The organism is Cobetia sp. D5, assembly GCF_035666195.1.
In the GTDB taxonomy this organism is placed as follows: domain Bacteria; phylum Pseudomonadota; class Gammaproteobacteria; order Pseudomonadales; family Halomonadaceae; genus Cobetia; species Cobetia amphilecti.
The window spans coordinates 861,678-1,323,050 of sequence record NZ_CP142020.1 but is presented as its reverse complement, the minus strand read 5'-3'; the positions used below and the strand labels follow the sequence as shown (position 1 = coordinate 1,323,050).

Below are 461,373 nucleotides of genomic sequence, written 5' to 3'. Positions count from 1 at the left end.
GTGGTGCATCGCCATCGCCGGTCTGCTGCTGCCGGTGATCGTCGGCCCCATCCTGCGTCGCCGCATGAGCGCCGCCAAGGCCGCCACCGACGCCTGATCCAGGCCAGGGTCCGCGCCTCTCATGAGGTGCCACGCCCTGAATGACAGCGCTCTGAAATGACATCGCCCCCGCCGGTCTTGCCGGCGGGGGCGATGTCATTTCAGCACTTCAAGACTCCTGTCACTGGTGAGCGCGCATCAGTCGTCCTGCTGCCACTGGGCGAGCAGGCGGTGGGCCTGGGCAGGCGTCAGGCGCGCCGTCGGGCCACTGAGCACGATGACTTCCGCCGGTGCCAGCCCCTCGTCGTGATGCTGGGCGACGCTGACCGCCAACGCCGCCACCGACAGGCCGGCGGCTTCACCGGTCTCGATCTCGCCACTGTCGACACACTGCTGCAGCAGGGCGGACAGCGCCTCATCGACCAGCTCGCCCTCCTCCAGCTGATGACGCAGCGGCCACTTGCTGACATGCGCGTACTGGCACATCGCCTGACGCGGGCGTGTCACGCCCTCCACCGGGCGCGCCTCGGCCAGCGGGCCATGCTCGACCAGCATCAGGCTGGCCGTCTCGCCACTGGCGGCATTCAGCGCCGCCAGCCAGCCGCGCAGCTGAGCCTCGCGGGCCGGCAGCGCCGGCGCCAGCTGGGCAAAACGCCCCAGCGCCGCGCCGATGGAGTAGATGCCGTGGCTGTCACGCGCCACATAGCCGAAGTGCTCAAGCGAGCCCATCAGCCGCAGAATCGTGCTCTTGTAGAAACCACTGGCCTGCGCCAGCTCGTTGAGCGTCAGGCGAGGGGTCGCGGGGGTAAAGGCTTCCAACAGCGTCAAGGCACGCTCGACCGCTTCCACACGTTGATTGGCCATGCGGCGGGACTCCCACGGCAGGTGAAGAAAGAGGCTGACAGGCAACGTGCGCCATGCCGTCTCAATGGACTTGAATCATGCCATAACGTTCTGACAGACAGAACATGGCGCGCCTGCCGCACTGACGATACTGGCCGTGCAGCGTGATAGAATGGTGAGCTACCACACTATTTCCGGTTACGTCCGCACAAGGTTCGCTCATGTCCATCTTCATCATCACCTTCGTGGTCTGCCTGATCGTCACCGTCGGCACCGTGGCCATGCTGATGATGTCGCGTACGCCGCGCTTTCGTACCGACTACAGCGATATCGCTCGCGTGCTGGACCAGGCGATCAGCGGCGAGATCAACGAGAACGAGTGGCACAGCGTGATCGGCTACCCGATTCGCCATGATGAGTATCTGGAGAGTCTGCGGCGCCGCTGCCAGGGCATCTTCGACAACCATGCCCGGCCGTGGCAGCTGGCCCAGGGCGGTGCGCTGTTCTCGCGCGCCGGTCGTGAAGAGCTCAACGTGCTGCTGGGCCATCTGCGTGCCCGCACCGGTGTCGCGGAGACTCGCGCCTGATGGCCGCCAGCGAGATGCGCCTGATCCCGCTCTCCAACCTGCGCGAGCACCACGATCACAGCTACCACCAGCTGGTGATCGGCCTTGATGGCCTGGCCGAGTTCGAGATAGAGGGCCAGGGCGGCGAGATTCGTCCGCTGACCGGCTGCATCGTGCCGGCCGATCATGTTCACTACTACGCGGGCATCGGCGAGAATCGCCAGCTGATTCTCGACCTGCCCGATGATGCGCCCTACTTGACCGGCCATCATCGCGACCTCAAGCGTCTGTTCGAGCGTCCACGCTTCTTCACGCTGGACACCCGCCTGCGCGGCTATCTCGAATTCATGCTCGCGGAAGTCAACGACTACCAGCAGGCGCCGGGTGACCTGCTCGCCGCCACCTTCCTCGCCTGCCTGAACACGCGCATCGAAGAGCCGATGAGCGCGCTGAGCACCAGCGGTCGTCAACTGGATCTGGTCGCGCTCAACCGCTTCATCGACGCCAATCTCGGCCAGCGCCTGAGCGTGGCGGATCTTGCCCGCCAGTCGCATCTCTCCGAGCAGCATTTCAGCGAGCGCTTCCGCGTCCTGACCGGCCTCTCGCCCTATCAGTATCTGCTGCGCCGTCGGCTGGAAGAGGCACGCCAGCTGCTGGGCACCAGCGAGCTTTCCCTGTCCCAGATCGCGGATCGCTGCGGCTTTGCCAACCAGAGCGCCCTGTCCCACGCCTTCCGCAAGCATCTCGGCTTCCCGCCTTCGGCACTGCGCAAGTCGTGATCGAGTCGGCAGGAGCCGATGAGGCGTGCGTGTCAGATCCGCCCGTGTGTCTGGCACGCCGCTCTTCAATTCGCCCCTTCCTCTAGAACGCCCCTCTCTAATTCGCTCCTCGCTGGAAGTACGTCGCTTGGGAGACGCACGCCGTTCAACGACGCTCCCACCCTCAGCTGCAAGCCGGTTCACCCTCAAATCCCTGCGACCTTGGTATAACAAGATCGCGTCATTTCGCGGCACAGCCTTCGACAAAGGTCGGAGAAGCGTGTCACTTTTCTGACATGCCCGTGAATTTGACATGCGCAGCCGAGAAATTGGAAAGACCCGCCCCCCTGCGCCACCCTACATTCTCAGTCATACATCCAGACGTGCCGCTGTCGCGCTTTCTGATGCGTTCTGCATCACTCCCGGCGCTGTGACTCGGCAATCCCATTCGGCGCTTCGACGCCCAGCAGCAAGGGGTTCGCACCATGACCACCTCCACTTCCTCCGATCAGTCCAGTGCAGTGAATGCCGCGATCGCCTCAGCCACGTCCACAGCCGCCCAGTCATCGACAAACGACAAGCAAGGGGTGCTCAAGGGCAATGTGCTCAAGGACAACATCCTGCGCAGTGACCAGATGCTGGCCGCCAGCACCTGGCAGCAGTCTCCGGAGGCGCTGTTCGCGCGCGTCAGCGACCACTACCTGGTCGATGAAAGCGCCTACGTCAGCGAGCTGGTCGGGCTGCTGAACGCCGAAGAGAAGGATGCCAAGCGCATCGGTGACAAGACGGCCGAGCTGGTACGCGAGATCCGCACCATGGACACCGCCGTCGATTCCATCGACGAGCTGCTGCAGCAGTACAGCCTCGACACCCAGGAAGGCGTGCTGCTGATGTGCCTGGCCGAGGCGCTGCTGCGCATTCCGGACAAGGAAACCGCCGATGCGCTGATCGAGGACAAGCTCGGCGTGGCCGACTGGAAGTCCCACCTGGGCCAGAGCGAGTCCTGGTTCGTCAACGCCTCCACCTGGGGCCTTCTGATGACCGGCAACGTCATCAAGATGGATCTGCCCAAGGGCGACGGCAAGCCGGCCACCTTCATCAACCGCATGGTCAATCGTCTCGGCGAGCCGGTCATCCGCCGCGCCATGTACCAGGCGATGAAGGTGATGGGCAAGCAGTTCGTGCTGGGCCGCGACATCAAGGAAGCGCTCAAGCGCTCCCAGCCGCTGTTCGACAAGGGCTACACCTATTCCTACGACATGCTGGGTGAAGCGGCCTGTACCCGCGACGACGCCAAGGGCTACTTCGACGACTACGCGCGTGCCATCCGCACCGTCGGCGAAACCTCGCGCAAGCTGAAGGAAGGCACCCCGTCACCGTCCGTCTCCATCAAGCTGTCCGCTCTGCATCCGCGCTATGAATTCGGCCGTCGTGAGCAGGTGCTGGAAGAGCTGGTGGCAAGCGTGCGTGAACTGGCCGGCATCGCCCGCGAGCTGAACGTCGCCATCACCATCGATGCCGAGGAAGTCGATCGCCTCGAGATCTCGCTGGAAGTGTTCCGTGCCGTCTACGAGAGCGACACCTGCCGCGGCTGGGGCAAGTTCGGCCTCGTCGTGCAGGCCTACTCGACACGTGCCCTGCCGACCCTGCAGTACCTGAACCGCATCGCCGACCTGCAAGGCGACGAGATCCCGCTGCGTCTGGTCAAGGGCGCCTACTGGGACAGCGAGATCAAGGAATCCCAGGAGCTGGGTGTCGAAGGCTATCCGGTGTTCACCCGCAAGGCCTCCACCGACGTCAGCTACCTGGTCTGCGTGCGCTTCCTGCTGTCCGAGAACACTCGCGGACGCATCTACCCGCAGTTCGCCACCCACAATGCCCACACCATCAGCACCATTCTGGATGTGGCCAACGCCGGCGAGACGCGTCAGTTCGAATTCCAGCGTCTGCACGGCATGGGCGAAGCCCTGTATGAAGCCGCGCTCAAGCGCGCCCCCAAGGGGACCTGGTGCCGTATCTATGCGCCGGTCGGCGCGCACAAGGACCTGCTTCCGTACCTGGTGCGTCGTCTGCTGGAGAACGGGGCCAACTCCTCGTTCGTTCACCAGCTGGTCGACCCGCGCGTGCCGGTCGAGAGCCTGTGCACTCACCCGGTGGTCACGCTCAACCAGTACAAGACCTACCACAACCCACGCATCGCGCTGCCGCCGAACATCTATGGCGCAGACCGCCTGAATTCACGGGGCATCAACCTGAACATCAATAGCCAGTACCAGCCGCTGATCGACGAGATGGCCACGCACATGGACACCACCTACGACGTGCGTCCGCAGCTGGCCTTCGATGTCGAGGTCAATGCCGAGCGTCGTCAGGCCGTCACCTGCCCGTTCGACCGTCGTGACACCCTGGGCCATGTGCAGTGGACCAGCGCCGAGGAAGCTTCCAAGGCCATCGACGCCGCCTGGGCTGCCTTCCCGCGCTGGGAGCAGACACCGGTCAAGGAACGCGCCGCGATTCTCGAGCGCTTCGGTGACCTGATGGAAACCCACACCGCCGAGCTGATGACCCTGTGCTCCCGCGAGGGTGGCAAGCTGCTCACCGACGGCATCGCCGAGATCCGTGAAGCGGTCGACTTCTGCCGTTACTACGCCAACCGTGCGCGTGCCGACTTCGCCGAGCCGACCGAGCTGCAGGGCCCGACCGGCGAGCACAACCAGATCATGCTCGGTGGCAAGGGCGTCTTCGCCTGCATCAGCCCGTGGAACTTCCCGGTCGCGATCTTCTGCGGCCAGATGGTCGCCGCCGCCGTCACCGGCAATACCGTGGTCGCCAAGCCCGCCGAGCAGACCTCGCTGGTCGCTCACCGCGTGGTCGAACTGCTGCGCGAAGCCGGCATGCCGCACGATGTCGTCCAGCTGCTGCCGGGCGATGGCCCGACCGTGGGTAGCGTGCTGTCCAGCGACCCGCGCATCACTGGCGTGTGCTTCACCGGCTCCACCCAGACCGCACAGATCATCAACCGCTCGCTGGCCGCGCGTGAGAACGCTCCGCTGCCGACGCTGATCGCCGAGACCGGTGGCCTCAACGCCATGATCGTCGACTCCACCGCCCTGCCGGAGCAGGTCGTCAATGACGTGGTGCAGTCCGCCTTCCAGAGTGCCGGTCAGCGCTGTTCCGCCCTGCGTGTGCTCTACGTGCAGGAAGACGTCGCCGAGCGGGTCATCGGCCTGCTCAAGGGCGCGATGGACGAGCTGAAGATCGGCGACCCGCGTGACCTGGGCACCGACGTCGGCCCGGTCATCGACGAGGAAGCGCGTGCCGGTCTGCTCAAGCACATCGAGGAATATCGCAGCCAGGGCCGCGTGATCGCCGAAGCCGCCGTCGACAAGACCATCACCGAGCACGGCACCTTCGTCGCACCGGTCGCCCTGCGCATCGATGGCATCGATAGCCTGGAAAGCGAGCAGTTCGGCCCGGTACTGCACATCGCGACCTGGAAAGGCGGCGAAGTGGACAAGGTCATCGATACCATCAATGGCCTCGGCTACGGCCTGACCTTCGGTGTGCATTCGCGAAACGAAAGTTTTGCTAATGCCGTTGCACAGAAAATTCGTGTTGGTAATGTCTACGTCAACAGGAATATCATCGGTGCTGTGGTAGGTGTACAGCCGTTTGGTGGCCAGGGCTTCTCTGGCACTGGCCCGAAAGCCGGCGGCCCGCACTACCTGCACCGCTTCGCTACCGAGAAGACCCGTACCGTCAACACCACGGCTCTCGGCGGCAACGCGTCTCTTCTCGCCATGGGCGACGAGTGACCGACGCTGCCTGCTCTCGCGGCAGCAGCAGAGGTCATGCTTGGCGGAAGACTGCATGCTGGACGTGCATGAGGTAGCCAGGTGACAGGGCATCAGGACGATGCCCAGTGGATGACGGCGAGCACGCCAGGCCGTCATCTGCCCCGGACACCGACAGGGACGCCCACGGACATGAATCGCCAGCGACTGGCCCCTCATGCTCGTGCCCTGCGGTGTCCGTTGCCGTTTCCCCTTTTGACTCGACGGCAATATGCGGGGACGGACGAACGTCAGAAGATTCGTTTATGCGCTAGTCTGAACGTACAAGATTGGCAGGAACTTGCGAGAGCCACCGCGACAAGGCCCTCGAAGGACGTTCGATGCATGACGCAGGACTCCCGGCGACGGTCTGACAGGAACCGTCACTGGCAGTGAATCATCACGACGCTCGCCGTCCGACAACAATAAATGCAAAGGATTTACTCCACGATGGTCGATAACAGCCCCACCATACTCATCACGTTCGCTATCTATCTGGCGGTGATGCTCGGCATTGGCCTGCTGGCCTACAAGCGCACCTCCAACATGTCGGATTACATCCTGGGTGGCCGCTCATTGGGCCCCTGGACATCCGCCATTTCCGCCGGTGCGTCTGACATGTCCGGCTGGCTGCTGCTGGGCCTGCCCGGCGCTGCCTACCTCAGCGGCCTGTCCGCTGCCTGGATCGGCATCGGTCTGCTGGCCGGTACCTGGCTCAACTGGCTGATCGTCGCCAAGCGCCTGCGTATCTACAGCTTCGTCGCCAGCGACTCGTTGACCCTGCCGGATTACTTCGAGAAGCGCTTCCGCGACAACTCCAAGATGTTGCGCGTCATCTCGGCCGTCTTCATCCTGCTGTTCTTCCTCTTCTACACCAGCTCCGGTCTGGTGGCAGGTGGCAAGCTGTTCGAGACCGTCTTCGGCCTCGACTACACCATCGCCGTGACCGTCGGTACCATCGCCATCGTGTCCTACACCTTCTTCGGCGGCTTCCTCGCCGTGTCGTGGACTGACCTCATCCAGGGTCTGATGATGGCTGTTGCCCTGATCGTGGTGCCCATCGTGGCACTCACCGACATGGGTGGCGTGGCAGAAGCGACCTCGCGCATCACTGCCGAGAACCCGCTGCTGCTGGAATGGTTCCGTGACGCCTCCACCGGCGAAGCGCTGACCCTGGTCGGCATCGTCTCCTCACTGGCGTGGGGCCTGGGCTACTTCGGTCAGCCGCATATCCTGGCGCGTTTCGCGGCCATCCGCAGCGAGAAGGACATCGGCGCGGCCCGTACCATCGCCGTCGTCTGGTCTGCGCTGGGTCTGTTCGCGGCCATCTGCATCGGCCTGCTGGGTCTCGTCTACGTGCCGAAGGACCTGGCCGACAGCGAGAAGATCTTCATGGTCATGGTGAACTTCATCTTCCACCCGGCGGTTGCCGGCGTGCTGCTGGCCGCCATCCTGGCTGCCGTGATGTCCACCGCTGACTCCCAGCTGCTGGTGTCGTCCTCTGCCCTGGCCGATGACTTCTACAAGGCGCTGTTCAAGAAGGATGCGACCCAGTCCGAGCTGGTGTGGGTCGGTCGCTTCGCGGTGGTCGGTATCGCCATCATCGCCTGGATCCTGGCGCTGGACCCGAACTCCAGCGTGCTGGGTCTGGTGTCCTACGCCTGGGCCGGCTTCGGTGCCGCCTTCGGTCCGGCGCTGATCATGTCGCTGTACTGGCGTCGCATGAACCGCTTCGGCGCGCTGGCCGGCATCATCGTCGGTGGCGTGACCGTGGTGGTCTGGAAACAGCTTTCCGGTGGCATCTTCGATCTCTACGAGATCGTGCCGGGCGTCATCTTCGCCTACATCGCCATCTACGTGGTCAGCATCATGAGCGCAGCACCGGCTGATGAAATCACCACGGAATTCGACAAGGTCGAGAACCACGCCTGATCGAGGTGTGACAAGACACTGTTGAAGCCTGTACCTATTGCCGTTCATATCGGCAATACGACAACGCCGCCCCTCGGGGCGGCGTTGTCGTTCATGGCAACTTGTCCTCACTGACTCACGCTGTCATGGCCCCCCCCTCATATGAGCCCCCGCATGGCCTGGGCACATGAGTGACTCGCATGGCCTAATCACATTGGCGAGGCTTGCGAAAATCGATCACCCAGACTCCCTCTTGCAGTGACAGCACTGGCGATGGCACTTGCGGCAGAACTTGAGACTGCACTTGCGACAGAACTGATGAAGGGGCTGAGGGCTGACTGGTGGGCTGATCGGAGGCCTGACTGGCAGCATCGCCCGGCGCACAAGGCGATCGCGCTTGCAGGCGTGCCTTGAGCGCCTCATCGCGCAGCAAGGTCACCGCGCTGGCGCCCGCCAGGCGCAGCCGCACCACGGCCCAGTAGTTGTCAGGCGTGAAGGCGGCAACCAGATTCTGGCCCACGGCCGCCACCTGCTGGCGAGCGACCCGCGCCATTGGCGCCACTGGCGCCTCGCCCAGCACCAGTACCGGCAAGGCATCGCGCGGCTGGTAGCGCTCGGCGTCACGGAGCGAGTCCAGCGGCAGGCCCTGTTCCCGCGCCTGAGCTACCAGAGTGCGCGCCAGCTGTGTCTCATGGGTCTGCTGGGCGGCCAGCGCATTGCTCCAGGCGGCGAAGATCACCCCATGGCGCACCAGCAACAGGCAGGCGACGATCAACAGGCACTGCGTCAGCCGCCGCCAGACAGGTGACTTGCACTGCCCGTTGGCCGCTTCCGTCATGCTCGGCGTTACGCCTGCGCTGGCCCTCGCTCTCGCACTCGCACTCAGAACCAGCATCAGGCCACCTCCCAACAGCGGCCCCCAGGCGATCAGGGTGCGCGAATGAAATACCGGCTCGGCCAGCAACAGCATCGGCCCCCACAGGGCGGGAACCAGCAGCAGCGCCCACAGGGCCCAGCTCATGCGCTGCAGCGATAGCTGGCGCGCCGAGCGAGACCTGCCCTCGGGCGCGCCAGTGGCCTCGGCGTGACGTAAAGGCGCGCCGTGAGGCAGGAGTCGCAACAGCGCCGCACAGGCCAGCAGCGCCAGACTGAGCAGCAACGTGACCTGCCCCAGCCCCTCACGCAGCGCGCCCAGCGCCACGCTCAGGTTGTGCTCGAGACCTGCCAGCAAGGCCTGAGGGTCGGCGAAGGGCAGCATCTGGCCATGCTGCTGACTGTACTCGCCCGCCACCAGCAGCCGCGTGATGGGCAGATAGAGCAGCAAGGCGACGGCGGCCAGCGCCCCACGCTGCAACAGCATCCGCCAGCGCGACAACAGTGAGGTGCCGACGGCACCCGCGAACAGGGCTTCGAGCAGACTCAGCACCAGAAAGGCATTCAGGGCTGGTTGATAGCTGCACAGCGCCAGCAACAACAGCAGCAAGGCGCTCAGCGGTGGCTGCCAAGCCTGCCATGGGCCTCGCCCTTCGCTTATCCCTCCGGCTGGCTCTCCCTCTCCCCCGCTTTTCCCGCCAGCACGCAGCACCAGACTGGCCAGTATGGCACTGGCCAGCGCCACGCTCATCGGCAGGCTGTCGAAGGCGTAACTGAAATTCTGCAGGGTGAAGGGCGTCAACCAGATCAGCGCATTGCCCACTACGCAGCCCGTCAGCGAGAGCCCCGGCAGCCATCGCCACCAGGCCAGCGCCATGCTCGCCGCCAGCCCCCAAGCTGCCAGTTGCGGCAAGGGCGCGACATTGACCAGTACATCGCCGAAGCCCAGCAGACGCATGATGCCCTCGGCGGCCGGGCGTGCATTGAGCATCCAGCCGAAATAGCCATCCAGCGCACGACTCATGTCATCCAGATACAGCGCGCGCGTGGCGATCAGCGGCACAAGCCCGAGGCCGATCACCACGAGACTGGCAAGCAGAATGCGCCATGCCTGACGCCGTCTGGCATCAGCGGCATCACACGCTTGGGACAACGGCTGCGACCTTGTCATGCACTGGACTCCCGATCAGAACGACACCCAGGACGGATGACGTCGAGAGTACCTGACTCGGGGCGCGATGGAATGCCCCGACGAAAGCCCATGAAAAACGCCACCCGAGGGTGGCGTTGTCGACATGCCTACGTGATGCGGAAGTTACTCGGCCGGCGTGCTGGCCTGGTGGAAGTGCACATCGCGCTGCGGATAGGGAATGCTGATGCCGCGCTCATCGAAGGTCAGCTTGATGCGTTCGGTCATGTCCCACTTCAGCGCCCAGTAATCGGAGGCCTGGCACCACATGCGGAAGTTGAAGTTGACCGAGCTGTCGGCCAGTTCCGCCACGGCGATCAGGTAGGACGGCTCCTTCATGATGCGCTCATCACCGGCGACCAGCTCCTCGAGCACCGCCTTGACCTGACGGATGTCGTCGTCATAGCTTACACCGACGACCAGGTCCAGACGCCGCGTCGGCAGCGCCGAGTAGTTGGTGATGGTGTTGGACATGACGCTGGAGTTCGGCACGGTGACCTTGCGGTTGTCCGGCGTCACCAGGCGGGTCTGCAGCATGGTGATCTGATCGACGCTACCGGAGGTGCCGGCGGCTTCGACGTAATCGCCCTTCTTGAACGGACGCAGCGTGACCAGCAGGAAGCCGGAGGCGAGATTGGACAGCGAGCTCTGCAGCGCCAGACCGATCGCCAGACCCGCTGCACCCAGCGCGGCGATCATGGAGGTGGTATCGACACCGAGCTGATCCAGGGCGGTCAGCAGCACCATGACCACCAGGATGGCGTAGGCGATCTGGCCGACGAAACCGGCCGCCGCCTCGTCCATGCTCTTGCGGTGCAGCAGCGAGGTCGCCCACTGGGTCAGGCGCTTGGCGACCCACATGCCGAAGACCAGCACGGCCAGCGCCGACAGCAGGGTTCCGCCCCATTGCAGCCCTATCTCGAACAGCTGACTGGTATCCATGGGGATGGCATTCAAAAATTCCACGACAACTCCTTGAGCATCCCTTGCGTGGCAGTCAGCAGACCACCGGGTGCTTTATCGTTATAGGGCACGAGGCGCGCGCCGGGGACGCACTGACACTCGGCCGAACGGATCATTGGGTATTCACGCGCACACAATTTACCTGACTATCGGCGTCACGTCAGTGCTCTTGCGCTCGGGGGCCGCGTGCCCGGCTCTGCGCTCATCACGTCATTCATCACGGTATCCATCACGCCAGTCCTCAATTCAGGGCGCACTTCAATTCAAGGCACCCTTCAATACAGGGCGTAGGTCAGGGCTGCGCCCGAGCGGGCGTCAGTCCCAGCGGTGAGCGCAGCGTCAGCGCGTCCAGGCGCAGGCCCACGGGAAACTTGTTGGCATCCAGGCCCGCATCACGCGGCGCGATGGGCGGCGGCCCCTTGAGGGTCAGGCTGAAGCTGCCGTCGCTCGCGATCAGCGCGGCGGGCACCTCGACCTCGAAGCGCTCATAACGCCCGCCTACCGGCCAGCGCGTGACGGTCTGCTCTCCGATCATGACTTCCACCGGCAGCGCGGCGGCCGAATCCGGGAAACGTGACAGCTCAAGCGCCACGACCACGGCCTGCGAGCCTGCCGGCGAGACCTCGGGTGCGACCCGCAGGCGCAAGGTGACCTCCGCCAGCCGCGCACTGACCGGCACATTTGGCTGGGGCGAGTAGAAACCGGCCCACAGCACGCCGCAATTGCCCAGCGGCTCGCCCTTGCGGACGGGGTAGCGCTCACCGGGCGTCAGTACCGGCACCTCGCCCATCGGCCGGTAGCAGGTGGTGGCATGCTCGATGAAGTAGCGCCGGTAGTGATCATCGACCCTGGGCGTGCGCGCCAGCCACAGTAGGGTGAGTTCGAAGGCCAGCACCACCACGGTGGCCAGCAGCCACCAGACCCGCTGGCTGCGCCGAGGCCGTGGCGCGCCATACAGGGCATCAGACGAGCCAGAAGACGGTGTCATACCAGTTCTCCACCAGCCAGAGATTAGCGAGCGCGCCCAGCATGACCAGGCCCCAGGCCAGCGTGCGTGGCAGACGAGTGAGCAGGTCATGCAGGGCCAGCACGAACACCGGCATGCCGATCATGTAGCGCGGAATGGCGTCCAGCCCGGTCGCCAGCGGTACGAACAGCGTGAAGCCCGCCAGCCCCATCTCCAGCCAGCGCCGCTGCACGCCCAGCCAGCCGATCAGACCGACACCGACCAGCGCCATGCTCGCCTGCCACGCCGGGCGCAGCGTCTCCGGCGCGCTCTGCCAGTAGCTCAGCCCTTCAATGAGGTTGGTGAGGGGATTGCCCATCTCACGGCCCCAGGAAATCTGCACATGGCTGAAGGCCAGCGCATCGCCCGTCCGGTGATAGAGCAGCGCCATGAACAGAAACAGCCCCAAGGGCCCCACCACGCCGATCAGCAGCCAATCGGGCCGCCGCCACAGCTCGGCGAAGGCGCGCAGGCGCAGGCGCGCTACAAGTTCGATTCCCATCGCGATGACCCAGAACACCCCGGTGGCGCGGGTCATCGACAACAGCAGCGTCCAGAGCATCACGCGGCCGGTACGCTGACAGCGCCAGTCGATCAATGACGCCAGACACAGCAGCCAGAACAGTGACTCGGAATAGAGCGCGCTGAAATAGAAGCTGTACGGCATGCTGGCCGCCAGCCACACGAACAGCAGCAACGGCGCGCCGGGACGCGTGATGGCCAGATAGCGACAGCCCAGCCCCAGTGCCACGGCCAGCAAGGCATTGCTCAGGAGCACGCCCATCAGTTCGGGGTCCAGCTGACCGCCCAGCGTCACCAGCCACAGTAGCGCCGGATAGAGCGGGAAGAAGGCCCAGTTGGCGGCGTCGCCATCGCTCATGCCGCGCGCCTCGACATCGTAGCCGCGCGTCATGATGCCCTTGAACCAGCTGCCGTCGAACTGCGCCATGGCGTGCAGATAGCTGTGATCGCCCCACAGCGCGATGGCGAGCCAGACGGCGCGCGTCACCAGCAGCGCCAGCAGTATGTGCCCCCAGGGAATGCTTACGGCCTGCGCCCGCGCGAGTGCCTCGGCAGGGGGCGGCGTCTCGGCCGCCAGGGTCTTGAGGCGCTCCCCCAGCATCGAGCGCGGCCCTGCAGTGACGCTGTCATTCATGCATGGTCTTCCTTGAAGGCCCACAGCCGTGAGGCCAGATAGGTCACGATCGGCACCGAGAGCGTGGCGATCGCGATGGCGACGAAGCCCGAAAGGTCCAGCCCCTGCATCAGCAGTGCCAACAGGCCATTGTTGAGCGCAAAGCCGCCCGCCGCGACCAGTCCGAAGCGCCAGGCACTGCCCTGGCGCTTGAAGGTCAGCCGGCGATGGCCGACCAGCGAGACCTGGAAGGCGACGCAGAAGGCAATGATATTGGCGATGAACTCATTAAGCTGCGGCCACAGGAACAGCAGCAAGGCGGCGACGCCCAGATGCACGCCCGTCGCGGCCAGCCCGACCAGTCCGAAGCGGGTCGCGGTGCCCGCCTCCTCCCTGGCGCGGGCAGTGACTGGCCTGTCGGACTCGCTGACGCCCTCACGATCAGCGCTCAAGTGATTCACCTCGCGCCGCATCGCGTGACGCGCCGCGCACGACTCGCGCAGTGCTCAGGCCGCTGTCGAGACCCCTGTCCGGTGACACGCTGCCCGGCGGGCTGTCGTGCAGGCTGTCATGGTCGATCAGGTAAAGCGGACGCTGCTTGGTTTCCATGAACAGACGACCGAGGTATTCGCCCAGCACGCCGATCGAGATCAGCTGCATGCCGCCGAAGAACAGGATCGCGACCATCAGTGAGGCATAGCCCGGCGCATCGGCGCCGAACAGCACCGTCTTGCTGATGATCACCAGGATATAGAGGAAGGACAGGGCGGCGACGACACTGCCGATATAGGTCCAGACCCGCAGCGGCCAGGTCGAGAAGCTCACCACGCCATCGAGGGCGAAGTTCCACAGCTTCCAGTAGTTGAACTTGGTGGTGCCGGCCGTGCGCGACGGGCGCTGGTAGGTGACGCCCACCGAGCGATAGCCGGGCCACGAGAACAGGCCCTTCATGAAGCGGTTGCGCTCGGGCAGGCGCCGCAGCGCCTCGACGACGCGGCGGTCCAGCAGGCGGAAGTCGCCCGCATCGCGCGGTATCTCGGTGAAGGTCAGGCGGTTGAAGACGCGGTAGAACCAGCCTGCCGTCTTGCGCTTGGTGGCGGTGTCTTCATGACGCGCGGCGCGTACGCCATAGACCATGTCGTAGCCGGCCTGCCATTGGCTGATGAACTCGAGAATCACCTCCGGCGGGTCCTGCAGATCGACATCCATCGGCACGATGGCATCGCCACGCGCCTGCTCGATGCCGGCGGACATGGCCGCTTCCTTGCCGAAGTTGCGTGTCAGGCTCAGGTAGCGCACGCGGGCATCGCCGGCCGCCGCGGCCTCCAGACACGCCAGGGTGCCGTCGGTTGAGCCATCATCGACGAACAGCACTTCAAGATGCGGCACCTGCGAGCCCAGGGTCTTCTCGATGGCCTCCAGAAAGAGACCGATGGTCTCCTCCTCGTTCATCACCGGTACCACCAATGACAAGACCCAGTCACCGGAAAGGCGGCGCGACATGTCGCGGGGAATATGCCCCGACGAGGTCGAGGACTGCCTGCCAGACGTCTGGCCGCAGGATGCATCAGCTGAGGACCGCATGGTATTTCCTCCATCGAGAGCCCCGTCATTCATGCACGCCAGGGCATCATCATCTGACAAGGTGAGAGTGAAGAGGACACAGGTGCTGCACCAGCGGCTTACCAGACACTCTCCCGCTCTCGATCGGCGCCTCTCCTCCCTCCGCTCCATTACCTCTTGGGGCCGAGGGCGACGAATACAACGCAGCGTCAATGCGGATGGCGGCCAGCGCGAACAGGTCTGTCAGCTGCAAGAATCCGTGAAAAGCTCCGCACAGCGCCAGACATCGGCAAGGGGCCTGCGAGAGTTTACGAGGGCTTGCGAGAGCGGTCTGCGCGGGGCAATGAGCGCGACACCACCTCGCTGCGTTATAGAGCCTGCGGCCTCAACAAGTAAAGCCTGAATCACTCAAGGGCTCGCAAGCCATGCCCTTGAGCCATGCCTTTAGCCCTAAACAAACACGGCCGCTCCAGGGAGCGGCCGTGTTTGTTGATGTAATGAATAGAGCCTGCGCAATCGCGTTACTGGCTGGACGCGAGGGTCACCAGCGTGATGAGCAGAAGACACCAGCTCAGCGGCGCCCCCAGCAACCAGGCGCGGGTCGCATGGCGCGGCACCAGGCCGACGCCATGCGTGAAGCCGGCGCCCAGCCCCCACAGCGCGACCAGCAGCATCAGATAGCGCGGCCCTGTCTGCATCGAGGCAATCGCATCCGGCCCCAGCAGCATCCAGATGGCCACCATGGCAGACAGCAGCAGCGAGGCCAGATGGGCAGGTCGAGTTCGGCACCAGGCCGGTGGTCGTGAGGCGTACCAGGGTCGTGACATCGAGCTCTCCTTGATCGGAACGGTCAGCGGCGCAGAAGTAACGTTGGGGGGCCGCCTCACTCAATCATCGTCAAAGGTGTGGGTCTGCTCAAGCCACAATGCATTGATGATGCCCGCGAAGCAGGCCAGCAACACACCGAGAATCCAGGCGAAATACCACATGGTGTCGTCTCCTGGCGAGGGCACTGCCCTCGCCTGTTGATAGCAAATGGGAGCAATTGGCTCAGCTAGCTCAACTCAACTCAATACAGACTGTGACCGTCCTGCTCGATATGCGCGACGGTGACACGTCGCCACATCTTCACGTAGCACCAGGTGGTGTAGAGGATGATGGTCGGCACCATCACCAGACCCGCCACGGTGACGATGGAGAGCGTCAGCTCGCTGGAAACGGAATCCCACAGCGTCAGGCTGGCCTCGCTCATGCGCGAGGACGGCACGATGAACGGGAACATGCTGATGCCCGCGGTGGCGACCACACCCCCTACCCCGACGGAGCTTGCCGTGAAGGCCGCGCCGCCCTTGCGGCGAGCCGACAGCACCATCGCGGCCAGCACACCGACCACCGCGCTGAGCGGTGCCAGCAGCGTCAACGGCTCACGCGCATAGACATCCAGCCAGCTGCCCGGCCCGACCTGCTTGTCGAGCAGCTTCAGGGCCGAGGCGGTATCGCCCATCTGATCGATGCTGTAGCCCATGCCGGACAGCCACACCCACAGGCCGCCCAGCGCGAACAGCCCCAGCGTCAAAAGGCCCAGCGGCTGCACCAGACGCGCGCTGCGTGCGGCGACGGCCTCATCGGCACGCGCCACCAGCCAGGTACCGCCATGCAGCATCACCATCACTACCGACAGCGCAGCGCACAGCAAGGCGAAGGGGTTGAACAGGCCCAGGTAGCTGCCGGCGTAGCTGGCACGCATGAACTGATCGACTTCCAGCGGCACGCCCTGCAGCAGGTTGCCGAAGATCAGCCCGAAGAAGGCGGTGGGAATCAGGCTGCCGGCGACGATGCCGCGGTCCCACCAGCCACGCCACTGGGTGTTCTCGAGCTTGGAGCGATAGTCAAAGCCCAGCGGGCGGAAGAACAGCGAGAACAGGATGGTCAGCATCGCGAAATAGAAGCTGGAGAACACGGCGCCGTAGACCACCGGCCACACCGCGAACACCGCACCGATGGCCGTGACCAGCCATACCTGATTGCCATCCCAGTGCGGCGCCAGGGTATTGATCACCACGCGGCGCTCGCTGTCATTGCGGCTGACCAGCGGCATCAGCATCGCCGCACCCATGTCCATGCCATCGGTGATGACGAAGCCGATCAGCAGCAGCCCTACCGCCACCCACCAGAACAGCTTGAGGATCTCGTAATCCCACATGATCCGTTACTCCTTGAATGACAGCGAAGGATTGAGTGACATGCCGTCATCTTCGGACATGGCGCCATGGTGGATGCCGCCGCGCTCGAAGTGATAGCGACCGGTGTGCAGGGAAGACGGCCCCTTGCGCGCGAAGTGGAACATCAGCCACATCTCGATGACGAAGAACAGGCTGTAGAAGGCCAGGAAGCCACCGATGGACCACCACAGGTCGGACTCATCCAGACTCGAGGCCGCCATGAAGGTCGGCAGTATCTCCCCCACCGCCCAAGGCTGACGCCCGAATTCGGCCACGAACCAGCCGGTTTCCACGGCGATGAACGGCAGCGGGATCGACAGCAGGCAGATCCACAGGAAGGGACGCACGTCGAAGCGCTGCTTGGCGGTCATCCACACCGCCGCGATGAAGATCACCAGCATCGCCATGCCGCAGGCGACCATGATGCGGAACGAGAAGAACATCGGCGCGACCGGCGGAATCGAGTCGGCGGCGGCCTTGTCGATCATCTCCGGCGTGGCATCGGAGGGCGTCTCGACGTAGCGCTTGAGCAGCATGCCGTAACCGAGATCATCCTTGACCGCATCGAAGGCCTTGCGGGTCGCGATGTCGTCCTGGCCATCACGCAGCTGCTGGAGCAGGTCATAGGCCTGCATGCCATTGAGGATGCGTCCGCGGTGCTCCTCGGTCAGTTCCTTGATGCCGGGAATCTCGGTATCCAGCGAGCGCGTGCCGATCAGGCCCATCACATAGGGAATATGGATGCCGTAATCGGTGTGCTGGGTCTCCTCGTTGGGCAGACCGATCAGCGTGAAGGACGCCGGCGCCGGCTCGGTTTCCCACATCGCCTCGATGGCGGCCATCTTGGCCTTCTGGACATCCCCGACCTCGTAGCCGGACTCATCGCCCAGCACGATCACCGAGGCCACCGAGAACAGACCGAAGGCGGCGGCGATGGCGAAGCTGCGCTTGGCAAAGCCCAGATCACGCCCCTTGAGCAGGTAGAAGGCGCTGATGCCGAGCACGAACATGGCGCCGGTCACATAGCCTGCCGACACGGTATGCACAAACTTGGCCTGGGCGACCGGGTTGAAGATGACATCCGCGAAGCTGGTCAGCTCCATGCGCATGGTCTCGAAATTGAAGGCCGCACCGACCGGATTCTGCATCCAGCCGTTGGCGATCAGGATCCACAGCGCCGAGAAGTTGGAGCCGAAGGCCACAAGCCAGGTCACCATCAGGTGCTGACGCTTGGTCAGGCGGTCCCAGCCGAAGAAGAACAGGCCGACGAAGGTGGATTCCAGGAAGAAGGCCACCAGGCCCTCGATGGCCAGCGGCGCACCGAAGATGTCGCCGACGTAATGCGAGTAGTAGGCCCAGTTGGTGCCGAACTGGAATTCCATCGTCAGGCCAGTGGCCACGCCGAGGGCGAAGTTGATGCCGAACAGCTTGCCCCAGAACCTGGTCATGTCCTGGTAGACCTGCTTGCCGGTCATGACATACAGGGATTCCATGATGGCCAGCAGGAAGGCCATGCCGATGGTCAATGGTACGAACAGGAAGTGGTAGAGCGCGGTCATGCCGAACTGGAACCGCGACAGCTCCACGACGGTATCGGAGATCATGTCTTAACCCCTTTGCGATAAGGCGGACGGTCAGGCTGCCGTCCCTGCATGCGCTTGCCACCGACGTCGGACGGACACATCAGGCCGACTCTCGCCGGCAAGCACACAGGCAATGGCACCGTGGCACCAAGACCTTGGTCGGCATTGTCTACCCTCCCGCGCCAGTCTCCAGATGTCAGGTTGTCGCACTCACCGGGCGAATGTCGCACCCGCCACCTCCGCCAAGTGCCTGCTGTCACTGGACAACTCCGCTGCAAGCCGCATGGATTCTGAAGCGACGGGCATCGCTGGCCTGGCGCCATCTCAACGCTGACTCTGCGCACCCCTGCGCGCGCTGCGACCATCGACCACACTGCGACGTTGCACCACGCTGCGACCGACTGGCGCACCCAAGCGCCGCCAGGCGCCGCGCAGAAAGCCATCACGGCCCCGCGCCATTGACGCGCTGGGAACGAGAGTTTTGTGCCGCAGGCCTGTCACTTCCCCAGCAGGCTAACTATCATGGCCAGTCATCGCAGCGCTCACCGACAAGGATTGCCAGTGAACGCTTACCGCCTATCACCCGAGACCGTGATTCCTACCTGACATGACGCATCGCTCCCCCATTCATCCCTCTGCTGGTCACACCGCCACCACCAGCCCCAGCGCCACGGCGCCGCGCGGCCACGGCGATTACTGCGAAGCCGGCCTCGCCCGCCTGCTGGAGCAGCACGACCTCAATAGCTTCGATGCCCTGTGGCAAGTGGCAGCCCACGACGTCGACGCGCCGAATCGTGAACGCGGCGGCGTCTCGACGGTTTCGCTGCTGACGCTCGAGGATGAGGACGGCAACAGCCATCGCCTCTATCTCAAGCGCCAGACCAACCACCTGGGCCGCAGCCTGGCGCGCCCGCTGGGCGAACCGACCTTCTCTCGCGAATGGCGTGCCATCCGTCACTATCACGCGCTGGGAATACCGGCAGTGGACGCCGGCTGGTACGGCGAGCGGCGCGCAGGCCGGGAATGGCGCGCCATCCTGATCACCTTCGATCTCGCCGGGCGCGATGATCTGGATCACTGGCATGAACGCTGGGCGGAACTCGATGCCGGCATGCGCTCTCAGGTCATCACCGCCAGCGCCCGCCTTGTTCGCGAGATTCATCAGGCTGGCCTGATGCATGGCTGCCTGTTCCCCAAGCACCTCTTCCTCAGTCGCCCGCCGAGTGAGTCGCCGGACAGCACCTGGCAGATGGACGCCGTCATCATCGACCTCGAGAAGACGCGCCGCTTCGTGCTGCGCCGTCACGAGTGCCTGCGCGATCTCTACGTGCTGTGGCGCCGCCTGAAGGGCTGGCAGCACGATGAATGGCGACAATTTCTGGCCGTCTATCGCGATGCGGATGCGCAGAGCGCCGAGGTCAGTCAGTGGCTGAAAGAGCTGGAAGCACGCGCCGCACGCAAGCGGCGCTGAGTCTGCAGAGCCCGGCGACGATCTTTGGCGTAGTGAGTACTAACCTCGCGCACGGCATGCGACCAAGGTCTTGGTCACCTTGCGCGAGGATGAATGGGGATGTCGCTCGAATGCGTCATCACAAGTCTCACTCGTGAGACATTAAACTTCCCTGAAATAATCGGTAACATCCGCTAACAGGACGCCTAATAAGTTTTCAAACAACGTTCTAAAAAAATGCTTGCCAAACAGAACGCTGTTTCTTATAGTTCGCAGCGTCCCCTGATCGACGCAGCCACGCAGAGCACACGGCCCAAGCCGTAGGGTAGCGAGGCACTGCTGACAGGCAGCTCACGAAGCCAAGCTTCAAGGAGAACTACACATGAAAGCTATCAAGATCCTGACCGCTACTGTTATCGCCGGCACCATGGCAATGGGCGCACAATCCGCCATGGCATATGGCAAGGGTGACATCTTCCTGCGCGGTGGCGTTGCCAAGGTCGACGGCAAGAGCAACAACGGCAACGGTCTGATCGCCAAGGACGAGTCTGGCTTCGCCGGTTCCGTGGGCTACATGTTCCACGACAACCTGGCCATCGCCCTGCAGTCCACTGAAGAATTCAGCACTGACTGGGAAAACAGCGCCGGTGGTTTCGATCAGATGCCGATCAACCTGATGCTGCAGTACTACCCGCTGGGCGGTACTGAAGCCCGTGTCCAGCCGTACGCTGGTGTCGGCCTGAACTACACCCACTTCTCCGGTGAGTCTGCCGGTGGCCAGAGCATGGACATCGACGACAGCTACGGCGCCGCTGCCGAGCTGGGTGTGGACCTCAAGATCACCGAAGCCTGGGCCGTCAACGGCTTCGCTCGTTACGCCGACGTCAAGGCCGATACCAAGATCGCCGGTCAGGACGTGAACGACACCGAGCTGGACCCGGTCACTGTCGGTGCCGGTGTCACCTACCGCTTCTAAGTTCTTGTGGGAGGCGTGAACATGCCTCCAGCGAGTACCTGGCAAGCCGTGTGATGCCGCGTCATGAAAACGTCAGCGATGGAGCTCGGCAACGCCGAGCCGTCCAGGCGCAGATGGGCATCACACACAAACGCCGCAGACCTTCGGGTCTGCGGCGTTTTCGTAGTGGGCAGCCAACGGCTACATGGCCGATCTTCAGCGACGTGGCGCAGAAATTGACCTGGATCAACCACGTCCCTGACCGAGCAAGAACGCCCGTAAACTCTTGCCCCAGATCAAATTTCTCGAAATTCGGCTACCTAGAATGAGGGCATCCTTTCCCGCCATCCTTCAGGAGCCATCATGTCCGACGTCGTCACTCGCTCAGCCTCCCTCCCCGCGCACCTGACTTCGCGTAGCCCGCGCTCTGCAGCACGCCCGTGGCAGCTTCTGGCACTGGCAGGCCTCACCGGCCTCGCGACTCTCGGCGCCGCACCGGCCATGGCCGCCGACTCGCTGAATGCCAGCTCTCACAGCTCGCTCAGCTCTCTCAACTACGGCGCCGGGCAGTTCTGGACGCGTGCGGGTGTTGCCAAGGTCTCGCCGAAGAGTGACAACGGTCGCATCGATGCCATCGGCGCCGACGTGGATGTCGATGATGACAGCGCCTTTGCCTTCACTCTCGGTTATCGCTTCACCGACACCTTCGGTATCGAGCTGCTGGCGGCGCAGGACTTCGACCACGACATCTCGCTCAATGGCCAGAAGGCCGGTTCCGTCGATCACCTGCCGCCGACCCTGACACTGCAGTACTACCCGCTTGGCGGACGTGAATCGCGCATCCAGCCGTACATCGGCGCAGGCGTCAATTACACCCACTTCTCCGACGAAACCCTCGACGATGGCACCAAGCTCGAGATGGATGACAGCTGGGGCGCGGCCGCACAGATCGGCGTCGATCTGGTGATCAACGAGCACTGGGCGGCCAACGTCGCCGCCTGGTATCTGGATATCGATTCCGATGTCACCGTAGCGGGCAGCGTCAACGACAAGGTCGAGATCGACCCCATCGTGACCATGGCCGGGATCAGCTATCGCTTCTGATCAGCCACTTCCTGGCTAGCGCTTCTGACTGGCCAGAAACGACAACGCCCCGCCAGCCCATCTCGGGCCGGCGGGGCGTTGTGCTTTGTATCTGGTGCGCTGTGCATTGTGAGTTGTGCGCTCGGCACGCCTCAGCGCGGGGCGGCTTGCCCACTGTTCGTCGTTGCCGAAGCATTGGAAGTTGTTGCAGTCGATGAGGTTGAGGGAGTTGAAGGCGAAGGCGGCGTGGCGTCGTCGGCCGGCGCCTTGCTCACCTTGCCCGGACGCGGGCGGTCCAGCACCAGACCCAGCACCACCAGTGCCGCGCCCGCCACCATCAGCGCGGTCCACTGTTCATCGAATAGCCACCATGCCATCAGCGCGGCACACGGCGGCACCAGGAAGAAGGTGCGCGCGACCTGATGGGCCTCGCCCCGCTCCAGCATCAGCATCAGCAGCCAGATGGCACCGACCGAGATGGCGATTACCAGCCAGGCCATGGTCAGCAGCAGACGCGGCGTGGGGTCAAAGGCAAAGCTGCCGACACTGGTCGCCGCGACGACGAACACCGCGCCCGCACCGAGATACTGGAACATCAGCCCCTCGACCAGCCCCATGCGCCCGGAGACCCGCTTCTGCCACAGCGTCGAGCTGGACACGCCGATCAGCGCCACCAGACACCAGACGAGCCCGATCAGCGGCCACTGCAGAGTGCCCGCGCCGTCCTTGGCAAGCCCTGCCCCCAGCACCAGGCTGACGCCGATGGCGCCACAGCCAAGCCCCGCCCACTGCTTGGGCCCCAGCCGCACGCCGAACAACGGCAGTGACAAGGCCGCCGTCACCAGTGGATGCAGGCTGACCAGCAGCGCCGTCAGGCCCGCCGGCAGCCCCGCCTTGACCGCCGCGAACACGCCGCCCAGATAGGCGCCATGCAACAGCATGCCAATGCCCATCTGCGCCAGACGGTCGTTGCGCCGACCCCACTGACGCGGCTTGCGGCGCAGCCACAGAATCACTCCCAGCACCGGCAGCACCAGCAGGCTGCGCACCAGCAGCAAGGTGAAGGGTTCAGCGTCCAGGGTACCGAAGCGCGCGGCGATGAAGCCGCTGGCGAACAGAAACACGAAGCAAAGTGGCATCCACATCACGCAGACTCCAGCGAGAGAAATGACAACCGGTCGGCCCGGGGGCAGGTGCAGGACGTGCACCGACGGGACCACGACATGAGCCTTCAGCTTGCCGCGAACCCTCAAGGGGGCACAAGATACAGATAATCACCATTTCAAGGGGTACAGACAGGCATGTCATCCGCCGAGCACGCTTCGTCCGCCAGCCGCCCTTCGCTTGCAGGCCCCGCCAGCAACTCAACCACCAGCTCAATCGCCAGCTCAGGCGCCACAGCCGCGACGCTGCCGCGCTATCAGCAGCTGGTCGAGCGGCTCAAGGCCCAGATGGCGACGGGCAAACTGAGCGCGGGGCAGCGCCTGCCTTCGCTCAGGCGGCAGGCGGCGCAGGCGGGGCTCGGCCTCAACAGCGTGATCCGTGCCTATGGCGAGCTGGAGGCGGCGGGCCTGATCATCGCCGAACCGCGTGCCGGCTATCGGGTCGCGCCAGCGACGCAGGCTGCTCACGATACGAATGACCTGAATACCGGCTCACAGACCAGCCCGACTTCATCTCGTCATCCCGGCGTAGCGCAGCACGGGCAGCACGGGCAGCCGGAGTCACATCACAGGCCACGTGCCATCACCACCCTCACCATCAGTGACCCGGCCTGGCAGGCGATGGCAAATGCCAGTGATCCGCGCCTGGCGCCGTTGGGTGCCGCTCATCCGGAGCTGGACGCCCCCGCCGTGCGACGACTGTATCGTCTGGCGCGCACTCAGCTCGGGGCGCATGCCCAGCATCCCAGCGCCTATGCCCTGCCGCCGGGCTCGAGCGCGCTGCGCACTGCCATCGCCCAGCACCTCAGCCACCACGGTCATCCCTGTGACAGCGACGCCCTATTGATCAGTCAGGGGGCGCAGCATGGCATGTCATTGCTGCTCGGCCAGCTGCGTGCCGCCAAGGGCCGCTGTCGGGTCGGCGTCGAAGCGCCGGGCTATTTCGGTATCGTGGCCGCCATCGAAGCCCAAGGCCATCAGGCGATCGCCATTCCTGCCCGCGCACACCAGGGACTGGATGTCGCGGCGCTCGAGCGTCTGCTCGAACGTCATGATGACAAGACGCCCGCCCTGACGCTGGATGCGCTGATCGTGACCGCGGATGGCCACAATCCCCTGGGCGGACAGCTGAGCACGCCAGATCGCCACCGCCTGCTGGCACTGGCGGCACGCCACGCCATCCTGCTGGTCGAGAACACCACCTTTGCCGAGCTGAGCTTCGATACCCGCCAGCCGTGGCTGGCCGACCTCGCCCATCGCCATGCCGACAGGCCGATGCCTGCGCTGATCAGTCTCGGATCATTTTCCAAGACGCTGGACCCCCGCACCCGCTGCGGCTGGCTGTGGCTGTCACGGCCCGAGCAGGAGTCACCACTGGGGCTGCAGGCAATGATTCGGGCGCGCTGGGCCAATGGCATGGGCGACATGCCGTGGATGCATGCTGCCCTGAGCGAACTGATCACCAGCGGGGATTACGGCCGCCATGTGCAGCGCATGCGACGCTGCTATGCGAGGCGCCTGGAACGTCTCCGCGCGCACCTGAGCACGGCGCTGGGTGACCGAGTCTGGCTGCCGCCACCGAGCGGCGGCTATCTGCAATGGTGTGGCCTGCCCAGCCTTGAGGCGCGCCAGCTTGAGCAGTTGCATCAGGAGCTGCTGAATGCAGGCATCGCCACCCTGCCCGGCAGCCTGTTCAATGCCGAACAATCCGGCCTGCGTCTGAATGCGGCCCAGCTCGGCGAGGAAGTGACGCAGAACGCTGCGCGGCCCTCTGACAAGATTCCCCGCCAGCAGGAGATACTGGCGCGCCTCACCGCTCACCTGCAAAAAGCCCTCGCACAGGGCGAGGGCTGATTGAGGTGCGATGTCTGGATTTGCTTATGGCACAGACTTTCAGGCCATGCGCAGCGCCTGCTCGCGGCGACGTGCCCACACCTGATTGATCACCAGTGCCGCCACGATGACCGCCCCACCCAGCGCCAGACGCGCCAGGTCGGCGTCGCGGTTCCAGATCAGCAGATTGACCAGCAGACCCGCCGGTACCAGCGCGTTGTTCATGATCGCCAGCGTGCCGGCATCGACCCGCGTCGCGCCCTTGTTCCACAGGAAGTAGCCCAGCCCCGAGGCCACGATGCCCAGCCAGCCCAGCACCACGAAGTGCACCGGCTGCGACGGTAGCTTGTCGGTACTGCCGAACAGCAGGAACATCACGATCACCAGCGCCAGCGCGCCGAGATAGAACCAGCCGAACACATGGCGATGGGCGACATCCGCCGGCAGCTGCGGAGCGACCTGACGATAGGCAACCTGCCCGATGGCAAAGCACAGATTGGCGCCCTGCACGACCGCAAAGCCGAGCCAGAAGCCGTCACTGACCCCGTCGTAGCGAATGATCGCCGCTCCCAGCACCGCAATCGCGGCGGTCAGCAGGTAGAATGGCGACAGGCGCTTGTTCATCAGGTCATCGAGCAAGGTGATGTAGATAGGCGTGAAGATGGTGAACAGCAGCACTTCCGGCACGGGCAGCAGCAGGAAGGAGCGATAGAAGAAGATGTACATCAGGCCGAGCTGGATCGCGCCGATGGCCATCAACTGAAAGCGCAGACGACCGCTGATCGCCCGCGGGCGCATGAATGGCGCAAAGATCAGGCACGCCAGCACGATACGCGTCAGTACGGCCAGATAGCTATCGACCTGACCGGACAGATAGACGCCGATCAGGGAAAACGAGAAGGCCCAGAGGGCCGTGACACCAATCAGGTAGGACATGACGAGTAAACCCGGCAGCCAGAAGAAGTTGACACCAATTGTAACCCTCTATGCGCTGCTCGCGCAGATTCGCCGGCTGGATTTTTCGTCACGCTCCGGCCCGGCCTCGCGCAATGCCTGGTCTGGGCAGGGAAGCGGCGAGGTGACGGTCACCCGCGAAGCCCCAGCTTCCCCCCACGACGGGGCACGACAGGCGGCTCAGCAAAAAGCGGAGAGCGTGGTATTTCTCGAGCAGGGCCAGTTCCAGCTCGAGGGCCAGTCCTCCAGCGTCAACTTCCACAACCGCTACCGCTGGCAGCTGGCCGCGGATGGCGCGGCGCTGTCGCTCAGTCATGAGCGTCGTGGCCGCGATGCCGCCGTCTTCCTGTTCGACCTGGTGGCCGACGGCGCTCGAGGCGAAGATCACTTCGTCAGTCGTGAAGCGCATCTGTGCATCGATGATCTCTACGCCGCCACGCTGGTCATCGTGCGCGATGAGGCGGGCAATGCCCTGGGCTTTGATCTCGACTGGCGCATCACCGGCCCGCGCAAGGATGAACACCTCGCCTACCGCTATCGCTGCTGAGCGCGACCAGCATCTGACATGAGCGCTGATGGCGCATGACGGAACCGCTGGCAGCACATGAAAACGCCGCTGACGAATCACTCCGTCAGCGGCGTTTTTGCTCTGGCAGTCGATACTGACAGTCGATCTTGGCAGCCGATCAGGCCAGCAGACGCGCCTTGAACCACTCACCGATCGCCTCGATTTCCTCGAGACACACGGCGTGCGCCATCGGCCAGGTCTGCCATTCCAGCGGATGCCCCAGCGCACGCGCACTCTCGGCGCCCGCCTCACCCAGTGCCAGCGGCACGATATCGTCGTGGGTACCGTGATGGACACTGATGGCCAGGCCCTGATTGGCGGCGCTCGGCGCAATGGTCGCGCTGGTCGCGAAATAGGTCGAGAGCGCCAGCAGGCCACCCAGCGGACGCTCGCAGCTCAACGCCGCCTCGTAGACCACCGCGCCGCCCTGGGAGAAGCCGGCCAGAATGATGCGCTCACTGGCGATGCCCTGGGCGATCTGCTCCTGGATCAAGGCATGCACATAGGCCGCGGATTCACGCAGCTGCACCTCATCGACGCGCCGGCCGAGATTCATTTCGAGAATGTCGTACCAGGCTGGCATGCGCATGCCGCCATTGACGGTCACGGCCAGCTCCTGTGCATGCGGGAAGACGAAACGCACGCCGTGATTCTCAGGCAGACCCAATGCAGGCATCACGGGCACGAAATCACTGCCGTCAGCACCCAGGCCGTGCAGCCAGATCACGCAGGCATCCGCCTGGGCGCTCGGCTCGATGATCTGAGGGGCACGGTGGCCATGCTGCTGTGATGCGTCACTCATGTTCAGCTCCGGTCGGTAAGAAGGGGAATGCCGCCCAGCCTACCATTGACGCTGGCATCTGCCATGCGATGAGGCTGGCAATCTCACGATGAACAGGCAAATTGCCCTGTCACTCGACGCCCGCCAGCCTCACCGATGCCATAAACGCCATGATGACAGAATATCTTCAGCACCCGTCAATCAAGGGTTCTGCCAATCAAGGGTTCTGGTGCTATTGCAGAATGTCGGCCAGTTCGTTCACATCCTTCACGACATGATCGGGCTTCTTTGACAGCGGGAACAGGGCCTTGCCCGGGCGGGCGATGAACGTGGTCTGCAAGCCCGCCTCCTTGGCGCCTGCGACATCCCAGCCATGTGCCGCAACCATCATGGCTTCCTCGGGTTCGACATCAAGCTTGTCCAGCACCCACTCATAGGAACGCAGGTCCGGCTTGTAGATCTGGATATCCTCAATGCTGTAGCGCGCATCGAAATACGGCAGCAATCCCGCGTTTTCGAACTGCGCCTGGACGCCCTTGTTGGACGAGTTGGTCAGGCTGACGATCTTGTAGCCTTCAGCCTTCAGCCTGGCCAGACCTTCCTTGACATCAGGGTGAGGCGGGAGTGTCAGCAACGGGGTGATGATGGCCTTCTTCGCCTGCTCATCCGTCAGTTCGACACCGTTGTTCTGCGCGACCACCCGCAACGAGGCGACACCGATCTGCCCGAAATCGTGGTAATCCCGGGTCACGGTAGACACCAGAGAATAATGCAGCATGGTCGAGAACCACAGGGGCAGCAGGTCTTCTCTTCCCCCCAGCGCCTCGCCGACGGAACTGCGCATCGAGGCAAGATCCAGCAGCGTTTCATTGACATCGAAGATCAGCACCTTGGGCTTTTCGACGACATCACCCGCCATCACACTCCCTGACATCAAACCAACGCCCAACACCAATGAACCTGCCACTTTCTTGAGTTTTGCGCGCACCATCATAGGCCTCCACTTGATTGATATCATGGCATCCTGCCTCGGGATATCCGACATGCAGGCCGGCAATCAACAACGTTTAATCACCGTGATGCATCATGACATCCATACAGTGAACTGCCGATGAATCCTTACGAATTACCTAGAAAACCCTCAGCATATTGCGGGCATCAAGCAAGGCGCCATGCACAGAGTCGACCAGCCACTTGCTGCGCTATTCTGGAATCCGGGAATAAAAAAACCCGCCATGGTGGCGGGCAATGAATGTCGGGACAGCGACACCCAGGACAGGAAAGCGTTTGAGAAAGGGTTTTGCCACCAGGTCGTTCTAGAGGGGATGGTGGAGGGCCCCAAAGCCCTTGCTCAAGCGTTCTGCTCACTATCCAAGTGTCTCTACGTCTGGGATATTTCCTTTCGCTCTTCCTGAATTTCGGTAGTCACTGGCTTGCGCATCAGTGCCTACGCCTTCAATCGTCGCTGCGCGGTGATTCAAGCAGCAATCAGTTCACAGCGCTTCAATGGTTTCACAATGACAACTTGCGGCATGAAGTCATGTGAAGCGTGTCGTGTGAACCGTCAGCATCGCAAGCTCAGCGATGGTCAGCGTCGATATCGACTGCACCATGCACATCACTATCGGCAAACACATTGCCACGGCTGGTGATCAGAATGTCAGGATTTGCGGCGTAGCGCTTTTCGCTCTTCTGGTAATCACGCACTTCGCTGTGAATGCCGTGAGATTGAGCGCTATTGAATCGCGCGTTACTGCTGTCATCAGTGCTGATATCGGCACTGGCCAGACCGCTGGTGGCGAGGGAAAACGCTGCCAGGCCGTGAGTCATGAATGACTTGATCATCTTTCTATCCTCCGTTCATTTTCACTATCGAGTTGCCATGAAGTGACACATCATTGATCACTTCATGTACTGCGTATATCCAGGCGGGATATCTATCAGAGTTGATACTTTATATTACCCACGTGAACAATTATCAAAGACTATCAACAAGCACTACCCACAAGGATGCGGCTTACGATGGCGCGATATTCAGGCTTGCCCATGGCAGGACCCTTCTACGTCATCGTATTAAGCACGGGGCGTCGCTGCGCGGGATGACTCCCGACAGATACTGGCCATTTCAGGAAGGGTCAGACTGTCGTTGCACTTCGCGACGAGGTATCACCTGGCGATAAGTGTCAGTGACACTGCTTTACGACTGGCTTGTTCACGCTTTTAGGACTTCGAGCTATTGCTACTTCTGTTCAGGCCTGACTGCTGCTCATGACGACACTTGCTGCGGGGACACTTGAGTCAGTTGCTGCTATGCGTGGTCACGAATCAGAGCGGGGCTAAAACAATCTGAATCAGACAATCTGGCTTAGACAATCTGAATCAGACGCTTTCGCTCAGAGCATGCTGGACGCGAGTCGCGGAAACGCTCTTGCCAGCATCGTTGACGAATTGCTGTGAGTCAGACGCCAGGGTCTCGCGCTGACCTTCGATCGCAGCATCGTTCAAGGAGCTTTCGACACGGCCCGCGGCAACGCTCATGCCGGTATCGGCAAAGGTGGCTTGCTCGGCGGCGGCGGTCTGGGCCTGGCCGTGGATGCCGGATTCGCTGAGCGCAGAACGCACCTGAAGGTCAGCGACGCTGTCTGCAAAGGCAGCACCGGTGGCAGCAACGGAAAGCGCGGTGGCGGCGATGAGGGTATTGAGCATTTTCATGAAATATCTCCAGTGAAATCTTTGTTCGGGTCAACCGGGCCAACTGGGTCAAAAAGGTCAGCCAGGTCGCAAGCAGAGTCCTTGTTCGCTGCCGTCAGCGTGACGGCGCGACGCATCAGGCGTTGTCGTTCAGGGCATGCTCGACACGTGACGCGGCAACGCTCTTGCCGGAATCATTGACGAACTGCTGGGTGTCGCGAGTGACCTGCGCCTGCTGGCCCTTGAGGGTCTGGCTGTTCAGCGCCTGCTCGACACGGCTGGCCGCAACGCTCTTGCCTGCATCGGTGATGGCCTGCTGCTGCGTGGCTGCCTGCTGAGCCTGACCGTGGATCACGGACTCGCTGATGTTGGCGCGAACCTGCTGGTCGGCAACGCTATCGGCATTGGCGACGCCAGTGGCGGTCACGGACAGGGCAACGGCGGCGATAAGGGCATTGAGGGTTTTCATGAGGTGACTCCAGAAAAAGTGAATAGCGAATAGATAAAAGGGAGATCAATGCTGCTGTGGCCCTGGGGCCATGAATCAGGACCTTCAGACTCAGGCGTTGTCGTTCAGCGCATCTTCAAAGCGTGATGCCGCGACACTCTTGCCGTTGTCGTTGCTCAGGCTCTGGCCGCGGGAGACGGCGTGCGTCTGTTCACCCTTGATGGTGTCGGCGTTCAGGGACTGCTCGACACGGTTGGCAGCGGCACTCATGCCGGACTCGGCAGCATTGAGCTGCGTCGCGGCGGGCTGCGCCTGGCCGTGGATGACCTGTTCGCTCAGTGCGGCACGCACCTGGGCATCGGCAACACTTTCATCAGCGGTGGCAACGCCGGTGGCAGCAATGGAAATGGCAGCGGCGGCGATCAGGGAAGTCAGGGTTTTCATGATGATTCTCCAGAAATGGGCAAGGTCGAATGTCAGGTGAGGCGATGTTCGGGGGTCACCGAGTTATCAGCGGGACCTACCCGGCTTCAGGCGTTGTCGCTGATGTGCTGCTGAACGCGGCTAGCGGCGACGCTCTTGCCCTGATCATTGACGGTGGCGTTGGCCTGAAACACGGCAGCGGTATCGACGCCGCGGATGTGGTCAGCATTGAGCGCCTGCTCAACGCGACCGGCAGCAACGCTCATGCCCGTTTCGGAGAAGCTCTGCTGGCTGGTGGCAGCCGGCTGAGTCTGGCCCATGATCTGCTGGCTGCTGATGGCGTTCTGGACGCGCACGGCGGCAGGGCTATCGTCGGCTGCGAATACGGAGGTGCTGGCAGTGGCGATGGCGACGGTAGCGATCAGAGTCTTGAGGGAAATGTTTTTCATGGTGTATCTCCTGGTCCTGGTGCGGATGCTTCCGCTTTGAGTCGTTGTCAGTCAGTGAAGGAGTGGTTTGCTGACCCCTGTCCGGGTCCTGGTCTTCACTGACTGTGGTGCGTACTGCGTTTCGATGATTAACAGACTAATGGTTATTCTGCGTTCAAACTAGCCGCGCAACTGGAAGCTCACTGTTTCTCTTTGAGCAACGTCACTGGAAACGAACGGCCTTCCCCAGTGCTTGACCCTCCTGCCCCTCTCATCACCTATAAAGCTATTGCAGCGGTTCTGAAAAAGACTTGTACAGCCTGGAGAGTGCAAAAATTCCTTGTTTGCGTGCTGACCCATCCCCTTGAGCGGCGCTTCGGCCTGGCAGATCACTATCGACTTTGGTTGAGGAAGACAGTGTCTCGCCCACCACCTTGGTCGAACATGCTGCACGCTGCAGGGTGTGTCTTGCTGTGCTGATGAGTTATACGTCGCCACAGCAGAACTGGATGCCACAAAAACAAGAAAATGCGTATTTTTCTTTTTGCTTTGGCTGAGACGCCTGAAAACAGCGTCCAGCAGCAAGAAATTGTGCACATCAATCTTTACGAATATTCATTGACCGATTGTTCAGGGTGTGGATTCTGCCCCTCACACTGTCAATCGGTGACGCCTTGCCCACTGATGTCGAGAAGATTCATGTCGCTCGACAACCAAGAGCTCGAGGTCAATACCGCCTCATCAGCCCTGCATATTTGCTGCAACGTTGATGGAGTGCATTGTGAACCTCGCGAGCCGCGGGATATATCCCCGCACCGGAACAGGATTGATTCCCCCAGCGAATCAATTCAGCGCTCTTCCAACCCGGACTGAAGCACCCTCACTCACCCACGCGAAGTAATCCCAACGTTTTCAATCGCTTAGGCGACCCACGCAACGATGTCAAAATGATGACAGCCTGGGGACGGCCGTCGCATTACCGGCGGCGGACAGCAGAACGTGTTGGAAGAGCGTCAAGAAAGCGGCGAGAAAGTGTCGCGTGAGCAGCGCAAGACTGGCGCAAAGGGTCGGGTAAGAGTGGCGAGTGAGGAAAAGGAGCGAAAAGACAGAGGGGGCAGACAGAGGGAGCAGAGAGTGGGAGTGGAGGAAGGGAAAGGAGAAGGGAGTAGATAGAGGGAGGAAAGGAGCAGCAGGACACCACGGCCGGCAAGCAGCACTCAGCTCGGTTCACACAGAGCCAGCCCCGAACGACGTCGCGCATTATCGACCGTCATCCGACGTGGGATACACTGGCGTCATGCCTATCGAGCCCGAAGCCCCGTCCCATGCATCGCCCGGTGCAGCCGAGTCAACGCCCCCTTTTGCCCAATGGGCCGACTCCCCCTGTGCGACCGGCTGCGACCTGCGCCGCGACTGCGCGCCCTACAGTCACCCGCGCGTCAGGGATATCGCCTGGCTTCTGAGTGCCCCGGATCTCTTGCAGCTTGCGCGTTACCCACGCCCGTCCCTGGCGGCACTCGGGCTAAAGGATGACCGCGTCCGCCACCACTGGCTGATGACGCTGGAGCAGGCGCCCCACGCGCTCGAGGCCGCCGTGAATGAGCGCCGCCACTATCGCCTGGGCCACTACCATGAGCTGCTCTGGCAATTCGTGCTGGCACACGCGCCTGGCAGTCGCCTGCTGGTCAACAACCTCAGGATTTCCCAGGGCAAGATCACGCTGGGCGAGCTGGACATGCTCTATCTGGCGGCGCAGGACACGGCGCCCACGCACCTGGAGGTCGCGATCAAGTTCTATCTCGGCCTGCCCGAAGGCCCCGAAGCGGCTGACAGCCCGGCACGCTGGATAGGCCCCGGTGGCGCCGATAGCCTCGCCATCAAGTATCAGCGCAGCCTTGAGCATCAATTGCCCCTCGCCTATACCGAGCGCGGGCAGCAGACGATTCGCCAGGCACTGACCAGACAAGCACTGGCCAGACAGGCAGACGCGAGCGAGACGAACCCACCGTCGGTAGAAGATCCGTCTGCCCCGCTGCTTGCAGGCCAGCAACTGGCATTGCCCGGTTGCCTGTTTCGCCCCTGGCAGCCAGACCAGGCGCCCGCCGACTGGCTGCCCCCGCCCCGCCATTGCCATCCCGAGAGTGCGCGCCAAGCCGGCTGGTGGATGAGCGTCAGCCAGTTTGCCGCCTTCTGTCAGATCCTCGAGGCCTCCCCGATGCATGGCGGCCCGCTGCTGGGCTGCGTCAGGGAAAAGCCTGCCTGGCTGGCCGCCCCGCCCGTGGCGTCGCTACAACCATGGCATGAACTGGACCGCTGGCTGCGCGATCACTTCGCGCCCCCCGGCGCCGCTGACGACCTCAGGCCGGACGAACCAGTTCTGCAAGTCACGGCGGCTCAGCAGCACAGCCGCCAGCGCACGCATCAACACCCCCGCCAGCTGTGGCTGGAGCGCAGCGTGGCGGCGCCTGACGGCGAGCCGACCACCGCCAGCTCGCCTCGCCAGCAATGGCGGATCTTCGTGGTGCCAGATGACTGGCCGAGCTTCATTCCACTACCGCCCTCGGCGCCTGCCGCGCAGTGAGCCTGGCGCGTGGCTTGCTGGTGGCTTTGTCTTGCTACGTGAAATCAACGATAATGCGCCGCGTCAGATCAGGGTGGCGACAATCCGTCAGCCTGATCTCGCCATTCGGCCCGCGCGCAACACTACCCCGCTGCTCCCGGGTCTGCTGGTGACCCACCCCTGTCGCTAGCCAACGGCTTCTCGGCACGTCTTCTTGCCTGACCGACCACCTCATCGGTCACCTGATGACGCCTGCTGCAACGCATCTGCTGAATCCGTAGGACGTCATAGTGAAAACACGACTTTCCAGCCTCGATATCGTGGCGCTGGGCTTCATGACCTTTGCCCTCTTTCTGGGCGCAGGCAATATCATCTTCCCGCCTCAGGTGGGTCAGGGCGCGGGTGCCGAATTCTGGCCGGCGGCACTGGGCTTTCTGGCCACCGGTGTCGGCATGCCGCTGGCCGGTATCGTCGCGGTGGCCGTGATCGGCGGTGGCCTCGACAAGATCACCTCGCCGCTGCCCAAGTGGGCGGCCGCGGCCTTCGGCGTCGCCATCTACCTGTCCATCGGGCCGATGTTCGCGATTCCGCGCACCGGCACCGTGGCCTTCGAGATGGGCATGCGCCCCTTCATCGACATGTCCGCACAGAGCGGCCTGGCTCTGCATTCGGTGCTGTTCTTCGGCATCGCCACGCTGATCGCGCTGAGCCCGGGCAAGTTGATGGATGTGGTCGGCAAGTGGCTGACGCCGCTGCTGATCGCGCTGCTGGCGCTGATCGCGCTGTTCACCATCATCGACCCGCAGGGACCGCTGGGGCCGGTGAGCCCCGAGTGGGCCGAGGCGCCGTTCATGACCGGCTTCCAGCAGGGCTACCTGACCATGGATGCGCTGGCCTCGATGGTGTTCGGCATCCTGATTGTCTCGGCGATCAAGGCACGCGGCATCACCGCGACCGCTGACGTGACCCGCTACACCCTGTGGGCCGGCGCCATCGCCGCCATCTGTCTGGCCGCCGTCTACCTGCCGCTGACCTACATGGGCGCCACCAGCCATGCACTGGTCAGCGAAGCCGCCAAGGGCGAGCTGATCCCGGTCTACGTCGAGGCACTGTTCGGCGATGCCGGCAAGCTGATCCTGGCGCTGGTCATCACCCTGGCGTGCCTGACCACCGCGGTGGGCCTGTTGACCTCCTGCGGCGAGTTCTTCCATCGCCTGCTGCCGAGCGTGCCCTACCGCCTGCTGGTGATCGTGATGGCCGTGGCCTCGGCATTGATCGCCAACCTGGGCCTCTCGACCCTGATCAGCGTCTCGATTCCGGTACTGGTGACGCTCTATCCGCTGGTGCTGGTGCTGACGCTGCTGTCCTACCTGCGTCCGCGCCTGCACGATGCGCCGCGCGTGTTCGCCTGGACCCTGGGCCTGACGCTGCTGGTCAGCCTGCTGGATGGCTTCGAAGCCAGTGGCATCGACTCGCTGATAGCCATCTCGCACCGCATCGAGCCGCTGCTGCCGCTGGCCTCGATGAATCTGGGCTGGCTGGCGCCGGCGCTGGCGGGGCTGATCATCGGCATGCTGGCCAGCCGTCGTGACCAGACGAACCTGGACCCGGCATTGGCCGCGCAGGACTGAGGCTCACGCCAATCAGTCACGCAGCGTGACCAGAAACACGAAAGCCCGCCTCTCCAACGAGAGGCGGGCTTTTTGTTGCCACACGACAGCTGACCGAAAACAGATGACAGGCACCCGTCCGCTGTCAGGCGACCGTCAGCGCGGCGTAGTGCGCGACAGGCCCAGCTGAGCCAGGGTGGCGTCATCCAGCGCATGCACGGCCTCGACGCCGCTCAGCGCCGTGAAGTAGTCCGGTGTCAGGAAGTCGCGCCCGCCAAGCAGGTGCTCCAGGTATTCGCGCGCCGGCTTGAGGCCCTCGGCGGTGCGCTCGGGCAGCGCCACATACACCCAGGCGTCGATCACGCCTTCGCGGGTGACGATGGGATGTAGGAAACGCTCATATTCATGCGGGCGGCCTTCGAAGGGGTCCATCAGCGTGATCTGCTCGGCCTCGAGCAGCTCGTACAGCACGCCTTCGACGCGCTCGCCCGGCGCGGGCTGCACGTTGGCATGCGCAATACCATCGACCCGAGAAGCCTTGTCGAAACTCAGGCGATGCTCTTGCAGCCAACCATGCACGGCCCGCCGCGTCTCGCCGATGCGTGCCACGACACGCGCCGGATTCATGTTGCTGCCGTAGGCGAAGTAATAGGCCATGCAAGCTCCTGACAGTTGTCTCGAGGCGCAATGCGAGGGCATCACGCGTGAAGGGCTCAGTGGGAGGTGCCGGGTAGAAGAGACTCGGTGCGAGGTGAGATGCCTGCCCGGCAATCAGTGCGTCGTGATCAGCGTGTCGATCTCGCGAATCACTTCCGTCATCGCCACGCGGCGCTCGGGCCGGGCATCCTTCAACCAGGCCTCGATGGCCGGGGCCACTTCACACTTGGCGGGGAACGGCGCACGGGCATCGCATAGCGCTTGCAGACGGGCGATGAACACGAAGCGCAGCCACTGGCCCATGTCCATGCGATCGACACAGAATGGCTCCACACTCATGAAGGCCTGCGGGGATGGCGTGTCCATGCGCCACAGGTCTGCTGCCTTCATGGTCGCTTCCAGACGTGCCAGCAGCGCGCGCAGCTCGTCGTAGGGATTGCCGGCGATCTCGCCGTCCTGGGGTTGTTCAGTCGGATTCATGCGACCTCCGTCAAATCATGCATGGTTCGTTCACGCTATTATCCCGATGATGCTCACGGAAGGCCAGGAGGCCGCATGGCAGACACGCTGTTCAATGATGTGATGATACTGCTGGGAGCCTCGGTAGTGGCCGCGGCGCTGTTCCGCCGCCTGCATCTGCCGCCGGTGCTGGCCTATCTGGCGGTCGGCTTTCTGGTCGGCCCTCATCTGGCGGGCTGGATCGGTCGCCCGGAAGAACTCGCCTTCCTGTCGGAATTCGGACTGGTATTTCTGCTCTTCTCGCTCGGCCTCGAATTCTCGGTGCCGCGCATGCGCGCCCTCAAGACCACGGTGTTCGGGCTGGGCGCCTGTCAGGTGGCGGTATGCAGCGGCCTGTTCTGGGCGCTGGGCTCGGCGCTTGGCCTGTCGCCAGCAGCGGCGCTGGTCGCGGCCGGCGCGCTGGGGCTTTCCTCCACCGCCATCGTCACGCGGGAACTGGCGCGCTGGAATGAGCTGGACAGCCCCCACGGCCACGCCGCCGTGGGCGTGCTGCTGTTCCAGGATCTCGCCGCCCTGCTGTTCCTGATCCTGATTCCGGCCATGGCCGGTGATGGCAGCCAGCTGCTCAGTGACCTGGGCCTGATGCTCATCAAGGGGCTCGGGCTGGTGGCGGTGATGCTGATGATCGGCAAGTGGGTGCTGCCGTTCGTGTTCCAGGAAATCTCGCGCGCGCGCTCGGAAGAGCTGTTCGTGCTCACCGTGCTGCTGGTGGCGCTGTTCTCCGCCTGGCTGACCCACAGCCTGCATCTGTCGATGGCGCTGGGCGCCTTCCTGGCCGGGATGATGCTCGGCGAGAGTCATTTCCGCCATCAGATCGAGGCCGACATCCGACCCTTCCGCGACATCCTGCTGGGGCTGTTCTTCGTCTCGGTGGGCATGTTGCTGGACCCGCAGGTGTTGCTGGCCCAGTGGTATTGGGTCGTCATCGGCGTGGCCTGCCTGCTGGCGACCAAGGCACTGCTGATCACCGGACTGGCGCGCCTCTCCGGCCGCCCGCTGGACAGCGCGCTGCGCACTGGCCTGGTGCTGTCCCAGGGTGGCGAATTCGGCTTCGCGCTGCTGGCCCTGGCCAGTCAGCAACGCCTGATGGACAACGAGACCGTGGGCCTGGTGGTGGCGATCATCATCGGCTCGCTGGTGGTCACGCCAAGCCTGATTCGCCACAACCAGCAGCTGACGCGCCGCCTGTGTCGCTCCACCACGCCCACCCAGGAGAACCCGCACACCACCGCGGAGCTGAGCGCCGCCACCGCCCCGCTCAGTGGCCATGTCATCGTGTGCGGCTTCGGGCGTGTCGGCCAGACGGTGGGGCGATTTCTCACTCAGGAAAAGCTTGAGTGGATCGCCATCGATGCCGACCCCATCCGCGTCCACGAGGCCGCCAGCGCCGGCGAGCCGGTGGTGTTCGGCGATGCGCAGCGTCTGGAAATCCTGCGCGCTCTGGGCATAGAACGTGCCCGTCAGGTGGTGATCACCGTCAATCAGCTCTCGCATGCGCTGGCCATTCTGCGCGCCATCCAGCCGCTGGAACTCGAGAACCTCAAGGTGCTGGTGCGCACCCAGGATGACGCGGACCTCGAGACCTACAAGGCCGCCGGGGCCACCGAGGTGATTCCCGAGGTACTCGAGGGCTCGCTGATGCTGGTCTCGCATGTACTGGTCAATCTCGAGGTGCCCTTCCGCCGCGTGGCGCGCTCGATCCAGAATGCACGCGAAGCGCGCTACAGCATGCTGCATGGCTATTTCCATGGTCAGCAGTCCCAGCTGACCGACAAACGCGGCAACCCGCTGCTGCGGCGTCATCCGCTGACGCTGACCGCCGATGCCTGGGCCTGTGGCCGGCGACTGGACGACATCGCCCTGCCGGAGGTGTGCGGCATTCTCGTCTCACGCGTGGTGCGCGCCAGTGGCGAGAACCTGGAAGAGCCCACCGGCGACCTGACGCTGGCGTGTGGCGATACACTGGTATTATCGGGATTGGCTGATCATATTGAAGAGGCGGAAACCCGCCTGCTGACCGGCTGACAGGCCTTGAGCGGCAGGCGATACCCAAGACTCCGCCGCCTGCTGTCCTGCCGCCAGCAACCGCGCTGGCGTGCGGGAGGGAGAGCGCCACAGAGAGTCAGCTCGGATGAACATACTGATGAGCACACTGAAGGGATCGACATGTCAGGGGGCACGGCCCTGCATGGGAGATAACACCCATCACCAGGAGGCAATACACATGGAAAGCGCAGGCGTACACAACTACATGGAGCAGCTGGTGCTCGACCAGCTGCGCTTGCATCCCGATAGCCACGCCATGGATGTCGACAGCCGCGAAGACGTGGCCTGCATCGCACTCAATCAGCTGGCGCCCCGCTATATCCGCCACGACGTCGACATGGCGTTCTACATGGCGCCCGCCGAGCAGGAGCTGCTGGAAGAGCGCGTCTCGATGGCGCTTCAGGAAGCCTTCGACAAGGTGCGTTCGATGCCCCGCCACGGCTAGCCACGCGCTGCGACCCATGAAGCGTCGCCCTGAACGCGCCCTGCAACACCAGAAGCGGATCAATGATCACCGCCAGCGAAACGACAACGGCCACCGCGATGGATATCGCGGTGGCCGTTGTGTCTGTCGCAGATGCTGCCCGAGGCGTTATCTCAGGTAGCCTGAGGGGCATTAACCTCAACCGGGCAACATCAGATTCCCTCGGCGCACTGCGGCGGCACTTCATCCAGCACCTTGCGCAGGAAGGCGCGCGTGCGGTCATCCTTCGGCGCACTGAACAGCTGACTCGGCGGCCCCTGTTCGACGATACGCCCGCCTTCCATGAAGATGACGCGGTCGGCGACTTCCCGCGCGAACTGCATCTCGTGGGTGACCACGATCATGGTCTGGCGCTCGACCGCCAGCTGCTTCATCAGCTCCAGCACCTCATCGACCCATTCCGGGTCCAGTGCCGAGGTCGGCTCATCGAACAGGATCACCTCGGCCTGGGCGGCCATGGCGCGCCCGATGCCGATACGCTGCTGCTGACCGCCTGACAGAGCCGCCGGGAAGGCATCCGCCTTCTCGCTCATGCCGATACGCTCGAGAATCTCGCGCGCTCGCTGGTGCGCCTTGGCCTTGGGCCAGCCGTTGACGACGATCAGGCCCTCGGCAATGTTCTCCAGCGCCGTCTTGTTGGCGAACAGCGCATAGTTCTGGAACACGAAGGCACTGCTGCGACGCAGACCCAGAATGTCGTGACGGCTGGCGCGTGTGGCCTCGACCTTGCGTTCGCCGATCTGGATCTCGCCACCATCGGGCTGCTCGAGGAAGTTGATGCAGCGCAGCAGCGTGGACTTGCCGGTGCCTGACGGGCCGATGACGACGATGATCTCACCCTGCTTCACTTCCAGAGTGATGCCATCGAGTACGGCCTGCCCGCCGAATTTCTTGACCAGGTTTCTGACTGCAATCATCGCTGATAGGCCTTGTTGAGACGTTTCTCCATCCAGCGCTGCACGAAGGACAGCCCTTCCACCATCACCCAGTAGACGATGGCCACCATGATGAAGGATTCAAAGTACAGGAAGCTGCTGGCCGCTTCCTTCTGGGTCGCGCCCATCAACTCGGTCACCCCCAGCGTGAAGGCCAGCGACGTGGACTTGATCATGTCCACGAAGTAGTTCATCAGCGTGGGGGCCGCCACGCGGGCCGCCTGGGGCAGCACGATGCGTCGCATCAGCTGGACATTGGTCATGCCGATCGAGAGCGCCGCTTCGGTCTGGCTGCGATCGACCCCGACGATGGCGGCGCGGATGGATTCGGCCATGTAGGCCGAGAAGTGCAGCGTCAGGCCGAGAATCGTCGCGGTGACGCCATCGATCTGGGTCAGGAACGCCATCACCTGCGGCAGGCCGTAGTAGAACAGGAACAACTGCACCAGCAGCGGCGTGCCGCGGAAGAAGGAGATGAACACGATGGTCAGCGCATTCAGCACCGGCACCTTGAGCACCCGCACTACCGCCAACAGCGAAGCCATTACCAGCGCGGCCACCATGCCGATACAGGCCATCTTGAGTGTCAGTGGCAGGTATTTGAGCATGACCGGCAACAGGCCAAGCATGTAATCGATATTGAGAGTATCCATTCGTTATCCGGACAGGCTGGGGGCTTGGCTGAGGGTCTGGAAAGACACCCGTCGACATGACGACAACGGGGCGACGGTCAGCCGTCACCCCGTTTGCACATGACATCCTGGCATGCGCCCTTGTATCAGGGCGCAGCGGGCAATGTTCAAGGCGTGGTGATGTCGTTGCCGAACCACTTGTTGGAAATCTCGGCCAGGCGGCCATTTTCCTTGAGCTCGGTCAGCGCGGCATCCACCTCGTCACGCTTGGCCTCGCCTTCGGCGTCCTTGCGGAACGGCAGTGCGTTCTCCAGGCGCGAGAACGGCTTGCCAGCCAGTTCCAGCGGCAGCGGCGTCTTCTGGATCACCTGGCTTGCGCTGACGCGGTCCATCACGAAGGCATCGACACGGCCCAGGGCGGTGTCCTGCTCGATGTTGGACTCATAGGTCTTGATGTCGATCTGGTCGGCGTAGGGCAGCTCTTTCATCAGCGCTTCGTAGTTGGAGCCCAGGTTGACCGCCACGCTGTGGCCCTTGAGGGACTCGACGCCGGTGATCTCGTCATTGCCGCGACGCTTGACCACCTGGGCCCCGTCATAGACGTAGGGCTGGGTGAAGGCGAACTTGGCCTGGCGTGCATCGGTGATGGTGATCTGGTTGGCCACGGTGTCGATGCGGCCGGCTTCCAGCGAGCCGATCAGGCCGGAGAAGCTCATGGTCACGAATTCGATGTCGTCACCGGTGATCTCGCCGACGGCGTTGAGGACATCCACTTCAAAGCCCTGCAGCTTGTCCTGCTTGACGAAGGTGAACGGGAAGTAGCCGCCCGACATGCCGACCTTGAGGGTGTCAGCCTGTGCCGCCAGGCTGCCCAGGGTGGTCGCGCCCAGCGCGGCAGCCATCACGGCGCCCTTGAGAGCGGTAGAAGAGAAGACAGCTGCGAGCGAACGTGATTGGCGCATCGGGATTCCTCGTGGATCGCAAGACTGGGCCATTGGCGCTGGACGGTCGCTGACATTCGGCTGAACGCGGATGTCGAGCCAACAGAACAGGTATAAGCACAGCCTTTTATATGTGATTTGGTTGTATAGGATAACGGGACTGCCCCGCATTCCCAATCATTTCATCCCTTAAGGACATAACCAGAGGGAATAAGACAGCATTCCTGTCAATGAGCGCGATTCTAGCATGCCTGTCATGGCGGGCCAGTGACGCCGTCTAGGCTACCTGCAGCGCTAGATGTCAGCCTGACGACAAGTGGATGACAGTTATTCACGCCATCCGTGGACGATGCTGTGGATAACCCGTCTCGGTCACGCTGAAAGCCGCGCCAGCCGTGGGATGACGAAAATTGATCAAAAAATCATCAACCTGCAAAACGCTCAGCGAGACTTGAGGTGCCGCGTCATCTGTCAAGCCGTCACGGGCCGAAAGAGCGGCCATAATAGTCACAGATCGCCCTCTTCCCTCTGGCCGCCATCACACGCCAGCGGGTGGCATGACAGCCGGTGAATCGCTAAAGTCGCTGCCATTCCAGACATGCTCAGGCACATGTCACGCGCCGGCAGCTGTCATTCAACGACACATGCCATGCGTGGCAATGATGCTCGACAAGACTCTTTTCTTCCGTTCTTCCGCACGCCCAGCCAGGGCGTGGCGGAGACACAGCCGTGGTGAGCCTCATGACTCCTCTCTCTTCCTTGAGCAACTTCTTCACACGTACCGGCGCCGAGCTGCACCTTTATCACCTGGGTCGCACCCTGGCCCCGCTCAGTCTTGAGCAACTGGAAGCCTTCGAGACCGAACAGCAGCCGTGGGAGCAGCCCTTCAAGGGTCAGGCCCGACTGGCATGCGTGTTCCGTCCGGCCGGGCTCGACGATCCGCTGGTGTGGTTTCTGGCCCTGCCGCTGGATGAAGAAGGTCGTCTGTCTCCCGCGCAACGCGATGCCTTCCTCGAACGTCTGATCACGACGCTGGGTCAGACGGCGCTGACCGTCGGCCGGCCTGATCTCCAGCAGGCCGAGGCAGGCAAGATCGACAACCTGATGCAGGACAACCCGCTGGCCTTCACGCCGGACGACAGCCTGCGCGCCATGCTGCACGCCCGTGCCAGTCTCGATTGCGACCGCCCCGCCAGCCAGTACTACGAGCTCGCCGAGCAGTATCTCACCGCCCAGCTACCGCTGGATGACTGGCCGTCACTCGGTCTGCAGGGCATCGCCGACGTGCTGACACGGCGCGGCGAGCTGTCCGGCGAGCTTGCCGCCGCCTTCGTGCAGCGTCTGGCTGACCTGCCGGACACGCCGCTGCGCGCCATCGCGCTGTGTCTGGAGCAGGCACCGCCCGCCCATGCCCAGCTGGCTGGCTCGCTGCCGGAGGAATACGAGACCGAGCTGCTCACCGCCCTGATCGCGCGTGGTCAGGCTGCACGTGACCTGGGGGATCTGGAGACGCTGTGCGCCTGCCTGCGGGCTGCCGGTGCCAGCCCACGCCCTGCGGCGGCGGAGTGGATCGATGCCCTGCTGGCCGACGACGAGGCCGTCAATGTCGACGTGCTGGTCGCGATCGCCGCGCGCGGCTACGCCCACCTGGAAGATGCCGAACGTCTGCCGGCCTTCCTGACCCGCCTGGCCAGCTGCCCGCAGGCCAACTTCGCTGCCCTGGCCCGCGACCTCGCCCTGATTCCGCGTCTGCGTCTGCCGGTGCTGATGACGCTGCGCAATGCAAGCGCGGACAGCCCGCTGGGTCAGGCGCTCGCCGCCCTGACTCGCCAGGCCGATACCGGCAATCCTGCCCCGCGTCATTGACGCCGGGCATGCCCACAGGTGACAGTGCTTGAGATCATGCGCATAACCCACGACACTTGATCGGACACTTGAACAGACACTCGATCGGACACTTGCTCAAGGCATGGAATCGGGGCTGATCGGCACCGGTGAACAGGGCGCGCGGCAACGCGCCACCGGCACGACGTCACCCGCGCCTGTGGCCGTGGGTGACTTGCCCAGCGCCCGCAAGCGAGGCGTCCGGCGGCGATGAAAGCGTGCCATCACCGCGTGCCCGGGGCGGTTTTGCCGGGCGCTGTCCGCGCCACCGTCACCCCCCGATTCGTGACGCGAAAAAAGAGGCTTCAGCAAGGATTGCTGTCAGTACGTTAAGTGACTATGCTGCGCGCCCGCCTGGCCCTTACCCCGCCATGCCGGCAACGCACATTATGCTGTGCCGCGCCTGCCCGGTGTCTTCATGCCGTGAGCCGCTGCCCGCTTCGCTCACGCCCTCTGATTCAGGATGAAACATGTCGCATCACAAGAACACTTCGCGTCATCACATCGACAAGGCACCGCCCCTCGATCTCAAGACACTGAATCATGACCTGCTGGGCTTTCGCCCGCGGGGCGTGGTGGGTCGGCGTGAGCTGATCGAGCTGCCGGAACTCAAGCTGCACCTCAATGCCAAGATCGACACCGGTGCGCATTCCAGTGCGCTGCATGCCGAGAGCATCGAGGTCTTCGAACACAACGATGATCTGTGGGTTCGCTTCATCACCCGGACCGGCGGTAGCGACTCCCCGCCGCATACGGTCGAGACGCCGGTGCATGATCGCCGCCGCGTGCGCTCATCCAATGGTCAGGCCGAATGGCGCTACGCGATCCGCTCGCGCATGAAGCTGGCCGGGCTCGACTACGATATCGACATGACGCTGGTGGACCGCTCCCAGATGCGTCACCCCATTCTGCTGGGGCGCCGTGCCCTGCGTCGCCTGCTGGTCGCACCAGGCGCCGCCTATCTGCATGGCGAACCCTGACGGCACCAGCCAGGCGCGCGGCGGCATGCTTCGGCATCTCGCCTCAAGGCGCTGGCCCCGCTGCCATCTGCATCGCGTGACGCCTCGAGACGACAAAGGCTTCACCGGCGAATACCACGCCTCCTGACGGGCATCACGTCAGTCTTCTTCTGATTCATTCCTATCTCTGTCTGGCCCATTCGGCTCCGGAGGATTTCATGCATATCGGTATCCTGTCGCGTAACTCACGCCTCTACTCCACCCGTCGCCTGATCGAGGCCGCCGAGGCACGTGGCCACACCGCACGCGTGGTGGACACGCTGCGTTGCTACATGAACATCGCCTCGCACCGCCCCTCCATCCATTACAAGGGCGCCGAGATCGAGCACTTCGACGCCGTCGTGCCGCGCATCGGTGCCTCCGTCACCTTCTATGGCTGCGCCGTGCTGCGTCAGTTCGAAATGATGGGCACCTACGTGGTCAATGATTCCGTGGCCATCTCTCGCTCACGCGACAAGCTGCGCTCCCTGCAGCTGCTGTCGCGCAAGGGGCTGGGCCTGCCGGTCACCGGCTTCGCGCATTCGCCGGATGACATCCCCGACCTGATCACCATGGTCAAGGGCGCGCCGCTAGTCATCAAGCTGCTGGAAGGCACCCAGGGCATCGGCGTGGTACTCGCCGAGACCAACCAGGCCGCCGAGAGCGTGATCCAGGCCTTCATGGGCATGAAAGCCAACATCATGGTGCAGGAATACATCAAGGAAGCGCGTGGCGCCGACATCCGCTGCCTGGTGGTGGGTGACAAGGTGGTGGCGTCCATGAAGCGTCAGGCGGCCGATGGCGAGTTCCGCTCCAACCTGCACCGTGGCGGCACCGCGAGCGAGATCCGCATCACGCCGGAAGAGCGCTCCACCGCCATCCGCGCCGCCAAGGCCATGGGCCTGTCCGTCGCCGGTGTCGACCTGCTGCGCGCCAATCATGGCCCGGTGATCATGGAAGTGAACTCCTCGCCGGGCCTGCAGGGCATCGAGACGGCCACCGGCAAGGACATCGCCGGCTTGATCATCGATCACATCGCCAAGTCCGCCGCGCCGGCCAAGAAGATTCCGCCCAAGCCCAAGGGCTGAGGGCTGAGGGCTGAGGGCTTGAGTCTTAGTGCTGAAGCCTGAGGGCATTGCGCGCAACGTTTCCCAAGGGTGCAGGTCGTCATGACTGCACCCTTGGCGTTTCTGGGTCAGATGGCCGCGCGTGTACGAGCGTGAGCGACGAAAACAGGGCAAGGCCAGCGCCTGAAAGGCAACGATGATCGTCACCAGAACGTCATTGTATTGTCGTAAACTGCAGGGATTGACAGTGCGGGAATAAATATCCTGACTTTCTGCCCTTCAGGGGTAGAAAAACACTGTTTTCACCCGCACAATCTCTTCTGACGGAGGAGGTGACCGCCCATGTTTCTCGACAATCGCCAGGTGGCGATGGATAGCGTCCAGGAAGCCCTGGCAGACAGTCTTGATTATTTCGAGGATAACGCCGAACGGCTGCGTCCCGCGCTCCTGAAGGCCTTCGAGCCCTTCTATGCGAGCCGTGTCGAGCTCAAACAGGCCCTGGAAGTCGAGACACGCAAGCATCTGAGCCTGATGCCGCGCGACGCCGATGTCGAGCGCGATGACTACATGTGGCTGTGGAGTCGCCTGAAGAGCATCGTCGGCAATGACAATCAGGTGTTGATCAACGAGCTGCTCGAACAGGAACGCGTCCTGATGCAGGCCTGCTCGACCGCCTTTACGCATCCGCTGCCTGACAGCATGGAAAAGGTACTGGAAGGCATCTTCCACAACTGCCGCCATCTGATTCGCGAGCTGTACCGGCACCAGACAGGTCAGGCCGCCCGCCGCCGCGCCGGCTAGCCACCTGCCCGCCGCCAGGCCGTGAACGCAAGACGCCTCGCCTTCCAAAGGAAGTGCGGGGCGTTTTCGTGTTGACCCTGTGCGTCTGACGAGGCCAATGCGCGGCTAGTTCGTATCAGGCCTGACAGGCAGCCACTGGAGCAGTGCCTGCTTCACCCTGGGGAGACTTGCCAGCAGGCTTGCCTGCGCCTGACGCGCGAGGGCACGCGGATCCGGCGTGTCGGCAGCGTTCTCTTCATCCGTCACATCCACTTCATCCGCCACTTCTACTCCATCCGCCATATCACGACTGGCAGCGGCCTGCTGCCCTGCCCCGTCTGTCACGGAGCCCTCCGACGGCGACATCACGTGCTTGTCTGAGGAGTGAGATGATGAGGGATGCGATGGTGAGGGCTGCGAAGATGATTGCGATGACAACACCGGCGTCGGCAGCGACTCCTGCGGCCCGAGGAAGCGCGGCTTGCGCCCCCACAGGTAGAGATCACCCACTGTCGCCGCACGGGCCAGCCACTCGCGCAGCATCAGCTTGAGCCCCGGCGGCTGGCGCTCGGAGATGGCCGGACAGCCCACCGCCTCCAGGCCCAGCGCATCGGCGATGAACAGCGCACGTGGCAAATGCCACGGCTGGGTGACCAGCACCGCCTCGTCGACACCGAAGACCTTGTGCGCTCGTACGAGGGTATCGAAGGTGGAGAAGCCCGCGTAATCGAGCGTCATGAACTCCTGCGGCACGTTGCGCGCTCGCAGATCACGCCACATGGTCATCGGCTCATTGTAGTAACGCGTGCGGTTGTCTCCCGAGAGCAGCAGGTTGGAGACGCGGCGCAGGCGGTAGAGCTGGGCGGCGGTATCGAGGCGCGCCTGATAGTGCGGATTGCTGCCCCCGCCCACCAGGCCGTGGGAGGTGCCGAACACGATCCCCACCTCACGGCTCTGACAGGTCAGCGGTGACGTGGCAATGCGATCGTGCGTTGCCATCACGACCCAGAGGTTGAGCCCGACCACCGTCATTGCACCGGCGGCCAGCAGACCGACGATGGTCCAGCCAGCCCGCATGATCACTCGCTGCATCTCTTCCTCACGCCCATCCCTGCCTGTCTTTCCTGCCGTTACCGTCACATCGTGCAGGCATGAGCGCCCAGCCTACCCAAGCGGCCGAGGCTCTGCCAGCACTGACTGATCCCCGGCCACGCATGCGGGTGACTCCGCTCAGTCTTCCTGCACCATCACGGCCTTGACGTTGACTGGCACCTGGGTCGCGATGTTGCCAAGCCCGGCCAGGTCACGCAGGGTGCGAATGCCATCGACCAGTGCGAACTGCTCAGCATCGACCATCACAGGCGTGAGGGTCTGCACCAGCCAGCGATCGCCGCGCAGGCGCGTCACCTGCAGGCTCATCGGCAGGTTCTGAGTGTTGTCGTGCAGCGTCAGCTGGCCTTCGACATCCACCTTCTGAGTGTCGCCCGGCTCCATCACCTTGAGGGTCGGCATGTCGAGACTGGCGGTCATCACGGCCAACGGATAGGTGCCGGACTCGAACAGCTTCTCGCTGACGCGCTGGTCACGAATGTCGATGCCGGTACTGGCAGAGTCGAGATCGATCTCCACCGACAGCTGACCGGCGTCATTGACGCGCGCCCGCCAGGAGGTGAAGGCATCCGTCTCGACGGTGCTGGCGCCCGACTTGGCCATCTTGGTGGTCTGGAAGCTCAGCTGTGAGACGTCGCCATCCAGCTTCCAGGCGGCCTGCGCGCTGGCAGCGGTGCTCAGGATCAGGGTGGCGGTCAGGGTGCGCAGCGCAGTCTGGAATCGCATTGAGGAGTCTTCCTTGAGGCAGGTGATACGGGAAACCGTCAAACGGACGTGCCGACGCGGCCCGAGGCAGCAACTTGCCCGGACGCTCAGCAACGTGAATTGGATAGCCGGATGGACGAGAGGTTCCCGCCCATCCGGTTGCGTTTGCTGCATCTCACCCGAGTGATACTGCGACTGACGGCCATGAAAGGCCTCCAGGGAGCCGCAGTCAGTAAAGGGCGACAGCAGCAGACGACAAAGGCGCGCTGATGATGCTCAGAACATGCCCAGTTCCAGGCGGGCATCCTCACTCATCATCTCGCGCGACCAGGCAGGCGAGAACACGATCTCGACGTGGACCTTGGAGACATCCTCGGCGCCGAGAATCTTGCGCTTGGCGTCCTCAGCGATGACGTTGCCCATGCCGCAGCCCGGCGCGGTCAACGTCATCTTGAGATTGACCATCTTCTCGCCGCTGATCAGGGTGTCGATACGACAGCCATAGACCAGCCCCAGCTCGACGATGTCGACCGGGATCTCGGGGTCGAAGCAGGTGCGCAGCTGGGCCCAGACGAAGGCCTCGATGTCGGCATCGCTCTGGCCGGCCGGCAGGTGCGGACGCGGCACGGCGTCCAGCCCCAGCGCATCGAGGCTGAAGCTCTCGATCAGGTACATGCGACCCTCGAAGGCAACGCTGACGGTGCCGCCCTTGGCCTGCATGACTTCGACCACCGAGTCCTCGTGCAGGGTCACCGACTTGCCGAACGGTACCGAGATGCCCTCCACGTCCCGCTGCAACGGCATCTTCTGGCCCTTGCCGAGGCTGGCCAGCTGGTCTTCAGTGTGGCTCATGCCCTCTCCTTGCCGAGCCGCATGACAGGCATGCGGCTCGTGAATTCTGTTGGTTCACTCAAGACGTGCGGGTGACAACATCACCTGGCAAGTGCCGATACCAATGAGGCCCGCCATGCGCGAGCCTCATTGATCAGCGCCCGTCAGGGCCACCGCAGGGGGTGCTCAGCGCACCATGGTCAGCACACGCTGCAGGGCATCGACGAACATGTCGATCTCTTCCGGCGTGTTGTAGGCCGCGAAGGAGGCCCGACAGGTGGCATCGACACCGAAGCGACGCAGCACCGGCTGCGCACAGTGGTGGCCGGTACGGATGGCGACCCCCAGCTGGTCGATCAGCAGACCGATATCCTGGGCGTGGGCACCATCGACCACGAAGGAGATCGCGCCCGCCTTGTCGGGCGAGTTGCCGATGATGCGCAGGCCGTCCACTTCGCGCATGCGCTCGCTGGCATGGCGCATCAGCTGCTGTTCCCAGCGCGTGATCAGCGCCATGTGGGTGCAGTCCAGCCAGTCGATGGCCTTGCCCAGCCCGATGACCTCGGCGATGGGCGGCGTGCCGGCCTCGAACTTGTGCGGCAGGTCCGCGAACAGGGTGCCATTCTCGAACGAGACCGTACGGATCATCTCACCACCACCCTGCCACGGCGGCATCGCCTCCAGCAGCGCTTCCTTGCCGTAGAGCACACCGATGCCGGTCGGGCCGTACATCTTGTGGCCCGAGAAGACATAGAAGTCAGCATCGATCTCGCGCACATCGACCTGCTGATGCGGCACCGCCTGGGCACCATCGACCAGAATCAGCGCGTCGTGAGCGTGTGCCAGCTCCGCCATCTCGGCCACCGGGTTGATGCTGCCCAGGGCGTTGGAGACCTGATTGACGCAGACCAGGCGTGTCTTCTCGCCCAGCAGGTCGCGGTAGGCCGCCATGTCGAGCACGCCATCGTCGTCACACGGGATGACCTTGATGACGATATCGAGACGCTCGGCCAGAAGCTGCCACGGCACGATGTTGGCGTGATGCTCCATCACCGAGATCAGCACTTCATCGCCGGCATTCAGCCAGTTGGCCCCCCAGCTGTTGGCGACCAGATTGATCGCCTCGGTGGTGCCACGCGTGAAGATAACTTCCCGCGTCAGACGCGCATTGATGAAGCTGCGCACCTTCTCACGCGTACCTTCGAAGGCCGCCGTCGCCTCATCCGCCAGGGTATGCAGGCCGCGGTGGATGTTGGCATTGGTCTTGCGATAATAGTCGCTCATCGCGTCGATGACGGCGGTCGGCGTCTGGCTGGTGGCGGCGCTGTCCAGATAGATCAGCGGCACATCACCATGCACGCGACGCTCGAGGATCGGAAAATCCTCGCGTACCCGCACGACGTCGAGCATCAGGTTGTCGAGTGCGCTCATGCAAAGTCCTCATCACGTGCCACCGCCACGGCGCCACCGCCCAGCTCGACGCTGAGATCGACCAGCTCATCGAGGTGGAAGCGTGACGGCAGGCGTCCCGCGACACTGCGCTCGATGCGCTCGGCGATGGCGTCGATGCCCAGACCGGTCATGACTTCGTTGGCGAAGGCCAGGGTCAAAAGGCCACGGGCGGTCTGCTCATCGATGCCACGGGCGCGCAGCGCGAACACGGCGGTCTCGTCGAGCTGACCGGTCGTGGTGCCGTGGGAGCACTTGACGTCGTCGGCGTAGATCTCGAGTTCCGGCTTGGTGTTGATCTCGGCGCGGTCCGACAGCAGCAGGTTGGCGTTGTTCTGATGCGCCTCGATCTGCTGGCTGTCGCGCTTGACCAGCACGCGGCCATTGAAGACGCCGCGGGCGCGGTCGGCCAGGATGCCCTTGTAGTTCTCGTCGGAGAACGTCAGTGCCTCGTTGTGATTGACCAGCGAGTGGGTGTCCACGTGCTGGCGATCACGACCGAAGAACAGGCCATCGAGACGTGCATGGGCGTTGTTGCCGTTCAGGTCGCAGACGATATCGTTGCGCACCAGACCACCACCGGTGTTCAGGTTGATGGAGCGATACTGGCTGTCACGCGGCTGCTCGACCTGCAGCGAGGCGATATGCGTCTCGCCGGTGGCGGCTTCGCCCAGCTTGTAATGATTGAGTACGGCGCCGCGCTCCAGCATCACTTCGCTGACCATGTTGGTGAAGTTGGTCGCGCCACTCTCACCGATGTGATGCTCGATCACGCTGGCTTCGGCGCGGCTGCCCAGCTGCACCAGCAGACGCGGGTGGCTCATGGTCACGGGCTGGCCTTCGACGGCGGCACGCGACAGGAACAGCACGTAGACCGGCTTGTCGAGCACCGTGCGCGGGCCGACCTGAATCACCGCACCCTCTTCGGTGAAGGCGGAGTTCAGCGCCACGAAGGGCGTGAAGTCGATGCCGGTCAGGCGGTTCAGCGAGCCGCCGATGACTTCCGGCTGATTGACGATGGCGTCAGACAGCGGCACGACACGCACGGTGTCGGGCAGGCCTGCCACATCGGACAGCTCGGCATTGTAGAGGCCATCGACGAACACCAGACGGTAGGCGTCGACGTCGAGAGCCAGCGCATCCTTCACGGCCGGCGCGAGGCTTGCATCGTCGGCGAGACGATATTGCTGACGACCCAGTGCCTGGGTGTCGGTGTACTTCCAGGCCTCGACCTTGCGGGTCGGCAGGCCGAGGGCTTCAAAGCGGGCGATGCCGGCCTGACGGCGGGCGGCCATCCAGCTCGGATCGGCCGCAAAGCGAGCCTTGCGGGCAGCGAATTCGCTGGCGAAGGCTTCGCTGCCGGGGACGGACGCGGTAGCAAGTGCTGTCATTACGCGGTTTCCTCCTGCAGCCAGTCATAGCCCTGGGCTTCGAGTTCGAGTGCCAGCGACTTGTCACCGGACTTGACGATGCGGCCATCCATCAGCACGTGGATCTGGTCCGGCACGATGTGCTCGAGCAGACGCTGGTAGTGGGTGACCATCAGCACGGCGCGGTCTTCGTTGCGCAGCGAGTTGACGCCCTTGGCGACGACCTTGAGGGCATCGATGTCGAGGCCGGAGTCGATCTCGTCGAGCATGGCCAGCTTCGGTTCCAGCACCAGCATCTGCAGGATCTCGTTGCGCTTCTTCTCACCGCCGGAGAAGCCTTCGTTGACGGCGCGCTGCAGGAAGCTGGCGTCCATCTGCATGAAGGCCAGTTTCTCGCGGATCAGCTTCATGAATTCCGGGGCCGGAATCTCACCCAGGCCTTCGGCTTCCCGCTTGGCATTCAGCGCCGCCTTGAGCAGGTAGACGTTCTTGACCCCCGGGATTTCCACCGGGTACTGGAAGCCCAGCAGCATGCCGGCACGCGCACGCTCTTCGACTTCCATCTCCAGCACATCCTCACCTTCATAGGTAATGGTGCCCGAGGTCACTTCATAGCCGTCCTTGCCGGCGATCACGGAAGACAGCGTGGACTTGCCTGCGCCGTTCGGGCCCATGATGGCGTGGACTTCACCCTTGTTGATGGTCAGATCGAGACCCTTGAGGATTTCCTTGCCTTCCACCGAAACGTGCAGATCTTTGACTACGAGCATGTTGATACCTTTTGCTGACAGGCCGCCCGCGAGCGGCCCTCAAGAATGGGGTGAATGCGAAAGGGACGGCGGGATCAGCCGACGGCGCCTTCAAGGGTGACGTTGAGCAGCGCCTCGGCTTCGACGGCGAACTCCATCGGCAGCTCCTGGAAGACGTCCTTGCAGAAGCCATTGACGATCATGTTGACCGCATCTTCCTCGCTGATGCCGCGTTGACGGCAGTAGAACAGCTGATCTTCGCCGATCTTGGAGGTCGTGGCCTCGTGCTCGACGGTGGCCGTCGCGTTGCCGATTTCCTGATACGGGAAGGTGTGCGCGCCACAGCGGTCGCCGATCAACAGCGAGTCACACTGGGTGAAGTTGCGCGCGCCCTTGGCCCGCGGGCCGATCTTGACCAGACCACGATAGGACTGCTCGGAGTTACCGGCCGAGATGCCCTTGGAGACGATGGTGGACTTGGTGCCCTCACCGATGTGGATCATCTTGGTACCGGTGTCCGCCTGCTGACGGCCATTGGTGACGGCGACGGAGTAGAACTCCCCGACACTGTCCTTGCCGCGCAGGATGCACGACGGGTACTTCCAGGTGATCGCGGAGCCGGTCTCGACCTGGGTCCAGGAGACCTTGGAGCGGTCACCACGGCAGTCGGCACGCTTGGTGACGAAGTTGTAGATGCCGCCCTTGCCGTCTTCATCGCCCGGATACCAGTTCTGGACGGTGGAGTACTTGATGTAGGCGTCTTCCAGTGCCACCAGCTCGACCACGGCGGCGTGCAGCTGGTTGTCATCACGCTGCGGCGCGGTACAGCCTTCCAGATACGAGACCTGAGCCTGCTTCTCGCAGATGATCAGGGTGCGCTCGAACTGGCCGGTGTTGGCGGCGTTGATGCGGAAGTAGGTGGAAAGCTCCATCGGGCAGGTGACGCCTTCCGGCACGAACACGAAGGAGCCATCGGTGAAGACGGCCGCGTTCAGCGCGGTGAAGTAGTTGTCTGCCTTGGGCACCACGGTACCGAGGTACTGCTTGATCAGCTCCGGGTAGTCCTGGATGGCTTCCGAGATGGAGCAGAAGATGACGCCCGCCTCGGACAGCTCCTTCTTGAAGGTGGTGGTCACGGACACAGAATCGAAGACCGCGTCGACCGCGACACCCGCCAGTGCGGCACGCTCGTGCAGCGGGATACCCAGCTTCTCGTAGGTCTCGAGCAGCTTGGGGTCGACCTCATCCAGACTCTGCGGGCGGTCTTCCGGCTTCTTCGGGGCGCTGAAGTAGGAAATCGCCTGGTAGTCGATCTCCGGATAATCCAGGTGGGCCCAGGACGGCGCCTTCATCTTCAGCCACTGCTGATACGCATCCAGACGCCACTCCAGCATCCACTCCGGCTCACCCTTCTTGGCCGAGATGAAGCGAATCACGCTTTCATCCAGTCCCGGCGGAATGGTGTCGCTCTCGATATCGGTCACGAAGCCCTGCTTGTACTCGCGCTGTACAAGCTGCTCCATCTCCTGGCTCGCCATGCTGGTCTCCTCTCCCGGAGAGCTCCGGGTCTGTTCAGATGCCTGATCACCCCGCCCGAATCGCAGCGAAGTTCGAATGTTCGTGTTGCCACGGCGACGTGTGTCGCGCGACAACGGATTCAGCGTTTGCCGGTTCTAGCGTTTGCCAGTGCCGTTGGCTGCCGTGGCCATGGGGGACGGCTCGTCATCCCCGTACAGACTGATGGCCTGAATCGGCAGTTGCACCGGCATGCGCAGTGGCGCGGATGACGCCAGATGCGCCAGCGTCACGCTGCCCAGCAGCTCACTGATGGCGTACGAGACGCGCTGCCAGTTGTCGGCCACCCCGCAGGTGTTGACCAGCTCGCAATCGCCGTCGGCGTGGCTGCACTCGGTCACGGCCACCGGGCCTTCGATGGCGCTGATGATGTCGCTGGCCGTGATCTGGCTGGCCGGGCGTGCCAGGCGATAACCGCCCAGCGCACCGCGCCGCGACTCAAGCAGCCCTGCCCGCACCAGCGCCTTGAGCGTCTTGCTCACGGTGGGATGCGGTAGCTGCACGCTTTCGGCCAGATCGATCGCCGCATGGGCCGAGTCCGGCTCGCGGGCGATGCGCGCCATCACGACAGCGGCATAATCGGTCATCTTGGAAAGCTTCAGCATGCTGGCCTCCACCACGGGAAGATTAATTGGGGACCATTTTAGTCCTGTATCAGAACGATGTGAAGCGGGGACCCCACCGAAAACGTCGAATTGCGACCTGGGCAACCAGTTTGCCGACAAGATAGCCGCCGATCACAACAAAAATAACAATCATTCCCATTTAAAATATCTACCAGTCACGCCCGAAGCCCCAGGCGCTCTGTACAACAATCCCGCACGCAGCGGGAGATCGATGACGGCTGCCCCACCCTCTCTACAACGCAAGCCCTCTCTACAATGCGCGCCCCCTCCACAACGCAAGACACCCCGCCGGGAGAATCCCGACGGGGTGTCTTGGTCACGCCATCATGCCGTCATGCAAGGCTCATCTAAGCCATGCGTGATGATCAGCCGTGGAACGGGTTGCGCAGCACGATGGTCTCGTTGCGGTCCGGGCCAGTGGAGATGATGTCGATCGGCACGCCGACCTGCTCTTCCAGGAAGCTGATGTAAGCGCGGGCGTTGGCCGGCAGCTTGTCGACTTCGCGCACGCCGATGGTGGAATCGCTCCAACCCGGCAGGTCCTGGTACAGCGGTTCGATGGCTTCGTAGCCTTCGGAATCCACCGGGTTGTCCAGCACGTCGCCATCCTTGCTGCGATAGCCGATGCAGACACGGATGTTCTCGAGACCATCCAGCACGTCCAGCTTGGTTAGGCAGATGCCGCTGACCGAGTTGATCTGCACGGCGTGACGCAGAGCGACGGCATCGAACCAACCACAACGACGCGCACGACCGGTGGTGGCACCGAATTCGTGGCCACGCTCGGCCAGGTGACGGCCGAACTCATCGAACAGCTCGGTCGGGAACGGGCCGGAGCCGACACGCGTGGTGTAGGCCTTGGTGATGCCCAGCACGTAGTCGAGATACAGCGGGCCGACGCCGGAACCGGTGGCGGTGCCGCCGGCAGTGGTGTTGGAGCTGGTGACGTACGGGTAGGTACCGTGGTCGATGTCGAGCAGTGAGCCCTGAGCACCTTCGAAGAGGATGTTCTCGTTGGCCTTGCGCACGGAGTGGACCAGATCCACGGTGTCGCAGACCATCGGACGCAGCTCTTCGGCCATTTCCATGGCTTCGTCCAGCACCTGCTGGAAGTCGACCGGCGCTTCACCGTGATAGTGCTGCAGCACGAAGTTGTGGTAATCCAGCACTTCGCCCAGCTTGGAGGCGAAACGCTCACGGTGGAGCATGTCACCCAGACGCAGGCCACGACGCGCGACCTTGTCTTCGTAGGCCGGGCCGATGCCGCGACCGGTAGTACCGATCTTGGCGACGCCACGGGCCTTCTCGCGCGCCTGGTCCAGACGCACGTGGTAGGACAGGATCAGCGGGCAGGCCGGCGACAGACGCAGGCGATCACGCACCGGCACGTCGTTGGCTTCAAGCTCACGGATTTCCTTGATCAGCGCTTCCGGAGACAGCACGACACCGTTGCCGATGACGCAGGTCTTGCCCGGGTGGAGGATGCCGGACGGGATCAGGTGGAGGACGGTCTTCTTGCCGTCCAGCACCAGGGTGTGACCCGCGTTGTGGCCACCCTGGAAACGCACGACGGCGCTGGCGGATTCGGTCAGCAGGTCGACGACCTTGCCCTTGCCTTCATCACCCCATTGGGTGCCGAGCACGACTACATTCTTGCCCATGGTTCCTATCTCTTTCGGTGAATAACCGTCGGTGAAAACCCACTCACAAGTGCAGCTGCCCTGTCGGCAGCTGCACCTCGGGACCCAGTGGCCCCAGCTGTTCTGCTATCTGTCACTCGCTGCCATCGCTCTCGGATCACCGAAGCTCAGTCATCCAAGCTCAGGCATCCAGGCTCAGCCATACAAGCTCAGGCATCGAGTGTGACGACCTGCCAGCCGCCGTCGCCATTGACCAGCTCACGATTGCAACGGTGTGCATCCGCGCCGGTGGTCTGGCCCGGCAGCGCTTCGATGACACGCTCGCCAGCGGCACGCAGCTGATCGACACACTCACGCAGCGCGCTGTCGTTGAGTGCCGGCGCCCAGATGCCGTCGCAGGCCGGAGCCTGCACGGCCAGCGAGGCCAGTTGCTTGAGGTCCATCGAGAAGCCGGTGGCAGGACGCGCACGACCGAAGGCACGTCCAGTATCGTCGTAGCGACCACCCTTGGCCAGCGCCTGACCGTAACCCGGGACGTAGGCGGCGAACACCATGCCGGTGTGATACTCGTAACCGCGCAGCTCGGCGAGATCGAAATAGAGCGTGACCTGCGGATGACGCTCGCGGACCGCGCAGCTCAGCGCCGTCAGCTGATCCAGAGCGCTGGCGACTGCCGCCGGTGCGCCGGCGAAGGCAGTACGCGCCTGGGCAAGAATCTCGTCATCACCGTGCAGGTGCGGCAGCGCCTTGAGCATGCCCGCCACTACCTTGTCACCCACCACGCGATCGATCAATGCATCGAGAGCGGAATACTGTTTACGCTCGATGGCGGCGAACAGCTCACGCTCGTGCTCGTCATTCATGCCGGCTTCGGCGATCAAGGCACGATAGATGCCGATATGGCCCAGTGCCAGGTGCAATTCACCGGCACCGGCCTGCTCGAGACTGGTCAGTGCCAGGTGCAGGATCTCGTGGTCGGCCTCGAGGCCGGCGTGACCGAACAGCTCAGCACCAACCTGCACCGGGCTGCGACCGCCCTGGTGCTTGTCCGCCTTGGTGCGCAGCACGTTGGCGCAGTAGCAAAGACGTACCGGGCCTTCGCGGTGCAGGGAGTGAGCGTCCATGCGCGCCACCTGCGGGGTGACGTCGGCGCTGGCGCCCATCATGCGACCGGTCATCTGGTCGGTCAGCTTGAAGGTCTGCAGATCAAGCTCAGTACCGGTGCCGGTCAGCAGCGAATCGAGAAATTCGACGGGCGGCGGCAGCACCAGGTCATAGCCGAAGCGATGATAGAGGTCGAGCAGCGCGCGGCGCAGCGCCTCCATACGGGTTGCCTGAGGGGGCAATACCTCATCCATGCCATCCGGGAGGAGCCAGCGATCTGCGATGGTCATTGCGCTATCCTGCGAGAGATTTATGACAAGGGGTGACTCGTGACGCGAGGAAATTCACCCGGCTGGCGTGCGTGACAAACGCGACGCCTGCGGGGGATTTCACAGCAGCCGACCGAGACCCGTGAAGCAAGGTCCTGCTCGACGCTTTCCTGTCGGCCTTGCGCCTGTGCATGAAAAGCGGCCACAAAAAAACCGGGCGGTGCCCGGTTGCAGGAGTCTAGCATGAATCCTTGTGGGATGAACCCCGCGAACCTCTCGTACGACGTTCATCCACTGCGCGGCCTCTGATGCTGCCAGAGGCCGCGCGCAACATCCCCGAAGACTAGCCTTCGGGCTTGATGATGCTGCTTACTTGCTACCACCCTGCGGGTCCTTGAAGAAGCGGAAGAACTCGCTGTCCGGCTGCATGACCATCATGTTGCCATCGCCCTTGAAGCTGTCGCGATAGGCCTGCAGTGAGCGGTAGAAGCGGAAGAACTCGGTATCCGCCCCGTACGCACCGGCATAGATGGCGGCGGCGGAGGCATCGCCCTCACCGCGCAGGGTCTGCGCCTGCTCTTCGGCCTGCGCGAGCAGGACGGAACGGCGACGATCGGCATTGGCCTGGATCTTCTCGGCCTGCTCCTGACCCTGGGCACGATACTCACGTGCCTCACGCTGACGCTCGGTCTTCATGCGCTCGTAGACCGCCTGGGAGACTTCGTCCGGCAGGTCGATACGCTTGACGCGGATATCGAGAATCGACACCCCCAGTTCCTTGCGCATCACCTCGTCGAGCTCTTCGGTGGGCTTCTTCATCAGCGCGTCACGCTGCTCGGAGATGATCTGCACCAGTTCGAGCTTGCCGAACTCGTTACGCAGACTCTCGTCGACACGCGGCGCGATCAGGCGCTCGGCCATCTGCTCGTCGCCGGAGGTCGCTTCGTAGTAGCGCTTCGGATCGACGATCTTCCACTTGACGAAGGAGTCGACGATGACGGCCTTCTTCTCGCGGGTCAGATAACGGCTTGCCTGGGCATCCAGCGTCAACACGCGCGTATCGAAGGTACGGATCGTGTTGTAGACCGGCAGCTTGAAGTGCAGGCCGGGCTGGATGTTGTCTTCCACCACTTCACCAAACTTGAGCTTGATGGCGCGCTGGGTCTCATCAACCGTGTAGAGGCTGTTGCTACCAAGCCAGGCCACTACGGCCAGACCGGCGACGGCCATCAGTGAGCGATTGTTGATCATTAACGACCCTCCCGACGGATGCTGTTGCTGCTGTCAGTGCTCTGGCTGCGGCTCAGGGCATCACTCGCCTGTCGGGACACACGGTCCAGCTCACTACGACTCATGCCACTGCTGTCTTCGGCGGCAGCACTGGACTTGTTGGCCAGCTTGTCCAACGGCAGGTACATGAGGGAATTGCCGTTCTCGACATCCACCAGCACCTTGTTGGTCTTGCCGAGCACTTCGCCCATGGTTTCCAGATACATGCGCTCGCGGATGATTTCCGGCGCCTTCTGGTACTCGGTCAGCAGGGACGTGAAGCGGTTGGCTTCACCCTGGGACTTCGCGACCACGGATTCCTTGTAACCCTCGGCTTCCTCGATGATGCGCTGCGCCTGACCCTGGGCTTCCGGGAGAATCGAGTTCTCGTAGGCCAGTGCCTGGTTGATCGTGCGCTGACGATCCTCACGCGCCTTGATGACGTCATCGAAGGAATCCTGGACCGCTGCCGGCGCAGAGGTGGATTCGACGTTGATGGTCTGCAGCGTCAGACCGACGCCGTAGTTGTCCAGATAGGACTGCAGGCGCGACTTGACGTTGCTGGCCAGCAGCTCACGACCGGAGGTCAGGATGTCGTTCATGTCGGCACTGCCGACTTCGTGACGCAGCGCAGAGTCCATGGCGTTCTCGAGACTGATCTCGGGCGCACGGACGTTGAGCAGGAAGTCACGCGGGTTGGACACCTGATACTGCACGGACATCTGGACTTCGACGATGTTCTCGTCCTGGGTCAGCATCGACTTGGTCTGGGAGAGCGAACGCACCTTGGTGACGTTGACCTCACGCACATCGTCGATGATCGGCGGATTCCAGTGCAGGCCCGGACCGACGATGTCGTTGTACTTGCCGAAACGCAGCACGACGCCACGCTCTGACTGATCGACCAGATAGAAACCGGAAGCCGCCCAGATGGCAACCAGGATGACACCGATGATACCCGGCAGTGCGAAGGCATTGGTGCTGCCACCGTTGCCGCCATTGCCACCGGTACCGCCACGACGCTTGCGGCCATTGCCGAGCATGCCGTTGAGCTTGTCCTGGAATTTCTTCAGCGCTTCGTCGAGGTCGGGCGGTCCACCATTGCCACCGCCGTTACCCCCGCCCCCCTTCTTGTCCCCGTTGCGACCACCGCCGCTCCACGGGTCATGCTGGTTGCCGCCACCCGGCTCATTCCAAGCCATACGTCGTCTCCACTCAGTCGATGTTCCGCTCGTCATTATGATGACGCCGCCCTGCCAGCTGCGACCGGTTCCGTGCCTTGAGCCTGATGGCCTCCGGCGACCGATTCTCTCGTACGGCATGGCGACGCTTCCCTTGCGGGAGAAGGCCATGGCCCTGCCCGACGGCCATCGTCCGTCGGACGGCATCCAGCCAATCCTGCTGAATGCCCGCTGCTCTGACGCGCAGGGCATACCCTGCGCGAGGGCATCCATCGTCAGTCGTACGCGGCGATGGATGCCGGATAGTGCTTGCCACTGCAATGTGACAACAGTGCGCTACTGCCTCGTGCGCCACTTCTCATCGAGCTGCTGCGCAGCGCACCGGCGCAAGTCTCGTTACCAGACGGTATCAGGACTTGTGCGTGACCGACACGCGATGCTTTTCCGCGCGTTCGGCGGACAGCTCACGCTGCCAGGCTTCACGGTCGTCATGTTCACCGCCGAGATAATCTTCAGGCGATTCACCAAGATGCGACAACAACTGCAGAAAGTCGCGTTTCTCGAGACGAATGTCCAGCAGCGCATTGCCCTGCTCGTCATATTGCTCGTCCTTGACCGCGTCCAGCTCATGCAGGCCTGCCCGCAGACGGGACTTGGCAGGCCCCAGCGTCAGCTGCATGGAGATGACGTTGTCGGACAGCAGCTCGGCGAAGGCCTGCATCAGCAGATCCAGCCCCTTGCCGTCGCGTGCCGACAGCCACACCGCCAGCGGACGACCGAAGCCATCACGCTCGATGCGCGGCGCCATGTCGAGTCGGTCGATCTTGTTCATGACCAACAGACGCGGCACATCACCGGCATCGATCTCGCTCAGGACGTGATTGACCTGCTCGGTATTGCGGTCATTCTCCGGATCTGCGGCGTCGATGACATGTACCAGCAGATCCGCTTCCGCCGCTTCCTGCAGGGTCGCCTGGAAGGCTTCCACCAGCTTGTGCGGCAGATGACGAATGAAGCCGACGGTATCGGCCAGGACTGCCGGACCGACATCCTCGAGCTCCAGACGACGCAGCGTCGGGTCCAGCGTCGCGAACAGCTGATCGGCGGCGTACACCTCGGAGGTGGTCAGCGCGTTGAACAGCGTCGACTTGCCGGCGTTGGTATAGCCGACCAGCGACAGACTCGGGATCTCGGCACGCGCACGGGCACGGCGGTTCTGATCGCGCTGCTTGTGCACCTTCTCGAGTCGCTTGTGGATCGACTTGATACGGGCGCGCAACAGGCGACGGTCAGTCTCGAGCTGGGTTTCCCCCGGGCCTCGCAGACCGATACCGCCTTTCTGACGCTCAAGGTGGGTCCAACCCCGCACCAGGCGGGTGGACATGTACTCGAGCTGTGCGAGTTCCACCTGCAGCTTGCCCTCATGGGTCCGCGCACGCTGGGCAAAGATGTCGAGAATCAGACCGGTACGGTCGATGACGCGACACTTGAGCGTGGCTTCGAGGTTACGCTGCTGGGAAGGACTCAATGAATGGTTGAAAATGACCAGCTCGGCTTCGTGCACGGCCAGGGCCTCTTGCACTTCCTCAAGCTTGCCTTCTCCGATGAACGTACGGGAGTCGGGACGGGGCCGGCTACCCTCGATGAGGGTCGCCGGCACGGCGCCTGCCGAACGTACGAGTTCGAGGAGCTCACCGGCATCCTCGCGTTCTTTTTCGTCCCGGAAATTGACATGCACCAGGACGGCCGTTTCACCGGCTTCGGGTCGTTCGAAGAACAATCAGCGCCTCTAACTTCAGCTTTCTGTGGACGGCACGCTCGGATCCTGGGCCGGCAGGCGCACATTGCGCGACGGCACCACGGTCGAGATAGCGTGCTTGTAAACCATCTGGGAGACAGTATTGCGCAGCAGGATCACGAACTGATCGAAGGATTCGATCTGGCCCTGCAGCTTGATGCCGTTGACCAGGAAGATCGAGACCGGGATACGTTCCTTGCGCAGGATGTTCAGGTACGGGTCCTGGAGTGATTGACCTTTGGACATGTGACTCTCCGTAAAAATGTCTCGTTCGAGGTAAGTATGGTTATGTTCGCCAGCGCTCCGGGTTGCCCTCTTGAGGGGGCTTCACGGGCGCGGGTCGTGACCGCTCATGTTACGCTAAGTGCAGGTCTGGCGCACGATTTTCAAGGTTTCACTGTAAGGATCTACACCCATGGAATCCACCGGGTGAATCCCCTGCCAGCTCCGCAACCAGGTCAACTGTCGCTTGGCGAGTTGACGCGTCGCGATGATGCCGCGTTCGCGCATCTCATCCCGGCTCAGATGGCCATCGAGAAAATCCCACACCTGACGGTAGCCGACACAACGTATCGAGGGCAGGCCCGCATGCAGCTCCGGACGTGCCTTCAGCGCTTCGACCTCGGCAATGAAGCCCTGTTCCAACATCTGATCAAAACGCGTCTCGATACGTTCATGTAACACGGCTCTATCGTGGGGCGCCAGTGCGATCGCTATCGGCCGGAACGGAAGTTCAGCCTCTGGCTGCTCCGCGAGCAGCTCGCTCATCGGGCGCCCGCTGATCAGACAGACCTCCAGCGCGCGTGTCAGCCGCTGGGGGTCAGTGGCCCGAATGCGCTGTGCCGTGGCCGGATCAAGCCGCGCCAGCTGCGCATGCAGCGCCGGCAGCCCCTCGGACTGGATACGCGCCTCGAGCTCCGCGCGCAGCTCGGCATCCGCTGCCGGCAGCTCCGCCACGCCTTCCAATAGACGCTTGAAATACATCATGGTGCCGCCGACCAGCAGCGGCATCTTGCCGCGGGACTGGATCTCGGCGATATGCGCCAGCGCATCGCGACGAAACTCGGCGGCGGAATAGCTCTCCAGCGGGTCGAGAAAGTCGATCAGGCGGTGTGGCGCTCGGGCCAGCTCTGCCGCGCTCGGCTTGGCCGTGCCGATATCCATGCCGCGATAGATCAGCGCCGAATCGACACTGACCAGCTCCGCGCCCTGCTCCTCGTGCCAGCGAATGGCGAGGTCGGTCTTGCCGGAGGCCGTCGGCCCCATCAACAACACGACAGGCGGCTTGTCAGCCACCTCAGGCGCGTGGTGTCGGGAATCTTCAGGGGGTTGAATCTGGGTCATGGCCTATTGTCTGGGCTGGGAGGTGAATCAGGGGTGAACCGCGACGACACGGGGCGTCATCTACTGGCCGCGCAGGAACAGCTTGTCGAGCTCATGCATCGAAAGCTCGGTCCAGGTCGGCCGGCCATGATTGCATTGCCCGGAGCGCTCGGTGCGCTCCATGTCACGCAGCAGGGCATTCATTTCCGGAATCGTCAGACGGCGGTTGGCGCGCACGCTGCCGCGACACGCCATGTCGGCGAGCAGTTCATTCATGTGCGCCTCCATGCGGTCACTGCGCCCATAGCGCTCAAGGTCTTCCAGCATGCCGCGCACCAGAGGCTCCACATCGGCATTGCCGAGCACGACCGGCACCTGACGCACCAGCAGCGTTTCCGGCCCGGCAGCGTCCAGCTCGACGCCCAGACGCGTGAACGCCTCGGACTCGCGCTCGAAAGTGCCCATCTCGCGCGCACTGACCGCCAGCGACACCGGCACCAGCAGCGGCTGGGCCTCCAGATGGCCGCCGCCGTGAACATGCTGCTTCATGCGCTCATAGGTGATGCGCTCGTGAGCGGCATGCATGTCGACCATCACCAGCCCGCGCGAGGTCTGCGACAGGATGTAGACGCCATGAAGCTGCGCCACGGCGTAGCCCAGCGGCGGGGTGTCATCGTCGTCACTCTGCGCCGGCAAACCACGCATCACCACTGCCGAGCTGCCTGAGACCGAACTGCCCGGAACCGAACTGCCTGGGCCCGAGCCACTAGAGACAGACGGCGCCGACATGCCAGGCCCTGCGTCACTGGAAGGCGCGCCACCGGACGGCCCACCCACCTGAGGCGTGTCGACCCGCCAGCCGGGCGCAGCTTCCCCGACACCGGCCTGTGCACTCCCCCGTCCTGCGCCCTGCCCTGGCCCGTCACCCTCGCGGCCACCTTCGCCCAGCGTGACACGTGGTGCACGCCGCGCCTCACGTTCGGCACTGGCGATCGCCGCCGGGTCGTTGACCACGCCCGCGCCGCCTGCGCCGCCACCCGGCGTCAGCAGATGATCTTCGCTGGGGTGCAGTGCCCGATAGCCGGCCATGAACTGACGCACACGCTCGGCACTCAGGCGTTCGCTGGAGCGGCCATCACCGGCAGGCGGCAACTGCGAGGAAGGCTGCCAGGGGGCCGCAGGGCGGCCTGCAGGCGCGCTCGACGAGTCCGACGAGTCGCCCCCAGCCTGCGGACCGGCCGATGTCGATTGCTGTTCGGAGGCGGCACTTTGCTGGGCGTCCTGCTCCTGACGGCCAAGGCGCATGCCCTGCTGCTGCCAACCGGGGTCCTCCTCCTTCTCCTGCCCCTCGATGCCGGTAGGCGCGGCGCTGCTGTCACCGGGGCGCACCTCGGCCAGCGCCTTGTGCAGGCTCGAGAACAGGAAGTCATGCACCAGTCGCCCGTCCCGGAACCGCACTTCGTGCTTGGTCGGGTGAACGTTGACATCCACCACCGTCGGGTCGAGCTCCAGATAGAGCACGAACACCGGATGCCGCCCATGGAACAGCACATCGCGATAGGCCTGACGCACGGCATGCGCGACCAGGCGGTCGCGCACCACGCGGCCATTGACGAAGAAGTACTGCTGATCGGCCTGGGCACGCGAATGCGTCGGCAAGCCCACCCAGCCGGATAGACGCAGGCCGGAGGCCTCGATATCCAGATGCAGCGCATGCTCGAGGAAGTTGCGTCCGAGTAGCGCACCGATGCGCCGCTCCACCGTCAGGGTGTCTTCACCGGCACGCAGCTGATGCACCACCTTCTGGTTGTGACGCAGCGTCCAGCCGATATCGTGGCGTGACAATGCCAGCCGCCGGAAGCTTTCCTCGACATGGCCGAACTCGGTCTTCTCGGTGCGCATGAACTTGCGGCGCGCCGGCGTATTGAAGAACAGATCACGCACCGCGACGCTGGTGCCACGCGGATGCGGCGCCGGGGAGACGCGCGGCGCCATCTCGCGCCCTTCCGCCACCACCCGCCAGCCATTGGCCGGTTCATCCGAGACATTCGAGAACAGCTCCAGCCGCGAGACCGAACTGATCGAGGCCAGTGCCTCGCCCCGGAAACCGAGGCTCGCCACGCCCTCGAGATCATCCAGGCTCTCGATCTTGCTGGTCGCATGCCGTGACAGCGCCAGCGGCAGGTCTTCCTCGGTGATGCCGCAGCCGTTGTCGCGCACGCGAATCAGCCGCGCACCGCCACCTTCCAGCTCCAGCTCGATGCGGGTGCTGCCGGCATCGATGGCGTTCTCGACCAGCTCCTTGACCACGGAAGCCGGCCGCTCCACGACCTCACCCGCCGCGATCTGGTTGGCGAGGCGCGGATTGAGGATACGGATCCGTCGCTCGCCAGGGCGAGCGGGCTGCATGTCGGTCAGCTCGTCAGACATCGATAAACTCCTGGATACACGAGCGAAAAAACGCCGCTTCTCTGAAAACGATACTGTCCGCCGACCCAGCCACGGCAAGCAACGCATGCCGGAACTGCATCAGCGGACAGTGTCTGCGCCCCGCCAACGCAAGGCGCGGTCAGGGCGACTTCATGACGTCAGGTTCAGCTGCGCGGAATCTTTAGCAGCTGGCCCACGCGCACCGTATCGCCAATCATGTTGTTGGCCTGCTTGAGGGCCGCCATGCTCACGTTGTGGCGCTGGGCCACTTCCGACAGCGTATCGCCACTCTTGACGCGATATTCGCCGCCATTGCCACCGCGTGCCTGGCTGCGCTGCCATGCCAGCAGACTCGCGGGCGGCGGATTGCGCTCGAAGTGGCTCTGGATTCCCGAGAAGATCGAGCGCGCCAGCTTCTCCTGATAGGGGCCGCTGTTGAGATTGCGCTCTTCCTGAGGATTGGAGATGAAGCCCGTCTCCACCAGCAGCGAGGGGATATCCGGCGACTTGAGCACCACGAAGCCCGCCTGCTCCACCTGACGCTTGTGCAGGGAATTCATGCGCCCGAGGTTGGCCAGCACGCCGCTACCCGCCGCCAGCGAATCGTTGAGCGTCGCGGTCATGGTCAGGTCGAGCAACACGCCACGCAGCATCTCATCCTTGTCATTCAGGCTGAGATTGCCATCCACGCCCCCGATCAGGTCAGCACGGTTTTCGGTTGCGGCCAGCCAGCGTGCGGTCTCGGACGTCGCCCCGCGGCTTGAGAGCGCAAAGACCGAGCTGCCGTGCGGGCGCGGGCTGTTGAAGGCATCGGCGTGAATCGAGACGAAGAAGTCCGCCTTCTGCTCACGCGCGATCTCGGTCCGCTTGCGCAGCGGGATGTAGTAATCGCTGTTGCGGGTCAGGATGGCCTTGAAGCCGGGCTGGGCATCGAACATGCGCTTGAGGCGCTTGCCGATCTTGAGCACCACATCCTTCTCTCGAGTCCCACTGGGGCCGCTGGCCCCCGGGTCTTCCCCGCCGTGGCCAGGGTCGATCGCGATGATGATGTCACGCTTGGGATGTGCCGCCGCCTGGGTATTGACCACAGGTTCCGCCGGCTCGCCCTTCAGCTTGCGCTTGGCCGCAGCCTGTTCCTGCTCGCGGATACGGGCCTCGATGGGGTCGATGGGATTCTCGACCGCCGATTCGCCGGGGAACTCGAGATCCACCACCAGGCGATTGCCGTACTTGGCATTCGGCGCCAGCGTGAAGTCCTTGGGATTGACCGGGCGCGTCAGGTCGAGCACCACACGCAGGGCATCCCCCTGACGTCCGCTGCGGATCGACTTGATGGCGCTGCCTTCGAGATTCAGCGCGGCGAACTTGCGCTCGACCGCGGCACTGGCCACTTCGCTGCCGGCAAGGTCGATCACCAGACGGCGCGGATTGTCGAGGCCGAAGACCTTGGCCTTGGCGGCACTATCGAGATCGAACACCAGCCGCGTGTGGTCCGGTGCGGTCCACAGGCGCAGGTTCTCGACCTTGGCGGCCAGCGCCTGCGGCGCCAGCACCAGACTGGCAAGCGAGCAGACGACGCCACCCGCCAGCCAGCGACGGAAGCTGCGCGCCAGACGCATACGGGGGATTTTGGACGCTATTTCAGGCATCAGACAGGATGACCCAGACAGAAAGAACATGAATGAAGATAACGAATGATCGGACACTGCGCCGCCAGACATCGCAAGCGGAACGGCGTCATCATGCCTGAGAGGTTCGGCGCTCGGCCAGTGTTGCCAACCAACCCTCACCTCGCGGTGTCAGGGCAGTCAATTCGGCCTCGCGTCCTTCGTCGACGACGAACAGCGTGATGCGCAGATCCGGCGTGGGCAGAAAGCCCTGACCACAGCTCGGCCACTCGATCAGCGCCAGGCTGTCGGCGGCGAGCAGATCGCGCCCCCCGATGAACTCGAGCTCTTCAGGGTCGGCGAGACGGTAGAGGTCGAAGTGATTGATGTGCCACTCGCCACCCTCGGCCCGTGGCAGCACGTAGGGCTCCACCAGGGTGTAGGTCGGGCTCTTGACCGCGCCCTGGTGACCATAGGCGCGCAGCACGCCGCGGGTCAGGGTCGTCTTGCCCGCCCCCAACTCGCCCTCCAGGAACACCAGCCCGCGGCCGGCAAGGATATTTCCCAATTGAGTGCCGAAGGCAACCTGGGCGTTTTCATCAGACAGAAGTATGCGCATCTCGGGCCCGTGGATTGAGCAATAAATGCATATAGGATGCCAGATCACCCGCGAGCAGGCCACGTTCACCACGCTCCTGTACCGCCCGGTCGGCCGCCAGGGCATGCACCAGCACCCCAAGCCTTGCCGCCTGCGCCATGGCGCGCGTGACTCGCCGGGCCTGCGCCGCCTCATCCTGGGAGGAACGCGGCTGGCGTGCATCGAAGCCGCCGTTGAGCGCCTGCGCCGCCAGACCCGCGATGATGCCACCCAGCACATCGCCCATGCCGCCACTGGCCATGCCCGGATTGCCATAGGGACAGAGCGCCACCGCCGGCCCCTCAAGTACCCCCGCAGGACTCGCCACCAGACTGCCCGCGCCCTTGAGCACCACGCTGCCGCCGAAACGCTGCTGGAGTGCCCTTGCGGCTGCGATCCGGTCGTGTTCGACGTCCGCCACACTGCAATCGAGCAAACGCGCGGCCTCGCCGGGATGCGGCGTCAGCACCCAGTCATCGCGACGGATGATGTCGCCTTCGCTCGCGCGCCAGGCCAGCAGGCTCAGGCCATCGGCATCCACGACCAGCGGCTGACCAGCCGCCAGCACCCGCGACATGCCGCCCCAGCCCCACAGCATGCTCTCGAGACTCTCGGTACCCATGCCCGGGCCGACCAGCGTCACGCTGGCCTGAGCCAGCTGTGATTCCAGCACGGCGAAGCCATCATGACTGCTGCCCTCCGGGCCACTCTTGAGGCCGCGCGCCATGACCTCGGGGCAGCGCGTCAGGCTGGCGCTGATATGCGCGGGCGCCGTCAGCAGCGCGACCTTGCCGGCACCGGCCCGCGCCGCTGCCTCACTGGCCAGCAACACCGAGCCCCCCAGCCCCGGCCCGCCGCCGAAGACCAGCGCGCTACCGGTATCGCCCTTGTGGGCCAGCGGCGAGCGCGGCACCAGCTCGGACTCCAGCCAGCGCGGTGTCAGCCGCTGCACGGCGTCCTCTGCTAACAAGGCCGCGGTTCGCGACTGCGCGACCACCTCCGGCAACACGCGCGCCGCACCCAGACGCGCCAGACTGACGTGCCCGGCGTGCAGCTCGGCGCGTCCGGTGTGCAGGCCCGGCTTGTCGACCAGAAACGTCAGCGTCACATCCGCTTCCACGGCGACACCCGCGACCGCGCCTGTCGCGGCGTTCAAGCCTGAGGGCACATCCAGCGCCATGACATGCACGCCCTGCTGATGAGCGTGATTGATGCGCTCGATGGCTTCGACCACGCTGCCGCGCGGCGCATCGCGCAGGCCGATGCCGGTCAGCGCATCCACCAGCAAGGGCCAGCCCTTGAGCAGCGCATCCGCCGCCTCCTCATCGACCTTCGGCCATGCCAGCGTCTCGACGCCAGCCTCGCGCGCCGCGATCGCGGCCAGCTGCGCATCACCGGTCAAGGCATCCTCCGGCGTCAAGGCGATGACCCGCACCTCGAAGCCCGCCAGCAATGCCAGACGCGCCAGCAGATAGCCATCGCCGCCATTGTTACCGCCGCCACACAGCACGCACAGCCTGCGCGTCTCCGGCCAACGCTGACGCAGCAGATCGAACGCCGATTGCGCGGCGCGCCCCATCAGGCGCTTCTCCACCGGCGCCTCGCTCCGGCCACTGTCAGCGGCGACGGTCTCCTCCGCGAGCATCCAATGCTCCAGATCACGCAGCGCCGCCAACGGCCACAGACAGTTGACCGAACGCCACAGCGTCATGGTTGCCGAAGATGCCGGGGGGCAGGTCTGGTCAGAGGTCGATTCGTGCGCTGTCATGCCTACACTCCTTGTCTGGATATCCATTGCCTGACTGGATGTTCGTTGCCTGTCTAGACGCTCGTTGCCTGCCTGGATGCGCGTTGCCTATCGTGAGGCATGGCGTGGTGTGCCGCTTTCCTTTCTACTGCGCCTTACCTGCCGTGCTCACGCCGTCAGGCAGCACGCTTGGGCTGACCGGCAAGTTGCGCTAAGGTGGCGCGCCTCTGTCCTCGATCTCGCTGGAACCCCCATGTCTGCTCCGCACTCATCCACCGCCGCCGCTTCACCTGCCGACACCGGGAGCCCCGCCGCCGATGAACAGGCCATGGCGGAACTGGCGACGCGCATCAAGACATGGGGGCGCGAGCTGGGTTTTCAGCAGGTCGGCATCACCGATGTCGACCTCTCGGCCCACGAGGCCTATCTGGAGCGCTGGCTGGCCAACGGCCATCACGGCGAGATGAACTTCATGGCCAAGCACGGCACCAAGCGCACTCGTCCTGAGGAGCTGGTGCCCGGGACACTGCGCGTCATCAGCGTGCGCCTCGATTACCTGCCGCCTGAGGTCGAGACCACCCAGGTGCTCAGCCAACCCGAACGCGCCTATGTGTCACGCTACGCGCTGGGGCGTGATTACCACAAGCTGATGCGCAAGCGACTGGCCAATCTGGCCAAGCAGATCGAGAAGGAAGTCGGCAAGTTCGGCTATCGCGCCTTCGTCGACTCCGCCCCGGTGATGGAGCGCGCCCTGGCACAGAAGGCCGGCATCGGCTGGTTCGGCAAGAACGCCATGCTGATGAATCAGCAGGCCGGCTGCCTGTTCTTCCTGGGCGAACTCTACACCGACCTGCCCCTGCCGGTGGACGCCCCCTTTGAAAAGGAACACTGCGGCAGCTGCAACGCCTGCAAGGTCGCCTGCCCGACGGATGCCATCGTCGAAGACAAGGTCGTCGATGCGCGGCGCTGCATCTCCTACCTGACCATCGAGCTCGATGGCGCCATCCCCGAGGAATTCCGTCGCCCGATGGGCAACCGCATCTACGGCTGCGATGACTGTCAGCTGTTCTGCCCCTTCACACGCTTCGCCAAGGCGACCCAGGAGACTGACTTCTCGCCGCGTCATGATCTGGATCGCATCGAGCTGATCCGCCTGTTCTGCTGGGGGGAGCAGGAATTCCTCAGCAAGACGGAAGGCAGCCCGATTCGACGCATCGGCTACGAGAAGTGGCTCTCCAACATCGCCATCGGGCTGGGCAACGCGCCCTGGTCGGAGCAGGTCGAGCATGTGCTGCGCGCCCGTCTGGCCTACCCCAGCGAGCCACTGCGCGAGCATGTGCGCTGGGCGCTGAAGGAGCAGGCCATCAAGCGCGGCGCCCGCCTGGCCACCGCGCTTTGAGAGCCGTTGCCTCCAGGGCTATCGCTTTGGGTTGAGGAACGATGCTTAGACGATGCCCTGCTGGGTCAGCTTGAGGAAGGTCTTGCGGTAATGCGCAAGCTCCGCCAGTGACTCACGGATATCGTCCATCGCCTGGTGGGTCGCACGCTTCTTGAAGCCGTCGAGCGCGGCCGGGTTCCAGCGTTTGGCCAGTTCCTTGAGGGTCGAGACATCGATGTTGCGGTAGTGGAAGAATTCTTCCAGCAACGGCATCTCGTGCTGCAGGAAGCGACGGTCCTGATGCACGCTGTTGCCACACATCGGCGAGGCGCCTGCCGCCACGTGCCGGGCCAGGAACTCGAGGGTCTGGCGTTCGGCTTCAGCGGTATCTATCTGACTTTCCTTGACGCGCTTCACCAGCCCGGATTCACCATGGGTGCGCGTGTTCCACTCATCCATCGCCTCCAGCAGGCTGTCCGGCTGATGCACGGCCAGCACCGGGCCTTCGGCGATCAGGTTGAGGTCGCCGTCGGTGACCAGTGTGGCCACCTCGATGATGCGCTCACGCGCCGGGTCGAGACCGGTCATTTCCAGGTCGATCCAGATGAGGCGGTCGGCCTGCGCGGTGGGATTTGCCATGGGTCACTCCTTGCTGAGCAGATGATGGAATGGCGCGGGACGCCAGTCGATGACAGCAGTATCACACGCCATCCCGGGGCGTCGCACGACACCCGAGGGCGCAAAGGGTACAATCGCGCCGCAAAGGGGGGAAGACTCTCCCATCCCTGGCGAACGAACGGCGACCGGAGTCACCAGCCAAGCATGAGTAAACGCAAGCTAAGCCGCCAGCAGCAATGGCGAATCGAGAAGGTGCAGGCCGAGCGTACCAAGCGCGCCGAAAAGCGCGAGACGCAGGACCGTGACAAGCTCGACGCCGGCGAATATGGCCCGGAGCAGCATGGCCGTGTCATCGCCCACTACGGGCGCAGCCTGGAAGTCGAAAGCGAATCCGGCAGCCTGCACCGCTGCCACCTGCGCGCCAACCTCGAGACGCTGGTCACCGGTGACCGGGTCATCTGGCGCGAAGCCAGCGATGCCAGCGGCGTCGTCGTCGCGCGTGGCGCACGCACCACCGAGCTTGAACGCCCCGACATGCGCGGCGTGCTCAAGCCGGTGGCGGCCAACATCGACCAGATCCTGATCGTGTTCGCCGCCGAACCCGCCCCGCAGCCCAACCTGATCGACCGCTATCTGATCGCCGCGGAAGCCACCGGCATCACGCCGGTGCTGGTGCTCAACAAGGTCGACCTGCTGCCGGAAAGCGGCGGTGAGCTGCGCGACCTGCTGGCGCGCTATGAAGCGCTCGGCTACGAAGTCGTCGCCTGTACCACGCGTGGCGAGTCGGGGCTCGATGCCCTCAAGGCCCAGCTCAGCGACCGCACCTCGGTCTTCGTCGGCCAGAGTGGCGTCGGCAAGTCGTCCCTGATCGGCATGCTGCTGCCCAGGGAAGAGGTTCGTGTCGGCCCGCTGTCGGCCGAATCACGCCAGGGCATGCACACCACCACCACCGCCTGGCTCTATCACATGCCGGATGGCGGTGACCTGATCGACTCGCCCGGCATCCGCGAATTCGGCCTGGTGCACCTGACTCCCGAGCAGGTCACCGACGGCTTCCGCGAGTTCCACGACTATCTCGGCTATTGCCGCTTCCGCGACTGCAAGCACGAGAAGGAGCCGGGCTGCGCCCTGCTTCAGGCCGTGGACAACGGCGAGATCGGCCGCGTGCGCTTCGAGAGCTACAAGAAGATTCTGCTCTCGCTGACCGAAAGCTGATCAAGCGCTATCAAAAAAGCCGTCAACAAAAAGCCCCGCCAGGCAGTCACTGCCTGGCGGGGCTTTTTCATGCTCGAGGCACTCGAGACACATCACAGCCTCGAGACACACCACTGCCGCTTTCGAAGCCTAGCCTTCCAGCAACAGCAGCAGTGACAGCGCGAACAGCACCCACATGGTCGGGCGAATCTCGCGCGCCTTGCCGACGCCGAGCTTGATGACCACGAAGCTCAGGAAGCCGAACACGATACCGTGGGTGATGGAGTAGGTCAGCGGAATCATCACCATGGCGATGAAGGCCGGAATCGCATCATCGAACTGGTGCCAGTGGATCTTGCCGATCGGCTCCATCATGAACACGCCGACCAGAATCAGCGCCGGGGCAGTCGCGATGGACGGCACCAACGACAGCAACGGCGCCAGGAACAGGAACGGCAGGAAGCAGAGCGCCACCACCACCGCGACCAGCCCGGTGCGCCCGCCCTGACTGATACCGGCCGCCGATTCGATGTAGGCATTCGCCGGGCTGGTACCCAGTGGCGCGGACACCAGCGCCGAGAAGGCATCGACCATCATCGAGCGACGGATATTGCGCGGGTCACCATTCTCGTCCTTCAGATTGCCCGCCTCGGCCACCGCCATGAAGGTCGAGAGCGCATCGAAGAACACCGTGAACAGGATGACGAAGATGAACGGCGCATAGGCCACCTTGAGCGAACCGAGCAGGTCCAGCGCCAGCAGGCCGCTGAAATCAGGCGCAGCGAAGATACCGGTGAAGTTGACCAGCGTCGGCTGGGCGATCTCCGGCGGGAAGTAGGCGCTGCCATCCCCCCACAGACGCCCGATGGTGGTCGCCATCAGGGTCGTGACGATGATGCCGATGATCAGAGCGCCGTGAATGCGCTTCGCGACCAGGATGGCGGTCAGCGCCAGCCCCAGCAGGAAGACCACCAGCGAGGGCGTCATCGGCGCGACACTGACCACGGTGACCGGGTTGGAGACGATCAGCTTGGCGTTCACCAGACCGATCAAGGTGATGAACAGGCCGATACCACAGGCGATGGCGTAGCGGAGCTGGGCGGGAATCGCATCGATCACCAGGCGGCGCACGTTGAACATGGCCAGTACCGCGAAGATGACGCCGGCCCAGAACACGCAGCCCAGCGCGACCTCCCAGCTCATGCCGCCGCCCAGCACCATGGTGTAGGCGAACAGGGCATTGATGCCCATGCCCGGCGCGACCAGGATCGGGTTGCGCGCGTACAGGCCCATCATCAGGCTGCCGAAGAAGCTGACCAGCACGGTCGCCGTGAGGGCGGCACTGAATGGCACGCCGGCGGCTGACAGGATGCCGGGATTGACCACGATGATGTACATCGACGCCATGAAGGTGGCGATGCCCGCCAGCACTTCCGTGCGCGTCGTGGTGCCTTCGGCACGCAGTGAGAATAGGCGCTCGAGCAAGATGATGACTCCCGTTCAGGATGAAGCGATTGAGTAGCAGCTCAGCGTCGACGGGTCGCCGACACGCTGCACCGAAATGACACACGTTGAGCGCCCGCACCGCACTCGAAGAGTGCAGCAGCGCCACTGGCGACAGACAGTGTATTGCCTGGGGCCGCGAAGAGGGTGTTCCCGAGGGCCAGAATGTGGCATTCGCCCCAGGCCCGCTGCACTGAAACAAGCGCTTCTTTCTACAAGACCTACTGGCTACAAGACCTACTGGATCTACTGGCTGCTGGCTGCTGGCTGCTGGCTGGCCTCGCCAGCTGATCAGAAGCCTGTCCAGAAGCCTGTCCAGAAGGCTGTCCAGAAGGCTGTCCAGAAGGTCAGGTCATGGCGCGCACTATGCCCTGCTGGCACACGCGTCGTTCACGTCTGTACCGTTATGCGTGCGCACTGGGCATTCACACGTTCACCCCGGAATGTGACGCGCGGCATTATACTGAAAACCTGTCGTTTCAGGGGACAAGATGGCAAGGAATCTGGCGCGGTGACACTTCGCCTCGCCGCAGTCACTTGATTGCATGTCTTGATCGTAGTGACTTGACCACAGTGCCAGCCGACGTGCCATGATGCCGGAAGGATCACTCTCTTCGTAGAAGCAAGGATTACGCCATGTCTCACGATTCTTCACACCCTTCCCCCTCGGAAGCCGACCTGCTGCCCTTGATCGTCGAACCGCAGCAGCTCGCGGAGATGCTCGACCATCCTGATATCGTGATCGTCGACGTGCCACTGAAAGCCGAGAGCCATGCGCGTCATGTGCCCGGCGCTCGCCTGCTCGACTTCAAGCAGCTGGTCGGCAGCAATGACGACGACATTCCCGGCGTGCCGAGCCCCGAGGCACTGTCTGACGTGATGTCAGCCCTTGGCATCACCCGCGACAGCCATGTGGTGGCCTATGACGATGAAGGCGGCGGCTGGGCCGGACGCCTGCTGTGGACCCTGGCACTGCTCGGACATACCCGCTACAGCTACCTCAATGGTGGACTGCACGCATGGCAAGGCGATGGCCTGCCGCTGAGCGACACCGCCAGCGACTGGAGCCCCAGCGAGTATCACGCCGCCTACATGGACACCAGCGTGATGGCGACGCGGGAAGACATTCTCGATCGGCTGGCGGCCGAGGACCCGCAGGAAAGCGTCGTGGTCTGGGATGCACGCTCCGCGGAAGAGTATCGCGGCGAGAAGGGCCAGAACGCCCGCCTCGGCCATATCCCCGGCGCCGTGCATTTCGAGTGGACCGAGGCCATGGACCGTGAGCGCAACCTGCGCATCCGCGACTATGCGGAGCTGGTGACGGAACTGGGCGCTCGCGGCCTCAGCCCCGAACAGCACATCGTGACGCACTGCCAGAGCCATCACCGCTCCGGCCTGACCTGGCTGGTGGGTCAGGCGCTGGGCTTCAGCGATGTGCGCGCCTATCCCGGCTCCTGGAAGGAATGGGGCAACCGTGATGACACGCCCATCGAACGCTGATGACTGATAATGGGCTGAAGGCTCCTGATAACAGGCTGAAGGCTCCAGACGGCAGCCTGAGACGGGCGTATCGAGCGCCAGCACGCCAAGGCAGGCCATGCCGGGATGACACGCATGGCCTGTCTGGCAACTGTCACCAGGCCCACGGCTGCGGCAATTCGCAGGCTTGAGCCGTTATTGACGATGGGCTAAGGTGCAGCCCAACTGCTGGCCGCCGCTGTTGCCGGCCAACGCCCGCCCTCTCGAGGAGCGGGCTTTTCATTCCTGAAAGTGCCTGCAAGGATCGCCATCGTGGATCGCGCCAAGCTGTTTTCCCTGAGCCAGTACCCACTGCCCCAGCACCTGATCTCACGCCTCATCGGCCGTGTCGCCGCCTGCACCAATCCGTGGGTCAAGAACACCTTCATCGAGCGCTTCATCAAGGCCTACGGCGTCAACATGAACGAGGCGCTCGAGGAGAACCCGCGTGCCTACGCCTGCTTCAATGACTTCTTCACCCGCGCCCTGAAGGCGGATGCCCGCCCCATCGGTGAAGGCCTGGTGTCACCGGCCGATGGCGTACTGTCCCAGTTCGGCAACATCGAACACGGCACTCTCGTACAGGCCAAGGGTCAGGCGTTCTCGCTGACCCAGCTGCTGGGTGGCAGTGAAGAGCGCGCCGCGCCCTTCCGCAACGGCCGATTCGCCACCGTCTATCTGTCACCGAAGGACTACCATCGCGTCCATATGCCGGTGGCCGGTCGTCTGGTCGAGATGGCCTACGTTCCGGGGCGCCTGTTCTCGGTCAACGAAGCCACCGCCAAGCACGTGCCGGGCCTCTTCGCCCGCAACGAGCGCCTGGTGTGCATCTTCGAGACCGAACACGGCCCGATGGCCATGGTGCTGGTGGGCGCGATGATCGTCGCGGCGATCAAGACCGTCTGGAGCGGTCAGGTCACGCCGCTTTCCGGTGATGTCGAGACGACCCGTTTCGATCAACTCATCGAGCTGGCGCATGGCGCCGAGATGGGCCGCTTCCAGCTCGGCTCCACCGTGGTGATGTGCTTCCCGGACAGCGTCGAGTTCGATGATGCCCTGACACCGGGCCAGAAGGTCAGCATGGGTCAGTCACTCGGCATGCGTCCGTCTGCGACAGCGCCGGCCCCGACCGAGTCAGAAGAGCATGCGGCAGTGACGGCGCAGGACACGCCGGCCACAGACGAGAAATAAGGCCAGGCCTGGCGCAGCGCGAGCACGACACTCGCGCATAAAGCCCGCACATGACACCCGGGCATAAAAAAAGGGAAGCCCCTGGCTTCCCTTTTTAACGACAGGAGCCTGACCGCGCTCCCCGCCTTCTTGCCTTGCCCCGCGATGAACGCTGCCATCGGGGTGATCACTACCTTCAGTGCCCAAACAGATCAGAGTCCTCCATGACGGGCGTCACGCTCTCACGACGCAACTGCCGGATGATGCCCCGAAGGCTCCGAGGGTTCGAGCCATCATCTGTCGCCTTCTTTCACCATGCCCGATAAAAGAAGACCCGCTGCGACCATTGCCCTGGTCCTGCCATCACCTTGCCTGCGGGCTTCGCCGGCAAGCGCCAACCCTCCACGCTGACCTCTCCAGTCTAGTCGACGAACGCTCGGCAAGCGTGTTGGCAATAAACGCTGGGATTCACGCAAATCACATCGAAAGCTGCCTCTCATGTCGGCTCTCAAGCACGTGATGCCGGGAAAGCGATCACCGCCGAGATATCGCGCTCTCCCAGCGCCAGCATGATCAGACGATCCAGCCCCAGCGCCACCCCGCTCCCCGCGGGCATTCCCGCCTGCAAGGCCGCCACCAGGCGCTGGTCCGCCGCTACCTCAGGCAGGCCCTGGGCGACTCGCGCGGCATTGTCTTCGGCAAAGCGCGCCGCCTGCTCACTGGCATCGGTCAGCTCGTCATACCCGTTGGCCAGTTCGATGCCCGCCACGTAGGCCTCGAAGCGCGACGCCACCCAATCGCCCTCACTGTCCTGATGCTTGCGCGCCAAGGCAGCCTGCGCGGCCGGATACTCGGTGACCAGCTCCACGGTGGCTCGTCCCTGTGCTTCTGCTCCCTGTGACCCTGAGCCAAGGGTCGGCTCGATCACCAGGCTCATCAGCGCATCCAGGCATGTCTCATGCGACCAGTCGTCAGCCGCGACCTCACATTCTCGCGCACAGGCGGCTCGCAGCTCCTCGAGCGAGGCCGTGAAGGGGTCCAGCGCCAGCACACGGCGAAACAGCGCACGGTAAGGCGTGATGGCAGGCCTTACCTGGGCGTCTTGAGACTCACTGAGCAGCGACGGCTGTCCGGTCAACTGTGCCCCGAGCGCCATCACGCGCCGGATCAGCTCGCAGGTCTCCGTCATCAGCGCCTCAAGGCTCATGCCGGGGCGATACCACTCCAGCATGCAGAACTCGGGATTGTGGCGGCGGCTGACCTCGCCATCGCGGAAGGCACGCGCGATCTGAAAGATCGGCCCGCTGCCGGCCGCCAGCAATCGCTTCATGTGAAATTCCGGCGACGTCTGCAGCCACATCGGCACGCGCTCACGCTCGCCCGGCAACTGCGCGGTCAGTGACAATGACGCGAGACCGACATCCGTCGACCCGGCCTGCCCCAGCACCGGCGTTTCCACCTCCAGCACCTCACGCTCGGCGAAGAAGGTGCGCACCTCACTGATCAGACGCGCGCGCTGAACGAGCCGCTCGCGCGTGACAGTGGGCGCCCAGTCCTCTGCCAGGGCAGCGCCTGGCGCGGCAGCGGCTGAAAGAGGTGAAGCGGCGGAAGAATCGGCATCAGACATGGACAGGCTCGAGGAAGGGATCAGCGGGAGGCATTGGCCAACCGGAAGGGCTGATCGACACGATCACCCTGCACGACTGACCAGCACAAACGATGATGCCCCGCACGAGGCGAGGCATCAGGGTGTTCACGACGTGAGCGAAAGGGCTCAGGCGCGAGACACGTACTCGGCGCTGCGGGTATCAACCTTGAGGACTTCGCCCTGGTTGATGAACAGCGGCACACGCACCACGGCACCGGAAGACAGGGTCGCCGGCTTGGAGCCACCGTTGGCGGTGTCGCCCTTGAGGCCCGGGTCCGTCTCGACGACTTCCAGCTCGATGAAGTTCGGCGCGGTGACGGCGATCGCGTTGTCGTTCCACAGCGTGATGGTGTAGACGACCTGCTCTTTCAGCCACTTGACCGTGTCGCCCAGCGCCTTGCCATCGACAGCGTACTGCTCGAAGGAGCCATCGGTACGCATGAAGTGCCACATCTCACCGTCGGTGTAGAGGTATTCCATGTCGACTTCCATGACATCGGCGGCTTCGATGCTCTCGCCGGACTTGAAAGTACGCTCCCATACACGACCGGTCTTCAGGTTGCGCAGCTTGACGCGGTTGAAGGCCTGGCCCTTGCCCGGCTTGACCAGTTCGTTATCGACGATGGCACAGGGATCATTGTCCAGCATCACTTTCAGACCGGACTTGAATTCGTTGGTAGAATAGTTGGCCATCTTGCTCGCTCTCGACTCGTTAACGGGTCTTGCCCGCCATGAATTCCAGATTGCAGTCAATTGGCTGCAATCATGACTAGAAGTGATGCGCATGATAACCCGAACCCCTGCATCCTTGCATACCATCCCGCACACCAGCCACGAAAGTCGTGCCTCAGAGGCCTTCTCATCTGCCGCTGAAGCCCCGTCGGCCCCGAATGACTGGCGTGCACAGCTACGCGACGTGATCCGCTCTCCACAGGCTCTGCTGGAGCGCCTGGGGCTGGAGCACGAGTGGCTGCCGGGCGCCCGTGACGGCCATGAACTGTTCGCGATCCGCGTGCCCGAGGCCTATGCCAGCCGCATCCGCGCCAATGATCCCGACGACCCGCTATTGCGCCAGGTGCTGCCGCTGGACGCCGAGACCGATGTGCTCGACGGCTACGTCACCGATCCGCTGGAAGAGGCCGAACATACGCCGCTGCCGGGGCTGATCCACAAGTACACCAACCGGGTGCTGCTGATGGCCAGCGGCGGCTGCGCGATCAACTGCCGCTACTGTTTCCGCCGTCACTTCCCCTATGACGACCATCAGCCCAGCCGCGCGCAGTGGCAGGATATCCTCGACTACCTGCGCGCCGACGAGCGCATCCATGAGGTGATCCTGTCCGGCGGCGACCCGCTGGTCTCGCCCGACAAGCGCCTGGCGTGGCTGGTGGAGTCGCTGGGTGAGATTCCGCACCTCAAGCGCCTGCGCATCCACACGCGCCTGCCGGTGGTGATTCCGGACCGCGTCAATGACGAGCTGCTCGGCTGGCTGGGTGCCACGCGCCTGCAGAAGGTGCTGGTCATTCACACCAACCATGCCAACGAGCTGGACGACGCCGTCGCTGCCGCGATGACTCGCCTCAAGAGCGCCGGTGTCACCCTGCTCAATCAGGGCGTCATCCTGCGCGGCGTCAATGACAGCGTGGAAGTGCAGACGGCCCTCGCCGAGCGACTCTTCGAGTGCGGCGTACTGCCCTATTATCTGCATGCCTTCGACCCCGTGCAGGGCGCCGCCCACTTCGCGGTCAGCGATGAAGAGGCCTGCAACCTGATGGAAGCGCTGCTTGAGCATCTGCCCGGCTTCCTGATGCCGCGCCTGGTACGTGAAGTGCCCGGCCGACGCTCCAAGACACCTCTGTCCAATCCCCCTCTGCCCAAGACACATCCGGGAGTCGACGCCGCCACTGGCCCTTCGTCGCCTCCCCCTGCGGGTGACGAGGGAGAGCCATCTTCGCTCAACCTGACGGGCATCATCGCCAGTGCGTGAATGGCGCCCTGGCAGCGTGAGGCAACAACAGGCGGCGTGCTGCACAAAATTTGCTACTATCGCTGGCCAATTTCATCATCGGCACACGCCCCGAGAGGCGTGGCCATGCTCAAGGAGCCCATCACATGCCTCATCTCGTCATTGATTATGCCGACAGTCTGGCCCCCAGCCTCGACATGGACGCGATCATGGATGACCTGCATGCCGCTGCCATGCAAAGTGGCCTGTTCAAGGAAACCGACATCAAGGTGCGCGCGGAAAGCTGGCGCCACTGGCGTCTGGCAGGCAATCAGGCACCGCTGGCGCACAAGCACGGCTTCGTCAATCTGCACTGCCACCAGCTGGAAGGCCGCAGCGATGACGACAAGTCGCGCCTGGCGGATATCCTGATGGAGGCCCTCAAGCCTCACTGCGAGGCGGCCCGCGAAGTCAGCGTGGAGATCGTCGAGATCACCCGCGCGACCTATCGCAAGCACAAGGCCTGAGCGCACAGGTGTCTCTCCGCCCCTGAGACCGCAGACGAAAACGCCCCGTGACCGAAAGCCACGGGGCGTTTTTCCTTCTCGCGATCAGTGATTCAAACCAGTGGGCTAACTCAGGTGCCCGTCATGGCCATCGGGACGTGGAGCAGGTCATTGAGACGATGGGCGTGCTCGGCGGCCTCACGGCCCACCGACGTCAGATAGCCGCCATCCGGCAGCGTGGTCAATCCCTTGGCATGCAGACGCTCGGCGGCGGCCACCATATCGGGACTGGCATCGTGGCGAATCTTCAAACCCTTGAGGGCGGCATCATGCGGAAACAGGCACAGCAGGTGCAGTTCATCGTCATAGGGTGACGGCATGGGCAAACTCCTGACGGCGTGGCGAGTGGCGTTTCAGTATGGCGTCAACTGACGAGCGACGAGTCGTCGGCGCTTCCCCTCCAGTCTAGCCCCCACACCCGAAAGCGCATTGCTGCTTTGGGACTATTCTGCGACCTGATGACCAGACGACAACGCCCCCATCGCGGCGGCGATGGGGGCGTTGTCACTCACACACTGGCTTGTCACTCAGCGCAGGCGTTCAGCGGCTGAATCACGGATCAGTGCTCGAGATCCTGCTGGCGATAGCCCATCAGGTAGAGCACGGCATCCAGGCCCAGGGTCGAGATCGACTGACGCGCCTGTTCACGCACCAGCGGCTTGGCGCGGAAGGCGATGCCCAGCCCCGCCTCGGCCAGCATCTTGAGGTCATTGGCACCGTCACCGACGGCGATGGTCTGCTCCATGCGCAGGCCATGACGCTCGGCGATCTCGCGCAGCAGCAGCGCCTTGCGCTCGGCATCGACGATCGGCTCGCGCACTTCACCGGTGACCTTGCCATTGACGATCACCAGCTCATTGGCGTGGATCTCATCGAAGCCCAGCAGCTGCTGAAGATGACGCGCGAAGTAGGTGAAGCCACCGGACAGGATCGCGGTGCGATAGCCCAGCGCCTTGAGGTTGGCCATCAGGCGCTCGACCCCATCCATCAGCGGCAGATTGGCGGCGATATCGGCCAGCACCGATTCATCCAGGCCTTCCAGCTTGCTCATGCGTTCACGGAAGCTTTCCTTGAAGTCCAGCTCGCCCCGCATGGCCCGCTCGGTGACTTCCGAGACTTCCTCGCCGACACCGTGACGGCGCGCCAGCTCGTCGATCACCTCGGTCTGGATCAGCGTCGAATCCATGTCGAAGCAGATCAGGCGACGATGACGACGCCAGATATCATCTTCCTGGATTGCGATATCGACACCGTGCAGCGCGCCCAACGCCAGCGCCTTCTCGCGCAGGGCATTGATGTCGGTGCCACTCTCCGGCAGGCGCAGCCAGCACTCGACACAGGCGCCTTCGGCCGGTGACTCGCCATCCAGCGGCTCACGCCCCGACAGACGATGCATCAGCTCGACGGTGATGCCGAATTCGGCCGTCAGGCCGCCGACCTCGGCCAGAATGCCGGCCGGCAGACACGGCGCCAGCAGCGTCAGAATCCAGCGCGGGCGCTCCGCCTGATGGCTCCAGCGCGCGTATTCCTCAGCACCGACCTGCACGGCCTGCACATCCAGCCCCAGCTGTTCACCGGCGGCGGCCAGCGCGGCCTCCAGGTCGGACTCCGCGCCGAGAGCCACCAGCGCTTCCAGCGACACCAGCCCGAAGGTCACGCTCTGATTGATGTCCAGCAGTCGTGCGCCGCTGCGCGCCAGCGCCTGACCAAGCCCTGCCAGCTGTCCTGGACGAGCCGTACCGGTGGCACGGATCAAGATACGTTGTGTCATTGGAAAATCATTCCTGAGCAATGAATCATCAAGGTGTCGCCCACGGGGCATGTCGGCGTCAACGCCGACGCACCTCAGCTAACAAGCCAGGCCATCCGGCCCGGATCAACTATCGACGGCCAGACGGTCGACCTTCTGGAAGCCCTTGGGCAGCTTGCTGCCGCGGCGGCCACGCTCACCACGATAATAATCGAGATCCGCCCCCTTGAGCAGGGTCTTGCGCTTGCCGGCATGCACCACCAGGGTCGCGCCGGCGGGCAAGACCACCAGCGAGCGCACGAACTCCTCGCGGTTGGCGGCGCGTTCGCCCGGAATCGACAGCATCTTGTTGCCCTTGCCCTTGGACATCTCGGGCAGCTCGGAGAGCGGGAAGACCAGCAGGCGCCCTTCGTTGGAGACCACCGCCACTTCCAAGGCCGCGGGCGTGCCATCGGCAGCCTCCGGCGCTGTCGGCACCTCGACCGGTGGCAGCACCGCACAGCCGCGCGGCAAGGTCAGTGCCGCCTTGCCGGACTTGTTCTTGCCGGTGAGCTGTTCGAGCGTGGTCACGAAGCCATAGCCGCCATCGGAGGCCAGCAGATAGCGCGCAGAAGGCGCATCGAGCAGCAGCCCGACCATCGCCGCCCCCGCCGCCGGATTCATGCGCCCGGTGATCGGCTCGCCCTGCCCGCGTGCACTGGGCAGATTGTGCGCGGCCAGGGTGTAGGCACGCCCGGTATCATCCAGCAGCACCAGCGGCTGATTGGTCTTGCCGCGCGCCGCCAGATGGAAGCGGTCGCCGGCCTTGTAGGACAGGCCCTCGGGGTCGATATCATGCCCCTTGGCGGCACGGATCCAGCCCTTCTCGGACAGCGCGACGGTGATCGGGTCGGCGCCCATCAGCTCGACTTCCGACAGCGCCTTGGCTTCGCCGCGCTCGACCAGCGGCGAGCGACGTGGATCGCCGAAGTCAATGGCGGCCTGCTCAAGCTCACTGTCGATCAGGTCCGTCAGTGCCTCGTCATTGCCCAGCAGATGCTTGAGGTGCTTGCGCTCGCGCTTGAGCTCGTCCTGCTCGCCACGCAGCTTCATCTCTTCAAGACGCGCCAGGTGACGCAGACGCAGCTCGAGGATCGCCTCGGCCTGCCGCTCGGAGAGCTGGAAAGTCTCGATCAGGCTGGCCTTGGGGTCTTCCTCCTCGCGGATGATGCGAATCACCTCGTCGAGATTCAGGTAAGCCGTCAGCAGACCCTCGAGGATATGCAGACGGTCCTCGACCTTGGCCAGACGATGCTCGAGGCGACGACGCACGGTGGCGCGACGATAGCGCAGCCACTCGGCGAGCATCTCGTGCAGCGCCATCACCCGCGGGCGCCCCTTGAGGTCGATGACGTTCATGTTGACGCGCGCGTTCTTCTCGAGGTCCGTGGTGGCGAACAGGTGCGCCATCAGGCCTTCGATATCGACACGATTGGAGCGCGGCTGAATCAGCAGGCGCGTCGGGTTCTCGTGGTCGGACTCATCACGCAGGTCCGCGACCATCGGCAGCTTCTTGGCCTGCATCTGGGCGGCGATCTGCTCGATCACCTTGGCGCCGGAGACCTGATACGGCAGTGCCGTGATCACGATATCGCCCTCTTCCAGCACATAGCGGGCGCGCATCTTCACGCTGCCACGACCGGTGCGGTAGAGCTTGGCGAGGTCGGTGCGCGGCGTGATGATCTCCGCCTCGGTGGGGAAGTCCGGTGCCGGCAGGTACTCCATCAACTGATCGCTGTCGGAGTCCGGATGACGCAGCAGATGGCGCGTGGCGGCCACGACTTCATGCACGTTGTGCGGCGGGATGTCGGTCGCCATGCCCACCGCGATACCGGTGGTGCCGTTGAGCAGCACATTGGGCAGACGCGCCGGCAGCACCTTGGGCTCGTTCATGGTGCCATCGAAGTTGGGCACCCAGTCGACGGTGCCCTGGGAAAGCTCGGACAGCAGCACCTCGGAGTACTTCGACAGCCGCGATTCGGTGTAACGCATCGCCGCGAAGGACTTGGGGTCATCCTGGCTACCCCAGTTGCCCTGGCCATCCACCAGCGGATAGCGATAGCTGAACGGCTGCGCCATCAGCACCATCGCCTCGTAACAGGCGCTGTCACCGTGGGGGTGGAACTTGCCCAGCACGTCGCCGACGGTACGCGCCGACTTCTTGTACTTGGCGTTGGCCGTCAGGGACAGTTCGCGCATGGCGTAGACGATGCGGCGCTGCACCGGCTTCATGCCATCGCCGACATGCGGCAGGGCGCGGTCGAGAATCACGTACATCGAGTAGTCGAGGTACGCCTTTTCGGTGTAGTCGCGCAGGGCCAGACGTTCGACGTCACCCTCCGCAACCTGGATATCCATGCTCATGGGCGCTTGACCTTGATTACGAGCGTAAAACCGGGGAGCGCCTGACTGTGGCGCTCCCGAAAGAATGCTGTCGCGCAGCTTGTCTGGCTTTCGAAGCTCAGCTGCTTTCGAAGTTCAGCTGCGCTCGAAGCTCAACCGATGATCAGACCTCGATATCGGCCATGTTGCCGTAGTCCTCGAGCCAGCTCTTGCGATCACTGGCGCGCTTCTTGGCCAGCAGCATGTCGAGCATCTCGTGGGTGCCGTCATCCGCACTGCGCGTCAGCTGCACCAGGCGGCGGGTGTCCGGCGCCATGGTCGTTTCCCGCAGCTGCAGCGGGTTCATCTCACCCAGACCCTTGAAGCGCTGCACGTTGGGCGTGCCACGCTTGCTCTCGAGCTGCTTGAGGATGTGCGCCTTCTCGCTCTCGTCCAGGGCGTAATGCACTTCCTTGCCCAGATCGATGCGATACAGCGGCGGCATGGCGACGAAGACGCGCCCGGCATCCACCAGCGCCGGGAAGTGACGCACGAACAGCGCGCACAGCAGCGTGGCGATGTGCAGACCATCGGAGTCGGCATCCGCCAGGATGCAGACCTTGTGATAGCGCAGCTTGGTGAGGTCATCCGAGCCCGGGTCCAGGCCGATGGCGACCGCGATGTCGTGGACTTCCTGGGAGGAGTAGATGTCATGCGACTCGACTTCCCAGGTATTGAGGATCTTGCCGCGCAGCGGCAGGATCGCCTGGGTCTCGCGGTTGCGGCCCTGCTTGGCGCTGCCACCGGCGGAGTCGCCCTCGACCAGAAACAGCTCGCTGTCGGCAGGGTCGGAGCTTGAGCAGTCCGAGAGCTTGCCCGGCAGCGCAGGCCCGGAGGTGACCTTCTTGCGCGCGACCTTCTTGGCGCTCTTCAGACGGCGCTGGGCCGCCGAGATCACCAGTTCCGCCAGCGCTTCGGCCTGATCGACATGGTGGTTGAGCCACAGCGAGAAGGCGTCCTTGACCACGCCGGAGACGAAGGCGGCGACGCTGCGCGAGGACAGGCGCTCCTTGGTCTGGCCGGCGAACTGCGGATCGAGCATCTTCACCGACAGCACGAAGGCGGCGCGCTCCCACAGGTCATCCGCGCTCAGCTTGACGCCACGCGGCAGCAGGCTACGGTAGTCGCAGAATTCCTTGAGCGCCTCGAGCAGACCGGAGCGCAGGCCATTGACGTGGGTGCCGCCCAGCGGCGTGGGGATCAGGTTGACGTAGGGTTCCTGCACCAGCTCACCGCCTTCCGGCAGCCACTGGATCGCCCAGTCGACCCCGTGCTCCTCGTCCTCGAAATGGCCGACAAAGGGCGATTCCGGCAGGCGTTCGAAGCCATCGGTGGCGCCGAGCAGGTAATCGCGCAGACCATCCTCGTAGTGCCAGGTCGTCTCGCTGCCATCGGTCTCGATGAGCACGACCTTGAGGCCCGGACACAGCACGGCCTTGGCACGCAGCAGGTGGCGCAGACGCGGCATCGCCAGGCGCGGGCTGTCGAAGTAGCTCTCGTCCGGCCAGAAGCGCACCAGGGTGCCGGTATTGCGCTTGCCGACGGTGCCGATCTGGGTCAGCTCCTCGGCCTTCTCGCCATTCTCGAAGGCGATGCGCTGACGCAGGCCATCGCGGCACACTTCCACTTCCAGACGCGTCGACAGCGCATTGACCACCGAGACGCCCACGCCGTGCAGGCCGCCGGAGAAGCGATAGCTGTCCTGGGAGAACTTGCCGCCCGCGTGCAGCTTGGTGAGGATCAGCTCGATGCCGGTCACGCCATGCTCGGGGTGGATGTCGGTGGGCATGCCACGACCGTCATCGCCGACCTCGATACCGCCATTCTCGAGCAGGCGCACGCGGATTTCCTTCGCATGCCCCGCCAGCGCCTCATCGACGGAGTTGTCGATGACTTCCTGCGCCAGATGGTTGGGCCGAGAAGTGTCGGTATACATGCCGGGCCGCTTGCGGACCGGTTCGAGGCCGGAGAGGACCTCAATGGAACTGGCGCTGTACTGACTCATCGCAGCCTTGTGTCCTTGGTGTTGACGTCCGCCATCCGACTCGCCATTTCACGTGCGCGAGACGGACAACGGATTCCTGAAAAATGAGAGACCGGCGCCTGGCGTTCAGCATCGAACGCCCTGCCAAGTCGTGCCAATCCATGTCGTGCCAAGAGGTGCCGTGCCCAGCCAGGTCGTGGTGTGTCGTAGCAGAAAGCACCACGCGCATGACCTGCTAGTCCGGCGCGACATGCATCGCCGCTGCGGTGGCGGGGGCCAGCCGGTGCCCGCCATGCGCCATGATCGCCGGCAGATATTCCGCCAGCTGCGCAAAGCCGTGATCGCCACCCGGCGTGATGATCAAGCGACTTCCCTGATAGAGCCCTGCGGCATCATTGACATCCAATGTCTCATCGGCCGTCGCCAACAGCACCAGGGTGCGCTGCGCCGTGACCGGTTCCGCTTCCAATGCGAGCAGCCCGGGCCCGAACTCCTCGGTGACGGTGAACGTCACGCCGGTATAGGGGTTGGCATGCACCGAACCGAGCCATTCGCTGACCAGTCGCGCGGGACGCACGGCCGGATTGATCAGCACACTGCGCGGCCCTTGACGCCAGACGCTCTGAGAAGGACCAGCCGGCCCCTCGAGGCGTGCGGCCTCACGCGCGACCAGCCAGGTGGCCAGAAAACCGCCCATGGAGCTGCCGATCACCATGATGGCGTCGTCACAGGCAGGGTCTGCGGGGTCCAGCGCCAGGCGCTCACACAACGTGAGATAGGCCGCGTTGACCGCCGCCTGACCCGCGCCGGGCTCCGGGGGGATGTCCGGCATCACGCACGGCAGGCCGAACTGCTCTGCCGCGCGCTGCATCAAGCGTGCCTTGGGCGAACAACTGGCCGAATTGAAGCCGTGCAGGTACAGCAGACCCTTGACGGGCGCGGTGGCGTGCATCGCTGCCGTATCTGACGGAAAGGGGGAATTGGCCATCAGCACTCCCGACAACACGCCAGACCGCGAAGCCTCCCCTTCCACGCCTCAAGATGGCTGGGCATCTCTCGAGCATTCATACGCTGGGAGCAGGGTTTTCGACGGTCCGCGTCGTGCTGTCTAGTGTAAACGATTGATTCGCTTATAGGATAGCGAGAATACTGTATAAATCAACAGAGAGCGACGACTGCCGCCGCCGCTCGTCTTGCATGGCATATCAGCATGCCCTCACTCACATCCGCCATGGGCTCAGCGCGGGTCCTGGTCCTGGGCTGCCCACACCGCTTCGATCAGCGCACGGCTGGAGGCGTCCAGCGTCTCGAAGCCTTCGCCGGTGGTCATGGTCGCTTCGGTGGCGGTGGCGATCTGCTTGCCCAGCTCCACACCCCACTGATCGAACGGGTTGATATCCCAGATGGTGGCCTGAACGAAGACCTTCTGCTCGTAGAGCGCAATCAACGCACCCAGCGTTTCCGGTGTCAGCGTCTCCAGCAGCAGCGTGGTCGACGGCTGATTGCCACGGTAGCGCTTGTGGTTCGGCTGCGCCTCATCACCGGGGATGGCGTCATCACCCAGCATCAGCACACGTGACTGGGCGAAGCAGTTGGCCAGCGTCAGACGGTGCTGTGCCTTGAGGTGGGCGCGTGTCTCGGCGTCCTCGACGTGATCATAACGGCACATCGGCGCGATGAAGTCACACTCGACCGCCTGGGTGCCCTGGTGCAGCAGCTGATAGAAGGCGTGCTGGGCGTTCGGCCCCAGCTGGCCCCACAGCACCGGACAGGTCGAGTAGTCGATCATCTCGCCATCGTTGGTCACCGACTTGCCGTTGGATTCCATCTCCAGCTGCTCGAGGTAGCTTGCGAAGTACTCCAGGCGACCGTCGTAGGGCAGGATGGAGTGGGCGCGGATATCGAGGAAGTTGTTGTTCCAGATCCCGGCCAGCGCCAGCAGCACCGGCAGGTTGTCTTCCAGCGGCGCGGTGCGGAAGTGCTCATCCAGCTCATGCGCCCCGGCCAGCAGACGACGGAAGTTGTCCATGCCGACATTGAGCGCGATGGGCAGACCGATGGTGCCCCACAGCGAATAGCGGCCGCCGACCCAATCCCAGAACAGCAGCTGATGTTCCGGCGCGATGCCCCACTCGGTCATCTTCTCCGGCTTGGCGGAAGCGCCGATAAAGTGCTGACGGTTGATCAGCGCTTCCAGGCGCCCTTCCGGATCGAGGCGTGATTTCAGCCAGTCGCGCGCGGTGCGGGCATTGGACAGCGTATCGATGGTCGAGAATGACTTGGAGGACAGGATGAACAGCGTGGTTTCCGGGCTGAAGGATTCCAGATAATCCGCCAGCTGGGAGCCATCCATGGTCGAGGCGAAGTGCACGCCGATCTCGTGGATGTCCTTGGGACGGCAATCGCTCAGGGCGCTGGAGACCATCAGCGGGCCCAGGTCCGAGCCACCGACACCGAGGTTGACCACGTCGGTGATCGGCTTGCCGGTGGCGCCGCGCCACTGGCCGCTGTGGAAGGTGTCGACCATCTCGGCCAGGTGCTCGAGGCTCTCGTGGATGGCCGGCACGATATCCTCGCCGTCCACCTCGAGGCTGGCGGAGCGCGGCAGACGCAGCGCGGCGTGCAGCGCCGGACGGTCTTCGGAGCGATTGACATGCTCACCGGCCAGCAGGCGCTTGATGCCCTGCTCGACGCCGGTTTCGCGCGCCAGATCCAGCAGCAGCTCCAGGGTCTCGCCCTTGAGGCGCTGCTTGGAGAGATCCAGACGCAGCCCCGCGGCAGAGCGCGTGAAGGTCGCCACTCGGTCACGCCCTTGCGCCGCATCCTCGGCGAACAGGTCCTTCAGATGCACATCGGCCATCTGCTCTTGATGATGGCGCGCGAGAGCCTGCCAGGCCTGGGTATTACGACGCGCAGAACGTGCCGCTGATTGAGTGGACATGGCCACCTCTCTCCTTGAAGTGTAATGACCGGCCCTGCATGGCCCGGCCTGAAATCAATTGATGGAGGCATCACCCGCCAGCCGTGACGGGTGCGTCACGGGCGCCGAATGCGTAGAATGGCGGGCCCGACGGGGCGCTCTGCCCGGCCGGTCCTCGGCCACAGGCATGTCGCCCTGGCCCACTGCCCGATGAAGCCTTGATCCATGAGTGATGCATCTTACCGTGACGCGATATTTACGACACCCCTTGACCGTGTCGCCAGCTTCTCCTTCGACGAGCAGGTCGTCAGCTGCTTTCCGGACATGCTGCGCCGCTCGGTGCCGGGTTACGGTCAGATCATCGCCATGCTGGGCCTGATGGCCCGCGCTCACCTGCGCCCCGGCGCGCGGGTCTATGATCTGGGCTGCTCACTGGGCGCTGCCAGCATGGCGCTGGCCCGCGAGATGGCCGCCGAGGATATCGAGATCGAAGCCGTCGATCTGTCCAGACCGATGGTCGAGCGCGCCAGCCGCGAACTCGCCGAGGCCTTCCCCGACCACCGCATCAACGTCACCGAAGCCGACATTCGCACCCTCGACTATCAGCCGGCCGGCATGATCGTGGTCAATCTGACGTTGCAGTTCCTGCCGCCGGAAGACCGCGACGCCGTGATCGACAAGCTGTTCGCGGCGCTGGAACCCGGCGGCGTGCTGATCCTGTCCGAGAAGATCATCAGCGATGATCCGATCGAGAATGCCTGGCTGATCGAACGGTATCATGACTTCAAACGTGCCAACGGCTACTCCGATCTGGAAATCTCCCAGAAACGTGAGGCCCTCGAGGACGTGATGAAGCCCGACAGCCTGAACACGCATCATGAGCGCCTGGCGCGCGCCGGCTTCCAGCGCAGCCACACCTGGCTGCAATACCTGAATTTCGCATCGATGGTCGCCTTCAAAGCCGCCGAATGACCGCTACGCCTGCACGGACCCGACCCAGCGCATGAGCATTTCCCCATATGACCGCGACCTTTACCGCGCCTTCACCGAGCTTGCCTGTGAGCCAGGCGCCGTCGGCGACGGCTTCGCCCGCTGGCTGGGCGCCCTGCCCGAGCAACTGGCCAATGGCCTGGACCGCAAGCGTCACGCCGACCTCAAGGCCTGGCATGGCGCGCTGGAAAAGCTGCCCGCCCTGCCCGACGCGCGCGATGTGCAGCTGGATGCCGACCGGGTCGGTGCACGCTTTCCGACTGGCCTGACTAGCGGCCAGCTGCGCCAGAGCGAGAATCTGCTGCGTGCGATGATGCCGTGGCGCAAGGGCCCCTATCAGCTCGACGAGATCCATATCGACACCGAATGGCGCTCCGACTGGAAGTGGCAGCGTCTCGCGCCGCATCTGTCGGATCTCACCCATCGCCGTGTGCTGGATGTCGGCGGCGGCAATGGTTACCACGGCTGGCGCATGGTCGGTGCAGGCGCGGCCTTCACGCTGGTGATCGACCCTTCGCCGCGCTTCTACTGCCAGTTCCATGCCGTGCGCCACTTCATCGGCGCGGACCACCCCCGGGGCCGCAATCTGCACTTCCTGCCAGTGGGCATCGAGGATGTGCCAGCGAAGATGGGCGCCTTCGATACCGTATTCTCGATGGGCGTGCTCTATCATCGCCCCTCGCCGATGGACCACCTCTTCCAGCTGCGTGACACCCTGCGTCCCGGCGGCGAGCTGGTGCTGGAAACCCTGGTGGTGGAAGGTGACGTGACGACGGTACTGATGCCTGGCGAGCGCTACGCCGCGATGCCCAATGTCTACTTCCTGCCCTCCTCGCAGGCGCTGGCCCACTGGTGCGAGCGCGCCGGTTTCAAGGACGTGCGCATCGTCGATGAAGCCGTGACCACCCTGGACGAGCAGCGTGCCACCGACTGGATGACCTACCACTCGCTGAGCGACTTCCTCGATCCCGCTGACCCGAGCCTGACCCGCGAAGGCCACCCGGCACCGCGGCGTGCGGTACTGATCGCCACTCGCGCCTGAACTGGCGTCTGAGCGGGCGCCTGAACGCGCGTTCGAGACACGAACTTCTCGTCGCGCCAGGGCCGCCGGCGGCAGAGATACAAGAACAGCGATGCTCCATGAGCATCGCCGTCTTCTTTTCTCATATCAGACACTTCATCTCGCCCCAGACACTGCCTCGCACCTCAGACAATTCCCAGACGCTGCGCCTGCCGGTACAGGTTGCCGCGATCGACCTTGAGTCTGCGCGCTGCCTCCGCCCAGTTGCGATCACTCGCCTGCCAGACCCGCGAGATGTGCTCACGCTGAAATGCCTCGGTGGCATCGCGCAGTCCCAGCGTCTTGTCGCCGTCCTGCCAGGCGGCGCGCTGTGCAGAGCTTGCTCCTCCTGTCTGACTCGCTCCTGCCATCTGACTCGCTCTTCCTGTCTGATCCACCCTCCCCACCTGCGCGCCCTGAACCTCCTGCGCCACGCTGGCGGCCCGTTCAAGCGACACCTCGGCGTTGACCTCCAACCCCAGCAGTTCCGGCGTGATCACCACCAGCTGGCGCCCATCGGCGCGCAGGCGAGTCGAGTGGGCACCATGCGCGAGCCGGGCATGCAGGGCGGCGCGGCTCAGGCAGTGCTCCAGCTCACGCACGTTGCCGGGCCAGGGGTAGTCGCACAGCAGACGCTCCGCCGCTGGCGTCAGGCGCAGATTGCCCAGCCCGAGGCGCGTACGGTTGTGCTCAAGAAAGGTGCCGGCCAACGCCAGCAGATCTGCACGCCCGCGCTCACGCAGCGGCGGCACCCTGAGCGGATAGACGCTCAGGCGGTGATAGAGGTCTTCACGGAAATGCCCAGCGGCGACCTCCGCCTCGAGATCGCGATTGGTGGCCGCGATGACACGCACATCGACCCTGACCACGCGATCGCTGCCCAGCGGCTGCAGCTCGCCTTCCTGCAGTACCCGCAGCAGCTTGGGCTGCAGCGCCAGCGGCAGCTCGCCGATCTCATCCAGCAGCAGGGTGCCGCCATCCGCCATCACGAAGTGGCCACGGTGATCATGGGTCGCGCCCGAGAAGGCGCCACGCCGATGACCGAACAGCGCGCTTTCGACCAGGTCCGGCGACAAGGCGGCGCAGTTGATGCGTACCAGCGGCCGCGCAGCCCGCCGGGAAGCGTCGTGCAGGCGCTGGACCACGCCCTCCTTGCCCACGCCGGTCTCGCCCTGCACCAGCACCGTCATCTCGGTATCGGCGACCGCCTCCAGCTGCGCCTCGAGCCTGGCCATCGCCGGGCCACGCTGCGGGCAGGCCATGGCGCTCTGTGACGACATGCCTGTCGGTGATACCACCATCGGTGCCGAAAGCCCTGACCTGCCGTCCGTGGCTCCCGCGGCCCACTCCTGTCGCAGTGACAGCGACAGACAGTGTGCGGGGAGTGACAACCAGGCCTGCAACCCCTGAAGCGGAAGTGCCAGCTCGTCCGTGTTCGCAGAGGCGCACAACGATTCCAGCGGGGCCAGCACCCCTGGCGTCAGCGCATCAAAGGTCATCACTCCCAGCAGGGTATCGCCCTCGCGCAGCGCGATACCGGCGCAGTCATGCACCAGCAGATCCGGCCCATGCACGTCCCCCAGCAGACCATCGAAGGGGTCCGGCAGGTCGCTGTCCAACGCGAAACGATGCACTCCCGTGTGCTCGGCGATCGCCTTGAGCCGCGGATGCTCCGCCAGCGCGAAGCGTCGCCCGCGCACCTCGGCAGGCAGGCCGTAGGTGGCCAGTGGCAACAGCTCGTCACGCTCAGGCAGGTAGCGCATCAGGGTCGCCGCCTCACCGGGCAGCTGCTGCATGATCGCGGCCAGCAGACGCGTCCATGGCAGCGCGCGCCGCTCGCCGCCCTCCTCGCGGGACAACCAGGCGGCGAGCCAGGCATTCACGGCCGCGACCGGCGTATCGTTCAGGGGCAGGTGAGCATCGGGCATGCGGTCATCCTTGCGGATATCGGGAGAGAGAGGGCTGAAGATTGATGTCATAATGACACGCCTGATGTCATTAGAACACGCCACATGACCATGTCATTTTGACATCACAGGCCTGCAGAGTGCATGACGACTGGCCTCGAGAGTTGGCACGCCCCTTGCCATGGATAGGAGGACATCAATCAGAGGTATCGTCATGCTGACCAACGCCCAGGAAGACCTGATCGCCGCCACCGCTCCCGTCGTCGCCGAGCATCTCAATGCCATCACGGCGCGCTTCTATCCGCTGATGTTCGAGCGCTATCCCGAGGTGAAGCCGCTGTTCAACCAGACCCACCAGGCCAGCGGCGGCCAGGCCCGTGCGCTGGCCGGCGCCGTACTCGCCTATGTCGGCGCGCGCCACTCGCGTGAGGCGGTGGACCGCCTGCTGGCGCCCGTGGTCAGCAAGCATGTCTCGCTCAATATCCTGCCGGAACACTACCCCATCGTCGGCGAGTGCCTGATGGCCGCCATCGGTGAGGTGCTGGGGGACGCCGTCACGCCGGAGATCGCCGATGCCTGGGGCGCCCTCTACGGGGAGCTGGCCGCCGTGCTGATCGCTGCCGAGCAGGGCCGCTACGACAGCTTCGCCGCCACCCGCGGCGGCTGGCAGGGACTGCGCCGCTTCCGCATCGTGCGCACGCAGGACGAGAGCCGCGAGATTCGCTCGCTGTACCTGGCACCGGTGGAAGGCCCGATGTTCTCCTTCCTGCCGGGCCAGTACATCGGCATGCGCCTGACGACACCGCAGGGCGTGATCCACCGCCATTACAGCCTGTCCCACGCGCCGGACGAGCGCTTCTGCCGCATCTCGGTCAAGCGTGAGGCCCACGGCCAGTCCAGCCAGTACCTGCATGCGCTGAAGGCAGGTGACGAGATCGAACTGCTGCCGCCGGCCGGCGAGCTGACCTTCGAGCATGCTGCCCCGCAGAGCGCCGATGCCCCGGTGCTGTTGCTGTCGGCCGGTGTCGGCCAGACGCCGATGCTTTCGCTGCTGACGGCGGCACTGGCAGCAGGCCGCCAGGTGATCTACCTGCATGCGGCGCGCAATCCCGAGGTGCACGCCTTCGACGCCACCCTCAAGGCGCTGGTCGCGCAGTATCCAAGGCAGCTGCATTATCAGGTCTGCTACGAACAGGCCGAGACGCTGCCGCCCCATGCGCAATTGGGCATCATCGAGCGCGACTGGCTGGCGCAGCAGATCGCCGCGACCGGTGCCAGCGCCGAGTCGCTGCAGGCCTTCGTGATCGGCCCGCATGGCTTCATGCAGAGCATGATCCAGCACCTCAGCCGTATCGGCGTACCGCTCAGCCAGTGTCACCACGAGCATTTCGGCCCCTCCGCCCCACTCGCCATCGACACTGCTGTCGCCTGATGCGCCAGAGGTGAGCCGCGCCATGCAAAAAGCCCCCATCGCCTTGCGGCCATGGGGGCTTTTGCGTTCTCCGGCTTCATTCCAGCAGGCCGTGTTATTATTGCGTGTCCAGCGTTGTTGTTGGTATTTCGCTGACTTCCATTCTGCTGTCGCTACAGGACGGAATCAGTTGGTGCGGCCGAGCAGCTCGCGCACATCGCGGGCTTCCCAGTGCGGGAAGTGCTTGCGCACCAGCGCGTTGAGGTCGGCTTCAAACGCGGCCCAGTCGGTCTGCTGGGTGGTGGCCTGGGTGCCGGAGCGACCCACGCCGCGGATCATGCCCGCGCCGACGGTCACGTTGCTCAGACGATCGATGACGATGAAGCTGCCGGTGCCCGGGCTTGAGCGATAGTCGTCCACCGGCACCGCCTGGGTCAGCTCGAGCTGGACGCGGCCGATGGCGTTCAGCGCCAGACTGTCGCCCTCGTGATGCTCCAGCGTGTTGACGTCGTAGAGGTAGTCGATGGCGCTGACCTGGCCGGTCAGGTCACGGGTCGCCAGCTTGATATCGTACTGACGGCCCGGCTGCAGCGGCTTCTCGTGCATCCAGACGACATCCGCTTCCAGCGCATTGGAAAGCGGCAGTTCGGCATCCGCCGCCACCAGCCAGTCGCCACGCGAGATGTCGATCTCGTCGTCGAGCGTCAGGGTGATGGCCTGACCCGGGTAGGCGATCTCGAGATCACCATCGAAGGTGACGATGCGCTCGATGGTCGAGGTCTTGCCGGACGGCAGCACCTTGACGCTATCACCCGGGCGCACCACACCGGCCGCCAAAGTGCCGCAGTAACCGCGGAAATCGAGGTTGGGGCGATTGACGTACTGCACCGGGAAGCGCAGATCGCTGAGGTTCTGGTCGTGGGTCAGTTCGACGGTTTCCAGCACCTCCAGCAGTGACGGGCCCGCTTCGCCATCGACGGTGTACCAGTCCAGTGCCGGGCTGCGATTGACGACGTTGTCGCCCTTGAGCGCGGACATCGGCACGAAGCGGATGTCCGGCGCATTCAGCTTGTTGGCGAATTCCTGATACTCGGCGACGATCTCGTTGAAGCGAGTCTCGGAGTAATCGACCAGGTCCATCTTGTTGACCGCGATCACCAGGTGCTGGATGCCCAGCAGGTCGGCGATGAAGCTGTGGCGACGGGTCTGGGTCTGCACGCCGTAGCGCGCGTCGATCAGGATGATCGCCAGGCTCGCGGACGAGGCGCCAGTGGCCATGTTGCGGGTGTACTGCTCGTGCCCCGGCGTGTCGGCGATGATGAACTTGCGCTTGTCGGTCGAGAAGAAGCGATAGGCGACATCGATGGTGATGCCCTGCTCACGCTCGGACTGCAGGCCATCGACCAGCAGGGCCAGATCGACCTCGTCACCGGTGGTGCCGCTGGTCTTGGAGGCCTGGGTGATGGAGGCCAGTTGATCTTCATAGATCAGCTTGGAATCGAACAGCAGACGACCGATCAGGGTCGACTTGCCATCATCGACGCTACCGCAGGTGATGAAGCGCAGCAGGTCCTTGCGCTCGTGTTCTTGCAGGTAGGCTTCGATATCCGCGGAAATCTTGTCTGACGCGTGGGACACACTCTTCTCCTTGCCGCTGTCATGGGCCTGATGAGGTGGCGAGCCAGTGTCGCGAGCCAGTGTCTCGTGAGGCTGCGAGCCGACTCATCAGGCGAATTGTTCGTTCGAGTCATCAAGCGCCGCGTGGCGGCGCCTGCAGGCAATGTGCTGGGGCGACCTTAGAAGTAACCTTCGCGCTTCTTCTTCTCCATCGAGCCTGCCTGGTCGTGATCGATGGCACGCCCGGAGCGCTCGCTGGTACGCGTCAGCAGCATTTCCTGGATGATTTCCGGCAGGGTCGCGGCGGTGGATTCCACAGCGCCGGTCAGCGGGTAGCAACCCAGGGTACGGAAGCGCACGGACTTCATTTCCGGCACTTCGCCTTCCTTGAGCGGCAGACGGTCGTCGTCGACCATGATGTCGAGGCCGTCACGCTTCACCACCGGACGCACGGCGGAGTAGTAAAGCGGCACGATCTTGATGGACTCGAGATAGATGTACTGCCAGATGTCCAGCTCGGTCCAGTTGGAGAGCGGGAAGACGCGGATGGACTCACCCTTGTTGATCTTGGAGTTGTAGATGTTCCACAGCTCCGGACGCTGATTCTTGGGGTCCCAACGGTGGTACTGATCACGGAAGGAGTAGACACGCTCCTTGGCCCGCGAGGCTTCCTCATCACGACGTGCGCCACCGAAGGCGGCATCGAAGCCGTGCTTGTCGAGTGCCTGCTTGAGACCGGCGGTCTTCATGATGTCGGTGTACTTGGCACTGCCGTGATCGAACGGGTTGATGCCCGCCTCGACGCCTTCCTGGTTGATGTGCTCGATCAACTCCATGCCGACTTCCGCGGCCATCTCGTCGCGGAACTTGATCATTTCCTGGAATTTCCAGGTGGTGTTGACGTGCATCAGCGGGAACGGCGGCACGCCCGGCGCAAAGGCCTTGCGCGCCAGGTGCAGCATGACGGCGGAATCCTTGCCGATGGAGTACAGCATGACCGGATTGGCAAATTCCGCTGCCACTTCACGGATGATGTGAATGGATTCGGCCTCAAGCTGCTTGAGGTGGGTCTGACGTTCGGGGGTAAGCATCGCGTGCGGCAACCTCGTGAGCGTTGGGACACGCCCCGAGAGGCGGCCCGTGAAGTCAGTGGCGCGCTCTGTCAGCGACAGATGGATGCCCCGAGGGAGCACGCCGAATGGTTACACGGTACTCGCCCCGCCTTGATAACGTCAAAGAATCAGAAACTATCTTTTAAGACCAAAAAGGCATACCTGATACCTGTGGGTCTTGCGCCACATTCAGGAAGACCAAGGACATTCACGCTGACACCCAGAACTTTCATGCTGACGCCCAGAACATTCATGCTGACGCCGAGGCAGCGCCAGCGCATGGGGCGAGCTTGCCCGCCCTTCCTTGCGAGACTGGCTAGAGCGTGACCCGCTCCACCCAGGTCTCGAGATGCTCGCCATCGAGATCCACCACGCGCAGGCCGGGGCGCGCCGCCTCATCCACGGCGAAATCATGGCTCAGCGGAGCGAACTGATCGGAGGTGGAGGGAACGCCATAGACGGCCACACTGCCCTGCCCACACGGCATGAGTTGCGTGAAGGCCTGATGGATATGCCCGCACAGCACGGCCCGCACCTGCGGGTACGGACGCAACGTTTCCCACAGCGCATCGCGGTCGGCAAGGCCCAGCGCATCCATCCAGTCCGAGCCGATCGGCAGCGGATGATGATGCATGGCCAGCAGGATCGGGCGCGGGTCCAGCTCGACGGACAGCGCCAGTGACTGCGCAAGCTCGCTCAACTGCTCCTCGCCAAGCTCCCCCCCGGCCTGCCCGGTGACGCGCGAATCCAGACACAGCAGTCGCCAGTCGTCCAGATCCAGCTCGTGATGGAAGGGACGCAGCTCCTGCATGAATTCAGGATGATCGTGGTTGCCCGCGAACCAGAACCAGGGGCAGCCCAGGCCATCGAACAGCTCTGCCGCCATGCGATAGGAGGCAGGGCTCTCATCCTGGCTGACATCACCGGTCACCAGCAGGATATCAGGCCGCAGGCGCGAGGCATGCGCCATCACCGCCTCCAGCTGACGCCAGGGGAAGCCCAGCCGTGAACGCGCATCAGGGTCGGCGCGCAGATGGCAATCACTTATCTGAATCAGTCGCATCGGTCTCTCGAGCAGCAGGGAAATGAACAGAACCGCGACGGCCGGGCCATCGCGGTTCTGTCAATCAAGACGGGAAATCCATCGGGTGTCAGCGCCTGTGCGCCATGCCAGCCTTGAGCGTCACGGCAACTCCGGCACATCCGCCTGCCCGAAGGCGCGGGCATGGGTCAGCCATTCGCCGAGAAAGCGATTGAGCTGAAGCTTCTCGTCCGGCTGGTGCATGCGCGGATTCGGGTAACGATTGCGCCCTGAGAAGTGACGCTGGCGCTGAAAGTCGGTGACCTCCGCCATGCGCACGTCGTGGTACAGATGCACGCTCATGCGCGGCGAATCGATGATGTGGTCCAGCACGCCGGTCTGGGCGACCGTGACCATGGTGGTATAGGGCGCGCATTCGACCACCTCGAGCAGCAGCGTGCCGAAGTGGCCCTGATTGCCCGCCAGCGGGAAGGCGAAGCTGTCACCGGCCTCGGCCTTGCCGAGGATGCGCGTGAGGCGCAGATAATTGGACCCGCACTCGGCATGGAGTGCTTTTAGGTCAGCCACATAGGCTTTCTTGACCTGCATGGGCGATCTCCTTGCGAATCTCAGAACATTGGCATGTTGTCTGTCAAAGCACGCCCGCTATCGTGCGTGGCAAGATGCGGGCGACGTGCGATAAATCAAGCGCTGCGCCAGCGCTCAGGCTGTCGGCGATAAGCTCTCGGCTATCAACTCTCGGCTATCGACTATCGAGTCCAGCTCTCGGGACTGAAGCTGAGACGAAAACCGAGGCCGATACGGACACTGGCGCAGACAGTGATCATTGCTGGCTGCCGGTTTTCAGCAAGCCTCTAGAATAGCAGCTCTGACGCGCAGGTTGAGGAAGCCTGCGTGAGACACGGGGGATTGCCAAGCTTCGCCTTCACTGCCTCAGGCATGCATGACGCGCAACGAGGCACGCTCACGCAGCAGCCATTGCATGGCCATGATGGCCATCGCGTTGCCCAACCGCCCTTGTTCCAGCAGCGTGAGGGCCGCCTGGAAATCGAGCACATGCACACGGATGTCTTCATTCTCCTCGGCCAGACCATGCACGCCGCCCAGCCCACTGCTGTCACACAGACCGATGAACAGCGTGACCTCCTCGGTGCAGGCGCCGGGGCTCGGGTAGTAGCGGTACAGTTCGATCAGGTCGGTCAGCTCACACCCCGCCTCCTCGATCGCCTCACGGCGCGCGACCTCATGGGCCTGTTCATCCTTGTCCACCAGCCCCGCAATCGGCTCCAGGCTCCAGGGCGTGCGTGCGTCTTCCAGCATGCCGGCACGAATCTGCTCGACGAAGACCACGCGGTCGTTGACCGGGTCGTAGGGCAATACGCCTACCGCATCGTGACGGACATGCACCTCGCGATGGATCACATCGCTCCAGCCACCGTTGAAACGCTGGTGGCGGAATTCGCGCTGCTCGAGGCGAAAGAAGCCGTCCTGCAACACCTTGGCCTCGACCAGTTCGACATCATCATGTGCGAAGGCCTGTTGCCCTGCGACGTGCTCTTGTTGCTCGCTCATGCATCCTCCTTGGCTGAGCAGGCATTATCCTGTCCTGCCGCGAGACTGGCCAGCCCGTCACCTGCAAACTTGCATGCCGCGCCTTACCGAGTCAGTCATCAGCGCCATTCAAGGCGCCGCCTGGAGGCACCTGGGCGACTTCTCATCCACAGAGCGATAAACGACACGGCCCGAGCGGGATCTCCGCTCGGGCCATGGGGCTCAAGGACTCAGTCATTCAGGGATTCGGGAATTCATTCGAGGCTGTTAGAACAGCGCCTGACGCCAGCGCTGCCGTTCACTTGCAGGGCTCACTGATGATCGCTCCAGCCAGTCTCCGCTTCTGACAGCCATGCAAGCGATACGGATGCCAGAGACTCACTGCAGGCGCTTGATCAGCGCGGCGATCTCTTTCTGCAATTCCTGATCGGCCAGCTCACGGTTGGGACGCGGCGGCCCGTCCTGAGCGAGACGCGCATGCTTGAGCGCTTCCTCATCACGGCCTTCGGAGGCCAGATAATCGGCGTAATAATAATTGGTATCCATGCCCGTCGGGTTGACCTCAAGCCCCTTGCGCAGCACTTCTCCCGCCTTCTCATCATCCCCGAAGCCCACCGGCCAGCCGGGCGCCTTGTCATAGAGCGCGCCAAGCGTCACATAGGCGGAGGCATTGTCGCCCTTGGGGTCGAGCGTGATCGCCTTCTCGAGCGTGGCCTTGGCTTCCTTGGCCAGATCCAGCGCTCCGAGGCCACCGCGCGCCTTGGCCCATGAGGCCAGGATGATGCCTTCCCAGGTCAGCACATGGGCGTTGTCCGGATACTGATCCGCCAGCGCGCGTACCTCCTTGCCCAGGGCCTCCATGCCCTTTTCCTGAGCATCACCGGAGACCTGATAATTGATCTGCGCCCAGCGCTTGGAGAGCGGGAAGACGTCATCATCGCCCGGGGCAGCATGGACTCCGGTCATGCCGGCCAGCGTGATGCCCAGCGCCATGCCTCCGGAGAGCAATACGCGACAGCAACGGGATATGACACGGCAAGACGGGTGTGAGGATGGCAGCATGGGCATGGACAGCTCCCTGATTTTCGTTATTGTTGGCAGATTCGGCATGGGTGACGCACAAGTGTTCCGGCGAGCACACACTGACTGTAACGAACGTTTGAATCGGCCGCCAATCACCCTTGGTCGCAGGTCTCAACGCTAGCGAACATCGCACACGACGCCTTGAGCCTTACCCACAGAACCAGCGGAGCAGACCATGCAAGGTCGCAACATGACACGCTGGCGCGACCCCAAGACGGACCCGCGCCAGGAAAAGAAGAGCAACGTGATTACCCCGCAGGGCCACGCGAAGATGAAGGGCTTGGCCGACCACCTGAGGCGCGTGAGGCGCCCGGAGCTTTCGCGCAAGACGGGCGAGGCCGCCGCCATGGGGGATCGCAGCGAGAATGCGGATTACACCTACAATAAGAAGGCGCTCAATCAGACCATCGCCAGGATCGCCTATCTGGAGAAACGCCTGGATGAGCTGACAGTCGTCGATCGCTTGCCCGCGGATCTGGAGCGCGTCTATTTCGCGGCCTTCGTGACGCTGGAGGACGAGCAGGGAGAGGAGATGGAGATTCGCATCGTCGGCCCTGATGAGACCGACAATCCGCGCCGCTGGATCAGCGTCGATGCGCCCCTTGCTCAGGCATTGCTGGGCAAGGGGCTGGATGACGAGGTGAGCGTGGCCGCGCCGGGTGGCGAGACGACCTACATCATCACGGCCATCCGCTATCAGTCGCCGGAGGCATAAGCGGCGAGCTGGGCATCAGGCCGCAGAGGCTCAGGTCGCAGGGAATCAGCGCGCCTTGCGTGCACGATAGACCTTGAACTGGCGCGTTTCCGCGAGCACTTCAAACTCGCCGAAGGCCGCCTGCAGCAGACCGGGATACGGCAGGAAGGCATTGGCGACCAGCGTCAGGGTGCCGCCGGGCATCAGGTGATCCGGTGCCTGGCTGATCAGGCGCGCCGCCGGTCCGTAATCGATATCGCGCTCATGATGGAACGGCGGATTGGCCACGATGGCCTCGAACCGCTCCCCCTCGAACGCCGCGAAGACATCACTCAGGCGTACGTCCGCCTCAAGCCCGTTGAGCGCCAGACTGCGACGGGTCGCCTCCACCGCGAAGGCACTGACGTCGCCTGCCATCACGCGCGCACCGTGACGCGCCAGCCAGCAGCTGATGATGCCATCACCCGCCCCGATATCCAGCGCACGCTTGTAGCCACGGGTCGGCAGGTTCTCCAGCAGCAGCGCGGTACCCGGGTCCAGCTTGGCATTGCCATACAGTCCCGGATGGCTGGTCAGTCGCATCTCCAGCGCCTCGAATTCGCCCCAGCCTTCTGTCCATTGTCCAGCCACTGCCAGTGGCGATTCACTGCTGGCGGCCTGTTCGGCCGTCAACTCACGCGTGGCGGATGACCACAGCTGGCAACGGCGCGCGGTATCGTCCTTGCGCGCCGTCATCCCCAGCGCCTTGAGGATGCGCTCAGCGCGCTTGATGCCACCGTTGACCTCGCCCACCACCTTGATCGGCGTACCGGCCGGCAACACCTGACACAGCGCCACCAGCCACCATTCGCCCAGCGCGTGCGCCTTGGGCCAGAACACGATGGCACCCGCGGCTTGCGCGATGGTGTCGTCAGCTCGCGCATCGGCGAAGGACACCGCATGGCTGACCCGGTGCCCGGCCTCCCGCGCGGCATTCACGATACCGGTGTCATGCCCCCAGACACGCCGCTGACGGTCCGATGACAGCCACCAGTCATCACGCGGCGCAGCGACCCACAGCCAATCACGGAAATCACTGTCCTGACGCTCGAGCAGCTGACAGGCGGGGGTTTGAGCAGACATGAAGACTCCAACAGGGTAGGAAGATACGGACAACGGCGAGAGCGCCGGATATCGAAACAATGCGGTTGTGCGGGGCCGCCTCAGGCCGGGCGCACCAGCTCATAGTGCAGATAGCGGCCCAGATAGACGAAGGGGGGCGTGCGCCAGTGCTGACACTCGAGCGCCAGCATTTTCTGCATATCAGCCTCGCTCAGCGGGTCGCGTGAGCGCAGATAGTCGTGGAAGACGCGCAGCCCGGTCAGCTCACGCACCTCAAGCCCCGCCTCCGCGGCCCACTGACGTATCTCGCCATCGCGTAGCGGCGAGATGGGCGTCAAGCGCTTGCCGGTACCCCAGCCTGCCAGGCGCCCTTCCAGTACCTTGTCGAAATTGCCCTTGCTGACATTGGAAAACGCCAGCGCATCGCGATTGAAGACACTCAGCGACATGACGCCACCGGGCGCCAGCAACTTCGCGAGCAATGCAAAACCCTCCCGGGGATCGACCAGCCACTCCAGCACAGCGTGGCACACCACCACCGGCCACCGCTGATCAGTCTCGGCGGCGAAGCCCTGCAGATCACGCCCCTCCCAGACCAGCCGCCCAGCGAACGGCTCATCATTCGACAGCGCGTCGGTTTGACCAGGCACCTGCGGATCTGACGCCGCCTGAGCCGTCTGGGATGGGTCAGCCATCGTACCAGCGGACAACCCCTGGCCTTGCGGCGCGGCAGTGCTCAGGAAGCGTTTCGCGCGCTCACGCATCTCGCCAGAGGGTTCGACCAGCGTGAGATGGTGTCCGCGCGTGAGCCACCAATGAGCGGTCTGCCCGAGACCCGCTCCGATTTCCAGTACCGGGGAAGGCGGCAAATGCGAGAAACGCTCATCCATCAGGCGCTGGGTCAGCGCAAGGCGAACACGACCGCGCTCCGTGGTGTAGAAACCACGTTCGAACTTGTCGGCCAGACCGTCGAAATGACGATCAGCGGTGGCACGGCGAACGCGGGAAGCGCCAGCGCGGGACGAGGTTTTCGGCTCAGGCATGAAGAATATCTTGGCGAAGGAGAAAGAACTGACGAAGCAATGGTGCAGATAATGCCTCACTCACTCGCCAAAGGCACTTCTCGGTGCGGATGAACCGCGCACTGATGCCGCTGATGGCCCGCCGCCACGCATTTCCTCCGCCAAATGGATCGGCGTAGAATGGCGCCTGCATCGAGGGGCCAAGGAACGGCACATGGCGAGGAAAGAGGTCATGGGGAAGAGAAAGACCGACACTTGATCGACTTGAGCAGCCAAGGCTTCAACGTGACTGACTTGTGCACATCGACTCCACTTCCGACATAGACCTCAGCCATGAAACAACGCGTCCTGCTAATCGTCCGCAAGCTCAACATCGGCGGTATCCAACGCAATACCGTCAATCTCGCCAATGTCTTGCACCGCGAAGGCCATGAGGTCCATGTACTGGTACTGAAGGGCGAACTGGAGCTCGTCCCGGATGCCGGCGTGCACCTTCATCAGGTCGACTTCGACAAGGCATTTCGCAAGACGGGCATCGGCCTGTTCTACGACCTGTTCACTCGCCTGCTGCTGGCTCCGTGGATCAAGGGCTCAGGATACGTCTGGCGAGGCTATTACGGCGGTCACTACCTGCGCCGTTTCATCGCGCGCCTGGAGAAGGAACACGGCCCGATCGATCGGGTCATCACGCGCGGCCAGGGCGCCTTCGAGACCTTCTGGTCGTGGCGGGACCCTCGCCTGTGGCAGGTGGCGGTGTCATGGCCCGGCGACCTGAAACAGGGCTGGCGGCAACGCTTCCTGTTGAGCCGCCTGTATAGCGGCAAACAGGTCGTGTGCAACACCGACAATGTGCGCCAGCAACTGGAAAGCCTGCTGGACCATCACGGGATCAAGGCAGCGAGACTCGCGACCATCGGCAATGTCTGTGATCTGGATGCCATCGCCGCCATGGCAGAGGAAGAGGTGGAACTGCCCTCCCGCCCCTACGTGGTACAGGTGTGTCGCCTCTCGGACGTCAAACGTCAGGATGTGCTGATCAAGGCATACCTCGCCTCAGGCATCGAGGAAGACCTCGTCATCGTCGGTGATGGCCCCAAGCGGGAAGCCACCGAAGCGCTGATCCGCGAGCTGGGCGTCGGCGACAGGGTCCACCTGATCGGTAGCCGCCTGAACCCCTACCCGTGGATGAAGCACGCCCGCCTGTTCGTGCTCAGTTCACGCAGTGAGGCCTTCGGCATCGTGCTGGTGGAGAGCATGTGCTGTGGCACGCCGTGCGTGGCACCGGATGTCCCCGGCGGCATTCGCAATGTCTTGATCCATGATCAAGCGCGCCTGATCTCCGAAGACTCCATCGAGGCGCTGGCAGCCAAGATTCGTGAAGGTCTCGCCAACCCGCCGGCACTCGACTCGGATCCGGAGCTGATCGAACGCTTCCGCGATACCCGCATCATGCAGGAGTTTCTGTCCCTGCCTACTGATGCCGTGACATCAGAATCTCGCTGACACCCTAAGCCCTGCATTTATCGAGAGACTTTCCTGCAGGGCTTGTTCTTGCGCCTTCCCGCGACGCTGAACTGGCAGGACGATTGGCTGGCAAGACGATTAGCTGACAATACGATTGAGTGAAAAGACAATTGACAGACACGGCGATACGATGTCCAGACCAAGAGTCAGGGCATTATTGATCGAGTATCGGATAGGGTAATCAAGTGCGGAAACCAAGCTCGGAAGTCGGGTCTGAAGCTAGGACAGTCGCTGCTCACCGCGAGGGCTGAGCACACAACGAACGGTACTGAGAAGAAGATAAGGCGATGACGCAGAAGGCAGGACAGACGACGTCGTCCAGAGGGTGGGGTTGCTGGCGCCCCCTGCAGGAGTCGAACCTGCGACCTGCCCCTTAGGAGGGGGCCGCTCTATCCAGCTGAGCTAAGGGGGCGTAGCGAGCGGAAGTATAAGCCATTGAAGTGGCGAGATAAACCCGACAATTGCTGCGCCGTCAGCATCACGCCCCTGTCATCAGCCACATGCTTGAGGCATTGGATCAATATCCTGAGAGCATGCTCCACGCCTGATTTCGGTGTCATGCTCCCTGGCTGGCTGAGACAGCCTCATGAACATGCCTTCCCTATCCTTTCGACAATCGGGCCTCCGCGTCGCCAATCACCTCTGCCATCGGGCGCGGGCGCCCCAGCAGGTAACCCTGAACTCGCGAGCAACCCATGCGCCGCAAGACTTCGAGTTGCTCCGTCTCTTCCACGCCTTCCGCCACGACATCGAGTGACAGGGCGCTCGCCATCATCAGCATGGCACGCACGATCTCGTTGCCCGTGGTATGCGTGTCTGGCGATTCCTCATGAGACAGGTCATTGATGAAGCTGCGATCTATCTTCAACTCCTTGAGCGGCATACGACGCAAACGCGATAGATTCGAGTAGCCGATGCCGAAATCATCAATCGAGAAACTCAGGCCCAAGGCCGCCAGCTGGTCAATCTTCTCGAGCATTGCCGCTTCATCATCCGTCGCCAGGCTCTCGGTGATTTCCATACGCAAGAGCTCAGGCGCGAAGTCATGTTGCGCCAATAGCCTGGTGACCTGCGGCACGAACTCGCTGCTACGAAACTGCACCTGACTGACATTGACCGCCATCGGTAGCGCATAGCCTCGGGCGGTCATGGCGGCAAGCTCGCGACAGACCTGCTCCAGCACCCAATGCCCCAGCTCGAGAATCAGTCCGGACTCCTCCGCGATGGGGATGAAGGTCGCTGGCGAGACCATCCCCAGCTGCGGGTCATGCCAACGCAGCAATGCCTCGGCGCCACACAATTGCGGCTCACCACTTTCGGGCAGGGAAAATTGCGGCTGGAGGTGGACACTCAGCTGCTGGCGAGACACGGCCTCACGCAGCGCGTGTTCCATCCGGGCGGCATCGATGATGCGCTGGCGCATCTCGGGCGCGAAGAAACACAGCCGTGCACGCCCGGCCCCCTTGCTCTCATAGAGCGCGATATCCGCTTGATGCAGGAGGTGACTCCAGGCATCGCCCTCCTCTCTGTCGATCTCGTCATGCTCGGCCTTGCCAGCTGGCAACACTTGCTGAGAGCAGGCGCCATAGCCTTCCTCGTGACGCGGATAGAGCGTGATGCCCAACGAGCCGGTCAACTGATGCGTTCGCCCTTCAAGCTCCAGCGGCTCCTGCAGTCGCTCCAGCATCTGCTCCGCCACCTGGCGCGCTCGGCTAGCCGCTTCGCGCGGCCCACCGGCTCTCGGTGCCAGCAGCACGATGAACTCGTCTCCCCCGTGGCGCGCGAGGAAGTCCTGCGGGCCCAGCATCTCTGCCAGACGCGAGGCGACCTGCTTGAGCGCCAGGTCACCGGCATCGTGTCCGAGGATATCGTTGAGACGCTTGAAGTGATCGAGATCCAGGAACATCAGCGCGCCCATCTCGCTGGGCTGGGCCTGCTCCGCCAGCTCACAGAGATGACGACGCACGAGGCGCCGGTTGGGCAAGCCGGTCAACGAGTCGTGCAAGGCCTGATGCGTCAGTTGCTGGTCACGTCGATAGCGTTCGATCGCCAGTCTGGCCACCTTGACCGCCACTTCGAGCAAGCCATGGTGAGTCGCATCGAAGACCTCGCCTGTCTCGGCATAGAAGGCAAAGCTGCCCAGGGGGTTATCGTCGCCATCGAGAATCGGCATCGAGAGGCAGGCATCCAGCCCCAACGCATGCGGATGCTCACGGAAGCCCTCCCAGGCAGGTTCCTGCGCGATGGAAGGCGTCATGACCGGCTTGCGCCGCCACATCGCCGTCCCACAGGTGCCCACGCCTTCCCCGATCTTCAAGCCGCGGGTGAACAGCATGAAGCTTGCCGGCAGACTGGGCCCCTGACCTGCCACGATGGTGCGGCCCACATCATCCAGCAGCAACAACGAGGAGCGCACCTGAACCGCGGCGCCTTCGATGGTCAGGCACAGATCACGCAATGTCTTGTCCAGAGACTGGCCTGCCGCCACAGCTTCCAGCAGCTCAAGCTGGGAGTGGCTCAACATCAAGGCCCGGTGCATCTGGGTAATGTCCGTCTGCAGCCCCAGATACCCTTCCACCCGCCCCCTGGAATCCTTGAGCGGAATGCAGCGCAGCCGCAATCGCAGTGGTTGGCCATTGCTGTCGTAATGCACCAGCTCCTCATCGCTGGGTTCGCCGCGGCGGCGCTGTTCACGCAATCGGGTGATGACCAGCAGATCGGATGCCGGCCCCATCAGGAATTCACTGGGTACCTTGCCGATCACCTGCTGCTCTCGATAGCCGAGAAGCTGCTCAAAGGCGGGGTTGACCCAGCGAATGCGCCCTTCGAGGTCGTAGCAACAGACGCCGTTGCTGGTGTGATCCAGCAGCTGATTCAACAAGCCTTCGGCTTCCTGGCCATTGGCGGGCCGGGAAGTGCTCGGCATGGTGCCAAACGATGTGGTGTCACTCACTGGCGTATCCTCAGCAGACTCCTCTGCGATCCTGGCTGGATGACATGCCGAGCCTCAGGACTCGGCGAATTACCAGCACCAGCGTGCCGGATCCTCGGCACCAGTATGCGGCCTATATCTCAGTGATATTAACCCACTGCGATGCGTTGAATATGAGTCCAGCGTCATTCGATCGGCACTGGCGTCGATCATCATTCGACTCTCGAGCTCCGCACAGGCCTTTGAATCGAGCGCGTTCACTCCCACAACACTGACAGCGCTCACATTTCAGATGCCCTGACAGCATGATCCACACGGCAGCGTCGGGCGTAGTACACACATCACGCCATTCGCCACGGAGAGCCACTCCTTGAACGCTCTGCTGCCCCTTGTGTCAGTCACACTCTGCATGCTGCTATCGGGATGCGGGCCGCACTACCTTGCGGACAATGACATCCACCAGGCCCCTTACCTTGATGAATCCTCCGCCTCACGCCATCTCGTGACCCGCGACGCCACGTCGCTGGCATGGGAGTCCTGGCAACCTGCGCAGGCAACCCCTCAACGCGCCATGCTGCTTGGCCTGCACAGCTACGGCGACTTTCGCCTGGCATATGCCGATCTGGGCCCATGGCTGGCCGGACAAGGCATCGTGACCTACGCCTATGACCAACGCGGTTTCGGGGAGTCCAGCCAGCAAGGGCGATGGCCTGAGTCCCCGTTGCTGGTCGAGGATCTGGTGGACGCCATCACGGTACTGCGCCAGCACCACCCGAACCTCCCCTTGATCGTGGCGGGCGAAAGCATGGGCGGCTCGGTGATACTCAATGCCCTCGCCCAGCACCCAGAGCTGTCGATCGATGGCAGCCTGCTCGCCGCCCCGGGCGTCCGCGGCGGCATCCGCTGGCGCTATCTGTACAACGCAGGACTCTCGACGGCGGCGCACCTGATCCCCGCGACCAGCGTGGAGGTGCCACGCAGGTACCCCGACGGAGAACTTCAGCCCGCGGCCGCCAGGCGATTGGCCGAGGATTCCCGCGTCGTGCATTCCGTGCGCCTTGATGCCTATTACGGCCTGATTCGCTTCACGGATCATGCCAGCGATGACATCGCAGCACTTTCTGCTGATACACGACTGCCGCCCACTCTGCTGTTGCACGGTGATCGCGATAACACCGTGCCCCGGGTGGCCATCGAGCAACTGGTCAGCGACTGGCCGAGCGCCTCACGCGATACGCTCGAGATTCATTACCTGCCCGAGGCACCCCACCTGCTGCTGCAATGGCACGACAGTGAGCAGGTACGCGGGCGGATAGCACACTGGTTGGCCGAGATCCTGCCAGCGCGTGCTTCGCAAGATTGAGCTTGAGAGTAAGCGCGAGAACGAGGCGATGGACGTGACACGCCGCGTCGTGCCGATAGCGCGTGCCCTACAAACAGCAACGCCCCGAACAGGGTTCGAGGCGTTGCAGCCTATCTATCTAACTATCTAACTATCGCCCCTGCGAGGGGCATGCTGACCGCTAACCAGCGATCACTGACGCGCGGTCTTCAGGGCATCAGCCAGTTCACGGGTCAGGGCGTGCACGGCTTGAGTACCCTGCTCCGGCGTCTCGGCATTGGCCTGCAGGTCGATCAAGGCAGAACCGACCACCACACCGTCGGAGAAACGCCCGATCCGTGCCGCCTGTTCAGCGGTACGGATACCGAAGCCGACCGCGACCGGAATATCGGTATGCTCACGAATGCGACCGACCTCGGCCTCGACCTTCTCGGCAGTCGGTGCCGCGCCGCCGGTCACGCCATTGCTGGAGACGTAGTAGAGGAAGCCCGAGGTGTTGGCCAGCACACCCGGCAGACGCTCGCTGTCAGTGGTCGGCGTAGCGAGGCGAATGAAGCTGATGCCCGCTTCGCTGGCCGGGATGCACAGCTCGTCATCGTGCTCCGGCGGCAGATCGACGACGATCAGGCCGTCGACGCCGGCCTCGCTTGCCTGCTCGAGAAAACGGCTCACGCCACGACGATAGATCGGGTTGTAGTAGCCCATCAGCACGATGGGAGTGTCCTGATCGCGCTTGCGGAACTCGCTGACCATCGCCAGGGTGCGATCCATGGTCTGGCCGGCCTTCAGGGCACGCTGGGTAGCATGCTGAATGGCCAGACCATCGGCCATCGGGTCCGTGAACGGCATGCCCAGCTCGATGACATCGGCGCCGGCGTCCGCCATGCCGAGGAAGGTCGCGAGGCTGGCATCGTAGCCGGGGTCGCCCGCAGTGATGTAGGTCACCAGCGCGGCGCGATTCTCGGCGCGCACGGCAGCGAAGCGACGGTCAAGACGGCTGCTGGCAGTAGTGTCGATAGCGGAAGTGCTCATCAATAGACTCCGAATTTGCTGGCCTGCAGGCATCGATGACACCTGCAGGCGAAGAAGGCATGGGGCGCTCAAATTCAGTCAGCGACTGACGATTCTGACGCCGGGCAACACGTGACAGACCCGGGCTTACTCGCCGTCAGGGTTCAGGCCCAGTTCGTCGGCCAGGTGATGAGTCACGGTGGCCATGTCCTTGTCACCACGGCCGCTCAGGTTGACCACCATCAGGTGGTCCTTCGGCAGGCCCGGTGCACGCTTGATGACTTCCGCCAGCGCGTGGGAGGACTCCAGCGCCGGAATGATGCCTTCCAGACGGCACAGCACCTTGAAGGCGTCCAGCGCTTCCTGGTCGGTCGCGGCGACATATTCGGCACGCTTGATGTCATGCAACCATGCGTGTTCCGGACCGATACCCGGATAGTCGAGACCGGCGGAGATGGAGTGTGCATCGCCGATCTGACCTTCTTCATCCTGCAGCAGGAAGGTGCGGTTGCCATGCAGTACGCCTGGCAGGCCGCCCTTGAGGCTGGCGGCATGACGCGGAGTTTCCAGGCCTTCACCAGCGGCTTCGACACCGATGATCTCGACGCTTTCCTCATCGAGGAACGGGTGGAACAGGCCCATGGCATTGGAACCGCCGCCGATGCAGGCGACCAGCGAATCCGGCAGACGCCCTTCCTTCTCCTGCAGCTGCACGCGGGTTTCCTGACCGATGATGGACTGGAAGTCACGCACCAGCTGCGGGTACGGGTGCGGCCCGGCCACGGTACCGATGATGTAGAAGGTGTCATCGACGTTGGTGACCCAATCACGCAGCGCCTCGTTCATGGCATCCTTCAGCGTGCCATCACCGGCGGTGACAGGCACGACCTTGGCGCCCAGCAGCTGCATGCGCTGCACATTGGGCTGCTGGCGATGGATATCGGTGGAGCCCATGTAGATCACGCAGTCCAGCCCGAAACGCGCCGCCACGGTGGCAGTCGCCACACCGTGCATGCCGGCACCGGTCTCGGCGATGATGCGCTGCTTGCCCATGCGGCGAGCGAGCAGTACCTGGCCCAGCGCATTGTTGATCTTGTGAGCCCCGGTATGCATCAGGTCTTCACGCTTGAGATAGATCTTGGCGCCGCCCAGCTGCTCGGTCAGACGCTCGGCGAAATACAGCGGGCTCTGGCGGCCGACATAGTCCGCGGACAGACCAGCCAGCTCCTCGGCGAATGCCGGGTCCTGCTTGGCGGCTTCATACTCGCGCTGAAGGTGCAGGATCAACGGCATCAGCGTCTCGGCAACGAAGCGGCCGCCGAAATCACCGAAGAAACCCTTGGCATCAGGCCCTTGGCGCAGGCTGGGGGTAGCAGTCGTCTGGCTCATGCTGAACTCCTCGAATCGTGTCAGTGGCTGGTCTCACATACTGCGCAAGGCATCTGCGGGGCCAGCGATATGGTGATCATCCTAGCGCTGCAGGCACTGGAAGAAAAACGATAAAATCGCCAAGATGTGTGAGAAAAACTCACACATGGTCGAGACAGTCATTGCCGCGCAGCCACTCTTTCCATGCCAATGACACGTCCAGCACTTGCTCAGGAGACACACCATGGAGCGCACCGAGCTACTGCCTCCCCTCAATGCACTGCGCACCTTCGATGTGGCGGCTCGCCATGAGAGCGCCTCGCGCGCCGCAGAGGAGCTGCATGTGACTCACGGGGCCGTCAGCCGTCAGATCCGCCAGCTGGAAGACGCACTCGGCACACGCCTGTTCGATCGCGCCGGGCGGGGCCTGACACTGACACAGGCCGGCCGTGAGCTGGCGACCGCGACCCGTCATCACCTTGGCGGCCTGGCACGCGTGTGCGGAGCACTGGCACGCAGTGATGCGCGGGCGCCCTTCGTGCTGAGCTGCCCGGGGTCGTTTCTGGCACGCTGGTTCATTCCGCGACTGGGGGCACTCAAGGACGCCCTGCCGGAACTCGAGCTGCACCTGACCGCCAGTGATGACAACGAAGGGCTGCGCAATGGCGTGGACGGTGTCCTGCGCTTCCAGACGCCGCCCTTTGATGACGCCGAGCATCAGGAGACGCGCGTGCTGGGCACCGAGCGCATCGGGCCCGTCCTGCGGCCCGACAGCGAGTGGCTGAGCGAGGCATCCAGTCCCCCTTCCCCCGAGGTTCTGCTGGGCCTGCCCCTGCTGCATACCCGATCACGCCCGCAAGCCTGGCCGGATTGGTGCTCACGCCAGGGGCTATCCAGTGAGGGGCTTGATTACGCGCAAGGCTTCGAACACCTCAACTACCTGCTCGAGGCGACACTGGTCGGGCTGGGCGTCGGCATCGCGCCGGACTATCTGGTGGAGGAAGACCTGCGCAGCAAGCGTCTCGTGGCCCCCTGGGGCTTCGTCGAGACCGAGGCATGCCTGACGCTGACCTTGCCGCAGGTCGGCCGCGCTCGTGCTCGCCACCCGCATGCCGAGGCGCTGGGCGAATGGCTCGCCCGGGAGCTGGCGACGGCACCGCCCCACTAGCCACACTTTGTGACAGGCATAAAAAAAGCCAGTCACAAGGACTGGCTTGCCCGGACATGTATCCAGAGGATAGCGCCGGAAAGATCGTGAATCCGCTCAAGGAACCATCGCAACCTGCAACGCAGGCTGGAAGCGAGGATGGGCGAACAACCCTGCGCATTGAACGACGCAGCCACCCTCGGCAGAAATGATCGAGGAGCCATGGCTGGCTCGACTCGAAGACTTCACGTCAGGTGGCCAGTCCTTATCCGAGATGGAGGACTCGAGATGAAGGGTGACGGCCTGACGCGTTTCAACTGTCAGCATCATATCTTTTAGTCCGCGAACAAAAAAGGGCCCAAACAGCAACAGACCTTTGCTGGAGAAGCACCATCAATCGCTCGCATGGCCGACCGGTATCAGTGACAGCCAGGGGCTGCAGCGCCCTTGTCCGAGGCGAGAGCCCCCGAGGCGCGATTTGGCGGATTGTTGCCACCGAGTAACAGTCGCTGAATATCCGTGGCCGCCATCGGCTTGTAGAAGTAATAGCCCTGGATCAGGTCACAACGCATCTCGCGCAGCAACTCCAGCTGCTGTTCGTTCTCCACCCCTTCCGCGACCACCTCCAGCCCGAGGCGATGACCAAGGAAGACCGTAGCCTCCATGATGGCGCGATCCTTGGGTTCCTGGGCGCACTCGATCACGAAGGAGCGATCTATCTTGAGCGCCGTCACGGGCAACAACTTGAGATAGCTCATCGAGGAATAGCCAGTGCCGAAGTCATCGATGGCGATCTTGTAGCCACGGTCGTAGAGCGCCCGCAGGCTGTCGCGTACCTTGATATCGGCATCGATCAACACGTTCTCGGTCAGCTCGATACCGATGTCCCGCGGTGTCAGCCCGTATTCCTCGACATAGGCCTCAAGGCGGGTGAAGACGTCCGAACTGATGGCCTGGCGCCCGGAGATGTTGATGTCGATCCGGTAGCCCTTCAGCCCCATGGCGCGCCATTCGGCCTGCTGACGACACGCCTGGCGGATGACCCAGTCTCCCAGACGCTCGATCAGATTGGTGCGCTCGGCGACCTTCACGAAGTCGGAGGGCGGAATATAACCCTCGGGAGAATGCCAGCGCAGCAGCGCCTCGAAGGATTCGATGCGCTCACTGCGCGCCGCCACCTGCGGCTGGTAATGCAGCGACAATTCCCCTCCGCCGTCCTGATTCAGCAGCGACTGCAGACGTCCGGCCAGATGGTGCTGATGCAGCATCTCGTTGCGGACTTCCTGATTGAAGAACTGATAGCCATCGCGCCCGGCCAGCTTGGCACGATGCTTGGCGACATCGGCATTGCGCACCAGCTCGGCCGCCTCGCTCCCATTCTCGGGATACAGGCTGATGCCGATACTCAGACGCAGCAGCAACTGGCGCCCTTCGATCTCGAAGGGTCGCTGGAAGTCCTGACGAATGCGCTCGACCACCGACAGGGCATCACTCTCGTAATCCAGACGTGGCATCGCCAGCACGAATTCATCGCCACCAAAGCGCGAGAGCAGATCCTGATTGCGCTGGAAGCCCTGCAGACGCTTGGCCACGCTACGGATGACGCGGTCACCCATCTCGTAACCGAGGGTGTCATTGATCTCGGTGAAATGATCGATATCGAGAAACAGCACCATAAGGGTGTCGTCATGACGCTGACATTCACTGAGCGCCTCACCGAGTTCGCTCTCGAAGGTCTGGCGATTGGGCAGCTCCGTCAGGGGGTCGAAACGCGTCATGTAATCCAGATCACGCTGGACCTTGCGCTCACCCGCCAGATCGATGTCGATACAGAACATCAGCGGGTTGTCAGTGCGCTCTCCCAGCATCACATGGTGGGAAAAGACAGGCACGGGGGCGCCTGACTTGTGCTTGAGCTCAAGTTCACTGGAGGGGATCTCGATACCCTGAGAGACCCAGGCATGGTGTGCGTCCACCACGACATCTGCCATCGTCTCCGGGATCACCAGAGTTTCCAGGCATCGTCCACGAGCTTCCTGCTCGCTATAGCCGTATAGCCGCTCGCTGGCCTCGTTCCAGTAGATGACGCGGCGCTGGCTGTCATAGCCCTGAACGGCGACGCGCGGCAGACTTTCCAACAGCTCTCGAAAGCGCTGATCACTGACGGGAAGTCCCTTGCTGGTCGAGAGGCCAACCATACTCGTCTGCATGACCGCCTCCTGCGTATGCTGATGATGTGACACCTGACGCTTGCGAGATAGCATGATGCCCGCAGTTGCGCCAAGAATCACCATCAGTAACGCGGTTGGCCATCGACCCAGCATGCTCTGGCCCCACATCACCACCACCATCAACGTCAGTACCACGGCAATGATGACGGGACGAGAGCACAATATTCCGGCGGCCCTGCTGGCCTGGCGGAACCCTTTAGCCATGTTGAAGGATACCTCCGCTGCCGTCCTTCGCCTGTTCGCCGGACTTCGGCGGGGCAGATCAACTCGTGACGGAATGTCACTTCGAACGAGTTCTCTCACACGCAGAACGAGTTCTTGTCGTCATGAGAAAAGTCTAAGGGTCTGCTGCGCGTAAACCCAGCGTCTTGCAGCGCCTCTCGATAACTATCCTCAACGCTTCATGCAGTGCCAGACGGCCTGAACCTGCGTTGCGCTGCTCGTCTGCAAAGGGCGAAGAATAGCGCTAATGACTTACATAATACCAGTCGATTAGATTACTCATACCTCGATATTGGCCATGTACCCATATTGATGATACTTGCGCGAGATTAGCGTGTTACCGCCATGGTACGGGTTTGACTATCTCGTGCGCACCTTCCCATTCTCCTCGACGTTGCCAACGCAACACCTTCCATTTGCGCCCAAGCGCACAAAACGTCGAGGAATTTCATATGAACATCGCAAATCGTGGCGTACGTCAACTGGCCGACTCTTCCCGCAAGATCACCCTGGAACAGGGCGGCCTGGTGGAGCACTATCCGACCCCCAAGACGGACACCACCCCCTTGCGCCTGCCGCTTGCCTCGCAGTACTGGCCGGAGGCAGTCCACGAGGAGCTGGCACGCCAGCATTGGAGCAAGGCTTCCATCACCTCCCAGATCGACCTCGAGGCCTGGCAGGGCTTCCTGAAGGACCTGCCGCGTGACCCCTACGTCAACACCCGCTGGAAGCGCATGTCCTGGCTGCACCTGAACGACCAGCATGAAGTCGAGACGCTGGGCGAATGTCCGATGGCGCAGGGCGGCAAGTTCAATGACGCCGCCAGCATGGCTGACCGTCTGCGCTATTACGCACCGCTGGAAGAGAGCTTCACCGAACGCGAGGATGTGCGCGCCTTCGTGAAGGCCTGGGCCGACATGTGGGGTATCGGCCCGCGTGAACCTATCCTGATGCAGATCACCGGCGTGCGCGGTGATGGCACCATCGACCCTCTCCAGGGTCAGGGCATCCACGCCGATGGCTGCAAGTACCTGAGCATCCTGGTGCTCAACCGCGAGAATGTCAGCGGTGCCATCAACACCCTCTATCAGGACAAGGCAGGCAAGGAGCTGCTGACCACCACGGAGCTGGCACCGGGTGAGGTCCTGCACATCCACGATGACCAGCTGTTCCACAGTGTCAGCTCCATCACCCAGGAGAACGCCGGCGAGCACTTCGAGCGCTTCATCATCATCATCAACTGCTCGTTCATCGACGAGTTCCAGAACCGCATGCTGCGTCGGCATTTCCCGGACGCCGTCCTCAACGACTGCGAGTGAGCAACGGATTGCTCGCGAGCCATCGCAGCGAGACGCATCGCAACTTGCGGCGTCGTCTCATCTGAAGCCCCGCCGCGCAGAAGCCACGATGCCAATGCCCCCCGATACGTGAAACCCTGTTCTGAGCGCCTGCATCCCTGAGCGCCCAAGCGCCAGAGTACCTGAGTATCTAAGTACCCAAGTGCCTGAATACCTGAGTACCTGAGCGCCCGAGCCTCATGGCGTCAGACACACGAAAGAAGAAGGAGAACCTGCCATCAGGTGACGCACTGTCACAAGATGCGCGCCGACGAAAACGTGCATGTGCAGCACCCAGCGCCAGCCGGACCACCGGCTGGCGCTTTTATATGCCACAGAGCGCCCGCTTCGCGCTTGCCTTGAATCATGCATCTGCCCTGTTACACGATTCTTCCTTCTTCTCTCTCTTCTCTCCTCTTCCTTCTGCTCTCTTCACTCTTTCCTTGTTCTCGATTTCTCCTCCTTGATCCCCTCCTCTTGTTCTGCTCTCCCGCGCCGCCGCGCTTTGCATTACTCTGGTGTCTCGCGCTTGGCGCTCTCGCCTGTCGTCGAGACACGCTTGATTGCATCGTCGCTTTGGCGGCGCTGTCCTTCCCTCTATGCATCAGGGACCTCTCATGACCTTTGAAAGCGGGCTGACCTTCTTCATTGCCATCTTCCTGTTTGGCATCACCCCCGGGCCTGGCATCCTCGCGCTGCTGGCGCGCGGCATGAGCCAGGGTGGCAATGCCTGCGTGCCGATGGCCGTAGGCATGAGTCTCAGTGATGTCTGCTACATGCTGGCGGCGGTGTTCGGCCTGTCGGCACTGGCCACGCATTGGGGCGAAGTCTTCGTGGTCATCCGCATCCTGGGCGCCGCCTACCTGCTCTATCTCGGCTACAAGTTATGGACGAGCTCACCGACACTGGAGGAAGCTGAAGTCCCCAGGTTACGTGGCAACTGGTGGAAAGGGTTTCTACAGGGCTTTCTCATCTCGGCATCCAACCCCAAGGTCATCCTGTTCTATATCGCCTTCCTGCCCACCTTCATGGATATCACCCGGCTGTCTGGCAGCGATATCGTGATCGCCGCCGGACTCAACCTGAGCGCATTGCTGCTGGGCGTGGTGCCGGTGGGCTATCTCGCCGGCCGTGTCCGCCGCTATCTACGCTCGGCGAAGGCAGTCAAACGCCTCAATCGCAGCGCCGGCGGCCTGATGATCGGGGCGGGCGGCTATCTGGCATTGCGCGGCTGACGCCTGAACGACGCCCCATGTGACGCGAGCGCCTTGCACAAACACAAACGCCCCTGCCAAATGGCAGGGGCGTTTGTGTCGAGAGGCATGGGGTCGGATTGCAGAGCGCTTGCGCTCAGCCCACGGCGTCAGTGCACGCTGTCGATACTGAAATCAGCACCAGTGCCCTGCGCTTGCCGTCCTTACTGGCGGATACCTTCGATGACCAGATACAGATCGACGGTGGCCGCATTCGGGCCGAGCTTGGATGTATCGATGCCGTAGTCGGCGAGCTTCAGCGTGGTGGTACCCTCAAAGCCCTGACGGTAGCCGCCCCACGGGTCTTCACCGCCGCCGATATGATCCACATCCAGGGTCACGGGCTGTGTCTGGCCGTGCAGCGTCAGGTCGCCCTTCAGCTTGCCGGAACCATCGCCAGTGGACTCGAAGCCAGTCGAGGTGAAGGTCGCCGTCGGATATTGGGAGACATCCAAGAAGTCGGCCGACTTGATGTGCTTGTCGCGTTCGGCGTGGGCGCTGTCCAGGCTATCGACATCGACCTCTACCGACACTTTCGCATCTTCCGGCTTCCCCTGATCATAGGAGAAATCACCACTGAACTCCTTGAACTGCCCCAGCACGTAGGAATAGCCCAGATGGCTGATCTTGAACTGGATGAAGGCGTGCTGGCCATCGGTATCGATCGTGTAATCGGAGGCCTGTGCCTGACCCGCCATCAGCGGCAGCGACGCCGCCATGAGACCTGCCACCAGTGACTTGCCGAGGAAGGATGTCTTGTTCATGTTGGTGCTCCTTGAGAGGTTTCGTCACATCTGGCGTTCGAGCGTACCCAACGCCTTCCTTTTCGTCAGCGCAGCGGCCGAATCATGCGCCGCAACGTGTCCTGCCCATCCAGCAGGTGATGCTTGAATGCCGCCGCCGCATGCCCCAGCGACAGGATGATCAGCACACAGGCAGCATACCAATGCACCTCACCTGCCAGCGATGCCTGATCCTTCAGCCCCGAGATCACTGCCGGCACCTCGAAGAGATCGAATACCTTGATGCCACGCCCGTCAGCGGTGGAAATGAGGTAACCCGAGATCATCACCACCAGCATCAGCACGTAGAGCAACACATGGCCGATAAGCGCCGCGCGCTGTTCATTACGCGTGCCGTGCGCCTGCGGGGTCGTCTGGCTCCAGCGCCAGGCAAGCCGCACCAGCGTCAGCACCAGCAATATCACCCCGACCGAGCGATGCCACCACGGACCGAGCTGGTACCAGGCATCGTAATAGCCAAGCGACGTCATCCACCAGCCCAGCGCGAAGAGCCCGACGATGGCCAGCGCCGACAGCCAATGCATCACGATGACAGGCCAGCCCCAGCCCCGTCGAGAATTACGCCACATGAGGTGCTCCTGATGACAGTCTCCACCTGACCATCGAGCTGGCAGGTTCTTTGAGCAAGAGCTTAACCAGTGCCCGAACGGACGCCAACCCTTGCGGGCAACACCAGCGAAATTGTCCAGAGACACCAACGCCCGGCAGAACCGGGCGTTGGTGTGCAAAGGCAGGCGTTACGGGACTCAGCTCGCGAGGCGATCAAGTCCGCGCGCCAGATCACGCTTGATGTCGTCGAGATCTTCCAGACCGACGGCAATACGCAGCAGGCCCTCTTCGATGCCGGCGGCTGCTTTCTGGTCATCGCTGAGGCGACCGTGAGTCGTGGTGGCCGGGTGCGTGATGGTGGTCTTCACGTCGCCCAGGTTGCCAGTGATCGACAGGATCTGCGTCGCATCGACCACCGACCAGGCCGCCTCGCGGCCGCCCTTGACCACCACCCCCAGCACCGCACCGAAGGCCTTCTGCTGGGCCTTGGCCAGTTCATGCTGCGGATGGCTCTCAAGTCCGGAGTAATGCACCCGCTCGATGGCCGGATGCGCCTCCAGCCAATGTGCCAGCGTCAGCGCACGTGCACAGTGGGCTTCCATGCGAATGTTCAGCGTCTCCAGGCCCTTGAGGAAGACCCAGGCGTTGAAGGGGCTCAGGCACGGCCCGCAGGTACGCACCACGCCATAGACCTCCTCCATCAGCGAGGAGCTTCCGACCACGGCACCACCCAGCGTCCGGCCCTGACCATCGAGATACTTGGTGGCGGAGTGGATGACGATATCGGCGCCCAGCGTCAGCGGGCGCTGCAGAGCCGGCGTACAGAAGCAGTTGTCGATGGCGAGCCAGGCGTCGTTCTCATGGGCCAGCGCCGCCAATGCCTTGATATCGCCGAGCTCGGACAGCGGATTGGACGGTGTCTCGGCGAACAACAGCTTGGTGGCCGGCGTGATCGCCTCGCGCCAGGCATCCAGATCCTTCAGTTCGACGAAGCGCGTAGTGATGCCCAGCTTGCCGAAGTACTTGGTGAACAGGCTGACACTCGAACCGAAGATGGAACGCGACGCGACGATTTCATCGCCGGATTCCAGCAACGCCAGCACGGTGGACATGATCGCGGCCATGCCGGAACTGGTTGCCACGCAACGCTCACCGCCTTCCATCGCCGCCAGGCGCTCCTCGAAGAAGCGCACCGTCGGATTGGTGAAGCGCGAGTAGATGTTGCCGGCTTCATCGCCCCCGAACTTGGCTGCGGCCTCAGCGGCGCTGCCATAGACGAAACTTGAGGTGGTGTAGATGGGCTCGCCGTGTTCCTGCTCGGCACCGCGCAGGTGACCGGCACGGATGGCGAGCGTCTCGAGGCCCAGCTCATCGCGGGAAAGACCGGCGCGGGAAAGATTGTCGTCGTGCATGGTGTCCAGTACCTCTACTGATGGAATCTACTGCCCTGTGAATCACGATCCAGCGTCACGCGCCGCTGTGACATGTCGCGTCTTCAGCATCTCGGGTCGCGTCGACAGCAAGAAGAAGGAAAAGCGATGCGCCAATGTTACCGGTTTTGAACGCGCAACGGGCCCCGGATTTCTCCGGAGCCCGTTGCGGTTCGCTCATCGCGTGATTGCCTGCCGAGGATGGCAGGCAGCCGGATCAGTCGAGATCTTCCGAATCGTTGTGCAGATCCACCACCGCGTGGGTCTCGCCAGCGCTCTTGGCGCCATCATTGCGCGAGGCACGCAGGTCGTTCAGATAGGCTTCATCGATATCGCCGGTCACGTAGACACCGTCGAACACGGAGCAATCGAACTCATCCAGCGCCGGATTGACTTCACGACAGGCGTCCTTCAGGTCGTCGAGGTCCTGATAGAACAGACGGTCAGCGCCGATCAGGTCCGCGATTTCCTTCTCGGTACGGTCATGGGCGATCAGCTCTTCCGCCGCCGGCATGTCGATGCCGTAAACGTTGGGGTAGCGAACCGCCGGTGCTGCCGACGCGAAGTAGACGTTCTTGGCGCCCGCTTCACGCGCCATCTGGATGATCTCGTTGCAGGTGGTACCGCGCACGATGGAATCGTCCACCAGCAGCACGTTCTTGCCGGCAAACTCGATATCGATGGCGTTGAGTTTCTGACGCACGGACTTCTTGCGCAGTGTCTGCCCCGGCATGATGAAGGTACGGCCGATATAGCGGTTCTTCATGAAGCCTTCGCGGTAAGTCACTCCCAGATGCTGGGCCAGCTCGAGGGCGGAGGTACGCGAGGTATCGGGGATCGGAATCACGACATCGATGTCCTGCTCCGGCCATTCACGCACGATCTTGTCGGCCAGCTTCTCGCCCATGCGCATGCGGGTGCCATAGACGTAGGCACCGTCGAGCAGGGAATCCGGACGCGCCAGGTAGACGTGTTCGAAGATGCACGGCTTGAGAACCGGATCATCCGCGCACTGCAGAGTGTGCAGCTCACGCTCCATGTCGATGAATACCGCTTCACCCGGGGCCAGGTCACGGATCAGCTCGAAGCCGGCGACGTCGAGCGCCACGGATTCGGAGGCGATCATGTACTCGACGCCTTCGGCGGAGTCACGCTTGCCGAAACACGCCGGACGGATGCCGTGCGGATCACGGAAAGCGACCAGGCCAGTGCCGTTGATGATCGAGACGGCCGCGTAGCCGCCCTTGCAGCGACGATGCACACGACGCACGGCATCGAACACATCACCGGCACCCAGACGCATGCCCTGCTTGCCCAGCTCGTGAGCGAAGACGTTGAGCAGCACCTCGGAATCGGAGCTGGTGTTGATGTGACGCAGATCAGAGGAGAACAACTCCTGCTTGAGCTGGTCGGAGTTGGTCAGGTTGCCGTTGTGCGCCAGCGTGATGCCGTAAGGCGAGTTGACATAGAACGGCTGTGATTCCGCCTCGCTGGAGGAACCGGCGGTCGGGTAGCGAACATGGCCGATCCCCATGTTGCCCTTGAGACGCTGCATGTGACGAGTGCGGAAGACATCACGCACCAGACCATTGCTCTTGCGCAGCAGGAAACGACCTTCGTGCCAGGTCATCATGCCCGCGGCGTCCTGCCCGCGGTGCTGCAATACGGTCAGCGCGTCATACAGCGCCTGGTTGACCGAGGCGTTGGCCATCAAACCTACAATCCCGCACATCCCGTCATTACCTCACTAATACACACTTGGATAGGGAAGCGCACGCTGGCGACTGCCGGCGCCCGTCCATATGGCAATATGAGTGCTCACACGGCGCAATTGTCAGGCCTGCCCCCCATGCAGGCAACACCTGACCGATGGGTCAACCCCTTCGACTGCCCCGCATGAGGCTTCAGCAACGCGTGCCGAATGCCGAAAACGACAACGCCGGGCCACGATGCCCGGCGCTGAAGATCCTGCCTGTCACTGCTCACCACCCGCATTGCGGCTTGCGGCCTCGCCAGCGGTGCTGCCCCTGAGCAACGCCTCCAGCGAGGGCTGGTCCTGCGTGGCATCCTGGCGCGTGAACGACTGCAGCGCCTGCTGGCTGAGGCTGTCGCTCAACGCACGCCCTTCTCGCTGGGCGCTGTCGATCAGACCGCTGGCCTGCTGCTTGAGCCGGGTGCCGCTGGTGGAATCCGGAAGCGACACGCTCTGGCCCCAGTCACCGCCCGTATCCCACTCACGATAGCGAGCCAACGACCAGTCGCGCAGCTGCTCAAGCATCGGCCGCAGCTGGGCGGCCTGCCAGTCGGCGCTGTCACGCAGGGGCGTCAGCCCCACCACGGCGGTGATCAGCACCAGTATGACCGCCGCGCGCAAGGCGCCGAATACACCGCCGAGCAGGCGATTGAAGCCGCCCATGCCGACCGCATGAATCAAGCGTTCCAGCAGGCGCAACATCAGCCCCCAGATCAGCACGCTCGCGATCACCACCAGCACGAAGCCGACTGCGGTGCGGATGCCCGGCGAGACAATCATCTCTTCGAGAAGGCCACCCACCTCGGCGCCGAACTGGCGTGCCGCGACCAATGCCACCAGCCAGCCCGCCAGACCCAGGGCCTCGCTGAGCAGACCCCGCATCAGCCCCAGCAGTACCGAGATACCGATCAGGCCCAGACATAGCCAATCGATCCAGACCAGCTCGTTCACTCACCCTCCTTGCGTCGTACCAGCAGGCCCTTGATATTGACCTGCTGCTGCAGGCGCGAGCGTGCGGACTCACCGATCTCGGAAGACTTGTACGGGCCGACGAAGACAACGGTCAACTTGCTGCCACGCGGGATACGGTATGCCGCGAAGCCCTTGCCCTGCAGCTCCTTCTGGAGACGCTCGGCGTTGGCCGGGTCACCGAAGCTGCCGACCTGCACGGCCCAGCCACCGGCGGAAGACGACGGCGCATTCGAGGCAACCGCAGGCTTCGGCTCAGGCTTGGGCGCGGGCTTGGGTTCAGCCTTGGGAGCAGGCTTGGGCTCCGGCTTGGCAGCGGGTTCCGGTTCCGGTTCCGGTTCCGGCTTTGGCTTTGACTGCGGCTCGCTGCTGGCCACAGAGCGGGTCGGCGACAACTGCTCGGCCTCGGCGACACGGCCTTGGGACTCGGAACCGCTGTCACTGCCAGCACCCGGGTCACTGTCACGCACCTTGCCGTTGCTGTCGACGAAGGTGATCGGCACATCCGTGCCGATCTTCAGCTCGCTGGGCGGCTGCGGCTCATCGACGTTGGAGCGATCGATATCCACCGGCTTGCCAAGCGTCATCACCGGACTCGGGCGCTCATCACGGGCCGGCGGCTCATCGAAGAGCATCGGGATGAAGATCACCCCCAACGCCAGCAGGATGACCGCACCGCTGATTCGCTCGCGTTTGCCATATTTCATTGTGACATCTCCCTTGCACCCGAAATCCCGGACCCGCCGCCGGCCTGCATCAGGCCTGGGCGTCGAGCCACATCAATGCTTCACCGACCGTGAAGAAGGAACCACAGACCAATACTTCTCCAGCGCTCGTCTCGCGTGCCAACCATTCGGCTGCAGCGGTGACCGTCTCGCACTCCGCCAGCACCTCACCACCACAGTGGCGGACCACGGCGGCAAGCTCACTGGCCTGACGGCTACGCTCGCCATCCAGGGTGGCGACGACGAAGCCGTCCACCACCGGTGCCAGCGCCTGAATCACGCCAGCGGCATCCTTGTCGCCCAGCATGGCGAGCAACGCCCGCCGCGGACGGGTGGCAGGATCCCGCGCGCAACGCAGGTCATGAGCAGCAAGACGGCTGGCCAGATAACTCGCGGCATGCGGGTTATGGCCGACATCCAGACACCAGTCTCGCCCGTGACGACTCAGCCATTGCATACGCCCCTTGAGCTTGACGCTCGCCATGGCCTGCTGCACGCATTCGGCGTTGAGCTCGATACCGGCCTCGACCAACGCATTCAGCGCACTGGCCGCATTGTCCCGCGGCAAGCCCGGGTCTGGCAGCGCATCGAACGTCAGTGCCGGCGCTGACAGGCGCTGCCATTGCCATTGAGAGGTAGCCGAATGGTCCGTGCTGCCATCCACACTGCCCTTCACACTGCTATTCACATTGCCATTTACAAATTCAGCCGCGGCCTGCCAGCGAAAGTCCTGCCATAGCACCTGCGGCGTGACACCCAGCGTGCGAGCATGCGCCGCACAACTGGACGGCAGCACATCCGAGCCGAACACGGCCGGCTTGCCGGCGCGCAGAATCCCGGCCTTCTCGAAGCCGATGTTCTCGAGGTCGGTGCCAAGAAACGCGGCATGATCCTGTGCGACCGTGATGATCATCGCGACATCACAATCGATGATGTTGACGGCATCCAGACGTCCGCCCAGGCCGACTTCCAGAATCGCGAGCTGCGGTTGCTGCTGAGCGATCAGCCATAGCCCGGCCAGCGTGCCGGCCTCGAAGTAGGTCAGGCTGATCACACCCTCGTCATCCAGCGGCTCACCATTGGCCGACAGCCCGGAATGGCGCGCGGAATCGACCTGCTCAAAGGCCGTGACCAATGCCGCATCACTGACGTCTTGACCATTGAAGCTCAGACGCTCGTTGTAATGCAGCAGGTGCGGAGAGGTATAGGTGGCGGTGCTCAGCCCGTGGGCACGCCCCAGCGCCTCGAGCATGGCAACTGTCGAGCCCTTGCCATTGGTCCCCGCCACGGTAATGATGCGGTCACCGAGCCGACGCGCGCCCGCCCCGACCAGACCGAGACGCCTGGCCACGCACAGCACTCGGGCAAGGCCCATATCGATACTGACGGGGTGCTGATGCTCGAGACGCGTCAGCCACTCATCCAGCGAGTGGCCACGCGGCACGGCATCATGCAGGGGGGAAAGCTGCCACGAAGCGGCATCCAGCGGAGGGAGTGAGGAAGACTGCAGCACCTCATCGGTGCTGCAGCTTGCCGGGGCGGAGCCCTGCTCAGCCATCGCGACGTTCGCCTTGCGGCTTCTCGCTGGTGAAGGTCTCGTCGAGCACGCTGTCCACGGCGGAGCGCGGCTCGGCCGGTGCTTCGACAGTCGCATCCGCCTCGACGGATTCTTCTTCGACGACCGCATCCGCGACCGGCAGGTTGGCGGCGTTGACCGGCATGCCCTGCAACTTGAGCAGGATGCTGGACAGGCGCTCACGCATCTCGCGGCGGTGGATGATCATGTCGACGGCGCCATGCTCGAGCAGGAACTCGGAGCGCTGGAAGCCTTCCGGCAGCTTCTCGCGCACGGTCTGCTCGATGACCCGCGGACCGGCAAAGCCGATCAGGGCGTTCGGCTCAGCGACATTCAGGTCGCCCAGCATCGCCAGCGACGCAGACACGCCACCGAAGACCGGATCGGTCAGCACGCTGATGTACGGCACGCCAGCCTGCTTGAGCTTTTCAAGCGCCGCGGAGGTCTTGGCCATCTGCATCAGGGAGAACAAGGCTTCCTGCATGCGAGCACCACCGGAGGCGGCGAAGCAGACCAGCGGGATGTTCTCGGCCAGCGCAAGCTCTGCTGCACGCACGAACTTCTCGCCGACGATGGCACCCATGGAGCCACCCATGAAGCTGAACTCGAAGGCCACGGCCACGACCGGCTGACCGGAGAGTGCACCGCGCATGGCGACCAGCGCATCCTTCTCGGATGTCTGCTTCTGGGCAGCGCTCAGGCGATCCTTGTACTTCTTGGAGTCGCGGAACTTGAGGCGATCGACCGGCTCGAGATCCGCCGCGATTTCCTCGCGGCCTTCGCTGTCGAGGAACCAGGACAGACGCGCACGCGCAGTGAGACGCAGGTGGTGGTCACACTTCGGGCAGACGTTGTCGTGCTTGGTCAGCTCCGGAAGGTACAGGACTGCTTCGCACTTGGGGCATTTACGCCACAGGCCGTCAGGAATGGAGGTACGCCGATCCTTGCGTTGGATACGGCTCATTGACGGCACAATCTTGTCAAGCCAGCTCATGGTGGGGAGGCTTCCGTTTTGCTGCTGTTCTGGGCACCGCTCGACGACTGTCGGCGGCCATGCGAGTTGGCACATATTCCAGGGCGTTCACGCCCCGGCAATATGGCGGGCAGCTACCATCACAGGGCAGTGCCAATGGAAAAGACCGTGCAACCCATTGGTCGTACGGCCACTTTTCCGAATTCTGGGGGTCATTGTAGCGGCTTCGCCCCCCTTGCGGGTAGTGCGAGATGCCAATTGAGCGTTGCGGCCCTCGCCGCTTGGGACGAAAGCAACGCAAGGGCCACAACCTTGCCGGCAAATCAGCGCTGCTGGCGGACTGCCTGACAGAATGCCTGCATGCGCTCGGCACTCTTCTCGCCGGGCGCGGCTTCCACACCACCGGAGACATCGACCGCATAAGGGGCGACCTGCGCCACCGCCGCAGCGACATTGCCTGACTCGAGACCACCTGCCAGGATGACCGGCAGCGGCAGATCGGCCGGGATGCGCGACCAGTCGAAGGTCTCGCCGGTGCCACCGGGCACGCCGGGACGATAGGCATCCAGCAGCAAGCCACGCGCATCGTGATAGCGCGCCGCCTGCGCGGCGAGATCGATCCCGTCACGCATGCGCAACGCCTTGATATAGGGCCGCCCAGCCGCCCGACACTGCTCTGGCGTCTCATTGCCATGCAACTGGAGCAGATCGAGGTGCGGTGCCGCCGCCGCAATCTCTTCGGCGCTGGCATCCACGAACAGGCCGACCCGCGTCACGAAGGCCGGCACGCACGCGGCAAGCTCGGCCAGCCGCGCCACATCCACCGCACGCTTGCTGCCCGGCCACAGCACGAAGCCCAGCGCATCGGCCCCTGCTGCCACGGCGTCGCGGATATCCTGCTCACGCGTCAAGCCACAGATCTTGATCCGGGTACGCTGGCTCGCTCGAGCGCTCATCTCGGTCATGGGATCACTCCGTTCAACGTGAGGATTCATTCTGGGTGGCAGCCGTCAGCGTGTCATCCTCGGCGCCTGCCGCAGGATCGCCTGCCGCAGGATCGCCTGCCGCAGGAATCGCTTGTTCATGCTCGCGACTGAGGCGCTCGGCTTCACGGGCCACGTTGGCCAGTCGAATGGCCTCCTGCTCACTGAGCTTGCCTGCCGCGCGCGCCTCTTCGGCACCCTCGGCCTCGGCACGCGCCATGCGTGAGCGCACCATCGGGCAGTCCGGCAACGGGCGCTCGCCCGTCCACTCGCCAAGATGTGCGACCAGACCAGGGCCCAGGGGTTCCTTGGGCAGCGCATAGCGCGGCGGATAGATGACATCGACGAAGTGAAGCCCTGTCGCCGCTGCCGTCGCGCTCGAGCGCGTGCGATCTCCTCCGCGCATCAGCTCGACGATCCACTCGACAGGCTTCTCGCCACGCCCGATGGCCATCAAGGTGCCCGCGATATTGCGCACCATGTGATGCAGGAAGGCATTGGCCTGGATATCGATCATGACGATATGGCCATGGCGACTGACTTCAATGAAGTGCACGTGGCGGCGCGGCGAGCGCGACTGACAGCCTGCGGCGCGGAACGCCGAGAAATCCAGCTCGCCCACCAGATGCGCCGCCGCGGCCTGCATGTCGGCGACATTGAGCGGCTCACGACACCAGGTGACATTGTTGCGCTCCATCACCGGCCGAAACGGCTGGTTGATGATCATGTAGCGATAGCGGCGGGCGATGGCGCTGAAACGCGCATGGAAATCATCGGGCACCGGCACGGCCCAATGAATCCCGATATCGGGGGGAAGGTTGACGTTACCGCCCATGCGCCAGGCCTTGCGACTGCGGCCCACGGGGGTATCGAAATGCACGACCTGACGCACGGCATGCACACCGGAATCGGTGCGGCCACTGCAATGCACGGTAATCGGCGTGGAGGCGACCTTGGACAAGGCCTTCTCGAGCGCTTCCTGCACGGAGGGGGCGTGGCTCAGACGCTGCCAGCCACAATAGCGGGTGCCATCATATTCAACGCCCAGAGCAATGCGCCCCGGGCGTTTCTCGTTATCATCCAACGGTGTAAAAAAGGGCATCAGGTCAGACCAAAGCGCTCCATCAACGCCAGCGCCTCTTCACGGACCATGTCATCACTGGCGGTAGCGAGCGGCTCAAGCAGCGCAGCCGCCTGATCATCATCGCCATCCACCAACAACTGACGGGCTTCCTCGAGCTGTTGGAATGCCACGGTATCCTGGGCGCCAGCCCCAAACCCTGCCGACTCGACAGAGGGATAGGCATTATCCTGATCCCCAGACTCGAACGCCACTTCCTCGACCTCGAATTCCGAGATATCACGCCGCGGCACGTCCACCTCTTCCAGCGTCATGCTATCCAGTGACGGCAACTCGTCCATGCCATCGACTGCGGCTGACGGCTTGCTTGACGCCTCATACGGCTTCTGGCTCGCAGCGCTGCCTTCACTTGCGCCACTACTCTCACTTGCAGCACCGTTCTTCTCACTTGCGGCGCCGCTCCCGATCGCGGAGTGGTCATCCAGCTCTTCACGCAGTGAGGTGAACTCGACGGACTCGCCCTTGAGCGCGCTATCCGCCGCCTTGGATGCCGCGGCATCAGTGCCCTTCTCGCCATCAGCGTGACCAGTATCCCCCAGCGTCAATTCCGGCGCCTGGTAATCGATCACGTTGTCGCTGTTGAAGTGGCTCTCACGCACGGGCGCCTTCTCGAGGTCCTCGCCCTTGAGGCCCGGCTCGAACGCGACGCCTTGATCGGGAGCATGCTCGACCAACGGTTCGCTCACGCCGTCACCGGCATGCGGTTCGCTGTCAGACAGCGCGCTAGCCTCTTCCGAGTCATCAAGGGAGGCGTCAGAGCCCGTGGCGGATGCATCTGCCGGGCCGCGAGCCGCATCATCGGCCTTGTCGCGACCTTCAAGCGGCGCGCGAGGCGCTGCCGCCTGCTGGCTTGCCACCCCAGACAGATAGGAGACCTTGCGCCCCACCTGACTCGCGCCGCCGCCTGCGACAGCACGCAGCGCACTGCTTGAGACACTGTAGCGATCCAGCAGCGCCTGAGCCTCGAAACGCTCTTCCTCATTGCCGGCCGCCAGCACCTGCTCACCTTCATGATGCAGGGCTTCAGCATTGCCAAGCTCGCCATGGACACCCATCAACTTGAGGCGCAGGTCCTGGCGTGCGGGATCTTCCACCAGACCGGCCTCCAGCAGGGCCTGGGCCTGATCGAAGCGGCCGTAGGCGATGAAGATGTCCGCCTCGCTGATCGCAGCCGCTTCCGGCTGGGAGAGCGGCTCAAGGCTACCGGAACCCCGGCGCGCCGCCACGTTGGCATCTTCAGACGCGGATGACTTGTGACCCGCGGCAGCAGCGGCAGTCGAGGCCGCAAAGGTATCAGGGAAGACGCGTGGCTTGTCCTGGTCGGGCTCTTCATTGCCGCGGACCGCATCGGCAAAGCTCATGTTCTCATCGCCCCCGGAACCGGAGCGGCGACGCAACAACAGCAGCAACAGAAGCAGCAATGCCCCGGCCACCCCGCCGACGATGGCCAGGTTGTCCTGCACCCACTGCCAGGTCGCCTGGGGCCACGGCTGCTTGGGCAACACCAGGTTGCCCTCGCCGTCGCGCGGCTGTCCGAGGTCCACCCCGGCGGCGATCAGGCTTTCCGGCAACGCCAACGGCGAGATACCGCTGTTGACGAGTAGACGATTCTGTTTGGCGAGCAGCACCTTGGCCGTCTCGAGCTGCTCGGTACGCTCTGCCAGCGACGCTCGCAGCTCACCGACTTCGTTGCGCAGGGAGGCCACTTCGCTGCGCAGGTCATCACGCTCCTGCTCCAGCTGATCGAGGCGTTGCTGATTGGTCAGCAGCTGGTCTTCCAGCGACTCGAGGCGATCGGACAGTTCATCGATCGCCTGCTGACTACCCGCGGAGATCTGACCACTGGCTGCCGCCGCCTTGGGCTTGCTGCCGTCTTCATCCAGCAGCGTCAGACGCGGCTTGCCGTCGGCACCCGCGCTGGCGGGCCCGCTCGGTGCGGCCGTGGCCGCAGGCGCATCACTGGCGGAGGGCTCATTCGACGTGCTGGCCGCAGCGGTTTTCTTGCTGGCCGGAGCCGGCACGGTCTTGCCCTGCGCGCCCGCGACCCACTGCTGATACTGCTGACGCACTTCCTTGTCAGCCTCGGTACGCGAACGTCCCAACATGGTGCTGCGGTCCGGCACGCTCAGCACCACTCCCGCACGCAGCTTGTTGATGTTGCCGCCCGGGAAGGCCCTGGGGTTGGCTTCCTGGATCGCCAGCATCGCCTGACGGATGCTGACACTGGCATCCGGACGCACGCGACGCGCGATCGTCCACAGCGAATCACCGTTGCGCACCTTGATGCTGGACGGCGGCGTGCTGGATGACGCACTGCGCGAGGCAGCCTGGCTGGGCTGAGCATTGTCGCGGAACACCACGGAACGCGTCGGCGAGGAATCGTTGGTGGCCAGCGGGCGCGAGCGCGCGCCGGCAGGTGTCACCAATGACGGCTGACTCGAATAGCCCGCCGGATCGAACAACAGGGTCACCTGACGCTGCAGCTTGCCATTGGGCCATTCGACATCCAGCAGCAGGTCCACATAGGGCTCACGTACCGCGCCATTGGTGGACAGCTGGAGGTAGTAGCGCCCACCCTGCTGCTTGACGGCAACCTTGATGTCATCGCTGACATAGCTGCGATCGACGCCCGCTCGCGTAAAGGCGGCAGAATCGGCAACGCCGGCCTTGATGAGGCTGGCATCGAGGCCCGAGGTATCCGTGAGGCCGATGCGCGCGTCCAGTGGCTGATTCAGATTCGAGCGCAACCGCGGCGATTCCATGCCGACTGCCAAGGCCTGAGCACTGTAGACGGCGAACGACACCGCCAGTGCGAGAGGAAGCTTGCGTCCCATTGAGTGTCCCTTCGTATGCGGCCGAATCATTGCCCGGCCTGCGCATTATGTTACGTATACTTACACAAGATACCAGAGAGTCCGTCCCAAGAGTGCGGGAAGCCATTGGCAAAGTGGAAAAAGTTTCAACGATAGAGTGACGGCCCACGATCGATAACGGCCGCAGAGGCGTCATATCGCGAGTGACCAGCTCGACGATATCCCCTTTACGATACCCGTAAAAAACACCTCCCTGCCATCATGCATCAAAAGCGCCAGTCAAAATCGCAAAAAATGCGCAGGAAAGACTGAGATATCTGGTACTCGCCGTGACATCAGTGACCTATCTCTTACCTGAAATCACCGACCTTCCAAGACGTAACGTGCAAAAGAGAAACGCCCTCGACTCCAGAGAGCCGAGGGCGTTTTCAGGTCAGGCTCGCAACGAACCCGACGACATGCTGCTACACAGTGCGATCAGGCCGCGCGATGTTCACGCAGGATGGTCAGCATGCGCTTGAGAGGCTCCGCGGCCCCCCACAGCAGCTGGTCACCGACACTGAAGGCGGACAGGTATTCGCCCCCCATCGCCAGCTTGCGCAGACGGCCGACCGGTACGGTCAGGGTGCCGGTCGCGGCGGCCGGTGTCAGGTGCTTGAGGCTGTCTTCCTTGGTATTGGCGACGACCTTGACCCAGTCGTTGTGCTTGGCCAGGCGGTCTTCGATCTCGTCCAGCGGCACGTCCTGCTTGAGCTTGACGGTGAAGGCCTGGGAGTGGGAACGCATCGCACCGATACGCACGCACAGCCCGTCGATCATGATCGGGTTGCCCTGGCTGTCGAGAATCTTGTTGGCCTCGACACCGGCCTTCCACTCCTCGCGGGTCTGACCGGATTCCATCGCGGAATCGATCCACGGCAGCAGTGAGCCGGCCAGCGGCGCACCGAACTGCTGAGTCGCGAAGTCATCGCCGCGCATGGTGGCGGTCACCTTGCGGTCGATGTCGAGGATGGCGCTGGCCGGGTCCGCAAGCTCTGAGGCCACGCTGCCATTGAGCTGGCCCATCTGGGTCAGCAGCTCACGCATGTGGCGCGCACCGCTGCCGGAAGCTGCCTGGTAGCTCATGGAGGTCATCCACTCGACCATGCCGGCCTCGAACAGGCCGCCCAGGCCCATCAGCATCAGGCTGACGGTGCAGTTGCCGCCGACGAAGGTGTTGGCACCGGCGCCGATCTTCTGGTCGATCACGTGACGGTTGACCGGGTCCAGCACCAGCACGGCGTCCTTGTCCATGCGCAGGGTGGAGGCCGCATCGATCCAGTCGCCCTTCCAGCCGGCTTCGCGCAGCGGGCCGAACACCTGCTTGGTGTAGTCGCCGCCCTGACAGGTGACGATGACATCCAGCGCCTTCAGCTCATTGATGTCATTGGCATCCTTGAGCGCCGGCACCGGCGTGCCCAGGTCAGGACCGGCCTGACCGACCTGGGAGGTGGAGAAGAATACCGGCTCGATACCGGCGAAATCGTTGTCATCACGCATGCGTTGCATCAGCACGGAACCGACCATGCCACGCCAACCGACAAATCCGACTTTCAACATGCTTGTTCTCCTTGTTCATGCACGGCCGGGAGCATGGAAGACACCACCGCTCCCGACACAGGAATGACCCGCAGCGAGCACAGGCAACTCACACGAGACGAGCCTTGCCCAACGCTCCAGCCGCAGGTCCTGACATGAGAACCCGGCGACGCACGCCGAGCTCCCCCATGATCATCGCGTGAACGCCGCTGGCTGGCGGCGTTCACGCGGGTCTTGCCTTACGCCTGGGCCTTGAAGGCGGCCAGCACGGCATCGCCCATCTCGGAGGTGGAGACCTTGCGCGTGCCGGCGTAGGCGATGTCGGCAGTGCGCAGCCCTTCATCCAGCACCACGCCGACCGCCTTCTCGATGCGCTCGGCCCAGGCGGCTTCGTTGAGCGAGTAGCGCAGCATCATGGCCACCGACAGGATGGTCGCCAGCGGGTTGGCGATGCCCTGGCCCGCGATATCCGGCGCGCTGCCGTGGCACGGCTCGTACATGCCCTGACCACCCGCATTCAGCGAGGCGGACGGCAGCATGCCGATGGAGCCGGTCAACATCGCGGCCTCATCCGACAGGATGTCACCGAACATGTTGCCGGTGACCACCACGTCGAACTGCTTGGGTGCACGTACCAGCTGCATGGCGGCGTTGTCGACGTACATGTGCGACAGCTCGACATCCGGGTAGTCGGCGGAGATGCGCTCCATCACGTCACGCCACAGCATGGTGACTTCCAGCACGTTGGCCTTGTCGACGCTGCACAGCTTCTTGTTGCGCTTCTGCGCCATCTCGAAGGCGGTGCGACCGATGCGCTCGATCTCGGACTCGGAGTAGACGTAGGTGTTGTAACCGACCTGCTGACCATCACGCGTCTCGATGCCACGCGGCTGACCGAAGTAGATGCCACCGGTCAGCTCACGCACGATCATGATGTCCAGACCGGACACCACTTCCGGCTTGAGGCTGGAGGCCTCGGCCAGCTGCGGGTAGAGAATCGCCGGACGCAGATTGGCGAACAGCTCGAGCTCCTTGCGCAGCCCCAGCAGGCCGCGTTCCGGACGCAGCGAGATGTCCTCGAGCTTGTCCCACTGCGGGCCGCCGACTGCGCCGAGCAGAATGGCATCCGCCGCCTTGGCCGCCTCCAGCGTTTCCGCCGGCAGCGGGTGGCCGGCCGCGTCATACCCTGCACCACCGACCTTGCCTTCGCTCAGCGTGATGTCCAGGCCTTCGCTGCGGGCGGCTTCAAGGATCTTCACGGCTTCGGCAGTGATTTCCGGGCCAATGCCATCACCGGGCAGAATCAGGATATTGCGGCTCATCTGGAACTCTCCTTGGGCCGGAAGTCTTCCGGCGAGACCGACGGTTCACCGTCGGTGCTGAGACTGGGCTCGCCGCCATTCTGGACGGCGAGCCATGACGAATATGTTGCGATGTCAGGCGCTGACTGACGCGACGCTGGCCAGATCAGGCCGTCTTGCCGTCGCGGAACAGCCACGGACGCTCGGTGCGATGACGCTTCTCGAAGCTGTCGATGGCGTCCTGGTCCTTGAGGGTCAGACCGATATCGTCCAGGCCTTCCATCAGGCAATGCTTGCGGAAGTTGTCGACCTCGAAGGGAATCGACTCACCGGACGGCGTGATGACTGCCTGTGCCTCGAGGTCGATATCCAGACGATACCCTTCCACCGCCTCGGCTTCCTTGAACAGACGGTCCACCGTGTCCTCGTCGAGGGTAATCAACAACAGGCCGTTCTTGAACGAGTTGTTGTAGAAGATATCGGCGAAGCTCGGCGCGATGACCACGCGGAAGCCGAAGTCGGTCAGTGCCCAGGGCGCGTGTTCACGCGAGGAACCACAACCGAAGTTGCGACGCGCCAGCAATACGCTGGCCCCCGCGTAACGCGGCTGGTTGAGCACGAAATCCGGATTCAGCGGACGCTTGCTGATGTCCTGACCGATATAGCCCTCATCGAGATAACGCAGCTCATCGAAGAGGTTCGGCCCGAAGCCGGTACGCTTGATCGACTTCAGAAACTGCTTCGGGATGATCAGGTCAGTATCGACGTTGGCGCGATCAAGCGGTGCCACGAGGCCCTGCTGGCGAATGAACTTTTCCATGTCGGGCCTCCTCAGGCGACTTGAGTGTTGTTGGTAGGGATGGGGGCAAAGTCACGAACATCAACGAAGTGACCCGCAATCGCGGCAGCGGCGGCCATGGCCGGGCTGACGAGGTGCGTACGCCCACCGAAGCCCTGACGGCCTTCGAAGTTGCGGTTGGAGGTGGAAGCACAGTGCTCACCGGCGCCCAGCTTGTCGGCGTTCATCGCCAGACACATGGAGCAACCCGGCTCACGCCATTCAAAGCCCGCCGCGAGGAAGATCTCGTGCAGCCCTTCCGCTTCCGCCTGCGCCTTCACCAAGCCAGAGCCCGGCACCACCATCGCCTGCTTGAGGCTCTTGGCGACCGTGCGGCCTTCGGCCACGCGCGCCGCTTCACGCAAATCCTCGATGCGCGAGTTGGTGCAGGAACCGATGAACACGCGGTCCAGTTTGATGTCGGTGATCTTCTGCTGAGCGCTGAGGCCCATGTACTCGAGCGCACGGGTGATGCCACGCGCTTCGGTGTCATCGCTGGCTGCAGCCGGGTCCGGCACCACGCCATTGACGCTGGTGACCTGCTCCGGGCTGGTGCCCCAGGTGACCTGCGGCGCGATATCCTCGGCCTTGAGCACCACGACCTTGTCGAATTCGGCGTCCGCATCGGAGACCAGATTGCGCCAGTCGGCGACGGCCGCTTCCCACTGCTGGGCGTTCGGCGCATAGGGGCGCTCGTAGAGATAGTCGATGGTGATGTCATCGACACCGACCAGACCGACCCGCGCACCGGCTTCGATCGCCATGTTGCAGATGGTCATGCGGCCTTCCATGGAGATGTCCTGGATGGCAGAGCCGCCGAATTCGATGGCGTAGCCGGTACCGCCGGCGGTGCCGATCTCGCCGATGATGGCGAGCACGACATCCTTGGCGGTGACGCCAGTGCCGAGACGACCATCGACGCGCACCAGCATGTTCTTCATCTTGCGCTGGATCAGGCACTGGGTGGCGAGCACGTGCTCGACCTCGGAGGTGCCGATCCCGTGGGCCAGTGCCGCGAAGGCACCGTGGGTCGCGGTGTGGGAATCGCCACACACCACGGTCATGCCCGGCAGAGTCGCGCCCTGCTCCGGCCCGACCACGTGCACGATGCCCTGACGCGCATCATTGATGGTGAACTGCTCGATGTTGAAGCTGTTGCAGTTGTCGTCGAGGGTCTGCACCTGAATGCGTGAGGTCTCGTCCTCGATGCCCGCGATACCGGCAGCACGCTCCTTGAGAGACGTCGGCACGTTGTGGTCCGGCGTTGCCAGGTTGGCATCCAGACGCCACGGCTTGCGACCGGCCAGACGCAGCCCCTCGAATGCCTGCGGCGACGTGACTTCGTGCAGCAGGTGACGGTCGATGTAGATGAGTGCAGTACCGTCTTCGCGTTGCTTGACCAGGTGCTGATCCCACAACTTGTCATAAAGGGTCTGGCTAGCCATGTCGTGTCTCCTCGTGGCGCCTTACGGTAAGAGCGCGCTTGCTGCCTCGGGGCTCGTAACGGCCCCTTGATGAGGGTGTGTCGTCCAGTGTTGATGGCGGGGCGGTCGTGCGAGCCCGTGGATAGTGACCACTTGCTTGCTGGCTCCAGCATCGCCGCCGCGTCCTGTGCCATCAAGAGTACTCGGCGAGAATGAATAAAAGCAATTCATGTTTTTCATGCTTTGGATTCCCAAAAGGAATACCATTGCTCATCAGGTCTTGATCAGGAGTGCATCTGCCTGCGCCGGTATCGATCGCCCCGCTTGACGCTCCCCTGAACGCCCCTATGATTGCCCTCATGACAGGATAGCTGCCCCACATGGACACACCCTCTCTGCAGGCCTTCGTCGCCGTCGCCGAAACCGCCTCCTTCTCGCTTGCCGCCGAGCAGCTGCACCTCACCCAGCCGGCCGTTTCCAAACGTATCGCCCAGCTGGAGCAACTGCATGGCGCACGGCTGTTCGATCGCATCGGACGGCGTGTCTCGCTGACGGAGGCCGGCAATATCCTGCTGCCCCGCGCCCGCGCCATCCTGGTGATGCACGATGACACCCGGCGCGCGCTGCGCAATCTGTCCGGCGAGGTAAAAGGCAGCCTGACGATGGCCACCAGCCACCATGTGGGCCTGCACCGGCTGCCGCCGCTGCTCAAGGCCTTCACCATGGCCCACCCCGAGGTGCGCATGGACATGCGGTTTCTGGATTCGGAACAGGCCTATCAGGGCGTACTGGATGGGGAGCTGGAACTGGCCGTCGTCACCCTGGCACCGCATCGCGATCCCAATCTGACGGTAGTGCCGGTGTGGCTGGATGAGATGCGCTTCGTGTGCGGACGTGATCACCCGCTGGCAGGTCACAAAGCGTTGCCGCTGGCCGCCCTCTCACAGCACGACGCCGTGCTGCCGGGCCACCTGACCTTCACGCGCGGCATCGTCATCGACACCTTCGCGCGTGACGGTCTCTCGGTGGAAGTCTCGATGTCCACCAACTACCTCGAAACCCTCAAGATGATGGTCGCCATCGGCCTGGGCTGGAGCGTACTACCGGAAAGCATGATCGATGACGAGATCGAGATCCTGCCCATCGACCACCGCCCCATCGAACGCCAGCTCGGTTACCTCTATCACAACAACCGCACCCTCTCGAACGCCGCCAGCGCGATGATCGAACTGCTGGAAGGCGCAAGGGATGCGGCGTCGAGAAACCTCTAGCGCAGCTTGAGCTTGAAAGCCCGACCTGCAAGCACAGCCTGAACGCGCAACGCCAGCCCCGAAGGGCTGGCGTTGCGGTTCTGACTCACAGCTTGTGGCGCCGCAGATCAACTCTTGTCGCTATCCTTGGCATTGCCAGACGCGCCATCTGCCTTGCTGGCCGCAGGCTTGGCGTCGTCCTTCTTCGCCTCCTCTTCAGCGGCCTTGGCGGCGGCGGCCTTGCTGGCATTGGAGGGGCGGCCACGGCGCGGCTTGGGCGCTTCGCTGCCGGTGTCACTCTTGGCGGTGGTAGTGGAAGCACCAGAGCTTGAAGTGCCTGAGCGGGTAGCCTCCTGACTGGAAGCCCCGGTGTTGCTACCCGTCTTGGCAGTGCTCGCGCTTCCCGTCGAGCTGGCGGTGCTCTTGCTCGCCGTGCTCTTGCTGGCAGTGCTCTTGCGCGTCGTCGCGGGCTTCGTAGCGCTGGAGCCCGAAGCCGTGGAAGAAGTGCTGCTGCTCGAGGTGCCTGATGCAGACGGCTTGCTGTCAGAGGCTGACGTGCTCGCAGTCGCCTTGCTTGCAGTCGTCTTGCTTGCAGTCGTCTTGGCCGCCGTTGACTTGTTGGCAGTGGTCGTCTTGCTGGCTGCCGTCTTGCGTGGCGTGGAGGTCTTTCTCGCCGTGGTGGTCTTGGTCGCTGAGCTACCGGTGCTGCTGGCAGCCGTGCTCGCAGTGCTCTGTTTGGTAGTGCTGTCGCTGGCCGTGCTGCTGGTGGTCGTTGCGCTCTTGGCAGCTGTGCTCTTGGCAGCATTGCTCCTGGAGGCTGTGCTTTTGGGTGCAGCACGCTTGCGCGCGGCGGGCTTGCTTGCCGGCGCTGCCGACTCAGCGGCTGGCGCCCCAGCGGCTGATGCGGCCTTGGAAGCGGCAGGTCTGGTGCTCGCACCTTGCGCCCTGGAGGCACTGGATGAGCTGTTGCCCGCCGTGTCGCCGGCATCATTGGCGGCCTTGCCGGTGACGGCTTCGGTCATCGCGGTCATGACCTCTTCCAGCGGCAGCGTCACCTGCTTGAGCGCTTCATTCACGCTCTTCTCGACCGTCTGCTGCACATCACGCACGGCCTTGAGCTGCGCATCCGCCACGCTGGTGATCTCTTCCGGCACGCTCTGCCCCAGCACTTCCGGAATGGTCTGGCGCGCATAACGCCCCGGCGCCGCTTCGATCACGTCGAGCTTGCCCTCACCCGGTGTGCGCGCAGAGACCTCCGGTTCCGGCTCCACGAAGCCATTGCCTGTCATCCACGCCTGCCAATCATTCCACCAGGAACCTTCGTGCTGCTCGGTGCCCTCGAGCCACTCATCCGGCGTTGCCGGCAGGCTGTCGTTGGTGGCGTAGCCGTACTTGTTCTTGTGCGGCGGATTGACAATACCCGCGATATGACCAGAGCCACCGAGCACGAAGCGCTTGATGGAGGCCTTGGGCAGCTGGGTGCCGTTGTAGGTGGTCTGCCACTTGGCGATGTGGTCCTCGCGCGCGGAGACCCAGTAGCTCGGTGTCTCGATCTGGGAGAGATCGATCGGCACGCCGTCCAGCTCGATGCCACCGGGCTGCACCAGGCGGTTCTCCAGATACATATGACGCAGATACCAGGCATGGGTACCGGCCGGCAGGTTGGTGCCGTCGGTGTTCCAGTACAGCAGGTCGAACGCGGTCGGCGCTTCGCCCTTGAGATAGTTGGAGACGTAGAACGACCAGAACAGGTCATTCTCGCGCAGCAGATTGAAGGAGAACGCCATCACGCGGCCATCCAGATAGCCGTCCTGCGCCATCTGCTTCTCGAGGCCCTGCAGCACCGGCTCGTTGAGGAAGACCCCGATCTCACCGGGATCGGAGAAATCCTGCAGCGTTGCCATGTAGCTGACCGAGCGCACGCGGTCGGACTGCTTCTCGGCCGCCAGATAGGCCATGGTGCTGGCCGTCAGCGTACCGCCGATGCAGTAGGACAGGATGTTGACCTGCTTCTCGCCGGTGGCCTGCTCGATGGCATCCATCGCGGCCAGCGGCCCCATCTGCATGTAATCGGCCCAGGTGAGATCACTCTGCTCGGGCCCCGGATTGCGCCAGGAGATCAGGAACACGGTGTGCCCCTGCTCCACCAGCCAGCGCATCATCGAATTGTCCTGACGCAGATCGAGAATGTAGTACTTGTTGATCCACGGCGGCACGACCAGCAACGGCGTGCTGAAGGCCTTCTCGGTGGCCGGACGATACTGGATCAGCTGGATCAGCTCGTTCTCGAAGACCACGTCACCCGGCGTGACGGCGATGTTGTCGCCGAGACGGAAGGCTTCAGTGTCGGTCATCGCGACATTGATGCCTTCGGCGGAGTTGGCCAGGTCATCGCGCAGACGCTTCAGGCCGTCGAGCAGGTTCTGGCCGCCGGTCTCGCGGGTCACGCGCTGCACTTCCGGGTTGGTGGAGGCGAAGTTGGAGGGCGAGAAGGCGCTGACGTACTGGCGCGCGTAGAACTCGAGATTGCGCTTCTGGCTCTCCGGCAGGCCTTGAATGCCGGCCAGCATGTCGTCCACGGCGCGCGAGAACAGCAGGTATTGCTGCACGAGGAAGTGGTAATAGGGCTCGCGCTGCCAGGCCTCATCGCGGAAGCGGCGATCAGAGCGCGCGGGCGTGATCACCGGCTCGACGCTCTCGCCATTCAGCTCGCGCAACGTGCCCTGCAACAGGGCCATCTGGTCCTGGAAGAGGCGCGTCTGGGTCGACATCAACAGTTGCGGGTCGCGTGCCAGGGCCTCGGCACCCGCCTGGAAGCAACGACCCATCTCGTCATAGATGGTGGAAGCGGCGGCGCTGGGCCATAGGCGCTCCAGCATGTCACTCATCAAGGCTTGATACTGGGCGCTGGCCTGCTGCATCACGCTGGCCCACTCCGTGCCTTCAGCACCGTCGGGGAACAGACTGGTAAAGGCCTGAGAGAATGTCTGCGAGAACGCCTGCTGCTGGGCTGAGTCCATATCGCCCTTCCTCCTTGTCATTGACCATCACGTCATTGGCTATCGAAGCTTGGCTGCCGAACATCTGCCGGCGGCACGATTTCATCGAATCGAATCCTTCCTGACCACTGAGCAGTGCCATGCCGTCTCTCGTGAGACGGGCGCCTTCACTGGCGACGGGCACTGCTTTTCAGACTGTTTTGAAGACCGTTTCACGGCTGATTTCAGGGTGCTGCAGGCGAGCATGCCAAGGCAAGCAAAGTGCGCTGTCAGCTAAAATGCGCTGTCAGTTGGAATGGTCTGCCACCTGCAGGTCTGCTTTCCGTCGGATTCGCGCGCGGCGAATACGAGAGCAAAACAGCCTGTGCGCCAGCGTGCTCATCTCCAGCATGCGCCTTCCAGCACGGCAGGGGCAATGCCTGAAAACGGCAAAAAAAAGGCTGGCGCAAGCGCCAGCCTTTTCGGGGTATACCTTAGTTCTGCTTGGCGCGGCTTGTCGCGGCAGCCGGCTTGTTGCTGGCAGCGGAGGATGCCTTGTCCTCTGCTGCTGAAGCGGATTTCTCTGTGGCAGCGGACGCCTTGTCGGTGGCTTCCTTGCCAGCGTCAGAGTAGGCCTGTTCGAGCTGGGCGCGCATTTCGTTGCCCATCTCGGCCAGCTTCAGGGAATCATCCATCATCTGCTGAGACAGCTCGGTCGCCACTTCCAGCTGGCGGTTGCTGAACTCGCTGAACTCTTCCATACCCTTGATTTCAGTGGCAGCACGCGCACGCTCGAGACCAGCCTCGGTATAGCGCTTGGCAGCGTCCATCTGATAATCGGCAATCTTGCCCATATGGTCGAGCATCAGAGTGTTGAGCTTGCGCATCGGCTGGTAGAAGCTGCGGGCTTGCTCGGCAAAGGCGTTGAACATCTGATCCTGCTGCATGACGGTTCCTCCCATGGATTCCGTACCGGGACAGCGCGCAGAAGTCTCTGCGCCACCTGTGGAGCACAGCAATATGCTGCACTGCACAAAGACTAGTCTGCTCCTCAGGTGGTTGCAATCCCATGACAGAAAACTGTCAAACGACATTTTCTGTCATGGGATTGGCCGGGCATGCCTCACGCCCCCGTCAGCCAGGAGCGTTCTTCGCGCCTGCCGGTCATCAACTGCGCTTGGCGCGTGAGCGCGCACTGGCCGCGGAGGCCGGTTTCGCATCATCCGCCCGGCTGGCGCTTTGCTCTGCCTTCTGATCCGCGCCGTGATCACTACTGGGCCCCGAACTCCTGCGCGTGGCAGACTCCGGCTTGTCAGCCTCCTTGCCTTCCGCGCCGCCCTGACCGAACTGCTGCAGGGTATCCAGCATCATCTTCTGGTACTGATTGAAGGCGGCCATGCCCTGGGCCATGCTCTCGCCCATGTCGCCCGACATGCCGCCCGCTGCGCCCTGCCCGGCATTGCCAGACGCGCCGCCCATCATCCCCTCGGCCATGCCCGGCGGCATGAACTTGGCAAACGGCGTGCCCGCGCCCGGTGCCATCAATGGCTTGAGCAGACTCATGGGGTCGTAGCCTTCAACACCGGCCTCCATCTGGCGACGAAAGCGCTCCATCAATTCCTGCTGGAAGGCTTCCACGTCCGGCAGGCCCATCGCCTGGCGGAATTCCTGCGGCGTGAGGTCGAATTCGACATTGATCTTCATGGCAGATTCCTTGTGTTGTCTGCCCGCGCACGGCGTGGTGCGCGAGTCCGCTGGCATGCATGCCATTCGAGTCTAGCAGCGCGAGTGACACGGGGGCAGCCTGCTACTTACGTCTTTTCTTATTTACTTTCCGCAAGCCAGCCCACAACGCAAGACGCCCCAGCCACGAAGGATGCAGGGCATCTCTCCACGGCTGGGGCGTGTTTTTCTACAAGCTCAGCAACGCCGCAAGCGGCTTACACCTCGCGCAGCACCGGCGTGTCGACCTTGACGTCGGCGTTCTGACCGCGATGGCGCAGCAGGTGGTCCATCAGCGTCAGCGCGACCATCGCCTCGGCGATCGGTGTGGCGCGGATGCCGACACACGGATCATGACGGCCGGTGGTGATCACCTCGACCGCCTCGCCGTTGACGTCGATGCTGCGCCCCGGCAGTCGCAGGCTGGAGGTCGGCTTGAGGGCGATGCTGGCACGGATGGTCTGGCCGCTGGTGATGCCGCCCAGAATGCCGCCGGCATGATTGGAGAGGAAGCCTTCCGGCGTCATCTCGTCACGGTGCTCGGTGCCCTTCTGGCTGACCACGGCGAAACCGTCACCGATCTCGACGCCCTTGACGGCATTGATGCTCATCAGGCCATGCGCGAGTTCGGCATCGATGCGATCGAAGATCGGCTCACCCAGGCCGACCGGCACGCCAGTCGCCTCGACGGTGACCTTGGCGCCCACGGAATCGCCTTCCTTGCGCAGGGCGTCCATGTACTGCTCCAGCTCCTCGAGGCGATCGGCATCGCCACAGAAGAACGGGTTGGTGTCGACCAGCGACCAGTCCTTGACCTCAAGCTCGATGGGGCCGAGCTGGGACAGGTAGCCACGCACCTGCACGCCCAGGCCCGCCAGATACTTCTTGGCGATGGCACCGGCGGCGACGCGCATCGCGGTCTCGCGGGCCGAACTGCGGCCGCCGCCACGATAGTCACGCTCACCGTACTTGTGGTGATAGGTGTAGTCGGCGTGGGCCGGACGGAACTGGTCCTTGATCTTGCCGTAGTCCTTGGAGCGCTGATCGGTGTTCTCGATCATCAGGCCGATGGCCGTGCCGGTGGTGCGACCCTCGAACACGCCCGAGAGAATGCGCACCTGGTCCGGCTCGCGACGCTGGGTAGTGTGGCGCGAGGTGCCGGGACGGCGGCGGTCCAGATCGATCTGCAGATCCGCTTCGCTGATCTCGATGCCCGGCGGGCAACCATCGATGATGGCGCCCAGTGCCGGACCGTGGCTTTCGCCGAAGGTGGTGACGGTGAACAGCTTGCCGAAGGTATTTCCGGACATTCAGGGGGTCCTCAGGCGATGCCGCCGGTCATGGCCGACGGCGTTCTGATAATAGTTGTCGTAAGCGTTGCAGAGCCTGGCGGCTTGCGCCCGTGCTTCTGGCGAATCCCGCCAGCTCAGGCACCCGCCAGCTCAAGCGAAATCCGCCGGGTCAGGCGCCCGCCAGCTCAAGCGAATTCGGGCGCGCAGACTTCCAGCGTCTGGGCATCGATGGCGAAGACGCCGTTGCCGCCGCGCTCGAACTCCAGCCACATGAAGGGCACTTCCGGGAAGGCTTCCATCAGGTGACGCTCGGAGTTGCCGACCTCGACGATCAAGACGCCGTCGTCGGTCAGGTAGTCACGCGCCTCACGCAGGATACGACGCACGATATCCAGGCCGTCATCACCGGCGCCCAGCGCCAGCGCCGGCTCATGGCCGAATTCCTGCGGCATGTTGGAGAGATCGAAGGTATCCACATAGGGCGGATTGGAGACGATCAGGTCATAGCGCTTGCCCGCCACGCCCGCGAACAGGTCCGACTGCACGGCGATGACACGCCCTGCCACGTCGTGGCGTTCGATGTTGCGTCGCGCGACTTCCAGCGCCTCGCTGCTGATATCGACCAGGTCGACCTCGGCGGTCGGCATTACCAGCGCGGTGGCGATACCGATGCAGCCGGAACCGGTACACATGTCCAGCACGCGAGTCGGCGGCAGTTCCGGGAACCAGGCCGAGAAGCCGCTCTCGATCAGCTCGGCGATCGGCGAGCGCGGAATCAGCACGCGCTCATCGACATCGAAGGGCACGCCAGTGAAGAAGGCCTCGCCGAGCAGGTACGGCAGCGGCTTGCGGGTGGTGATGCGCTCACGCACCAGCGCCACGATGCGCGCTCGCTCCATGGTCAGAAGGCGCGCGTCGATCACGGCGGGGTCCGTGTCCCACGGCAGATGCAGCGCACCCAGCACCAGCGCCACCGCTTCATCCCAGGCAGAATCGGTGCCATGGGCGAAGTGCAGGCGATGCGCGTGGAACTCACTGGTCGCCCAGCGGATCAGGTCGCGCAGGGTCACCAGCTCCTCGACGAGACGGGAGTCCGGCTCACTGAGGCTGGAAGGATGGCGCAGGTCGGACGCGGAAGATGTGGACACGGTGATTCCTGTAAGCGGACAGATGGACAACGAGCGCCGCCAGTCGTGAGGGGCCGGTGGCGTCTCGCGCAGGCATTGTAGCGTTCACGAGGCGTGGCGGCGACCCTTGGCATGCCTTGATGGCGCGCCTGCCGCTTTTGTCTTCGCAAGCGACAACCGCCTGTCTTCGAAAGTGACAACAGCCTGTCTTCGACAGCGACAACAGCCGCGCTATACTGCGCGACTTGCCATTTTATTGCCCGCGGAGCCCGGCCATGCCACCCAACCACGACGACAGCTCGGATACCGGCGACGACTTCAACGCCTTCCGTGCCGCCCTCAAGCAGGCCGGCGTTCGCAAGATCACCACCAACCGCGCCGACCCCGGCCGCAAGCCCGTCGACAAGGAAGAGCAGGCGCGTCTGGCGGCGCGGCGCGCTGCCGCCAGCGAAGCCTCGACCGACACGCTCGGCACGCCATCACGTACCACCGATGGTCAGGTCGAGCCGGTCACGCCCAGCCAGCTGCTCGACTTCGCGGTGCCTGATCTCCCCTACCGCCAGCGTCAGCGCCTCAAGCGCGGCGAGATCGCCTGGGAGGCGGGCCTCGACCTGCACGGCTATACGCTGGAGCAGGCCCGCATCGAGCTCGAGTCCTTCATCGACGATGCCATCGCCCGTCGCTCACGCTGCGTGCTGGTGGTGCATGGCAAGGCATGGACCGGCATGGCCGATCACCCCATCATCAAGAGCCACGTCAATGCCTGGCTGCGCCAATGGCCTGACGTGCTGGCCTTCACCTCGTCACTGGAGCTGGATGGCGGCAGCGGCGCAGTCTATGTCCTGCTGCGCAGCAAGGGCCGTGACCCGCTGCTCGACTGAGCGAATCCCGCGCTCGCCACACCGCCGAGACATTGACGATCCGAGCATCTGAATCGCTGAGCACTTGAATAGCGAGCATCTGAATAACTGAGTGCTTGAATAGCCTAGCACTCGAGTAGCAGAGGCAGGCCTCACGCCGAGCCTGCCGCCATAAAGACAAGGGAACACCCTGATGACACCCAACGCTGAACAGCCAATGCGCACTTCTTCACGCCACGCCCTTTCCGCTGCCATTCTCGGCGGCGCGACCGCCGCTGGCCTGTCACTGGCCTTCGCCATGCCGGCCGCCGCCAGCGATGCACTGTCCGACAGCACCCTTTCGCGCGTGCAACAAGGCCAGGTGCTGAAGGTCTGTACCACCGGTGACTACGCGCCCTTCAGCCACCGTGAAGACAATGGCGACTTCGAAGGCATCGACATCGACATGGCCGCCTCACTGGCCAAGAGCCTGGGCGCCACGGTACAGCCCGTGCCGACCAGCTGGCCGACGCTGATGGAAGACTTCACCTCCGGCAAGTGCGACATCGCCATGTCCGGTATCTCGGTCAAGCTGGACCGTCAGGCTCAGGCCTACTTCAGTAAGCCGTACCAGACCGGCGGCAAGACGCCCATCGTGCGCTGCGAGGACGTCGACAAGTACCAGACCGTCGCGCAGATCAATCAGCCCAGCGTGCGCATCACCGTCAATCCGGGCGGCACCAACGAGCGCTTCGCCAATGAATACCTGAGCGATGCCACGCGCGTCGCGCATAACGACAACCGCACCATCTTCAACAACATCATCGAAGACCGTGCCGATGTGATGGTCACCGACGCCATCGAGACCCAGCTGCAGGCCAGCCGTCACCCGGAACTGTGCAGCGTGCACCCGGACACGCCATTCACCTTCTCCCAGAAGGGCTATCTGCTGCCGCTGGGTGACAATATCTGGAAGGCCTACGTCGATCAGTGGCTGACCCAGATGCAGGGCACCGGCGAGCAGGCTGCCATCTTCGACAAGTGGATCAACGGCTGAGACGACGCTTCGCTCAGGCTTCGGTCACACGCTCTTCAATGAAGAGCTCTGTATTGAAGAGCACTGTATTGAAGAGCACCGTAACGAAAAGCCCCCGCCGATTGGCGGGGGCTTTTTCATTAAAGGGCAACTCAAACAAGGCTAGCCGTCGCTGCCCTTCTCGTAGCGATCCAGCGCTTCAGCGGCCAGGTGCCGGCCCAGCTTGATCAGGCCCGCGGCGCGGTGGAATTCATAGGCGCCACACACCGTCTTGGGAATCTCGACCAGGATATCCGGCGGATAGCCGGCGATCTTGTACTTGGCCAGCGTCGCCTGGGTGATATCGAAGGAGCGCATCATCATGTCCAGCTTGCCCCAGGCAAGCTCCGGCGCGTTCTCATCGACCCGCTCAGGCTCGGCTGCAGATGGCGGCTGCCTGCCATGGGTGACGACAGCGCCAGTCTCTGCCTGCGGCTCTGCCAACGCTTCTTCTCCCGGCGCTGGCTCGGCATCGCTGCTTTTCAGTGCCTCGAACTTCAGGCGCGAGGCATCGCCCGGCGGCAGCGGGACGCCGCCGACCGGACTGGCAAATGCCATGCCCTGCTGGTCCTCCAGCGCCTGCTCCTTCTCGGCAGAGAAGATGCGCTCGGCACCGCGACGCACTCCCCGCAGCCAGTCACTGAAACCACCGCCGCGCGCTTCCAGGGCGGCTTCGCGCGCCTCTTCCTCGGCGGCATCGGCCGGCGGCAGCATCTGCTCCAGTGTCTGATTGCGCGGCGAATGCGCCGTGGCGTTGACCGCCAGCACCAGGTCAACGTGGGCGGCGACCAGCGGCGTGATCGGCAAGGGATTCATCAGGCCGCCATCCACCAGCACCTTGCGGTCGCGTTGCACCGGCGTGATCACCCCGGGCACCGCGATGGAGGCCCGAATCGCCTCGAGCAGATTGCCGCTCTGGAACCAGACCTCCTTCTGGGCGATCAGGTCGGTGGCGACGGTGGTGACCGCAATCGGCAGATCCTCGATGCGCGTGTCGCCGATCAGGGCTTCCAGCTCATCCATGATGCGGCGCGCGCGGATGGCGCCCATCGGACTCCAGGTGACATCCACCAGCCGCAGCACGTCGAAGTAATCCAGCTCACAGACCCAGTCGCGATAGGCATCCAGCTTGCCGGCGGCATGGATACCCCCGACCAGTGCGCCCATCGAGCAGCCCGAAATGGCGCGAATGTCGTAACCGCGCGCCAGCACTTCCTCGATGACGCCGATATGGGCATAGCCTCGGGCCCCGCCACTCCCCAGTGCCAGGGCGATGGTCTTGCGCTTGGCCATGGCATGTCTCCCGCTGCAGATGATGAAAGATGAACGGACACGGCACGCGGTGCATCGCTCAGTGCGAGCTGATCCACTCGACGATGGCATCGGCGACCGCCGCCGCATGGGCCGGCTCCAGATGCAGGTGGTGGCCGCCCGGCAAGACGCGACGCTCGAGCCTCTTCACGGCATCGCGCGCCTGCTGTGCCTCGTGCCTTATGGTCAGGATACCCTGCTCGCCCTCGATCAGCAGTACCGGTTGGGTCAACGCCGCCAATAACGCCAGCACCTGCTCCGGGGTGTAGCGCATCAGTGAAGGCCGCAGCAGGCGACGGTCACTTCTCAGCCGCAGGCCACCGTCTTCCAGCACCTCGAGGTTGCGCTCGACGATCGGCCGCGCCGTGTCGGCATCGATCGGCGTGACACCTCCCGCGACCCGCGCCGCCACGGCGTCCTCGACATGACGATAATGGGCACGTCGCGTGGCGGCGCGCCTGACCGGCTGCGTGTGGCGTGCCAGCAATCCGCGGCGCAGCTGATCGACCACCTCCGATGCTGGCGAGGCAAGTGCGCCGATGCCATCGATCAGCACCAGTCGCGCGATATATTCCGGCAGCGCTGCAGCCACCTGCCCCGACACCGCCGCCCCCAGCGAGTGCGCCATCACCGTGACCGGCGCGCGCGGCAGCCCCTCGTCATACAGGCCTTCCAGCGCCTCGATCACATCGTGGCAGTAATCCCACACCGCATAATCACCGTGCTCACCCAGCGGACTCGAGAGACCGTGACCGACCATGTCGATGGCGATGAGACGAATGCCGAGCCGCTCACACAACAGCGGCGCCAGGCGGCTGAAGCTGGCGGCATTGTCGAGCCAGCCATGCAGCGCCAGCCACGTCGGTGCCTGCTCGGCGTGCTCGGCAGGCGCCCACTCCAGGGCCGCCAATTCTCCGCCTGTGCGCCGTGGGAAGCGACGCTCTCGCAGCGTAACGTTGGCGCTGAGGGGAGCCTCTGCGATGTCCTGAATGGATTGATCAGTGCTCATGCTTGCCTCCCGGCCAGCAGGCCTGGCGGCAGTACATCCGGCGGCGCGAGGTCCGCGATGGCCGCCAGCAGCGCGGCGCGCGTCTCCTGTGGGTATTCGAAGGGGTACATATGTCCTCCCCGGACATGCTCCACCGTCAGCCCGGCGCGGCGCAGGCGTGCCTGACGCGCCGGCGTGAGCAGATCAGACTGGGCGCCGGCCAGAATCCTGACCGGCACCGCCAGCTTCGCCGGCGAGCCTGACAGGTGATCGCTGAGGTGACGGAAGATCTCGACCTCATGACGGGTATCGAAACTCAATGACAGGCTGCCATCCGCGTGACGATGGGTGGCGTTGTCGACGTAGTCGTCCAGCGCCTCTGGCGTAAAATTGGCGAACAGCGAACGACGGCGCAGGTAATCCTGCATGGCCTGACGGGAGTCCCAGCGCGCGCGACGCCCGCGAGTGCGGCCTGCCGGCGTGACACGATCAATGAAGCCGAAGCGCTTGGCGACCTTCATGCCCAGCGCATCACGGCCCAGCATCAACGGCGGGTCGAGCAGCACGAGGCAGTGGAAGCGTTCCGGCTGCTTGAGCGCCGCCATGTAATTGACGATGCCTCCCAGCGAATGCCCGACCCCGATCACCTTGCGCCCGGTGCCGCCCGCCGCGGGCAATGGCCCCAGCGCGGCGTCCAGACACGCCAGCCACTCATCACGCAGCGAGATCAGATTGTTGCCGACCGGGTAGGCAGGGTCGTGCGCCAGTCGGTCCACCGGTAGCAGATTGAAGTGCTCGGCCAGCGGCGCCAGCAGGCTCTTGTAGCAGGCACCGGTGAAGCCATTGGCATGCGCGAAGGCCAGCACCGGGCGCTCGGTGTCGGCATTCAGGCCCGCCGGGTTAGCGTCGCCCTGCTTGGACAAGTCCTGCCCGGGCCGGGGTTGCCGTGAGGTGGCATTCATCGCAAGGTCTCCTTACCACGGGCCGCCGTCCCTGACGCGCCCAGACAAACGGTTGTTTAAATATAGTCAACAGCATGCCAGCCCCGCCCCATGGGCGCTACTCCTCCCTTTGGCCCATGGAGCACCTCACTCCCCTTCCATGCCCGCCGGCACCAGCGCAGCGGCTGTTTCCGCTCCCGTCTCAGCTGCTTCCGCCTCAGGCAACGCCAAGGCACGACTGACCGCCAGCGCCGCCTGAACCGCGATAGCCGTGAGCTCAACGGGCTCGTCTTGCAACGCCCTCGCGCCCAGTGCCAGCAGATGATCGCGCAGCGCGCCATTGACCTGTATCTCGACGGCATTCAAGCGCGCGACCAGTTCAGGTGGCCACCCCTTGCCGGAGAGCGTCAGCCGCGCCCAGGGCTTGCTGCCCGCGGCGATGGCCAGCACCAGCTGGGTGCGATCATTGAGCTGCTCATGCTGACGGTAATAGAGCGAGGGGCGCGACCAGTTGAGGGTCAGCGTCACGGCAGGCTGCCAGGCGTCTGGCTGGGCTGCGCCGCTTTCTATCGTGGAGGCACGGGGGCGCAGGTCATTCTGCGTCAGCGGCGACAGCGCAGCGAGAATCTGATGGGCAGCGTCGCTGTCAGGTGCCAGGCCTCGTACCAGCGGCGCTTGCCGTGCTGAGGCGTCTTGAGCAGACGCCACCAGCGAGATGTCCATGCGACTCAGCGGCTTGTACACCGCGGCGTCACTGCGCAGCTCGGTGACATTCAGCACCTCGCTGGGCGCCATGCCGCCGCGCCAGTCCGGCAACCCGATATCGCGCGTCAGCTCCCAGATCGGCGCGCCATTCACGCCAGCCAAAGCGTGGGAGCCTTTCACTTTCGCATCCGAGGGCGATGGCACCCACCGCACGTAGCGTCCCGCCAACTCAGCCCTGCCCGCACCGCTCAGCTGCGTTGCCGCCGCGGGCCTGGCGCCCAGTTGCAGACTCACCTGAGCGCCGTTGCCCTTCACGCTCAGCAGCGGTGACTGCGCGCTGAAGCCCAGCGCTTCAAGTGCCTTGTCCGTGGCCGGCTTGCGCGTGCGCAATTGTGCCTCGCCCAGCTGACTCACCAGCGCCTCCACCTTGCCCTGGCGGGCAGGCCAGCCGGCCAATGAGGTGATCTGCCAGTCGCCTGCGGGCCCACGCGCCAGACTCAACCAGTCCTGGCTGGCCTCTGCGCCACGTCGAATGCCGATACGCTGCGCCGAGGCGGCCACCTGCGAGAGCAGCGGCAAGGGCTGCAAGATGCCTGACTGACCCGCGGCCACTGTCGTCAGCGCCTGGCTCATCAGCGAATCACTTTGCCACTGGGCCGGGTCTGCCCCGTCCGTGGCGGCGCCTGAGCGCAGCGATTCCAGCAGTGACGGCCCTGCGGTAAGCGCCATCACCGCGGCCACGGAGACCAGCGCCGTCAGTGCCCATCCCGTCCGATTGAAGCGCCCCATCAATCACCTCCCGACTGGGTAGTATCGCTCGGCGTCGTCTTGCCTGAAGCTGCCTTGCCTGAAGCTGCCTTGCCTGAAGCTGCATTGCTTGCGGCTGACTTGCCCGAGCCTGTCGAAGCGCTTGTGGCGACGTCACTCGCGGAATGGGCGCTGTGCTGTGCACTGCGCTGTTCATTGCGCTGTTCATTTCGTTCTGCGCTGCGCTTCCCGCTGGGCTGACCGTGGCCCGACAGACGCCCTGTCGACTGATAGCCCGCGCGACGGCTGGCACGATAACGGCGCCAGCAGATCAGCTCGCCGAGCAGGCTCAACGCCACCGGCAAGGCCAGCAGCGTCCACAGGCGCAGCTCGCGACGCAGGGCATCACGCTCGGCATTCGCCTCACGCTGCTGACGTGACAGCGCGTCCTCGAAGTCCTGCTGCATCGCCGCCAGGGCGTCGCTCTGCTGCGCGGCTTCGGCCTTGCCAGACACCGGCGTCGCGCCGAGCGCACTCAGACGCGTCTGCCAGGCATTGCGCAGCCGGGTCTCCTCGGCGGCCTGACGATCGGCCAGTTGATGCAGGCGCGTCAGCTCGCGCACCTGATGGGCGCGCGCGCGCAGGGCGACCAGCTCGGGGCTGCCTGCCAGCAGGTCCACGGCATTTTCCAGCCAGCGCGCATTGGCATTGAGGGCCTGCTCGCTGCCATCCGCTGCCGTGCGCCGCCACAGACGGTCACTGGCCATGTCGACATCGCTGACCACCAGCAACTGGCCACCCTTGGCGCCCGCCGCTGGCCATTGCGCCAGCACGGCCAGCCCACCGGCCGGCGGTGTTTCCCCTGCCAGCCCCGACAGCGGACGCGGGTCCATGCGGCTGGCGTGAACGCGTGCCGCCGGAATCAGGCGCGCCTCATCACTGCCACGAATCAGCCACTGCAACGGCGCGTCTTGCGCCCCTGGGCCTTTCGATGATGCATCTGCTGCATCAGACAGCGGCGCCAACCAGCCCGCGCTGGACATCACCAGTTGCTCGACATTGAGGTTGAGCGCGGCGTCCGACAGCTGCGCGGCACTTAGCCCGAGCAACGTCGGACTCAGCGCACGCGTGCCGTCCAGCAAGCCGATCGGCAAGGCCAGCTGCGCATCCGCCACCACCTCGCCCGCGCGCGATTCAAGCCCGGCGCGCGCCAGCAATGTCGTCAGCGCCTCGGAAGCCGGCGCCGGCTGATCGAGCATTTCGGGCAGCGGGTCCACCAGCATCAACACCCGGCCGCCACGCTCGAGATAGGCCGTGATGGCCTCCAGCGTCTTGACCGGCAACAGCCGCGGCGCGATCACCAGCAACGCATCCTGATCGGCGATCGGACGCGCGGCATCATCGCCGGCCGACAGCCAGTCGATGCGCAGGCGTGCATTGAGATGCTCCATCAGGCCCCAGCTGCCCAGCGCTCTGCCCTGCTCCAGACTGGGTTGGCCCATCACCGGCAAACGCGAGACGACGCCCAGGCGCGGTGGCTCGGTGCGCGAGACTTCCTGGATCTGGCGTGTCACCTGCGCTTCCAGCCCGCCGATATCCGCCGCCTTGAGCAGCGGAATGGCGCGGCGTTCGGCGTAGGGGCCATCTACCACCAGCCCGAACAGCATCTCTTCGCCGCCCGGCAATGACAGCTCGGTCAGGCCCTGCGCTTCGAGATCCGCGAAGTCGGCACTGTCCGGTGCAGGGTCGACACGCTTGAGGCGTATCTGCGGCTCACGCGCGAAGGCGGCCAGACGCGTCTCGATCCGTGTCGCCAGTTCACGCAGCTGCGGCAGATCGGCGGCGAAGCGTTCGCTGTAGGCTAAGGTCAGCGTCACCGGAGCCTCGAGATCATCGAGCACCGCACGACTGGCGGGGCTCAGACTGTGCTGACGCGTGGCGGTCAGATCATGCGCGCGGGTGAGCGGGTTGTGGCCGTCGGCCGTCAGCAGCGGCGGCAGGCGCACGCCGGCCAGCAATAGCGCGGTGACCGCAGCCGCCAGCGCCGCCGTGACCAGCCACTGTGGCGCCTGCTTGCGTGCATGGCGCTCCTGACTGAGGCCGCGCGCCTGCAGCACCAGCCCGGCCAGGGTCAACAGCAGGAAGTAGCTGGCATCGAGCCAGGTCGGCCGGCCTTCACTGAAAGGCGTCAGATGCGCCGGCAAGCTGATCAGATCGAGCAGCTGCACCCAGTGCGGCGCCAGATGCTGAGCCAGCTGGCTCGTCACCGCGGGTGTGCCCGGCAGCATCAGCGCCAGACCCAGTACCAGCGCCCCGAGCCACGCCGACAGCGCAGAAGGCGCGCGCACCGCCAGCGCCTGACCGAGACTGGCCAGCGCCATCACCAGCAGCGCCATGCCCAGATAGCCGCTGAGCATCAAGCCGAGATCCGGCGTGCCGAGCCAATGGATCAGCACTACCAGCGGCGCCGTCATCGCAAGCCCCAGCCAGCCCAGCACGCTGGCACTGATCAGGCGTGCGCTGGCCAGTCGCCACGACCCCAGCCCGAGGCCGGACAGCCATTCGAGCAGGCCGTTGGCACGCTCTTCCGGCCAGCCGCGCAGGGCCAGCAGCGGCGTCCACAGCACCAGCAACCAGGGCAACACCTGCCACAGCGAGCCAAGATCGGCGCGATCACGTGCCAGCAGATCGCCCACCTCGAAGGCTCCCAGCGGAGCCAGCACCGCCATCACCACCAGCAGCGACCAGCTGGCGCCCTGCGTCAGTGCCTGATGCAGGTCACGGCGGACCAGCGCGAGAACGGCCCTCATGACGACACCTCCTGATCTGCGCGCGGTGCCTGCTTGCGCATCGGCAACGGCGAGGGCTGCTCCGCCATGCGCGTCACCAGCTGGCGGAACGCGACCTCGATATCGCCCCGTTCGTGGACGCATTCATCGAGGCGGATTTCCATGTAGCTGCACCAGCGTGCCAGCGCGGGGCGCGGGTCCTGGTGGAGACGCCCGGCCAGGCGCAGCACGGCGCCAGTCGAAACCACCAGCGGCGACTTGTCACGCGCCATGGCATCGCCGGGCTTGACGGGCGTGATGGCCGCCACGCCCGGCAGGCGCGAGACACTGGCCAGCTCGCGCTCGCTCAGGGCCCGACTCAGCGTCACTCGCCATACCGGCAGGCTGGAGCTCGCCCCATACCCCGCGCCGTAGCGCGAACGGCTGCCGCCCAGAATGCCTTCGCTGACCGAGGTCGCGGCCAGCGCCTCCGGCGTATCATCGAAGCCCAGCTGGCCATTGGCCATGACCAGCACACGGTCACAGATGCGAGGCACTTCCTCCAGCAGGTGGGTGGAGACGATGATCAGTCGCTCGCGCCCCAGCTCGCGAATGAAGGCGCGCACGCTGTCCTTCTGCAGCGGGTCCAGCCCATCGGTGGGCTCATCGAGCAGCAGGATGTCCGGGTCATGGGTCAACGCCATCGCCAGCGCCACGCGACGCCGATAGCCTTTGGATAACACGGCGCACAATTGATTGGCGAAAGGCGTGATATCCAGGCGATCCATCAATGCCGCAAGGCGATCATTACGCACCTTGCGCGACAACCCATGCAGACCCGCCACGCACTCGAGGCTCTCGCGCACCGTCAGCTGCGGCCACAGGGGCGCGCCTTCCGGCAGATAGCCGATACAACGCTTGAGGCGATTGAGCTGGCGCTGACTGGCGCGACCATCGAAGGCTTCGCCTTCCAGCTCCAGCTGGCCCTGGGTGGCGGCGAGCGTGCCCGCCAGCATGCGCAGGCTGGTGGTCTTGCCGGCGCCATTGGGACCCAGCAGACCGATGACCTCACCACGTGAGGCCGTGAAGGTCAGCCCGGTGACAGCCTGTTGCTGGCCGAATTGACGCCCGAGCCCACGACTGACCAACAGCGCCGGGGAAGCGGAAGGCTCGGCAGACGCGCCCGCGGGAGCTGCAGCAGAGCGAGCTGCCACAGAACGAGTCGCAGCAGAGCGAGTCGCAGCAGAGGGCGTCGCGCCAGAGGGAGTCGCGGCAGAAGATGACGCAGAGGTCGTGTATGGGTCCTGCAAGATACCCGCTCCTTGTACTTTTCTTGATAGGGGCAATGCGCTGCCGAGGCTGATGGTTCCGGCAGATGATCATGAGGCCGGAAAATAACAGTGGCCCCGGCAGATAACCGTGACAGATGACAATGCAGCGCACAGGGTAAGCGGACAGCCTGCGCTCGCCAAGCAGGAGTGCGCGCACAGTCGCCACTCGCGCGGTTATGGCGTCTATTCCGCCCTTTGCCGGCCCTCAAGGCAGGTCTCGGCGCCGATCTTCTCGATCATCACGCCCGCCCGCGCCCCTGGTTGGCGGCATGCGATCAGCGCGACCTGATACCAGAGCTGATAGCCGAACTAGCACCGGGGCTGATGCCCGAGCTGCACGACTATCCCTAAGTCTAAGGAAAGCCTGATATGCTGGGCGGATGACAGGCACGCGCTGTTGTCAGAGCGCCTGCTGGCCGGCCGTCTAGCTGACAGAGCCTTCACACGTTGAGCCTTCATTCGCTGAGCCAATATTTCACCTTGCTGGACAGGACCCCTCGATGCCCAAGCATGACAAGCAGTCCGCTACTTCCTCGCCGTCTTCCAGGCCGCGTCGCGATACCCGCCTGCGCAACGGCCTGTTCTGGGCCTTGCTGGCAGCGGCCTTGATCACGGGCTTCTGGCTGGCCTGAGCCAGGCCGCCGCGGCAGTTCACGACGGGCTGACACGACAGCTCGCAACGGGCCGCCGCGGTAGCGCAACGCTCGTCAGACGCTGACCAAAAGCCTCATCAGACAGACCGCAACACTCACAGGACAAGGGCGGAAATGAGCGAGACTACTTCATGAACGACATGCTGGCGCTGTTCGTCGCGACCCTGAACGTCACCGTTCCGGTCTTCGCGATGGTATTTCTGGGCCTGGGCCTCAAACGCCTCGGCTGGATCGATGACACCTTCATCGGCACCGCCTCATCGCTGGTGTTCAAGGGCACCATGCCGGCGCTGGTCTTCCTCTCCATCGTACGCGCGGACCTGGATCACGCCCTGCGCCCGGGCATGCTGACCTATTTCGCGCTGGCGACACTGGGCACCTTCCTGCTGCTGTGGGGCTGGGCGATCCTGCGCGTGCCGAGAAAGGAACGCGGCGAGGTGGTCCAGGGCTCGTTTCGCGGCAACTGCGCCATCGTCGGGCTGGCACTGGCCGCCAACCTCTACGGCGATCTCGGCCTCTCGATGGGCGGCATCCTGATGGGCGTCGTCATCCTGTCCTACAACATGCTGTCGGTGGTGGTGCTGTCGAGCTATCTCGGCGATGGCCGCACCAGCTGGAGTGGCATCGCGCGCGGCATCATCACCAACCCGTTGATTCTCGGCGTGCTGGCCGCCCTGCCCTTCGCGGCCTTCAGCTGGCAGCTGCCCGAGTGGCTGGAGACCTCCGGCGACTACTTCGCGCGCATGACGCTGCCGCTGGCATTGATCTGCATCGGCGGCACCCTGTCGATGCGCTCGCTGCGTGAAGGCCGCAAGCTGGCGCTGAGCGCCAGCCTGATGAAGATGATCAGCGTGCCGCTGCTGGCGACCACCGTCGCCGTGCTGCTGGGCTTCCGCGGTACCGAACTCGGGGTGCTGTTCCTGTTCTTCGCCTCACCGACGGCGGCGGCAAGCTTCGTGATGGTGCGGGCAATGGGCGGCAATGACCGCCTGGCCGCCAACATCATCGCCATCAGCACCCTGATGGCAGGCATCACCATCACGGCAGGCATCTTCGTGCTCAAGCTGAGCGGTCTGGTCTAGCAGCAGCGGTCTGATCAAGCAGCAGTCTGGCTGCATGTCAAAACGAAACGCCCCCGCCAGTGCAGACTGGCGGGGGCGTTTCGTTGTGGCTCAATGGTTGCGGCTCAATGGTTGTGGTTCATGACCACCGCGCGTGTCTTACGCCAGTTCCGCCGGGCTCACGAACTGGTGCAGATCCGCCAGACCTGCGGCCCAGACATCGGCGTCCAACCAGGCGAGACTTGCGGTGGCAAAGGCCAACTGGGTGCTGCCGGGGCCATCGACCAGGGCGCTGGCCAGATTCGAGACCAGCGGATTATGGCTGATGATCAGCCAGTCACGCGGCTCGCGCCCTTCAGAGGTGGGCGGCACATGGGTCTGCAGCCAGTCGAGTACCGGCGTCAGCGGGTCGTCCGGGGTGATGATCTCGAGCGTTGTCTGCTGCTCACCACTCAACTCCAGCGCCGAGGAGATCTCCTGGGCGGTCTGCTGGGCGCGGGTAAACGGGCTGACGACCAGCGTCAGCCGCGCACGACGCTCGGCGGGCAGCTGATGGGCCAACCAGCGACCGATGCGGCGCGCCTCTTCGCGGCCATATTCACTCAATTCGCGGCTGGGGTCCGGCGTGCCGGCCTGGGCCTCACCGTGACGCATGATCAGTACACTCATGACATTCTCCTGAAAAGATGACTGCCGCAGCGCAAGCGCTTCATCACTCGCTCTGTCGCTGCGGCCGATGACCAGGGACTCGCCAACCGGAGCGTTGCACGAGTCAGACAAGGGGATGGCGAAACACGCTCCATCACCCGCTACCTGCTATGAGTCCTCAGGAGCCGTCGGGTTCCAACTGCCGTGCCTGCTGCACCGACTCACGCGACAGCACGAATTCCACATCGCTGGATTGCTCACCGCCCATCAGCGCGCGGGCCATGTGATGCGGGTCGACATTCTCGAACAGCACCTTGGCCATGCCACTGACCAGCGGCATGTAGATGCCCAGCCGCTCGGATTCATCCTGCACCAATCGCACGGTGTTGACACCCTCGGCGACCTGCCCCAGCACCTCGACCGCCTGGTCGAGGGTGCGCCCTTCTCCCAGTGCGTAGCCGACCCGATAGTTGCGCGACAACGGCGAGGAGCAGGTCACGATCAGATCGCCAACGCCGGCAAGGCCGAGGAAGGTCATCGGATTGGCGCCCTTGGCCACGGCGAAGCGGCTCATCTCGGCCAGCGCGCGGGTCATCAGCATGGCGCGGGTGTTCTCGCCCATGCCCAGAGCCGCGGCCATGCCGGCCGCGATGGCGTAGATGTTCTTCAGCGCCCCGCCCAGCTCGACGCCGTAGCGGTCATTGCTGGCATAGACCCGGAAATAGTCGCAGCCGAAGGCCGTCTGCACGCGAGCGCGGGTGTAGGCATCGTCGGAGGCGATCACCGTGGCCGTCAGCTGCCGCTGGGCGATCTCGGCCGCCAGATTGGGGCCAGACAGCACGCCGATGTGCGTGAAGCCGGTTTCCTGCTCCAGCACCTCGCTCATCAGGGTGAAGCCTTCGCTCTCGATGCCCTTGGTGGTGGCCACCAGAATCTGCCCTTCACGCAGGTGGGCGCGCGCCTGACGGACCACCGTACGGAAGGCCTTGGAAGGAATCGCCACGCACACCAGCTCGGCCTCGGCCAGTGCATCGGCCATGTCGGTGGTGGCACGCACCGAGGCATTGATCTCGAAGCCCGGCAGATAGCCCGAGTTGCGGTGCCGGGTGTTGACCTCCTCGGCCTGGCTGGCATCACGCATCCACTGGGTGACGCTGGCACCGTTGTCGGCGGCAATCGAGGCGATCGCGGTCCCGAAGCTGCCGCCACCCAGCACGCAGACATTGAGTCCCACCGCCTGAGGGGTCGTTTCGCTTACCTCGCGATCACGAATGGCCCGACGAGGTGAAGGGGTAGTGGCAGACATGCAGACTCCTTGGATGACGATGTGCTCAGTGAATGGCAGGCATTGTACTCATAGTTTGTCAGAGAATGCTGAACAAGAGATGTCTGCGCAGACCTCGTGGCCAACGCAGGGGCTGCGCCTGGGTGACGCGCCTGGGTGACGCGCCTGAGTGACGTGCCTGCCACGCGCGCTTCGCAAGCAATCGACTGGCATGAACCGTCGATACGCATAAATCCTCGATATGCATGAACAATCGACATGCATAAAAAAACCGGCAATTCCTGCCCCTGAGGCGCAGAAATTGCCGGTCTGTTCAGCACTGGCGTGATGGCGGCAGACTTGCCCCCATCACGCCGAGGCGTCAGATCACAGCGTCTTGAGGGCCGTGATCATGTCGCCGACCACCTTCTGACCATCGCCATACACCATGCGCGTGTGGTCAAGATAGAACAGGTGATTCTCGACACCGGAGAAGCCGGACCCCTGACCGCGCTTGATCACCAGCACGTTGCGTGACTGGTCGGCGTTGAGGATCGGCATGCCGTACAGCGGGCTTGAGGCGTCGTTCTTGGCGACCGGATTGACCACGTCATTGGCGCCGATGACCAGCGTGACGTCGGTGGTCTCGAAGTCGTTGTTGATCTCGTCCAGGTCCGCGATCATGTCGTAGGGCACGCCGGCTTCCGCCAGCAGCACGTTCATGTGACCCGGCATGCGGCCGGCGACCGGGTGGATCGCGAAGCGAACTTCCACACCACGCTCACCCAGCAGCTCGACCATCTCCCAGACCTTGTGCTGCGCCTGTGCCACCGCCATGCCGTAGCCCGGCACGATGATGACGCGCTCGGCGAAGGCCAGCTGCACGGCGGCGTCCATCGGATCGGAGGCCTTCATGCTGCCCTCGATCTCGCCCTGCTCGACACCTGATGCGCCACCGAACTGCTTGAACAGCACGTTGCGGATCGGGCGATTCATGGCCTTGGCCATCAGCTGGGTCAGCAGCGTACCGGCCGCCCCGACGACAGTACCGGCGATGATCATCGCGGCATTGCCGAGCACGAAGCCTTCCATCGCCACCGCAAGGCCGGTCAGCGCATTGAACAGCGAGATGATCACCGGCATGTCGGCGCCACCGATGGGCAGTGCCAGCATCGCGCCGAACAGCAACGCAAGCGCGAAGAACACCAGCACCAGCGAGCTTGATGGTTCCACCGCCGCGATCACGACACCCAGATAGACCGTCAGGCCCAGCACGATCATGTTGATCAGCTGCTGACTCGGGAAGTTGAACGCCTTCTTGAGGCGCCCATCCAGTTTGGCCCAGGCCACGATGGAACCGGAGAAGGCCACCGCACCGATCATCGCCCCGAGCACGCCCAGCCACAGCGCCAGCGAGCCGTGCTGCTCGATCAGTGCCGGGTTGTCGCTCATGCGCATCAGCTCGACCGCGGCGATCGCCGCTGCCGCACCGCCGCCCATGCCGTTGTAGATGGCGATCATCTGCGGCATGTCGGTCATCTCGACCTTGTTGCCGGAGTACCAGGCGATACCGCCACCGATGACGATGGCCAGCAGCATCAGGCCATAACGACCATCAATCTGCGGATGCAGGAAGGTGAGCAGCGTGGCCACAACCATCGCGATACCGGCCCAATGGATGCCGCTGCGTGCCGTGGAAGGATGTGACATGCGCTTGAGGCCGAGGATAAAGACCACCGCCGCCGCGAAATACCCTGTTTCGACCAGCCAGTTCATCAGCGAGCCTCCTTGTCGTTGATGCCATTGGCAGCGTCTGTGCCCTTGCTGCGATCACTGGTCTTGAACATTTCCAGCATGCGCTCGGTGACCACATAACCGCCGACCGCGTTGCCGGCGCCCAGCAGCACGGCGATGAAGCCGATGAACTGCTGCATGCCGGTCTCGGCCTGACCGAGGGCGATCATCGCCCCGACCAGCACGATGCCGTGGATGAAGTTGGAACCGGACATCAGGGGCGTGTGCAGAATCACCGGCACGCGCGAGATGACCTCGTAGCCGACGAAGGCCGCCAGCATCAGGATGTATACGGCAGAAAGTCCTTCGATCATGCGGCGTCCTCCGCGCGAGCGCGTACGTCATCGTGGGTGATGCGGCCGCCTTCGGTCAGACGCATCGGGCCGAGCACCGCATCCTCGAAGTCCAGCGTCAGTTCGCCGTCCTTCATGAAGGGGGTCAGCAGGTTGAAGAGGTTCTTGGCGTACATCTCGCTGGCATTGACCGCCAGGCTCGAGGCCATGTCCAGCGGGCCGAGTACCGTGACGCCAGCATGCTCGACACGCTTGCCGGGCTCGGTCAGTTCACAGTTGCCACCGCCTTCGGCGGCGAGATCGACCAGCACGGCGCCGGGCTTCATGCCCTCGACCATCTCGCGGCTGATGATGCGCGGCGACGGACGCCCCGGAATCGCGGCGGTGGAGATCACCACATGCGCATCGCCCATGTGACGTGCCAGCGCATCGGCCTGCTGGGCGCGCTCGTCATCGGTCAGTTCGCGGGCGTAGCCGCCCTCACCGGAAGCATCGACACCGGTATCGATCATCTTGGCGCCCAGCGATTCGACCTGCTCACGCGCGGCGGCGCGGATGTCATAGGCCCACACCTGGGCGCCGAGACGCTTGGCGGTCGCGATAGCCTGCAGACCCGCGACGCCAGCACCGACCACCACGACACGCGCCGGACGCACGGTCCCGGCGGCAGTCGTCAGCATCGGGAAGAATACCGAGGACTCATTGGCCGCCAGCAACGCGGCGTGATAGCCCGCGACACCCGCCTGCGAGGACAGGGCGTCCATGCTCTGGGCGCGCGAGATACGCGGCACGAATTCCATGCACAGGCTGGTCAGCCCCTGGCTGGCAAGCTTGCTGATCAGCTGCGGGTTCTGGTACGGCGTCATCAATGCCACCACCACCGCGCCCTCACGCAACTCGCTGATCTGTGACTCGCTGGGCGTGCGCACGCACAGCACGAGATCCGCCGCGGCACGCGCCGCCGCGATATCGGCCTCGGCGACGACCGTCACCCCGGGCTGGGCGGCGTAGGCCGCATCATCGAAGTGCGCATGACACCCGGCGCCGCTCTCCACGTGCACGATGGCGTCGCTGGTGTCACTGACGCTGCTGTCCAGGTGACGCGCGAGCTTGCCGGCCGTCACCGGGTCCAGCGCGACGCGGCATTCCCCGCGCGCCAGTGTGCTGCTCACGCCCTCGTCGGGTGTCACCAGGTCCGGTGCACGCATCTCGCGCACGACTAGAATATTCAGCATCGCGCACCTCGTTTCACGTCCGTGTTCATGCCTGAGGCTGCCAGCCTTGAAAGGTTCATGGCGTCGTTCCTGTTGAGCGCTGATTCGCGCCATCCTGCCTGCCGGAGGCGCTTTCAGCGACGTTATTGCCTGTCACAGGTGAGACTTGCCTGAATCGCAAGCCGTGACTCACGCATGGCCAGAAGGCCTGACATCACCCGCGACACGATGAGTGTCCAGCATCAGTCTTTTCTTGTCGGTGCATCAGGGTCAAGCGCTGCATTGCAAAAAAAGCAATAAAATCAAGCATAAAGCTATCGTTATGGCAGCCATAACAGCCGCCTTATGCTGACAGGCGCCTTGCGGCACTACCAAGTGACTGATTTGCAATGAGTTTACAAAAAGCACCTCACCAAGAATAGCTCAGCTTTGTGTTATGCATCGCATAATCTCGAGCTTATGGCTGCCACAGCGTCTGCCATCAAAAATGGGATACCGCCGCAGCAGTATCCCATTTTCGTGACGATGGCTTGAGTGTCAGCGCGTGTTTCCTGCATTGCGCCAGGCGGATGTCCGGCCATGGCTTGCGCTGTCAGCGAAGCAGTTCAGGCCCCCTCCATGAGAACCGCTCAGGACGAGCAACTCATGCAGATCGGCGCTGCATTCGCCGCCGGCGGCCGTGTCCAGTCATCGACGAGCTCGGCAGCGACGCCCTGCGCCTGCCCCAGCTCCAGCGCCGCCTCAAGGCTGCCCTCCTCGGGGCGGAAGAAAGGCGCCGCCAGACGCTGACGCAAGGCCTTGAGCGTAGTGTCATCGCCCTGCTCGACCCGTGCGATCACCTCCAGCAGCAGATGCGTGCGCGGCACATAGAGCGGATTGCAGCCGAGCATGGCCAGACGACGCTGGCGTTCATCCTCGGCGGAGAGCCCGATGGCCATGACGCGCGCCTGATAGCGCTCAAGCCACGCCGAAGCTTCATCGCGCGCCTGGGCCGAGTTGCCATGCGGCCCACGCTCACCCGCCAGACGCACGACCAGCGTTTCCGGCGCGGGCTGCGTGACATCCCAATGACTGAGCAGACGGTAGGCATGGGTGTGGTCGACCTTGCCGGCCGCCAGCAGCTCGCGCCACTGCTGCACCAGCGTCATGTCCTCATCACGAGCATCCGGCAACCCGAGACGCGCGCGCAACAGGCGGGCATATTCGCGCTGCAACTCGCCCTCGTAGGTGCCCAGCGCAGCAGAGAGCGCTTCGACATCGATCAGCGGCGACAGCGCGATCCCCAGACGCTCCAGATTCCATAGCCCGATGCCCGGCTGCTGGGCGAAACCATAGCGCCCGGCCTGATCGGTATGATTCGGCACCAGATTCTCTTCATAGCCATCGAGGAAGGCGTAGGGCCCGTAATCGAAGGTCAGCCCCAGCAGCGACATGTTGTCGGTGTTCATCACCGCATGCACGAAGCCGTAGGCCTGCCAGGCCGCGATCAGTCTCGCGGTGCGAGTGATCACTGTCTCGAACATGGCCAGCGCGCTGGTCACGCGCACCTGGTCTGTGAGGGGCTGGTCTGCAAGCGGCTGGTCCGCAAGAGGCTGGTCCGCCGCTGCCTGCGCGCCGGCTTCCGGCAGACGTTCAGTCAACTCTTCGGGCAGGCACTCAGACAGAGGTTCAGTCAGCTCCTCGGGCAGACACTCTGAAAAATGCTCCCGCAGGGCGTGATCGATCAGCGTCTTGAGGTCTTCATGCCGGCCGGAGTGGGCCAGCCACTCGAAGTGCCCGAAGCGCAGGTGGCTCTCGCAGACGCGCAACACGGTAGCGCCGGGCTCGACGGTCTCGCGCTGAACCCGCTCGGCATTCACCGCCAGTGCCAGCGCGCGGCTGGTGGGAATGCCCAGCGCGGCCATGTACTCGCTGGCCAGATACTCGCGCACGCTGGAGCGCACCACCGCCTGACCATCGCCGAAGCGCGAGTAAGGCGTACGCCCGGCGCCCTTGAGATGCAGATCGAAGATCTTGCCGTGTTCAGTCTCAAGCTCGCCGAGGAGAATGCCACGCCCGTCGCCGAGCTGCGGGTTGTAGTGACCGAACTGATGGCCAGTGTATTTCTGGGCCAATGCGTCCATGCCCGGCAGCAACTGCTCACCGGCCATCAAGAGGCGCAGCTGCTCGAGCGCCTCCTCGCTGGAGGCGTCAGAGGTCAAGGGCGCCTCCAGCCCCAGCAGGCGGGCGCAGTCAGGACTCACATCGGCAAGGCGCGTGCCTTGTCGCGGCTGCGGGGCGACACGCGTGAAGAAGTGCTCCGGCAGGCGGGCATAACGATTGTTGAAGCGCAGCGCCGCCAGGTCGTGCACTTGCGCGGCGGGCGTAGGGGCAAACTCACTCATCAAGAGGCTCCGTCGGGCCGCCGGGGGTCGGCGACTCGCTGGGGGAAGAAGTGGACGCGGCGGCGTCGCTCGGGGTCAACAGGCTGCGCAGGCCGCCGGAGGGTCGCCCGGGCGGCAGCTTGCTGGCCATTTCATACAGCTTGCGCGCCGTCGTGTCGGTGCGTGCCTGACGCTTGAGCGCCTGCAGGGCATCGTCGGAGCCCCGGGCATGGCCCAGGTGCTGAGCATGACTGGCAGGGTCGCTCGAGGCTGGTGCCTGATCGCGCGTGCCAACCTCGGGCGACACCGCGGCAGACGTGTCCTCAAGCGAGCTCTCATGACGGCGCAGCAGCAGGCGCTTGCGCGGTGTCAGCGCCAACTCCGACAGGCGTGCCTTGCCCCACCACGGATGTGGCGCCTGTACGCCATGCGTGGACTCGCTCAGCCAGGCCTGCGGCAGTGCCTCGAGCAGAGGGAAGCGCTCACTCTCGCCCTGCGCCTGCCACCAGTGGCTCAGGCGCTCATTGAGCACCAGCAGCTGGCGTGCCCGCGTGGCGGCGGTGTAGCTGAGATTGGTGACCAGCACCTGATTGGGCAATTGCTGGCGCGCGCTTGGCAGTGCCAGATCATCGGCCAGCACCACGCAATCAAATTCGAGTCCCTTGGCGCGGAACACCGTCCCCAGCATGACCGTGGGCAGCTCGACCGACTGTCCCCGCGAGTGAGCACTGACGATGGCGGCCTGCAGGTCGCCATCGTGCTTGCGCAGCTCCCCGATCCATTGATCGAGTGGCGCCTGGGCATACCAGGAGGCCAGCTCATGCAGGCTGCGCGCCTGATGATCATCGAGACGCGTCAGAGCTCCCAGCACCTGCGCCGGGGTCTGACCGAGCCGTGTCAGGGAGGGAGGCAGCAGTCGCCACCACTCACGCTGACTCGCGCTGTCGCCCTGCTCGGCCATCTGATATGCGCGCCAGAGCCGCCAGTGATCCAGCAGCCCCGCCAGCGGATAGCCTTCGATGCCGTCCAGCCAGGCCACCGCGATGCCGCGCTGATGCAGTGCCAGCGCCTCCCCCAGCGCCGCCACCGGACCGGCACTGATCACCGCATGGCGCTTGCCGGAGTGCAGCAATGCCTCACGCACCGCGGGCAGCGCCAGACGGGTCGCCGGGCCGAGGCCGCTCATGGCCTGCTCGCGGGCGGTGGGCGAACAGGCCGCCAGTCGCGTGCCCAGCGCCGCCAACGCAGGCCCGAAGCGCCAGGCGCCGGGCAGCGAGTAGACGGTGGCATCGGCCAGCAGCGGCGAATCCAGCGAGCTCATGCCTTCCACCTGACGCGACAGGCTCTGATGCGGGTCGCCGATCAGCAGCAGGTCACAGCGCTGGCGACGCAACATGGCCAGCAACGCTGGCGTGGCGTCCTGCGCCTCATCCAGCATCACCAGGTCGGCCTCCAGCGACTGGCCATGCTGCGACCACAGCTTGAGCAGGGCATTGAACGACAGGCTCTGCTGATGATCGGCGGGGTCCAGCAGACACTCCCACACCAGCCGCATGCTCTCGACCAGCTGGCGCAGCTCATTGGCGCTCAGCCGTTGTGCCACGCCTTCAGGCAGATGCTCCGGCATCGGCACCGCGTCGCTCTCGGCGAAGAAGGTGTTCAGGCCCTGGGCGATCAGGCTGCGCGACTGGCTGGAAAGACTGCCCAGCCAGCTGAGGCTCTGCGGCGCCAGACGGCGTGTGATGTCGGGTTGCCGCTTGAGCTTGTCGCCGTACTCCTCCATCAAGGCCTGACGCGCCAGCTGATGCAGCGACAGCGACTGGACATTGGCGGGCAGCTGACTGGCGGTCCGCCCGGCCACCGCCGGGTTGAGCGAGGTGTAGATGAGGGTCTCGTCGGCGTAGGTACGCGCCAGCTCGACCATCAGCACGGTCTTGCCGCTGCCGGCACAGGCACGCACCACCACGCAATCGCTGTGCTCGGCGCTGTTGGCCGGCGTGCGATCGCGCAGGCGCGAGGGAAAGGGATGGGCGAGAATTCGCCGTTGATCATTGCTCAGATGCATGGCGGCATGATCCCCCCTGTCAGCGCGGGGGGCAAGACCTTCGCTGCGCGATCATGACTAGGACAGGGCGCCATTGGCCGCGAGGCGCTCACGCACGGTACGCATCAGACCACGATTCCAGCGCAACAGATCATAGAGCGTGGTGAAGTAGGCGTTGCCCCGCGTCGAGTAGGCACTCAGCGTCGGGATGAGGTCTTCGGCGCGCACCGGCTGGCCCGCGTTGCGCAGACGCCCGCGCAGCTCACGTAGCTCGGCATAGCTGCGCTGGGAATTGAGGTTGTCGAAATAGGCGGCGATGCCGGCCTCCAGGCTCTCGAAGCGCCGATATTCACGCCCCGGCGGCCCGATACCGCAGCCACGCGAGAAGCAGCGCATGCCGAACAGATTGTTGCCCTCACGGGCATGGCCCGACGTCCCCCAGCCCGACTCCTCGATGGCCTGCACCAGCACCATGTCCAGCGGCAGGGTATCGATGCGCAGCAGCAGGCGCGTCCAGCTGACGCCGATGTCCTCGCGAGTCACATCGCAGGGCAGATTGGCCTGGTCACACAGGCCATTGAGGCGCTCCTGCTCGCGCTCGCTGTAGTCACGCCCTCCGTCACCGGCGCGCTTGCGCATCGCCAGCAACCAGTCGCGCTGCTCGGCGATGCGCTGGTTCTCGGCCACCACCAGCGGAATCATCAGCTCGAAGAATGCGACCTTGCGCTGGTTGCCCGCGGGATAGGGCCGCAGGTCCGGCATCTGATGGGTCTTGTCACGGGCCAGTAGCTCATCATCCAGCCGCGCCGCCTGCGCCATCGAGCCCAGCCCCATCACCAGCAGCAAGGCGGCACTGACCAGACGGACAGAGCCCGGACGAACAGAGCCCAGACGGACAGCGCCCAGACGAACAGGGCTCAGGCGCCACGGGCGCCGCGGCCAGGTCCACGCAGACAGGCATGGCAGGCCACGCACTCCGCCAGTCAGCCAATCCGCAGAGAAAGGTAGGTAAGTCATGTGCTGCGCTCATCGAGAGGGATGCAGTAGCAAGACGCGAGATACCATCAGCGTATCTCATGAGGCTGCATGAAACCCTAAAAACGCGTGGGCGAGAAGATGGCGCGGCCGGCCAAGCGAGGAAAGACACGGCAAGCCCTGTCGTCCGTCACCGACAGACCGCCAGGCGATGCCCGCCTTTTCGCGCCAATGACGCGGCGAGCTCTCTGTGCTCCCTGCGCTTCCTCCCCTCCTCCCTTCCTCCCTTCCTCCCTTCCTCCCTTCCTCCCTTTCTTGCTTCCTTCCTCCCTTCCTGCCTTGCCGCCTGCCTGACCTGCACACCTTGCACCTCGCATTGGACGCTATCGCTGACGACACACTCAACGCAAAACGCCCCCGCAGCACAGGCTGCGAGGGCGTCGTTGCGGACATGCTTGATCAAGCCAGTGGCTCGATCGTTCCGCCGTCTCAGGCGCTGAGCATGCTGTTCAGGCGGCGCACGTAAGCGGCCGGATCTTCCAGCGCACCGCCTTCGGCGATGATGGCCTGATCAAGCAGCACGTGTGCCAGGTCGGTGAAGTAATCGCCTTCACCGCCTTCCAGACGCGTGACCAGGGCGTGCTCCGGGTTCAGCTCGAGAATCGGCTTCACTTCCGGCAGCGGCTGGCCAGCGGCTTCCATCATCTTGCGCATCTGGTAGCCCATCTCGTGCTCCGGCAGCACCACGCAGGCCGGGGAATCGGTCAGACGGTGCGTGATGCGCACTTCCTGAACGTTCTCGGCCAGCGCTTCCTTGACGCGCTTGACCAGATCTTCCTTGGCCTTGGCGGTCTCTTCCTGGGCCTTCTTCTCTTCTTCGTTCTCGACATCGCCGAGGTCGAGATCGCCCTTGGCGACATCCGCGAAGGACTTGCCGTCGAACTCGGTGAGGTGGCTCATCAGCCACTCGTCGATGCGGTCGGTCAGCAGCAGGACTTCGATGCCCTTCTTGCGGAAGATCTCGAGGTGCGGGCTGGACTTGGCGGCATTGAAGCTGTCGGCGACCAGATAGTAGATCTTGCTCTGGCCTTCCTTCATGCGCTCGACGTACTGGGCCAGTGACTGGTCCTGGGTCGCGCTGTCGGTCTCGGTGGTGGAGAAGCGCAGCAGCTCGGCGATCTTCTCGCGGTTGGCGAAGTCTTCCGCCGGGCCTTCCTTGAGCACGGAGCCGAACTGGTTCCAGAAGGTCTGGTACTGCTCGGGGTCCTTGGCCAGCTTCTTGAGCATGTCCAGGCCACGCTTGGTCAGCGCGGACTTGAGCTTGTCGACCTGCGGGTCCTGCTGCAGCAGTTCACGCGAGACGTTCAGCGACAGGTCATTGGTGTCCAGCACGCCCTTGATGAAGCGCAGGTACAGCGGCAGGAACTGCTCGGCGTCGTCCATGATGAAGACGCGCTGCACGTAGAGCTTCAGGCCACGCGCGGCATCGCGCTGGTAGAGGTCGAACGGCGCACGGCCCGGCACGAACAGCAGGCTGGTGTACTCGAGCTTGCCCTCGACCTTGTTGTGGCTCCAGCTGAGCGGGTCGGAGAAGTCATGCGAGACGTGCTTGTAGAAGTTCTTGTACTCCTCGTCGCTGACCTCGGACTTGGAGCGCACCCACAGCGCGGTGGCGGAGTTGGCAGTTTCCCAGTGGACCTGTTCGTTGCCTTCCTCGTCCTTCTCGACGCGCTTCATGCGCACCGGCAGTTCGATATGGTCGGAGTACTTGGTGACCAGGTTGCGCAGACGATGATCGTCAGCGAACTCGATGGCATCGTCCTTGAGGTGCAGCACGATCTCGGTACCGCGCTCGGCGCGCTCGATGTCGGCGACGCTGAACTCGCCTTCGCCACGTGAGGTCCACTCGACGCCCTGGTCAGCGCCCAGGTCGGCGCGACGGGTGCGCACGGTGATCTCGTCGGCGACGATGAAGCCGGAGTAGAAGCCGACCCCGAACTGACCGATCAGACGCGAATCCTTCTGCTGGTCACCCGACAGGTTCTTCATGAACTCGGCGGTACCGGAGCGCGCGATGGTGCCCAGGTTGGCGACCACATCGTCACGGCTCATGCCGATGCCGTTGTCACGCAGGGTGATGGTCTTCGCCTCGGCATCATGCTCGATCTCGATGCGCAGTTCGCTGTCATTGCCGTAGAGGGCATCGTTGTCCAGCGCCTGGTAGCGCAGCTTGTCGCAGGCATCCGCCGCGTTGGAGACCAGCTCGCGCAGGAAGATCTCGCGGTTGGAATACAGCGAGTGGATCATGAGGTGAAGCAGCTGCTTCACTTCTGTCTGGAAGCCATGCGTTTCGGTGTGAGTGGCGGTCGTCATCGAAAAGGACCTCTATGTCGTGGATGCCTGAAAAGAAGATTCGCGGTGGCCAGAGCGCCCCCGCAACAATTTAGCCGGCTCGCCGACGCCTGCCTTTCTTGGGCGGCAGATCGAAGGAAGCACTCGTGGATCAGATATGGGGCAAGGGTGAGGGATTTCAAGGCACTAGCGACAGATGATTGCGCCCGGCCCACCTGGCGCATGGGACAGAAACACCCAAGCGGCTCCCTGGGGTAGCAACGAAGGAAGCCAACGAGGAAGTAGCCATCAGGGAGGCGCTTTCTAGTGTGACGCCTGCAGGGCAGACATCACCTGCCATCACGGGGAGGCGAGTGATTCCAGCACGAAGTGCATGCGCGCGCTGGCGACCGGTTGCTCGCGGGACTTCTGCCAGGCACTGACACGTACATTGGTCATGCGGCGACCTTCACGCATCACTTCACAGTCGATGCGCGTCACCTGATCGCCGCGCGCCGTGGCCAGATAGTCGATGGAGAAATCGATCAGCTTGGGCAGGCGCGCTTCACGCCCGCCGCGCCCATGCCGCCTGAGCACCTCGAGCGTCGCAGCGGTTTCCATTGCCGCGGCCAGCACGCCGCCATGCACCGCCGGCAGCATCGGGTTGCCGACATTGTCGGGCATCGCCGCCATGGAATAGCTCAGCGCCTGCTCAGGATGCAGCTCGATATCACTGGCCGCGCCCGCCTGCTGCCCGTCAATGGCGCACAGCCCAAGCCCGATCGCCTGCGCGTAGGGCAGACTCGCCAGCAGCGCCGCCAGGTCGGCGTGAGTGCGCTGCCCTTCGACGAAACGTCGCGCACTGAGCAGGCCGCGCGGGTCCTGGACATTGTGCGGCGCCTGCGGCTCGGTTTTCTCGCCTGCTGGCTGTGCAGCCTGTGCTGATTGCCCCAGCGGTTCCGACTCGACCGTGGAAGGATTCGTGGAGGCTTGAGCGTTGGCCGCCGCCAGCAGCGCCTCGGCAAAGCCGCTGGGCGTATTGCGCTCGCCGAGCCTGACGAAGTTGCCGATCGCACGACACAGGATCTTGCCCGGCTGCTGCCAGATCTGCGCCTCGGTAAACACCATCGATTCCGTGACCCGCAGCACGCGCGCCTCGCCCACCAACGCCAGGCCCTCGACGCCGGGTCGGTAGTGATCGAGGCGCAGATCCAGCGTCGGGCAGACTTCCGGTGCCGATAACCCCGTGAGCACGGCACTGCCGCACAGCGTATCGGCGAACATGGTCAGCACACCGCCATGCACCAGCCTGCGGTGCGGATCGCCGATCAAGGCCGGTTGCCACGGCAGCTGCATGCGGATGGCCGGCGCGGCGACCTCCTCGACCCTGACGTTCAAGCGCGCCGTGTGCGGAATGAAGCTCAGGAATCCGGTCAGCGCCCGCGCCCAGCTGGCGTCATCCAATACGCCACCCGCAGCCGGCACGTCAGCGGGATTGACGGCCAGCCCCAGCAGGCTCTGCGGCACTGCATGCATCACATCCACAGCGGCATCGCCATCAACGTGAGGGAGACCAGATAGCCGGCGCCCCACAACAGGGAGCGCAACGGGGCGATGTTGGCCAGATAGCAGCCCCAATAGCCCAGTCGTACCAGCACGAAGATCACCGCCAGCATGGTCGCGATGGGGGCACCCGGCGCGGTGATCACGCTGACCAGTACCCCGGCGGCAAACAGCGGAAAGGCTTCGATGGTGTTCTGGTGCGCGGCGAGCGCGCGGGCCCCGAAGCCCGTCAGTTCACGCTGCTGTGCGCGCGGATCGTGGTTGTCGTAGCGACCGGTTCGCTGTTGCGCCCAGGCGACCGGTACCTTGGTCAGCACCAGCATCAGTGCGGCAAACAACAGGCAGGCATAGATCAGCATGCAGAATTTCCTTGAAAGGCGTTGTTCAGGGCGTTGCCACAGCGGCGCGTCTCGTTTGTGAACAAACGGTGCGCCGCCCTGTGATAAACGACAGATCAGACACTGACGGCACGCCAATTCAAACTGGTGTTTGATAGCGTGTCACGAGCATGGCAGGGTGGCGGCGTCCCTGCCATGCGGCCAATGGCCAGTGCCAGGCGTCAGGGCTGGTAGAGGAATGAAGCTTCCACGCTGCACGCCTTCAGGGAGTCGGCGGCTCGGAGGGATCAGGTTCGGGAATCTCGCCACGCCACAGGCGATAGTCGGCCAGCGCATCATCGAGCTTGCCGAGCAACCAGGTCACGATCACCAGATCATCGAGAATCCCCAGCCCCACCAGCAGATCCGGGATCAGATCCAGCGGTGAGACCAGGTAGATGAAGGCACCGGCCGCCAACCCCAGCGCCTTCCACGGTACCGGGCGATAACGTCCGCTCACTACGTCGCGCAGCAAGGGCCCCATGGTGCGCAAGGCGGCGCCTGCCTTGCCCAGCACATGTCGGCGGCCAAACAATCGCGTCAACCATAATGCCTTGCCCATAGTGGACTCCTCACGGGTAGCACAAATTTCATTCACTGAGCTTTTCATCTTCGCGGCAGCACAGCCGCGATATCACTCTCGGATAATTCACTATCAGTATCAGATGGTGCTGTTATTCAGCGCCGACCACTGCCACGATAGCCACTATCGTTACTGAATCGGCAACCCCTGATAGCCAATATCGGGGCACTTGTTCAACATCGGGGCACTGAACCGCCACCACAAGGTCGCAGCCAGCCCACGCCCCCTTTACCGACAGTCGCAGGAGTCCCAGGTGACACCAGGCAAGCAAACTCTCCGACCCCGTGGCAGCCGTCGCTTCGCGGCGCTGCGGCACCTCACCGGCCTAGGCCTGCTGTTGGGACTGAGCCTGCCCCTGCAGGCCGCCACTCCCAGTGACCAGAGCTTCCGCGCCGCCTTCGATGATGCGCGCGCCAAGCGCTTTGACGAGATTCAGCAGGTCGCCGTCAATGGCCACGTGCTGGAGGGCTACATCGAGTATCACCAGCTCAAGGCCCGCCTGCCGTACGCCACCGCCGCGGAAGTGCTGTCCTTCATCGAGCGTCATGCGGACTCGCCGTTGGCCGAGTGGATGCGAGGCCAGGCGATCTCCGCCTACGGGCGTACCGGCCGTCATGATGCCCTGCTGGAAGTCAGCGATGGCGTGCCGGCGGGCGCGCAGCGCCAGTGCTATTACTACACGGCGCAGCTGAGCAATGATATCGCGAGCGCATCGCAAGGCGGCCTGAAGCTCTGGCATGTGTCCGGCTCGCAGGACTCGGCCTGTGACCCGCTGTTCTCGGCGTTGCGCGAGCGTGGCGTGATCGATGATCAAGCCATCTGGGAACGCGCCATGCTCGCCTGGGCTGCCGGCCAGGGTGGCATGGTCAGCTATCTCGAGCGCCAGCTGCCCAGCAACTGGCAGCGGGCCATCGCGGCACGCGAACAGCTTGAAGGCAACTTTGCCGCCATCACGCGCCTGCCGACCAACCTCGGCCGCGGCGGCCATGCCTTCGCCGCCTTGAGCGTCGCCGCCATGCATGGCTTCGTGCGTGCCGACACCGAGGCCGCGCTGGAAGCCTGGCGCAAGGTGAATCCGCACATGCCGATGAGTGATGAGCAGCGCCACACCGTCGAACGCGACCTGGCCTGGTATTCACTGGTGCGCGACATCCCCAACAACCGCGGCTGGGTCGATCAGCGCCTGACCATCCTCGATGACGAGGAGCTGTTCGATCTGCGCATGCGCAACGCGGTACGCGATGGCGACTGGCCGCAGGTGCGTGAATGGGTGTTGAAGATGCCGGACCGCTTCCGCAATGAAGCCCGCTACCAGTATTGGCTGGGGCGTGCCGATGACAGCCTGGGTCGCCCGCAGGAAGCACGCGCCGCCTGGACGCGCGCCGCGACCGAGCGCAACTTCTACGGCTTCCTGGCCGCCGACCGTATCGGGCAGGCGTATTCGCTCAATCGCGATGACCAGGACTTCTCCGACGCGGAACTGGCCGAGGTCGCCGAGACGCCGGCCGTCAAGCGTGTCAGGGCGCTGATGAACATCGACGAGATCGGTCTGGCTCGCTCCGAGTGGTTCAACGCCGTCACCCAGGCGGATGACGCCGATGCTCGCCGTCTGGCAGCCTATGCACTGCAGCAGAAATGGTATGACCTGACCGTCTTCGCCACCATCCGCGGCCAGCTGTGGGATGGCCTTTCCTGGCGCTTCCCGCCGGCCTGGCAGCATGACTTCCAGCGCTTCGGTGCCGATGCCGGCGTCGACCCGTGGATGCTGATGGCACTCGCGCGTCGCGAGAGCGCCTTCAATCCCACCGCCACCTCGCCGGTGGGCGCACGCGGTCTGATGCAGCTGATGCCGGGCACCGCCGCTCAGGTCAGTCGCGGCCTGGGGCTGCCCACGCCCAGCAACGCGGCACTGGGTGATCCGGTCACCAATATCCGTCTTGGCAGCACCTATATCCGCGAGATGCTGGACCGCTACTCAGGCAACCGCCTGGCCGCCGCCGCGGCCTACAACGCCGGGCCGGGACGCGTCGATCGTTGGCTCGCCGATACCCCGGGCGAATACGACCGCTTCGTCGAGCGTATCCCCTTCAAGGAGACCCGCGAATACGTCAAGGCCGTGCTGGCCTACCGCGTGATCTTCGAAAGCCTGGCCAAGGGCACCAGCGAGGGCGTCAAGGTGGTCAGCGACCGCGAAGTCAGCCAGCGCTACACCACCGCGCTGATGGATCGCCGCTGAGCCGAGCAGCAGCATCCAGCAACGAAAACGCCAGCCCCTTGGGGCTGGCGTTTTCGTTTTCATGGCATCAGGGTCCATGGCGACAGAGCTCATTGCGCCCTTCAGCCATTCGTTCAGTCAGTCATCGCGCCGTGGACGAATGGCGGGCGAGGACCCGGACTGGCTCTCGCCCTTGGCTTCGCCCGGTCGCGAGGCAGCCACGCCATTGCCGAACGGCGGCTTCTGCTGAGGGGTATACCGTCCCAGCGCCTCGGCATAGCTCAGGGGTCGCCCTTCATCGCCTCCCTTGCCCTTGCCACGCCAGCCCTGGCGCTTGCCGGGAGCGCCCTGGGGCTGTGGTGTGTCGTCATGGGACTGAGATTCCGCATAGGGCTGGGATGCCGCATGGACCTGTGCAGCATGGCGCTGAGACGCCCCCTCGCCCCCAGCCTCGCTGCCCGGGTATGCCTGCGACACCACCGGCTCCGATGCCGCTCGGCCGGAATAGGCCAGAGGCTGGGAGCGCGTGACGCGCGGTGTACGCATCATTCGCACCATCAGCCAGACCGCCAGTGCCCAGCAGAGCGTGCCCAGCACGCCATAGACGATCATCGCCCAGACATTGCCGGGGCGGTGGCCGGCATTGATGATGATCACACGCGACAGATCGATATCGGGCCAGCGCTCGGCCAGAAGGGAGCGCTCATCGCCCGGCAGGTCCGTCTCGGCGTGCAAAACGGTGCCGAACAGGCCATCGGGGAACTCGATCAGCGGCGGGACGTTTTCCAGGCTCTGCACGGAGTCGGTTCGCACCAGCACGCCCATGCGCTCGATGCGCGGCCATTCTTCCGAGGGGATGCCATCGATGCCCCCGAAGGCGCGTGACAGACCGGCCAGCTCCAGTAGATAGGGGTTCATGTCAGAGATGACTGGATAATAGAGCGTCTCGATGCGGCGCCCCCCGTCTGCATTGGCATCGAGACGGAAGGTCTCGGTGTGCTCGCGATAGACCGCCCAGTGATTGCGCAACGAGACGAACTGATTGACCGGCAGATTGCCCTGCTCCACCGACTCGAGATTCAGCGTTTCGGGGCGCGTGGTCACGCGACCGACCCAGCGCCCCTCATCGACGGCGTACAGCCAGGCCGCTATCCCGGCGACCACCAGCACCACGGCACTCAACCCGCCCAGACGGCGACGAAGGGTATGTGAAAGACTCATCCGATTGCGTTCCCTGCCAATGCCAGCCTTGATGGGCCGGTCTTCATGTCATGAATGCAGCACTGTACCGCTGCTGTCGTTGGCTCGGGCAGGCGTCAGCACCGGCCCGGGCATCATTGTTGTTCGAGCCGTGCTGCCAATCGATTGCTCTTGTCGCAGTAGCGTTGCCGCAGACGCAGGATCTCCAGAGAATTCGAGGACAGGGCATCCAGCACGTAGCGGTTGCAGGCCTGCTCGGCTTCTCGATGCGCCGCTTCCAGCGCCTTGCGCGCCTTGCGCTCTGCCGGCGTCATGCCCGCATAGGGGTCGCGCCGGGGCTTGAAGGTCGCTGCGGCCTTGCAATACATGGTGCGGGTGTCGATATGTGCCGCCCGCCCCCGGCGCTGCAAGGCATGGCAGGTCTCGACGAACAGTCGGCTGGCCATGCGCGAGCACTCGCGCTGCTCGACGGCGGTACCGGTCTTTTCCAGATGTGCACAGACCGATTCATCATCGATGCGCCACAGCTGGTGGCGGAAGTCGATGGTGTAACCGTAGTAAAGCACCCGTACCTGCTGTACGCGGGAATCGTAGACATCACTGATATCCCGAGCCTCCAGGTGCGTGACGACCTTGAGAAAGGCCGCCAGTGTCAATGTCACAGGATCCATGTGTCATCAAGGATACGAACCGTCATCCCATGCGCTCCGTTGCGATGTTGGCAGTGGCCGCTCATCCCTAGCGGCCTAGCGCCAGCCGTGCCCCCAGCAGCACCATGACGGACCCGGTGATGCCTTCCATCCAGCAGGCGACCCGCGGCCTTGCCAGCCAGCGCCCTGCACCACCGACCATCAGCGCCACGCTGATCTGCCAGAGATTGGCGATCACGAAGTGGACACCCGCCAGCCACAATGACTTGAGCACGGCCGGGTCGGTCGGCGCGATGAACTGCGGCAGAAAGGCCATGTAGAACACCACCGTCTTGGGGTTGAGCACATTGGACAGGAAGCCCTCACGCAGCGGCAGCCAGCACGATACCTGCTGACGTGTCACGGTGACGTCGACATTCAGCCCGCGCGCGCGCCGCGCACTCTTGAGACTCTTGATGCCCAGCCAGATCAGATAGCCCGCTCCGACCAGCTTGAGGGCCGAGAACGCCCATGCCGACTGCAACAGGATCAGCGAGATGCCCGCCGACGACACCAGCGCGTGCACGAAGAGACCGGCACAGATCGCGAGACTGGTGAGCACGCCGTCACGCAGGCCACCGCGCGAGGTATTGCGAATCACCAGCAGGGTGTCGACCCCGGGCGTGACTGTCAGCAAGGTGATGGCCACCACGAAGGACCAGAAGGCAGCATCGAACTGGATGAAATCAAACATGACGAACGTCCTTGCGACAGACCCGCTTCAGTAGCCGAATTCGTGCCCCCATGGCACTGAACAGGCGACCAGTCTAGGCGAGCACGGCCAGCCTGCAAAGCCATCCACACCAAGATGACAGCCTGGTTTGCCTCTGAATGGTGCACTTCAGTCTTTTGTCTTACTGCGTTGCTACACAACGGCGCAGGCGCTCTCATGAGCCCGCAGCTGATGGCATGCAGAAGCCATCTCGCGTCATCAAGGATACGAGCCTCGACTCCTAAAATACGCTGCGTCGCTGTTGAGCGACCAACGCAGCCTTCAACCTACCAACCAGAACCCCGTGGCGATATCCAGCAGCAGCACCAGCAAGGCCAGCAGGATGACCAGGCCATCCTCCCCGATCAGCCCCAGCCCCAGCAGCAGCAAGGTCGCTGCCGGCAAGGCCGCGGCGAAGGGCACCAGCTCCAGCGGCACCATGGCCGTGGCCAGCAGGATGGTCAGCGCCGCGATACCGCGACAGGCAATGCCGCGCGTCATGAAGCTCAGGCGTGGCTTGAGCAGACGATCGAGGCGTCGCGTCCAGGGCCTTGCCCGCTCGACGCCATGGGTCAGGCGTTGATGCTCGAAACTGAAGCGCGCCAGCCGGCGTGGCAACCACGGCATCTTGCGCCCCAGCAACAGTTGACCCGCGATCAGCACGATGAACAGCGCACAGGTCGTCGGTACCCCGGGGATCGCCCCGGTCGGCAGCAGTACCAGCAAGGCAGGCAATACCAGCAAGGGGCCGAAGCCCCGGGAGTTGAAATGCTCCAGAATGTCGCCCAGCGAGATATCCCCTTCGATCTCGCGGTCCAGCTCTTCCAGCAACCCCGTGAGGTTGCCTTCATTGGCGTGCTTGCTCATGCGAGCTCCCTATCGGGAAGATGACGGAGGGTGTGAAGGTCTCGAGCCGTGGCGAGTCAGCTGGTGCCGCCCCGCCACGGTGAATCGTCAGCTGATCGTCAGCCGACCAGGCGATCGCCCAGCATGCCGATCATGAACCCCAGCGAGGCGCCCAACGGCGGTGACCAGTGATGCGCCACCCGCGACTGGGGCGCAATGTCCTGGAAGACGAGGTAGAGAATGCCACCGGCGGCGAAGGCCATCAGTCCGCCCAGCACGCCCGGCGCATCCGCAAGCCACAGATGGCCGGCCAATGCCGCGAGCGGGCCCAGCAGTGACAGCAGCACGAAGGCCCCGAGCCCCTGACGCGCCGTCAGCCCGGCCCCTTCCAGCTCACGATAGGCATTGAAGCCTTCCGGCAGGTTCTGCACCGCGATGAACAGTGCCAGCAGCATCGCCGCGGCGGGAGAGGCAGAGGCCAGTGCGCCCAGTGCGATCGCCTCGGGGATGAAGTCCATCAGCATCGCCAGCAACTGGCCCTTGGCGCCGCCACCGCGCGCCAGCCAGCGGTCCAGTTGCATGAAGATCAGCGCGCCCAGCAGGAACAGCCCCAACAGCGCCGCGATGGACAGCGCCTGCATGGCATGCGGTACCAGCACCAGTGAGACGGCGGCCAACAGAATGCCGCCGCCGAGCGCGGTGATCCCCGCCAGCCAGCTGCGCTTGACGTGACTCTCGTGACTGCGCTCCAGCTGGGCGATCACGCCACCCAGCGGCATGCACAACCCGGCAGCCCAGGCGAGCGCCACCATGGTCCACGGAATCGATGCCATCATGCTGTCGTCGGGGCTGCAGGACTCGGTCGCGCACCCAGCACACGCATCAACAGACTGGTACCGACGCCCCAGGCGCCATTCAGGATCAGGCCACCGACCACCATCAGTGGCGCGACCTCGATTCCCTTGAGCGGGAAGACGACCAGCATGGCCACGGCCGTCGGGCCGACTGCACCGAAGACGAGACTGATCAGCCAATGGCTGACGCCCGTCCTGCGACGCACCAATGCCCACAGCGGCAGCCCCCACAGCCCGCCCCAGAAGGCCAGCGAGAGCACTGACGGAACGCCCAGCGGCCCGGTAGGCGTCATGTTGTAGGGCGCCTTGGGCAGAATGTCGGCCAGATAGAAGAGCCCGAAGAGGCCCTGATGGAAGATCAGAGTCGCCAGAAAGGCGGCGATGAAGGCTTTCAACCAGATCATGTTCACTTCCTTGTCGTCATGTTGATGAAAACATCCGAGCCCCAGCACATTAGAACATGCGAAAACTCGACACTGCCTTTCCTGCTACGTCACTTCCGTCCCGCTGGATGCAACGCAGGCGTGATCTCTAGCGCTGGGTGGCCGGTGCCTGCTCGGCATGGCGCAGCGATATCTGGTCGTTGAGTGTCCAGAAGTCATACAGCACGCCGATGAAGAACAGCCCACCGGTGCACAGGTAGAGCAAGCCGGTCAGCCACTTGCCCATGTACATGCGGTGGATGCCGAACACGCCCAGGAAGGTGAGCAGAATCCAGCTCAGCGAGTAATTGATCGGGCCTTCGCGAAAACGGAAGTCCGCCTCGCGGTCCATCGCCGGAATCAGGAACAGGTCGATCAACCAGCCGATGCCCAGCAACCCGAAGGTGAACAGCCAGATGGTGCCGGTGACCGGCTTGCCATAGTAGAAACGGTGCGCGCCGAGGAAACCGAAGATCCACAGCAGATAGCCCATGGTCTTGGAATGCGTGTCCTGTACAACAGGCGATGTGGTCATCAGTGAAGCCTTAGCCGCGATGCGGCAGATCATGATTGCGAATACTGTCAATGCGGTCTTGGCGCCGATGAATCAAGCCTTCTGCCGCCAGAGGCCACGCCCGGAAACGACAACGCCACCCGCGCACTGGCGCGGATGGCGTCGGATCAGCAGGTGTCTCTTCATCGCTCCCGGGAGCGAAAGCCAGGCCGGAAACGAAAGCCAGGCCGCAGCCGGCGCTAGATGACGCCCAGCTCGCGCAGACGTTCCTTGAGGTAGGAGTCCGCCGTGTGCTTGTCAGACAGTACCACTTCGGGACGCGGATGCAGGAACAGCGGCAACGACAGGCGTGACTGGCTGGAGCCCTCGCCGGTCGGGTTGATCACGCGGTGCGTGGTCGACGGGAAGTAGCCACCGCTGGTCTCCTGAAGCATGTCGCCGACATTGATGACCAGCTGACCCGGATCACAGGGCACGTCCATCCATTCGCCATTGACGTCCATCACCTGCAGGCCCGGCTCGTTGGCTGCCGGCAGCACGGTCAGCAGGTTGATGTCTTCATGCGCCGCGGCACGGACGGCGCCCGGCTCTTCACTACCGGTCATCGGCGGGTAGTGAAGCACGCGCAGCAGCGTCTGACCGCTGTCCTTGATCATGTTGGAGAGCGGTTCACGGTAGAGCTCGGCCACTTCGGCAGGTGAATGGGCCTCGACCCAGCTCAGAAGCTCTGCCGCGAAGGCTTCGGCCTGGCGGTAATACTCCATGGCATTCTCGCGCAGGCTGTCCGGAATCTTGCCCCACGGGTAGATATGGTAATACTCCTTGAGATCACGCGCCGTATGGCCCTTGGCGGTCTCGGAGACATCTGCCGGGAACAGTCCATCCTGGGTCTTGGGGTCGAAACGCCAGTCAAGCTTGTCGGCGCTGGAGAAGAATTCGGCCCATTCGGCGTAGATCTTCTCGACCAATTCATGAGAGATCGGGTGATTGCGGATGACACCGAAGCCCGTCGTGCGCAGGGATTCGACAAATTTTTCGGCTGCATCGGCCGAGCGGTAATCTACGTTCTGGACCTTCATGGCATTTCCATCTATGTTGGCTCTGTGTGAGCATCCTACTTGAGCCGGAAGGAGTCGCCAATACGACAACTTTCTGTTCGAATGGAAGCGAGCACGTGCAGCCTAGGCTGCATGCGTAGGTCAAGCAGGAAAGGATGTCGTCGCTGGACGCAACGCGTCTCTCTGGTGGAATTCCCCCTAGCCGCACCAACGCACTCTGGTCTGATGGGCAGACCACCAACATCATCTCGTAAGCAAGGAAAGAATCATGGCAACTGGCACAGTCAAGTGGTTTAACGACACCAAAGGTTTCGGCTTCATTTCTCCGGACGACGGCGGCGACGACCTGTTCGCGCACTTCTCTGAAATTCAGGCAGAAGGCTTCAAGTCCCTGCAAGACGGTCAGAAGGTTTCCTTCGACGTCACCCAGGGCAAGAAAGGCCTTCAGGCCGCAAACATCAAGCCGGTCTGATCTTCTCGATCAGCCTGGTCAGGCCGCCCTCACCGGCGCCCTGATGATGGCAGCAAGACAGTCATGGAAAAGCCCGTCTTCCGGCGGGCTTTTTTGTGGCCAGACCTTGGCCTGACTCACGCTTCACGAAGAGTCGCCAGCAACAAGAACGCCACGACCCAGGGGGGTCACGGCGTTCTTGTATCGGCGGCCGTGTCACTCGCACTCAGCCAGTGACACGGCTTGCGACAGGCATCACACCAGCATTCGCTGGCCAGTGATTACTGCTGCGCTTCGTCGATGGACTCGTTGGCATCCTGCTGCGCAGCGTTGATCTTCTCGTTCGCTTCGGCAGCAGCGTTGTCGCCAGACTGCTCAGCGGAGTCGGTCAGCTCGGCAGCCTGCTCCTTGGTGGAGTCATAGGCGTTCTTGGCAGCATCGGCAGTGGCGTCAGCAGCGTCGTTGACACCTTCCTTGGCAGACTCATAGGTCTCGGAAGCAGCGTTCTTGGTCGCGTCGAGGGCGCTTTCGCTCTCGGCAGCAGCTTCATCACCCATGGCATCGGCGGATTCGGCAGCGTCGTCAGCCATGTTGTCGGCCTTGTCAGCAGCGTCGTCCATCTCTGCGGCCGCTTCGTCAGCTGCCTGGTCCATCTTCTCGGCAGCGGCGTCAGTCGCTTGATCGGCGCTCTGTTCAGCCTGCTCGGCGCTCTGCTCGGCAGAGGTCTCGGCGTTCTGGGCAGCTTTGTCAGTATCGCCGTTATCGCAACCAGCGATGGCCAGAGACAGGCCAGCGGCCAGTGCGGGAATCATCCATTGCTTGAGTTTCATCGTCTTCTCCATGATAGGTGGGGAGTTGCCAGCCCCTGTTTCCTGCAAGTGGCATTGCAACAAAGGTCGTGTAGTCATGCAAGCGAAAGCGTGGCTTGGCGCCTGATACCCAAGACATGGTGCCAGACCGACAGCTTTTCAAGCATTCCGCCCTTTTCACAGCAGAATAGTGTTAACGAACACCATTTTCCATCAGCTACCACCAACAACCGCGCCGCGATCACTCACCGATATCTTCGTTCCAGACGTCCGGCTGCTCGCGAATGAAGGTCGCCATCAGCTCGCGGCAGCGCGCGTTGTCGACCACATCGACCTTGACGCCCAGGCCACGCAGGTGGTCTTCCGCGCCCATGAAGGTGTGGTTCTCACCGACCACGACATGCGGGATACCGTAGAGCTGGATGGCACCGCTGCACATCGGGCACGGTGACAGCGTGGTGTAGAGCACGGATTCACGATAGACGCTGGCCGGCAGGCGACCGGCGTTTTCCAGTGCATCCATTTCACCATGCAACACCGTGCTGCCCTTCTGCTGGCGCTGATTGTGGCCACGACCGATGATCTTGCCATCATGGACGAGTACCGAGCCGATCGGCACGCCGCCAGCCGCATAGCCCTTTTCCGCCTCTTCAATGGCGGCCTGCAGGAAGCGCTCATGATCGGTAGTCATTGCTGTCATCGTCTTGCTCCAGATGCGGTGAATATTCAGTGGAGCGGCAGCCTACTGCCACTCACTGCTCGGCACAATACACTCAGCCCAGGCCCGCTTCGCCTGTCATCATCTGACGGGCGCGTCTCAGCCCTTCATTGCTGGCATTGGTGGGCTCGCCGACTTCAGTGGCAAGCTCGCGGAAACTGCCCATGGCACCCAGCAAGGCAGAGGCCTCGTAGGGAATGAAGACGCGATCACCTTCGCGCGCCATGTCCGGCAGCACCTGCAGATATTTCTGGCCCAGCATGTAGCCGACCACCAGCTGCGGGTCTTCCGCACCGATGGCATCGCGCAGCTGATAGATGGCCTGACGCTCACCTTCGGCGCGCAGAATCGCGGCCTGCTTGTCACCCTCGGCACGCAGTACCGAAGATTGCTTCTCGCCCTCGGCGGTCGCGATGGCAGCTTCGCGCTGGCCATTGGCCTCGGTCACCGTGGCGCGACGCTTGCGCTCGGCAGCCATCTGCAGCCGCATGGCGTCCTCGACTTCCTCAGGCATGCTGATGTCCTGGATCTCGACGCGCGTCACCTTGACGCCCCACTTGTCACCGACCTCATCCATGGTGATCTGCAAGGCGTCGTTGACCTCCTTGCGGCTCTCGAAGAGCTTGTCGAGCTCCATGCGACCGATCTCGGAGCGCAGGCTGGTCTTGGCCAGAACCTCGACGGCCTGGGTGAAGTTCTCGACTTCATAGACGGCGCGCTTGGGATCGACGATCTGGAAGTAGAGCGCGCCATTGACGGTCACGGTGACGTTGTCCGTCGTCACCACGCTCTGGCCGGGGAAGTCCATCACCGTCTCGCGGCGATCGATGCGCGTCTCCTCCACCACCAAGGGCAGATTGTCGCCCTTGACCTCACGATAGCGACGAATGGTGATCGAGCGCGGCTTGTCGATGAACGGAATCACCAGATTCACGCCGGATTCCAGTGTGCGGCTGTAGCTGCCGAGGCGTTCGATGACGACGGCTTCTGACTGCTGGACGATCATCAATCCCTTGGCCAGCAGGATTACCACCAGCGCCAGTATGAAAAGAATGATGATGAGTCCCGGACTGATAATCATATTGCTCAACTCCCTTGAACTGGGCCGTATCCGCAAGCCCTTGTGAGATATCCGATCACGCTTGACCCGCTGCCACCACGACCGCGCCGTCGAGCCGCGATCTCATGGCGTCTTTGTGTCACTTCCTTTCGAGACAGTCGCTACTCCACAGACTCCTTCGAGACAGGCTCGACACAGACGGTGATGCCTTCGACGCTGACGATCCTGACCGTGTCCCCCGCTGCCGGCGGCGTCTCCCCCTCCCAGCGTAGCGGATACTCATTGCCTGACACGCGTACGGCAGGTTTTCCGCCGTTGCCGATGATCACCTTGGCCAGCTGCCCGGTCTCCGCGCCGCTGCCCAGGGTGCCGTAGGGCGTCTTGGGCAACAGATAGGGATGGATCTTGCGCACGAACAGCGGCACCAGCACCAGGGCCGTGATCGCGACGCTGATCAACTGGATGTTTAGCCCCGCCCCCAGCCCCGCCGCCAGAGCGCCCCCGAGGGCACTGACACCCAGTGCCAGCAACACGAACTGCGCGCCCAGCAGCTCAAGCCCCGCCAGAATCAACGCGAGGATGACCCAGATATGCCACGCCGCCAAACCGACCATGCAATCACTCCCTGAAGTCCTGACTCCCGCCCTGCGCGGCCGAGAGATTGGAAGAATACGCTGCCACCAACGCAACGAGCGCAGCCTGAGTAAACCCCAGACTGCGCTCGTGTACCAGCCAGCCCACATGGCTCAGCCAGCGCTCAATGGCCCATCTGCGGGCTCATGAGTGTGTCAGCAGGGCGGCGTCCTGCGGGGCGACCAGACGCAGAGCGCCGGGAATCAGCTGGAATTCGCTGTTCTCGATCAGGTAGCTCTCGCCATCGAGATTCACCGGCAGCGACTCACCACGATAGTGCAGCGCGTCAGTGCGCACATAACGCACGAAATGGCCGTTGTCGGGGAGCGACTCCAGCTCCTCGATCACCTCACCCACCCGCGCGATGGGGAAGTCGCGGATCACCAGCACATCGAAGCAGCCATCATCGAGCAGCGCCCGAGGCGCCAGCTCCTGACCGCCGCCCGCCTGACGACCATTGCCGATCGCCAGTACGAACAACGCCAGCTCCTCCTCCACCCCATTGAGGGTCACGCTGCCACGATAGGGACGGAAGTCCCACGCCTTGAGCACACCCATCAACGAATAGGCCCCGCCACCGAACAGCTTCTTGAGGCCACCGGGCGTCGAGCGCGTCACCTCGGCGCCGAAACCTGCCGAGGCCATGTTGAGGAAGTAGGCATCATCCAGCCGCACCACATCGACGGCTCGCGCCGCGCCTTCACAGGCCAGCGCCAGCGATTCCGTCACCGGCTCGGGGATGCCGAGCGAGGTCGCCAGGTCATTGGCGGTGCCCAACGGCAGGATCGCGACTTCCGGACGCTTCGCGAGTGGATGCTGCATCAATGCATTGGCTATCAGATTGAGGGTGCCGTCACCGCCGCCAACGACCAGCCGCGTGACGCCTTCATCGACCGCCTCGCGCACCAGCCTCGCGACATCATCTCCCTCGAAGGTCAACCGCACTTCAAGCCCTGCCATACGCTCACGCTGAGCGAAGATGGCCTCACGCAGCTCCGGCTGCTGAGCCTTGTCTCCGTTGAGTATCACGCGCACACGCGCCGCTGATTCCATGGTGCCTCCTTGGCGACATGCGGATCGAGCGACAAGCATACTCTGGTCGGGGGCCTTCAATGAACCATCTCTGCCCTGCGGCCCGCCTCTGGCGCCAGCCAGCGAATCCTCCATGCCCGTCCAGTCCCATCGGGCAGTCTTACCGACTAGACGCCCGGCTGACGTCGCGCACCCAGCAGCAGCAACGGCAGCACCATCACCACGCTGATGAGCAACAGTCCCTGCTGAGGGGCGAGCGGCGTATTGAGCAGCGCCGTTGCCACCACTGCCGAGCCGCCGAGCTGGATGCTGCCGAGTAGCGCCGCAGCGGTGCCGGCACGCTCAGCGAAGGCCTCCAGCGCCAGGCTTGATGCCGCGCCGAGTGCCAGCGAGAAGCCGACCGACAGCACTGCCACCGGCACCATGAAGGCAGCGGCTGACAGTGGCAGCCAGGCGAAGGCCGCGCCCTGCATCAGGCCGGAGAGCAGGATGATCGCCAGCCCCAGACGCACGGTGGGCTGACGGCCGAGGCGCGTGATCACGCGCGGTGCGAAGAAGAAGGTGATGATATTGATCACGGCATTGCCGCCGAACAGGGCACTGAAGACCAGCTCGGAGTGACCGAGGCGCTCGACCAGCAGCTCGGAGGACGACGACACATACAGCAGGATGGCGCTCATCGCGGCCATCGCGACCAGCGCCTGATACAGGAAGCGCCAGCTGGTCAACACGGGGCGGTAGCGCGCCCAGTTGTACAGCGGACGCTCCACGACCGTCGTGGCAGGACGCGTCTCGCCAAAGCTCTTCCACGCCATCAGGCCGACGCACAGCGCGAAGGCGGCCATGAACAGGAAGTTGGAGCGCCAGCCGAACTGCACCGCCAGCAGACCGCCCAGCACCGGCGCCAGCGCCGGAATGATGCACAGCGCACCATTCAGATAGCTGTACATCCTGGCGCCCTGCTCCGGCGTGTAGCAGTCACGCACGGCCGCGAAGGCCACCGTCACCGTGGCGCATGCCCCCAGCCCCTGCAGGATACGCCCGAGATACAGCATGCTGATGTCCTGTGCCAGCACGGCGACCATCGCGCCGACGAGGTAGACCGTCGCGCCGCCCAACAGCGCCGGACGTCGTCCGTAGAGGTCCGTCAACGGGCCGACCAGAATCTGCCCGACACCCACAGCGCCCAGAAACAGCGTCACCGTCATCTGCATCACATCGGTGGGCTGGGCAAATTCGCGCGCCATCGCCGGCAGTGAGGGCAGATAGATATCGATCGCCAGCGGCGAGAACATCACGCAGCCGACCAGCAGCAACAGCAATAGTCGTGCGTTGGGCATGGGCCTTGCGGCAGCAGAGGAAGACACGGACATGGATAATCTCGAGAGTCAGAAGCCAAGGGCGGCCCGACAGAGGGCCATCAAGAATCCGCAGAGCCTAGCGCCTGCGACTTATGAAGCAAAATGATATTATTTCAGGCCTGATATTCCACTGGAGAAACTCATGAGCGCGACTGCTCCGCAGACACCCGCAAGGCCGGTTGGTGCCCAGTCTCCAGCCGCGTCTTCACTGCCTGCGTCTTCGGGCTCAGCGCCAGCGGCCACGCCCTTCAACACGCGCATCGACCTCAATCTGCTGCAGGTGCTGCAGGTGCTGCTGGAAGAGTGCAGCGTGACGCGCGCGGCGGGCCGTCTTCACCTCTCGCAGTCTGCCGTCAGCAAGAGTCTGGCACGCCTGCGCGTGATGTTTGATGACGCCCTTTTCATTCGCGAACGCCATGGTCTGCGCCCCACGGCGCGTGCACTGTCATTGCGTGGTGAACTGGCCGAGCTGCTCTCGCGTCTCGAGAATCTGAGCGCCCCTGCCACCTTCACCCCCGCTACCAGCCAGCGGCGCTTTCAGCTGGCAGTGCTGGAAAGCGCCTGGGCGACCCTGATGCCGTCCTGCACGCGCACACTGACCGATGCGCTGCCGCATGGCAGCCTCGAGATCAGCCGCTGGCAGGCCGATTGTCTGAGCCTGATGGAAAAGGGCCAGCTGGATATCGGGCTTGCCGGACACGATCACAGCGCCGAGACCCCGGGCGAGCCGCCTGCCCTCCCCGCTGGCTTCCAGTCGCGCCTGCTGTGGCGCGACGACCATGTGATTCTGGTGCGGCATGATCATCCGCTCACGCGGCGCCAGACACCGATGACGCTGAGTGAATTCGCGGCCTTGAGTCATGTCCAGGCCACCTGCGAAGGACGCTCACGCTGGTCGCTGGATGAGCGGTTGGAGCAGCACGGCGCACCACGCCGCATCAGCGTGCTGGTGCCGGATTTCCGCGATGCCCTGAGCATCGTCGCGCACAGCGAGCTGGTGTTCTGCGCCCCCAGAAGCTTTGCCCAGGCCAGCAGCGAGCTGCATGGACTGGCGATCCTTGAGCTACCGATGCGCCTGCCCGCGCTCAGCTACCGCTTGATCTGGCATGCCAGCCACGAGCAGGACCCCGGGCACCGCTGGTTGCGACAGTCCCTGCTGACGCATATTCGCAACGCGCATGGGGAAGACGCCGAGGCCGCTGAGCTCTAGAATGGCCCCATTGTAAATTCGCCACCCGCCCTGCGGCACTGGCGCCGATACCCGCACGTCCCATGAGGTTCTGCCATGCGCTCCATCATCCGCCTGTTCTTCCGCACCCTGCGTCTGGTGCTGGCTCCCTTCATGCTGCTCAGCGAGAAGCTGACCCGTGGCAGCGCGCTCGAGCGCAGCCCCGCCCAGCAGGCCGAGGTGGACGCCGAGACGGCCAAACTGGCGCTGTATCAGTTCTCGACCTGCCCGTTCTGCATCAAGGTGCGCAAGCGCATGCATCAGCTGAACCTGAACGTCGAGCAGCGCGACACCCAGCACAACGCCACTCACCGCCAGGCCCTCGAACAGGGTGGCGGTCGCGTCAAGGTGCCGTGCCTGCTGATCACCCATGACGATGGGCGCGAAGAGTGGATGTACGAATCCGACACCATCAATGCCTACCTGCAGGAGCGCTTCGGCAGCGCCGCCTGACAGGATACCGGCTGATACGACGCAGACCGCAAGAGGCCGCTCATGAGAGCGGCCTCTTGCGGTCTGGTGAGCGCGATCACGCGCGCTTGGGTGTCTCTCTTCTGCTTACCGTCTTGCCCACCTTCTGCCTCTCATCAGGCCAGCGCCTGCGAGACGGATGCCCGCTTGAGGCGAGCCGCCTGGCGCATCCGATCCATCGCCCACACCATCGCCAGCGTCAGCGCGACGGCCCCCAGGGTATGCGCCAGCGCCAGATCCAGCGGCAACCACCACAGCACATTGGCGATTCCCAAGCCTGCCTGCACCAGCCAACACCCCAGCGCCCAGCGCCAGGGGTTGTCAGGCGCCGCCTTCCGCGCCGGCAAGTGGCGGCGCTGGCGCCAATACAGCGCCAACAGCACCGCCCCCAGCAGCACGGCCCCGCCACGGTGCGCCATGTGGATGGCCGTGCGCGCCTCACCATGCAGCTGCCCGTGCAGATAACTGGGGCCGACATCCTGGGTCAGGTGGAAGCCCTCTCCCCAGTCCATCGCCGGCCATGCGGCACCATTGCAGGTCGGGAAACCTTCACAGGCAAGCCCGGCATAATTGCTCGAGGTCCAGCCCCCCAGGGCCAGCTGCCCCAGCAGCAGAGCCGCGGCCAGAGTGGCCAGCCAGGGCTGACGCCGGATGTGCGCTGCATCAGCGCCCGCCGTGTGTTGCTCAGCTGTCACCTTGAGGTGCGCCGCCCGCCGTCTGAGTGATAGCCACAGCAACAGCAGCAGGCTCAATACGCTCAGACCGCCCAGCAGATGCAGCGTCACCACCTGCGGCCACAGCTTCAGCGTCACGGTAAAGGCCCCGAACGCGCCCTGGACCAACAGCATGCCCAACAACAGCCAGCAGCCGGCCAGGGGAAAACGCGTGCGCGCCTCCGCGCCCCAGTGATCAGTCACCTTTGCCTCGCCGCTGCCACCCTCAAAGGCCTGCGACTGATGAGCCTCCCGACGGCGTATCCGCCAGCCCAGTGCGAGCAATACGATTGCCGCAAGCCCGAGCAGACTCGCCGCATAGCGATGGATCATCTCCGCCCACGCCTTGTAGCCTTCAAGCGGATGATGCGGGCTATGCAGACTCGCCGTCTGGGCATCCGGCACGACCAGAGCGCCATAACAGCCCGGCCAGTCGGGGCACCCCAGACCGGCGTCCACCAGCCGCGTCCAGGCTCCCAGCCCGATCACCAGAATGACCAATCCCAGCATGCTGGCGACCAGTTGCTGGCTGCTGCGCCACAGGCGTGCCGTCACCCGCCGGCTCGCCTCCTGCCGGGCGGCAGGGCCATGCACCAGATCAGACGTCAGCTCAGGCGTCGCCATCGAGAAGGCCTGCGCGGCGGCAGCTTCATCAGTGGTGGCGTGACGCAGAAATGGCGGCCGAGGCAGCAACGCCGCCCCTCGTTGGCGAGCTCGCGAGACGGCGCAGGCCCGCGGTGGATAGCGCTTCTGTATGGCGAGGCGAGACATGGCATATCTCCCTGGTGAAGCGAAAGAAGATCACGCGCGGCCTGGCGAGGCTTGGTCTGGAGAGGTCCGGCCTGGCGAGGCGCTAACTATCGAGGTCCGACCTGGCTAGGCGCTAACTATCGAGGTCCGACCTGGCTAGGCGCTAACTATCGAGGTCCGACCTGGCTAGGCGCGACCTATCGAGGAGCAACCGGATTACGCTTGAGCAGCCGGCGCACATCCTTCATCACGGCCTGCGGCGTGATCTCGGGCCCGTAGGCGACCACGACCTGCCCATGAGGGTCGATCAGGCGCAACTGGTGCGACGCGGAAGTGGCATCGTTCGGTGCCGGCCAGCGCCCGAGCGCCCGTTGCTCGCCCGGCACCCGGGGATGCACAAAGGTCTTTTCAGCCACCACCAGGCGGCCCAGGCGTGGCGCCTCCTTGCCAAGTGCGCGATGCAGGCGCCACCAGCGCTCGGCCTGCGCCGCGGCCAGCTGCGGCTGGTTCGGCTCCGGCCAGCTGAGCCAGAAACGCTGTTCATCCGCGCCTCGGGCGGCCAGCGGCGGCATGCCGGGAGCCTCCTTCGCGCTAACAGCACCGTCAGTCGCGTTTCCTGTGGCGTTTTCGGTGACGTTGTCAGTGGCGTTCTCTGTCACGAGGTAGTCGAGCGACCAGTCCGTGAGCGGCTTGACCTTTGGCAACAGGGCACCGTTTGCCACCCGCCCCTCGGGAATCCCGACCTGTGCGCTCAGCATGGCCCACGCCAAGGGCAGCGGGGCGGACAACAGCCCCAGCAAGGCCACGAGTTTCAGACGCTGTCGCATCACGTGTGTCATCGCTCTCCTCCTGACGACGGCTTCCCTGCTTGCCCGGGTGTGCGGACAACAGACTCAAGACATAAGCACCAGACGCTAGGCCTGGCGCTGACGCAGCGCGGACTGGCGTTGACGGCGCGCGCCCAGAATCATGACCACCGCCGCCCCCAGGCTGAGTCCCAGCCACTGCAGCGCATAGGCGTAATGACGCTCCGGCGTCATGTTGCTCGGCTGCCACCAGGGCAGGAATCGCCCCTCCCCGCTCGTCTGGTGCAGAACACCCGCAAAGGCCGGTGTGCCCAGCGCCTGCCAGGCGCTCAGATCGACCTGCTGCAGGCGCTGCCCCTCGCGATTGGGGCCGAACAGTGGGCCACCACTGTTGCCCTGGCCGTTCAACCACTGCCAGCGACCACTGATCACCCCGGAGCCTGTCGGGGTCGTGAACTCCGGGTCACTGCGCGGGGCCGGCGATGCCACGAAGCCACGCTCCACCAGCCACCAGCGGCCATCCAGCGTTCGGAAGGGCGTGAGCACCGCCACGCCATGGCGCTTGTCCAGCGTGCGGTTGTCCAGCAGCAGGCTGTGTTCCGCGAGCCACTCGCCGCGCAGCTCGATCAGGCTGGCACTGGCGGGCGGTGCCGTCGGCATCACCAGCTCCGGCGCGCTGGCGGTATCCTCCAGATGCTGGGCACGCGCCTGGCCACGCATCACCTGCCAGCTGCACAGACACAGACCGAGCACGATCAGGCATCCCCAGAACAGCCACCAGCCGCGTCCGACCTGGCGCTCCTGCGTCGGCACCGTTGAAGACCCCTGCGCCGCTGGCACTGACTTGCGCTTGTCAGCCGGATGAGCTCGACTGTCACAAGCGAGTGCCGCGCTGTGCTCACCCGCCACTGTCTGCGCCCCGGGAGGTGACATGCTGCTCAAATCGCTGATCGCACTGGTCTTTATCGGCATGCTGGCAAGCCTGGTCGCCGGCGCCGGTTTTCTGCTGCGCGATGGCAGCCGCAGTCGACGCCTGCTGACCTCTCTCAAATGGCGGGTTGGCCTGGCAGTGTGTCTGGTGATTCTGCTGGTCATTGGCTTCTCCACCGGAATGCTGGACTGACATCACGCCGCGTGCTGTCAGAACACATAGACGAACAGGAACAGACCGATCCACACCGCATCGACGAAGTGCCAGTACCAGGCAGCCGCTTCGAAGGCGAAGTGACGTTCACTCGAGAAGTGGCCGCGTATCACGCGCACCAGCATCACGATCAGAATCAGGGTGCCGATGGTGACGTGCAGACCATGAAAACCGGTCAGCAGGAAGAAGGTGCCGCCATAGACCCCCGCCTGCAGCGTCAGCCCCAGGTGGTGCCAGGCCTCGTAGTATTCGATGCCCTGCAGGGTCAGAAAGCACAGCCCCAGTACCACGGTGCCCGCCAGCCAGTTGCGCGCCGTGCGCCGAAACTCCATCTTCAGCGCTTCATGCGCCACCGTCAGCGTGACGCTGGAACTGACCAGCAACAGCGTGTTGGCCAGCGGCAGCTGCCAGGGCGACAGCAGCTCTCTGGGCCCGGCGATGCTGGCATCCGGCGGCGTCATCAGGGGCCAGCTGGCGGTGAAGTCCGGCCACAGCAACGCCGTCACTCCCTTGGCGCCCTCACCATCGAGCCAGGGCAGCGCGAAGGTTCGCAGATAGAACAGCGCCCCGAAGAAGGCCGCGAAGAACATCAATTCCGAAAAGATGAACCAGGCCATGCCCCAGCGGAACGAGCGGTCCATCTGGTCATCGTAGAGGCCGCCCATCGACTCGCGCACCACATCCCGAAACCAGCCCGCCATCACCAGCACAACGGCCAGCAGGCCGATGCCTGACAACCAGGCGGCGCTGCCGTGCACCATCCAGATTCCGGTGCCGATCATCATGCCGCCCACCGCCAGCACGCCGAAGATGGGCCAGGCACTGTGGGCCGGGACGTAATAGCTGCCACTGCTCATGTTTCACCTCCTGCAGAATTCTCTGCACCATCGTCCCCCGCGGATGACGGCGTCATGACCGGATAGAGCGTGTACGCCAGGGTCAGATCACGAATGCCCTCCGGAAGGTCAGGGTCGACCTGAAAGACCAGCGGCAGCTCGCGCCGCTCGCCTGCTGCCAGCGTCTGCTCCTGGAAGCAGAAGCACATGATCTTGCGCAGATGCAGTGAGCCCTCGGCAGGACTGACACTGGGGACCGCGCGGCCACGCACCGGATAATCGGCATGATTGGTGAACACGAAGCGCGCGCTGTACTGGCCACCGGGGTGGATGCGGAACTGCTCATCCAGCGCCTCGAGTGTCCACGGCAGACCCTGCCCCTGCTGGGTGATGAAGCGCACCGAGACCCAGCGGCTCTCGTCGATCTCCATCGCCACCGCGGCCTTGGCCTGACTGGCGGCCTTGCCATTCAGGCCGGTGAGATTGCAGAAGACGTCATAGAGCGGCACCAGCGCGAAGGCGAAGCCCAACATCGCGACCAGCGCCAGCAGCGTGCGCCGCACGGTGCGTGCCACTGCCTGTTGCTGTGCTGCGTGATCGCGTGAGGGCATGTCACTCTCCTGGCCGCTGTCCATCGCTCAGCGGATGATCTGGCCATCGCGGGTCTGCGGGGGAATCTCGAAGGTGTGCAGCGGCGCCGGGCTCGGCACGCTCCACTCCAGGTCCACCGCGCCCTCCCAGGCACACGCCGGCGCCCTGACACCGCCGCGCGCGCACTTGACGATCACGACCAGGAACAGCAGCTGCGAGATACCGAACAGGAAGGCGCCGATGCTGGACAGCATGTTGAAGTCGGCGAATTGCAGCGCGTAATCCGGAATGCGGCGCGGCATGCCGGCCAGCCCCGAGAAGTGCATCGGGAAGAAGGTCAGGTTGACGCCGATGACCGACAGCCAGAAATGCCACTTCGAGAGCCCCTCGTGGGGATAGAAGCCGGTCCACTTGGGCAGCCAGTAGTAGGCTCCGGCGAGAATCGCGAACAGCGCGCCGGGCACCAGCACATAGTGGAAATGCGCCACCACGAAGTAGGTGTCGTGGTACTGGAAATCCGCCGGGGCGATGGCCAGCATCAGGCCCGAGAAGCCGCCGATGGTGAACTGGACGATGAAGGCGATCGCAAACAGCATCGGGGGCTCGAAGCTGATGGAGCCGCGGAACATGGTGGCGATCCAGTTGAAGACCTTCACGCCGGTCGGCACCGCGATCAGCATCGTCGTGTACATGAAGAACAGTTCCGCCACCAGTGGCAGGCCGACGGCGAACATGTGATGCGCCCAGACCAGGAAGGACATGATCGCGATGGAGCCGGTGGCGTAGACCATCGAGGCGTAACCGAACAATCGCTTGCGCGAGAAGGTCGGCACGATGGCGGACACGATGCCGAAGGCCGGCAGGATCATGATGTAGACCTCGGGATGCCCGAAGAACCAGAACAGATGCTGGAACAGCACCGGGTCGCCGCCACCGGCGGCATTGAAGTAGCTGGTGCCGAAGTTGATGTCGAACAGCATCATGGTGATGGCACCCGCCAGCACCGGCATCACCGCGATCAGCAGGAAGGCGGTGATCAGCCAGGTCCAGACGAACAGCGGCATGTCCATCAGGCGCATGCCCGGGGCACGCAGATTGAGGATGGTGGCGATGATGTTGATGGCGCCGAGAATCGAGCTGATGCCGGCGATGTGCAGCGAGAAGATGAAGAAGCTGGTCGAAGGCGGCGCATAGGTGGTGGACAGCGGCGCGTAGAAGGTCCAGCCGAAGTTGGGGCCACCGCCCTCCATCAGCAGGGTGGAGAGCAGCAACAGGAAGGCGACCGGCAACAGCCAGAAGCTGAAGTTGTTGAGGCGCGGCAGCGCCATGTCGGGCGCGCCGATCTGCAGCGGAATCATCCAGTTGGCCAGCCCGGTGAAGGCCGGCATGATGGCGCCGAACACCATGATCAGCCCGTGCATGGTGGTCATCTGGTTGAAGAACTCCGGCTGCACCATCTGCAGGCCGGGCTGGAACAGCTCGGTGCGGATCACCAGCGCCATGATGCCGCCGATGAACAGCATGCTCAGCGAGAAGATCAGATAGAGGGTGCCGATATCCTTGTGATTGGTGGTCAGCAGCCAGCGCAGCATGCCGCGCGGCGCGCTGCCGTGGCCCTCGCCCACATGAGCGCCGCCTGCGGTGGCCCCCTCGCTCTCGCTGGCCTGAAGTACCGCCTTGCGTGGCTGTTCACTGGCCATGACACGCCTCCTGAATGCGTCGCTTGCACGCTATTGAGACAGCTGTTCCTTGATGACGGCTGGCTGCACCAGCTCGCCGGTATCGTTGCCCCAGGCGTTGCGCTCATAGGTGATGACAGCCGCCAGCTCGACCGGGCTCAGCACATCGGCGAAGGCCGCCATGGGCGTGCCCGCCTTGCCGTTGACCACGATATCGATGTGCGCCTGGATGTCCTGGGTGACGATGGCACTGCCCACCAGCGAGGGGAACGCCGGCGGCATGCCCTGGCCATCCGGCTGGTGGCAGGAGGCGCAGATGGTGGCGTAGGTCTTCTCGCCCTTCTCCATCAGCTCCTCGAGGCTCCAGTCACGACCGGCATCGTTGAGCGCGGCCTCGGCTTCGGCCTTGCGCGCGATCAGCCACTCATCGAACTCGGCCTCCGGCAACGCCTCGACCACCACCGGCATGAAGCCGTGGTCCTTGCCGCACAGCTCGGTGCACTGGCCACGATAGGTGCCGGGGGTCTCGATACGCGTCCAGGCCTCATTGATGAAGCCGGGGATGGCATCCTTCTTGACGCCGAAGTCCGGCACCCACCAGGAGTGGATGACGTCGGCGGAGGTGGTCAGGAAGCGCACCTTGCGATTGATGGGCAACACCAGCGGGTTGTCGACTTCCAGCAGGTAATGCTCGCCCTTGGTGGCGGTGTTGTTGATCTGCTCGCGCGGGGTCGCGAGGCTTGAGGTGAAGGCGACATCCTCGCCCAGATACTCGTACTGCCAGCGCCATTGATGGCCGGTGATCTTCACGTCCAGCGCCGATTCGGAGGCGTCGTACATGTCCTTGAGCGTGGCGGTGGCAGGCACCGCCATCACCACCAGGATCAACAGCGGGATGGCGGTCCACAGAATCTCGATACGGGTATTTTCATGGAAGCTTGCCGATACCGCACCGCGTGACTTGCGGTGCTTGATCATCGCGTAGCCCATCACACCGAACACCACGATGCCGATGACCACACAGATCCAGAAGATGATCATGTGCAGCGAGTGGATCTCGCGGCTGACCGCGGTGACCCCGACCGGCATGTTGTATTCCACTGCCAGCACCGAAGGGGAAAGGGCTGTCAGTGACAAGGCCGTCAGTGACAGGGTCGTCACTGTACGTCGCAAGCGCAGACGCATTGGCCTGGTGACACGGGAAAGGCATTCCGCGATCCATGACATCGGCGCCTCCTTGTCTTTGTTATCGAGAGCCTCACCCAGATGACGGCGCTGAGCGGCTCCCCGTGCTCCGACTTGCTTCGAGTATAGAAGAGCTTGGCGGAACACAAGGTCGCGTGGATCAACCCACTGATACTCCTTGGTCGCAAGGCAGAGCGAGGCAAAAACGGCTACCCCGCGCGTGATGCCGCCTGAGCACAAGGCAGTGGCGCGCTTCTGCGTTCAGTCCACGCAGAGAGGCGGCGATTGAGTCATTGCCAAGAAGTCGGCTGGCGATATGCCGGCGCGCATCGGGGCGACCAATGGCGAAGTTATATGCGCATTTATCGATGTTAGCGTCACGCCGATCTGCACCAGTGTGTTGAAAGTCTTGCTTGAAAACCCTGACGGAAGGTCTTGCTCGGCGGGCGCTCGACAGCGGCATGTCGAGCTGACAACCGGTACACGCCAGCACGCCCTACTCAATCCATCACCACGCCCCTCGGAATCTGCCATGAACGCCATCTGGCTTGCCCTGTTCGGCTGCGTTGCCTTCGCCATCGGCTATCGCTTCTATTCCCGCTTTCTGGCCGAACGCATCTTCCGCCTCGACCCGAATTTCGTGACACCAGCCCATGCGCTGCGCGATGACACCGACTACCTGCCGACCAATCGTTGGGTGCTGTGGGGCCACCATTTCACCTCGGTGGCGGGCGCAGCCCCCATCGTCGGTCCGGCGATCGCCGTCTACTGGGGCTGGCTGCCGGCCGTGCTGTGGGTCGTACTGGGCAGTCTGTTCGCGGCAGGTGTGCATGATTTCGGCACCTTGACGCTGTCAGCGCGCCATCGCGGCCAGTCCGTCGGCACCCTGGCGGACAAGCTGATCGGCAAGCGTGCCAAGCTGCTGTTTCTGTTCATCATCCTGATTCTGGTCTTGATGCTGAACGCGGTGTTCGCTTGGGTGATCGCCAATCTGTTCATCAACTTCCCGGCCAGCGTGCTGTCGGTGTTGATCCAGATCCCGCTGGCGGTATGGATCGGTCATCGCGTCTATCGTCGTGGCGGCAAGATGTTGATCCCCTCGCTGCTCGCGCTGATGGTGATGTATGCCGCCGCCCTGCTGGCGGGCCAGTTCGAGTTCCTGCAGATCGATCTGGCCGGTGCCTTCACCGCCATGGCGGGTGGCGAGGATGCCACCTTGCTGTTCGGCCTTTCGCCCATCTCCAGCGCCTTCCTGGTGTGGATCATCGCGCTGATGAGCTATGTCTACATCGCATCGGTACTGCCGGTCTGGAAGCTGCTGCAGCCACGCGACACCATCAACTCTCACCAGCTGGTGGTCGGGCTGGTACTGCTGTATCTGGGGCTGGCCGTAGGTGGCCCGCATCTGACGGCGCCGGCCTTCAACGCCGATGCCGAGATGTCCTTCTACCCATTGCTGTTCATCACCATCGCCTGCGGCGCCATCTCTGGCTTCCACGGCCTGGTCGCCTCCGGGACCACCTCCAAGCAGCTGTCCCATGAACCGGATGCGCGCATGATCGGTTACTCCGGCGCGCTGGGCGAAGGCATGCTGGCGCTGATTTCCATCATCGCGGTGGCGACCCTGTTCGCAACCCAGGCCGACTTCACCGCAACCTATTCAAGCTTCGCCGCCGCCGGGGCCAATGGCCTCTCGAGCTTCGTTCAGGGATCCGGTCAGCTGATCTCGCACCTCGGCCTGCCCGCCAACGTCGGCAGTACGCTGGTCGCGGTCATCGTGGTCAGCTTCGCGGCGACGACGCTGGACTCCGCCGTGCGCCTGATGCGCTACATCATCGCGGAACTGGGCAGCGAATACGGCATGCCGGCGCTCAGCCACAAGCATGTCGCCACCAGCATCGCCGTCATCGCCAGTGCCGCACTGGTCATCCTGCCGCAGGGACCCAAGGGTTTCGGTTCCGGCGGCTACCTGCTGTGGCCGTTGTTCGGCACCAGCAATCAGCTGCTGGCGGGCATCTCGCTGATGCTGGTGTCGGTGTGGCTCAAGCGTCAGGGCCGCCCTGTCATCTATACCCTGGCCCCGATGGTCTTCTTGATGATCATGACGCTGTGGGCGATGGTGCAGCAGGTGGTGCTGGATTGGTCGGGCATGGGCAGCAACGACCCGCAATGGCTGTTGTTCACCTTCGGCAGCCTGATCATGGTGTTTGCGCTGTGGATCCTGCTCGAGGCCAGCCGCAGCCTGAAGTCTCCCGCCCGGGTGAGCGCTCATGAGAGCTGATGACGATACCCGGTTGGCGTCATCACCCCGCCAGCCGGGTCTGACACGGCGCCTGCTGACAGGCGCCATTCAGCTGCGGGATGGCTGGGAGGCCATGCTGCGCGTCAACCAGCAGCGCGATCTGGCGCAGCTTGCCCGTGAAGAGGAGGACATCTTCATGATGATGAGCTTCGCGGAGCTGATGGGCATTCCCAATCCGGCCCCCGCCGTCTCGCTGGAAATGCTGCCGCTGATGCTGGAACGCATGCATGACTGGCACCTGCGTCAGGGGCTTGAGCATTCACCGCTGGAGGGCATCAAGTGCTGTTGAGCAGGCTCTGGAAACGCGCAGCATCCCGCACGGCGAAAGATACGGCTGTCTGGGCAGGCACTCAGCCGTCAGCGGCTCACGAGACTTACGAGACTCACGAGACTTACGAGACTCACGAGACTCACACTCACCAGTCTGGCCGAGCGCCGGAGCAAGCCGGGATATCCAAGCACCCCGAGATCTGGTTCTTCGGTGGCAAGGGCGGTGTCGGCAAGACCAGCTGCGCGGCCGCGCAGGCGCTGGCACTGGCGGAGAAAGGCGAAGCGACCCTGCTGGTGTCGACAGACCCCGCGCACAACCTCGGCGACCTGTTCGGTGCGATCGGTGGCAAGCCCTGCAACATCGCGCCGCGCCTCGACGTGATGGAACTGGACCCCGAGCGGGAATGCGACCGCTACCTGGAGGCGGTCCGCCACCGGATCGCCCCCCTGGTAAGTGGCGAGCGCAGTGCCACCGTGATGCGCCAGCTCGAGCTGTCACGCCACGCCCCCGGCACCAGTGAAGCGGCACTCTTCGATGCGCTGGTGGAGATCATCCTGACTCCGCCAGCCCCGCTGGAAGATGAAGCCCCACACTATCGCCATATCCTGTTCGATACGGCCCCCAGCGGGCACACCATTCGCCTGCTGAGTCTGCCCGAAGTGCTGGGCGGCTGGCTGGAGGGCATGCTGGGTCAGCGCAGGCGCGCCATCGCCGAACGCAGCCTGTGGCTGGACAGTCAGCAGGCATCAGAGACGCCAGGCGAAGAAGCGCCGGAAGACCCGATCAGCGAGGCGCTGGAGCAACGCCGTACGCGCTACGCAGCATTGCGTCAGCGCTTGAGCGATACCCGCCGGGCGCGCGTGATTCTGGTCAGCACGCCGGAGAAGCTGCCGTGTCTGGAGACGACCCGAACACGAGAGGCACTGGAAGCCCATGGCCTGGCCGTCGGCGGCTTGATCATCAATCAATGCCTGCCGGAGCCCGCCGCGCAAGGGGCTGGCGGTCCCTCCTCAACGCCCCACGAGTCGCAGGCTGACTGGGTCGCGACCTGGCGAGAACAGCAGCAACACTGGGCCGCCAGACTGGAGGAGGCCTTCGCTGATCGCCCATGCGTGCGTCTGCTGCGCCAACCACAGCTGCCGGAGGATCGCGCAAGCCTTGCCCCGCTGGTGGCACAGTTCACTGCGTTCCGCCCCTGGTCACCCACCCCTGCCGCGTCCTCTTGCGGTTGCGCTGCTCCCGCCAGATGACTCGAGAGGTCGCCATGCGCTTCAGCCCATCAGTGCTTCAGACCCTCAGCCCCCTCAGCACTTCCGCTCTCTCACCCTCCCGCTTTCCCGCTCTCCCGACCTCACGCTGATCCCTTATCCGCCCTGTGCTGACGACATGCATTTGCGCACGGGGTCGGGGAGTTCATCATTCAGACACTTCGATCTGATAACTTATTCAGAATTTGCGCATATTGATGCACCATCACTGCCCTGGCCTCACCTGACTTGTGCACGCACCTTGAGTGAGGCGAGGCATGTGCACGCCTACGGGCATGGCAAGCGAATTGCATTGTCTTGCATCCCCCTCCATGACGTTCAGCATGCTGCTCACATGGCAACAATCTGTTGCAACAGGGTGCGCAATAACTGCACAAAACAACCATACAGTCGCCTCGCCATTCCGATAGAATAGCGGGCTAAATATATTCCTCATCATGACATCGTTGCTTTGACCTGCCGCGCCTGCGGTGAGTCACAATGTGGCGATAGTGACGCACTTCAGCCCCTGAATTTCGTAAAGGACGCTCCATGGCCCCGACTTCCCCCAGTCAATCCCGCTTGCAGAGACACCCATTGGCTTTCAATGCCCGCCGCCTCGGCCTGCTTCCGGCAAGCCTGCTGCTGGTCGGTGCCCTGCTGGCCGGCTGTAGCGGCGACAAGGAGGAGGCTGGCCAAGGCTCCGCCGCAGGTGCCAGCCAGGCCGCTCAGGTCGATGTCGTCACCGTCACTGCCCAGGATGTACCGCTCACCACCGAACTTCCGGGCCGCACGCGTGCCTATCAGATCGCGGAAGTACGTCCGCAGGTCGGCGGCATCATCGAATCGCGCGACTTCACCGAAGGCAGTGACGTCGAGGAAGGTCAGGTGCTCTATCACATCGATTCGCGCACCTATCGCGCCGATGTCGAAAGCGCCAAGGCGAGCCTGGCGCGTGCCGAGGCGAGCCTCAACACCTCGAGCCTCAAGGCCAAGCGCTACAAGAACCTCGTCGCGCGCAAGATGGTCAGCCAGCAGGATTACGATGATGCCGTGGCCACCGTCGGCGAAGACCGTGCCGATGTCGCCTCGGCCAAGGCCGCGGTATCCAGCGCGCAGATCAACCTGGATTACACCAGGGTCACCTCACCGATCAGTGGCCGTATCGGCAAGTCCAGCGTCACCAAGGGCGCACTGGTCACGGCCAGCCAGGAAACAAGCCTGGCCACCGTCCAGCAGCTGGACCCCATCTATGTCGACCTGACCCAGTCCGCCACCGAGGTGCTGCGTCTCAAGCGTGAGCTGGGCGAGAATCGCGATGCCGCCACCGCACCGGTCCAGACGGAAGTCGAGCTGGTGATGGAAGACGGCAGCGTCTATGGCGCCAAGGGCAAGCTGCAGTTCGCGGATGTCACTGTCGACCAGGGGACCGGCATGGTCACGCTGCGCGCACTGTTCCCCAACGAAGATGAGCTGCTGCTGCCGGGCATGTTCGTGCGTGCCCGCCTGACCGAAGCCGTCGCCAAGGATGCCATCCTGATTCCGCAGAAGGCCGTGAGCCGTGACAGCACGGGCCAGGCCAGCGTGATGACGGTCAATGCCGAGAACAAGGTCGAGGCCAAGCAGGTCGTGATCGGTCAGGCCATCGACAATCAGTGGCTGGTGACCAGCGGCCTCGACAGCAATGACAAGGTCATCGTCAGCGGTCTGCAGAAGATCAAGCCGGGTGCCACGGTCGAGATCGCCTCGGACGAGACAGGCACTGACCAGAACGCCGCATCTCAGTCGCGGACTGCTGCCAGCAGCGACTCCTCGGAAAGTGAACAGGCCAGGACCGGCGATAGCCAGTAAGCCTGCCCCCGCTTTTCGCGCCACTGTCGCCAGCCAGACGAGAGACGCTTCTCGTGTGACTGGTGACCGTCCCGAACGACGTTCCAGGAGCCTCAAACGTCATGGCCAGATTCTTCATCGATCGCCCTATCTTTGCCTGGGTGCTCGCCATCATCGTGATGCTGGGGGGTATCTTCAGTATCCTCAAGCTACCGATCGAGCAGTACCCCTCGCTGGCCCCTACCAGCATCACCATTCAGGCTACCTACTCCGGTGCCTCCGCCCAGACGGTGGAAGACACGGTGACCCAGGTCATCGAGCAGCAGATGAACGGCATCGACAATCTGCTGTACATGAGCTCGACCTCGGACTCCCAGGGCAACGCCAGCATCGAGCTGAGCTTTGACACCGGCACCGACCCCGACATCGCCCAGGTTCAGGTACAGAACAAGCTGCAGCTGGCCACTCCGCGCCTGCCGCAATCCGTACAGAACCAGGGTGTCTCGGTCACCAAGTCCTCCGGCAGCTTCCTGATGGTCGCGGCCTTCGTCTCTGACGATGGCAGCATGACCAAGCAGCAATTGACCGACTATGTCGCCTCCGACATCCAGGATGAGGTCGCGCGTGTCCAGGGCGTCGGCGAGACCCAGCTGTTCGGCGCGCCGGGGGCCATGCGTGTCTGGCTCGACCCGCAGAAGCTCAACAACTTCAAGCTGACCACCAGCGACGTCACCACGGCTATCAGCACGCAGAACAACCAGATCGCCTCGGGCCAGCTGGGCAATCTGCCGGCGGAAGAAGGCCAGCAGCTCAACGCCACCATCGTGGCGCAGACCCTGTTTGAAACGCCGGAGCAGTTCGGCAACATCCTGCTCAAGACCCAGGAAGATGGCTCTCAGGTCTATCTGCGTGACGTCGGTCGCGCCGAGAAAGGCGCCGAGACCTACAGCACCGTCAGCCGCTACAACGGCAAGCCTGCTGCAGGCCTGGGGATCAAGCTGGCCTCGGGCGCCAACGCGCTGGACACCGTCCAGGCCGTCAAGGACCGCCTCGATGAGCTGTCCGCCTACTTCCCGCCTGGCATGAGCTTCAAGGTTCCGTACGACACCTCACCCTTCGTCAAGATCTCCATCGAAGAAGTGGTGATGACACTGCTGGAAGCCGTGGCACTGGTCTTCCTGGTGATGCTGCTGTTCCTGCAGAACTTCCGCGCCACCCTGATTCCGACCATCGCGGTCCCGGTCGTGCTGCTGGGCACCTTCGGGGTGCTGGAAGTGCTGGGCTTCTCCATCAATACCCTGACGATGTTCGCCATGGTGCTGGCCATCGGGCTATTGGTCGACGATGCGATCGTGGTGGTGGAAAACGTCGAACGCGTCATGCACGAAGAGAAGCTCTCGCCACTGGAAGCGACCCGCAAGTCGATGGGCCAGATCACCGGCGCACTGGTGGGTATCGGCCTGGTGCTGTCATCCGTGTTCATTCCGATGGCCTTCTTCCCCGGCACCACCGGCGCGATCTTCCGTCAGTTCTCGGTGACCATCGTCTCGGCGATGACGCTGTCGGTACTGGTGGCATTGATCCTGACGCCGGCTCTGTGCGCCACCCTGCTCAAGCCGACCAAGGAGAAGACCACCGGCTTCTTCGGCCTCTTCAACCGGGTCTTCGATCGCTCCAACGCGCGCTACCAGAAAGGCGTTGGCGGCATGCTCAAGCGCACCGGTCGCTCGATGCTGGTCTATGCATTGATCGTCGTCGGCTGTGGCGTGGTGTTCACGCGCATCTCGACCGGCTTCCTGCCGGATGAGGATCAGGGCTATCTGTTCAATCAGGTCATCCTGCCGGTGGGCTCCACTCAGGAGCAGACGCTCGAGACGCTGGAAAAGGTCGAGCATCACTTCCTGGTCGATCAGGAAGATGCGGTTCAGGAAATGTTCGACGTCGCCGGCTTCAGCTTCGCCGGTCGCGGTCAGAACATGGGCCTGGCCTTCATCAACCTGAAGCCGTGGGATGAGCGCGAGCGCGATTCCTTCAGCGTGGTCAGTGAAGCACAGAGCTACTTCGGCACCTTGAAGGAAGCCCTGGTCTTCGCCATCAACCCGCCGCCGATCATGGAGCTGGGCAACGCCAGCGGCTTCGACATGATGCTGGTCGACCGTGGCGGCATCGGCCACAAGGCACTGACCGACGCGCGCAACCAGCTGCTGGGCATGGCGGGCCAGAACCCAGCCGTGACCGGCCTGCGCCCCAATGGTCTGGAAGACAGCCCGCAGTTCACGCTCAACATCGACGAACTCAAGGCGACGGCGATGGGGGTCTCGCTGTCAGAGGTCTACTCGACGCTTTCCACGGCGTGGGGCTCGACCTACGTCAATGACTTCCTCGACAACGGTCGTACCAAGAAGGTCTATGTGCAGGCGGAAGCCAGTGCCCGCATGCAGCCGGAAGACCTCAAGAAGTGGTACGTACGCAACACCTCCGGCGAGATGGTGCCGCTGAGTGCCTTCATCAACGGCGAGTGGACCTACGGGTCGCCGCAGCTGGAACGCTACAACGGCGTCTCCTCGATGGAACTGCTGGGACAGGCGGCACCGGGTTACTCCACCGGTGAGGCCATGCAGGCCATGGAAGAGATGGTCAGCCAGCTCAACAATGGCGTCGCGCTGGAATGGACCGGCATCTCGCTGCAGGAATCCCAGAGTGGCGGCATGGCACCGTATCTGTATGCCATCTCGCTGGTCTTCGTCTTCCTGTGTCTGGCCGCGCTGTATGAGAGCTGGAGCATTCCGTTCTCCGTCATGCTGGTGGTACCGCTGGGGGTGCTGGGTGCCCTGCTCGCCACCTGGATGCGCGGACTCGACAATGACGTCTACTTCCAGGTCGGCCTGGTGACGACCATCGGGCTCTCGGCCAAGAACGCGATCCTGATCGTCGAGTTCGCCAAGGACCTTGAAGTGCAAGGTCGCTCGCTGATCGATGCCACCATGGAAGCCGTGCGCATGCGTCTGCGCCCGATCCTGATGACCTCGCTGGCCTTCACCCTGGGTGCCGTGCCACTGGCCATCTCGACGGGTGCGGGTGCCGCCAGCCGTCACGCCATCGGTAACGGCGTGATCGGCGGGATGATCTCGGCCACGGTGCTGGCGATCTTCCTGGTGCCGGTCTGCTATGTGGTCGTGCGCCGCCTCTTCGGTGAGCCGAAGGACCTCAAGCGAGCCCACGAAGCGGCCCGCCAGGAGGATGACCTTGTCTGATCTCTGATCACGACAGAAGCCTCATTGCTGTCACATTGCGTGACGGCCCTGCACGCCGCCCTCTCTGGGCGGCGTGCCTGTTTGCAGGCTGGCAAAAAAAGGCGCGCTCACGCGGCAAGCATTGAGTGCCATCAGCCTTTTGCGGCATCATGCTACTATCGAACACTGTTTGCCTGCGCAGGCCTGGTGCTCCTACAGCTCCTATACCTTCGCAGGTCCGCGTGTGCATGGGGCCAGGCCACTGACGGCGCATCCCCGAGAGCGCTTCCCCAAGAGCGCAACCACAGGCGTGGTCAAGCCGCGACTGACAACGCCTCTGCGCATGCCCCGAACACGCGCGGCACGGCGATACACCACCCGATCCCGCTGGAGCGACATGCCTCGTCCCCTTGCTGCCCTGCGCCGCTACACCCGGCGTACCTTTGAAACCCGTGATCCGCCGCAGGTGTTCGCGCCTGTCACGTCAGGCGTGTCACGGCGGCGGATGCGTGCCTGCGAGTGCTGCGACCTCGTCGTGGCACTGCCGGCGCTCAAGGCCGGCGAGCGCGCCCGCTGCCCGCGTTGCGATCATCTGTTCGCCCAGCGCCACGCCCATGCCGTGCAGCGCACCCTGGCACTGGCGATGGCGTGCCTGGTGATGCTGGTGCTGACGCTGCCCTTCGAGTTCATCGCCTTTGCCACCAGTGGCATCTCGGCAAGCCTCAGCCTGATCGATACGCCCGCCGCCCTGACGGCCGAGTCCTATCCTTCCCTGGCCGTGCTGCTGATCCTGACCATCGTGATGCTGCCGGCGCTCTACCTGCTGGGCGTCATCTATACGCATGCGGCCATCGGGCTGAAACTGCCCTTGCCAGGCATTCGCGGCATTGCGCGCACCCTGAGCCACCTGCGCCCCTGGATGATGGCGGATGTGTTTCTGGTCGGCGTGATGGTGAGCCTGGTCAAGATCGCCGGCATGGCCGATATCAGCTTCGGTCCTTCCTTCTGGGCGTTCTGCGCCTTCGCCCTGCTGATGACCAAGACGCTGGCCAGCATCGATGGGGATCGCATGTGGTTCGCGCTGGCAGGCGAGCCAGCCGCCCCCAGCGGTACCTTGCCAGGCATCGGCGCCGCCTTGCAGGGACTGGCCAGTTGCCATAGCTGCGGCCTGATCAACGCCTGCGGCGAACGGGAGGCTCACACCCACTGCCGCCGCTGTGGCGACCCTGTCCATCAGCGCAAGACGCAGAGCCTGCAGCGCACCTGGGCATGGCTGATCGCGGCGGCGATTCTGTACATCCCCGCCAATCTCTTCCCGATCATGACCACGGTCAGCCTCGGGGAGAATGACCCGCAGACGATTGCCGGCGGCATCGTGGTGCTCTGGTCACATGGTGACTGGCCCATCGCGATGGTCATCTTCATCGCCAGCATCCTGGTGCCGGCCTCGAAGATGATCGCCATCGCCTGGCTGTGCATCAGCGCCCAGCGCCCCGAGGTGCAGCATGCGCGAGCGCGGGTGACCCTGTACCGCATCACCGAATATGTCGGGCGCTGGTCGATGGTCGATGTCTTCGTGGTGGCGCTGCTGGCCGCGTTGATCCAGCTGGGCGCGCTGATGTCGGTCCACCCGGGGCCCGCGGCGCTGTCCTTTGCCTGCGTGGTGGTGCTGACGATGCTGTCGGCCTTGAGCTTCGACCCACGCCTTGTCTGGGACACCGAGACGGAGAAGACGATGATGGCGAACACGCTGTTCGGTGATCTGCCGCTGACGCCGCTGACGGGCGCCGCGTCTCTTGCTTCGTCCTCGCAGGCCACGCCTCCGTTCACGACGCCATTCACGACCCCGAATGCTTCCCGCAATCCCCCTTCCGCTGCCGCCTCACAGGATGACTTATGAGTGATGATTCTCGCGCACGTCGTGAAAGTCGACGCCGCCTTTCGCCGATCTGGATAGTCCCGATCGTGGCCCTGCTGATCGGCGCCTGGATGGTGTGGCACAACTACGCCAGCCGTGGCCCGCTGATCACGATCGAAATGGAGACAGCGGAAGGTATCGAGGCGGGCAAGACCCTGATCAAGACCCGGAATGTCGAGGTCGGCAAGGTCGAATCCGTGCGTCTGTCGGACAATCTCGACAAGACCATCGTCACCGCGCGCATGTCCAAGGACAGCGAGCGCATGCTCAATGCCGACTCGCGGCTCTGGGTCGTGAAGCCGCGCATCGGTCGTGAGGGCATCAGTGGCCTCAATACCGTGCTGTCGGGGGCCTATATCCAGCTTCAGCCCGGCGACAGCCGCGATGAGGAGGACAACTTCGTGGCGCTGGAGCAACCGCCGGTGACGACGCAGGACGCCAAGGGGCTGCGCATCGACCTCACCAGCAACGATGGCAGCGTGCTCTCGGATGGTGACCCCGTCACCTACGAGGGCTTCGTGGTCGGGCGCGTGGAATCCAGCGAGTTCCGCCCCAGCGAGAAGGAAATGCACTACACCCTGTATATCGACTCGCCCTACCATGAGCTGGTGACCTCCACCACGCGCTTCTGGTCCACCAGCGGGGTCAGCCTGCGCCTGGATTCCCAGGGCCTGCAGGTCGATGTCGGGTCACTGGAAAGCGTACTGAGCGGCGGGGTGGCCTTCGGCATTCCCGAAGACCTGCCGCGTGGTCGTCCAGTGGTCGAGAACACCTCCTTCACGCTGTATTCCGACCAGGAAGAGGCCCGTGAGGGCAGCTTCCACCAGGCCATCGACTACGTGATCATGGTCGACGATACCGTGCGTGGCCTGTCGCGCGGCGCGCCGGTGGAATTCCGCGGCGTCCGTCTCGGCACCGTGGTCAGCGTGCCCTATCGCCTGACTCACCAGCGCGTGCGGACGCTGTCGAGCTTCGAGATTCCGGTGCTGATACGCATCGAGCCCGAACGCCTCGAGGGGCAAGTGGATGATGAAGGCGTGGCGCAGTGGAAGAAGCGCCTCGAGCGCCTCTTCAAGCGTGGCATGCGCGCGACGCTGAAATCCGGCAACCTGCTGACCGGCGCCCTGTTCGTCGATCTCGACTTCTATGACAGTCCGCCGCCCTACAAGGCCGATACCTTCGATGATATCGAGGTCATGCCGAGCGTCTCGGGGGGCCTGGCGCAGATGGAAGCCAAGCTCAATGCCCTGCTCGACAAGCTCAATGCACTCGATGTCGAGCCGGTCCTGAGCAACCTGAACAAGACGCTGTCGGCCTCCGAGAGTCTGGTCAAGCGCCTCGACAAGACGGCCGGTCATGTCGATAGCCTGCTGGGTTCCGAGGCGGTACAGAAGCTGCCGGGCGATATCAGCACCAGCATCGACAACCTCAATCGCACCCTGGATGGTCTGACACCGGATTCTTCCGCCTACCGCAAGCTGGAAGGCGATCTCGAACGACTGGACCGCGTGCTCAAGAAGGCAGAACCACTGCTCGATACGCTGGAGAAGAATCCCTCCAGCCTGATCTTCGACAAGCCGACCACTCGTGATCCAATTCCAAGGGCCCAATGATGACGACAGCCATGAGTCTCTCGACCCGCACAGCCGCCATGCCGCAAGCATGCAGTCCATCTGCCTCACCGCGCACTTCAATGTCGCGCCAGGGCCGCTTCGGCGGCCTGATGGCAGGCTTGCTGATGCTCGGCACACTGGCGGGCTGCACGACTGCCGCCACCGGTGGCGCCTACCTGCTGCCGCAAACGACACAGGCCGCCGCCCAGCGCAGCGTTGCCGCCGATGCGCCCTTGCTGGAAGTGATGCCGGTGCAACTGGCCAGCTACCTGGAAGGCGGAAGTCTGGTCTATCAGACGGACGACATCACGCTGGTACAGGCCAGTCAGAACCTGTGGGCCGATGACCTGCAGGACATGCTGACCCGCCAGCTGCTCACGCAGCTCAAGGCCAGCCCCGCCCAACCGCTGAGCCAGTACCGTATCGCGGACACCAGCCTGAGCGGCCTCAAGGGCGCACGCCTGAGCGTAAGCCTGGATCGCTTCATCGGCCGCCACGATGGCCAGTCCGTCATCACCGGTCGCTGGCGCCTGCGCGGCGTGGATGGCAGCGTGCTGGAGGAAGGCGACATCCAGACGCTGACTCCCCTGACGGATGACGGCTATCCGGCGCTGGTCAATAGCCTGGGCGAAGGCTGGCGTGTGACCGGCGAGCAGTTGGCACGCGAGATCGCCAAGGCATTGCCCGCCACGGCGGATGCCAGCTGACGACCTGACGGTCTGATAGAAAAGAGCACGGTTGGATACCCAGAAAGCTGGATGCCCAGAAAGCGGGATGTCCAAAAAAAGAAGACCCCCGACGGAATCCGTCGGGGGTCTTCTTGTCTGGCGGCTAGCTGGCCTCAGCCTTGCTGGGGCAGCACCAGCTCACCGTCACGGATCTCGAAGCGCTTCACGTCCGGCTTGTCCTCGAGACGCACGGTGCGGGTCTCGTCACCCATGTCGACCTTGACGTCGTAGCCGACCACCTTGTCTGACGCGTCCTGCACCGTTTCGCAGCGCTGTTCGGTCGTGGTGTAGGTGTCGCCCTTCTTCATCTGGCCCTGGATCTGGTTGCCGGCATAACCGCCACCCACGGCGCCCGCGGCTGTCAGCACCTTCTTGCCATTGCCACCGCCAAACTGATTGCCCACCACACCGCCGACGATCGCGCCGACGGCCGTGCCGACGACATTGTGGGTGTCCTTGCTGGGCGCCTGATGCGTCACGGTCTCGTTGTGACAGACCTCGCGCGGGGTGGTCACGGTTTCCGTCACGGCATCCACCGCCACGATATCGGCATATTCAGGGCCTGAGTTGCTGGCCGTATAGCTGCCGATCGCCACTCCACCGCCAATGCCCAGTGCAGCCACGATCGCGCCAATCAGGATGGACTTGTTCATGCGTGTTCTCCTCACCGAATAGTGTTGCAGCCTGGCTCGTCGGCCAGTCAGCCATGCCCCTGGATGACACCTGAGAGGCTGGCTGCTGCGTTCGGAGAGTAATCTAACACTGTTCGATAAACTCGGTAATGTGGCAACTTCACCACCCGGTCGTCGCCATTTCGCAACATCGGACATGAAAAAGACGGGTTCTACGCTAGATCATGCCTTATATTAGCAATTTCTTGGCAAGCAGGCTTGCGGCCAGAAAACCCCGCTCATCGTCATGGCGCTGACGCGGGCTGTACGAGTCGGACAGGACGAACAGGGCCGGTGCGAGCGCCTCAGCTCGCACCGGCCCTTGCCTTGATGGCCCTGACCGCAAGTCACTCAATCCAGCTGATTGGCCGTGATGGACACGGCTTCATCGTTGCAGAACTGCACGCGGACATCTTCCCACCAGTTCAGCAGACGGCAGGACGTGTCATCGGCAATCGTCTCGCTGATATCACTGGGCTTGCCCAGCAACGAGATGGCCTGAGCCTCGCTCATGCCCTGCACCAGATAGCCATCATCCAGCGCTGAACGAATGCGGTACTGGCGCTGACTCTCCTCACGTGCGGCCAGGGCACGCTCCTTCTCACGCGCCAGGCGCTGTGCGGTCGGGTCTTCGCCTGAAGTCTCTTCTACCACGTCAGCGGCGGGCACCACCGTCAGCGAATCATCCAGCGTGACGGGGGTATCGCCCTGCTGGCAAGGCTGCTGCTGCCAGGTGGGCACCCCCGCCTGCATACAGCGAAAGATGCTGTTGCTGGCCTTGGCGGCAGGCGGCAGAGAGGGTGTCGCCGGGTCGGCAATCACTTGCGCCCGGGGCGCCTGCCCGTCACTCGAAGACGCTGCAGCATTCGGCGACTCCTCCGCCTGAACCGCCGCAAGCGGCATACCACTGACCAGCGTCGCCACCAGCAGTCCCCGCAAGAGCCGGCGCGACATCTGGCGTGAAACGCTGCCACAGGAATCCATCATCAACTTGTCTCTCCGCTTGGTGAGAGCGTGGATCACGCACGGATATCACGCCCAATGAGGTGAAATGGCAAAGCCATCATCCTTGCGTCAGCGCTTCCACTGATAGACCTCATCGGCGGTCTGCACATCGTCATGGTGACTGACATCAGAGCGACTGGGGGCCGAGGCCGCTTCGCCTGATCCATCGCCCGGAGTATCCAGTGGCGGTATGCCTGGCATGGCCAGGCTGTCGTGGCTGTGACCGTGGTCGGGGCTGTGGCCGTGATCAGACAGCTCGACCTGATCGAGACTGGCTGCACCGTGATCGGGCGTATCCCAGACGGTGACCACCCGATTGCGCCCTTCGCGCTTGGCACGGTACATGGCCTGATCGGCACGCTGCAGAAGGTCCGGCAGCAGTGATTCCGCGCAAGCGGCCGGTCCGCCCTGGGCCACCCCGATACTGATGGTGACCCGCAGCAGCTGGCCGTTGCTCAGCGTGAAGGCACGACTGTTGATCGAGAGCAGCAAGCGTTCGGCTGCGTGCTGGAGCCCTTCTCTGTCCTCCGTCGGGCACAGGGCCACGAACTCTTCTCCCCCCTGGCGGCACAACTGATCACTGCCGCGCAGGTGGTGACGCAGTCGTTGCGTCAGCTCTATCAGCACCTCATCGCCAATCGCATGCCCTTGGGTATCATTGATGGCCTTGAAGTGATCGACATCGATCATCAGCACTCCCAGGCCACCACGACTCAGCAGACGCGGCCCCTCTTCCAGCAAGGCAAAACGAGACAGCGCCCCCGTCAGCTGGTCATGGCGCAAGTCTCGACGGTAGCGCTTCTCGCGCTGCTCTGCCTCCCACCCGATCTGCACCGCCACCACCGCGATGAAGGTGACGGACATCACCAGGTTGACGACACTGGCCAGCGACATGAACTCGTAGGAGACGATATAGACCGGGCTGGTGAGGTATTGGGCGCCGATATAGAACAGCAGCAGGACACCACTGAACAGTAGCCGTTGAATGCGTGACAGGGACGCGATACAGACGAAGAAGATGGCGACGATATGGAAATACTCGAAGCCACCCTCGGCGCCGAACTGATATTCCCACCATGCCGCCTTGGCCGACATCGGCACCACCAGCAACAGCAACGCGGAATTCATGTACCCCTTGCGGTGGAACATGATGGCCAGGACGTTGAGCAGGACGCCGATGACATTGATCACCACCGGCTGCGGATAAGGCTGCAGGCCCAGCAGAGCGAAGTAGCCCAGCTGGCAGCCGAGCGCACTGATATAGATCCACATGAACAACTGATAAAGCACGAGGTGCCGCTCAGCCAGCCCCGCTGGAGCTGGCCACCGCCACTTCATGTTTACCGTGCGCAAGACACCCTGCCGACTTCCCGCTTTGCGACGGCGATCTGCTTTCGCCATGATTCCTTCCTCATTTACGGCACTTCCCGTGTGCCTCCGCTGCGCGCTACCTGATGATTTTACCTGCCTATTCTATCTCACGCTGCTGTATGAAACGTGACAGCTCTTACCAGTGCGCATCCTTCAAGGCATGCAGCGCAGTCAAGCATGTGACTCACGTGTACCAGGCGCCCTCCCCTGCGAGACTGGCAATCCCATCACAGCGGCGTGGCTCACGTAGCAGGAGCCTGAGCGTGAAGCATCAGCAATCTCGAGGATCAGCAGTCGAAGATTCTCACAAAGTGGGCCTTGTGGGTGACTTGCAGAGTAGTTCAGAGAAGATTTAAGCCCTAGATTCAGTCGTGATGATGACCGGGCTGGAAAAAGTCCGTGACCAGTCAATGGTACTCTTGAGCATGGTAATGCTGACATCTCATCGCCAGCCTGCATGACCTAGACCACCTGGCCCTCGGGCCCTCCTCGACGTCTGAGGCAAGAACCGGGCAGACAATCGCCCGCCTTCGTGACACCATCAGCGCCTGGACATGGCAGTAGCCGTCACCCACTTTTCCCCGCCGTTTTTAGAGAAGAGAGACTGTAATGGACGCGACCACTCTGACACGCGACTTCCACCTGTGGCAGCGTTTCTCCAAGCAAGACCGCCTGGAACGTGAACATCGTGCTGCCCGCCGCAAGATCGCCGAAGCTGGCACCATGGCGACGCGCATGATCAAGGCCTATGAAAGCATGGCCGCCAAGGGCGTCTCCGAGAATGCATGCTATCGCACCATCTACAAGCAACGCGATGCGCAGGGTGAGATCATGGTGCGCGAAGGCTGGCTCAAGGTGCGTCGAGTGGTCGCGGAAGGCGGCACCACGCGTCTTCGCGGCACGCTGATGACGACGTTCAGCCTGCTGGCTGGCGAGCAGGAACCCGCCGATGCCAGCGTCGAGAAACTCACGCTCGAGGTGTATGACGAAATCGTCGCCGGCACCAAGATGAAGCTGGCCTGCAAGGTGGACCGTTGCGACGCCGATGACCAGACGGACTTCATCACCTTCCTGGATGCCGTACGCGGCGACCTCAAGCAGTGGGTGTGATGCGCCCAGGCGTGTACGCCAGCCCCTGATGAAGGGATAACTCCCTGAATCGGCTCAATGATGCCCACTCGCCTCGTGCAGTGGGCATCATTGCTGTCAGGGGCAAGAAAACTGCTGGCTCATGCCAGTACCGGCCTGCCGGGGCCTTTGTTTCCTAAATGGAATCTATCCATTTCCCATCTCGCACAGATAGCGACGAATATTGACCCGACAGACCGAAAATCCTGTCACTGTTGCGACAGTAGCAACCTGAGGTTACCCATCGTGCAGGAAACTCCTGGCCCTCGCCTGACTCACAGTACGCAGAACATGCTCGTCATCTGATTACAGGAGTCAGTCCATGAATGCCATTGCACCGTCGGCTTACCATACCCTCGACGTCGAAACGCTCTCTCATGTCACCTCCGCTCGTCTGCCTTTGCAGCCGATCGGCGACATCACCATGGATAGCTCGGCCAGTGAGCTGGTGACGGACTTTGCCGTCACCGCCGGTCGCAGCATTCAGGGCAGCGCCTCCATCGGTCAGGCACTGGCGACCATGAAACAGGCGGGGGTGCGTCTGCTGCTGGTCCACGATCATGATGGCACCTTCACCGGCGTGGTGACCTCGCGTGAGCTGCAGGGCGGCCGAGTCGTGATGCGTGCCATGACCCGCTTCAATGTTCAGCGCGACGAAGTCACTACCGACATGGTGCAGATACCCCGCGCGGAGCTGCAGGGCATTCCTCTCGCCGTGCTCAAGCGCGCCCGCGTCGGGGACCTGGTCGAGACACTGCGTCAGAGCGGCGAATCCCACCTGCTAGTGACCGAGCAGGGCGACGATGGCAAGCTCAGCGTGCGCGGACTGGTCGCCGCCTCCCGCGTCGGCAAGGCCTTGGGGCTCGATCTGGAACACCCGCCGGAAGCACGCAATTTCGCTGATATCTGCCGGGCCGTGCTGGGCAAGTACGAGTGACCCGACAAGGGTAGGCAGTGTTCTCAGTCATCTGGCTGACAGAGGCGTCATGAAGCCGCGTCCTGACAAGATGGTTTATCCCCAGACTGGTGCTTGATTCGGGAAAAATGCTCACAAACGGCGTATGATGTGGCTATCAGCGCGAGATATCACTTGGCAGGCAGCATGGAAGCGCCTGTCGGTCAGAGAGATGACTCGGGCTCTGACGGATATACTCAGCCAACGGATGGTGTAGATGAGGATTTCAGCCATGCCATTACGCTCACTGCGTGATCATCTTTTCAAGCAGCGCCACGTCGAGGTGCTCGTCATCAAACAGATTGATGGCGAGCTCGTGCATGTGTGTGGTGCCGGCATCGTGGAAGGCAGCGGCAGCGTCAGTCACAAGCGGCGTGAGCTGCAGCGTGACAACCATGCCTTTCCGGTGCGCATGCATGATGGCAATCAGGTGCTTCAGCCGGACGACTTCAATCGTCTGGTGCTGCTGGAGGAAGTGACTCTGCATCCCCTTGGCTGCCAGCCGAAGGAGGCCATCTCGCTGGAGGTGGCTGGCCATCGCTATCGTGTCGCGCATACCCCCATGCGCTGCTGGCACTTCCGCGGCCACCTCGTGCTGGAGCGCACGCCCCAGGGCATGCTGCTGAGCACTGAGGACATGACCCTGATTCGCGCCAAGGCGAGTCGCCAGCCAGTCTCCAATACGGCACGCGCCAATGCCGAGCGCCTGCAGAAGACGCCCGCATGGCGCAATGTCGCTCCCCGCGGCCACGATGTGCATGCCGACGGCGCCACGACGCGTCAACGCGCGGCAGCACGCAGGATCGACAGCCCGACACGCGAGCTGGAGCTGGAGCCCAAGTACTGAGGCACAGGAGCGGCGCATCACGACGGGGACATTGAGCCAGGACAGATGTATCGAGAAAGGCGCATTGAGACAGAACGCTCGGCAATTGCCGAGCGTTCTGCCGTCCAGGGCCCGGTTCGAGGAAGAACGGCTCGCGGCAAGACAGCTCGCGGCAAGACAGCTTGAGCATATGCCGGTATTCTCACAGACCTGTCCTCTCGTTCAGGTTTCCTCATGCGCCGAATGCCAGCATCCCTTTTCCTGCTCATCCTGATTCTGGTCGCCCTGAACCTGCGTCCGGCGCTGTCATCCCTGGCGCCCCTGCTGGATCGCATCACCCAGGACCTGGGACTGAGCACGCTGGCAGCAGGCCTTCTCACCACACTGCCCGTCGTCTGCCTGGGGCTCTTCGCCCCACTGGCACCGCGCCTGGCCCGCCGCCTGGGGGTAGAGCGCACCCTCAGCCTTGCCCTGGTCACTCTCGGCATCGCCCTGTGGTTGCGGGCCAGTGACATGGCGCTGCTGCTGTATCTCGGCACCCTGTTATGTGGCGGCAGCATCGGCGTCGCCGGCACCCTGCTGCCCGCCATCGTCAAGCGTGAGCATCCTGAGCGAGCCGACCTGTTCACCGGCGTTTACACCATGGCGCTATGTCTTGGTGCGGCGCTGGCCGCGGGACTCAGCGTGCCACTGGCCAATCTTCTCGACAGCTGGCAAGCCTCATTGGCCTGCTGGGCGCTGCTTGTGGTGATCGCGCTTCCCGCCTGGCGCCTGAGCATGCCCCACCCGTGGCCAGAGAAGATGACCAGCCAACAGCAGGCCACCCCCCGCCTGTGGCACCTGCCGCTGGCCCGCCAGGTCACCTTCTTCATGGGCTGCCAGTCTTCCCTGGCCTATATCGTCTTTGGCTGGCTGCCTTTCCTGCTCCAGCAACGCGGTCTGAGCGATATCGAATCCGGCTGGCTGATGGCCGCCTCGGTGATGGCACAGGTGCTCACCGCCCTGCTGGCCCCCGTGATCGGCCGCATGGGGCGCGACCAGCGCCCCGCCATCCTGCTGCTGTTGTCCTGTACCGCCATCGGCCTGCTGGGACTGATGATTGGGCCGCTGTCACTGCGCTGGCTGTTCGCCGTGCTGCTCGGTTTCGGCCAGGGGGGCAGCTTCTCGATGGCATTGACGCTGCTGGTGCTGCGCACCTCCGATGCACGTCTGGCGGGCGCCCTCTCCGGCATGGCACAAGGCACCGGCTACATGCTGGCCGCCCTCGGGCCACTCGCCGTCGGCATTCTGCTGGAAATCACGGCCGACCTGCGCGTGATCGCGTCGCTGTTCGCGCTGATCCTGCTGAGCGCCGCCATGCTTGGCTTCCAGGTCGGCAGGCGTCGCCGTATCTGCCTGCGCGAGGATGGCAGCGCCGAAGTGGTCGATGGCTGACATCTTCTCCCCTCAAGGGGTGAGGCAAGGCCCCACCAAGGCATCAATATTATCTGTCATTCATGCCTGGATGATAGATTTTACCGATACTATATGTCGTTGAAATTTATATATTCCGAATGTCTCATTTGGATTCCTCTGGTGTCGCTCTACCCTCTGAGTTCTCGTTGTAAAGCAACGAACATTGCGCCCTGCCATGTTCGAACGGCACTGCCATGTTCGAACTGCTCGGCAATGTTTCGAACAGCCAGGCAATGTTCGACCTGCTTCGCAACGAGACCCTCATAACAACAATCTCACACCCAGAGGCACATGCTCATGTCCTTCGAAAGGATTCGATTGTCCTCCCCCGGCTCGGGAGACACCTCATGCTGTCATTGATCGGCGTAGCCATCATCGTCATCGGCCTGGCACTGCGCCTCAATGCGCTGCTGGTGGTGCTGGTGGCTGGTTTCTCCTCCGGCCTGGTGGCCGGCATGTCCCCCACTGAAATTCTCGCCGCGCTCGGTCAGGCCTTTACCGACAACCGCGCCGTCTCGCTGTTCATCATCACCCTGCCGGTGATCGGGCTGCTCGAGCGCAATGGACTGCGCGATCAGGCCGAACATCTGGTCCAGAAACTGCGAGCCGCCAGCGCCGGGCGCATCTCCTTCAGCTACCTGGTGCTGCGCAAGGCGACCAATGCCTTCGGCCTGCAGCTCGGTGGTCACCCGGCGATGATCCGACCGCTGGTCGCCCCGATGTCAGTCGGCGCCGCCGAACGTGATCTCCCCGAAGAGGCGCTGAGCTCGCCACGCTTCAAGGCCCTGAGCCAACGCATCCGCGTTCTGAATGCCGTCAGCGAGAACTTCGGCAACTTCTTCAGCCAGCTGATCTTCGTGGCTTCTGGCGGGTTGTTGCTGATCAAGAGCGTGCTCGACAAGAGTGGCGCCAGCGTCAGCCTGGCCGACATGGCAATGTATGCCATTCCCACCGCGCTGGTGTCACTGGTGGTGGTCTTCGTGCTCTGCCGCCGGCTGGACGCGCGCATTCGCCGTGAACAACAGCTGCTGCGCGAGGAATACCCCCAGCCCTCCGGCCAGGCCAACGCGACACCAGGCAAGGACACCTTCACCACTTCTGCGACGGAGAGCCACTCATGAACGGTATCGACGCTCTCTACCTGATTACCGGCTTCGCCATCATGGCCTTTGCCGTCTTGACGCTCACCGATCGTGATCATCCGCGCAGACTCGGCACCACTGCCTTCTGGATGATCTTCGGCATCAGCCTGGCATTTGGCCAGTGGCTGCCCGATGTCGTGGTCGGACTTGCCATGCTGGCGCTGGCCCTGCTGGCCGCCACCGGCCAGCTCGGGTTCGGCAACTACGGCCAGTTGAGCGATGAGGCGCGTCAGGCGCGCCGCAAGCGTCTCGGGTCGCGCCTGTTCATCCCCGCGCTGGTGATTCCGGTCGGCACCTTCCTTTACACCCTCACGACAGGTCAGAGTGCGCTGGTCGGCCTTGGCGTCGCGACGGTACTGGCCTTTGCCGTGGCACTGCTGCTGCTGCGCGAGAGCTCGGCGACCGGCATGCAGGAAGGTCGCCGCCTGGCCGATGCCATCGGCTGGGCCGCCATCCTGCCGCAATTCCTGGCCGCGCTTGGCCTGCTGTTCGATCAGGCCGGCGTCGGCCAGACCATCGCCGGGCTGGTCTCGAGCGTGGTGCCGGATACCAGCCTGATCGCCTGCGTGATTGCCTACTGCGTCGGCATGGCCGTGTTCACCATGCTGATGGGCAACGGCTTCGCGGCCTTTGCGGTCATCACCTCCGGTATCGGCTATCCGCTGGTCATCGCGCTGCATGGCGGCAACCCGGCCATCGTCGGCGTGCTGGGCATGCTGTCCGGCTACTGCGGCACACTGATGACGCCGATGGCCGCCAACTTCAACATCGTGCCGGCCGCCCTGCTGGAACTGGATGACCGCTACCACATCATTCGCGCACAGATACTGCCTGCGCTGGTCATGCTGGCCGCCAACATCAGCCTGATGCTGCTGCTGGCCTTCTGATCTCCCACTCTTACCCGCGCATCGATCACCGCCAGCCGTGACCAGCGGTGATCGATGCCAGCCAAGGAATTTCATCATGCGTCGTCTGCTACTCTGCGGCTTCGAGCCCTTCGGCACGGATAGCGTCAATCCCGCCCTCAAGATCATCGAACAACTGGACGGTCAGACACTGGCCATGCACGACCAGCCCGATGAGCGCTTCGAGATCATCACCTGCCGGGTGCCGGTGACACGCTACGCCGCGATTGACAGCGTCATCAAGGCCATCGGCGAGCACGCCCCTGACACCGTGATCATGCTCGGCCAGGCCAGCGGTCGCAGCGCCATCACGCCGGAGCGTGTCGCCATCAACCTGGATGACTATCGCATCAAGGACAACGGCGGCCACCAGCCGGTGGATGAGCCCATCGAGGCCGACGGCCCGGATGGCTGTTTCACCACCTTGCCGATCAAGGCGATGGTCAACGACCTCCAGGCGGCGGGCCTTCCCGCCAGCGTCTCCTACACGGCAGGCACCTTCGTCTGCAACCACCTGTTCTATGGGGTGCAGCGTCATCTGGCGGATAGCCCCATCCGCTCCGGCTTCGTGCATATCCCGGCGCTGCCCGAGCAGAGTGTCGATGGCCGCCTGCCGACCATGAGTCTTGAAAGCATGCTCGAAGGCGTACGGGTGATGTGCGTCAGCGCCATGTCCCATCAGAAGGATGCACGCATCGGCGGTGGCAATATCAGCTGAGCGCCACCATCGCGTCGCGGCTGAACGCCCGACTCCGACAGCTCCCCTGCAAGCCGGCATGCGTTACAATGCCGGCTTTCCCATTTCTGGCAGGTGGACACGATGACTCCCGAGACACACATCCTGGTGCTGTATACCGGCGGAACCCTGGGCATGGTGGAAAGTGAACAAGGACTGGTACCTGCCGGTGACTTCGATACACGTCTGCGCGCAGCACTGGAACAACTGCCCCCCAGCCGTCGTGGCCGTCTGCCCGCCTTCACCCTGCGCGAGTTTCCACAGCTGATCGACTCCTCCTCCGCGACACCGGCGGACTGGCACACCATCGCCAGCCAGATCGCGGACGCCTACGACAGCTTCGATGGCTTCGTCGTCCTGCAGGGCACCGACACCCTGGCCTGGACGGCCTCCAGCCTCGCCTTCCAGCTCAAGGGCACCGCGCGCCCGGTGATCGTCAGTGGCGCACAGTTGCCGCTGGAAGCCGAGCACAGTGACGCGCTGGGCAATGTCGAACTGGCACTCACCGCCGCCGCCCAGCCGACCCTCAATGAAGTCGTGGTCGCCTTCGGCGGGCAGCTGCTGCGTGGTGTGTGCACCCGCAAGTGGTACACCCAGGACCACCGCGGCTTCACCACGCCCAATGCGCCGCTGCTGGGCGAATGGGTCGATGACCGCGCCGTGCTCTACCCCGGCCGCCTGATGGATGATCAAGGCCCCGCCTTCGAGCTGCCCGACTATGCCCGCCTCGGCAAGGACAGCATCATTCGCCTGCCGCTCTACCCCGGCATCAGCGCCAAGAGCGTGCGTGTGCAGTTGATGCGCCCCGAGGTCAAGGGCGCCGTGCTGGAGCTGTGGGGCAGCGGCAATCTGCCGGAAGACGGCGAGCTTTTGGGGGTATTGGCCGATGCGCGTGGCGAAGGCAAGCTGCTGGCCGGTATCAGCCAATGTCCGCACGGGCCGGTCACCATCGGCCACTATGCGGCCGGCGCAGGCCTGGCCACTGTCGGCGTGCTGTCAGGCGACGACATGACGCTGGAAGCGGCCTTCACCAAACTGCTGCATCTGGTGGCGCTCGATCAGGATGAGGACTGGCAGCGGGAACGCTTCCTGATGCCCTTGGTAGGCGAGCGCGCCAGCGGCCTGCTGTGAGTCCTGGCGACCCCGCGTGTCGCTGGCCGCTGAACTCTTGTCGCTGAGCGCTGAGCTCTAGCCTCTGAACTCTAGCCGCTGAGCGCTGAATTCTGGTCGCTGATCAGCGCGCAAACCAGCCTTCAGCGTTGACCGATAGATAACAGAAAGCCCCCGTCAGGCGTACCTGACGGGGGCTTTCTAGTTTCGCTGATAGGCCTTGGCTAATCCTTCACGCCAAGGCGCAAATCAACAGGGCCAGCTGGATCAACTGAATCAACCGGTGTTGCGCAGACCGGCCGAGATACCGGCCATGGTCACCATCAGTGCGCGTGACAGCTCGGCGGAGATGGCGCCATCAGCGTCGCGGTTACGCTGCAGCAGCTCGGCCTGCAGACCATGCAGCGGGTCGATGTAGGGGTTGCGCACATCGATGGCCTGACGGATCAGCGGCATATGCTCAAGCAGTGCCTGTTGATCGCGGATCTCCAGCACCACCTTCTCCAGGCGCTCGAGACGATCACGCAGTGATTGCCCCAGCGCCTTCAGGGCCGGCTCATCGACCAGACGCTGCTCGTAGTAGGCCGCCGTCGAAAGATCGGCCTTGGAGAGCAGCATCTCGAGCATGTCGACGTAGGTGGAGAAGAACGGCCAGTCATTCATCATCTCGCGCAGCACTTCCAGGCCGCCCTCTTCCTGCATGCGCGTGGCGAAGGCCTCGCCACTGCCCAGCCAGGCGGGCAGCATCAGACGAATCTGGGTCCAGGCGAAGATCCACGGGATCGCGCGCAGCGTCTCGACGCCACCATCCTGACGACGCTTGGCGGGGCGTGAGCCCAGCGGTAGACGTGCCAGTGCGGTTTCCGGTGTTACCGAGCGGAAGTACGGCACGAAGTTCGGGTCTTCACGCACCACGCCGACATAGGCCTTGTGCGCGATACCAGCCAGGCGATCCATCTCGTCACGCCATTGCTGCTTGGGCGCCGGCGGCGGCAGCATGCTGGCCTCCAGCACCGCGCAGACATAGATCTCCATCGAGCGACTGGCGATGTCGGGCAGACCGAACTTGAAGCGAATCATCTCGCCCTGCTCGGTGACGCGCAGCGAGCCGGTCACCGAGCCCGGTGGCTGGGAGAGGATTGCCGCATGCGCCGGGCCGCCGCCACGACCGACCGTGCCACCACGGCCGTGGAACAGGGTCAGTTCGACGCCGTGGCGCTTGGTGACTTCCACCAGCGTTTCCTGAGCGCGGTACTGTGCCCAGGCAGCCGCCAGCTGGCCGGCGTCCTTGGCGGAGTCGGAGTAACCGATCATCACTTCCTGACGATCACCGGCCTGCTCGCGATAGATCGGCATGCCCAGCAACGTGTCGATGACCGGGCCTGAGCGGTCCAGATCATCCAGCGTCTCGAACAGCGGCGCGATCGGCAGGCGCACATCACCGCCGATCTCCTTCATCAACAGTGCCACCGCCAGCACATCGGAGGCCTGACCGGCCATCGAGATGATGTAGGTGCCCAGCGCCTCGCGATGCTCGCGCGCGATGACCTTGAAGGTATCCAGCACCTCGCGCGTGTCAGTGGAGCATTCCCAATGGCGCGGGATCAGCGGGCGACGGCCAGCCAACTCCTTGGTGAGGAAGTCACAGCGCTGCTGCTCGTCCCACTCGAAATAGCTGCCCAGCCCCAGCGTCTGACTCAGTTCATCGAAGACCTGTGCGTGACGCGTGCTCTCCTGGCGGATATCGAGCTTGGTCAGGGTGACACCGAAACAGGCCACGCGACGCAGGGTGTCGAGCAGTGCGCCGTTGGCGATGGTGTCCAGCCCCACATCGCACAGCGAGCGGTAGCAGGCCAGCAGCGGCGTATACAGCTGCTCACGGGTCTCGATAATATCGACACCTTCATGGCGCTTGCCGTCCAGACCCGCCTTGGCCCAGTCACGCGTGCTTTCCATGCGCAGGATCAGGCGGCGCAGGATCTCGCGATAGGGTTCGGCCACATCGCCGGCCTCGGCACGCAGGGCGGCCGTGCACTTCCACATCGACAGCTCCGACTTGAGCTGTTCGAGATCGCGAAGGTAGAGGTCCGCCGCCATCCAGCGTCCCAGCAGCAGCACGGTCCGCGTCACGCTGGCGGTGACATTGGGGTTGCCGTCGCGGTCACCGCCCATCCAGGAGGCGAAGCAGATCGGTGCGGCGTCCAACGGCAGGCGCTCACCCGCGGCGTCCAGCGTCATCTCGTCAAGCTGACGGTGGAAGTCCGGCACCGCTTGCCACAGCGAGTTCTCGATGGTGGCAAAGCCCCACTTGGCCTCATCCACCGGCGTCGGACGCTCGTGGCGGATCTCGTCGGTGTGCCAGGCCTGGCTGATCAGCTCGGTCAGACGTGCACGCGCGAGGGTCGCCTGTTCCGGGCGATCACAGGCGCCTTCCATCTGGGTCAGACAGCCCTCGATGGCATCGTATTTCTGGATCAGGGTGCGGCGGATGACTTCCGTCGGGTGCGCCGTCAGCACCAGCTCGACACGCATCGCCGAGAGCTCCTCGACGATCTTCTGCGCGCTGAAACCACGCTCGCGAATGCGCGTGATCAGCTCGCCGAGGTCCGGCTGGCTGCCGGGACGATAATCCTCGACGCGCTTGAAGCGGCCACGGTAGTGCTGCTCGGCGATGTTGGAAAGATTCAGAAACTGGTTGAACGCCCGGGTGACCGGCAGCAGATCACCATCCGGCAGATCACGCAGATAGTCGATCAGCTCATGACGGGCGGCCTGATCGCCCTGCTGGCCCTGTTTGGCCAGGGCGCGGATGCGCTCGATGCGTGCGACGAAGTCATCGCCGAGGTCGGCCGCGATGGTCTGGCCGAGGTTGTCACCGAGAATACGCACGTTATCGCGCAACGATTCATGCAAGTCGTGACTCATGAAACCCTCCTTGGGAGTGACGGTGCTGCCGCGGTCATCTTCCCCTGTCACCAGGGGCACACAGTCAGATAGCTGACAACAGATTCCCTCATTGCGCAAAGACACCTGATGACAACCGGCTGAGGGAAGACACCGGTCTGGCGCTGGTGAAGACACTGGCGCGAAACGGAAAGACCCGCGGCGCAGCAGACCGGAAAGCAGGACAAGACTCGCGTCCTGATCGCTTCCCCTCAGCATACGACCGCGGGCCTCGGCTCCACAATCCGACTATCGCGTAAACTTACTACATTTTTCCAAATGCCCTTTTCCCAATACCCTGCGACGACGCCCTATCACCGAACCAGCGGCGTCACCGGACGCGCTACTGACGCCGCACCCTCACCCTGTCGCGCCTGCTCAGCCGCACGCTCCCGGCGCTTGGCCTCATCCCAGTGCGCATCCATCTCGGCAAGCGACGCCTCATCCAGCGTGCGCCCTTGCCCGGCGATCGCGGCTTCCACATGGCGGAAGCGTGATTCGAAGCGCGCATTGGTAGCACGCAGCATCTGCTCCGGGTCCGCCTTGAGGGTACGCGCGAGATTGACCACCGCGAACAGCAGATCCCCGACCTCCTCGCGCGCATGGGCCGTATCACCCTCGGCCAGAGCTTCCTCGACTTCGCCGAGCTCCTCACGAATCTTGGCCAGCACGCCACTCGTGTCCGGCCAGTCAAAGCCCGAACGCGCGGCCTTCTTCGAGAGCTTGGCCGCCCGCGTCAGCGCCGGCAGGCCAAGTGGCACGCCATCCAGTACGCTGTCGCCGGCAGTCTGACTGGCAGGCGCGTCAGCGGACTCCTGCTGCTTGAGCGACTCCCACTGGGCGTTGAGCGAGCCTTCGTCGACCTCATGAGTGGCGATGCCCTCACGGCGCGACGCGAGGGTGCCATCCGGGAAGACGTGCGGATGGCGGTGCAGCATCTTCTCGGTCAGCACATGGATCACGTCGTGGAAATCGAAGCGTTGCTGCTCACTGGCGATCTGGGCGTAGAAGACGCCCTGAAACAGCAAGTCACCCAGTTCCGCCGGCAGCTCCTCTAGCACACTGGCATCGGCTGCGGCGCGCTCGATGACATCGGCGACCTCATAGGCCTCCTCCAGGGTGTGCGGCACCAGACTCGCGTAATCCTGGCGGCTGTCCCAGGGGCAGCCGTACTGCGGGTCACGCAGCACGGCCATCAGGGTCAGCAGGTCATCGAGGGTGTAGCGCGTATCGACTGGCGTGGCCGTCTCTTCGCCAGGTTCCCGACTTTCACCAGACTCCAGCCTCATGCCTTGTCGCCCCCGACCCGCAGGCGCTTGACGTCGATGATGTTGGGCAGCTGCTGGATGCGGGCGAACACGCGCCCCAGCACGTCGAGATTCTCGACTTCCAGCGTGATCTTGAGCGTGGCGATGTTGTCGAGCTGATCGGTGCGCGTGTTCACCGACAGCACATTGACCTTGTCGCCGCTCAGTACGTTGGTGACATCACGCAGCAGACCGGAGCGGTCCCAGGCCTGGATCTCGATATCGACCGGATACTGATTGCGCGAGCGCTGACCCCAGTCGACATCGACGATGCGACGCGGCTCGTCCGAACGCAGCTGGATCAGGTTCGGGCAGTCCTGACGGTGCACGGTCACGCCGCGCCCCTGGGTGATGAAACCGGCGATCTGATCGCCCGGCACCGGGTGACAGCAGTTGGCCATGGTGGTCTTCAGATTGCCGACCCCCAGCACCATGACGGCGTCGGGCTTTTCCTTGCCCTGCGGCTTGCGCTGGCGCAGCAGACGCTCGAGCTGCTCCTGATCATCGGTATCGCCGAACAGCTGCTGGGCCTGGTGCAGCACCTGGCCGACGCGCAGATCGCCCGCGCCGATGGCAGCGTACATGTCATCGCGCGTCGGGTAATTGACGGCGTTGGCCAGCTTGTCGCGGTCGAGATTCTCCAGCGCCAGCCGCGAGAATTCCTTCTCGAGCAGCGCCTTGCCCTCATCGACGTTCTGGTCACGTGCCTGCAGCTTGAACCAGGTCTGGATCTTGGCGCGGGCCCGCGAGGTGCGCACGTAGCCCAGATTCGGGTTGAGCCAGTCGCGGCTCGGGCCACCCTTGGTGGCGGTCAGGATCTCGACCTGCTGGCCGGTCTTGAGCTTGTAGGTCAGCGGCACGATGCGCCCGTCGACCTTGGCACCCCGGCAGCGATGGCCGACCTCGGTGTGCACGCGGTAGGCGAAGTCGATCGGCGTCGCGATCTTGGGCAGGTCAATGACATGCCCTTCCGGCGTGAAGACATAGATGCGGTCCGGCGCGACGTCGGAGCTCAGCCCCTGACGGATCGCTTCCTGGCCGCCGTTCTCGCCGACTTCGTCCTGCCATTCGAGCACCTGACGCAACCAGGCGATCTTGTCCTCGTAGCTGCGGCTCTTGTGGCCGACATCGTGACCCTTGTAACGCCAGTGGGCACACACGCCCAGCTCCGCCTCCTCGTGCATGTCGAAGGTACGGATCTGGATCTCGATGACCTTGTTGCTCGGCCCCACCACCGCAGTGTGCAGTGACTGGTAGCCATTCTTCTTGGGGTTGGCGATGTAGTCATCAAACTCATGCGGCACGTGGTGCCAGCGCGAGTGGACGATCCCCAGCGCCGTGTAGCAATCGCTGACGGTGCCGACCAGAATCCGTACCGCGCGCACGTCATACACCTGGGAGAAGGCGATGCGCTTGATCTTCATCTTCCGCCAGATGGAGTAGATGTGCTTGGCGCGGCCCGCGACATCGAAATGCTTGATGCCCTGCTCGCTCATCAGAGTGCGCATCTCGACCAGCAGATCGGCGATGTAGTGCTCACGCTCCAGACGCTTCTCGGACAGCTGCTTGGCGATGGTCTTGTATTCATCCTCCTCGCGGTAGCGGAAGGACAGGTCCTCCAGCTCCCACTTGAGCTGACCGATGCCCAGGCGGTGCGCCAGCGGCCCGTAGATATCGAAGACTTCGCTGGCCACGCGCATGCGCTTCTCGCGCGGGGCATCCTTGACGTGACGCAGGGCGACGGTACGTTCGGCGATCTTGATCAGCGCGATGCGCACGTCATCGATCATCGACACCAGCATCTTGCGCAGGTTGTCCTGCTGGTCATGCTGCGCCATGCCATGACTCGGCGCCTGCAGCTGACTGATGGCAGCCATGTTGAGCACGCCATCGATCAGGCGTGCCACTTCCTTGCCGAAATGCTTCTCGATGGCCTCAAGCCCCAGATGCCCTTCACGCACCGCGCGATAGAGCACGGCCGCGACCAGCGCCGGTTGGTCAAGCTTGAGTTCCGACAGGATGTCGGCCATCTCGAGACTGAAACGGAAACTGCGCAGCGGCTCGCGCCACGGCTTGTCACCGCGGGCGTCCGCCTCGCGCGCCACCTTGAGCGCCACTTCACAGGCCTGCACCATGACCTCGGCATTCACCGACGGGACTTCCTCGCGCAGTCGCGCGACCCACACCGGGATGTCCACACCACCGCTATCGGTCAGCGGCTGATCTTCGCGCACCTTGACCATGACCCTATGTCCTTGAATATCTTGCCATCTTGATGACAGTGCCCGAGGGCACCGCCTCAGTCTTCCGCCCGCTCCAGCAGCAACATCGATTCCAGATGTGCCGTGTGAACGAACATGTCCGCCATCAGGGCACGCGTGACGCGATAACCGGCGTCCTGCAACAGCCGTGCATCACGCATCAACGTGGTCGGGTCACAGGCGATGTACAGCACACGCTGCGGCACTCGGCTGACCCTCCCAGCATGCAGATCACGTGCCAGCTCCTCGCAGAGAGGCTGAGCGCCATCACGCGGCGGGTCTAGTACCAGAAGGTCGATACCCTCGAGTGACGGCAGGGCCTTGCTCAGGTCCGCTCGACGTGCACTCACCTGAGCCAGTCCGTTGGCTTCGGCATTGACCATCAGCTGATCGACCATGCCCTGACTGCCCTCGATGCCCGTCACCTCACTGGCGCCGGCCGCGGCAGCCGCCAGGGTCAGGTTGCCGACACCGGCGTAGAGGTCCATCACCTTGAGGCCACTGACGTCGCTCAGCCATTCGAAGGCGGTGTCGATCAGGCGCTGATTGAGCGCCGCATTGACCTGCACGAAGTCGCCCGGCGAGAAGGCAAGACGCAGCGTCGTTGCGCCGACACTCAGCGAATACGCGGCGTTCGGCGTGCCCGACAGCCACTCCAGCACCACCGGATCACGTCCGACCCGCCAGCCGACCACCAGGCCGTGCTGCTCGGCGAAGGCCTGCCAGCGCTGCGCATCACGCGGCACCGCCTTGAGCTGGCGCACCACCACGATGACCTGCCCTTCGGCAGCGGTCAGCTCCAGATGGCCCAGACGCTTGGGTGCCTCGAGGCTCTCGATCAGCTCACGCAGCGGCGCGAGCAGGCGGTCCAGCTCCGGCACCAGCACGCTGCAGGTGGTGATATCGACCAGCTGGTTGCTGCCGCGTCCCCGGAAGCCGAACTGCAACTCTCCGGCATCGGTCACGCGTACGCCGATACGCGCGCGACGGCGATAACGGCTTTCATCATCGCCCAGCGGCTGAATCTCGGGCAGCGTCACGCCATTGCGTGTCGCATGTTCGCCCAGCACCTGCACCTTATGGGTGCGTTGGGCATCCAGCGCCATATGCTGCAGATCACAGCCGCCACAGCTGCCGAAATAGGCACAGGGCGGCGTCACGCGACTGTCAGCCGCGTTGTCACGTGCACGCACATGCGCCTCATTGAAGCGCTTGTGGGTGCGGTGGATGGCCAGCGTCACGCGCTCGCCGGGCAGGGCCTGATCGATGAACTGGGTCTTGCCGCTCTCGTCATGGGCGATGCCGCGCCCGTCATGGGCCAGGCGGTCGACCGTCAGCCACTGGCTGTCGGCGTCGCTGGCATTGCGGGTGCCACGACTGGCCACTTCCTTCTCGCGACGGGTCGGCTTGCGCGCCGGTCGCTTCTGTCCGAGCAGCGCCATCAGGAACGCTCCCCTGCGACGGCTTCATTGTGGGGCGTGTCCTGCTGAGTCATGTCGTCGTCCTGGGTATAGAGGCCTGTCGAGAGATAGCGGTCTCCCCGGTCACAGACGATGAACACGATGACCGCATTCTCGACCTGCTCGGCGAGCTTGAGCGCGCCCGCCAGCGCACCGCCGGAGGAGACACCGGCCAGAATGCCTTCTTCGCGCGCCAGGCGGCGCATGCAGACTTCGGCTTCGTGCTGGCCGATATCCAGCGTGCGGTCGATGCGTGAGGCATCGAAGATTCTCGGCAGATATTCGGCGGGCCAGCGGCGGATACCCGCGATGCTGGCACCTTCGGCAGGCTGCAGGCCGACGATCTCGATGGCCGGATTCTGCTCCTTCAGATAGCGCGAGGTGCCCATGATGGTGCCGGTGGTGCCCATCGAGGACACGAAGTGCGTGATGCGTCCGTGGGTCTGCTGCCAGAGTTCCGGCCCGGTGGTGCGGTAATGCGACAGCGGATTGTCCTGGTTGGCGAACTGATCCAGCGCCTTGCCCTCGCCACGCGCGATCATCCCCTCGGCCAGGTCCCGCGCGTGCTCCATGCCATCGGCTTCGATCAGCGTGGCCCCGTAGGCGCCCATCGCCTGCTTGCGCTCACTGGAGGCACTGGCCGGCATCACCAGCACCATGCGGTAGCCCTTGATGGCCGCCGTCATGGCCAGCGCGATGCCGGTATTGCCGGAGGTCGCTTCGATCAGGGTATCGCCGGGAGAGATCTCGCCGCGCGCTTCCGCCTCCTGGAACATGGAAAGCGCCGGACGATCCTTGACCGAACCGGCGGGGTTGTGACCCTCCAGCTTGGCCAGCAGCACATTGTTGCGGCCCGCGCTGATGCGCGTCAGGCGCACCAGCGGCGTATTGCCGACGACATCTGCAAGACTGGGATAATCGGACGCGCCAGGGATGGCGTCACCGGGGGTTTCGCTGAGATGAGACATGAGAGGCAGACTCCAGAGACGCCGCGCCCGGACAGCCGAATGACAGCGGTCAGGCGCTGGCATCGGGACCAAGGACGAACGGGGGGCCGCGTCGGGGTGTAGATGATGCGCGCAGTATATCGCTCCCGCCCAGCCCTGTCAGGGCGCTCGCCATCGCTTCGCTCAAGAGCGCGAGGTATGCTGACCGCTGATGCTCGTTCGCCCTTTGACGATGGATTGCCATGCTGCTTCGTACCCGATTCCAGCTTGCCCTCTTGCTGCTGCCCCTCGCCACCAGCCTGATGTTCAGCCTGTATGCGGTGGACCGCGAGATCAGCGGTGAGCGCCTGGCCATGATGGAGCGCCTGCAGGCCAGCATGCAGGCCATCATGCCGGGCATGGCCAACGCCGCCCTCGCCGCTGACGACCAGCGCCTGCACGAGCAGGCCCAGATGCTGATCGACCAGCGCGACGTGCGCGCCCTGACGCTGCGCACCGCCAACGGCGGCGCCCTGTTGCATCTCGGCCCTAGCCAGCGTCCGGAAACCAGCACGCTGGTCGAGAGTCAGGCCTACCCCTCGGACCCGGACTCGCTGGTGATGGTGATGCCGGTCATCGACCCGTGGCGCGAGACGCAGCGCGGCGAGCAGATGTCGTGGCTGGTACTGGAGGCCTCCGACACCCGCCTGGTGCTGCATCGCTACCAGCTGCTGGTCGGCTACGGGCTGGCCAATCTGGTCTTCGGGCTGGCGCTGCTGCTGCTGGCCTTCCATGGCTCGCGCCGCATGCTGCAGCCGCTGCATGAGCTGGGCGAGGCCCTCACCTGTCTGGCGCGCGGCGAGACACACCGCCAGCTGCCGGTGGCAGGCAATGACGATCTCAGCGAGCTGGCCGAGAACTACAACCGCAGCGTCGAGCAGCTCAAGCGCGCGCGCGAGGACATGCAGGACCAGATCGAACAGACCACCCAGGACCTGCACGAGTCGATGGAAACCGTCGAGATCAAGAACATCGAGCTCGACATGGCGCGGCGCAAGGCGCTGGAAGCCAACCGCATCAAGTCGGAATTCCTGGCCAACATGAGCCATGAGATCCGCACGCCGCTCAACGGCATCATCGGCTTCAGCAACCTGCTGGGGCGCAGCGATCTGGACAACCGCCAGCGCGACTGGCTGGGCCACATGCAGAATGCCTCCTCGAGCCTGATGTCGTTGATCAATGACATTCTCGACTTCTCCAAGATCGAAGCCGGCAAGCTCGAGCTCGAGAAGGTGCAGATGGACATCGAACCGCTGATCGAGGAAGTGCTCGCCATGCATGCCCCGGAGGCCCATCGCAAGCATCTGCATCTGCTCGGGCTTGTCTATGACGACGTGCCGCAGCGCTTCGAGGGCGACCCGCTGCGCATCAAGCAGGTGGTGACGAATCTGGTCGCCAATGCCGTCAAGTTCACCGAGCGCGGCGAAGTCATCGTGCGCGTGATGGTGGATGATCTGTCCGGCAGCAACACCCGCCTCAAGATCGCGGTGGCAGACACCGGCATCGGCATGGATAGCGCCCAGCGCAATCGCCTGTTCCAGGCCTTCTCGCAGGGAGACCCGTCACGGGCACGCCAGTTCGGCGGCACCGGCCTGGGGCTGATGATCTCCAAGCGACTGGTCGAGCAGATGGGCGGCGAGATCCAGGTCGACAGCCTGCCCGGCCACGGCTCCACCTTCCTGTTCAGCGTGCCGGTGGCGGTCAGCAGCATCGAGGAGCGCCCGCGCGAAGTCGTGTTCGATCATCAACGCATCTGCCTGATCGAGCCCCACTCGGCCACCCGTCGCGCCCTGAGTTACCTGCTGACCCGCTGGTCACTGACGCTGGTCGGCATCGAAGAGCAGCCGGATCTGGTGGTGGTCGCGCTGGAGAGCCGTGACCTCAAGCGGCTGGATGAATGGGGCGCGCGCCTCAAGCATCTGCCGTGTCGCGTGCTGGGTCTGCTGAACGCGCCCCTGCCCGCCGACGCCGAGAACCTGCAGCAGTACGGCATCGACGAAGTGGTCAGCAAGCCGGTCACACGCCTGCAGATGCGCCACAAGCTGGCCAATCTGCTGCATTCACCTCACCGCGACCCGACTCAGGCGCCGCGCAGCGCCTCCTTCACCTCGTTCGAGCCGGCCACACGTGAGCAGGACGCAAGCACGGCGCCGGCCGCCAAGCCGATCGCCACGCCTGATACGAGCGCCAAGCCAGCCAGCACGCCTGCCGCGAGCACCACGCCTGCCAAGACACCACCGGCCGGCCCGCGGCCTGAGCTCCCCGCCCAGCCTGCGAGCCAGGAAACGCCTGCGCAGCCTCGCAAGTGCGTGATGGTGGTCGACGACAACCCCTCCAACCGCCTGTTGGCCGAGGAGCTGTTGACCGACATGGGGCTGGACACCCTGGCCGCCCAGAGTGGCGAAGAGGCGCTGGCGCTGGCTCAGGAGCAGGTCGTGGATGCCGTCCTGATGGATATCCAGATGCCGGGCATGAACGGGCTGGAAGCCACCAAGGCGCTGCGTCATCAGCATCGCGAGGGCAACCGCCACCTGCCGGTGATCGCCCTCACCGCCCATGCACTGGCGCATGAACGGCGAGAGCTGTTGGCGGAAGGCATGGATGATTACCTGATCAAGCCCATCGACGAGGGCCTGCTGGCCAACCTGCTCAGCCGTCATCTGGGCATTTCGCTGAACCCGCCACCGCAGGCCGCGCGGTCATCCAGCCAATCGCGCAGCCCTGCCCGCAGCCAATCGCGCAGTCCAGAACGCAACCAACCGCGCAGCCCTGCTCGCAGTCAGGCGATGACTGCCTTGCCGCCGGGAGTGAAAGACGCTGCCAGCCAGGCCGAGTCCTCATCGCCGGTAGCGCCACTGCCCCGCTCTGCCGCGAAGAGTCAGCTCAGTCTGGAGCAGGACGCTGACCTGCCGGTGGTCGACATGGCGCTGGGCGTGGAAATGGCCGGAGGCCGCGAGGCCCTGGCTCTGGAGATGCTGGGGCTCTTGATCGAGAGCCTGCCGGAGAGCGAGGCCAGGATCCGCCGCGCTTGGCAGGCGCGTGACAACGAGGCGATGCTCGATGGCGTGCATTATCTCAACGGCGCCTGCCGCTACTGTGGCGTGCCGCGTCTGGCGCTGCTGGTGGAGGCACTGGAGACCCGCATCCGCGTCAGCGGCCTGTCGCAGCTGGAAGAGGATGTCGATGCCCTGTTCGCGGCCATCGACAGCCTGATCCAGTGGTCGCACAGCGATGAGGCCAAGGCCTTGCTCGCCGCGCCGCTTGAACCGGCTAGCCCCGACGGTGAGACGGGTGAGACGCCTGAGACGCCGACAGCGTCCTCTGTCGAGACCTCTTCATCGTCCGCCACCGCCCCCTCGGACGCACCCGCTGAGCCCTCCGACACAGGCTCGTCATCGGTAAGCAATCCACAGACGAGCGAGCCACAGTCCAAAAACCAGCCCTGAAAGACCAGTCCTGAAAGACCAGTCCTGCACAAACGACAACGCCACCCGCTGCCGCAAGGCAGGGGTGGCGTTGTCGTTTCGAGCGCCGTGTTCACAGGCGCGATACAGCGTCAGACCGAATAGGGCTAACGCTCCAGCACCACGAAGGCGATGGCCTGATCACGCTCATCACTGATCGACAGGTGCAGATGGCGGATACCCGCCCGCGCGGTCAGGGCTTCCGCCTCGTCAGACAGCTTGAGCGAGGGCTTGCCCAGGGCGTCGTTGACCACCTGAATCTGGGTGAAGCGCATGCCCTGACGCAGGCCGGTGCCCAGCGCCTTGACGAAGGCTTCCTTGGCCGCGAAACGCTTGGCCAGAAAGGCCGCCGGCTGAGGGTGATCGGCAAAGCGCGCCAACTCCTCTTCCCCCAGCAGTCGGCGCGCAAAGCGCTCGCCGTGGCGCGCCATGCCTGCCTCGAAGCGCTCGATACGCGCGATGTCCGTGCCTATGCCGACGATCATCCGCAGCAGCCTGAGCCCTGCACATGCTCATGGGCATCACCGTGTTCGTGGTCATGGTCATGATCGTGCGCATCCAGCGCGGCCATCAGGCCCGCTTCCTGGCCTGCGATACACAGACGCTTCATCTCGATGACGGCCTCCTTCAGGCCGACGAACATGGCGCGCGCGATGATCGCGTGACCGATGTTCAGCTCGTTGAGCCCGGAGATACCCGCGATCGCCTCGACGTTGTGATAGTTGAGACCGTGACCGGCATTGACCACCAGCCCCAGCTCGTTGGCCAGCTCCGCGGCGGCCGCGATACGCTCGAACTCGACACGCGCCGTCTCGCCCGTGGCATCGGCATAGGCGCCGGTATGCAGTTCGATGACCGGCGCACCGGCTTCGAAGGCGGCACGGATCTGCTCCGGCTCCGGGTCGATGAACAGCGAGACTTCACAGCCCGCCGCTGCCAGACGCTCACAGGCGGCGGTGATGCGCGCCAGATCACCGACGACATCCAGTCCGCCTTCGGTGGTCAGCTCTTCGCGCTTTTCCGGCACCAGACACACGTTGGCCGGCTGGACTTCCTCGGCCAGCGCCAGCATCTCTTCGCTGACGGCCATCTCGAGGTTCATGCGCGTGTTGAGCACCTCGGCCAGAATGCGCACGTCGCGCTCCTGGATGTGGCGACGGTCTTCACGCAGGTGCACGGTGATACCGTCGGCACCCGCCTCTTCCGCGACCAGCGCGGCCTGGACCGGGTCCGGATAGCGGGTACCACGCGCCTGACGCAGTGTGGCGATGTGGTCGATGTTGACCCCGAGCAGGATGCGCAGCGGATGCATGATCAGCTCCTAACGATGAACAAGAGAACAGGCATGGCGACGAGGGCCATGCCGAAGACAGGTCGCGCAATACTATCATGCGTCACGCCGCAGCCGGACAGTGTCGCCACGCCTGATGACGTCAGTCGGACTGACGACTCTGACGCCGCCTGGCCGTCAGCTGCATCATCAACTCGCGCGAACGCAGCGGACGATCCCCCAGCAGCGGCGCCAGCGCACGCCGCGCCAGCCACAGGCTCTCACGGGCAAGCCCTGGATGGCCCCAGTCTTCGCTGGCCAGCAACTTCAGGGCCCGCCCTTCGATGCCCGCCGCGCCTGGCGGCTGCGCCTGAAAGCGTCGCTCACTGACCACATAGTCATAGCGCACATCCGGCATCAAGGGGCTGTCATCCAGAGCGCGAAACTGCGGCAGTTGTTCCAGCGCTTCCAGCAGGCTGTATTCGAGCCGCCTGAGCGCGGGGGCGCGTCTGGCGGGCAGTGCCACCTCATCCAATGTCAGCGAGTAGAGCGCGAACAGCTCCGGCACCGGCATTTCCACCGGCAGCGTGCGGGTCAAAAGCTCATTGGCGTAGAACCCGCACAGCAGCCCCTCGCCCGCCAGCAGACTGGCACTGCCGCCGATCTCCATCAGGTTGAGAGTCTTGAGATCGCTCTCGCCACGCCAGGTGACATGCAAGGGCGTGAACGGCTGCAGTCGTGCACGCGCCTTGCTGCCCGGGCGCTGAACGCCACGCGCCACCGCGCGCACCCTTCCGTGTTCGAGGGTCAGCAATTCGATGATGGCACTGGTTTCACGGTAAGGCTTGCGATGCAGCAGGAAGGCCGGTTGCGGCGTCATCAGGCAGGCTCACGTCAGACGGTGGCTTGGCAAAAAAAGCTGGCAGAAGGACTGGCAGAGGGGCTGGCAAGAAACGAGACCGCCTGGACAGGGCCAGGCGGTGCGCGGCAGAGGCCGCGAGAACATCGGATCAACGACGGGCGACACATGGCAGGTGCGACCCTCTCGGATCGCCACCGCCCTGCACCGCTCGCGCGACGTCGTCAGTCCTTGTCGTGGGTGTAACCCAGACTCTTCAGGGCACGCTCGTCATCCGACCAGCCACGCTTGACCTTGACCCACAGGTTCAGCATGACCTTGGCGTCGAAGGCACGTTCCATCTCGAGACGCGCTTCACGGCCGATGTTCTTGATGCGCTCACCGTTCTCGCCGATCAGGATCTTCTTCTGACCCTGACGCTCGACCATCATCAGCGCGCTGATGTGCAGGGTGCCGCGCTGATCGGTCTTGAATTCCTCGATCTCGACGGTCATCTGGTAGGGCAGTTCGTCGCCCAGCTGACGCATCACCTTCTCGCGCACCAGCTCGGAGGCCAGGAAGCGAGAGCTCTTGTTGGTGATCTGGTCGTCCGCGAACATGTGCTCGCCCTGCGGCAGACGCTTCATCACGTTCTCGAGCAGCAGATCGATGTTGGTGCCGTTCTTGGCCGACATCGGAATGATGGCCGCGAAGTCACGACGTTCCTGCAGGCTCTGCAGCCACGGCGCGAGGGTGGTCTTGTCCTTGAGCCAATCGATCTTGTTGACCACCAGAATCACCGGCGCCTTCACGTGGGCCAGCTTCTCGAGCACGATCTGGTCTTCTTCCATCCAGCGGGTGCGGTCGACGATGAAGACGACGGCATCGACATCACGCAGCGCCTGGGTGGCGGCCTGGTTCATGAAGCGGTTGATCGCCTTGTTGCGATCGCGCTGCATGATGTGGATCCCCGGGGTATCGACGAAGACGCACTGGGTGCCCTCTTCGGTGTGGATACCCATCACCTGGTGACGCGTGGTCTGCGGACGACGCGAGGTGATCGAGACCTTCTGGCCCAGGATGTGGTTCATCAGCGTCGACTTGCCGACATTCGGGCGACCGACGATGGCGACGAAGCCACAGCGGGTGTCCGGCAGCGGCTGATCGCTGACACCGGCGGCGGCCAGCATGCCCTCGAGGGCATCCGGCGTGCCGACGCCGTTATCAGTGGAGTGATCAGGGGCGTCGCCGCTCGGGGTGACGTTGTCTTCTGGGGTATGGCTCATGAGCGGCCTCCGCGGGCAGGTTCGAGCAGTTGCAGCGCGAACTCGGCCGCCTGCTGTTCAGCATGACGACGGCTGGAGCCGACGCCTGTGGTCTTGGTGTCGATCATCTCGACGTGGCAATCGACGCTGAAGGTCTGCGAATGCGCTTCGCCTTCGACGCTGGTCACCTCATAACGCGGCAGTGCCGCCTGACGCGATTGCAGGAATTCCTGCAGACGCGTCTTGGGGTCTTTCTGGGTGTCCTGAAGATTCAGCGCTTCAAGACGGGTGGCGTACCAGCGCAGCACGTGTTCACGCGCCACCTGCATGCCGGCGTCCAGATAGATGGCGCCGATCACGGCTTCCACGGCATCGGCCAGAATGGACTCGCGACGGTGACCGCCGCTTTTCATCTCGCCGGAGCCCAGACGCAGGTTCTCGCCGAGATTGAATTCACGCGCCAGCTCCGCGAGGGTCTGGCCCTTGACCAGGCGCGCACGCAGGCGCGACAGCTGGCCTTCACGGGCCTGGGGGAAGCGCAAAAACAGCGCTTCGGCGATCACGAAGTTGACGATGGAATCGCCAAGGAATTCGAGACGCTCATTGTTCTGGCCACCATAGCTTCGATGAGTCAGAGCCAGTTCCAGCAGGCTCGCATCCTCGAAGGTGTGGCCGATACGCTTTACAAAGGCATTCAGCGGGCTACTCACAGGTCTCCCTACTCTCTTTTTGTCGCTGACGCCCGCGGGCGTCCTGTCGAATGGTGCATCAGTCATGCTGGCTGATGCCTGTCGTCTTCGACATGTCTCGCGATGCCCGAAGCCTACGCGGCTTGAGGAGTTGCCGATTGCCACCATCCCAATCCGATATTCGTCAGCCGCGCTGCCCGCAAGCTTGTGGCCACGGGTCCGACATGATGAACAGCAGGTTGACATGGCAGGCACGACGCATCGTCCCATGTCGAAAATCCGCACTGATAAGGCCGGCGGGCCAATGTGGCCCTGCCAGACACGACCGGGCCGCCTCTCGGCGGCCCGGTCAATGCACTGATCAATGAATCAGGCGTACCGAGGAAAAGTCCGGGAACCCTTCTTTCCAGTGCATCCACACCGCCACCGCCTTGCCGACGATGTTCTCTTCCGGCACGAAGCCCCAGTAGCGGCTGTCGTTGGAGTGATCACGGTTGTCACCCATCACGAAGTACATGCCTTCCGGCACCCGGATCTCGCGCATCTGCGGGCCGGGGTCCTGAGGGTTATTGTAGATTTGATGGGCGTGTTTCCCCAGTGTCTCATCCAGCAGGTCTTCACCGGACTGTTCACTGGAGTTGCGCGCATTCAATGTCTTGTCGATGGCCTCACCATTCACGTAGAGCTGCTTGCCTTCGTAGCGAATGGTATCGCCCGGCAGACCGACGACGCGCTTGATGAAGTTGGTGGACGGATCTTCCGGGAAACGGAACACCATCACATCACCGCGCTCCGGCTCGCCGACTTCCAGCACCTTGGTGTCGACCACCGGCAGGCGCAGGCCATAGTCATACTTGTTGACCAGGATGAAGTCGCCGATCTTGAGCGTCGGCAACATCGAGCCGGACGGAATCTGGAACGGCTCGAACGCGAAGGAGCGCACCACCAGCACCAGCAGCAGTACCGGGAAGAAGGACTTGGCATAGTCCACCGGCCACGGGTCACGCGCCAGCTTCTCACGCGTGCCGGCGTCCAGTTCTCCTTCGACGGAGGCCTCGGCCTTGGCCACACGCGCCTTGCGCGCACTGCGCAGGGCAACCAGGTCTATCAACCACACCACGCCGGCTACCGCTACGGCAATCACCAATACTAGCGAGAAATCCATCGTTGTCCCTGTCTGCCCTGGGTCTTGGTGGCAAGCCGCCAGACGGCGGCCTGCCTCAGTCGTTCATCTTGAGCACGGCAAGGAAGGCGTCCTGGGGAATTTCCACCCGGCCGACCTGCTTCATGCGCTTCTTGCCCGCTTTCTGCTTCTCGAGCAGCTTCTTCTTGCGGCTGACGTCGCCGCCGTAACATTTGGCGGTGACGTTCTTGCGCAGCGCCTTGACGGTGGAGCGTGCCACGACCTGGCCACCGACGGCAGCCTGGATCGCCACATCGAACATCTGACGCGGAATCAGCTCTTTCATCTTCTCGACCAGCAGACGGCCGCGGCCATGTGCGTGATCACGGTGGATGATCGCCGCCAGTGCATCGACGCGGTCGCCGTTGATCAGCACATCCAGACGCACCAGCTTGGCCGCCTCGAAGCGCTCGAAGCTGTAATCCAGCGACGCATAGCCCTTGGAGATGGACTTGAGGCGATCGAAGAAGTCCATCACCACTTCCGCCATCGGCAGCTCATAGATCAGCTGGATCTGGCTACCCAGGAACTGCATGTCGAGCTGAACGCCACGACGATTGACGCACTCGGTGATGACGTTGCCGACATATTCCTGCGGCACGAGGATGGTAGCGCGGCAGATCGGCTCGCGCAGCTCATCGACGTTGGCCATGTCCGGAAGCTTGGACGGGTTGGACACCGGCAGCACATCGCCGTTGTCCATCAGCACCTCATAGATCACCGTCGGTGCGGTGGTCAGCAGATCGAGATTGTACTCACGCTCCAGACGCTCCTGGATGATCTCCATGTGCAGGGTGCCGAGGAAGCCGACACGGAAACCGAAGCCCAGCGCGTCGGAGTTCTCCGGCTCGTAGTCCAGCGAGGCATCGTTGAGCGCCAGCTTCTGCAGCGCATCACGGAAGTCCTCGTAGTCATCGGAGCTGATCGGGAACATGCCGGCATAGACCTGCGGCTTGACCTTCTGGAAGCCCGGCAGACGCTCGACCTTGTCGGCGGTCTTGGTGTGCACGATGGTGTCACCCACCGGCGCGCCCATGATGTCCTTGATACCGGCGACGATGAAGCCGACCTCACCGGCGCGCAGCACGCCGGTTTCCTTGCGCTTGGGCGTGAAGATACCGATCGCGCCGGTTTCCCAGTCACGGCCGGTGGACTTCAGGCGGATCTTCTCGCCCTTCTTCAGGGTACCGTCGAAGATACGCACCAGCGAGACGACGCCGAGATAGTTGTCGAACCAGGAATCGATGATCAGCGCCTGCAGCGGTGCCTCCGGATCGCCCTTGGGCGGCGGAATGTCACGCACCAGACGCTCGAGCAGCGCTTCCATGCCCATGCCGGACTTGGCCGACACCTGACAGGCATCCGTCGCGTCCAGACCGATGATCTCCTCGATCTCCTGGGAGACCTTTTCCGGGTCCGCCTGCGGCAGATCCATCTTGTTGAGGACCGGCAGCACCTCGAGGCCCTGCTCGATGGCGGTGTAGCAGTTGGCCACCGACTGGGCTTCGACGCCCTGGCCGGCATCGACCACCAGCAGCGCCCCTTCACAGGCGTACAGCGAGCGCGAGACTTCATAGGAGAAGTCAACGTGGCCCGGCGTATCGATGAAGTTCAGCTGATAGGTATTGCCATCGTCAGCGTGGTAGTCGAGGGTCACCGACTGCGCCTTGATGGTGATGCCGCGCTCACGCTCGATGTCCATCGAGTCAAGCACCTGCTCCTTGAGCTCACGGTCGCTCAAGCCTTCGCACAGCTGGATGATGCGGTCAGCCAGCGTGGACTTGCCGTGGTCAATGTGGGCGATGATTGAGAAGTTGCGGATATGCTTCAAGGACGGCGGCGTTACGCGTTCGGTCATGGATCACTGCTCTGTATTTGTGCCCGTCTCCGTGAAATCACACGGCCAACACGGGAGACGACGGAAATCGAATTGCACGCATTGTACAGTCCGACCACAAGCGATGATAGAAGGCGTTGCCTTTTGCGCCCCTCCGGCCCTGTCACAACCCGCCTGAACTCGGGTGAACCGCAGGGCCGCCCGGCAGCAGACGGGGCGCACAGTCGCCCGTGCGCCCCGTCTGCTACCGGAGTGACCGCCTTCGTGCCGGTGGCGGTCACCTTCTGTTGCCTGCGCGCTCGTCGCTCAAGTTCTTGACGCTTGCGTCAGGCGCTGGCGGGATCACTTGTCGCTGTCGGCACGCATGCGCAGTGCGATGTACAGCGGGCGACCATTGCGCACCAGGCGCAGCGAGACCGGACGGTTGGTCGGCAGCTTGGCGACCACATCGCGCAGCGCCTGCACGCTGGTCAACGGCTGCTGATTGAGTTCGACCAGCACATCGCCAGCGCTGATGCCTGCCTCGGCAGCCACGCCCTGCGGGTCGACTTCCATCACGCGCACCCCGTGATCGAGGTTGAGCTCGTTCAAGCTGGCCTTGTCGAGCTCTGCCACCGCAACGCCCAGCCCCTGCTTGTCGTCACTGGCCTTGGCGGCATGCGCCTGCTCACTGCCCGGCCAATGGCCGACCTTGGCGGTCAGCGTCTGGCTCTTGCCATCGCGCAGGATGGAGAGCTTGAGCGAATCGCCCGGCGAGCTGGCGCCGACCATGCGCGGCAGGTAAGCCGAGCTCTCGACCGCCTTGCCATCGACGGCGGTGATGATGTCGCCACTCTTGAGGCCAGCGGCGGCAGCAGGGCCATCCGGATCAAGATCGGCGATCAGCGCACCGCGCGCACGGTCCAGCCCGAAGGATTCGGCCAGGTCCTTGGAGACCGGCTGAATGACGACGCCCAGCCAGCCGCGATCCACGCGTCCATCGGTCTTGAGCTTGTCGGCGACATCCATCGCCACATTGATCGGAATCGCGAAGCTCACGCCCATGAAGCCGCCGGAGCGGGTATAGATCTGGGAGTTGATGCCCACCACATCGCCATCGAGATCGAACAGCGGCCCACCGGAGTTGCCCGGATTGATCGCTACATCCGTCTGGATGAACGGCACATAGGCGTCCGACGGCAGGGTGCGATCGATGGCGCTGACGATACCGGCGGTGACGGAATGATCGAAGCCGAACGGTGAGCCGATCGCGGCCACCCATTCGCCGACTTCCAGCGCATCACTGTCGCCCATCGGCAAGGTCGGCAGGTCTTCCGCCTTGACCTTGAGTAGCGCGATATCGGTCTTCTTGTCCTCACCGACCACCTGCGCCTTGAGTTCGCGGCGGTCGTTGAGGCGCACCATCACCTCATCGGCACCGTCGATGACGTGGGCATTGGTCATAATGTAGCCATCATCGGAGATGATGAAGCCAGACCCGAGACTGGAGCGCTTCTCGACGCCCCCGCGGCCCGGACCAGGCAGCTGATCACCGAAGAAGCGCTTGAAGAATTCGGGCATCTCTTCGCCATTGGGCCCACGGAACACCGGCCCCGAGCTGCGCTGGATCTCGGTGGTGGTCGCGATATTGACCACCGCGGGCGCCGAGTCCTTGACCAGCTGGGTGAAGTCGGGCAATTCACGAGCCTGAACCAGCTGGGAGCCCATCAGGGCAGCCATGGCCAAGGCAGGTACCATCAGGCGGGAAAGGGATTTCATCAGTGCGGCTCCTGGTACGTCCTGTCATCACTTGTTATCAGGCGTGCAATCACGCAACTACTGACGATGGCAGCGTCACATCGCTGGCGGCGTCCTTCTCATTGACGTCGAAGCGTCGTTGAAGTTCAGCGATTGGTGCCGCGCTGGACGCAACCATGCGTCGCCAACATCCGACAGGTGCCGATGCCAGCCCGATGCAGACTGACGACGCCACCTGCCGACTACGCAAGTCACTCCCCCTATCTGCCGAGAGAGTCGACTACCGCTATCACTTGAGCACGACGACTACAGCGCCTTGATCGCCATCGCGTCCATGCCGAGACGACGCATCAAGCGCGGCCGGTAGAGTGCCTGGCGCTCAGGACGCGCGGCATGCCAGCGCACGACCATCAGGCCCGCCGCCAACGAGAGCGCGAAGCCCAACGGCACCGCCAGGGTGCCAGCGCCCGCCAGCTGCTCGGCCACGATTCCCCCCAGCATGCCGCTGACCAGCGGCAGGCCATACAGCAGGCCCGCACTGCGCAGAAACGCCGACTCATCGATGCCGATCACCACCCGCTCACCCACCATCGGCAAGTCTTCGCCTGCCGGCACATGGATCAGCACGCGATGCGGCTTGCGACGCGAAAACTGGCTCAACAGGCCGCTGCCACAGCTACTGCGCGCATTGCAGGCACCACAGGTGGAGCGACGCTGGGTCTCGACCCAGACGCCTTCCTTGCCATGCCCCGTGACCTGCCCCTCTTCCTGCATCATCTTGCTGACTCCTGCAAAAACTCGCCGCGCACTGGCGACACATACGCGTAGAATAGCGTCATTCACGGCGGCACTTCACGCGCCTCAGGCCCGATAAGCGCCCACGATACCATCAACAGGAGCCCGCATGAGCGACGCACCCCCATCCACTTCCCGCCTGGACCCGCTGCACGGCGTCACCCTCAAGGCACTGCTGACCTGGCTGGTGGACCACTACGGCTTCGAGACCCTGGGCGAGCTGATTCCCATCAACTGCTTCCTCAGCGACCCGAGCATCAACTCGAGCCTCAAGTTCCTGCGCCGCACGCCCTGGGCACGCGCCAAGGTCGAGGCACTCTACATCCAGACGGCAGATCGCTATCTGCATGACTGAGGCCGAGCGTGGTCACACCGGCAAGTGACGACGCTGGCCGGATGCGACCAGGTTGTGTGGGCGCAACCAGGATATACAGACAAGAAAAGAGGGGCAGCCATTGGCTGCCCCTCTTTTCTTGTCTATCCATGCTGCTTTCATCTGCCTTGGCAGCGACGCCAGCGCAAGCCAGTCATCCAGCGAATGTTACTGGGCAACATCCTGCAGGCTGATCCACTCACTGCGCTCCGGCACCGGGCCACGCGAGGAATGCTGGCTCAGGTAGGCCTCGAGCAGACGACGCTGGGCGAGATCCGCCGCGGCGACATTGCTGGACGACATGCCGGAATCGTAGCTGCCACTTTGCGGCGCCATGAACATCGGACGCGAGCTGGAGGGCGTCACGCCGACCTGCATCAAGCCGCTGTTGGCACCGGGCTGTACCCACTGAGACGCCTCGGCATTCACTGACGGCTGGCTGACCTGACGCACGGTGCCGCCCTGGATGGCTGAACCGCCCTGGTTGACGGAAGAACCGCTGGCAAGCTCTGCACCGCTGTTCACGCCGCCGGGCACCCCATTGTCACCGCCATTGAAGACCTGCACGCCGGTGATCACCATCACCGCGACGCCTGCCGCGATGGCCGCGGAGCCGGCAAAGGAGAACAGGCTGCGGCGCTCGGCCACGGGCGGTGCGCTCGCGGGAGCCTCGCGGGAGATCAGCTCGACCTCGGCGCTGACTGCCGACGCGATATCCAGAGTGAAGGTGCTTTCACGCTCGCGATGCATGGCACTGCGCGCCAGGTGATAGCGGCGCCAGGTGTCTGCAGCCTCAGGAGACTCATCGAGCCCCTTGAGGACACGACGCAGATCCAGCTCGTCACCCTCCGCATCCATCAGCGCGGACAGCGACTCCTTCACGGATTCGGTGGTCTTCAGATTCATGCGTAAATACCCTCACACTCGTCAGATTGAACGACGACTTCAATCTGCACTCCTGGCAACAAATGGCGTCATTCACCATGGCGGCTGATGGCCCGAGCGGGCCAACGGCAAACAGCGTTACTGCGCCGTGGAAGAGGGGCTTTCGTGCCCTGCCCCTCACCACTCAACTTTCCAGCGCTCATGCACGCAGTCGCTGAGCTACATGACTACTGAACAGTAAGAACACGCGCCGCACGGATTGTTCCGCCATTCGTTCAGAAAACATTCACTTTAGCTGCAAGATTTCGCCAAGCCACTGAGTTGATTGAATTTAACCAACAAAATTTTTGTGGCTCTTCTCTCACAGGGGCGACGCAGAACAGCGACGTCACTCGACGGCAGACACCGCCGCGGCGGGACTGACCAGCCCCTGGATCGCCTTGTCGACCGCTTCACGTGCCCGGAAGATACGCGAACGCACCGTGCCCACCGGGCACTGCATCACCTCGGCGATATCCTCATAGGACAGGCCATCGAACTCGCGCAGCGTGATGGCGGTGCGCAGATCTTCAGGCAGCTTCTCGATGGCCTCGAAGACGACCTTCTCCAGCTCATCGCGCGCCATGGCGGCTTCCGGCGTCTCGATGTCAGACAGGCGGCCGGACTGATCGACCACCTCGGCATCGCCGATATCCATGTCGGTGCCCGGCGGACGACGGCCCCGCGAGACCAGATGATTCTTGGCCGTATTGATGGCGATCCGGTACATCCAGGTATAGAAGGCGCTCTCGGCCCGGAAGTTGGGCAACGCACGATAGGCCTTGATGAAGGCTTCCTGGGCGACATCCTGCACTTCTGAATGATCGTGTACGTAACGGCTGATCAGGCCGAGAATCTTGTGCTGATATTTCCTGACCAGCAGATCGAAGGCGCGGTTATCCCCTTTCTGGGCGCGCTCGACCAACTGCTGGTCCGTTTCATTGACACTCATTCACTCGCTCCCTCCGCGGGAGTGGAGGCACCGCTTGCGGACTCCACATCAGGAATCCCCGGGGCATCAGCACCTGACAGGAATTGCGACTCGCGCATGCGTTATCCGGCCCCATTGATATTCGTTGTGATGGATGCGATGCCTGGCGCGGGGCGAAAAAGCGCCCGGCGGCCCGCTGACGCGACCAAAATCAACGCACAGTGTTCCTGTTTATCATTTGTACGGCAAGACGCCATGCCGTCAAAGCCTCAGGTTTTGCGTGTTCACTCCCGTCATGACAGCGTTTGGCGACGCTGACACGTCAAAGCGTAACGATTTCTTTACGATTTACGCTTATCTTGAGTCACACGAGCCTCAAGTCAGCGCCAGTCAGCTTGACAGTTGATTAAATTTGACCCAAGGACGCTGACAAGCCGGCATGCAGCAGATACCATGGACGTCATTCAGTACGCACAACACGGATGGCGGGCGCGAAGACGCCCGTCTGACTCTGCTAGCAGCCATGCAGACCGCACACCGCTCAGGACACTGTCATGTCAGAACAACACGTCAACAACCTCAACGTCCTGTCACAGGACGTGCTGATCACCCCCGAAGCGCTCAAGCAGGACATCCCGCTGACCGCCAAGGCCGAAGAGACCGTCATCGAAGGCCGTCGCACCATCCAGCGCATTCTGGACGGTGAAGACCCGCGCCTGCTGGTCGTGGTCGGCCCCTGCTCCATCCATGACCTGGACGCCGCCCGTGACTACGCGCGCCGCCTGAAGGTGCTGGCCGAGGAAGTGAAGGACAGCCTCTACATCGTGATGCGCGTCTACTTCGAGAAGCCGCGTACCACCGTCGGCTGGAAAGGCCTGATCAACGACCCGCACCTCAATGACACCTTCGAGATCGAGGAAGGCCTGCACATCGCGCGCGGCCTGCTGGTCGAACTGGCCGAGATGGGCCTGCCGCTGGCCACCGAAGCCCTCGACCCGATCTCCCCGCAGTACCTGCAGGACTGCATCAGCTGGTCTGCCATCGGCGCCCGCACCACCGAATCCCAGACCCACCGCGAGATGGCCTCTGGCCTGTCCTGCCCGGTCGGCTTCAAGAACGGCACCGACGGCTCGCTGGATGTCGCCGTCAATGCCCTGCAGTCCGTATCCCACGGCCACAACTTCCTGGGCATCAACCAGGCCGGGCAGGTCGCGATCATCCGCACGCGTGGCAACGCCTACGGCCATGTCGTGCTGCGTGGCGGCAACGGCAAGCCGAACTACGACAGCGTCAGCGTCGCGCTGGCCGAGCAGGAACTGGCCAAGGCCGGCGTCACCGCCAACCTGATGGTCGACTGCTCCCATGCCAACTCCAACAAGGACCCGGGCCTGCAGCCGCTGGTGCTGGAGAACGTCACCCAGCAGATTCTCGAGGGCAATCGCTCCATCATGGGTCTGATGGTCGAGTCGCACATCAACTGGGGCGCGCAGAAGATCAATGCCGACCGCAGCAAGATGGAATACGGCGTCTCCATCACCGATGCCTGCATCGACTGGGCCACCACCGAAGACACCTTCAAGACCATGGACGCCAAGCTCAAGGACGCGCTGCGCGCCCGCCTCGAGCAGCCTGCCGAAGCCTGAGCCAGAAGCCTGAGCCAGAAGCCTTAGGCCACTGATTTCAGACCAGCCGCATTGGATGAATGAAAAAGCCCCGCCGATTGGCGGGGCTTTTTTGTGGCCGCTGGGTCGGCAGCTGACGGGCCAGCTCTGACCGTTCAGCCCTGCCCCATCAGTTCTGACCCATCACTTCTGCCCCATCAGTTCTGGCGCACGCCATCGATCTCGCGCACGAAGGGCGGCAGTGCCTCGATCAACTGCTGACCATAACGCTTGGTCAGGATGCGTCGATCCAGAATCGTGATACGCCCTTCATCGGCTTCCTTGCGGATCAGGCGCCCACAGGCCTGCACCAGCTTGATCGAGACATCCGGCACCGCGATACGCATGAACGGGTTGCCGCCCCGCGACTCGATCCACTCCGCCAGCGTCGCACCGACGGGGTCATCCGGCACCGCGAACGGCAGCCGCGTGATCACCACGTGGGTCAGATACTTGCCGGGCAAGTCGATGCCCTCGGCGAAGCTCGCCAGCCCGAAGATGATGCTGCCGCGCCCGCCATCCACCGCCTTGCGATGCTGACTGAGCAGCTCATGCTTGGGCAGACGACTCTGCGCCAGCACCCGCTTGCGGGTCTCGCTGTCCAGCGCCTTGTTGACCGCCGCCAGCTGCTTGCGCGAACTGAACAGCACCAGCACCGCCTCGCGCACATCCAGCGCATTGACGAAGTCGACGATCGCCTGCTCATGCGGGCCGGGCGGCGACGGCTCCACCGCCTCGCGCGGGATGGCCAGCACCGCCTTGCCATAATCGAACGGGCTGGGCAGACGCTGATAGCGATAGCGATTGGCCAGGCCTGCGCGCTCCTGCAGGCGTTCGAAGCGATTGAGCGCCGTCAGGGTCGCCGACGTCAGCACCGCACCGAAACAGGTGCCCCACAGATGGCGTGCCAGCGTTTCCGCGGCCGACACCGGGCTTGCCGAGACGGTCATCTCCGGCTCGCCATTGAAGCGCTCGAAGGTCAGCCAGCGCGCATGCGGCGGCCCATCGGCAGGGTCGCTCAGGCCGATGGCCTCCCACAACGCATGGGCTTCCAGCGCACGCCCGTGCAGCAGGGCCACCAGCGGCAGCCAGTCCTCGGCATTCTCCTTGGGCAGACCTGTCGCCTTCTCCGGGTCCAGGCTCTCACGCAGGATGTCGGCGATCTGCTCCAGCGCCCGCGACAGCTCCGCGAAGCCCTTGAGCAGGTTGTGGCCCAGCTCCTTGAGCGCCTCCGGTGCCTGACCGCGCTCGAAGCGATGATTGGTGACGTCCTCGCCGGCCCCATTGGGCAGATCCGCCAGCTGATGCCCCAGCCCGAACACCTCGCCCAGACGCGGCTCGATATCCGCCAGCAACTCGGGCATGCGCGCCAGCAGACGCCCGATGGTCGGCTGACTGCCCAGCGCCGCATTCAGCTCGGTGAGCGACTTCTTGAGGTTGCCCAGCCAGCGCAGCGTCTGATTGATCGGCGTGCGGTGATGGAAGTGATCCAGCGCCTTGTCGGGCAGATGGTGCGCCTCATCGAAGACGTAGATGCAGTCACTGGGCGATGGCAATACCAGCCCGCCGCCCAGCGAGAGATCCGCGAGCACCAGGTCATGGTTGGCGACGATGATGTCGGCCTGCTCCAGCTGACGACGGGCACGGAAGAAGGCACACGCCGAGAAGTGGCTGCAGCGGCGATTGGTGCACTGACGGTGATCCGTGGTCAGACGCGCCCAGTCGCGGTCCTCGACCTGCAGCGGCCAGCTGTCGCGGTCTCCTGCCCACTCGCCGCTGGCATAGTCCTCGGCCATCTTGCCGGCCAGCTCCACGAAGCTGCCGCCGTCGCTGGCGATCATGTCGCGCTCGAACAGCGCCATGGTCGGGTTGTCCTCGACACCTTCCAGCGCCTGATCCAGCTTCTGCACGCACAGGTAACGGCGACGGCCCTTGGCCAGCGCATAGTCGAAGGTCAGCCCCGAATGCTTCTTGAGCGCCGGCAGGTCCTGATGCATGACCTGCTCCTGCAGCGCGATGGTCGCGGTCGAGACCACCAGCCGCTTGCCGCGCGCCTTGGCCACCGGCAGTGCGGAGAGCAGATAGGCCAGCGTCTTGCCGGTACCGGTACCGGCCTCCAGCACGCAGACATGCTCGTTGCCGAGGCGATAGCCTTCCGGATTCTGCTCGATGTTGCCCAGCGTGCGCGCGATCTCGGCGATCATCAGCCGCTGCCCGTAGCGCGGCGTCAGCTCAAGACCCTCGAGCAACTTGCGGTAGGCGCCCTGAATCTCGCCCTTGAGGCTATCTTCCAGCATTGCGTGTCTCTCTCCTCAACTGGCCATCCACCCCTGACCCACGACATCCGGCCGACAACAACTGGCGACTGGCCACTCGTCATCAAACCTGCGGGTCATGGAGCGCAAGACGGCGAACAGCCTGAGCTGTCCGCCGTCTTTGCGTGCTACTGCCATCTACCTCGACTGCCCTGCGCGGCCGGTCACCCTATCGCGACCGGTCGGATGCAAGCAGGCGTTACAGCAGGCCCTGGGGCGGCTGCTGACGCGGCAGCGTTTCCTGCAGGTAGTCTTCGATTTCCGGCAGTGAGAAGACATCTTCCTCACCGACGAAGCTGATCAAGGTCACATCGCTGAAGCTTGCACGGTGGACATAGTCTTCCGGCACTTCCGGCAGCGTGAAGTTGATCGCATGGGTCGCGTCTTCGAGTGCGAAGCCACGCCCGGCGACATCGCTGACCACCAGCACCTTGAGTTTGCCGTTGCGGAAGGCCTCATGGGCTTCCAGGCGCTCGGTCTGGGTCTCGGCGCCGGACATCACCGCCGACTCGATACCGGCTTCCTTGAGCGCGGCGTTGATCTTGCGCACCAGCCCACGGCTGTTACCGAAGACCACGGAGCGCTCCATCTCGCCCTGCTTCACCAGATTGATCAACAGACGCAGCTTGTCATCATCGCTCACGGTGTAGGTCTGCACGGCGTCGTTGTCCGCCGCGATGGCAGCCGTCGCTTCGTGCTCGACCGCGACCTGAGTCGCCTCATGCGTCCACTGCTCGGCCAGCCCCAGCACGTCGGAAGACAGCTCGGCGGAGAACAGCAGCGTCTGGCGCTCTTCGGGACGCGGTGTGGCGCGGATGATGCGCTTGACGTCGGGAATGAAGCCCATCGACAGCATGCGGTCCGCTTCGTCGACCACCAGCACCTCGGTCTCGGAGAGATCGACATCGCGCTTGGTGTGGAAATCGAGCAGGCGGCCTGGCGTTGCGACCAGCAGGTCGACCTTGCGCTCGAGGCGTTCACGCTGCTTCTGGTAGTCCATGCCGCCCACCACGCAGGCCACCGAGATGCGCGCGAATTCGGAGAACGCCTTGGCGTCCTTCTCGATCTGCAGCGCAAGCTCACGGGTCGGCGCGATGATGACGGCACGCGGCGCGCCCGGCTTCTGACCTTCCGGCGCCTTCTCTTCCAGGAAGTAGGCCAGGGTGGCGATCAGGAAGGCGGCGGTCTTGCCGCTGCCGGTCTGGGCACGACCGACCACGTCACCACCCAGCAGTGCCTTCTCGAAGGTCTGGGCCTGGATCGGGGTGCAGTATTCGAAGCCGGCCTTCTGGATGGCACGCATCAGTGGCAGCGGCAGATCGAAATCATGGAAGCGCCACTGACCGGCGACCGGCGCGACCGGGAACTGATCGAGGTTCCACTTGGACTGGGAGCGGCGCGGCTTGCGACGACGACGCTTGGGCTTTCTCGGCTTCTGGTTCGGGTCCTGCGGCTCTTGCTGAGTCTGCTCAGCGGCTGGCTGGGTCTGATCCGTCTCGCTCATGTAATCCGTTCTTTTCAAGGGTTCATATGCGACAGGCGCGGGTCGTTCTCGGAATCTCGCCGTGACAGGCCACACCCGGTTGGTTCGTCATGCCCAGTCGTCTCACCTGGTTCGCCTGACTCGCGCCTGATGCGCGGTAGTCTCGGGCTGCATGCGCCTTTACCGGATTGGGAGCCATCCCCTGCCCTTCTGCGGCAACACCCCCTGGGTGTGCGTCTCCGGGGCCACGCAGGCCTCGGGTGCAGAAGGACACGAATGCTCTCACCTGTTCTTGACGGATTCACGCATCCAGCGCTCCCCTGCCCGAATGTTCGGCAAGGGACTGGAGCGGACGTCTGCCATGAGGGTCTGCTCACGTGGCACCGGTCATGTCATCGCCGGGCTCACGCAACGGACAGGCTCATGGGTCGCCACAAGGACGGCCGATACTGCGTGTCGGTCGAAAGGGCTTCTTCATCGGGCGGGCATCAGGCTGCCGGGCAACCTTGGCCACGCCACGGGACAGTTCGCCACCGCCCGTCTGTCTATCTGTCTGTGTGGGCCGGGGCGGCGTACCTGCCAGGGTCATTCAGGTAACACTCACATATTGCATATTGCATGTCGCTGGCACGGGCAATGGCAGCAAGACTGGCGCGTCCGGCAAGCCGTTGTCTCTGACATGCGTGAGGAGAAGCGCGCCCCGAGGGGCAGGCGACCCGCCATCGTGCATGAGACACAAGGCGCCGATTCAAGCGGCCAGTCACGCACCTCACCTGCGGGCAGCGACGATAACGCCGACATATTGTACCAGCCCGCCGGCGTCTTCGCGCCCCTGCATCATGACGCACTCGGCGCGAGACATCCTCGCGTGCACGACACGCGATGCTTCTCACCACGACGCCCCTCATGGCACCCGCCCCATGCAGGCTGGTAGAATGCACGACAACTGATGCGGTTGCCCGCGTGCCGCGGCCTTGCCGTGCGACTCAAGGCTGGCGACTGCCGACACCGAACAGGAAAGCCCGAAGATGACACGTAGAAAGAAGAGCCGCTCCATCGCCGACAAGGTGCAGATTCGTACCGGGCGCCGCAAGGATTTCAAGAAGTGGCGCGCCGAGAACCCGGACCAGGTACATTCCGGTCCGCGTTATGTGGCCAAGAAGAAGGACCAGCGCAAGAGCCAGGCTGCCGCCAAGCTGGAGCGCATGAACGCCGCGCCGCTGTTGCCGCTGCACCCTGATGCGCCGGCAAAGGAAGACAGCTCCTCCAAGGATGATGGTGGAGGCGAAGCGTGATGCGCCTGATTTCCTTCAACATCAACGGCATCCGTGCGCGTCCGCATCAGCTGGAAGCGCTGATCGAGGCACATCAGCCGGAAGTCATTGGCCTGCAGGAAACCAAGGTGCAGGACAGTGAATTCCCCCACGCGCACATCGAGGCGCTGGGCTATCACGTGGTCTGGCACGGCCAGAAGGGCCACTACGGCGTCGCGATGCTGACCCGTCAGGTGCCGAAGAAGGTGCACTACGGCATGCCGGATGACGACGAGGATGCCCAGAAGCGCATGATCGGCGTCGAGATCGACGGCCCGAACGGCGAGCCGCTGATCGTCTACAACGGCTACTTCCCCCAGGGCGAGAATATCGAGCACCCGGTGAAGTTCCCCTACAAGACGCGCTTCTATCAGCAACTGTTCCGCCTGCTGGAAGAAGACCACCAGCCCGAGCAGCACGTGGTGGTGATGGGCGACTACAACATCTCGGCCACTGACCGCGACATCGGCATCGGCGAGCCCAACCGCAAGCGCTGGCTGCGCGAAGGCAAGACCAGCTTCCAGCCCATCGAGCGCGAGTGGATGGAACGCCTCTACGCCTGGGGCCTGACCGACAGCTTCCGCCACGTGCACCCGGAAGTCGATGACCAGTTCAGCTGGTTCGACTACCGCTCACGCGGCTTCGAGCGTGAGCCCAGGCGCGGCCTGCGCATCGACCTGATCATGACCAGCCCCGGCCTGACTCCGCTGATCAAGGATTCCGGTGTCGACTACGCACTGCGTGGCATGGAAAAGCCGTCGGATCACGCCCCGGTGTGGACCGATATCGGCTGATACGCTGAGCAGCGCCAGCGCGAACACGATCGCCAGACACGCAAACGCCGCCTTTCCCGTCTCAGGACGATCAGGAAAGGCGGCGTTTTCGTTGCAGTAATGCTCAGACAGCGCTGGATCGCCAGATTCTCACGTCATCAGCGCTGCGCGACGGATTTCAACCAGGCATCGGCCCCTTCGGCGCCACGCGCCTGAGCCTTCTTGAAGGCTTCACGCGCAGGGTCGAACTGCTCCAGCTGACTGGCGACCACGCCGGAGAGCAGCCAATGACGCGCCGAGTCATCGCCACGCTCACCGGCCGCGGCCAGCGCCTGCTGCGCCGTTTCCCAGCGGCCCCAGTCATAGGCAAGCTCGGCATACTGCCGAGCATCCTCGAGTGACTGGCTCTGCTGCGAGACGGCTGCCCACGCCTTGAGCGCATGCTCGACATCGCGCGCCGCCGTCCAGGCCTGCGCCAGCTGGCGACGCAGCGCCGGGGTGTCTTCAAGCAGCGGCTGCCCCTCGGGTGTCGCGGATTTCGAAAGCCCCGCCTCGATCAGCTCCGCCGCCCGCGCCGGCGCACCGGCCGCCAGCTGCAGGTCGACTCGCTGCTGGTAGGCATCACTGCCACTGACGATCCCCGCCGCCCACGCCGCTTCCCAGGTACTGGCGGCGCGGGTGTTCTGATTGAGGCGCTGATAGAGCGCCACGGCACGCTGCCAGTCCTGCGGGTCACGTGACTCGCCCAGCCCCTGCTCGACCAGCGCCACCGCCGCGCCATGGCGGCCGGTCTGCTGATAGACGCTGACGGCCAGCTTCAGGCGATCGCCGCTCGGCGCACTCGCCTTGCTGGCACGCTCCAGCCAGTCCTCGGCGCGCGCCCAGTCACCCCGATTGGCCTCCAGGCTGACCGCCAGCCACAGGTCATCGGCACTCGCCGAGCCGCCGTGCAGATATTCCGCCAGGCGAGCGATACCGCTATCGCGCTCCCCGGCGCGCAGGCGCAGCATCGCTTCACGACGCAGCCACTCACGAGCCTGGGAGGCATTGACGCCCGGCAGGCGACGCGCCTCGGCATACAGACGCGCCGCCTGGGCCTGATCGCCCTGACGCGCACGCGCACTGGCCGCCAATGACAGATACAGCGCACGCACCTCACCGCGCTGGCGCTTGGCCTCACGCTCGGCGCGCTCACCGACCGCGTCATAATCGCCTTCATCCAGCCGTGACTGCAGCGTGCGCAACTGCCCCGCCACTTCGGCGGAGACGCGCGTCGCCGCATGGGCCGCACTGATGCCACCAACTTCCATCATCAGCATCAGGCAGGTCGAGACCAGCGTCACGCGGGTGAGTCGGCGCCCGCCGCGTCTCAGCAGCTGGCGTGCCCGCGCCATCAGGCCTCGCGATCGCTCAGCGCTGTCGGCGTCCTGCGGCGGTGTGGATTTCGCTACCATGAGTCTTTCCTCTTGCGTTCATCCGCTGCCATGACCCGGCGCATTGCCGACAAGTCCACGGCATCAGAGATGACGACATATGACACACATCAGACACCCGATGAAAGCCCGCGCCATGGGGTCTTGGGTTGCCTCAACGCAACTGAAACTCGAGCCGCTGGCGCGCCTGGCGCGCATTGCCCGCGGCCGGGAATTCCCAGCGCGCGATCGCCTTCATCGCCGCCCGGTCAAACACGCCCGACGGCTCGGCACGCACCACCCGCAGCGAGCCGCCATCGACATTGCCGTCCGGGCGAATCACGAAGGCCACCTCGACGAAGCCCTCGATGCCGCGGCGACGCGCGCGACTCGGATATTCGGGAGCGGTGCGCACGGTGGGCCGCGGTGAACCACCCTGCGCCGCCGGGGCCGCCTTGGGCTTGGACGGCTTCGCCGCGGCCTGTGATGACGCATCAGACGCCGACTGCGCAGATGAAGCGGCCTCGGCCTGCCTGGCGACCGCCTTGGGTTCCGGCTTGGCCTTGGGTGCCGGTTTCGGCGTCGGTTTCGGCTTCGGGGTCGGTTTGGGCGGACGCTCGACTTCCAGCGGCGGCAGGCTGTCATCCATGGTCAGCTCTGGCGTCGGCGGCAATGGTGTCTTGACCTCGGGAATTGCCACCGGGCTTGTCGCCTTGGGTGCCGGCATCGGCGCTGCCTTGGGTGGCGGCGGTGGCTCGGCCGGCGGCGTGGGCAGACTTTCACTCGCCGCCGGCGCGGGCGCCGGTGCCTCTTCAGGCGCCTGAACGGTGGAGACCGACAGAGGCTCCGGTGGCGGCGTGTCGTTCACCGGCGGCGCGACCAGCAAGGCCAGCGCATAGAACAGCACCAGCGCCAGCAAGGCACCACCGACAAGCCCGACGAGTCGATTGGCATACAGGCGTCGCGTCATGTCATTCGCCCTTCGAGGCGGCGACCGCGATGTCCTGCACACCCGCGTTGCGCAGTGCATCCATCGCCTCGACCAGCAGACCGGTCTGTGAGCGGCTGTCGGCCTGGATCACCACCGGCTGACCATCGGCAAGATCGGCCACGGCGTCGCCGACGCGATGGGCATCCACCGGCTTGCCGTCGACCCAAACCGCACCCTCGGCGGTGATGGCGACCATGACCGCCGCGTCAGGGCGTGCCGTGGCGTTGGAGGCTTCCGGACGCTGGATCTCGACCCCGGACTCCTTGACGAAGCTGGTGGTGACGATGAAGAAGATCAGCATGATGAAGACGACATCCAGCATCGGCGTCAGATTGATCTCGCCGCTGTCTTCCGCGGCCTCCATGCGACGTCTACGCATGTGGTGTCTCGCTTGTATCAGAGGAGGAATCAAAGCCGTTCGCAGCGGACATGCCGGAACGTGCATCGTCGACGGCGCGCGCCAGACGGTCGTGCAGGCGCTGGTCTTCACGACGCACCACGCGCTCGAAACGCGTGACGAACATCAGGCCCACCACCGCGACCGCCATGCCGGCCAGCGTCGGCAGCGTGGCGCGTGCCACACCATCGGCCATGGCACGCGCCTGACCGGTGCCGGCGATCGCCAACGAATCGAAGACATGGATCATGCCGGTCACGGTACCCAGCAGCCCCGCCAGCGGACAGATCAGCACCAGCAGCTTGAGCCACGGCAGCGGCGCACGCAGGCGTGACAGCAGCTCACGGGTCAGCACTTCGCGATGGGTGAGCGCCGACCAGCTGTGGTGCTCGCTGCGCGCCACCCAGTCGTGGATCAACTGCTGACGCGCCGGACGATGCACGAGCCGCCAGTAGAGGCCGCGTTCCAGCGCCAGCCCGAACAGCACCATGGCGATCAGGCAGATCACCACGATCAGCGGGCCACCGCTTTCCACCAGCCGCATCACTGGCGCGAAGCCACCGCTCAGCAAGGAAGAGGCGGCCAACGAATCAGGCATGCTCGGTATCCCGCTGACGCGCCGCCGTGCTGGCAGCCTTGCTCGGGGCGCGCTTCTCGAGGTGGTCGGCCAGACGTGCACTGGCGCGGCCCTCGAGGCGGCCCATCAGGCCCTTGGACAGACTGGAAAGCCCGGTCTGGGCGAACAGCAGCGGCACGGCGGTCACCAGACCCAGCACGGTGGTCACCAGCGCCTGGGAGATACCGCCGGCCATCAATTTGGGGTCGCCGGTCCCGAAGACGGTGATCGACTGGAAGGTGCCGATCATGCCGGTCACGGTGCCCAGCAGACCCAGCAGCGGCGCGATGGCAGCCAGCAGCTTGACCAGCGCCTGGCCACGTTCGAGCCTGGGCTGCTCGGCCAGCAACGCCTCATCGAGACGGGCTTCGAGCGCTTCCGGCTCGTGATCATGGCGCATGCCTTCAAAGCGATGCAGCACACGGCCCAACGGGTTGTCGTCACTGAGCTGGCTCAGGTCGGCTTCCTGACGCTTGACCGCCCGACGGGTCAGCGACAGGCGCACCAGCTGGATCAGCGCGATGATCAGGCCCAGCACGCCAAGACCGACGATGACGTAACCGACGGCGCCGCCCTGCTTGAGACGCTCACCGAGACGCGGCGCCCGCGCCAGCGCCTGGGTGACATCGCCACCGGTGGGATCGAAGCTCAGACGATCACTGTCGCCGGCATCGAAGGCCGCCAGCTGCTTGCGAATGCGCAGCGGCGTGGTACCCGCAAGGCCGAGGGTATCCAGCGCAGAGGGACCATCCACAGCCTTGTCTTCCGACAGCGGCGCCAGCAGGTGGCGACCACTGAAGGCCATCTGTTCGCCGACGCGCACGATCTCACGCGGCTTGATGCTGCCATCCGGCCCGGCCAGCGGTGCCTGGAAGCGCAGCGCGCGACCGCTTTCGGTGGCGATGCTGCGGATGTCCGCGGTCAGGGCGGCGAGTCGCTCGCGGCCCGGCACCTCATCGCGCGGCCCCAGGTCCGGCAGACGCGCCTGGCCGCCGACCAGCAGCCAGTTGCCCGCCAGTGCTTCACGCGTCTCGCGTGCATGCTTGCGTGCCACCTCGAACACCTGACCGAGATCGCCCTGCTGGGCCTGACGCTCTTCGTCCAGACCGCTGAGGGTCGCCTGTTGTTCCTGCGCTTCGGCCTCGAGGGTCGCGCGCGTCTCGCGCAGACTGTCACGCCGCGCCTCGGCCTCGCTGACCGCCGCTTGCAGCGCCTCGCGATCCGACAACAGGGTGTCGAGACGCGCCTGGTCGCGGCCCTCGGCCTGACTGGCGGCCTGTTCGAACTGTTCGACGCTCAGTGACTGCTCGGCACTGCCGGTCGCCGCCAGCACGGCGGGAGATGACAACGTCAGCAGCCCCAGGGTGCCGGCCGTCAGCAACAGGCGTGACAGAGACGCACGTGGCGCTTGTGAATTCGTCGCCATCAGCTGGACTCCTGCGCGGTACGGGTAGTGGTGGTACGTGTGCTGGTGACTGCCGCGGCAGCCTGATCGGCGCTCTCGAGCGCGGACTGCGACAGGCGCCCCTTCGGAGCCAGCTCGACGTCCTCGACCGGCACCGACAGCGGCAGGGTCACCAGTGACGGTGCCTGCTGGTCACGCGCCATGCTGATGCCCTTGCGCAGCGCTTCCAGGCCGCTGTCATCCAGTACCTGCCAGCTGCCATTTCTGGCCTGCCAGGCGCCACCATGCTGACCATCCAGCGTCAGGTAATAGAGGCCGACGCGGCCGACACGCAGATACTGCACCTCGGTGTCTTCCCCACCGACAAGCCCTGCGCGCCAGGTATCGAAGCCCTGACCGTAGCTCAGCTCCTGCTGCCAGGCGTTGAGCAGCTGATCAAGACGCTCGTCATTGCTCAAACTGGCATTGGAGAGGTTGTCACGCAGACGCTGGACGCGCGCGAGGCGCTCGCCCTTGAGAAACGGCAGGTCCTGCTCGATGAAGTCCGCCAGCTCCTCGACCTGCTGACGCAACAGGCCCGGCAGCGACTCACGCGTGGCCTCGAGATTCTCCAGCGCCGTGCGCTGGCGCTCGATACGCGCCGCGCGGTCAGCATTCAGCGGCGTCAGTTCCGCGGTATAGCTTTCCAGACGCGCGGCTTCCTGACGCGCTTCACGCAGGCGCACCAGCAGCGCACGCGTCTCGTCATCGGCGGCGTCGATGCGCGCCTGCAGCTCACGCTGGGTTTCCTGATGAGTGGCGGCACTGTCACGCAGTGTCTCGGCATGCGCCGGCAATGCGGTGGCTGTCAGCGGTGCAATCAGCACCAGCGCCGGGAGCAGGCCGCCAAGGGCTCGCACGCACGGGAAGGGGAAAGAAGTCGAACGCCGCACGGACATCTCCTGAAGAACTAGGCTTGGTTGCATCCTCGGTCGCCTGCCAGGCCGCTAGTGGCTTCCGAGTGGAAATGCAAATCACTGGCATGGACGGTATTACAAACAAGAACAATTATCAATTGATCTTGCCTCGCTCTGCCCCATCAGCAGGCCCTGAAACCTGCAATGCAGCGTTGCACTTTTCTCCTGACGCTCTCTCCCCTGCCCTCGCCCCAACCCTTGCCTGTAGACACAAAAAAACGCGACCCGCCGAAGCGGGTCGCGTTGATTGGCCAGGCCACCTTGCGGTGTCTCGGCCTCAGCCTTGCGGGGCGTTGCTCAGAGCTTGCCTTCCAGCTCCGGCAGTACCTCGAACAGATCCCCGACCAGGCCGTAATCCGCGACCTGGAAGATCGGCGCTTCGTCGTCCTTGTTGATCGCGACGATGACCTTGGAGTCCTTCATGCCCGCCAGGTGCTGGATCGCCCCGGAGATGCCGACGGCGATGTAGAGGTCCGGCGCGACGATCTTGCCGGTCTGGCCGACCTGCATGTCGTTGGGCACGAAGCCGGCGTCGACCGCAGCGCGAGAGGCACCGATGGCGGCGCCCAGCTTGTCGGCGATACCGTTGAGCAGCGCGAAGTTCTCACCATTGCCCATGCCGCGGCCACCGGAGATCACCACCTTGGCGGAGCCCAGCTCAGGGCGCTCGCTTTCGGCCAGGGTTTCCTCGACGAAGCTCGAGACGCCTGCATCCTCGACCACGTCCACGGCCTCGATGGCCGCCTGTCCGTCGAGCGCGACCGGATCGAAGCCGGTGGCACGCACGGTGATGACCTTGAGCACATCGTCGCTATTGACGGTGGCGATGGCGTTGCCGGCGTAGATCGGGCGCTGGAAGGTATCGGCGCTCTCGACGGCGATGATCTCGGAGATCTGCGCCACGTCCTTCAGTGCCGCGACACGCGGCATGAAGTTCTTGGCGGTGGTGGAGGCGCTGGACAGCACATGGCTGTAGTCATCGGCCAACGCCACGACCAGTGCCGACAGGTTCTCGGCCAGCTGATGGGCGTAGACGGCATTGTCGGCGACACGCACACGCGCGATGCCGGCAAGCCTGGCGGCCTGCTCGGCGACGGCGCCTACGCCCTCACCGGCGACCAGCAGATCGATATCGCCACCGATGGCGGTTGCGGCTGCCACGACACTCGCGGTGCTGCTGGTCAGCTGGCCATCATGATGATCGGCAATGACGAGAATGCTCATGAGATCACCTTTGCTTCGTTCTTGAGTTTGTCCACCAGCTCATCGACGGAGCCGACCTTGATGCCGCCCTGACGCTCGGCCGGCGGCGTGACCTTGACCAGTGACACCTTGGAGGCCGTGGAGACACCCAGCTCTTCCGGCGTCTTGACGTCCAGCGGCTTCTTCTTGGCCTTCATGATGTCCGGCAGCTTGGCGTAGCGCGGCTCGTTGAGGCGCAGGTCAGTGGTGACCACCGCCGGCAGGTTCAGCTTGACGGTCTGCAGGCCGCCATCGATCTCGCGGGTGACGCTGACGCTCTCGCCATCGACCACCACTTCGGAGGCGAAGGTACCCTGCCCCATGCCAGTGAGTGCCGCCAGCATCTGACCGGTCTGGTTGTTGTCGGCATCGATGGACTGCTTGCCGAGAATCACCAGGCCGGGCTGTTCTTCCTCGACCACCTTGGCCAGCAGCTTGGCCACGGCCAGCGAGTCGACGGCGTCATCGGTCATCACCTGCACGGCGCGATCGGCACCCAGCGCCAGCGCGGTACGCAGCTGCTCCTGGGCGGCCTTCGGGCCGATGGTGACGGCCACGACTTCGGTCGCCACGCCCTTTTCCTTCAGGCGCACCGCTTCTTCCACGGCGATCTCGCAGAAGGGGTTCATGGCCATCTTGACGTTGGTCAGATCGACGTCAGACTGGTCAGCCTTGACGCGAATCTTGACGTTGTAATCGATGACGCGTTTCACCGCGACGAGTACTTTCATGGTGTCCTCGCTGATTTCTCATGGAGTACCAGTGACCGTGAGGCCGCCAGCGCTCGATTCATGCAAGCGTTTGATAGGTGAATATCTTCCACAGATGACCGTGATGACAAGTGTCTCGCCACGATATCCGCTGGCACCCGACGGATGAAGTCAGCCAGACCGGCGTGGTTTTCACTCTCCGGGCGCCGCCATTCTCATGCGGGCATCTTGCGCAGAATTGGTTGCCGGGGTCAAACCTGACAATCACTCTCAACACGCCCGAGCGTGAAACCCATCGGGCGATTTCCTGCAACGCCCCCGGTGGCTATTACGTCAGACCCAAGCATAATAAACAAACGGTCGTTTTAAATGCTACTGTTGCGGCATGCTATGCGGCTGCTTCGCGCCAGCGCCTTGTGTCGAGCGGCCGATCGTCCGTGCAGGACATGGCGTACCAGCGTGAGTCGCACCCCTATTTTCACTCCGACGAGTCGTGCCCTGACGCACGCCACGCCGGAGGTTCACTGCCCAGCGAACGACTGTGGTCGTTCGTGACACGCCCGCCCCGCCGGATCCGCGGGGCCCTGACGGCGCAAAGATTGAGGAGACGGGTCATGGAACGCGAATTCATGGATTTCGACGTGGTCATCGTCGGTGCCGGCCCTTCCGGCCTGGCGGCGGCCTGCCGACTGATGCAGCAGGCCAACGCGGCCGAGAAGGAGCTGACGGTCTGCGTGGTCGAGAAAGGTTCTGAAGTCGGCGCGCACATCCTGTCCGGCGCCGTGCTCGAACCGCGTGCACTGACCGAGCTGTTCCCCGACTGGGCCGAACGCGGCGCACCGCTCAAGACGGCCGTCACCCGTGACGAGGTCGTGCTGCTCAAGGATGACCAGAAAGCGCAGGTCATCCCCAATGCACTGGTTCCCAGGACCATGCACAACGATGGTAACTACATCATCAGCGCCGGCAATCTGACCCGCTGGCTGGGCGAGCAGGCCGAGGAGCTGGGCGTCGAGATCTTTCCGGGCTTCGCCGCCCAGGAAGTGCTGCATGGCGAGGATGGCACGGTGCGCGGCATCGTGGTCGGTGACATGGGTGTGGCCGCCGATGGCAGCGAGAAGGATGGCCACATGCCGGGCATGGAGCTGCGCGGCAAGTACACCCTGTTCGCCGAGGGCTGCCGTGGCCACCTGGGCAAGCAGTTGATCTCGCGTTTCTCGCTCGACAGCGAAGCGGACGCCCAGCACTACGGCATCGGCTTGAAGGAGCTGTGGGATGTGCCCGCCGAACAGCACCAGCCGGGACTGGTGGTGCATGGCAGCGGCTGGCCGCTCAAGGGCAACGCCGAAGGCGGCTTCTTCCTCTATCACACCGATGACCAGCAGGTGGTGGTGGGCCTGATTGTCGATCTCGCCTACGACAACCCGTACCTGTCGCCCTTCGATGAATTCCAGCGCATGAAGCAGCACCCGACCCTGGCCCGCCATCTCGAGGGCGGCAAGCGGGTTTCCTACGGGGCGCGTGCCATTGCCAAGGGCGGCCTCAACTGCCTGCCCAAGATGAGCTTCCCGGGCGGCCTGCTGATCGGCTGTGACGCCGGCACCCTCAACTTCGCCAAGATCAAGGGTCTGCACACCGCGATGAAGTCCGGCATGCTGGCGGCGGAAAGCGTGTTCGACGCCATCAAGGGCGGTGACGAAGGCGGTGAAGACCTGGTCGACTTCGGCAAGCGCTTCAAGGACAGCTGGGCCTATGAAGAGCTGGACGCCTCGCGCAGCTTCGGCCCGGCCATGCACAAGTACGGCACCTTCCTCGGCGGCGCCTACAACTTCCTCGACCAGCTGACGGGCGGCCGCCTGCCGACCCTGCATGACACCACGCCGGACTACGCGCGCATGCGCCCGGCGGCTGAGTGCACCAAGATCGAGTACCCCAAGCCGGACGGCAAGCTGTCCTTCGACAAGCTGTCCTCGGTGTTCCTCTCCAACACCAATCACGAGGAAGACCAGCCGTGCCACCTGCGCCTGTCCGACCCGGAGCTTCCGGTGCGTGACAACCTGCCGCGCTACGCCGAGCCCGCCCAGCGCTACTGCCCGGCCGGTGTCTACGAGATCGTCGAGGAAGCCGGTGAGCCGCAGTTCCAGATCAACTTCCAGAACTGCGTGCACTGCAAGACCTGTGACATCAAGGACCCGGCGCAGAACATCACCTGGGTCGCGCCGGAAGGCGGCGGTGGCCCCAACTACCCCAACATGTAAGCCCCTGCTGCCCGCCAGCTGACAACGCCGCCACTGCCCTGCCGTGGCGGCGTTGTCGTGTCTGGCCCTCCTCATTCCTCAGCGCCGCAGGCGCGGAAGCCTTGCGCCCCGTAAGTGCTTCTTGTTTTATTCCAAAACAATCTCAAAGCGATTGTTGATATAACAGCTTCTCGGTAGCACATTAGCCTCCCTCGAATTCAGACTCACGCCATCGCTTCGGAGCCACCATGTCCGTCACACGCCAGATACTGCTCGCCCTGGGGCTGGGCATTCTCAGCGGCCTTGCCCTGAACGCCGGGGCAGGCGCTCTGCCCGAAGGCAGCGTCGCCTGGCTCGACAGCCACCTGCTGACGCCGGTGGGTCAGATCTTCTTGCGCCTGCTGCAATTCGTGGTGGTGCCGATGGTGTTCGGCGCACTGATCATGAGCCTGACCAACCGCGAAGGTGGCGCCGACGTCGGTCGCCATGCCGGACGCCTGCTGGGCAGCTATGTGGTCACCAGCGCCGTGGCACTGACGCTGGGCATGCTGGTCGCGCATTGGCTGACGCCGGGCAGCGGCGCCGAGAGCCTGGTGGATTCAGCACCTGAAGGTCGCAACGCCGACAGCATCGCCCAGTGGTTGGTGGGCCTGGTGCCCAACAACCCCTTCACCGCGCTGGGTGGCGGCGGCCTGCTGCAGGTCATCTTCGCGGCCGCCCTGATCGGGCTGGCGATGCGCGCCCTGCCAAAGGAAAGCGCGCCGCTGCATCACGTGATCGAGAGCGGTTACACCGTCAGCCTCAAGGTGCTGTCCTTCGTGCTCAAGCTGGCGCCGGTGGGGGTCTTCGCACTGATCACCTCGGTGATCGCCACCCAGGGGCTGGACCTGCTGTTGCGCCTGGGCATGTACGTGATCGGCCTGATCATCGCGCTGGCGCTGATGGCACTGCTCTATCTGGTGCTGCTGGCCGTCACCGGTGCCCGCCCGCTGGCCTTCGTGCGCCACTTCGGCCAGAGCCTGGGCTTCGCCTTCGGTACCGCAAGCTCCGGCGCGACCCTGCCGCTGGCGCTGGGCAATGCCCGCGACTACGGCATGAATGAATCCCTGGCCAGCTTCGCGCTGCCCTTCGGGACTGCCCTCAAGCGTGACGGTGCCGCCGTGCTGCAGGGCTTCAATGCGCTGTTCGTGGCGCAGCTGTTCGGCATCGATGTCACCACCTCGCTGGTGATCACCGTGTTCACCACCGGCCTGCTGGTCAGCTTCTCGACGGCTGGCGTGCCGGGTGCGGGGCTGGTCGCGATGACCACCGTGCTGGGCGCGGCAGGGCTGCCGCTGGAAGGCGTGGCCGTGGTCGCCGGGGTGGACCGCTTCACCGATGGCCTGCGCACCGCCCTCAACGTGATGGGCAACTGCGCCAACGCCGCCCTGCTGGAACGCTTCGATTCGCGCAAGCCCGCCGCGGAGCCCAAGTCGCAAGCGTAAGCACGCACGCAAAGAGTCAGGTAAAGCGCCCCACAAATGACAACGCCCGCCAGAGGTTTCTCTGGCGGGCGTTGTCATTTGTGAAGCCGTCATCGCACTGGCGCGTGCGTCTACTTCTCGCTGGCCTCACCGGTGGCGACCGGACGCGCGGGATCACTGATCCAGTCACTCCAGGAGCCGGCATACAGGCGCGGCAGCGGCAGCCCCGCGATCGCGAAGGCCAGGATGTTCTGGCAGGCACTGATACCGGAACCGCAATAGGCGATCACCTCACCCTGCGCCGGCAACAGGCTGCGCAGCTCACGCATCAGGCTCATGCGGTCCTTGAAGCGGCCATTGGCTTCCAGATTGCTGGGGGTCGGCCGGCAGAATGCCCCGGGGATATGGCCTGCCACCGGATCGACCGGCTCCTGCTCACCGCGAAAACGCGCCTCGGCCCGGGCATCCAGCAAGCTGTCATCCGTAACGGCCACCTCTTGGGCGCTGACCAGCAGGCTGTCATCAAAGCTCGGCTGCCAGTCGCTGGGTGTGGGGCTCACCGGTTGGGCAGGCGCACGCTTGAGCTCGCCCATGGCCTGATTCCAGGCCTGGATTCCGCCATCCAGCACCCTCACATCCGGATGCCCGGCCCAGGTCAGCATCCACCACAGCCGCGCCGCCGCCATCTGCCCGCCCATGTCGTCATAGACCACCACCTGCTGCTCGGGCGTGATGCCGAGGCGGCGGAACAGCTCGGCCGTCGCCTGATGTGACGGCAGCGGATGCCGCCCGCCCACGCCGTCCTCGCGCACGGCGGCCGACAGATCACGGTCCATATCGACATGGATGGCACCCGGCAGATGGCCTTCACGCCACAGACGCTCGCCGGCTTCCCCATCGTCGAGACGCGCACGGCAATCCAGCACCACAGGCGACTTGAGGCCCGCCATCGCCAGCTGGGTCACCAGCTGGCTGGCATCGATCAGGGGCGCCTGGCGCTGGTCCGGCACCAACAGCGATGAGGCGGAGACGGAGGCTGCCGCCAATGCGGCAGGATCAGGATACTGAGCCATGGGAACTCCTTTTCAGGCAGACGAAGATGCGCTGCAGGCATGATGGTGCTCGGCGCAAGGCTTGGCAATCGCGCTGCCTTGTCGCCCGAGTCTCAAGTCCATTGTCACAAGGGTCACAAGGGTCACAAGGCTGTCAGCGGGGCACGCGTGGCGATCAGGCGGCGCTTGTTGCCATCGGCGAAGCGCACCTCGATCAGCGGATTGGCCTCATTGCCGGAGACCTCTTCGATCACCCCCTCACCGAAGCTCTCGTGACGCAAGCGCTGACCGACCTCCCAATCACCGACGCGTCGCAGCACGGCCGGCTCGCCGCGTGGAGAGCGATTGCCCTGTCGAGCGCCGCGAGCATAGGTGCCGCCCGAGCTGGACTGGCCTTGCGCAGTCGACTTGCTGGCCGGCTTGCCCGGGGACTTGGCGACCTTCTTCGGCAGCGCTTCCAGCGTCGGCGGCGTGATGCCGTGACGTGCCAGAGGCAGCCGCGCCAGATAGGCCTCGCCAAGTGCCGGCGCCGCCACACGCAGGCGCTCGTCGCTTCCGTCCGCTGACTCGCGGGAGGCCTCATCGCCGTCCTCGGCCTGCAGACGGGCGAGCTTGGCGCGCTTGCCGGCACCGTGAATCCAGTCGCCGAGGCGGGTGCAGTCCTCCACGCACAGCTCGGCCAGGAAGCGGCTTGGCGTATGCGTGCCGCCGTCACGCCACAGGTGCAGCTGCTCGCGGGCACGCGTCACGCCGACATAGCACAGGCGTCGCTCCTCCTCGAGGCGCTCCGGCGACAGCGGGTTGTCACGCGAGTAGGCCGGGAAGTCTTCCTCGTTCATGCCCCACAGCCCCACCAGCGGCCACTCCAGCCCCTTGGCCCCGTGCACCGTGGTGATCAGCACGCCGTCGGCGGCGTCCTCGACCGGATTGCGCAGCAGATTGATGAAGGCGTCGGGGTCATTGGCCAGTTCCCCTGCCTGCTCGATCAGCACATCCAGCAGGCGCACATCCTCCTCGCCCTTGTCACGCCGGGCCGCGGCGCGGCGCAGCACCTTGTCGGCCTCCAGCTCATCGACCACATGACGCAGCAGCCGCGCGGGCGCCCAATCGCCCAGCGAGGGCAGATCACACAACAGCTTCCAGCGCTTGTGCAGGTTGCGGCGTTGCAGCGGCTTGAGCCCCTCGAGGATAGGGTCTTCCTTGCGTGGCCAGCGCTGGCTGTCGGCTAGTTGCTGACACAGGCGCTCGAGGCGCTCGCGCGCGACGAAGGCGGTGGGCTGGGTGAACAGCAGCAGCAGGTGCGCCGGGTCGCGCAGACGCGTGGCATCACGCGCCAGCTCCAGATAGCCCGCCAGCGCCTGCACCAGCGGCAGACGGAACACGAAGCGATCCCCCTGCCCCAGCCGGAAGGGAATGCCGGCCTTGAGCAGCTGCAACTGCACCGGTACCGACAGCGCCCAACTGCGCACCAGCACGGCGGCCTCGGCGCCACTGCGACCCGACTCTCGCCAGGCCGTGAGCGCCGCGACCAGACTGGCGGCGCCCTGGCCTTCGAACAAACGCGTCGCCGGCGTGCCGGGCGCGGCCAGACACAGCTGGTCCGGGCGGCGCGCATTGGCGGCGATGGCGTGATTGGCCGCCAGCGCCAGACGATGACCGTGGCGAAAGGTGTAACTGAGCGGGAAATCCAGCGGCGCGGCGAAGCTCTCGGCAAAGCGCGTCAGCATGTAGTCAGGCCGCGCGCCACGCCACTCGTAGATGCACTGGTTGGCATCGCCCACGGCCATGACTTCTGCCATGGCGCTGGAGGCTGCGGGCGACGACTCGCCGCCGGACGGCGCACCCGCCAGCAGCGCCAGCATGCGCTGCTGCGCCTCATTGATGTCCTGATACTCATCGATGATGACGTGCTGCAGATGCCCCTGGATGCGCGCACGAGTCTCGGGCTCCTTCTCCAGCTGACGCAGCGGCCGGTAGAGCAGATCGGCATAGGTCATCTGGCCGTACTGCTCGAGCAGCTGCTCCAGCTGAGCGAAGGACTCGACGAAGTGGCCGGTGTGCTCGCCGAGATTCATGCGCTCATACAGCAGCGTCGGCTCGCACATCTCGGCCTTGACCAGATCACAGAACTGGGCGAGCGCTTCGAGACGCTCGCCCTCGAGCGCTGCCTCACGATCGGCGCGATCGGCATCGCCCAGCGCACGCTGGGCGGCCTGCTTGAGCAGACGCTCCAACGCCCAGTCCTGCTGGATGAGTTCGCGCGGCTCGAGGCTGCCCCAGCGCACCAGGGTGGTAGTCAGGCGATGGCCGATGGAGTGGAAGGTGCGAATGTCGGGTAGCCGTGTGCCCGGCGGGGCCGACTGCGCCAGCTTGGCGACGAAGTCCTCGCGCGCCGAACGGTTGAACATCAGCACCAGAATCCGCTGAGCCGCAATGCCTTCCGCCAGCAGGCTCAGCACCCGCGCCACCAGCGTGGTGGTCTTGCCGGAGCCCGCCACCGCCGCTACCCGCGCATGCCTCCCACGATGCGCCACCACGGCGCGCTGCTGATCCGTCAGCCGTTGCGTCAGCTGATCGACGGCCAGCGCCAGTGGCGATGCTGCAACGTCTGGCCCGGAGGTTGCGGTGCTGTCGGGCTCGATGGGAGGAAGTGGTGACGACATGAAGACCTGCAATGGCTGACGGCGAGAGAAAAGGAGCGAAGCAGAACGCGAGGGGCATACGAAAGAGAGAGCGGAAGGCGGCAGGCTCAAAAAGGCTCAGACAGGTTCAGGCCTCGACCTCATCGGCCGCCAGCTGCCCCAGAATCTGGAAGCGCCCGCCGCTCATGAAGCCGAGTGTCAGGCTACCGTCTTCCTGCTCATGCGTCTCGGCGCTCTCGAGCAGCCGATAGTAGAGATTGCGGTGCAGGCGCGCGGCAAGGCCGAAGCGCACCGGCACTTCCGGTAGCCACAGGCCGTCCGGCGTCTCACTCAGCGTCAGGCAGGTCTCCCCTTCCAGCCGCACGACATCGCCCTGATCGGTGACCAGCTGCCAGACGTCCGGCCGAGGCTCTGTCTGTCCGGGCTCTGGCTGACCGGGCTCTGGCTGACCGAGCTCAGCCGGCGCAGAATCACTCTCGACGCGGGAGCAGTCCACCGCCAGGAAGGGGCGGTCCTCGACCTGGATGGTGACCTTCTCCGCCGGCGTGACCAGGCAGTAGCTGCCATCGGGCTCGCGGCGCAGGACACGCGACAGCATGTGCACCAGCCGCGCACGGCCGATGGGCGTGCCCTCGTGCATCCAGCGCCCGTCGGCGCAGATGACGAGGTCCATCTCGCCACAATGCGCCGGGTGCCATTGATCCACCGGCGGCAATGCCTTGCCGCTGGTGGCCTTGTCGCCCAGCTGGGTGAGGATGGCGGCTGGATTCATGACGTTCCCTCCCTGGTGGTCAGATCATGCGGGGCATCACGCTCAATCGATGAGCATACCGCTGCTGGCCAGCGCTTCGCGAACGTTGTCCGGCGCTTCCGGCGCAGCGGCGCGGAACAGACGATAGAAGTTGGCGGTGGTCTGCATCGCCAGCTCATCGACGGTGATGCCGCGCTCGGTGGCGATGCATTCGGCGACCTCGACCACATTGCCCGGCACATTGGAGGTGCCACGGTACGGCACCGGCGCCAGATAGGGGCTGTCGGTCTCGATCAGCAGGCGGTCCAGCGGGATGGCGCGTGCCAGCTCGCGGACGTGTTCGGCGTTGCGGAAGGTGACGATACCGGAGATGGAGACCATGAAGCCGTGGCCCACCGCGACGCGCGCCATGTCGAGATCTTCAGTGAAGCAGTGCAGCACGCCACCGACAGCGGGGTCCGTGTGCTGCTTGATCAGCGCCAGGGTGTCTTCGCGCGCTTCGCGGGTGTGGATGATCACCGGCAGCTCGAGCTCACGCGCGGCGATCAGATGGCGCGTGAAGCGCTCGTACTGCAGCTCGCGGCTGACGCTCTCGTAGTGATAATCGAGACCGGTCTCGCCGATGGCCACCGCGCCGAAGCGCTCGGCGCACTTCTTGATGTCCTCGACCGTGGGTTCCGGGTCGACCTGATGCAGCGGATGCACACCGGCGGAAATCACCACATCCTCATGCTGCTGGGCGATGGCCGAGATCTCGGGCACATCGTCGAGCGTGACGGCAATGGCGAGAAACTGGTGCACGTGACGGGCGCGCGCGGCGTCCAGCACAGCCTCGAGGCTGCCGCCGTGCTCTTCCAGTTTCAGACGATCAAGGTGGCAATGCGAATCGACAAACATCCGGAACTCTCACTACTGATGGCCACGCGCTGCGCGGCGAAAAACGTGCTCGACCGGCGGGCGCCCATGGCACTGCCGGTCGAGATGATGAAGCGACGCTGCGCTCGCGCTACAGCGTATAGGTCGCGTGACCCTTGCCGAGCATGCCGGCCAGGTGGTTCTCGATATGATCGCGCACCTGGCGGTCCTCTTCACTGAAGTGGATGCCGATCCCGGCAGTGCGCCGGCCACTGACGCCCTGCGGAGAAATCCATACCACGCGCCCGGTGACCGGAATGCGCTCGGATTCCTCAGGCAGGGTCAGCAGCAGATAGACCTCCTGGCCCATGGTGTAGCGCTCGGTGGTCGGCACGAAGATGCCGCCGCGCACGAGGGTCGACATGTAGGCGGCCAACAGGGTCTTCTGATCACGAATGGTCAGCGAGAGCGCCTTCTGGCCTTGCTGTGGAGCGGTATCCATCCTTCACCTCCGGCCGGTCTCCCGGCACATGCAGTCCCGTGACGAGCGTCAGCGCTCACATGAGGGCTCACGCTGCGTATCAATGCGTATTCTTCGGCCATTGCCTGCTGTTATCTGACGCAAGGCGAGCAAGCGGCCTGGCTGGCTTCAGTCTAGCCTGCCCGCCTTGCCTCGCGCAGCCTCGTGGCTTTCCACGCGGGCATCGCTCAGCCCTTTCCTCGGCTCTTCGCTCAGACCTTCACTCGGACCATCACGCCAGAAAAAGCCAGCTGCGCATTCAGGAGCGCAGCAAGGCGGCCCAACGCACCAGCCAGGCTTCCAGCACCAGCTGTGGGTTGGGGTTGCCGCCCGCGGCCAGCAGACGGCGCTGCTCGCGGGCGAAGTCCAGCAGCTTGAACCAGTCCTGGGTGCGCCCGTTCTTGACCGCCTGTCTCAGCAGCGGCTCGAGACTGGGGTCACGCAGGTCACTGGCGTTGCCGGACAGGCCCATGCGAATCAGGTCTTCCAGCCAGGCAATACCGTACCACAGCACCTGCGCCAGCGGTTGGCGCTCCAGTCGCCACGCCTCGGCCACCGGCTCACCACCGCGCACCAGCGCATCGAACAGCTCGCGCAAGGCCTGACGCAGCTGACGCTGCTCCGCCTCGCCAAGACGCACCGCCAGCTGCGGCAGACCGCCCGCCATGCGCAGCAGGGCCTGAGCATCCTCGCCCAGCTGCTGCGTGAGCCACGGCAGGCTCTCTTCGGCCGGCGGAATCACCAACGGCCATTGCTGACAGCGCGAGCGGATGGTCGGCAGCACCCGTGACGGCATGTCGCTGAGCAGAATGAACAGCGTATTGGCACCGGGCTCCTCGAGGCTCTTGAGCAAGGCGTTGGCCGAGGCGATGTTCATCGACTCCGCCGGTTGCAGCCGGATGACGCGGTAGCCGCCCTGCTGGGCCGTCTGGGAGACGAAGCGATTGACCTCACGGATCGGGTCGATGCGGATCATCTTGCCGACATCCTGCGGCGCGACCGCCATCAGATCAGGGTGATGCCCGGCCGCCAGCATATGACAGCCATGACATTCACCACAGGCCGCCGCGCCGGGCTTGCCCTGGGCGGTGCGACACAGCACGCGGGCGATCATCGCATCGGCCAGCTCATGCTTGCCAAGCCCCGATGGCCCGCTGAGCATCACCGCATGCGGCAGGCGACCGTTGTCGTGTACCGCGGTGAAGTGTTGCCACAGCGAATGCTGCCACGGCAGCGGTGAGAAGCTCGAAAGCGTGACACCACTGCTGACGTCTGAAGCACTCATGGCTGCTCATCCGTGGCAGTGTTCGCCTGCCAGGCCGCCACGCGAGCCGCCAGTACCGCCGCGATATCGGCCTGCACGGCCTCGAGCGACTGACCGGCGTCGATGGTGGCAAAGCGCTCGGGGTCGGCATCACGACGCATGTGATAGCCGACACGCACCGCCTCGAAGAACTGCTCGGCTTCCTGCTCGATGCGGTCGGCGCCTTCACCGGTCTCGGCGCGGCGAGCGGCCAGACGGCCACGCGCCGCCTCGACCGGCATGTCCAGCAGCAGGGTCAGGTCCGGCTGCAAGCCTTTCTGCACCAGGGATTCCAGCGCCGAGATATCGGCCAGCGGCAGGTTGCGGCCACCGCCCTGGTAGGCAAAGGTCGCGTCGGTGAATCGATCGCACACCACCCAGGCACCGCGCGCCAACGCCGGGCGAATGGTCGCGGCCAGATGCTGGGCACGCGCGGCGAACATCAACAGCAGTTCGGCATCATCACTCAGCGACTCGGCCGGCGCCGGGTCCAGCAGCAACTGGCGAATGGCTTCCGCTCGCTCGCTGCCACCCGGCTCACGCGTGCGCACGACCTCGAGGCCATGCGCCTCGAGCTCGGCGACCACGAAGGCGACATTGGTGCTCTTGCCGACGCCTTCACCGCCTTCCAGCGTGATGAAGCGACCAGCGGGCGAAGCCTGGGTGGCCGCCGCGCTGGCGGCGTGGCGAGAAGACGTCGTGCTTGATGCGCTCGGACGTGAAGACATGATGTTTCCTGATTCAGACAGCAGATGACTCGCGACGAAAGCCCCGTGCAGCATGGCAGACCCTGTTCGCCACACGGGTTTCAGCTCATTCGCCACGCATTACCGATTGAGAATATAACGGCGCACGGCATTGTTGTGCTCGCGCAGCGTGCGCGAGAAGTGATGCCTGCCCTCACCCTTGGCGACGAAGTAGTAGGTATCGCCTTCCTTGGGGTGCACCGCCGCTTCCAGCGCGGCGCGCCCGGGCATCGCGATCGGCGTCGGCGGCAGACCGGTGATCACATAGGTATTCCAGGGCGTCGGCTTGCGCAGGTCGGCACGCGATAACGAGCCATCATAGTCCTTGCCCAGGCCATAGATGACGGTCGGGTCGGTCTGCAGGCGCATGCCACGCTCCATGCGACGCTTGAAGACGCCGGCGATCTCGTCGCGCTCTTCCGGCGCGCCGGTCTCGCGCTCGATCAGTGACGCCATGATCAGCGCCTCGTAGGCGCTGGTGATCGGCAGGTCGTCGTCACGCCCGGCCCAGACTTCCTCCAGCGTCTTGCTCATGCGGCTATAGGCCTGCTTGTAGAGCGAGAGGTCGCTGATGCCCTTGTGATAGCGGTAGGTGTCCGGGAAGAAGCGCCCTTCCGGCTTCTCGCCCTCGGCACCGACGGCCGCCATCAACTCTTCATCGCTCATGTCGCGAGTCGTGTGCTCAAGCTTGGGCGAGGCGTCCATGGCAGTGCGCATCTGGGCGAAGGTCCAGCCCTCCGGCACGGTCAAGGTATAGCTGACCACATCGTCACTGGACAGCAGCGCCACCAGCTCACGGCCGTTCAAGCCCGGCGTGAGACGGAATTCACCGGCGCGCAGGCCATTGACGGCCTCAGGCTCGAGGCGCGACCACACCTTGTACGGCCAGCTCGCCTCGATGATGCCCTGTGACTCGAGCTCGCCCACGACCCTGGTCAGGCTGGCGCCCTTGGGCACCTCGAACAGCTGTTCCTTCTCGATCGCCAACGGTGACAGCAACTGCGCCTGCCAATAACGAAAGCCCACCACACCCGCAGCCACGGCCAGCACTACCAGCATCAGGAGGATCTTGAACACTCGCATAATCAGGTTTCCAGTCTTCATGGCGAAGGCGACGACCGCACAGGCATGCCTGCTGACACTCGTCGTCTTCCGTCAGTTCGCGGGCTCGCCCAGCAAGCGCGCGACAGTGTGATTCAACTCGTCCAGCGCCGGATGCGCCTCATCCTTCCACTCAGCCAGAATCGCGCCATCGGGCTTGAGCAGGGTGCGCAGCGGCCAGACGCCCTGCACGGAATTCATGACGACGACCTGCTCGGCCCACGCGAGTGACTCAAGCCCCTCGCGCACTCGCTCGAACGTCATCTCGGCCTCAAGCGCCGCCAGCAGCGTGCCCTCGACACCGGCACGATCAAGACACGGCGTGAACCAGCGCCCGTCACGATACCAGGCCAGATTCATGCTGGTGGCCTCGATCAGCTCGCCCTGCGCATTGAGCAACAGGCCCTCGCTGATGGCCGTGTCGCTCCACTCACGGCGCGCCAGCACGTTCTCGAGCCGGTTGAGGTGCTTGAGCCCCGCCAGTGCCGGTTGCTCGGCCACACGCAGCTCGCAAACCCGCGCCGTGATGCCACGCCGCGCCTGCTGATTGACCGCAAAAGGCGTCGCACGTGCCCGCAAGCGCGTCTCCGGTGACTCAGGTGCCCTGTAGCCCCGCCCGCCGGAGCCGCCGGTGACGATCAGCTTGAGCACTTCAAGCCCCTCGCCCTGGCAGACCGCCAGACAGCCCGCCAGCTCAGCTGACGAAGGCGCCGCAATTCCCAGCCGCTGACAACCGCGCGTCAGGCGCGCCTCGTGCCAGGACCACAGCTGCGGCTGGCCCTCACGCACCAGGATCGTCTCGAACACGCCCTCGCCATAGGCGAGGCCACGGTCATCACTGGGCAGATCGGCGGCGAGCGCCGCAAGAGAGCGCTTGTCGTAAGCGCTCCTTTCATCAGAGGCCCGGTCATCTGAGCTCTTGCTGCCAGAGGCATCAGTCGTCATCGATACAGCCCTCCAGAGAACGGTTGCGGACACGATACGCAAGGCAGGTGACACCCCACAGACAAACGCGCCCCCGGATGGGAGCGCGTCTGAGGAGAGAGAACACGAAAGCGTGTGATCAGTCCTTGAGCTTGCCGAACACCAGCGAGCCGTTGGTGCCACCGAAGCCGAACGAGTTGGACAGGGTGTACTCGATCTTCATGTCACGTGCGACGTTGGGCACGTAATCGAGATTGCAGCCCTCGGCCGGGTTGTCCAGGTTGATGGTCGGCGGCGCGATCTGGTCACGCATCGCCAGCACGCAGAACACGGCCTCGACCGCGCCGGCAGCGCCCAGCAGGTGACCGATCATCGACTTGGTGGAGCTGACCGCCACATCACGTGCCGCGTCACCCAGCACCGACTCGACGGCGAGGCTTTCCGCCTTGTCGCCGGCATTGGTGGAGGTGCCGTGGGCATTGATGTAGTCGATCTGGCTCGGCTCGAGCTTGGCATCACGGATGGCGTTGCGCATCGCGGCGGCCGCACCACGGCCGTCTTCGGGCGGCGCCGTCATGTGGTGAGCGTCGTCGGACATGCCGAACCCGAGCACCTCGGCGTAGATGGTCGCGCCACGCGCCTTGGCGTGCTCGTACTCTTCCAGCACGACGACACCGGCGCCGTCGGACAGCACGAAGCCATCGCGGTCACGGTCCCACGGACGGCTGGCCGCCTGCGGATCATCGTTGCGGGTCGACAGCGCACGCGCTGCGGAGAAGCCACCCAGACCCAGCGGCGTGGTCGCCATCTCGGCGCCACCGGCCACCATCACGTCGGCATCGCCATAGGCGATGGTACGTGCGCTGTAACCGATGTTGTGCGTCCCGGTGGTACAGGCGGTGGTGATCGCGATGTTCGGACCACGATAACCGAACTGGATCGCCAGATTGCCGGAGATCATGTTGATGATGGAGCCCGGCACGAAGAACGGCGAGATGCGACGTGCACCGCCCTTCTCCAGCGCCTTGTGGTTGTGCTCGATCATCGGCAGGCCGCCGATACCGGAACCGATGGCGACACCGATGCGCTCGGCGTTGTCTTCGGTGCATTCAATGCCGGAGTCGGTGATGGCCTGGTGGGCCGCCGCGATACCGTATTGGATGAAGAGGTCCATCTTGCGGGCCTCTTTCGGGTTCAGGTACTGACCCACATCGAAGTCCTTGATGGAGCCACCGAAACGGGTATTGAAACCGCTGACATCGAAATGCTCGATGGCCGCGATGCCACTCTTGCCCGCCTTGATGTTGCTCCAGCTTTCCTCGACGGTATTCCCGACCGGGGTTACCAGGCCAAGACCTGTTACCACTACCCTTCTGCGAGGCATCGTGTCTCCTCCAAAACTATCGAATTGGCACGCCAGGGCCATGGACGCCCGGACGGTAATTGAGCGCATTATACAGAAACCTGGCCATGCGTGGGCAGTCGGTTTTCAAGCGCTTTTCTGGCCACTTTCACGAAGGAATTCCGACACTTGCCACAAGGGGACATTTGTCACGAAGCCCACCGCCTACCACCAGGCAATGCGCGCCCTGTCGGCGCGGCATTGCGCAGCACATCCCTGAACGACAAGAGCCGCACTGAGGAACAGTGCGGCTCTTGAACGTACAGACAATTGCATCACGACCATGAGCAACAGGTTGCTCCGTGATCGCTTCAACACACCTTACTGGTGGTTGACGATGTAATCGATAGCTTCCTGCACGGTGGTGATCTTCTCTGCTTCTTCGTCAGGAATTTCAGTATCGAATTCCTCTTCAAGAGCCATCACCAGCTCGACGGTGTCCAGGGAATCGGCGCCCAGGTCTTCAGTGAAAGAGGAAGAGTTCTGGATTTCTTCTTCTTTGGCGTTCAGGCGCTCAGCCACAACCTTCTTGACGCGTTCTTCAATGGTGCTCATTTAACAATCACTCCTAGTGGTACGGAATCCGCAGCTCGAAAAAGCTGGGCGTAGTTTATAGGCCACCCCAAAAGGACGCAACCACGTCCCTGCGTGGGGTTCAGCGCATGTTCATGCCACCGTTCACCTGCAACGTCTCACCGGTAATGTAGCCTGCTGCATCACTGGTCAGGAAGCCGACTGCCGCAGCAATCTCTTCCGGCTGGCCAAGGCGCGCCAGCGGGATGTTGCCGAGCAACGCTTCGTGCTGCGCTTCCGGCAATGCTTCAGTCATGTCAGTGGCAATGAAGCCCGGCGCCACTGAGTTGACGGTAATATTGCGTGACGCGACTTCGCGCGCCAGCGAGCGGGCAAAGCCTTCCATGCCTGCCTTGGCGGCAGCATAGTTGACCTGACCGAGGTTGCCCATGGTCGCGACCACGGACGAGATGTTGACGATGCGGCCGAAGCGCGCCTTGGTCATGCCGCGCAGGCAGCTCTTGCTGACACGGAAGACCGACTTGAGATTGGTGTCGAGCACCGCGTCCCAATCGTCTTCCTTCAAGCGCATCAACAGGTTGTCACGCGTGATGCCGGCATTGTTGACCAGAATGGTCGGGGCGCCGAAGCGCTCGCCGATTTCCTTGAGCACGGCGTCGACGCTGGCCTGATCGGTGACGTTGAGCAGCATGCCCGCGCCTTCGATACCGTGCGCCTCGAGGTCAGCGCCGATGGCCGCTGCCCCTTTCTCGCTGGTGGCAGTACCGATCACGATACGGCCCTGACGGCCGAGTTCACGGGAGATGGCTTGGCCGATGCCACGACTGGCACCGGTCACCAGTGCGATTCTGCGTTCGCTCGTCATCTTGAGTCCTGAGTTGGCTGATCCAAGTCACATGGCCGGCCAGATGGGCCAGCCACGAGCTTACTGATTCTGTTCGGCAGCGGTCTCGCGGGCAAGTTCCAGCGCCGCTTCCAGGCTATCCGGATCATTCACGGCCAGGCCACGTGCCTGACGCTGAATGCGCTTGCCAAGGCCGGTCAACACCTTGCCCGGGCCGCATTCGATGAAGCTGCGCGCGCCACTGTCGAACATGGCATTGACGCAATCGGTCCAGCGCACCGGCTGATAGAGCTGCTCGATCAGACGCTGACGCAGTGTCTCGACATCGTCATGCGCCTTGGCATCGACATTCTGGATGACGGTATAGCGCGGCGCACGGAAATCGATGGCATTCATCGCCTCGGCCAGCTTGTCGGCCGCCGGACGCATCAGATCACAATGCGACGGTACCGACACCGGCAGCGGCATGGCGCGCTTGGCACCCGCTTCCTGACATGCCGCGATGGCACGCTCGACGGCAGCGGTGCCACCGGCGATGACGACCTGTCCCGGCGCATTGTAGTTGACTGCCGCGACCACTTCACCCTGTGCCGCACTGGCACAGGCGGCTTCGACCTGGGCATTCTCGAGACCGAGAATGGCCGCCATCGCGCCCTGGCCCTGCGGCACGGCAGTCTGCATGGCTTCGCCGCGCAGATTGACCAGCTTGACGCCCTCGGCGAAACCGATCACGCCAGCGCAGACCATGGCGCTGTATTCACCCAGGGAGTGACCGGCCATGCGCGCCGGGCGCGGGCCTTCCAGCTCCTGCCAGACGCGCCAGATGGCGACACTGGCGGTCAGAAGCGCCGGCTGGGTCAGCTCGGTACGATTGAGCTCCTCCGCCGGGCCTTCCTGTGTCAGGTGCCAGAGATCGCGCCCCAGCGCGTCAGAGGCTTCCTCGAAGGTAGTGCGGACCACGCTATAGCGCTCCGCCAGCTCCCGCAGCATGCCGACCTGCTGGGAGCCCTGTCCCGGGAAGATGAGGGCCAGGGAATCTGTCATTGCTGTCACCATTTCCATCTGTTCAGGTGGGACTGACACGGGTCAAGAAACCCGATTTCCACTGGCTCGCAAGCGAGACGACCACTGTCGTGTCTCACGCTTCTGCCAGGGGAAAGCCTGCTTCCTGTCATTTACGTCATGCTGCTGTCCTGCGGGGGCTTCCTGCAGGAGCTGCCTGCCCCTGATTCCCGTCCGCCTTCACCGCCCGGCCGCGAAGCGCTGGCATTGTCGCACCGTGTGCGCCGAAGCTCGACCCCAACAGGAACAAATCAGACCAATTTACTCATTCAGCGTGAGTATGTGCCTTCCAGGGCCTGCGCCAGGCGCGAGGGCAACTGCTCGCGAGCCTCGCTGGCCGCGCGCGTGACGGCAAAGGCAAAGCCTTCCGCCGCCGCGCCGCCGTGGCTCTTCACCACCACGCTCGCCAGGCCCAGCAGGCTGGCGCCGTTATAGCGCACCGGGTCCAGTTCACGCGAGAGTCGTGTCAGCGCCGGGCGCGCCAGCCACGCCATCAGGCGCGTGCGCCAGCTGGCCGCCAGGGTCGCCCCCAGCTGTGCCGACAGCATCTGCGCGAGCCCTTCACTGCTCTTGAGCACGACATTGCCGACGAAGCCGTCACAGACCACCACATCTACCTTGCCGGAGAAGAGGTCGCCGCCCTCGACAAAGCCAAGGTAGTCGAAATCCGACTCGCTGCCAGCCAGCAGGGCGTGCGCTTCCTGCACCTGCGCAGTCCCCTTGACCGACTCGACCCCCACGTTGAGCAGCCCCACTCGTGGACGCTCGACCGCGTCGATGAGGCGACTGCGCATCGCGCCCATGCGGGCGAACGCCAGCAGGTGATGCGGTGCGACATCGACGTTGGCGCCGAGATCCAGCAGGCTGCAGGCGCGCGCGCCGCGCGTGGGCACCGCGGCACAGATGGCAGGTCGCTCCACCCCTTTCACCCTTCCCACTTCGCGCATGCCCAGCGCCATCAAGGCGCCGGTATTGCCGGCACTGACACAGGCATCCGCCTGGCCGTTCGCCACCAGGCCCAGGGCCTGAGACATGCTGCTGGGCTCGCGACTGCGCAGGACGCGGGACGGGCGAGCATCAGACGCGACAATGCCGTCGACAGCGAGTGTCTGAAGGCGATCACGAACACGGGAGAGTGAAGCAGGGAGGGAGTCTAACTCGGCATCCAGTAGATGCTGCGGGCCGACCAGGATGGCGCTGAGTTGCGAGTCTCGCAACAGCGCACTGGCCGTGCCCCGTAACGTAGCGCGGGGACCGAAGTCCCCGCCCATCGTATCGATGGCGATACGCACGGCGTTACGCCGCGCGCTGCATCAATGCCTTATGCATCAACGACTTTGCGGCCACGGTAGAAACCGTCGGCAGAGACGTGGTGACGCAGGTGAACTGTACCGGTTTCCTTGTCCTGGGACAGGGTCGGTGCAGTCAGGGCATCGTGGCTACGACGCATGCCACGCTTGGAACGAGTTTTGCGGTTCTGCTGAACTGCCATGGGGATTACTCCAATCTTGTCGACAAATTGAGTTCAGTGCTTGTCCTTCAGGGTGCGAAGCACACTGAATGGATTCACAGCGGGTGCGTCCGAGGCCTCGGGTTCCACACCGCTGGCCAGCTGGTCGCGAGAGACGGCACAATCGGCCTCCTCGTGGTAGACCACCTGCGGCAGGACCAGGAGCACTTCATCCTCGATCACTGTCAGGAGATCCAGCTGTTCGTTTTCCACCACTACCGGCTCGTACTCACCGGGCAGCTGCGCTGCCAGCGCATCGCTGGTCACCAGACCCAACAGGAACTCGCTGGAAAGCGGCTCCGGCTCGGTGGGTCCCAGACAACGCTGACATAGCAGACTTGCCTCGAAGGCGATGGAGCCTTCGATGAAGCTGCGACGTTGAGTGTCGATGTCAAAGGTCATGGAGACGCTGACGTCCCCTTCCTGAGCACCGATGGCCTCAACAACACGGGGCATGTTCGCCAGTGGAATCACGCCTTCAAGGCGTTTACCCGCTGACGCCAGCCGGTAGGGCTCGACCTTGGTCGGCAGTCTTGTGGTCAACATAGGCGCGCCATAATAGGGATTCCCCCTCCCGGTGTCAAAATGCATGAGCAACTTGTTGCTTTTGCCAGCCCCCTCACCATCACGCTTTCACGTCGATATGCGACAACTGACACTGGGCTACACGTCCAGCGCGCGATTGTACGCGCCTGACGCTTCAATGCCGAGAGGATTTACGGCATCCTGCAGCCCTTGTTTTTCATATACTTGCCGCGCGCCGCCCAGCCAATGCCCGCAACGCGCCCCGACGGGAGAGCCATGATGACTCCACTGGTCCTGGCGTCCAGCTCACGCTGGCGTCGTGAACTGCTCGAACGCCTCGGGCTGCCCTTCACCTGGACAGCCCCCAGTATCGATGAGACGCCGCGACGCGCAGAAAGTGCCGAGACACTGGTCCATCGTCTGGCACTCGGCAAGGCCAACGCCGTGGCGGACGCCTACTCCCACCACCTGATCATCGGCAGCGATCAGGTCGCCGTCTTCGAAGGCGAGATACTGGGCAAGCCGGCGGATCTGTCAGCCGCAAGCGCCCAGCTGGCGCGCTTCTCCGGACGTCGCGTGCGCTTCGTGACCGGTCTGGCGCTGATCGACACCCAATCCGCGCGTCACTGGGTCTGTCATGAAGACCACGAGGTCGTCTTCCGCTCCCTGACCAGCGCCGAGATCGAACGCTACGTCGAGCGCGAACGCCCCCTCGACAGCGCCGGCAGCTTCCGCATGGAAGGCCTGGGCATCACGCTCTTCGAGCGTCTCGAGGGGCGTGACCCCAACAGCCTGATCGGCCTGCCACTGATTCGCCTGTGCGAACTGCTGCGCGAGGCAGGCGTCGACCCTCTGCTGGATGCGCCGCGCTCCTGAGTGGCGCCGCGCCCCCGAGAGATACCGTAGGCCTGAGAGACACCGCAGCCCTGAGCGACGAGGGCTGCGGCCCTGACTCGCCTACCAGGGCAGGCGGTAGCTGACCGGCGACACCGTCGTCTCGAGCCCCATCGCACTGGCCATCACACCAGCGAAGCGCCGCGTGAAGCGCTCGAAGGGGTCCTGACGCGGCGTGTAATCGTGCAGCTCCGCCTCTGGCGTCAGCTCCGCCGCCAGCTCTTCCAGCGTGCCGGTACGATCGACCAGCCCCAGCCCCCGCGCCTGCTCACCAGTCCAGATCAGCCCCGAGAACAGCTCGGGATCGTCCTTGAGGCGCTCACCGCGCCCGGCCTTGACCGCCGCGATGAACTGCTGGTGCGTCGTGGCCAGCACGCTCTGCCAGAAGGCACGCTGGTCCGGCGAGATTTCCGAGAACGGATCAAGAAACGCCTTGTTGTCTCCCGCCGTGAACACGCGACGCTCGATATCCAGCTTCTCCATCGGCCCCTTGAGCCCGAAGCTTGAGGAAATCACGCCGATGGAGCCCACCAGGCTCGAGGGTGCCGCGATGATCTCACCGGCGCCGGCCGCCATGTAATAGGCACCACTGGCGCCCAGGTCTTCAATCACCGCGATCACCGGCTTGTCGCCCCGCTCGCGCAGCCGCATCAGTTCGTCATAGACGCGCCGGGACTGCACCGGGCTGCCACCGGGCGAGTTGATGTCGAGCACCACCGCCACGGAGGCCGGTGACTCCCAGGCCGCGCGCAGCCCCTTGATGATGCGCTCGGCGTTGGCTTCGCCATCCGCTTCGATCACGCCCTTCACGCGCACCACGCCCAGATGCTGCTCGCCGGGCAGCGCCGCTGGCTGGCTGCCGAGCGTGAACAGAGTCACCGAGGTCGCGATCGAGGCGATGAACAGCAAGGCGAACAGGAAGCGGAAGAACAGCTTCCAGCGCCGCGAACGACGCTGCTCGGTGACTACGCCCTGCACCCAGCGGTCCATCATCTCGAGCTGCGCGGTGCGCTCGCGCGCCTGCCAGTTCACTTCACGGTCGGAGGCGTCAGCCGCGCCCTGTCCACTCATACCCTGCCCACTCATGCCCGGCCCGCTCAAGCCCGCTTCGCTCTCGTCCTTGCCACCCGCGCCTTCACGCCAGGGATCCTGCGGCCTGTCACTCATCGATTGCTGCTCCTGTGCTGGGCGATCGCGGCCGTTACCTGGCCACGTACAGCCAATCCATCAATTCATCGAAATGCGAGACGATGCGCTGCGGCGCACAGGCCTCAAGACGCGGCACACTGTGTACGCCGTAGTCGACACCGACACTGTGCATGCCAAGGGCACGCGCCATTTCCAGATCATATTCGGTATCGCCGACCATCAGCGCCTCATGCGCCTCAACGTTCAGCTCGGCCAGCAATTCCTCGAGCATGCGAGGGTGCGGCTTGGACAGCGTCAGGTCCGCGGTGCGCGAGGCATGGAACCAGTCACCGCAGTCATGGGCCGTGAACATGCGGTCCAGCCCGCGCCGGCTCTTGCCCGTCGCGACGGCCAGCAGCTGCTCGGGATGGCGACGCAGACGCTGGATGCCGGCCTCGACACCGGGGAAGAAGTCCAGCGGCGTGGTATCGACCGCCACGAAATGCGCCTTGTAGGCCGCGACCAGCGCCTCGCACTGCTCGACCGTCGCCCCCGGGAACAGGCGCTCCATGGCTTCGGGCAGCCCGAGCCCGATGATGTCGCGCGCCGCATGGGCAGGCAGCTCGCCCATGCCTGTCGCCAGCGAGGCCGCCTGCAGGCAGTCGACGATGCGCGCCTCGGAATCCATCAGGGTGCCATCCCAGTCGAAGATGACCAGGCGATAGCGCGGTTGCGGCAGTCCTGCGGTGAGATCAGTCATGACGAGCTCCCAGCTCTCTGGCAGTGGCGAGGACGCGCTTCATCCGCTTGTCCAGCGGCGCGCGCACGGTGACGGTTCGCCCGTCGATCGGATCAGGAAAGCTGAGCTGGGCGGCATGCAGGAACAGGCGCTCGAGTCCGACCTTCTTCGCCAGGGCATTGCCGCGCTCGGTGCCGTACTTCGTATCGCCGAGCAGCGGGTGCCCGGCATGCACCGAGTGCACGCGGATCTGGTGGGTACGCCCGGTAATCGGCTCGGCCTCGACCAGCGTCATGCTCGGATAGGCCTCACGCACCGCGTAGCGGGTGCTGGCCGTCTTGCCGGCCTCATCGACGCGCACCCGCCGCTCACCATTGCCACCGTCGTAGCGCTCCAGAGGCGCATTGACGTAATCGCGGCGTGAATCCCAGCGCCCCTCGACCAGCGCCAGATACAGCTTGGTCATCTTGTGGGCCTTGAGGTCGGCATTGAGCTGCAACAGCGCAGCCCGCGACTTGGCCAGCAGAATGCAGCCGGAGGTATCACGGTCCAGGCGGTGCACCAGCTCCAGGAACGGCAGGTCGGCGCGAATCTGGCGCATGGCCTCGATCAGGCCGATCTTGACGCCACTGCCGCCGTGCACGGCAAGCCCCGAGGGCTTGTTGATGACCATGAAGTCATCCGTCTCGCGCACGATGCAGCCCGCCAGTACCTCGCGCAGGTTGTCACTGACTTCCTGCACGGCGGCTTCCGGCGAGAGGCGCAGCGGCGGCACCCGCACCAGATCACCCGCCTGCAGGCGGTAATCGACCTTGATGCGCTTCTTGTTCACGCGCACTTCACCCTTGCGCACGATGCGATAGATCAACGCCTTGGGTGCGCCCTTGAGGCGGGTACGCAGAAAGTTGTCGATGCGCTGCCCGGCCAATTCCGGGGCAACCTCGATCCACTGGACTGATTGGCCTTCGGCCATGTCGCACTCCTTTCCGGCCCCGCCTTCGCGCGGCCTGCTCATCTTGTTGCCGTGCGCCTGGGCGCACTCAGACCGGTCATTCTACGGTGTCATGCGACCAATGGGGAATCATCGTGCCATATGCCGCTCTCATCCGCGGCTCGCCGGGCCTCGTATCTCGGGCGATGTAGCGAAGCGTTTGATCTGGCAGCTGAATTGCTGGTACATACCTTTACTGGTATATTCGAGCGCAGTGAGATGGGCCTTCTCTATATGCCCGATCATCGTCTCCGCAGCCCTGTCACAGCGGCCGGAAAAACGGCGCACCCGGCACTTCAACAAGGTGCTTCACGCCGGCGGAGAGGGTCAGATGGCCCGCAATGAAGCAACGCGCACCGACATCAGCACCGTGCAGGTCACGCAAGCACCCTGTTGTCATCTACCCTGTCGGTAGCGTGCTGTCCCGCGCATCGCACCTGTCAATCACAGGCAGCGAAGGCCGCCCCAAGGACAGTCATTCGCGGCCAGTGGCCAGACCAACAGCTGACGCAAAACATCGATGTCGCTCAGGTCTCACAGGACCTGATGACGGTATCAGCGGGCGCGGAACGCATGACGCCGCGCGCCGCAGCGCAATCGCCCTTCGAGCCTTCGTTGCAGACTCCACGAGATGATGTCGCGGGAGCCCGAAAGCCGCCTGCGCAGGCAAGACAGCAAGACGCCCAGTCATTCATGGGCCAACGACACAAGACCGCTCGGGCATGAAGCCCGGGTAATCATTCGATATCCGTGCCGAAGGCCGGCGTCGATGAATCGGCAAATGCCAGGTGTTAGGGAAGAGACCGCAGGGCCGGAGGAGTACAAATCCCCGCAACACGTCCTGCCTCTTCCAAGTACTCAACATGATCATGCCGCATGTGGCCCGTCCACGGACTTGCCTGCATGCGAAAAACGCATTCCACGACATGCGCTGAGCACAACACGAAGCGGAAAACGGTTCCTCGTCGCCGACGCACAATGCGGCTGCCCTTCGGCACGCCCAGTCTAGCGAGACGACATGAAACGGATGCTCATCAACGCGACCCAGCCGGAAGAGCTGCGCGTCGCACTGGTCGACGGACAACGCCTTTACGATCTCGACATCGAGTCCGGCGCCCGCGAACAGAAGAAAGCCAATATCTACCGCGGCAAGATCACCCGCATCGAGCCCAGCCTCGAAGCCTGCTTCGTCGACTTCGGCGCCGAGCGCCACGGCTTCCTGCCGCTCAAGGAAATCTCCCGCGAGTACTTCTCCAAGGACCCCGGCCAGGGCCGTCCCAACATTCGTGAAGTGCTCAAGGAAGGCCAGGAAGTCATCGTCCAGGTCGACAAGGAAGAACGTGGCAACAAGGGCGCCGCCCTGACCACCTTCATCAGTCTGGCCGGCCGCTTCCTCGTGCTGATGCCCAACAACCCACGTGCCGGTGGTATCTCCCGCCGCATCGAGGGGGAAGAGCGCGCTCAGCTGAAGGAAGCGATGAACAGCCTGACCCTGCCGGACAAGATGGGCGTCATCGTGCGCACCGCCGGCATCGGCAAGAGCGCCGAAGAGCTGCAGTGGGACCTCGACTACCTGGCCCAGGTGTGGGACGCGGTGACCAAGGCCGCTTCCAGCCGCCCTGCCCCCTTCCTGATCTACCGTGAATCCAACGTCATCATCCGCGCCATGCGCGACTACCTGCGCAATGACATCGGCGAGGTGCTGATCGATTCTCCGGAAGTCCAGGAAGAAGCGCTGTCCTTCGTGCGTCAGGTGATGCCGAGCTACCAGCAGAAGATCAAGCTCTACGAAGACGACGTGCCGCTGTTCTCGCGCTTCCAGATCGAATCCCAGATCGAGACCGCCTACCAGCGTGAAGTGAAGCTGCCCTCCGGTGGCGCCATCGTCATCGACCACACCGAAGCCCTCGTCTCCATCGACATCAACTCCGCTCGCGCCACCCGCGGCAGTGATATCGAGGAAACCGCGCTGCAGACCAACCTGGAGGCCTCCGACGAGATCGCCCGCCAGCTGCGTCTGCGCGACATCGGCGGCCTGGTGGTGATCGATTTCATCGACATGACACCGGCACGCAACCAGCGTGAAGTCGAGAATCGTGTGCGCGACGCGCTCAAGATCGACCGCGCTCGCGTCCAGATCGGTCGTATCTCACGCTTCGGCCTGATGGAAATGTCGCGTCAGCGTCTGCGCCCCTCACTGGGCGAGACCAGCGGCGTGGTCTGCCCGCGCTGTGACGGCCAGGGCACCATTCGTGACGTGCGTTCCATGGCGCTCTCCATCATGCGCCTGATCGAAGAAGAGGCCATGAAGGAGCGCAGCTCGCAGATCCGCGCCATCCTGCCGGTGCCGGTCGCGACCTACCTGCTCAACGAGAAGCGCGCCACGCTGTTCGACATCGAACGTCGTCAGGGCGTGAATGTCGTGCTGCTGCCGAACCCGGAGCTCGACACGCCGCACTACGAAGTCGTGCGTCTGCGTGACGACCACGTCGATGAAGACGGTGCCGACAAGTCCAGCTTCGAGCTGTCCGTCGAGACCGAAGTCGGCAAGGAACCGGATCCGAACTTCGACAAGCCGCCGGCGCGTACTGAAGCAGCCGTCAAGAGCGTGTCCCACACCACGCCTGCCCCGGTTGCCGCACCGGAAGCGCCTGCCGCAGCGCCCGCCGCCGTGGTAGAGAGCGCTGACAGCAGCAATGACAGCGATAGCCGCAACGGCAACGGCAAGAACAACGGCAATCGTCGTCGCAACGGCAACGGCAGCAGCAACGGTCGCAACCGCCAGGAGTCGCGCAACGAGTCTCGTAACGACACTCGCAGCGAAGGCCGCAACGACAGCCGTCAGAGCTCGCGCAATGACAACCGTCAGGGCAACCGTTCGAGCCAGGGCAATGACACCCGCGCTCAGGCCAGCAAGCAGGAAGTCGTGGCGCAGTCGTCAGCCCAGACTCCCGCCAGGACTGCCGCTCCGGCCGCCGGTGGCGGCCTGCTGTCGCGTCTGGCCCGAGGCTTCAGCCGCCTGCTGGGCAATGACAGCGACACCGCCGTGCCGGCCAAGTCCAGCGAAGCCCGCAAGGCACTGGAAAAGGCCCGCGAGCGTCGCGAGACCGTCAGTGAAGCCAGCGCTCCAGCAGCGGCTCGCAACGACTCCCGCAATGGCCGCAACGCTGAACGTAGCAACGACCGCAACAACGAACGTAGCAACGACGGCCGTGGCAACGAGCGTGATGACAACCGCAAGGACTCCCGTCGTCGCAATGACAACGCGTCACGCAACAACGACGGCGAGTCACGCAACAGCGGCAACGATTCCCGCGGCAACGACGCTGACAGCAACAGCCAGAACGATGGCCGCAGCAGCAACAAGCGCCGTCAGCGCAACGACCGTGGCAACCGTCGCAAGTCCAACGAGTCGCGTCAGGACAGCCAGCAGGAAATCGTCACCAACGACAGCAAGCCGCAGGCTGAACCGGAGCAGACGCCGCAGACTGACAACAGCCCGAAAGCCGAAGCCAGGAGCAGCGACAGCCAGAACGCCAAGGCCGACAACGCCAGCAAGCGCGATTCCGGCAAGCGCAGCGACAAGCCGGCGCGTGGTGAAAAGCCGGCCAAGACTGACAAGGCCGAGCAGGTCGACAGCAAGCAGGCACGCGAGTCCATCAAGGCAGCCGAACAGGCCGAGCAGGTGGAACAGCAGGTCAGCAACGAAGACCAGCAGACCCGCAACAACCCGCGTGTTCGCAGCCGTCAGCATGCTCTGAACCCGCAGGCGGTCGAAGAGCAGAAGTCGCTCAAGGCCATGACGCTGGCAGGCCCGCAGGCAGCCGCTGCTTCGGCAGCCGCCACTTCGGCAACCACTGCGGTACCGGCCATTGCCGAGGAAGGTGCCGAAGCCGTCAGCGCCACTACCGCTGCCCCGCAAGGCGAAGCCAATGCCCCGCAAGGCAAGGAAAGCGCCCCGCAAAGCAACGACAGCGCCTCGCAGGCTGAAACCAGCGCCCCGCAGGGTGAAAACAGCACCGCGGCACAGGACGCACCGGCCAGCGCCGAGCAGTCTGCCAGCGCAGACCTCACGGCTTCCGTTGCACCGGAAGTCAGCGAGCCGAGCAACGAGACGCTGAGAGAGACGGTAGCCCCTGAGTCAGCGGCATCCGATGCGCAAGCGTCTGAGTCTGAGCCAGCGACAGCGGAAGTGCCCGAGCTGGTCGTCGAAGTACCTGTCGAAGCACCAGTCGAAGAGGCGTCCGAAGCGCCTGTCACTGGCGCTCACCAGGCGCAGAAGACTGAGCAACACGCCGCCCAGCGCACTGAGCAGCACGCCGTCCAGCAGCCAAGCGTGCACCAGCCGCAGGCCAGCGAAGCTGACGACGCCGTCGACACGCCGGCCGTCACCGCGGCAGAAGTCGCGCCGGAAGCCGCGGCCGATGAGCAGTCGCTGAAGGAAAGCGTGACCAGCGAAGCCGCTTCGCCTGAAGCGCCAGCCGTCGCCGAGGAAGGCGCCCAGGCACTGGCCGCCGAAGAGCAAGCTGCCGAGCAGACCGAAGCTCAGGCACCTGTCGCTGAAGCAGAGGAAGCGGTCGCCGCTGAAGCCGACACTGCCAGCCAGCCTGCGCAGCCTGTGGCGGAAGAACCTGCCTTGGAAGAAGCAGCCGCTGAACAGCCAGCACAGGAGGCCGCGCACGAAGAGGCTCCCCAGCAGACTGAGACCAGCGAGGCGAAGGTGACGCAAAGCGCTGACGTGGCCAGCACTGAGATTGAGCCTGCCGTCAGCACTGAGCGCACCGCAGATACTGTCGCTGAAGCTGCTGAAGGCTCTCAATCAGCTGAAGGCTCTCAATCAGCTGAGGGCTCTGATTCTGCTGACGGCTCTGCAAACGCTGAAGGCTCTGATGCTGCTGCTGAAGGTGCCGAAAGCGCCGTCAACGTCAGCGCCAGCGTCGAGAATGCGCCGGCCGAGACAGCGTTCGCGACTGCCGAGCGTCACGACAATGTCGCCGTGGCGCAAGCCGTGAGCAACGACTCCCACACTGGGGAAGTTGCTGACAGCGAGCACAAGCAGGCGCCGAGCGAGCAAGACGAGACGACAGTGGCAGAAGGCGCGCAGCAGGACAGCACGCAGCCAGCCACCGAAACCCGCCGTCGCCGTGGCGAACGCGCCTACAACGATCCGCGCGAAGTGCGTCGTCGTGAGCGTGAAGCTGCCGAACGTGCTGCTGCACAACAGGCCAGCGCAGAGACTCAGGACACGACCGCTCAGGATGACAGCAACACGTCTCACTGAGTCCTGAGGCTGGCGCCCTGCCCCTGCCGTCACTCTGGCGCCCCTTTCAGCCACCAGCGCTGAAGGGGGCGCCAGAAAGGCAGCAAGACAGGGACTATGCCAAGGTCTATGCCAGCCGCTCCCGTTGAGCAGCAAGTCAGAACCAAGCACTGAAAACAAGAACGCCCCACAGGCTTGCCTGCGGGGCGTTCTTGTTTTCAGTGCATGCTATTTTCAGCGCCTGGTGTGCATGCCTTCACTTCAGCGCAGGTCTCGTGTGCACGACTCTGGGCCTCAGCCCTCGGGCATCACCCTTCAGGCATCATCCCAAGCTCCCGCGGCTCCTGCTCGAGCCAGACCCCGAAGCGGGTGTGGACGGCCTCACGCACCTCCTGCGCCAGTGCCAGCAGCTCCGTGACGGCCCCCTCGCCGAAGTGCACCAGCACCAGCGCCTGCCGAGCATGTACGCCGACATGGCCTCTGCGCGCGCCCTTGAGACCACATTGATCGATCAGCCAGCCTGCTGCCAGCTTGATGCTGCCATCGGCCTGCGGGTAATGCGGCAAGCCCGGGAAGCGGGTCAGCAGCGCCTGGGCCTCGGCCTGGGGAAGCTGCGGATTCTTGAAGAAACTGCCGGCATTGCCCAGTTGCGCGGGGTCGGGCAACTTCTCACTGCGCGTGGCAATCACCGCCCGGGCGACCTGCAACGGCGTCGCCTCCTCTCCTTGCGGCAGCGCCGCACTGACGCGCTGGGCGAGATCACCATAACCGAGCCGGGGCGACGCCTGGCGCGACACCTGCAACTCCAGACGCGTGATCAGCACGCGATGCTCAAGCGCGCCCTTGAAGATGCTGTCGCGATAGCCGAAACCGCATTCCTCACGATTCATCCAGCGGCAGCTGCCATCTTCCAGCGACATGACTTCCAGGCGCAGCAGATGGTCTGCCAGCTCGACGCCATAGGCACCGATATTCTGGATAGGCGCCGCACCGCAGCACCCGGGAATCAGCGCCAGATTTTCATAGCCCCACCAGCCGGCGGCGGCCAGCTCCATCACCAGGGCATGCCAGCGCTTGCCGGCTTCGACGGAGACCGTGGCTGTCAGGCCGTCTTCTGCCGGCGTGATGGTGACCTCATCAAAGGCCGGACGCATGACATGGGCATCCAGCCACGGCAGCAATACCAGATTGCTGCCGCCGCCGATCACCACCAGGCGCTCTCCAGCCTGCCGGGAGGCCAGCACCTGCGCCCTGGCCGCCTCGACGGTGTGTGGCTCACTCAGGGCGCGGGCACGCGCCGAGAAGCCCAGCGTATTGCAGCCATCCAGCGCCACACCCTCACGTTGCGAGGTGTCGCCAGCGTTCTGATCACTTGTTACCGGAGTCATGAGCGCGCCCGCGCCGTGGTCGCCGCAGGCAGTGCCGCAATGAGTGCCTCACAGGCCACATCGATCAGATCAAGCACACGCTCGAAGGCATCGGGGCCTCCGGTGTAGGGGTCCGGCACCTCACGACTGCCCGCTGCCAGCGCGGGCAACGGGGTCGGCAGCAGGTCCAGCAGGCGACCGATCAGCGCCTGATCACCACTGTTGCTGCGCGCAGCCAAGGCACGGGTATCGGCAAGATTGGCATCGTCCATCACCAGAATCAGATCGAAGTCGTGAAAGTCCTGCTCGCACAACTGACGGGCACGCAACGTGCTGATGTCGTGCCCGCGCTTGGCCGCATGGGCGATGGCCCGCGAATCAGGCTGACCGCCGACATGCCAGTCACTGGTGCCGCAACTGTCCACCGTGACGACCTGCTCCAGACCATGGCGCGTCAGCGCCGCACGCAACACGCCTTCGGCACTCGGCGAGCGGCAGATATTGCCCAGGCACACCATCAGGATGCGCTCCAATGGCGCCTGACGCTGGGCCAGTTGCTCAAGAAGCTCGCTCATCAGGCCTCTCCGCTCTCGCTGCCTGCCGCTGCTTGCGCCAGCCAGTCGCGCACGCGCTCGAGATCCTCCGGCGTATCGACACCGGCCGGATGCGCCGTGCAGGCAATGGCCACCTGGATGGCATGACCATGATGCAGCGCGCGCAGCTGCTCGAGCTGTTCGAGCTGCTCCAGCGGGGCCGGCAGCCAGTCGACGTAATCGGTCAGGAAGCTGGCACGATAGGCGTAGAGACCGATATGGCGCAGCCAGGAATCGGTGGCCAGCATGTCCGGCGGCGTGGTGAAGTGCTCGCGGTCCCACGGGATAGGTGCACGCGAGAAGTAAAGGGCACGCCCACGCAGATCACGCACCACCTTGACCACATTGGGATTGAACAGGCTGTCGACGCTGGCGATCGACTCCGCCAGCGTGGCGATCGAGGCACCCTCGTCTTCCTCGAGGCGTACCGCCACCTGATCGATCAGCGCCGCCGGCAGCAGCGGCTCGTCGCCCTGGACGTTGACCACCAGGGTCTCGGGGGCCAGCGCCAGCAGCGTGACTACCTCGGCAAGACGGTCCGTCCCGCTGGGGTGATCGGCACGCGTCATCACCACCTCGGCCCCGAAGCCTTCACAGGCCTCACGGATGCGCTCGTCATCGGTGGCGATCACGACCCGGCTGGCCTGACTGGCGCAGGCATTGCGCCAGACGTGCTCGATCATCGGCTGGCCATGAATGTCCGCCAGGGGCTTGCCCGGCAGGCGTGAGGAGTTGAAGCGCGCCGGAATCACGACCACGAAGCCGGACTCGTCCTCTGAACGGCTGTCGTCTGCCTGCCCCTGCTGCAGAAGGTCACTCATCAGCCGCGGCTCCCCTTGAGCTTCTCGTCGGCATCCATCTGGCGCGCTTCTTCTTCCAGCATGACGGGAATGCCGTCGCGTACCGGATAGGCGAGGCCATCGTAGAAGCACTTGAGCTCGGCATTCGCCGCATCATAGGTCAGCTTGGCCTGACACAGCGGGCAAACCAGTAGCGCGAGCAGTTCCTTGTCCATCGAGACATCTCCGGAATAACAGCAGAAAAGAAAGAAAATTCAGCGATCAAGCTCTCAGAGCGCTTCAAGGCGTTTGGCGAGCCAATCCACCAGCGCCTGATCCGGACGCGCCTCGACATCCAGCGCCCAGCAGCGCTCATTGGCGAAGCTGCGACACTTGACGGCGTCCTTGGCGGTCATCACCACGGGCAGATTGTCGGAAAAGCGCAGATCCGTCGGCGTGAAGCGATGGTGGTCCGCCAGCGGACGCGGCAGATGCTCGACCCCGAGGTTGGTCAGGGTGCGGAAGAAGCGCTGCGGATTGCCGATACCGGCCAACGCATGCACCTGACCGCTGAACGGCAGCTGATGGGCAGGATAGCGCACGTCGTCGATCAGGTGGCGCCAGTGGACCGGCGTCAGCTTCATGCAATGCGATTCCACCGGCAGGCGCGAGCAGTCGATGACACCGTTGGAGATCACCGCATCGACACTGGCGAGGCGCGACAACGGCTCGCGCAGCGGCCCGGCGGGCAGGCAACGCTGATTGCCGAAGGCACGCTCACCGTCCACGACCACCAGCTCGATATCGCGCCCCAGCGCATGATGCTGCAGACCGTCATCGGAGAGCAGAATGTCGCAGCCCGCGGCAATCAGGCGCCGCGCCGCGCTCGGGCGATCCGGGTCGACCGCCACCGGCAGGCCGGTCTGCTGGGCCAGCATCACCGGCTCATCGCCGGCATGCTGAGGATCGGTATCGGCCTGCACGTAGAGGGGATAGCGCGGCGAATGCCCGCCGTAGCCGCGCGAGATGATGCCCGGGCGCCAGCCCTGCTCGCTCAACCAGCGCCCCAGCCAGGCGACCAGTGGTGACTTGCCGGTGCCACCGACGGTGATGTTGCCGATCACGATCACCGGCACCGGCGCCTTCCAGACCTCACGCTTGCCGGTGAGATAGGCATTGCGCTTGCGCGCCACCACATTCTTGTAGACATGTTCCAGCGGGCGCAGCAGATGAAGCCAGCCAGCGCCGCGATACCAGGCGTCTACCAGTCGTTCACTCATGCGTCTGCCGTCTCCCGGAACTGGATGCGATGCAGCGCGGCATAAGCACCTTCCTGAGCAATCAATGATTCGTGGGTGCCGTCTTCGATGATCTCGCCATCATCCATCACCAGGATGCGGTCCGCCTTCTCGATGGTGGACAGACGGTGGGCGATCACGAAGGTCGTCCGGCCCTGACACACTTCTTCCAGCGCGCGCTGGATATAGCGTTCGGATTCGGTATCCAGCGCCGAGGTGGCCTCGTCCAGCACCAGGATCGGCGAGTCCTTGTAGATGGCACGCGCGATGGCGATACGCTGGCGCTGACCACCGGAGAGCATCACGCCATTGTCGCCGACGATGGTGTCGTAGCCTTCGCTCATCCGCTCGATGAATTCGTGGGCATAGGCTGCACGCGCCGCCTCTTCCACCCGCGCCTTGTCGACCTCGCCGGTGCCGTAGGCGATGTTGGCGGTCAGGTCGGCATTGAACAGGGTGACATTCTGCGAGACCAGCGCGATCTGCTGACGCATCGGGCGCAGCTTGTAGTCCTCGATGGCGACATCATCGATCAGGATGCGGCCGGTGGTCGGTGCATAGAAGCGCGGCAACAGGCTCATCAGTGTCGACTTGCCCGACCCCGAACGCCCGACGATGGCCACCATCTGCCCCGGTTTCACCTCCAGATCGATGCCCTTGAGCACCTCCGGCTGATGGTCTGCATAACGGAAGTGGACATTGTCGAAGCGTACACGCCCCTCGAGACGCCCCTCGGGCACCAGGGTGCCGTTGTCCGGCTCTGCCGGCGTATCCAGCAGACCGAACAGTTCTTCCGAGGCCGCCATGCCCTTCTGGATCTCGCCGTTGACTTCGGTCAACTGACGCACCGGCTTGGCCATCATCGAAGCCGCGGTGATGAAGCCGACGAACTCACCGGCGCTCATGCCGGCCATCAGTTCCGGCGCCATCGCCAGCCACACCAGCGTGGCCAGCGCCACGGCGATCAACAGCTGGATGACCGGCGTGGCGGTGGCCTTGGTCAGCGCCTCCTTCATCTTCTGCTCGCGGTTGTACTCACTGACCGCCGCGAAGCGTGCCTTCTCGTAATCCTCGGCACCGTGGGTACGCACGACACGATGGCCGGACAGCGCCTCGGAGGCGACATGGGTTACCTCGCCCATCGAGCCCTGGATACGCTTGGAGAGCTTGCGGAAGCGCTTGCTGGCATAGCTGACCACCCAGCCGATCAGCGGCGTGACCGCGATGAACACCAGCGTCAGCTTCCAGTTGGTCCAGAACAGATAGCCCAGCAGGCCGAGCACGAAGAAGCCTTCGCGCAGGATGATGGTCAGCGCCTTGGTGGCCGCGCCGGTGATCTGCTCGACATGGTAGGTGACGCGGGTGATGAGATGGCCGGTGGAGTTCTCGTCGAAATAGCGCCCCGGCAAGTGCAGCATGTGGTTGAACACCGTGGTACGCAGGGTGTGCACCACGTTGCGCGCCACATCACTCATGCAGTAGGTGCCCAGGAAGGTGCCGACGCCGCGCACGGCGAACATGCCGATCACGAACAGCGGCAGGAACAGTCTGAACTGGGCGTCAGGATTCTGAATGCCGTCGATCAGGCGCTTCATCATCTCGGCCAGCGCCGTACTCGAGGCACCGTAGATGATGTAGCCGACGACGGCGGCCAGAAACATCTTCCAGTACGGGCGAACATAGCCGAGCAAGCGGCGGTAATGAATCCAGGTGGAGTCGCGACTCACGGGGTCTCCATAGACTTGGGCGGCGCCCTCATGGGGCATCCGGTGATGATGATTCCGTCCCGATACGCGTACTGATGCGCACACGGGTGATACCCACTTCAGCGGCGGCGTCCAGCGCCGTGACCACCTTGGCGTGGGGCGTGCGGCCATCGGCTTCGAGGATCAACCCGAAGCGATCTGCCTGGTCCTTGTACTGCGCAAGTTGCGCTCCCAGTTCATTCTCGCCGAGGCTTGCCTCGCCGAGCGTAAAATCACCTGCCGCCCCGATGCTCAGGATCAAGGGCGCCTGCTCTACCGCGCTGGCCTGACTGGACTGCGGCAGGATGAGGTCCAGCGCTCGACGGCTATCGAAGGTGGTCGAGACCATGAAGAAGATCAGCAGCAGAAACACCACGTCGATCAGCGGGGTGAGATTGACCTCCACCGACTCACGCTGGCGACGCGGAAACCTCATGACGGCCTCCCGGCACCTGCCCCCTTGCCATCATCGCCACCATAGGGGTCATCGGCGTCACGACGCATGTAGGCCGGCAGGTCTTCCGGCAGGCGCTCATGGGGCTCCGGCACCTGGCCGGGGCGCTGGCCCGGGCGACGGTCGATGCCGTCATGGCTCTCGGCCAGCCCGAGCTCGCCCTGATGGTGCGAGATATACTCCACCACCTGCCCTGCCTGCTCCTCCATGTTGACGGTGATGTCCTCGACACAGCGCTGGAAATAGCGATGGAACATCAGTGCCGGAATCGCCACCGTCAAGCCGGACGCCGTCGTCACCAGTGCCTGGGAAATCCCGCCGGCCAGCTCCTGGGCGCGCTCGGCGCTGCCCGCATCGACGATCACGGCGAAGACGTCGATCATGCCGACCACCGTGCCCAGCAGCCCCAAAAGCGGCGTGATGGCGGCGATGGTACCCAGCGGACTCAGGAAGCGTTCCATGTCATGGATGACGGCCACGGCCGACTCCTGCATGCGCGCGCGTACCTGCTCATTGCCCAGGCGCGCATTGCGCAGCCCCGCCGCCAGCACGTTGCCCAGCGGCGAATGACTCTCCAGCCAGTAGACATTGACCTGTCCCTGGCTGATCAGTTCACACACCTGCTGTCCCAGGCCCTTCGGCGCGATGCGTCGACGACGCAGCGTCCACAGGCGCTCGAGGATGATGGCCAGTGCCACGACGGAACATCCGAGAATGGGGAGCATCAAGACTCCCCCTGCGTACAAGGCTTCCAGCATGTGACCTCTCCCTTGGTCTCGATGCCTCTGCGGGCACCATTGTTGTCGTGTCAGATGTCACGCGCCATCCCTGTCGCGCAGGCCGTATGAATCCGCCATGCATCTGATCATTCAGCGGATTTTACCCCAAGGCACCTCACTCCGATACCGCCAGCCCTGCGCGCTGGTTGCAGCCGCTCCCCCTGCGGCGACCACTCCCAGTGCAAGGCACCATCCAGCCCGACATGCCAGAGACACTCGACATGACGCGCCAGACGCTCCACCACGTCCGGATGCGGATGACCATGCGGATTGTAGCGACCGGCGCTGACAATCGCGTGACGCGCCGCCAGACTCTCAAGCCAAGCATCACCACTGCTGGAGCGGCTGCCGTGATGCGCGACCACCAGCAACGGCAAGCCGCGCCCGGCAAACCGCTGGCGCAGCGTCGCCTGCAACTCGCGCTCCTGCTGCTGGCCGATATCGCCGGTCAGCAACGCCAGCGGGCGCGCGCCATGTGCTATCAAGACCACACAGGAGTGCGCGTTGTCACGTCGGGTCTTCAACCCTGCTGGCGGCCACAGCATCTCAATACGCACGGGCTGGCCCTGCAGCTCACCGAGGGTGATGCTGCGCCCGGCGACACACTCCCGCATTGCCACCTCATCGAGCCAGCTTACCTGATGCTCCAGTCGCGCCCGCTGCCCGGCCGGCACCCACAAGGCGGTGATCTCCTCGGCAGACAGCGCCTGCAGTCCACCGGCGTGATCGCCATCCCCGTGACTCATGATCACGCCGATAGGCTCTCCCGCCACGGGCATTGCCCCCGGCAAACGGGCGCTGGCATTGCGCGACGCCGCCCCCAGGTCGTAACGCCAGTGCCTCGGCACCTGCCGTGACGCGTCAGTCGAGTCACTCGCGCTCGGCGCCAGATGACTGTGCAGCGACAGCGCCAGCCCCTGCCCGACATCGTGCACCGTCAGACTGAGCGCGGGCGCCCGGGGCGAGAACGAGGCGGTTTCTGTCGCGCGCGCGCCGGCGTCCCGCCCGACGGTGGCCAGCGCCGCCGGTGACCACGGCAAGGCCAGCGCCGCCAGCGACAGCCCCCAGCAGAGTGCCACGCTGCCAAACAGGCGCTTCAGACGGCCATCGAGGCCCGGCACCCCCTCCGCCAGCCAGGCACCCAGCAGAGCCATCAGCGCGAGCGTCAGGATCAAGGCCGAGGGAGTGGCGTCCGACAGCCCCGCCGCCATTGGCGTCTGCGGCCAGCGCCCCTGCGTCGACGCAAGCGAAGACAATATCTCCATCGTCTGCGCCATACCCTGTGCCAGCAGCTGCCATAGACCGCCGCTGAACACACCGTCGGCGAGCATCGCCGCGGGCCGTGACGGGACGAGTCCCGTGAACAGCAACAGCTGCTCGAGTCCCGCAAGCCCCCAGCCCAGCATGCCAAGCGGCACGATCAATAGCGTCACCAAGGGCGCCATCAGCAGATTCATCGGCAGCGACAACCAGGACAGCTGGCCGCGCGAAAGCAGCAGGGCCGCACCCATGACCAGCGTCAGCAACCACTGGCTGCGCAACGTGGCCAGACACCAGCCGCGCATTCCTCGCGGTCGCGAGCGGCCCTGCCAGGCCAGCAACAACACCGCCACGGCGATGAATGATAGCCAGGTACCCGAGCGCCACAGCGCCAGCGGGTCCAGCCCCAGCACCAGAATCAGCGCCAGCATCCAGACCTGCCAGACACCCAGGCCGCTGCGGCCACTCGCCATCCAAAGCCCGACCGTCACCATCAAGGCGGCGCGCAATGCCGGCGGCGCCAGGCCTGCCAGCAAGGCGAAACTCCAGGCCGCCAGACAGGCAAGCCACCAGGGCGCGACGCTGAATCGCCATCCGCCCGGTCGCCAGAGACGCAGCACGCCGAAACTCAGCCCCACCACCAGGCTTGCCATCAATCCGACATGCAGCCCCGACACCACCGCCAGATGCGTCAGCCCGGTGGCGTTCAGCGTGTCCCAGTCGTCATGGGTCAGTGCCGAGACCTTGCCCAGCGTCAATGCCGCCAGCCAGCGACAGGGCGAACCCGGCCAGTCGACCAGTGCCTCGCCTCCACCTTTATCCTCGCCCTCGCCCTCGCCACAGCGCTGCCACAGAGCCTGCTCGGCATGAAGACGCAGTGCTGCCAGCCCGCCGGGTGGCGCCAAGCGCTGCGCAAGGGACAGTTGGCGCACGTAACCCGTGGCGACGATACCTTCACGCCATAGCCAGGCGACACGGTCAAACTCCGCAGGGCTCGCTGAGCGCCCGAAGGCAGGGTTGCTGACACCATGAGGCGGTACCAGACGCACGACCATGCGCCAACGCTCACCGGCCTGCCAGGGAGTCGCCAGCGCCTCGCGTGTCGCAACATCGCGGGGCAGCTTGCGCGGCCAGTAACGCCGAAGCTGGACCCGCTGATCCAGCAGCCGCTGACAGGCGGCCTGACGCCCGGCATCCGCGCCGGGGACCTCCGTCGGCTGGAAGAGATCACAGCGCGAGACACGCAGCACCAGGCGCACCGAGTCATCAGGCGTCGGCAGTGCGCGGTTGACCTGCTCGACCCGGCCTTCCAGCCACAGCTCCTGGCGCGTCAACGCCTCCGCCATCACGAGCGGCTGCTGATGAAGGCCGATCACCAGCCCGACCCCCAGCGCTGTCGAGAGCCGCAGACTCAAGGCCCCGAGCCGAAAGCGGCGTGACCCAGCGTCGGGAGCAGGGTGCGCGAAAGCACGGGCGGGAATGGCGGCCAAGGCCCCCGCCACCATCAGCCAGCAGAGCAGCAAGGCGGCCAACATCAGGTTGTCGCTCAGCGTCATGAAGGCGGCCCAGCCATGCGCCCCACTCTCTTGCGCACCGAGCCCTGCCGATGAGCGTGACTGCCAATCCGCGCCCCACTCGCCCTGGCGTGACAGCCAGATGCCCGCCACCAGTCCCGCCAGCAGCTGGGCCAGCGAGGCCGGTGACAGCCGGAATCGAGCGGGATGGGACGATTTATTCACGGTGGCGCCTGACATGTTGCTGGCCTCTTGCAAGGTCACCCATGGCGCAGCCCGTCAGGCATGGCGCGGGCTTTGCTGTACTCAGTGCCGAATCGAGACACGCGGGTTGCAGATCACGAACCGGATAACTGCGCAGTCAGCATGGCAGTCCTGTAGCCATGTATGGATAATGGCCGGCGTTGAATGCCAAATGGCCAAGTCATGCCTCGTCGTCTACTCAAGCGGCTCATGCCGGAACCGGATGCCCTCAAGCGCAAGAAGTCGCTGCGCTTCATGCATCACCTGATCGCCGATCCCGCACTGTGGGCGTTGTCGCGACGCACTGTGGCCAATGCCTGCATGGTGGGGCTGTTCTGTGCACTGCTGCCGATTCCCTTCCAGATGGTGGTGGCCGCCTTCGGTGCCTGGGCACTGCGCTGCAACCTCGCGCTGTCGGTGGGTCTGGTGTGGGTGACCAACCCGCTGACCATGCCGGTGGTCTACTACGCGACCTACCGCGTGGGTGCCTGGATGCTGGACACGCCCGCACGCGTGATGCCGGACCAGGTCTCCGCAGCCTGGTTCGCCAATCAGCTGGAAGACATCCTGCCCGCCCTGGCGCTGGGTTCGCTGGTCAGCGCCGTCGTCCTCGCACTGCTGGCCAACATGCTGGTCCGCCTATTGTGGCGCTATCAGGTGGTGCGCAACTGGCGCAGCCGCCGCAAGGCGCGCCTGGCCGCCAGACGTTGCAGCAAGGAGCAATCGTCACGCCAGAATGCTGAGCAGGACACCGACAAGCTCTGAACGCTGCCGACAGACGCGCATGAAAAACGCCCCGCCATCTCTCGATGGCGGGGCGTTTGGCTTTCTGGCATGGCGTAACAGCGACTCGCCTCAATCCTCGTGCAGCTTGCCACCGTCCAGACGCAGCACACGGTGCTGGTGCGCGGCCAGACCGTTGTCGTGGGTCACGATGATGAAGGCTGCCTGCGCTTCACGCGCGATGTCATCCATCAGCTCGAGAATGCGCGCCGCCGTGGTCTGATCCAGGTTGCCGGTCGGCTCATCCATCAGCACCAGGCTCGGGTCGGTCACCAGCGCACGCGCGATGGCGACGCGCTGGCGCTCACCCCCGGACAGCTCGCCCGGCTTGTGATCGGCGCGCGGCGCCATGCCGACCCGCTCCAGCAGCTTGCGCGCCTTGACGGCAGCCTCGGCGCGCTTGTGGCCACGGATGATCAACGGCATCGCCACGTTCTCTTCGGCACTGAATTCCGCCAGCAGATGGTGGAACTGATACACGAAGCCGATGTGCTGATTACGGAAGCTGCCCAGTGCCGACTCGCTGAGTTCGGACAGGCGCTGGCCGGCCACCTTCACGATGCCCTGGCTGGGATGGTCCAGCCCGCCAAGCAGGTTGAGCAGCGTGGTCTTGCCGGAGCCGGAGCTGCCGACGACGGCGACTCGCTCACCGGCATGCACGCGCAGCTCCAGCTCGTCGAGCACCTGCACCTCTTGCGGGCCCTCATCGTAACTGCGACTCAGGCGCTCACAGATCAGCATCGGCTTGCCGTGGGCCTGACCCGGCGCGTGAGTGTCAGAAGCCGGCGTCGGCATGGCGGTGTCTCCAGCAGCAGAACGGATGGATGCATCAGACGGTGTCGACGGATTACTCATAGCGCAGTACCTCCGCCGGCTGGATGCGCGAGGCGCGCCAGGCCGGATACAGCGTCGACAGGAAGCTCAGCACCAGCGCGGAGCCGATGATGATGCCCATGTCGCTCATCTCGAGGCGCGACGGCAGATAGCTGATGAAGTAGACGTTGGGGTCCAGGAACTGGATACCGAAGGTCGACTGCACCCAGGCGATGATGTCGGAGACGCTCAGCGCCAGCGCCACACCGGCGATGGCGCCGATGATGATGCCCATCACGCCGATGGTCAGCCCCTGCACGATGAAGATGCCCATGATGGAACCGGGCCTGGCCCCGAGGGTGCGCAGGATGGCGATGTCAGCGTGCTTGTCCGTCACCATCATCACCAGCGTCGAGACGATGTTGAAGGCCGCGACGGCGACGATCACCATCAGCAGCAGGCCGATCATGTTCTTCTCCATCTGGATGGCGGCGAACAGGTTGCCGTGGGTGCGCTTCCAGTCCATGCCGCGATACTGCGGCCCCAGCTGACTGACGATGTCACGGGTGACCTGATCGGCGCTGAACAGGTCATCGAGCTTCAGGCGCACCCCCTGGACGTCGCCTTCCTTGAAGCGCGCCAGCTTGGCCATGTCCGAGATATCGGTGTAGGCAAGGCTGGCATCGACGTCCGCGCCGACCTTGAAGATACCGGTCACCGTGAAGCGCTTGAGGCGCGGGAAGATACCCCCGGGCGTGATGGAGGCCTCGGGCACCAATAGCGTGACGCGATCCCCCACGCCGACGCCCAGGTTGCGCGCCAGCAGCTCGCCCATCACGATGCCCCAGCTGCCGGGCGTGAGATCCGCCAGGCTGCCCTGCACCATGTGCTCGCTGATGATCGAGACCTGGTCCTCCGCGGACGGATCGATACCGGTGACCAACGCGCCCTTGTTGCGGCCGTTGGTGGTGAACATGCCCTGCTGCTCGATATAGGGCGCCGCACCGACGACATGCGGCTTCTCGCGCAGCTTGCCGGCCAGCGTCTCCCAGTCGGTAACGCTGTCACGCGCCTCGACGCGCACATGCGGCACCATGCCCAGCACGCGGGTGCGCAGCTCGTGGTCGAAGCCGTTCATCACCGACAGCACCAGAATCAGCACGGCGACGCCCAGCGACAGCCCCAGCATCGAGGTCAAGGAAATGAAGGAAATGAAATGGTTACGGCGCTTGGCGCGGGTATAGCGCAGGCCGATCAGAAAGGGTAGGCGATCCAGCAGCATCGAAGTCGATTCCTTGGGTCAGGGTCGCGGGCCATGATACGCATTCCGCAGGCTCGGCGCATGGAGCCATATTCGAACGCAGTTTGCCAGCCTTCGTCTGTGGCCAACATGAACCGCCAGCATGGCAAGACATGTGTACGTCAGACACCACAGGGCTAGCGTCGGCGCATGGCTCTGCTATCATCGCGCGCCGAGTCCGCGGCATTGCGGCTTGCGCCTTTATCGTTACCTCTTCATCAGGGAGATGCCCATGGCCACCCGTCTGCTCGCCGAATGGCACCCGCAGGACGCCATCCAGCTCAGCTGGCCCAGCCCGCACAGTGACTGGAGCGAGATGCTCGAGAGCATCGAAGCCACCTGCGAGGCCATGGTGATCGCCATCAGCCGCTATCAGCACGTACTGATCAGCGTCAGCGATGACGCCACCCGCGAACGCCTCGCCGCGCGCTTCGCCGGTTTCGGCGTGCCCGCCGAGCGCCTGCATCTTTTCGTGGCGCCGCTGGATGACACCTGGACGCGCGACCATGGCCCCATCACCATCGAACGTGATGGCCAGCCGGTGCTGCTCGACTACACCTTCACCGGCTGGGGCGGCAAGTTCGAGGCCGCCCGCGACAATGCCCTGACCCGCGCCCTCGCCGCGCAGGGGGCTTACGCAAGCCCGGTGGAAAGCCGCGACTTCATTCTGGAAGGCGGCGGCATCGAGAGCGACGGCCAGGGCACCCTGCTGACCACCGAGGCCTGCCTGCTCAACGACAACCGCAATGCCGGCCTGAGCCGCGCCCAGGTCGAGGCGCAACTCAAGGCCGATTTCGGGGTCAAATGCGTGCTGTGGCTGGCCAATGGTCATCTGGAAGGCGATGACACCGACAGCCATGTCGACACCCTGGCGCGCTTCTGCGACCCGCGCACCATCGCCTATGTCCGCTGCGATGATCGCGACGACCCGCATTACCCGGCGCTCAAGGCGATGGAAGCCGAGCTTGAAGCCCTGCGCGATGCCAATGGCGACCCGTACTTCCTGGTGCCGCTGCCGTGGCCGGATGCCTGCTTCGACCCGGACGACAGCCATCGCCTGCCGGCGACCTACGCCAACTTCCTGATCATCAACGGGGCCGTGCTGGTGCCGACCTACGCCGATCGTCACGACATGATCGCCCTCAAGGCCCTCGCCAGCGCCTTCCCCAAGCGTGACATCATTCCGGTCGATTGCCGCGCCGTGATTCGCCAGCATGGCAGCCTGCACTGCATGACCATGCAACTGCCCAAGGGCACGCTGGCCACCTCGAACACCTCTCAAGGAGCACTGTGATGACTGCTTCCCGCCGTACACTCAAGGTCGGTGTCGTCCAGCAACAGGGCTGGCCCGACAAGGACACAAGCCTGGCGGCCAGCGAAGCCGCCATTCGTCGCCTTGCCGCCGATGGCGCTGAGCTGGTGATGCTGCAGGAGCTGCATGCCAGCCACTACTTCTGCCAGACCGAAGACACCGAGATCTTCGATCTCGCCGAGCCCCTCGAAGGTCCGACCACCCAGCGTCTGGCCAGCCTGGCCGCCGAACTCGGCCTGGTGATCGTCGGCTCCATCTTCGAGCGCCGCGCGGCGGGCGTGTATCACAACACCGCCGTGGTACTCGACAAGGCCGCTGGCCTGGTCGGCACCTTCCGCAAGATGCACATTCCGGATGATCCCGGCTTCTACGAGAAGTTCTACTTCACGCCGGGCGATGCACCCAGCGCACAGTCCCCGCGCCGCGGCTTCGAGCCCATCGACACCTCGGTCGGCCGTCTGGGCGTGCAGGTCTGCTGGGACCAGTGGTACCCCGAAGGCGCACGCCTGATGGCGCTGGCCGGTGCCGAGATGCTGCTCTACCCCACCGCCATCGGCTGGGACCCGCGCGACGATGAAGCCGAGCAGAAACGCCAGAAGGATGCCTGGACCCTGATCCAGCGCAGCCACGGCGTCGCCAATGGCGTGCCGGTGATCGTCGCCAACCGGGTCGGCCATGAAGCGGACCCGACGCCTGCCAGCGAAGGCATCCTGTTCTGGGGCGGCAGCTTCATCTGCGGCCCCCAGGGCGAGCTGCTGGCGCATGGCGGCACCGAGCCCGAGGAACTGCTGGTCGATGTGGACCTGGCGCGCGGCGAAGATGTGCGCCGCATCTGGCCTTACCTGCGCGATCGTCGCATCGATGCCTATGGTGATCTCACCGAGCGCTATCGCGACCGCTGAGCCCAGCGGGCTTTTGCAGGTGCCGGCCTGACAACAGCGCCCTGTCGAGATCACACAGACCCCCGCAGAGACAGGAGGGCGCCCAGCGTGGCGCCCTCTTCTGTTTCGGTCTGTCGGCGCCGGCGCAGCCGGCCTCTCCCGTCACTCCATCCGGGTGATTCAGTCTCTCGGAGCCCCTCTTCTGTCCGCGCATGCCGCCATGGTCTGACTTGCCATCCTGGTCACGCTAGGCTAAACAAGATAACGCGATAAAAAATCACGTCTCCCTTGCTGCAATCAGGACGCAGAGCATGCCCGAATACCAGTTGATGGCCAGAATAGAAGCGGCCTTCGATACGCAGATCAGTGCCGCCGATCAGGTCATCACCGCGGTCAGAGAAGAGAATTCGCCACTCTGGCGGCTGGATGGCGTCAGTGCCGATAGCGAATGGCTCAGCCAGGCGTTGCAGGACGTGTGGTATCAGGATGGCCAGGACGGCCGAGTCACCCGCCCCTATCTGGGCGTGGTCGCCGCAGGCCCGACGGTGATCGAGCGCGTCGCGGCGCTCAACGCCGCCAAGGAGCAGCTGGCGGAGCTCTTCGCCGAGCTGCGCGAGAAGTATCCCGACCAACTGGCCGAGCTGAAGGCGATTCTGCCCTTCCGCCATCCGGGACTGAATCAGCACCTGAGGGGCGATGGACTGGCGCGGCTGCATCTCAAGCAGTGCTGGCGACGAGTGCCGGTGGCAGAGGCGCCGGTGGCGCGAGTGCGCTTCGCCTGGTACAGCTCCGGGCGTTCGATCCAGCGCGTCAGCGTGGCGGAGTGTGAAGCCTTGCTGATGAAGCTGGATACCGAGGCCGAGCACGTACGCCTGCAGCTCAAGCTGCTCGCTGGCTTGCCATCGGATGAGATTCTGGCCCGCATCCAGCCCCAGGCACCGCTGATGCGCGCCAACCTGTTCTACCGTGAGCCGGTGATGCGCGAAGACGGTGAGCTACGCACGCGCCGCGCGCTGAACGTCTCTCTGCCGCTGTTCCTGCCGCATGATGACCTGCGCCTGCCCGCTCTCAACCAGCCAAGCCCGACGCCGCCCACCGAACGCACCCGCGCCCGCCGCGGCGACGTGCGCATCGAGGACACGCCCTTCCTCAAGAGTCTGCGCGTGCATCGCTATCGCTGATCTCCAGAGCAAGAGAGCCAGAGCGCCGGTGAGCCGGTGAGCCGAAGAGACAGACCGGCCGTGAAGCCGCCTGCTAGAGGTCCAGCGCCGATTCGGGCATCCGCTTGAGGTGCATGCGGCGCGCCAGGCGAATCACCGGCTTGAGCGTCAGCTGCAGCGAGCCGATCACGAACATCCAGATTCCCAGCGTCATCCACTCTTCCCGGAAGAAGCACACGCTGCCGATCGTGAACAGCAGGCCCAGCACCAGCTCATTGATGATGCTGGCCAGCTCATAACGGCGATGGATGATCAGCTCCTCATGGCCAAGCCGCAGCGTGAGGTCCGTGGTTGGATCATCCTGCAGTGTCTCGCGTGACTGCGTGCCCGACTGGCGAGTGTCGTGTTGCTGCGAATCATCCTGCATGCGTCATTTCCTCAAGGCTCATCAACAAGGTTTCCCAGTTGGGAGCCCGAAAACGACAAGGCCCCGACATCAATGATGTCGGGGCCTTGTGGTGTGCCTTCAAGTCAGCGGGCGCGAGGCCCTCGCCGCTCAGAACAGACGGTTGAGTCCATTCATGGCCGCGACCCGATAGGCTTCCGCCATGGTCGGGTAGTTGAAGGTGGTGTTGACGAAGTACTTGAGCGTATTCGCCTCACCCTTCTGCTGCATGATGGCCTGACCGATGTGCACGATCTCGGACGCCTGGTCACCGAAGCAGTGGATACCGAGAATTTCCAGCGTATCGCGATGGAACAGGATCTTGAGCATGCCGACGGTATCGCCGGTGATCTGGGCGCGGGCGGTGTCCTTGAAGAACGCCTGCCCCACTTCGTAGGGGATTCGCGCCTCGGTCAGTTCGGACTCGCCACGCCCCACCGAGCTGATCTCGGGGATGGTATAGATGCCGGTCGGCACCTCATTGACGAACTTGAACTCTTCCCCCAGCAGGTTGGCCGAGGCGAAGCGGCCCTGATCGTAGGCGGCGGATGCCAGGCTCGGCCAGCCGATCACATCGCCCACCGCATAGACGTGGTCCAGCTCGGTGCGGTACTGATCATCGACGGTCAGCTGACCGCGGCCATTGGCCTGCAGGCCGACATTCTCGAGACCGAGGCTGTCGGTGTTGCCGGTGCGGCCGTTGGCCCACAGGAAGGCGTCAGCACGCAGCTTCTTGCCGGACTTGAGGTGCACGACCACGCCGGACTCGTCGCCCTCGATGCGATCGTATTCCTCGTTGTGACGCACCAGCACGCCGTTGTTGCGCAGGTGGTAGGACAGCGCGTCGGAAATCTCGTTATCCAGGAAGGACAGCAGACGATCACGCGTATCGATCAGGTCGACCTTGACGCCAAGGCCGGAGAAGATCGAGGCGTACTCGGAGCCGATGACACCGGCGCCGTAGATGATCAGCGTGCGCGGCGTGTGCGACAGCCCCAGGATGGTGTCGGAGCAGTAGATGCGCGGGTGGCGGAAGTTGACGTCCGCCGGGCGGTAGGGACGCGAGCCGGTGGCGATCACGACCTTCTCCGCGTGCAGCTCTTCGACCCCTTCATGGGCATCGCGCACCACGACGGTGTGCTCGTCCTTGAAGCGCGCGGTACCGAAGAACACATCGATGCGATTGCGGGCGTAGAAGCGCGTACGCATCTCAACCTGCTGCTCGATGGTGCGGCGTGAACGCTCCAGCACCTTGGGGAAGGAGAACCAGCGCGGCTCGCCGATATCGCGGAACATGCGATTGGTGTTGAACTCGATGATCTGCTTGACCGCGTGGCGCAGCGCCTTGGAAGGGATGGTGCCCTTGTGGGTGCAGTTGCCGCCCACGGAAGACTGAGCCTCGATCACGGCGACACGCTTGCCATGCTTGGCCGCGTTGACTGCCGCGCTTTCCCCTGCCGGACCGGTACCGATCACGACGACATCGTAGTTATAGACTGCCATGAGACTCGCTTTGCTCCTTGATTGTTCGTAGACCGGCCCTGACACGTACGGTCTCACCTCGCGGTGACACTGCCATGTCAGGGCCGGTAGCAGGCCTTGCGGCCGGCGGGCTCTGAGCCATCAGAGCAGAAATCAGCGACGTGCGGCGTCGTAGGCCAGATCGCTGGCCAGCTTGCCGCCACTCTCTGCCATCAGACGCTGGCGATCCTGCTCCTTCTCGCACTCCTCGTCCTTGCCGCCACAGATGTCACAGCCATCCTTGAGCCCGAGGTTGTTGAGACCACCGCAGGAGCCGGCGATCGGCTTGCGACCCATCAGGACACCGACGGCCATCACGCCAATCAGCAGCAACATCGCGGCGAATACCAGTAACCAGATCGTCATGTCATTCCTCCCGGGGCATGGCCCCATTGTGAACCTCTCGCGCGGGTCGGCTCCAGCGCAGCTTGCTCCCTATCGATCCTGTGGATCATCCAGGACAGCATCCAGAAGATGCCATGCAATCTGAGCACCCGACCCTGTCGGAGGCGTGTCTCGACAGATGGCAGATGAGAAAGCCCGGCCGGCTCTCGGTAGACCGAGCTCAGGCGCCGGCTTCATCTGCGGGCTTCGTATCGCCTGTCGCCGGCGCGTCCTTCAGGTAGGGCGCAAATGCCGGACTCCAGGACTGTTTGAAGCCATCATCCGTTTTGACAATGAAATAGGCGGCAATGTTCTCGCGATCTGCGATCGTCATTGCCTTCTCGGCGCCCAGCACGTTGAGTGCCGTGGCCCAGGCGTCCGCACTCGCGCAATCCGGCGTGATCACGGTGACCGAGGCCAGACTGTGCTGGATGGGTCGACCGGTACGTGGATCGATCGTGTGCGAGTAACGTACGCCGTCCTGCTCGAAATAGTTGCGGTAATCACCGGAGGTGGCAACCGCGGCATTGCCGGGATCGATGATGCGCTGCACCGAGCGCTCGAAGGACTTCGGCGCTTCGATGGCGATACGCCACGGCTTGTGGCCGGGCTTCTCGCCCTTGACGCGGATCTCGCCACCGACTTCGACCAGATAGTTCTCGATGCCATTGGCCTCGAGCACAGCGGCGACTCGGTCCACTCCATAACCCTTGGCGATCCCCGACAGGTCGGCATACACCGGCTTGCGCTTGATCACCGTATTGCCATCGAGCTCCAGCGCCAGATGATCAACCTTCTCCAGCGCCTGCGCGATCTGTTCATCGCTCGGCGCCTTGTCGAGACGCTCATCCGGGCCGAAGCCCCACAGATTGACGGCCGGGCCGACGGTGATATCGAAGGCCCCGTCGGAGCGCTTGCCGATATCCTGCGACTCGGCCAGCACCTGCGCCAGGCCATCCGACAGCGTGATCGGCGTATCCAGCGGCGCCTGATTGAGCTTCGAGAGCTCCGAAGCGTCCTTGTAGGTCGACATCTGCCAGTCGACCTTGTCGAGCGCCTCGAGGCTCGCCTGCTTGAGCGACGCCACCTCATCGGCGTCCAGGTCCGCAGCCACCGTGACATGGAACCCGGTGCCGAAGATGGGGCCGGCGAAGCGATGCAACTCAGGGTTGCTGGAATTTTCACAGCCTGCAACCAGCAGGGCCAGCCCCATGAGGGCCGGCCCTGCCAGTCGTCTTGCGACGCGTGACATCATCGATCAACCACCGAAGTCATCGAGCAGGATGTTCTCCGGCTCTACACCCATGTCGGTGAGCATCTTGACGACGGCGGCGTTCATCATGGGCGGCCCGCACATGTAGTACTCGCAATCCTCAGGCGCCGGGTGGTCCTTGAGGTAGTTTTCGTACAGGACATTGTGGATGAAGCCCGTCGGGCCTTCCCAGTTGTCCTCAGGCTGCGGATCGGACAGCGCCAGGTGCCATTCGAAGTTCTCGTTCTCTTCGGCCAGCTTGTCGTATTCCTCGTTGTAGAACGACTCACGCATGGAGCGCGCACCGTACCAGAACGACATCTTGCGCTTGGAATTCAGACGCTTGAGCTGATCGAAGATATGGCTGCGCATCGGCGCCATGCCGGCACCACCACCGATGAAGACCATCTCGGCGTCGGTGTCCTTGGCGAAGAACTCACCGAACGGCCCCATCACGGTCACCTTGTCACCCGGCTTCAGCGAGAAGACGTAGGTGGACATCAGACCCGGCGGATGCTGGGAGTTCGGCGGCGGAGTGGCGATACGGATGTTGAACTTCAGGATGCCGTACTCTTCCGGATAGTTCGCCATGGAGTAGGCACGGATGACCGGTTCCTCGTTCTTGTGCTGAACGTTGAACAGACCGAACTTCTCCCAGTCACCACGATACTCCTCTTCGATATCGAAGTCGGAGAACTTGATGTCGTAGGCCGGCGCTTCCAGCTGCACGTAACCACCGGCGCGGAAGTTGACTTCCTCGCCTTCCGGCAGCTGCAGGTTCAGCTCCTTGATGAAGGTCGCGACGTTCGGGTTGGCGGTGACGGTGGTTTCCCACTTCTTCACGCCGAAGATCTCTTCCGGCACTTCGATCTTCATGTCCTGCTTGACCGGAACCTGGCACGACAGGCGCCAGCCTTCCTTCTTCTCACCCATGGTGAAGTGGGATTCTTCGGTCGGCAGGATGGAACCGCCGCCTTCCGAGATCCGGCACTTGCACTGGGCACAGGAGCCACCGCCACCACAGGCGGAGGACAGGAAGATGCCGTTGGCGGCCAGGGTCTGCAGGAGCTTGCCGCCGGCCTGGGTCGTCAGGGTGTTGGCGGGGTCGTTGTTGATCTCGATCTGGACGTCACCACTCGAGACCAGCTTGCTGCGTGCCGCGAGAATCACGAGCACCAGGCCGATAACGACCACGGTGAACATGACGACGCCGAGCACGATGATGGAGGTATCTACCATTTCGATTTCCTTATGCTCGGTTGCGTTACAGCTGGACGCCGGAGAAGGACATGAAGCCCAGCGACATCAGGCCAACGGTGATGAAGGTGATGCCCAGACCCTGCAGGCCAGCCGGCACGTCAGAGTACTTGAGCTTCTCGCGGATACCGGCCAGTGCAGCGATGGCCAGTGCCCAACCGAAACCGGCACCCACGCCATAGATGACGGACTCACCGAAGGTGTAGTCACGCTGCACCATGAACAGGGCCGCACCGAGGATGGCGCAGTTGACCGTGATCAGCGGCAGGAACACGCCCAGCGCGTTGTAGAGCGCCGGCACGAACTTGTCGAGGAACATCTCGAGGATCTGGACGATCGCCGCGATGACGCCGATGTAGGACAGGTAGCCCAGGAAGGACAGGTCGATGCTTTCCGCCCCTTCCAGACCCGTCCAGGTCAGCGCGCCTTCACGCAGCAGGTAGTTCAGGATCAGGTTGTTGACCGGAACGGTCACCGCCAGCACGACGATGACGGCCACGCCCAGACCGATCGCGGACTGGATCTTCTTGGACACCGCCAGGAAGGTACACATGCCCAGGAAGAAGGCCAGTGCCATGTTCTCGACGAACACGGCCTTGATGAACAGGCTCAGATAGTGTTCGAACATGTTACACAGCCTCCTTGATCTTGGTGTTGGCGGTAATCTTGTACTCCGCCTTCTCGACCTGCTCCGGGTAGATGCTGCGCAGCACCCAGATGAACAGACCGATGACGAAGAACGCGGACGGCGGCAGCAGCATCAGGCCGTTCGGGATGTACCAGCCACCGTCGTTGACGGTCTGCAGGATGGTCACGCCGAACAGGGAGCCGGAACCGAACAGCTCACGCACGAAGCCGACCACCAGCAGGATCACGGTGTAGCCGAGACCGTTGCCGATACCGTCGATGAAGCTCATCGTCGGGCCATTCTGCATGGCGTAGGCTTCAGCGCGACCCATCACGATGCAGTTGGTGATGATCAGACCGACGAAGACCGACAGCTGCTTGGACGTCTCGAAGGCGAAGGCCTTCAGCGACTGGTCGACCACGATGACCAGCGAGGCAATGATCGTCATCTGCACGATGATGCGGATGGACGACGGGATGTGATTGCGGATCAACGAGATGAACATGCTGGAGAACGCTGTCACCAGGCACACCGCGATACCCATGATCAGGGCGGTGTTCATCGAGTTGGTCACCGCCAGCGCGGAGCAGATACCGAGGATCTGCAGCGCGATGGGGTTGTTCTTGAAGATCGGCGTCGTCAGGACACCTTTAGGAGTTTCGGCTGCCATCATTACGCTCCTTTGACGTCACGGAACTGGGTCAGGTACTTGGCGAAGCCATTCTCACCCATCCAGAACTGCAACAGGTTGGTCACGCCGTTGCTGGTCAGGGTAGCCCCTGACAGCGCATCGACCTGGTACTTGGCATCCGGAGAAGACGGATTCACGCCGCCCTTCTTCAGGTGCACTTCCGGGTCCATGCTGCCTTCGGGATAGATCTTCTTGCCATCCCACTGGGCCTTCCACTTCGGGTTGTCGACTTCGCCGCCAAGCCCCGGAGTTTCGCCCTGCTGGTAGAAGGAGAGACCGACCACGGTGTTGCCGTCACCCTTCAGTGCCAGATAGCCGTACATCATTGACCACAGGCCGTTGCCGCGCACCGGGACGATGATCTCGTCCGGCTGCTCGACATCGCCGACCAGATAGACCACGGAGTACTGCTCACGACGCTTGATGCCCGGCAGGTCTTCGTCGCCAGACAGGGTGCGTGAGGTGGCCGGGTCCTTGGACATCTTGGCCTGGTCGTACTTCTCCGGGTCGATGTCGTCGACGTATTCACCGGAATCCAGGTCCACCACCTTGGCGGTGACCTTGTCACGGAACTGCTGACCGATGTCCTCACCCGGCTGCAGCAGCTCGGCGACCGCGAGGATGTTGCTCTTGCGGTCCAGCTCGGCATTGGTCAGCTGCATCGGACGCAACACGACCGCTGCGGTGGAAACCACCACCGAGCAGACGATGCACAGCCCGAGCGCGACGCCGAGGGTTTTCTTGATGGAGTTGTTGCTGGCCATGTCAGACGGTCTCCTCGTTCGCGATGCCGGCAGTCTCGCGCTTGACGCGGCGCTTGATGTTGGCCTGCACGACGAAGTGGTCGATCAGCGGAGCGAACAGGTTGGCGAACAGGATCGCCAGCATGATGCCCTCCGGGAAGGCCGGGTTGGCGACACGGATCAGCACGGTCATCACGCCGATCAGTGCACCGAATACCAGCTTGCCCTTGTTGGTCATGGACGCGGAGACCGGGTCGGTGGCCATGAAGACCATGCCGAAGGCGAAGCCGCCGATGACCATGTGCCAGTACCACGGCATCTCGAACATGGCATTGGTGTCGCTGCCGATGGCATTGAACAGTGCCGAGGTCGCGATCATGCCCAGCAGGACGCCCAGCATGATTCGCCACGAGGCGATACGCGTCCACAGCAGCACTGCGGCGCCGAGGAAGATCGCCAGTGTGGAGACCTCACCCACCGAGCCCGGAATGAAGCCGAGGAAGGCGTCGGTCCAGCTCATCTGCTGCATCAGGGCACCCATGCCATCCTGCGCGGCAGTGGAGAGCGCGGTCGCACCGGTGAAGCCATCCGCCGGTACCCATACCGCGTCGCCGGAAATGCTGGCCGGGTACGCGAAGTACAGGAAGGCACGGCCAGACAGTGCCGGGTTGAGGAAGTTCTTGCCGGTACCGCCGAAGACTTCCTTGCCGATCACCACACCGAAGGTGATACCGAGCGCGACCTGCCACAGCGGAATGGTCGCCGGCAGTGTCAGGGCGAACAGCACCGAGGTGACGAAGAAGCCTTCGTTGACCTCGTGGCCGCGACGCATCGCGAACAGCACTTCCCAGAACCCGCCGACCGCGAAGGTCACCAGATAGATGGGCAGGAAGTAGGTGGCCCCCAGGATGAAGTTGGCCCACACGCTGCCGGCATCGTGGCTACCCGCCAGCAGCATGACGATGGCTTCACGCCAGCCGCCCAGTGCGCTGTAACCGCCAGCGATGGCCTCGTTGGCCTGCAGGCCGGCGTTGTACATGCCGAAGAACATGGCCGGGAAGGTACACATCCAGACCGTGATCATGATGCGCTTCAGGTCGATGCCGTCACGCACGTGGGTGGTGCTGCGCGTGACGCTCGCCGGCGCATAGAAAATGGTGTCCACGGCTTCGTAGAGCGCGTAGAACTTCTCGTACTTGCCACCTTTGTGGAAGTGCGGCTCCAGGTTATCCAGAGTCTGTCGAATGCCCATCATCAGACCTCTTTCTCGATCGTGGTGAGGTTGTCACGCAGGATGGGACCGTACTCGTACTTGCCCGGGCACACGTAGGTGCACAGCGCGAGGTCCTCTTCATCAAGCTCCAGGCAGCCAAGCTGCATGCCGGTCTCGATATCACCCACGATCAGCGAACGCAGCAGCTGCGTCGGCAGAATGTCCAGCGGCATGACCGCCTCGTACGCGCCCACCGGCACCATGGCACGCTCGGAGCCGTTGGTGGAGGTGTTCGGGCGGTAGTCGGTCAGACCGGTCAGCTTCGACAGGTAGATACCCAGCACCGAGTGACGCTTGGCGCCCATCGACAGCCAGCCCATGAAGGCACGCTTGTTGCCTTCCTCGAGCAGGCTCACCTGATTGTGGTAGCGGCTGACGAAACGCAGCGCCCCTTCACAGGTCAGGCCGGAGAACACCGAACCGGAGATGACACGCGTGTCTTCCGGCTGCTCGACTTCGCCCTTGAGCAGCTCTTCGGTGCTGGCGCCCAGACGGGTGCGCAGCAGACGCGGCTTGGTGGCACGCGGGCCACCGACGGCGATGACGCGCGTGGTGTCCAAGCGACCTTCCGCCAGCAGCGTACCGATGGCGACCACATCCTGAAAACCGACATGCCAGACCTGACGCTGCAGGCTGACCGGTGCAAGGTGATGGATGTGCGTGCCCGGCAGACCCGCCGGGTGCGGGCCCTTGAAGGACTCGCTGACCACACCGGAGACGTCGCCACCCGGGATATCAGCACCCGGTGCCTGGCACAGGAACACCTTGCCTTCGGTCAGACGCGTCAGTGCGACGAGACCCTGACGGAAAGCGGCTTCCTGGCCCTTGAGCACCACGGCCGGATCCGCGGACAGCGGGTGGGTATCGATGGCGGTGACGAAGATGGCTGCCGGCTTGGCATCCAGCGCCGGCACACGCGAGAACGGGCGGGTACGCAGCGCCGTCCACAGGCCGGACTCGACCAGCTGGTCGACCACGACCTGACGTTCGAGACCTGCAATGGCGGCGTCGCCATGTGCAGTGAATTCCACAGCTTCGCCCTGCGCGTCGATCTCGATGACCACGGACAGAAGCTTGCGCTTCTCGCCACGATTGATCTCGACCACAGTACCGGCAGCAGGCGCGGTGTAACGGACGCCCGGGGTCTTCTTGTCAGTGAACAGGAGTTGCCCCTGCTTCACCTTGTCCCCTTCGCGGACTTCCATCGTCGGCTTCATGCCGACGTAGTCAACACCCAGGATCGCTACGCGACGAACGGGCTGCGCATCCTCGATACGCTGCTCCGGCGCCCCGGCGATGGGGAGATCCAGGCCACGTTTGACTTCGATCATAGACTCGCCCAATTGTCGGATCTGATGTTGTTCAGGAAAGATCACCCATCGTAGATACGCCTCGAGGCCGATAATTGACCAGGCAACCTCGCGATTTTCGCGTATCAGGCAATGTGAATGCTTTTCTTATCAGACGGTTGGAGGTGTAGCCCAGAGATTGGACCGGCCCAAAAAAATCCGGCTCATTATAAAGATGCGAGGCCGGAAAGACCATACGACACTAAAGTGGTGCACACGCCGAAAACGCCAACGCCCCCGCCATCATTGAGGGCGGGGGCGTTGTAACAGCAGGTATTTATTTCAATTTTTCGCAAGTCACGCCACAGACGCGGCGCATTGACTCAGCGCGTCGGGAAGTAGCTGAAACGCACGTTGGACATGTGCTGCAGAATACGCACCACCTGACAGCTGTAACCGAACTCGTTGTCGTACCACACGTACACGACGGCCTGCTTGTCGGTGACGATGGTCGCCTGGCCATCGACGATGCCGGAATGGCGGTTGCCGACGAAGTCCGAGGACACCACTTCACAGGAATCGACGTAATCGATCTGCTTCTGCAGCGAGGAATGCAGCGAGGCGGTGCGCAGGAAGTCGTTCATGCGCTCGGCGTCGCTTGCGGTGTTCAGCGTCAGGTTGAGGATCGCCATCGAGACATTGGGCGTCGGCACGCGGATCGCGTTGCCGGTCAGCTTGCCGGAAAGCTCCGGCAGCGCCTTGGCGACGGCCTTGGCGGCTCCGGTCTCGGTCAACACCATGTTGAGGGCCGCGGCACGGCCACGACGATCACCACTGTGGAAGTTGTCGATCAGGTTCTGGTCGTTGGTGTAGGAGTGCACCGTCTCGACGTGACCCTGGCTGACACCGTACTCGTCGTGCAGCACCTTCAGCACCGGCACGATGGCGTTGGTGGTACAGGAGGCCGCGGAGATGATGCGGTCATCATCGCTGATGTCGGTGTGGTTGACGCCGTAGACGATGTTCTTGAGATCGCCCTTGCCCGGTGCCGTCAGCAGCACCTTTGCCACGCCCTTGCACTCCAGATGCTGACCCAGGCCCGCTTCGTCACGCCACTTGCCGGTGTTGTCGACCACGATGGCGTTGTCGATGCCGTGCGCGGTGTAATCGATCTCGGTGGGCGAATTGGCGTAGATGATCTTGATGTAGTTGCCGTTGACGATCAGCGCCGAGTTTTCTTCATCGACGGTGATGCTGCCCTCGAAGGGACCGTGCACCGAGTCGCGACGCAGCAGGCTGGCCCGCTTCTCCAGATCATCCTTGCTGCCACGCACCACGATGGCGCGCAGACGCAGCAGGTTACCGCCGCCGGCCTTCTCGATCATGATGCGCGCCAACAGGCGACCGATACGCCCGAAGCCATACAGGACGACGTCCTTCGGGTCGCCGCCCATGCCGCCTTCGACATAGCCACCGACGATGTCGGCCAGCTCACGCTTGAGGAAGGCGGTGATGTCCGTCTCGTCAGAGCGCTTGAAGGCGACCGCCAGCTTGCCAATATCGACGTGGGCCGGGCCCAGGTTGAGCTCGATCATCGCGCGCACCAGCGGGAAGGTATCTTCCACTGACAGCTCGACGCCTTCGGCCTTGCGCACCCAACGGTGGTTCTTGAGGATGCGCACCATCGAGCGATTGATCAGCGAACGCCCGTAGATGGAGGGCACGACGTTGAAGCGGCGGTAGAGATCTCCCAACAGCGGGATCATCTGCTCCGCGAGGGCTTCATTGTCCTGCCACTGCTTGAAACAGGCTTCGAGATTCTCTTGGCTCACGGGTGCATCCTCTCACGTGCGGGCAAATAATGATGGTCGTCACCGAGCGCTTGGCGACGCCGGACAAGGCCAGCTGAGTATGCGTAACGCGGCTATGCACCACAATGAAAGGATGGTCGCACGCAGGGTAGTAGTGCTACAGAATCAACGATTTGACTACAAAAGCGTTTCCCCCATCCCGCGCTCGGCCATCTGTGTCCACGGTGCTGAAAAGCACATCACTTGCCCCCATATAGCGACTGACTTGCTATGATCAAGCGCGACTCCTTTCATGGCGGCGACTGACGTTGCAGCCCCTTGCGCTGCGACAGCTTGCGTTGAAGCGCGCCTGGCAAGCCAAGGCATCGCGTCTGCCTTGTCGCGCTCATGAGTATTCTGCGCGCTATTGAATGTGCCGCGCGCTCACCAATGTGCCGTGCACCCGAGAGACTGCCTTGCGCCCATGAGTCGCTCAGCGTCATCTGCATGCGTGGGCCGCTCATCGTGAGCGACTGACCCAGCACCTTATTCACTCGGGCCCTGCCCGTGACGTCATCCCGTGCCGTGAACGCCGCAAGGCGTTGCGCCCAAGCCCAGGACACAAGACACCAGAGCCCATGTTCGAGACTCCGCTGACGCCCCCGTTGCCGCGCTCGCGCCGCGAAACCACCTTTTGGATGCTCAATGACCCCAGCGCCGCGGCGCTGGCGCTGGCGCGCCTGGCCGATGCCGATGAAGCGCCGCTGATGGTCATCACCCCGGACACCGCCAGCGCCCAGCGCCTGGAAGCCGACCTACGCTTCTATACGCGCCATCCCGAGCGCCTGCTGCCCTTCCCCGATTGGGAAACGCTGCCCTACGACAGCTTCTCGCCGCACCAGGACATCGTCTCAGAGCGTCTGCGCACCCTGCGTACCCTGCAGACCAGCCGCCGCGCCATCGTGCCGGTGCCGGTCAACACCCTGATGCAGCGCCTCGCGCCGGTGGATTACATCGCAGGCCAGGTCTTCAGTCTCGCCAAGGGCGACATCCTCAATCGCGAGGACTTCCGCTCACGCCTGTCGCGAGCCGGTTACCGCGCGGTGGAGACGGTCTACGAGCCGGGCGAATACGCCCTGCGCGGCGCATTGATCGACCTGTTCCCCATGGGCAGCGAGCAGCCGCTGCGCATCGACCTGTTCGATGACGAGATAGACACCCTGCGTGCCTTCGACCCTGACACCCAGCGCAGTGGCGACAAGGTCGAGGCGATCGAGATTCTGCCCGCGCATGAATACCCGCTGACGCGCGGCGCCATCGCCTGCTTCCGCGAGGGCTTCGAGACGCTGTTCGATGTCGACCCGCGCCAGTGCATTCTCTACAACGACGCCATCAAGGGCATTCCCTCGCCGGGGCTCGAGCAGTACCTGCCGCTGTTCTTCGACGAGACCGCGACGCTCTTTGATCACATGGGCGACGAGCTGCGCATCGCCATGCTGCCCGGCGTGCGCGAGGCGGCCGAGAGCCACTGGGACGCCATCACCACCCGCTACGCCAATCTGGGCGTCGACCCGACACGCCCGCTGCTGCCACCGCACCGCGCCTTCGTGCCGGTCAATGAGCTGCTGGGCCTGATCAAGCAGCACGAACGCATCGAGCTGGTACGTGAGCCCAATGCCCACGCCATCGAATTCGGCCACCAGACCCTGCCGAGCCTGGCCATCGATGCACGCAGCGCCGACCCGACCCAGGCCCTGGCCAGCTTCCTCAAGCTACGCCTGAACGGTGAGCATGCCCAGCGCGTGCTGTTCGTCGCCGAGACCCAGGGCCGCCGCGAAGTCGTCGAGGAGCAGCTCACCCCGCTGCTGCGCGGCTTCGGGCTGCGCAGCCTGGATGACTTCGCAAGCTTCGAGCACTTCGTGGATAGCCCAGCCGCCGTCGGCCTGACCGTCGGTGGCCTGACGCATGGCACTTGGGTGGCCAGCGCGCAGGCAGAAGATGCGCTGTCCAGCGATGACAGCGACAGCCACAAGGGGCTGGTGGTCATCACCGAGACCGAGCTCTACGGCGAAGTGGTACGTCAGAGCCGCCGCCAGGCGCGCGCCACCGATGACAACGAGCTGGCCGTGCGCCACCTCTCGGAGCTGCGTGAAGGCGCGCCGGTGGTGCACCACACCCACGGCGTCGGCCGCTATCTGGGGCTGGAGACCATCAACGCCGGGGGACAGGAGGCCGAGTTCCTCGCGCTCGAATACGCCGATGGCGCCAAGCTCTACGTACCGGTGGACAGCCTGCACCTGATCTCGCGCTATTCCGGGGCCAGTGACGAGCTGGCACCGCTGCACAAGCTGGGCTCCGAGCAGTGGGAGAAGGCCAAGCGCAAGGCCGCCGAGAAGATCCGCGATACCGCCGCCGAGCTGCTGGATGTCTATGCACGCCGCGAGGCGCGTGTCGGCCATGCCTGCGACTTCCCCGCCGAGGACTACGCACGCTTCGCGGCCAGCTTCCCCTTCGAGGAAACCCCGGACCAGGCGCAGACCATCGGCGCGGTGATCCAGGACATGTGTGCGCCCCAGCCGATGGACCGCGTGGTATGTGGCGATGTCGGCTTCGGCAAGACGGAAGTCGCGATGCGCGCCGCCTTCCTCGCCGTCAACTCCGGCCGTCAGGTGGTGGTGCTGGTGCCCACCACCCTGCTCGCCCAGCAGCACTACGACAACTTCCGCGACCGCTTCGCCGACACCGCGGTGGAGATCGCCCTGCTGTCGCGTTTCACCAGCGGCAAGGGCCAGGAAGCCTCGCTCGAGCGCATCAGGAACGGCCAGGCCGATATCGTGATCGGCACCCACAAGCTGCTCTCCAAGTCGCTGGAGCTGCCCAACATGGGGCTGCTTATCATCGATGAGGAGCACCGCTTCGGCGTCTCCCAGAAGGAGCGCCTCAAGAGCCTGCGCGCCGAGGTCGACATCCTGACCCTGACCGCCACGCCGATTCCGCGCACGCTGAACATGGCGATGAGCGGCATCCGCGACCTGTCCATCATCGCCACGCCGCCGGCGCGCCGCCTGTCGGTGAAGACCTTCGTCCAGCAGCGCAACGACGGCGTGGTCAAGGAAGCCATCCTGCGCGAGCTGCTGCGCGGTGGGCAGGTCTACGTACTGCACAATGAGGTCAAGACCATCGAGGAGAGCGCCGCGCGCATCGCGGAGCTGGTGCCGGAAGCCAATGTCGGCGTCGCCCACGGCCAGCTGCCGGAGCGCAGCTTGGAGCGGCGCATGTCGGACTTCTATCACAAACGCTTCAACGTGTTGGTGTGCTCGACCATCATCGAGACCGGCATCGACATCCCGAGCGCCAACACCATCATCATCGAGCGCGCCGACAAGTTCGGTCTGGCCCAGCTGCACCAGCTGCGTGGCCGCGTCGGGCGCTCGCATCACCAGGCCTACGCCTACCTGCTGACCCCGCATCCCAAGGCGATGACCCGCGATGCGGTCAAGCGCCTGGAAGCGATCAGCGAATCCCAGGACCTCGGCGCCGGCTTCACGCTGGCCTCCCATGACATGGAGATCCGCGGGGCGGGTGAGCTGCTGGGTGACGAGCAGTCCGGCCAGATGGAAACCATCGGCTACTCGCTGTACATGGAGATGCTCGATCGCGCCGTGAAGGCCATCAAGGCGGGCAAGACGCCCAATATCGAGTCGCCGCTGGATGAAGGCGTCGAGGTCAGCCTCAATCTGCCGGCACTGATTCCGGCCGATTATCTGCATGACGTCCAGCAGCGCCTGATGATGTACAAGCGCATCAGCAACGCCGAGAACGCAAGCGACCTGCGCGAACTTCAGGTCGAGATGATCGACCGTTTCGGCTTGCTGCCGGAACCGGTCAAGACGCTGTTCCGCCAGACCCAGCTGCGCCAGCGCGCCCAGGCGCTGGGCATCATCAAGCTGGAGGCCGGCGCCGGGCGTGGTCGCATCATCTTCGGCGCCCAGACGCCAGTCGATCCGCTGACGCTGGTCAACCTGATCCAGCGCCAGTCGGATGTCTACAAGCTGGAAGGCGCCGACACGCTGCGTTTCGCCACCGACATGAATGACGCCGAGGCGCGCTTCAGCTTCTGCGAGACCTTGCTGGACCTGCTCAACGCCAAGACCAAGGCGGCCTGACGCGCAGGCGCCTGGGGCAAGGTCGTGAACTTGAGCATGAGCAAGAGCTTGAACGAAAAATGAAAACGGCCTGCATCGTAGATGCAGGCCGTTTTTTTTCGTGCGGGCATACCCTCTACACGCTCTACACCCTCTACACGCCCTACCTACACCACCGCCTACCTACAACCATCGCCTCCCCCACTCTCCTCCAGAGGTCAGGCAGCTCAGGCACGGCGTGCCAACAGCGTCGCCAGCAAGCGCTGCACCCTGGGCATGCCGGCCTCGATCACGGATTCCGTGCCTGCGCGGGTCGGCTCCTCTTCGCCGACGCCCGCGGCATGGCTGATCACCAGACACAGGCTGGCGTATTCCATCTCGAGCTCGCGCGCCAGCACGGCCTCGGGCATGCCCGTCATGCCGACCAGCGTATTGCCATCGCGCGCCATCAGGCGGATCTCGGCGGCAGTCTCCAGCCGCGGCCCCTGCACCACGCCCAGCACCCCGCCGGCCGTGAGGGGCAACCCCGCCTCGGCGGCCGCCGCATGCAGCTCCTCACGCCAGACCCGGTGATACGGCCAGGCGAACGACACATGCTGGAACGGCTTGAAACGCCCATCGAAGAACGAGCCCTCGCGGCCGGTGGTGTAATCGATCAGCTGGTCCGGCACCACCAGCGTGCCCGGGGCCAGCGTCGGGTCGATGCCGGACACGCAGTTGACTCCCACCACATGGGTCGCGCCCGCCTGCTTGAGCGCCCACAGATTGGCGCGATAGTTGATGCGATGCGGCGGCACCTTGTGCGGTTGACCATGACGGGCCAGAAACAGCAGCGACTGCCCATTCAGTCGCCCTTCCACGACACCACAGGAGGCCGCCCCCAGGGGCGTTTCCTGCCCGCCGCGCCTGAGCACTTCCATGCCTGACCAACTGCCGAACCCCGTCCCACCGATCACCGCCAGCATCGCCCGCCTCCTTGCCACCCATGTGCAGGAATCTCCCGGGACCGGACACCCCGATCCTCAGCGAACGCTACTCCGAGCCAACCGGCAACGACAAGCACAATCGTCACGCTCTGCGCCAGGAGAACAGAAAAGGCCCCGAAAACGACACCACCCGCCGCGGTTGCCCGGGCGGGTGGTGAACGAATGTCATATCGCGGGATGGCGGCTGCCATCCAGCAAATCTTACAGACCCTTGGGCGCGTAGATGCCCGGCGCGTTACGCCAATAGCCCTTGTAGTCCATGCCGAAGCCGAACAGGAAGCGGTCTTCGACGTCGAGACCACAGAAATCGGCCTTGAAGCCCGGATAGGCCTTGCGGTCATGCTTCTTGTCGACCAGCACACAGCTGGATACGCTGCGCGCACCGGCTTCACGGCAGTACTCGAGGATCGCGGCCAGGGTGCCACCCTCATCGAGGATGTCATCGACGATCACCACGTCGCGACCGGCCATCGGCAGCTCCGGGTTGACGCGCCAGAACAGCTCGCCGCCGCGCATCGCGCCACGGTAGCGAGTGGCGTGCAGATAATCGACTTCCAGCGGGAAGTCGAGGCGGGTCAACAGCTGGCCGGCGGTGATCAGGCCGCCGTTCATCACGCAATAGAAGATCGGCATGCGATCGCCGAGGCGTTCCGTCAGCTCAACGGCCATGCGGTCGAGTGCCACTTCAAGGTCAGCTTGCGGGATCAGGCAATCGGCATTGTCCATCACCTCACGCATTTCGTCATGCAGGGCGGTGAGGGTCTCAGGCGTCGGAGTCAGCATCGGGAGTTTCCTGGGTGTCACTGGCCTCATCTCCACGCCGGACGGGCGCAGAGGAGGATGTAGCAGCGGCGGTTGAATCAGAACGGCGGCGGGACCCGCGCGTCTGCGTGTCTGATGACGCCGCGGCATGCTCTGCCTCGGCATCGTGTTCATGGTGGCGTCCTTCGAAGGACAGCACATCGGCAAAATGCAGACGCTGACCCGGCAGCGCCACCTGGGCATCATGCTCACGGATGATGTCGTGCACCCTGAGCAGGACATCCTGCTTGATCGCGTGGTACTTAACCCAGTCGGTGGTGCGCGTGAAGACATAGACGAAGAAGTTCAGCGAATGCTCACCGTAGGTGGTGAAGTTCACGATCTGGGTGCGCGTCTGGTCGATCTCGTCATGGCCTTCCAGCATCTCGCGTACCGCGGCAACGATGGGGCCGACCTGGGCGGCATCCTCATAGCGCAGCCCCACGGTCTCGAAGATACGGCGATTGTACATGCGCGACGGATTCTCCACCGAGATGCTGGTGAAGATGGCGTTCGGCACGTAAAGGGGCCGCATGTCGAAGGTGCGAATGCGCGTCAGGCGCCAACCGATATCCTCGACGGTGCCCTCGATCTCGCGGTCCGGTGAGCGGATCCAGTCGCCGACCTTGAAGGGCCGGTCGAGATGGATCATCAGGGCACCGAAGAAGTTGGCCAGCAGATCCCGCGCCGCAAAGCCGACCGCGATACCGCCGACACCCCCGAAGGCCAGCACCCCGGACAGCGAGACGCCGAGATTCTGCAGGATGGCCAGCCCCACCAGCACGACTACGACCGCCCGCAGCAGCTTGCTGATCGCCGAGGCCGTGGTGGCATCCATCGCGTTGACGTTGGTGCCGGGCGGCGGCATGGTGCGCAGCGCCTCGAAGCGCTTGACCATGCGGATCAACGCCCAGGCTAGTGCCAGCAGGGTCACGATCTGGCGCGCCGTGCCCAGGTACTTCTCGGCCCCGCCGAGGCTGAACTGGCCGGCGATGATGCCGAGCGCCAGCAACACCCCCATGCTGTAGAGCCAGAATGACAAGGGATGACGCAGGCCATGCACCAGGGCGTCATCCCACAGGTTGCGACTCTTCTCGGCATGCGTCGCCAGGCGGCTGAGCACCACTCGCTCGATGAGGTGCAGCAACAGCACCGCCAGCAGCAGCAGAGCGAGATTGATGCCCCACAGCGGCAGACCAAAGGTCTGCTCGACCCATTGGCGCAGCGGCTCGACCCATTGATTGATCATCTCTTCGGCGGGCGCTGCCAGCTTGTCGGCAGCAGCCTCGGTGGCGGATTGCTCAGCCATGGGAATTCCTTGCCAGTCTTCGACTCGAAAAAGGCACCGCGTGCCTGATTATTGCGCGCTACCGGACTCAGAGGCCGACCGTGCGTCAGACGACTCGGCGCCGCCTAGCGTGCCCGAGGGCATGGCAGCCTGCTGTGATGCCTGACTGGCCGCCATCGATTCGAGCCGCGCGTGGGTGCGCCGCCAGCGTGCCAGCCCCACCAGGCCATCCAGCGTCGGACGAGCTCGCGCATAGCGCAGCCGCGCCTGGCGCTTGCCACGGTGGCGCTGCTCATCGTCATCGAGGCTGTCGAGCACTTCGCGCGCGGCGGCCGGGTCATTGCAGACCAGCGCCATGTCGCAGCCGGCGTCCAGCGCCAGGCGCGCACGCTCTGCCGGACCACCTTCCGCGACAGCCGCCGCCATGCCGAGATCATCGGAGAAGATGGCGCCCTTGAAGCCGAACTCTTCGCGCAGCAGACCCAACCAGCTGGGCGAGAAGCCCGCGGGACGTGCATCGAAATCCGGATAGATCACATGCGCCGGCATCACGCCGCCCAGACGCTCGGCGAGGGCCGCGAAGGGCTTGAGGTCATGCTCGCGCAGCTCGCGGAACGGCCGCGGGTCGACCACGCGCTCCAGATGGGTATCTGCCGAGATGCCACCATGCCCCGGGTAATGCTTGCCGACGGCGGACATGCCCGCCTCCTGCAACCCGTCAATGAAGGCGCCGCCCACCGCGATGACGTCTTCCGGCGTGGCGCCGAAGCTGCGATCGCCAATGATGGTCGAGCCCGCCACATCGATATCCAGTACCGGCGCAAAGGTGATATCACAGCCGATGGCTGCCATTTCCATGCCCAGCAGCCAGCCGGCATCGCGTGCCAGTCCCAGGCCTGCGGCCTGGGCGTCTTCGCCGCAACCCTCACAGTCACGGCCGAGGCAGCACTGTGCCAGGCTGCGCATCGATGGCAGGCGTGTCACACCCTCGCGCAGACGCTGGACGCGCCCGCCTTCCTGATCGATGGCGATCAACAGGTGCGGATTGACGCTGCGAATCTCGCGGCTCAGCTCCAGCACCTGTTCGGGAGAGGCGCAATTGCGCGCAAACAGGATGACGCCCCCGACGGCAGGGCGTGCCAGCAGTTCACGTTCGTCGCGGGCGAGGGTCAGCCCCGCAACATCGACCATTACGGAGCCCAGTGGCTGTGTCATGTCATCCTTCCTGTCCATGGCCTGCGGCAGTGATATCCCGTGAAGAGAGGAATCACGACCGCCAGGACTTCATGTCTTTTACGGGGCTCGGCAGCCTGGAAGAAACGTGATGAATCAGGCTGCCAGCGCGAGGAAAGGCGCAATTCTAGCCGACTGAACCCCTATCGAACAGTCGCGGCCAGCTGCGCCCCGGCAAGGGGCTGTCACGTAGATTCCGGTGACAGCTCATGGAGGGTATCAGACTCGGACACCAACCCCTTCAGGCATGCAGCAGCACCGGGGTGCCGGGCACAGCCTCGGCAAAGAGTCGCAGCAGGTCGTCATCACGCAAGCGAATGCAGCCGTGGGACGCCGCTACCCCCATGGGCTCAGTGCTGGGCGTGCCATGAACATAGATGTAGCGGCGCAGGCTATCGACCCGCTCGCCGCGGGCATTGCGACCACGATTGACGCCGGACTCGCGGCCGCTGAGCCACAGAATGCGCGTCAGGATCCAGTCTCGCTCAGGATGCTCGGCAGCAAGCTCGGGCGTGAACACCTCGCCCGTGAAGCGCCGGCCGCGATAGACGGCGCCACACGGATTGCCCGCCCCGATGGCGGCACGAATCACATGCCAGCCGGTTGGCGTGCAACCGCTGCCGTCGAGCTCGCCGATACCGTTGAGGCCGCTGGAGATCGCGCAGGCGTGCACCAGCGCCTCAGGGTCAGCCGCGGGGGGCGGCGCATCACGACTGCCACTCGGCATGTCACTGCGTACCTCAAGGCTTTGGCGCGAGAGGTCCACCGCTACCCAGCAGGCCATCAGCTGGCCGCCTGGGTGACCGCCTCACCATCCCCGAGCGTGGCCGGCAACGGCGCTGCCATCGCCGCGACGACCACTGGACGCATGTGCTGGATCAGCTCGCGCACCGTGGTGTGATGGCCGTACTCGGCCTCCTCGATATCGCGCAGCGCATCCAGGCCCGAGAAGGTGAAGATCACGCTGCCGAGCATGAAGTGCAGACGCCAGAAGCGCTCGTTGTCAGGCAGATCAGGCGTCGCCAGCTTCAGAAGCTCGGCGAAGCGGCTGAAGACCGTGCCGTAGTGCTCGCGGATATAGCGCCGCATGTGGCCCTGACCCTGGGTATAGGCAAGCCCGAGCAGGCGCATGAAGGTACGCAGGCTGTTGCGCTCGGCCGGCACCTCCAGCACGGTACGCGCCATCACCTCCAGCAGGACCTCCAGCGGCACCTGACGCCCGGCGTATTGCTGCTCGATGCTGTCGAGTGCCGCGTGGAAACGCTCACTGAAAGGGTCGAGATAGCGCGCGAAGACCGCCTGGATCAGCGATTTCTTGGAGCCGAAGTGGTAGTTCACCGCCGCCAGATTGACCTTGGCCTTGCTGGTGATGTTGCGCAGTGAGGTCTCGGCGAAGCCGCGCTCGGCGAACAGCACCTCGGCAGTATCGAGGATGCGGGTAACGGTATCGGTCTGGGCCATGGGCGGAACCCTTGTCAGGTAGAAAAGGACTGGAGTCGTAGGTCACGGCGCAAGCCCCGCGCGGCGACTCTCTCATGAGGTGGTGCAGGTTCACCGCAAGGCGCGTTCGATCATGGCACCCGTGAGCACTACCATCGGCGAACATTCGTTTGAAACACTTTGATTCTAGCGCGCCATGCCATGACTGACAATTCTCTCGCGTTTCAAACGCCAGAGGTTTAGCCAAGCCTGATATTCCCTCAACGCTGACCATCCCGATTCAAGGGCTCGTCATGCTCGGTGACTGTCCACCCCGCCAGAGCCAGGCCGGGTTCATCTCCAGACATTCATCTCCAGACATTAATCTCCAGACATTCACTTCCAGACATTCCCATCAAGAAAGAATGCCTCGGATATCGGCACGAAAAGTCGCCAGACAGCGATATCTCGGCGACTACCTGCCCTTTGAGGCCACCACGCAAGCCACGATGCCTTGCATGACCGCCATGACTGGATACAATGACAGTTGTATGGATGCACACCCCGTGCCGTCAGCTCAAGATGCCGCCCAGGCCAAAGGCAATGCCATGACCCAGCCGCTTACTCCGCGCCAGCAGGATGTCTTCGACTTCATCATCAAGACCATCAAGTCCTCTGGCTACCCGCCGACGCGGGCCGAAATCGCCCAGGCGCTGGGCTTCCGCTCACCGAATGCTGCCGAGGAGCATCTGCGTGCCCTCAAGCGCAAGGGCGCCATCGAGATGGTGCCGGGCACCTCTCGCGGCATTCGCGTGCCGTCGCTGGCTGACGTCGACGACAGCGCCAACGATGGTCTGCCGGTGATCGGGGAAGTGGCCGCCGGCAGTCCGATTCTTGCCAGCGAGCATATCGACCGTCACTGCCCGCTGCCGAGCGACTACTTCTCGCCGGCTGCCGACTACCTGTTGCGCGTGCGCGGCGTGTCGATGAAGGACGTGGGAATTCTGGAAGGCGACCTGCTGGCCGTGCACCGCACCAGCAGCGTGCGTGACGGACAGATCGTGGTGGCACGTCTGGGGGATGAAGTTACCGTCAAGCGCTTCCGCCGTGACGGGCACTACGTGTGGCTGGAAGCCGAGAACGAGGACTTCTCACCGATCAAGGTCGACCTGCGCACGGACAGCCTGGAGATCGAGGGTCTCGGAGTGGGCGTCATCCGCGATGGCGGCCTGCACTGAGACCTTGACCAGCAGCGCTCTTCTCGCAAAGCTCTGAGCAACAGAAAAGCCGCACGTATTGCACAAAAAAACCCGCCTCGAGGCGGGTTTTTTTGTGCGCGAAGCACGAGCGATGAATCAGTGCACGATGCCTTCCGACTGCTCGTCCTCGTCTTCTTCGCCATCCCAGAGGCGAGTCCGGGTGATGGCGTGGTCGATCATCTCACGCGCGACCTCGAAACGATTGTCACGCAGCAGATCAGCGGCCTCGTCCGAAATGCGAATGCTGAGCAGCGGCTCACCTTCGCTTTCCGCGGCGCGCAGAATCACTTCACCATCTTCCATTTGCACAATTTCAAGTACGGCGGGATCGGACACGTCATTCCTCCTGCACGGCATCTCGCGAGATACCGGCGTCGTTGTAATCGTCAGCGCGACGGCTGGCAAGCCCGGCACCGCGTTGCCATCAGCGACGCAGAAAAAAGTACGACCACAGCCAGAGCCATGGTCGTACCGGAGAATGCAGGGCTTGCCACAATGCGATCAGTCTAGCACCCGTGAAGGCGAAACGTCACCCGATTGCCATGCGCCAGTCATCACCAGCGTGCAGCGCCAGATCAACGCCTTGACCTACCACTCGACACTCGACTCGCGCAGCTGCGGCAGCAGCGCCTTGAATGCCGTGATGGCGGCACTGAGACGCTCGGCCAGCGAGGCGCTCGAGGCTGCCGCGATGATCAGACCATCACCACGCGAACGCGATTCTTCGCGGCGCGCGACACCGCCTTCTTCATGCAGGCGGGCCACATCCGCGACCAGCTCAGACAACCAGCTGTCGGAACGCTCCAGCAGACTGCGCAGCTGCTCGACCTCGGCGATGGGCGTCGGTGGCGACGCCAGACGCTCGCGCCAGCTACCCTCTGGCCAGCGCGCCGTCACGGCACACTCTTCCAGCAATGACGCCAGCGCCAGCTCCAGCAGGGCGAGCGCGCCCTCTTCACCGGCCATGCGACGCGCCACGGCATGCTCATCGTCGCCAGAGGCTGCTGACTGGGCCAGCAGCAACTCGGCCTGATACAGCAGCTGATTGGTACGGGCACGCTGGCTCATCAGCTCTTGGCCCCCTTGCGCTTGTCCTCGACGACCCAGCGACCGTTGTCGTAGGTCGCCTTCCAACCGGTCGCCTTGCCTTCCTCATCGGTCATGACGTACTGAGCCTTGACCTTGCGCGAGAAGCGAATCTGCGCCGGACGTCCGTCCGGGTCCTGATCCGGGGCTTCGAGAATGAAGTGATACTTCTCCGGCAGCTCGTCGGCATGCGCCTTGAGCTCCTTGACCAGCGGCGGACGCGTCTCGCGATTCTTGGGGAACTGACTGGCCGCCAGGAACAGGCCACTGGCGCCATCGCGCAGCACGTAATGGTCCTCGACCTTGACGCAGGCAAGCTCCGGCATCGGAATCGGGTCCATCTTCGGCGGCGCCACCTCACCGGACTTGAGCAGCTTGCGGGTATTCTTGCAATTCTCGTTGGTGCAGCCGAAATACTTGCCGAAACGCCCGGTCTTGAGCTGCATGTCAGAACCGCACTTGTCGCACTCGATCACCGGGCCATCGTAGCCCTTGATACGGAACTGACCTTCCTCGACCTCGTGACCGACACAGTCCGGGCTATTGCCGCAGACGTGCAGCTTGCGCTGCTCATCGATCAGGTAGCTGTCCATCGCGGTGGCGCAGATCGGGCAGCGACGCTTGGCGCGCAGCGCATCCGTCTCGGCATCTTCACCGGCATCGGCCGCCACGGCTTCATCGCCCGGCAGCAGATCGATGGTGGTCTTGCAGCGCTCCTTGGGCGGCAGGTTGTAGCCGGAACAACCCAGGAAGACCCCGGTCGAGGCGGTACGAATCTGCATCTCACGCCCACAGGTCGGGCAGGCGATGTCCGTCGGCACCGGCTGGTTGGGACGCATGCCCTCTTCGGACTGGGCGTGGTCCAGCTCGGCCTTGAACTCGGCGTAGAAGGTGTCCAGCAGCTCGCGCCAGTTGCGTCCGCCGTTGGCCACCTCATCGAGATAGTCTTCCATGCGCGCCGTGAAGCCGAAGTCCATCAGATCCTTGAAGGACTCGCTGAGGCGATCGGTGACGATATCGCCCAGCTTCTCGGCGTAGAAGCGACGGTTTTCCAGCGCCACGTAGCCACGGTCCTGGATGGTGGAGATGATGGCGGCATAGGTGGATGGACGACCGATACCGCGCTTCTCCAGCTCCTTGACCAGACTGGCCTCGGTGTAACGCGCCGTGGGCTTGGTGAAGTGCTGCAGCGGCTGCAGCTCGACCAGGTCCAGCTTCTCGCCGATGGCGAGGTCCGGCAGCGACTGGTCCTCTTCCTTCTTGCCCATCGGCTTCATGACACGCGTGTAACCGTCGAACTTGAGCACACGGCCCTTGGCGCGCAGCTCGTAGCCATCCACTTCGATGGTCAGCGTGGAGGACAGGTATTCGGCCGGCAGCATCTGACAGGCCACGAACTGACGCCAGATCAGCTCATACAGGCGCTCGGCGTCACGCTCCATGCCGGCGAGATCGGTGGCGCGGCGCGACACTTCGGAAGGACGAATCGCTTCGTGAGCCTCCTGGGCGCCTTCCTTGCTGGAGTAGACGTTGGCCGCTTCCGGCAGGTAGTTGCTGCCGTATTCTTCGCTGATGAAGTCGCGCGCCGTGGCCACCGCGTCCGCCGACAGATTGGTCGAGTCGGTACGCATGTAGGTGATGTAACCCGCCTCGTAGAGACGCTGGGCCATCATCATGGTCTTCTTAACCGAGAAGCCGAGACGACCACTGGCCGCCTGCTGCAGGGTCGAGGTGATGAACGGCGCGTTCGGCTTGGAGCGCGTCGGCTTGTCTTCACGATTGGTGATCGCGAGCTTGGCCGTGCGCAGCGCCGCGATGCGGTCCATCGTCTCCTTCTCGCTGGTCGGACGGAAGGCCTTGCCATCCTGACGCGCCAGCTCGAAACGGATCGCTTCACCACTGGCGGCGGCCAGCTCAGCGTGGACATCCCAGAACTCTTCGGGGATGAAGGCGCGGATCTCGCGCTCACGCTCGACGATCAGACGCACGGCAACCGACTGCACGCGACCGGCGGACAGGCCACGAGCGACCTTGGCCCACAGCAGCGGCGAAACCATGAAGCCGACGACGCGATCCAGATAGCGGCGTGCCTGCTGGGCATGCACGCGGTCCATCTTCAGTTCGCCCGGCTCATCGAAGGCCGCCGTGATCGCCTTCTTGGTGATCTCGTTGAACACTACGCGCTTGTAACGCGAATCGTCGCCACCGATGGTCTCGCGCAGGTGCCAGGCGATCGCCTCACCTTCGCGGTCCAGATCCGTCGCGAGATAGATGGTGTCGGCTTTCTCGGCCAGACGCGTCAGCTCGGAAACGACCTTTTCCTTGCCGGGCAGAATCTCGTAATGCGCCTCCCAGCCATTCTCCGGGTCGACCCCCATGCGGCGGATCAACTGGGTCTTGGCCTTCTGCGCCTTGTGAGCCGCCTTGACCTCAGGCGACATCTTGCGAGTCTCCGCCGCCTGACGGGCACGTTCCTTGGGGTCGGTGGCCTGCTTGCCGCTACCGCTGGTCGGCAGGTCGCGGATGTGCCCGACACTCGACTTCACCACGAAGTCGTTGCCGAGATACTTGTTGATGGTCTTGGCCTTGGCGGGCGACTCGACGATCACCAGTGACTTGCCCATGGTTGCTCGCATCTCCTGGCCGGCGCTGATTGCGCCGGCGAATGACTCGTCGCGCTGGGTTTTGTCCCAGCCGAAAAATGCGCCTACCCTACCCCAGCATTTCAGCGCTGACCAGCAATGTTGAGACTGACGCCTCGACAGGGCGGCTCGACAGGTCGCCTCTGCGACAGCCTCGAGACATGCCATGCCACCCGCCATGTCAGCGTGCGGCTTGCGCCGAATGACATCGACAGCCGTCAGGCATGTGGTCGTGGCAATCCGGCATTCGAGCCGGGTTTGAGCATAGGTCATCAGCGCATGGCAGCGGTCAACGGGTCCGATACACGGGGCCGGTACAGGGTCTGCGCTGGGCCGATGAGCGGAAATTTCGCTCAGCAGGGTATTGCCACTATATAGGTAGCACTGGAATGGCTGTCAGTGAAAGCCAGCCGGCGGACATTGGCGTGACGGGGCGATCACCACGACGTTGCCGAAGAGAGCATGCGACGCCTGGCCGACAGGCCTCGAAATGACGGGCCGCGCCCGCATGGCGCAGCGCGGCATACCCTCACGCCCCAGCCCATGTCCGCCACCCGCGACAACGTATTCGCAACAATCGCTCGGCATACTTCATGTCACCCCTTGCAGTCCCGATCGTGATCACGAGAATGGACAACGACAGCCGACGATACTCGACAGGCTCCCTTTCAGCCTTCAATGTAGTAAAATGACAACAACCTGGTTTGCGTTTTCAGCCAGTCCATCACGCCAGTGTTCAAGGAGTATGCTTTCATGCCGCACGCGTTCAACGGCCCGATCCGCCGCACCAAGATTGTCGCCACTCTCGGCCCTGCCAGTGACAAGCCGGGTGTGCTCGACGCGATGATTCGTGCCGGAGTCGATGTGGTACGCCTCAACTTCTCCCACGGTAGCCCCGAAGATCACCGCATGCGCGCCGAGGCCGTACGTCAGGCTGCCGCCGCCCAGGGCCGCAGCGTCGCCGTGCTGGGCGACCTGCAGGGTCCGAAGATCCGCATCGCGCGCTTCAAGGATACCGCCGTCAAGCTGAGCGAAGGCCAGCCGTTCATCCTCGATATCGGCCTGGGCCGTGATGAAGGTACCGTCGAGCGTGTCGGCTGTGACTACCAGGAACTGGCCGATGACGTGGTCGCGGGCGACGTGCTGCTGCTCGACGATGGCCGTGTGGTGCTTGAGGTCAATGAGCTCAAGGGCAACGAGATCCACACCACCGTCAAGGTCGGCGGCAAGCTGTCCAACAACAAGGGCATCAACAAGCAAGGCGGCGGCCTGTCTGCCGAAGCCCTGACCGACAAGGACAAGGCTGACCTGAAGACCGCCATCGATATCGGTGTCGACTATCTGGCCGTGTCCTTCCCGCGCAGCGGCGCCGACATGCAGCTGGCACGTGAACTGCTGGGCGAGGAAGGTCGTGACATCGGCCTGATCGCCAAGGTCGAGCGCGCCGAAGCCGTGGCCGACGACGCCGTGCTGGATGGCATCATCCTCGCCAGTGAAGGCGTGATGGTGGCGCGTGGCGATCTGGGCGTCGAGATTGGCGATGCTCAGCTGATCGGCGTGCAGAAGCGCATGATCCGCCGCGCGCGCAGCCTCAATCGCGTGGTCATCACGGCCACCCAGATGATGGAATCCATGATCAGCGCGCCGCTGCCGACCCGCGCCGAAGTCTTCGACGTCGCCAATGCCGTGCTCGACGGCACCGACGCCGTGATGCTGTCGGCCGAGACCGCCGCCGGCGACTTCCCGGTCGAGACCATCGAGACCATGGATCGCGTCTGCCTGGGCGCCGAACGTGAGCGTGCCGCGCAGGAATCCCAGCACCGCATCCACGAAGGCTTCAGCAAGACCGACGAGACCATCGCGCTGTCCGCGATGTATGCCGCCAACCACCTGACCGGTGTCGTGGCCATCGTGTGCATGACGGAATCCGGCTATACCCCGCTGATCGCCTCGCGCATCCGCTCCGGTCTGCCCATCGTCGGCCTGGCGCAGGACCAGAAGACCCAGCGTCGCATGGCCCTCTACCGCGGCGTGGTGTCACTGCCCTTCGATTCCAGCGAATTGCCGGCGGCGGAAATCAACCGTCGCGCCATCGCGGAACTGGAAGCCCGTGGCATCGCGACTCGCGGTGACCTGGTGATCCTGACCCGTGGCGACCAGATGAACGCACATGGCGGCACCAACACCATGAAGATCGTCACTGTCGGCAGCACCATCGACTGATCGGCCTCGCTGGCCTCCCGCCCCGGGCCTTTCGGGGCGGAAGGCCAGCGACATTGCCCCATCCTCAGGAGGTCAGGGAATGAGCGAACAACGACCCAAGCGCCAGGCACGGCGCACCCTGCCAGCACGCAAGCGCATTGCTCTGGTGGCGCACGATGGCAAGAAGGATGAAATGCTGGCGTGGGCCAATCGCTGGCGCGATGAGCTGTCCCGCCACCAGCTGCTGGGCACAGGCACGACTGCCCGCCGCATCAGCAAGGAGCTGGGCCTCGAGGTCGAGAGCCTGCTGAGCGGCCCGCTGGGCGGTGATCAGCAGATCGGCGCGCGCATCGCCGAAGGCAATCTGGACCTGCTGGTCTTCCTGTGGGACCCGTTTGCGCCGATGCCGCACGATCCTGACGTCAAGGCGCTGCTGCGCCTGGCGGCATTGTGGAACGTGCCGGTCGCCAGCAATGCGGCCAGCGCAGACTTCCTCTTCCACTCGAAGTTGATCTCCGAGGAAGTCGAAGTGGCCGTGCCGGACGCCAATGACTGGGTCAGCACCCGCGCCTGAATGACGCTGGCTGTCGCCCCATGAAAACGCCGCCTGCTCGCAAGAGAGGCGGCGTTTTCATGGCCAGATGTTGTAATCAAACTACCTTTTGCGCAGTCAGGCGGTATTGCCTGCGCGGCATCTGACGAAATCTCTGCCTTCCTGCCGCCCCCTGCTCTTCCTCTCTTCAATTTCTCTCTACTCGCCTACCCCTCTATTCGGGGGCCCTATGCAAGAGACACGGTTCAATCCATAACGGCAGCTCACGACATCTGCTCAAGACGTCAGCTCAAGCTGACTGGCGATCACCGCACCACGCGCCGCCATGCAGTAAAGTCCGATGTGATGACTGTCTGCCTGGGGATGCGTCGCCGTATCGGGGAGCCCCAGCTGCTCAACCACTTCGGCCGGCAGATCGTAGGTGGCACAGCCGGGCTCCAGCACCACGATGTCACGCACCTTGCCCAGCAGGCCGTGATTGCGCGCCGACAGCAACGTCAATACCAGGTCCATCACGCAGATATCGGTACAGATGCCTACCACGACCAGGGTTTCCAGCCCTTCGTCGCTCACCCACTCCTGCAGCGCATTGACCTGGGTATGGGGATCAATCGCGCCGACATAGCCATTGATGCAGTCCTTGCGCACCAGCGTGGCCTGCGGCTCCTCCTCCAGCCAGGCAAGTTCCGCCACCAGCTCATCCTCGCCGCTGCCCTGCTCACAATGGGCGGGATAAGGCGGCTCCGGCTTGCCCGGCGCATGGGAATCAATGAAGGCCAGCAAGGGGCGCTTGCGCTCACTGAAGGTTCGCGCCAGAGCATCGCTGAGGGCAATCATCCTGCTGACCTGGGCATTGGGCGTCTGAGGCGCCAGCGCACCGCCTGCGACCTGACAGAAGCCGTTGATCTCATCGACGATGATCAGCCCGGCCGTCGGCAGCGAGACCGGCACCACGGCCGGCCGCACCGGCAGGCGGGCATCAAGCTCGCCGGGGGTCTTCCACTCGGCGGGAGTGGCAGGAATGCGTTGCACCACGCAGGACGCCGCGACATCGGATGAAGTCGCGGCGTCCTGCGTCTCTGATGTAGGGGATACGGAGGGTGCGGATGAGCGCTGGTCGGAAGACACCATACAAAAGGCCTCTGATGACGAATGGCCTTCAGCATAACGGAACTCAGGGCCGAGCGGCGACCCTCACCCGGTGGGCTCGCTGGTACCGGACAGCACGGCGTTGCCCTGCCCTTCATCCACCGTGGCATCACAGGAAAAGCACTGGCCGCGCACCCGCGAGTGATCACGCCTCAGCACCGCGAATTGCGCCACACGCCCGGGGTCATCCTCGATGCGCTGGGCGAGGCACACAAGCCCCGGGCGACGCGCCAGTGATGGCGGCGCGATGGCCAGCGTATCGCTGCGACTCTCTGCCATGTCCAGCGCATCCGCCATGTGCAGACACTCCACCCGCTCGACCTCCGGCAGGTTCTGCTGCAACCAGGCATCGCACTCTTCAAACAGGGCCTCACGCGCCACGATACGCCTCACCGCCGACGGCGAAGCCCCGGGCGGCCCGAGCAGACTGAGACTGATGGCACGGAAGACGCGCCGCTCGACGCAGATGCCCGTCCAGAAGGCCAGCGCCTGATGCGTGGTGCGCACAGGACGCTGATGCCCACGCGACCAGGGCACCACGGCGGTATCGATCTCGCCTTCCGCCAGCGCCCTGATGACCTCATCGATGCCTGCGTAAGCCTTGAGCTGGGCGTCGTTGGCATAGAGCTTGAGCGCGCACTCGCGCGAGTAACCTCCAAGGTGCCCGGGATAGCCCACGCGCAAACCATCGGGAGCCGGGATCACGCCCTGCGGCGAGATATCGCCGTGGACTTCGCTAGCTGTCACCTTCATACCAGCCCCTCATGCCAATGTCTGAACAAACCTCATCCTGACAACAGCATAGCCGCAAACATGGGCGGTGTTAGGCAAAACCCACCTCGGTGGCCTCAGGCAAAGCCGCCATTGGCACCGATGACCTGGCCACTCACCCAGCCGGCATCTTCGCTGGCAAGCCAGGCCACCACGGCTGCGACATCCTGCGGGTCCGCAATGCGCCCCAGCGCCGCCATGCCCTTGAGACGCTCGATGGTCTCTTCACTCTTGCCGTGACGAAACAGGCCGGTGTCCGTCGGGCCCGGCGCCACGGCATTGACCGTGATGCCTCGCTCGCCGACTTCCTTGGCCAGCACCCGCGTCAGCTGGTCCACCGCGGCCTTGGAAGCCGCATAGGGCCCGTAGGTCGCGAACATCTGCCGCGTCACCGAGGTGGACATGTTGATCACGCGTCCGCCATCGCGCAGATGCCGCGCCGCCTCACGCATCAGATTGAAGGAACCGGTCAGATTGGCCTGCATCAGGTTGGCGAAGTCGTCATCCGTGAAATCGGCGATGGGCTTGTAGATGCTCATGCCGGCATTGTTGACCAGGATATCCACGCCGCCGTACACGCGCCGGGCTTCGGTGAACAATTGTGCCGCGTCGCTGCTGACACCGACATCGGCCTGAACGGCGATCGCCTTGCCGCCCCGCGACTCGATATCCGTCACGACCTGCAAGGCACCATCACTGTCGCTGCGATAGTTGACGATGACGTGAGCGCCATCCGCCGCCAGGCGCTGCGCGATCCCGGCGCCGATCCCGCGTGAAGCCCCACTGACTACCGCCACCTTGCCGCTCAACCGCTGTGCATTCTCCGACATAGCTGTCTCCTCTTTCATCATGGGCGATCGACCTCAAGGGCCATCAATAATGAGCGCCTTGCGAGTGTCAGTCAGACATCATCATTGCAGCAAGCGAATGCCGCTGACACCCCTGCAACGCGGAGTTTCGTATAAACGAAAAACCGCCACCCCGGGCATGCCGGTGGTGGCGGTTGTTTACAGCGGCGGCCTGCCTCAGGCTTCGCCGTTGGCCTGACGCTCGAAGGTATCGGCGCGCAGGATCTCGATCCAGTAGCCATCGGGGTCCTTCACGAAGGCCAGACCCTTCATCTTGCCATCGTCGGGGCGCTTGACGAACTCGACGCCCAGCGACTCGAATCGTTCGGCAGCCGCGTAGACATCCGGCACGCTGACCCCGATATGGCCGAAGCCCTGCGGTTGGGCGTTGCCGTCATGGTAGGCGAAGTCCGGGTCATTCTCGGTGCCCCAGTTATGGGTCAGCTCCAGCATCGCCTCACGCCCGAAGGTGTAGGTGGTGCGCTTCAGGTCATCACCGGGCACTTCACTGGCCTGGTCGTCATCCAGATAGGCGAGGAAATAGAGGCTGAACTGCATTTCCGGGAAGTCGAGCTTGCGCACCAGACGCATGCCCAGCACGCGGGTGTAGAAATCCAGGCTGCGCTCGGGGTCCTTGATGCGCAGCATGGTCTGGTTGAAGACGTAACCACGGGTGGCCGGGTCGATCTGCTCACTCAGGCCGGGAGCCTGCTCGAAATGTGTTGCCATGTTGGTCCTTCCACAGGAAAGGACAGCAGGACATCAAAGATGCCCGGCCGCCCCTGGTGATCGTATAGCTGTCAGATGGTGACGGCGGCCAGATTTTGCAACCTCGCCGCCGTTGGCATCACGCGATCTCGATCAGCACTTCCCCCGGCGTGACACGATCGCCACGCGCGACATGAATGGCCTTGACGGTACCGTCGACACGCGCGGCGATCTCGGTCTCCATCTTCATCGCCTCACTGATCAGCACCGACTGGCCCGCGGTGACGCTGTCACCGACCGCGACCAGCACCTCGACGATGTTGCCCGGCATCGCGGTGGTAACATGGCCCGGCGCCGAGGCGCTGGCACGTCCGCCGCTCTGGCCGCCCGCCACGTAATCGTCCTTGGCCTCGAACACCACCTCTTCCGGCATGCCGTCCAGGGTCAGGTAGACGTGACGCTTGCTGCCCTTGGCACCGCCGACGCCGGTGATCTGCACCGCGTAGGACTCGCCGTGCACGTCGATGACGAACTCTGTCGGCACTCCAGAGGTCACCGGACGTTCCGCCTCGCCCTGGGGGATGATTTCCGGTGTGAGCGTGCCGGCACGGCGCTCATTGAGGAAGTCACGTCCCAGCTCCGGGAACATGGCGAAGGTCAGCACGTCCTCGGGGGACTCGGCCAGCTCGCCCAGCTCCTCGGTGAGGCGCGTCATCTCCGGCGCGAGCAGGTCGGCCGGGCGCCCGACTTCCACCGGCGCGTTGCCGATGGCACGCGAGCGCACCTCTTCGTTGACCGGTGCCGGCGCCTGACCATAGCCGCCCTGCAGGTAGCGCTTCACCTCGTTGGTGATGCTCTTGTAGCGCTCGCCGGTCAGCACGTTGAGTACCGCCTGGGTGCCGACGATCTGCGAGGTCGGGGTGACCAGTGGCGGATAGCCGAGATCGGCACGCACACGCGGAATCTCATCGAACACCTCGCGGATGCGCTCCAGGGCGTTCTGCTCCTTCAGCTGGCTGGCCAGGTTGGACATCATGCCGCCGGGGATCTGACTGATCTGGACCGAGACATCCTCGCGGGTGAATTCGCTCTCGAAGGCTGAGTACTTGCTGCGCACCTCGTGGAAGTAATCGCCGATCTCGCGCAGCGACTCCAGCTCAAGGCCGGTATCCCACTGGGTGCCGCGCAGCGAGGCCACGAAGGATTCGGTGGCCGGATGGCTGGTGCCGCCGGCGAAGGCCGAGATGCAGGTATCGATGTGGCGACAGCCCGCCTCGACAGCCTTGATCTGGCACTGCGGCGCCAGGCCCGCCGTGGCGTGGCTGTGCAGGTGGACCGGCACCTCGACCGCCTCGACCAGCGCGCTGACCAGATCATAGGTGGCGTACGGCGTCAGCAGGCCGGCCATGTCCTTGATGGCGATGGAATCGGCCCCCATCTCGACCAGCTTGCGCGCCTGCTCGACATACATCTCCAGCGTATGCACCGGGCTCACGGTGTAGCAGATGGTGCCCTGGGCGTGCTTGCCGGCCTTCTTGACCGCACGCATGGCGGTTTCCATGTTGCGCAGGTCATTCAGAGCATCGAAGACACGGAAGATATCGATGCCACCTGCCGCGGCGCGCTCGACGAAGGCCTCCACCACATCATCGGCGTAGTGACGATAGCCGAGCAGGTTCTGGCCGCGCAGCAGCATCTGCAGCGGGGTATTGGGCATGGCTTCCTTGAGCGCCTTCAGACGCGCCCAGGGGTCTTCCTTCAAAAAACGCACGCAGGCATCGAAGGTCGCGCCGCCCCACACTTCGAGACTGTAGAAACCGGCCTGATCGAGGCGCGCGGCAATCGGCAGCATGTCCTCGGTGCGCATGCGGGTCGCGATCAACGACTGGTGGCCATCGCGCAGCACGACTTCGGTGACCTTGACGCGCTCGGCGTGATCGACGGCGGGAGTGTTGGGAGTTGCAGCTGTCATGTCTGGGGTCCTTCTAATTGTTGGCTACGTGAACCGGGGGAAGCTCAGGGAAGATTCACGACATCAGGGGCATCAGGTGCGCATCAGAGACCGGCGTGGGCCGCGATGGCCGCCGCGATCGCCAGCGCCGTCTGTTCCGGCAGGCGCTTGACCGAGTACTGGGTCAATTCCGGGTGGGCAGCCACGAAGCCGGTATCGAAGTGTGCGTTGCGGAAATCAGGGTGCTTGAGGATTTCCTGATAGTAAGGCGCCGTGGTCTTGACGCCCTGCAGACGCATGTCATTGAGGGCACGTGAACCACGATTGATGACCTCTTCCCAGGTCAGCCCCCACACGATGAGCTTCAGACACATGGAATCGAAATACGGCGGGATGGTGTAGCCGGTATAGATCGCGGTATCGGTACGCACGCCAGGCCCGCCCGGCGCGTAGTAGCGCGTGATACGCCCGAAGCTTGGCAGGAAGTCGTTCTTGGGGTCCTCGGCGTTGATGCGGAACTGGATCGCATAGCCGTGATGGCGAATGTCTTCCTGACGGAAGGCCAGCTTGTGACCCCAGGCGATGCGGATCTGCTCGCGCACGATGTCCACGCCGGTGATGGCCTCGCTGATGGTGTGCTCCACCTGCACGCGAGTGTTCATCTCCATGAAGTAGATCTCGTTGCCCTTGACCAGAAACTCCACGGTACCGGCGTTGCGATAGCCGACGGCGCGGGCGGCACGTACCGCCATCTCACCGACGTAGGAGCGCTGCTCCGGTGTCAGTTGCGGACTGGGGGCGATCTCGATCAGCTTCTGGTTGCGACGCTGGATGGAGCAGTCACGCTCGAACAGATGAATCACGTTGTCGTGATTGTCGGCCAGGATCTGCACCTCGATATGCAGCGGGTCGACCACGCAACGCTCGAGGAACACATCGGCACTGCCGAAGGCCTTGGTAGCTTCCGAGATCACGCGCCCCCAGGCCTGCTCGAGCTGATGAGCATCATCACAACGCCGGATACCGCGCCCCCCACCGCCTGAGGTAGCCTTGAGCATGACGGGGTAGCCGACCTGCTCGGCGACACTCAGCGCTTCCTCGACATCGGCCAGATTGCCGGCTGAGCCCGGCGTCACCGGCACGCCGGCCGCCTTCATGGCATCGCGGGCCTGGGTCTTGTCACCCATGCGGGCGATGACACTGCTGGCCGGCCCTACGAAGGCGATACCCGCCGCTTCACAGATGGCCGCGAATTCGGCGTTCTCCGACAGGAATCCGTAGCCCGGATGGATGGCGTCACAGCCGGTCTCGCGCGCGAGATCGACCAGGCGGCGGGCATCCAGATAGCCGGCCAGCGGGTCTTCGCCGATGAAATGCGCTTCATCGGCGCGTTTGACGTGCAAGGAGAAACGATCAGGTTCGGTGTAGACAGCGACTGAGCGGATGTCCATCTCGGCACAGGCGCGTACAATGCGCACTGCGATTTCCCCTCGGTTGGCAATCAGCAACTTGCGAAACATGGTGACTCTCCCGGACGTGACGCGTGATCTTGTTGTGGTGCTCTGGTCGTGCGCTTGTCATTGACCGCCAGGCGCGACAACGGCGCTGACAGACACGAGGTAGCATGCGTTCCACGCTACCCAGCGAGAGACCAATAGAAAAGTTGATATTTTTTTGCCAATCTATAAGTAAAACCTTATGACTGGGTGTGTCATGTCGCGTCCAAACTTGTTGAATCGCTTAACTTTCAGACAGTTACAGGTGTTCCAAGCGGTTCATCGCCAACAGTCCTACTCCCGTGCGGCCGAGCAACTTGGCCTGACGCAACCCGCCGTCAGTGCCCAGATTCGTCAATTGGAGCAGGCACTCGAGCAATCGCTGTTCAAATATGCCGGCAAGACGCTGCATATCCTGCCGGCGGCTGACGCCCTAGCGAACTCGGTACAGTCGATCTTCGGCGAGGTCTCGAGCCTGCAGATGGAGCTGTCGGAGATCGCCGGCACCATCCGCGGCGAGCTCAATCTGGCGGCCGTGTCCACCGCTCAGTACGTGGTGCCGCATATTCTGGCGCGCTTTCGGGCGCGGTATCCGGAAGTCTCGGTGCGCCTGCGCGTCTGCAATCGCGGTCAGGCGCTCGAGCGCCTCGCCGAGCGGCGCGATGACCTGGTGATCATGGGCATGGTGCCGGATGACGCCAATCTGGCCTTCATGCCGATTCTCGACAACGAGCTGATCCCCGTCGTCTGGCCCGGTCACCCGCTGCTGGAGGTCAAGGGCATCACCCTGGAAGACCTCGCGCAGTATTACATGCTGATGCGTGAACCCGGTTCGGGCACTCGTACCGCCTTCGAGGAGTTCGCCGCACGCGAGCGCGTCTCGCTGCGCCATACGCTGGAGTTGGGTTCCAATGAGGCCATCAAGCAAGGCGTGATGGCACACCTGGGCGTGGCGATCCTGCCGCGACTGTCGGTTCAGCTCGAGCTGGCCTCAGGCCTGCTGGCCTCGCCCTCACTGCCGGGCTTCCCGCTCAGGCGCAGCTGGTGCACCGTCTACCCCAAGGACCGCTACCCCACGCCGGTCACCGAGCTGTTCCTGCGCTTCGTGCGCGAGCTGCTGCCGGAGCTCAATGCTCACTTCAGCGCGCCGATGGAGCCCATCCCCGGGCACAGCGTGGCCTGCCTGCCGCTGGCGACCGAGCAATGAACATAGCGCCCTGATGGCGCAAGCCACATGAAAAAACCGCCATGGAGACAAGCTCCATGGCGGTTTTTTTCGTTCAGGCAACTGACGTCATGTCAGCAGTGCGGCTTACTTCACTTCCACACCGTGCGCCTGCTTGTCGGCGTGGTAGGAAGAGCGCACCAGCGGGCCGGAAGCGACATGCGAGAAGCCCATCTCGCGCGCCTTCTGGCCGAGCCAATCGAAGGTGTCCGGGTGCACCCAGCGGTCGATGGGCAGGTGGTTGCGCGACGGCTGCATGTACTGACCCAGGGTCAGCATGTCGACACCGTGGTTGCGCAGGTCCTGCATGACTTCGAGCACCTGCTCGTCAGTCTCGCCGACACCCAGCATCAGACCGGACTTGGTCTTCACTTCCGGACGACGCTCCTTGTAGCCCTTGAGCAGATCAAGTGACCACTGGTAGTCGGCGCCCGGACGCACGCGACGATAAAGGCTCGGCACGGTTTCCAGGTTGTGGTTGAAGACGTCCGGCGGCGTCTGCTCGAGCACGTCCAGCGCGACCTGCATGCGGCCACGGAAGTCCGGTACCAGCACTTCGATCTCGGTGCCATCGCACTTCTCGCGAATCTCGCGGATGCACTCGGCGATGTGGTTGGAGCCACCGTCGCGCAGGTCATCACGGTCGACGGAGGTCACGACGACGTAATTCAGGCGCATCTCGGCGATGGCCTCGGCCAGCTCGCGCGGCTCGTCAGCGTTCAGCGCGTTGGGGCGACCGTGCGCCACGTCGCAGAACGGGCAACGACGGGTGCAGATGTCACCCATGATCATGAAGGTCGCGGTGCCGCCACTGAAGCACTCGCCCAGGTTCGGGCAGGAGGCTTCTTCACAGACCGTGTGCAGGCCGTGCTTGCGCAGCGTCTGCTTGATGCGCGTGACTTCCGGCGAGGCCGGCATGCGCACACGCAGCCAGTCCGGCTTCTTGGGCAAGGTCTCGGTGGGAATCACCTTGACCGGAATGCGGGCAACCTTCTCGGCGCCGCGCAGCTTTACGCCACGCTCCTTGCGGGCAGGAGCAGCGGAGGGAGCGGGCTTCGTGGTAGCGATGGTCTCGGTCATCAGTTCTGTCCTGCTGTTCGAGAAATGTCAGCCAGTGCCGCGGGCAGGCCGCTCACCGGAGTCAGGGTCACATCGCCCAGGCTTGCGCCCAGACAACGCACCAGGCGGTCACGCTCGCTGGCAAGATCCACCGGTGCGCGAACGAGATCGCGCAGCTGGGTCATCGCCATGCCGGCATAGCCGCAGGGATTGATGCGCCCGAAGGGCGCGAGGTCCATGTCCAAATTGATCGCCACGCCGTGAAAGCTGCAACCACGCCGGATGCGCAGTCCCAGCGAGGCGATCTTGGCCTCTTCCATCGAACGACGCGGGTCATCGCCACGCTGCGCCGACTTCTTCACATAGACGCCAGGCGCGTCCGGACGCGGATAAGCCTCGATGCCATGCTCGGCCATCGCCGCCACCACCGTCTCTTCCAGCGCCGTCACCAGCTGGCGAACGCCGATGCCGCCTCGCTTGACGTTGAGCAGCGGGTAGAGCACCAGCTGGCCGGGCCCATGATAGGTCACCTGGCCGCCACGGTCGGTCTGCACCACCGGAATGTCGCCCGGCATCAACAGATGCTCCGGCTTGCCCGCCTGGCCCTGGGTAAAGACCGGCGGGTGCTCCACCACCCACAGCTCGTCCGGCGCATCGGCCGCACGCGTATCGGTGAAGTGGCGCATGGCCGACCACACCTCATCATAGGCCTTGAGGCCGAGGTGGTAGACGTGAATCGTGTTCATGCATGCGCTCCTGTCATCAAGGCGCAAGACAAGGAAATCCAGCGTTTCATGCCTGGATCACAGCACCATATGGATGCGACCGGTGGCCTTGAGGTCACGGTGCAGCGCATCCAGCTGATCGGTACCGGTGGCACGGATCACCACACGGATGCTGCGGTAGTTGCCGTTCTTGCTGTCCTGCCAGGTGATGGCCGTCGCATCGAAGCCCGGCGCATGCACTTCCAGGATATTGCAGACCACTTCGACGAGATCTTCTGCGGCGGTGCCGACGATCTTGAGGGAGAAATCACACGGGAATTCAATCTTCGGGGGCGTCTGCCCACCAGCTGCTGGCGTCTTGGCCATGGGGATAGCCCTTCAGGTAACTCTATTTCCGACCATTCTACTCAACAAAGGGCGATCCGTCAGCCGGATCGCCCTTTGTTGAGTACACGACCGCGATATTCAGGGGCGCGCGCCTGGCACCGCCAGCACGCGCGCCCCACTGCCATCACTGAATCATGTCATCGGCCGCGTCACTTCGCACAGCCAGACGACTGACTCAGTTGAACAGGCCGTGGAAGAACAGCATCAGGGCATCCCACAGACGCTTGAACAGGCCGCCCTGCTCCACCGGCTCCAGTGCGACCAGTGGTTCTTCGGCCAGCACCTTGTCGTCCAGCTTGATCTGCAGGGTACCGTACTGCTCGCCGGCCTGAACCGGGGCCTTGATGGTGTCCTTGAGATCAAGACGCGCGGTCAGCTTGTCAGCCTGGCCGCTCGGCACGGTCAGGAAGACGTCCTGAGCCATGCCCAGACGCACCTGGTCCTTCTCGCCACCCCAGACACGCGCCTGGTTGAGCACCGCACCCTTGTCATAGAGCTTCTTGCTCTCGAAGTAGCGGAAGCCATAGGTCAACAGCTTCTGGGATTCCTGCGCACGCGCCTCTTCGGACTTGGTGCCCATCACGACACTGATCAGGCGGGTATCTTCCTTCTTGGCGGATGCCACCAGGCAGTAGCCGGCTTCCTCCGTGTGGCCGGTCTTGAGGCCATCGACATCCTTGTCACGCCACAGCAGCTTGTTGCGGTTCGGCTGCTTGATGCCATTCCAGGTGAAGTACTTCTGGGAATAGATCTCGTAGTGATCCGGGTAGTCCTTGATGATGCGACGCGCCAGAATCGCCAGGTCGTGGGCCGTGGAGTAATGCTCCGCGTGCGGCAGGCCAGTGGCGTTCATGTAGTGGGTGTTCTTCATGCCCAGACGCTTGGCGTGCTGGTTCATCAGGTCGGCGAAGGAACCTTCGCTGCCGCCGATGCGCTCGGCCAGCGCGACGCTGGCGTCGTTGCCGGACTGGATGATGACACCGTGCAGCAGGTCATCGACGGTGACGCTGGTGCCTTCGCGGATGAACATGCGCGAGCCACCCGTCTTCCAGGCATTGACGCTGATGCGGACCTTCTCGTCCGGGCTCAGCTTGCCGTCGTCCATCTCGCTCTCGACCAGGTAGGCCGTCATCATCTTGGTCAGACTGGCCGGCGGCAGGCGCTTGTCGGCGTTGTGCTCGACCAGGATGCGCCCGGAATTGGCGTCCATCAGGATCCAGGAAGAAGCCGCCAGCTGCGGCGCCGCCGGAATCAGGGTATCCGTCTCGATGGCATGGGCCGGGGTGGCGGCAACGCCTGCGAACAGCGCAATGCCGCTGGCCGCCATCAGCGCGGAGAATCGACGCCGAAGAGGAAGAAGTCGGGCTTTCAGGGACATGTTGGAATCTCTTTGACACTCATGCATAAGCCGAGGCTTGCGCCTCGGCCAGGTTGCGCCTCTTCACGAAGCGCATGATGGATGAAAACGGGCCTGCGGCCCTTATCGCTCTGCCGTGACGCTGAAGGCCCCGGCATAGCCAGCATCGGCCAGCGCCGACTTGAGCGATTCAATACGGACATTGTCTTCCAGCGGGCCGACCTGAACCTTGTAGAGGTCACCGCTGCCCAGCACGCGAGTCGGTCGTCCCAGACGGGAACTGACACTGGCACGAATGCTGTCGGCCTTGCTCAGATCACTGACCGCCGCGACCTGCAGGAAGGTGGCTTCCCCGTTCGTCACGGAGGACGTGCTGCTCGGCGCAGCAGAGGCTACCACGGGCTTGGCGGCAACGCTCGCGCCGGAAGCGCTCGAGGCCACGGAACCGCCGGTTGCCTGCATCGCGTCAAGTCCGGCAATGCCCTGCTCGCGGCGTACCGCCTGGCTACGTGCCAGCAGACGCTCGGACTCTGCCGTGCCCTGGGTCGGACTCGGGCCCGGCTTCCAGGTCGTGGCGTCGAGGGTCTCGACACGCACGTGCCCGGTGCCGTGGCCCAGCATGTCCAGGCGCCACGCCGCGCTGTAGGACAGGTCAATCAGGCGGTCTTCATGGAAGGGGCCGCGGTCGTTGACCTTGACGATGACCTGCTTGCCGTTGTCCAGATTGGTGACACGCGCATAGGTCGGCAATGGCAGCGACTTGTGGGCCGCCGTCATGGTGTACATGTCATAGATCTCGCCACTGGCGGTGGCGTAGCCATGAAACTTCTTGCCGTACCAGGACGCAGTGCCCTCGGCCACGTAACCGCGCGGATCATCCATCACGTGATAGGTCTTGCCCCATACCTCGTACTCGCTGCGATTGCCGCTGCGGGTATAGGGTTCGACACGTGGCACCTCATCGGGCACCGCCGAGACATCCGGCGCATCATCGGGATAGGCATCGCTGTCCATCTCGTAGCGGCTGTTCTTGCCCGCCTTCTTGCCGGTGCTCGCCGAGGCACCATCACTGACCTGGGAGCCACCCCCACTGCTGGCACAGCCGGCCAGCAGGGCAAGCGCGAGGGTCAGCGGTAGCGCGCGTGACCAGCTCATCCCGCACCTCCGTCCTCGAGACGACGCTTGATCGCCCGGGAGAGCTCATTCACGGCCATCGCATACATGTGGCTGTGGTTGTAGCGCGTGATGACGTAGAAGTTGTCGTAGCCGACGGCGTAGCGGTAGCCCTGCTTCAGGTCCAGCGCCAACGGAATCACCTGGGTATTGCCGGCCACGTCATCTGCCACCTGGACACCGGCCGCCTCGAGCGCGGAAACGCTCATGTACGGCTTTTTCGTCTTGTTGAAGGTGACGGAGGACGGCGGCGTCCCGGGGCCATCCGCGGCGCTGACCACCGGCGCACCGGCCTTCCAGCCATGACGCGCGAAGTAGTTGCCGACGCTGCCGATGGCATCGACCGGGTTGTGCCACAGATCACGCACGCCATCGCCATCGAAATCGACCGCATAGGCCTGATAGCTGGTCGGGATGAACTGCGGATAGCCCATCGCGCCGGCGTAGGAGCCCTTGATGGAGAGCGGGTCTATACCCTGCTCAATCGTCAGCTGCAGGAAGGCCGCCAGCTCGCCACGGAAGAACTTGCCGCGACGCGGGTGATCGAAGGCCAACGTGGAAAGTGAATCGATCACGCGGTGAGTGCCGGTGTGCTTGCCGAAGAAGGTCTCGACACCGATGATGGCGGCGATGACTTCCGGCGGCACGCCATACTCGGCCTGGGCGCGATCGAAGGTCTCACGATGCTCGGCGATGAACTTCACACCGGCTTCGATGCGTGATTGCTTCATGAAGATGGCGCGGTACTGGTCCCAGCGCAGATGACCTTCCGCCGGACGCGACATGGCATCCAGCACCTTCTGGCTGTAATCGGCCTGATTCATCAACTCGGTCACGCGATCGCGATCCAGCCCCTTGGCCACCAGCTCGTCGACCAGCTTGGCCGTTTCCGGGTGAGTCGCCGGGGCGAAGCCATCAGGCGCCGCCTTGGCCACGCCTGACATTCCCAGCAGCGGTGCCACCATCACCAGGGCTGCGCCCCAGTGCTTCAGACGTCGCCCACGCGCATTGATCACCGTCATCGACTCTCTCCTTGCCTGTCTGCGAGCTTGGGCTCGCGAATGTCCTTGCCACTCGGCAACTGGCCGCCACGTCATCGCGACAATAGGCGCCGGTGGGTATGAATGCTCATGAGAATACCGAAGCCTGCCAGCAAGGTCACGCTGGAGGTCCCACCATAACTGACCAGCGGCAACGGGACGCCAACGACCGGCAAGATACCCGATACCATGCCGATGTTGACGAAGACGTAGACGAAGAACGTCAGGATGATCGCGCCCCCCGTCAGCCGTGCAAAACTGTCCTGGCCATTGTTGGACATCACCAGCCCGCGCAGCACGATCAGCACGTAGAGCCCCAGGAAGAAGCTCATGCCGATCAGGCCGAATTCCTCCCCGATGACCGCGACGATGAAGTCGGTATGGCGCTCCGGCAGAAACTCGAGCTGGGACTGGGTCCCCAGGGTATAGCCCTTGCCGAAGATGCCGCCCGAGCCGATGGCCGTCTTGGACTGGATGATGTTCCAGCCCGCGCCGAGCGGGTCAGACTCCGGATTGAGGAATGTCAGCACACGGCGGCGTTGATAGTCGTGCATCACCATCCACAGAAGCGGCAATGCCGAGGCGATCAAGGCGCCGAAGAAGGCGATCAGCTTCCAGGAAAGCCCCGCCAGCAGGATCACGAACCCCCCCGCCGCAGCGACCAGCAACGAGGTGCCGAGGTCCGGCTGGCGCGCGATCAGCAGCACCGGCGCGACGATGATCACGGCGCAGATGGCCAGATCTCGCCAGCGAGGGGGCAGCGGGCGCTGCCCGAGCCAGCAGGCGACCATCATCGGCATCGCCAGCTTCATCAGCTCAGAGGGCTGAAAGCGCACCACCCCGGGGATGACCAGCCAGCGCTGGGCGCCCATGCCGACATCCCCCAACACCTCCACCGCCACCAGCATCAGGAAGCCGGCGCCGTAGGCGACCGGCGCCCAGCGGTAAAGGGTCGCGGGTGACAGCTGGGCGAGCCCGATCATGATCACCAGTGCCAGCGCCTGGCGTGAGGCCTGGCGCAGCGTGAAGTCGATATCCTGTCCACTGGCGCTGTAGAGCACGATCAGCCCGCAGCCGAGCACCGCCAGCAGCAGCAGCAACAGCCAGGGGTCGAGGTGGATACGCTCCCATAGGCTGGTGCGGCGGCGATGACTGAGGTCCCCGCCTACACCACGCATCGAGCGCTGATAATCAGTCGGCATCGTTCTCTCCTTGCTCACCCTCGCCCGCCGGTGCCTCCGGGGGCGCCAGAGCGGCAGCCAGCGTGAGCGCCGCCTCCCGCGCCTCGGGGTCAATGCGCGGCAACAGCCAGTAATCGGTGACGGCGCGCGCCATCGGGCCCGCCACGGAGCTGCCGCCCTGGCCGTTCTCGATCACCACGGAGACGGCGATCTCCGGGTGCTCGACCGGCGCAAAGGCGGCGAACAGGGCGTGGTCACGCAGACGCTCCGCGAGCTCCTTGCCGTTGTATTTCTGGTCCTGCCCGAGGGTGAAGACCTGGGCGGTACCGGACTTGCCGGCCATGCGGTACTTGAGGCCGGGCCCGACATACTTGCGCGCCGTGCCTTCTCGCCCGCTGACCACGTCCTCGAGCGCGGCGATGACATCGTCCCACCACGCCGGATTGTCCAGCACCACATCCGGCTTTTCCTCGCTTCTGGGCAACAATACCGTCTCGTCACCGATGCGCTTGGCCAGGTGAGGCGTCACGTGCCTGCCGCGATTGGCCAGCACGGCCTCCGCCGAGGCGAGCTGCAACGGCGTGGCAAGCCAGTAGCCCTGACCGATACCGATGGAGATGGTCTCGCCGGGGTACCAGGGCTTGTCGTAGCGATTGCGCTTCCATTCCTTGGACGGCATCAGGCCGGGCAGCGCGCCCTGCACGTCCAGCGCCGTCTGCTCACCGAAGCCGAACTTGTGCATGTACTCGCTGATGCGGTCGATCCCCAGGCGATAGGCGACGTTGTAGAAGAAGGTGTCATTGGACACCGCAATGCCACGCCGCATGTTGACGCGCCCATGCCCCCAGCGCAGCCAGTTGCGATACTTGTGGCTGTCATTGGGCAGCTGGAAATAGCCGGGATCGTAGAAGGTGGTGCTGGTGGTGATGGCACCGTTCTCCAGCCCCGCCAGCGACATGAAGGGCTTCACGGTCGAGGCCGGCGGGTACTGGCCGCGAATGGCACGATTGAACAGCGGCAGGTCGATATCATTCTGCAGCGCGCGATAGCTCTTGACGCTGATGCCGGTGACGAATTCATTGGAATTGAAGCCCGGCACGGAGGCCATCGCCAGGATGTCGCCCGTCTCTGGCTCGATGGCCACGATGGCACCACGCCGCCCCTTGAGCAGCCGATAGGCGAGATCCTGCAGGCCGCGGTCGATGGTCAGCGTCAGGTCCTTGCCCGGCACCGGATCGATCCGCGACAGCTCACGCAGCACGCGACCCCGCGCATTGGTTTCCACCTTGCGCAGGCCCGCCTGACCGTGCAGCTCCTCTTCATAGAAGCGCTCGATGCCGGTCTTGCCGATGAAGTGGGTGCCCGAATAGTTGCCCTTGTCGAGGGTCTTGAGCTCGGCCTGATTGATGCGCCCCACATACCCCAGGGTATGCGACAGCGGCTTGGCGTCCGGGTAGTAGCGCAGCAGCTGCGCCTCGACCTCGACGCCGGGCAGACGATAGCGATTGACGGCCAGACGCGCGATCTGCTCCTGACTCAATTCACTCATCAACAGGGCGGGCTGGTAGGGGCGTTGACGCTGACGCGAGCGTTCCTTGAAGTCTTCGACTTCATCGGGCGGCAGATCGAGAATCTCGACCAGGCGCTCAAGCGTCGTCTCGAGATCACCGGCGCGTTCGCGCACGATGGTGAGATTGTAGTTGGGGCGGTTTTCGGCGAGCAGCTGACCATTGCGGTCATAGATCAAGCCGCGCGTAGGCGGCAAGGGCTCGACACGCACACGGTTCTTGTCCGAGCGCGTCGTATAGATGTCGTGTTCCACGACCTGCAGGAAGAGCAGCCGCGCCAGCAGACACCCGGCCAGCACCAGCACAAGGCCGGCAGCCACGATGCTGCGAAGGCGAAAGATCCGCACTTCCTGTTGAGGATTCTTTATCGTCGCCCGGCGTTGGCGCATGGCGGGTCTCGCAACCAGTGTCGTGTCGCAAGCGGCAGGCGCTTACCGGTGATAGGGGTGCCCGACCAGCAATGTCCAGGCGCGGTAAAGCTGTTCCGCCAGCACGATGCGCACCAGGGGGTGCGGCAGCGTCAGTGCCGAGAGCGACCAGCGCTGATCGGCACGTGCCAGCAGGCGTGGGTCGAGCCCATCCGGACCACCGATGAGGATGGCCACGTCTCGCCCTCCCAGCCGCCAATCATCGGCATGCTGGGCAAGCTGCTCGGTACTCCAGGCCTTACCTAGGACATCAAGGGCGACAACATGTTCATTTCCCTTGAGTTTTTCAAGCATCCGATCGCCTTCACTGGCCATGGCACGGGCGATGTCCGCATTCTTGCCGCGATTGCCGGGCGCCAGCTCGATGAACTCAAGCGAAAAATCCCGCGGCATGCGCTTGAGATATTCCCGGCTACCCTTCTCCACCCAGTCCGGCATCTTCTGCCCGACCGCCAAAACTCGGATCTTCATGTCCTGTCCCGTGCTGTGTCAGAACGACGGGCGAGCCCGCAGTCCTTCCATCGGATACTCCCTGCCCGCGACATCGCGACCGGCAAGGACGTAACGCGCGGTTGGCATGCCCCGACGAGCAACCCGTCGGGTCAGGCTGGCAGGATCAGTGGCTCTGCTCGTACTCTTCACGCGTTTCGCGGGGGAGATCGCTCCACAGGCGCTCGAGGTCGTACAGGGCACGGGTTTCGGCCAGCATGACGTGGACGACGACATCGCCCAGATCCAGCAGCACCCAGTCGGAGCCGTTGTCGCCTTCACAGCCCAGCGGCTTGACGCCGGCTTCTTTCACGGTGACCTGCACGTTGTTGGCCAGCGCGGAGATATGGCGGCTGGACGTACCGGTCGCGATCACCATCACATCGGTGACGCTGGTCAGCTTGGAGACATTGATCTCGCTGATTTCCTGGGCCTTGAGTTCTTCAAGGGCGTCGACAACCAGGTTTTTAAGAGCTTCGGTCTGCATGATTCCTCGGGAGTTTGTTCGGCAGGGGGCGCATTCTACCCGTTGGCGATGCGCGCGCCTATGGGCATCGTCATTTACTCGCCAAAGGGGCGCCACGCACGGCGATGCGGGATCGCGGCAGCGACACCCCCTCTCATGATGCCACGCTCGCACGCGACAAGACGTTCAGAGCCACAACGCTCAGCTCGATGATGGGCCCAGCTCGATGATGGACTCAGGCTGATGATGGGCTCAGGTCGATGACGGACAATAGAGGCCATGCGCCTCGATATGACGGATCACCGCTTCCGGCAGCAGGTAGCGCACGCTGTCACCCAGCGCGAGGCGCTCGCGCACGAAGGTGGCACTGATGGCCATGCGCGTCGGCAGCGACAGGCGCAACAGATGGCCACCCGGGCGCGCCATCAAGGCCGCCACCGAGTCGACCTCGCGCCCCTGGATCAACGCTTCGAGCGCCCGGGGCAGCGGTGCATCATGGTCCGGCCGCTCGATCACCACCACATGGGCATCATCGAACAGACGGTCGGCGGCATGCCACTCCCCGAGCTTGAGGAAGGCGTCATGGCCGATGGCCATCACCAGCCGTGCCTGCGGGCCATATTCGGCACGTAGACTGGCCAGGGTGTCGGCACTGTAGGAAGGCCCATCGCGCAGCAGCTCACGCCCATCGGCCTTGAGGCCCGGCTCTGCCTCTATCGCGGCTTCCAGCATCGCCAGACGCTGGTCACTGCTGACGCCGGGCGCGGCGCGATGCGGCGGCTGATGCGAAGGCACCAGCAGCACATGGTCCAGACCCAGCGCTTCGCGCAGCTCGATGGCACTGCGCAGATGGCCGTGATGGATGGGATCGAAGGTGCCGCCGAGCATGGCGACACGCGGTACCGGGCCGAGGCAGCCCTCGAAGCCCGGCTCCGCTGACGTGTGAGTCCTTGAGCGCGAGTCATGTGTCGACTCGGTGCTGTGATGCACGGCCTCACGCTCCTGCGCGAGACCATCGGCATTCAAGGGGCGCTGGGTGTCCTCCAGCGCCTCGGGCGACAGGGCCTGCTCGTTCGTCAAGGTCCTCTCGTTCGTCAAGGTCCTCTCGTTCGTCAAGGTCTGCTCGGACGCGACCTGATCCTCGGCGGGTGAGACCTGGTCCTTCACTGGCGAATCTGCCCATCACCGAACACGATGTACTTGCGGGTCGTCAGGCCCTCAAGCCCGACCGGACCACGCGCATGCAGCTTGTCGGTGGAGATGCCGATCTCGGCGCCCAAGCCATATTCGAAGCCATCGGCGAAGCGGGTGGAGGCGTTGACCATCACCGAGCTGGAATCGACTTCCGCCATGAAACGGCGCGCCAGCGCATAGTTCTCGGTGATGATGGCCTCGGTGTGCCCGGAGCTGTGCCGCTCGATATGCGCCATCGCCTCATCGACGCCATCCACGACGCGAATCGCCAGAATCGGCGCAAGGTATTCGGTGTCCCAGTCTTCCGCACTGGCGGCCACGGCCTGCGGCAGCACTGCGCAGGTGCGCTCGCAACCGCGAATCTCGACTTCATGTGCCGCCAGACGCTCGGCGATACGCGGCAGGACCTCGGCGGCAACCGGCGCATCGACCAGCAGGGTCTCCATGGTGTTGCAGGTGCCGTAGCGGTGGGTCTTGGCGTTCTCGGCGATCCGGACCGCCATCGCCAGGTCAGCCGTGGCATCGATATAGACGTGGCAGATGCCATCGAGGTGCTTGATGACCGGCACGCGCGCATCACGCGAGATACGCGAGATGAGGCTCTTGCCACCGCGCGGAATGATGACATCGACGAACTCGGGCATCGCGATCAGCTCACCGACCGCGGCACGGTCCGTGGTGGCGACGACCTGCACTGCCGTGGCCGGCAGCTCGGAGAGCACCAACGCCTCGCTGATGATCTCGCTCAGCGCACGATTGCTGGACGCGGCCTCGGAGCCACCACGCAGGATGCAGGCATTGCCGGACTTCAGACACAGGCTGGCCGCCTCGATGGTCACGTTGGGGCGTGACTCGAAGATGATGCCGATCACGCCCAGCGGCACGCGCATGTGACCGACCTGAATGCCGCTCGGACGCGAGCGCAGACCATCGACCTCACCGACCGGGTCCGGCAGCGCCGCGACCTGCTCGAGCCCTTCGATCATGCCGTCGATACGCGCCGGCGTCAGCGCGAGACGATCGACCATCGCCTCCGAGAGCCCATTGGCGCGTGCACGCGTCAGGTCCTCGGCATTGGCCTCTGCCAGTGTCTCGCGACGCTCATCGATCAGACGCGCCATGGTCTGCAGAGCACGATTCTTGATGCCGCTGTCGACGCGACGCATCACGACGCTTGCCGCGCGCGCTGCGTGCCCCAGACGATTCATGTACGCCACGACGTCCGTGGTGTCGTGCTTGCCCTGCTCACTCATGTGCCTAATCTCGCTGGTTGTCAGTGTCCACGTGCTCATTTCATCATCGGCCGGGCCCCGCGAGGGCATTCCCCAGAGAAGCCCTGACGTAAAGCCCTGACGTAAAGCCCTGACGTGAAGGCCTGAGGTGAAGGCCAGACGTGGTGGTCGTATGTGAAAGCCTCAGAGGCGTAGACACTTTTGTCACTCGCCGTTTGGGGTATGCTGCCATTATTGCAGAAGACGTTGCATGATCGGAGCACCGTCGCATCTTGCAAACGTGCAGGCAATGCCCACGTCACAGACCGTTCGGCCAGGGAATTCGGCCGATTTCGCGCCATCCACGGCAAAGGTGCCAATATAAGTCACCATGGAGATCAAGTTCAAAGTCCGTCTCAGTCAGTTCGTCTGTCTGCTCGGCTCTGTATTGCTGCTGCTGGAAGCGGCACGACAGATCAGTATCGGCCTGACGCTCACTGCCCTGTTGCTGGCGGTGGGTGGCACGATGTTGCTGGTGGTCTCTCTCGCCCACGAGCTGTTCACCCTGCGCTGGTTCCGCACGCTGGTGATGCTCAGCGTCGCGCTGATCATGAGTGCGCTGGTACTGCTGGCCCCGCAGCAACACCTGATGTGGCTGTGGGGCTTTGCCGTCCTGCTGCTCTATCCGCGCCCGCGCTGGCTGGCACCGGCCTGCGCACTGATCGGGCTGGTGACCACCTGGCTGGCGCTTGCTCAGCTGGGCAGCGACTGGCTGAGTCTGGGCATCGGCATCACCGCAACCCTGATGGCGCTCGGTGCCATCGGTGGACGGCGTCAGCAGCAGGTCTGGATGCAGCTGGAGCGGCGTGGTCGGCGTGATTCCAGCCGCGCGATCTGGTCACAATACCAGCTGATGCGCGACCTGCCGCGGGAAATTGCCCGTGCCGATCGCGAGGACATCCATATCGAATTGATCCTGCTCGCACCGGTCAAGACCGGTCGTCTGGCCAATCGTCGCCTGATGAATACCCTCGACAGTGCCGCGCTGCCGCATGAGACCCGCTACCAGCTCGATGACGGGGCACTGGCCGTCCTACTGGTCACCCGCGGCGAGCGCATGACCAGTCTGCGCCGTCGCCAGTTGATCGAGCATCTCGCGATGCCGATTCGCGCCCGCGTGCAGCCTCTCAACGACAGCGACCCCAGCGCGCTGGACCTCAAGCGCCTCAGCGCCCACCTGAGCGATGAACCGCAGCCGATCACCCTGCTGCCGCCACTGCCTCGCAAGCCTGCCGATGCCGATGCCTCGTCAGACGAAACCTCGACAGACGATGCCCTGTCAGGCCATGGGCGAGACACCCTCAAACCGGCCAGCGCGGCAGACAAGGTCGCCGTGGCACCGTCGCGGGGGAATGATCACTGATGTCTCCTCTGCACAGCCTGGCCCATCGTGAACGTCGGGAACTCGCCAATCGCAAGACACTGATCATGCTGCTGGCCGCCGCGGTGATCGCCACCTATGCCCTGTGGCGCTACCTGGTGGGCGATTTCGAGCATATCCTGACGCCGGTGCTGGCCACCTTGCTGATGGCGATTGCCGCCGGCCTCAATCACCTCGATGATGAGCAGCCGCTGCCTTCCTATCTGACGCTGATCGCCAGCTATCTGATGCTGGCACTCGAGGCGCCGGGCACCTATCCGGGCATGTCGCTGTGGCTTGGGCTGCCCAGCGTGCTGACATTGCTGCTGTTGCCCCTGGCACCGGCGATGCTGCTCAATCTGGTGCTGGCACCGCTGTGGCTATGGCTATTGGGCCAGCAGGAAGACAACTTCGGCGAGATACTGCGCTACCTGTGCCTGCTGCTGGTGGCCAGCCAGCCGTTCGTCATCAACAGCCTGCAGGCGGGTGTCATGAGCCTGACCGCCAGCGAGGAAACCGAGTGCAACGCCTTCAACGCCCGCACCGGTCAGCAACGACTGATCAGTGAGGCGGCGCGTGCGCGGGCACTGGACCAACCGTTCAGCATTCTGGTCGTCTATCTGCCGCAACTGGACATGCTCGGCGAGCAGTTCGGCGAAGACAGGCGCGTCGAATGCCTGGCGATGGCCTGCGACGTGATGCAGGAGGTCTCGCGCCAGGGCGACCTGCTGTGTCGCAGCGACAAGTCGTCCTTCTGGCTGATGCTGCCCAATACCGGCGAGGCGGGAGCGCTGATCATGCGCGAGCGCCTGACCGCGGCGCTGGCAGCGGCCACACAGCCGGAAACCGGCTCCATCATTGCCCGCGCGCGCCTGGTGACGTACAAGGCCGATGACACCACCCAGAAACTCGAGCAACGCCTGCTGGCCAGCCAGCTTGCCCTGATGGATCTCAATGAATGAGCGACACCCTTGCGTCACTGCTGCATTGGCTGAACCCCAGCGTGATGATCGACACCCTGATGACCACGCTGAGCGATCACCCGGCAGCCCTTGTCGCCGTCATCGGCCTGGTCTCACTGCTTGAATCTCTCGCCATCATCGGCCTGCTGGTGCCGGGCGTGGTCATTCTCACCGCCGGCGCCTCCCTGGCCGGCCACCTCGAACTCTCGCTGCCGATACTGCTGGCCGCCGGGGCGCTGGGCGCCATCATCGGCGATGGCGTGAGCTTCTGGCTGGGCATCCGCTATCGCGATCAACTGCCCGGCCGCTGGCCCTTCTCGCGCCATCCCGAGTGGATCGAGCACGGCCAGCAGTTCTTTCATCGCCACGGCAGCTGGTCGATCGCCTTCGGGCGCTTCGTCGGCCCGGTGCGCCCGATCATCCCGCTGGTCGCCGGCATGCTCGACATGCCGCCGGCGCGCTTCTTCCTGGTCAATGGCCTTTCGGCGCTGGCCTGGGCACCGGCCTACCTGCTGCCGGGCTATCTGCTGGGCCAGACCTGGCAGTCACTGTTCACCCTGCCGGAAGGGGCCGACGGCCTGCTGGTCGGCCTGGCCAGCGGCCTGATCGCCTGTGCCTTCGCCTTCTCCTTCCTGCGCCGCCAGCTGGGCCGCGAGGGCCGCCTCTATCATTGGCTGGCTCGCCGCATGCGTCGCAGCCCTTCCGGGCGGCGTCTGTGGTGGCAGCTGCGCCATCCCGACCCCGAGGGCGAATTCCCGCTCGCCTCGATGGCGCTGCTGATCTTCGCGGTGATCAGCGTGCCCGCCATAAGCCTGGCGGTGCTGGCCCATCCCGAGCCGTGGTGGATCGACCGCGTGGCCGCCTCGCTGGCCGCAAGCCTCTCCTCACTGATGCCCCAGGACTGGCTGCGCGAGGCAAGCCTCGTGCTGTCTCGCCTCGCCGATGGCACCGGTCTGGCGGCACTTGTGGCTCCGTGGCTGGTGTGGCTGCTGCTCAAGGGTCGCCACGCGGTGTGGTTGCATCTGACGGCCGCCTGGCTGGGCATCGCCAGCGCCAATACCGTGCTCAAGCACCTGATCCAGCGCCCGCGTCCGGATACCCCCGCCTTCCTGGAAGGATCGATGTCGTTTCCCAGCGCCCATGCCGCCGGTAGCGTGGCGGTTTTCGGACTGGCCGCCGCCTTCATCGCCGAGCGCCAGCCCTCCTCGCGACGTCGCTGGATCTACTGGGCAGCCATCGCCGCCTGTACGCTCGTCGGCCTGTCACGCATCACGCTTGGGGTCCATTACCTCAGCGATGTGCTGGGCGGTGCCTGCCTGGGACTGCTGGTCTGTGCGCTGGTGCGCATCAGCTATCCCGCCTTCGTGCGCCAGCCCTCGGCCCCCCTGGAATCGCCAGCTCCGCTGCTGTGGTTGAGCATGGCGAGCCTGCTGCTGTTGGCGGCACGCTTCGTCTGGCTGCCGCTCTAGTCTGTCGCGATCAGACTGCTGCCGCTCAGTCCGTCGCGATAACGTTGCCGTGATAGCGCTGTAAACCGATGAGCCGCCTGAGATGGCGGCTTTTTCACTACCCCCTGATGACGAGGAACCTCATGCCCGGCCCTGCTGCCCCTCCCGCCAACCAGCCCCAAGCGCTGATGTCGATTCATCTCGGCATCGCGCTGCTCGGCGGTACGGCGCTGTTCTCGAAAGGCGTGCCCCTCTCGGCGCTCGATATCACCACCTGGCGCAGCCTGCTGGCGGGACTGTTCCTGCTGTGGCTGGCGCGCCTTAAGTGGCATGTCTCGCTGCGTCTGAGCGGGCGCGACTGGGCTTTGCTGGGCATCGCCGCCGCGCTGATGGCCGCGCACTGGGTGAGCTACTTTCACTCGATGCAGGTGTCTTCCGTGGCCACCGGCATGCTGGCGCTGTTCACCTATCCCATCTTCATCGTGCTGCTGGAGCCCTGGGTGGAAGGCACGCGCCTGAAAGCGAAGGACCTCGCGGCAGCGGGACTGGTCTGCATCGGCGTCTGGCTGCTCGTTCCCGGCGGCGACAGCAGCGCGCAGGGCGACAGCCTGGCGGGAGTGTTGTGGGGCGTATTCTCGGGCCTGTTGTTCGCGGCGCGCAATCTGCTGGTGCGCTACCGTCTCAGCCACCTCAATCCGGTGCTATCGATGGGCCTGCAGGCGCTGGGTGTCGTGGTGCTGACGCTGCCGTTCGTCTCCGGCGAGATCATGGATGCCAGCCCCTCGACGGGGATCGCCATGCTGGTGCTGGCCATCGTCTTCACGGCAGCGCCGCATGCACTGATGACCTTCGCCCTCGGTGGCCTCAAGGCCAAGACCATCGGCATGATCGGCTGCCTGCAACCCGTCTACGGCGTGCTGCTGGCATGGTTGATTCTCGGCGAGGTGCCCACCTGGCTGACGCTGGTCGGCGGCAGCTTCATCGTGGCGGCGGCAGCACTTGAGACACTGGGTCGCAGCTGAACCAGCGCCGCAGCTGAACCAAAGCCGCGCCTCTGAACGCACCAAGGCCCGCCAATGGCGGGCCTTGATGTATTTACAAGCTGCAATGCCTGGCTCAGTCATGCCGACATCAACCGGTCGCGAGCCAGATTCCCACGCCGATCATCAGCGTGCCGGCCACGCGGTTCATCAGGCGCACACGCGAGCCACGCCCCAGCCAGCGCGCCAGGCTGCTGCCACCGCCGGCGTAGAGCAGCAGGCAGGTAAATTCCAGCGTCAGGATGATGCCGACCAGCGCGATCAGCTGCGGCGCCAGCGGCAGGCTGGCATCCAGAAATGGCGGCAACAGCGCGATGAAGAACGCCCAGCCCTTGGGATTGGCGATTGCGGTGACGAAGCCCTGTGCCGCCAGTGCACGGCGCGAGGCGCGCGGTGCCGCCGCATCCTCCCCTGCTACCCCCAGGGCCAGGCGGCCACGTGAGCGCCACATCTGGATCCCCAGCCAGGCCAGATAGGCGCCACCCGCCAGCTTGAAGGCCGAGAACACCATCGGATAGCGCAGCATGATGGTCGCGACGCCGATCACCGCCGACACCGCCACCAGCCCGACGCCCAGCAGTTCGCCCACCATCATCCACAGGGTGCGCTTGACGCCCTGGGTCATGCCCAGAGTCATCGCCAGCGTCATGCACATGCCCGGCGTCAGCGAGACCAGAAAGAACGTCGGCACGAACACCGACAACAATGACCAATTCAGCATTCCCTGCTCTCCTTGCACAGTCTGATGCAGTGCCAGAGGGATGCCTCTGACAAGCTCTCACCCGAGCGGATCGACTGACCGCCCTTCAATCGCCGCTGACATGCCCCTCGCCCCAGCGCGGCATCAGCGCATGCGAGATTCCCAGCTGGTTGAGAATGCGCGCGACGATGAAATCGATCATGTCATCGAGGGTCTGCGGGCGATGATAGAAGCCGGGCGCGGCGGGCAGGATGACGGCGCCCATGCGCGTCAGACTCAGCATGTGTTCAAGATGGATGGCCGAGAACGGCGTCTCGCGCGGCACCAGAATCAGCGTGCGGCGCTCCTTGAGGGCCACGTCGGCGGCACGTTCGATCAGGTTGTTGCTGGCCCCGGTCGCGATCGCGGACAGCGAGCCGGTGGAACACGGACACACCACCATGGCGCTCGGCGCGCCGGAGCCGGAGGCCACCGGGGCCATCCAGTCCTCGCGCCCGAAGCAGCGAATCTGGCCGGGTCTGGCGGCGTAGCGCTGCGTGAGCACCTCGGTGAGACGCGCCGGGCGCGCCGGCAGCTCCTCGTCGGTCTCGGTGGCGATCACCATGTGCGCTGCCTTGGAGACCATCACCATCACTTCATGACCGGCCGCGACCAGACACTCGATCAGGCGCAGGCCGTACTGGGCGCCGGAGGCCCCGGTCAGCGCGACGGTGACCGCCGACTTGAACTCGCCCTCTGGGGCTGTCGCTTGCGTTTTCATGCTTCACCTTCACGTGCTGCCAGCGCCGCCAGAAGGCGCTCGTGGATACCGCCGAAGCCGCCATTGGACATCACCACCACCCAGTCGCCGGCGCGGGATTGATTGGCGATCTTCGCGATCAGGGTGTCGAGGTCCTGCTCGACCTCCGCCTCCACGCCGAGCGCGCGGCACTCGCTGACCGTCTCCTCCAATGACCAGCCAAGGCTGGGGCCCGCGAACCAGCTGACGCGGTCGGCCGCGGTCACTGAAGCCGGCAGACGCGCCTTCATGGTGCCGAGCTTCATGGTATTGGAGCGCGGTTCGATCACCGCCCACAGGCGACCGCCCTGCCCTTCGGCCGCCACGCCCGGCGCCAGGCCCTCGAGCGTGGTGGCGATGGCGGTCGGGTGGTGCGCGAAGTCATCGATGACCTTGACGCCTGCCACCTCACCGCGCAGCTCCTGGCGACGCCTGGGCGGCGCGAAGCGTGCGAGCGCCTCCAGCGCCACCTCGAGACCCACGCCGCATTCGACGGCCGCGGCCACGGCGGCGCAGGCATTGGCCACGTTGTGGCGCCCACGCATCGCCCACTGGCACTCGACGAAGCGGTCCGCCTCGCCTGAATCATCAAGCGGTGCCGCCAGCGCGAAGTGGCTGCCGTCGGCACTGATCAGGCGATAGCGCCAGTCGCCACCGGCATTCTCGATACCGCTCTCATCGCCGAAGCGCGTCACCGGCGTCCAGCAGCCTTGATCCAGCACGCGCTCCAGCGCCTCGGCTCCGGCGACGGCGTCCGCCGCGACCACCAGCTTGCCGCCTGCCGGCACGGTGCGCACCAGGTGGTGGAACTGACGCTCGATGGCGGCGAGATCCGGGAAGATGTCGGCGTGATCGAACTCGAGATTGTTGAGCACGGCGATGCGCGGCCGGTAATGCACGAACTTGGAGCGCTTGTCGAAGAAGGCCGTGTCGTATTCATCGGCCTCGACCACGAAGGGCGCCCTGGGATCGCCGATACGCGCGGAATCGCCCAGCTGCGGCGGCACGCCACCGATCAGATAGCCCGGCGCGAGGCCCGCGCATTCGAGAATCCAGGCGGTCATGGTCGCGGTGGTGGTCTTGCCGTGGGTGCCGGCGATGGCGATCACCGGACGGCCGGTCAGCACCTCGTCACACAGCCATTGCGGGCCGGAGGTATAGGCCAGCCCACGCTCGAGCAGCGCCTCGACTTCGGGGTTGCCGCGCGAGACGGCATTGCCGACCACCGCAAGGTCAGGCGCTGGGACGAGATTGTCGGCCGCATAGCCTTCCATCAGGGTGATACCGGCCTCGGCCAGCTGTGTGCTCATGGGCGGATAGACGTTGGCATCGCTCCCCGTGACGCGATGACCACGCGCGCGCGCCAGAAGCGCCAGAGAGCCCATGAAGGTACCGCAAATACCGATGACGTGAAGGTGCATCTGTTTCTCCAATCCGGAAGCCCGAGCAGCCTAGCATGCCCGCCAGGCGGCGAGTAGCGCGCGACCTGTCAGGGATGGACGACACCCCCAGTGGCATTCGGGCGTCGTGCAGGGGTCATGTCTTTCGGATATGATGCGGCGGGTAAGCGCCAGCCCGTTCAAGACCATGACAAGGAAGCAGAGACGAGAAGCCCATGCCCCAGCACAATGCCTTCTACGCCCAGTCCGGTGGCGTTACCGCCGTCATCAACGCCAGTGCCTGTGGCGTCATCGAAGCCGCTCGTGAAAACGGCGACCAGATCGGCAAGCTGTATGCCGGTCACAACGGCATCATCGGTGCCCTGACCGAAGACCTGATCGACGTCAGTCAGGAAAGCGACGAGAACATCGCCGCCCTGCGCCACACGCCGGGCGGTGCCTTCGGCTCCTGCCGCTACAAGCTCAAGAGCATCGAGGACCACCGTACCCAGTACGAGCGTCTGATCGAGGTGTTCAAGGCCCACGACATCCGTTACTTCTTCTACAACGGTGGCGGCGACAGCGCCGATACCTGCCTGAAGGTCTCTCAGCTGGCCGAGACCATGGGCTACCCGATCCAGGCCATCCATGTGCCGAAGACCGTGGACAACGACCTGCCGATCACCGACAACTCGCCGGGCTTCGGCAGCGTGGCCAAGTACATCGCCACCTCCACCCGTGAAGCCGGTCTCGACATCGCCTCCATGTGCGCCACCTCCACCAAGGTGTTCATCCTGGAAGTCATGGGCCGTCACGCGGGCTGGATCGCCGCTGCCGGTGCCCTGGCCGGTGAAGATGCCACCCAGCCGCCGCACATCGTCGTCTTCCCGGAAGTTGCCTTCCACCGCAAGGAATTCATGGCGCGCGTCGATGCCTGCGTCAAGGAACACGGCTACTGCGTGGTAGTGGTCTCCGAAGGTGCGCGTTACGAAGATGGCACCTTCCTGGCCGATGCCGGCAACACCGATGCCTTCGGCCACCGTCAGCTGGGCGGCGTCGCGCCGACACTGGCCGGCATGGTCAAGCAGGATCTGGGCTACAAGTACCACTGGGCGGTGGCCGATTACCTGCAGCGCGCAGCGCGTCACATCGCCTCCAGGACCGACGTCGAGCAGGCCTACGCCACTGGCCGTGCCGCCGTCGAGATGGCCCTGGCCGGCAAGAATGCCGTGATGCCGGCGATCCGTCGCCTCGGCGATGGCGCTGACTACGCCTGGGACATCATCGAGGCGCCGCTGGAGCAGATCGCCAACCACGAGAAGTTCATGCCGCTGGAGTTCATCACCGAAGATGGCTTCTACATCACCGACGCCTGCCGCGAATATCTGTCGCCGCTGATCCAGGGTGAGGACTTCCCGCCGTTCGTCAATGGTCTGCCGGCGGTCGCCAGGCTCACGCTGGCCAAGGTCGAGAAGAAGCTGACACCGTTCACGATCTGATCGCCTGGCGTTGATGCGCCTGAGCGGCCCGTCGCTGACACGGCCGATCGCTGACACGGCCAGTTGCTGACTGACCCGGTAGCTGACTGTCCCGGTCGTTGACAGAGCCGGTCATTGACAGTGAAGCGAGTGTAAAAAAGCCCCGCACAGGCGACTGTGCGGGGCTTTTTGATGGCTGTCAGTTGTCATGCGGGGATACGGGGAAACACCTCCTCCAGCCGGTACACCGCATGCGCCTGCTGCTGACGCTGGCTGACCTCGACCATACGCGCCGCCACCTGAGCGCCACGGATCGGTCGATAGCGCTGCAGGCCCGGCAAGCGGGTGAGCGCTGGCAACAGATAGCGCGCCAGCGACTCGCCCAGGCGGAACTCGCTGCGCTCCCCCACCAGCAATGACGGCTGGAAGACACTGATACGCGCAAAAGGCAGCGCCTTGATGGCCACTTCCAGCTCGCCCTTCATCCTGAGGTAGCCATTGCGGCTCGCGTGATTGGCGCCGCTGGAGGAGACCAGCAGGTCCGCCTGGAAACAGTGGGCCCAGTCTTCCAGTCGCGCGAAGCCGACCACATGGTTCTCGACCTTGTCAGAGTCGCAAGGCGCCGGCCGGCGCGTCAGCGTGACGACTCGGGCGATGGCCTCGCAGGCGATGAGCTCAGCCACCACCTCGCGCCCCACCACGCCGGTCGCCCCGATCACGATCGCGGTCTGTCCCATACACCTCTTCCTCCCACCATGGCCTTGAGCCCCATCAGGCTCTGCGTTCACTTCAGCAGCCAGGACAGCACCAGCAGCAACAGCAGGATGCCGGCGACGCCCTGCCAGAAATTGGCCGGTTCACGTATCGCCTCCGAGGGCGTCAGCGCCTTGCCGGGGTCCTGCTGCGGCAGGCGCAGCGCGTAGAGCAGCTCAGACAGGCGGCGATAGCGCAGGGTGCGCTGCGGGTCCAGGGCGCGCCTGAGGGCGTCGTCCAGTATCTGTGGCACCTGGGGATTGCGCATGCGGGCTGGCTGATACTCCAGCAGTTCGAGGTCGGTATGGGTGCGCAGCTGCTCCATCGACTGGGCGTAGGGCTGCATGCCGGTCAGCAGCCAGTAGATCACCGAGGCCAGGCCGTACTGATCGCTGCGTCGACTGACATCGGCGCCAAGGGCATATTCCGGCGCGCTGTGTTCGGTGAGGCCGACCTGACGCGCCAGCGGACCGGCGCTCTCATGGCCATCCCCTTCACGCAGATGGCAGGCGCCGAAATCGACCAGCACCACCTTGCCATGACGGTCGATCATCACGTTGTCGGGGTGAATCAGCTGGTGCAGCACCTCACGACGATTGAGGGCATGCACGGCCTTGCCAAGCTGGCGCGCGATATCGAGACGCTGCTCGAGATTGGCCTGCGGGTGCATGCGCGCCCATTCGGTCAGTGTCTGCGCCTCCAGGTGCTCAAGCAGATAGTAGAGATGATCACGCGGACGTGACGGCTCCACCACCTTGACCACGAAGGGCGAGCTGACGCGGTCCACCACCCACTGCTGGAGCAGGAAGTGCTCGAGATAGGCATTCTTGAGCGACAGCTCCGGGCTGGGCGCCTTCATCACCATCACGCGCCGGCTCTTGAGGTCACGCACCTTGTAGACGCGTACCCGCGCGCTGCGCGACATGACCTCCATCACTTCCAGGCCATCGATGCGGTCGCCAGGCTCCAGCTCACGCGGCACCGGCAGGTCGCCATAGACGCGCCCCGGCGTATCGTCAGAGGCAGTCGCCAGGCGATCGATGCGCACCAGCTGGAAGCAGAACTGGTCGGCCGTGTAGCCGCGCTCATCGGCGCGGTCCGCCGCGGCATGGGCCAGGCGCTCACTGGCGGCATCGAGATCCGAGACGTCATCGCGAATCAGTGACACGAAATCGGAAGGCAGCAGGGTGCCGCGCACCGCCTGGGTGGTGAACAGGAAGATATCGCCCTGCTTGAGCGGCAGCTCGATGTAGTCGATGTCGAGGCTGACATCCATGCCCAGTGCCCGCGACGGATAACGATAGCCGCCGAGATCGGTGACATGGTCGCGCGAGATCTGCTCGAACTCGCCGCCACGCAGCCGGAAGACCACCGTGTCACCGGCATGGAACAGATGCGCCGACTGGCCCCGGAAGACGACGGCGGAAATCGAGGTCACGTAACTGCCGCCCCGCACGAAGCGGCTCTGGCTGTAACACCAGCTGTTCAGCGCCCGCAGCACGCGGGTCGCGGAATACTTGACGCTCCAGTTGTCGGGCGTGGCGAAGTAATCGGCCAGAAAGCCACGCACGGCAAGATCGCCGGCCTGCTTGGCAATCGCATTCTTGCTGGTGGTGTCGGCGATCAGCGCACAGCCGCCCTTGGCCGCCAGCGGGCCGCGCTCCAGCGGTATCTCCAGCGACATCGAGCTGCGATGACGCTTGCGGTCGGGAGCCACGAAGGCCTGACCGTAACTGAGTGAAAGCTCTGCATCCGCCAAGGCGGTCTCCTTGCGTCTCGATCCTGCCGTTACGTTTCATGCATGCGGTGGTGACGCAGCGCCAGCCGATGCTGAACGCACAATCGCCGTTGCGCCGCGCTGGACGGCCCCAAGTGTTACCCGAGTCAGCCTGCAGTGCCACCACTCGTTGGTGCAACGCAAGGCGATCGAGCGTGGCATAATGGCAAAACGGTCTGCCAGTTCGTATAATTCAGCGGAATTTTGACCCGCAGGCCTTCAACCCGCAAACCCAAGGACTCGACAATGAGTTTCGACAAGATCCCCGCTGGCAAGGAATTGCCGAACGACGTCTACGTAGCGATCGAGATTCCGGCCAATCACGCGCCGATCAAGTACGAGATCGACAAGGACATCGATGCGCTCATGGTGGATCGTTTCATGGCCACCCCGATGTTCTACCCGGCCAACTACGGCTACATCCCGAACACCCTGGCCGACGATGGCGATGCCCTCGACGCGCTGGTCGTGACCCCGTATCCGGTCGCACCGGGCAGCGTCATCCGTGCGCGTCCGGTCGGCGTGCTCAACATGAGCGACGAAGCCGGTGAAGACGCCAAGCTGGTCTGCGTCCCGCACCAGAAGCTGACCTCCCTGTACGACGACGTCCAGGAAGTCACTGATCTGCCGGAACTGCTGCGTCAGCAGATCGCGCACTTCTTCGAGAACTACAAGGATCTCGAGAAAGGCAAGTGGGTCAAGATCGATTCCTGGGACGGTGCTGATGCCGCCCGTGCCGCGATCGAGAAGGCAGCCGCTGCCTACCAGAAGGACTGAGTCCTTCTTAGGTGATGCGCGATTCAGGCATCACGATGCAAAAAAGCCCCCGTCATTGACGGGGGCTTTTTCGTTTCCGGCTCACGCCCGACACCGGTGAGGATAGTCCTCAGGCGGCATCGGGCGTCACGGGATCAGCCCTTCTCGAGCAGGCTGCGCAGGTCACTGATCGCGGAGTTGGCTCGCGCGACGTAGTTGGCCATCACCAGTGAATGGTTGGCGAAGAAGCCGAAGCCGGAGCCATTGAGGATGATCGGGCTGCCGATATCGGTCTGGGTCGCTTCCAGCTCACGGATGATCTGGTCGATGGAGGTCAGCGCGTTCTTGTCTTCCAGCACGCCCTGGAAGTCATGACGCACTGCCTTGAGCAGATGGATCAGCGCCCAGGAAGTGCCGCGTGCCTGATAGAAGACATCATCGATCTCGAGCCACGGCGTCTTGATCTCTTCTTCCGTCTGGGTGCTCTTGGCGGAGGTGGCGCTCTTGTCGCCGGCCAGGCTCAGGTTGAGCTGCGACTTGCCGACACTCGCCGACAGACGCTGGGACAGGGAACCGAGGCGATTCTCGACATCGGACAGCCAGGCCACCAGGTTGTCGGCACGCGCGTAGAACTGGCCGTTGTTCTGGGTGTCATCGCTCAGACGCTTGAGGTAGTCGCCCAGCTCACGGTTGGCGTCGGCATATTCATGCTCGGCTTCCGGCAGCATCCAGGCATTGGCATCGATGAACAGCAGGGATTCGGCCTTGCCCAGAGCCTTGTCATCGCTGGACTGGGACTGCGAGCGGCTGAATTCCTTGCGCAGCTCACGCGTCATGTCACGCACCTGCACCAGCACGCCATATTCCCAGTTGGGCATGTTGTCGAGCATCAGCCCCGGCGGCGCCACATCATTCTTGAGATAACCGCCCGGCTTGTGCAGCAGGGTGTCGTTGAGTTTCATCAGGGTGGCGACGGTCGCGGTGCCTTTCGGCAGGGTCTCGAAAGCCGGTGCCGGCTCTTCGCCCTCGACCTTGGCCACCGGCGCGGCCAGACCGTGCACGCGAGCCAGTTCGGTGCGCGTGGCCTGATCGATGTTGAACTCGTCCGGTTCACTGCTCCAGTAGATACCAAGGCCAACACAGACCAGCAGGTAAATGACGAACAGCCCGATCAGTGGTTTCCAGATCCAGCCATACTGAGGCGTTTCCAGCACATCGCGATTGGCGCCGCGCTTGCTGCCTTTACCGAATAGGGCCATGCGTTCTTCCTTGTATGAAGCCTTGTAGAAAAAGCCGTGTGAGAGACGAGTCAGACCTGCCTGAACGGATGTGAGCCGCGCCGATGCATCCAGCGGCGGTACTCATGACGTACGTCCTATCCTATCATGCGCCCCTGCACGTGCCAGTCGCACTCGGTGAAGTGCCGGTTCTGTGGCAAGGTGCGATGCGCTCCGGATTGCGGGCCGGGTCACGGGCCTGGTCGTGGACCGAGTCGCGGACCGAGCCGCGGGCGGGGCGAGTGCCAGACTGCCACCCGCGCAGGCGGCCTCACCACTCGAGCCCGATACGTCCTCACACTCCCTCACACGCCCTCACACGAGCGGATGTCTGCTACATGGTGGCACATTCATCCGCGTGCAAGTCGTGCGCGGCGATGATGGGCTGGCTCACGATCCAACGCTCGCCCCCCGAGCAGAATGATGGCGGCGCGACACTGCGGTGCCTTGAGGCCTGCAGGATGTTCTTTCGGCACTGTATAAGGATGCTTTCGTGCTTCGTTCGTTCTTGAAAGTCAGCATGGCGCTGCCAACAGGCCGCGCACGCCCCTCCGCGTTCTCACGCCTGCTGGGCCCTGCATTGCTGGCAACCCTGCTGGCAATCGCGCTGGTGGTCGCGCAGGCAATGGCGGCGCTGCCCGCCAATGCCGGCCTGTTCAGCTCAGACTCAGGCTCAAGTTCAGGCTCAAGTTCAGGCTCAAGTTCAGGCTCAAGTTCAAACGCCGGCAGCGGCTCCAGCAGTGCGGCGTCCAGCCTGTTCGGCGGCGGTAATCAGGGCGATTTCCTGCCGGTCAGTGAAGCCTTCAAGCCGCGCAGCTGGCGCGAGGGCGACACCCTGTATGTCGGCTTCACCAGCGCCGAAGGCTATTACCTCTATCGTCACCAATTCAGCTTCGCGACCACCAGCGACCAGGTCGTGCTGGGCGACGCCGACCTGCCGCCGGGAGAATTGAAGAACGACCCCTACATGGGCGAGGTGCATGTCTTCCACGATGCGCTGGTCATTCGCATCCCGCTTATGAGCGCCTCCTCGAGCAAGGCAGTGCATGAAGACACACCGGCCAGCGGCCCGATCCCGCTCTCCATCACCTTCCAGGGCTGTGCCGATGCCGGGCTCTGCTATCCGCCGGAGACCGTCACGCTGCAGGCCGGCGAGCAGAGTGCCCCTGCCCCCTTCGCGCAGCTGATGCCGACCGCCAGCCAGTCGAGCGATACGACGGCGCCAGTGGCCCCCCGCACCACAACAGCCCCGATCAGCGGCACCGATGCCGGCTTCAGCGCACTGTTCGCGGATGCCAGCCTGCTGATGGCTCTGGGGCTGTTCTTCCTCGCCGGACTCGGCCTGACCTTCACGCCCTGCGTGCTGCCGATGATTCCGATCCTGAGCTCGATCATCGTCGGTCAGCGCCCCAGCCGCCCGCGCGCCTTGCTGCTCTCCACGAGCTACGCCCTGGGCATGGCCCTGACCTACGCCGCGGCCGGCACCTTGATGGGCCTGTTCGGCGCGGGACTCAACCTGCAGGCACATCTGCAGGCACCGGCCGTACTGATTCCCTTCGCTGCCTTGTTCGTGCTGTTCGCGCTGGCCATGTTCGGCGCCTTCAATCTACGCCTGCCAAGCGGCATGCACTCACGGCTCGACACACTGCAAGGACGGCTGATGAATGCCGGCCCCGGCGGCCTGGCGCTGGCAGGCGCGTTATCGGTCCTCGTGGTATCGCCCTGCGTCTCGGCACCTCTGGCCGGTGCGCTGGTCTATCTCTCCGCCAGTGGCGATGCCATGACCGGCGGGCTGGCACTCTTCGCGCTGGGGCTGGGCATGGGCGTGCCGTTGATTCTGGTCGGCACCTTCGGCGCCAGCCTGCTGCCCAGGGCCGGCGGCTGGATGGAGGGCATCAAGCAGGCCTTCGGTATCCTGCTGCTGGGGGTGGCGCTGTGGCTGGTAGAGCGCTTGCTGCCGGCCTCGCTGGCAGTGCTGGGCTGGGCCATTCTGGCCATCGGCACCGGCGTGGCGCTGGGGGCGCTCAGCACACAGACCCGAGGCTGGGCGCGTGCCCGTCAGGCATTGGGACTGGTCGCGCTGGGCTGGGGCATGATCAGCCTGCTGGGCGTGGCAGGCGGCGCAAGCGACCCGCTGCGCCCGCTGGCGCCCTTCACTGGCGGCACATCATCCGGGCAGGCCGCCGAGACGTCACTGGACTTCACCACCGTCAGCGACATGAGCGAGCTCGAACATGAGCTGGCAATTGCCGCCAGCCGCGGCCAGCCGGTATTCGTCGACTACTACGCCGACTGGTGCATCTCGTGCAAGGTGATGGAGCGCGAGGTCTTCCCCAAAGTCGCCAGCCAGTTGCGCCAGTTCCACCTGATTCGCGCCGACGTCACCAGTACCGGGATCGCGACCCAGGCGCTGCTCAAGCAATTCGGCCTGTTCGGCCCCCCCAGCCTGCTGTTCTTCGCCAATGAACGCGAGCTCAAGGCGGCGCGCATCCAGGGGGAGGTCAACGCCAGTCAGCTCGGTCAGCACCTGACAGCGGTGCTGGATCAGCTGCGCGGCACGTCACAGCGCGCGAACTGAGCGGCGTGTCTGCCACAGGCCCGGCGCGGGGCAGTTGCTGTCGAGACGCACGCGAGGACGAAGAATGCGGCAAAATCTTCGGTTCAGTGCCAAACTGGACAGCGTTCGAGAATTTCGGCAGAATCCGCGTCACTACGGCAACAGCCTACGCTCAATAGGTAAACGTCGTGGATAGTGACGGTATCTTTGCATTTTCTTCATGGGTTAACAGCTCAATGAGCTTGGTGCTCGAGCACGGCTGACACAAGGGACTTTCATGGCGCGCATCCTGGTACTCAACGGCCCCAATCTCAATCTTCTGGGGACCCGTGAACCCGAGGTGTATGGCACCACCACGCTGGAGGATATCCACCAGCGTCTGGTCCAGCGCGCCAGTGCGGCCGGCCATCAGCTGGACTGGCTGCAGTCCAATGCCGAGCATGTGCTGATCGAGCGTATCCACCTTGCCCGTGAAGATGGCACCGCCATCATCCTGATCAATCCGGCGGCCTTTACCCATACCAGCGTTGCGCTGCGCGATGCGCTACTCGGCGTCGCACTCCCGTTCATCGAGCTGCACCTGTCCAACACCCATGCCCGCGAGCCGTTCCGCCACCATTCGTATCTTTCCGATGTGGCACGCGGCGTGATCATGGGCTTTGGCGCTCGAAGCTATGACATGGCGCTTGACGCCGCCCTGGACGATCTCGCGCAGTAAGGGAACGTCCAGAGCGGTGTTCACGCACCGCCATCAGGCCTCATCACTGCCTGATACCAGGATTCACCGGCCATCGCCATGGTCGGGACAGCCGTCGGGGCTGTCGCCCGCAGCCGCCGCTATCACGGCTGCACACCCCCATTTCCAGCCACATTTACATCGGGATTAATTTCATGGATATCCGCAAGGTCAAGAAGCTGATCGAGCTGCTCGAAGAGTCCAACATCAGCGAAATCGAGATCCAGGAAGGCGAAGAGTCCGTTCGCATCAGCCGCCATCCGCAGGGCTTCGCCCAGCAGCCGATGATGCAGGCCCCGATGATGATGCAGCAGCAGCCGATGCAGCAGGCCGCTCCGGCAGCCGCTGGCGCCGCTGAGGCACCGGCCGCTCCGGCAGCACCGGCTGCGCCGCAGGGTCACACCATCAATTCCCCGATGGTCGGCTCCTTCTACCGTTCTCCGGCGCCGGGCTCCAAGGCCTTCATCGAAGTCGGCCAGAGCGTCAAGAAAGGTGATACCGTCTGCATCGTCGAAGCCATGAAGATGATGAACCAGATCGAAGCCGACAAGGATGGCGTCGTCGAAGCCATTCTGATCGAAGACGGCGAGCCGGTTGAATTCGACCAGCCCATGATCGTCATTTCCTGATCCCAACGGACACGTCACCATGCTCGACAAGGTACTGATTGCCAACCGCGGCGAGATCGCCCTTCGCATCCTTCGCGCCTGCAAGGAACTGGGCATCAAGACGGTAGCGGTGCACTCCAAGGCCGACCGCGACCTGATGCACGTCCGCCTGGCGGATGAAGCTGTGTGCATCGGCCCGGCCTCCTCTGCCAAATCCTATCTCCACATCCCGGCGCTGATCGCAGCCGCCGAGGTGACGGACGCCGACGCCATCCACCCGGGCTACGGCTTCCTGTCGGAAAATGCCAATTTCGCCGAACAGGTCGAACGTTCCGGCTTCGCCTTCATCGGCCCGCGCGCTGACACCATCCGCATGATGGGTGACAAGGTCGCGGCCATCGAGGCGATGAAGCTGGCCGGCGTTCCGACCGTGCCGGGTTCCGACGGCCCGGTGCCGGAAGACGAAGACGAGATGTACGCCATCGCCGAGCGCATCGGCTATCCGGTGATCATCAAGGCCGCCGCTGGCGGTGGTGGTCGCGGCATGCGCGTGGTGCACTCCAAGGCCAGCCTGCTGTCCTCGGTGAGCATCACCCAGGGTGAAGCGGCCGCGGCCTTCGGCGACGGCACGGTGTACATGGAGAAATTCCTCCAGAACCCGCGTCACGTCGAAGTCCAGGTACTGGCCGATGGCCAGGGCAACGCCATCCATCTGTATGACCGCGACTGCTCCCTGCAGCGTCGTCACCAGAAGGTGCTGGAAGAAGCACCGGCGCCGCAGCTGGACGAAGAAGCGCGTGCCAAGGTACTCAAGTCGTGCACCGATGCCTGCATCGAGATCGGCTACCGTGGCGCCGGCACCTTCGAGTTCCTGTACGAGAACGGCGGCTTCTACTTCATCGAGATGAACACTCGTGTTCAGGTCGAGCACCCGGTGACCGAAATGGTCACTGGCATCGATATCGTCAAGGAACAGCTGCGCATCGCCTCCGGCCTGCCGCTGTCCGTGAAGCAGGAAGATATCGAGCTGCGCGGTCACGCCTTCGAGTGCCGCATCAATGCCGAGGATTCGCGCACCTTCATGCCGTCTCCGGGCAAGGTCGAGCTCTATCACGCGCCGGGCGGTCTGGGCGTGCGCATGGACTCGCACCTGTACTCCGGCTACACCGTTCCGCCGCACTACGACTCCCTGATCGGCAAGCTGATCACCTGGGGCGAGAGCCGCGAGATCGCACTGACGCGCATGCGCAATGCCCTCGACGAGCTGCTGGTGGAAGGTATCAAGACCAACACTGACCTGCAGAAGGATCTGGTGCGTGATGCCGGCTTCCAGGAAGGTGGCGTCAACATCCATTATCTGGAGAAGAAGCTGGGCCTGTAAGACGCCCCGCTTGAGATCGGTGACCTGGTTGCCGATAGACGCACGACAGAAGGGTGGCCTCGGCTGCCCTTCTGTCGTCTGTGCCCTCCTCCCCTTTCTTATCGCCCATCGACAGGAGTCACCATGTCCTGGCTGCAACTCAAGGCGCGTATCGCCCCCGACCACGCCGAGATTCTCGAGCATCTGCTGATGGAAGAAGGCGCCTGCGCCATCACGCTGCAGGATGCAGAAGACCAACCGCTGTTCGAACCGGACCTCGGCAGCACGCCGCTGTGGAGCGAGACTGTCCTCACTGGCCTGTGGGATGGCACCGAAGGCATCGAGGCCATGCGCGAGCGGGTCAAGGCCGGCTGGGCGGCGCTGATTCCCGATGAGCCCTGCCCGGAGATCGAGGTCGAGATCCTCGAGGACCGTGACTGGGCCCGTGAATGGATGGACGGTTTCGAGCCGCTCAAGATGGGCCAGCGCCTGTGGATCGTGCCCAGCTGGCACGATGCGCCGGAGCAGGACGCCGTCAACCTGATGCTCGATCCGGGCCTGGCCTTCGGCACCGGCACCCACCCGACCACCGCCCTGTGCCTGGAATGGCTCGATGGGCTGGCCGTCGATGGCAAGCTCGCCCAGCACAGCGTGCTCGACTTCGGTTGCGGCTCCGGCATTCTCGCCATCGCCGCGCTCAAGCTCGGCGCGGTGGATGCGCTGGGCACCGATATCGACCCGCAGGCGCTGCAGGCCTCGCGCGAGAACGCCCAGCGCAATGACGTCAGCGACCAGCTGACCCTGTGCTACCCGGACCGCCTGCCGGACGCGGGCTATCAGATCGTGGTCGCCAACATCCTGGCCGGCCCGCTGGTCGAACTGGCTCCGCAGATCGCGGGCAGCGTCGCCCCGGGTGGCCTGTTGGCACTCTCCGGCATTCTCGCGCCCCAGGCGGGAGAGGTGCTCGACGCCTATCGTGAAGCCGGACTGATCATGGAAGAACCCACCGAGCGCGATGGCTGGGTACGCCTCAATGGTCAGCGTCCACTGATGGGCTGAGCCACGCCATGAGCGCCGCAGCCGCGCAGGGAGAACGCATCCGCGATGCATTGAGGATGAAATAGCCCTTCAAACCCTGCGGCGCTCTAGGTATCATGACGCCCCCGCGAATCCCTGACACGGCAGCGGCTCGCGCGCCTGACACCACTCGCATGACACGAGACCCATGACCGATACCCCGCTTCCCGCCGACCTGCCCCGCATCGGCGTACATCAGCTTCCCAATCGCGTGATTCTGGCCCCGATGGCCGGTGTCACCGATCGCCCGTTCCGACAGCAATGTCGTGAGCTGGGTGCCGGGCTGGTGGTATCGGAGATGGTGACCAGTGACAAGCGGCTGTGGAATACCGTCAAGTCCCGCTCGCGCATGAACCATGCCGGCGAACCCGGCCCGCGTGCCGTGCAGATCGCCGGCGGTGACGCCGCCATGCTGGCCGAGGCCGCGGCGCTCAACGCCGAGATGGGCGCCGAGATCATCGACATCAACATGGGCTGCCCGGCCAAGAAGGTCTGCAACAAGGCCGCCGGCTCTGCCCTGATGCGCGACGAGAAGCTCGTCGGCGAGATTCTCGATGCCGTGGTGCGCGCCGTGGACGTGCCGGTCACGCTCAAGATGCGCACCGGCTGGTGCGAAGAGACGCGCAACGCCATCGCCATCGCGCGCATGGCCGAAAGCGCCGGCATCCAGGCGCTGTCCGTGCATGGTCGCACTCGCCAGCAGAAATATACCGGTGAGGCCGAATACGACACCATCGCCGCCGTGAAGGCCACAGTGTCGATTCCGGTCTTCGCCAATGGCGATATCGACAGCGGCGAGAAGGCGCGACATGTGCTTGACTATACGGGCGCCGACGCCGTGATGATCGGCCGTGCGGCCCAGGGCAATCCCTGGATCTTCCGCGAGATCAATCACTACCTGGCCACCGGCCAGGTAGCCTGTGGCCCGAGCGATGCGGAGCGCGCCCTCGTGATGCGCACCCACCTCGAGGCCCTGTACGAATTCTACGGTGACTACATGGGAACGCGCATCGCGCGCAAGCATGTGGGCTGGTATCTGGCGACGCGGGAGGATGGCAGTGAGCTCAAGCGCCACTTCAATCCCCTCGAGGAGCCGGAACAACAGCGCCAGTTCCTGACCCGCCTGTTCGGCGAGCCGGAAGGCATCGCCCGCACCGAGACGCAAGGAAGTCACGCAGCATGACCAGCAGGCACCCTCTTTCACCCGACGACGCAAGCCAGGCCACCCTGATGACGCCCGTGCGGCACCATCAGACCCTGCGCGAGGCCGTCGAGCACTCCATGGCTCGCTACTTCGCCCACCTGGATGGCGAGCAGGTCACCGACCTGCATGCCATGGTGATGGCCGAGGTCGAGGCGCCGCTGCTGGAGGCGGTGATGGCCCACGCGCAGGGCAACCAGACCCGCGCCGCCGAGATGCTGGGCCTCAACCGAGGCACACTGCGCAAGAAGCTCAAGCAGTTTGATCTGATCTGACCCCGCCGGGGCACCTTTACAGGTGCCCCGGCGTCTTTTTGTTGATCCACGAGTGGAGCATCATGCAAGCCAAGCCCCAAGCCATCCGTCGCGCCCTCCTGAGTGTTTCCGACAAGACCGGAATCGTCGAATTCGCTCGTGCCCTGGACGCCCGCGGCGTCGCCCTGCTGTCCACTGGCGGTACCTTCCGCCTGCTCAAGGACAACGGCCTTGCCGTGACGGAAGTGTCCGAGCACACCGGTTTCCCGGAAATGATGGATGGCCGGGTCAAGACCCTGCACCCGAAGATCCACGGTGGCATTCTCGGCCGTCGCGGCCAGGATGATGCGGTGATGGCCGAGCACGGCATCGACCCCATCGACATGGTCATCGTCAATCTGTACCCGTTCGCCGCTACCGTGGCCAACCCGGATTGCTCGCTGGAAGACGCCATCGAGAACATCGATATCGGCGGCCCGACCATGGTACGCTCCTGCGCCAAGAACCACGCCCACACCACCATCGTCGTCAACGTCTCGGATTATGACCGCGTGATCGCCGAGATGGATGCCAACGACAACGCCGTCAGCGATGGCGCGCGCTTCGATCTGGCCGTGGCCGCCTTCGAGCACACCGCCGCCTACGATGGCGCCATCACCAACTGGCTGGGCCAGCGTGTCGAAGGCGGCAGCGAAGGCCTGCCGCGTCAGTACAACGTCAGCCTGAGCAAGAAGCAGGACATGCGTTACGGCGAGAACCCGCACCAGAAGGCGGCCTTCTACGTCGAGGACGGTGCCACCGAGGCCAGCGTCGCCACGGCCGTGCAGGTGCAGGGCAAGGCGTTGTCCTACAACAACGTCGCCGACACCGATGCCGCCTTCGAGTGCGTCAAGGCCTTCGACGAGACCGCCTGTGTCATCGTCAAGCACGCCAACCCGTGTGGCGTCGCCATCGGCGAGTCTGCCCTGGCCGCCTACGAGCGTGCCTTCCAGACCGACCCGACCAGCGCCTTCGGCGGCATCATCGCCTTCAACGTGCCGCTGGACGCCGAGACCGCGCAGGCGATCGTCTCGCGTCAGTTCGTCGAGGTGATCATCGCCCCGGGCATCAGTGAAGAGGCGGCGGCCATCGTCGCCACCAAGGCCAATGTGCGCCTGCTCGACGTCGCGGATGCCTGGGCGGCCGAACGTACCGGCGGTCACGACTTCAAGCGTGTCACCGGCGGTCTGCTGGTCCAGGACCGCGACCAGGGCATGGTCGGTCGCGATGAGCTCAAGGTCGTCACCGAGCGTGCGCCGAGCGAGCAGGAACTCAACGACCTGACCTTCGCCTGGAAAGTGGCCAAGTTCGTCAAGTCCAACGCCATCGTCTACATCAAGGATGGCCAGACCATCGGTGTGGGCGCCGGCCAGATGAGCCGTGTGTACTCCGCCAAGATCGCCGGCATCAAGGCCGCCGATGAAGGTCTGGAAGTGCCGGGCTCCGTGATGGCCTCCGATGCCTTCTTCCCGTTCCGCGACGGCATCGACGCCGCTGCGGCGGCCGGCATCACTGCCGTCATCCAGCCGGGTGGCTCCATGCGCGATCAGGAAGTCATCGATGCGGCCAACGAAGCCGGCATCGCCATGGTCTTCACCGGCATGCGTCACTTCCGTCACTGATCAGATAACGCTGACCTGCACGGGCGCCTAAGCTGGCGCCCACGCAAAAAGCCCCCGCCAGCGACATGCTGGCGGGGGCTTTTTCATGCGCATCTGACAAGAAACGCGGTCATTCAACCGGCAGGTTGACCCAGCGCAGGAAGTTGTCGCGCGCCACATTGCGCGCCGCCTGTGGCGACAGCGCATCGAGGAAGGGCGTATAGCTGGCGAGGATATCGCCCACCGAGCCGAAGCGCCCTACCACATCACTGCCGAGCACGAAGCGCTGCGGGAAGCGCTCGACCAGCGCCACCCAACGCGAGCGCGGCTGCCCTTCATCATCCAGCAGGTAGGGTTCCAGCACCGACCAGGACAGGTCGATATTCAGGTTGGGATAGGTTTCCAGCATGCGCTCGATCTCGCCGTGCAGCCAGGTCATGCGCCCCAGACGGCGATTGAGCTCAGCACTGGTCCCGGCGTGTGCCCAGATGAAGGTCGTGTCCGGATTGTCGCGCACCGCACTCTCGAATTCCTCGAGATACAGGCCCTCATGCCCTTCCCGCTTGCTGGTGATGTTGGAATGCACCATCACCGGCAGCCCCTTCTCCGCCGCCAGCGCATAGACCTTCATCAAGGCCGGATGATTGGCGCGCGGCGTCTCGCCTTCGGTCAGGCGCGTCAGGTCGTCATGGCGTGTGAAGACCTCCCCGATGCCCTTCCAGAAGCCGGGATAGATCGCCATCAGCTGGCGAATCTCGTCGGCAGCGTTCAGATCGGTGGGGTTGAAGCCGGTGATGAACGGCGAGAAACGCGCCTGTACCGGCTCGGGCGCGCGAGTCAGCGCCTCGGCCAGGATGTAGTCGGTACCGGAATACCAGTAGACCGGCGCATCATCGCCCATGTAGTAACGTGGCTTCTTGGGCGCGTCCTGCTGCCATTTCTTGGCGACGCCAATGCCCGTGACCAGGGCGTGATCGACCTGTGCCTCGTCCATGGCATCCAGCAAGGCCCCCAGACCATCACCCTGCTGGAAGAAGTCCACGAAGTGCAGGTGGGCGTCGCTGTAGTGATAATCACGCGTCTCGTCGGCGGCCACGGCCTCGAGGCCAGCCAGGCTGCCGGCAAGCCCCAGCAGCAACGCCAACGCCCCCTGGACGAGAGGACATTGGCGGGCGCGGGCAGGATGAGAGGGCTGGGCAGGACAAGAGGCCCTGGCAGGAAGAGAGAAACGGGCGGCGCGAGGGGCAAGCTTCGGCATGGGGAGCTCCGGGAAAAGGTCGCTCGATTCTGCGGCGCATCCCTGCCACGCGCAAGCAGCCTCAGCCCGCCAGCGCCGCCCCGCTCATGGCGTTTCGCGAATTCGCCTCGCTCTCAGCAGCCTGCTGGCGGCGCGCGGTGACACGGCTCCAGACCTTCTCGTGGAAGAAGAAGGCGACGGTGTTGACCGCCGGCTCGACGATGGCGACCAGGCCGCCGACCACGATATCGCCGGTCAGCAGGTAGGTGACACCGAAGGCGATGGAGAAGTGCATGCTGGCAAAGGTCAATGTCTTGATCATGTTGGCTGCCCTCCGGGCGGTCTACTCAGCGAGACGCTGAGCCTCAGCGCGTCGCATGTCATGGGGTCAGGCAACTGCGTGCTGCCTTGATGAACTAATAATAACGATTCTCAACTGCATGTAGAAATCACTTTGCACTACCTGGCTGATAAGCGTCAACTATCACGCGATTGAGCCGACCTGATGGCACGCCCTGCCAGCGGCATCGAGCGCGCCAGCTGCGGTCATATCCGCTAGAATGCCCTGCCGGCCCCTCGCGCCACTCTCGGCCTGATGCCCGATGGCGCCGTCGTCACGATGGCTCGGCCAGCTACGCGCCCTTTTCCCTCTACCGCTGCTTCAAGGTTGCCATGACGCCGCCACTCGACCCCGATGCTCTCCAGACACTGCTCGAACGCCTGTCCGATGATGCCAGCCGCTGCTTCAACGAGGGCAAGGTCGCGGACTATATCCCGGCCCTGGCGCAGGTCGACCCTGACCAGTTCGGCATCGCCGTCTGCCATGTGGATGGCCGTGTCCAGTACGCCGGCAGCGCGCATACCCGCTTCTCGATCCAGTCGATCTCCAAGGTGCATGCGCTGGTACTGGCGATGCAGCGTCTTGAGAGCGACGAGATCTGGTCGCGTGTCGGCCGTGAGCCTTCCGGCCAGGCCTTCAACTCGATCATGCAGCTGGAGGTCGAGAACGGCATTCCGCGCAACCCCTTCATCAATGCCGGTGCCCTGCTGATCACCGACCTGCTGGTATCGCGCATCGTCTCGATCCAGAACACCCTGCGTGAGCAGCTCAGGCGTCTGTCCGGCAGCGACGATATCGGCTTCGATGAAAAGGTCGCGCGCTCGGAAATGGACCACAAGGCGCGCAATGCCTCGCTGGCCTACCTGATGCAGGCCTACGGCAACGTGCATTCCGATGTGGATGACCTGCTGGATACCTACTTCCACAGCTGCTCGGTGTCGATGAACTGCGTGGAACTGGCGCGCAGCTTCGCCTTCCTGGCCAATCGCGGCGTCAACCCGCTGGATGGCAAGGAAGTGGTCTCGCCGCTGGAGACACGCCAGCTCAATGCGTTGTTGCTGACCTGCGGGCTTTACGATGCGGCAGGCGACTTCGCCTGGCGAGTGGGCCTGCCGGGCAAGAGTGGCGTCGGCGGTGGCATCATCGCCATCCTGCCGGGACAGATGAGCATCTGCGTCTGGTCACCACGCCTGGACGGCTACGGCAACTCGATTGCCGGGCGGCATGCACTGGAAGGCCTGGTGGCGGGCATGGGGCTTTCGCCACTGGGGTGAGACCTGCGAGCCGAGAAGTGAGGCCTGAGATGGGAGGGTTGAGAAGTGGGCGTTGCGGCATGAGAGCCGAGTTCCGGCAATAAAAAAGGGCGAGTCGCGTCCGCCACGCCACTCGCCCTGTCTTCAATCCTTGAAGACTATCACCACAGGTCCCGCTCTTTGACTGTAGCGTAAATAAGCATATGCACAAGTAAGAGAATGCCGACAAAGCACAGCTGTCTTTGGCCCTGATCTGCGCCAAAAGACCGCGATATACCGCTTTGGTCTGACACGCGCAGCGCGAGACACTCCATCTCTACGACCAATGACTCATGCGCCTCTTGTCGCGACGCGCATGCCGCTCTCTCATCAGCAGCGAAAATTCCTTGGCCAAGTTGCAGGCACACTCGGCGCAGACCGGTGGGATAAATGCATGGCATGAAAAAGCCCGCCCGGTTTCCCGGGCGGGCTTTTTTGCCAGCTGATGGCGTGTCCGATCACTGCCTTGAGCGTTGGCCATCAATCAGCGATGCAAAGCTCCAGGAGGCAAAGCTCAAGGAGGCAAGACTCAAGCAAAGATCGACAGCGCAGACCCACTGACGATGGATCAGTCAAGTGAAAGGCACAGATACTTGGTTTCCATGTATTCCTCGAGGCCATACTTGGAGCCTTCACGGCCCAGCCCCGATGCCTTGGTGCCACCGAAGGGCGCCGCGGCGTTGGAGATCAGCCCGGTATTGATACCGACCATGCCGTAGTCCAGACCTTCCGAGACGCGCCAGACACGCTTGAGGTCGCTGCTGTAGAAGTAACTGGCCAGGCCGAATTCGGTGTCGTTGGCCATCTCGATCGCCTCTTCCTCGCTCTCGAAGGGGAAGATCGCCGCCAGCGGACCGAAGGTTTCCTCACGGGCGACCTTCATCTCCGGCGTCACCTGCGAGATCAGGGTCGGCGTGAAGAAGCTGCCCCCCAGCGGATGCGGATGGCCGCCCAGCAGCAGTTCGGCGCCCTTGTCGAGGGCATCCTGCACGTGCTCGGTGACCTTCTCGACGGCATCGCCATCGATCAACGGACCGACCTTGACGCCCTCTTCCAGGCCATTGCCCACGGTCAGCTCGGCGTTCATGGCAGCAGCCAGCTTCTCGCTGAAGGCATTGACCACGCTGGACTGCACCAGGAAGCGATTGGTGCAGACGCAGGTCTGACCGGCATTGCGGAACTTGGCCGCCATCGCGCCTTCCACCGCCGCATCGAGATCGGCGTCTTCGAACACCAGGAAGGGCGCATTGCCGCCAAGCTCCAGCGAGATCTTCTGGATGTGCTGCGCGGCATTTGCCATCAGGCCACGCCCGACTTCCGTGGAGCCGGTGAAGGTCACCTTGCGCACGATGCTGGAGTCGGTCATCGCCTTGGCGATGTCCTTGGCCGAGCCCGGCACGACATTGAAGACGCCGCGCGGCACGCCAGCGCGCTCCGCCAGCACCGCCAGCGCCAGCGCCGAGAACGGCGTCTGGCTGGCCGGCTTGACCACGATCGGGCAGCCCGCGGCCAGCGCGGCGCCCGCCTTGCGGGTGATCATCGAGGCCGGGAAGTTCCACGGCGTGATCGCCCCCACCACCCCGACCGGCTGCTTGAGCACCAGGATACGCTGGTCACGCTTGGCGGCCGGGATGGTGTCGCCATACACGCGCTGACCTTCTTCGGCGAACCAGCGCAGGAAGCTGGCCGCGTACTGGATTTCACCGGCGGCTTCGGCGAGGGGCTTGCCCTGCTCCAGCGTCATGATCTGCGCCAGGTCATCCTTGTGCTCCAGCATCAAGGCGTACCACTTCATCAGGATGTCAGCGCGCTCCAGCGCCGGCGTCTCCTTCCAGTCCGCGAAGGAGTGCTGCGCCGCCTCGATGGCGCGTTCGGTCTCGGCGTAACCCAGCCGAGGCACGCGGCCGATGATCTCGCCGGTGGCAGGATTGTCGACCTCGATCTGCTCGCCGGAATCCGCGGCTACCCAGCCACCGTCGATATAGGCAAATGGACGAAACAGACTGGTATCGTTGAGATATTCCATGAAGACTCCCGAGGCGTGCTTGTGGGTCAAGGCAGTGATTCCCGGCTAACCGAGACTACTCAAGACTAACCTGATATAGCCTAGATGCGGGCGTGGCGCTAGATCCACAACCCTGCCAGTACTAGTACCACGATGGCCAGCCCGGCGAGCCACCAGCGCTTGCGCTTTGCCGGCCTGGCGGCGTCGGCCGTGGGCCCGGGCGCCTCGCCGGCCTCGCTCTCGGGCGGCATCGAGACGACTCGCCGCGCCTTCTGCTGCTTGATCCGCGCATTGAAGACCTGCACTGCACGCCCGTCGCGAAGCTCGAAGTCCACCGCCAGTCCCGGCCCCGGCAAGCCACGCCCGCGCCAGCCGACCAGATCGAAGGCGTGCTCACCGCCCTTCTCGTCCCGAATGGTGCCCTGCTGTTCTGCATCATCGAAATGGATGATTTCCCCGATCACATCATGTCTCCCGACTCTTCAGGCTTCTGCGCCTGACTTTCTCGATATCCGAGCTTCTCGACATCTGACTTTCTCGATATCTGAGCTTCTCGACATCTGAGCTTCTCGACGCCTGCCCCGGCTGACTAGTCATGCGCTTCGCGACTGTCCGACAGGGTGATGGACACCGAGTCAGAGAAGCGCAAGGCATGCGGCTTGTCGATCTCGACCTGCGCCGTCAGCACCTGTTCGTGCGCCATCACGATATCCAGCACCTCACGGGTCATGCGTTCGAGCAGCGCGAAGCGCCCTTCCTCGACATGACGGATCAACTGCTTGGTGATGGTGCGGTAATTGAGCGCTTCACTGATGTGATTGAACTGCACGGCGCGTGCCGCGCGATAGCGGATCACCACGTTGATCACGACATCCTGGCGGTTCTGGATCTCGTCTTCATTGATCCCGATATAGGTTCTCAGGCGCAGATTCTTGATGCGAATGGTGGCGAGATCGTGATCGAGATGTTCATCGTGCAAGGCATGCATCGGCATCGGCAGGGACTCCTGATCAAGGGAAACGCGCGAGATGACTCCCAGACAAGAACGCCGCCTCGAAAGGCGGCGTCTTCACTCTGCTGTCAGCTGATCAACGTCAGGAATTCCTGACGGGTCGGCTGATTGTCGCGGAAGGCGCCCAGCATCACGGACGTCTTCATGCTGGAATTCTGCTTTTCCACCCCACGCATCATCATGCACATGTGACGCGCTTCGACCACGACGGCCACACCACGTGCACCGGTGACCTGCTGAACGGCCTCGGCGATCTGCTTGGTGAGATTTTCCTGAATCTGCATGCGACGCGAATACATGTCGACGATACGCGCGAACTTGGACAGACCGAGCACCTTGCCAGACGGCAGATAGGCGATGTGGCACTTGCCGATGAACGGCAGCAGGTGATGCTCGCACATCGAGTAAAGCTCGATGTCCTTGACCAGTACCATCTCGTCCGTATCGGAGGTGAAGACAGCGCCGTTGACGATCTCCTCCAACGACTGTTGATAGCCATGAGTCAGGTACTGCATGGCCTTGGCCGCGCGCTTGGGCGTATCCAGCAGGCCCTCACGCTCTGGATCCTCACCCAACGCGGTGATGATCTGGCGGTAGTGGTTGGCAATCTCTTCGGTCATCCGTCTGCCTATGGTATCGGTCAGGGGCGCGCACTAGCGCACGCATAGCAGGGGTAAAGCACAAAAGTCATACACAAGCGATCAGATGGCAAGAAATCGTATAACTTCGTGTTCAATGTCAGGGCAAGATTCTACCTCAGGCATGCCGTCAACGCAGGTCTGTTCACGCGATTGTCGTATCCGTGCAACACATGCGCCCCCATCGGTAACCGATGGGGGCGCATGAAGGGGCGATGTCACTCACTTCGCCAAAGGGGCTCAGGCCTCGCGACGACCTTCAGGTCATGTCACGACTGCCAGCTCGTGTCGCGACTACCAGCTCACGTCACGACTGCCAGGCCATATCGCGATCGCTAGGCCAGCCAACGCGGCGCAGACAGCGCGACGCGCTGCTGTCCCAGGCTGCGAATGTGGTCGTCCCAGTAGCCCAGGCTTGCCACGTGCGAGAAGGCCTGCGGGAAGGCGGGGTCCGACCAGCGCCGCACCACCCAGGCGCTGTGACGCACCATGCGCAGTGTGCGCAGGGTCTCGATCCACTTGAGCTCGCTGCGATTGAACTCACAATGCTGCTCGTAGCCCTCCAGCACCTCGGACAGCTGCATGTGCAGCTCCGGGTCGCTCTGGCCGGTCAACAGCATCCACAGGTCCTGCACCGCCGGGGCGCTCAGGCAGTCATCGAAGTCGACCAGCGCGAAGCTGTCATCACGCCCCAGCATGTTGCCGATGTGGCAGTCGCCGTGGGTACGGATCAGGGCGCTTTCCGGCCAGCTCTGCTCCGCGACCAATGGGCGCAATGCCTCGATGACGCGCTGGTAGCTGTCGCGCTGGCGCTCACTCAGCCAGTCGGAGGCCAGTACGCTGGCGCAGCTCTCTTCCAGAATCCGCAGCGGCGAGAGCGTCTCCCGCTCGCGAAACGCGCTCTTGCGCCCCACCGCGTGCACGCGACCGATCAGCTCGCCCAGCTGATAGAGATGCTCGGCAGATTCAAGCTCCGGCGCGCGCCCCACCACATGCGGGAAGAGAGCGAAGTCGAAGCCTTCGAATCGATGCAGCGTCTCGCCGACCTCGTTCGCCCACGCGGGGGCGCCGGGGACACCGGCCTCATCCAGCTCGGCCAGGAAGGCGTGCTCCTCGAGAATCTGGGCACGGCTCCAACGCTCGGGGCGATAGAACTTGGCCACCCAGCGGCGTCGGTCATCATCGGCGAGATGGTAGACACGATTCTCGTAACTGTTCAGCGCGAACGGCTCGCCGGGCAACCAGAAGCCCAGCGATTCGACAGCGGCCACGACACGGTCCGGCGCGAGAGCATCGAAGGGATGAAAACGCGTGTCTCCATGGCCCTCTGGCGCGGATGTCGTCGACCAGGTGTTGCCATTGGAGCGCGCATCCAACTCGCGCGAGGTGCCGGAAGATTGCGTGTCATCGGGGGAAACAGGATCAATAGGCATGGCAATTCCTCGGGCATGGACCAGCAAACGGCTGCCGGACCTTGCATGCTATGAGATTAGACCCTCTGCACGCCAGTCTTCTCCCTGATTGACCCCGCCTGCCCGCTGAGTTCAACGCCCGTTTCGAGGCTCAGCCCCGGCGGCATGTGTCGGGCAGCTCTACTTCGTGTCGCGTTTGCGGGTCACAGCGCCCCGCGCAAGGCCAGGGGAGTCCGCGCCAGCACGCAGGCATCGACCTCACGGGCACCGACCCGCAGGCAGGCCTGAGCAAGACTGTCGAGCGTCGCACCGCTGGTCATGACGTCATCGATCAGCAGCACGTGCTCGGGCAAGAGGCCGTCGATGTCATAACGCCCACGCTGCGCTTTCAGACGCCCGCGCCTATCCCGCAGGCGCTGATCCGGCGCTGCCCTGGCCACCGCGACTGACGCCTCGTGCGGAATGCGCCTGTCGCGCACCCGCGCCATATCCCGCGGATGGCCGGCGATGGCGGGGCTCAGCCCGCGACACAGTTCCGCCAGCGCATCATGGCCGCGCTGGCGACGACGATAGGCATCTGCCGGTACCAGCAGCACTGCGCCGTGAGGGTGCGTCTGGCGCCACTCGAGGCAGAAGTGCGCCAGCTCCCGCTGCATGAGCTGGCGCAACAGTCGCCCGGCGCGGCGCTGATGCTGGTCCTTGTAGCGCTGGAACAGCCCCGCCAGCAACCCTTCATACCGCAGCGGCGCAAAGCAGCGTGCAAAGGCAGGCGGTGACGACAGGCACCGCGCACAGGCCTGCTGACTCAATGCCAATGAGGCGACAGGCTCAGCACAGCGCGGACAGGCATGCTGATTGCGCGCGATTCTCGCCTCGCAGGCGTCGCACCACTCGCGGCGCGATGACAGCTCTCGCTCATGACGCGAGCGAGTCGCTAGAGAGGAAAATGAAGGGGGAGGTGAAACTGAAGCGCCCTGCCGTTCGGTCGCGCCGGGCATGGCTGTCGTCAGCTGACGCTGACAGAAGGCGCAGGGTCGCGACAGCTGCCAGTGGTCAACCAGCAGGGTTCTCATCGTTGACAGCGCCCGCGGAAACTCTATCATCTCAGTTAACCTGACCTTACTCGATGCGTTGACTGGCTGTTCGCCAGCTCGGCTGCCGACTCCCGGACTCACCCACGGATGAACGGCTCAGCGCGCTCTCGCTCTGCCCGCCTGATGAAGGACCTCAAGCTCATGACCGTAGAAGCCTCCCGCGTGACCACACAAGCCACGAATATCCCTGCGCCAGCCGATGACAGCGTGGTACGCCATGACTGGAGCGTCGCGGAAATCGAGGCGCTGTTCGCCCTGCCCTTCAATGACCTGCTGTTCCGTGCCCAGCAGGTGCACCGCCAGCACTTCGACCCGAATGCGGTGCAGGTCTCCACCCTGCTGTCGATCAAGACCGGCGCCTGCCCGGAAGACTGCAAGTACTGCCCGCAGTCCGGCCACTACAACACTGGCCTTGGCAAGGAAAAGCTGATGGAGATCGAGAAGGTGGTCGAACAGGCGCGTGCCGCCAAGGACGCCGGCGCCAGCCGCTTCTGCATGGGCGCGGCCTGGAAGAGCCCGCGTGAGCGCGACCTCGAAGTGGTCACCGAGATGGTGCGTCAGGTGAAGTCGCTGGGACTCGAGACCTGCATGACACTGGGCATGGTCGATACCGATCAGGCCAGGAAACTCGCGGATGCCGGCCTCGACTACTACAACCACAATCTGGACACCTCACCGGAGTACTACGGCGAGATCATCACCACGCGCAGCTACAGCGAGCGCCTGGACACCCTGGCCAGCGTGCGCGAAGCCGGCATGAAGGTGTGCTCCGGCGGCATCCTCGGCATGGGCGAGACCACCACCGACCGTGCCGGCCTGCTGCGTCAGCTGGCCAATCTGGAGCCGCAGCCGGAATCGGTGCCGATCAACATGCTGGTCAAGGTGGCGGGCACGCCGCTGGAGAATGTCGATGACCTCGATCCCATCGAGTTCATCCGCGCCATCGCCGTGGCGCGCATCATGATGCCGAAGAGCCACGTGCGCCTGTCCGCCGGCCGCGAGCAGATGGACGATTCCACCCAGGCACTGGCCTTCCTCGCCGGCGCCAACTCCATCTTCTATGGCGAGCGTCTGCTGACCACCGGCAACCCGCAGGCCAACCGTGACCGCGAGCTGTTCGAGCGCCTCGGTCTGCACCCGGAAACCCGCCAGGAAGTCGCCAGCGACGAAGTGCGTGAGGCCGCCCTGAAGGCCGCCATGGAAGAACAGGCACGTGCCAATGTCGAGGGCAGCCTGTTCTATGACGCCACGCGCGAGGCGACGCCCGCCAGCAGCGAAGGCCAGGTGCGCGAGCGCAAGCCCTGCGGCCTGGTGGTGTGATCGCTCGTGGCCACCGACACGCCCGCCAGCGCGCGCTTAAGCCCTCAGTCCAGCGCCAGCTTCACGCATCTGGAGGACCTGCTCACTCAGCGTGAGCAGGTCGGCCGTTATCGCCGGCGCCTGACGCTGGATTCCCCCCAGGGCCCCCACGTCAGCCTCGCTGGGCAGGCAGCCGATGCAGAGGCGTGCCCGCTGCTCAACTTCACCGCCAACGACTATCTGGGGCTGGCCAACCACCCGGCACTGGTCGAGGCCGGCTGTCGCGCGGCGCGTGAATTCGGTGTCGGCAGCGGCAGCGCTCATCTGGTCAATGGCCACCAGCGCGCTCACCACCAGCTGGAGGCTCGTCTGGCCGAGCTGACCGGGCGGCCGCGCGCGTTGCTGTTCTCCACCGGTTTCATGGCCAATCTGGGCGTGATCGATGCGCTGGCGAGCGCCTCGCGCGAGGCTGGTCGCAGTCTCGAGATCTTCCATGATCGCCTCAATCACGCCAGCCTCCTCGATGGCGCGCGCCTGGCGTCCTCCGGCACCACTGCCGTGCGTTCGCGTCGTTTCCACCATCGCGATATCGAGGACCTCGAGCGCCAGCTGGCGCGCTCCCGGGCCGATGACAAGCTGGTGATCAGCGATGGCGTGTTCAGCATGGATGGCGACTGCGCCGATATCGCGGGCCTGAGCCAGGCCTGCGCCCGACACGGCGCCTGGCTGATGATCGACGATGCCCACGGACTGGGCGTGCTGGGCGAGCATGGCGAAGGGTTGGTCGGGCGCGATACCCCGCTGGCTGACGTGCCGGTATTGGTCGGCACCCTGGGCAAGGCGCTCGGCAGCAGCGGCGCCTTCGTCGCCGGCAGCGATGCGCTGATCGAGAGCCTGATCCAGCTGGCGCGTCCCTACATCTACACCACCGCGCAACCACCACATGTCGCCGCCGCTACCCTGGCGGCGCTGGAAATCGTCGCGCGCGAGCCGCAGCGTCGTGAGCAGTTGCAGGCACGCGTGCAGCAGTTCCGTGATGGCTGTGCCTATCTGCTGGCGGGCAGTGGGCTCGCGCTCGGGCTGTCGTCAGCCGACACGAACATTTCACCCTCCGCCCCGCTGACCCCGATTCAGCCGCTGATTCTGGGCAGCGAAGCGCGGGCATTGGCCTGGAGCGCGGCACTGCGCGAGCGTGGCGTGCTGGTCTCGGCCATCCGCCCGCCCACGGTGCCCGCCGGCAGCTCGCGCCTGCGCTTCACCTTCTCCGCCGAGCACACAGCCGAGAATATCGCGGCACTACTCGACGCTCTCGAAGCGGTACTGGCAGCGGAAAAGGCCCAGCCCCGCTCGGCTTCCCCAAGCATCAGCCCAGAAGGAGTCACGCCATGACGCTGACTCGTCTGGTGCTGTTCAGCGGCTGGGGCATCGATGCGCGCATCTGGCAGCCCTTGATCGCCTGCCTGCATGCACGCCTCGCTCACATCACTGAGACAGATGAGCAGGCAGATAAGCAGGCAGCTGACGAGGCAAGGAGTCGCCCGCTGGAGATCATCGCACCTGACTGGCCAGAAGAAGGCCCGCAAGCCGATACACGGGCAGGCTCAGAACCGACTGCCTCGCGAGCCTCACTGGGCGGCGCCGATACCTTGTGGCTGGGCTGGTCGCTGGGCGCCCTGCGGGCCGAGGCGCTGGCGAAGAAGCAGGCGCCAGCCGCCCTTGTCTCGCTGGCCATGGGGCCAAGCTTCATCGACCAGGCCGCAGCTGAGCAGATGATTCCCGCCCTGGTACCAGAGGTGTTGGACACCTTCCGCACAGCCTTCGCGCGCAACCCCACCGCCAGCTGGCAACATTTTCTGCGCTGGCAGGCCAGCGGTGAGGCCTCTGCGCGTGACTGCCTCAGGCAGTTGCGCGAACTGATCGGACGCCATCCCGTCAGTCGCGAAGCGGTGCTGGCGGCAGGACTATCGGAACTGGCCAGCCGTCAGATGTCGCTGGCGCCTCAATCAGAGTTACCGCTCGAGTTCTGGCTCGGCAAGCAGGACCCGCTGCTGGCACCGGGCCTGAGTGCGGCGCTGCGCGCGCAGGGCCAGATGGTCGCGGAATTCGAGGGTGGCCACTGCCTGCCATTGAGCGCGACCGAGGCGCTTGCCGATGCCCTGCTCGCGCGCATGGGCCTCGCCACCCACGTCACGCACATCAGCGAGGAGGCCTGAGATGTCGATTGCCGTCAGCGTGCCGCCTGCAGAGCTTGCAACGCCCCCGCTCACGCCTGCCACGAGCCGTCAGCAGGTTGCCCGCGCCTTTGATCGCGGCGCTGCCGACTACCTCACGCTGGCGCAGGCGCAGCACGCCATGGCGGCCACCCTGTTCGCCTCGCTCCCTGAGCGGCTACCGGCCGATGCCCGTGTGCTCGATCTCGGTTGTGGGCCCGGACATTGGACCCTCGAGCTGGCGCAGCGCTACTCTGGGGCTTGCTGCATGGGGTTGGATCTTTCGCTTGAGATGCTGCGTGAAGCCGCACGCCAGACGAGCGAGCTTGCGAGTGGCAGCCCTGAACGCCCGCACTGGCTGCGCGCCGATGCCGAACGCCTGCCACTGGCCGATGCGAGTCTGGACCTGGTCTTCTCGAGCCTCGCCGTGCAATGGTGCGATAGCCCTCGGCAATGGCTCGCGGAACTGTCACGCACCTTGAAACCCGGCGCTCGAGCGCACATCAACACCCTGGGGCCCGGCACCCTCAAGGAAGTACGCCATGCCTGGCAGCGCGCGGATGATTCCGTGCGCCACTTCCCCAGCGCCGCCCATCTTGCACGCCATGCAGAAGCCGCCGGATTGCGCTGCCACTGGCAGTTACGCCCGCGGATATTTCACTATCCCGATGTCGCCGCGGTCATGGCCTCGATCAAGGGCATCGGGGCACAGACCGCCACTGGCCGGCGCCTGACACGCGCCGAGGTGCAGCAGGCCAAGGCGCGGCATGAAACGTTGCGTACCGCGAAGGGATTGCCTGTAAGCTATCAAGTCATTGAACTTGTGCTCGAAAAACCGTTCAGAATTGCGTACGGATAACACTGATACTTTGCTTGAAGGCAATTACCTGCCTCGCTCGGATACAATGAAAACTGATATGAAAACCGCGGACAGCTCGTCACGGGACACTGCTTTGCCTGCGCGAGCCGAACATGGCATCGCCGCCTTCGTGACCGGCACCGATACCGAAATCGGCAAGACCTTCATCGCCAGTGCCCTGCTGGCACGTGCTCGCCTGCGCGGCCTGACCACGCTGGGCCTCAAGCCCGTGGCCTCTGACTGCTTCGAGAATCACGATGGTCTGGTCAACGCCGACGCCCTGTCATTGCAGGCGCAGTGCGAACCGGAAGCGGATTACGAAAGCATCAACCCCTGGCGCTTCGCGCCGGCCATCGCGCCGCACATTGCCGCGCGTCAGGTGGGCGTCAATCTCGAGGTGGCGAAAATCGCGGCGCATGTGCGGGGCCAGCAGACAAGCGCACCGCGCGACCTGCTGCTGGTGGAAGGCGCTGGCGGCTGGCGGGTACCGCTGAATGACGATGAGGATTTCTCGGACCTGGCCATCGAGCTGGGCTTGCCGGTGATTCTGGTCGTCGGGCTGCGCCTGGGCTGCATCAATCATGCGCGCCTGACGCTTGAGGCCATCGAACGCGATGGGTTGGAGATCGCCGGCTACGTCATCAACCATCTGGAAGCGGATATCGAGGTCAGCGAAGACAACATGGCGACGTTGTCACGCACGCTGCGGGCCCCCTGCCTGGGGGTCGTGCCGTGGATGTGCGATGAAGATCTCTCCAATACACGCCACGCCGCCGAGCGCGCCGCCAGCTATCTGCAACTGCCCTGCGGGCTGGAATCACGCAGCGTGCATGTCGTACAGGAGTGAGGCGCTGAAGGCGCAGCGCAAGGCGGGAAAATTCAGGGGATAATCGATACAAGCGATTGACTTGAAAGGCATCACAGGTAAAATGCAGCCCTGCTTCTCGCGGAAGTGGTGGAATTGGTAGACACGCCAGATTTAGGTTCTGGTGCCGCAAGGTGTGGGGGTTCGAGTCCCCCCTTCCGCACCATCAGCATACTCTGCTGATGCTCCCCAGCTGCCTCGCGCAGTCAGCAAGTCCTCCCGCTCTTGTCTGTCGTGCATGCGTCGTGTCATCTGATGCCTTCTGCACCCATCATCATCGTCAGTGCCTTCCCGTTGGTTGCTATACCCGTTTCACGCCCGCTCTCTGCGTTACGCTGCTTTGCAAACAACCTGCTCGACGCTCTCCTGCTCTGCGTTCCTCTGCTTTGCGACCCTCGGTCGATCTGCGGTGCGGCATTCGCGCGTCTGGACGAACCTCAGCGTCGTCTTAGGCTGTCCTGCAGATTGGCCAGGCTGACACGCGCCTGATCCAGCAACAGCTGGCGCTCTTCACGGTCATGATGCGCGGCATGCGCCGCGGCGAGTTGCAGGTTCACGTATTCGATCCCGCTGGCGAAGCGATAGAACTCGCGACGCGAGGCCACCTGGCGAAAGGCGTCGAGCAGCGAGGGATCAAGCGCCAGCCGCTCACCACGCGCAACGCCTGGCTCCGCCTCCACCAATGCCGATCGCAGTGGTTGCACGGCCTGATTCCATTCCTCTCTGCGCGGCCGCCAGCGACCGAGCCAGAAGCCGATGAAACCGCCGATGCCAAGGCCGCCCAGCCCCCATAACCATTCCCACTGCATGCTGGTGCCTCATTGCGTCAGATCGAATCCCGAGGGTCATTGCCTCATCTTGGCGCAGTATACCCAACAATGAGCGCTCTCATGCTCAACGCCCGACATATTTAATAAAATACTAATAAACAAGACATTTGCGCTCATTGCGAACGGGCACCCAGCACGATGATGGCGCTGCCCGCCAGGCAGACCAGTGTCCCCAGCAGGTCCCAGCGACTGGGCAACTGCTGCTCGACCAGCCACAGCCAGGCCACTGACGCGGCGATATAGACACCGCCATAGACGGCAAAGGCGCGCCCGGCGTGACTGACGTCGACCAGTGAAAGCAGCCAAGCGAACAGCGCCAGGCTGAGCATGCCGGGAATCAGCCAGCCGGGACTGCGCTCCAGTTTCCACCAGGCCCAGAAACTGAAGCAGCCGGCGATCTCGGCGAGCGCCGCCAGCGGATATATCCAGAGAATCGACATCGATGAGTCTCGCGTGAGGTTGGCAGCCCTGGGTGACAGCGCCATGAAAGTTGTCGGCATCAGACGACTCCCGCACCCCGTCAAAAGCCGCTAGGATTAATTAGCGGACAATCCATGGACAATCACGGCCGATGGATTCCCTGTCCGTCTCTCCGTATTGACCAAGCCAGGATTGGCGCCGTCTTGCTGCGCATGATACCGCGCAGTGACTCGATAACAAGGAACCCCACGATGACTCGGCAACGACTGATCATCAACCGCCTGGATGCTGACCGCCTCCAGCGCCTGATCGACGCTCAGCAACACGATGATGAGCTGTCCCTTCGCCTCGAAAGCCGCCTGATCCAGGCAGAGATCGTGCCCCCCGATGACTTCCCCGAAGACCGCGTCAGCATGCGCAGCCGCCTGCGCCTCAAGGGGTCGCGCTCCGGCGATAGCGAGCTGACATTGCACTACCCTACCCCGGAGGATGGCGAATGCATGTCGCTGCGTAGCCACCTGCCGCAACCCGAAGAGCAAGAGACCTCACTGGCGCTGTGCATCATGTCGCCACTGGGCATCGCGCTGCTGGGAATGGCGGTCGGCGAGCAGATCACGCTGCCCCGGGAAGATGGCCAGAGTGACGTCATCCGCCTGGAAGCCATCCTGCATCAGCCGGAAGCCTGCGGTCAGTTTCACCTCTGAAGAGCCAGGGCCACTTGATTCACGCCTGAAAAGTGCCGGGTTCGACAGTCAGCCCTGTGCTGACACAGGCTGTCCGCGTGGCAATACGCTACGCTGACAGGAGCCAGCAGGGTTGCCGGACCCTGCTGGCTCACGCCATTGCTCCTTGACATAACACGCCATCGATCCCGCTGCGCACCTGCGCATGCGGGCATTTTCAATGTCTGTCTGGAGAATGCCTCATGGGTATATTATCGCACCCTCATGTCAAGACAGCCGCTCACCGGCGCCTGCATGAAGCACTCGAGCACTACGCGGCCAGTCATCAGCATCGTGAGAACATCCACATGCATCTTGTCTGCGTGCCTGTCATCTTCACTGCCAGCTTGATCCTGCTGTGGAGACTGCTCGGGGGGCAGGGGCTATCGAGTGAACCGGGGCTGGGTGTGTGGATGCTGCCCGGGGGCGTGGTCACCCTGGCGGTCCTGGCCGTCTATGCGCGCTTCTCCCTCAGGGTACTTGGCGTGATGGCCGTCTGGGCCCTGGCAAGCCTGGCGCTGATGTTCGTGATGCTCGGGCTCAACTGGCCGGTGACACCGATGATGCTGGCAGCCTTCGTGGTCGCCTGGATCGGTCAGGTCGTCGGCCATCGTATCGAGGGCCGCAAGCCGGCCTTCCTCGATGATCTGCGTCAGCTGCTGATCGGCCCGCTGTTCGTGCTGGTCGAGCTGTTCCCCGCCATGCGTGACTGGTTGCTGAAGCAGGATGAGCCGACCGAGCGGTCATGAGCGGCCAGTGGGCATGCAAGCTTGCCGACACGGCCCGAAGGACAGAGATTCCGACAACACAAAAAAGCCCAGCGACCTGACACGGTCGCTGGGCTTTTCATTGGACGCTACTGACGGTCACGGTGACTTGTGACTTGTGGCTTGCGTCATTGCTCCGGCGCGAAATCCTCGAGACTGAAGGCCATCAATGGCGCTGCGCCAGCATTGATCTGGGCTTCCAGAGCAACGGCGCGCGGCAGCACGCGTGCCACGAAGTACTCCCCGAGCGCCAGCTTGCGGCGATAGAAGCCCTCACCACTGGCACCTGCTTGCGCCAGTCCACGCGCCGCCGCACGCGCCATGCGCAGCCACAGATAGCTGTAGACACACAGCCCTGCCAGATTGAGGTAGTCACAGGCCGCCGCGCCCAGCTCTTCCGGGTTGTCATCGGCGCGGGCCAGCAACCGCTCCGACACTCGCTCCAGGCGCGCAAGCTCCGTCTTGCAGGCCTCGGCGAACGTGCGGGTCTGGGCGTCGTCGGCCTGATGATCAAGCTCGGCTCGCACCAGGGCGGCAAAGCTCGCCACATGGGCGCCACGGTTGCGGTAGAGCTTGCGCCCGACCAGATCCATCGCCTGAATGCCGTTGGTGCCTTCGTAGATCATCGCGATGCGTGCATCGCGCACATACTGCTCGGCGCCCCACTCCACGCAGTAGCCATTGCCACCATAGAGCTGCTGCGCCATGACGGTGGCATCGAAGCCACGGTCGGTCAGCAGTGCCTTGGCGATCGGCGTCATGAATTGTACCAGCGCATCCGCGTCGGCCTTCACCGCCTCATCGGCGTGATATTTGACGCGGTCCAGCTGCTGGCCCACGAAGACGGCAAAGGCGCGTCCGGTCTCGTTCCAGACGCGCACCTCAAGCGCCATGCGGCGCACGTCGGGATGCACCAGAATCGGGTCGGCCGGCTTGTCGGGCGCCTTGGCGCCTGTCGGTGCCCGGCTCTGCAGACGCTCGGCGGCGAAGTCCATCGCGCTCTGATAGGCCACCTCGCCCAACCCCAGCCCCTGCAGACCGATGGAGAGACGCTCGTAGTTCATCATGGTGAACATCGCCGCCAGCCCCTGATGCGGCTCGCCGATCAGCACGCCTTCGGCACCGTCGAAGTTCATCACGCAGGTCGCGCTGCCCTTGATGCCCATCTTGTGTTCGATGGAGCCACAGCTGACCGCATTCGGTGTCGTCGGCTGGCCGTCGGCATCAAGCAAATGCTTGGAGACCAGAAACAGTGAGATGCCGCGCGTGCCCGGCGGCGCATCCGGCAGCTTGGCAAGCACCAGATGCACGATATTGTCGACCATGTCGTGTTCGCCGCCGGTGATCCAGATCTTGGTGCCGGTGAGGCGATAGCGCGGCAGCCCCAGCAGCGGGTCATCGCCCTCGAGGGGTTCGGCACGGGTGCGAATCAGGCCGAGGTCCGTGCCGCAATGCGGCTCGGTCAGACACATGGTGCCCAGCCAGTCGCCGGCATACATGCGCGGCAGAAACACCTGCTTGACGGACTCCGGCGCGTGGCTGTCCACCGCCAGACAGGCGCCGGCGTTCAGCGCCGGATAGAGCGCGAAGCTGGTATTGGTGGCGTAGAGCATCTCTTCAAAGGCCACGGTGAGCATCTTGGGCATGCCCTGACCACCATATTCAGGATTGCCACCCAGCCCCATCCAGCCGCCTTCGGCAAGCACCCGATAGGCCTCCTTGAAGCCCTTGGGCGTCGTGACGTGGCCATTCTCGAAACGTGCGCCCTCTGCGTCACCGCTCAGGTTGAGCGGCAGCAGCTCGGCCTGGGTCACGCGCGCACCTTCCTCGAGAATCGCCTCGGCCAGCTCGACATTCACCTCTTCGGTGGCTGCCATGCCCGCCCATTCCTGCTCGGCGGCGAACACCTCATCGAGAATGAAGCGTGCATCCTTGAGTGGCGCCTGATACTTGGCCATATCACTGTCCTCACTGACTCATGTGCTAAGGGCTTTCGCGAAAGATTTGCCTCTCACCCCGTGATGAACGACGGGCTTCGCTCAGCAGAATTCAAACGATTGCTTGAAACAATAGGCGCAATCAGATGCCACGTCATCTCGACCTTGGCCCAAGAGCCGCCCGGCCATGCGCCAGCACGGTGATCAGGCCAACGACCACTAGCCCTTCCGTGCCCAGCGACACAACGCAAGACGCCGCCCCGGGGTTACCGAGGCGGCGTCTTGTCACTGCTCATGTCGCTGCTTTCAGCGCTTTCGTTACGGTCGCTCTAGACCGATACCACATTGGCCAGCGGCGTCGGGTGCTTGCCATCTTCCCACCCCAGACTGCTGTTGGCATTCGGCGAGAACCACTTGAGTGAATCGTGCAGCTTGACCACATCCCCGACGATGATCAGCGTCGGCGGCTTGAGGCCCTGACCGGCGATCTGCGCCGGCATGTCCGCCAGCGTTGCCACATGCACACGCTGACGCGCGGTGGTGCCCTGCTCGACCAGCGCGATCGGTGTGGTCGCCGCCAGACCATTGGCGATCAACTGCTCGCAGATCAGCCCCAGGCTGCCGAGCCCCATGTAGAAGACCAGCGTCTGGGCCGGACGCGCCAACGCCTCCCAATCCAGGTCACAGCTGCCATCCTTCAAGTGGCCGGTGACGAAGCGTACCGACTGGGCGTGGTCGCGATGGGTCAGCGGGATACCCGCGTAAGCCGCGCAACCGGAAGCCGCCGTGATGCCCGGCACGACCTCGAAGCTGATGCCGGCACCGGCCAGGGTCTCGAGCTCTTCCCCGCCGCGCCCGAAGATGAAGGCGTCACCGCCCTTCAAGCGCACCACGCGATGCCCGGCGCGGGCGTAATCCACCAGCGCCTGATTGATGCCTTCCTGGGGCACGCTGTGATCGCTGCGCGCCTTGCCGACGTACAGGCGACGTGCCTCCGGATTGGCCAGCGCCAGAATCTCGTGACTGACCAGGCGATCATGAATGATGACATCGGCCTGCTGCAGATGGCGCAGCGCCTTGAGCGTCAGCAGCTCCGGATCGCCCGGCCCCGCGCTGACCAACGCCACCTGGCCATGCGTGCCCGTGAAGCGGTCCTCCTCCTTCACGGGCAATACCGCCTCGCCGGCCACCAGGCGCGGCGGCAGGCGAACGCTGGAGTCCCGGGGGTGGCTCGGCGCGAACACCATCACGTGCTGCTCGCGCGCATGACGCAGGATGCCGCGATCGCGCCCTTCGCTGCCGGTGGCGACCAGCCATAGCTGGCCGGGGGCCGGCACGGGCAACAGGGTATCGGCAACCTCCCAACCTTCACGACCACACAGGGCCTCCAGCATCGGCATGCGGGCATCGCCGTAGACACACAGGTCTGCACCGAGGCCGGCGAAACGCTCGGCCAGCGCGACAGCCTCCTGGCCGCCACCGATCAGGCACAGCTGGAGACGTGAGGGGTCACAGGAGAGATTGAGAAATTCCATGGGGCACATCCACAAACGCGGCGAGGCTGGGGAGCAGCCTTCGATGGGTCGCATTTTAGAGCATAAGAACCACTCTCTAAAATAACCAATAAGAATAACAACCCTGATGCTACGTTGTAGTCGCGCAGAGGGAATAACGAGTGGTGCGATCGGGCGAGGCCTCTGTCTCCGCGATAAACGAAGGCCCCCGCTTCCATGGGAAAGCGGGGGCCTTGACTACGCGAATCCACTACGGCGATTCACGCACCTCAGACGTTGATGGTTTCCACTCCACCCATGTAGCCACGCAGCGCCTGCGGCACAGTGATGGAGCCATCGGCGTTCTGATGGTTTTCCAGCACGGCGACCAGGCAGCGACCCACTGCCAGACCGGACCCATTCAGGGTATGCACCAGCTGCGGCTTCTTCTGACCTTCAACACGCACACGCGCCTGCATGCGGCGTGCCTGGAAGTCACGGCAGTTGGAGATGGAGGAGATCTCGCGGTAGGTCGCCTGGCTCGGCAGCCAGACTTCCAGGTCATAGGTCTTGGCGGCGGCAAAGCCCATGTCGCCAGTGCACAGGGTCACGGCACGGTACGGCAGTTCCAGCGCCTGCAGAATGGCTTCGGCGTGGCCGCGCATCTCTTCGAGGGCTTCGTCGCTCTTCTCCGCCGCGACGACCTGTACCATCTCGACCTTGTCGAACTGGTGCTGGCGAATCATGCCGCGGGTATCACGGCCATAGGCACCGGCTTCACTGCGGAAACACGGGGTATGGGCGGTGAACTTGAGCGGCAGACTGCCGGCGTCGATGATCTCGTCGCGCACCATGTTGGTCAGCGGCACTTCGGCGGTCGGGATCAGGAAGAAATCACGATCGTCGTTGAGCTTGAACAGGTCTTCCTCGAACTTGGGCAGCTGGCTGGTGCCCATCAGGGAGTCGCGGTTGACGATATAGGGCACGTAATATTCTTCGTAGCCATGCTCCAGCGTCTGCTTGTCGAGCATGAACTGCACCAGCGCACGGTGCAGACGCGCGATGGAGCCATGCATCACGGCGAAGCGTGAACCGGTGATCTTGACCGCCAGCTCGAAGTCCAGCTGGCCCTTGAGCTCACCGAGGTCGACGTGGTCGCGCACGTCGAAATCGAATTCACGCGGCGTGCCCCAGCGGTGCAGCTCGACGTTGTCGCTTTCGTCAGCGCCTTCCGGCACTTCGGCGTCCGGCAGGTTCGGCAGGCTGGCCGCCATGGCGTCGGCCTTGGCCTGCAGCTCATTGAGTTCGGACTTGGCGGCGTCGAGACGCTCGCCCAGATCACTGACTTCTGCCAGCAGCGGCGCGATGTCTTCGCCGCGTGCCTTGGCATTACCGATGGACTTGGAGCGGGTGTTGCGCTCGTTCTGCAGGGATTCCGTCTCGACCTGCAGGTCACGGCGGCGCGCCTCCAGCGCGGCAAAGGCTTCGGTATCCAGCTGATAGCCACGACGTGCGAGGCGCTCGGCAGTCGCTTCAAGATCAGCGCGCAGAAGTTTCGGGTCCAGCATGTGGGAAGGCTCTCTCGTCGGATCACTCAAGCCGCATCGCGGCGCGGAAAGGTTATGCGCACTAGTCTACCTCAGCCATGCCCTGCTTCGCAGCCGCCCAGGCGACAGGATGGCGCGCCCGGGCGCGAGAATCACAGCAGGACGCGTGCGATCTTCATGCCCAGCGCGACCATGCCCAGACACGCCACCACACTGACGGCGACATAGACCAGCCCCGCCAACATGCGTCCGCTCATCATCAGGTTGAGCGCCTCGAGGGCAAAGGTGGAGAAGGTGGTGAAGGCCCCGGTGAAGCCGGCCACCATGATCGCCTGCCAGACGGGGGCCAGCTTGAGCTCCTGGGTCACCCAGATGAACAGGAACCCCATCAGGCAGCTGCCGATCAGATTGACGCCGAGGGTCCCCCACGGGAAACCACGCCCGGCGGCGCCGACGATCCAGCCACTGACAAGATACCGTCCCAGCGCCCCGATGGCGCCGCCCGCTGCTACTGCCAACCAGGTTCCCATGTGCCTTGTATGCCCCGTGCTCGATTCAATGCGAGTGAGTGCTGGGCAACGCCATGGATCGGCCGCCAGCCACTCTGGCACCCGAGGGTGCCGCCTAGCGCCCCATTGTAGGAAAATCGCCAGCCACGGGGAATCCACGACTCACGAAAGGCAGGTTGAACAAAGCACGACACCCGCGATGCGCCTCCTGACCAATGGGCATCGCGGGTGTCTGAGGGTGGCTGAGAGCGGAAGACATCAGGCGGCAGAGCGTCTCATTCACTGCCGGGTGACGCACTGCCCTGCTCGATCTCCGCGCGCAGTTGCTCCAGCACATGCTGCCATTGGCGATGCGCGCCTTCCTTGCCCCCCAGCTGCTCCAGACCGCGTGCCGTCCAGGTGCCGGGGGTGCCGATACGCGAGGCAAGCTCGCCGGGCGGGGTATCGGGGTGGGCTTCCATCAAGGCCAGCGCATCACGCAACTGCGCCATCAGCAACAGGCGCGCCTGGGGGCCGCTCATGCCGGGCACCGTCTGGAACCAGTCGAGCAACGCCTGCTGTTGCGCCATCTGCCAGGCATTCACGCAGACCGCCAGCATGCTGGCCTCGAAGGCCGCTTCATCATCGAAGGCGATGATCTGCCGGACCGCCGGCCCGAGCAGGTCGCGCGTCAGCGGGTCTTCCGGATAGAGCATGAGGGCGCTCTGCCCCTCACAGACTGCCAGCCCCGTCATCACCCGCACCACTCGCGCCGGCGCGAACCAGCGCTGCAGCTGCTGCAGTGGCACACCGGCCGCCAGCACCATCAGGTGATGATCCTTGCTCAGTGCATGGCTTTCACGCAGCTCACTTGCCAGCGCCTCGAGCTGCTCTGGCCGCACCCCGACCAGCATGCACAGGCTCGATTCACACACCGCGACGTTGCTTGCGTGGCGGATGGCACCGAAACGCCAGCCCAGACGGTGACTGCGCACGTCGTTGCGCGGCGAGAGGTGGAATTCCAGATCATGCCGCGAGCGGCCTTCGCGCTGACAACCGCGCGCCAACGCGACCAGCAATGACTCCGCCAACTCCCCCACCCCCAGCACTCCCAATCGCGTGGGCGGCTGGCGAGACTCGCGATGACAGGTGGAGGTCGAGGAATAGGTGGACGATGCCATGAGCTAACTCCTGATGACTCAGCGGAAGAGGGAAGACAGCTTCAAGGGAAGAAACGGAGGGGGCACGCCATGACGGCCTGCCTTGCGATGGCTGACGGTACCACTGAAGCGGCGACTGACGCCTGACAATCGCTCGCAGCATGTGCACATCATCCCCCTTGTTGCTTGCATTCAGGCGCACACACCTTGCTTTGATGACTCCTCACAGCGTAGTCATTCCTCACTCCTTTCACCTGAATTCCCGTCTCGCGAGTGACGCAATGCCGCGCTGGGCTGGGGCCACACGCCCAGCTCAGGTAAGCTTAGGCCCATTGGCCCTGGATGCCTGCCTGACGCGACTCACTGCCCGAGCGAGATCATGACCGAACGCCTGCTGGATATGCCCGCCCCCGTCGATTCCCTCTATCTGGACTTCCTGGCCGCCCTGCGAGATGCAGGCTTTGCCGGTGACATCAGTCCGGACTATGCCAACCGCACCGTGTTGTCGACCGACAACTCGCTCTATCAGGTGCTGCCTCAGGCCGTGGTCTACCCGCGCCATGCCGAGGATGTCCAGCGCATCGCGCGCCTCTCCCACGAGCCACGCTTTTCGGGCGTCACCCTGGCGCCACGCGGCGGCGGTACCGGCACCAATGGCCAGTCACTCAATGACGGCGTGCTGGTGGATGTCTCGCGGCACATGAACCGCATTCTCGAGATCGATGTCGAGAACCGCCGCGTGCGCGTCGAGGCCGGCGTGGTGAAGGACCAGCTGAATGCCGCGCTCAAGCCGCATGGGCTGTTCTTCGCCCCGGAGCTCTCGACCTCCAACCGCGCCACCATTGGCGGCATGATCAATACCGATGCCTCCGGTCAGGGCAGCTGCGAATACGGCAAGACGCGTGACCACGTGCTGGCGCTCGACAGCGTTCTGCTCGACGGGACACGACTGTCGAGCCATGCCATCGATGATGCCGAGCTCGAGACACTGTGCGCACGTGAGGATCGCGTCGGTGAGGTCTACCGCACCGCACGCGCGATCGCCGATGAGCGCGCCGAGGAAATCGCCGATATCTTCCCGCCGCTCAACCGCTGCCTGACCGGCTACGACCTCGCCCACCTGCGCGAGGCCGATGGGCGTTTCAACCTCAACAGCCTGCTGTGCGGCGCCGAGGGCACTCTGGGCTTCGTGGTCGAGGCCGAGCTGAATGCGCTGCCCATCGCGCCCTGCTCGACGCTGATCAACCTGCGCTACGCAAGCTTCATGGACGCATTGCGCGACGCCAAGGCGTTGATGGCGGTCGAGGGCAATCGCCCGACCTCCATCGAGACGGTGGATGACACCGTGCTCAACCTCGCCATGCAGGACTTCGTGTGGGACAGCGTCGAGGAATTCTTTCCGGCCAGCGCCGAAGGCACCCCGGCCATCGGCGGCATCAACCTGATCGAATTCAATGCCGACAGCGAAGAGGTGCTGGATGCCAAGGTCCGCGCCTTCAGCGAGCACCTGGCCAGCGATACCAGCGTCGAGCGTCTCGGCTTCACCGAAGCCCGCGGTCGCGCGCAGATCGGTCGTGTCTATGGCATGCGCAAGCGCTCGGTGGGCCTGCTGGGCAATGTCGATGGCGAAGCCCGCCCGCTACCCTTCGTCGAGGACACCGCCGTTCCGCCGGAGCATCTGGCCGATTACATCGCCGAATTCCGCGCCGCGCTGGATGCCCGTGGCCTGCGCTATGGCATGTTCGGTCATGTCGATGCCGGCGTGCTGCACGTGCGCCCGGCGCTGGACATGAAGGACCCCGCACAGCAGGCGATGATCCGCGAGATCTCCGATGAGGTCGCCGCCCTCACCCACAAGTACGGTGGCCTGCTTTGGGGCGAGCACGGCAAGGGCGTGCGCTCCGAGTACTCCCCTCGCTTCTTCGGCAGTCTCTACGGCGCGCTGCAGGACGTGAAGGCAGCCTTTGACCCGCACAACCAGCTCAATCCGGGCAAGATCGCCTCCCCGCGCCTATCAGTGGCGCTGGTCGAGGATGCAGGCGCGAGTGACGCTGGCGCCAGCGAAGGGGGCAGCGAAGAGGGCAGCGAGAGCGGCAAGCGTGATCACGCTGACAGCGCCGTCGAGGCCTTCGACCCCCGCTTGATGCGTATCGATGACGTGACCATGCGCGGCGATCTCGACCGTCAGATCGATGAGCGCGTGTGGCAGGAATACGCCAGCGCCGTCTACTGCAACGGCAATGGCGCCTGCTACAACTACGACCCCAACGACGCCATGTGTCCGTCGTGGAAGGCGACTCGCCAGCGCATCCACTCGCCCAAGGGGCGTGCCAGCCTGATGCGTGAGTGGCTGCGCCTGGAAGGCAACGCCGGACGCGACGTGATCGCCGAGGCCCAGGCCGCGCGTACCCCGGGCCTCAAGGGCACCGGCATGTGGCTGGCGCGTCTGCCGGCGCGCATCAGCGCCTCGCTCAAGGCGCGGCGTGCCGGCACCGCACAGACTGAGGGTCAGTCTGACGCCGACTTCGACCAGCAGGTCTACGACGCCATGTCCGGCTGCCTGGCGTGCAAGTCCTGCGCGGGCCAGTGCCCGATCAAGGTCAATGTGCCCGATTTCCGCAGCCGCTTCCTTGAGGTCTATCACCATCGTTATCAGCGTCCGCTGCGCGATTACCTGATCGGCAGCCTCGAATTCGTGCTGCCGTGGGCCGAGCGCTTCACGCCGCTCTATAACGGCCTATTGACCAACAAGCTGGTCAGTCGTCTGCTGGAAGGCCCGATCGGCATGGTCGATGCGCCGCGCCTGTCACGCGCCAGCCTGCGCAGACAGCTCAAGAGCTGGGGCGTGTCCGAGGCGACGCCGACCCAGCTGGGCCGTCTGACCGAATCCCAGAAGGCCAGAAGCGTGATCCTGGTGCAGGACGCCTTTACCAGCCACTTCGAGGCTCAGCTGGTGATCGACATCATCGAGCTGCTGTCGCGACTCGATATCCATGTCTTCGTCGCGCCCTTTGCCCCCAATGGCAAGCCGCTGCAGGTGCAGGGCTTCACCGGTGCCTTCCAGCGTACCGCGCGTGCCCAGGCCGAGCGCCTCAAGGCGATCGCCGACTTCGGCGTGCCGCTGGTCGGCATCGACCCGGCGATGACCCTGACCTATCGTCAGGAGTACGTGAAGACCCTCGGCCCGGACGCGGTCCCCGATGTCCTGCTGCTGCAGGAATGGCTGATCAGCCTGCGCAAGCTGCTGCCGGTCGGCGTCACCAAGACGGTGCTGGGCAAGATGGACCCGGGCATGAAGCTTCTGAGCCACTGCACCGAGAGCACCAATGCCCCGGGCTCGGCCAAGGCCTGGCAGCAGGTCTACTCCGCCTTCGGCCTCAAGCTCGAGACCATCGCCACCGGCTGCTGCGGCATGTCCGGTACCTACGGCCACGAAGCGCGCAATCTCGAGACCTCGCGTGCCATCTATGACCTGTCGTGGAAGGCCGTGGTCGAAGACGACGCCAATCAGGGCAAGCTGGTCGCCAGTGGCTATTCGTGCCGCAGTCAGAGCAAGCGTTTCTCCGGCAGCCAATTGCCGCATCCGCTGCAGGCATTGCTGCCGCTGCTGCGTCGCGCCCAATGAGTGATGGCGTCTGCCCGACGCCATCACGTGGGCACGACAGAGAAAGGAAATGAGGAGAGCGCGATAAGGCAACGCGACGTTGCATACCACGGAATCAATCGCTAGGCTGCGCCCTTTCGGCCTGCCGCGCGGCACCTGAGTGACGCCTGCCCCCCCTGCTTCAAGACATTGCAGACCAGCAGGGGCAAGGGCCACTGACAGACGGCTGAGATACAACGAAACGATGAGCGGTGACCGCAACAGTGGCACCGCTCATTTTCGCTGACTCCAAGGAAGACACCCGATGACCGAACCTGCTCTGGCCCTGACCCTGATCGGTCTGATGGCCCTCGGCTGCCAGTGGCTGGCCTGGCGCATGCGTCTGCCCGCCATCCTGCCGCTGTTGATCGTCGGCATCCTCGCCGGCCCCGTCACGGGCTGGCTGAAGCCGGATGAGCTGCTCGGCGATCTCCTGTTCCCGCTGGTGTCGCTGGCGGTGGCGGTCATCCTGTTCGAGGGCAGCCTGACGCTGGACTTCAAGGACCTGCGCGGCCATGGCCATATCGTCAGGCGGCTGGTCACCACCGGCGTGGTGATCACCGGCGTGATCGGCACCGTGGCCGCCCACTATCTGCTCGACATGCGCTGGGAGATGGCCGCCGTGCTCGGCGCCCTGCTGGTGGTGACAGGTCCGACGGTGGTCATGCCATTGCTGCAGACGCTGCGCGCGCGCGGCAACCTGACCCAGATCCTGCGCTGGGAAGGCATCATGATCGACCCGGTCGGCGCGCTGCTGGCGGTACTGGTCTATGAGTACGTCGCGCTCGGCATGACCGGCAATGCGGCCTCGCATACCCTGTTGCTGTTCGCCCAGACGGTGGGCCTCGGGCTCGGCATGGGGGCTCTGGGTGGCTGGTGCTGGGGGCTGGTGCTGCGTCATTTCTGGCTGCCGCAGAAGCTGCACAACTTCGGCACCCTGATGGTGATGCTGGGGCTGTTCGCCATCTCCAACACCCTGTTCCATGAATCCGGCCTGCTGACCGTCACCGTGATGGGCGTGTGGCTGGCCAACATGCGCGGCGTGCCGACCCAGCAGATCATCGAGTTCAAGGAGACCCTGACGGTTCTGCTGATCTCGGGACTGTTCCTGCTGCTGGCGGGGCGCCTGACCGTCGAGCAGCTGTCCCTGCTGTCGTGGCCGGCGTGGATCTTCCTGGCGGTGCTGATGTGGGTCGCACGCCCCCTGACGGTCTGGCTGTGTACCCTGGGCAGCGGGCTGACGCTGCGCGAGAAGGCCCTGCTGGCCTGGCTCTCGCCGCGCGGCATCGTCGCGGCAGCGGTCGCCTCGCTGTTCGCCCTCAAGCTCGAGTCCCAGGGCATCGAGGGCGCCGAGATGCTGGTGCCGATGACCTTCCTGGTCATCATCGGCACCGTGGTAGTCCAGAGCCTGCTGTCGCGTCCCATCGTCAAGGTGCTGGGCGTCGGCGAACCGCCGCCCTCGGGGTTCCTGATCCTGGGCGCCAACTCGGTGTCGCGCCAGGTCGCCCGCGAACTGGTCGACGCCGGCTTCTCGGTGCGCCTGACCGACACCAACTGGGACGCCGTGCAGGAAGCGCGCATGGCGGGCCTGCCGGTCTACTACGGCAATCCGCTGTCTGAACATGCCGCCCAGCATCTCGAGCTGACCGGCATCGGCCACCTGATGCCGCTGTCGCCCTATCGCGAACTCAATAGTCTGGCCGCGCTGCACTTCGAGCACATCCTGGGTCACGGGCGTGTCTTCCGGCTCGCCGAGGACAACGGCAAGAATGCCAAGCGCCAGCAGGACCAGGCGCTGGGGCATCTGCCGCTGCTGTTCGATGGCAAGATCACCTATGCCAAGCTGGCGAGCCTGCTCTCTCAGGGCGCGCAGTTCCGGCGTGCGCGCATCACCGAGAGCTTCAGCCTCGAGGATTACCGCAGGATTCACGAAGAGCGCCTGCTGCCGCTGTTCTGCATCAGCAGTCAGGGTCGCATCCGGATCGCCAACACGGCCGTGGCGCTGGAGCCCAAGGCCGGCGAGACGTTGATCAGCCTGATCCATGCCGACTCGCCGGAGCTGAACAAGTCTTCCCAGCCCAGGACCGACAAGGCCGAAGCTCCCCAGGCCGACAAGGGCGCGGGCGGCAAGCCCTCACAGACGCCGCCGGGCTCGGGGACAGGCCCCCTGCCGGCCAGTCGATTGCCGGGGGCCGGCACCTGACAGCGGGCAGACTCAGCATCACGTCGGAACATCACGACGGTACAGCAAGACAGAAACCACGCGGCTCGCCCATGGCGGGCCTCGTGCGTGTTGACGCAGGCACGCCTCGCGCGATTCACAAAAAATCCGTCAAACGTTAGTGGCAGACTCCGACAGAGGGCAAAAATACTGGTAGAGTACGCGCCAGTTTTGGCCATACGTCCTGTGGCCAGCGCTATTGCCTTGTCCTCAACGTAACACCTACGCATTCAGGAGCTGCTTGATGCAGATCGTCATGGGCCTGGTGGGCGTCTTCGCCCTGCTGGGGATTGCCTTCCTTCTCTCTGAAAACCGACGCGCCATCAGCCTGCGCACCGTACTGGGTGCCTTTGCCATCCAGGCGATGCTGGGCATCTTCGTGCTCTACGTGCCTGCCGGCAAGAGCATGCTGCTTGGGCTCAGCGAAGGTGTACAGGCCGTAATGTCCAGTGCCAACGTCGGCATGGACTTCCTGTTCGGCGGCCTGGTCAGCGACAAGATGTTCGAAGTCTTCGGCGGCGGCGGCTTCGTGTTCGCGCTGCGCGTACTGCCGATCATCGTGTTCTTCTCCTCACTGATCGCGGTGCTCTATCACCTGCGCGTGATGAACGTCGTGATCAGCGTGCTCGGCGGCGGCCTGTCGAAGGTGCTCGGCACCAGCCGTCCGGAGTCCCTGTCCGCGGCCGCCAACATCTTCGTCGGCCAGACCGAAGCCCCGCTGGTCGTGCGCCCGTTCATTGCCGGCATGACCCGCTCGGAGCTGTTCGCCGTGATGACCGGTGGCCTGGCCTCGGTGGCCGGTTCCGTACTGGTGGGCTATGCCTCGCTGGGCATCGACCTCAAGTACCTGCTGGCAGCCTCCTTCATGGCGGCGCCGGGTGGCCTGCTGATGGCCAAGATGCTGATCCCTGAGACCGAGACCAAGACCCAGAGCGTCGAAGAAGCGCTGGGCAAGGACATCGATCGCCCGACCAACGTCATCGATGCCGCCGCCTCCGGCGCGGCCTCTGGCGTGCAGCTGGCGATCAATGTCGGCGGCATGCTGCTGGCCTTCATCGCATTGATCGCGCTGGGCAACATCATCGTCGGCTGGGTCAGCGGCCTGTTCGGCTATGAAGACATCACGCTGCAACTGCTGCTGGGCTATGCCTTCGCCCCGGTGGCCTGGGTCATCGGCGTGCCGTGGCACGAAGCCATCCAGGCGGGTAGCTTCATCGGTCAGAAGCTGGTGCTCAACGAGTTCGTCGCCTTCGCCGATCTCGCCAGCCACCAGATCAAGCTGTCCGAGCACTCTGAAGCCATCATCATCTTCGCACTGTGCGGCTTCGCCAACCTGTCTTCCGTCGCCATCCTGATGGGGGGCCTGGGGCTGATGGCACCGAACCGTCGCGGTGATATCGCGCAGATGGGCATGAAGGCGATTCTCGCCGGCACCCTCTCCAACCTGATGTCAGCGAGTCTCGCCGGTCTGTTCCTGTCTCTCTAGAGACGCTCGCTTGTGAGCCAGTCTCCAGAGAGCTGGCTTCTGTAGCACGAGCTTCCATGGAGCAGACACCGCCATCTGGCCAGACCGTCATCTCGACAACGCCCGCCCCGTGCGGGCGTTGTCGTATCTGGCACAACCGAAGACTTGCCCTCTGACTTCTCCCCCTGAATGACCGCACCTGAGCGGCCCTGGGTGGCAGCCTGCGCAACGCCGGTTTGCCGATTGACTCCCTCACCCCCGCCCCAGACAATGGTTCACGTTGAAGCCAGGGTGTTCGGGAAACGGGTGAAAACCCCGTACTGCCCCCGCAACGGTGATCGCAACGCTCATGCAGGTCGACCACGATCGACAAGATCGACACGGCCAGCCACTGCCTCCGGGAGGACCTGTCATTCGGGCCTCCCCCAAGGGAAGGAGGTGGGAAGGCGCATGAGGGGGTGAGACTCCTGCCATTGGAGTCCACCAGGCGTCAGTCCGGAGACCGGCCCTCGCTTCCACACTGGTTGATGCGGAGGGCCTCACCAGTGGCAAGTCTCCCGCGACGGGCCTGCTTGATCAGGGCGCGTGCGGGGGACGTGTGCTCGCGCACCCTGTCACGCTGTCCTCCTCATTGCGTCTGACGCTTGAGGATCATTCATGAAACACAACAACACTCGTGGTCGCGCATCTGCGCAGGCCAGCTTCACCCTCGTCGGTAGCCTGCTGCTGACCCCGCCCGCCGTCGCTGCTGATGCGCTGACCACCGATTCATCCGAGGACCTGGACACCGTCCAGGTCACCGCCAATCGCATTCCGCAGCTGCAGAATGACGTGCTGGCCAGCACCGACGTCATCACGCGTGACGAGATCGATCGCCTGCAGGCCAATTCGCTGGTCGATCTGCTGCAATCACGCAATGGTATCGAGGTCGCCCGCAGCGGCCCCATGGGCAGCCAGACCAGCCTCTTCATGCGCGGTACCGAGTCCGACCACACCTTGATTCTGGTCAATGGCCAGCGTGTCGCCAACAGTGCCGATGGCCTGGCGCATTTCGAATTCCTGCCACTCGCCGCCGTCGAGCGTGTCGAGATCGTGCGTGGCCCGCGTGCCAGCGTCTACGGCGCCGATGCCATCGGCGGTGTGATCAACCTGATCACGCGTGGCGGCAGCGAAGTCGGTCAGCATGCAGAAGTTACCCTGCGTGCCGGCAGCGATGGCACCTTCCGCCAGAACGCCCAGTTCAGCTCGGTGGAAGACGACACGCGCCTCTCGGCCAATCTCCATCATGATGAGAGCGATGGCTTCTCGGCCCGCGATACCGGCAGTGAAGATGATGGCTACGAGGCCACGGGCGCCGAACTACGCCTTGGCCACGACTTCGGTCAGCAGGCCACGCTCAGCCTCGGCGTCGCCAACACCGAGACCGATTACGACTATGACGACTGCTACGACAGCAGCTTCAGTGCCTCGGAAGACTGCCACGGCGAAGGCAGCCAGATGGTATTGGATGCCAGCCTGCTGACGCACCTGAACCCGAACTGGGACATGACGGTCAGCGTGGCGCGCACGCGGGATGAGTACGAGAACACCGAAGCCGGTAGCGATGCCGGGCGTGTCGCCAGTACTCGCAACGAGGTCGGCCTGCGCCACGACTTCTACACCGACCTCGGCACGCTCAGCCTGGGGGTGGACCATCGCGAGGAAAGCCTGGATGCCGATGGCCCCTACTTCACCGCCGAGGGCTACAGCGTCGATAGCCGCTATGCCACCGGCGTCTACGGCAGCTGGCATCTTCAGCAACAGCGTCACCACGTCACGACCAGCCTGCGTTACGACGACGACAATCGTTATGGCCACCAGATGACGGGCGGCTCCAGCTACGCCTATGATCTGGCGGCCGCGCAACAGCTCGGTGCCAGCTATTCCAGCGCATTCAAGGCACCGAACCTGATCGACCTCTACAGCCCCTACGGCTCCGGCAATCCGGACCTCGATGCCGAGACCTCCACCACGGCCGAACTGTTCTGGCGCCTGCAGCAACATCACTGGCATCTGGGCCTGAATGCCTTCCAGACCGATATCGACAATCTGATCAGCTACGAAGGAGCCGACTTCTTACCGATCAATATCGATCGCTCACGCATCCGTGGCGTCGAGCTGAGCAGTGGCTGGCAAGGCGAGGCCCTGAGCGTGAACCTTGCCATGACCTGGCAGGACCCGGAGGACCGCGATACCGGTGAGCAATTGAAGCGCCGCGCTCAGCGCTTTGCGCGTCTGGACGCCGATTACGCACTCGACGACTGGAGCTTCGGTGCCACGCTGCGTGGCAGCGCCAGCCGCAGCGATACTGACGCAGATACCTACACCGACACGCGCACTGCCGGCTATGGCGTGGTCGATCTGCGCACCAGCTGGCAGGTGATGCCGAACGTCAAGCTGAGCGCCAAGCTGGATAACGTCTTCAATCGCGAATACCAGCTGGTCAATGGCTACAACACCCAGGGCCGTTATGTGGAAGGCGGCGTCACCTTCTTCTTCTGATCGGCTTTCCCGGGGTGTCTCTTTTGAAGAGCCTCGGGCGACAACCAGCCACACATACCACAGCACCGATCACAGCACCGCCCCCCGGGTCGGTGCTGTGCCTTTGACTACGGAGCATACGCATGACGGACCGCAATACCCGCCACAAGGCCGCGATGGAAAAGCTCAAGTCGCATGTCGATGACAAGGTGGCGCAGGCCAATGAGGAACGCGGCCAGCTGCTGGTGTTCACCGGCAATGGCAAGGGCAAGACGACCGCCGCCTGGGGCACCATCACCCGCGCGCTGGGCTATGGCTACAAGGTCGGTGTTATCCAGTTCATCAAGGGGCTGTGGGAATGCGGCGAGCGCGAACGGCTCGCCGAGGATGCCAATCTCGAAGTGCATGCCATGACCACAGGCTTCACCTGGGATACCCAGAATCGTGAGGCCGATACCGCCGCCTGTCAGGCCGTTTGGCAGCAAGCGCAGCGCCTGATGCGAGATGACAGCGTCTATCTGGTGGTGCTCGACGAGCTGACCTACATGGTCAAGTTCGGCTATCTGCCGCTGGAGGAAGTGATGACGGCACTCGAGAATCGTCCTGCGGAGCAGACCGTCATCATCACCGGGCGCAATGCCAATCGTGAAATCGTCGCCTGTGCCGATACCGTCACCGAGATGACCGAGATTCGCCACGGCTTCAATCATGGCCTCAAGGCGCGGCGCGGCATCGATTTCTGAGCGTGCTGCTCGAAGCCGCCCTGACTCCGCCGCCCTCAGTTCGACGCGCCTACTCTGACGCCCTCAGTCCGGCGCCTGCACCTTCGCGATGGCAGCGCAGACCTCTGCCATCGCCTCGACACTGCGCGGGCCGGGACGGCTGATCAGGTCAGGAGTCAGACCCGCCAGTGCCACCTCGGAAAGTGGCCCCTCATCTGCACGCCAGGCGGCAACCCACTCCTCGCGCGCCGGCCCCGTCGCGACCGGATGCAGAATCAGGTGCGGCCTGGCCAGCCACAAGGCTTCCCGGTTGATCTGCGGTACCACGGCGGGCGAGCCCGTCAGCAGCGGCTCACCGCCGCAGCGCCGAATCAGCTCATTGACCAGATGATTGCCGCCCAGCGTCGTCATCGGGCTCTCCCCCAGCTGGAAGAAGACCGGCAAGGGGTCGCTGTCTCGCGCGCGCTCCAGCTGCTCGATTCGCGCGGCGAGCGTCGCCACACGCGTATCCGCGATGTCGCGGGTACCCAACAAGGTGCCAAGCCGGGCGATATTGGACAGCACATCATCGAGTGTGGCGGGCTCGCTGACGAAGACGGGCATCCCCAACGTTGTCAGACGCGCATGCATCTCATCGGAAAGCCCACTGCCCCATGCCACGATCAGGTCAGGCCGTGCACTGAGCAGTGCCTCCAGGTTGGGGCCGTGATAGCTGGCCAGGCGCGGCAGCTCGCTGACCGCAGGGGGGAAATCACTGCCCTGGCTCACGCCGATCAAGGCCGGCAAGCCTCCCGCCGCCGCTACCAGCTCGGCCGCGTGCGGGGCCAGCGTGACCACCCGCTGCGCCGGCTGTGACAGTGCCACGACGTCGCCTGCATCATCGATCACCTCACGCTCTGCGGCCAAGGCAGGCAGCGCCATCAGTGATGACATGACGAGCACCGACACTACCAGTGCAGCGCCACGTATAGAGCGCAGTCTCTCGTGTACCTTCACGCATCGCCCTCATTGCTGATACTTTCAGGCCTATCGCACCCGCATTCATGCCCCTCACCAAGCGCCAGGCAACAATGTTGCCACTTTATACAAGGGAATTCCCATGCTGATGAACCACGCCACCAGAGGCCCCGCCCCCCTCGCCCAGCGCCTGCGTCGTACCGCCATGCTATGCGGCCTGGCGCTCTGCACCGCCGGCGCCACGCACATGGCCCGCGCCGACCAGACGCCCGCACCGGCACTGGTGCATGTCAGCGCCAGTGCCAGCCTGGAGGCGGCGCCCGACAAGGCAACCATCCAGGCACGCCTGTGGGAGAAGACGCCCGCGCGCAAGGTGGATGACAAGGCTCCCGACAGCAAGGCCGAGGGTCAGGCAGCCCGCAAGGCACGCGAGTCACTGGAATCACGCATGACGACACTGATTCAGGCACTGGAGAAAGCGGGCATCGACAGCCGTCAGATCAGCGCCGGCAGCCTCAACCTGCGCCCTGAACAGTACTACGAGCGCAACAATGGTCAGCAGCAGCCCCAGCAATGGCGCCGTACACACCTCGAACGCCCGATCAGCCTCTCTCTCGATGACCTGGACAAGGTACCGGAAGTCATCGACCTGCTGCTGGGCGCTGGCGTCAATCAACTGGCCGGTGTGCAGTATCAGATCAGTGAACGGGACGCCCTGGAAGACAAGGTATTGAAGGAAGCCTTGACCAAGGCACGCCACAAGGCCCAGCTGATGGCCGAGACCCTCGGCGCGACCCTGGGCAGCGTGCAGTCGATCAATGAGTCCTCACACAGCCCGCGCCCGCAGATGATGGCAATGCGTGCCGACATGGCAGAGGCCAAGAGCAGCGGCAGCGAATACCGCCCCGGCGAGCTGAGCCTCGAGAGCAGCGTTCAGGTCAGCTGGCATATCGAGTCTGCCGATTGAGGCAGTCGCGCAAAGCGTGAACGAGTGATCAGCAGCAGTGATCACTGCTGCTGATCACTGCCATGAAAAAGACGCCAGTCGCAGAGTCTGCGACTGGCGTCTTTTTTTGCCCATGAGGCAGACACTCAGCCGATCAGGCGCCCAGCTCCTGCTCGATCAGCGCCAGCGCCGCCAGCGGATCCTCCGCCTGGGTGACAGGACGCCCGATCACCAGATGGGTGCTACCGGCCGCCATGGCTTCACCGGGCGTCATGGTGCGCCGCTGATCACCGGCCTGCGCGAAGCTCGGGCGAATACCCGGCGTCACCTTCAGGAACTCAGGGCCACACAGCGCCTTGAGGCTCGGGGTCTCACGTGCTGAGCACACCACACCGTGCATGCCGCTCTGCTGGGCGAGGGCCGCCAGCCGCTCGACCTGCACAAGCGGCGTGACATCCAATCCGATACCGGCCAGATCGGCCTGTTCCATGCTGGTCAGCACCGTCACGGCGATCAGCTGGGTATCGAGGCCGCGAGTCGAAAGGGCTTCTGCGGCGGCCTGCATCATGCGCGCACCACCGGAGGCGTGGACATTGGTCATCCACACGCCGTGCTCCGCTGCCGCCAGCACGGCCTGGGCGGTGGTGTTGGGGATGTCATGGAATTTGAGATCGAGAAAGACCTCGAAGCCGCGTTGATGCAATGCCTTGAGAATCTCGGGACCCACACGCGTGAACAGCTCCTTGCCCACCTTGACGCGACAGCGCGCAGGATCCAGCTGGTCTGCCATGGCAAGCGCAGCACTCATGTCCGGGTAGTCGAGGGCGATGATCAGGGGGGAAGTCGTGGCAGGCATCCGGGCTCCAGGCGATGTGGCAGGCGCAATGACAGGAGGTCATGGGCTCGGGGCAACATTATAGCGCTCGGCTCTGTCGTTGTATGCCCAGGGAAAGACGAATCGAATCAGCAGGCTAACGCTCGTAGTGCTTTCTTGCGTTGAGCGCAGAAAGCCGCGCAAGGATGAGAAATCGTTTAAATCTAAATGACTACAAATCTAATACCTGAGCCAGAGTATTTCTCGCGCAGGGCCTCGGGTGGTCGCCCCGCGCACTTCCAATCGACCGCCCTGATGTGAGCATAGGAAGCGACCATGAAAACCCTGCTAGGAACACTTCTCGTGACCAGCCTGCTGGTACTGTCACCGACCAGCCAGGCCGCAGACATGAACATCAACATCGCCACTGCCGCACAACTGACCGAGCTCAAGGGCATCGGTGGCAAGAAGGCCCAGGCCATCATCGAATGGCGCAAGGCGAACGGGCCCTTCACCGACGTGGCACAGTTGACGGAAATCAAGGGAATCGGCCCCAATACGCTCAAGCGAATGAACACGACATTGACGCTGGGCGAGCCGGGCAAGCCAAGCAAGAAGACCTCGGCCATCAACACGAAGAGCCCGTCGGTCAAGCAAGACGGGGCTATCCAGAAGAACCAGACTGTCAAGAAAAGTCAGGCTGTCAAGAAAAGTCAGAGCATCGACAAGACCGCCACCGGGAAGGCCGTCGACTCCCACAAGGAAGTCGAGAGCCTCAAGACTGCCAGCAACAATAGTTGAGCCGTCACGCCGGGCAGGCAACCTCGTGTCAGTTGCGGGGCTGCCTGTCCAGCGACTCTCTTCCTCCCAGAGAACTGGCAAGAACTGGCAAGAACTGGCAACAGCTTTCAAGCAGCCCGCAGACAAGCCAGCGTCATGCAAACGCGGTGCTAGCCATTCTCTCTGGCCCCCACAACCAAAAAAGCCGACCCGAAGGTCGGCTAGCGGGGTTTCCCCCTCCCCTGACGGCGAATCGGCACCTGCAAATAGCCCGATTCTGACAGCGGCCATCCTGGCCTGCCCCTTCCCCAAGGGGCTCCCTGAATGCCAGCCTCTGTCGGCAGCTGACACCTGTGCTTCTGACATCGATAGCTCTGATATCAATAGCTCCGACATCGATAGCTCTTCCGCCTGTGTCGGCCTGCTGCGGCCTCGGCAAGGACACTCTACCCCGCCATGCCCCGCGCGAATCTGATCTGCATCAAGTCCTGAAGGCTTCACGGCTCGATCCGTGCGGCTGGCGCGCAGACGACTGATCCATATCAATTTTCTCCATCGCTATAGGCCCCAACAACAGACAGCCCCGCTGCCGAGGATTCCGGCAGCGGGGCTGTCTGTTGTTGAAGAGGGACCACAACGAGGAGCTTGAGCGTCGCACCCTCCCGCAATGCCTACTTCAGCGAGGCACCTTCTTGTCTTCGATCTCGGTATGGCTGACATCGAGACCGAGCGGATGACCGGCCGAGAGTTCGGCACGCGTGGCATCGCGCACTTCCAGCACCTCGACCTCCCAACTCAGCGCCTGACCTGCCAGCGGATGATTGGCGTCGACCTTGACCTGCTGCTCGCCGACTTCCAGCACCGTGACCGACCGCTGGCCTTCCGGGGTGCGGGCCTGAAAGCGCATGCCGGCGTTGATCTCGCCCGGGCCGAAGGCATCACGCCCGAAGTACTGCACCAGGCCTTCATCCCGCTCACCGAAGCCTTCGGCTGGCGTCAGATTGACGACCTTGCGGTCGCCGACATCGCAGCCCTCAAGCGCGCTCTCGAGCGCTGCCAGAATATTGTCGTGGCCATGCAGGTAATCCATCGGCTCACGCTCAAGGGAGCTATCCAGCACAGTGCCATCAGCGGTGCGCAGGGTGTAATGCAGGCTGACGACCTGCTGGGAAGTAATCGCCATGGGAACCACTCCAGAAGAAAGGTGCAATGCGGTCTCGCGGATCAAGTCGGGTGAGACAGGACGACAGCTCAGCTTTCGCTACGCCGCAGCTGACGACTGGAAAGCTCGACACGCTGTTGCTGATTGATCAGATTGAGCAGCACGATGACGCGCTCATCGCCCTTCGCGCTCTCGAAGACGCCACTGAGCGAACTCAAGGGGCCATCGATGATCTCGACCTGCTCGCCGGCCCGGAAATAGACATTCTCCGGCGGTTGCTCCTGGCGTTGCTCGCCGCTGGCGATCAGGGCTTCCACCAGGGGCGTCGGCACCGCCGTCGGCGTGTTGCCGAAGCTGACCAGCTTGAGCACGCCACGGGTCGAGCGAATCGGACGCCAGTTGTCATCCATCTGATCAAGGCGTATGAACAGGTAATAGGGGAAGAGCGGCTCTTCGACCCAACGCAGCTTGCCGCCGCGCTTCTTTTCCACCTCCAACAGGGGGTGGAAGACGTGAAATCCCTGATTGGTGAGGTTCTCCGCCGCACGGAAGGATTCCCCGCCCTTGCACTGGATCAGATACCAATGCGCCTTGGCAGCTTCTCGGGCTTCACTCATGATGACCTCTCATTGCCTGCCTGCCCCACTCATGCGTGTCTCGACCTGCATCATGCCTGTCGGCTGACCGGCAGGACAATGCATGGCTCTTGCCCTCAGGCAGTGCGACAATCCGGCCATGAATGACGCAAGCGGCAGATAGCCGCTCACCGTGCGTGTGACACGCGCGGCCACACCCTCTGCATGGACAGGCAAGGCTTTGACTTCAAAGGATTTACGCTTACTCGTTGGCCGTCATGGTATCACGTTCCTGATGGGCTTCGCCTCCGGGCTGCCACTGCTGCTGACCGGTAGCGTACTGCAGGCCTGGATGACGGATGCCGGTGTCTCACTGGACGCCGTGGGCCTGCTCGCGCTCGTCGGCCTGCCCTACACCCTCAAGTTTCTGTGGGCGCCATTGCTGGACCGCATCATGCCGCCGGTGCTCGGTCGGCGCCGTGGCTGGCTGATGATCGCCCAGCTGGCCCTGACCGCACTGATCGCGTTGCTTGCGTTGCAGGACCCGCACATGTCGCCGCTGACCATGGGCGCCATCGCGCTGGCGGTCAGCTTCTTCAGCGCCACCCAGGACATCGTGATCGACGCCTATCGGCGCGAGCATCTGCCGGACAACGAGCTGGGGCTGGGCTCCAGCTTCTATGTCTATGGCTATCGCATCGGCATGCTGATGGCCTCGGCCGGTGGCCTGGTGCTGGCCGACATGATCGGCTTCCGCGTGACCTACCTGATCATGGCCGCGACCCTGGGTGCCTGCATGCTGGTGACCCTGCTGGCACCGGAACCCGAGGCTCAGGCCGCGCCGCGCGCCCATCATCTGCATGAGATCCTGTGGGACCCCATCCGCCACTTCATGAAACGCGATGGCGCCATCTGGCTGCTGCTGTTCATCCTGCTCTACAAGCTGGGTGATTCCGTGGCGGGCAATCTGACCACGCCCTTCTACAAGGACATCGGCTTCAGCAACTCCCAGATCGGCGCGACCGTCAAGCTGTTCGGCCTGTGGCCGTTGCTGGCCGGCACCTTCTTCGGCGGCCTGATGATCATGCGCATCGGCATCTATCGGGCGCTCTGGAGGTTCGGCATCCTGCAGATGGTATCGACTGCCGGCTTCGTCTGGCTGCATCACGTCGGTGATTCGCTGGCGTGGCTCGCGGCGGTGGTCGCCTTCGAGAATCTGGCGGCCGGCATGGGCAGCGCCGCCTTCATCGCCTTCATGGGCGCGCTGACCGACAAGCGCTTCACCGCCGGCCAATACGCGATGCTCTCATCGATCATGGGCCTGCCGCGCGTGGTGATTGCCGCGCCCTCCGGCTATCTGGCCGATGCGGCCGGCTGGGACAGCTTCTTCTGGATCTGCACGCTGGCCGCCATACCGGGCCTGTTGCTGTTGCTGCGCTTCCGCCACTGGGGCGCGATGCTGGCCACGCCACACAAGTCACCCGCCATGTCGGGCGAGTGACAACGCCGCGCAGGCAACCTGGAGAGCCCGAAGACAGCAGGAGAGCTCGAAAACAGCAGGTAGCACCACGAAACCCAGCAAGAAGGAATGAGGCAAGTCAGTCGGCGTCGTTGACACTGTAACAGCAGGTAAACGATGCTTATGCGGCATAGTGCATAAAGATAACAAGCTGCACCGCAGGCCCAGCTGGCGCCAGGCGGTGACATCAAGCACAGGGAGCCCGTCATGCCCATCACCACCCGGATTCACGAAGGCATCATGATCACGCCGCCTGCCCAGCTGACAGGCGAGCTCGCGCGCTATTTCCGCCAGGAGATGCTGGCGATGATTCCTGAGCACACCGGCACGCTGGCGGTGGACCTCAGCCATGTCGAGGCCATTGATGCCGATGGGCTCTCGGTGCTGGTCAGTCTGCATGATGCGCTGTCCCCGGCGGCGCTGGTGGTGGTCGAACCCTCGCCGGTCATGCAGACAGAGCTGGAGCGCGTGCGCCTGTTCGAGCTCTTCGATATCTACTATCAGCGCGACCCGCTGCTGGAGTCGAGCGGTGACACCCGGACAGGGCCTTCTCGTGAGGTAGCCTGATGAAACGCGACCTGACTCGGCCCAGCTCCCTTTTCCGCTCTCTTCGACGCCTGCTGGGCGTCGCGATCACGGCCGGGCTGATGGGCGGCTGTACGCCGATCATGCTGGACGACACCCCCGCCGAAGATCACTGGCAACAGGCGACCCACTGGCCGCTGGAGCTGCCTGCCCCTCATGCCGATGATCGCTTCATGCAACTGCCCGCGGGCGATGACCAGCGGTTGGCGGCGGGCGATCGTCTGAGCGTCAGGGTCGCCGGCAGCGAACTCTTCGATGGCAGCTACGAGGTAGATCATGACGGACGCCTGCGCCTGCCGTGGCTCTCGCCGGTCGTGGCCTCCAACAAGACCATCGACGCCCTGGCGGATGAGATCACCCGGCGTCTGGTGCAGGAAGAGCTGATTCGCCCGGGTCTGGCGCATGTCAGCATCCGGCTCGAGGAATGGGCGCCGTTGGCCGTTGCGGTGTCCGGCGCGGTGTTCTTCCCGGGCGAGGCGGTCATCAATACCCGCCTGCCCGAAGAGCGCATGGTGCGCCGCGATTTCGCCGGCGGCGATGCCAGTCAACAGCGTCGTCTGTCGGCGGCCTTGACCACGGCTGGCGGCATCCGCCCCGACGCGGACCTGAGCCATATCGAGCTGATTCGCGACGGCCAGACACAGATTCTCGACATGCGCGGCCTGATCGACGGCGAATATGCCGCCAATCCCTGGCTGCGTGTGGGTGACCGCATCCACGTGCCCTCCAGCGGCGCCTTCCAGGCCGCGCTGATGCGCCCCTCGCCGCTCACCGCGCCGGGCATCGTCATCTATGCCTCCAACCTGACCACCCCGGCCAACAACAACAACGTCAGCAATTACACGGTGTTGCGCTCGCAGGTGCCCTACGGCGTGCGCATGCTGCAGGGCGTGATCAATGCCAACTGCGTCGGCGGTATCCAGGCGACCTCCGGCTCGCGCCGCGCGGTGCTGATCAGTACCAACCCGATGACGCATCAGCCGGTCGTGGTCGATCGCGGTATCGATGCCCTGCTGGCCAATCCGGCGGATGTGGGCGTCAATCCCTATCTGATGCCCGAAGATGTGGTCGGCTGCTATGACTCCGGTGTCACCAACATCCGTGATATCGCCCGCACGCTGACTGACCTGCTGACGCCGGCCACTCTGCTGTAACCCATCGCCTGTCCGTTGATGGAATGCGACCGATCACTACCACGCGACAAGGATGTGCATGACAGAGTCCCGCTCACCCGACACACCACAAGACGCAGCCAAGCCCTCACTGGGGCGCCGACTCCTGGGCGTCCTGCTGGGCTGGGCGGCGCGTGGCTCCAGCATGCGCCCGCGCACCCGCCGCGCGGCCTACCTGTTGCTGGCGACCGCCATCCTGAGTGTCATCTGGGGGTTGACCATCGCCTTCATCGCCGTGGCACCTGTCACCTACACCACCAGCTGGACGATGATCCTGCCCGGTACCGGCTCCGGTCTGTCGGTGAACTTCGAGAACATCGGCCAGGCCAGCACCAGCGCCAACTCTTCCTACTCCAGCTCCTCGCTGGACCCCAAGGTCAACTATCGCGCCATCGCCGAGAGCCCTGCCGTGCTCGAGCGTGCCGCCAGCACGGTCGACATGCATCCCGACGATTACGGCAAGCCCAAGATCAAGCTGACCGACCAGACCGCCCTGATCGCCTTCCAGACCAGCGCGCCGAGCGCCAAGGCCGCGCTTGCACGCGCCAATGCGCACATCGATGCCTTCAATGAGGTGATCGAACAGCTGCGCAATGATGAGCAGGCGCGCCGCGAAGCCGTCATCCGCCGCTCGCTCGAGACCTACGACCGCACGCTCAAGGAAACCCAGCGCAAGCTGCTCGAGTTCCAGTCCACCTCCGGGCTGGTCTCCATGGAGCAGTTCAAGGAACTGACGCTGAGTGTCGAGGCGCTCAAGGACACGCTGGAAACGCGTGATGGCGAACTGTCGGCCCTCAACGCCCGGCTCGCCACCCTGTCCAGTCGCCTGGGACTGGATGCCGGCCAGGCTGGTGGCGTGATCGCCCTGCAGCGCGACGCCCGCTATCAGGCGCTGCTGACTCAAGCCGCGGAGCAGGCGGCCAGTCTCGATGAAGCGCGTGGCAAATGGGGCGAGCGCAATCCGGAGGTCATCAATCTGGCCGCGGGGCTCGATTCCCTCGAGCGCTCGCTGGCCTCACGCATGCGCCAGTTGCTGCCCCGCCAGTCCTCGCGCAACCAGAATGCCCTGCGTGCCGCGTCCGGCCATGCCAATCAGGACACCCTGGTCGGCGAGCTGATCACCCTGGATACCCAGCGGCGCGGCGTGATCAGCGAGCTTGCCACCGGGCGGGCCAATCTGGCGGCCCGCCAGCAGCGGCTGGACAACAGCGTCGCCAAGGCCGCCCAGCTGCAGGACCTGCTGCGCGAGCAACAGGTCGCCACGGCGGTCTACACCACGGCGCTGGCCAAGATCGACATCGGTCAGATCGACCCCTTCGCCAGCTACCCGATGCTGCAGATTCTCGATCCGCCGCCATTGCCCGAGAAGGCGGATTCGCTGGGCATCAAGCTGGCCATCGTCGGCGCGCTCGCCGCGAGCGTCTTCAGCATCATCGGCCTGATTCTCCTGTGGATCAGAAAACCCTACCTGCTGCGTCTGCAGCAAAGCGTGTGAGCCGCCGATGTTTTCCCTGAAGGCGGGGCCAGAGGCGGATGTCCGCCCCGAGACCCCGGAAGAACGCATCATCTGGTTCTCGATCACCGCGACCTACCTGTTCTATCTGGTCGGCGGCCTCTATGTGCTGGCACCGGTGCTGGCATGGTCACTGGTGATGCGTGCCGCCTGGCTGCACCTCAAGGGCCGCCAGCGTTTTCCGCGCCTGCCCTGGCCACTGTGGGTGTGGATCATCGGCATGATCGTGATGGAGTTCTCGCTGCTGGCCGGCCACCTGATCGAGAACCTCGGCACCGGCAAGCTGATCAAGTCCTCCATCGGCTGGGCCAAGGGCTGGGCGCTGCTGGCGGTCTTCCCGATCATCGGCTGTCTGGCGATCCGCCCGGCGGTGATCATCCGCGCGGCCATGCATGTCTGCCTGCACACCATGCTGTTGCTGCCGGTGTTCGTCGGCGCCTGGCTGGCGGGGCTGCCCCAGGTGCCCTTCGTCTCGCCGCTGCAGGCCATCGGTGGGCCGGGGCCGGAATTCTTCGCCGTCTCGCTCTATGAGATCGACCCCGGCAGCGGCATGCCGCGCTGGCGCCTGTTCACGCCCTGGGCGCCGGCGGTGGGCTTTGTCGCCAGCATCTATTTCGCCTGCGCCCTGCTCGAGAAACACCCCTTGTGGAAGGCGATCGGCATCGGCGGCAGCGTGCTGATGATCCTGATGTCCGGCTCGCGCATGGCGCTGGTGTCGCTGGTGTTGATCAGCGCCGGGATGTTCCTGCTCAAGCGTCTGCACAAGCCGTGGCTGTGGTTCAGCTTTTCCGGCGTCAGCCTGATCGGTGGCTTTCTCGGCGCGCCGATTCTGGAGGCCATCGACAACTTCATCGCCGCCTTCAAGGGCTCGCGGGCGGACTCGACCCGCGTGCGGGCCGCGCTGGGGCGCATCGCGGTGGATCGCTGGCGCAACGAGGCGCCGTGGTTCGGCCACGGCATCGTCGAACGTGGCCCGCACCTGGTGGAGTACATGCCGATCGGCTCGCACCACAGCTGGTATGGGCTGCTGTTCGTCAAGGGCATCTTCGGCCTGTTCGCGCTGTTGATTCCGATGCTGGTCAGCCTGCTGCATCTGCTGCGCTTCGTGGTCGGCCGCCCTGTCGTGCAGCTGGGCTTGATCATGGTCGGCCTGCTGTTCGTCTACTCCTTCGGCGAGAACCTGGAGATTCTGGCCTACCTGATCTGGCCGGGACTGATCCTGATCGGCAAGGCGCACCAGCTGGCGGGCCTGCCCGCCAGCGAAGGGCATATCCACAACATGGGGCCGGTGGATGTGGAGAAGCCGCTTTCAAGGGTAGCGCCCGCCTCCGCCGACACCGGCAGCAGCGACACGGCAACCTAGCCCGATCACGGGATAGTGGAACAAGGCTGCGCCAGATCACGCCAATTCATCAGTACATTGCGCTAGAGTGGCTACACCAGCCGTTCAAAAGCATGACTGACAAGACCAGATGCCTGGAAAGGCACGACAAGCCAGGGAGCCAGGCGATGGGTGTGATCACGCGACTCAAGACACGTCTGACAGGTGGCGGAGACGGTGGCAATGGCCGCCTGATCCGCAATCTGGCCTGGATGGGCATGTCGCAAGGGGTGCACCGCATCGCGCGATTGGGCGCGACCCTGGTGGCGGCGCGCATGATCGCGCCGGAGTCCTTCGGTATCGCCGCCATCGTGCTTACCGCGCACGAGATCATGCACGCCATCTCCAATGCCGCCGTGGTACCCGCTCTGGTGCAGGCCGGTCGCGAGGGATATGAACGCCTGTGCCGCGATGCCTACTGGTTCAATTGGGTGGTGTGTCTTGGCCTGATGGTGCTGCAGATGGCACTGGCCCCGCTGCTGGCCTACCTCTATGACGCTCCCGATCTGACCCTGCCGCTGATGGCGCTGGCGCTGATCTTCCCGATGCTGCCCCCCGCCGCCATCAACGCGGCGCGAATTCTGCGCAGCAACCGCCTGCACATCACGGCGCGTATCGAGATGGGCCAGAGCATCGGCGAGGCCGTCGGCGTGATGCTGCTGGCCGCCATGGGTGCCGGGTTCTGGGCCTTGATCCTGCCCAAGCTGATCGTGACGCCCATCTGGACCCTGGCCTACCGCTGGTGCGAATCATGGCGCATCGATGAGCGCCCCTCCACGCTGTGGTCGCGGCCGCTGATGAGCTTCGCGCGCCCGATGATGGGCGTCGAGGTGGTCTCGGTACTGCGTCAGCAGATGGATTACCTGCTGGTCGGTGCCCTGTTCGCCATGGACGTGCTCGGCGTCTACTTCTTTGCCTTCAATGCCGGACTCGGCATCAGCCTTGGCCTCTTGCGCGCCTACTCCACCGCCATCTTCCCGCAGCTATGCGGCGACATGACGTCTCGCGAACGACTGGCACGCATGCACCACGGCATGCGTCTGTTCGCGCTGGTCGCCGTGCCCGCCATCATCGCCCAGAGCCTGCTGGCACCCTGGTATGTGCCGATCCTGTTCGGAGAGGCCTGGGTCGAGCGTGGCGCCCTGCCGATCCTGATCCTGATCTGCCTCTCCGCCCTGCCGCGCATCCTGCTCGACAGCTGCGGCCAGTTGCTGCGCGCCCAGGGCATGCCAGGGGCAGACCTCAAGCTGCAGATCTTCATGACGCTGATGCTCGGCGCCGGCATGTTCGCCGGCGTGCCCTTCGGCATCAACGGCGTCGCGGCCGGCATTCTGGTCGGCATCAGCCTGGCCGCCCTGCCCGGCTACCTGTGGACGCGCCGGCTGATCCTCGCTCAGGACGGCCGGGTGGCAGATGCGCCACCACCAGACTCGCCAGACACACCACACTCGACAGACACACCAGAGACACCTCACGCAGCATCCACCGCATCGCTTTCCCCAGACAGGGACGTCCAGGAGGCCAGACCATGACCCCGACCTTTTCGGTCATCATGCCGATCTACAACGTCGAACGTTTCGTCGCGGCCGCCATCGACAGCGTGCTGGCGCAGGAGGATGGCGACTTCGAACTGCTCATCATCGATGATTGCTCCCCCGATGGCAGCCGGGCGATCTGCGAGGCCTATGACGACCCGCGTCTCAGGCTGATCACGCATCCGGTCAATCGCGGCCTGGCCGGGGCCCGCAACACGGGCGTGCGTGCCGCACAGGGTCGCTATCTGGCCTTCCTGGACTCCGATGACATCTGGGAGCCCGCCAAGCTGGCGCACCACCGCGAGCACCTAGAGGCACGCCCCGAGGTAGGTCTGTCCTTCTCGCGCTCGGCCTTCATCGATGCCGACGGCGAACCGCTGGACTACTACCAGATGCCGAGCCTGACCGACATCACGCCGGGGCTGCTGTTCTGTCGCAACCCGGTGGGCAATGGCTCGGCGCCGGTCATCCGCCGCGAGATTCTCGAGGCCATCGCCTTCGACTGTGAGGTCAAGGGGGGCGGCGTGCTGCCCTGTTATTTCGATGAGAGTCTGCGCCAGAGCGAAGACATCGAGTGCTGGACCCGCATCGCCCTCAAGACCGGCACCACGGTGGAAGGCATTCCCGAGCCGCTGACCCGCTACCGGCTCAATGAAGGCGGGCTTTCGGCACAACTGGAGCGCCAGTACCAGAGCTGGCTTGCGATCGTCGAGCTGACGCGCGCCTACGCGCCTGACTTCATCGAGCAATGGTATCCCCGCGCCCAGGCCTACCAACTGCGCTACCTGTCGCGTCAGGCGATTCGCCTGCGTGACGGAGATGCTGCCTGGGCGTATTGCCGCCGCGCCGTCAAGGCATGGCCGGGCATCTGGAAGGCGGAATTCGGGCGCACCGCTGCCACGGCAGGGGCCGCCCTGATGTTGCGCGTGATGCCCAAGAGTCTCTATCTACGCTGTGAAGGGCTCGCCCAGGGGGTCATCGGCAAGGCGCAGAAGAAGAAGATCGACAATGCGCCGCGCACGCAGTCGGCCAGACCGAATCAACAGCAGGACGCTCATGAAGTGGAGTCACCATGATGAGCCAGCCATTGGATCAAGCCCTCTTCACCACTGAGCGCGTCAAGACGCTGCCACACGTCAAGGTGCTGGGGGTGCCCTTCGTCAACACCAGTCTCGACACCTGCCTGAGCCTGCTCAAGAGCTGGATCAGCGACCCGCAGCCGCGCACCGTCAATTTCGTCAATGCACACTGCCTGAACGTGGCCCAGGTCGATCGCTATTACATGCAGGTACTGCATGACAGCGACCTGCTGCTGCCCGATGGCAGCGGCGTCAAGATGGCCTGCCGCATGCTCGGCCAGGAGCTTGAAGCCAACCTCAATGGCACCGATCTGCTGCCCCACCTGTGCGACATGCTGGTGGCGGAGAACAAGCGCCTGTTCCTGCTCGGCGCCGCGCCGGGCGTGGCCGACAGGATGGCCGACAAGCTTCGCGAGCAATGGCCGACTCTCGAGATCAGTGGCGTGCATCACGGCTTCATCGGCCCGGAAATCATCGACGACGTGCTGGCGCAGATCAATCAGGGCACTGACCTGTTGCTGGTGGCGATGGGCGTGCCGGCCCAGGAGAAGTGGATCTCGACCTACCGTGAGCGACTCGAGGTGCCGGTGGTCATGGGCGTCGGCGGTCTGTTCGACTTCTATTCCCAGCGCATCCCGCGTGCGCCGGGCGTCGTGCGCAGACTGGGCATGGAATGGGCCTGGCGGCTGCTGATGGAGCCACGCCGCATGTTCAAGCGCTACGTGCTTGGCAACCCGAGCTTTCTGATGAGCGTGCGCAAGTATGGGGAAGAGGCGATTCCCGGCCGCGGCCTGTGGATGAAGTCACGCTCCAACTGGCGCCACTTTCGATGGCGAGTGAGCAACTGGCTGACCCCGCGCGCGCGCCGCGCCATGGATATCGTCGGTGCCAGCGGCGTGCTGCTGGTGCTGTCACCGCTGCTGCTGGGCACCGTGCTGGCCATCCGCCTGGAATCGCCAGGCCCGGTGCTGTTCGGCCAGGAGCGTATCGGGCGCCACGGCAAGCCGTTCAAGCTGTGGAAGTTCCGCTCGATGTACATCGACGCCGAAGAGCGTCTGCGCGAACTGCAGGCCGCCAACGAGAGCGAGGGCGGGGTGCTGTTCAAGATGAAGCAGGACCCGCGCATCACGCGCGTGGGTCGTATCATCCGCAAGCTGTCCATCGATGAATTGCCGCAGCTGTGGAACGTGCTGCGCGGCGAGATGGCGCTGGTCGGGCCACGCCCGGCACTGGCCCGCGAGGTGGCGCTCTACGAAGCACGCGCGCGCATGCGTCTGGATGCCACCCCGGGGTTGACCGGGCTGTGGCAGGTGTCGGGCCGCTCGGACCTGTCCTTCGAGCAACAGATCCATCTGGATCTCTTCTACCTGCATCGTCAGGGCATCAAGGAAGACATCAAGCTGCTGTTGCGCACGATTCCTGCCGTTCTGACCAGCCGTGGAGCCTACTGATGCGTGAGACTCCCTCTCTCATTCGTGCTGCGCTGCGTCAATATCACGACTCATGCCAAGGAGGTGTGCAATGCATGTGATCCTGTTGGCGGACCGCCTCGGCCAGGAAGTCGCGCCGATTGACCGCCGTTACTCGCCGGCCCTGCTGCCGATTGCCGGACGCAGCGTGCTGGAGCGAAATCTCGACCTGCTGGTCGGGCGAGGCGTGACGCATATCAGCCTGATCATCGCCCGTGACCCCGAGTGGTTCCGGGCGCGTATCGCCGATGGCTCACGCTGGGGCATCGATCTCGACATTCTGCCGATGCCCGGCGAGCGAGACCCGCGCGAGCAGATCAAGCGACTCGGCGCCATGGCCGCCCTGCCCGCCCCTGTGCTGCGTGCCGATGTGCTGCTGATGCCGGAGTGGTTCAAGGATGACAGCCTCGCGATCAGCGAGCAGGCCATGGCGTCGGGCGCGCCGGTCTGCCATCCGGCCAGCGTGGCAGACCCGTCGCTCGCTCGTCTGCACTGGCCGGAGCTGCGCGACAATTCCCAGCTGGGGCCGGCCCTGCTGGCCTCGCTGTCGCACTATCACGCCCTGGTGATGCAGGCACTGGATGCCGATGACTCAGGCCTGACACCACATGGCGAGCGCGGAGTATTGCCCGGCGAGCAGGACCTGCACCACGTCTACTACGCCGCCGGCGCGACACGCCTGGATGAATCGCGCCTCACTGGCGGCTTCGCCGGCATCACCACCCATGTGGAGCCCGGCGTGCTGCTCAAGGGACACTGCTGCCTAGAACAGGGCAGCTACGTGGAAGAAGGCGCCATGCTCGAGGACTGCGTCATCCTGCCCTTCACCCGCGTGCACGGTGGCCAGCAGATCAACGCCGGTATCCTGTTCGAAGGCGAGGCGCTCGACAGGACGGCCCCGCACTGGCTCAAGGACCGCCGTCAGGCAGGCGCAGCCTCGCAACGCGGCGTCGCCTACCGCAACCCGGCACGCCCTGAATGGCAAGAGCGGATTCTGGCGGCCCTGATCACTCTGGCCACACGCCCCTTCGGCTCACGCTACAAGGAGCTTCGCCATCGTCTGCGCCAGGTGCAGGACAGCCGCATGCGGCTTTTCGGGGCACTGCCCGAGCGCTCGCCACCGCCACTGGACAGGGTCGGCGTCAGCAGTGCAGGCGCCATCCAGCCCCCGGATTGGCGCGCCACACCGGATGCCTTCGCCGCGACGCTGGAGGCCATCCAGGTCGGCCAGACGCCGGGGCTACGCGGCGCCATTCGAGAAGCCTGGCGTCTGCGTCAGCAAGGCAAGCAGCAGTGATCGCACCTGTTCGCGCCTCCCCCTGAGTCCGTCTCGCGATGCAAGGCGAGACACAAAAAAACCCCGCAGTGCCATGGCACTGCGGGGTTTTTCATACGGGGCCTTGTCACACGAGGTCTAGTCATACGAGCGCTTGCGATCACTCGTCAGGCAGCATGAGCAGCCTTTGACACCGGCTCAGCGATGCTTGGCCAGCCAGGCAAGCGCGCCTTCGCTGCGCTTCCACTGGTCGCGCATCAAGGTGCGGTACTGCCAGGCCTCACCACGCGTGCCGGGTTCCGGTGCTTCCACCGCCAGACTCACCGGCCGCGGATGCTCCGCCAGCAGCAGGCTGATCAGATGCGAATTGGCTTCCCGCACGATCTCGAGTGCCTGCTCGGCGTCCTTGTCGCGACCCAGTCGATAGAGCGCCAGCACCTGGCCCATCAGGATGCCCAACAGCGGCATTTCCTCATCGACGGCACGTCGCTCGATATCATGCTCGGCGAGGGTCACGGCCTCGTCGTTGCGGCCTTCGCGCAGCAGCTGATCCAGCACCAGCTCACGCAGGCCGAGGCTGTCTTCCTCGTCAAGCTTGAGCAGGCGCTCCGCCAGCTGGCGCGAACGCTCGCGCTCACCGCGCTCCATGCCGATCACCAGACCCAGTCCACAGCGCAGCAACTGGGCGTTGTCGCCATCTTCCCAGCGCAACAGGCCGCCGGCCTGTTCGATCTGATCGAGCCAACGATCGAAGCGCTGTGCCAGCGGCACGAAGAAGGTGTCCGACATCCACGGCAGGCTACCGAAGCGACTGGCCAGCGCCAGGATCAGCCCCTGACACACCGCCGGAACGTCCAGCCACTCGGGGCTGGCGCACAGCTGCTGCAGCCACTCGTTGGGGTCCTGGACATCCCAGGGATCGATATCCAGCGCCAGTGCCGCCTCTTCCTCGATGCGCGCAGGGAAGACCGCCTCCCAGAGCCCGAGTGTCACGGCCTGCTCCGCATTCTGACGGAACAGCAGACTGCCATCGTCCTGCGTTTCCAGCGCCAGACGCGGCGGATGCTCGATCACCTCGAACAGCGCCTGCAGGGCGGCCAGTGAATCCGACAGCGACTCATCGGAATTGACCATCTGCTCGGCAAGCGTGGCACGCGGGTTTTCGGCCAGATCCGCCAGGAATTCCAGCTGACCGGGCTCGATGTCCTTCTGCTTGGACAGACGACGCCACCAGAAGCGCGCACGATCCTGCGCCTCTTCCGGCTGGCCTTCGTGCAGCAGCAGCATGGCTTCGATATACGCCAGCGTCGGCGAATCGGGCAGCGTCTGCTGGGCACGAATGAAGGCGGCGCGCGCCGAGCCCAGATCATCGCTGTCCAGATGCAGCAGACATTGGTGCTCCAGGGCGACGCCACGCAGGAAGGCAGGGCCACGCTCCAGCACCTCATCGAGCAGCAGCGCCTTCTTGCGGGTGAAGCCGCGCTCCTGATAGAGATCCAGCAGCAGCTCGAAGCCAGGCTCGGCCTGCTCGGGCAGACGCGACCAGTCGCTGGTATCGAACAGCGCCTCCATGATCTGCTGAGCCCGACCGCGATTGCCGCTCTCGGCGCTGATCAGCCCCGCCTCGAGCAGCGCCTGCGCCGGCGCGAGACCAGAGGCCAGCGCCGCCTTGAGCTGTTCACCCTTGAACTCGCGCAGCGACAGCATCCACATCAGGTGATCCGGAATCGCCGGCAACTGCACCTTGTCGCAGCACTGCTTGTACTTGCGACCCGAGTCACACCAGCAAGGCTCGTTGCGTCCGGGCGGTGCCAACGACTCGCGCGCGAAGTCGAGCCGCACCAGCGGAGTCTGGCTCCACAGCACCGGCGCCAGCGCTACCGCCAGCGCTTCGTCGCCACCGCTGTAGTTCACGCCCTCCGAATGCGCCCACTGCATGAAGGCAGGAAAGGATTCATCGGCGCGGATGGCATCAAGTGCCCCACTGGCGTAACTCAAGAGCCGTTCGACCCACTCGGCAAGCATGGCATCTCCCTAAAAAAGCGTTTCACAGCCCTGCAGACACCGCATCCCGATCGTCGCCTCGGCGTTCACCTCGGCGTTTCCTCAGGCGCGATGCCCGTCAGAACCTGCGAATCAAGGGGCGAAGTCTATCACGAGGAAGCCTCGCCCCTCATCGTTCACTCACTCAAGCGGCTGACGCAGCGATAACCTGCTGACCTGAGCTGTTCGGCCAGGCAGGCGATATGCGCCGGGCCCACCTCACAGCAACCGCCGACGATACGAATGCCGGCATTGACCCACCCCAGCGCATGCGCCGCGTACTGCTTAGGCCCCAGGTCTTCGCGCGCCTTGAGGTCCTTGACGGTGCCGCCGGGGTTGAGTTCCGCGATGGAGGTGAAGCCATTGGCATAGGCACCGGTCGGCAGCGGGCTGGCCAGCAGATTTTCCAGACTACCCTGAATGGCTTCCGGCGCGCTGCAATTGATCAGGATCGCGTCCACGCCCATCGCTTGCAGCATGCTGATCGCGTCTGCCAGCGGCTCACCGCTGCGCAGGGTCGCGGTCAGGTCATCCTTCACCGTCAGCGAGACCCATACCGGCAAGCCGCTCTCGAGTGCGGCGGCGGCAGCGGCGCGAGCCTCGACGCAGGAAGACAGCGCCTCACACAGCAGGACATCGACCAGCGGTGCCTGCAATTCCACCAGCCGGCGATAGCTGGCCAGGGACTCGTCAGCATCCGGCGCGACATCGGGGCGATAGGTGGCGACCAGCGGCGGCAGGCAGCCTGCCACGCGCACGTCCGCCTCGCCACTCAGGGCGATGGCATCCCGCGCGGCCTTGCCGGCTGCGGCATGAATGGCCGCGATCGACTCGCCGACACCCGCCAGGCCCAGACGCTGCGGCGTGGCCGTGTAGGTATTGAGCGTGATGACGCGCGCGCCGGCACGTATGAAATCCAGGTGCAGGTCACGCACCAGCTCAGGCTGATCCAGCATCACCTGAGACGACCACAGCGGCGTCGGCTCACGACCGCTACGACGCACCAGTTCCTGGCCCATGCCGCCGTCCAGCAACACGACTTCAGCCCCGTCACCTGCACCCTTTCCTGCTTCCAAGTCTCGTTCCACACAACCTCCAGAGCTTTTAGATGTCCTAGCGTGAGCCTGACGACCTGGCGAGACCCGCTGGCCAGTCAGTGGCGGGCGAAATTCTACCACGCTCGACCCGCTTGCGGCCCTTGCTCACTGGAGCCAAAAGGCTGCCCAATGCTACTGTTGGCGACACCCTTTGCCCCGCGCTGCGCTCGAGGCTCGTGCTCACGAACCTCTCGGCAGCCCATGTCGCGCCAGAAGCCCCACCCCGTTCAATCAAGGAAGCCTGCCTTGCTGTTGCCGAGCCCCTTTCGTCCCCGAGCCAACACTGCCAATGACGCGCCCCAGGTGCGTCTGGAGCGTGAGGGCCGCGACGAGATTCGCCGCATTACCCAGGCCGTGGAGCGTGTGCCCTGGTCGGTGAGCCTGATGCAGATCCTGTGGACCGCAGGCCCGGTGACACTGATCGGCGCCTGGGGCGGCTATCTGCTCGGTTACGGCAAGGAACCGACCTTCGAGAACTACATCTTCTTCATCTCCTACACCGTCATCACCGGTGTCGCGGGCATCGTGGCCAATATCGCCCACAACCTGACCAGCTCACGGCGCTATGACCGCACCGAAGCCAAGATCGAGCGCGTCATCGACACCGTGCCGGAGCTGATCCTCGCCACGCGCAATCTGATCGTCGAGAGCCTCGAAGGCGATGCCCGCCGGCGTGAAGCGGCGGCCATGCTGCTGCGCAAGCAGGATCTGGCGCCGGAGGGGGTCGAGCTGGCGGCGCTGGAGCTGCTCGATGACCGTGATGCCGCGCGCATCATCAGTCAGATCGACGTCTACCGTCGCGTGGGCCTGCATGCGCGTATCCGCGACATGAACAGCCTCAACCGCGAATGGCTCGAGCCCCAGTTCAATGAGCTAGCCGAGCTGGCCCCCGAGGCCATCGGCCTGCTGCGTGAGCGCTTCGAAGGGCGCGCGCCCGACCTGCACAGCGGCGTGCCGCGTGACGAGAACTTCATCGAGCGTGTGCTGGCGGCCATCGAGCAGGACAACGACCTGCTGATGACCCTGCAGGACGTGGAGGAGATGCTGATTCTGGCCTTCGAGCTGATCAGCGGGCGCAAGATTCCGCTGCTGACCTTCGAATACCGTGGCCGCTGGAAGCTGGCGCGCGCGCTGGACAACCTCGAGCATGCCCGCTCGCGTTATCGCATTCGTCAGGCCACCGGCCTGTCACGCCTCAAGGCGCTGACGGTCTATCTGGCCGAGCAGTCCGGCACCCTGGTGGAGGATGCCGCCTCCGGCCTGCGCGCCGAGGTACTGCTGGAGCGCTCCACCCAGGCGATGGACGCCCTTGCCGAGCAGGTGACGCACCTGGCGATCGCGGTCAATGAGGGCGATCGTGAACACCGCGCCGCGCTGCGCTCGCGCGCCGACATCCTCACCAACGCCATCCGCCTCTACAAGACGGTGACCAATGCCTACGAGCAGGTCGGGCGCAGCCACGCCGTCTTCCTCAAGATGTCCAAGCGCTGGGAAAACATCGCCTCGCAGATGTCCGATGACGCCACCCGCCTGCGGGTCGGTCCGGGCCGCCGCGGTCTGCGCATCCAGGAAAAGACCATCGCGCTGGACGATGAAGCCAAGGCGGAGGTCTGCAAGCATCTGGCCGATCACTTGAACGAGAGCCGCATCAAGCGCGTCGACAGCGAGATCGCCTACCAGGCGCGCGAGACGGTGCTGCGCGTCGGTGTCGACAAGGCCAAGGCGATGGCGGTCGAGATCGCCCTCGCGCTGGAGCCCCACATACACCTGTCACGCCCGGCCGTGCAGCGCGCCATCAATGGCTCCAACGCCGCCTATTTCGGCCAGCTGGAGCCCAATCAGTCCGCGGCGGCCAAGGCGGCCCTGGGCAGCGCCATGGTGCGCGAAATCGACGATGACCTGTCGCGCACCGCCGAATCACTGGCCATCGCACTGGTGCGCCACTACCGCGTCGAGCTGGAGCCGCTGGCCATCGAGTTCCTGCGCGATACCTTCGGCGCCCGTGAAGCGACGCTCAACATGCTCAGCAACTATCAGCCTGCCGACCACCACCCGGTCAGCTATCTCTCCAATCGACCCCCGCTGATCCAGACCGCCAACCGCGACTGGTATCGCGCCCTCGTCCAGGCGCGTCGCGCGCTCGACGACGATTGATCCCCGCCTCGGGCCAACGGCATACTGTATGGATCATCATATCGATAGCCTTTGACCGCAGGATGCCCGATGCGCCTGATCATCGCAGAAAAGCCCAGCCTCGCCCGCGCCATTGCCGAGGCGCTGCCCGGACGCTCAAGCAAGCGCGACGGCTATATCGATGCCGGTGACACCCGTGTCACCTGGTGCATCGGCCACCTGCTGGAGCAGGCCCCGCCGGATGACTACGACGAGCGCTTCAAGCGCTGGTCGCTGGATCACCTGCCGATCATCCCCGAGCAATGGAAGCTCAAGCCACGCAGCCAGGCGCGCGGTCAGCTCAAGACCATCCGCGAGCAGCTCAAGCTGGCCGATGAGGTCGTGCATGCCGGCGACCCCGACCGTGAAGGCCAGCTGCTGGTGCAGGAAGTGCTGGAGCACATGCGCTGGCGCGGGCCGGTCAAACGCCTGCTGATCAGTGACATGAACCGCCCCGCCGTCAGCCGTGCCCTCAACAGGCTGGACGACAATCAGCGCTGGCAGCCGCTCTATGAAGCCGCGCTGGCGCGCCAGCGCGCCGACTGGCTGTATGGCATGAATCTGACCCGCGCCTGGACATTGACCGGGCGTCAGGCCGGCCACGACGGCGTATTGTCGGTGGGACGCGTGCAGACGCCGCTGCTGGGGCTGGTCGTGCGACGTGACGAGGAAATCGAGGCCTTCGAGCCCCGCGCCTTCTTCCCGCTGTGGATCGAGGCTGGCGTGGCGGCGGGCAGCTTCAAGGCCTGGTGGCATGCGCCCAGCTCACCCTGGCTGCAACGTCTGGCGGACAAGGGCACCCCGCTGCCACTGGATGACAAGGGGCGCCTGCTGGATAGCCGTCCCGCCGAGCGCCTCGCCCGCCATCTCGCGACCTTGACTACCCTCGGCGATGGCCATGTCGAAAGTGTCGAGGCCAGCGACAAGTCCCAGCCCGCACCGCTGCCCTATTCGCTCTCGGCGCTGCAGGTCGATGCCGCACGCCGTTTTCGCCTGCCCGCCCAGAAGGTCCTCGACACCTGTCAGGCGCTTTACGAGCGTCATCAGCTGATCACCTATCCGCGCTCCGACTGCCGCTACCTGCCGCGCGAACATCACGCCGGCATGGCCAATCTGATGATCAGCGCCTGCGTAGGTGACCGCGAGCTTGAACGCTACAGTGGCGGCGCCGATTTCAGCCTGCGCTCGCGCGCCTTCAATGACAGCAAGGTCAGCGCGCACCACGCCTTGGCGCCGACCGGGCGCGAGCCGGACTATGCGCGCCTGTCGCGCGATGAAGCCAACCTCTACCGCATGATCACACGCAACGTGCTGGCCCAGTTCTATCCGGCCTATCGCTATCGCGAGGTCAAGGTCGAGCTGCGCTTCGCCAAGGAGCCCTTCCGCGCCAGTGGCCGCAGCGTCATCGACGAGGGCTGGAAGGTGCTGTTCCAGCGCGCTGCGGAGGCCGGGGAGACAGCAGATAAGCAAGACTCTGACAAGAAGACCCCTGACAAGAACGCAGCCGCCGATGACAAGACCCCGCCGCCACTGCCCGCCCTGACGGAAGGCGAACCGGCCTGCGTGCTCGACTGTGGTATCGAGGAGAAAGAGACCCGCCCGCCGGAACCCTTCAATGACGCCAGCCTGATTCAGGCGATGATGAACATCGCGCGCTACGTCGAGGATGAAGCGGTGCGTCGCACGCTGCGCGATGTGGATGGCCTAGGCACCGAGGCGACACGCGCCGGCATGCTCGAGACACTGATCAATCGCGGCTATCTGGTGCGCGAAGGCCAGGCGATGCGCTCGACGCGTATCGGCCGCGCGCTGATTCATGCGCTGCCGCCTGCCGTGTCGCGCCCGGAGCGCACCGCGCAGTGGGAGCAACGCCTGAGCATGATCCACGAGCAAGGCGACCCGGCGGCGCCCTTCTTGAGCGAATTGATCGTGGACCTGCGTGCGCTGCTCGCCGATAGCTCCGCCAGCCGCTTGAGCACGGCACTGGCCAGCGTCGGCGGTGCGACACCCGCGCCGCGCAAGGGCGGCGGCAAGGGCGGCTCGCGTCGCAAGGCCACGTCCTACAAGAAGCGCGCCTCTGGCAGCTCTTCAGGCAAGACCGCTTCTGGCAGCACTTCTGACGGCGCTTCTCGTAAAAGTGCTTCCACCAGGAGCCCCCGCAAGCGAGCGACTGGGACACGGCGCAAGACCGATAGCTGACAGCGGGTCAGGTGAAGTACAACCGGCCTTTCCCGCGCTCACGCACTGCTCTGCTCTGCCCTGCTCTCCATGACAAGATGACAAATATGCACACAATGACTGATCCGGAAGATAACTGGCTGTGGATCATCGGCCCGGGCGCCATCGGGCGCCTGCTGGCGGCATCACTGATGGAGGCACGCCAGCGGGAGCTTTGTGAACACGAAACATCAGCACTACCGCGTGTCTTGCTGCTGGGGCGTCAGGCAATGGCGGGGCAAGCGGTCGTGCTCGACATGACCACGCCGGAATCGCCTACTTTTAGCGTAAAGTTAAATTACTCAACAATTGACACACTGCAAGACTCGCCACCCAGAAAGCCTTCCGCCATCTGGCTGACGACCAAGGCCCACGGCGTACCCGGCGTCTGGCAGCAACTGGCCCCCCATATCACGCCCGAGACTCCCGTGACCTGCTGGCAGAATGGCCTGAGCGCTCAGCCGTGGCTGGCCGAACGCCACGCCAACCTGCTATGCGCCAGCACCACCGAAGGCGCCTGGCTGCCAGCCGAGACTGGCGCAAACGCGACGCCTGACGCTGACTCGACAGCGGATGAATTCCAGCACCTTGGCGTGCAACACGCCGGGCGCGGCCACACCTGGCTGGGCGCATGGCAGAGTGACGGTGATGGCGACGGCGACGGCGAGCCCGACAGCCAGTCCCACCAGGCCGCTCTCGTACAATGTGACTGGCTCAGGGCTGCAGGGTTTGCGTGCGAGCAGACACCGGACATCCAGACTCGCCTGTGGCACAAGCTGGCGATCAATGCGGCGATCAATCCCCTGGTGGCACGCTATCGCATTCGCAATGGCCAGCTGCGCGACCGGCCATTTGCCCCGATGGTGCGCCAGGCGGTCGAGGAGATCAGCGCGGTACTGGATAGCGAAGGCATCCCTGCCCCAAGGGGAGGCTGGCAGGCGCTGGTCGAGCAGGTCATCCGCGCGACCGCCAACAATCGCGCCTCGATGCTGCAGGATGTGCTCGCCGGACGCCCTACCGAGGTCGAGGCGATCCTTGGCCCATTGCGCCGCACTGCCGCCCGACATGGGCTGGCCCTGCCCTTGCTGGATGACCTCTACTGTCAGCTGAGCACGCCGCAGCGCTGAGACCGGGATCACAACCAGCCCAGCGACTCCAGCCAGACAAGTTAGCCTCGCCTCTCTCCCCTGATGACGCGCATAAAAAAGACCCGCCTCGCGAGAGACGGGTCACAAGCAACAGCCAAGCTGTCGAGAGAGAGCAGTACTGGCAGCCTGTCAGCCTCAAGCACGACGGTGTGCATGACGCTGGCAGGCAACCGCTGGATCAGTGACCAGCACTCATCCAGATATCAGGCTTCAGCGGTGGAAGCGCTCTGAGGCTTCACGCGCCAGCTCGCGGATACCATCCCAGTCACCCGCATCGATCAGTTTCTGCGGCGCGACCCAGCTACCACCGACACACATCACGTTCTTGAGCGCGAGGTAGTCAGCGGCGTTGCTCAGGGAAATGCCACCAGTCGGGCAGAAGCGAGCTTCGCTGATCGGGCCACCGAAGGACTTGATCGCATTGACGCCGCCCGCGGCTTCCGCCGGGAAGAACTTGAAGCGACGGTAACCGTACTGCCAGCCCGTCATCAGCTCCGAGACGGTCGCGACACCTGGCAGCATCGGCACGCTGCTGGTCACGCCATACTGGTACAGCGCTTCGGTGGTGCCCGGCGTGACGATGAAGTCGACACCCAGCTCTTCCACCTGGCGATACTGTTCCGGCGTCAGCACGGTGCCGGCACCGATGCTGGCGTTGGGCAGCGCTTCACGCATCAGACGGATGGCTTCCAGCGCGCAGTCGGTACGCAGCGTGACTTCCAGTACGGTCAGGCCACCTTCGTAAAGGGCCTTGCCCAGCGGTACGGCGTCCTCGATGCGCTCGACGGCGATCACCGGCAGCACGGAGGCTTTCTGGCAGATGCTGTCGATCTCGGTGGTACGAGTCGACGGAAGCTGTTTTTCAAAGCTCATGGCGTTCTCCTTGTGCCGCGACCAGCCTCCCTTGTGGCTGGCCACGGCCGATGTGATCAGGGGGCCCAGTAAAGCGCCAGCGGCGCGGACAGGAAGGCACGAATCGGCAGTTCACTGACCGCCTCGACGTCGCTCAGCGCGCGCGACAGCACGGCCTGCTTGTCGGTCCCCGTGAGATGAAGCACGGTACGACGCGTCTGGCGCAGACGCTCGAGAGACAGCGTGATACGCGCCTGCGGTACGCTGGGTGCACGCATCGGGACACAGCAATCCGCACTGGTCAGCGCTTCCTGCAGGCGGTCACCATCCGGGAACAGCGAGGCCGTATGGCCATCGCCGCCCATGCCGAGAATCAGCGCAGAGGCCGGCCAGGGGAGCGCCGCGATGCGAGCGCTCACTTCTGCGCAACCGTCCTCCGGCTCTGCCTCGGCGTTGGTCAGCGGATGGAAGGTAGCGGCACTGGCCGCACCGCTCAGCAGGTGCTCACGCACGAAGCGTGCATTGCTGTCATCGGCGTCTTCGCTCACCCAACGCTCATCAGCGAGGGTGATATCGACCCGCGACCAATCCAGCGGCTTGTCGCGCAGCGCGGCAAACAGCGGCTTGGGCGTGGAGCCGCCGGAAACCACCAGCAGCGCACGCGCTGACGGATCAACGTCGAGATCAGCACGCAAGGCAGCGGCCAGATACTCGGCGAGAGAGTGTGCGGTCTGAACGCGCGGGTCCTGCTCAGTCACGGTGGCGCTCATCTCAATACTCCTCATACCAGCTGCGACCATCGCGCGTGATCATCGCGATCGAGGAGACGGGCCCCCAGGAGCCGGCCGGATAACGGCGCGGCGTGGCGGCGCGGGATTCCCAGCCATCGATGAGGGTATCGACCCAGCGCCAGGCGTGTTCGATCTCGTCACGACGCACGAACAGATACTGCTGACCCTTGATGACCTCAAGCAGCAGACGTTCGTAAGCTTCCGGAATACGGCGCTTGGGGAAGGCGCTGTTGAAGTCGAGATCCAGCGGGCCCGGACGCAGACGCATGCCCTTGTCGAGACCGGAGTCCTTGGTCAGCACCTGCAGGGAGATGCCTTCGGACGGCTGAAGACGAATGATCAGCTTGTTGGCCGCCAGCGAGCGCTGGTCCGGATCGAAGATGTAGTGCGGCTGCTGACGGAAGTGGATAACGATCTGTGACAGCTTCTCCGGCATGCGCTTGCCGGTCCGCAGGTAGAACGGCACACCGGCCCAGCGCCAGTTGGAGACTTCGGTCTTGAAGGCCACGAAGGTCTCGGTCTGGGATTCGGTGTTGGCCCCTTCTTCCTCGAGATAGCCCGGCACGTGCTGGCCATCGACGGCACCCGCGATGTACTGACCACGCACCAGATCCGTGTTGAGACGCTCGCCGGTGATCGGGCGCAACGCCTTGAGCACCTTGACCTTCTCGTCACGAATGGCGTCCGCGTCCAGGTTGGACGGCGGGTCCATCGCGATCAGACACAGCAGCTGCAGCAGGTGGTTCTGAACCATGTCACGCAGCTGACCGGCCTGATCGAAGTAGCCCCAGCGCCCTTCGATGCCGACCTTCTCCGCCACGGTGATCTCGACGTGGGAAATCTGGTTCTGATTCCACTGATTGCCGAACATCGGGTTGGCGAAGCGCAGCGCGATCAGGTTCTGGACGGTTTCCTTGCCCAGATAGTGATCGATACGATAGATCTGGGATTCGTGGAAGACGGCGCCGATCGCGTCGTTGACGACGCGCGAGCTCTCCAGATCAGAACCGATAGGCTTCTCGACCACGACACGCGAGTGCTCGTCGAGGCAGCCAGCCGCCTGCAGATTGCTGCTGATGTCGCCGTAGATACGCGACGGTACGGAAAGATAGATCATCAGCGGGCGCGGCGACGGCTTGCCCTTGGCATCCACACGCCAATCGGCGATCGCGGAATACCCTTCCACGGTGCTGAAGTCCAGCGCCGCATAGCTGATGCGAGAGAGGAAGCGCTCGATGCATTCCTTCTCGAGGTGTTCCGGCTTGACGCGCTCCTTGAGCGCCGCCTGCACGGTGTCCTTGAAGGATTCGAGGCTGACATCCTGACGCGCCAGACCGATCAGGCGAGTTGCCTTCTCGAGCAGACCGTCACGGTCGAGGTGATAGAGGGCTGGATATAGCTTGCGCTTGGCGAGGTCGCCCAAGGCGCCGAACAGGGCAATATCCACGCCCGGAATGATGTCGGAACTCATGCCGCCGATTTCTCCCGTCGAAACTGCCCTGTATGCCGAAATGACCGACAAGGTGGGCGACTTCGAACCCGCTTCCTGGAAGGCTGCGCAGGCTGGCGCGGCGAGGAGAGGCTCGAATGACACACGGCACCGGGAAGGCGTTGGCGATACATGGCTGGTTATATTAACAACAAATGTAGCGATAACGCCGCTATCACTCAAGACAATTCGCCCCACAAATAGGTAAACTTACCTAAAAGTGGTAGTCAGCGGCGCTTTCGCTTTCACCTCGTCCTTCGCGCCCCTGGATCAGCAAGTGACCCAAAGAGATGCTTGGCCTACCAGACGAGTGAGGCTAGGATGCCCAGATTACGTAGTTATTTCACTACACAATGGCAGGGTAACAGGCGAATGGCAGTACACGACCTCATCAATCGCATCCGTGAACGTCTCGACGAGCTCAATCGCTCCGAGCGCAAGGTCGCCGACGTCATTCTGGCGGACCCGGCTGCGGCCACCGGCATGAGCATCGCGGCGCTCGCTCAGGCCTCACTGGTCAGTGAGCCGACCGTCAACCGCTTCTGTCGCAACTTCGACGCCAAGGGCTTCCCCGACTTCAAGATCAAGCTGGCCCAGAGCCTGGCCGGTGGCACGCCCTACGTGTCGCGCAGTGTCGATCAGAATGATGATGCCGCGGCCTATGGCGACAAGATTCTCGGCGCCACCGTGGCTGCGCTCGACGATGCCCGCCGCGCACTGGACCCCAGACGCATCGAACGCGCCGTCGACTACCTGAGCCAGGCCAAGCAGATCTGCTTCTTCGGCCTTGGCGCCTCAGGCCCGGTCGCGGCGGATGCCCAGCACAAGTTCTTCCGCTTCAACCTGCCGGTAATGGCCTATGAAGATGTGCTCATGCAGCGCATGGTGGCCGCCGCCTGCCATACCGGCGACGTGATCGTGATCATCTCCTACACCGGACGCACCCGTGAGCTGGTCGATATCGCCAAGCTCGCACGCAGCAATGGCGCCGCGGTACTGGGCATCACCGCACCGGACTCTCCGCTGGCGCGCGAGTGCACCGAGGTGCTGGAAGTCATGGCACCGGAAGACACCGATATCTATATGCCGATGACCTCACGCATGATCCACCTGGCCCTGATCGACGTGCTGGCCACCGGCGTGACGCTGCGCCGTGGAGAAGACTTCCAGCAGCACCTCAAGAAGATCAAGGACAGCTTGAAGGACACCCGTTTCCCACCGGAGTCTTGAGCACTCGCCACCAGGTCATCAGCCCCCGCCACGGCAAATGAGCTCTTCCTGCGCAGCCATTCAACGCGCTACTGACTCTTCAGCGTCACTTGAGCGATCCTTCAGGCATGGCGCGGGGCTTGCACCCGCGTGATCAAGACACAACAATACGCGCCATACCCCCTGACATGCGGTGCTCGCCGCATGATGTCTCATGTCGTGAATGCTGAGGATGCTTCCCATGCGCTGGCTGGCCACTGCTGCTCTGACCCTGATTTCCGCCCTTCCCGTGACCATGAGTCTGGCTCAGGCCGACACCTTCAAGTTCACGGCAATTCCGGATGAAGACGAGTCACGCCTGGTCGAGCGTTTCGACAAGGTCGCCGACTATCTGGAAGAGAAGCTGGGCGTCGATGTCGAGTATGTGCCGGTCAAATCCTACAGCGCCGCCGTCAGCGCCTTCCGCAATGACCAGATCCAGATGGCCTGGTTCGGCGGCCTGACAGGCGTTCAGGCACGTCAGATGGTGCCGGGCTCCGTCGCCATCGCCCAGGGCGTGGAAGACGCCGCCTTCCGCAGCTACTTCATCGCGCGTCGCGACCTCAAGCTGGCCGGCGATGCCGCCGAGCCGCTGGATGCCTTGCCCGACTCCCTCGAAGGCCACTCCTTCACCTTCGGCGCCAAGACCTCCACTTCAGGCCGCCTGATGCCGGAATACTATCTGCGCGAGCAGTTCCAGCAGGCGCCGGACGCCCTGTTCAGCCGCGTCGGTTTCTCCGGCGACCACTCACGCACCATCGCACTGGTCGCCGCCGGCACCTATGACGTGGGCGCGGTCAACTTCGCGGTGTGGGAAGCGGCAGTCAAGGACGGCAAGGTCGACCCGAGCAAGGTACAGGTGCTGTGGCAGACGCCGGCCTACCCGGATTATCAGTGGACCATTCGTGGCGATGCCGACAGCCACTTCGGCGCGGATTTCACCGCCCACGTCACCACGGCCCTGCTGGACATGAAGGACCCGGACCTGCTCGAGAGCTTCCCGCGCTCCGGCTTCATTCCGGCCAGCAACGATGACTACGCACCGATCAAGACCGTCGGTGAACAGCTCGGTCTGCTGCGCTGAGCTCATGACCCAGGAAACACCCTCTCCACTGCTGCACCTTTCGCAAGACCACCTCGGCCATGGCGCCGAGGTGGTCTTGCGTGATCTGGATATTCGCCTCCTGCCGGGCGAGCGCATCGCCTTGCTCGGTGCCAGTGGCGCAGGCAAGTCCACGCTGCTGGAAGCCCTGCGCGCCGCGCTGCAACAGCGCGACGTAGCGGCCGCCTGGTGCCCTCAACGCCAGGGACTGGTGCCGCAATTGTCGGTCTACCACAACATCTTCATGGGCCGGTTGGACCAGCACTCACGGCTGACCAACCTGCTCAATCTGCTGCGCCCGAAACCGGCCCATTGGCAGGCGGTCGCCACATTGTGCGAACCGCTGGGTATCGCCGGCCTGATGGAGCGCTCCGTCGAGGCGCTTTCCGGCGGTCAGCGCCAGCGTGTCGCCATCGCACGTGCGCTCTATCAGGGCCATGATCTGTTCCTCGGTGACGAGCCCGTCGCAAGCGTGGATCCGCATCAGGCCAGCCAGTTGATCCAGCTGATTCACGCCCGCCACGCCACCAGCGTGGTAGCGCTCCATCAGCGCGAGTTGGCGCTCACTCACTTCACGCGCGTGATCGGGCTTGGCAAGCAGACTGACGGCCAGGGGCGCGTGCTGCTGGATGTCGCGACCGACGGACTGACGCCCGGCGACCTGGATTTCCTGTACCCCGCTGCGGCGACCCGCGAGTCATCCGATGTCAGCTGACCCCTCCACCATGACAGCAGAGCTGCGCCATCCTCCTCGCTGGTGGCAGGCACGCAGTGACGGCGCGCGCCTGTTGCGCCTCGGTGGTGGTCTGATCATCGCCATGCTGGTATTGGTTCCCTTCGCCGATCTCTCCGTTACCTCGCGCGACCCTTGGCAGGAACTGGGCCGCATGCTGGCGGGTCTGGCGTCGCCGGCTCCCGGCGCGCTGGAATCCCCGCTGCACGCTCTGATCCTGACCATCGCCTTCGCGCTATGGGGCACCCTGCTGGGCGCGCTGATTGGGCTGCCGCTGGCATTGGTCTACTCTCGCTCGCGCCTGCTGCGGGGCATCTGTGCCGGGCTGCGCGCGGTGCATGAGCTATTCTGGGCCCTGCTGTTGCTGCAGGTGTTCGGGCTATCGGCCGCCACGGCGCTGGCGGCGATCACGATTCCCTATGCGGCGACCTTCGCCAAGGTCTATGCCGAGATTCTCGAACAACTGCCGCAGGCGCCACTCAAGGCGCTACCCTGCGCCAGCTCGCGCGCGATGCGCTTTGTGTATGCAGAACTGCCGATGGCGTGGCGGCGCATGGCCAGCTACACCCGCTATCGCTTCGAATGCGGACTGCGCGCCAGTGTTCTGCTGGGTTTCGTCGGCTTGCCCACGCTGGGCTTCTATCTGGAAAGCGCCTTTCGCGAGGGCCGTTACGCCGAGGCGGGCGCCCTGCTATGGATCTTCTATCTGCTGATCGCCACGCTCCCATGGTGGGGGCATCGTCGGACATTGCCGGTACTGGCCATCGCCAGCCTCTGGTGGCTGGGGCCATGGCCCGATGTCAGCCCGACCCTGCTGTGGCGCTTCATCAGTCATGACATCTGGCCGGCGCCGCTGGTCAATGCATCATTCGAGTCACTGACCTCGGGCGAGCTCGCGACAGGCCTGCTGCAGTGGGCAAGCCACCTGCCCGATCTGCTGCCCGCCATCGGCAATACCTTGCTGCTCGGCCTACTGGGCACCGCCGGTAGTCTGCTGATCGCCATGCTGCTGTGGCCGCTGGCCAGCCGTCATGTGGGCAACCGCCTCTCGCAACACTCGACCAACGGCCTGCTGATATTCCTGCGCACCACGCCGGAGTTGATACTGGCCTTCATCCTGCTGTTGCTGCTGGGGCCCTCGCTGCTGCCCGCCTGGCTGGCGCTGACGCTGCACAACGGCGCGATCATCGCCTTCCTGTGTGCTCGCCATGCCAACCAGATTCAGCTGCCGCCCAGTCGCCCGCAGGGCAAGTTCGAATGCTGGCTCTATGAGCTCAACCCGCGTGTCGCTCCCGGCATGTTCGCATTGCTGCTCTACCGCGCCGAGACCATCATTCGCGAGACGGCCATTCTCGGCATGCTGGGGGTGGTAACGCTGGGCTTCCATATCGACTCTAGCTTCGAATACCTGATGTTTGATCAGGCATTTGCCTTGCTGGTGCTCACCGCCATACTCAATATCGTCGTTGACAGCCTCGCGCGGCGCCTGCGCCCCAGCGGCGAGATCTCTGAAGACAGCTGCGTGCGCTGACTCCTGCCCGGCCTGCGCAGAAGTAGGCGCTGACTTCATGACGCACCCGACTCCCCTTTGAGCGAGCCTTCCCATGCCTCAATCGTCACCCGCAGATGCCGCCAGCACGGCAAGCGCCAAGCGTGAAGCACAGCGCATCACCTTGATCGGCGCGGCGCTGGATGGCGTGCTGGGTGTCGCGAAGCTCGTCATCGGCAAGCTGGTCGGCTCGCAGGCGCTGATCGCCGATGGCATCCATTCCCTGTCAGACCTCGTGACAGACGCCTTCGTGTTGGTGGCGACTCACTACGGCCGCCAGGCGCCGGATCGCTCACATCCGTGGGGGCATGAGCGCATCGAGACGCTCGGCACTCTGGTACTCGGCAGTCTGCTATTGGCCGTGGCGGGCGCCATTGGCTGGGAAGGCATATTGCGCAGCTGGGAGCTGATGTTCGGCTCACTGACCATTCCGCTACCCGGCGCGCTGGGCATCGGCATCGCGATCATCTCGCTGCTCGGCAAGGAAGGTATCTTTCGCGCCACGCTGAAGGTCGCGCGCAAGCAGAAATCCAAGCTGCTGGAGGCGAATGCCTGGCACTCGCGCAGCGATGCGCTCTCCACCGTAGCGGTGCTGATAGGCCTGATCGGTACCCAGCTGGGGGCCAGCTGGCTGGATGGCATCGCGGCGGTCATCGTTGGCGTCATGGTGGGCAAGATCGGCGCCTCATTGGCCTGGGAGGCCTCACGCGAACTGATCGACACCGCCCTGCCACGCGAACAGCAACACGCCATGCGTGAGTGCTTGCTGTCACTGCCGGAGGTGCGTGGCGCGCATGACCTGCGCAGCCGCACGCTGGCCGGCCGTATCGTGCTGGAAGTCCATCTGCTGGTCGCGCCACGCATCAGCGTCTCGGAAGGCCATGCCATCGGTCATCACGCCGTGGCTCGCCTCAAGACCGAATTCCCCCAGCTCAGTGATGTGCTCTATCACATCGACCCCGAAGATGACTCGCATCTCGGCCAGGCCAGCCTGGCTCAGCCCACGCTGCAGCAGCCCCTGCCCCTGCGCAGCGACATCATCTCCGCACTCGAGGAATGCTGGCAGCAGTCACCCCTCTGGCAGGCGCGCAGCGGCCTCACCCTGCATTACGTCAACCATACCACCGCGTCTACTGATACCGATGCGTCAGCCCCGCATGTGGATATCCTGCTGGAGCTGCCGGGTTGTACTACGGAAGCCGCCTCAGAAACGGCTCTGCAATGTAACCACGACGCTGACTCACGCAACGCATCGATCGCCGAGATGGAACGCCTCGCAGCCGGTCTTGTGTGGTTTGGCAAGCTGGAGATCGGTGTGATGTCACATATCCACCAGCGCTGACGTGTGGGTTACACTGCAGGCAAAGGCAGACATGGTTTCATGAGTTTCAAGGCAGGCCTGGATTGGTCCCCTCACCGTTCAAAAGCGCTCAAAAGCGTTTCAGGCATCGTCATCTAGACCAGAATTCACCCTCGAACAAAGACAGACATCCACCAGACAAGGAGCACGCCATGAGCAACGCATCCGGCGAAATGCACAAGACACGTATCATCAGTGAGCTGAAAGGCTTCATCCGCAAGCTGCTGCAAGACCCGAAGATTCTCGAGCAGTCACTGGTCGTGGCGCGAGCGCGCCTCAAGGAAGGGGCAGAACAAGGAAAGAATGAGCAAGCAGTGCTAGCTATCATCGCCAACGAGATATCTGACACTACCAGCATCCATATCCCGGAAGATCCAGCAGAGCACTCCGATGCAGACAAGCTGTTCCTGGAGCTACTGAAGGATGTGGTGGAAGAGGAAGAAGCGCTTTATTGAGCACAATAAAAAACCGCCCCAAAGGGCGGTTTTTTATTTATACTTAAATTGATTCACGGCAGCTGCCTGGCAAGTATTGCTCTTCAACATTATCAGCAGAAGGAATTCCACACGCCCAATCAACAGCTCCATTAACAATGGAGGCTTTCATTCCAACTTTCTTTCCAGCCACTTCAGACGGCACTCCGTTAGCAGCGGTATCTAGGGTATATATAATAGTAGCAGTAGCTTCGTCCCCTTCGCCTGCCGTTGCGTATGCAGCTGAAGCAATATAATTACCTTGAGCGCCATCTTCTACTCCAGCAGCTAGGGCAGTCGCTGGGAAGGCACCATTAGATACGTAAGATTCTGAGATAGAAGCTTTTGCTGGAGTCATCATATTGATAACTTCAGACATTTTAGCACGTACTGTATAATCTTGGTAACGTGGAATAGCGATGGCCGCCAGAATACCGATAATCGCCACAACGATCATCAGCTCGATCAATGTAAAACCAGCTTGCTTGCGTGTCATGGTGTGACTCCCTTGCATTTGCGTAGTGAGATCAGGTCGTACGTCCTGAAACCCCGGTTACCTTCCCTAGCCAGCAGGATGTTACAGAAGAATGTCAGTGTAGGCGTTTATTCCAATATTCCCAACAACATCTTCGTCAGCATAACATCTTGATATCACGGGGTGTCGACCGGACGGGACGAGTGATACCACAGCCACAGTTCAGGTGCCATTGCCATGTCGCAAGACGCTTGCTTGGCGGCGCTGACGGCTGCTTGGTTGTTACAATAGATTACACTCGGTGACATTGCAAGCAACGAACACAAAAACTTTGTGATCGAGACTCAGGCGCTCTTCAACGTTACTCCCGACCCAACAGTGTTTGGCTACCTCCTTCTACTAGCTCTATCCCCTTCTCATGTCACGAATGCGCCATTCCTAGCACTGGGCAATCCAGCTACACTCTTCTGCAAGACGATGTTTGTAATACGATGACTTGCCGCTCCAGAGCTCGCGCACAGCGCATCAGCGCATGCTTCACGTTTCAAGCAGTCAAAGTAGGCCCATCGACAACTGCAACAGGAAGAGTGTCATGCCCCAGTCAGAACACACGCTAAAAGGATTTGCTGCACGACTGGTCGACTCTGGCCTGCTCGAACCACAGGCAGCACAGCTGGCTGAACAGGAAGCCAATGAGGCTGGGGAAAGCCTGTTGCTGCATATCATCGCGCATGGCCTGGTGACGGCACGTGATGCGACATTGGCGGCCGCCTGGGAATACGGCTTGCCGTATGTGGATCTCGATGCCCTTCGTATCGACTCGCTGCCCTCCATTGATGAGCTGCCTGAGAAGGTCCTGCGCAAGCTGGGGGTATTGCCACTCTATCGCCGTGAGCATCGCTTGACCGTCGGCGTGCCCTCCCCCTCGACGCTCACACACCTTGATGAACTGCAGTTTGCCACTGGCTTGTCGATCGAGAGTGTCCTGGTTGCCGCCGACCAGCTGACGCCAGCACTGGAACAGTACCTGGAAGCCGGCGAAGAAAGCGCCATGGACATGCTGAACGAAGATGGTGAAGCGCTCGATGGACTGGATTTCGAAAGTGAAGAAGATAACAAACACGACATGGCCATCACGGCCAGCAGCGATGATGCTCCAGTGGTGCGCTTCGTTCACAAGGTGCTGCTGGATGCCATCAAGCGTGGCGCCTCGGATATCCACTTCGAGCCCTACGAATCCACCTATCGCATTCGTTTTCGTATCGATGGCATGTTGGTCGAGAATACCCGCCCGCCCTTCAATATGCGCAATCGTATCTCGGCACGCCTGAAGGTCATGTCGCGCATGGATATCTCTGAGCGCCGTTTACCACAGGATGGTGCGATCAAACTGCGCCTGTCCAAGTCTCGCTCCATCGATTTCCGTGTCAACACACTGCCCACCGTGTATGGCGAGAAGCTGGTTTTGCGTATCTTGGACCCCAGTTCGGCCAAGATGGGCATCGAGGCGCTGGGCTTTGAACCCGAGCAGCGCGCCATGTTCGAGAAGACACTGGATCAGCCACAGGGCATGATCCTGGTCACTGGCCCGACCGGTAGCGGCAAGACCGTGACGCTCTACACCGGCCTGAATATCCTCAATACACCGGAGCGCAATATCTCGACGGCGGAAGACCCGGTCGAGCTCAAGGTAGAAGGCGTCAACCAGGTCAACGTGCTGCCCAAGATCGGCCTGGACTTCGCCTCGGCCCTGCGCGCCTTCCTGCGCCAGGATCCCGATGTGGTGATGGTGGGGGAAATTCGTGACAAGGAAACCGCCGAGATTGCCGTCAAGGCGGCACAGACCGGTCACCTGGTACTTTCTACCTTGCATACCAACTCGGCGCCCGAGACACTGACACGCCTGAGCAACATGGGGATTGCCCCTTTCAACATCGCGAGTTCCGTCTCGTTGATCATCGCTCAGCGCCTTGCTCGCCGCCTGTGTACCCACTGCCGCCAGCCAGCGGAGATTCCACCTGAGGCAATGGCCTCGATGGGCTTCAGTGAAGACAATGGCTTCAGCGCAGCAGAACTCGAGGCGGCGACCATATTCCGTCCTGTCGGTTGCAGTCAGTGCACGCTGGGTTACAAGGGGCGCGTCGGCATCTATGAAGTCATGCCGATCTCGGATGAGATGAGCCGCTTGATCATGCGTGAGGGCACCGCCATCGAGCTGGCAGACCAGGCGCGCAAGGAAGGGCTTTCAGACCTGAGGCGTAGCGGCTTGCGCAAGGTGATGTCGGGCATGACCTCGCTGGAAGAAGTCAATCGCATCACCAAGGACTGAGTCGCTGTTGCAGGCGGAGCATGTAATGGTTGTCCATGCTGGCGACAGCGATCAATACGCCAGATAGCTGACTTTTGCTCAGTCATCAGGCACATTGAAGACAAGATGACCCAGGTATTGATCATGGCTCGACCTTCAATGCCTGCTCCCCATTTATCAGGGAACGATAACTGACATGGCAACTCCCAGAACTGCCAGGAAAGACAAGAAAAAAGCGGGCATTGAAACTTGGCAATGGTCGGGCAAGAACTCGCGCGGTGAAAACGTCAAGGGCGAGCTGATGTCGGCCAACGTCGATCAGGTCAAGAACACGCTGGTCAGCCAGGGGATCGTGGTCAAGCGCCTGCGCAAGAAGTCCTCCCTGTTTGGCGGCAGCAAGAAGGTCAGTGGCAAGGATGTCACCATGTTCGCCCGTCAGATGGCGACCATGATCCGTGCTGGCGTACCGGTACTTCAGGCATTTGGCATCGTGGCTGAAAGCATGAAGAGTCCAGGCATGCGTCATCTGGTCGAAGACATGATGAATCAGGTGGGGGCAGGCGCCAGCTTTTCGGAAGCCTTGCGCAAACACCCTCAGCATTTTGATAACCTGTTTGCCAATCTTGTTGAAGCCGGCGAACAAGCTGGTGCCCTGGACAAGATGCTCGACCGTGTCGCGACTTATAAAGAAAAGATTGATTCACTCAAGGCGCGCGTCAAGAAAGCCCTTTATTACCCTATCGCCGTGATAGGCGTCGGGATCGGGGTAACAGCGATCCTGTTGATCAAGGTAGTCCCGCAATTTGAAAGCCTTTTCCAAGGCTTCGGCGCAGAGCTGCCAGCATTTACCCAGCTGACGATCACCTTGTCCGAGTATGCGCAGAATTATTGGTATGTGGCATTAGGCGCGATAATCCTGACCGTCGTACTTATTGCGCAGGGAATCAAGCGCTCTGAGAAGTTTGCCTATGCCAGTCACCGCTTCATGCTCAAGGTACCTGTGCTCGGCGATATTCTGGATAAATCGTCTGTCGCTCGTTATTCACGCACATTGGCCACGACCTTCCAGGCAGGTGTTCCGTTAGTGGAATCGCTAGATACTGCCGCCGGCGCCTCAGGCAACAAGGTGTATGAGCGCGCCATTGCTCAGATCAAGGAAGATGTCTCTACCGGCCAGCAACTGAACTTTGCCATGCGCAATACCCAGTTGTTCCCGACACTGGCGGTACAGATGGTGGCGATTGGCGAGGAATCCGGCTCACTGGATGCCATGCTCAACAAGGTGGCGGATTTCTATGAAGAAGACGTCGACAACAAGGTAGATGCGCTGACCTCATTGCTGGAGCCCTTGATCATCGTGGTGCTAGGCACCCTGGTGGGCGGGCTTGTGGTCTCGATGTATCTTCCCATCTTCGAGCTGGGCAACGCGATCTAGCACGCAGCCTTTTGTCTCGAAAGAAGCTTTCATGCCAAGCGGCCGCGCCACCAAAAGGACGCGGCCGTGTCATTTACTGACAAGGACGACTCGTGGAATCACTCGCCCAACTTTCCCCCACACTGCAGGCCTGCCTGGCCGGTATATTCGGTTTGCTGGTTGGCAGCTTTCTGAATGTCGTCATCACTCGCCTGCCCGTGATGATGATGCGCCAATGGCGCGCCGAGGCCCGCGAGGCATTGGAGCTGGAAGCCGAAGACACACCGCGCTTCAATCTGCTGGTGCCAGCATCACGCTGCCCGGGCTGTGACACGCCGATCAAGTGGCACGACAACCTCCCCATTCTCGGCTGGCTGAAACGGCGTGGTCGCTGCGCCAGCTGCAATACGCGCATCAGCGCGCAGTACCCGCTGGTGGAACTGGCCGGTGGCACGCTTGGCGCGTCCATCGCGCTGATCTACGGCCTGGAGGCACAGAGCCTGTGGATCTTCGGCGCCTGTCTGACCCTGCTGGTGCTGTCAGTCATCGACTTCCGCACCCAGCTGCTGCCAGATGCCATCACCCTGCCACTGCTGTGGGCAGGCCTCGCCTATCAGTTGCTGTTCCAGCCTCTGATGCTGCCCAGTGCCGTGATCGGCGCGATGGCGGGGTATCTGGTGCTGTGGAGCTTCTACTGGCTATTCAAGCTGGTCACCGGCAAGGAAGGCATGGGCTACGGTGACTTCAAGCTACTTGCCGCTCTTGGTGCCTGGCTCGGCTGGCAGTGGTTGCCGCTGTTGCTGATTCTGTCCGCCGGTCTCGGGGCCGTTCTGGGCATCCTGCTGCAACTGCTGGTACCGCGTCTGCGCGGCGCCCCGATGCCCTTCGGCCCTTACCTGGCGGTTGCCGGCTGGATCGCCCTGCTGTTTGGTACGCCCTTGATGAGCCTCTACCTGAGCGTGATCGGCGCATGACGACGTCCTCTCCAACCCAAGGCCCCATCATCGGTGTCACCGGCGGCATCGGCAGTGGCAAATCGAGCGTCGCGCGGCTGTTCGGCGAGCTGGGCATCCAGTGGGTGGATGCCGATGATGTCTCGCGCGAGATCGTGCGCCCCGGCGAGACCGCACTGGTCGAGATCATCGCCCACTTCGGCGAGTCGATCGTCACGGCGCAGGGCGAGCTTGATCGCGCCACGCTGCGTGAGCGGATCTTCGCTGCCCCCGAGGAGCGCCAGTGGCTGGAGCGCTGCACCCATCCGCGTATCCGGGAGCGGATAGTGCAACATCTGGCGGCCATGACCAGTCCCTATCGCCTGCTAGTCTCTCCGCTATTGTTCGAGTCCGGCCAGGACAGCCTCGTCTCACGCACCCTGGTGGTGGATGTCAGCCAGGATGTCCAGCTGGCGCGCACGCTGAGCCGCGATGGTGTCAGCGAGGCGCAGGTACGCGCCATCCTCGCGGCCCAGCTGCCACGCGAGACACGACTGGCCAAGGCCGACGATGTCATCGACAATGACGGAAGCCAGGCGCATCTTCGTGAACAGGTAGTGGCCATGGATGCCTACTATCGATCACTGAGCGCCCCCCATACACCGTTTCAGGACACCCCTCATGTCTGATGCCACCGCTTCCCACAATGGCAAGACACCATTGACCGTCGCTTGCCCGCAATGCCGTACCGACGTGGTATGGAGTGCCGCCAGCGAATTTCGTCCCTTCTGCAGCAAGCGCTGCCAACTGCTCGATCTTGGCGCCTGGGCTGACGAATCCCACAGCATCGCCGGTGAGCCCGCCATGGATGAGACCAGCATCGACGAGATGGTGGCGCGCATGGAACGCGACATGCATCAACAGTAGCGCTCGAGAGAGTCCTGCTGGTTCAGGCTGATGCAGAGCTAGACACTCAAGACGCTGGGCATAAAAAAGACCCTCGAGGCTAGCCTCGAGGGTCTTTTTCGTTCAGACAACTGCCATCAACGCGCGATCATCACTTCCAGAAATCACGGATCGATGCGATACCCTGGGCACCGACAGCACGTGCGTGATCGCTGTCATAGCGGGACATGCCACCCAGCGCATAGACCGGCATGCACGCCTGCTCGACCAGCCCCTGGAAGTCATGCCAGCCCAGCGGCGGACGCTCCGGGTGCGACGGCGTCACACGCAGCGGCGACAGTGACACGAAGTCACACGCCACACGACCGGCCTGGTCCAGCTGCTGCTGATCATGGGTAGAGGCAGACAGCCACTTGTTGCCGGCAATCGGGCGCTCGCCCTTTTCCGCCAGCTCCGCCAGACGCACGCTGGTCAGGTGGATACCATCCGCATCGACCTTGCCGAGCATGGACGGTTCGGCGTTGAGCAGCAGACGAGCACCACGCGCATGACAGATCGCCAGCGCCTTCTCGGCACGCGCGATATAGGCCGCCTCATCCAGCTCCTTGGCGCGCAGCTGGACCAGACGCACCCCGTCCTCATCCAGCGCACGCGTCAGACGCGTCTCGAAGACGTTCTCATCGGCCTCTTCCGGCGTGATCAGGTACTCGCGCGGCAGCGAGACCGCCCGCAGAATCGGCAGATTCGCCGCCGGGAAGGCGTACTTGTAGAGATCCTCGATCTCGACCCAGCGCACTGCCTGCCCTTCACGGCCAAAGGGCTCGCCAGTGAACTGACGCGTTTCCCACACATCCAGCAGGATGTGCTTGTCCGGGTATTCGTGATGAATACGGATCAGCGGCTGAGCACGAATGATCTCGATGCCCAGCTCTTCGCACAGCTCACGCTTGAGCGCTTCCAGACCGGTTTCGTAAGGCGCCAGCTTGCCACCCGGAAACTCCCACAAGCCGCCCTGATCCACCGTCGAGGGACGACGTGCAATCAGGACCTGGCCCTGTTCGTTTAAGATGGCGGCAGCCGCCACGTGAACCCTTCGCTTCGGCATGATGCCTGTACCTTTGACTCGCGTTGTACATCCGACTCCGCCTCGAGAGGCGAAGCCTGCGGGAGATATTGCATTACCGTTTCAGCACAAGCCTCCGCCCTGGGGCGTCAGCTACGATAATCAGCGTTGATCGAGACGTAATCGTGGGACAGATCCGATGTCCAGATGCGAGCTTCCTGCTGTCCACGTCCCAGGCGGATGCCGATCACCAGCTCTTCCTCGGCCATGGCGGCACTGCCGGCGGCTTCGGTGTAGCTGTCGGCACGGCCGCCCTGTTCGACGATGGTGACGCCATTGAGCGTGATCGCGACACCCGTGACGTCCAGCTCTTCCAGCGGCGCACGTCCGACGGCCGCCAGAATGCGCCCCCAGTTGGCGTCGCTGGCATAGAGCGCTGTCTTGACCAGCGGCGAGTGCGCGACGGTAAAGCCGACGGCACGCGCCTCTTCCTGTGAACGCGCCTCGCTGACCTCGATGGTGACGAACTTGGTCGCCCCCTCGCCATCACGAATGATGGCCTGAGCCAGCTCGAGCATGACCTCCGCCAGGGCGGCCTCAAACGCGATCAGGTCTTCACCCTCGATGCGCCCGGCCTGCCCCGTGACAGCCAGCATGCAGGCGTCATTGGTGGAGGTATCGGAATCGACGGTGATGCTGTTGAAGCTCTTGACCACCACCCGGCGCAGCATGGCATCGAGCGCCGCCTGATCGATGGCGAGATCAGCATCGGTGGCCACGAAGCCCAGCATGGTCGCCATGTTCGGGCAGATCATGCCGGAGCCCTTGGAGACACCCGCCAGCGTCACGCTCTCGCCATTGCTCAGCGCAAGTGTCCGCCAGCTGCCCTTGGGCCGCGTATCGGTGGTCATGATGCCATGCGCCGCGGCAGACCAGTCGCCCTCGCCCAGGTCGGCAAAGGCTGTCGGCAACGCCGCCGTCAGGCGATCCATCGGCAGCGGTTCACCGATCACGCCGGTCGAGAACGGCAATACTGCCTTTGCATCACAGCCGGCGATCTCCGCCAAGGCCTGGCAGGTCGCGCGAGCATCGGTCATGCCCTGCTCGCCAGTCCCCGCATTGGCATTGCCGGTGTTGATCACCAGATAACGCGGCCCTTCGACGCCTGCCGTGAGGTGCTCACGTGCGACATGGACCGGTGCCGCACAGAAGGCGTTGCGGGTAAAAGTGCCTGCAAGACGCGACCCTGCCTCGAGGGCCATGATCACCAGATCACGACGACCCGGCTTCTTGATACCGGCTTCAGCAACCCCGATCTGAAAGCCGGCAATCGCCGGCATGTCAGCGGGAAAAGTGGAAGGCCCTACCGCCATCGTTCATGTCTCCAATCATGGTGTTCTGTGACAACTGCCCCCTGCGAGCCGAATCGACGTGACGCGCAGGGAGGCTGTTTGGCGCAGTGTCAGCTCAGCTTGCCGTGGCACTGCTTGTATTTCTTGCCGGAACCGCACGGGCACGGGTCGTTGCGGCCGACCTTGGGCACATCGCGGCGCATCGGCTCGCCATCGCCCTGGGCCTGAGGCTGCGCACCGTACTGTGCCTCGACGACCTCTTCGGCCGCCTGGACACCGTCTTCACTGACCGCATCTTCATCTACACGGCGCGTTTCGGCGCTGGCCTGCTCGCGCTCGAGGTTGGCACGACGCTCTTCTTCCAGCGTGTCGACCTCTTCCTGGCGACGCACCTGCACGTGGCTGAGAATGCGCACCACGTCGGACTTGATGTTGACCAGCAGCGTCTGGAACTGCTCGAACGCTTCGCGCTTGTATTCCTGCTTCGGGTTCTTCTGGGCATAGCCGCGCAAGTGGATGCCGCGACGCAGGTTGTCCATCGCCTGCAGGTGCTCCTTCCAGCGCGTGTCCAGCACCTGAAGCATGACCTGCTTCTCGAAGCGGCGCATCAGCTCAGGGCCAACGGCCTCGACCTTGTCGGCGTAAAGCGCTTCATGGGCGGCCTGCAGACGTTCGCGCAGCGCTTCCTCATGGAAGTGCTCGTCCTCTTCCGCCCACTGCACCAGCGGCAGGTCGAGGTTGAAGTCAGTCTTGAGGTCGTTCTCGAGGCTCGGCAGGTCCCACTGTTCCGGCAGGCTCTGCGGCGGCACACGCAGGGAGATGGCGTCATCGAGCACCTCGCGACGGATGCCGGCGATGTTCTCAGCGATCTCGTCGGCTTCGAGGATGTCGTTGCGCTGCTCGTAGATCACGCTGCGCTGGTCGTTGGCGACATCATCGTACTCGAGCAGCTGCTTGCGCACGTCGAAGTTGCGACCCTCGACCTTCTTCTGCGCGCGCTCGACGGCATTGGAGACCATCTTGTGCTCGATGGCTTCGCCCTTCTCGAGTCCCAGCGCGCCCATCAGACGCTGCACGCGGTCAGAGCCGAACAGGCGCATCAGGCTGTCTTCCAGCGACAGGAAGAAGCGCGTGGAGCCCGGGTCACCCTGGCGACCGGCACGACCGCGCAGCTGGTTGTCGATACGGCGTGATTCGTGACGCTCGGAGCCGATCACGTGCAGACCGCCCGCGGCCAGCACGGCTTCGTGACGCTCCTGCCAGCCATGCTTGATCTCGTTGATCTGCTCTTCGGTCGGCGCTTCCAGCTCGGCAAGCTCGGCTTCCCAGTTGCCGCCCAGCATGATGTCGGTACCACGACCGGCCATGTTGGTCGCGATGGTCACGGCACCCGGACGACCCGCCTGGGCAATGATGGCAGCCTCGCTGACGTGCTGCTTGGCGTTCAGGACGTGATGCTTGACGCCCGCCTTGTGCATCATCTGCGACAGCAGCTCGGAGGTCTCGACCGAGGCGGTACCCACCAGCACCGGGCGACCTTCCGCGACCTTCTCGCGGGCGTCCTCGATGATGGCGTTGAACTTCTCTTCCGCGGTCAGATAGACCAGATCATTCATGTCCTTGCGCGCGATGGGCTTGTTGGTCGGGATGACCATCACGTCGAGGTTGTAGATCTGACGGAATTCGAAGGCCTCGGTATCGGCCGTACCGGTCATGCCGGACAGCTTGTCGTAGAGACGGAAGTAATTCTGGAAGGTCGTGGATGCCAGCGTCTGGCTTTCCTTCTGGATGGCAACGCCTTCCTTGGCCTCGACCGCCTGGTGCAGGCCTTCAGACCAGCGACGACCGACCATGGTACGCCCGGTGTGCTCATCGACGATGACCACTTCGCCGTTGTTGACGATGTAATCCACGTCACGCACGAACAGGTTCTGGGCACGCAGCGCAGAGTGCACGTGGTGCAGCAGGCTCAGGTTCTGGGCCGCATACAGGGAATCCTCTTCCCCGAGCAGCTCCTGAGCACGCAGCAGCGCCTCGACCTTCTGGTGACCGAACTCGGTCAGCTCGACCTGCTTCTGCTTCTCATCGAGGGTGAAGTCGCCGCTTTCCGGATCTTCCTCATCGCTGCACTGCTCGAGCTCGCGCGCCATGCGATCGATGATCTTGTAGAGGTCGGTATTCTCTTCCACCGGACCGGAGATGATCAGCGGCGTGCGCGCCTCATCGATCAGGATGGAGTCGACCTCATCGATGATGGCGAAGTGCAGCTTGCGCTGGACCTTGTCTTCCAGCGAGAAGGCCATGTTGTCGCGCAGGTAATCGAAACCGTATTCGTTGTTGGTGCCGTAGGTGATATCGGCCTGATAGGCGGCGCGCTTGTCTTCGTTAGGCTGACCGGAGTAGATGACACCGACACTCAGGCCGAGGAATTCATACAGCGGACGCATCCAGTTGGCATCACGGGTGGCCAGATAGTCGTTGACCGTCACCACGTGGACACCTTCGCCGGTCAGTGCGTTCAGATAGACCGCCAGCGTCCCCACCAGCGTCTTGCCCTCACCGGTCTTCATCTCGGCGATGCGACCTTCGTGCAGCGCCATGCCGCCGACCATCTGGGTATCGAAGTGACGCATGCCCATGATGCGCTTGCTGGCCTCACGCACGGTCGCGAAGGCTTCCGGCAGCAGCTTGTCGAGGTGTTCCCCTTGCGCGAGACGCTCGCGGAATTCCGCGGTCTTGGCTGTCAGCGCCTCATCGGAGAGCGGTTCAAGCTCGCTCTCGAGCGCATTGATCGCGTTGACCCGCTTGCGCAGGCGCTTCACTTCGCGATCATTCTTGGAACCTACTACCTTGGTCAGGAATTTACCCAGCATATTCTGTCCTTGTACGTGACCCGGGGCCGGGTCACGCCTTCACATATCATGACACTCAAGCGCTGCCGCCAAACGCGATGACAGGCAGCTCGATGTGGCCCGGGGCCCATCAGGCATTACGCTCGAAAGAGAAAACGAACCTCATCATCCGCGGCGCGAACGATGAACGGGGTGTCAGGACAGAATGGGCGGCGCACGCGGCGCGATGGCATTGACGAGGCCACGCAGCAGGACGCGTGTGCAGGAAACGAAGGAGCGCTGGCGCGGGAGGTTGGGGCTGGCCTGGGGCGCACGACGCACCCGCTTGCGCAGGCAGCGCAGCCCCTGACGGCGACTCTCGGCACGAATCACCGCGGGTGCCAGCAACTGGATGCTGGCCAGCGTCAGATTGACGCGCTCGACCTGCGCTGCGCTCAGTCCAGCGGGGAACAGACAGCTGAGCAGCAGGCCTGCCAGCAGCCAGCGCGGCGCCGTGCGTACCGACCAGCGACGCGAAGCGCCGCTACCGGAATCCGGTAACGCACGAGGGCGTGCTGTGGCATCGACAGGGCTCATGCTGTTGCCGGACTCCCGCTCATGATAGATTGCCGGAAATCACTGAACCGGCATGCAAGCCCATGAGTATAAAGGCTAAGCGTTTCCGCGCCCAGCCCGCGGCGCGCCTGTTGAACGGCAAGGGGCAACTTGGCAGCGTCATGCGCCAGGCGCGCATGCTCGAGCAGGCCCAGCTGCACCTGCGTGCTGCACTGCCCAAGGACATGCAGGAACAGGTCTTCGTCGGCGGCTATCACGATGACACCTTGACGTTGATCACCAGCCGCGCCTCCTGGCTGACCTGGCTGCGCTATGAGCAGCGTCGCCTGATCAGTGTGCTGCGCGAGCTGCCAGAGCTTGCCACCCTCGCGCGCCTGGCCTTCAAGGTCCGCCCGATTCGCCCGGCCTTCGTGCCCGCACGCCAACCACGCCACCTGCCAGAGGCCGCCGCGGAACATCTGCTGGATTGCGCCTCACATACCCGGGACGAGCGTCTGCGCCTCGCCCTGGAGCGACTGGCGGCCCACGCATCGGATTCGAGCGACGACACCGAAACGCCCTGAGGGAACCAAGAAATTTGTTGT

Annotated in this window: 386 protein-coding genes, 2 tRNA genes, 2 pseudogenes and 1 riboswitch (1 of these 391 cut by a window edge); of the genes and pseudogenes, 131 read left to right on the top strand and 259 right to left on the bottom strand. The window is 63.9% G+C overall.

Going from position 1 to position 461,373, the window contains the following annotated elements:
- A protein-coding gene (locus U0O11_RS05610; RefSeq protein ID WP_043335451.1) for a tripartite tricarboxylate transporter permease crosses the window boundary here: on the top strand, window positions 1-97 show its final stretch. 1,424 nt of this gene lie to the left of the window's left edge; the window shows 97 of its 1,521 coding nt (coding positions 1,425-1,521); its start codon lies off the left edge, out of view; the stop codon is at window positions 95-97.
- A 140-nt stretch (window positions 98-237) separates the two neighbouring features.
- Here the strand turns inward: U0O11_RS05610 and U0O11_RS05605 are convergent, their stop codons facing one another.
- Window positions 238-903 (bottom strand): helix-turn-helix domain-containing protein, encoded by a 666-nt coding sequence (locus U0O11_RS05605; protein ID WP_324692021.1) that lies wholly within the window; start codon window positions 901-903, stop codon window positions 238-240.
- A 200-nt stretch (window positions 904-1,103) separates the two neighbouring features.
- Here U0O11_RS05605 and U0O11_RS05600 point away from each other — a divergent pair, with 200 nt between their 5' ends.
- From U0O11_RS05600 to putP, 4 genes are all read left to right on the top strand, one after another.
- Window positions 1,104-1,469, top strand: coding sequence for a hypothetical protein (locus tag U0O11_RS05600; protein WP_043335450.1), 366 nt, complete (start codon window positions 1,104-1,106; stop codon window positions 1,467-1,469).
- On the top strand, window positions 1,469-2,227 hold the full coding sequence (locus U0O11_RS05595; protein WP_192837901.1) for an AraC family transcriptional regulator: 759 nt from the start codon (window positions 1,469-1,471) through the stop codon (window positions 2,225-2,227). The genes U0O11_RS05600 and U0O11_RS05595 overlap by 1 nt, the downstream gene beginning before the upstream one ends.
- Before the next feature lie 614 nt (window positions 2,228-2,841).
- The gene (putA, locus tag U0O11_RS05590) at window positions 2,842-6,021 is read left to right on the top strand and encodes a bifunctional proline dehydrogenase/L-glutamate gamma-semialdehyde dehydrogenase PutA (protein ID WP_324692494.1); all 3,180 of its coding nucleotides are present in this window, start codon (window positions 2,842-2,844) and stop codon (window positions 6,019-6,021) included.
- Between the two features lie 468 nt (window positions 6,022-6,489).
- Window positions 6,490-7,971: a sodium/proline symporter PutP gene (gene putP, locus U0O11_RS05585; protein ID WP_107335200.1), complete on the top strand. Its 1,482-nt coding sequence runs from the start codon at window positions 6,490-6,492 to the stop codon at window positions 7,969-7,971.
- A 184-nt stretch (window positions 7,972-8,155) separates the two neighbouring features.
- On the opposite strand, the gene U0O11_RS05580 is transcribed toward putP, so the two are convergent.
- From U0O11_RS05580 to U0O11_RS05535, 10 genes are all read right to left on the bottom strand, one after another.
- Window positions 8,156-9,994, bottom strand: coding sequence for a glucosyltransferase domain-containing protein (locus tag U0O11_RS05580; protein ID WP_324692020.1), 1,839 nt, complete (start codon window positions 9,992-9,994; stop codon window positions 8,156-8,158).
- Between the two features lie 144 nt (window positions 9,995-10,138).
- Window positions 10,139-10,978, bottom strand: a complete 840-nt coding sequence (locus U0O11_RS05575) for a mechanosensitive ion channel family protein (RefSeq protein WP_234368228.1) — start codon at window positions 10,976-10,978, stop codon at window positions 10,139-10,141.
- 289 nt (window positions 10,979-11,267) lie between these two features.
- Window positions 11,268-11,963 (bottom strand): hypothetical protein, encoded by a 696-nt coding sequence (locus U0O11_RS05570; protein ID WP_324692019.1) that lies wholly within the window; start codon window positions 11,961-11,963, stop codon window positions 11,268-11,270.
- Window positions 11,938-13,137: a hypothetical protein gene (locus U0O11_RS05565; protein ID WP_324692018.1), complete on the bottom strand. Its 1,200-nt coding sequence runs from the start codon at window positions 13,135-13,137 to the stop codon at window positions 11,938-11,940. Before U0O11_RS05565 ends, U0O11_RS05570 begins: the two co-directional genes overlap by 26 nt.
- Window positions 13,134-13,568: a GtrA family protein gene (locus tag U0O11_RS05560; protein WP_159055771.1), complete on the bottom strand. Its 435-nt coding sequence runs from the start codon at window positions 13,566-13,568 to the stop codon at window positions 13,134-13,136. The genes U0O11_RS05565 and U0O11_RS05560 overlap by 4 nt, the downstream gene beginning before the upstream one ends.
- Complete coding sequence (locus tag U0O11_RS05555; protein ID WP_324692017.1) at window positions 13,558-14,700, bottom strand: glycosyltransferase family 2 protein; 1,143 nt, start codon at window positions 14,698-14,700, stop codon at window positions 13,558-13,560. Before U0O11_RS05555 ends, U0O11_RS05560 begins: the two co-directional genes overlap by 11 nt.
- 500 nt (window positions 14,701-15,200) lie before the next feature.
- Entirely contained in the window at window positions 15,201-15,506 is a 306-nt protein-coding gene (locus tag U0O11_RS05550; protein WP_082388798.1) for a cyd operon YbgE family protein, read from the bottom strand.
- A gap of 60 nt (window positions 15,507-15,566) precedes the next feature.
- A complete protein-coding gene (cydX, locus tag U0O11_RS05545; RefSeq protein ID WP_024951692.1) occupies window positions 15,567-15,668 on the bottom strand; it encodes a cytochrome bd-I oxidase subunit CydX in 102 nt (33 codons plus the stop codon).
- 80 nt (window positions 15,669-15,748) lie between these two features.
- The gene (gene cydB / locus U0O11_RS05540; protein WP_209443815.1) at window positions 15,749-16,882 is read right to left on the bottom strand and encodes a cytochrome d ubiquinol oxidase subunit II; all 1,134 of its coding nucleotides are present in this window, start codon (window positions 16,880-16,882) and stop codon (window positions 15,749-15,751) included.
- Between the two features lie 6 nt (window positions 16,883-16,888).
- Window positions 16,889-18,505 (bottom strand): cytochrome ubiquinol oxidase subunit I, encoded by a 1,617-nt coding sequence (locus U0O11_RS05535; protein ID WP_284727080.1) that lies wholly within the window; start codon window positions 18,503-18,505, stop codon window positions 16,889-16,891.
- A gap of 586 nt (window positions 18,506-19,091) precedes the next feature.
- Here U0O11_RS05535 and U0O11_RS05530 point away from each other — a divergent pair.
- The 3 genes from U0O11_RS05530 (at window position 19,092) to U0O11_RS05520 (ending at window position 21,993) form a co-directional block, all read left to right on the top strand.
- Entirely contained in the window at window positions 19,092-19,955 is an 864-nt protein-coding gene (locus U0O11_RS05530; protein WP_286987585.1) for a lipopolysaccharide kinase InaA family protein, read from the top strand.
- A 361-nt stretch (window positions 19,956-20,316) separates the two neighbouring features.
- Window positions 20,317-20,910: an OmpW/AlkL family protein gene (locus U0O11_RS05525; RefSeq protein ID WP_054556795.1), complete on the top strand. Its 594-nt coding sequence runs from the start codon at window positions 20,317-20,319 to the stop codon at window positions 20,908-20,910.
- Between the two features lie 342 nt (window positions 20,911-21,252).
- Window positions 21,253-21,993, top strand: coding sequence for an OmpW/AlkL family protein (locus tag U0O11_RS05520; protein ID WP_324692015.1), 741 nt, complete (start codon window positions 21,253-21,255; stop codon window positions 21,991-21,993).
- Between the two features lie 131 nt (window positions 21,994-22,124).
- Here U0O11_RS05520 and U0O11_RS05515 read toward each other — a convergent pair whose 3' ends face one another.
- Window positions 22,125-23,117, bottom strand: a complete 993-nt coding sequence (locus tag U0O11_RS05515) for a DMT family transporter (protein ID WP_324692014.1) — start codon at window positions 23,115-23,117, stop codon at window positions 22,125-22,127.
- A gap of 156 nt (window positions 23,118-23,273) precedes the next feature.
- On the opposite strand from U0O11_RS05515, the gene U0O11_RS05510 reads away from it, so the two are divergent.
- Window positions 23,274-24,989, top strand: coding sequence for an aminotransferase-like domain-containing protein (locus U0O11_RS05510; RefSeq protein ID WP_324692013.1), 1,716 nt, complete (start codon window positions 23,274-23,276; stop codon window positions 24,987-24,989).
- 39 nt (window positions 24,990-25,028) lie between these two features.
- On the opposite strand, the gene U0O11_RS05505 is transcribed toward U0O11_RS05510, so the two are convergent.
- Window positions 25,029-25,904, bottom strand: coding sequence for a carboxylate/amino acid/amine transporter (locus tag U0O11_RS05505; protein ID WP_213113909.1), 876 nt, complete (start codon window positions 25,902-25,904; stop codon window positions 25,029-25,031).
- Between U0O11_RS05505 and U0O11_RS05500 the strand changes: the two genes are divergently transcribed.
- The gene (locus U0O11_RS05500; protein WP_192837889.1) at window positions 25,903-26,469 is read left to right on the top strand and encodes a DUF6314 family protein; all 567 of its coding nucleotides are present in this window, start codon (window positions 25,903-25,905) and stop codon (window positions 26,467-26,469) included. The genes U0O11_RS05505 and U0O11_RS05500 overlap by 2 nt on opposite strands.
- A 139-nt stretch (window positions 26,470-26,608) precedes the next feature.
- Here the strand turns inward: U0O11_RS05500 and U0O11_RS05495 are convergent, their stop codons facing one another.
- From U0O11_RS05495 to U0O11_RS05465, 7 genes are all read right to left on the bottom strand, one after another.
- Window positions 26,609-27,292 carry an alpha/beta hydrolase gene (locus U0O11_RS05495; protein ID WP_324692012.1) on the bottom strand — a complete coding sequence of 228 codons (684 nt, stop codon included), beginning with the start codon at window positions 27,290-27,292 and terminating at the stop codon, window positions 26,609-26,611.
- 211 nt (window positions 27,293-27,503) lie between these two features.
- Window positions 27,504-28,265: a haloacid dehalogenase type II gene (locus tag U0O11_RS05490; RefSeq protein WP_213113906.1), complete on the bottom strand. Its 762-nt coding sequence runs from the start codon at window positions 28,263-28,265 to the stop codon at window positions 27,504-27,506.
- A 584-nt stretch (window positions 28,266-28,849) separates the two neighbouring features.
- Entirely contained in the window at window positions 28,850-29,101 is a 252-nt protein-coding gene (locus U0O11_RS05485) for a hypothetical protein (RefSeq protein WP_324692011.1), read from the bottom strand.
- A 549-nt stretch (window positions 29,102-29,650) separates the two neighbouring features.
- Window positions 29,651-29,983, bottom strand: coding sequence for a hypothetical protein (locus tag U0O11_RS05480; RefSeq protein WP_284727071.1), 333 nt, complete (start codon window positions 29,981-29,983; stop codon window positions 29,651-29,653).
- A 115-nt stretch (window positions 29,984-30,098) separates the two neighbouring features.
- Window positions 30,099-30,431, bottom strand: a complete 333-nt coding sequence (locus U0O11_RS05475; protein ID WP_324692010.1) for a hypothetical protein — start codon at window positions 30,429-30,431, stop codon at window positions 30,099-30,101.
- A 90-nt stretch (window positions 30,432-30,521) separates the two neighbouring features.
- Window positions 30,522-30,854 (bottom strand): hypothetical protein, encoded by a 333-nt coding sequence (locus tag U0O11_RS05470; RefSeq protein ID WP_043335406.1) that lies wholly within the window; start codon window positions 30,852-30,854, stop codon window positions 30,522-30,524.
- A gap of 86 nt (window positions 30,855-30,940) precedes the next feature.
- Window positions 30,941-31,282 carry a hypothetical protein gene (locus U0O11_RS05465; protein WP_324692009.1) on the bottom strand — a complete coding sequence of 114 codons (342 nt, stop codon included), beginning with the start codon at window positions 31,280-31,282 and terminating at the stop codon, window positions 30,941-30,943.
- A 1,276-nt stretch (window positions 31,283-32,558) separates the two neighbouring features.
- On the opposite strand from U0O11_RS05465, the gene U0O11_RS05460 reads away from it, so the two are divergent.
- Together U0O11_RS05460 and brnQ are read left to right on the top strand one after the other, a co-directional pair.
- Window positions 32,559-33,842 (top strand): DUF1853 family protein, encoded by a 1,284-nt coding sequence (locus U0O11_RS05460; protein WP_324692008.1) that lies wholly within the window; start codon window positions 32,559-32,561, stop codon window positions 33,840-33,842.
- A 269-nt stretch (window positions 33,843-34,111) separates the two neighbouring features.
- Window positions 34,112-35,452, top strand: coding sequence for a branched-chain amino acid transport system II carrier protein (gene brnQ, locus U0O11_RS05455; RefSeq protein ID WP_324692006.1), 1,341 nt, complete (start codon window positions 34,112-34,114; stop codon window positions 35,450-35,452).
- Window positions 35,453-35,587: 135 nt separating this feature from the next.
- Here the strand turns inward: brnQ and U0O11_RS05450 are convergent, their stop codons facing one another.
- Window positions 35,588-36,088, bottom strand: a complete 501-nt coding sequence (locus tag U0O11_RS05450) for a gamma-glutamylcyclotransferase family protein (RefSeq protein WP_131431605.1) — start codon at window positions 36,086-36,088, stop codon at window positions 35,588-35,590.
- A gap of 114 nt (window positions 36,089-36,202) precedes the next feature.
- Window positions 36,203-36,568: a YqcC family protein gene (locus U0O11_RS05445; protein ID WP_054556809.1), complete on the bottom strand. Its 366-nt coding sequence runs from the start codon at window positions 36,566-36,568 to the stop codon at window positions 36,203-36,205.
- 75 nt (window positions 36,569-36,643) lie between these two features.
- Between U0O11_RS05445 and U0O11_RS05440 the strand changes: the two genes are divergently transcribed.
- A complete protein-coding gene (locus tag U0O11_RS05440) occupies window positions 36,644-38,632 on the top strand; it encodes a cation:proton antiporter domain-containing protein (RefSeq protein ID WP_082388800.1) in 1,989 nt (662 codons plus the stop codon).
- Window positions 38,633-38,831: 199 nt separating this feature from the next.
- A complete protein-coding gene (locus U0O11_RS05435; RefSeq protein WP_054556810.1) occupies window positions 38,832-39,098 on the top strand; it encodes a late competence development ComFB family protein in 267 nt (88 codons plus the stop codon).
- Between the two features lie 191 nt (window positions 39,099-39,289).
- Here U0O11_RS05435 and U0O11_RS05430 read toward each other — a convergent pair whose 3' ends face one another.
- From U0O11_RS05430 to U0O11_RS05420, 3 genes are all read right to left on the bottom strand, one after another.
- On the bottom strand, window positions 39,290-40,054 hold the full coding sequence (locus U0O11_RS05430) for an amino acid ABC transporter ATP-binding protein (protein WP_131431600.1): 765 nt from the start codon (window positions 40,052-40,054) through the stop codon (window positions 39,290-39,292).
- Complete coding sequence (locus U0O11_RS05425) at window positions 40,051-40,725, bottom strand: amino acid ABC transporter permease (protein ID WP_324692004.1); 675 nt, start codon at window positions 40,723-40,725, stop codon at window positions 40,051-40,053. The genes U0O11_RS05430 and U0O11_RS05425 overlap by 4 nt, the downstream gene beginning before the upstream one ends.
- Window positions 40,726-40,871: 146 nt before the next feature.
- A complete protein-coding gene (locus U0O11_RS05420) occupies window positions 40,872-41,606 on the bottom strand; it encodes an amino acid ABC transporter substrate-binding protein (RefSeq protein ID WP_197738747.1) in 735 nt (244 codons plus the stop codon).
- A 780-nt stretch (window positions 41,607-42,386) separates the two neighbouring features.
- Between U0O11_RS05420 and U0O11_RS05415 the strand changes: the two genes are divergently transcribed.
- The 4 genes from U0O11_RS05415 to U0O11_RS05400 all read left to right on the top strand — a co-directional run bounded on the left by U0O11_RS05415 (window position 42,387) and on the right by U0O11_RS05400 (window position 46,395).
- On the top strand, window positions 42,387-43,511 hold the full coding sequence (locus tag U0O11_RS05415; RefSeq protein ID WP_324692003.1) for a DUF3549 family protein: 1,125 nt from the start codon (window positions 42,387-42,389) through the stop codon (window positions 43,509-43,511).
- A 488-nt stretch (window positions 43,512-43,999) separates the two neighbouring features.
- Complete coding sequence (locus U0O11_RS05410; protein ID WP_082388802.1) at window positions 44,000-44,509, top strand: ATP-dependent zinc protease family protein; 510 nt, start codon at window positions 44,000-44,002, stop codon at window positions 44,507-44,509.
- A 197-nt stretch (window positions 44,510-44,706) separates the two neighbouring features.
- On the top strand, window positions 44,707-45,615 hold the full coding sequence (gene rimK / locus U0O11_RS05405; protein WP_043335225.1) for a 30S ribosomal protein S6--L-glutamate ligase: 909 nt from the start codon (window positions 44,707-44,709) through the stop codon (window positions 45,613-45,615).
- A gap of 321 nt (window positions 45,616-45,936) precedes the next feature.
- A complete protein-coding gene (locus U0O11_RS05400; protein WP_043335223.1) occupies window positions 45,937-46,395 on the top strand; it encodes a hypothetical protein in 459 nt (152 codons plus the stop codon).
- A 105-nt stretch (window positions 46,396-46,500) separates the two neighbouring features.
- On the opposite strand, the gene U0O11_RS05395 is transcribed toward U0O11_RS05400, so the two are convergent.
- The 19 genes from U0O11_RS05395 to U0O11_RS05305 all read right to left on the bottom strand — a co-directional run bounded on the left by U0O11_RS05395 (window position 46,501) and on the right by U0O11_RS05305 (window position 69,815).
- A complete protein-coding gene (locus tag U0O11_RS05395; RefSeq protein ID WP_324692002.1) occupies window positions 46,501-47,466 on the bottom strand; it encodes a SanA/YdcF family protein in 966 nt (321 codons plus the stop codon).
- A gap of 138 nt (window positions 47,467-47,604) precedes the next feature.
- Entirely contained in the window at window positions 47,605-48,210 is a 606-nt protein-coding gene (locus U0O11_RS05390) for a YceI family protein (protein ID WP_153635363.1), read from the bottom strand.
- A gap of 255 nt (window positions 48,211-48,465) precedes the next feature.
- Entirely contained in the window at window positions 48,466-49,041 is a 576-nt protein-coding gene (gene sufT / locus U0O11_RS05385; protein ID WP_043335218.1) for a putative Fe-S cluster assembly protein SufT, read from the bottom strand.
- A 165-nt stretch (window positions 49,042-49,206) separates the two neighbouring features.
- Window positions 49,207-50,451, bottom strand: coding sequence for a cysteine desulfurase (locus tag U0O11_RS05380; protein WP_324692001.1), 1,245 nt, complete (start codon window positions 50,449-50,451; stop codon window positions 49,207-49,209).
- Window positions 50,448-51,860, bottom strand: coding sequence for a Fe-S cluster assembly protein SufD (sufD, locus tag U0O11_RS05375; protein WP_052384761.1), 1,413 nt, complete (start codon window positions 51,858-51,860; stop codon window positions 50,448-50,450). The genes U0O11_RS05380 and sufD overlap by 4 nt, the downstream gene beginning before the upstream one ends.
- Window positions 51,860-52,609 (bottom strand): Fe-S cluster assembly ATPase SufC, encoded by a 750-nt coding sequence (gene sufC, locus U0O11_RS05370; protein WP_043335213.1) that lies wholly within the window; start codon window positions 52,607-52,609, stop codon window positions 51,860-51,862. Before sufC ends, sufD begins: the two co-directional genes overlap by 1 nt.
- 74 nt (window positions 52,610-52,683) lie before the next feature.
- Complete coding sequence (sufB, locus tag U0O11_RS05365) at window positions 52,684-54,126, bottom strand: Fe-S cluster assembly protein SufB (protein WP_054557094.1); 1,443 nt, start codon at window positions 54,124-54,126, stop codon at window positions 52,684-52,686.
- 135 nt (window positions 54,127-54,261) lie between these two features.
- A complete protein-coding gene (locus tag U0O11_RS05360; RefSeq protein ID WP_324692000.1) occupies window positions 54,262-54,768 on the bottom strand; it encodes an SUF system Fe-S cluster assembly regulator in 507 nt (168 codons plus the stop codon).
- Between the two features lie 386 nt (window positions 54,769-55,154).
- Window positions 55,155-56,450 carry an adenylosuccinate synthase gene (locus U0O11_RS05355; protein WP_043335209.1) on the bottom strand — a complete coding sequence of 432 codons (1,296 nt, stop codon included), beginning with the start codon at window positions 56,448-56,450 and terminating at the stop codon, window positions 55,155-55,157.
- 188 nt (window positions 56,451-56,638) lie between these two features.
- On the bottom strand, window positions 56,639-57,823 hold the full coding sequence (locus tag U0O11_RS05350; protein WP_131431591.1) for an ATP phosphoribosyltransferase regulatory subunit: 1,185 nt from the start codon (window positions 57,821-57,823) through the stop codon (window positions 56,639-56,641).
- A gap of 348 nt (window positions 57,824-58,171) precedes the next feature.
- Complete coding sequence (gene hflC / locus U0O11_RS05345) at window positions 58,172-59,053, bottom strand: protease modulator HflC (RefSeq protein ID WP_043335206.1); 882 nt, start codon at window positions 59,051-59,053, stop codon at window positions 58,172-58,174.
- On the bottom strand, window positions 59,053-60,273 hold the full coding sequence (hflK, locus tag U0O11_RS05340; protein ID WP_324691999.1) for an FtsH protease activity modulator HflK: 1,221 nt from the start codon (window positions 60,271-60,273) through the stop codon (window positions 59,053-59,055). Before hflK ends, hflC begins: the two co-directional genes overlap by 1 nt.
- A 388-nt stretch (window positions 60,274-60,661) precedes the next feature.
- Complete coding sequence (hflX, locus tag U0O11_RS05335) at window positions 60,662-62,032, bottom strand: ribosome rescue GTPase HflX (RefSeq protein ID WP_052384759.1); 1,371 nt, start codon at window positions 62,030-62,032, stop codon at window positions 60,662-60,664.
- A 15-nt stretch (window positions 62,033-62,047) separates the two neighbouring features.
- The gene (gene hfq / locus U0O11_RS05330; RefSeq protein ID WP_043335203.1) at window positions 62,048-62,296 is read right to left on the bottom strand and encodes an RNA chaperone Hfq; all 249 of its coding nucleotides are present in this window, start codon (window positions 62,294-62,296) and stop codon (window positions 62,048-62,050) included.
- Between the two features lie 114 nt (window positions 62,297-62,410).
- On the bottom strand, window positions 62,411-63,394 hold the full coding sequence (gene miaA, locus U0O11_RS05325; protein ID WP_082388890.1) for a tRNA (adenosine(37)-N6)-dimethylallyltransferase MiaA: 984 nt from the start codon (window positions 63,392-63,394) through the stop codon (window positions 62,411-62,413).
- 60 nt (window positions 63,395-63,454) lie between these two features.
- Window positions 63,455-65,803 (bottom strand): DNA mismatch repair endonuclease MutL, encoded by a 2,349-nt coding sequence (gene mutL / locus U0O11_RS05320; protein WP_324691998.1) that lies wholly within the window; start codon window positions 65,801-65,803, stop codon window positions 63,455-63,457.
- A 164-nt stretch (window positions 65,804-65,967) separates the two neighbouring features.
- Window positions 65,968-67,422, bottom strand: a complete 1,455-nt coding sequence (locus U0O11_RS05315; RefSeq protein ID WP_324691997.1) for an N-acetylmuramoyl-L-alanine amidase — start codon at window positions 67,420-67,422, stop codon at window positions 65,968-65,970.
- 121 nt (window positions 67,423-67,543) lie between these two features.
- On the bottom strand, window positions 67,544-68,029 hold the full coding sequence (gene tsaE, locus U0O11_RS05310) for a tRNA (adenosine(37)-N6)-threonylcarbamoyltransferase complex ATPase subunit type 1 TsaE (RefSeq protein ID WP_324691996.1): 486 nt from the start codon (window positions 68,027-68,029) through the stop codon (window positions 67,544-67,546).
- Window positions 68,010-69,815, bottom strand: coding sequence for an NAD(P)H-hydrate dehydratase (locus U0O11_RS05305; RefSeq protein WP_324691995.1), 1,806 nt, complete (start codon window positions 69,813-69,815; stop codon window positions 68,010-68,012). The genes tsaE and U0O11_RS05305 overlap by 20 nt, the downstream gene beginning before the upstream one ends.
- Window positions 69,816-70,122: 307 nt before the next feature.
- Here U0O11_RS05305 and queG point away from each other — a divergent pair, with 307 nt between their 5' ends.
- Window positions 70,123-71,193, top strand: a complete 1,071-nt coding sequence (queG, locus tag U0O11_RS05300) for a tRNA epoxyqueuosine(34) reductase QueG (RefSeq protein ID WP_225996436.1) — start codon at window positions 70,123-70,125, stop codon at window positions 71,191-71,193.
- Window positions 71,194-71,238: 45 nt separating this feature from the next.
- On the opposite strand, the gene orn is transcribed toward queG, so the two are convergent.
- Window positions 71,239-71,811 (bottom strand): oligoribonuclease, encoded by a 573-nt coding sequence (gene orn, locus U0O11_RS05295; protein WP_107335235.1) that lies wholly within the window; start codon window positions 71,809-71,811, stop codon window positions 71,239-71,241.
- A gap of 183 nt (window positions 71,812-71,994) precedes the next feature.
- Between orn and rsgA the strand changes: the two genes are divergently transcribed.
- Window positions 71,995-73,005 carry a small ribosomal subunit biogenesis GTPase RsgA gene (gene rsgA, locus U0O11_RS05290; protein WP_043335189.1) on the top strand — a complete coding sequence of 337 codons (1,011 nt, stop codon included), beginning with the start codon at window positions 71,995-71,997 and terminating at the stop codon, window positions 73,003-73,005.
- 129 nt (window positions 73,006-73,134) lie between these two features.
- Here the strand turns inward: rsgA and U0O11_RS05285 are convergent, their stop codons facing one another.
- The gene (locus U0O11_RS05285; protein WP_082388884.1) at window positions 73,135-74,469 is read right to left on the bottom strand and encodes an NCS2 family permease; all 1,335 of its coding nucleotides are present in this window, start codon (window positions 74,467-74,469) and stop codon (window positions 73,135-73,137) included.
- Between the two features lie 654 nt (window positions 74,470-75,123).
- On the opposite strand from U0O11_RS05285, the gene U0O11_RS05280 reads away from it, so the two are divergent.
- Complete coding sequence (locus tag U0O11_RS05280) at window positions 75,124-75,987, top strand: sulfurtransferase (protein ID WP_324691994.1); 864 nt, start codon at window positions 75,124-75,126, stop codon at window positions 75,985-75,987.
- Between the two features lie 291 nt (window positions 75,988-76,278).
- Complete coding sequence (asd, locus tag U0O11_RS05275; protein ID WP_324691993.1) at window positions 76,279-77,196, top strand: archaetidylserine decarboxylase; 918 nt, start codon at window positions 76,279-76,281, stop codon at window positions 77,194-77,196.
- Window positions 77,197-77,683: 487 nt separating this feature from the next.
- Here asd (U0O11_RS05275) and epmA read toward each other — a convergent pair whose 3' ends face one another.
- A complete protein-coding gene (epmA, locus tag U0O11_RS05270) occupies window positions 77,684-78,739 on the bottom strand; it encodes an EF-P lysine aminoacylase EpmA (RefSeq protein WP_324692493.1) in 1,056 nt (351 codons plus the stop codon).
- Window positions 78,740-78,949: 210 nt separating this feature from the next.
- Window positions 78,950-79,516 (bottom strand): elongation factor P, encoded by a 567-nt coding sequence (efp, locus tag U0O11_RS05265; protein ID WP_043335182.1) that lies wholly within the window; start codon window positions 79,514-79,516, stop codon window positions 78,950-78,952.
- Between the two features lie 91 nt (window positions 79,517-79,607).
- Here efp and epmB point away from each other — a divergent pair, with 91 nt between their 5' ends.
- Window positions 79,608-80,810, top strand: a complete 1,203-nt coding sequence (epmB, locus tag U0O11_RS05260) for an EF-P beta-lysylation protein EpmB (protein WP_324691992.1) — start codon at window positions 79,608-79,610, stop codon at window positions 80,808-80,810.
- A gap of 125 nt (window positions 80,811-80,935) precedes the next feature.
- Entirely contained in the window at window positions 80,936-81,295 is a 360-nt protein-coding gene (locus U0O11_RS05255; RefSeq protein WP_043335180.1) for a 5-carboxymethyl-2-hydroxymuconate Delta-isomerase, read from the top strand.
- A 110-nt stretch (window positions 81,296-81,405) separates the two neighbouring features.
- Here the strand turns inward: U0O11_RS05255 and U0O11_RS05250 are convergent, their stop codons facing one another.
- From U0O11_RS05250 to pgi, 6 genes are all read right to left on the bottom strand, one after another.
- Complete coding sequence (locus tag U0O11_RS05250) at window positions 81,406-81,654, bottom strand: TIGR02647 family protein (RefSeq protein WP_043335179.1); 249 nt, start codon at window positions 81,652-81,654, stop codon at window positions 81,406-81,408.
- Window positions 81,655-81,893: 239 nt separating this feature from the next.
- On the bottom strand, window positions 81,894-83,105 hold the full coding sequence (gene serB, locus U0O11_RS05245) for a phosphoserine phosphatase SerB (protein WP_131431580.1): 1,212 nt from the start codon (window positions 83,103-83,105) through the stop codon (window positions 81,894-81,896).
- Window positions 83,106-83,210: 105 nt separating this feature from the next.
- Window positions 83,211-85,487 (bottom strand): DNA topoisomerase IV subunit A, encoded by a 2,277-nt coding sequence (gene parC / locus U0O11_RS05240; protein WP_324691991.1) that lies wholly within the window; start codon window positions 85,485-85,487, stop codon window positions 83,211-83,213.
- Between the two features lie 142 nt (window positions 85,488-85,629).
- The gene (gene parE, locus U0O11_RS05235; RefSeq protein WP_043335172.1) at window positions 85,630-87,510 is read right to left on the bottom strand and encodes a DNA topoisomerase IV subunit B; all 1,881 of its coding nucleotides are present in this window, start codon (window positions 87,508-87,510) and stop codon (window positions 85,630-85,632) included.
- A 214-nt stretch (window positions 87,511-87,724) separates the two neighbouring features.
- Window positions 87,725-88,477: a YqiA/YcfP family alpha/beta fold hydrolase gene (locus U0O11_RS05230; protein ID WP_303592929.1), complete on the bottom strand. Its 753-nt coding sequence runs from the start codon at window positions 88,475-88,477 to the stop codon at window positions 87,725-87,727.
- A 249-nt stretch (window positions 88,478-88,726) separates the two neighbouring features.
- Complete coding sequence (gene pgi, locus U0O11_RS05225; RefSeq protein ID WP_054557080.1) at window positions 88,727-90,430, bottom strand: glucose-6-phosphate isomerase; 1,704 nt, start codon at window positions 90,428-90,430, stop codon at window positions 88,727-88,729.
- A 204-nt stretch (window positions 90,431-90,634) separates the two neighbouring features.
- On the opposite strand from pgi, the gene cmoA reads away from it, so the two are divergent.
- Window positions 90,635-91,381 (top strand): carboxy-S-adenosyl-L-methionine synthase CmoA, encoded by a 747-nt coding sequence (cmoA, locus tag U0O11_RS05220; RefSeq protein ID WP_215824115.1) that lies wholly within the window; start codon window positions 90,635-90,637, stop codon window positions 91,379-91,381.
- A 31-nt stretch (window positions 91,382-91,412) separates the two neighbouring features.
- Window positions 91,413-92,441, top strand: a complete 1,029-nt coding sequence (cmoB, locus tag U0O11_RS05215) for a tRNA 5-methoxyuridine(34)/uridine 5-oxyacetic acid(34) synthase CmoB (protein ID WP_286988755.1) — start codon at window positions 91,413-91,415, stop codon at window positions 92,439-92,441.
- 164 nt (window positions 92,442-92,605) lie between these two features.
- On the opposite strand, the gene norR is transcribed toward cmoB, so the two are convergent.
- Window positions 92,606-94,387 (bottom strand): nitric oxide reductase transcriptional regulator NorR, encoded by a 1,782-nt coding sequence (norR, locus tag U0O11_RS05210; protein WP_324691989.1) that lies wholly within the window; start codon window positions 94,385-94,387, stop codon window positions 92,606-92,608.
- Window positions 94,388-94,580: 193 nt separating this feature from the next.
- On the opposite strand from norR, the gene U0O11_RS05205 reads away from it, so the two are divergent.
- Window positions 94,581-95,798 carry a globin domain-containing protein gene (locus U0O11_RS05205; protein WP_324691987.1) on the top strand — a complete coding sequence of 406 codons (1,218 nt, stop codon included), beginning with the start codon at window positions 94,581-94,583 and terminating at the stop codon, window positions 95,796-95,798.
- Between the two features lie 165 nt (window positions 95,799-95,963).
- Here the strand turns inward: U0O11_RS05205 and cysN are convergent, their stop codons facing one another.
- The 6 genes from cysN to U0O11_RS05175 form a co-directional block, all read right to left on the bottom strand.
- Window positions 95,964-97,415 (bottom strand): sulfate adenylyltransferase subunit CysN, encoded by a 1,452-nt coding sequence (cysN, locus tag U0O11_RS05200; RefSeq protein ID WP_213113883.1) that lies wholly within the window; start codon window positions 97,413-97,415, stop codon window positions 95,964-95,966.
- Between the two features lie 158 nt (window positions 97,416-97,573).
- Window positions 97,574-98,485 carry a sulfate adenylyltransferase subunit CysD gene (cysD, locus tag U0O11_RS05195; protein WP_054557074.1) on the bottom strand — a complete coding sequence of 304 codons (912 nt, stop codon included), beginning with the start codon at window positions 98,483-98,485 and terminating at the stop codon, window positions 97,574-97,576.
- A 337-nt stretch (window positions 98,486-98,822) separates the two neighbouring features.
- A complete protein-coding gene (locus U0O11_RS05190; protein WP_324691984.1) occupies window positions 98,823-99,569 on the bottom strand; it encodes a metallophosphoesterase in 747 nt (248 codons plus the stop codon).
- A gap of 120 nt (window positions 99,570-99,689) precedes the next feature.
- Entirely contained in the window at window positions 99,690-100,136 is a 447-nt protein-coding gene (locus tag U0O11_RS05185; protein WP_043337025.1) for a DUF1249 domain-containing protein, read from the bottom strand.
- A gap of 345 nt (window positions 100,137-100,481) precedes the next feature.
- The gene (locus tag U0O11_RS05180) at window positions 100,482-101,120 is read right to left on the bottom strand and encodes an NUDIX domain-containing protein (protein ID WP_284727647.1); all 639 of its coding nucleotides are present in this window, start codon (window positions 101,118-101,120) and stop codon (window positions 100,482-100,484) included.
- 357 nt (window positions 101,121-101,477) lie between these two features.
- Window positions 101,478-102,167, bottom strand: coding sequence for a tetratricopeptide repeat protein (locus tag U0O11_RS05175; RefSeq protein WP_324691982.1), 690 nt, complete (start codon window positions 102,165-102,167; stop codon window positions 101,478-101,480).
- Window positions 102,168-102,357: 190 nt separating this feature from the next.
- On the opposite strand from U0O11_RS05175, the gene U0O11_RS05170 reads away from it, so the two are divergent.
- Window positions 102,358-102,897, top strand: coding sequence for a GreA/GreB family elongation factor (locus U0O11_RS05170; RefSeq protein WP_175088083.1), 540 nt, complete (start codon window positions 102,358-102,360; stop codon window positions 102,895-102,897).
- A 45-nt stretch (window positions 102,898-102,942) separates the two neighbouring features.
- Here the strand turns inward: U0O11_RS05170 and U0O11_RS05165 are convergent, their stop codons facing one another.
- Both U0O11_RS05165 and U0O11_RS05160 read right to left on the bottom strand, forming a co-directional pair.
- Window positions 102,943-103,998 (bottom strand): methyltransferase, encoded by a 1,056-nt coding sequence (locus U0O11_RS05165; protein WP_324691978.1) that lies wholly within the window; start codon window positions 103,996-103,998, stop codon window positions 102,943-102,945.
- 80 nt (window positions 103,999-104,078) lie between these two features.
- A complete protein-coding gene (locus U0O11_RS05160; RefSeq protein ID WP_324691976.1) occupies window positions 104,079-105,020 on the bottom strand; it encodes a methyltransferase domain-containing protein in 942 nt (313 codons plus the stop codon).
- A 312-nt stretch (window positions 105,021-105,332) separates the two neighbouring features.
- On the opposite strand from U0O11_RS05160, the gene U0O11_RS05155 reads away from it, so the two are divergent.
- Entirely contained in the window at window positions 105,333-106,502 is a 1,170-nt protein-coding gene (locus tag U0O11_RS05155) for a glycosyltransferase (RefSeq protein WP_324691975.1), read from the top strand.
- Window positions 106,503-106,858: 356 nt separating this feature from the next.
- Here the strand turns inward: U0O11_RS05155 and U0O11_RS05150 are convergent.
- Window positions 106,859-106,935 (bottom strand) — tRNA-Arg (locus U0O11_RS05150).
- A 189-nt stretch (window positions 106,936-107,124) separates the two neighbouring features.
- On the bottom strand, window positions 107,125-109,476 hold the full coding sequence (locus U0O11_RS05145) for a sensor domain-containing protein (RefSeq protein ID WP_324691973.1): 2,352 nt from the start codon (window positions 109,474-109,476) through the stop codon (window positions 107,125-107,127).
- Between the two features lie 388 nt (window positions 109,477-109,864).
- Between U0O11_RS05145 and U0O11_RS05140 the strand changes: the two genes are divergently transcribed.
- A complete protein-coding gene (locus U0O11_RS05140; protein WP_324691972.1) occupies window positions 109,865-110,818 on the top strand; it encodes an alpha/beta fold hydrolase in 954 nt (317 codons plus the stop codon).
- 171 nt (window positions 110,819-110,989) lie between these two features.
- On the opposite strand, the gene trpA is transcribed toward U0O11_RS05140, so the two are convergent.
- Together trpA and trpB are read right to left on the bottom strand one after the other, a co-directional pair.
- Window positions 110,990-111,829, bottom strand: a complete 840-nt coding sequence (gene trpA, locus U0O11_RS05135; protein ID WP_324691970.1) for a tryptophan synthase subunit alpha — start codon at window positions 111,827-111,829, stop codon at window positions 110,990-110,992.
- A gap of 126 nt (window positions 111,830-111,955) precedes the next feature.
- Window positions 111,956-113,197: a tryptophan synthase subunit beta gene (gene trpB, locus U0O11_RS05130; RefSeq protein ID WP_324691968.1), complete on the bottom strand. Its 1,242-nt coding sequence runs from the start codon at window positions 113,195-113,197 to the stop codon at window positions 111,956-111,958.
- 223 nt (window positions 113,198-113,420) lie between these two features.
- Between trpB and U0O11_RS05125 the strand changes: the two genes are divergently transcribed.
- Window positions 113,421-114,344, top strand: a complete 924-nt coding sequence (locus tag U0O11_RS05125) for a LysR family transcriptional regulator (RefSeq protein WP_054554924.1) — start codon at window positions 113,421-113,423, stop codon at window positions 114,342-114,344.
- Between the two features lie 398 nt (window positions 114,345-114,742).
- Here the strand turns inward: U0O11_RS05125 and U0O11_RS05120 are convergent, their stop codons facing one another.
- On the bottom strand, window positions 114,743-116,533 hold the full coding sequence (locus U0O11_RS05120; RefSeq protein ID WP_279836720.1) for a putative bifunctional diguanylate cyclase/phosphodiesterase: 1,791 nt from the start codon (window positions 116,531-116,533) through the stop codon (window positions 114,743-114,745).
- 695 nt (window positions 116,534-117,228) lie between these two features.
- Between U0O11_RS05120 and U0O11_RS05115 the strand changes: the two genes are divergently transcribed.
- Together U0O11_RS05115 and U0O11_RS05110 are read left to right on the top strand one after the other, a co-directional pair.
- Window positions 117,229-118,095: a 2OG-Fe dioxygenase family protein gene (locus U0O11_RS05115; protein ID WP_084589647.1), complete on the top strand. Its 867-nt coding sequence runs from the start codon at window positions 117,229-117,231 to the stop codon at window positions 118,093-118,095.
- Window positions 118,096-118,730: 635 nt separating this feature from the next.
- A complete protein-coding gene (locus U0O11_RS05110; RefSeq protein ID WP_213113872.1) occupies window positions 118,731-119,348 on the top strand; it encodes a LysE family translocator in 618 nt (205 codons plus the stop codon).
- A 182-nt stretch (window positions 119,349-119,530) separates the two neighbouring features.
- Here the strand turns inward: U0O11_RS05110 and U0O11_RS05105 are convergent, their stop codons facing one another.
- The 15 genes from U0O11_RS05105 to leuC all read right to left on the bottom strand — a co-directional run bounded on the left by U0O11_RS05105 (window position 119,531) and on the right by leuC (window position 138,243).
- Complete coding sequence (locus U0O11_RS05105; protein ID WP_043336921.1) at window positions 119,531-120,130, bottom strand: YceI family protein; 600 nt, start codon at window positions 120,128-120,130, stop codon at window positions 119,531-119,533.
- A 65-nt stretch (window positions 120,131-120,195) separates the two neighbouring features.
- A complete protein-coding gene (locus U0O11_RS05100; protein WP_215824062.1) occupies window positions 120,196-120,738 on the bottom strand; it encodes a cytochrome b in 543 nt (180 codons plus the stop codon).
- A 177-nt stretch (window positions 120,739-120,915) separates the two neighbouring features.
- Window positions 120,916-122,130 (bottom strand): O-succinylhomoserine sulfhydrylase, encoded by a 1,215-nt coding sequence (locus U0O11_RS05095; protein ID WP_225347761.1) that lies wholly within the window; start codon window positions 122,128-122,130, stop codon window positions 120,916-120,918.
- 235 nt (window positions 122,131-122,365) lie between these two features.
- On the bottom strand, window positions 122,366-123,880 hold the full coding sequence (gene purF / locus U0O11_RS05090) for an amidophosphoribosyltransferase (RefSeq protein ID WP_043336916.1): 1,515 nt from the start codon (window positions 123,878-123,880) through the stop codon (window positions 122,366-122,368).
- A 243-nt stretch (window positions 123,881-124,123) separates the two neighbouring features.
- Window positions 124,124-124,852 (bottom strand): CvpA family protein, encoded by a 729-nt coding sequence (locus U0O11_RS05085; protein ID WP_225347760.1) that lies wholly within the window; start codon window positions 124,850-124,852, stop codon window positions 124,124-124,126.
- Window positions 124,849-125,577, bottom strand: coding sequence for an SPOR domain-containing protein (locus U0O11_RS05080; RefSeq protein ID WP_225347759.1), 729 nt, complete (start codon window positions 125,575-125,577; stop codon window positions 124,849-124,851). Before U0O11_RS05080 ends, U0O11_RS05085 begins: the two co-directional genes overlap by 4 nt.
- A gap of 49 nt (window positions 125,578-125,626) precedes the next feature.
- A complete protein-coding gene (locus U0O11_RS05075; RefSeq protein WP_225347758.1) occupies window positions 125,627-127,153 on the bottom strand; it encodes a bifunctional folylpolyglutamate synthase/dihydrofolate synthase in 1,527 nt (508 codons plus the stop codon).
- Entirely contained in the window at window positions 127,146-128,165 is a 1,020-nt protein-coding gene (gene accD / locus U0O11_RS05070; RefSeq protein WP_043336910.1) for an acetyl-CoA carboxylase, carboxyltransferase subunit beta, read from the bottom strand. Before accD ends, U0O11_RS05075 begins: the two co-directional genes overlap by 8 nt.
- A 302-nt stretch (window positions 128,166-128,467) precedes the next feature.
- The gene (locus tag U0O11_RS05065; protein WP_153636798.1) at window positions 128,468-129,100 is read right to left on the bottom strand and encodes a phosphoribosylanthranilate isomerase; all 633 of its coding nucleotides are present in this window, start codon (window positions 129,098-129,100) and stop codon (window positions 128,468-128,470) included.
- 22 nt (window positions 129,101-129,122) lie between these two features.
- On the bottom strand, window positions 129,123-130,229 hold the full coding sequence (gene truA, locus U0O11_RS05060; RefSeq protein ID WP_318527678.1) for a tRNA pseudouridine(38-40) synthase TruA: 1,107 nt from the start codon (window positions 130,227-130,229) through the stop codon (window positions 129,123-129,125).
- Window positions 130,229-133,102: a type IV pilus assembly protein FimV gene (locus U0O11_RS05055; RefSeq protein WP_324691957.1), complete on the bottom strand. Its 2,874-nt coding sequence runs from the start codon at window positions 133,100-133,102 to the stop codon at window positions 130,229-130,231. The genes truA and U0O11_RS05055 overlap by 1 nt, the downstream gene beginning before the upstream one ends.
- A 456-nt stretch (window positions 133,103-133,558) precedes the next feature.
- Window positions 133,559-134,680, bottom strand: a complete 1,122-nt coding sequence (gene asd / locus U0O11_RS05050; protein ID WP_225347756.1) for an aspartate-semialdehyde dehydrogenase — start codon at window positions 134,678-134,680, stop codon at window positions 133,559-133,561.
- 218 nt (window positions 134,681-134,898) lie between these two features.
- The gene (leuB, locus tag U0O11_RS05045) at window positions 134,899-135,981 is read right to left on the bottom strand and encodes a 3-isopropylmalate dehydrogenase (protein ID WP_043335563.1); all 1,083 of its coding nucleotides are present in this window, start codon (window positions 135,979-135,981) and stop codon (window positions 134,899-134,901) included.
- Window positions 135,982-136,126: 145 nt separating this feature from the next.
- Window positions 136,127-136,780 (bottom strand): 3-isopropylmalate dehydratase small subunit, encoded by a 654-nt coding sequence (leuD, locus tag U0O11_RS05040; protein ID WP_324691954.1) that lies wholly within the window; start codon window positions 136,778-136,780, stop codon window positions 136,127-136,129.
- Between the two features lie 11 nt (window positions 136,781-136,791).
- Complete coding sequence (gene leuC, locus U0O11_RS05035; protein ID WP_043335560.1) at window positions 136,792-138,243, bottom strand: 3-isopropylmalate dehydratase large subunit; 1,452 nt, start codon at window positions 138,241-138,243, stop codon at window positions 136,792-136,794.
- 359 nt (window positions 138,244-138,602) lie between these two features.
- Here leuC and U0O11_RS05030 point away from each other — a divergent pair, with 359 nt between their 5' ends.
- Entirely contained in the window at window positions 138,603-139,493 is an 891-nt protein-coding gene (locus tag U0O11_RS05030; RefSeq protein ID WP_054554935.1) for a LysR family transcriptional regulator, read from the top strand.
- A gap of 1,136 nt (window positions 139,494-140,629) precedes the next feature.
- Here U0O11_RS05030 and phaC read toward each other — a convergent pair.
- The 5 genes and pseudogenes from phaC to prmB all read right to left on the bottom strand — a co-directional run.
- Window positions 140,630-142,393: pseudogene (gene phaC / locus U0O11_RS05025) on the bottom strand (class I poly(R)-hydroxyalkanoic acid synthase); the annotation flags it as partial.
- A 551-nt stretch (window positions 142,394-142,944) separates the two neighbouring features.
- Window positions 142,945-143,397, bottom strand: a complete 453-nt coding sequence (locus U0O11_RS05020) for a phasin family protein (RefSeq protein ID WP_225347755.1) — start codon at window positions 143,395-143,397, stop codon at window positions 142,945-142,947.
- 220 nt (window positions 143,398-143,617) lie between these two features.
- Complete coding sequence (locus U0O11_RS05015; RefSeq protein WP_225347754.1) at window positions 143,618-144,154, bottom strand: DUF6489 family protein; 537 nt, start codon at window positions 144,152-144,154, stop codon at window positions 143,618-143,620.
- A 236-nt stretch (window positions 144,155-144,390) separates the two neighbouring features.
- Window positions 144,391-145,482: a chorismate synthase gene (aroC, locus tag U0O11_RS05010; RefSeq protein WP_043335551.1), complete on the bottom strand. Its 1,092-nt coding sequence runs from the start codon at window positions 145,480-145,482 to the stop codon at window positions 144,391-144,393.
- A 167-nt stretch (window positions 145,483-145,649) separates the two neighbouring features.
- Window positions 145,650-146,612, bottom strand: coding sequence for a 50S ribosomal protein L3 N(5)-glutamine methyltransferase (prmB, locus tag U0O11_RS05005; protein WP_043335549.1), 963 nt, complete (start codon window positions 146,610-146,612; stop codon window positions 145,650-145,652).
- 254 nt (window positions 146,613-146,866) lie between these two features.
- Here prmB and U0O11_RS05000 point away from each other — a divergent pair, with 254 nt between their 5' ends.
- Window positions 146,867-147,472, top strand: coding sequence for a Smr/MutS family protein (locus U0O11_RS05000; protein ID WP_131431499.1), 606 nt, complete (start codon window positions 146,867-146,869; stop codon window positions 147,470-147,472).
- Window positions 147,473-147,644: 172 nt separating this feature from the next.
- Window positions 147,645-148,487: a transporter substrate-binding domain-containing protein gene (locus tag U0O11_RS04995; RefSeq protein ID WP_225347752.1), complete on the top strand. Its 843-nt coding sequence runs from the start codon at window positions 147,645-147,647 to the stop codon at window positions 148,485-148,487.
- A 141-nt stretch (window positions 148,488-148,628) separates the two neighbouring features.
- On the opposite strand, the gene U0O11_RS04990 is transcribed toward U0O11_RS04995, so the two are convergent.
- The 6 genes from U0O11_RS04990 to U0O11_RS04965 form a co-directional block, all read right to left on the bottom strand.
- Window positions 148,629-149,798, bottom strand: coding sequence for a patatin-like phospholipase family protein (locus tag U0O11_RS04990; RefSeq protein WP_225347751.1), 1,170 nt, complete (start codon window positions 149,796-149,798; stop codon window positions 148,629-148,631).
- 58 nt (window positions 149,799-149,856) lie between these two features.
- The gene (locus U0O11_RS04985; protein WP_225347750.1) at window positions 149,857-150,825 is read right to left on the bottom strand and encodes an alpha/beta fold hydrolase; all 969 of its coding nucleotides are present in this window, start codon (window positions 150,823-150,825) and stop codon (window positions 149,857-149,859) included.
- The gene (locus U0O11_RS04980; RefSeq protein WP_318527677.1) at window positions 150,822-151,766 is read right to left on the bottom strand and encodes an alpha/beta fold hydrolase; all 945 of its coding nucleotides are present in this window, start codon (window positions 151,764-151,766) and stop codon (window positions 150,822-150,824) included. Before U0O11_RS04980 ends, U0O11_RS04985 begins: the two co-directional genes overlap by 4 nt.
- A gap of 126 nt (window positions 151,767-151,892) precedes the next feature.
- Entirely contained in the window at window positions 151,893-153,239 is a 1,347-nt protein-coding gene (locus U0O11_RS04975) for a DUF4340 domain-containing protein (RefSeq protein ID WP_225347749.1), read from the bottom strand.
- Window positions 153,239-156,007 (bottom strand): GldG family protein, encoded by a 2,769-nt coding sequence (locus tag U0O11_RS04970; protein WP_324691937.1) that lies wholly within the window; start codon window positions 156,005-156,007, stop codon window positions 153,239-153,241. Before U0O11_RS04970 ends, U0O11_RS04975 begins: the two co-directional genes overlap by 1 nt.
- Entirely contained in the window at window positions 156,004-157,275 is a 1,272-nt protein-coding gene (locus tag U0O11_RS04965; RefSeq protein WP_324691935.1) for an ABC transporter ATP-binding protein, read from the bottom strand. The genes U0O11_RS04970 and U0O11_RS04965 overlap by 4 nt, the downstream gene beginning before the upstream one ends.
- Window positions 157,276-157,796: 521 nt before the next feature.
- Here U0O11_RS04965 and U0O11_RS04960 point away from each other — a divergent pair.
- Complete coding sequence (locus U0O11_RS04960) at window positions 157,797-157,928, top strand: hypothetical protein (protein ID WP_263643036.1); 132 nt, start codon at window positions 157,797-157,799, stop codon at window positions 157,926-157,928.
- 152 nt (window positions 157,929-158,080) lie between these two features.
- Entirely contained in the window at window positions 158,081-159,031 is a 951-nt protein-coding gene (locus U0O11_RS04955) for an AEC family transporter (RefSeq protein WP_043335541.1), read from the top strand.
- Window positions 159,032-159,169: 138 nt separating this feature from the next.
- On the opposite strand, the gene sixA is transcribed toward U0O11_RS04955, so the two are convergent.
- The 12 genes from sixA to U0O11_RS04895 all read right to left on the bottom strand — a co-directional run bounded on the left by sixA (window position 159,170) and on the right by U0O11_RS04895 (window position 174,438).
- Window positions 159,170-159,679, bottom strand: a complete 510-nt coding sequence (sixA, locus tag U0O11_RS04950) for a phosphohistidine phosphatase SixA (RefSeq protein WP_054554945.1) — start codon at window positions 159,677-159,679, stop codon at window positions 159,170-159,172.
- A 157-nt stretch (window positions 159,680-159,836) separates the two neighbouring features.
- Window positions 159,837-160,964 (bottom strand): NAD(P)H-dependent glycerol-3-phosphate dehydrogenase, encoded by a 1,128-nt coding sequence (locus tag U0O11_RS04945; protein ID WP_084589572.1) that lies wholly within the window; start codon window positions 160,962-160,964, stop codon window positions 159,837-159,839.
- Window positions 160,965-161,309: 345 nt separating this feature from the next.
- Window positions 161,310-162,698 carry an NAD(P)(+) transhydrogenase (Re/Si-specific) subunit beta gene (locus U0O11_RS04940; protein WP_043335534.1) on the bottom strand — a complete coding sequence of 463 codons (1,389 nt, stop codon included), beginning with the start codon at window positions 162,696-162,698 and terminating at the stop codon, window positions 161,310-161,312.
- A complete protein-coding gene (locus tag U0O11_RS04935) occupies window positions 162,698-163,030 on the bottom strand; it encodes an NAD(P) transhydrogenase subunit alpha (protein WP_043335532.1) in 333 nt (110 codons plus the stop codon). Before U0O11_RS04935 ends, U0O11_RS04940 begins: the two co-directional genes overlap by 1 nt.
- Window positions 163,027-164,244, bottom strand: coding sequence for an NAD(P) transhydrogenase subunit alpha (locus U0O11_RS04930; RefSeq protein WP_225347746.1), 1,218 nt, complete (start codon window positions 164,242-164,244; stop codon window positions 163,027-163,029). The genes U0O11_RS04935 and U0O11_RS04930 overlap by 4 nt, the downstream gene beginning before the upstream one ends.
- 608 nt (window positions 164,245-164,852) lie before the next feature.
- Window positions 164,853-166,607, bottom strand: a complete 1,755-nt coding sequence (locus tag U0O11_RS04925) for a protein adenylyltransferase SelO (RefSeq protein ID WP_324691929.1) — start codon at window positions 166,605-166,607, stop codon at window positions 164,853-164,855.
- The gene (locus U0O11_RS04920; protein ID WP_225347744.1) at window positions 166,600-168,651 is read right to left on the bottom strand and encodes an ATP-dependent helicase; all 2,052 of its coding nucleotides are present in this window, start codon (window positions 168,649-168,651) and stop codon (window positions 166,600-166,602) included. The genes U0O11_RS04925 and U0O11_RS04920 overlap by 8 nt, the downstream gene beginning before the upstream one ends.
- A gap of 57 nt (window positions 168,652-168,708) precedes the next feature.
- Window positions 168,709-169,647 (bottom strand): glucosaminidase domain-containing protein, encoded by a 939-nt coding sequence (locus U0O11_RS04915; protein WP_225347743.1) that lies wholly within the window; start codon window positions 169,645-169,647, stop codon window positions 168,709-168,711.
- Between the two features lie 447 nt (window positions 169,648-170,094).
- Window positions 170,095-171,978: a molecular chaperone HtpG gene (htpG, locus tag U0O11_RS04910; protein WP_107335276.1), complete on the bottom strand. Its 1,884-nt coding sequence runs from the start codon at window positions 171,976-171,978 to the stop codon at window positions 170,095-170,097.
- 318 nt (window positions 171,979-172,296) lie between these two features.
- Window positions 172,297-173,472 carry a PaaI family thioesterase gene (locus U0O11_RS04905; RefSeq protein WP_225347742.1) on the bottom strand — a complete coding sequence of 392 codons (1,176 nt, stop codon included), beginning with the start codon at window positions 173,470-173,472 and terminating at the stop codon, window positions 172,297-172,299.
- Window positions 173,472-173,858 carry an MAPEG family protein gene (locus U0O11_RS04900; protein ID WP_225347741.1) on the bottom strand — a complete coding sequence of 129 codons (387 nt, stop codon included), beginning with the start codon at window positions 173,856-173,858 and terminating at the stop codon, window positions 173,472-173,474. The genes U0O11_RS04905 and U0O11_RS04900 overlap by 1 nt, the downstream gene beginning before the upstream one ends.
- Before the next feature lie 241 nt (window positions 173,859-174,099).
- The gene (locus tag U0O11_RS04895; protein ID WP_107335278.1) at window positions 174,100-174,438 is read right to left on the bottom strand and encodes a YkvA family protein; all 339 of its coding nucleotides are present in this window, start codon (window positions 174,436-174,438) and stop codon (window positions 174,100-174,102) included.
- 274 nt (window positions 174,439-174,712) lie between these two features.
- On the opposite strand from U0O11_RS04895, the gene U0O11_RS04890 reads away from it, so the two are divergent.
- Window positions 174,713-176,695: a transglycosylase SLT domain-containing protein gene (locus U0O11_RS04890; RefSeq protein WP_225347740.1), complete on the top strand. Its 1,983-nt coding sequence runs from the start codon at window positions 174,713-174,715 to the stop codon at window positions 176,693-176,695.
- 117 nt (window positions 176,696-176,812) lie between these two features.
- On the opposite strand, the gene U0O11_RS04885 is transcribed toward U0O11_RS04890, so the two are convergent.
- The 8 genes from U0O11_RS04885 to U0O11_RS04850 all read right to left on the bottom strand — a co-directional run bounded on the left by U0O11_RS04885 (window position 176,813) and on the right by U0O11_RS04850 (window position 182,990).
- Window positions 176,813-177,895 (bottom strand): hypothetical protein, encoded by a 1,083-nt coding sequence (locus tag U0O11_RS04885; protein ID WP_225347739.1) that lies wholly within the window; start codon window positions 177,893-177,895, stop codon window positions 176,813-176,815.
- 113 nt (window positions 177,896-178,008) lie between these two features.
- Window positions 178,009-178,545 (bottom strand): hypothetical protein, encoded by a 537-nt coding sequence (locus tag U0O11_RS04880; RefSeq protein WP_043335517.1) that lies wholly within the window; start codon window positions 178,543-178,545, stop codon window positions 178,009-178,011.
- Window positions 178,546-178,612: 67 nt separating this feature from the next.
- Window positions 178,613-179,257, bottom strand: a complete 645-nt coding sequence (locus U0O11_RS04875; protein WP_216061481.1) for a LysE family translocator — start codon at window positions 179,255-179,257, stop codon at window positions 178,613-178,615.
- Between the two features lie 300 nt (window positions 179,258-179,557).
- Complete coding sequence (locus U0O11_RS04870) at window positions 179,558-180,142, bottom strand: exopolysaccharide biosynthesis protein (protein ID WP_324691922.1); 585 nt, start codon at window positions 180,140-180,142, stop codon at window positions 179,558-179,560.
- 98 nt (window positions 180,143-180,240) lie between these two features.
- Window positions 180,241-180,957 carry a ZIP family metal transporter gene (locus U0O11_RS04865; RefSeq protein WP_052384785.1) on the bottom strand — a complete coding sequence of 239 codons (717 nt, stop codon included), beginning with the start codon at window positions 180,955-180,957 and terminating at the stop codon, window positions 180,241-180,243.
- Entirely contained in the window at window positions 180,954-181,379 is a 426-nt protein-coding gene (locus tag U0O11_RS04860; RefSeq protein ID WP_054554953.1) for a hypothetical protein, read from the bottom strand. The genes U0O11_RS04865 and U0O11_RS04860 overlap by 4 nt, the downstream gene beginning before the upstream one ends.
- Window positions 181,380-181,506: 127 nt before the next feature.
- Window positions 181,507-181,932 (bottom strand): NINE protein, encoded by a 426-nt coding sequence (locus U0O11_RS04855; RefSeq protein WP_043335505.1) that lies wholly within the window; start codon window positions 181,930-181,932, stop codon window positions 181,507-181,509.
- A gap of 218 nt (window positions 181,933-182,150) precedes the next feature.
- The gene (locus tag U0O11_RS04850; RefSeq protein WP_043335503.1) at window positions 182,151-182,990 is read right to left on the bottom strand and encodes an isopenicillin N synthase family dioxygenase; all 840 of its coding nucleotides are present in this window, start codon (window positions 182,988-182,990) and stop codon (window positions 182,151-182,153) included.
- Window positions 182,991-183,237: 247 nt separating this feature from the next.
- Between U0O11_RS04850 and U0O11_RS04845 the strand changes: the two genes are divergently transcribed.
- Window positions 183,238-183,441 (top strand): cold-shock protein, encoded by a 204-nt coding sequence (locus U0O11_RS04845; RefSeq protein ID WP_043335501.1) that lies wholly within the window; start codon window positions 183,238-183,240, stop codon window positions 183,439-183,441.
- A 260-nt stretch (window positions 183,442-183,701) separates the two neighbouring features.
- Here the strand turns inward: U0O11_RS04845 and U0O11_RS04840 are convergent, their stop codons facing one another.
- The 6 genes from U0O11_RS04840 to U0O11_RS04815 all read right to left on the bottom strand — a co-directional run bounded on the left by U0O11_RS04840 (window position 183,702) and on the right by U0O11_RS04815 (window position 189,045).
- Window positions 183,702-184,250, bottom strand: a complete 549-nt coding sequence (locus U0O11_RS04840; RefSeq protein ID WP_052384908.1) for a hypothetical protein — start codon at window positions 184,248-184,250, stop codon at window positions 183,702-183,704.
- Window positions 184,251-184,470: 220 nt separating this feature from the next.
- Entirely contained in the window at window positions 184,471-184,929 is a 459-nt protein-coding gene (locus U0O11_RS04835; RefSeq protein WP_373456560.1) for a nucleoside deaminase, read from the bottom strand.
- 73 nt (window positions 184,930-185,002) lie between these two features.
- Window positions 185,003-186,028, bottom strand: coding sequence for an SPFH domain-containing protein (locus tag U0O11_RS04830; protein WP_043337056.1), 1,026 nt, complete (start codon window positions 186,026-186,028; stop codon window positions 185,003-185,005).
- Between the two features lie 140 nt (window positions 186,029-186,168).
- Complete coding sequence (locus U0O11_RS04825; RefSeq protein ID WP_225347737.1) at window positions 186,169-186,621, bottom strand: NfeD family protein; 453 nt, start codon at window positions 186,619-186,621, stop codon at window positions 186,169-186,171.
- Between the two features lie 163 nt (window positions 186,622-186,784).
- On the bottom strand, window positions 186,785-187,693 hold the full coding sequence (gene yegS, locus U0O11_RS04820) for a lipid kinase YegS (RefSeq protein ID WP_225347736.1): 909 nt from the start codon (window positions 187,691-187,693) through the stop codon (window positions 186,785-186,787).
- Between the two features lie 146 nt (window positions 187,694-187,839).
- A complete protein-coding gene (locus U0O11_RS04815; protein WP_225347735.1) occupies window positions 187,840-189,045 on the bottom strand; it encodes a multidrug effflux MFS transporter in 1,206 nt (401 codons plus the stop codon).
- A 130-nt stretch (window positions 189,046-189,175) separates the two neighbouring features.
- Between U0O11_RS04815 and U0O11_RS04810 the strand changes: the two genes are divergently transcribed.
- Together U0O11_RS04810 and U0O11_RS04805 are read left to right on the top strand one after the other, a co-directional pair.
- The gene (locus tag U0O11_RS04810) at window positions 189,176-190,243 is read left to right on the top strand and encodes a LysR family transcriptional regulator (protein ID WP_225347734.1); all 1,068 of its coding nucleotides are present in this window, start codon (window positions 189,176-189,178) and stop codon (window positions 190,241-190,243) included.
- Window positions 190,244-190,318: 75 nt separating this feature from the next.
- A complete protein-coding gene (locus U0O11_RS04805; RefSeq protein ID WP_043337063.1) occupies window positions 190,319-190,714 on the top strand; it encodes a glutaredoxin family protein in 396 nt (131 codons plus the stop codon).
- A gap of 134 nt (window positions 190,715-190,848) precedes the next feature.
- Here U0O11_RS04805 and U0O11_RS04800 read toward each other — a convergent pair whose 3' ends face one another.
- The 3 genes from U0O11_RS04800 to U0O11_RS04790 all read right to left on the bottom strand — a co-directional run bounded on the left by U0O11_RS04800 (window position 190,849) and on the right by U0O11_RS04790 (window position 193,814).
- The gene (locus U0O11_RS04800) at window positions 190,849-191,955 is read right to left on the bottom strand and encodes a COX15/CtaA family protein (RefSeq protein ID WP_225348109.1); all 1,107 of its coding nucleotides are present in this window, start codon (window positions 191,953-191,955) and stop codon (window positions 190,849-190,851) included.
- A 437-nt stretch (window positions 191,956-192,392) separates the two neighbouring features.
- Entirely contained in the window at window positions 192,393-193,034 is a 642-nt protein-coding gene (locus tag U0O11_RS04795) for a hypothetical protein (protein ID WP_225347733.1), read from the bottom strand.
- A gap of 75 nt (window positions 193,035-193,109) precedes the next feature.
- Entirely contained in the window at window positions 193,110-193,814 is a 705-nt protein-coding gene (locus U0O11_RS04790) for an SURF1 family protein (protein WP_225347732.1), read from the bottom strand.
- A 118-nt stretch (window positions 193,815-193,932) separates the two neighbouring features.
- Between U0O11_RS04790 and U0O11_RS04785 the strand changes: the two genes are divergently transcribed.
- A complete protein-coding gene (locus U0O11_RS04785; protein ID WP_043337068.1) occupies window positions 193,933-194,124 on the top strand; it encodes a DUF2909 domain-containing protein in 192 nt (63 codons plus the stop codon).
- Window positions 194,125-194,141: 17 nt separating this feature from the next.
- Here the strand turns inward: U0O11_RS04785 and U0O11_RS04780 are convergent, their stop codons facing one another.
- The 4 genes from U0O11_RS04780 to coxB are packed head-to-tail and all read right to left on the bottom strand — an operon-like array spanning window position 194,142 to window position 198,478.
- Complete coding sequence (locus tag U0O11_RS04780) at window positions 194,142-195,002, bottom strand: cytochrome c oxidase subunit 3 (RefSeq protein ID WP_131431479.1); 861 nt, start codon at window positions 195,000-195,002, stop codon at window positions 194,142-194,144.
- Window positions 194,999-195,592 carry a cytochrome c oxidase assembly protein gene (locus U0O11_RS04775; protein ID WP_225347731.1) on the bottom strand — a complete coding sequence of 198 codons (594 nt, stop codon included), beginning with the start codon at window positions 195,590-195,592 and terminating at the stop codon, window positions 194,999-195,001. The genes U0O11_RS04780 and U0O11_RS04775 overlap by 4 nt, the downstream gene beginning before the upstream one ends.
- Before the next feature lie 27 nt (window positions 195,593-195,619).
- A complete protein-coding gene (gene ctaD / locus U0O11_RS04770) occupies window positions 195,620-197,272 on the bottom strand; it encodes a cytochrome c oxidase subunit I (RefSeq protein WP_107335293.1) in 1,653 nt (550 codons plus the stop codon).
- 30 nt (window positions 197,273-197,302) lie between these two features.
- Window positions 197,303-198,478 (bottom strand): cytochrome c oxidase subunit II, encoded by a 1,176-nt coding sequence (gene coxB / locus U0O11_RS04765; RefSeq protein ID WP_225347730.1) that lies wholly within the window; start codon window positions 198,476-198,478, stop codon window positions 197,303-197,305.
- 490 nt (window positions 198,479-198,968) lie between these two features.
- Between coxB and U0O11_RS04760 the strand changes: the two genes are divergently transcribed.
- The 8 genes from U0O11_RS04760 to U0O11_RS04725 all read left to right on the top strand — a co-directional run bounded on the left by U0O11_RS04760 (window position 198,969) and on the right by U0O11_RS04725 (window position 211,557).
- The gene (locus U0O11_RS04760; protein WP_225347729.1) at window positions 198,969-200,717 is read left to right on the top strand and encodes a carbon starvation CstA family protein; all 1,749 of its coding nucleotides are present in this window, start codon (window positions 198,969-198,971) and stop codon (window positions 200,715-200,717) included.
- Entirely contained in the window at window positions 200,707-201,027 is a 321-nt protein-coding gene (locus tag U0O11_RS04755; protein WP_199852375.1) for a cory-CC-star protein, read from the top strand. The genes U0O11_RS04760 and U0O11_RS04755 overlap by 11 nt, the downstream gene beginning before the upstream one ends.
- A complete protein-coding gene (locus U0O11_RS04750) occupies window positions 201,018-202,259 on the top strand; it encodes an ArsA family ATPase (RefSeq protein ID WP_324691910.1) in 1,242 nt (413 codons plus the stop codon). The genes U0O11_RS04755 and U0O11_RS04750 overlap by 10 nt, the downstream gene beginning before the upstream one ends.
- A 549-nt stretch (window positions 202,260-202,808) precedes the next feature.
- Window positions 202,809-204,107: an efflux RND transporter periplasmic adaptor subunit gene (locus tag U0O11_RS04745; protein ID WP_225347727.1), complete on the top strand. Its 1,299-nt coding sequence runs from the start codon at window positions 202,809-202,811 to the stop codon at window positions 204,105-204,107.
- Window positions 204,108-204,208: 101 nt separating this feature from the next.
- A complete protein-coding gene (locus U0O11_RS04740; protein ID WP_215824022.1) occupies window positions 204,209-207,340 on the top strand; it encodes an efflux RND transporter permease subunit in 3,132 nt (1,043 codons plus the stop codon).
- Window positions 207,341-207,716: 376 nt separating this feature from the next.
- Window positions 207,717-209,219 carry a paraquat-inducible protein A gene (locus U0O11_RS04735; RefSeq protein WP_225347726.1) on the top strand — a complete coding sequence of 501 codons (1,503 nt, stop codon included), beginning with the start codon at window positions 207,717-207,719 and terminating at the stop codon, window positions 209,217-209,219.
- Window positions 209,216-210,850 carry an intermembrane transport protein PqiB gene (pqiB, locus tag U0O11_RS04730; RefSeq protein WP_225347725.1) on the top strand — a complete coding sequence of 545 codons (1,635 nt, stop codon included), beginning with the start codon at window positions 209,216-209,218 and terminating at the stop codon, window positions 210,848-210,850. The genes U0O11_RS04735 and pqiB overlap by 4 nt, the downstream gene beginning before the upstream one ends.
- An 80-nt stretch (window positions 210,851-210,930) precedes the next feature.
- Window positions 210,931-211,557, top strand: a complete 627-nt coding sequence (locus U0O11_RS04725; RefSeq protein ID WP_225347724.1) for a PqiC family protein — start codon at window positions 210,931-210,933, stop codon at window positions 211,555-211,557.
- A gap of 134 nt (window positions 211,558-211,691) precedes the next feature.
- Here U0O11_RS04725 and U0O11_RS04720 read toward each other — a convergent pair whose 3' ends face one another.
- The 3 genes from U0O11_RS04720 to U0O11_RS04710 form a co-directional block, all read right to left on the bottom strand.
- A complete protein-coding gene (locus tag U0O11_RS04720; RefSeq protein ID WP_043331847.1) occupies window positions 211,692-212,231 on the bottom strand; it encodes a glycine zipper 2TM domain-containing protein in 540 nt (179 codons plus the stop codon).
- A gap of 369 nt (window positions 212,232-212,600) precedes the next feature.
- Window positions 212,601-213,236 (bottom strand): hypothetical protein, encoded by a 636-nt coding sequence (locus U0O11_RS04715; protein ID WP_225347723.1) that lies wholly within the window; start codon window positions 213,234-213,236, stop codon window positions 212,601-212,603.
- An 87-nt stretch (window positions 213,237-213,323) separates the two neighbouring features.
- A complete protein-coding gene (locus tag U0O11_RS04710; protein ID WP_225347722.1) occupies window positions 213,324-214,526 on the bottom strand; it encodes a GGDEF domain-containing protein in 1,203 nt (400 codons plus the stop codon).
- A 708-nt stretch (window positions 214,527-215,234) separates the two neighbouring features.
- On the opposite strand from U0O11_RS04710, the gene U0O11_RS04705 reads away from it, so the two are divergent.
- The 8 genes from U0O11_RS04705 to U0O11_RS04670 all read left to right on the top strand — a co-directional run bounded on the left by U0O11_RS04705 (window position 215,235) and on the right by U0O11_RS04670 (window position 222,903).
- The gene (locus U0O11_RS04705; protein ID WP_225347721.1) at window positions 215,235-215,735 is read left to right on the top strand and encodes a hypothetical protein; all 501 of its coding nucleotides are present in this window, start codon (window positions 215,235-215,237) and stop codon (window positions 215,733-215,735) included.
- A 340-nt stretch (window positions 215,736-216,075) separates the two neighbouring features.
- Entirely contained in the window at window positions 216,076-216,690 is a 615-nt protein-coding gene (locus U0O11_RS04700) for a CBS domain-containing protein (protein WP_324691906.1), read from the top strand.
- A 250-nt stretch (window positions 216,691-216,940) separates the two neighbouring features.
- On the top strand, window positions 216,941-217,555 hold the full coding sequence (locus U0O11_RS04695; protein WP_225347719.1) for a hypothetical protein: 615 nt from the start codon (window positions 216,941-216,943) through the stop codon (window positions 217,553-217,555).
- 222 nt (window positions 217,556-217,777) lie between these two features.
- The gene (locus U0O11_RS04690; RefSeq protein ID WP_225347718.1) at window positions 217,778-218,968 is read left to right on the top strand and encodes an MFS transporter; all 1,191 of its coding nucleotides are present in this window, start codon (window positions 217,778-217,780) and stop codon (window positions 218,966-218,968) included.
- 368 nt (window positions 218,969-219,336) lie between these two features.
- Entirely contained in the window at window positions 219,337-220,110 is a 774-nt protein-coding gene (locus tag U0O11_RS04685; protein WP_225347717.1) for a DUF969 domain-containing protein, read from the top strand.
- Entirely contained in the window at window positions 220,107-221,018 is a 912-nt protein-coding gene (locus tag U0O11_RS04680; protein ID WP_225347716.1) for a DUF979 domain-containing protein, read from the top strand. The genes U0O11_RS04685 and U0O11_RS04680 overlap by 4 nt, the downstream gene beginning before the upstream one ends.
- 76 nt (window positions 221,019-221,094) lie before the next feature.
- Window positions 221,095-221,754: a pyroglutamyl-peptidase I gene (pcp, locus tag U0O11_RS04675; RefSeq protein WP_225347715.1), complete on the top strand. Its 660-nt coding sequence runs from the start codon at window positions 221,095-221,097 to the stop codon at window positions 221,752-221,754.
- A gap of 102 nt (window positions 221,755-221,856) precedes the next feature.
- Window positions 221,857-222,903: an asparaginase gene (locus U0O11_RS04670; protein ID WP_225347714.1), complete on the top strand. Its 1,047-nt coding sequence runs from the start codon at window positions 221,857-221,859 to the stop codon at window positions 222,901-222,903.
- A gap of 255 nt (window positions 222,904-223,158) precedes the next feature.
- Here the strand turns inward: U0O11_RS04670 and ppc are convergent, their stop codons facing one another.
- From ppc to cysM, 5 genes are all read right to left on the bottom strand, one after another.
- Complete coding sequence (gene ppc, locus U0O11_RS04665) at window positions 223,159-225,807, bottom strand: phosphoenolpyruvate carboxylase (protein WP_043331859.1); 2,649 nt, start codon at window positions 225,805-225,807, stop codon at window positions 223,159-223,161.
- Between the two features lie 332 nt (window positions 225,808-226,139).
- Window positions 226,140-227,114 (bottom strand): nucleoside triphosphate pyrophosphohydrolase, encoded by a 975-nt coding sequence (gene mazG, locus U0O11_RS04660; protein WP_225347713.1) that lies wholly within the window; start codon window positions 227,112-227,114, stop codon window positions 226,140-226,142.
- Complete coding sequence (relA, locus tag U0O11_RS04655) at window positions 227,111-229,375, bottom strand: GTP diphosphokinase (RefSeq protein ID WP_043331860.1); 2,265 nt, start codon at window positions 229,373-229,375, stop codon at window positions 227,111-227,113. The genes mazG and relA overlap by 4 nt, the downstream gene beginning before the upstream one ends.
- A gap of 56 nt (window positions 229,376-229,431) precedes the next feature.
- Window positions 229,432-230,835 (bottom strand): RsmD family RNA methyltransferase, encoded by a 1,404-nt coding sequence (locus tag U0O11_RS04650; RefSeq protein ID WP_225347712.1) that lies wholly within the window; start codon window positions 230,833-230,835, stop codon window positions 229,432-229,434.
- On the bottom strand, window positions 230,835-231,821 hold the full coding sequence (gene cysM / locus U0O11_RS04645; RefSeq protein WP_225347711.1) for a cysteine synthase CysM: 987 nt from the start codon (window positions 231,819-231,821) through the stop codon (window positions 230,835-230,837). Before cysM ends, U0O11_RS04650 begins: the two co-directional genes overlap by 1 nt.
- A gap of 221 nt (window positions 231,822-232,042) precedes the next feature.
- Here cysM and U0O11_RS04640 point away from each other — a divergent pair, with 221 nt between their 5' ends.
- A complete protein-coding gene (locus tag U0O11_RS04640; RefSeq protein ID WP_324691899.1) occupies window positions 232,043-235,285 on the top strand; it encodes a response regulator in 3,243 nt (1,080 codons plus the stop codon).
- 125 nt (window positions 235,286-235,410) lie between these two features.
- Here the strand turns inward: U0O11_RS04640 and acpS are convergent, their stop codons facing one another.
- From acpS to U0O11_RS04595, 9 genes are all read right to left on the bottom strand, one after another.
- The gene (acpS, locus tag U0O11_RS04635; RefSeq protein ID WP_043331863.1) at window positions 235,411-235,788 is read right to left on the bottom strand and encodes a holo-ACP synthase; all 378 of its coding nucleotides are present in this window, start codon (window positions 235,786-235,788) and stop codon (window positions 235,411-235,413) included.
- Entirely contained in the window at window positions 235,785-236,615 is an 831-nt protein-coding gene (gene pdxJ / locus U0O11_RS04630) for a pyridoxine 5'-phosphate synthase (RefSeq protein ID WP_225347709.1), read from the bottom strand. Before pdxJ ends, acpS begins: the two co-directional genes overlap by 4 nt.
- Before the next feature lie 121 nt (window positions 236,616-236,736).
- A complete protein-coding gene (gene recO, locus U0O11_RS04625; RefSeq protein WP_324691897.1) occupies window positions 236,737-237,453 on the bottom strand; it encodes a DNA repair protein RecO in 717 nt (238 codons plus the stop codon).
- Between the two features lie 203 nt (window positions 237,454-237,656).
- A complete protein-coding gene (era, locus tag U0O11_RS04620) occupies window positions 237,657-238,601 on the bottom strand; it encodes a GTPase Era (RefSeq protein ID WP_052384345.1) in 945 nt (314 codons plus the stop codon).
- Window positions 238,602-238,693: 92 nt separating this feature from the next.
- Window positions 238,694-239,386, bottom strand: a complete 693-nt coding sequence (rnc, locus tag U0O11_RS04615; protein ID WP_043331866.1) for a ribonuclease III — start codon at window positions 239,384-239,386, stop codon at window positions 238,694-238,696.
- 340 nt (window positions 239,387-239,726) lie between these two features.
- Window positions 239,727-240,530, bottom strand: coding sequence for a signal peptidase I (lepB, locus tag U0O11_RS04610; protein WP_054554987.1), 804 nt, complete (start codon window positions 240,528-240,530; stop codon window positions 239,727-239,729).
- 55 nt (window positions 240,531-240,585) lie between these two features.
- Complete coding sequence (lepA, locus tag U0O11_RS04605; RefSeq protein ID WP_043331869.1) at window positions 240,586-242,406, bottom strand: translation elongation factor 4; 1,821 nt, start codon at window positions 242,404-242,406, stop codon at window positions 240,586-240,588.
- A 321-nt stretch (window positions 242,407-242,727) separates the two neighbouring features.
- Window positions 242,728-244,143 carry a DegQ family serine endoprotease gene (locus U0O11_RS04600; RefSeq protein ID WP_043331870.1) on the bottom strand — a complete coding sequence of 472 codons (1,416 nt, stop codon included), beginning with the start codon at window positions 244,141-244,143 and terminating at the stop codon, window positions 242,728-242,730.
- 285 nt (window positions 244,144-244,428) lie between these two features.
- Window positions 244,429-244,899, bottom strand: coding sequence for a SoxR reducing system RseC family protein (locus tag U0O11_RS04595; protein WP_054554989.1), 471 nt, complete (start codon window positions 244,897-244,899; stop codon window positions 244,429-244,431).
- A gap of 127 nt (window positions 244,900-245,026) precedes the next feature.
- Between U0O11_RS04595 and U0O11_RS04590 the strand changes: the two genes are divergently transcribed.
- Window positions 245,027-245,272 (top strand): VF530 family DNA-binding protein, encoded by a 246-nt coding sequence (locus U0O11_RS04590; protein ID WP_043331871.1) that lies wholly within the window; start codon window positions 245,027-245,029, stop codon window positions 245,270-245,272.
- 186 nt (window positions 245,273-245,458) lie between these two features.
- Here U0O11_RS04590 and U0O11_RS04585 read toward each other — a convergent pair whose 3' ends face one another.
- Together U0O11_RS04585 and rpoE are read right to left on the bottom strand one after the other, a co-directional pair.
- The gene (locus tag U0O11_RS04585; RefSeq protein WP_107335316.1) at window positions 245,459-246,196 is read right to left on the bottom strand and encodes a sigma-E factor negative regulatory protein; all 738 of its coding nucleotides are present in this window, start codon (window positions 246,194-246,196) and stop codon (window positions 245,459-245,461) included.
- A gap of 367 nt (window positions 246,197-246,563) precedes the next feature.
- Window positions 246,564-247,166, bottom strand: coding sequence for an RNA polymerase sigma factor RpoE (rpoE, locus tag U0O11_RS04580; RefSeq protein WP_043331873.1), 603 nt, complete (start codon window positions 247,164-247,166; stop codon window positions 246,564-246,566).
- Between the two features lie 533 nt (window positions 247,167-247,699).
- Between rpoE and U0O11_RS04575 the strand changes: the two genes are divergently transcribed.
- Window positions 247,700-248,788, top strand: coding sequence for a 3-deoxy-7-phosphoheptulonate synthase (locus tag U0O11_RS04575; RefSeq protein WP_043331875.1), 1,089 nt, complete (start codon window positions 247,700-247,702; stop codon window positions 248,786-248,788).
- Window positions 248,789-248,964: 176 nt separating this feature from the next.
- Here U0O11_RS04575 and dinG read toward each other — a convergent pair whose 3' ends face one another.
- The gene (gene dinG / locus U0O11_RS04570) at window positions 248,965-251,103 is read right to left on the bottom strand and encodes an ATP-dependent DNA helicase DinG (RefSeq protein ID WP_192838440.1); all 2,139 of its coding nucleotides are present in this window, start codon (window positions 251,101-251,103) and stop codon (window positions 248,965-248,967) included.
- 217 nt (window positions 251,104-251,320) lie between these two features.
- Window positions 251,321-252,625 (bottom strand): DEAD/DEAH box helicase, encoded by a 1,305-nt coding sequence (locus U0O11_RS04565; protein WP_131431459.1) that lies wholly within the window; start codon window positions 252,623-252,625, stop codon window positions 251,321-251,323.
- 1,007 nt (window positions 252,626-253,632) lie between these two features.
- On the opposite strand from U0O11_RS04565, the gene U0O11_RS04560 reads away from it, so the two are divergent.
- Entirely contained in the window at window positions 253,633-253,899 is a 267-nt protein-coding gene (locus U0O11_RS04560; protein WP_043331879.1) for a hypothetical protein, read from the top strand.
- Entirely contained in the window at window positions 253,899-254,711 is an 813-nt protein-coding gene (gene xthA, locus U0O11_RS04555; RefSeq protein WP_225347707.1) for an exodeoxyribonuclease III, read from the top strand. Before U0O11_RS04560 ends, xthA begins: the two co-directional genes overlap by 1 nt.
- 137 nt (window positions 254,712-254,848) lie before the next feature.
- On the opposite strand, the gene U0O11_RS04550 is transcribed toward xthA, so the two are convergent.
- From U0O11_RS04550 to U0O11_RS04515, 8 genes are all read right to left on the bottom strand, one after another.
- Window positions 254,849-256,144, bottom strand: a complete 1,296-nt coding sequence (locus U0O11_RS04550; RefSeq protein WP_225347706.1) for a hypothetical protein — start codon at window positions 256,142-256,144, stop codon at window positions 254,849-254,851.
- Window positions 256,145-256,277: 133 nt separating this feature from the next.
- Window positions 256,278-257,072: an energy transducer TonB gene (locus U0O11_RS04545; protein WP_054554996.1), complete on the bottom strand. Its 795-nt coding sequence runs from the start codon at window positions 257,070-257,072 to the stop codon at window positions 256,278-256,280.
- A 1-nt stretch (window position 257,073) separates the two neighbouring features.
- A complete protein-coding gene (locus tag U0O11_RS04540) occupies window positions 257,074-257,472 on the bottom strand; it encodes an ExbD/TolR family protein (protein WP_324691888.1) in 399 nt (132 codons plus the stop codon).
- A complete protein-coding gene (locus U0O11_RS04535; protein ID WP_082388107.1) occupies window positions 257,465-258,088 on the bottom strand; it encodes a MotA/TolQ/ExbB proton channel family protein in 624 nt (207 codons plus the stop codon). The genes U0O11_RS04540 and U0O11_RS04535 overlap by 8 nt, the downstream gene beginning before the upstream one ends.
- Window positions 258,081-259,532, bottom strand: a complete 1,452-nt coding sequence (locus U0O11_RS04530) for a MotA/TolQ/ExbB proton channel family protein (RefSeq protein ID WP_225347704.1) — start codon at window positions 259,530-259,532, stop codon at window positions 258,081-258,083. The genes U0O11_RS04535 and U0O11_RS04530 overlap by 8 nt, the downstream gene beginning before the upstream one ends.
- Window positions 259,532-260,443 (bottom strand): DUF3450 domain-containing protein, encoded by a 912-nt coding sequence (locus U0O11_RS04525; RefSeq protein WP_225347703.1) that lies wholly within the window; start codon window positions 260,441-260,443, stop codon window positions 259,532-259,534. The genes U0O11_RS04530 and U0O11_RS04525 overlap by 1 nt, the downstream gene beginning before the upstream one ends.
- Before the next feature lie 321 nt (window positions 260,444-260,764).
- Entirely contained in the window at window positions 260,765-261,691 is a 927-nt protein-coding gene (locus U0O11_RS04520; RefSeq protein ID WP_324691885.1) for an electron transfer flavoprotein subunit alpha/FixB family protein, read from the bottom strand.
- Entirely contained in the window at window positions 261,688-262,440 is a 753-nt protein-coding gene (locus U0O11_RS04515) for an electron transfer flavoprotein subunit beta/FixA family protein (protein WP_225347701.1), read from the bottom strand. Before U0O11_RS04515 ends, U0O11_RS04520 begins: the two co-directional genes overlap by 4 nt.
- 593 nt (window positions 262,441-263,033) lie before the next feature.
- On the opposite strand from U0O11_RS04515, the gene U0O11_RS04510 reads away from it, so the two are divergent.
- Both U0O11_RS04510 and U0O11_RS04505 read left to right on the top strand, forming a co-directional pair.
- A complete protein-coding gene (locus U0O11_RS04510) occupies window positions 263,034-264,677 on the top strand; it encodes an electron transfer flavoprotein-ubiquinone oxidoreductase (RefSeq protein ID WP_153635265.1) in 1,644 nt (547 codons plus the stop codon).
- Window positions 264,678-264,904: 227 nt separating this feature from the next.
- Window positions 264,905-266,140: a dicarboxylate/amino acid:cation symporter gene (locus tag U0O11_RS04505; RefSeq protein ID WP_225347700.1), complete on the top strand. Its 1,236-nt coding sequence runs from the start codon at window positions 264,905-264,907 to the stop codon at window positions 266,138-266,140.
- A 110-nt stretch (window positions 266,141-266,250) separates the two neighbouring features.
- Here the strand turns inward: U0O11_RS04505 and U0O11_RS04500 are convergent, their stop codons facing one another.
- The 16 genes from U0O11_RS04500 to U0O11_RS04425 form a co-directional block, all read right to left on the bottom strand.
- Entirely contained in the window at window positions 266,251-267,192 is a 942-nt protein-coding gene (locus tag U0O11_RS04500) for a sulfurtransferase (RefSeq protein ID WP_225347699.1), read from the bottom strand.
- 122 nt (window positions 267,193-267,314) lie between these two features.
- On the bottom strand, window positions 267,315-269,834 hold the full coding sequence (locus tag U0O11_RS04495; RefSeq protein ID WP_225347698.1) for an ATP-dependent helicase: 2,520 nt from the start codon (window positions 269,832-269,834) through the stop codon (window positions 267,315-267,317).
- A gap of 106 nt (window positions 269,835-269,940) precedes the next feature.
- Window positions 269,941-270,585 carry a DUF1285 domain-containing protein gene (locus U0O11_RS04490; RefSeq protein WP_225347697.1) on the bottom strand — a complete coding sequence of 215 codons (645 nt, stop codon included), beginning with the start codon at window positions 270,583-270,585 and terminating at the stop codon, window positions 269,941-269,943.
- 42 nt (window positions 270,586-270,627) lie between these two features.
- Entirely contained in the window at window positions 270,628-271,461 is an 834-nt protein-coding gene (locus U0O11_RS04485; RefSeq protein ID WP_225347696.1) for a TatD family hydrolase, read from the bottom strand.
- Window positions 271,462-271,570: 109 nt separating this feature from the next.
- On the bottom strand, window positions 271,571-271,921 hold the full coding sequence (locus U0O11_RS04480) for a PilZ domain-containing protein (RefSeq protein WP_043331891.1): 351 nt from the start codon (window positions 271,919-271,921) through the stop codon (window positions 271,571-271,573).
- Between the two features lie 277 nt (window positions 271,922-272,198).
- Entirely contained in the window at window positions 272,199-273,224 is a 1,026-nt protein-coding gene (locus U0O11_RS04475; protein WP_054555003.1) for a DNA polymerase III subunit delta', read from the bottom strand.
- Window positions 273,221-273,970 (bottom strand): dTMP kinase, encoded by a 750-nt coding sequence (gene tmk, locus U0O11_RS04470; RefSeq protein ID WP_213113336.1) that lies wholly within the window; start codon window positions 273,968-273,970, stop codon window positions 273,221-273,223. Before tmk ends, U0O11_RS04475 begins: the two co-directional genes overlap by 4 nt.
- A 99-nt stretch (window positions 273,971-274,069) precedes the next feature.
- Window positions 274,070-275,071: an endolytic transglycosylase MltG gene (mltG, locus tag U0O11_RS04465; protein WP_225347695.1), complete on the bottom strand. Its 1,002-nt coding sequence runs from the start codon at window positions 275,069-275,071 to the stop codon at window positions 274,070-274,072.
- Window positions 275,072-275,143: 72 nt separating this feature from the next.
- Window positions 275,144-276,034 (bottom strand): aminodeoxychorismate lyase, encoded by an 891-nt coding sequence (gene pabC, locus U0O11_RS04460; protein ID WP_225347694.1) that lies wholly within the window; start codon window positions 276,032-276,034, stop codon window positions 275,144-275,146.
- Window positions 276,035-276,152: 118 nt separating this feature from the next.
- A complete protein-coding gene (fabF, locus tag U0O11_RS04455) occupies window positions 276,153-277,397 on the bottom strand; it encodes a beta-ketoacyl-ACP synthase II (RefSeq protein WP_043331892.1) in 1,245 nt (414 codons plus the stop codon).
- Between the two features lie 339 nt (window positions 277,398-277,736).
- Entirely contained in the window at window positions 277,737-277,970 is a 234-nt protein-coding gene (gene acpP, locus U0O11_RS04450; protein WP_024950601.1) for an acyl carrier protein, read from the bottom strand.
- Window positions 277,971-278,070: 100 nt separating this feature from the next.
- The gene (fabG, locus tag U0O11_RS04445; protein WP_043331893.1) at window positions 278,071-278,814 is read right to left on the bottom strand and encodes a 3-oxoacyl-ACP reductase FabG; all 744 of its coding nucleotides are present in this window, start codon (window positions 278,812-278,814) and stop codon (window positions 278,071-278,073) included.
- 60 nt (window positions 278,815-278,874) lie between these two features.
- On the bottom strand, window positions 278,875-279,837 hold the full coding sequence (gene fabD, locus U0O11_RS04440) for an ACP S-malonyltransferase (RefSeq protein WP_043331894.1): 963 nt from the start codon (window positions 279,835-279,837) through the stop codon (window positions 278,875-278,877).
- Between the two features lie 287 nt (window positions 279,838-280,124).
- Window positions 280,125-281,147 carry a phosphate acyltransferase PlsX gene (plsX, locus tag U0O11_RS04435; RefSeq protein WP_192838427.1) on the bottom strand — a complete coding sequence of 341 codons (1,023 nt, stop codon included), beginning with the start codon at window positions 281,145-281,147 and terminating at the stop codon, window positions 280,125-280,127.
- A 29-nt stretch (window positions 281,148-281,176) separates the two neighbouring features.
- Window positions 281,177-281,347: a 50S ribosomal protein L32 gene (gene rpmF / locus U0O11_RS04430; RefSeq protein ID WP_065392644.1), complete on the bottom strand. Its 171-nt coding sequence runs from the start codon at window positions 281,345-281,347 to the stop codon at window positions 281,177-281,179.
- Window positions 281,348-281,380: 33 nt separating this feature from the next.
- Window positions 281,381-281,911: a YceD family protein gene (locus U0O11_RS04425; RefSeq protein WP_107335333.1), complete on the bottom strand. Its 531-nt coding sequence runs from the start codon at window positions 281,909-281,911 to the stop codon at window positions 281,381-281,383.
- Between the two features lie 258 nt (window positions 281,912-282,169).
- Between U0O11_RS04425 and U0O11_RS04420 the strand changes: the two genes are divergently transcribed.
- Window positions 282,170-282,766, top strand: a complete 597-nt coding sequence (locus U0O11_RS04420; protein ID WP_225347693.1) for a Maf family protein — start codon at window positions 282,170-282,172, stop codon at window positions 282,764-282,766.
- Window positions 282,767-282,847: 81 nt separating this feature from the next.
- Here the strand turns inward: U0O11_RS04420 and U0O11_RS04415 are convergent, their stop codons facing one another.
- From U0O11_RS04415 to U0O11_RS04405, 3 genes are read right to left on the bottom strand one after another with little or no spacing between them, the layout of a single operon-like run.
- Complete coding sequence (locus U0O11_RS04415; RefSeq protein WP_324691870.1) at window positions 282,848-283,951, bottom strand: S49 family peptidase; 1,104 nt, start codon at window positions 283,949-283,951, stop codon at window positions 282,848-282,850.
- A 34-nt stretch (window positions 283,952-283,985) separates the two neighbouring features.
- A complete protein-coding gene (locus tag U0O11_RS04410; RefSeq protein ID WP_225347691.1) occupies window positions 283,986-284,672 on the bottom strand; it encodes an HAD-IA family hydrolase in 687 nt (228 codons plus the stop codon).
- Window positions 284,665-285,624: an RluA family pseudouridine synthase gene (locus tag U0O11_RS04405; protein WP_054555007.1), complete on the bottom strand. Its 960-nt coding sequence runs from the start codon at window positions 285,622-285,624 to the stop codon at window positions 284,665-284,667. The genes U0O11_RS04410 and U0O11_RS04405 overlap by 8 nt, the downstream gene beginning before the upstream one ends.
- Before the next feature lie 1,036 nt (window positions 285,625-286,660).
- Here U0O11_RS04405 and rne point away from each other — a divergent pair.
- Window positions 286,661-288,505: pseudogene (rne, locus tag U0O11_RS17615) on the top strand (ribonuclease E); the annotation flags it as partial.
- Between the two features lie 2,705 nt (window positions 288,506-291,210).
- Here the strand turns inward: rne and murB are convergent.
- The 9 genes from murB to U0O11_RS04355 all read right to left on the bottom strand — a co-directional run bounded on the left by murB (window position 291,211) and on the right by U0O11_RS04355 (window position 300,916).
- Entirely contained in the window at window positions 291,211-292,290 is a 1,080-nt protein-coding gene (gene murB, locus U0O11_RS04395) for a UDP-N-acetylmuramate dehydrogenase (RefSeq protein ID WP_225347689.1), read from the bottom strand.
- Window positions 292,287-292,844, bottom strand: coding sequence for a low molecular weight protein-tyrosine-phosphatase (locus U0O11_RS04390; protein ID WP_225347688.1), 558 nt, complete (start codon window positions 292,842-292,844; stop codon window positions 292,287-292,289). Before U0O11_RS04390 ends, murB begins: the two co-directional genes overlap by 4 nt.
- On the bottom strand, window positions 292,844-293,683 hold the full coding sequence (gene kdsB, locus U0O11_RS04385) for a 3-deoxy-manno-octulosonate cytidylyltransferase (protein WP_225347687.1): 840 nt from the start codon (window positions 293,681-293,683) through the stop codon (window positions 292,844-292,846). The genes U0O11_RS04390 and kdsB overlap by 1 nt, the downstream gene beginning before the upstream one ends.
- On the bottom strand, window positions 293,683-293,877 hold the full coding sequence (locus U0O11_RS04380) for a Trm112 family protein (protein ID WP_043331901.1): 195 nt from the start codon (window positions 293,875-293,877) through the stop codon (window positions 293,683-293,685). The genes kdsB and U0O11_RS04380 overlap by 1 nt, the downstream gene beginning before the upstream one ends.
- A 54-nt stretch (window positions 293,878-293,931) precedes the next feature.
- The gene (gene lpxK / locus U0O11_RS04375) at window positions 293,932-294,921 is read right to left on the bottom strand and encodes a tetraacyldisaccharide 4'-kinase (RefSeq protein ID WP_054555010.1); all 990 of its coding nucleotides are present in this window, start codon (window positions 294,919-294,921) and stop codon (window positions 293,932-293,934) included.
- Window positions 294,918-296,666, bottom strand: coding sequence for a lipid A export permease/ATP-binding protein MsbA (gene msbA, locus U0O11_RS04370; RefSeq protein ID WP_225347686.1), 1,749 nt, complete (start codon window positions 296,664-296,666; stop codon window positions 294,918-294,920). Before msbA ends, lpxK begins: the two co-directional genes overlap by 4 nt.
- 28 nt (window positions 296,667-296,694) lie before the next feature.
- Complete coding sequence (locus U0O11_RS04365; RefSeq protein ID WP_225347685.1) at window positions 296,695-297,120, bottom strand: ExbD/TolR family protein; 426 nt, start codon at window positions 297,118-297,120, stop codon at window positions 296,695-296,697.
- Window positions 297,117-297,896, bottom strand: coding sequence for a MotA/TolQ/ExbB proton channel family protein (locus U0O11_RS04360; RefSeq protein ID WP_082388116.1), 780 nt, complete (start codon window positions 297,894-297,896; stop codon window positions 297,117-297,119). Before U0O11_RS04360 ends, U0O11_RS04365 begins: the two co-directional genes overlap by 4 nt.
- 107 nt (window positions 297,897-298,003) lie before the next feature.
- Window positions 298,004-300,916 carry a ComEC/Rec2 family competence protein gene (locus U0O11_RS04355; RefSeq protein WP_225347684.1) on the bottom strand — a complete coding sequence of 971 codons (2,913 nt, stop codon included), beginning with the start codon at window positions 300,914-300,916 and terminating at the stop codon, window positions 298,004-298,006.
- Between the two features lie 201 nt (window positions 300,917-301,117).
- Between U0O11_RS04355 and U0O11_RS04350 the strand changes: the two genes are divergently transcribed.
- Window positions 301,118-301,699, top strand: coding sequence for a DUF2062 domain-containing protein (locus U0O11_RS04350; RefSeq protein WP_043331907.1), 582 nt, complete (start codon window positions 301,118-301,120; stop codon window positions 301,697-301,699).
- 90 nt (window positions 301,700-301,789) lie between these two features.
- Here the strand turns inward: U0O11_RS04350 and U0O11_RS04345 are convergent, their stop codons facing one another.
- Window positions 301,790-302,512 (bottom strand): ABC transporter ATP-binding protein, encoded by a 723-nt coding sequence (locus U0O11_RS04345; protein ID WP_054555014.1) that lies wholly within the window; start codon window positions 302,510-302,512, stop codon window positions 301,790-301,792.
- Window positions 302,513-302,564: 52 nt separating this feature from the next.
- Complete coding sequence (locus U0O11_RS04340; protein WP_043332064.1) at window positions 302,565-303,809, bottom strand: lipoprotein-releasing ABC transporter permease subunit; 1,245 nt, start codon at window positions 303,807-303,809, stop codon at window positions 302,565-302,567.
- A gap of 253 nt (window positions 303,810-304,062) precedes the next feature.
- Between U0O11_RS04340 and U0O11_RS04335 the strand changes: the two genes are divergently transcribed.
- From U0O11_RS04335 to U0O11_RS04325, 3 genes are all read left to right on the top strand, one after another.
- Window positions 304,063-305,124 (top strand): agmatine deiminase family protein, encoded by a 1,062-nt coding sequence (locus U0O11_RS04335; protein WP_324691857.1) that lies wholly within the window; start codon window positions 304,063-304,065, stop codon window positions 305,122-305,124.
- A complete protein-coding gene (locus U0O11_RS04330) occupies window positions 305,124-306,044 on the top strand; it encodes a carbon-nitrogen hydrolase (RefSeq protein ID WP_324691855.1) in 921 nt (306 codons plus the stop codon). The genes U0O11_RS04335 and U0O11_RS04330 overlap by 1 nt, the downstream gene beginning before the upstream one ends.
- Before the next feature lie 290 nt (window positions 306,045-306,334).
- Window positions 306,335-307,204, top strand: coding sequence for a DNA replication terminus site-binding protein (locus U0O11_RS04325; RefSeq protein WP_043331911.1), 870 nt, complete (start codon window positions 306,335-306,337; stop codon window positions 307,202-307,204).
- A gap of 73 nt (window positions 307,205-307,277) precedes the next feature.
- Here the strand turns inward: U0O11_RS04325 and U0O11_RS04320 are convergent, their stop codons facing one another.
- The 11 genes from U0O11_RS04320 to U0O11_RS04270 all read right to left on the bottom strand — a co-directional run bounded on the left by U0O11_RS04320 (window position 307,278) and on the right by U0O11_RS04270 (window position 318,498).
- Complete coding sequence (locus U0O11_RS04320; RefSeq protein WP_324691853.1) at window positions 307,278-307,610, bottom strand: YrhK family protein; 333 nt, start codon at window positions 307,608-307,610, stop codon at window positions 307,278-307,280.
- A 129-nt stretch (window positions 307,611-307,739) separates the two neighbouring features.
- The gene (sthA, locus tag U0O11_RS04315) at window positions 307,740-309,131 is read right to left on the bottom strand and encodes a Si-specific NAD(P)(+) transhydrogenase (protein WP_043331912.1); all 1,392 of its coding nucleotides are present in this window, start codon (window positions 309,129-309,131) and stop codon (window positions 307,740-307,742) included.
- 132 nt (window positions 309,132-309,263) lie between these two features.
- The gene (nqrM, locus tag U0O11_RS04310; protein ID WP_324691852.1) at window positions 309,264-309,515 is read right to left on the bottom strand and encodes a (Na+)-NQR maturation NqrM; all 252 of its coding nucleotides are present in this window, start codon (window positions 309,513-309,515) and stop codon (window positions 309,264-309,266) included.
- Between the two features lie 199 nt (window positions 309,516-309,714).
- Window positions 309,715-310,788, bottom strand: a complete 1,074-nt coding sequence (locus tag U0O11_RS04305) for an FAD:protein FMN transferase (RefSeq protein WP_324691850.1) — start codon at window positions 310,786-310,788, stop codon at window positions 309,715-309,717.
- A 3-nt stretch (window positions 310,789-310,791) separates the two neighbouring features.
- Complete coding sequence (gene nqrF, locus U0O11_RS04300) at window positions 310,792-312,024, bottom strand: NADH:ubiquinone reductase (Na(+)-transporting) subunit F (RefSeq protein WP_043331915.1); 1,233 nt, start codon at window positions 312,022-312,024, stop codon at window positions 310,792-310,794.
- Window positions 312,025-312,049: 25 nt separating this feature from the next.
- Window positions 312,050-312,670 carry an NADH:ubiquinone reductase (Na(+)-transporting) subunit E gene (gene nqrE / locus U0O11_RS04295; RefSeq protein WP_043331916.1) on the bottom strand — a complete coding sequence of 207 codons (621 nt, stop codon included), beginning with the start codon at window positions 312,668-312,670 and terminating at the stop codon, window positions 312,050-312,052.
- A 1-nt stretch (window position 312,671) separates the two neighbouring features.
- A complete protein-coding gene (locus U0O11_RS04290) occupies window positions 312,672-313,340 on the bottom strand; it encodes an NADH:ubiquinone reductase (Na(+)-transporting) subunit D (RefSeq protein ID WP_043331917.1) in 669 nt (222 codons plus the stop codon).
- A gap of 2 nt (window positions 313,341-313,342) precedes the next feature.
- Window positions 313,343-314,125 carry a Na(+)-translocating NADH-quinone reductase subunit C gene (locus U0O11_RS04285; RefSeq protein ID WP_153635247.1) on the bottom strand — a complete coding sequence of 261 codons (783 nt, stop codon included), beginning with the start codon at window positions 314,123-314,125 and terminating at the stop codon, window positions 313,343-313,345.
- 1 nt (window position 314,126) lies between these two features.
- A complete protein-coding gene (locus tag U0O11_RS04280) occupies window positions 314,127-315,359 on the bottom strand; it encodes an NADH:ubiquinone reductase (Na(+)-transporting) subunit B (RefSeq protein ID WP_043331920.1) in 1,233 nt (410 codons plus the stop codon).
- Entirely contained in the window at window positions 315,359-316,708 is a 1,350-nt protein-coding gene (locus U0O11_RS04275) for a Na(+)-translocating NADH-quinone reductase subunit A (protein WP_324691848.1), read from the bottom strand. The genes U0O11_RS04280 and U0O11_RS04275 overlap by 1 nt, the downstream gene beginning before the upstream one ends.
- Before the next feature lie 341 nt (window positions 316,709-317,049).
- Window positions 317,050-318,498, bottom strand: a complete 1,449-nt coding sequence (locus U0O11_RS04270; RefSeq protein WP_043331922.1) for a glyceraldehyde-3-phosphate dehydrogenase — start codon at window positions 318,496-318,498, stop codon at window positions 317,050-317,052.
- Between the two features lie 596 nt (window positions 318,499-319,094).
- On the opposite strand from U0O11_RS04270, the gene mfd reads away from it, so the two are divergent.
- A complete protein-coding gene (mfd, locus tag U0O11_RS04265) occupies window positions 319,095-322,622 on the top strand; it encodes a transcription-repair coupling factor (protein ID WP_324691845.1) in 3,528 nt (1,175 codons plus the stop codon).
- A 206-nt stretch (window positions 322,623-322,828) separates the two neighbouring features.
- Here mfd and U0O11_RS04260 read toward each other — a convergent pair whose 3' ends face one another.
- The 6 genes from U0O11_RS04260 to U0O11_RS04235 all read right to left on the bottom strand — a co-directional run bounded on the left by U0O11_RS04260 (window position 322,829) and on the right by U0O11_RS04235 (window position 328,370).
- Window positions 322,829-323,566: an S-methyl-5'-thioinosine phosphorylase gene (locus tag U0O11_RS04260; protein ID WP_192838413.1), complete on the bottom strand. Its 738-nt coding sequence runs from the start codon at window positions 323,564-323,566 to the stop codon at window positions 322,829-322,831.
- Window positions 323,567-323,788: 222 nt separating this feature from the next.
- Window positions 323,789-324,370: a hypoxanthine-guanine phosphoribosyltransferase gene (locus tag U0O11_RS04255; protein ID WP_043331927.1), complete on the bottom strand. Its 582-nt coding sequence runs from the start codon at window positions 324,368-324,370 to the stop codon at window positions 323,789-323,791.
- The gene (locus U0O11_RS04250) at window positions 324,351-325,697 is read right to left on the bottom strand and encodes a mechanosensitive ion channel family protein (RefSeq protein WP_324691842.1); all 1,347 of its coding nucleotides are present in this window, start codon (window positions 325,695-325,697) and stop codon (window positions 324,351-324,353) included. Before U0O11_RS04250 ends, U0O11_RS04255 begins: the two co-directional genes overlap by 20 nt.
- 48 nt (window positions 325,698-325,745) lie before the next feature.
- Window positions 325,746-326,891 carry a beta-N-acetylhexosaminidase gene (gene nagZ, locus U0O11_RS04245; protein WP_324691840.1) on the bottom strand — a complete coding sequence of 382 codons (1,146 nt, stop codon included), beginning with the start codon at window positions 326,889-326,891 and terminating at the stop codon, window positions 325,746-325,748.
- A 259-nt stretch (window positions 326,892-327,150) separates the two neighbouring features.
- A complete protein-coding gene (locus U0O11_RS04240; protein ID WP_442872639.1) occupies window positions 327,151-327,693 on the bottom strand; it encodes a L,D-transpeptidase family protein in 543 nt (180 codons plus the stop codon).
- Window positions 327,693-328,370, bottom strand: a complete 678-nt coding sequence (locus tag U0O11_RS04235; RefSeq protein ID WP_324691838.1) for a TetR/AcrR family transcriptional regulator — start codon at window positions 328,368-328,370, stop codon at window positions 327,693-327,695. Before U0O11_RS04235 ends, U0O11_RS04240 begins: the two co-directional genes overlap by 1 nt.
- A 566-nt stretch (window positions 328,371-328,936) precedes the next feature.
- Between U0O11_RS04235 and lexA the strand changes: the two genes are divergently transcribed.
- A complete protein-coding gene (gene lexA / locus U0O11_RS04230; RefSeq protein ID WP_043332079.1) occupies window positions 328,937-329,566 on the top strand; it encodes a transcriptional repressor LexA in 630 nt (209 codons plus the stop codon).
- Between the two features lie 117 nt (window positions 329,567-329,683).
- On the opposite strand, the gene U0O11_RS04225 is transcribed toward lexA, so the two are convergent.
- From U0O11_RS04225 to topA, 3 genes are all read right to left on the bottom strand, one after another.
- Window positions 329,684-329,923, bottom strand: coding sequence for a hypothetical protein (locus tag U0O11_RS04225; RefSeq protein ID WP_052384340.1), 240 nt, complete (start codon window positions 329,921-329,923; stop codon window positions 329,684-329,686).
- 252 nt (window positions 329,924-330,175) lie between these two features.
- Window positions 330,176-330,655: a DUF6586 family protein gene (locus U0O11_RS04220; protein ID WP_324691835.1), complete on the bottom strand. Its 480-nt coding sequence runs from the start codon at window positions 330,653-330,655 to the stop codon at window positions 330,176-330,178.
- A complete protein-coding gene (gene topA, locus U0O11_RS04215) occupies window positions 330,655-333,297 on the bottom strand; it encodes a type I DNA topoisomerase (protein WP_107335351.1) in 2,643 nt (880 codons plus the stop codon). Before topA ends, U0O11_RS04220 begins: the two co-directional genes overlap by 1 nt.
- A 771-nt stretch (window positions 333,298-334,068) precedes the next feature.
- On the opposite strand from topA, the gene pyk reads away from it, so the two are divergent.
- Window positions 334,069-335,538, top strand: coding sequence for a pyruvate kinase (pyk, locus tag U0O11_RS04210; RefSeq protein ID WP_043331933.1), 1,470 nt, complete (start codon window positions 334,069-334,071; stop codon window positions 335,536-335,538).
- A gap of 79 nt (window positions 335,539-335,617) precedes the next feature.
- A complete protein-coding gene (locus U0O11_RS04205; protein WP_043331935.1) occupies window positions 335,618-336,091 on the top strand; it encodes a methylglyoxal synthase in 474 nt (157 codons plus the stop codon).
- 255 nt (window positions 336,092-336,346) lie between these two features.
- On the opposite strand, the gene U0O11_RS04200 is transcribed toward U0O11_RS04205, so the two are convergent.
- From U0O11_RS04200 to U0O11_RS04175, 6 genes are all read right to left on the bottom strand, one after another.
- Window positions 336,347-337,201: an isochorismatase family protein gene (locus U0O11_RS04200; RefSeq protein WP_215823979.1), complete on the bottom strand. Its 855-nt coding sequence runs from the start codon at window positions 337,199-337,201 to the stop codon at window positions 336,347-336,349.
- 63 nt (window positions 337,202-337,264) lie between these two features.
- Window positions 337,265-337,972, bottom strand: a complete 708-nt coding sequence (locus tag U0O11_RS04195; RefSeq protein ID WP_225347671.1) for a prephenate dehydratase domain-containing protein — start codon at window positions 337,970-337,972, stop codon at window positions 337,265-337,267.
- A gap of 95 nt (window positions 337,973-338,067) precedes the next feature.
- Entirely contained in the window at window positions 338,068-338,820 is a 753-nt protein-coding gene (locus U0O11_RS04190) for an SDR family oxidoreductase (RefSeq protein ID WP_225347670.1), read from the bottom strand.
- Between the two features lie 195 nt (window positions 338,821-339,015).
- Window positions 339,016-339,567, bottom strand: coding sequence for a lactoylglutathione lyase (gene gloA, locus U0O11_RS04185; RefSeq protein ID WP_215823976.1), 552 nt, complete (start codon window positions 339,565-339,567; stop codon window positions 339,016-339,018).
- A 118-nt stretch (window positions 339,568-339,685) separates the two neighbouring features.
- Window positions 339,686-341,518 carry a sodium-extruding oxaloacetate decarboxylase subunit alpha gene (oadA, locus tag U0O11_RS04180; protein ID WP_215823975.1) on the bottom strand — a complete coding sequence of 611 codons (1,833 nt, stop codon included), beginning with the start codon at window positions 341,516-341,518 and terminating at the stop codon, window positions 339,686-339,688.
- Window positions 341,519-341,601: 83 nt separating this feature from the next.
- Window positions 341,602-343,017 carry an acetyl-CoA carboxylase biotin carboxylase subunit gene (locus tag U0O11_RS04175; protein ID WP_043331944.1) on the bottom strand — a complete coding sequence of 472 codons (1,416 nt, stop codon included), beginning with the start codon at window positions 343,015-343,017 and terminating at the stop codon, window positions 341,602-341,604.
- 193 nt (window positions 343,018-343,210) lie between these two features.
- On the opposite strand from U0O11_RS04175, the gene U0O11_RS04170 reads away from it, so the two are divergent.
- Window positions 343,211-344,200 (top strand): LysR family transcriptional regulator, encoded by a 990-nt coding sequence (locus U0O11_RS04170; protein ID WP_043331946.1) that lies wholly within the window; start codon window positions 343,211-343,213, stop codon window positions 344,198-344,200.
- 105 nt (window positions 344,201-344,305) lie between these two features.
- On the opposite strand, the gene lipA is transcribed toward U0O11_RS04170, so the two are convergent.
- The 12 genes from lipA to U0O11_RS04110 form a co-directional block, all read right to left on the bottom strand.
- The gene (gene lipA / locus U0O11_RS04165; RefSeq protein WP_052384342.1) at window positions 344,306-345,298 is read right to left on the bottom strand and encodes a lipoyl synthase; all 993 of its coding nucleotides are present in this window, start codon (window positions 345,296-345,298) and stop codon (window positions 344,306-344,308) included.
- Window positions 345,298-346,023, bottom strand: a complete 726-nt coding sequence (lipB, locus tag U0O11_RS04160; RefSeq protein WP_082388119.1) for a lipoyl(octanoyl) transferase LipB — start codon at window positions 346,021-346,023, stop codon at window positions 345,298-345,300. The genes lipA and lipB overlap by 1 nt, the downstream gene beginning before the upstream one ends.
- A gap of 57 nt (window positions 346,024-346,080) precedes the next feature.
- On the bottom strand, window positions 346,081-346,368 hold the full coding sequence (locus U0O11_RS04155) for an HP0495 family protein (protein ID WP_043331948.1): 288 nt from the start codon (window positions 346,366-346,368) through the stop codon (window positions 346,081-346,083).
- A gap of 196 nt (window positions 346,369-346,564) precedes the next feature.
- Window positions 346,565-347,767 carry a D-alanyl-D-alanine carboxypeptidase family protein gene (locus U0O11_RS04150; protein ID WP_054555032.1) on the bottom strand — a complete coding sequence of 401 codons (1,203 nt, stop codon included), beginning with the start codon at window positions 347,765-347,767 and terminating at the stop codon, window positions 346,565-346,567.
- A gap of 102 nt (window positions 347,768-347,869) precedes the next feature.
- Entirely contained in the window at window positions 347,870-348,901 is a 1,032-nt protein-coding gene (locus tag U0O11_RS04145) for a septal ring lytic transglycosylase RlpA family protein (RefSeq protein WP_324691824.1), read from the bottom strand.
- On the bottom strand, window positions 348,898-349,941 hold the full coding sequence (gene mltB, locus U0O11_RS04140; protein WP_324691822.1) for a lytic murein transglycosylase B: 1,044 nt from the start codon (window positions 349,939-349,941) through the stop codon (window positions 348,898-348,900). The genes U0O11_RS04145 and mltB overlap by 4 nt, the downstream gene beginning before the upstream one ends.
- Window positions 349,942-350,012: 71 nt before the next feature.
- The gene (rodA, locus tag U0O11_RS04135) at window positions 350,013-351,161 is read right to left on the bottom strand and encodes a rod shape-determining protein RodA (RefSeq protein WP_324691820.1); all 1,149 of its coding nucleotides are present in this window, start codon (window positions 351,159-351,161) and stop codon (window positions 350,013-350,015) included.
- Window positions 351,151-353,097, bottom strand: coding sequence for a penicillin-binding protein 2 (mrdA, locus tag U0O11_RS04130; RefSeq protein ID WP_082388120.1), 1,947 nt, complete (start codon window positions 353,095-353,097; stop codon window positions 351,151-351,153). The genes rodA and mrdA overlap by 11 nt, the downstream gene beginning before the upstream one ends.
- A gap of 42 nt (window positions 353,098-353,139) precedes the next feature.
- Window positions 353,140-353,607: a 23S rRNA (pseudouridine(1915)-N(3))-methyltransferase RlmH gene (rlmH, locus tag U0O11_RS04125; RefSeq protein ID WP_043331959.1), complete on the bottom strand. Its 468-nt coding sequence runs from the start codon at window positions 353,605-353,607 to the stop codon at window positions 353,140-353,142.
- Window positions 353,608-353,752: 145 nt separating this feature from the next.
- On the bottom strand, window positions 353,753-354,112 hold the full coding sequence (gene rsfS, locus U0O11_RS04120) for a ribosome silencing factor (RefSeq protein WP_043331961.1): 360 nt from the start codon (window positions 354,110-354,112) through the stop codon (window positions 353,753-353,755).
- A 231-nt stretch (window positions 354,113-354,343) separates the two neighbouring features.
- Window positions 354,344-354,979, bottom strand: coding sequence for a nicotinate-nucleotide adenylyltransferase (gene nadD / locus U0O11_RS04115; protein ID WP_107336631.1), 636 nt, complete (start codon window positions 354,977-354,979; stop codon window positions 354,344-354,346).
- A 275-nt stretch (window positions 354,980-355,254) separates the two neighbouring features.
- Window positions 355,255-356,538, bottom strand: coding sequence for a glutamate-5-semialdehyde dehydrogenase (locus U0O11_RS04110; RefSeq protein ID WP_153635233.1), 1,284 nt, complete (start codon window positions 356,536-356,538; stop codon window positions 355,255-355,257).
- A gap of 349 nt (window positions 356,539-356,887) precedes the next feature.
- Between U0O11_RS04110 and U0O11_RS04105 the strand changes: the two genes are divergently transcribed.
- From U0O11_RS04105 to U0O11_RS04090, 4 genes are all read left to right on the top strand, one after another.
- Window positions 356,888-357,919 (top strand): hypothetical protein, encoded by a 1,032-nt coding sequence (locus U0O11_RS04105; protein WP_324691817.1) that lies wholly within the window; start codon window positions 356,888-356,890, stop codon window positions 357,917-357,919.
- Window positions 357,919-358,878 (top strand): diguanylate cyclase domain-containing protein, encoded by a 960-nt coding sequence (locus U0O11_RS04100; RefSeq protein WP_052384343.1) that lies wholly within the window; start codon window positions 357,919-357,921, stop codon window positions 358,876-358,878. The genes U0O11_RS04105 and U0O11_RS04100 overlap by 1 nt, the downstream gene beginning before the upstream one ends.
- Complete coding sequence (locus U0O11_RS04095) at window positions 358,875-360,347, top strand: bifunctional DedA family/phosphatase PAP2 family protein (protein ID WP_324691814.1); 1,473 nt, start codon at window positions 358,875-358,877, stop codon at window positions 360,345-360,347. Before U0O11_RS04100 ends, U0O11_RS04095 begins: the two co-directional genes overlap by 4 nt.
- A 122-nt stretch (window positions 360,348-360,469) precedes the next feature.
- Complete coding sequence (locus U0O11_RS04090) at window positions 360,470-361,348, top strand: DMT family transporter (RefSeq protein ID WP_324691812.1); 879 nt, start codon at window positions 360,470-360,472, stop codon at window positions 361,346-361,348.
- A gap of 109 nt (window positions 361,349-361,457) precedes the next feature.
- Here U0O11_RS04090 and U0O11_RS04085 read toward each other — a convergent pair whose 3' ends face one another.
- From U0O11_RS04085 to mpl, 3 genes are all read right to left on the bottom strand, one after another.
- Complete coding sequence (locus U0O11_RS04085; RefSeq protein WP_192838401.1) at window positions 361,458-362,087, bottom strand: LysE family translocator; 630 nt, start codon at window positions 362,085-362,087, stop codon at window positions 361,458-361,460.
- An 85-nt stretch (window positions 362,088-362,172) separates the two neighbouring features.
- Window positions 362,173-362,826, bottom strand: coding sequence for a flavin prenyltransferase UbiX (locus tag U0O11_RS04080; protein WP_043331969.1), 654 nt, complete (start codon window positions 362,824-362,826; stop codon window positions 362,173-362,175).
- A complete protein-coding gene (gene mpl, locus U0O11_RS04075; RefSeq protein ID WP_324691809.1) occupies window positions 362,823-364,265 on the bottom strand; it encodes a UDP-N-acetylmuramate:L-alanyl-gamma-D-glutamyl-meso-diaminopimelate ligase in 1,443 nt (480 codons plus the stop codon). The genes U0O11_RS04080 and mpl overlap by 4 nt, the downstream gene beginning before the upstream one ends.
- A gap of 194 nt (window positions 364,266-364,459) precedes the next feature.
- Here mpl and U0O11_RS04070 point away from each other — a divergent pair, with 194 nt between their 5' ends.
- Window positions 364,460-365,722 carry a 6-phosphofructokinase gene (locus U0O11_RS04070; protein WP_043331973.1) on the top strand — a complete coding sequence of 421 codons (1,263 nt, stop codon included), beginning with the start codon at window positions 364,460-364,462 and terminating at the stop codon, window positions 365,720-365,722.
- A gap of 185 nt (window positions 365,723-365,907) precedes the next feature.
- On the opposite strand, the gene U0O11_RS04065 is transcribed toward U0O11_RS04070, so the two are convergent.
- Both U0O11_RS04065 and U0O11_RS04060 read right to left on the bottom strand, forming a co-directional pair.
- A complete protein-coding gene (locus U0O11_RS04065) occupies window positions 365,908-366,438 on the bottom strand; it encodes a hypothetical protein (RefSeq protein ID WP_324691808.1) in 531 nt (176 codons plus the stop codon).
- 47 nt (window positions 366,439-366,485) lie between these two features.
- The gene (locus tag U0O11_RS04060) at window positions 366,486-368,213 is read right to left on the bottom strand and encodes a bifunctional protein-serine/threonine kinase/phosphatase (RefSeq protein WP_043331977.1); all 1,728 of its coding nucleotides are present in this window, start codon (window positions 368,211-368,213) and stop codon (window positions 366,486-366,488) included.
- Between the two features lie 264 nt (window positions 368,214-368,477).
- Between U0O11_RS04060 and ppa the strand changes: the two genes are divergently transcribed.
- Window positions 368,478-369,008, top strand: coding sequence for an inorganic diphosphatase (gene ppa, locus U0O11_RS04055; RefSeq protein WP_043331979.1), 531 nt, complete (start codon window positions 368,478-368,480; stop codon window positions 369,006-369,008).
- 134 nt (window positions 369,009-369,142) lie between these two features.
- On the opposite strand, the gene U0O11_RS04050 is transcribed toward ppa, so the two are convergent.
- Window positions 369,143-370,246: a DUF2333 family protein gene (locus tag U0O11_RS04050; RefSeq protein WP_324691805.1), complete on the bottom strand. Its 1,104-nt coding sequence runs from the start codon at window positions 370,244-370,246 to the stop codon at window positions 369,143-369,145.
- A gap of 538 nt (window positions 370,247-370,784) precedes the next feature.
- Here U0O11_RS04050 and dsbD point away from each other — a divergent pair.
- The 8 genes from dsbD (at window position 370,785) to purH (ending at window position 379,718) form a co-directional block, all read left to right on the top strand.
- Window positions 370,785-372,842 carry a protein-disulfide reductase DsbD gene (gene dsbD, locus U0O11_RS04045; RefSeq protein ID WP_324691804.1) on the top strand — a complete coding sequence of 686 codons (2,058 nt, stop codon included), beginning with the start codon at window positions 370,785-370,787 and terminating at the stop codon, window positions 372,840-372,842.
- Between the two features lie 256 nt (window positions 372,843-373,098).
- Window positions 373,099-373,539 carry a type II 3-dehydroquinate dehydratase gene (gene aroQ / locus U0O11_RS04040; protein WP_043331983.1) on the top strand — a complete coding sequence of 147 codons (441 nt, stop codon included), beginning with the start codon at window positions 373,099-373,101 and terminating at the stop codon, window positions 373,537-373,539.
- Between the two features lie 173 nt (window positions 373,540-373,712).
- A complete protein-coding gene (accB, locus tag U0O11_RS04035; protein WP_043331985.1) occupies window positions 373,713-374,186 on the top strand; it encodes an acetyl-CoA carboxylase biotin carboxyl carrier protein in 474 nt (157 codons plus the stop codon).
- Between the two features lie 19 nt (window positions 374,187-374,205).
- The gene (gene accC / locus U0O11_RS04030; protein WP_043331987.1) at window positions 374,206-375,546 is read left to right on the top strand and encodes an acetyl-CoA carboxylase biotin carboxylase subunit; all 1,341 of its coding nucleotides are present in this window, start codon (window positions 374,206-374,208) and stop codon (window positions 375,544-375,546) included.
- Window positions 375,547-375,669: 123 nt separating this feature from the next.
- On the top strand, window positions 375,670-376,584 hold the full coding sequence (gene prmA, locus U0O11_RS04025; RefSeq protein ID WP_043331989.1) for a 50S ribosomal protein L11 methyltransferase: 915 nt from the start codon (window positions 375,670-375,672) through the stop codon (window positions 376,582-376,584).
- 166 nt (window positions 376,585-376,750) lie between these two features.
- On the top strand, window positions 376,751-377,785 hold the full coding sequence (gene dusB / locus U0O11_RS04020; RefSeq protein WP_324691800.1) for a tRNA dihydrouridine synthase DusB: 1,035 nt from the start codon (window positions 376,751-376,753) through the stop codon (window positions 377,783-377,785).
- Window positions 377,782-378,078 carry a DNA-binding transcriptional regulator Fis gene (gene fis, locus U0O11_RS04015; RefSeq protein WP_442872638.1) on the top strand — a complete coding sequence of 99 codons (297 nt, stop codon included), beginning with the start codon at window positions 377,782-377,784 and terminating at the stop codon, window positions 378,076-378,078. Before dusB ends, fis begins: the two co-directional genes overlap by 4 nt.
- Window positions 378,079-378,140: 62 nt before the next feature.
- Window positions 378,141-379,718 (top strand): bifunctional phosphoribosylaminoimidazolecarboxamide formyltransferase/IMP cyclohydrolase, encoded by a 1,578-nt coding sequence (gene purH / locus U0O11_RS04010; RefSeq protein ID WP_324691799.1) that lies wholly within the window; start codon window positions 378,141-378,143, stop codon window positions 379,716-379,718.
- A 109-nt stretch (window positions 379,719-379,827) separates the two neighbouring features.
- On the opposite strand, the gene U0O11_RS04005 is transcribed toward purH, so the two are convergent.
- Window positions 379,828-380,955, bottom strand: coding sequence for an amidohydrolase family protein (locus U0O11_RS04005; protein WP_324691797.1), 1,128 nt, complete (start codon window positions 380,953-380,955; stop codon window positions 379,828-379,830).
- Window positions 380,956-381,016: 61 nt separating this feature from the next.
- On the bottom strand, window positions 381,017-381,256 hold the full coding sequence (locus U0O11_RS04000) for a DUF2061 domain-containing protein (protein WP_324691795.1): 240 nt from the start codon (window positions 381,254-381,256) through the stop codon (window positions 381,017-381,019).
- A gap of 350 nt (window positions 381,257-381,606) precedes the next feature.
- On the opposite strand from U0O11_RS04000, the gene glsB reads away from it, so the two are divergent.
- Window positions 381,607-382,548 carry a glutaminase B gene (glsB, locus tag U0O11_RS03995; protein WP_054555045.1) on the top strand — a complete coding sequence of 314 codons (942 nt, stop codon included), beginning with the start codon at window positions 381,607-381,609 and terminating at the stop codon, window positions 382,546-382,548.
- Window positions 382,549-383,134: 586 nt separating this feature from the next.
- Here the strand turns inward: glsB and U0O11_RS03990 are convergent.
- From U0O11_RS03990 to U0O11_RS03965, 6 genes are all read right to left on the bottom strand, one after another.
- A complete protein-coding gene (locus U0O11_RS03990) occupies window positions 383,135-384,592 on the bottom strand; it encodes an NAD-dependent succinate-semialdehyde dehydrogenase (protein ID WP_324691792.1) in 1,458 nt (485 codons plus the stop codon).
- 98 nt (window positions 384,593-384,690) lie between these two features.
- Entirely contained in the window at window positions 384,691-385,035 is a 345-nt protein-coding gene (locus U0O11_RS03985; protein ID WP_324691791.1) for a hypothetical protein, read from the bottom strand.
- A 125-nt stretch (window positions 385,036-385,160) separates the two neighbouring features.
- Window positions 385,161-385,565, bottom strand: a complete 405-nt coding sequence (gene folX, locus U0O11_RS03980; protein WP_043332416.1) for a dihydroneopterin triphosphate 2'-epimerase — start codon at window positions 385,563-385,565, stop codon at window positions 385,161-385,163.
- A gap of 86 nt (window positions 385,566-385,651) precedes the next feature.
- Window positions 385,652-386,203: a GTP cyclohydrolase I FolE gene (gene folE / locus U0O11_RS03975; protein ID WP_043332418.1), complete on the bottom strand. Its 552-nt coding sequence runs from the start codon at window positions 386,201-386,203 to the stop codon at window positions 385,652-385,654.
- A gap of 353 nt (window positions 386,204-386,556) precedes the next feature.
- A complete protein-coding gene (locus tag U0O11_RS03970; RefSeq protein WP_324691788.1) occupies window positions 386,557-387,654 on the bottom strand; it encodes a serine/threonine protein kinase in 1,098 nt (365 codons plus the stop codon).
- Between the two features lie 182 nt (window positions 387,655-387,836).
- The gene (locus U0O11_RS03965; protein WP_324691786.1) at window positions 387,837-388,706 is read right to left on the bottom strand and encodes a ComF family protein; all 870 of its coding nucleotides are present in this window, start codon (window positions 388,704-388,706) and stop codon (window positions 387,837-387,839) included.
- A 162-nt stretch (window positions 388,707-388,868) separates the two neighbouring features.
- Here U0O11_RS03965 and bioB point away from each other — a divergent pair, with 162 nt between their 5' ends.
- The 6 genes from bioB (at window position 388,869) to U0O11_RS03935 (ending at window position 394,126) form a co-directional block, all read left to right on the top strand.
- On the top strand, window positions 388,869-390,047 hold the full coding sequence (bioB, locus tag U0O11_RS03960) for a biotin synthase BioB (protein WP_215823958.1): 1,179 nt from the start codon (window positions 388,869-388,871) through the stop codon (window positions 390,045-390,047).
- Window positions 390,048-390,053: 6 nt separating this feature from the next.
- On the top strand, window positions 390,054-391,415 hold the full coding sequence (locus tag U0O11_RS03955) for an aminotransferase class I/II-fold pyridoxal phosphate-dependent enzyme (RefSeq protein ID WP_324691784.1): 1,362 nt from the start codon (window positions 390,054-390,056) through the stop codon (window positions 391,413-391,415).
- On the top strand, window positions 391,412-392,239 hold the full coding sequence (locus U0O11_RS03950) for a hypothetical protein (RefSeq protein ID WP_324691782.1): 828 nt from the start codon (window positions 391,412-391,414) through the stop codon (window positions 392,237-392,239). The genes U0O11_RS03955 and U0O11_RS03950 overlap by 4 nt, the downstream gene beginning before the upstream one ends.
- A 1-nt stretch (window position 392,240) precedes the next feature.
- Complete coding sequence (locus U0O11_RS03945) at window positions 392,241-393,095, top strand: methyltransferase domain-containing protein (RefSeq protein WP_324691780.1); 855 nt, start codon at window positions 392,241-392,243, stop codon at window positions 393,093-393,095.
- Window positions 393,096-393,153: 58 nt separating this feature from the next.
- Window positions 393,154-393,942 carry a dethiobiotin synthase gene (bioD, locus tag U0O11_RS03940; protein ID WP_279836437.1) on the top strand — a complete coding sequence of 263 codons (789 nt, stop codon included), beginning with the start codon at window positions 393,154-393,156 and terminating at the stop codon, window positions 393,940-393,942.
- 99 nt (window positions 393,943-394,041) lie between these two features.
- A tRNA-Leu gene (locus U0O11_RS03935) sits at window positions 394,042-394,126 on the top strand.
- Window positions 394,127-394,397: 271 nt separating this feature from the next.
- Here U0O11_RS03935 and U0O11_RS03930 read toward each other — a convergent pair.
- Together U0O11_RS03930 and U0O11_RS03925 are read right to left on the bottom strand one after the other, a co-directional pair.
- Window positions 394,398-394,769 (bottom strand): hypothetical protein, encoded by a 372-nt coding sequence (locus U0O11_RS03930; RefSeq protein WP_324691777.1) that lies wholly within the window; start codon window positions 394,767-394,769, stop codon window positions 394,398-394,400.
- Window positions 394,770-394,903: 134 nt separating this feature from the next.
- Window positions 394,904-395,290 (bottom strand): YnfA family protein, encoded by a 387-nt coding sequence (locus U0O11_RS03925; RefSeq protein WP_324691775.1) that lies wholly within the window; start codon window positions 395,288-395,290, stop codon window positions 394,904-394,906.
- Window positions 395,291-395,461: 171 nt separating this feature from the next.
- Between U0O11_RS03925 and U0O11_RS03920 the strand changes: the two genes are divergently transcribed.
- On the top strand, window positions 395,462-395,914 hold the full coding sequence (locus U0O11_RS03920) for a nucleoside diphosphate kinase regulator (RefSeq protein WP_153635215.1): 453 nt from the start codon (window positions 395,462-395,464) through the stop codon (window positions 395,912-395,914).
- A 221-nt stretch (window positions 395,915-396,135) separates the two neighbouring features.
- Entirely contained in the window at window positions 396,136-396,681 is a 546-nt protein-coding gene (locus tag U0O11_RS03915) for an Mpo1 family 2-hydroxy fatty acid dioxygenase (protein WP_324691772.1), read from the top strand.
- 146 nt (window positions 396,682-396,827) lie between these two features.
- Here the strand turns inward: U0O11_RS03915 and U0O11_RS03910 are convergent, their stop codons facing one another.
- The 5 genes from U0O11_RS03910 to U0O11_RS03890 all read right to left on the bottom strand — a co-directional run bounded on the left by U0O11_RS03910 (window position 396,828) and on the right by U0O11_RS03890 (window position 403,345).
- On the bottom strand, window positions 396,828-398,657 hold the full coding sequence (locus U0O11_RS03910) for an acyl-CoA dehydrogenase C-terminal domain-containing protein (RefSeq protein WP_324691771.1): 1,830 nt from the start codon (window positions 398,655-398,657) through the stop codon (window positions 396,828-396,830).
- Window positions 398,658-398,965: 308 nt separating this feature from the next.
- Window positions 398,966-400,171, bottom strand: coding sequence for a uroporphyrinogen-III C-methyltransferase (gene cobA / locus U0O11_RS03905; protein ID WP_324691769.1), 1,206 nt, complete (start codon window positions 400,169-400,171; stop codon window positions 398,966-398,968).
- Window positions 400,172-400,419: 248 nt separating this feature from the next.
- Window positions 400,420-401,697, bottom strand: a complete 1,278-nt coding sequence (gene serS / locus U0O11_RS03900; protein ID WP_043332430.1) for a serine--tRNA ligase — start codon at window positions 401,695-401,697, stop codon at window positions 400,420-400,422.
- A gap of 131 nt (window positions 401,698-401,828) precedes the next feature.
- Window positions 401,829-402,206: a fluoride efflux transporter CrcB gene (crcB, locus tag U0O11_RS03895; RefSeq protein ID WP_054555054.1), complete on the bottom strand. Its 378-nt coding sequence runs from the start codon at window positions 402,204-402,206 to the stop codon at window positions 401,829-401,831.
- Window positions 402,207-402,460: 254 nt separating this feature from the next.
- A complete protein-coding gene (locus U0O11_RS03890; RefSeq protein ID WP_324691766.1) occupies window positions 402,461-403,345 on the bottom strand; it encodes a hypothetical protein in 885 nt (294 codons plus the stop codon).
- A gap of 358 nt (window positions 403,346-403,703) precedes the next feature.
- Between U0O11_RS03890 and U0O11_RS03885 the strand changes: the two genes are divergently transcribed.
- From U0O11_RS03885 to cobO, 5 genes are all read left to right on the top strand, one after another.
- Entirely contained in the window at window positions 403,704-406,949 is a 3,246-nt protein-coding gene (locus tag U0O11_RS03885) for an FAD-binding and (Fe-S)-binding domain-containing protein (protein WP_324691764.1), read from the top strand.
- Between the two features lie 283 nt (window positions 406,950-407,232).
- Window positions 407,233-409,170, top strand: a complete 1,938-nt coding sequence (locus U0O11_RS03880; RefSeq protein ID WP_324691762.1) for a cation:proton antiporter — start codon at window positions 407,233-407,235, stop codon at window positions 409,168-409,170.
- Window positions 409,171-409,432: 262 nt separating this feature from the next.
- The gene (locus U0O11_RS03875; RefSeq protein WP_043332439.1) at window positions 409,433-410,674 is read left to right on the top strand and encodes a NupC/NupG family nucleoside CNT transporter; all 1,242 of its coding nucleotides are present in this window, start codon (window positions 409,433-409,435) and stop codon (window positions 410,672-410,674) included.
- Between the two features lie 251 nt (window positions 410,675-410,925).
- Window positions 410,926-411,178: riboswitch (cobalamin riboswitch) on the top strand.
- A gap of 132 nt (window positions 411,179-411,310) precedes the next feature.
- Complete coding sequence (locus U0O11_RS03870) at window positions 411,311-413,194, top strand: TonB-dependent receptor domain-containing protein (protein WP_324691760.1); 1,884 nt, start codon at window positions 411,311-411,313, stop codon at window positions 413,192-413,194.
- Window positions 413,195-413,316: 122 nt separating this feature from the next.
- Window positions 413,317-413,916, top strand: a complete 600-nt coding sequence (cobO, locus tag U0O11_RS03865) for a cob(I)yrinic acid a,c-diamide adenosyltransferase (protein ID WP_153635209.1) — start codon at window positions 413,317-413,319, stop codon at window positions 413,914-413,916.
- A 63-nt stretch (window positions 413,917-413,979) separates the two neighbouring features.
- Here cobO and U0O11_RS03860 read toward each other — a convergent pair whose 3' ends face one another.
- Window positions 413,980-414,828 (bottom strand): helical backbone metal receptor, encoded by an 849-nt coding sequence (locus U0O11_RS03860; RefSeq protein WP_324691757.1) that lies wholly within the window; start codon window positions 414,826-414,828, stop codon window positions 413,980-413,982.
- A 166-nt stretch (window positions 414,829-414,994) separates the two neighbouring features.
- Here U0O11_RS03860 and U0O11_RS03855 point away from each other — a divergent pair, with 166 nt between their 5' ends.
- A complete protein-coding gene (locus U0O11_RS03855) occupies window positions 414,995-415,819 on the top strand; it encodes an SIMPL domain-containing protein (RefSeq protein WP_324691755.1) in 825 nt (274 codons plus the stop codon).
- Window positions 415,820-415,952: 133 nt separating this feature from the next.
- Here U0O11_RS03855 and pyrF read toward each other — a convergent pair whose 3' ends face one another.
- Window positions 415,953-416,654, bottom strand: coding sequence for an orotidine-5'-phosphate decarboxylase (gene pyrF / locus U0O11_RS03850; protein ID WP_324691754.1), 702 nt, complete (start codon window positions 416,652-416,654; stop codon window positions 415,953-415,955).
- Window positions 416,655-416,948: 294 nt separating this feature from the next.
- Between pyrF and U0O11_RS17610 the strand changes: the two genes are divergently transcribed.
- Window positions 416,949-417,413 carry a ComEA family DNA-binding protein gene (locus tag U0O11_RS17610; RefSeq protein WP_442872637.1) on the top strand — a complete coding sequence of 155 codons (465 nt, stop codon included), beginning with the start codon at window positions 416,949-416,951 and terminating at the stop codon, window positions 417,411-417,413.
- Between the two features lie 655 nt (window positions 417,414-418,068).
- On the opposite strand, the gene U0O11_RS03840 is transcribed toward U0O11_RS17610, so the two are convergent.
- Window positions 418,069-418,575: an FKBP-type peptidyl-prolyl cis-trans isomerase gene (locus U0O11_RS03840; protein WP_324691752.1), complete on the bottom strand. Its 507-nt coding sequence runs from the start codon at window positions 418,573-418,575 to the stop codon at window positions 418,069-418,071.
- A 68-nt stretch (window positions 418,576-418,643) separates the two neighbouring features.
- Complete coding sequence (rfaH, locus tag U0O11_RS03835; RefSeq protein WP_176676340.1) at window positions 418,644-419,171, bottom strand: transcription/translation regulatory transformer protein RfaH; 528 nt, start codon at window positions 419,169-419,171, stop codon at window positions 418,644-418,646.
- A 253-nt stretch (window positions 419,172-419,424) separates the two neighbouring features.
- Between rfaH and U0O11_RS03830 the strand changes: the two genes are divergently transcribed.
- From U0O11_RS03830 to U0O11_RS03790, 9 genes are all read left to right on the top strand, one after another.
- Window positions 419,425-420,630 carry an AmpG family muropeptide MFS transporter gene (locus U0O11_RS03830; RefSeq protein ID WP_324691750.1) on the top strand — a complete coding sequence of 402 codons (1,206 nt, stop codon included), beginning with the start codon at window positions 419,425-419,427 and terminating at the stop codon, window positions 420,628-420,630.
- A 225-nt stretch (window positions 420,631-420,855) separates the two neighbouring features.
- A complete protein-coding gene (locus tag U0O11_RS03825; protein WP_043332452.1) occupies window positions 420,856-421,215 on the top strand; it encodes an STAS domain-containing protein in 360 nt (119 codons plus the stop codon).
- Window positions 421,215-422,387, top strand: coding sequence for a polysaccharide biosynthesis/export family protein (locus U0O11_RS03820; RefSeq protein WP_215823944.1), 1,173 nt, complete (start codon window positions 421,215-421,217; stop codon window positions 422,385-422,387). The genes U0O11_RS03825 and U0O11_RS03820 overlap by 1 nt, the downstream gene beginning before the upstream one ends.
- A gap of 58 nt (window positions 422,388-422,445) precedes the next feature.
- Entirely contained in the window at window positions 422,446-423,900 is a 1,455-nt protein-coding gene (locus tag U0O11_RS03815; RefSeq protein WP_324691748.1) for a GumC family protein, read from the top strand.
- Between the two features lie 7 nt (window positions 423,901-423,907).
- Window positions 423,908-425,281 (top strand): O-antigen ligase family protein, encoded by a 1,374-nt coding sequence (locus tag U0O11_RS03810; protein WP_324691746.1) that lies wholly within the window; start codon window positions 423,908-423,910, stop codon window positions 425,279-425,281.
- A 146-nt stretch (window positions 425,282-425,427) separates the two neighbouring features.
- The gene (locus U0O11_RS03805) at window positions 425,428-426,831 is read left to right on the top strand and encodes an oligosaccharide flippase family protein (RefSeq protein ID WP_324691744.1); all 1,404 of its coding nucleotides are present in this window, start codon (window positions 425,428-425,430) and stop codon (window positions 426,829-426,831) included.
- Window positions 426,828-427,910 (top strand): glycosyltransferase family 2 protein, encoded by a 1,083-nt coding sequence (locus U0O11_RS03800; RefSeq protein ID WP_324691742.1) that lies wholly within the window; start codon window positions 426,828-426,830, stop codon window positions 427,908-427,910. The genes U0O11_RS03805 and U0O11_RS03800 overlap by 4 nt, the downstream gene beginning before the upstream one ends.
- Window positions 427,910-429,364, top strand: a complete 1,455-nt coding sequence (locus U0O11_RS03795) for a WecB/TagA/CpsF family glycosyltransferase (RefSeq protein ID WP_159055787.1) — start codon at window positions 427,910-427,912, stop codon at window positions 429,362-429,364. Before U0O11_RS03800 ends, U0O11_RS03795 begins: the two co-directional genes overlap by 1 nt.
- 70 nt (window positions 429,365-429,434) lie before the next feature.
- The gene (locus tag U0O11_RS03790) at window positions 429,435-430,679 is read left to right on the top strand and encodes a hypothetical protein (protein WP_324691740.1); all 1,245 of its coding nucleotides are present in this window, start codon (window positions 429,435-429,437) and stop codon (window positions 430,677-430,679) included.
- Window positions 430,680-430,856: 177 nt separating this feature from the next.
- Here the strand turns inward: U0O11_RS03790 and U0O11_RS03785 are convergent, their stop codons facing one another.
- Window positions 430,857-432,683 carry an SEC-C domain-containing protein gene (locus tag U0O11_RS03785; protein WP_054555069.1) on the bottom strand — a complete coding sequence of 609 codons (1,827 nt, stop codon included), beginning with the start codon at window positions 432,681-432,683 and terminating at the stop codon, window positions 430,857-430,859.
- A 155-nt stretch (window positions 432,684-432,838) separates the two neighbouring features.
- Window positions 432,839-433,777, bottom strand: coding sequence for a homocysteine S-methyltransferase family protein (locus U0O11_RS03780; RefSeq protein WP_324691738.1), 939 nt, complete (start codon window positions 433,775-433,777; stop codon window positions 432,839-432,841).
- A 267-nt stretch (window positions 433,778-434,044) separates the two neighbouring features.
- Between U0O11_RS03780 and U0O11_RS03775 the strand changes: the two genes are divergently transcribed.
- The 3 genes from U0O11_RS03775 (at window position 434,045) to U0O11_RS03765 (ending at window position 439,314) form a co-directional block, all read left to right on the top strand.
- On the top strand, window positions 434,045-435,952 hold the full coding sequence (locus U0O11_RS03775) for a hypothetical protein (protein WP_043332458.1): 1,908 nt from the start codon (window positions 434,045-434,047) through the stop codon (window positions 435,950-435,952).
- A 69-nt stretch (window positions 435,953-436,021) separates the two neighbouring features.
- Window positions 436,022-438,169: a DNA topoisomerase III gene (locus U0O11_RS03770; protein WP_324691736.1), complete on the top strand. Its 2,148-nt coding sequence runs from the start codon at window positions 436,022-436,024 to the stop codon at window positions 438,167-438,169.
- 86 nt (window positions 438,170-438,255) lie between these two features.
- Window positions 438,256-439,314, top strand: coding sequence for a ketopantoate reductase family protein (locus tag U0O11_RS03765; protein ID WP_324691734.1), 1,059 nt, complete (start codon window positions 438,256-438,258; stop codon window positions 439,312-439,314).
- A 231-nt stretch (window positions 439,315-439,545) separates the two neighbouring features.
- Here the strand turns inward: U0O11_RS03765 and U0O11_RS03760 are convergent, their stop codons facing one another.
- Genes U0O11_RS03760 through zwf form a run of 3 tightly spaced genes read right to left on the bottom strand, consistent with a single transcriptional unit; the run spans window position 439,546 to window position 442,449 of the window.
- Window positions 439,546-440,208: a bifunctional 4-hydroxy-2-oxoglutarate aldolase/2-dehydro-3-deoxy-phosphogluconate aldolase gene (locus tag U0O11_RS03760; RefSeq protein WP_043332465.1), complete on the bottom strand. Its 663-nt coding sequence runs from the start codon at window positions 440,206-440,208 to the stop codon at window positions 439,546-439,548.
- Between the two features lie 56 nt (window positions 440,209-440,264).
- Window positions 440,265-440,957, bottom strand: coding sequence for a 6-phosphogluconolactonase (gene pgl / locus U0O11_RS03755; protein ID WP_054555072.1), 693 nt, complete (start codon window positions 440,955-440,957; stop codon window positions 440,265-440,267).
- Window position 440,958: 1 nt separating this feature from the next.
- Window positions 440,959-442,449, bottom strand: coding sequence for a glucose-6-phosphate dehydrogenase (zwf, locus tag U0O11_RS03750; protein WP_043332469.1), 1,491 nt, complete (start codon window positions 442,447-442,449; stop codon window positions 440,959-440,961).
- 390 nt (window positions 442,450-442,839) lie between these two features.
- Here zwf and U0O11_RS03745 point away from each other — a divergent pair, with 390 nt between their 5' ends.
- From U0O11_RS03745 to U0O11_RS03720, 6 genes are all read left to right on the top strand, one after another.
- Window positions 442,840-443,697, top strand: a complete 858-nt coding sequence (locus tag U0O11_RS03745; protein ID WP_043332471.1) for a MurR/RpiR family transcriptional regulator — start codon at window positions 442,840-442,842, stop codon at window positions 443,695-443,697.
- A 220-nt stretch (window positions 443,698-443,917) separates the two neighbouring features.
- On the top strand, window positions 443,918-444,799 hold the full coding sequence (locus tag U0O11_RS03740; RefSeq protein ID WP_199852379.1) for a putative selenate ABC transporter substrate-binding protein: 882 nt from the start codon (window positions 443,918-443,920) through the stop codon (window positions 444,797-444,799).
- A 4-nt stretch (window positions 444,800-444,803) separates the two neighbouring features.
- Window positions 444,804-445,532, top strand: coding sequence for an ATP-binding cassette domain-containing protein (locus U0O11_RS03735; RefSeq protein WP_324691730.1), 729 nt, complete (start codon window positions 444,804-444,806; stop codon window positions 445,530-445,532).
- Window positions 445,522-447,081: an ABC transporter permease gene (locus U0O11_RS03730; RefSeq protein ID WP_324691728.1), complete on the top strand. Its 1,560-nt coding sequence runs from the start codon at window positions 445,522-445,524 to the stop codon at window positions 447,079-447,081. Before U0O11_RS03735 ends, U0O11_RS03730 begins: the two co-directional genes overlap by 11 nt.
- Before the next feature lie 73 nt (window positions 447,082-447,154).
- Window positions 447,155-448,441 (top strand): cation diffusion facilitator family transporter, encoded by a 1,287-nt coding sequence (locus U0O11_RS03725; RefSeq protein ID WP_324691726.1) that lies wholly within the window; start codon window positions 447,155-447,157, stop codon window positions 448,439-448,441.
- 170 nt (window positions 448,442-448,611) lie between these two features.
- Complete coding sequence (locus tag U0O11_RS03720) at window positions 448,612-448,914, top strand: hypothetical protein (protein WP_043332474.1); 303 nt, start codon at window positions 448,612-448,614, stop codon at window positions 448,912-448,914.
- A 43-nt stretch (window positions 448,915-448,957) separates the two neighbouring features.
- Here the strand turns inward: U0O11_RS03720 and U0O11_RS03715 are convergent, their stop codons facing one another.
- Window positions 448,958-449,428, bottom strand: a complete 471-nt coding sequence (locus U0O11_RS03715) for a pilin (RefSeq protein ID WP_324691724.1) — start codon at window positions 449,426-449,428, stop codon at window positions 448,958-448,960.
- A 571-nt stretch (window positions 449,429-449,999) separates the two neighbouring features.
- On the opposite strand from U0O11_RS03715, the gene pilB reads away from it, so the two are divergent.
- From pilB to yacG, 5 genes are all read left to right on the top strand, one after another.
- Window positions 450,000-451,736, top strand: a complete 1,737-nt coding sequence (pilB, locus tag U0O11_RS03710; RefSeq protein ID WP_324691722.1) for a type IV-A pilus assembly ATPase PilB — start codon at window positions 450,000-450,002, stop codon at window positions 451,734-451,736.
- Window positions 451,737-451,911: 175 nt separating this feature from the next.
- Window positions 451,912-453,150: a type II secretion system F family protein gene (locus U0O11_RS03705; RefSeq protein ID WP_324691720.1), complete on the top strand. Its 1,239-nt coding sequence runs from the start codon at window positions 451,912-451,914 to the stop codon at window positions 453,148-453,150.
- A 92-nt stretch (window positions 453,151-453,242) separates the two neighbouring features.
- On the top strand, window positions 453,243-454,103 hold the full coding sequence (locus U0O11_RS03700) for a prepilin peptidase (protein WP_324691718.1): 861 nt from the start codon (window positions 453,243-453,245) through the stop codon (window positions 454,101-454,103).
- Window positions 454,100-454,750, top strand: coding sequence for a dephospho-CoA kinase (gene coaE / locus U0O11_RS03695; RefSeq protein ID WP_324691716.1), 651 nt, complete (start codon window positions 454,100-454,102; stop codon window positions 454,748-454,750). Before U0O11_RS03700 ends, coaE begins: the two co-directional genes overlap by 4 nt.
- Window positions 454,743-454,988: a DNA gyrase inhibitor YacG gene (yacG, locus tag U0O11_RS03690; protein WP_043332481.1), complete on the top strand. Its 246-nt coding sequence runs from the start codon at window positions 454,743-454,745 to the stop codon at window positions 454,986-454,988. Before coaE ends, yacG begins: the two co-directional genes overlap by 8 nt.
- Before the next feature lie 130 nt (window positions 454,989-455,118).
- Here yacG and U0O11_RS03685 read toward each other — a convergent pair whose 3' ends face one another.
- The 4 genes from U0O11_RS03685 to U0O11_RS03670 form a co-directional block, all read right to left on the bottom strand.
- Window positions 455,119-456,072, bottom strand: coding sequence for a Nudix family hydrolase (locus U0O11_RS03685; protein ID WP_324691714.1), 954 nt, complete (start codon window positions 456,070-456,072; stop codon window positions 455,119-455,121).
- A gap of 107 nt (window positions 456,073-456,179) precedes the next feature.
- Window positions 456,180-457,403 carry a bifunctional glutamate N-acetyltransferase/amino-acid acetyltransferase ArgJ gene (argJ, locus tag U0O11_RS03680; protein WP_317292723.1) on the bottom strand — a complete coding sequence of 408 codons (1,224 nt, stop codon included), beginning with the start codon at window positions 457,401-457,403 and terminating at the stop codon, window positions 456,180-456,182.
- An 89-nt stretch (window positions 457,404-457,492) separates the two neighbouring features.
- Complete coding sequence (secA, locus tag U0O11_RS03675; RefSeq protein ID WP_317292722.1) at window positions 457,493-460,255, bottom strand: preprotein translocase subunit SecA; 2,763 nt, start codon at window positions 460,253-460,255, stop codon at window positions 457,493-457,495.
- A gap of 174 nt (window positions 460,256-460,429) precedes the next feature.
- On the bottom strand, window positions 460,430-460,810 hold the full coding sequence (locus U0O11_RS03670) for a hypothetical protein (protein ID WP_043332488.1): 381 nt from the start codon (window positions 460,808-460,810) through the stop codon (window positions 460,430-460,432).
- A 62-nt stretch (window positions 460,811-460,872) separates the two neighbouring features.
- Here U0O11_RS03670 and U0O11_RS03665 point away from each other — a divergent pair, with 62 nt between their 5' ends.
- Window positions 460,873-461,352 carry a DUF721 domain-containing protein gene (locus U0O11_RS03665; RefSeq protein ID WP_054555084.1) on the top strand — a complete coding sequence of 160 codons (480 nt, stop codon included), beginning with the start codon at window positions 460,873-460,875 and terminating at the stop codon, window positions 461,350-461,352.
- The last annotated feature ends 21 nt before the right edge of the window (window positions 461,353-461,373 follow it).

What these genes read in the sequence shown, in the direction of transcription:
- U0O11_RS05605 (WP_324692021.1), bottom strand. Translation starts at nt 903, where the DNA reads ATGGCCAATCAACGTGTGGAAGCGGTCGAGCGTGCCTTGACGCTGTTG.
- U0O11_RS05600 (WP_043335450.1), top strand. Translation starts at nt 1,104, where the DNA reads ATGTCCATCTTCATCATCACCTTCGTGGTCTGCCTGATCGTCACCGTC.
- U0O11_RS05595 (WP_192837901.1), top strand. Translation starts at nt 1,469, where the DNA reads ATGGCCGCCAGCGAGATGCGCCTGATCCCGCTCTCCAACCTGCGCGAG.
- putA (WP_324692494.1), top strand. Translation starts at nt 2,842, where the DNA reads ATGCTGGCCGCCAGCACCTGGCAGCAGTCTCCGGAGGCGCTGTTCGCG.
- putP (WP_107335200.1), top strand. Translation starts at nt 6,490, where the DNA reads ATGGTCGATAACAGCCCCACCATACTCATCACGTTCGCTATCTATCTG.
- U0O11_RS05580 (WP_324692020.1), bottom strand. Translation starts at nt 9,994, where the DNA reads ATGACAAGGTCGCAGCCGTTGTCCCAAGCGTGTGATGCCGCTGATGCC.
- U0O11_RS05570 (WP_324692019.1), bottom strand. Translation starts at nt 11,963, where the DNA reads ATGACACCGTCTTCTGGCTCGTCTGATGCCCTGTATGGCGCGCCACGG.
- U0O11_RS05565 (WP_324692018.1), bottom strand. Translation starts at nt 13,137, where the DNA reads ATGAATGACAGCGTCACTGCAGGGCCGCGCTCGATGCTGGGGGAGCGC.
- U0O11_RS05555 (WP_324692017.1), bottom strand. Translation starts at nt 14,700, where the DNA reads ATGCGGTCCTCAGCTGATGCATCCTGCGGCCAGACGTCTGGCAGGCAG.
- U0O11_RS05550 (WP_082388798.1), bottom strand. Translation starts at nt 15,506, where the DNA reads ATGTCACGACCCTGGTACGCCTCACGACCACCGGCCTGGTGCCGAACT.
- cydX (WP_024951692.1), bottom strand. Translation starts at nt 15,668, where the DNA reads ATGTGGTATTTCGCCTGGATTCTCGGTGTGTTGCTGGCCTGCTTCGCG.
- cydB (WP_209443815.1), bottom strand. Translation starts at nt 16,882, where the DNA reads ATGTGGGATTACGAGATCCTCAAGCTGTTCTGGTGGGTGGCGGTAGGG.
- U0O11_RS05535 (WP_284727080.1), bottom strand. Translation starts at nt 18,505, where the DNA reads ATGATCTCCGATACCGTCGTGGAGCTGTCGCGGTTCCAGTTCGGCATG.
- U0O11_RS05530 (WP_286987585.1), top strand. Translation starts at nt 19,092, where the DNA reads ATGACGCATCGCTCCCCCATTCATCCCTCTGCTGGTCACACCGCCACC.
- U0O11_RS05525 (WP_054556795.1), top strand. Translation starts at nt 20,317, where the DNA reads ATGAAAGCTATCAAGATCCTGACCGCTACTGTTATCGCCGGCACCATG.
- U0O11_RS05520 (WP_324692015.1), top strand. Translation starts at nt 21,253, where the DNA reads ATGTCCGACGTCGTCACTCGCTCAGCCTCCCTCCCCGCGCACCTGACT.
- U0O11_RS05515 (WP_324692014.1), bottom strand. Translation starts at nt 23,117, where the DNA reads ATGTGGATGCCACTTTGCTTCGTGTTTCTGTTCGCCAGCGGCTTCATC.
- U0O11_RS05510 (WP_324692013.1), top strand. Translation starts at nt 23,274, where the DNA reads ATGTCATCCGCCGAGCACGCTTCGTCCGCCAGCCGCCCTTCGCTTGCA.
- U0O11_RS05500 (WP_192837889.1), top strand. Translation starts at nt 25,903, where the DNA reads ATGACGAGTAAACCCGGCAGCCAGAAGAAGTTGACACCAATTGTAACC.
- U0O11_RS05505 (WP_213113909.1), bottom strand. Translation starts at nt 25,904, where the DNA reads ATGTCCTACCTGATTGGTGTCACGGCCCTCTGGGCCTTCTCGTTTTCC.
- U0O11_RS05495 (WP_324692012.1), bottom strand. Translation starts at nt 27,292, where the DNA reads ATGAGTGACGCATCACAGCAGCATGGCCACCGTGCCCCTCAGATCATC.
- U0O11_RS05490 (WP_213113906.1), bottom strand. Translation starts at nt 28,265, where the DNA reads ATGATGGTGCGCGCAAAACTCAAGAAAGTGGCAGGTTCATTGGTGTTG.
- U0O11_RS05485 (WP_324692011.1), bottom strand. Translation starts at nt 29,101, where the DNA reads ATGACTCACGGCCTGGCAGCGTTTTCCCTCGCCACCAGCGGTCTGGCC.
- U0O11_RS05480 (WP_284727071.1), bottom strand. Translation starts at nt 29,983, where the DNA reads ATGAAAATGCTCAATACCCTCATCGCCGCCACCGCGCTTTCCGTTGCT.
- U0O11_RS05475 (WP_324692010.1), bottom strand. Translation starts at nt 30,431, where the DNA reads ATGAAAACCCTCAATGCCCTTATCGCCGCCGTTGCCCTGTCCGTGACC.
- U0O11_RS05470 (WP_043335406.1), bottom strand. Translation starts at nt 30,854, where the DNA reads ATGAAAACCCTGACTTCCCTGATCGCCGCCGCTGCCATTTCCATTGCT.
- U0O11_RS05465 (WP_324692009.1), bottom strand. Translation starts at nt 31,282, where the DNA reads ATGAAAAACATTTCCCTCAAGACTCTGATCGCTACCGTCGCCATCGCC.
- U0O11_RS05460 (WP_324692008.1), top strand. Translation starts at nt 32,559, where the DNA reads ATGCCTATCGAGCCCGAAGCCCCGTCCCATGCATCGCCCGGTGCAGCC.
- U0O11_RS05450 (WP_131431605.1), bottom strand. Translation starts at nt 36,088, where the DNA reads ATGGCCTATTACTTCGCCTACGGCAGCAACATGAATCCGGCGCGTGTC.
- U0O11_RS05445 (WP_054556809.1), bottom strand. Translation starts at nt 36,568, where the DNA reads ATGAATCCGACTGAACAACCCCAGGACGGCGAGATCGCCGGCAATCCC.
- U0O11_RS05440 (WP_082388800.1), top strand. Translation starts at nt 36,644, where the DNA reads ATGGCAGACACGCTGTTCAATGATGTGATGATACTGCTGGGAGCCTCG.
- U0O11_RS05435 (WP_054556810.1), top strand. Translation starts at nt 38,832, where the DNA reads ATGGAAAGCGCAGGCGTACACAACTACATGGAGCAGCTGGTGCTCGAC.
- U0O11_RS05430 (WP_131431600.1), bottom strand. Translation starts at nt 40,054, where the DNA reads ATGATTGCAGTCAGAAACCTGGTCAAGAAATTCGGCGGGCAGGCCGTA.
- U0O11_RS05425 (WP_324692004.1), bottom strand. Translation starts at nt 40,725, where the DNA reads ATGGATACTCTCAATATCGATTACATGCTTGGCCTGTTGCCGGTCATG.
- U0O11_RS05420 (WP_197738747.1), bottom strand. Translation starts at nt 41,606, where the DNA reads ATGGCTGCCGCGCTGGGCGCGACCACCCTGGGCAGCCTGGCGGCACAG.
- U0O11_RS05415 (WP_324692003.1), top strand. Translation starts at nt 42,387, where the DNA reads ATGACTCCTCTCTCTTCCTTGAGCAACTTCTTCACACGTACCGGCGCC.
- U0O11_RS05410 (WP_082388802.1), top strand. Translation starts at nt 44,000, where the DNA reads ATGTCGCATCACAAGAACACTTCGCGTCATCACATCGACAAGGCACCG.
- rimK (WP_043335225.1), top strand. Translation starts at nt 44,707, where the DNA reads ATGCATATCGGTATCCTGTCGCGTAACTCACGCCTCTACTCCACCCGT.
- U0O11_RS05400 (WP_043335223.1), top strand. Translation starts at nt 45,937, where the DNA reads ATGTTTCTCGACAATCGCCAGGTGGCGATGGATAGCGTCCAGGAAGCC.
- U0O11_RS05395 (WP_324692002.1), bottom strand. Translation starts at nt 47,466, where the DNA reads ATGCAGCGAGTGATCATGCGGGCTGGCTGGACCATCGTCGGTCTGCTG.
- U0O11_RS05390 (WP_153635363.1), bottom strand. Translation starts at nt 48,210, where the DNA reads ATGCGATTCCAGACTGCGCTGCGCACCCTGACCGCCACCCTGATCCTG.
- sufT (WP_043335218.1), bottom strand. Translation starts at nt 49,041, where the DNA reads ATGAGCCACACTGAAGACCAGCTGGCCAGCCTCGGCAAGGGCCAGAAG.
- U0O11_RS05380 (WP_324692001.1), bottom strand. Translation starts at nt 50,451, where the DNA reads ATGAGCGCACTCGACAACCTGATGCTCGACGTCGTGCGGGTACGCGAG.
- sufD (WP_052384761.1), bottom strand. Translation starts at nt 51,860, where the DNA reads ATGACAGCACTTGCTACCGCGTCCGTCCCCGGCAGCGAAGCCTTCGCC.
- sufC (WP_043335213.1), bottom strand. Translation starts at nt 52,609, where the DNA reads ATGCTCGTAGTCAAAGATCTGCACGTTTCGGTGGAAGGCAAGGAAATC.
- sufB (WP_054557094.1), bottom strand. Translation starts at nt 54,126, where the DNA reads ATGGCGAGCCAGGAGATGGAGCAGCTTGTACAGCGCGAGTACAAGCAG.
- U0O11_RS05360 (WP_324692000.1), bottom strand. Translation starts at nt 54,768, where the DNA reads ATGCTGAAGCTTTCCAAGATGACCGATTATGCCGCTGTCGTGATGGCG.
- U0O11_RS05355 (WP_043335209.1), bottom strand. Translation starts at nt 56,450, where the DNA reads ATGGGCAAGAATGTAGTCGTGCTCGGCACCCAATGGGGTGATGAAGGC.
- U0O11_RS05350 (WP_131431591.1), bottom strand. Translation starts at nt 57,823, where the DNA reads ATGACCATCGCAGATCGCTGGCTCCTCCCGGATGGCATGGATGAGGTA.
- hflC (WP_043335206.1), bottom strand. Translation starts at nt 59,053, where the DNA reads ATGATCAACAATCGCTCACTGATGGCCGTCGCCGGTCTGGCCGTAGTG.
- hflK (WP_324691999.1), bottom strand. Translation starts at nt 60,273, where the DNA reads ATGGCTTGGAATGAGCCGGGTGGCGGCAACCAGCATGACCCGTGGAGC.
- hfq (WP_043335203.1), bottom strand. Translation starts at nt 62,296, where the DNA reads ATGTCCAAAGGTCAATCACTCCAGGACCCGTACCTGAACATCCTGCGC.
- miaA (WP_082388890.1), bottom strand. Translation starts at nt 63,394, where the DNA reads ATGACCCAGATTCAACCCCCTGAAGATTCCCGACACCACGCGCCTGAG.
- mutL (WP_324691998.1), bottom strand. Translation starts at nt 65,803, where the DNA reads ATGTCTGACGAGCTGACCGACATGCAGCCCGCTCGCCCTGGCGAGCGA.
- U0O11_RS05315 (WP_324691997.1), bottom strand. Translation starts at nt 67,422, where the DNA reads ATGCGTCTGGCGCGCAGCTTCCGTCGCTGGCTGGCGGGTGGCGTCGTC.
- tsaE (WP_324691996.1), bottom strand. Translation starts at nt 68,029, where the DNA reads ATGCGCATACTTCTGTCTGATGAAAACGCCCAGGTTGCCTTCGGCACT.
- U0O11_RS05305 (WP_324691995.1), bottom strand. Translation starts at nt 69,815, where the DNA reads ATGACAGCGCACGAATCGACCTCTGACCAGACCTGCCCCCCGGCATCT.
- queG (WP_225996436.1), top strand. Translation starts at nt 70,123, where the DNA reads ATGGCGGAACTGGCGACGCGCATCAAGACATGGGGGCGCGAGCTGGGT.
- orn (WP_107335235.1), bottom strand. Translation starts at nt 71,811, where the DNA reads ATGGCAAATCCCACCGCGCAGGCCGACCGCCTCATCTGGATCGACCTG.
- rsgA (WP_043335189.1), top strand. Translation starts at nt 71,995, where the DNA reads ATGAGTAAACGCAAGCTAAGCCGCCAGCAGCAATGGCGAATCGAGAAG.
- U0O11_RS05280 (WP_324691994.1), top strand. Translation starts at nt 75,124, where the DNA reads ATGTCTCACGATTCTTCACACCCTTCCCCCTCGGAAGCCGACCTGCTG.
- efp (WP_043335182.1), bottom strand. Translation starts at nt 79,516, where the DNA reads ATGGCCAACTATTCTACCAACGAATTCAAGTCCGGTCTGAAAGTGATG.
- epmB (WP_324691992.1), top strand. Translation starts at nt 79,608, where the DNA reads ATGATAACCCGAACCCCTGCATCCTTGCATACCATCCCGCACACCAGC.
- U0O11_RS05255 (WP_043335180.1), top strand. Translation starts at nt 80,936, where the DNA reads ATGCCTCATCTCGTCATTGATTATGCCGACAGTCTGGCCCCCAGCCTC.
- U0O11_RS05250 (WP_043335179.1), bottom strand. Translation starts at nt 81,654, where the DNA reads ATGCCGTCACCCTATGACGATGAACTGCACCTGCTGTGCCTGTTTCCG.
- serB (WP_131431580.1), bottom strand. Translation starts at nt 83,105, where the DNA reads ATGACACAACGTATCTTGATCCGTGCCACCGGTACGGCTCGTCCAGGA.
- parC (WP_324691991.1), bottom strand. Translation starts at nt 85,487, where the DNA reads ATGAGCATGGATATCCAGGTTGCGGAGGGTGACGTCGAACGTCTGGCC.
- parE (WP_043335172.1), bottom strand. Translation starts at nt 87,510, where the DNA reads ATGAGTCAGTACAGCGCCAGTTCCATTGAGGTCCTCTCCGGCCTCGAA.
- U0O11_RS05230 (WP_303592929.1), bottom strand. Translation starts at nt 88,477, where the DNA reads ATGGCCAATTCCCCCTTTCCGTCAGATACGGCAGCGATGCACGCCACC.
- pgi (WP_054557080.1), bottom strand. Translation starts at nt 90,430, where the DNA reads ATGTCCACTCAATCAGCGGCACGTTCTGCGCGTCGTAATACCCAGGCC.
- cmoA (WP_215824115.1), top strand. Translation starts at nt 90,635, where the DNA reads ATGAGTGATGCATCTTACCGTGACGCGATATTTACGACACCCCTTGAC.
- cmoB (WP_286988755.1), top strand. Translation starts at nt 91,413, where the DNA reads ATGAGCATTTCCCCATATGACCGCGACCTTTACCGCGCCTTCACCGAG.
- norR (WP_324691989.1), bottom strand. Translation starts at nt 94,387, where the DNA reads ATGCCCGATGCTCACCTGCCCCTGAACGATACGCCGGTCGCGGCCGTG.
- U0O11_RS05205 (WP_324691987.1), top strand. Translation starts at nt 94,581, where the DNA reads ATGCTGACCAACGCCCAGGAAGACCTGATCGCCGCCACCGCTCCCGTC.
- cysD (WP_054557074.1), bottom strand. Translation starts at nt 98,485, where the DNA reads ATGCTTACCCCCGAACGTCAGACCCACCTCAAGCAGCTTGAGGCCGAA.
- U0O11_RS05190 (WP_324691984.1), bottom strand. Translation starts at nt 99,569, where the DNA reads ATGCGACTGATTCAGATAAGTGATTGCCATCTGCGCGCCGACCCTGAT.
- U0O11_RS05185 (WP_043337025.1), bottom strand. Translation starts at nt 100,136, where the DNA reads ATGCAGGTCAAGAAAGCCTATGTGGCTGACCTAAAAGCACTCCATGCC.
- U0O11_RS05180 (WP_284727647.1), bottom strand. Translation starts at nt 101,120, where the DNA reads ATGAGCGAGCAACAAGAGCACGTCGCAGGGCAACAGGCCTTCGCACAT.
- U0O11_RS05175 (WP_324691982.1), bottom strand. Translation starts at nt 102,167, where the DNA reads ATGCCCATGCTGCCATCCTCACACCCGTCTTGCCGTGTCATATCCCGT.
- U0O11_RS05170 (WP_175088083.1), top strand. Translation starts at nt 102,358, where the DNA reads ATGCAAGGTCGCAACATGACACGCTGGCGCGACCCCAAGACGGACCCG.
- U0O11_RS05165 (WP_324691978.1), bottom strand. Translation starts at nt 103,998, where the DNA reads ATGTCTGCTCAAACCCCCGCCTGTCAGCTGCTCGAGCGTCAGGACAGT.
- U0O11_RS05160 (WP_324691976.1), bottom strand. Translation starts at nt 105,020, where the DNA reads ATGCCTGAGCCGAAAACCTCGTCCCGCGCTGGCGCTTCCCGCGTTCGC.
- U0O11_RS05155 (WP_324691975.1), top strand. Translation starts at nt 105,333, where the DNA reads ATGAAACAACGCGTCCTGCTAATCGTCCGCAAGCTCAACATCGGCGGT.
- U0O11_RS05140 (WP_324691972.1), top strand. Translation starts at nt 109,865, where the DNA reads ATGCTGCTATCGGGATGCGGGCCGCACTACCTTGCGGACAATGACATC.
- trpA (WP_324691970.1), bottom strand. Translation starts at nt 111,829, where the DNA reads ATGAGCACTTCCGCTATCGACACTACTGCCAGCAGCCGTCTTGACCGT.
- trpB (WP_324691968.1), bottom strand. Translation starts at nt 113,197, where the DNA reads ATGAGCCAGACGACTGCTACCCCCAGCCTGCGCCAAGGGCCTGATGCC.
- U0O11_RS05125 (WP_054554924.1), top strand. Translation starts at nt 113,421, where the DNA reads ATGGAGCGCACCGAGCTACTGCCTCCCCTCAATGCACTGCGCACCTTC.
- U0O11_RS05120 (WP_279836720.1), bottom strand. Translation starts at nt 116,533, where the DNA reads ATGCAGACGAGTATGGTTGGCCTCTCGACCAGCAAGGGACTTCCCGTC.
- U0O11_RS05115 (WP_084589647.1), top strand. Translation starts at nt 117,229, where the DNA reads ATGAACATCGCAAATCGTGGCGTACGTCAACTGGCCGACTCTTCCCGC.
- U0O11_RS05110 (WP_213113872.1), top strand. Translation starts at nt 118,731, where the DNA reads ATGACCTTTGAAAGCGGGCTGACCTTCTTCATTGCCATCTTCCTGTTT.
- U0O11_RS05105 (WP_043336921.1), bottom strand. Translation starts at nt 120,130, where the DNA reads ATGAACAAGACATCCTTCCTCGGCAAGTCACTGGTGGCAGGTCTCATG.
- U0O11_RS05100 (WP_215824062.1), bottom strand. Translation starts at nt 120,738, where the DNA reads ATGTGGCGTAATTCTCGACGGGGCTGGGGCTGGCCTGTCATCGTGATG.
- U0O11_RS05095 (WP_225347761.1), bottom strand. Translation starts at nt 122,130, where the DNA reads ATGCACGACGACAATCTTTCCCGCGCCGGTCTTTCCCGCGATGAGCTG.
- purF (WP_043336916.1), bottom strand. Translation starts at nt 123,880, where the DNA reads ATGTGCGGGATTGTAGGTTTGATGGCCAACGCCTCGGTCAACCAGGCG.
- U0O11_RS05080 (WP_225347759.1), bottom strand. Translation starts at nt 125,577, where the DNA reads ATGAAATATGGCAAACGCGAGCGAATCAGCGGTGCGGTCATCCTGCTG.
- U0O11_RS05075 (WP_225347758.1), bottom strand. Translation starts at nt 127,153, where the DNA reads ATGGCTGAGCAGGGCTCCGCCCCGGCAAGCTGCAGCACCGATGAGGTG.
- accD (WP_043336910.1), bottom strand. Translation starts at nt 128,165, where the DNA reads ATGAGCTGGCTTGACAAGATTGTGCCGTCAATGAGCCGTATCCAACGC.
- U0O11_RS05065 (WP_153636798.1), bottom strand. Translation starts at nt 129,100, where the DNA reads ATGAGCGCTCGAGCGAGCCAGCGTACCCGGATCAAGATCTGTGGCTTG.
- truA (WP_318527678.1), bottom strand. Translation starts at nt 130,229, where the DNA reads ATGCCCTTTTTTACACCGTTGGATGATAACGAGAAACGCCCGGGGCGC.
- U0O11_RS05055 (WP_324691957.1), bottom strand. Translation starts at nt 133,102, where the DNA reads ATGGGACGCAAGCTTCCTCTCGCACTGGCGGTGTCGTTCGCCGTCTAC.
- asd (WP_225347756.1), bottom strand. Translation starts at nt 134,680, where the DNA reads ATGTTGAAAGTCGGATTTGTCGGTTGGCGTGGCATGGTCGGTTCCGTG.
- leuB (WP_043335563.1), bottom strand. Translation starts at nt 135,981, where the DNA reads ATGAGCCGCAATATCCTGATTCTGCCCGGTGATGGCATTGGCCCGGAA.
- leuD (WP_324691954.1), bottom strand. Translation starts at nt 136,780, where the DNA reads ATGGAAAAGTTCATTCGCCAGCAGGGCCTCGTGGCACCGCTTGATCGC.
- leuC (WP_043335560.1), bottom strand. Translation starts at nt 138,243, where the DNA reads ATGGCTAGCCAGACCCTTTATGACAAGTTGTGGGATCAGCACCTGGTC.
- U0O11_RS05030 (WP_054554935.1), top strand. Translation starts at nt 138,603, where the DNA reads ATGGACACACCCTCTCTGCAGGCCTTCGTCGCCGTCGCCGAAACCGCC.
- U0O11_RS05020 (WP_225347755.1), bottom strand. Translation starts at nt 143,397, where the DNA reads ATGCAGCAGGATCAGATGTTCAACGCCTTTGCCGAGCAAGCCCGCAGC.
- U0O11_RS05015 (WP_225347754.1), bottom strand. Translation starts at nt 144,154, where the DNA reads ATGAAGATCAATGTCGAATTCGACCTCACGCCGCAGGAATTCCGCCAG.
- aroC (WP_043335551.1), bottom strand. Translation starts at nt 145,482, where the DNA reads ATGTCCGGAAATACCTTCGGCAAGCTGTTCACCGTCACCACCTTCGGC.
- U0O11_RS05000 (WP_131431499.1), top strand. Translation starts at nt 146,867, where the DNA reads ATGCCACCCAACCACGACGACAGCTCGGATACCGGCGACGACTTCAAC.
- U0O11_RS04995 (WP_225347752.1), top strand. Translation starts at nt 147,645, where the DNA reads ATGACACCCAACGCTGAACAGCCAATGCGCACTTCTTCACGCCACGCC.
- U0O11_RS04990 (WP_225347751.1), bottom strand. Translation starts at nt 149,798, where the DNA reads ATGGCCAAGCGCAAGACCATCGCCCTGGCACTGGGGAGTGGCGGGGCC.
- U0O11_RS04985 (WP_225347750.1), bottom strand. Translation starts at nt 150,825, where the DNA reads ATGAGCACTGATCAATCCATTCAGGACATCGCAGAGGCTCCCCTCAGC.
- U0O11_RS04980 (WP_318527677.1), bottom strand. Translation starts at nt 151,766, where the DNA reads ATGAATGCCACCTCACGGCAACCCCGGCCCGGGCAGGACTTGTCCAAG.
- U0O11_RS04975 (WP_225347749.1), bottom strand. Translation starts at nt 153,239, where the DNA reads ATGGGGCGCTTCAATCGGACGGGATGGGCACTGACGGCGCTGGTCTCC.
- U0O11_RS04970 (WP_324691937.1), bottom strand. Translation starts at nt 156,007, where the DNA reads ATGAGGGCCGTTCTCGCGCTGGTCCGCCGTGACCTGCATCAGGCACTG.
- U0O11_RS04960 (WP_263643036.1), top strand. Translation starts at nt 157,797, where the DNA reads ATGCCCAAGCATGACAAGCAGTCCGCTACTTCCTCGCCGTCTTCCAGG.
- U0O11_RS04955 (WP_043335541.1), top strand. Translation starts at nt 158,081, where the DNA reads ATGAACGACATGCTGGCGCTGTTCGTCGCGACCCTGAACGTCACCGTT.
- sixA (WP_054554945.1), bottom strand. Translation starts at nt 159,679, where the DNA reads ATGAGTGTACTGATCATGCGTCACGGTGAGGCCCAGGCCGGCACGCCG.
- U0O11_RS04945 (WP_084589572.1), bottom strand. Translation starts at nt 160,964, where the DNA reads ATGTCTGCCACTACCCCTTCACCTCGTCGGGCCATTCGTGATCGCGAG.
- U0O11_RS04940 (WP_043335534.1), bottom strand. Translation starts at nt 162,698, where the DNA reads ATGAACTGGCTGGTCGAAACAGGGTATTTCGCGGCGGCGGTGGTCTTT.
- U0O11_RS04935 (WP_043335532.1), bottom strand. Translation starts at nt 163,030, where the DNA reads ATGATCGAAGGACTTTCTGCCGTATACATCCTGATGCTGGCGGCCTTC.
- U0O11_RS04930 (WP_225347746.1), bottom strand. Translation starts at nt 164,244, where the DNA reads ATGCTGAATATTCTAGTCGTGCGCGAGATGCGTGCACCGGACCTGGTG.
- U0O11_RS04925 (WP_324691929.1), bottom strand. Translation starts at nt 166,607, where the DNA reads ATGAGTGAGTTTGCCCCTACGCCCGCCGCGCAAGTGCACGACCTGGCG.
- U0O11_RS04920 (WP_225347744.1), bottom strand. Translation starts at nt 168,651, where the DNA reads ATGCATCTGAGCAATGATCAACGGCGAATTCTCGCCCATCCCTTTCCC.
- U0O11_RS04915 (WP_225347743.1), bottom strand. Translation starts at nt 169,647, where the DNA reads ATGACTTACCTACCTTTCTCTGCGGATTGGCTGACTGGCGGAGTGCGT.
- htpG (WP_107335276.1), bottom strand. Translation starts at nt 171,978, where the DNA reads ATGACGACCGCCACTCACACCGAAACGCATGGCTTCCAGACAGAAGTG.
- U0O11_RS04905 (WP_225347742.1), bottom strand. Translation starts at nt 173,472, where the DNA reads ATGCATGCAGTGCCGCAGAGCCTGCTGGGGCTGGCCGTCAATCCCGCT.
- U0O11_RS04900 (WP_225347741.1), bottom strand. Translation starts at nt 173,858, where the DNA reads ATGCTGATCTATGCCTGCCTGTTGTTTGCCGCACTGATGCTGGTGCTG.
- U0O11_RS04895 (WP_107335278.1), bottom strand. Translation starts at nt 174,438, where the DNA reads ATGGGCAAGGCATTATGGTTGACGCGATTGTTTGGCCGCCGACATGTG.
- U0O11_RS04885 (WP_225347739.1), bottom strand. Translation starts at nt 177,895, where the DNA reads ATGAGTCTTTCACATACCCTTCGTCGCCGTCTGGGCGGGTTGAGTGCC.
- U0O11_RS04880 (WP_043335517.1), bottom strand. Translation starts at nt 178,545, where the DNA reads ATGGATCCTGTGACATTGACACTGGCGGCCTTTCTCAAGGTCGTCACG.
- U0O11_RS04875 (WP_216061481.1), bottom strand. Translation starts at nt 179,257, where the DNA reads ATGTTTGATTTCATCCAGTTCGATGCTGCCTTCTGGTCCTTCGTGGTG.
- U0O11_RS04870 (WP_324691922.1), bottom strand. Translation starts at nt 180,142, where the DNA reads ATGAGCAAGCACGCCAATGAAGGCAACCTCACGGGGTTGCTGGAAGAG.
- U0O11_RS04865 (WP_052384785.1), bottom strand. Translation starts at nt 180,957, where the DNA reads ATGATGGCATCGATTCCGTGGACCATGGTGGCGCTCGCCTGGGCTGCC.
- U0O11_RS04860 (WP_054554953.1), bottom strand. Translation starts at nt 181,379, where the DNA reads ATGATCTGGTTGAAAGCCTTCATCGCCGCCTTTCTGGCGACTCTGATC.
- U0O11_RS04855 (WP_043335505.1), bottom strand. Translation starts at nt 181,932, where the DNA reads ATGACCACATCGCCTGTTGTACAGGACACGCATTCCAAGACCATGGGC.
- U0O11_RS04850 (WP_043335503.1), bottom strand. Translation starts at nt 182,990, where the DNA reads ATGAAGGTCCAGAACGTAGATTACCGCTCGGCCGATGCAGCCGAAAAA.
- U0O11_RS04845 (WP_043335501.1), top strand. Translation starts at nt 183,238, where the DNA reads ATGGCAACTGGCACAGTCAAGTGGTTTAACGACACCAAAGGTTTCGGC.
- U0O11_RS04840 (WP_052384908.1), bottom strand. Translation starts at nt 184,250, where the DNA reads ATGAAACTCAAGCAATGGATGATTCCCGCACTGGCCGCTGGCCTGTCT.
- U0O11_RS04835 (WP_373456560.1), bottom strand. Translation starts at nt 184,929, where the DNA reads ATGACAGCAATGACTACCGATCATGAGCGCTTCCTGCAGGCCGCCATT.
- U0O11_RS04830 (WP_043337056.1), bottom strand. Translation starts at nt 186,028, where the DNA reads ATGATTATCAGTCCGGGACTCATCATCATTCTTTTCATACTGGCGCTG.
- U0O11_RS04825 (WP_225347737.1), bottom strand. Translation starts at nt 186,621, where the DNA reads ATGGTCGGTTTGGCGGCGTGGCATATCTGGGTCATCCTCGCGTTGATT.
- yegS (WP_225347736.1), bottom strand. Translation starts at nt 187,693, where the DNA reads ATGGAATCAGCGGCGCGTGTGCGCGTGATACTCAACGGAGACAAGGCT.
- U0O11_RS04815 (WP_225347735.1), bottom strand. Translation starts at nt 189,045, where the DNA reads ATGTCCGTGTCTTCCTCTGCTGCCGCAAGGCCCATGCCCAACGCACGA.
- U0O11_RS04810 (WP_225347734.1), top strand. Translation starts at nt 189,176, where the DNA reads ATGAGCGCGACTGCTCCGCAGACACCCGCAAGGCCGGTTGGTGCCCAG.
- U0O11_RS04805 (WP_043337063.1), top strand. Translation starts at nt 190,319, where the DNA reads ATGCGCTCCATCATCCGCCTGTTCTTCCGCACCCTGCGTCTGGTGCTG.
- U0O11_RS04800 (WP_225348109.1), bottom strand. Translation starts at nt 191,955, where the DNA reads ATGCTGGGATTGGTCATTCTGGTGATCGGGCTGGGAGCCTGGACGCGG.
- U0O11_RS04795 (WP_225347733.1), bottom strand. Translation starts at nt 193,034, where the DNA reads ATGACACACGTGATGCGACAGCGTCTGAAACTCGTGGCCTTGCTGGGG.
- U0O11_RS04785 (WP_043337068.1), top strand. Translation starts at nt 193,933, where the DNA reads ATGCTGCTCAAATCGCTGATCGCACTGGTCTTTATCGGCATGCTGGCA.
- U0O11_RS04780 (WP_131431479.1), bottom strand. Translation starts at nt 195,002, where the DNA reads ATGAGCAGTGGCAGCTATTACGTCCCGGCCCACAGTGCCTGGCCCATC.
- U0O11_RS04775 (WP_225347731.1), bottom strand. Translation starts at nt 195,592, where the DNA reads ATGCCCTCACGCGATCACGCAGCACAGCAACAGGCAGTGGCACGCACC.
- ctaD (WP_107335293.1), bottom strand. Translation starts at nt 197,272, where the DNA reads ATGGCCAGTGAACAGCCACGCAAGGCGGTACTTCAGGCCAGCGAGAGC.
- coxB (WP_225347730.1), bottom strand. Translation starts at nt 198,478, where the DNA reads ATGTCATGGATCGCGGAATGCCTTTCCCGTGTCACCAGGCCAATGCGT.
- U0O11_RS04760 (WP_225347729.1), top strand. Translation starts at nt 198,969, where the DNA reads ATGAACGCCATCTGGCTTGCCCTGTTCGGCTGCGTTGCCTTCGCCATC.
- U0O11_RS04755 (WP_199852375.1), top strand. Translation starts at nt 200,707, where the DNA reads ATGAGAGCTGATGACGATACCCGGTTGGCGTCATCACCCCGCCAGCCG.
- U0O11_RS04745 (WP_225347727.1), top strand. Translation starts at nt 202,809, where the DNA reads ATGGCCCCGACTTCCCCCAGTCAATCCCGCTTGCAGAGACACCCATTG.
- U0O11_RS04740 (WP_215824022.1), top strand. Translation starts at nt 204,209, where the DNA reads ATGGCCAGATTCTTCATCGATCGCCCTATCTTTGCCTGGGTGCTCGCC.
- U0O11_RS04735 (WP_225347726.1), top strand. Translation starts at nt 207,717, where the DNA reads ATGCCTCGTCCCCTTGCTGCCCTGCGCCGCTACACCCGGCGTACCTTT.
- pqiB (WP_225347725.1), top strand. Translation starts at nt 209,216, where the DNA reads ATGAGTGATGATTCTCGCGCACGTCGTGAAAGTCGACGCCGCCTTTCG.
- U0O11_RS04725 (WP_225347724.1), top strand. Translation starts at nt 210,931, where the DNA reads ATGTCGCGCCAGGGCCGCTTCGGCGGCCTGATGGCAGGCTTGCTGATG.
- U0O11_RS04720 (WP_043331847.1), bottom strand. Translation starts at nt 212,231, where the DNA reads ATGAACAAGTCCATCCTGATTGGCGCGATCGTGGCTGCACTGGGCATT.
- U0O11_RS04715 (WP_225347723.1), bottom strand. Translation starts at nt 213,236, where the DNA reads ATGATGGATTCCTGTGGCAGCGTTTCACGCCAGATGTCGCGCCGGCTC.
- U0O11_RS04710 (WP_225347722.1), bottom strand. Translation starts at nt 214,526, where the DNA reads ATGTGGATCTATATCAGTGCGCTCGGCTGCCAGCTGGGCTACTTCGCT.
- U0O11_RS04705 (WP_225347721.1), top strand. Translation starts at nt 215,235, where the DNA reads ATGGACGCGACCACTCTGACACGCGACTTCCACCTGTGGCAGCGTTTC.
- U0O11_RS04700 (WP_324691906.1), top strand. Translation starts at nt 216,076, where the DNA reads ATGAATGCCATTGCACCGTCGGCTTACCATACCCTCGACGTCGAAACG.
- U0O11_RS04695 (WP_225347719.1), top strand. Translation starts at nt 216,941, where the DNA reads ATGCCATTACGCTCACTGCGTGATCATCTTTTCAAGCAGCGCCACGTC.
- U0O11_RS04690 (WP_225347718.1), top strand. Translation starts at nt 217,778, where the DNA reads ATGCCAGCATCCCTTTTCCTGCTCATCCTGATTCTGGTCGCCCTGAAC.
- U0O11_RS04685 (WP_225347717.1), top strand. Translation starts at nt 219,337, where the DNA reads ATGCTGTCATTGATCGGCGTAGCCATCATCGTCATCGGCCTGGCACTG.
- U0O11_RS04680 (WP_225347716.1), top strand. Translation starts at nt 220,107, where the DNA reads ATGAACGGTATCGACGCTCTCTACCTGATTACCGGCTTCGCCATCATG.
- pcp (WP_225347715.1), top strand. Translation starts at nt 221,095, where the DNA reads ATGCGTCGTCTGCTACTCTGCGGCTTCGAGCCCTTCGGCACGGATAGC.
- U0O11_RS04670 (WP_225347714.1), top strand. Translation starts at nt 221,857, where the DNA reads ATGACTCCCGAGACACACATCCTGGTGCTGTATACCGGCGGAACCCTG.
- ppc (WP_043331859.1), bottom strand. Translation starts at nt 225,807, where the DNA reads ATGAGTCACGACTTGCATGAATCGTTGCGCGATAACGTGCGTATTCTC.
- mazG (WP_225347713.1), bottom strand. Translation starts at nt 227,114, where the DNA reads ATGAGGCTGGAGTCTGGTGAAAGTCGGGAACCTGGCGAAGAGACGGCC.
- relA (WP_043331860.1), bottom strand. Translation starts at nt 229,375, where the DNA reads ATGGTCAAGGTGCGCGAAGATCAGCCGCTGACCGATAGCGGTGGTGTG.
- U0O11_RS04650 (WP_225347712.1), bottom strand. Translation starts at nt 230,835, where the DNA reads ATGGCGCTGCTCGGACAGAAGCGACCGGCGCGCAAGCCGACCCGTCGC.
- cysM (WP_225347711.1), bottom strand. Translation starts at nt 231,821, where the DNA reads ATGTCTCATCTCAGCGAAACCCCCGGTGACGCCATCCCTGGCGCGTCC.
- U0O11_RS04640 (WP_324691899.1), top strand. Translation starts at nt 232,043, where the DNA reads ATGCTGCTTCGTACCCGATTCCAGCTTGCCCTCTTGCTGCTGCCCCTC.
- acpS (WP_043331863.1), bottom strand. Translation starts at nt 235,788, where the DNA reads ATGATCGTCGGCATAGGCACGGACATCGCGCGTATCGAGCGCTTCGAG.
- pdxJ (WP_225347709.1), bottom strand. Translation starts at nt 236,615, where the DNA reads ATGCATCCGCTGCGCATCCTGCTCGGGGTCAACATCGACCACATCGCC.
- recO (WP_324691897.1), bottom strand. Translation starts at nt 237,453, where the DNA reads ATGACGCCGCAACCGGCCTTCCTGCTGCATCGCAAGCCTTACCGTGAA.
- era (WP_052384345.1), bottom strand. Translation starts at nt 238,601, where the DNA reads ATGCTGGCCGCCGCCGGTGTCAGCGATCAGCCGCTGCCGGACACCCGC.
- lepB (WP_054554987.1), bottom strand. Translation starts at nt 240,530, where the DNA reads ATGGATTTCTCGCTAGTATTGGTGATTGCCGTAGCGGTAGCCGGCGTG.
- lepA (WP_043331869.1), bottom strand. Translation starts at nt 242,406, where the DNA reads ATGACCGAACGCGTAACGCCGCCGTCCTTGAAGCATATCCGCAACTTC.
- U0O11_RS04600 (WP_043331870.1), bottom strand. Translation starts at nt 244,143, where the DNA reads ATGAAATCCCTTTCCCGCCTGATGGTACCTGCCTTGGCCATGGCTGCC.
- U0O11_RS04595 (WP_054554989.1), bottom strand. Translation starts at nt 244,899, where the DNA reads ATGATGCAGGAAGAGGGGCAGGTCACGGGGCATGGCAAGGAAGGCGTC.
- U0O11_RS04590 (WP_043331871.1), top strand. Translation starts at nt 245,027, where the DNA reads ATGAGCGACGCACCCCCATCCACTTCCCGCCTGGACCCGCTGCACGGC.
- U0O11_RS04585 (WP_107335316.1), bottom strand. Translation starts at nt 246,196, where the DNA reads ATGAATCTGAAGACCACCGAATCCGTGAAGGAGTCGCTGTCCGCGCTG.
- rpoE (WP_043331873.1), bottom strand. Translation starts at nt 247,166, where the DNA reads ATGAGTGTCAATGAAACGGACCAGCAGTTGGTCGAGCGCGCCCAGAAA.
- U0O11_RS04575 (WP_043331875.1), top strand. Translation starts at nt 247,700, where the DNA reads ATGTCAGAACAACACGTCAACAACCTCAACGTCCTGTCACAGGACGTG.
- dinG (WP_192838440.1), bottom strand. Translation starts at nt 251,103, where the DNA reads ATGCTGGAAGATAGCCTCAAGGGCGAGATTCAGGGCGCCTACCGCAAG.
- U0O11_RS04565 (WP_131431459.1), bottom strand. Translation starts at nt 252,625, where the DNA reads ATGAGCGAGACGGATCAGACCCAGCCAGCCGCTGAGCAGACTCAGCAA.
- U0O11_RS04560 (WP_043331879.1), top strand. Translation starts at nt 253,633, where the DNA reads ATGACACGTAGAAAGAAGAGCCGCTCCATCGCCGACAAGGTGCAGATT.
- xthA (WP_225347707.1), top strand. Translation starts at nt 253,899, where the DNA reads ATGCGCCTGATTTCCTTCAACATCAACGGCATCCGTGCGCGTCCGCAT.
- U0O11_RS04550 (WP_225347706.1), bottom strand. Translation starts at nt 256,144, where the DNA reads ATGGTAGCGAAATCCACACCGCCGCAGGACGCCGACAGCGCTGAGCGA.
- U0O11_RS04545 (WP_054554996.1), bottom strand. Translation starts at nt 257,072, where the DNA reads ATGACGCGACGCCTGTATGCCAATCGACTCGTCGGGCTTGTCGGTGGT.
- U0O11_RS04540 (WP_324691888.1), bottom strand. Translation starts at nt 257,472, where the DNA reads ATGCGTAGACGTCGCATGGAGGCCGCGGAAGACAGCGGCGAGATCAAT.
- U0O11_RS04535 (WP_082388107.1), bottom strand. Translation starts at nt 258,088, where the DNA reads ATGCCTGATTCGTTGGCCGCCTCTTCCTTGCTGAGCGGTGGCTTCGCG.
- U0O11_RS04530 (WP_225347704.1), bottom strand. Translation starts at nt 259,532, where the DNA reads ATGGCGACGAATTCACAAGCGCCACGTGCGTCTCTGTCACGCCTGTTG.
- U0O11_RS04520 (WP_324691885.1), bottom strand. Translation starts at nt 261,691, where the DNA reads ATGAGCATTCTCGTCATTGCCGATCATCATGATGGCCAGCTGACCAGC.
- U0O11_RS04515 (WP_225347701.1), bottom strand. Translation starts at nt 262,440, where the DNA reads ATGAAAGTACTCGTCGCGGTGAAACGCGTCATCGATTACAACGTCAAG.
- U0O11_RS04510 (WP_153635265.1), top strand. Translation starts at nt 263,034, where the DNA reads ATGGAACGCGAATTCATGGATTTCGACGTGGTCATCGTCGGTGCCGGC.
- U0O11_RS04505 (WP_225347700.1), top strand. Translation starts at nt 264,905, where the DNA reads ATGTCCGTCACACGCCAGATACTGCTCGCCCTGGGGCTGGGCATTCTC.
- U0O11_RS04500 (WP_225347699.1), bottom strand. Translation starts at nt 267,192, where the DNA reads ATGGCTCAGTATCCTGATCCTGCCGCATTGGCGGCAGCCTCCGTCTCC.
- U0O11_RS04495 (WP_225347698.1), bottom strand. Translation starts at nt 269,834, where the DNA reads ATGTCGTCACCACTTCCTCCCATCGAGCCCGACAGCACCGCAACCTCC.
- U0O11_RS04490 (WP_225347697.1), bottom strand. Translation starts at nt 270,585, where the DNA reads ATGAATCCAGCCGCCATCCTCACCCAGCTGGGCGACAAGGCCACCAGC.
- U0O11_RS04485 (WP_225347696.1), bottom strand. Translation starts at nt 271,461, where the DNA reads ATGTTTGTCGATTCGCATTGCCACCTTGATCGTCTGAAACTGGAAGAG.
- U0O11_RS04480 (WP_043331891.1), bottom strand. Translation starts at nt 271,921, where the DNA reads ATGGATACCGCTCCACAGCAAGGCCAGAAGGCGCTCTCGCTGACCATT.
- U0O11_RS04475 (WP_054555003.1), bottom strand. Translation starts at nt 273,224, where the DNA reads ATGAGTGCTTCAGACGTCAGCAGTGGTGTCACGCTTTCGAGCTTCTCA.
- tmk (WP_213113336.1), bottom strand. Translation starts at nt 273,970, where the DNA reads ATGTCTTCACGTCCGAGCGCATCAAGCACGACGTCTTCTCGCCACGCC.
- mltG (WP_225347695.1), bottom strand. Translation starts at nt 275,071, where the DNA reads ATGCGAGTGTTCAAGATCCTCCTGATGCTGGTAGTGCTGGCCGTGGCT.
- pabC (WP_225347694.1), bottom strand. Translation starts at nt 276,034, where the DNA reads ATGACGACTGATGCCTCTGGCAGCAAGAGCTCAGATGACCGGGCCTCT.
- fabF (WP_043331892.1), bottom strand. Translation starts at nt 277,397, where the DNA reads ATGCCTCGCAGAAGGGTAGTGGTAACAGGTCTTGGCCTGGTAACCCCG.
- acpP (WP_024950601.1), bottom strand. Translation starts at nt 277,970, where the DNA reads ATGAGCACCATTGAAGAACGCGTCAAGAAGGTTGTGGCTGAGCGCCTG.
- fabG (WP_043331893.1), bottom strand. Translation starts at nt 278,814, where the DNA reads ATGACGAGCGAACGCAGAATCGCACTGGTGACCGGTGCCAGTCGTGGC.
- fabD (WP_043331894.1), bottom strand. Translation starts at nt 279,837, where the DNA reads ATGACAGATTCCCTGGCCCTCATCTTCCCGGGACAGGGCTCCCAGCAG.
- rpmF (WP_065392644.1), bottom strand. Translation starts at nt 281,347, where the DNA reads ATGGCAGTTCAGCAGAACCGCAAAACTCGTTCCAAGCGTGGCATGCGT.
- U0O11_RS04425 (WP_107335333.1), bottom strand. Translation starts at nt 281,911, where the DNA reads ATGTTGACCACAAGACTGCCGACCAAGGTCGAGCCCTACCGGCTGGCG.
- U0O11_RS04420 (WP_225347693.1), top strand. Translation starts at nt 282,170, where the DNA reads ATGACTCCACTGGTCCTGGCGTCCAGCTCACGCTGGCGTCGTGAACTG.
- U0O11_RS04415 (WP_324691870.1), bottom strand. Translation starts at nt 283,951, where the DNA reads ATGAGTGACAGGCCGCAGGATCCCTGGCGTGAAGGCGCGGGTGGCAAG.
- U0O11_RS04410 (WP_225347691.1), bottom strand. Translation starts at nt 284,672, where the DNA reads ATGACTGATCTCACCGCAGGACTGCCGCAACCGCGCTATCGCCTGGTC.
- U0O11_RS04405 (WP_054555007.1), bottom strand. Translation starts at nt 285,624, where the DNA reads ATGGCCGAAGGCCAATCAGTCCAGTGGATCGAGGTTGCCCCGGAATTG.
- murB (WP_225347689.1), bottom strand. Translation starts at nt 292,290, where the DNA reads ATGACTCCGGTAACAAGTGATCAGAACGCTGGCGACACCTCGCAACGT.
- U0O11_RS04390 (WP_225347688.1), bottom strand. Translation starts at nt 292,844, where the DNA reads ATGAGCGAGCTTCTTGAGCAACTGGCCCAGCGTCAGGCGCCATTGGAG.
- kdsB (WP_225347687.1), bottom strand. Translation starts at nt 293,683, where the DNA reads ATGAGTGACCTTCTGCAGCAGGGGCAGGCAGACGACAGCCGTTCAGAG.
- U0O11_RS04380 (WP_043331901.1), bottom strand. Translation starts at nt 293,877, where the DNA reads ATGGACAAGGAACTGCTCGCGCTACTGGTTTGCCCGCTGTGTCAGGCC.
- lpxK (WP_054555010.1), bottom strand. Translation starts at nt 294,921, where the DNA reads ATGAGTGAACGACTGGTAGACGCCTGGTATCGCGGCGCTGGCTGGCTT.
- U0O11_RS04365 (WP_225347685.1), bottom strand. Translation starts at nt 297,120, where the DNA reads ATGAGGTTTCCGCGTCGCCAGCGTGAGTCGGTGGAGGTCAATCTCACC.
- U0O11_RS04360 (WP_082388116.1), bottom strand. Translation starts at nt 297,896, where the DNA reads ATGCTGGAAGCCTTGTACGCAGGGGGAGTCTTGATGCTCCCCATTCTC.
- U0O11_RS04350 (WP_043331907.1), top strand. Translation starts at nt 301,118, where the DNA reads ATGCCTCGTCGTCTACTCAAGCGGCTCATGCCGGAACCGGATGCCCTC.
- U0O11_RS04345 (WP_054555014.1), bottom strand. Translation starts at nt 302,512, where the DNA reads ATGCCGACGCCGGCTTCTGACACTCACGCGCCGGGTCAGGCCCACGGC.
- U0O11_RS04335 (WP_324691857.1), top strand. Translation starts at nt 304,063, where the DNA reads ATGGCCACCCGTCTGCTCGCCGAATGGCACCCGCAGGACGCCATCCAG.
- U0O11_RS04330 (WP_324691855.1), top strand. Translation starts at nt 305,124, where the DNA reads ATGACTGCTTCCCGCCGTACACTCAAGGTCGGTGTCGTCCAGCAACAG.
- U0O11_RS04325 (WP_043331911.1), top strand. Translation starts at nt 306,335, where the DNA reads ATGCCCGAATACCAGTTGATGGCCAGAATAGAAGCGGCCTTCGATACG.
- U0O11_RS04320 (WP_324691853.1), bottom strand. Translation starts at nt 307,610, where the DNA reads ATGCAGGATGATTCGCAGCAACACGACACTCGCCAGTCGGGCACGCAG.
- sthA (WP_043331912.1), bottom strand. Translation starts at nt 309,131, where the DNA reads ATGGCAGTCTATAACTACGATGTCGTCGTGATCGGTACCGGTCCGGCA.
- nqrM (WP_324691852.1), bottom strand. Translation starts at nt 309,515, where the DNA reads ATGACGATCTGGTTACTGGTATTCGCCGCGATGTTGCTGCTGATTGGC.
- U0O11_RS04305 (WP_324691850.1), bottom strand. Translation starts at nt 310,788, where the DNA reads ATGATGTCACGCGTCGCAAGACGACTGGCAGGGCCGGCCCTCATGGGG.
- nqrF (WP_043331915.1), bottom strand. Translation starts at nt 312,024, where the DNA reads ATGGTAGATACCTCCATCATCGTGCTCGGCGTCGTCATGTTCACCGTG.
- nqrE (WP_043331916.1), bottom strand. Translation starts at nt 312,670, where the DNA reads ATGTTCGAACACTATCTGAGCCTGTTCATCAAGGCCGTGTTCGTCGAG.
- U0O11_RS04290 (WP_043331917.1), bottom strand. Translation starts at nt 313,340, where the DNA reads ATGGCAGCCGAAACTCCTAAAGGTGTCCTGACGACGCCGATCTTCAAG.
- U0O11_RS04285 (WP_153635247.1), bottom strand. Translation starts at nt 314,125, where the DNA reads ATGGCCAGCAACAACTCCATCAAGAAAACCCTCGGCGTCGCGCTCGGG.
- U0O11_RS04280 (WP_043331920.1), bottom strand. Translation starts at nt 315,359, where the DNA reads ATGATGGGCATTCGACAGACTCTGGATAACCTGGAGCCGCACTTCCAC.
- U0O11_RS04275 (WP_324691848.1), bottom strand. Translation starts at nt 316,708, where the DNA reads ATGATCGAAGTCAAACGTGGCCTGGATCTCCCCATCGCCGGGGCGCCG.
- mfd (WP_324691845.1), top strand. Translation starts at nt 319,095, where the DNA reads ATGTTCGAGACTCCGCTGACGCCCCCGTTGCCGCGCTCGCGCCGCGAA.
- U0O11_RS04260 (WP_192838413.1), bottom strand. Translation starts at nt 323,566, where the DNA reads ATGCTGGCGGTGATCGGTGGGACGGGGTTCGGCAGTTGGTCAGGCATG.
- U0O11_RS04255 (WP_043331927.1), bottom strand. Translation starts at nt 324,370, where the DNA reads ATGCTGACTCCGACGCCTGAGACCCTCACCGCCCTGCATGACGAAATG.
- U0O11_RS04250 (WP_324691842.1), bottom strand. Translation starts at nt 325,697, where the DNA reads ATGGCTGAGCAATCCGCCACCGAGGCTGCTGCCGACAAGCTGGCAGCG.
- nagZ (WP_324691840.1), bottom strand. Translation starts at nt 326,891, where the DNA reads ATGACACAGCCACTGGGCTCCGTAATGGTCGATGTTGCGGGGCTGACC.
- U0O11_RS04240 (WP_442872639.1), bottom strand. Translation starts at nt 327,693, where the DNA reads ATGGCCTGCTGGGTAGCGGTGGACCTCTCGCGCCAAAGCCTTGAGGTA.
- U0O11_RS04235 (WP_324691838.1), bottom strand. Translation starts at nt 328,370, where the DNA reads ATGGCCCAGACCGATACCGTTACCCGCATCCTCGATACTGCCGAGGTG.
- lexA (WP_043332079.1), top strand. Translation starts at nt 328,937, where the DNA reads ATGACCCAGCCGCTTACTCCGCGCCAGCAGGATGTCTTCGACTTCATC.
- U0O11_RS04220 (WP_324691835.1), bottom strand. Translation starts at nt 330,655, where the DNA reads ATGAGCCAGCGTGCCCGTACCAATCAGCTGCTGTATCAGGCCGAGTTG.
- topA (WP_107335351.1), bottom strand. Translation starts at nt 333,297, where the DNA reads ATGGGCAAGTCACTGGTGATCGTCGAGTCGCCCGCCAAGGCCAAGACC.
- pyk (WP_043331933.1), top strand. Translation starts at nt 334,069, where the DNA reads ATGCCGCACGCGTTCAACGGCCCGATCCGCCGCACCAAGATTGTCGCC.
- U0O11_RS04205 (WP_043331935.1), top strand. Translation starts at nt 335,618, where the DNA reads ATGAGCGAACAACGACCCAAGCGCCAGGCACGGCGCACCCTGCCAGCA.
- U0O11_RS04200 (WP_215823979.1), bottom strand. Translation starts at nt 337,201, where the DNA reads ATGGTGTCTTCCGACCAGCGCTCATCCGCACCCTCCGTATCCCCTACA.
- U0O11_RS04195 (WP_225347671.1), bottom strand. Translation starts at nt 337,972, where the DNA reads ATGAAGGTGACAGCTAGCGAAGTCCACGGCGATATCTCGCCGCAGGGC.
- U0O11_RS04190 (WP_225347670.1), bottom strand. Translation starts at nt 338,820, where the DNA reads ATGTCGGAGAATGCACAGCGGTTGAGCGGCAAGGTGGCGGTAGTCAGT.
- gloA (WP_215823976.1), bottom strand. Translation starts at nt 339,567, where the DNA reads ATGGCAACACATTTCGAGCAGGCTCCCGGCCTGAGTGAGCAGATCGAC.
- oadA (WP_215823975.1), bottom strand. Translation starts at nt 341,518, where the DNA reads ATGACAGCTGCAACTCCCAACACTCCCGCCGTCGATCACGCCGAGCGC.
- U0O11_RS04175 (WP_043331944.1), bottom strand. Translation starts at nt 343,017, where the DNA reads ATGTTTCGCAAGTTGCTGATTGCCAACCGAGGGGAAATCGCAGTGCGC.
- U0O11_RS04170 (WP_043331946.1), top strand. Translation starts at nt 343,211, where the DNA reads ATGTCGCGTCCAAACTTGTTGAATCGCTTAACTTTCAGACAGTTACAG.
- lipA (WP_052384342.1), bottom strand. Translation starts at nt 345,298, where the DNA reads ATGACCGAGACCATCGCTACCACGAAGCCCGCTCCCTCCGCTGCTCCT.
- lipB (WP_082388119.1), bottom strand. Translation starts at nt 346,023, where the DNA reads ATGAACACGATTCACGTCTACCACCTCGGCCTCAAGGCCTATGATGAG.
- U0O11_RS04155 (WP_043331948.1), bottom strand. Translation starts at nt 346,368, where the DNA reads ATGGCCAAGACGCCAGCAGCTGGTGGGCAGACGCCCCCGAAGATTGAA.
- U0O11_RS04150 (WP_054555032.1), bottom strand. Translation starts at nt 347,767, where the DNA reads ATGTCCCTGAAAGCCCGACTTCTTCCTCTTCGGCGTCGATTCTCCGCG.
- U0O11_RS04145 (WP_324691824.1), bottom strand. Translation starts at nt 348,901, where the DNA reads ATGAGCTGGTCACGCGCGCTACCGCTGACCCTCGCGCTTGCCCTGCTG.
- mltB (WP_324691822.1), bottom strand. Translation starts at nt 349,941, where the DNA reads ATGACGGTGATCAATGCGCGTGGGCGACGTCTGAAGCACTGGGGCGCA.
- rodA (WP_324691820.1), bottom strand. Translation starts at nt 351,161, where the DNA reads ATGCCGACTGATTATCAGCGCTCGATGCGTGGTGTAGGCGGGGACCTC.
- mrdA (WP_082388120.1), bottom strand. Translation starts at nt 353,097, where the DNA reads ATGCGCCAACGCCGGGCGACGATAAAGAATCCTCAACAGGAAGTGCGG.
- rlmH (WP_043331959.1), bottom strand. Translation starts at nt 353,607, where the DNA reads ATGAAGATCCGAGTTTTGGCGGTCGGGCAGAAGATGCCGGACTGGGTG.
- rsfS (WP_043331961.1), bottom strand. Translation starts at nt 354,112, where the DNA reads ATGCAGACCGAAGCTCTTAAAAACCTGGTTGTCGACGCCCTTGAAGAA.
- nadD (WP_107336631.1), bottom strand. Translation starts at nt 354,979, where the DNA reads ATGCTCGGCGGCACCTTCGATCCCATCCATCACGGCCATCTGCGCAGT.
- U0O11_RS04110 (WP_153635233.1), bottom strand. Translation starts at nt 356,538, where the DNA reads ATGAGTGAGCAGGGCAAGCACGACACCACGGACGTCGTGGCGTACATG.
- U0O11_RS04105 (WP_324691817.1), top strand. Translation starts at nt 356,888, where the DNA reads ATGGAGATCAAGTTCAAAGTCCGTCTCAGTCAGTTCGTCTGTCTGCTC.
- U0O11_RS04100 (WP_052384343.1), top strand. Translation starts at nt 357,919, where the DNA reads ATGTCTCCTCTGCACAGCCTGGCCCATCGTGAACGTCGGGAACTCGCC.
- U0O11_RS04095 (WP_324691814.1), top strand. Translation starts at nt 358,875, where the DNA reads ATGAGCGACACCCTTGCGTCACTGCTGCATTGGCTGAACCCCAGCGTG.
- U0O11_RS04090 (WP_324691812.1), top strand. Translation starts at nt 360,470, where the DNA reads ATGCCCGGCCCTGCTGCCCCTCCCGCCAACCAGCCCCAAGCGCTGATG.
- U0O11_RS04085 (WP_192838401.1), bottom strand. Translation starts at nt 362,087, where the DNA reads ATGCTGAATTGGTCATTGTTGTCGGTGTTCGTGCCGACGTTCTTTCTG.
- U0O11_RS04080 (WP_043331969.1), bottom strand. Translation starts at nt 362,826, where the DNA reads ATGAAAACGCAAGCGACAGCCCCAGAGGGCGAGTTCAAGTCGGCGGTC.
- mpl (WP_324691809.1), bottom strand. Translation starts at nt 364,265, where the DNA reads ATGCACCTTCACGTCATCGGTATTTGCGGTACCTTCATGGGCTCTCTG.
- U0O11_RS04070 (WP_043331973.1), top strand. Translation starts at nt 364,460, where the DNA reads ATGCCCCAGCACAATGCCTTCTACGCCCAGTCCGGTGGCGTTACCGCC.
- U0O11_RS04065 (WP_324691808.1), bottom strand. Translation starts at nt 366,438, where the DNA reads ATGGGACAGACCGCGATCGTGATCGGGGCGACCGGCGTGGTGGGGCGC.
- ppa (WP_043331979.1), top strand. Translation starts at nt 368,478, where the DNA reads ATGAGTTTCGACAAGATCCCCGCTGGCAAGGAATTGCCGAACGACGTC.
- U0O11_RS04050 (WP_324691805.1), bottom strand. Translation starts at nt 370,246, where the DNA reads ATGGCCCTATTCGGTAAAGGCAGCAAGCGCGGCGCCAATCGCGATGTG.
- dsbD (WP_324691804.1), top strand. Translation starts at nt 370,785, where the DNA reads ATGGCGCTGCCAACAGGCCGCGCACGCCCCTCCGCGTTCTCACGCCTG.
- aroQ (WP_043331983.1), top strand. Translation starts at nt 373,099, where the DNA reads ATGGCGCGCATCCTGGTACTCAACGGCCCCAATCTCAATCTTCTGGGG.
- accB (WP_043331985.1), top strand. Translation starts at nt 373,713, where the DNA reads ATGGATATCCGCAAGGTCAAGAAGCTGATCGAGCTGCTCGAAGAGTCC.
- accC (WP_043331987.1), top strand. Translation starts at nt 374,206, where the DNA reads ATGCTCGACAAGGTACTGATTGCCAACCGCGGCGAGATCGCCCTTCGC.
- prmA (WP_043331989.1), top strand. Translation starts at nt 375,670, where the DNA reads ATGTCCTGGCTGCAACTCAAGGCGCGTATCGCCCCCGACCACGCCGAG.
- dusB (WP_324691800.1), top strand. Translation starts at nt 376,751, where the DNA reads ATGACCGATACCCCGCTTCCCGCCGACCTGCCCCGCATCGGCGTACAT.
- fis (WP_442872638.1), top strand. Translation starts at nt 377,782, where the DNA reads ATGACCAGCAGGCACCCTCTTTCACCCGACGACGCAAGCCAGGCCACC.
- purH (WP_324691799.1), top strand. Translation starts at nt 378,141, where the DNA reads ATGCAAGCCAAGCCCCAAGCCATCCGTCGCGCCCTCCTGAGTGTTTCC.
- U0O11_RS04005 (WP_324691797.1), bottom strand. Translation starts at nt 380,955, where the DNA reads ATGCCGAAGCTTGCCCCTCGCGCCGCCCGTTTCTCTCTTCCTGCCAGG.
- U0O11_RS04000 (WP_324691795.1), bottom strand. Translation starts at nt 381,256, where the DNA reads ATGATCAAGACATTGACCTTTGCCAGCATGCACTTCTCCATCGCCTTC.
- glsB (WP_054555045.1), top strand. Translation starts at nt 381,607, where the DNA reads ATGACGCCGCCACTCGACCCCGATGCTCTCCAGACACTGCTCGAACGC.
- U0O11_RS03990 (WP_324691792.1), bottom strand. Translation starts at nt 384,592, where the DNA reads ATGGAATATCTCAACGATACCAGTCTGTTTCGTCCATTTGCCTATATC.
- folX (WP_043332416.1), bottom strand. Translation starts at nt 385,565, where the DNA reads ATGCCGATGCATGCCTTGCACGATGAACATCTCGATCACGATCTCGCC.
- folE (WP_043332418.1), bottom strand. Translation starts at nt 386,203, where the DNA reads ATGACCGAAGAGATTGCCAACCACTACCGCCAGATCATCACCGCGTTG.
- U0O11_RS03970 (WP_324691788.1), bottom strand. Translation starts at nt 387,654, where the DNA reads ATGCCTATTGATCCTGTTTCCCCCGATGACACGCAATCTTCCGGCACC.
- U0O11_RS03965 (WP_324691786.1), bottom strand. Translation starts at nt 388,706, where the DNA reads ATGAGAACCCTGCTGGTTGACCACTGGCAGCTGTCGCGACCCTGCGCC.
- bioB (WP_215823958.1), top strand. Translation starts at nt 388,869, where the DNA reads ATGACCGTAGAAGCCTCCCGCGTGACCACACAAGCCACGAATATCCCT.
- U0O11_RS03950 (WP_324691782.1), top strand. Translation starts at nt 391,412, where the DNA reads ATGACGCTGACTCGTCTGGTGCTGTTCAGCGGCTGGGGCATCGATGCG.
- U0O11_RS03945 (WP_324691780.1), top strand. Translation starts at nt 392,241, where the DNA reads ATGTCGATTGCCGTCAGCGTGCCGCCTGCAGAGCTTGCAACGCCCCCG.
- bioD (WP_279836437.1), top strand. Translation starts at nt 393,154, where the DNA reads ATGAAAACCGCGGACAGCTCGTCACGGGACACTGCTTTGCCTGCGCGA.
- U0O11_RS03930 (WP_324691777.1), bottom strand. Translation starts at nt 394,769, where the DNA reads ATGCAGTGGGAATGGTTATGGGGGCTGGGCGGCCTTGGCATCGGCGGT.
- U0O11_RS03925 (WP_324691775.1), bottom strand. Translation starts at nt 395,290, where the DNA reads ATGCCGACAACTTTCATGGCGCTGTCACCCAGGGCTGCCAACCTCACG.
- U0O11_RS03920 (WP_153635215.1), top strand. Translation starts at nt 395,462, where the DNA reads ATGACTCGGCAACGACTGATCATCAACCGCCTGGATGCTGACCGCCTC.
- U0O11_RS03915 (WP_324691772.1), top strand. Translation starts at nt 396,136, where the DNA reads ATGGGTATATTATCGCACCCTCATGTCAAGACAGCCGCTCACCGGCGC.
- U0O11_RS03910 (WP_324691771.1), bottom strand. Translation starts at nt 398,657, where the DNA reads ATGGCCAAGTATCAGGCGCCACTCAAGGATGCACGCTTCATTCTCGAT.
- cobA (WP_324691769.1), bottom strand. Translation starts at nt 400,171, where the DNA reads ATGGAATTTCTCAATCTCTCCTGTGACCCCTCACGTCTCCAGCTGTGC.
- serS (WP_043332430.1), bottom strand. Translation starts at nt 401,697, where the DNA reads ATGCTGGACCCGAAACTTCTGCGCGCTGATCTTGAAGCGACTGCCGAG.
- crcB (WP_054555054.1), bottom strand. Translation starts at nt 402,206, where the DNA reads ATGGGAACCTGGTTGGCAGTAGCAGCGGGCGGCGCCATCGGGGCGCTG.
- U0O11_RS03890 (WP_324691766.1), bottom strand. Translation starts at nt 403,345, where the DNA reads ATGGCATCGTCCACCTATTCCTCGACCTCCACCTGTCATCGCGAGTCT.
- U0O11_RS03885 (WP_324691764.1), top strand. Translation starts at nt 403,704, where the DNA reads ATGACCGAACGCCTGCTGGATATGCCCGCCCCCGTCGATTCCCTCTAT.
- U0O11_RS03880 (WP_324691762.1), top strand. Translation starts at nt 407,233, where the DNA reads ATGACCGAACCTGCTCTGGCCCTGACCCTGATCGGTCTGATGGCCCTC.
- U0O11_RS03875 (WP_043332439.1), top strand. Translation starts at nt 409,433, where the DNA reads ATGCAGATCGTCATGGGCCTGGTGGGCGTCTTCGCCCTGCTGGGGATT.
- U0O11_RS03870 (WP_324691760.1), top strand. Translation starts at nt 411,311, where the DNA reads ATGAAACACAACAACACTCGTGGTCGCGCATCTGCGCAGGCCAGCTTC.
- cobO (WP_153635209.1), top strand. Translation starts at nt 413,317, where the DNA reads ATGACGGACCGCAATACCCGCCACAAGGCCGCGATGGAAAAGCTCAAG.
- U0O11_RS03860 (WP_324691757.1), bottom strand. Translation starts at nt 414,828, where the DNA reads ATGTCATCACTGATGGCGCTGCCTGCCTTGGCCGCAGAGCGTGAGGTG.
- U0O11_RS03855 (WP_324691755.1), top strand. Translation starts at nt 414,995, where the DNA reads ATGCTGATGAACCACGCCACCAGAGGCCCCGCCCCCCTCGCCCAGCGC.
- pyrF (WP_324691754.1), bottom strand. Translation starts at nt 416,654, where the DNA reads ATGCCTGCCACGACTTCCCCCCTGATCATCGCCCTCGACTACCCGGAC.
- U0O11_RS17610 (WP_442872637.1), top strand. Translation starts at nt 416,949, where the DNA reads ATGAAAACCCTGCTAGGAACACTTCTCGTGACCAGCCTGCTGGTACTG.
- U0O11_RS03840 (WP_324691752.1), bottom strand. Translation starts at nt 418,575, where the DNA reads ATGGCGATTACTTCCCAGCAGGTCGTCAGCCTGCATTACACCCTGCGC.
- rfaH (WP_176676340.1), bottom strand. Translation starts at nt 419,171, where the DNA reads ATGAGTGAAGCCCGAGAAGCTGCCAAGGCGCATTGGTATCTGATCCAG.
- U0O11_RS03830 (WP_324691750.1), top strand. Translation starts at nt 419,425, where the DNA reads ATGGGCTTCGCCTCCGGGCTGCCACTGCTGCTGACCGGTAGCGTACTG.
- U0O11_RS03825 (WP_043332452.1), top strand. Translation starts at nt 420,856, where the DNA reads ATGCCCATCACCACCCGGATTCACGAAGGCATCATGATCACGCCGCCT.
- U0O11_RS03820 (WP_215823944.1), top strand. Translation starts at nt 421,215, where the DNA reads ATGAAACGCGACCTGACTCGGCCCAGCTCCCTTTTCCGCTCTCTTCGA.
- U0O11_RS03815 (WP_324691748.1), top strand. Translation starts at nt 422,446, where the DNA reads ATGACAGAGTCCCGCTCACCCGACACACCACAAGACGCAGCCAAGCCC.
- U0O11_RS03810 (WP_324691746.1), top strand. Translation starts at nt 423,908, where the DNA reads ATGTTTTCCCTGAAGGCGGGGCCAGAGGCGGATGTCCGCCCCGAGACC.
- U0O11_RS03805 (WP_324691744.1), top strand. Translation starts at nt 425,428, where the DNA reads ATGGGTGTGATCACGCGACTCAAGACACGTCTGACAGGTGGCGGAGAC.
- U0O11_RS03800 (WP_324691742.1), top strand. Translation starts at nt 426,828, where the DNA reads ATGACCCCGACCTTTTCGGTCATCATGCCGATCTACAACGTCGAACGT.
- U0O11_RS03795 (WP_159055787.1), top strand. Translation starts at nt 427,910, where the DNA reads ATGAGCCAGCCATTGGATCAAGCCCTCTTCACCACTGAGCGCGTCAAG.
- U0O11_RS03790 (WP_324691740.1), top strand. Translation starts at nt 429,435, where the DNA reads ATGCATGTGATCCTGTTGGCGGACCGCCTCGGCCAGGAAGTCGCGCCG.
- U0O11_RS03785 (WP_054555069.1), bottom strand. Translation starts at nt 432,683, where the DNA reads ATGCTTGCCGAGTGGGTCGAACGGCTCTTGAGTTACGCCAGTGGGGCA.
- U0O11_RS03770 (WP_324691736.1), top strand. Translation starts at nt 436,022, where the DNA reads ATGCGCCTGATCATCGCAGAAAAGCCCAGCCTCGCCCGCGCCATTGCC.
- U0O11_RS03765 (WP_324691734.1), top strand. Translation starts at nt 438,256, where the DNA reads ATGCACACAATGACTGATCCGGAAGATAACTGGCTGTGGATCATCGGC.
- U0O11_RS03760 (WP_043332465.1), bottom strand. Translation starts at nt 440,208, where the DNA reads ATGAGCTTTGAAAAACAGCTTCCGTCGACTCGTACCACCGAGATCGAC.
- pgl (WP_054555072.1), bottom strand. Translation starts at nt 440,957, where the DNA reads ATGAGCGCCACCGTGACTGAGCAGGACCCGCGCGTTCAGACCGCACAC.
- zwf (WP_043332469.1), bottom strand. Translation starts at nt 442,449, where the DNA reads ATGAGTTCCGACATCATTCCGGGCGTGGATATTGCCCTGTTCGGCGCC.
- U0O11_RS03745 (WP_043332471.1), top strand. Translation starts at nt 442,840, where the DNA reads ATGGCAGTACACGACCTCATCAATCGCATCCGTGAACGTCTCGACGAG.
- U0O11_RS03740 (WP_199852379.1), top strand. Translation starts at nt 443,918, where the DNA reads ATGCGCTGGCTGGCCACTGCTGCTCTGACCCTGATTTCCGCCCTTCCC.
- U0O11_RS03735 (WP_324691730.1), top strand. Translation starts at nt 444,804, where the DNA reads ATGACCCAGGAAACACCCTCTCCACTGCTGCACCTTTCGCAAGACCAC.
- U0O11_RS03730 (WP_324691728.1), top strand. Translation starts at nt 445,522, where the DNA reads ATGTCAGCTGACCCCTCCACCATGACAGCAGAGCTGCGCCATCCTCCT.
- U0O11_RS03725 (WP_324691726.1), top strand. Translation starts at nt 447,155, where the DNA reads ATGCCTCAATCGTCACCCGCAGATGCCGCCAGCACGGCAAGCGCCAAG.
- U0O11_RS03720 (WP_043332474.1), top strand. Translation starts at nt 448,612, where the DNA reads ATGAGCAACGCATCCGGCGAAATGCACAAGACACGTATCATCAGTGAG.
- U0O11_RS03715 (WP_324691724.1), bottom strand. Translation starts at nt 449,428, where the DNA reads ATGACACGCAAGCAAGCTGGTTTTACATTGATCGAGCTGATGATCGTT.
- pilB (WP_324691722.1), top strand. Translation starts at nt 450,000, where the DNA reads ATGCCCCAGTCAGAACACACGCTAAAAGGATTTGCTGCACGACTGGTC.
- U0O11_RS03705 (WP_324691720.1), top strand. Translation starts at nt 451,912, where the DNA reads ATGGCAACTCCCAGAACTGCCAGGAAAGACAAGAAAAAAGCGGGCATT.
- coaE (WP_324691716.1), top strand. Translation starts at nt 454,100, where the DNA reads ATGACGACGTCCTCTCCAACCCAAGGCCCCATCATCGGTGTCACCGGC.
- yacG (WP_043332481.1), top strand. Translation starts at nt 454,743, where the DNA reads ATGTCTGATGCCACCGCTTCCCACAATGGCAAGACACCATTGACCGTC.
- U0O11_RS03685 (WP_324691714.1), bottom strand. Translation starts at nt 456,072, where the DNA reads ATGCCGAAGCGAAGGGTTCACGTGGCGGCTGCCGCCATCTTAAACGAA.
- argJ (WP_317292723.1), bottom strand. Translation starts at nt 457,403, where the DNA reads ATGGCGGTAGGGCCTTCCACTTTTCCCGCTGACATGCCGGCGATTGCC.
- secA (WP_317292722.1), bottom strand. Translation starts at nt 460,255, where the DNA reads ATGCTGGGTAAATTCCTGACCAAGGTAGTAGGTTCCAAGAATGATCGC.
- U0O11_RS03670 (WP_043332488.1), bottom strand. Translation starts at nt 460,810, where the DNA reads ATGAGCCCTGTCGATGCCACAGCACGCCCTCGTGCGTTACCGGATTCC.
- U0O11_RS03665 (WP_054555084.1), top strand. Translation starts at nt 460,873, where the DNA reads ATGAGTATAAAGGCTAAGCGTTTCCGCGCCCAGCCCGCGGCGCGCCTG.